This is a genomic window from Bacillus sp. RE35 (assembly GCF_052146655.1).
Classification (GTDB): domain Bacteria; phylum Bacillota; class Bacilli; order Bacillales; family Bacillaceae_G; genus Bacillus_A; species Bacillus_A cereus.
This window is the reverse complement of the sequence record NZ_CP197377.1, coordinates 2,874,207-3,335,579: the sequence shown is the minus strand read 5'-3', so window position 1 is coordinate 3,335,579 and position 461,373 is coordinate 2,874,207. Positions and strand designations below refer to the sequence as shown.

Here is a 461,373-nt window from a genome sequence, read left to right as displayed (position 1 = left end):
ACGATTGCTGGAGCAGTTATGGCAGCGCTTTTACATTCATTAAGTTCAGGTGTTGCGATTTATTATGATTTAAGCCAAGATTTAGCATTTTGGTATGCTGGTGGTGTTGCAGGGGTTAAGTGGGAACACTTGAAATTTTTAGTTCCTATTATTCTTATAACGATTATTTTCGCGACAATGCTAGGGAGATCTATTTCACTCATATCAATGGGGGATGATGTTGCTACAAATTTAGGAGTGAAAACGAACCGAACGAGAATACTAGGGATGATTATAGTAGTTATTCTGGCAGGTGTTTCTGTTTCAGCTGTTGGTTCTATTGGATTTGTAGGACTAGTTATCCCGCACATTGCTAGAAAATTAGTTGGTGTGAATTATAGACTCATTATTCCTATGTCAGCATTATTAGGAGCTATGTTATTAGTTGTAGCTGATTTAGGGGCAAGAACAGTAAATCCTCCTAAGGAACTTGCGATAGGGATTATGGTAGCTCTTGTTGGAGTTCCGTTCTTCCTCTATATAGCACGTAAAGTTGGGAGGGAGTTATAAGTGAAAGATCTTTTTAACACGGATAAAAAGAGAGCTATTACTGTAACTACAATCTTCGGATGTATAAGTATCGCTGTAATTTTAATTAGTTTAAATACAGGGACGCTGAGTATAGCACCACTTAGAGTAATTGAAACACTTTTGGGTTATGGTGATTTTGAGAGTGCAACCGTGCTATATGATTATCGTATGCCAAGAATAATAATCACGATGTTAGCCGGCATTGGTCTTGGTATTTCCGGTGCGATTTTGCAAGGGTTATCACGTAATGCACTTGCAGATCCTGGTATTTTAGGGTTGCATTCAGGTGCATCTTTCGGTCTTATCGTATTTGTTACTCTCTTTCATTCTATTAATGAGAGTGCATCCATTTTAATACCGTTATTTACATTTGGCGGAGGAGTATTAGCTGCATTTCTTATTATTTTACTTGCGAGTGATCGGTCAAAAGGTTTACTTCCCATTAGACTTATTCTCGTTGGTATTGCAGTTTCAGCTGGCTTTAGTGCAATTTCGCTATTTTTCTCTCTCAAGTTAAATGATGAGACGTATACATTCGCTTCTAGATGGCTAGTTGGTAACGTGTGGGGAAGGGATTGGATTCATGTCCTTGCATTATTACCATGGATTTTCATACTAACCCCTTATGCGTGGCTAAAATCTAAAACGTTAAATGCATTGTCACTAGGTGATAGTGTAGCAGCAGGACTTGGTGTTTCTGTTCAAAAAGAACGGTTATTACTTTTAGCTACAGCGGTTGGATTATCTTGCGCAAGTGTATCGATGGCAGGAGGAATTGGTTTTATCGGTTTAGTTGCTCCGCATATCGCAAGGAAGTTAGTAGGTACTACATATCAACACTTTCTTCCTTTAGCTGGCATTATCGGAATGATTATTTTAGTGCTAGCAGATACGATAGGTCGTTCTATATTTGAGCCAAACTCTATTCCAGCTGGTATAGTAGTGGCAACTTTAGGAGCACCGTATTTTCTTTATTTACTTACAAAAACAAAATAAATACTTCAAAGAGGAGAACATATGAAAAAGAAACTTACTATTTTATTTAGCATGATGTGTATTTTAGTATTAGCAGCATGTGGTCAAACGAAAGCTAATGAAGAGGCAACGAAAAAAACGGAAAAAAGTAATGACCCAAAAATTGCTTCAATGTCTATTCATTTAACGAATGATTTACTTGCATTAGGAATTACACCAGTAGGTTCTGTTATTGGTGGAGATTTAAAAGATTTCTTACCGCACGCTAAAGAGAAGTTGAAAGATACGAAGAAGCTTGGTGTTGTAACAGATCCGAATATGGAAGCGTTACTTCAATTAAAGCCAACTGACATTTATGTTGATGAAAAATATGCTGGTAAAGATGTAGCGAAATACGAAAAAATTGCAAAAACACATTCTTTCAATTTAGATGAAGGTACGTGGAGAGAGCATTTAAAACAAGTTGGTAAACTTGTAAACCGTGAGAAAGAAGCAGATAAATATATTCAAGATTACGAAGAGCAATCAAAACGAGTAAAAGGTTTAATAGATAAAGAGCTAGGTAATAACGAAAAAGTAATGGCAATTCGCGTTACTGCAAAAGAATTGCGTGTATTTAGTACGAAAAGACCGATGGGACCAATTTTATTCCAAGACCTAGGGTTACAACCTGCAAATGGTGTAGAGAAAATTGATGGAAACCGTCCTTTCGAAGTCATTTCACAAGAAGTATTACCTGACTTTGATGCAGATGCGATTTTCGTTGTTGTAAATAGAGATGACAAAGCAAAAGCAGCATTTAAACAACTTCAAGAAACACCAATTTGGAAAGACTTAAAAGCAGTTAAAGGCAAGCATGTATACATTATCAATGATCAACCATGGCTTGACTATTCTGCTTTAGGAAACAAAATGGCAATGGATGAAGCGGAGAAAATGTTTACGAAATAATATAGTTTTGTTATTAGGAAAGGCCCTCTAAATTTGGAGGGCCTTTCTATTATTGTTAGAATAAATGAAAAATTATACAATGAAGTTAATTCGATATGGAGGAGATGTGCCAATGTCAGCGCTTATTGTAAGTATCCCGTTTATGAAACAGTTTATGAAACGAGGGGGTAAATAGGCTGGAATAATTATCCCCGTTATTTAATAAAGGGGGAGTTTGAAATGACAATGAATCTTTTTCGAAATAAAACGATTAAATTATCAGCTATGAGAGAAACAGATGCTGAAGTAATGGCTATGTGGCAAGAAGATAGTGAGTATTTAAGAAATGTTGATACAGATGTAGCATTCCCGCAATCTTTAAATGAAATAGCAAGTGATGGGTTATTAAAAGGACGAAGATCGAATAGTGTTTCTTTCATGGTAAGGACAGTTCAAGAAGATCGCTTAATTGGTTTTGTGGCGATTCATGGTATAGAGTGGAATAACAGAACAGGTTTATTAGCCATTGGTATAGGAGATGCGAATGATAGAGGAAAAGGATATGGGAAAGAAGCAATACATCTTATTTTAAAGTATGCTTTCTATGAATTGAATTTACACCGCGTCGGTCTGGATGTAATTTCTTATAATAAAGCAGCCATTGCGTTGTATAAAAAGATAGGTTTTCAGATGGAAGGGTGTATGAGAGAAGCGGTTCAAAGAGATGGGAAGTGTTTTGATCGTATCATTATGGGGATATTGCGGGATGAATGGATAGGGTTGCAAGATTAGCGAATACATTCAATATTATATATGTAGTATGCAGGAGATATAATGATAATTGGCGAAAATTTACAGTGAACTGATTGAATTTATAAGGAGTTATGTAAAATGAATTTAGAAAAAGCAAAACCAGTAAATGAAGAGGTCGCTGAATTAAAGGAACTAATTAAAGAGTTACACGGAAGTGTACATCAACTGCAAAGCGAAGTGCAGCAACTAAGGCACGAAAGACCAGTTGTTGAAGTGAGAAAAGGTGTTCAATTATCACCAACAATTGTCGGACAAATTGGTGGTATGATTTTAGGTGGGTTAGCAATTATCGGTATATTTTGGTGATGAAAAAAGGTTTGCAGCACGATGCTGCAAACCTTTTGGATTTGACGATATAATTTCATGCAATACAACTTTTACATTAAATAACGTAAATATATATAAGCATGTGATAACAAGAGTGCAACAATAGTTAATGGTAAACCAATTTTTAAGAAGTCCATATAAGAGAAAGCATGTCCTTCACGTTTTGCAATACCAGCAACGACTACGTTTGCAGATGCTCCGATTAGCGTTCCATTTCCTCCTAAGCAAGCTCCAAGAGATAACGCCCACCATAGTACTTCGATTTGCGGAGAATCGACAGATAGTCCGAGTCCTGTAGCTAAGTCTTGAATAAGAGGAATCATCGTAGCGACAAAAGGGATGTTGTCGATTGTCGCAGATGCGATGCCAGATACCCATAAAATAAGTATAGCTGCGAATCCGATGTCACCGTTTGTTACGCCGATTACTTCTTTTGCAAGTGAAGAGATAAGTCCGATATCAATTAACCCGCCAACGAGAACGAATAGTCCGGCGAAGAAGAAAATGGTTACCCATTCAACGTGGGCAAATACATCTTCAATATCATGTTCTTTCACGCCGATTAACATAAGAAGTGTAGCGCCTGTCATCGCTATAACGGCAGCGTCTACATGAATAATCGAATGAAGTACGAAGCCTAAAATAGTTAGTCCTAAAATCGAAATAGATTTTAAAAGGAGGCTTTGATCCTTAATATAATCTTTTTCATTTAATGCCATTAGTTTTTCGATTTGTTCAGGTGTTGTTTTTAGTTTGTTACGGTACATGAAGTAAATAATGCCAAGTGTCACAATAGAAATAATAATTACGATTGGAGCTAAGTTAAGTAAAAAGGCGTTAAAGTCTAAATGCTTGTTTGCTGATCCAATCATAATATTAGGTGGATCACCGATTAATGTTGCTGTTCCGCCTATATTTGAAAACAGCACTTCTGAAATCAAATAAGGCACAGGATTTACTTTTAAAATACGTGTAATGGATAATGTAACAGGAACGATTAATAAAACAGTCGTTACATTGTCCAAAAATGCTGATCCGACAGCAGTTAATAGGGATAGTAATAATAAAATGCGAATCGGTTTTCCGCCAGCTGCTTTTGCCGCTTTAATGGCCACAAATTCAAAGACGCCTGATTGACTCGTAATATGTACGAGAATCATCATCCCAATTAAAAGGGTAATCGTTTCCCATTGAATATGTGATGTGAAAGCAGTATGTAAATCTACAACTCCAAAAATAATCATAATAGCAGCACCGAATAGTGCGATTACAGCACGATTCAATTTCTCAGAAATAATAAATCCGTACGTGATTAAAAATACGGCAATTGCAAAATAATATTGCCAATTTGCTACTTCATGTGCTGACTGTTCCAATCATGTCACCTTCTTTAAATTATGTGTTCAATTTTCGAAATGTATCTCGCTGCAATAATACGGGATAAAATATATTGTAGCAAATTCAAAAAAGAAAGAAAACTATTTAACAAAGTGAAGGAAAAAATGTATTTTTTACATATCATATAAAAAATATAAAAAACACAGTGCAAATTATTAGGAAAAGTGAGCGTTGTCCTCTAATATAGAGATAGCAATTTACATTATTTTTGCGTAAAATGGTTTAAAGAGGTGAATTCCGATGGAAATAGTAAAAGATAGTTCTCTTATTCAAAATGAAATTGAACGTTTTGTAAATAAAGATGTATATATTCATTTAGAAACGACAAACGGAGCGTATGCATCACATATAAATGAAAAGATGATGACAGTTGGTGCTTTCATTCGAAATGCGATTATCCGTTTTGAACGCGGGAAGATAACTGGAACAAATCCATACCGAGTTGGTCTGAAAATGGATCACGGTTGGGTATATGCTGAAGGTATTACGCACTGGGAAGTAGACGATCAAGAGCGTTTATTATTAGCTGGACATGATAATTTAGGTCGTCTAGCAGTTGCACTTGAGTTAAGCTTAACACCATTTAAGTAAGAAGGAGGGAAACTTATGGAGAGACATGTACTTGTTGTATTTCCGCATCCAGATGATGAAGCATATGCTGCGGGAGGAACAATTCGCTTATTAACAGATCAAGGAGTACCTGTAACATATGCATGTGGTACTCTAGGACAAATGGGACGTAACATGGGTAAGAACGTATTCGCTAACCGTGAAACGATTCCACATATCCGTAAGAAAGAATTGAAAGATGCTTGTGAAGCGATGGGTATTAAAGATTTAAGAATGCTTGGCTTCCATGATAAAACGTTAGAATTTGAAGATGTTGATTTCGTTGCTGACAAAATTGAAGCAATCATTCAAGAAGTAAATCCATCTCGAATTATTACATTTTATCCAGAGCACGGTGTACATCCAGATCATAATGCATTTGGCCGCGCTGTCGTTCGCGCTGTATCACGTATGCCAAAAGAAGAGCGCCCAGTTATTCATGCTGTTGCGATTACGAAAAATCGTGAAGCAGTATTAGGAGAACCGGATGTTGTAAATAACATTAGTGAAGTATTTGATCATAAATTAACTGCATTAGGTGCGCACCGTTCACAAACAGAAGCAATGCTTGAAGACACGCATGCAAAAATAAAAAACAAAGATGCAGCAACATTAAAATGGCTGCAACTTGAACAGTTTTGGACTTATAAATGGGAGTAGGCTAGAAGGATATCTTCTAGTTGCTCTTACATAGAAAAAGCGCCGTCACTTGTGATGGCGCTTTTTCTTGTTGAAGACTATATATTTTTTAGGGTGCTTCAAAATTTTTAAATTAACGTGCAGTATAGCCTCCATCAACAAGAAGTGTTGTGCCGTTAACAAAACTAGCATCATCACTTGCTAAAAATAAGACAGCTTTAGCGACTTCTTCTGGTGTTCCAAGTCTGCCTTGTGGATGAAGTGAAGCTAAATATTCTTTCTGTTGAGGATTAACACTACCTAGTAAAGGGGTGTCAATATAACCAGGGCACACCGCGTTAATACGTATTCCATATTTAGCGTAGGCAGTACATAAATTTTGAGTTAATAGTTTCACACCACCTTTTGCAGAGGAGTATGCTGTTGGTGTAGGTAATGAAACAAAACTATGAATCGAACCAGCGTTAACGATGACACCACCTGTACCTTGTTTAAGAAATTGTTCAATTGAATATTTATCAGAAAGGAATACCCCAGACAAATTAATATCAATAGTTCTTTTCCACTTTTCATAGGATAATTCGTTTGCCGGTGCATCATCAGCAACGCCGGCATTGGCATACATAATATCTAATTTACCGTATGTACTTACTGTCTCATGAATTAGCTGTTTAATATCTGCCTCTTTTGTTACATCGGTTTTAATAAATAACGTATTATATCCATGTGCATTCAATTCATCTGATAGTTCTTTTCCACGTTCAGAAAAGTCAGCAATAACTACTTTTGCACCTTCTTCGATAAAAAGACGAACAGTAGATTCGCCAATTCCACTTGCACCACCAGTTATGATTGCTACTTTGTCTTTTAATTTCATATAAACCTCTCCATTCATTAATGAATTTAAGTCGAATTTTTAAATCTTGTTACTAAACTATTAACCTTAAATAGTAAGTAGATAGAAGAAAAAAGCTCGCGTTTACTTAATCGTGAGAGTGCTATTTTTTCTTTAGTGTACTTTTTGATACAGTTATGGACGAAAATATTAATTTGGTCAATTTTATCATTAGATTGAATATTTGGTAAAGAGCTCTCGAACAGAGCGAGTAAGGATGTTGAAAAAGTAAAATAAACATTCAGTATTATTTGTAGGGTAAGGAACAAAGGGGAGAGATGCATAACGAAAACTACTACTCTAGTTAAATAGGAAAAAGCCTTGCAGGGGGGCAAGGCTTTAAACAGGGTATTAAAAATGATTGATTTATTAAGAATAACTTCTTCTTGTGAATAAACTAATTTTAGCATAATAACTCATATATATGTGTTGCGAATTTGTGAATAAAAACTCAATGATAAAAGTATGAGTGAAAGGAAATAATGTATATGAGAAGCGTATATTTTGAATTATTTAATAGAATAATATATATTTATATTGATTTAATGATTTTAGTTTGTTAAAAATGGGGAAATCGATATGAAGGTTAAATTTGCCGTAATAAAAGATGAGAATTTTGATTGTAGTTTATTGGAAACAAAATTATTGAAAATTTTTAAAGAAGTAGATTGTGAAGCAGATATTGTAAAGGTTGAGGATGAAATTTTTGAAAACAATGATATACAAACGTATTTATCAGAAATAACCATTCATGTTACTGGAAAAAATATTGGATATAGATCGGTTTCAGCCAGTATATTTATTGTTCTAGAGAGTTTATCAATACAGCTATTTCGTATTCATATTAGTATACTTTAAGCAGTTCAAAAAGTGGCTTCTTCAGAAAATCATACTGATTATATGGAGTTGTAAATATGAAAACAATAGAAATTATCGTAGGTGCTCCCGAATGTTGGATTGCACCTTGTTTGTTGTTAAATAAACAAGGGATTCCTTTTTTAATTTATCTTAACGCTGATTTATATAGAAGATAGGAAACATATGAATAATTCAATTAGATTGTACAAATAATTTGGTACGCGGATGTACGCAATGTATTCACAGGTAAGAGGGTTGTCTCATAATATATATAGATTTTTCTATTAAGATGAACAGAGGGTGTGAATATATGGAAGATGTTTACGCTAAAATTGACAGTCTCAAGGCGGAGCAAAAAGAAATTATGAGAGACATTCGTGCTTTAGAAACGCGTACTACTATTAATGAGAAAGATATAGCAACAATCAATAAGCAATTAGAAAAAATAAGTACAAACACAACTTGGATTTTGCGAATTATTATTAGTGCGATAATAATGTCAGTTTTAGGATTAATATTAAAAGGAATGATTTAGTCTTGTGAAATAGAAAGATATAAAAGAAAGAGGGGAGCTCCCTCTTTCTTTTATGTAAATGAGAAGCTATAAATTTTCCGTTTCCTTTTCATCTGCATACTTATCCTCTAAGGAAATTAATAGAGGAATGGATACAGTTACTAGAATGATTAAAGTAGTTATAAAAGATTTAGAAAGAGAAAAAGAACCTTCAATTAAAGGTGATAAAAACTTGAATGAAAGTATACTTGTTATTAAGGAAATTACTAAAAAGCTCAAAAGAGATATATTTTTATTCTTTATAGATGTCTCTATAAAGTCTTTAACACAGGTTATTACGACAAATATAGTTAATATGATAAGAGAAACAAAATAATGTGTTAAATTCGTCATACTAATAGTAGGATCGTCTATTATGTAAGCAAGTAACTTAGATACTAATATTCCTCCAAACAATAAAATAATAAAAGCAAGTAATCCTTCCGATATATAAGTGCTGAAATTGCCTTTCTTGTTAAAGAGTTTATAGTTTAGAGTAGATTGGGTTATTTGAATTAGGAATAGGGTAATAATCCATACATAATATACAAATGGTAATTCTCCTGAGAATAGAGAAATTAGAAAGTTTACTACTGTCCTTAAAATTTCAATCATTACGAAAGGCCTCCAGTTTGTAAGCTTGTGACATTAAAATATGCTAGTCTATCGTTTAATAATTAAACTTACGAATTCAAACTATTTCTAATTATTCCATAAAAAGGTGACTGCATCAAGTTATCTTTTTAACAATCCTCCAAGGCCGAGCACTAGTAAAAGAAACGTAGTATGTAATATAATTGAAAAAGTATATTTAAAAATCGATGTTAATATTACCCTCCTATAAGTATTAACATACGTAATTGAGGTGTTTTCTTTGTTGTTTTATGAACGGATTTCTATAATGGCCCCTCCTGTTCCGTAGCTAAGGAAAGTCTTTTTATTTCTGAGATTTTCAAAGTTATAGGAGGGTATGAAAAATGAAAAAAGTCTCAGTACCATCACTTTTGTTAATGATTGTTCTTGTCGCATTTCCGCAAATTAGTGAAACGATTTACACACCGTCGTTACCTGATATTTCAAAGGCGTTACATGTAAGTAATAATGAGGTGCAGTTAACACTTAGTGTGTATTTTGCTGGTTTTGCGTTAGGTGTATTTTTTATTGGGTGGTTATCAGATATAATTGGTCGTCGCCGGGCGATGTTACTTGGAATTGTCGTATATGGCGCTGGGAGTTTCTTATGCTATATTGCAAATTCCATTGAAGTTTTATTGGTAAGTCGTTTTATTCAAGCGTTTGGAGCAAGTGCAGGATCAGTTGTGACGCAAACGATTCTTCGTGAAAGTGTAGAAGGGCATAAGAGGCATGTTATGTTTGCTCAAATCTCGGCAGTCATTGCTTTTACACCAGCGATAGGACCGTTAATTGGTGGCTTTCTTGATCAAATGTTTGGATTTAAAATAGTATTTTTAAGTTTAGTAGTTATGAGTATCGGTATTTTTCTGTATACGTTTTTTTCTCTTCCTGAAACAAAAACGGGCTCAGTAACGAATAAAATAAATGTATTTTCAGTCTTGAAGAGGTTAATTACAAATCCGAAAGTGGTAACATATGGGCTGTTAATTGGAGGAGCAAATGGTGTTTTATTTAGCTATTATGCAGAAGCGCCGTTTATCTTTATTGAATATTTTCAATTATCGCCTAGTATGTATGGATTTCTAGGAATTGTTGTTGCATCTGCTTCTATTGTTGGAGCGAAAATTTCAAAACGTTTACTTGCTACTTATAAACCAGAGAAAATTATATATATCGGTTGTCTCGTAATGACAGGAGGAGCTATCCTTTTATCTGTTATTACGTTTGTGGGATCAAATCCGAATGTAATATATATGGTTGTATTTTTAATAGCGATGTTTATATTGCTATTAGGAATTGGAGTAGCATTGCCTAATTGTTTAAGTTTAGCGTTAGTAGATTTTCAAGATGTCATTGGTACAGCTGGAGCGTTGTTTAGCTTAGGATACTATGTAATTGTAACGATGACAATTTGGGGAATGAGTCAATTGCATACGGGCTCGTTACTAGTGATGCCACTTTATTTTCTAGTTATTGTAGTTATAATGGCAGTGTTTACTAGGATATTTATCTTTGGTAAGCAAACTTCGAAATCGATTTAAATATGAAATTGTAAAAGAGTCTCATTTTTTAATGAGACTCTTTTATATTTTATGAAAGTAATTATAGGTATGAATATGTAATTAATGTTAAAAAATAACAAAATTGTATAGTTATAGTTTTTGGGAGGGGGAAATATGTTAATGAATCTAGTATGCACGCTACTAATCATTTCCGGACTTACTATCGTTGCAAGAAAAACTTTCATTGTAAACTACTATCTTTGTAATTTAATGGCATTCTTTTGTGCTTATATGATAATATCCTCTTATATGTTAAATCAACTTTCATTAGTGAAAACAATAGTTGTACTTGTTTTGTTGTTTATAGCTTTAGTTCTCGTATACTCACATTTCGATATTAGAGGACTAGCTTTTAACGATTATACAGTATTTAATCTATCTTCTAGCCGGGTGAATATGTTAGTGAAAGAAGGGTTAATTGAAGCAAATATAGAATTTACTGTGGAGAAAAATAATATATATTTATCAGGTTCTCCTGTTAAAATTCGAATATTGAATAGACCACTACATACAACTAATATTTTATTTAAAAAATGTCCAGATGATATGAAGGGGAAAATTAAAGATATTATTGAGGAAAAGATAAAAATTGAAGAGAAGAGTTTTCCACTTTCGGGTGTATTGTTGATTGTTTTAGGTGGATTAATATTTTTCATAAAATAGTAGTATTATGAAATGTTTTTGCGATAAGATTTGAATTTTTAATTAAAATGAGGTGAATTGTATGCAGAACTTAGTAAACGGTCTAAACGTTAAAGCAACTTCACAAGAAGATTTACTACAAATTTTCAATTTATGTAAGATTTATGATCAAGCTATTTATGGGGAAATTGATACAACGGTAGAGGATATAACTAATTCATGGAAAGGTATTGATGTTAGTAAAAGCTCTTATGTTGTTATGAATGGAGAAGAAATAATCGCTTATGGAATTTTGACAGGGAATGAAGGGCAGTTTCCATCTGCTGTACTTATTCATCCTAATTATATGAATCAAGGCATTGAACAAGTAATATGGTCAAAGCTTGAAGGGCGTGCTACGGATCTTGTTAGTAACTCATCTTGCTTGAATGGCACGATTGTGACACAAGCAAATAATTCCTATGAGGAAAAAATATTAGGGGAATCCGGGTTTATTCCAACTCGTATTTGGTGGGGAATGGGGATTGAATTAAAGAAAAATATTCCATCAGCAATCTGGCCAAATGGTGTTACAGTGCGACATTACATACCTGGTGTAGATGATGAGAGATTACATCAAGCTTTTAATGAAGCCTTCGCAGACCACTGGAATTCGAAATCTTCTACGTTAGAAGAGTTTTTACAGCGTACAGAAAGAGAGGGATTTCATCCTACATTATGGTCATTAGCGATGGTTGAGGGTGAAGTAGTTGGTTTTGTCTTTAGTAAAAAGGGTGCTGACAATAAAGCAGAAATTACTCACTTAGGTGTAAGGCGTTCTAAGCGGAAACAAGGATTGGGATTAGCACTGTTACATCATGCATTCGGTCAATTATACGAAGAAGGGATTTCAAAAGTGCATTTAAATGTAGATTCTGAAAATATTACAGGTGCACCTCGCGTATATGAAGCAGCTGGAATGGAAGTACAGAGTAAATTTGTTCGTTTTGATAAGGAAGTCTGTGCGAAGGATGTATATGGTATGTAATTTTACTGATATATTATATTTTGGGGTGAGATGTTAATGGAGCGTTCAGAAACCACGAAAATAAAGTTTGAAAATGTTAGTAGAAATGGAAATGACGTTATCAGATATAGATATTAAAGTACATGCAGTATGAAACCGAGGAAGATATACTTTCCTCGGTTATTTATATTGTAATAATATACATGCCGGAATCATATTGAATAGATGTATTTTATTGTTAATTTAGTTAAAAATTAATCAGAATTATGTATAATAATTTATTGAAAAAATAATTGAATTTTTCAGATTAATGAATTAATATAAGGTAAGTAATTTTAAGATTTATAGAATATTGGAAGATGAAAGGTTTTGAGAATTTTATTAGGAGCACAAAACGATTTTAGGATAGCTTTAAAGCTAGTGTAAAATGACGTTTGCTTCATCATTTTCAGGGCCGAAAGGAATTAGGGGAAAGCATCTTGTGTTAAAATGCGGCTATGAATCATCTAAGAGGGGGAAGTGAAGTGGCAAACAAAGAATTGAAAAGAGGTTTAGAAGCACGTCATATTCAAATGATTGCTTTAGGCGGAACGATTGGTGTTGGTTTGTTTATGGGGTCAGCCAGCACAATTAAATGGACAGGTCCGTCAGTAATGCTTGCTTATGCCATTGCAGGTATTTTTATCTTCTTCATCATGCGTGCCATGGGAGAAATGTTGTATATGGAGCCAAGTACAGGCTCATTTGCGACGTTCGGTCATAAGTATATTCACCCGTTAGCTGGTTATATGACAGCGTGGAGTAACTGGTTCCAGTGGGTTATCGTTGGGATGTCAGAAATTATCGCGGTTGGAGCATATATGCAATATTGGTTCCCGGATTTACCAGCTTGGATACCAGGTATAATCGCAATGGTTATTCTTGGTGCAGCTAACTTAATTTCAGTTAAGTCATTTGGTGAATTTGAATTTTGGTTCGCGATGATTAAAATCGTTACGATTCTATTAATGATTATTGCGGGATTTGGCCTTATTTTCTTTGGAATTGGTAACGGCGGAGAAGCGATTGGCATATCTAATCTTTGGTCAAATGGCGGTTTCTTTACAGGTGGTTTTTCAGGATTCTTCTTTGCATTATCACTTGTAGTTGGGGCGTATCAAGGTGTGGAATTAATCGGAATTACTGCTGGTGAAGCGAAGGATCCAAAGAAGACACTTACAAGAGCGATTCAAAGTACAATTTGGCGTATTTTAATTTTCTACATCGGTGCTATTTTCGTTATTGTAACTGTGTATCCGTGGGATCAATTAAGTACAATTGGTAGCCCGTTCGTAGCGACTTTTGCGAAAGTTGGTATTACGGCAGCAGCTGGACTTATTAACTTTGTTGTTATTACAGCAGCAATGTCTGGTTGTAATAGTGGTATTTATAGTGCTGGTCGTATGCTTTATACGTTAGGTGTAAATGGACAAGCACCGAAATATTTTACGAAACTTTCTGGAAATGGTGTACCTTTATTTGGTACAGTTGGCGTAATTATCGGTCTGGCGGTTGGTGTTGTTTTAAGTTACATCGCACCGAAAAACTTATTCGTATATGTATATAGTGCGAGTGTACTTCCTGGTATGGTACCATGGTTTGTCATTTTAATTAGTCAAATTAATTTTAGAAAAGAAAAGGGAGCAGAGATGAAAGATCATCCATTCAAAATGCCATTTGCTCCTGTAACAAACTATTTAACGATTGCCTTTTTAATTATGGTATTAATCGGAATGTGGTTTAACGATGATACTCGTATTTCATTAGTTGTAGGCATTATTTTCTTAGCTATCGTTACAATTAGTTTCTATGCTTTCGGAATAGGAAAGCGAGCTCCGTTAGACGTTCAAAATAATAAAGAGATTTCAAGTAAATAAAGAAAAGGCTGTTCATCTGGAACAGCCTTTTCTTATTGTTGCTATTTGTCGATAAATCGATATAGCTTGACGAATCGTTGATATAATTTGATTTATGATAGATATATTTGAAAAATCGTTGATATAATTTGATTTATGATAGATATATTTGAAAAATCGTTGATATATTGTACGTTATGATAGATATATTCGAAAAATCGTTAATATAGTTTCACATACTATCTGTCACTATCATGATTAAAATCTCTCTAATACGATTTTCCCAATGGTGTGCCCGCTTTCAAGTAGTGCATGTGCTTTCTTTAAGTTTTCAGCGTTAATCGGTGTTAATGTTTCATTTTTATGTAAGCTGTACTGATAGTCTAGAAGGAATTTATTTCTAAAAAGAAGAATTTTTTACTGTATTACTTTATCCAAAACTAAATGTAAAGGTGGATACATAATGACAGTAAAGAAACTTTATTTCATCCCAGCAGGTCGTTGTATGTTGGATCATTCTTCTGTTAATGGTACACTCGCGCCGGGGAATTTATTGAACTTACCTGTATGGTGTTATCTTTTGGAGACAGAAGAGGGGCCTATTTTAGTAGATACAGGTATGCCAGAAAGTGCAGTTAATAATGAAGGGCTTTTTAACGGTACATTTGTTGAAGGACAGATTTTACCGAAAATGACTGAAGAAGATAGAATCGTGAATATATTAAAGCGTGTAGGGTATGAGCCGGACGACCTTTTATATATTATTAGTTCTCACTTACATTTTGATCATGCAGGAGGAAACGGTGCTTTTACAAATACACCGATTATTGTGCAGCGAGCGGAATATGAGGCAGCACTTCATAGAGAAGAATATATGAAAGAATGTATATTACCGCATTTGAACTACAAAATTATTGAAGGGGATTATGAAGTGGTACCAGGTGTTCAATTATTGTATACGCCAGGTCATTCTCCAGGCCATCAGTCGTTATTCATTGAGACGGAGCAATCCGGTTCAGTTTTATTAACAATTGATGCATCGTACACGAAAGAGAATTTTGAAGATGAAGTGCCGTTCGCAGGATTTGATCCAGAATTAGCTTTATCTTCAATCAAACGCTTAAAAGAAGTTGTGACAAAAGAGAAATCGATTGTTTTCTTTGGTCATGATATAGAGCAGGAAAAGGGTTGTAGAGTGTTCCCGGAGTATATATAGTGCAAAAAGTCATGAGTTCGCGTGCTCATGACTTTTTCTTTTAAATAATTTTTTTAAATAAATTATAAACTTTTTTTGAACTATCTTCGTTTAACTGATAGTACGTAAGTTTTACATCATCAGGAGTATCTTGCTGAGCAATCATCACTTCGCTACTGTGATGATCAACTACCCATATGAAATATTTTTTATAAGTTCCATCCTCGAAAGTAATCCACATATCACAATCTATTAAGTCTGATCCTTCTTCATCTAATGTTAATTTACCTTTTTTTGCGGTATTCATACTGTTAATAAACGTTTTTAATTCATCTGTTTTTGTGAGAAAGATATCCTGTTTTGTTTTAATTGATTCGACATGTATATCTTTTATTTCCTGTTTTCCTAAAAAAACAGGGGGCTCATTTGGATCTCGCGAGCTTGAAATAATAGTAGCTTTCTTTTTCGGTTTATTTGCAGTATAGAGATCTTGAATAGATTTTCCCGAGTTTATAAACCATGCAATTCCAGAAATAATTAATACGCTACCTAGCAATAAAATAATTTTTTTAATAGGATTTTCTCCTCTCTATTACTTCGTGTGAAGAGCTTTTCTATTAATATATGATAGGTAAGCGTAAAGTATTATAGTTGAACTTGGTTATGCTTCACAGTTTTTATCGGGCGATCTATGAGTAAATTGTAAGTGAGCCCAATTAATACGAAAATGCCACCGATAACTTTCCCGATTGAGAGTTCATTTGTCAGGAAGAAATCAATAATAGTCCCCGCAAATAATTGTCCGATAAAGATGAGTAATGTTAAATAAAAGGCTGATATTTTAGGAGTAATATAGTTGGATAATGAAATAACGATAACGCCTACTAATCCGCCTAAATATACAGCGATAGGAATGGACTGTAACGTATGCATTGGAATATACAATGAATCTGAACTGAACATTAAAAATAACATAGAGAAAAATAAGCCAGTAATATAATTAAAAAACGTGCCTTCCCAATTGCCAATTTTCTTTGCTAAATTCGCGTTAATAATTCTAGCAACGACGATAGAAACACCAGCTAAAATAGCGATCGTAATATATAACATTTTCTTGCCCCCATTAATAAATTGTCATGATTATAATTCCAGAAGAGATGAAACATAATCCAACTAGTTTTTTCCTTTCAAACTTTGCAACTTTCATTCCTAATAAACCGAAATGATCAATAACGATGGAAGCAATGGATTGACCGAGTAAACTTAATGCGATCGTAATAGAGGCACCAAGGACGGAGAAACTTATATTGTTAAAAAGAACAGTGAATACTCCAATCGCTCCAGCACTATATAAAAAAAGTGGAATACTTTTATCAAAATGGATTTTATGTTTGTTTATGATTAAAACGAAAATAACTGCAATTAAACCGACAAGGTGAATGACAACACTTGCTGTATACTTCCCAATTAACTCGGATAAAATTCCATTCAATGGAAGCATAACGGCGATGAGCACACCAATAAAGACAGAAAGAAAGTTATACAATGTAATATCCCCTTTGTATTTCATATTTGTAATGAATGTATCATGCTGAAATTGTGTATTGTTATGACATATGTCATAGTGGAAGAAGAAAATTTTGATTACAATGGGGATGAGTTGTAAAGGTGGGGAACTATGAAGAAAGTATGTAATTCTATTAAATTAGCAGAGTATATGAAGAAAAATAATATTGATTCATTTTTTAGTCATGATATGAAGCCATATATGGAACTTATATTTTTTAAAAAGAATGAGTTTATTTGTAGAGAAAATGAAGAGATAGATTATTTATTTTTCTTCGTTGAAGGAAAAGCGAAAGCGTTTAATACATTAAGTAACGGGAAATCTGTATTATTATGCTTTTATGATAGCTTGCAGCTGTTAGGAGATGTGGAGTTAATTCATTCTCAAAAGACAACTTCAAACGTACAAGTGATGGCAGATTCATATTGTGTTGGTTTGCCTTTAGGGAAAGTGAGAAATCAACTATTTAATGATGCGAAATTTTTACGATGTATTTGCGGATCGTTAGCGCATAAGTTAAATCGGCTTTCAAAAAATAGTACAATTAATTTACTATATCCTCTTGAAAATAGACTTGCGAGTTACATGTTAGCAGCAGGAGAACGGGCAGTACAGCACGGAAATAGAATTGTATTTAGTGGGAATTTAACGGAAACAGCGGAATTGTTAGGAACGAGCTATCGGCATTTGTTGCGCACATTAAATGTTTTTTGTGATAAAGAGATAATAAAGAAGAATGATGGTTGTTTTGAAGTAGTAAACGTGGAAGTTTTGAGAGAATTGGCAGCAGATGTTTATAAATAGGAGGAGAGTATAAATGATAACACCTATATTTAGAATTTTTGATATTGAAAAAGCAAAACTATTTTACTTAGGTTTTTTAGGATTTAAACTGGATTGGGAACATCGGTATGAGGAAAATATGCCATTATATTTGCAAATTTCGTTACAGGATGCTGTGATACATTTATCAGAACATCATGGTGATGCCTCACCAGGTGGTGCGATTCGGATCAAAATAGATGATGTAAAGGATTATCATTCTGTAGTATTAAGTAAAGAATATGCTTATTCGAAGCCGAATATAGAAAAAACACCTTGGGGTACAATTGAATTAACTGTAATTGATCCGTTTTCAAATAGAATTACACTATACGAGGAAAAATTGTAGAAATGGAATGAAGAGTAGTTCATAGAGCAGTGAACTGCTCTTTTTTATTTTGAGTAGATATTGAATTATATAAAAATAAAATGTTATGATTATGGAAACGTATGAATATATGAACAAGTATTCATACGTTTAAGAGAAGGAGGGATTAGAGTGAAAGACCTAATTATTATTGGAGCGGGTCAAGCTGGATTAACAATGGGATATTACTTGAAGCAAGAAGGGTATAATTTTTTATTACTTGAGGCAGGAAAACGAGTTGGTGATTCATGGAGAAATCGATATGATTCTTTGCAGCTTTTTACCCCAAGGTCTTACAGTAGCTTGCCGGGTATGGCGTTAATAGGTGAAAAAAATGAATTTCCATATAAAGATGAAATTGCAACTTATTTAGAAGAATATGCAAGACATTTTCAATTACCGGTACAATTACAAACGGAAGTTCTAAAAATAAAGAAAGAAAAAGAAATATTTGAATTACATACTCCTACAGAAATTTTACAAACGAAAAAAGTTATTATCGCATCAGGTGCTTTTCAGCAGCCGTTTATTCCCTCAGTTTCAGCAAATCTATCATCACATATTTTTCAAATACATTCATCACAATATAAATCACCATCACAAATTCCTAAGGGAAAAGTAGTAGTAGTAGGTGGTGGGAATTCAGGAATGCAAATTGCAGTAGAACTGGCAAAGACTCATGAAGTTATGGTGTCTATTAGTCATCCTTTAACGTTTTTACCGTTACAAATTTTTGGAAAAAGTATTTTTAATCTGCTAGAAAAAGTGGGTTTATTGTACGCTGAAATAAATACAAAGAGGGGAAGATGGTTTCAGAAGAGAAAGGACCCTATTTTCGGTTTTGAAGGTAAGAAACTTATTCGTAATGGAGCAATCAAACTGCAAGAAAAAGTAGTAAGTGCATCAGGAAATAACATTATGTTTCAGAATGGTGATACTTATAGTGCAGAAAGCATTATATGGTCAACTGGTTTTGTTCAAAATTATAATTGGATTGAAATTGAACAGGCAGTGAATGAGAAAGGATTTCCTAATCATATAAAGGGAATCAGTCCAGTAAAAGGATTGTATTATATCGGTTTACCATGGCAATCTCAAAGGGGTTCCGCACTTATTTGTGGTGTAGGAAAGGATGCAGAGTATGTACTTTCTGAAATCAAAAAAATAGATCAGTAGCAATAACTACTGATCATCCATATGTACATGAATTAGGAGAGGTCAAACATTTATTAACTTTATTATAATAGATTTTCATAGAATTAAAAACTGAAAATTCAAATTTAATGTTGAGAAAGTTTTTTGTATCGAAATATATGAAAAAATAGGGATTTTTATTAAAACAGAAAAAGATATTTCTATTTTAGTAAATTATGATATAGTCTAAATAAGCGTGTTTTTCCATAAATGTAATTATTTTCATTGTAATTTTGTTTATATGAGGGAAGGAGAAGTAATTATGAAGTTTGATGATCAACGCTTACTAGGAGTCCGATTAGGTTCTGTACTTGTGACAGAGGAAAATCAATATTTAGTAATTAAGAAAAAAGATCATTATGCACTGTTAAATATACATAATTTAGAATGCACTCATGTTGAAGTGCAGTTAGAACATTTGGAAGAAATGTTGCGGGAAGATTTCCAAGAAAGTATAACGGAGATTATCGCACCAGAACATATAAAAATTGTTGCGAAAAATGTTATATAGATAAAGAAGCTGGAAGGAACAGCTTCTTTATTTTCATTATAAGGATAACGTTTTTACAACCTCACCAATGAAGTGTTTTCTTTTTTAGTTAGTTTGAAGTGAACTTTTGAAAAAATTTGTCTCGGTACATGTACATAACCCATGAGATTGTTATTAAAGAAAGGATGATTTGTTTGTTTTTAATTGGTGCATTGAAAACAAGCCAACCAACTATATCGAATAACAAATGTAGCACGATTGAAAGAACTACAAATTGAAGTAACGTATTTAAAAATCTTTTCATAAAGTGTCCCCCTAAAATAATAGGTTTTATTAACAGTTTGATATAGTGATATTATACATTAAATGTTTATTATGGTAAAATTTACATAAGTTAGTGGAATAAAGAAAATGAAAGTTAGTAAGGGGGAACATTCATGGAATTCTGGATGGTTATACTGATAGTAGCTGTTGGTTTCATTTATATCGCTGAAAAATTAACTACAATTGAAAAGAAAAATGATGCGCGTTTAAAGAGAATTGAAGATAGATTACAATTAATTACGAAAGAAATGGGAATTATAGAAAGAGAACCTGAAATTAATAAAGAACTACGCCAGCTTGTAGAAGAAGGCAAAAAAATTACAGCAGTTAAGAGAGTAAGAGAAGCTTTTGGTTTTTCCTTACTAGAAGCGAAGCAATATGTTGATAAATTATAAAAAAGATCATCCATTTGGGTGATCTTTTTTACTGCACCATGCGTGTATTTACATAAGCCGCGATTATAAAGTGTCCAATTAGAGTGATAGGAATAACGATTGTGACATTAGGCGTAGTGAAGACACTACCGATTGTCGCAATGACACCAGCAATTAAATTATAAAGACCTACTATTTTTGATAGTTTCACTTTATCAGGCACGCGGCGTTCGTTGAATCCTGATAAGAGCCAAGTGTACTGCTTTACTCCGATGAAATAAGCTAGTGCAAATGAAATGATTGCTACTATAAATAATGTTGGTGAAGCGAAGAGAGTCATTGCAAACACCTCCGTTAATGGGCTATAAATAAATTATAGTCCGAATGTTATAATTTAACAAAATATAATTTTGGTTTTAAGTGTAATAGAAAAATGGAGTATTGATAATGAGGGGAGATTAAGTATGAATATTGTGGAGTTTCAGAGGTATGTATCAAATTTCAGTAAAGAAAAAGGATTTCAAGATACAACAATTGAAGAGCGTACGATATATACGATGGCGGAATTAGGTGAATTAGCGGAAGTCATATTAAAGCGTGATACAATACAAGATGCGAAAAGAGAAATCGGTTTAGAAATGTTTGATGTAATTTGGAATGTATGTGATTTAGCAAATAAATTAAATATTGATTTAGAGAAGGCGTTTAAAGAAAAAATGAAAATTAATAAAAAGCGTGAATGGTAAGTAGAATTTTAATTTGTAAAGATGGGTGATATGAATGAAAAAGAAGCTTTTTATAGGAGGAACCTTTACTTTAATTAGTGTAATAAGTGTTGTCGTTTACTTAGTTTTTCAAGGCATATTCATTCCGAATCAAATAAGTGCTGATAAGTATGAAATAAAAGGTGTAGATGTCGCATCGTATCAAGGGGATATAGATTGGAGAGAGTTAAAAAAGCAAAATATGAAGTTTGCGTTTATAAAGGCGACTGAAGGAAGTTCGTTTGTGGATGAGTACTTTTCGAAAAATTGGAGGAATGCGAATAAGACAGATATACGCATCGGAGCGTATCATTTTTTTAGTTTCGATAGTAAGGGCGAAACACAAGCAGAGCAATTTATACGAACTGTTCCAAAATATAAACAAGCACTGCCACCCGTGATTGATGTTGAGTTTTACGCTAACAAAAAAGATAATCCGCCTAAGCGTGAAGATGTTACGAAAGAGTTGGCGGTCATGATTGAAATGCTAGAAAAACATTACGATAAGAAAGTAATATTGTATGCAACGCAAGAGGCATATGATTTATATATAAAGGATGCGTATCCAAAATGTGATATATGGATTCGTAGTGTTTTTACAAAACCGAGTTTATCTGATGAGAGAAAATGGACGTTTTGGCAATACACGAACCGCGGGAGATTAAGCGGTTATAATGGAAAAGAAAAGCATATTGATTTGAATGTATTTTATGGGAATGAGGAAGAGTTTGAGAGTTATGGAATGAAAGATTAAGTTTTAAAGCGTACAAAATTTTGTACGCTTTTTTGTTAATTACATAAAAGTATGCAAATGAAGATGGAACAAACATTTGAGATGAATTGTCTAATATAGGTAATAACTATTTAGCTTGAAAGAAAGGGTTGATAACATGAAAAAGAATACGTTGTTAAAAGTAGGATTATGTGTAAGTTTACTAGGAACAACTCAATTTGTTAGCACGATTTCTTCTGTACAAGCATCACAAAAGGTAGAGAAAACAGTAATAAAAAATGAGACGGGAACCATTTCAATATCTCAGTTAAACAAGAATGTATGGGTTCATACGGAGTTAGGTTATTTTAATGGAGAAGCAGTTCCTTCGAACGGTCTAGTTCTTAATACTGCTAAAGGACTAGTGCTTGTTGATTCTTCTTGGGATAACAAATTAACGAAGGAACTAATAGAAATGGTAGAAAAGAAATTTCAGAAGCGCATAACGGATGTCATTATTACACATGCGCACGCTGATCGAATTGGCGGAATAAAAACGTTGAAAGAAAGAGGAATTAAAGCGCATAGTACAGCATTAACCGCAGAACTAGCAAAGAACAGTGGATATGAAGAGCCGCTTGGAGATTTACAAATAATTACGAGTTTGAAGTTTGGCAATACAAAAGTAGAAACGTTCTATCCAGGGAAAGGACATACAGAAGATAATATTGTTGTTTGGTTGCCACAATATCAAATTTTAGCTGGAGGCTGTTTAGTAAAATCTGCGGAAGCTAAAGATTTAGGAAATGTTGCGCATGCGTATGTAAATGAATGGTCTACATCGATTGAGAATGTGCTGAAGCGATATGGAAATATAAATTCGGTAGTACCTGGTCATGGAGAAGTAGGAGACAAGGGATTACTTTTACATACATTGGATTTATTAAAATAAGAAATTGTAGAAATACAAAAGAAAGGAGAAATAATTTTCTCCTTTCTTTCTTCTAACTATATTTAAATGCTGAATCTGTCGATTACGTCAGCATATATTACTGAGATTTTAATTCCAAGTATACAAATACTAGTACTGTCATAATTGCAATAACAACGTAAGTAGCATCAAGCATTATAAGTGTTTTTAAAGTTTCAGTCATCGTAATTCACCCCTGTTATAAAAATATAACATGATCTTTTTATTGATTAGATTAGAGATCATAAAGATAAAATGTATATGAAATTTCTTAAGTAGCTTCTATATAAATATATCATATAAATAATGTAAGTAATGTTAAGATAGTGTAAATGTATTGTAAATAAAGAGGTTTACAATGAAGGCTTTAATAAAAAAATGATAGTTCCTTAAAATAAAAAATACGCTATTTTCATATGAGATGAATTGCAATTATTTGTATAAGGGATTCAAAAAAATTTTTTGTTGTATATATTTCTCCAAATTAATTATTTAGCTATTTAAAAGTATCGAAAGATGTGTGCACACTAATGTATATTTTTTGGATGTCAATAAAAGTATTATGTCAACAATATGAACTGTCACAAATCTTTATATATTATTGTGATTGATATCACATCACTTTTTTTCAATGGGTATTATGCTTAAGGTGTAATGAATGATTGGGAGAGGGTGGGATGATATGTTTTGTTATCAATGTGAACAAACGCCAACAGGCGGATGTAAAGTAATGGGTGTTTGTGGCAAGAATGAAACGATTGCGAGTCTACAAGATACGATTGTGTTTGGGCTAAAAGGAATTGCAGCTTATCGCACACATGCTGCTCAGCTAGGGTATACGGATGGATTTGTAGATGCTACAACACAAGAAGCTTTATATATGACATTAACAAATTCTAATTTTAACGAACAAGAGCATATTGATATGGCTATGAAAGTGGGGAAATCAGCTTTACGGGTGATGGAATTATTAGATGAGGCACATACGAATCATTTTGGTGTGCCAGAACCTGTACAAATTACACAAAATCGTGTAGAAGGTAAAGCAATTGTAGTTACGGGCCATAATTTATTTGCATTAGAAGAACTATTAAAGCAAACAGAAGGAAAAGACATTAATATTTATACGCATTCTGAAATGCTACCAGCACACGGATACCCGCAACTGAAAAAATATAAACATTTAAAAGGAAACATCGGTAAGGCATGGTATGATCAAAGACGCCTTTTTGAAAAATTTACTGGTGCCATATTAGCTACAACGAACTGTGTTATGCCAATTAAAGGATTATACTCTGATCGATTCTTTTCATATGACATTGCAGGTTTAGAGGGTGTACAAAAAATTGAAAATGATGATTTTACACCATTGATTCAAAAAGCACTAGAACTTTCAGAAGTACATATGGAGTCGGATGAACAGTTAGTAACAGGGTTTCATCATAATACAGTATTATCATTAGCTCCGGAAATTATTAATGCAGTAAAAGAGGGGAAGATAAAGCGTTTCTTTGTTATTGCCGGTTGTGATGCACCGGGAAAAGGTGGAGAATATTATCGTGAATTAGCAACGTCACTTCCGCCAGAAACAGTTATTTTAACAACTTCTTGCGGGAAATTCCGCTTTAATGATGTGGATTACGGTGTTGTACCTGGTACCGAGATTCCGCGCTACATCGACTTAGGACAATGTAATAATTCCATTTCTACAGTGAAAATAGCAGCTGCATTAGCTGATGCTTTCCAATGTGAAGTGAATGAATTGCCAGTAAGTATTGTGCTATCATGGTTTGAACAAAAAGCGGTTGCCATTTTACTCGGGCTATTTAGTCTTGGAATTCAAGATATTCGCATCGGTCCAAAGGCTCCTGAATTTATTTCACCTGGCGTGCTTGATGTATTACAAGAAACATTTGGTTTAAAACTAATTACAAATGCAGCAGAAGATATGGCTATGATGTTATCGTAATAAAAAATGATCTGTCTTATTAATAAGAAGAGCTAGCCATATTCATTAACTTTGGTATAGTATAGCGCCCCAAAATAAAAATGTAGAATTTTTGTTTTGGGGTATTTTCTTTTCTTAGTGGGATAGGTATGGGGCAAAATAAAAAAAGAAAATAGGCTGTATCGAATAGGTAATAGTTGATTTTAGAAAAAATATAAAAATCGAGTTGACATCCATCACTACTTAGTCATACAATGTACTTGTAATAAGCAATACTGAGTAGTGTTGCTTCTCAAAATATTTTCAGTAGACAATAGGTAATAGCGGATTTTAGAAAAAATTTGAAAATCAGTTGACATCTATCACTACTTAGTCATACAATGTAGGTGTAATAAGTGATACTGAATAGTGTGAATTCAAAAAAACTACTCAGTAAAAAATTCGCCTTAGTACTCTGTGATACTGAATATAAGTCAGACAGAATAGGGGGTAAAGGAGGATCAGGACATGGAAAATTTAACTGAAATGCTGAAAGGTTCACTGGAAGGGTGTGTACTGGAAATCATTAGTCGCCGTGAAACGTATGGCTATGAGATTACCCGCCACCTGAATGATCTTGGGTTTACCGAAGTTGTGGAAGGTACGGTGTATACCATCCTCGTACGATTAGAGAAGAAAAAGCTTGTGAATATTGAAAAGAAACCATCAGATATGGGACCGCCTCGTAAGTTTTATTCATTAAATGAAGAAGGCCGCCAGGAGCTTGAATTGTTTTGGAAAAAATGGGATTTTGTATCGTCAAAAATTAACGTCTTGAAGTCAAAATAGGTTCATAAGATAAAATGTTCCGGCCGATATTTTGAGAATTTCTTGTTCGGTTTTATAAAAAAGGAGGAAAATAAGATGTTAGAAATGTTCAAAAAGTTAATTGGTGATAAAAAAGAGTACAAAATGATGATGGCACGAGTTGAGGCTCTGCCAGAGGACTACCAATTTGTATTTAAGAAAATTCAAAACTACATGTGGAATTTTTCAGCGGGTAACGGGATGGATATGTTACACATACAGTATGAATTAATCGATTTGTTCGAAGCGGGTGCAGCGGAAGGAAGACAAGTGCTTGACATTACTGGGGATGACGTGGCTTCCTTTGCTGACGAACTAGTGGCAAATGCTAAAACTTACGTCTCCAAGTATCGTGAAGATTTGAATGAAAGTATTATGAAGAAATTGAGAAAAAAATAAATGGAATAATTAGTACCGACTGATTAGCTGGTTACACATATGAATTGCCATCATAGCTATTCAGTTATATTTTTAACTCGGTACTAAGTAATACAGAATATCGGTGATACTAAATAGATAGAGGTAAATAAATAGTCTTCGCAAAACATTTTTATAGGGAGGAAAAAAGTATGAGTCATGCAGCGATTTCTGTAAAAGGCTTGAAAAAATCCTTTAAAGACAAGGAAGTTTTAAAAGGGGTAGATTTTGAGGTGCAGCGTGGAGAAATTTTCGCGCTGCTAGGCTCAAATGGAGCGGGAAAGACGACAACGGTCAACATCCTTTCGACACTAATGAAGCAAGATAGCGGTGAAGTAAGTATTTGTGGATTTGATGTACAGAGTCAATCAGATCATGTTCGTCAAAGTATCAGTTTGACAGGGCAGTTCGCAGCTTTAGACGGTATGCTGACTGGGAGGGAAAACTTGATAATGATCGCCAAATTACGTGGTGTTTCCAATCCCGCTCAAGTTGCTGACAATCTACTTGCAAGATTTAGTCTGACTGATGCGGCAAACCAAAGGGCAGATCAGTATTCAGGCGGGATGAAGCGCCGGCTTGATATCGCGATGAGTTTGATTGGGGCGCCAGCAGTTATTTTTCTTGACGAACCAACGACTGGACTTGATCCTGAAGCGCGAATCGAAGTGTGGGATACAGTCAAGGAACTTGCTGGTAGCGGTACAACTATTTTGCTTACGACTCAGTACTTGGAGGAAGCAGAACAACTGGCAGACCGTATCGCTATTTTGCATGGCGGAAAAATTATTACGACAGGTACTCTTGCTGAACTAAAAGAGATGTTCCCGCCAGCAAAAGTGGAGTATATCGAGAAGCAACCGACATTGGAAGAAATATTCCTTGCGATCATTGGCAAAAAGGAGGAGATGTAAATGAAAAGTAAAACAGGTGTATTACTAGGTCGTTTAATGCGTAACATTATGCGCAGTCCGGATACAATTATTACAGTAGCGATTACACCGATTATGATGATGCTATTATTTGTCTACGTGTTTGGCGGCGCAATAAAAACTGGAACGGAAAACTACGTTAATTATTTATTGCCGGGAATTTTGCTAATGGCTATCGCATCCGGTGTAGCTTACACTTCCGTGCGACTCTTTATGGATGTAAAGAGTGGGCTGATGGCACGTTTCATTACGATGCCTATTAAGCGCTCATCGATATTGTGGGCTCACGTTCTAACCTCTCTGGTTGCTAATGTACTTACTATCGTGGTGGTTATTCTTGTTGCACTCTTAATGGGTTTCCGTTCCAGTGCTAATATTCTAGATTGGCTCGCGGTAGCTGAGATACTTGGGATGTTTACGCTGGCGCTAACATGGCTAGCTATCATTCCAGGATTGAAAGCGAGGTCTATGGAAGGGGCGACTGCTTACTCGTACCCGCTAGTTTTTCTTCCATTTATTAGTTCGGCCTTTGTGCCTACCGAAACGATGCCAAAAATTGTTCGTGCGTTTGCAGAGAATCAGCCTGTAACTTCAATCGTGAATGCGATTCGTGCTCTTTTATATGAAGGAACTGTTGGAAACGATATTTGGATTGCGCTCGCTTGGTGCGTAGGTATAATGATTATTTCTTACTTTTTCGCCAGTAAAGCATTTAAACGTCAGTTAGGGTAAGAAACGAGATAAACGAAACCTTCAGGAATAATATATATTTAGAAAAGCACGGGAGATTTTCCGTGCTTTTATTATTTATCATGCTCTCATTGTAGTAAATGAAATGGTATTTAAAAATAGAATAATTGTCCATAAAGCTTAATATTTGAGGCTCACTGCTTATGGAATGTATAAGCACACTCGTTTTTGTAAATCTGCTAATACTTCATCGGGAATTTCTTTGATTTTAATATCCTTCCCTAGAAAAAGCAGCCAATTTATTATTTCCGTCATTTCATCGGGATTGTTAACATTGATAAAAGTTTGTAAAATGGCTGTGGATTGGTAAGGATTAGTATAAGATATTGAAATTTTTAAAGGATGGTATTTTTTGAACTGGGCAATTGCTGTCGGACCAAGTTCAAATACAAGGTTAATTGCTTCGTCCTTCTTACTTAGTTTTTCTAAAATCTTTTTCTTATTTAGCCTTTTGTTCGTCGTGTATGGTTCGATATTAATGAGATCATCGACAGGAAACATCATCTTCTTTTCTTTTTTTAAGTCAAACCCTTCAATGATCCAATGGCTTTTTTCTTGATAAAGGTGCAATAGATAAATTGGATAAGACTTGATTTCTTCATCTTCTTTCATAGTAATCAATAAATGGTTATCCAAAAGAAGGATTTGAATGAGTTTTTCTAACATAGGATGGGGGAGATCAGAAAGCTCAAGTAGATCGGGATTATGAGGGTTAGTCCCTTGGAAAAGCAAGAGTTGATTTAAAAGAACGAGATCATCTTGCTGGGTTTCTGAGATGAGTCCTAGTAGTTTTTCGGCTAAAGATTGACGACTCTTTAGGTAGGGAAGTTGTTGATTCCTTGTAGCCATAAAGGCAATAAAAAGAGCTTTCACTTCATTATCAGTAAAGCGAACAACGGGCAGGATAGAGTTGTGCATAACAAAATATCCCCCGGTCCTCCCAACTTCAGCGACAAGTGGCATTCCCATAGCTTCAATTTCTCTAATGTCTCTAATAGCTGTCGACCGTGATATGTTAAATTCTTGTATAATTTCAGAAATTGTAAAGTGAGAGCGGTTGTTGATATACCGCATAATTGTATTAATCCGTTCAACTTTTTTCATTTTAGTCTCCTAAACAGTATCATTTTTTGACATGGTTTAAAGGTATTATAAACGTATCAGATGAAAAGATAAATCGTTTGATTAATAAAAAAAGAGGCAGGTTTTGAATATGAAAAATTATTCTATAGAAGAAAAAGATAGCTTTATTGTGTTAGGTATTGGAACTGAAATTAAGAGTGAATACACAGACTTTGCTGGAATAAATAAAGAAAAGGAAGACTTTTGGTCGGCTGTTAAAGAAGATGGAAGGCTGGACACTTTAAAAGCTTTAGCTACAAATGAATACATTTTTTCCGTGAGCGAAGCGGTGAATAACAAAATGATGTATTATGCGGGTGTCATGACAGAAGCACAAATAGAAGAAGAATCTAGAGTGATTCAGTTTCCGAGGGGAGAATACTTAGTAGTGAAAGGGGAAGACAAAACGGCTAAAGAGCTAAGTAATAAGCTTACTGGCATCGCCTTCGGTCAAGCTTTACCAGAAGCAAAGGATTTTGCCTACGTTGGTGGACCGAATACAACGGTTGAGATGGGACAGAGAAATGGCTTAGTATTTGGTGAAATGTGGATTCCGGTTGTTAGGAAGTAAAGTGATAAAAGGTGCGAATATAGAAAGTAGAGGCTAACGATCTTGTATTGTTGGCCTTTTTGAAATGAATATAATATTCATATACTGCTACACAGTATGTTCTGATGAAATGGAATAAAAGGGAATTGCTGTAAGGTGGTGGCAGATTGAATAAAAAAAGATTATTTGAGCTATTCATAGTAACGTTTGTTTTTCTATTCCTTCATGTAAGTACATTTACTAATGAAAAATTTAACGATAAATTGGGATCTTTTACTTACATTGTTTTATTTCTTATGCTTACTATCAACGCTATATTTATAGAAAGGTATTTTGGTGATATACAAAAGTGGATTCGAAATATTACATGTTGCTTTGCTTTATTTGTAGTGGTTTTAGTAGCTCTATGGATAGGTTATTTTTAGTCCTTACTTAAGAGAATGAGAAATATGTGATTACACTACATTTGATCCGATACTATTACTTAGCTGCATCGGTTTATATTAATCTTTTCTCTCCTCAATCATGATAAAATGTACAATAGGAAATTTTATGTAAGATAAAGAAGGAAGGTTTATGGTGAGCCTGAGTACTTTGCTAGCTTTTGCGCTTGTTTTACTTAGTATGGTTTGTTCACCTAGGCCTATTTTGATTTATCTTATTTCTCGTTCCATTACACAGGGGCGTATGACAGGATTTATTTTTTTATTAAGCATCATGCTTGAATTTGTAATTCATATAAATGAAGCAACTTTAGTATTCACTCAAAAATCCATTGTCTATGAAACAACTAGATTTGTAAACGGCTTTAATAGAAAGATGTCTATTGTATTTTTTGCGGCAAGATTAAATAGCTTTTTTGTTACTTTACAATAAAGTATACTTAATATCAGTAATTCATGTAATTAGGGGTGGTTTCTATATTTAGAGAAAATACAAAAAGGATACTTCTGTCATTAGTAACAAATCCAATACTAATAATTGTATACGGAATTTTTTGTTATGAGTTGGCTTTATACTGTAAGTACGGAAGAATGAATTATAATATTTACATTTTGTTATTATGTATAGTACTTTTTATATCCATAACTACATTTACTACAATGCGGGTGATAAAAAATAGAGAATATGAATCTAAAAAATTAACAAATTCAATAGCATGGAGATCCATTTCTATTATCATTATTGTTGCAATTACATCATTTTATGGGATGCAGATTTATAAAAGTGCAATAAATTACAATGGTAAATTGGCATGGTTTATAGAAAAGTTAAAACATGAAAGGTCAGTTAAACTTAAACATAATAATATATATAAGTCTGGAGTAGAAGGTATTTTTGAAGATATAAATAAAAAATATCCTTTGCCAAAGAAATTGTATATGGCAACTGATTTTGATCTTACATTTCATTCAGATGGAACAATCACAGCGTTTGATACATTTGTTTATGGGAAAAATGATGATGGGAAAGAAGAAACTTATTTAATCTCTTATAATAAGAAGAAGTCAGAAGATATTACTATAATACGAGACGGATACGCAAAGCCTGATTATAATGATGATAAATTAGTAGAACCTTTAATTGAAACGGTTAAGGCGATTCCAGTTAAGCAAACGGTTAGAAAATGGAATGAAAGTAAGTATGGGTTGATTTATTATGGAAAAAGAAATTGGGGATCCAATACAGAGGGAATTATTAATATTACTGAGGATGGTAAGGGACAGAGTCTTAAAAAAGCAGCTTCTGATATCATTGGATATACTGTATCTATATTTGTCCCTGGAAAAGAGCAAGAGCTAGTCCCTGCTAGATATAATTTAATAAGTGACGCAAGTTGGAGTAAATCAAAGACGCCTCCAAAAGAAGATATGCTTAAAGAGAAGAAACAACAAGATTTAAAGAATGAAAAAGAACAGTTTTTCCTATCGAAAGAAGTTGGTTATAAACTAAATATGACAGATAAAGCATTAGGGAGCGCCTTTTATTCATTAAGCAAGACTAGTGATGAAGGGAAAACATGGGAGGTTATCAATCCAGACCCATTTAATGGGGGGATTGGTAGTGTATCAGGAATCACTTTTATAAATGATAAACTTGGGTTTTTAGGAGCAATTAGGCCTTCTGGTAATGAAGGAGAGTTATATCGCACAGATGATGGGGGAGTATCTTTTAAAAAGGTAGAATATCCGCCGCATGAAGTGAAATTAGATCATACACAGTCCACAATAAGTCCTTTTGATTCACCTAGTATGCCATATGAGAAAGATGGGGTTTTTAATATGTTAGTTGGACAAGGGGCAGATGGAGACTACAATGGCGATAGTAGTGCACTTTATCAATCAAAAGATAACGGAGAGACATGGGAATTTGTAGAAGAAGTGAAAAAGAAATAATCAGAATTTTTTTTGAAAAATAAGGTAACTACTTAGCTATACATTTCATTTAGAAGTTTGGTAAGGAGTATAATTCCAGCCATGAAGATAAAAATGGACCTATACCTCGCTGCCTTTCTTTCTTTGTTTTATTTCTTATGCTTACTATCAACGCTATATATAGAAAGGTATTTTGGTGATATACAAAAGTGGATTCGAAATATTACATGTTGCTTTGCTTTATTCGTAGTAGTTTTAGTAGCTCTACGGATAGGTTACTTTTGAATCCAAAGATTGCTATTTTGTATGTATCACTTCTACCTCAATTTGAAGATCCAGAGAAGGGATCGTTGCTTTTTCAAGGTGCAGTTTTGGGGCTTACGCAAATCACTGTTAGCTTTATAGTTAACCTTGTAATTGTATGTACAGCAAGTAGAATTGCAAAATGGTTTGGCACACGCCCGACGTGGCTACGAGTACAGCGTTGGCTTATGGCAAGTGTTTTAACGGGGCTTGCTGTACGTCTTGCTTTTGAACGTCGACAGTAAGAGCCTCTTTACCGTCAGTTTCTATAATATAACCTAATAAATATTAATATAATTTATGTATAGTAGATATTTACCTTATAAAATAAGGGGGGAATATTATGACTGAGACAAACGAATCTTCAGGAGTTAATTTGAAAAAAGATGTGAAGTTTTCTATTATAATTCCTGCGCATAATGAAGAAAAGTACATTAGAAAATGTTTAGATTCAATTGCAAAGGCATCAGAGGCATATAAAGAGCAAACGGAAGTTATAGTTGTTTTAAATCGTTGTACAGATAAAACAGAGGAAATAGCAAAATCTTATAATTGTGTTACATTGAAAAATAACGATAAAAACTTATCTAAAATTCGAAATGCAGGGGCTAAAATAGCTAGTGGAGAAATAATCGTTACTATAGACGCTGATACCATAATGACAGAGTCTATGTTGTTTAATGTAGATAAATATTTAGCTTCAGGTACATACATTGGTGGTGGGGTGAATGGTAAGTTTGAAAGAATATCTTTAGGAATATTTCTCTCCGCAATGTTAATCATAATCCCCTTACTTTTTAAGTACGGAGCTATATCTGTAGGGATTTTTTGGTGCTATAGAAAAGATTTTATGGCAATCAACGGATTTAATGAAAACATGCTTATGGCAGAAGATGCAGATTTCGCTAAACGTTTAAAAGAGTGGGGAAAGAAAAATAATAAGAAATTCGGTACTATTAAAAATGGAATGATAACTTCATGCAGAAGATTTGATACATATGGAGACTGGACTTTACTTAAAAATCCAAAAGTAATTTTAGCTTATCTAAAAGGAAATGATAGAAAATACGCAGATAAGACATATTATGATAACCAAGAAAGATAAAAATGGAGAAAATCAGAAGAGGATAGCTAGTACTTTTTTAGATATAATGAGAATCCAACTTAATTTAATAGATATTATAAGAAAACCATCAATTTGATTATCTTTTTTCAAATTGATGGTTTTTATTTTTGAAATAAATATGTATTTTTTTATGAAAATATTTTTTGACCCCCATAAAACTATGTATTCCTTCGAATATGTATAGTGAAGAAAATAAATAGAAGAAAAATGACTATGAAAGAATATAGAAGCATTAATAAAATTACTAGATTAAGTGGGCATCCAAAGTAAAAGGATGAAATTACCAATGGTATAGAGGAGAGTTATTCAAGGATTGCAGATAAAATAGAAAAAGAATAAGCAAAACGAACGGTAGAAAATAAGAAAGTAGATAAAAATACAAACTTAACTGTAGTGCCGAGAGAAAAGGAAAAATCATTAAGAAAACGTTAGACTCTAAAAATATAACTAACAGCAAGAAAACGAGACCGAAGAAAAGTACCAAGAAAATCTGGTTAAATGGTCACTTTTGTAGTGGCCATTTTGCTATTTGAAGGAGGCTGGGAGATTACAAGTGTTGAGTTTAGTAATGAAGATCTTAAGAAAACCGAAAATAGAAGATATCGTATGTAACATACAAAACAACGAAGAAGATAAAGAAGCATTTATCGTACAGTATCAGCCTTTTATTAGAAAATCAATCTCATCTGTCTGCCGCCGGTATATTACAGAACAGGATGATGAATATAGCATTGGATTGTTTGCATTTAACGAAGCAATTGAACAGTATTCATATACAAAAGGAAAATCCTTTTTAGCGTTTGCTGATCTTCTTATAAAAAGAGATGTAATTGACTATATACGTAAGGAGTCTAAACATAACTTTGTCTTTTTAAAAGAAGATGAGCAAGAGGAAATGTTAGAAATGCAAGTGTCGCTTACGGAGTATATGAAAGAGATGGAAAATAGTAACCGTAAGGAGGAAATTCTTCATTTTCAAAGTGTGCTAGCTGAGTTTAAAATCACATTCTCAGAGCTTGCTAAAGAATCTCCTAAGCATCGTGATACGCGTGAGCACTTAATAGAAATTGTAAAAATTATTATAAAAGAAGAGGAAATGATGGAAGAGCTGTTCCGAAAGAAAAAGTTACCGCTTAAACATATTGAACCGCGTGTTAGGGTAAGTCGTAAAACGTTGGAACGACATAGAAAATACATTATTGCAATGTGTATTATTTTTGCAAACAACTATACATATATTCTGGATTACATAAGAGGGGAAAAGCATGATGAATAAAGGAATTGTGATGGATATAAAAAAGCATAGCGTAGTTGTTTTAACACCAAATGGAGAGTTTATTACGTGTAAAAGAAAAGGGGATTCTTGCATGATCGGGGAGGAAATCTCATTTGATGAGCAAGAACAAAAAGCATCGCATTTTTCGATCCCTTCCTTTTTAAAACCTGCATCAATACTTGTTGCTTGTTTTCTATTTGCAGTGCTGTTTTTCTACAACCAACCAGAAGAAAAAGTATTTGCTTACGTCTCAGTTGATATAAATCCAAGTTTAGAGGTGAGCGTAACGAAGGATTTTCGTGTTATAGATTTACAGGCTTGTAATGATGATGGAAGGCGTATTTTAAAAGAATTGAAGCAATGGGAAAATAAACAATTACAAGAAGTAATACGTACTATTATAAAGCAAAGTCAAGAGGATAAGTATTTAACGAATGATAAGCAAGTTATGCTAACAGCAGTTGCAAAGGACAAGGCGCTAGAACCACAGTTAGAAAAGGCAATGAAAGAATTGAAGAAAGAATATGAGTTAAAACATATTACAGTTGAATATCAAAGTAGCACGATGCAAGTACGAGAGAATGCTAGAAAAGCTGGAATTGGCACAGGTGTCTATATAAAGCAAGAGAATGAGAAAAACAAATCGCTTACTCCTCCTGCCACGCCGCCTAATCCGGTGGAAAATGAAGAAGAGGTGCAATCACAGCCGGAGTCATCTCCTGATGCATCAATGGATTTATCTCCTGTAGACGAAAAAAAATATGAAAAGCAAGAGCAGAAAGAACAAAAGAAAACAGAGGAACAGCCATCGAAGCAAATAAAAGAAAACAATGGAAGAGGATCTCAGCAAGAAAATAGAGGGAATCAACAGGAGAATAAAAGTAGAGAAGCTCAACAAGGAAATAATGGAAATGGGCAAGGGAACAACGGAAGAGAATCACAACAAGGAAATAATGGAAATGGGCAAGGGAACAACGGAAGAGGATCACAACAAGGGAATAATGGAAATGGGCAAGGGAACAACGGAAGAGGATCACAACAAGGGAATAATGGAAATGGACAAGGGAACAACGGAAGAGGGTCTCAACAAGGAAATAATGGGAACGAGCAAGGGAACAACGGAAGAGGGTCTCAACAAGGGAATAATGGAAATGGGCAAGGGAACAATGGAAGAGATCCTCAACAAGGAAATAACGGGAATCAGCAAGGGAACAATGGAAGAGGATCCCAGAAAGAAAATGACGGAAACGAGCAAGGGAACAACGGTAGGGGGTCTCAACAAGAAAATAGAGGCCACCAGCAAGGGAATGAAAAGAAGAATCAATAGAATATGGAAGTGAGAGATTCATTTCAAAGCTAAAAGGATTTCTCTCGCTATTGTGGGCAGTAAAACTCCCATCTCAAAATTTGGCTGGAGCAAAGAAGTTAGGTGGGAGTTGGGCTGCTTGTAAATGCCCAATTGGTGAGGGCTGATTAAAGTTGCACTTTATTATTTTATAGTTCTATTAAGAAGGAGTATGTGAAAAATATAATGGAGAAAAACATTCAACAAGAGAAAGATAAAGAAAAACCTGTTTTTTATGATCCGAAAGGAAGGAGAAACATAGCCTTTATTTCGTTTCTATGTATCTCAATAGTTAGTGTAGGTGTTGTATTTTATTTTTTCTTTCAAAGTATTTTTTCAACACCAGAAATTCCAAATATGAATACCGCTGTACAACAAGATACTAAACTTGTACCAATTAATCAAAAACTTAGTGATCAGCATTTAAAGAAGGAAGAATTTAACCCAAATACCGGAACGAAGGATAATGAAAATTTGGTGAATCCGCCGAAGGATAGTAAACAACCTAAAGAAGTGTATGGTTTTTATGTAAACTGGGATGAAAATAGTACCGCTTCTTTAAAAGAAAATATCGATTCCTTAACTACGTTAGTACCAGAGTGGTATCATTTAAAAGCAGATTTAACGATTAGAAGTGAGATCAAACCTGAGATAGTAAAGTTGGCAGAAAAAAATCAAGTGAAGATTATGCCTTTGCTTACTAACTATACTGAGGAAGCTTCTGGTCCTGATAGTGGGCTAATTCATAAGTTACTGAATTCCTCAAATGATGTAAAGACAAAGTTTATTAATGATTTAGTAAGCCAAGTTAAAAAGAATCATTTTTCAGGAATTAATATTGACTTTGAGGCCGTACCTGAAAGTGATAGAGAAAACTTAACAAATTTTATGAAAGAACTTACTACGGAATTTCATCAACATGATTTGCTCGTTACACAAGATGTTCCAGCTAATGATAAGGCTTTTGATTATAGTGCGTTAGCAAAAATAATAGATCGAATGATTGTAATGATGTACGATGAGCACTATGGAGCCGGGGAACCAGGACCAATTGCTTCAAATAAATGGTTCCAACATACATTGAAAGAACTGAATATTCCGTCTAATAAGCTTATAGTTGCTTTCGGTAACTATGGATATGATTGGCAAGTAAATAGTAAAGAAGCTGCGAAGTCTTTAACTTTCTCAGAAGTTATGGCAATGGCTCATGATTCAAATATGAAAATTCAATGGGATAAAATGAGTGGAAACCCTTATTTTAGGTATAAAACAGAAGGGAAAGAACATACTGCTTGGTTCTTAGACGGTGTAACTCTTTATAATCAAGTGAAAATCGCAATGGACAATAATGCAAAGGGATTTGCGTTATGGAGACTAGGAGCAGAAGACCCTACAATATGGAAAGTTTTAAAAAATCCGATTGAGGCACAAAAAAATCCTAATGTATTACATAAAATCAATAGTTTAGATGAAGTAAATTATTCTGGACAAGGTGAAATTTTACAGATTGAGAATGAAAGAAAAAATGGATTGAGAGATTTTAAAGTAGGCAAAGATGGTTACCTTACAGATGAAGTATATCAATCCTTACCATCTGCATATGAAGTGCAACGATATGGAAAACCAAATGGGAAACAAGTAGTATTAACATTTGATGATGGACCAGACCCGAAATATACGCCAGAAATTTTAGATATATTAAAAGAGAATCAAATAAAAGCTGCTTTTTTTGTACTTGGTGAAAACGCACAACTAAATACTAGTATTGTAAAAAGAATATACGATGAAGGGCATGAAATTGGCAATCATACTTTCAAGCATCCTAACATAGCTGATACGTCTTTACTACGAACGAAAGTAGAACTTAATACGACGCAACGTTTAATTCAGGAAGTAACTGGACATTCTACGGTTTTATTTAGACCGCCATATGAAGCGGATGCTAACCCGGATTCATCAAATGAAATATTGCCTATTTTACGTGCACAAAATATGAACTATACAATGGTAGCGGAAAAAGTTGATCCCGAAGACTGGGCAACACCATCAACAAATGAATTAGTAAAGCGTGCTCTTAATCCCATTTATAAGGGAGAGGGAAATATTATTCTTCTCCATGATGCGGGAGGGAATCGTACACATACAGTAGAGGCGCTCCCAATCATTATTAAAGACCTAAAAAAGCATGGATATAGTTTTGTAACAATTTCAGATTTAATGAATAAAGAACGAGATGAAATTATGCCTCCTGTTTCTTCTGAGGGGAAGCAATATTTACTTTACAATAAAGCTGTCTTTTCAGGAGCGGGATACTTTAAACATATATTAACTACTATTTTTTATATTGCTATTGGATTAGGGATTTTTCGATTTTTATTCTTAATTTATTTTGCATGGAAGCAGAAAAGAAAAACGTTATCTCGCTATATTAATTCGTCTTATCAACCTTTTGTTAGTGTTGTCATAGCGGCATATAATGAAGAAAAGGTGATAGCCAAGACGATTCACTCAATTTTGAATAGTAATTATAGAGAATTTGAAGTTATTGTTGTGGATGACGGATCGACAGATGGTACGTCAAAAGTAATGAAAGAAACATTTTATAAACACCCTAAAGTTCGTTTCATTCAGAAAGAAAATGGCGGGAAATCATCGGCAATGAACCTAGGGTTTCAACAATCGCGAGGAGAAATCATTGTCACTTTAGATGCGGATACTATTATTGCGCAAGACGCTATTTCTTTAATGGTTAGACACTTTGAAGATCAGAATGTAGCTGCAGTTTCAGGTAATGTCAAAGTGGGGAATAGACGGAATTTGTTAACTACTTGGCAACATGTTGAGTATATTACAGGGTTTAATTTAGAACGTAGAGCTTTTGATGAGTTAAATTGTATTACAGTCGTTCCAGGAGCTATTGGGGCGTGGCGCAAGAAGAATGTAGTTGAATCTGGATATTTAAGCGAAGATACATTAGCAGAAGATACGGATCTTACTATTACATTTTTACGTCAAGGGCATAGAATTGTATATGAAGAAAAAGCGCATGCTTTTACGGAATCACCTGAGGATGTGAAAAGTCTCATTAAACAGCGATATCGTTGGTCATATGGTACACTTCAATGTCTTTGGAAACATCGAAAAGCGTTGTGTAATTCTAAACATAAAACATTAGGGTTTATTGCACTGCCTAACATGTGGTTATTCCAATATGTTCTGCAATTCATTGCTCCTTTTGCAGATATATTAATGATTATAGGACTATTTAGTAGTAATCCGCTAAAAGTTTTAGGATTTTATTTTGTATTCTTTTTAATGGATCTTCTCGCTTCTCTGTTCGCATTTAAATTAGAGGAAGAGAACCCAAAACCATTGGCATGGTTAATTTTACAACGTTTTATTTATCGTCAATTTATGACTTATGTTGTCATTAAATCTATATTCTCATCGCTTCGAGGAGTAGCGGTAGGGTGGAATAAACTAAAGAGACTGGGGAGTGTTAAACATTCCACGGAACATAAGGAGGCATCATAAAAGAGCGGACTATCTGCTCTTTTTTTCATTAGTTTTAGTTAGTTGAATGTAGAGTTGTAGCATAAAAACTGCTGCTTCTATAACGAGATTCCTATTCATTATGAATAGTGAGACAGTATGTTAAGCTAATCCTTTAGTTTCGGACAAAAGTTTTTTTATATTTTTTTAAAATGACGGACACAAAAACGCATATACCTTCGAATTATATATATGGATAACATAAATATGTATATAAAAGGGGAGAAATAAGATGAAAGAAAAAAAAGAAATGTTTCAAGAAATCGCTGAGGTGTTAAAGGTATTGGCGCATCCAGTTCGTCTATCTTTAGTAAAAATAATGCTTGCAAAAGGTCCTACTAATGTAACAACAATGTATGGGGATTTACAAATGCCTCAAAGTACAATTAGTCAACATTTATCTAAACTAAAAGCTGCTAAAATGGTTACAGGTACTCGGAAAGGATTAGAAATTTATTATGAGGTAACTGACAATCGCACAAAATCAATATTAGCATGTTTAGTTTAAATAATGACTTCTATTTCAAAATAAAAAACGCTATTCTTTTCTATGATTTTATAGAGAGAATAGCGTTTTTTATTTTTAAGGAGTATCTTTTTATATGCCTATAGAATGGAGTGAAAGGTTTATGGGTTTAAATGTACCTACTATTACCTTAGGTTCTAATGCGTCTAATAATGAAAAAATTCTCGGTTTAGGGGTGCTTCTTTATAGCTTACGTACAATTGAGATTAGAAAAAGTAGAGCGAGCGCTTAATGAGGCGGAAGTAGTGTTTATATGCGAAACTTTATAGAAATCTCATTTTTCTAATTGTATCTTTTTAGATTGATGGATGTGGGGTCACGTCCATCAATCTAAGAAAACAAGTTAGCTAAAAAACAATGAAAATAAACTTTATAAAAACAAAAAATATGAACGTAGAGGATGAAACAAAGTATATATTGCTTTTTTAGTCATGTAATCTTTTAATTTGATGATCTTTTCCCCATTCAAACAGATTATCCATTATTTGCATTAAAGATTTTCCGTATTCACTTAGTGTGTACTCAACCTTTGGTGGTACTTCTTGATATACGGTACGATAGATAATCCCATCAGCTTCAAGTTGCCGAAGTTGTTGTGTAAGAACCTTTTGTGTAATGTTTGGGATTTCTCGTTTAATTTCATTTGTTCGCATTTTTCCATCCGACAAAATACATAAAATATGAACTTTCCATTTTCCACCGATTACATCGAGTGTTGTTGCAATTGGGCAATTATCATTTTGATTCATATAACACCTCCAAAGGTACTTCAAGGTTCCTATAGTACCTGAAAGTACGTACTTTTCAATTATATGTAACTCATTCATACTAATACGTAAAGGATTGATTAATTTATAAAGGGGCTGGAAAATGATGAGAACACTTGTAATTGTAGCACACCCTCATATTGAAAAATCAAAAATTAATAAAAGATGGATAGAAGAACTTGAGAAACATTCAGATGAAATTACGGTGCATGAATTATATAAGGTGGCACCAAATTGGGAGTTTAATATTGAAGAAGAGCAAAAGTTATTAGTAGAACATGACAGATATATATTTCAATTTCCGCTTTACTGGTACAGCACACCACCATTATTAAAAAAATGGTTCGATGATGTATTAACATATGGATTTGCGTACGGATCACAAGGAGATAAAGTGAAGGGGAAAGAATTTGGTGTAGCTATTTCTATAGGTGGATTAGAAAAAGACTATGAAAATAGTGGGATTACAATGGATGAGTTGACGAAACCATTCCAAGCTACATGCCTATATACAGGTATGGAATTTATACCTTCCTTTTATTTATATGGTGCAGAATATAAACTAAGTGATGAAGAGATTGATAAAAGTGCACCTGAGTATGTGCAATATGTAATGAACAAGAAGTATTCTAATATATAATGAAAAATAGCCATTTACTTGTGAAGTAAATGGCTATTTTATATTTTTCTTATATTCACTAAGTGTAATCTTTAGTAAATTAATAGTTAATCTGGTAAAATAAAAAACCTAACATATATAAAGGGGAGTTTTACTTGAGAACGATGCGACAATTATTACAAAAGAGAGCAATGCAGTCACCAAATTTGGAAGCGCTTGTAGGAGGGAAGAAAAGATATTCGTTTCAGCAATATAATGAACGAGTAAATCAGCTTGCACATTATTTGTTACATAATGGTGTGCAAAGAGGAGATCGTATAGGAATACTATGCAAAAATAATCACCCATTTCCAAGCGTTATGATGGCAAGTTTAAAAATTGGAGCGGTATTTATTCCGCTAAATCATCAGCTTACTGTATACGAATTAGAAACAATTGTAAAAGAAGCGAAATTAAAAGTGTTAGTTATTGATGAAGAATTTAGTGAAGTGTTATTAAATGTTGATGCTGTTAAAGAAATTCCTTATGTAATTCAAACGACAAAAGAAGGTTTTGGTTCATTTGAATTAGAGCTGCAAAAACAGCCAACGACAGAACCGAACGTAGAAGTTCATGAAGAAGACGACGCCATTTACTTATTTACTTCAGGAACGACTGGACAGGCGAAAGCATGTGTAATTGGACATAAAAACTTACATCACTATTTTGCTGAAATTGCGGGACAAAGAGAAATCCCAGCAGGTGAACGCTTTTTATCTGTGCATCCATTGTTCCATATGAGTGGCGTGCTTTCTATTTTAAATTGTATTTATCATGGCGTTACGATGATTTTCTTAGCTGATTCGAATCCTGCTATTATTTGGGATAAGATTGAAGAAGAGAAAATTACTACGATGCTTGCGTTCCCTGCTGTTTATAGTTACATGCTTGATGAATTAAATAAAAAAGAACGTAATATTTCAACCTTTAAAGTAGCACAAAGCGGTGGTACAAAAGTGCCAGAAACACTCATTCAAAAATATATGGAAAAAGGAATATATATGGTGCAAGGTTATGGTAGTACAGAAGGTTGGGTTGTAACCTCATGGCATCCAATGATGGGAAAAGAAAAGATGTCTTCTGTAGGAAAGACCTTGAAAAATGTAGAGGTGAAAATTGTTCATCCGGAAACAGGACATGAACTAACAACAAATGAAGTTGGAGAGATTCATGTGAAAAGTCCATACATGTTTAAAGGGTATTGGAATAATGAAAAGGCGACAAAGAAGGTAGTAAAAGATAACTGGTTTAACATGGGCGATGCTGGCATGATAGATGATGATGGATTCCTGCATATTATGGGAAGATATAAAGACGTTATTATACGCGGTGGTGACAACGTATATCCAGATCAAGTAGAAGATGTTATTCATGAAATACAAGGTGTTTTAGAAGTTGCAGTAGTTGGAGTTCCAGATGACTTTTGGGGAGAGGTTCCAAGAGCTTACATTGTGAAGGATGGCGAAACAACATTAACAGAAGAAAGTATTATTCAGTATTGTAAGGAGAAGTTAGCAAGTTATAAAATACCAGAAGTAGTATTCATAGACGAGTTACCGAAAAACGCTTTAGGAAAAGTGTTGAAGAGGGAATTACGAGATGTAGTTCTTGTGAAATAGAAAATTATAAAACGATGGAGAACCCAGTTATGTATAAGGCATGACTGGGTTTTTATGTATCAAAAACATAATGATTTACTAGATTTTGTATTTTGTGTAAGATAATAAAGAATATTCGAAAAACAATTGAGGGAAGAGATATAAATGAAGCTGCCGCTATTACAGGTAGAGACAGAGAGACTGATGATCCGTCCGTTCCAAAATGATGATTATGAAAGTTGGTTAGATCAATTTTCTTATTGATTATAAAAATAAAGAAATGGACAAATAAGGGGAAAAGAAAATGAAGACTATAAACGTATTTCATTATGACGCATTTACGAATAAACCAAATAAGGGAAATCCAGCAGGTATTGTATTAGAAGCAGATGGATTAACGGAAGAGGAAATGCAAATTATTGCTGAAAAAGTTGGATATAACGAAACAACTTTTGTTCTTTCCTCAGAAGTAGGAGATATAAGAATGCGCTATTTTACACCTGGTTTTGAAATGGATTTATGTGGTCATGGGACAGTAGGGACGATATATGCCTTGCGCGAAAAAGGTTTATTAGAAGAGAAAAGTAACCTTACGATTGAAACGAAGGCAGGGATTTTACCGATACAAATAGGTGTAAATGAAAATGGAGAAACCTTTATTAAAATGAGGCAGACAGCACCTCAGTTTAAAGAATTTACAGGTTCAAAAGAAGAATTAGCTCATAGTATTGGTTTAGAAGTAAATGATTTAGATGTAAGTTTACCGATAGTATATGGAAGTACAGGAAACTGGACTGTAATTGTGCCGATTAAAAATCTAGATGCGTGTGAGAGAATGAAACCTAATAATGCTGCATTTCCATCGGTATTAAAAGAAATACCTAATGCTTCTATTCACCCAATTTGTCTAGAAACTTATGATGAACTAGCACAAATGCATGGCCGTCATTTCTCGTCAGCTTATGCTGGGACGATTGAAGATCCAGTGACAGGAACAGCTTCAGGTGTAATGGGAGCGTATTATGCGGAGTATTTAGAGAAAGATTTTGAACATGAATTGGGTTTAATCGTTGAGCAAGGACAGGAAATAAATAAAGATGGCCGTGTAACTGTTTATGTAACGAAAGGGATAGAAAACGAAAAGTTACAAATAGATATTGCTGGAACAGCGGTGTATGTGAAAGAGTTTGAAGTTTCAATATAAAAAAAGAAAGCCCGGCATACATCCGGACTTTCACTATCTGTTCAATACTTCAATATACGAAGCATCTCCAGTTGTTCTTAAAGCAGAGCGAAAATTGTTATTTTCTAGCGTTTTAGCGACTTGTTGTAATTGCTGTGCATCATCATGATGGATAAGTAAGCTGTCAGCACCGCTTTCTTCTATATGAATATGTTCGACGTTTCCAATGGCATCATGTACAGCTTTTAAAAATTCAGGTTTCATGGTGTCCTCCTATATGTATGTAACGTTTTTATTTAGTATTTCCTTATTTTTGAAATATAAAAGTAAATGAAAGGAGAAATAAAATGAATATAAAGCAGTTTAACGAACATATAACATCACTATTTGGAGAGCATCTTCATAAATACGGCGATGATGAATATGGTTTTACTCATATAAGTAAAGATGAATTTCACAAAATCGGTTACACAACAAATTTAACGTTAGAAACTATTGAAGAAGCGTATAGAAATGGAGTCGATATGATAGTTACACATCATGCGCCGTGGAGTTTTTTATTTGGTATGGAAGAGGCTTGTATTGAGAAATTGAAGCAATATGAAATGAATCATTTTTGGGTTCATTTGCCGTTAGATTTTGTAAAGTTTGGCACATGTACATCGTTATTTAACGGAATTGGGATAGATACAATACTGGAATATTCCACGTATGAGGAAGAAGAACTACCGGGAATAGGAGAATATAAAGAAGCGATTCCTTTTTCAAACTTAGTTGGAAAACTTGAAGAAAGAATGGAAGAGAAAGTGAAGAGCTGGAGAAATCACGATAAACCAGTAAAACGGATTGCGATTTTAACCGGTGCAGGAAACAATACAAATTTGATTGAACGTGCATTAGAAAAAGGGTGTGACACGTACATAACAGGTGAAAAAACATTATATACAGTGCAACATGCGAAATTTAAAGGGATTAATTTAATTGTAGGCAGTCATACGTTTACAGAAGTGTTTGGTGTAGAAAGTTTGGCTCATAAGTTAAAAGAAAGAGATAATTCAATAGAAATTACTAGATTAAATGAAGAACATTTGGAGTGAAGAAATTACATCGCATTACCATCAATGGAATGAACTATATGATGGAATATTGAAAGACGCAGTTGCAATGAAATAAAATTATCTTTTGTTATATTAAGATTTTTAGGAGGGATTCCCTTATGTTTGTCAAATAATGGTAAAGTTGTCTTTTGAATTAAGGGAATATTCGGAGTTAAAGGGTGAGAGAATGGATATTTCAATAATCACTGCACAACTAGTTAAGGAGAAAGTGATTTCACATTATCCAAATAGTGTAAAAGTGTTAAACGGGGGAACAAAAAGTACTATATATTTGTTAGATGAACAATACGTTGTAAAGTTGAATGAATCGGATGTCATACGTGAAGAAGCTTATTTTCTTCAGTTTTATAAAAAGGATGAATTATTTCCAAAGCTTTTTTATAAGGAACCTTTAAATCGCTATATTGTTTACTCATTCCTTGAGGGCACAACTTTTTGCAAACTAGGCCATAAACGGAGCGTTCTTTGTAAACTTGTAAAGGAAGTTATCAATAAGTATGAAGTAGCTACAGAGATTGATGGCTGGGGATGGAAAGAAAACCTAGTTCAATCTTGGAATGAATTTTTAACGACAAATGTGATGGAAGCTCATGAAAATGTAAGACGTTACATAAGTGAGGAAGCGTATAGAACGGTTTTTAAGTTAGCAAATAGTCCAAGTAGGGGGACTGGAATAAATCAGCCATTTTTATTGCATGGTGATCTTGGATTTCATAATTTTATATTTCAAGAGAATAAACTGCACGGTGTAATTGATCCTTTACCAGTGTTAGGAGATCCTATATATGATTTAATTTATGCGTTCTGTTCAACTCCGGAAGATTTAACAAAAGAAACGATTGGTTATGCGATGAAACAATGTGTATTTCATAAAAATGACCGTGATTTATATGAAGAGATAGTCATAGGATTATATTTGCGTATAGATACATGTTTACGGCACCACCCGAAAGATTTAGAAGATTATTTAGCAGCTTGGCGTTATTGGATGGGTGAGGTTGAGGTGACTTTATAGTACAAATATTTTTAGGGGAGATGGTGAGATGAATGTTGCAGAAGCGAAAAAGGATTTACTGTAATTCCATTATCGGTTACAGTTGTCTATTTACTTACTTTTATAAGTTTGTTAATTGAACATAAAAAAGCAGCTTAATAAAAATTTAGGGATAGGGGGAATTATGATGAAAAATTACGTTTGTACAACGTGTGGCGTGCAGTATGCAGCGAGTGTAGAAGAACCGGTGAGTTGTCATATTTGTGATGAAGAGAGGCAATATGTGAATCCAAAAGGACAATCTTGGACGACACTAGAAAGCTTACAAATTGGTGATACATATAAAAATGAAATAATCGAAGAGGAAGATGGACTTTATAGTATTACAACAAAACCAGGATTTGCGATCGGTCAAACGGCATTTGTAGTGAAAACAGAGTCATATCGTTTACTGTGGGACTGTATTACGTATTTAGATGAAACGACAATTACGAAAATAAAAGAGCTTGGCGGATTAGATGCGATTGCATTGTCTCATCCTCATTATTATTCAACGCAAGTAGAATGGGCAGAGACATTTGATGTACCAATTTATATACATGAAGATGATAAAGAGTGGGTGATGCGTCCGAGTAGTCGTATTATTTATTGGTCTGGTGAGTCTTTACAATTAGCTGATGGGATTACTGTACATCGTCTTGGAGGACATTTTAGTGGTGGTTCTGTATTGCATTGGGAAGAAGGTAATGATGGAAAAGGGATTTTGTTAACAGGTGATATTATTCAAGTTGTAGCAGATGAGCGGTGGGTAAGCTTCATGTACAGCTATCCAAACTTAATTCCACTACCAGCGAGGAAAGTGGAAGAAATGGTGAATCGAGTGAAGCCGTTACAGTTTAATCGTTTATACAACGCTTTTCATCGAGTAGTAAAAGAAAATGCAAATGAGGCAGTTGAACGTTCTGCTGACAGATATATAAAAGCAATAGAAGGAAAGTTGTTTCATACGTAAAAGGAGAGTAGCTTAATGAAAAAGTTAGTATGTTTTGGAGATAGTATTACAGCTGATGAAACGTTTTATGATGGAATGCCGAGATTAACACCACGTTTGCAAGAGATGTTTCCGAATTGGATAGTAGTGAATGCAGGTGTTCCAGGTGATAATACATTCGATGCGTTAAATAGGATTGAAGAAGATGTAATATCATATAAACCAGATTTCGTAACAGTTTTTCTTGGTACGAATGATGCAGTTTCTTTTTCTCAAGTGCCATTACAAGCATATAAAGAAAACTTAGAGAAGATTGTGAACCAAGTTTCGTCAGGTAAAGTGCTGCTTATTAGCCCTGCGCCAGTTGATGAAGAGAGGCAGCATAATAGAACAAATGAAGTGCTCTGTCAGTATGCAGACGTGGTAGAGGAAGTGGCAAAAGAAACAGGAAGCTATTTTCTAAATTTGTATGCTGAAATGATTCAAGAACTGAATTATAAAAGGTTTGTAGAAAATGATGAAAAAGATGGATTACACTTTGGTCCAGAAGGTTATGAGTATCTAGCGAAGTTAATTGGTGAAAAGTTAAAAGGGATTTTATAAAAAAAGCAAAGCGATATCGCTTTGCTTTTCATTGTTTTTAGTAAATTAATCTAGAAATGCTTGCTGTAATGCTTTCAGTCCATCGCTGTAAATACCATGAAACAGATTTATTGCTTCTTCATCACTAACCTCAACAGGAGTGAATGTACCAGACCACTCTACTAACGATGTGTTACTTTCAGTACCTTCTTTCACCTGGATTGTAGATAAATAATTAGTGACTGGGAACGGTGCATTCATGATTGAATACGTGTAGTAGCGTTCTTTATCATTGAATACTTCTAAGCGTTCTATAATTGTATCGCCATCTGGATTAGCTAGATGACGTACACGACCGCCTTCCGTTAATTTACTGCTAGGTATATAAGGTAACCAGTCTGGAAGGGAGTTGAAACCTCCGATTAATTTCCATACTTGTTCAGGTGAACCGAAAATTTCCATAGATGTAGTAGTATGTGCCATGTTCATTACGCTCCTTTTTATCTCGATATTTGCGAGCAAATAATCAGTGGGGATGACCCCACTGATTAAGGTTTCAAATTATTTTACGTTGATTGGTAGTGGTGCATTAGGTGCTACTAATTTTTGTTCGCGCATTTCTTCCCAGAATGCTGCTGGAATTACTGTATTTAAGGCGTTTTGGTCTTCTACAATTCGTTCCGGTTTACTTGCACCAGGAACAACAGCAGCAACTGCTGGATTGGCTAGTGAAAATTGTAGTGCAGCAGCTTTGATGCTGATTTCGTGACGATCTGCAAGAGCTTTGATTTTCTCAACCTTTGCAATAATTTCTGGCGATGCTTTTTGATATTCGAAGTGAGCGCCTCCAGCAAGAATACCTGAGCTATATGGGCCACCAACAACAATATCCATATTATGCTTTACAGCTGCAGGCATTACTCGTTGCAATGCACGTTCGTGGTCTAATAATGAATAGCGACCAGCTAATAAGGATATATTTGGTTTCGCTTCTTCTAAATCAAGCATAAGTTCAATTGATTCTACTTTGTTTACTCCAAGCCCCCAGCCTTTAATGACTCCTTCTTCACGTAAACGTGTTAGCGCACGGAATGCTCCTGTTCGAGCAATTTCAAATTGTGAAATCCACGCATCACCATAAAAGTCTTGTGCTAAATCATGAATGAAAACAAAGTCTAGACGATCTGTTTTTAAACGTTTCAAACTTTGCTCGATAGAACGAAGTGTTGCATCTGCGCTATAGTCATTGATCATTTTATTTTTGCGACCAAATTCGAAAAGCCCGCCTTTTTCACCTAAATCACGTGCAGATGGATCTTCTAATTCATCCGAAATAGTTCGACCTACTTTCGTACTTAAAAAGTAATCATCACGATTTCTTTTTGATAGTGCTTCACCAAGACGAATCTCCGCTAAGCCAGATCCATAAAGTGGAGCTGTATCAAAGTAACGAACGCCATTCTCCCAAGCAGCATCCACTGTAGCGATTGCTTCTTCCTCTGGGATATTACGGTACATATTTCCTAGTGGTGCTGTACCAAACCCGATTTTTTCTTTTAGTAATTTACTCATTATAGATATCCTCCTAAAATGTATTTGAAAAATATTTATTCATTGTGAATGGATGTGAAAATGAAAACATGTCATTTTATCGTCTGACAAAATGTATGAGAAAAATACTCACTTTAAAGTAAAGGTACTAACAGGTAATTTCTAACACTGCATGACTCACTCAACTCTTACAAATGCTATTATGAAATGTATTTTACATAATGAAAAGTACGTACTTTAAAGTGATATAGATACTAAAAAGTAATACAGGTACTTTTTGGTGCCGTACTACTCATCTGCTGTTTACGTATGCTATTATGAAACATGTTTAACAGGGTAAAAAGTACGTACTTTAAGGTGCTATAGATACTTAAAAGTAATATTTAAATATTTTAGCTGATTTGTCTTATAAAATTATTAAAGGAGATTTTTATATGAAAACATACAATATTCCTGTAGAGGCAACTTTAGAGGTTATCGGTGGAAAGTGGAAAGTAGTTATCCTTTGTCATTTAAAGAAAGACAAAAAGAGAACGTGCGAATTAAAACAATTAATGTCTGGTATTACACAAAAGATGTTAACGCAACAATTACGTGAATTAGAAGAAGATGGTGTAATCGAGAGAAAAGTGTATAACCAAGTGCCACCAAAAGTAGAGTACTCTTTAACTGATTACGGTCATTCTTTAGATTCTATACTCGATACTCTTTGTAACTGGGGAGAAAATCATCTTGAAAAGAATGGGAACACATCTATGCTTATAACAGCAGCTGAATAAAGAAAGAAAAAACGAACGAGAATACGTTCGTTTTTTCTTTTTGTATAGAGGGAGATTTTTACGCAGCATAATTACTTTTTTGTAATATAGGTACTTTTTTGTGCTGTAGGAACTAAAATGTGCCGTATAGAAAATTATTTGTTTTTACGCAACAATAGAGAAGAAATTTAGAAAAAAGGAGGGAGATCGTGTGAAACAATACAATATACCGATAGAAGCAACTTTAGAAATTATCGGGGGAAAGTGGAAAGTCGTCATTTTATGTCACTTAACGAAAGGAACAAAGCGAACGAGCGAGTTGCAGCGTCTAATTCCTGAAATTTCTGTTAGAATGTTGACGCAACAATTACGTGAGCTAGAAGATGATGGTGTGATTACACGTGAAATCTATAAAGAAATTCCACCCCGAGTAGAATACTCCTTAACTGATTATGGGTGGTCTTTGCAAAATGTATTAAATCAATTGACCGTATGGGGAGAACGATGCATAGATAGAAAAAACACAGAAGTTAAGTGAAATCTCTATATGTAATATTGAAAACACCACCTAATGACGAGGTGGTGTTTTTCGTTTTAAAACTTTAGAAAGTTGTTATGATGAAAAGTAAAATTTTTGAGGACCTGTTTCAGTCATGGGTACTTAAAAGTGCCTACATCACTTTAAAGTACGTACTATGCTTCATAATATAACCGTTTTATAATGACACTCGTAGCAAGAAGTCAGTACAATAACGATTTTAAGCTATGTTCAAAAAGACTTATTAACTAGTATAGTTTTTTGTTCAATTTTTTAGTAGGAGATGTTTTTATGGTTGAAGAACTTTTTTATAAAAAAATACTCAAAAATCTGTTTTCAGATCCAGTTCAAATTACACTTTGGAATGGAGAAACAATCCAATATGGCGAAGGGGAACCTCAATTTCACATAACATTCCATAAGCCACTTTCAAAAAAAGAAATCGCTAAGGATCCTTCTATTGCATTCGGTGAAGCATATATGAATGGGGATCTTGAAATAGAGGGTAACCTTGAAAAAGCAATTCAATCTATTTATAAAAGGCAGGATAGCTTTTTAGGTGATAGTAAGTTGCAATATTTCAAAAGTAAATGGAATTTCTCAAAACAAAAAAATAAAGATGATATTGCTCATCATTATGATATTGGGAACGATTTCTATAAATTATGGCTTGATGAAACAATGACATATTCTTGTGCATATTTCCAAAATGAGCAAGATTCTTTAACGACAGCGCAGCATAATAAAGTGAATCATATTTTGAAAAAGTTGAACCTTCAAAAAGGTGATACGCTATTAGACATCGGTTGTGGGTGGGGTGAACTCATTACAGCTGCCGCTAAACAGTACGGTGTGAAAGCGATGGGAGTAACGTTAAGTGAGGAACAATATGCTAAGACTTCTGAGCGAATTAAACAAGAGGGACTTACGGATTTAGTTGAAGTATCTTTACTTGATTACCGCGATATTAAGAATCATAAATTTGATAAAATTGTTAGTGTAGGTATGATCGAACATGTAGGAAAAGACAACATTACGCAATACTTTGAAACAGTTAACAAACTATTAAATGATGGCGGGATTTCTCTGCTGCATTGCATTACTTCTCCGGCTAATGGTGGTGCTACGAATGGTTGGATTGAAAAATATATATTCCCTGGTGGGTATGTTCCTGCTGTGAACGAATTAATCACGAACATGACAAACGAACAATTTTTTATTGTGGATGTAGAAAGCTTACGTAGACATTACGGAAAAACATTACAACATTGGGCTCGAAATTTTGAAAACGTACTAGAGGAAGTTCGTAAAACGAAAGATGAGCGATTTATCCGCATGTGGCGTTTATATTTAAATGCATGTGCAGCTTCGTTCTTTACAGGTAATATTGATTTACATCAATTTGTATTTACAAAAGGGATTAATGATACAATTCCGATGACACGTTCGTATATGTATGAATAAGAGCATGTAACCAAGTAGCTCTCAAGTCATTGAGTATAAATAAAATGATGATAGGATATAAGTCTATAACGTAAAGTCGAGATGGGAATCAGAAAATGATTTCTATCTCGACTTTTTAGTATATAATTTTAAAATTAAAACTATATACTTTTAAAGAAAAAATATATAATAAATGTAGAAACGAAAATTTATGAGCAAGGAAGTTGAAGAACATGACATTAACAATGGGCTTTATTGGATTTGGAAAATCAGCTAACCGTTATCACCTACCTTATCTAAAGACACGTAATAATATAAAAGTAAAAACGATTTTTGTACGTCAAATAAATGAAGAATTAGCGGCTCCATATGAGGAAAGAGGTGTTTACTTCACTACTGATTTGGACGAATTGTTGAATGACAAAGAAATTCAAGTCGTGACGATCTGTACGCCAGCACATACGCATTATGAATTAGCAAAAAAAGTTATACTAGCCGGAAAATCAGTTATCGTTGAAAAACCATTTTGCGATACAGTAGTACATGCGAAAGAATTATTAGCTTTAGGACGAGAGAAAGGTGTAGTCGTTATGCCTTATCAAAACCGTCGTTTTGATGGTGATTTTTTAGCTGTAAAGCAAGTAGTTGAACAAGGATTCCTTGGTGATATTATTGAGATTGAATCACATATTGATTATTTCCGTCCTGGTTCAATCACTCATGAAGCTCCAAAAGAAGAAGGTTCATTTTACAGTTTAGGTATTCATACGATGGACCGCATGATTTCACTATTCGGCCGTCCAAATACAGTGACATACGATATTCGTAATAATGAAGTGGAAGGTGCGGTTGATAACTATTTCGATGTTGGTCTACATTATGGAAATCAGTTGAAGATTAAGCTGAAAACGAACCATATCGTAGCAACAGATTATCCACGCTTTATCGTTCATGGAACAAATGGCTCATTTATTAAATACGGTGAAGATCAGCAGGAAAATGATTTGAAAGCGGGTATTATGCCTGAGAGTGCAGGATTTGGTGAAGATTCGCCGATGTATTATGGAATTGCTAAGTATCGTAATGCAAATGGTGACTGGATTGAAAAACAAATTAAAACGCCGCTTGGTGATTACGGTCGTTTCTATGATGCAGCGTATGACACAATTGTAAATGGTGCACCAAAACTTGTGAAAGATGAAGAAGCAGTAACGAATATTGAAATCTTGGAAAACGGATTTGCTGCCCCATCACCTTCAGTTTACAAACTTGAGGCTTTACATTTGAATGAATAGAAGAGAGTTTGCAGTATAAAGGAGGTATGGAAATGGCAAGCGGATCAACACAAGTAAAATACCTCGGCATTTATCAAAAGATTAAACAGCAAATTTTAGACGGTGAATATAAAATCAACGAAAAAATTCCGAGTAGCTCCGTCCTTGCTGAAGAATTCGATGTTTCAGCACTTACGATTAAAAAAGCGCTGGATCTATTAGTAAGAGACGGCTACATTATCCGTCGGCGCGGAAGTGGAACAGTGGTACAAGATTGGCATCAGCAGGAAAAGGCACGAATGATTCAAACTTTAACAGGTACGAAAGCTGTTTACGGTAGTGAGGTAGAAAGTAAAATTATCGAGTTTGCGATTGTAGGTGCTGATGAAGTAGTTGCTGAGAAATTGGGAGTTTCAATTGGTGATTTCGTCTATAAAATCATTCGCCTCCGCATCATTCACAGCATTCCGACGATTATGGAGCATACATGGATGCCAATTTCGGTTATCCCAGGTGTTAAGGCTTCTGTTTTAGAGGAGTCGATATACTCACATATTCAAAATAAACTTGGTCTTGAAGTAGGGACATCTGTTGTCAGGGTTAAAGGGATTCGCCCAGATGATAGGGAAAAGCAGTTTATGAACTTAACAAATCAGGATTTCCTAATGCGAGTTGAGCAAGTAGCTTACTTAACGGATGGACGAACTTTTGAATATTCTTATGCAGATCATCTACCGGAAACCTTTGAGTTTGAAACAGTCATTACGGCAAAAAAATTATAAAGAGACATAAAAACCGGTTGAGGCAAGCATTGTCTCAACCTATTTTATGTCTTCTACAGTTATGATTCATCTGCTGTAATCAGCATGGATGTGTTCCCGGTTTTTTCAAGATGAACTTCTCCCCAGGAACAGAGGGAATCGAGTATAGCTCCTAAAGACGAACCGTAATCCGTTAAAGAATACTCTACTTTTGGTGGTACTTGGTCATATACTTTCCTTTGGATTACACCATCTTCTTCTAGTTCCCGTAATTGTTGCGTTAACATTTTTTGCGTAATACCAGGCATTAAACGTTTTAATTCACTCGTTCTTTTTGTTCCTTTTTTTAAATGACAAAGGATAACAACTTTCCACTTTCCGCCAATAACTTCTAAAGTCGCTTCTACAGGAATATTGTATGTCTTCATAAAAAAACTCCTTTGATGAATTTAGATTACAGTTGTGAGCCTACATCCGTTGCAATACTAAAATTATTTCTTTTTAGTACCTATAACACTTTAAAGTGCGTACTATTTATTGTGCTAAATATCGGTCATAATAACCGATGTAAGAGAGAAATAAGCAGAACGGCACTTAAAAATGCATATGTTACTTTTTAGTACCTATAACACTTTAAAGTACGTACTTTTTATTAGGATGAATATAATCCATAATAGCACTTGTAAGCAAGAAATGCGTGAAATGTGCTTTGAAGGAGCCATCATGCTATGGGGAATTTTACAGGAGAATAATTTGTTGTGTTATTAAAATTAATCCAAGACTTAACAGTTGATTAATTGAACTGTAAAGTTTAAAATTACAGTAAGATTTTTAAAAGTGAGTTGTTAACGTCTGTAAAATGTAGCATGAATAATAGAGATAAATGAAACATTGCTGAATAATTAACATTATGTGAATTTGATTCTAAACTGTAATTTTTTTAATACATTTCAATAAGCGATATTTAAAATGTACGTTTAATAACATTAAAGGAGTGAGTTAAATATGGTAATTCTATATACAACAGCAAGCTGTGCTTCATGCCGAAAAGCGAAAGCATGGCTTGAAGAGCATCAAATTGATTATATTGAAAAAAACATCGTATCAAATTCTATGACAGTTGATGAGCTTAAATCGATTCTTCGTTTAACTGAAGAGGGGGCTACTGAAATTATTTCAACTAGATCCAAAACTTTTCAGGACTTAAATATAAATATTGATGAGCTCTCGCTAAATGAATTTTATACATTAATAATTGAGCATCCACTAATGTTGCGTCGCCCGATTATGCTGGATGAAAAAAGATTGCAAATTGGTTTTAACGAAGAAGAAATTCGCAAATTTTTACCACGTAGTGTCCGAACATTTTTAAACATTGAACTGCAAAAGTTGGCTAATTAATAAGTAATAGTATGAAAGAGAAATTTTTTGAAAGGAGGAAACTGAAGGTGATAGAAGTATGCGTTACAGTTAATTATAAAGATAGAAACTATCAAACAAATGTCATTGTGAACAAAGATACGATTTGGACAAAAATTGAACAGTTGGCAGAAGAACAAGTGAAGAAACAGTGGGGTTTTTAAACTTAATTATTTAAAAAAATGAATTTATATGCTAGAGATTATAACTAAATTCAAAATTTTTCAGGTATTAAATATAAATAAGAAATTTTCTTGAAAGGAGGAAGCAGAAGATGATTGAAGTATGTGTTACAGTTAATTATAAAGATAGAAATTATCAAACAAATGTTATTGTAAGTAAAGATACGATTTGGACAAAAATTGAACAGTTGGCAGAAGAACAAGTGAAGAAACAGTGGAGTGTTTAATTTTCTTTTTAACTTAAAAAGCTAAATGAAGTTATCAGATATAGGTGGGACGGGATAGAATATAAGGGAATTAATTTTTTATGGCAAGAAGCATTCCACATGTTTTAACGTTCTAACCAATCTGTAATATTTATGGCTACAGTATGTTAATATATGAGAAACAATATTTTTAATCGTAGGAGGAAAATCATGAACAGCGACTTTACCTTGGCCATACACAGTTTAACTTATTTAGCTTTACAGCCAGACCGGATGTCAACAAGTAATGCTATTTCAGAAAGTGCAGGTGTTCATCCAGTACGCATTCGCAAAGTACTAAGTTTGTTAAAAAAACATAAGTTTATACAATCGAAAGAGGGGACTGGTGGCGGTTTTATTTTCGCTCGCGATTTAGATGAAATTAATCTTTGGCATATTTATCAGATAACCTCTGAAGGTGCTTTGCAGCCGAAGTGTCCAGAATCAAACAATCAGTGTGTTGTAGGTTCGAATATGCGAAAAGTTCTTTTCGCTATTTTCTTAGGTGCTGAAGAGCATCTAGGTGAATACTTAAAGAATTATACAATGAAAGAAGTTGTTGACCTTATCAATCAAGAGCGTTAAGCGGCTTAATTATTATATAGCCGTGAGTTCTTAACACTTAAATGTAATGAAAAATATTACAGTATAATTTGTTTTTATATCTTTTTTATCGTCACAAAAAATATTTATAGGAAGGTGAAACGGTATGATGTCAAATAATAATCATGTTTTAAAAGTAGGAGATTGGGTTCGTGGAATATCAAATGAAGGTGAATTAATAGTTGGTTATATTGTATCACTTGATGATGTAGAGGATATAGTTACAGTTAGTATTGTGAAACGTGACGGCCAGTACACAATAAACGAAGCGATTTTACTCTTTAGTAAACACGTTAACAAACTCCCTGAATCAAAGGTAATAAATAAGGAACAAATCCTTTATCTTATAGATCTTGCATTATTAACAGGGGATGAAGAATGGTTTATCGAGCTTTCTTCAAAATTAAACTCGATAAAAGAGCTAGTTAATGAGGGATTTTAAAATTTAAACTTTTGAGGGTGCACACAATCCGCCTTATGGGACACAATTACTTTTCGCATAAAAGGAAATGATGTAAAAACGATTCATTACAAACATAGAGATATCCCTGAAGAAGAGCCGAACAAACTACAATTAAGATGATATTGAAGTGATTTGTTTGTGTATTCCTGATAACGATAATTATGTAAATGAGCTGTCCATATGGGGCAGCTTTTTTGTTTTTTGCTCAGTGTAGCTTTTTAAATTGTATATGAATTCAATATTAATAATATATATCCTAAAATCTGGTTTTTTTTATTTTGGGATTTTTTTCTTTTTACCTACATTAATTATTTATTAGAATATCTTTTATGTTTAAAATAAAATTTTTTGATAAAAGGGGATATAAGTATTTTTATAATAAGTCACCTAGAAAAACAATGTATTATTGTATTTTTTTACTAACTAATTCAGCTTTAAGCGATAAAAACAATGGCTACATGCTAACTGTAAAATATTATCCATATAAAATTATTCCTCTTTAATATTTCTGAAAATATAAAAATATTAATTTTATAAATATACACGTTATAATGAGGGCGTCGAGAGAAATTTTATTATCTCTGGAGAAAATATAAAAAATGCGATTATTAGTAAGAAAGGTGTGTGATTAGAGGCGAAATGTATGTAATGTGCTTCAGTGGCTTGTGTGAGCAATATCATCAGTGCTACCGAAGTTATGAAAGTAATGTATAGAATTGAGAAAGAAATGCCTCGCAAATGAAGAGAGGCCGGTTTAGCTAAAATTACTGTTAAAAGTAAAAAAGAGAAACCATTAAAGTAATACACTGTTATTAGAAATGTTGCAACGTATTTATGAAGTCTATTCTATATTGTTCTCTTAAGGGTTCTTTATATAAAGAGCGGATATTACGAGTAAACTTTTTTGTGAACGCTAACAATTATATTAGGACGCTAATTAGCGAATGTTTCAATTTGGATTCATTATGATGAAGGACATACAATGTGGGGCAACTTGTAAGGAATTCATTTTCCAAAAAAAGGGAATATTTGTTAGTTGCAAAGAGAAATGCAGGAATAGATACAAGGGGGAGTTATTATATGAACGGGAATACTGCAAAGAAAATAGAAGTTCAAGCTGAAAATACCGCACTAAAAAATGAGCAATATGCAGATCCGAAAAAGTGGCATAAGCAGGATACTACATGGGCACTCAGTCTATTTGGAACTGCAATTGGAGCAGGGGTGCTCTTTTTACCGATTAATGCAGGTTCAGGTGGTTTATTATCTTTACTACTAATTACATTGCTTGCATATCCAGTTATGTACTACTCACATAGGGCACTTGCTAAAATGATATACGCTTCTAATTCTGCTGATGAGGGGATCACAGGTACAATTAGAGAGTATTTCGGAAATAAAGCGAGTATCATTTTTAACATCGTATATTTCGGTTCAATTTATACAATCGTACTAATGTATTCGGTTGCGCTTACAAACACTGCAAGTAGTTTTATTGTGCATCAATTGCACATGCCAGAACCTCCAAGAGCTATTTTATCACTTGTATTAGTTCTTGGTCTTATCGCTATACTGAATTTTGGTCAAGATATTACTGTAAAGGTAATGAGTATGTTAGTGTATCCTTTCATAGTTTCTCTACTGTTTATCGCAATATCTTTAATTCCACAGTGGAATACGTCAATGCTTAGTTTTTCAGCTGTTTCAACTGCTTCAACAGGAACAGGCTATTTTGGGACGATATTGATGATTCTACCAATCATCGTATTCTCATTTAATCATTCACCTATGATTTCATCATTTGTTGTGAAACAGAGAGCTACGTATGGAATCGAAGCCACTGATGCTAAATGTGCGCAAATACAAAAGGTTTGTTATATCATGACATTCGCTGTTGTTATGTTCTTCGTTTGGAGTAGCGCATTGAGCTTGACTCCAGATGATATAAAAATGGCAAAAGAACAAAACTTATCAATTCTTTCATATCTTGCTAATGAGCTTAATTCGCCTGTAATCACTATTGCAGCTCCAATTATTGCTTTTGTGGCTATTACAAAGTCTTTCCTTGGCCATTATATAGGAGCATTTGAAGTAATGCGTGACATGATTATTAAGTTTGGTAAATCACGTGGAAAAGATATTGAAGAAAAAACAATTAAGACAATAATTCTTACTTTTGTTGTATTATCATGCTGGTTTGTTGCTTATACAAATCCAAGTATTCTTGGACTTATTGATTCTCTAAGCGGTCCTTTAGTTGCTGCTATCTTATGTCTATTACCGATGTATGCGATTCAAAAAGTGCCAGTACTAGCTAAATACAAAGGGAAAATGAGCAACGTATTTGTTATTATTGTAGGTGTACTTACTGTCTTAGCAAGTATTAAGTCATTATTCTAATTCACTACTGTTGGTTTTAGTATCAAAATAGTTGGATCTGAGAAAATAAGGAGCAAGTTTTGAATAGTTTTTTTCAAAACTTGCTCTTAAAATATTCTAAGGAATTAATTTTACAAATAAGTTTATTCATATTAGTCATCTAGCGTTTTGGTCATATACTCATCCAATATTATCAAGACCTAAATCGAAAAATTTTAAATATCAAGCGCCTAACGTATTATATATCCCTAATATGTTAGGCGCTTTTATTTTGGATAATAAATTTTGAACCTGAATTTGAATAGTATATTTCTCTATTTGATGCTTATTTAATATTGTAAAATTTGTATTGAAAATTCGAGGTTTTAAAAGTATCATATACATATTCAAACATTTGAAGATGTATATGATACTTTTTGAAATTGAGGAAAAGTAACGGAGGGATTTCAATGGGAAACGAAATGCAACAATTTAAAGCAGATTTCTTTAAAGCCTTAGCACACCCTTTGCGAATAGGTATTTTAGAATTATTGTCAGAAGGTGAAAAAAGCGTAAACGAAATTCAAGATATTTTAAATAAGGAAGGCTCAGCTGTTTCTCAGCAATTAAGTGTACTACGTTCAAAAAATATTGTTGTTGGTAGGAAAGATGGAAAAAGAGTTTTATATTCTTTACGAGACCCTATTATTGTGGATTTATTGGTGGTTGCACGGAAGATTTTCAACAACCATTTAATCGATACGATTTCAATGTTAGAAGAGCTAGATGAAGCAGAAAGTGAAATGATGGCCAAGGAGGGATAGGTTGAGTATTGAGGTTAAGAAAGAAGATATCATCCAACATGGGATTGAAACATTTCGCTCATTAGGAGCTCATTACGTTTGTGAAGTTTGTATAAAAAGTGGAAATTCTTGTTGTTTTTCATGCCAACATTTACAAGATGGAGTTGGATGTCGAAAAAGAAATACTGCTTGTACAGCTTGGTTATGTGGAATTCAAGGTTTTTTATTTGATCAAATAGGATTACTGGATGAATGGAATCGTTTTTGGAGTGAAATTCCAGGACAAATGTTTCGTAGAGATATTACTCCAGATAAGGTAAGGATTAGATCGTTTATTGATACGAAGAAGCTAGATAGTCGAGCCGGAGAACGTTTAGCAGAAAGATTGAAATCCTATGTACAACAAGGTGGAGATATAGGTGAATTGGAGTGTCATTTAAGTAAAACATATAGTAAATATTAGGATGTTTTTTATTTTTGTGAAAAGGACAATTTTCTGTATAAGGGACCGAGAAATACATTTGTAATCCAGATCTATTAAAAATAGAAAAGAAGGGTTTGTAATGAGAAAGTTATTTACAGGAAGGTTTGAAGGATATTCATTAGCACATTTTCAAAAGGATCTTCTTTCAGGAATGATTGTTGGAGTTGTTGCGATTCCACTTGCTATGTCTTTTGCTATAGCCTCTGGTATTAAGCCAGAGTATGGGATTTATACAACCTGTATTGCTGGAATACTCATTTCACTGTTTGGTGGTTCGAAGTATCAAATTGGAGGACCTACAGGTGCTTTTGTTCCGATTCTTTTAGGAGTTGTAATTACCTATGGATACGAAAATTTACTACTCGCGGGTTTGTTAGCTGGAATTATTTTATGTCTTATGGGAATCTTCAAACTAGGCTCTTTAATTAAGTTTATTCCACGTCCTGTAACAATTGGTTTTACTTCAGGTATTGCTGTTATTATCTTTACGGGACAAATTGCTAGTTTTTTAGGTTTAACAGGTATAAAAAAGCATGAGGAATTTCTAGCGAATTTGAAGGAACTCTTCACTCATATCAGTACTACTAATTTTTATAGTGTTATAACTGCTTTGATTTGCTTTTTTGTTATACTCATAACACCAAAGATTTTACCAAAAGTGCCTGGTTCATTAGTAGGTGTTGTTATTTCAACTGTAATTGCAACTGTATTTTTCTCAGGTCATGTACCTACTATTGGTACAGCATATGGCACGATTCCAAATACACTTCCTCAGTTTGATATACCAGAAATCACATTAGAACGTATAAAACAGTTAATTGGTCCTGCATTTGTTATTGCGATGCTCGGTGGAATTGAGTCGCTTTTATCCGCTGTCGTGGCAGATGGTATGACAAATAGTAAACACAACAGTAACAAAGAGCTTGTCGGTCAGGGGATTGCAAATATTGTTACCCCGTTATTTGGCGGGATTCCAGCAACTGGAGCAATTGCTCGTACAGCGACTAATATTAAGAGTGGGGCTGTATCTCCGATGTCGGGTATTATTCATGGGGGATTTGTGTTATTGACACTTTTACTGTTAGCTCCATATGCTTCACATATTCCTCTTGCTAGTATGGCTCCCATTTTAATGGTGGTAGCTTGGAATATGAGCGAACAAAAACATTTTTATCACATACTCAAAATGAAGACAGGAGATTCCCTTGTATTACTAGTAACATTTTTACTTACTGTATTTACTAGTTTAACAACAGCTGTGGAGATCGGTCTTATTTTAGCTGTTATTTTGTTTACAAAACGTATGAGTAATATGCTTGTTATATCTAAAGTGCTTCCTGATCATACAAAAAAGAATGAAAAATTGTTATCGCATGTGGTAAATAAAGCTCATGATTGTCCACAAATTAGTATTTATACAATAGAAGGCCCATTATTCTTTGGGGCTGCTCAAACATTTGAACAAAATATTTTAGCGACTATTCATTATAAACCTAAAGTTTTAATTTTACGTATGGGAAAAGTTCCTTTTATTGATACCACAGGAGAGTCTTACTTTAGGAATATTGTTCAGCACTTCAAAAAACAAGGTGGCGTACTTCTTATTTCTGGAATTCAATCAGAGCTAAAAGCCAATCTAGATAAGAATGGATTGTACGCTGAGATTGGGAAAGAAAACTTTTTTGATCATACCGGGGAAGCAATTAATTGTGCTTTAGGACATCTGAATACAAGAAAATGTATAGGGTGTAAGCATTTTGCTTTTCATGAGTGTACAGGGCTTTCTCAGCAATCTCAGGAAATCAATACAATAAAGAATAAAGTAAATGCATTAGATTTTTAAAAATTTCACTTCACATACAAAGTTTGTTTGATTTCATCTACTTTTTCATCATTTTATTAAAAAATAGAGAAGAAGAAAGTTTGTTTTGGAGAATGTGGAGAAGATTTTTTACAAGGTGTGAACAAGTAGTTTTTTTATACATTCAACAAATAAGTATCAAACAGTAAGAAGAGAATATTTTCCGTATATTTAAACGGAAAAGGGAAATTAAAAATAATATTTATTTAATAGAATACACGAAAACGAGTGGAGGAAATAAAAATATGTCTAATTTACCAAATTGTCCAAAATGTAATTCAGAATACACTTACGAAGATGGGAATCTTTTTGTTTGTCCAGAATGTGCTCATGAGTGGACTTTAGAATTAGAAGCTGAAAATAGTGAAGATACAAAGGTAATTAAAGATGCAAATGGAAATATTTTAAACGATGGTGATTCTGTAACAGTAATTAAAGATCTTAAAGTAAAAGGAACTTCATCAGTTGTAAAAATTGGTACAAAAGTAAAGAGTATCCGATTAGTTGATGGAGATCATAATATTGATTGTAAAATTGATGGTTTTGGAGCTATGAAATTAAAATCTGAATTTGTTAAAAAGGTATAAATACAATTTTGTTACATCAAAATTAGTTTGAAGTTAATGAATATACACTGTTTTTCAGCTGTACCCCGTGCCCAACAACTTAAGAATTTCGAATTACCTTGAAATGATAAAATGAACTTTGGGTTATGATTCAGCAGAGTTTTTGGGGAGTACCATGAAATTTTAGCTTGCTAGCAATATAGTACTGCCGAAATATTTGAAATAGCTATAAGACTATTCTTTCGATGGTATGATGAAAGATGTGGAAAAGGAATAGGTATCAATCAGACCTCAATATTAACCTTCACTATTAGCAACAAAAAACCACCTCTCATAAAGGTGGTTTTTCAGTATTAATATATTTTAATTAGTCACGTCTAAATGGCCCTTTTGGAGCAATTAGCTCTAAATTAGTACCATCTGAATCGGGGAAGTAGGCAACTCCTGTACCAATTCCAGATTTCTAGCCATCTTCTTGAAAGATAATTGGTTCTCCATATGGGTGCTATCTTATGCCCATCAGGCTAACAAAATGGATTGCCTCTGAAACAAAAAAATGATTTTTATTACTATAAAAAACGTAAAGTATCTGTTTTTAGAAAAAATTAATTTTTATAAATTGATGGAGATATAACTCAATTCTTTTATATATTTAGTTAAATATGATTGTCAGAATGAACTTAAAGTAATTATGATTTCTAGAAATGCGAACTGATGTTTTGAATTGGTTTAAAGTTGCTGGAACAAAATAAAACCAATTGAGCAAAAAAACTTGCAAAAATAAAAAGAGAGATGTATATTAATTGATGTATCAATAATTGATATATCAATTAATATTTTGACAAGAAAGAAAAGGAACATTTTATGAAGGAAATGTTCGTAAATATCAGTGGAGAAGAACGCAAAATACTTATTCATGTTCTATTACAGGTGCAAAAAAATGTAGAGAATATTAAAGAATAGAGAGTGTAGGGGGCAGAATAGTGTGGAAATAATCGCAGCTATTTTAGTCGGGATCGTAGCATTAGAACATTTGTTTATCATGATCCTTGAAATGTTTTTTATTGATTCAAAAGTAGCGAAACGTGCTTTCAAATTACCGAAGCATTTAGAAGGAGATCGAAACGTAGCCATTATGTTTGCAAACCAAGGTTTATATAATGGATTTTTAGCGGCTGGTCTCATTTGGGGACTTGTACTTGGACTCAATCCAATTGGTTATATGGTCCAATTATTTTTCGTGATTTGTGTGGTGATAGCAGCTATTTTCGGAGGTTTCACATCTAATAAATCAATTATTGTGAAACAAGGACTTCCAGCTGTTTTAGCACTGGTTGCCCTTTTATGTATGATATAGAATCAAAGTTTCTCAATAAAAGAACTCATTTTTGAAAAATACGCTATTCTTTCTGTAGAATTATAGGAAAGGATGGCGTTTTTGTATGCCTATTTCTATAAGTAGTGAATTATAACTATTTCCTCAAGGGACTCAACTGCTTTTCAGCTTTTGGATATATTTTCATCCATCTTTGTTTCCTCCTATTGTTGGATAGTGTAATAATTGATAAAAATTTTGATGAAATTGGATTATAACGATTGATCAAAAAAGTTAGTGATTAAAAATATTATTCTTTAGTACATACATTTTTAAGATGTTAAATATATTTCATAATAGTCTCTGTAAGATAGGGATAAGTAGAATAGTACTTTAAAGTACCTATAGCACTTTAAAGTGCGTACTTTTTATAACTTTGAATATCATTCATAATAGCACCAGTAAGAAGAAAACAAGCTTTACGGTACTACTAGTTACCAACGATGTTACAGCAGTTTATTTAGAATCAGATTGATTGAAGGGTTGTACTATATGGCCTAATAATTTCGAAAAAATGTCGGTGTGGCATAAAACAATTATGGAGGTTAAAGATATGAGCACTTCAAATTTGAATGAAATAAGTAAACAAATTTTAAAAGAGGAGGAAACGCTTCAATTTTCCTCTTTTACAAATGAAGATGCCTTGCAACTAGGTTTATTTATCGTTGAAACAGCAAAGCGAGAGGGGAAATTGATTGCTGTTGATATAACGAAAAATGGTGTGCAATTATTTCATTTCAAGATGACAGGGACAAATGCGGAAAATACGAAATGGATTGAGCGTAAAAAACGAGTCGTTTCCCTGCATGATCGTAGCTCGTATTATATGCAGATACAAAGTGAAATAACTGGAATTTCATATAATGAAAAATATCTTTTAGATACTTCGGAATATGCTGCGTTTGGTGGATGCTTTCCTATCAGGATAAAAAACGTAGGGGTTATTGGAATGATAACAGTTTCAGGATTACCACCAGAAGAAGATCACGAATTGGTAGTAAGAGCAGTTAAAAATCATTTGAACCAATAGTTGTAACGAGTCAATAGATAATTAAATTTAGGGGGCAATACTATGCCATTAATCGAGCTAAATACTTGGCCAACCATGTCAACAGAAGAAAAGAAGGAATTTATTTATAGTGTAACGGAACTTACAATAAAACTATTAAAAATTGTCCCTGACAAAATTCAAGTGTTGATAACGGAACTTGAGAAAGAAAACTGGGGGAAAGCTGGGGCTGTAGCAAGTGATGCTACCTTTGCTGTGAAAAGTAGGGTGTCCGATTGGGAGACAAAAGAGTCTTACGATACACTAGGTCGTAACGTTAATGGAATGGCTATTATTAAGATTGATATATGGAATACATTTGATCAAGAGACAAAGGATAAGTGGGTAAACGAACTTACACAAGTAACATCTAAATATACTCATGCACCTTTGGATAAAGTGCTAATTCTTATTCGTGAAATGATTCCAGGGAACTGGGGACAAAGTGGTGTAACAGGAGCTAATGCAGATTTCCTTTCCCAAAGTCGTACATTTTAATCATTAAATAAAAAAGGCAAAAATGAACACATTTCTGTTCGTTTTTGCCTTTTTATTATTTGTCTGTGGTAATGAACATGATCCTTTATATGTTTAAGTAATATTCTCTAAAGTTGCCTCTACGGGAAAGTGTATTTCTTCATTTGAAAGTCTTTTTCATGGAATGTAGATTTCAATTTTTGAGCAAAATAAGCTAGGTTATATAAATGTTACTTTTTAGTACCTATAGTACTTTAAAGTACGTACTTTTTATTAGGGTGATTATCATTCATAATAGCACATGTAAGAGAGAAACAAGCTTTACGGTACTAAAAAGTACCTATAGTACTTTAAAGTGCGTTCTTTAAAAAAAGAATGAAACCATTCATAATAGCGTTTGTAGAGATTAAATATGTTTTTTAGAAGATAAAAGGGCCTTTTTATCGCACTATTATGATAGGAATTATAGGGAAGAGGGGAAACTCAATTGAATTCATATACAGCATCGTCTTCAGAAGTTCAGACGAATCGAAGAAGTATATTTGCGTTGTTAGCGTTAGCAATTAGTGCGTTCGGGATTGGGACAACTGAATTTGTTAGTGTCGGTTTATTACCATCTATTTCGGAAGATTTACATGTGTCGGTTACAACAGCTGGTTTAACAGTTTCTTTATATGCGTTAGGTGTAGCGTTTGGTGCTCCAGTATTAACGTCATTAACAGCTAATATGTCACGAAAAACGTTATTAATGTGGATTATGATTATTTTCATTATTGGTAACGGAATCGCAGCGGTAGCAACAAGCTTCACTGTATTACTTATTGCGCGAATTATTTCTGCACTTTCGCATGGTGTGTTTATGTCAATTGGTTCAACAATTGCTGCGGCACTTGTCCCAGAAAATAAGCGTGCTAGCGCGATTGCCATCATGTTTACTGGTGTAACAGTTGCAACTATTACAGGGGCACCAATTGGAACATTTATTGGTCAACAATTTGGCTGGAGAACATCATTTTTAGCAATTGTAGTAATTGGAATTATCGCCTTAATTGCAAATAGTATTCTCATTCCATCTAATATGAAAAAAGGTGCGTCTGTATCATTCCGCGATCAATTTAAACTGATTACGAACGGAAGACTGTTACTAGTTTTCATTATTACTGCATTAGGATATGGGGGAACATTCGTAACTTTTACGTATTTATCTCCGTTATTACAAGAGGTAACAGGATTTAAAGCAAATACGGTTACTATCATTTTATTAGTGTATGGAATCGCCATTGCGATAGGGAATGTGATTGGCGGAAAATTATCGAATCATAATCCAATTCGAGCGCTATTCTACATGTTCTTTATTCAAGCGATTATACTATTTGTTTTAACATTTACGGCACCATTTAAGGTAGCTGGGTTAATCACAATTATTTTAATGGGGCTATTCGCATTTATGAATGTTCCAGGGTTACAAGTATATGTCGTAATGTTAGCTGAACGATTTGTACCGAGTGCTGTCGATGTTGCATCGGCAATTAATATTGCGGCGTTTAATGCTGGGATTGCTCTTGGTGCTTATTTAGGCGGTATTGTAACGAACTCGTTAGGGTTAATTCATACAGCTTGGGTAGGCGGCATTATGGTAGTAGGTGCTGTTATTTTAACAGCATGGAGCATGACATTAGAAAAAAGAGATCAAGTAAAATAAAAGGAGAGAAAATAAAATGAAAAACTTACAAAGTAAAACAGTATTAAGTAATGGTGTGGAAATGCCTTGGTTTGGTTTAGGTGTATTTAAAGTAGAAGAAGGACCAGAACTTGTAGAAGCGATTAAATCAGCAATTAAAGCAGGATACCGCAGCATTGATACAGCTGCAATTTACGGAAATGAAGCAGCTGTAGGTGAGGGGATTCGTGCCGGTATTGAAACAACTGGTATTTCAAGAGAAGAATTATTTATTACTTCAAAAGTATGGAACGCAGATCAAGGATATGAAGAAACGATTGCTGCATACGAAGAGAGCTTAAAAAAATTAAAGCTAGATTATTTAGATTTATATCTTGTTCACTGGCCTGTAGAAGGGAAATATAAAGATACATGGAGAGCGTTAGAAACACTTTATAAAGAAAAGCGTGTACGTGCAATTGGCGTAAGTAATTTCCAAATTCACCATCTGCAAGATGTAATAAAAGATGCAGAAATTAAGCCGATGATCAACCAAGTAGAATACCATCCTCGTTTAACACAAAAAGAATTACAAGCTTTCTGTAAAGAACAAGGTATTCAAATGGAAGCATGGTCACCACTTATGCAAGGTCAATTATTAGATAATGAAACATTACAGGCAATTGCTGAGAAACATGGTAAAACAACAGCACAAGTGATTTTACGTTGGGACCTTCAAAATGAAGTGATCACAATTCCAAAATCAACGAAAGAGCACCGCATTATTGCAAATGCAGATGTATTTAACTTTGAATTAACGAAAGAAGATATGGAAAAAATCGATGCATTAAATCAAAATCACCGCGTTGGTCCAGATCCTGATAACTTTGATTTCTAATAGAAATGAGTAAAAAGAGTGCAAAAATTGCACTCTTTTTTTATTGAATAGACAATAAAATGTTTCTGTTTATATTATGACTTTTAAATTACTTTAGACGAGCTAAAGAACTGATTAACAGTATTAAAGTTTGACATAAAATAATGGATTCTATATTATATATGCTATAGCATATAAATTGCGATTTATTTAGAGGTGGCATATGGACTTATATGAGTTAACAGGACATCTTGTTCATCATACGGATGTGAAGTTAACAAATTATATAATGTAAGTTTTTAATCACATATTGCTTATAAAATTTATCCTTTGTATGCTATAGCATGCAAAATACACCTCTTAACTTGTAATGTTCAAAATTTAAATAACATAGTAGAAAATTCATGAAGCGAGGAGATTTTAGTAATGGAAAAATTCATATTAGCGTTTGATAGAGAACTTGTAATTGCAGAAAAAAAAGACTCAACATGGAGCGTCCAATCGCAGTTTGTAGGTGCGAATCCGGTTGCGTTAGCTTCAGATCCATACGATCCAGAAAGAATGTATTGTGGTACCTTTGACAGGGGATTATGGAGAAGTAAAGATGGAGGAAGTTCATGGGAAGCGATTGGTGCGTTACCTTCCTTTGGTGAAGTGTTCCCAGCAAATGCTATTCATATGAGAGCTATTACAGCAGTTTCTGTATCTCCAGCGAAGGGGGATGACGGTAACGGGATTGTATATGTAGGAACTGAACCGAGCGCAATGTTCGTATCCAAAAATGGAGGAGACAGTTTTGAGCTGCTAACTGATTATCGACAAATGCCATCATATTCATCATGGTTCTTTCCTCAAAGAACATATACACACCATGTAAAACATATTGAAATTGATGCTAATAATCCAGAAACTATTTATACGACTATTGAGGTTGGGGGATTAATTAAAAGTGTAGATGGAGGTAAGACATGGACTGAGGAAAAAGAGGGGAACTATCCTCAAGATATTCACATTCTTACATCACATCGCAATGCCCCAAATCGTTTATACGGGGTGTTAGGTGATTCATTCTTGAAAGAACCAGGTCAAGAGTATGCGGAGAGTAATGATGGAGGTAAGACTTGGAACTATATGTGTAGTGGGCTAAAACATCATTACGCATATCAAATGGCAGTTAACCCAAATGATCCAGAAAATATTATTATCGCGACATCTTCAAATCCACACGTAGCGCATGATTACAATAATGGGAATTGTGAATCATATATTTATAAGAAAGAAAAAGATCAGCCTTGGGCGGAAATGAATGCAGGTTTACCAACTCCTAAAGGGACAATCATACCAGTATTAAAGGCAACAAGTGATGGAACGTTTTATCTGTTTAGCAATAAAGGAGTGTATCAGTCAGTAGACGGTGGTTCAAATTGGACATCATTAGAGATTCCTTGGGAGAATAGATTTATGGAACAACATCCATATGAGATGTTAATTATTAAATAAGTGACAGGTATAGTTTTTACTACTATTCATTGGTAATGTTTAGTTGAATTTAAATTAAAAATGTAAAAAGCCAGGTAATGTGTTATTCATGCTACCTGGCTTTTTTGACCAGCAATTTAAGGTTATTTTCATATTTGTGTAAATATGAAACAAGCAGGATACATGAATAGAGAATGGGTAAAATAATACCGAATGATCACTAGATTGTATCAATGATGCTATAAGTGTTTTTTTAGGGAAACTGAAGCAAGAAGCAGTGGTTTAGATTCAGAATGACTAGCAATTGGTGTTATGGTGTTCAATGGTTCAAAAATGAACTCATTTCAACTCATATTATCTTCGCAATGTATCATTTTGAAGAATATTAAAACTTAGGAGGAAATGAATTATGACAAAAGATTTCTATACTGCACTGAAAGAAAGACGTACTTATTATGGAATTAACAAAGAGGTACAAGTATCGGATGAAAAAATTAAAGAAATTGTGGAGTTTGCTGTGAAATATACTCCATCAGCTTTCAATTCTCAAACTGCGCGATTAGTTGTATTATTTGGTGAAGCTCATGATAAATTATGGGATATTACAACTGAAACATTAAGAAAAGTAGTTGGAGATGGAGATTTCTCAGGAACGCAACAAAAAATGGATTCTTTTAAAGCTGGTTATGGAACAGTACTATTCTTTGAAGATGAGGCTATCGTTAAATCGCTTCAAGAAAAATTTGCTGCATATGCTGAAAACTTCCCAATTTGGTCACACCAAGCATCAGGTATGCACCAATTAGTCGTGTGGACAGGTTTAGAAGCAGAGGGATTAGGGGCATCTTTACAACATTATAATCCATTAATTGATGATGAGGTAAAACAAGAATGGAATGTTCCTGCTAATTGGAAACTAATTGCACAAATGCCATTTGGTAATCCAACAGCTGCACCAGGTGAAAAAGAATTCCAACCACTTGAAGAGCGTGTGAAATTTCATAAGTAATATTCAAATGCAATAAAATGGAAATTTAATTAGTGGTGGTCTTACTGTCCGCAAATAGCGGGATAAGCTAACTGTATTGCGAAAATAAAACTGTTTAGTTACAAAAATTCTATTTATTATTTCTGTTAATCGAGTATGTATTAATAAAAGTTGTTAAAATCACTATTTTAATCTTTAAAGGAACAAGGTGATCGGTTTGATCATCTTGTTTCATTTCTTAAATTTTATTTTATTCATTAAAAAACGCTAGCTTTTCATAAATGCTTGAAAAACTAGCGTTTTAATAATAGGTATCTGTAATTTGATTACTTAAAACTATATACGAAAAAGCTTTTATGTTATTCCTCAAGTTCTATCCATTCCTGTGACCATTCTTCTATTCCGCGAATAATAGCTTCTAAAGCAAATCCTTTTTGAGTTAAAGAATATTCTATACGAACTGGTGTCTCAGGAAAGACTTTACGTTCGACAATTCCTTCTAGTTCTAATTCTTTCAATCTTTCTGAAAGTAATCTTCCGCTAACAGGAAGAGAAGATTCAAGCGTACAAAAGCGCTGAGATCCAGAAAGAAGTTGGTAAATAATTAGTGCTGTCCATCGTTGGCTAAAAAATTTCATTCCTTTTTCAAAGCGAGGGCATAATGTAGAATCATTCATTTTCCTTCACCTCCTAAAACAAATTATATAACATCTTACTATTAGTAACAAATGTTTTTATAATTAATTACTTGACGTAAATTAATTACGAATGTATACTCACTTACATAAAGTAACTAAGTTGTTTTATGTAACTAAAACTCTTTTCTTTAAATGGCCAAAGTTGTAATGATACATATTGCATATAAGCTGAGAGAAAAAAGAATAGCATCTGTAAAAACACTTACGTTGTGTAAGTTAAACAATAAAAAATATAACAATGGAAGAGAATTTTTAGAGATTCTCAATACTAGGAGGTACCTAATGGTTACAACAGATACAATTCATATGTTAGAAGATAAAATTCAATTTATACATCAAGATGGAAAGGATATTTATTTAGTAGGACCTATCAAATTGCCAATTAATTTATATGGGGAGACTAAAATTTTCCAATGGTATTCTTGGTTACAATGTAGTGAGGTTACAAATAGTGTAGAAGGAATTATCAAAAAACTCTCATCTATTAATTTAGCTGATATGCAGCAATCTAGTGTGCTTGTATATGGTGATTTTGAGAATTCTGAAGATGCCCTAATTCGTATGCATAGTATTTGTCACACCGGTGATATCTTTGGTAGTAAACGTTGTGACTGTGGATTCCAATTAAAGCAGTCTTTACAAATGATTACAGAACATGGTTCAGGTGCTTTATTTTACTTAGCGAATCATGAAGGAAGAGGAATTGGTTTGTTTAGTAAAGCAATGACGTACCTCTTGCAAGAAAATGGGTTAGATACAGTAGAAGCTAATCTGAACCTAGGTTTTGAAGATGATGTTCGAAACTATGATGATACAATTGAAGTATTAAAAGCGCTACGCTCAAAACCTGTAAAACTTATTACAAATAATCCAAAAAAATTAGAAGCGTTACAAAAAGCTGGATTAAATGTTACGAGTCGTGAACCGTTATGGGGTGATGTCTCAGAGTTTAATGAGAAATATTTGCAAACGAAGATTCAGCGTTCTGGACATTTTGAAGGGGGACACTTACATGCTTGAGCATGAATTGTATATGAAGCTAGCACTAGAAAATGCCAAGGCTATGAAGGGACAAACGACTCCAAATCCATTGGTTGGATCTGTAATTGTAAATGATAATCGAATTGTAGGGGTCGGAGCACATATGAAGGCCGGAGAACCACATGCCGAAATACATGCGATACGTATGGCTGGAGAACAGGCACGTGGTGGTACAATCTATGTAACTCTTGAACCTTGTTCTCATCATGGTAGAACAGGGCCTTGTGCTGAAGCCATTGTACAAGCAGGAATTAAGAAGGTAGTAGTTGCTACACTTGATCCAAACCCGCTTGTTTCTGGACGTGGAATTAAAATTCTACAAGATGCAGGTATTGAAGTACTTGTAGGAGTGTGTGAAGAAGAATCTAAAAAAATGAATGAAGTCTTTAATAAATATATTTTGATAAAGCGTCCATTTGTAACGATTAAATCAGGAGTTACATTAGATGGGAAAATCGCTACGTCTTCATCGGATAGTAAGTGGATTACATCTACAGAAGCAAGACAAGAAGTACACCAAATACGAAACGAAAATGCGGCTATTTTAGTAGGAGCGAATACTGTTCAAAAGGATAATCCATCATTGACAACGCGTATTCCAAATGGACGAAATCCAATTCGAATAATATTGGACTCGACATTACGCATACCGATGGAAGCTAACGTTGTTACAGATGGAGAAGCTCCTACCTGGATATTTACAACAAGTAATCATGCAGCGAAAAAAAAGAAAGCATTAGAAAATGCAGGAGTTAAAGTATTTGTTACTAGCGGAGAAAAGCATATAAACTTACATGAAATGCTTGATGTTTTAGGACAAAAAGGAGTTTCCTCCCTGCTTATTGAAGGTGGTGGAGAGGTAAATGCTTCGTTTATTGAAAATGGATTGATGGATAAACTTATTTTATATTTTGCACCTAAAATCATTGGTGGCAGATTGGCGCCTAGCTTTGTAGAGGGGACTGGTATTACTAAAATGCAAGATGCGATTGAGTTTAAGGATATATCATTTACCCAGGTTGGAAAAGATTATAGATTTATTGGCTATCCAGAATATCGGAAAATATAAGGAGAATAAAAACTACTTATATTTTTCGATAGATGGATGGCAGAATGGAGCGATGAAGAGTGAAGTTTGGATTTGATATCGATGATACGTTAATTGATTTAAGGCAGCATGCTTTTCATTTATATAATAAAAAATTAAACAAAAAAGTAGGATTGGATATATTTCATTCTTTAAAAACAATTGAAATTCATGAAGCATTTGGCATGAATTCGGAGGAAGGCAGTCATATGTGGAATAGTTTGCTGGATGAGATTTATTATACTTCTTGTTCACCGTTTCCATATGCAGTAGAGACATTACAAGAATTAGAAAGACAGGGACATGAAATATACTATATAACAGCTCGGCCTAAAGAGCATGGAGAGCAAACAAAAAAATGGTTAATAGAAAAAGGTTTTCCGGTACATGAAGATCGCTTTTTCTATGGAATGAGGGATGAAGAAAAAATACACTTCATACAAGAAATGAAATTAAACTATTTCTTTGATGATAAGCCAGCTGTCTTAGAAACGTTAATAGGAAAGCCAATAAAAGTGTATGCAAAAACTACTTCTTACAATCAACATCTCAATATCCCGCGTATTACAAGTTGGACAGAGTTAGAAAATATTATAAAGAAAGATATGTAAAGGTTTAATTAGAAAATTAAATAGAGCCAAGAGCATATTGAGTGTTACAATTTTAGAGGAAAGACATAGGTGTTATGTCTTTCCTTATTTTTTGGATTACAGGGAATACTATCGTTTCTTTAAAGTGTGATGTGTTAGGAGTACTTTTGATAAAGAGGAAATAGAAAAATGAGCAATAAGAAAAATATTTTTAAGCTAGTCTAGTATGGAAGCGTAATTTATATTTCAAGGATAGGTTCCTCTGTTGCTGCAATATTTGCGGATATTTTGGATGAGAAGTTCAAGAATTAATGGGGTGTGTTCATAATCATGGATTTTCAGAAAACTAAAATTACAATGTTAGGTTATTTTGATTTAGTAGTGGATGATATGCAAAATTGCATATCGCAAAATAAACATCGTAATTTTGGGATTCTTATTATAAAATACATTACTTAAACTATATATTAGAATGGAGAATGTTAAATTGGAATTATTAAGAAACAGTAAGGTTGGTGCAAAACTAAACATACTAATAGCTATATCAAGTATTGCATGTATAGTATTATCCCTAATAGGATTTTTGGGGCTAGAAAGAGGGAAAAGCACTTCTTCTAATATGTATGAGGATAATTTACTACCAATTGAGCGGATTGGGATTGTAGAATCTAATTTTTATCATGTTAATATGAACTTTATGGAAATAATGTTATCAAAAGATGAAAAAAGAATGAATGAATTAATAAGAGAAATGGATGGAATTCGTAAGGAAAATGATCATCTTTTAAAGCTGTTTGAGGCTAAAGTTATTTCTACTAAAGAAAAAGAATTATATAACACGTTTCATGAAACATTTAATGAATTAAGGACTCAAATGAAGAAAGCGCAAGAATTAGGGAAATCTAATAATGAGGAAGCATATGCATATTACCTAAAAGAGATTGAACCTAATATGCAAAAATCAATAAAATCAATTCGTGAATTGATTTTATATAATAGTAATAATGCAGAGCTTTTACAGAAGGAAAATAATAATAGTGCTCAAAATACAATGATAATGTTTGTTAGTATTTCGATTTTAGCAATTTTAATAATTATATTAATCGGATATATTATTAAAATGACTATCCGAAAACCACTTGCGTTACTACAAAGTGATATGGAAAAAGTAGCAGCTGGAGATTTAACAACACGTACTCCTTATAAAGCAAATAATGAATTAGGGCATATTGTCCAGTCTTTTAATAGTATGTTAGATAACCTTCAACAATTAATTGCGAATGTTAAGATGACAACACAAGAGGTTATTTCTACTACGGAGGGCGTATTACAAGATACAAATCGAGCGTCTAGTATTTCAAATGAGGTTGTACAGACTGTTTTAGAAGTAAAAACAAAAATAGAAGGACAGGTAACTAGTATTCAAGAGAGCTCATCCTCAATGGAAGAAATTACAACCGGGGTGCAAACTGTAGCTGAATCTTCAGCTGTAGTCGCTGAGGTAGCAGTAACGACTACAGAACGAATAAATATCGGTAGTGAAGTGATAAATCACTCTATTCTTCAAATGAATAGTGTACATGATGTTGTCGAGGAAACATCAAAAGTAATAAATAAACTTGTTACACGTACACAACAGATTGATACAGCTCTCGCTGCAATTACAAATATTGCCGAACAAACGAATCTTCTTGCCTTAAATGCCGCTATTGAAGCGGCACGTGCTGGAGAGAATGGGAAAGGATTTGCAGTGGTTGCCGCAGAAGTTCGAGACTTGGCTGAGCAATCTAAAGAATCTGCAAAAGAAGTTAATCATTTAATAAAATCCATTCAAAAAGATACCCAAGATACAGTTAATGTCATGCAAAAAGGACAACAAAAGGCAGTAGAAGGAAAAGAAGCTGCTCACAAAGCGAATCAAACTTTCTTGTCTATTATGAGAGATATTGATAAAATTACGGGTCAAATTCAAGAAGTATCCGCAGCGACAGAAGAGATGTCTGCTGGTACAGAAGAAGTAAATGCTTCTCTTTCGCTAGTTTCTGAAACTGCAACGGATGTGAAAAAGGAGACTCTTCAAACAGTAAATTCAATTCAATCACAGGCCGTATCAATTGAACAAATATCAATCCAATCCAACAAAATGAAAGAAAAGGTGGAAGAATTAAAGGAATTGGTTTCAAAATTTAATATTACAGAATAAGATAATTTATTCAATTACAAATGTAATAACATGTATGAAAACACATGAAGACTTAAGGGGCTTCGTGTGTTTTTTTATTAAATAATGTATGAAATAATATTGGATCATTTCACGGTATTTCAAAATTTCGGTTTTATATTCATATATGCAAAATTACATATATTTAATGATTGATAATCACGAGTTAATGTAACTATAATAATTACACTGATAAATAACTTACTGACGACAGTTATAAGTGAAGAAGGAGGGTTTTATTGTATTTTGTATATGAAAAATAGAAAAGGAGATATGCAAATGAAAAGGTTACTTGTTATAGGCCTAATGTATACAATGTTTTTCCTCATAGGAAATATACACCTGCATGCTGATGAACGAACAAATGTAAAAGAAATTACTAGTTTAGAAGAGCCTACTTGGATATTTCAGGCGGGCATAAGTAAGGGGAAATATCACGATCGACAAGATTTAGGATTTATTTTGAAGAGAAATACACCATTAAAGGTAAGACAAACGAATCCTAATTTTAAAGACAAATTAACATTACGTTTATTGTCTAATGACTCTAAAAATGAAAAATCCATACAAGTAGGAAATGAATGGATTACCATTCAAGGTGATACGCCTTTAGTTCCTTTCATAGATACTCCGTATGGTGAAGAGCACGCTGTACTTGAGTACCAAGTAGGGAATGAAAGTGCTACTAAACCTCTTCCCATTTATAAACAACAAGGAAGTGTATCTCAATTTTTTAGCACATGGGATCAATTTGATGGAGAGTATGCATTAATTCAAGGGAAGAGTTTTCAATTATTTATACCTAAAAAAGATAAAGAGTTAGTAAGATCTTTAAAAGATTTTCAATCGTTAGATGAGTTAATTGCGTATTATGAAGATATTTTTGCGATGTATGATTCAATTATTGGTTTAGATGGCTCAACTGTTGAAAATAGAAAAAGTCAAAATCGTTATTTCTTAAAAGCAGATATATCCGGTGCTGGCGGTGCCTATTATGGCACAAATTGGACAGCGAATAGTTCAGATAGTACAAAAATGTGGTTAGATAAACTGAGTTGGGGAACTTTACATGAAATCGCTCACGGATACCAAGCTGGTTTTGATAATCAAGGAATATTTACAGGAGAAGTTTCTAATAATCTATTCGGTGTTCAATATCAATATAGCAAATATGGAAAAAAAGCAGATCAAGTTGGTTGGTTGTTTAATTTCGGGAAAAAGGAACAGGTAGAACGGAATTTATATAATGCTTTAATGAAAGAAAATAAAACTTATGATGATTTAGATTTACGACAAAAACTTATTCTTTTAACGATGGCGAAACAAAAAGCTGGCGATGAAGCTTTTGCAAAAATGTATCAAGGTTATCGAAAACTAGCTAGCAATGCTGCTTTCAAAAAAGGTGACCATTCTTTACCAGATTTAATGAATCAGTATTATAGTGAGAATGGACAAGTTGATTTTACACCTGTTTTTGAAAGATGGGGCTTTAAGCTTAATCATAAACAAATAGAGATGAATAGGGCGAAAGGTTTTCCGGCTGTTACTTCTTTAGCTTTTATAGTGCCTGAATCACAATTAGCGAAAGCAAGAGCTATAGTTGATCCGGATATTCCGATAAACTCCAATTTCGAAATAGTTACGAATCAGCAAATTGCTCCACTTGGACTAAAAGGGAATTTGCATATCCATTTAAAAACAAATGAAATAGATACATTGAAAGGAGGAAAAATTAAATTAAAAGAAGGGAATACAGTTGTTCAAGAGAAAACAATTGAAACAACAGATATCAATTTACAAGACGTACCAAATGGAGTTTATACAGTTGAGATTTCAGGTGGGAAAACGGATAGTATGTACCATTTTAGTTCGTATTATGCCTATGTAAAAGAAAAAGATAATAGTCTAACGATTGATGTTAACGAGATGAAAGTGAGTAAGTTGGTAAATCAAACGATTCAATTCCTAGGATTAGGAGATGACCAGTTTGCCGAATTAAATACAGACTTAGAGCAAAAGCAAGCTGTTTTTACAGTTACTACTAAAACTCCTCATAGCTATTATACAGATGAAAAATACGCATCAATAGAGGTGTTTAATGATAAGGGAGAAAAAATTTATACGAAGGAAATGGAAGGAACAAATGTAACGATAGTAAACGATAGCATTTCACTAAAAGAAGGATATAGAATTAAAATCTATCATGATGAAATAAAAAAACGATTAACTAGTAAAGCTACTATTATTAATCCCATGAATAAAACGAATGAATTTATAATGACAAAATGGGGATTGAAAAATACTTATTTGAAAAATAATTCAGAAGAAAATCTTATGCAAAGAATTGATGAAGAAATGGAAGAAATTATAGGTAATCCAGTTTTAAAAGAGATACCAATGCAAAAATTAGAAATGAAAAAGAATGTGTGGATGGCTATAAATATGTTATCAGAACCACAAAAAATAACGTATATAAATAAATATAAAGATAGCTTATATAATGAGTAATTTTTGAGAAATGAATTGAATCTAAAAAGTAGCAAACCAATCTATTAGCCTATGTATATAGAGGTATGTAAAATCGATTGGCTATAGTTACAATTTTTATCTAAGCTTAAAATTGTAAAATACATTTATTTAATTTGATAATACGATTATAAAGGAGTAAAAATATGAAGAATTTCGTAAAGGTAGGTTTAACTACAGGAGTGGTGTTATCGGCGATTATGCCTTATGGAGGAGTACATGCGGCAAAAGAAGATTTAAAAGTGGAAACAAAGGAAGATACGTTCCGAACAGGTAATTTAACAGCACCTTCTCAAAAATCGGCAGAAAATGTAGCAAAGGATGCACTAAAAGGAAAAACAGAACAAGCATTATCATCAAAGCAAGTTAATACGGAATCCAAAGTTAATTATAATGTTACGCAAAGTCGTAAATCTTATGATGGTACTACATTGGTACGTCTTCAACAAACGTATGAAGGACGTGATGTATACGGATATCAACTAACAGCACATATTAATGATGATGGTGTACTTACGAGCGTTTCGGGGGATAGTGCCCAAGATCTACAACAACAGGAAGATTTGAAACAACCTATTACTTTATCAGAAGAGGATGCAAAGAAACAGCTTTTCAACATCTATGGAAATGATCTTACATTTATTGAAGAACCAGAAATTAAACAAGTGGTATATGTAGATGAAAATACAAATAAAGCTACAAACGCATATCAAATTACTTTTAGTGCATCTACACCTGAATATGTATCTGGTACAGTATTAATTGATGCTTTTGGTGGTAATCTATTAAAAGAACTCGTTCAAAAATTGGGTATACAAGTAGATAGTAGTATTGTCCAATCTGCGACAGCAAATAAATCACAAGATCCTTCAAAATTAACAGGTACAGGAAAAGATGACTTAGGTATTAATCGTACGTTTGGAATTACGCAGCGAAGTGATGGAACGTACATGCTTGCAGATTATTCTCGTGGTAAGGGAATTGAAACATATACTGCTAATTATAAAGATTATAATAATTATAGAAGAAATGTATGGGGTTATCTCGATGATTTAGTAACAAGTAATTCTACAAATTTTACTGATCCTAAAGCAGTTAGTGCCCATTATTTAGCAACGAAAGTATATGATTTTTATCAAGAAAAATATGGCCGTAACAGCTTTGATAATAATGGGCAAAAAGTAATTTCTGTCGTTCATGGTTGGAACACAAATGGTACGAATAAAGGAAATCCTAAGCAGTGGTTTAATGCATTTAGTAATGGAGCTATGTTAGTATACGGAGATCCAATTGTTAGAGCATTTGATGTGGCAGGACATGAATTTACACACGCGGTTACAAGAAATGAGTCTGGACTTGAGTACGCAGGAGAAGCGGGTGCAATTAATGAAGCGTTATCTGATATTTTAGGAGTAGCAGTTGAAAAGTATGCCAATAACGGAAAGTTCAATTGGACAATGGGAGAACAATCAGGTCGTATTTTTAGAGATATGAAAAACCCATCATCCATCTCTTCTAGATATCCAGAGGATTATAGGTATTATAATAACTTACCTATTGATGCTGACCACGATCATGGTGGTGTACACACGAACTCTAGCATTATTAATAAAGTAGCTTACTTGATTGCTAGTGGTGGAAGCCATAATGGAGTAAATGTACATGGCATTGGAGAAGATAAAATGTTTGATATTTTCTATTATGCAAATACGGATGAATTAAATATGACTTCTGATTTTAAAGAATTAAAAGAAGCTTGTATTCGTGTAGCAACGAACTTATATGGTAAAGACTCATTAGAAGTACAAGCTGTCCAACAAGCCTTTAAAGCAGCTTATATTTAATATTATTGTGATGAATTATAAACTCTTTTATTTTAATATAGTGATTAATTTGTATGTATAGACAAAAACCTTGTAGAATTTTTCTGCAAGGTTTTTTTGAATGTTATCCCGCTATTTGCCGGGCAGTAAGACCCTGCCTCAAAATTCAGCGGAAGCAAAGAAGTTAGGTGGGGGTCGGGCTGATTAAAGTTTCACTTTATGTTATATGGTTTTTAGTTAATTAGGATAAAAAATAATCCTATAACTGTATGTAAGAATGTGTAATTTTACACTCTTTTTATGATAGAAAAGGATACTACGTTAGTAAATATAAAAAGTTAGAAATTATAGTATATAGGGCACTTTTTTGTTCCTATGGAACTTTAAAGTGCGTAATTTTCTTTCTAGTTAATATAGATCATAATGGTATTTACTGGTTGGTTTTAGCTTTACTCTGCTGTTGATGTGATTTTTTAACATTACAATGATTAGAATCAGAATTATCGAGTAGATCTAAATGATGATAATTTCGATTTTTAATTCAGTACAGAGTGAAATAGCTACATAACTTTCGTTTATACGCTTTTGAAAAAAGGGTGAATCTGCTTATTTTCTGTTAAAGATAAGAGAAGTGAACCACAATATAAACGTAATTATTTATTCCAACGTAAGTCAATCATTTAGCACATGAATTTGGAGGGATTTATATGTATATGCAATTAAAAGGAAAAACAGCACTGGTTACTGGATCTACGGCAGGGATTGGAAAAGCAATTGCCACTTCATTAGTAGCGGAAGGAGCTACTGTACTTATTAATGGACGCCGTGAAGAAAATGTTAATCAAACGATAAAAGAAATTCAAGCGCAGTATCCTGATGCTATCCTTCAACCCGTAGTAGCTGATTTAGGAACAGAACAAGGGTGCCAAAATGTGATTGAAAAGTACCCTGAAGTAGACATTCTTATTAACAACTTAGGAATTTTTGAACCTGTAGAATATTTTGATATCCCTGATGAAGATTGGTTTAAATTGTTTGAAGTCAATATTATGAGTGGTGTTCGACTTACTCGCTCATATTTGAAAAAAATGATTGAAAGAAAAGAAGGAAGAGTCATCTTTATTGCTAGCGAAGCAGCTATTATGCCATCTCAAGAAATGGCTCATTATAGTGCGACTAAAACGATGCAACTCTCACTTTCTCGTAGTTTAGCTGAGCTGACGACAGGAACGAATGTGACTGTTAATACTATCATGCCTGGTTCGACTTTAACGGAAGGAGTGGAGACTATGTTAAATAGTCTTTATCCTAATGAGCAATTGACAATAGAAGAAGCTGAGAAGCGATTTATGAAAGAGAATCGACCAACCTCTATTATTCAAAGACTTATTCGACCAGAAGAAATTGCCAATCTTGTCACTTTCTTAAGCAGCCCACTTTCTTCAGCAATTAATGGTTCCGCGTTGCGAATAGACGGGGGATTAGTACGTAGTGTGTTTTAAAAAATTAAAAACAACATAATATTCTGTTGAAGGTAAAGATGGTAAGGCAAATGAGTTGTATTTTATCTATTAATGGAAATATATAAAAAGCAAATTGCGACATGCAAACAGCCGAATTTTCTACTATAAGAAAAATTCGGCTGTTCTTTTTTTACTTGTTGTAAAGGATGGAAAGTTTTTAAGGTTGTGGCACGCCTCTTAAGACAAAGATAAGGCGAAGCAATCCCGCTGTTATTTGTATTATTTAGTGAAAGTTACCAAACGTTTTTCAACACTATTTTCCCAATTGCTTCTTTCGAATCCAAATAATCATGTGCTTGTGCAACTTCATCAAACGTAAATGATTTAGAATCTAGCAATGGACGAAGTTTTCCTTCTTCTACAATTTGCGTTATTTTCGTTAAGATTTCTCCGCAATCATTACGCTTATCTGTATGTAATATTTTTAACGCCATAAAAGTAACGTGCAGAGAGAGTCCTTTTGCGTGTAAAGGAGAGAGGTCATGGGTTGAACGAGCTGCAATTGTTACGACGGTTCCATTGACTGCAGCAGCTTCAAAAGAATTATCGAGATTCTTGCCACCTACTGTATCAAATATAACTTCAAATCCGTTGCCATTCGTATGTTTTTGCACATATTCTTGAACAGATTCTTCTTTATAATTAATGGCTACGTCAGCTCCCAGACGATGAGCTATTTCAATTTTTTTCTGCTGAGAAGCGGTTGTAAAAACTTTAGCGCCTGCCCATTTAGCTAGTTGAATGGCTACGTGTCCTACGCCACCAGTAGCTCCATGAATGAGTACATTTTGACCAGATTTAATATTTGCACGATCAAATAAAGATTCCCAAGCTGTAATTGCAACTAATGGTAGAGCAGCTGCTTCTTCCATTGTTACATTTTTAGGTTTGTGAGCAATCAATCGCGTATCAGCAAGCATAAATTCTGCAAGTGCACCACCAGTTTCTTTAAAACCTCCGGCACATCCATATACTTCATCACCAGTTTTGAATTTCGAAACACCTTCTCCTACTTCTATAACAATACCAGCGACATCGCCGTGTAATACAGCTGGAAATTCAGGCGCAACTGATGAAACAGCGCCACTGCGCATTTTCGTATCGATTGGATTTACACTTGTTGCTTTTACATGAATTAGAACATGACCTGGTAAAAGTTTCGGTTTTGAAACTTCTTCTAATTGAAATACAGATGAATCCCCAAAAGAATGGATAATTTGTGCTTTCATTGTTTATACCTCCTGTTCGTGGTTATAGCATAGCAAAGTACAAAAAATAAGTATAATATTTTGAATTTGGTTAGTAACAATTTTATATAAAAAAAGGGAACGTACATGAAATAATGTAACGTATTTGCAAAAGCAACAGTACAGCTTTTTGAAGAAAGGATAGATGTGATTTTTGCAGCATGATTTATTCATTATGTTTATTACTACTCACTTAGTATAGGTACTTTAAAGTGCCTACATCACTTTAAAGTACGTACTGTTATTCATGTTATGGCCGATTTATAATAACACTCGTAGCACAAAGAAAGTTATAACGATGACAATCGGCAACAATGTGGTGTTGCAGTGTTGCTTATAAATTTTGAGAAGAAATATGAAAAGTATAGGTTTATATGAATGAGGGAAAGTGAGTGAAACACATGGAAAAGTTTGCGAACCATTTTGGATATAATCGTATGTTTGCGAAAGATCAACTTACGTTAGGAGTTCACATTCCGATTGAAAATTATCAGTTTCATGCTCCAACGATGGAAAAACAAGTAGAGTTAGTACAAAAAGCGGAACAATACGGTTTTACAGGTGTATGGCTTCGCGATGTATTGCTGCAAGACCCTGATTTTGGTGATCCTGCAACAGGTCAAATTTACGATATGATGATTTATTTGACGTATTTAGCAAGCAAGACAGAGAAAATCGCATTTGGAACGTCGGCAACAGTGTTGTCACTTCGTCATCCATTGCGTGTAGCAAAAGAAATTGCTACATTAGATCAACTATTTCCAGAAAGAATTATGCTTGGCGTTTCATCCGGTGACAGACGTGCCGATTTCAAAGCGTTAGGTGTTAGTCATGAAACACGAGGTGAAAAGTTTAGAGAAGCATTTGCTTACTTGGAAGAAATTTTGTATAAAAACTTCCCGTCTATCCAGTCGACACTAGGAGAAGTTCATGGTGCGAATTTAGTTCCAAAACCGTCTAAACGTGTTCCAACCTTTATTACAGGTTTTAGTCAGCAAAATATGGAATGGTTTGCTGAACATGGAGATGGATGGATGTATTATCCACGTAGTCCGGTGCATCAGGCGGGAGCAATTGGACAATGGAGAGAACTAGTAGAGGATTATCATCCAGATGTATTCAAACCATTTATACAACCGATGCATTTAGATTTATCTGAAGATCCAAATGAACGTCCTACACCGATACGTTTAGGTTACCGTACAGGGCGTAAGGCACTAACTGAATTACTTGATATATATAAAAGTATTGGTGTGAATCATTTATTCCTTGCTCTATTTGATGGTCAACGTCCAGCTGACGAAGTATTGGATGAGCTAGGAGAAGAAGTGCTACCGCATTTCCCAGCCTTGTAAAGGAGTGAAAAGAATGAAAGCAATAGGACTTATGCAATATGGAGATAAAAGTGTACTACAAGAGATTGAAATGCAGACACCGCTATTGGGAGACAACGATGTACTGATTGAAGTATATGCAGCTGGTGTAAATCCTGTGGATTGGAAAATACGTGAGGGTTTACTTCAAGACGTAATTTCTTATGACTTCCCGCTCGTTTTAGGATGGGATGTTGCAGGTGTAGTTGCTGCTATAGGAAAAAACGTTACCGCATTTAAAGTGGGGGATGAAGTATATAGTCGTCCAGATATTGAACGAAATGGTACTTATGCAGAGTACGTGGCTGTAGATGAGAAGTATGTAGCGAAAAAACCGAGAAATCTATCTTTTGAGGAAGCAGCATCAATCCCTCTAGTAGGTTTGACAAGTTGGCAAAGTTTAGTAAAATTCGCTAATGTTCAAAAGGGTAATAAGGTTTTAATTCATGCTGGATCTGGCGGGATTGGTACGTTTGCTATTCAACTAGCAAAAAGCTTCGGTGCATATGTTGCAACTACGACTAGTACGAAAAACATGCAATTTGTAAAGGATCTAGGCGCTGATACTGTCGTCGATTACAAAACGGAAGACTTTTCTTTGCTTTTGCATAATTACAATATTGTATTTGATGTGTTAGGTGGGGATGTACTAAAGAATAGTTATAAAGTACTTGCACCAAATGGAAAGTTAGCGTCTATTTATGGTCCGAAAGGTATGAAAATTCCGCAAACCGAGATATCAAGAGAGAAAAATATTGAGAGTGACCATATATTTACTGAACCTAACGGATATGAACTTTCTCTTATTACAGAATTAATTGAGAGCGGGAAGATTAAACCTGTTGTCACGCATGTGTTGCCTTTACATGTAGAAGGTGTAAAAAAAGCACACCACATAAGTGAGTCAGAACGTGCTCTTGGGAAAATTGTATTGAAGAAACATTGGTAAAGTATGAGGTTTTAGAGACAGTATTGTGCTAAGTAGCGAATGAACTTATATATTCTATTCTAGCAATTGTTTTAAAAGGGAGAGAACAAATGGATTCAATGACATTTCTTTTACCCCGCATTAACAGGCAGTAAGACCCCCACCTCAAAATTCAGCGATATCATAGAAGTTAGGTGGGGGCAACTGCCTGTAAAAGCCCGATTGGTTCAACTAATAATCAGTGGGGATGAACAAAACCCCCACTGATTAAAGTTTCACTTTATCCGGAGCGACAGGGGATTTAGCGAAACGCAAAATTTATCCTGCTTTATATGAGCTATTTAGTAATCAAAATATACCACAATCTATTTCGATTATCGGTATCGGCAGAAGGGTAATGTCAGATGTGGAATTTCAAACAAAGGTAGAACAATCCCTTGCTACATTTTCTAGAAGATCTACTGATGATGAATTAGGAGTAGAAGAATTTATTAGCACATTTCGTTATTGTCAATTAAATACAGCGAATATAGAGGACTATCAAGATTTGTTGCGTCTTGTAAAGAGGCGTGAAACAGAATTAAACATTCCTGAAAACCACATGTTTTACCTATCTGTTATACCAGAAGTATTTGATGTCATTGCTTTAAATATTAAGGAAAGTGGATTGTGGGCTACAAAAGGATTGAACCGTCTTATTATAGAGAAGCCTTTTGGTTATCATGTAACGTCTGCTCGTGAGTTTAATGGAAAAATGATTGAAGATTTTGATGAAACTGACATTTGTTATATCAATCATTATCTTTGAAAATGAATGGTAATTAGGAATACACTTAGAAAAGCATTACGAAATAAATAGTATGTAATGCAAGACATTTTTATTGACGATAATAATTTATATGGTTAATATACTAGACATAAGATTATTTAATTACTAAAAGTAATCGAATATACATTTGTTTGTTGAGTTCGATAAATAAGTAATCTGTGGTAGAAGTGCTTTGAATTGCCACTATTAATATTGGGGACAATTAGAAAGCGAAAGGTATAAAAGGAATTGGCATTTGATAACTCTTTGTTTTTTTATAAAAACAGGGGCTTCTGTACAATTCATTTTTAAAATATTGACAAGGATTATACAACAAGAGGGGGACTGAAATTGGAATCAATGACCTTTGTTTTATTTGGAGCGACAGGGGACTTAGCGAAACGCAAAATTTACCCCGCACTATATAACTTATATAGAGATCAAAAGCTTCCAAAGCAAATATCCGTTATCGGGCTTGGAAGACGTCAAGTATCTCACGAAGATTTTCAAGAAAGAATAAAAGAATCAATAGAGACGTTTTCCCGTCATAGAGAAGAAGGTACTCCGGAACTGGAAGGTTTTTTAGATAATTTTCGCTATTGTCCATTAGATGTCAGTAAGCCGGAAGACTATGAGAGATTATTACAAGTCGTTCGTGAAAGGGAAGAAGAACTACATATAAAAGGTAATAGAATGTTCTATCTTTCAGTTGCTCCTGAATTTTTCGAGACGATTGCTTTAAATATTAAGGAAAGCGGACTTGATAAAACAGATGGATGGAAACGCCTGATGATTGAGAAACCGTTTGGGCACGACCTTGCATCTGCTCGTGAGCTGAATGATAAGCTTAGTCGCACGTTTGAAGAAGACGAGATATACCGTATTGATCATTATTTAGGTAAACCGATGATTCAAAACCTTGAAGCGCTAGAATTTGCAAATCCTGTTCTCCAGTCGATTTGGAATAAAGAACATATAGCGAATGTACAAATCACAGCTAGTGAAACAGTTGGGGTTGAAGAAAGGGCAGGATATTATGACCAGGCAGGAGCCATTCGAGATATGGTTCAAAATCATATGTTACAAATATTAATGATGACTGCTATGAATCTGCCGGAAAAGGTTAATGCATGTGAAATTCGAGAGGAAAAGCGAAAGGTAATGGAGACGCTTCGTAAAGTGAAAAAAGAAGACGTTCAAAACCATATCGTTCGCGGTCAATACGTTTCAGGAGAAATAAAAGGCGGACAAGTTGTAGCGTATAAAGAGGAGCCAGGAGTAAATCGTTCTTCTAACATAGACACATTTGTTGCTGCTCGCCTGTGGATCGATAATCCATTTTGGACTGGCGTTCCATTTTATATACGAACAGGTAAACGAATGAAAGAAAAGTCTACTCGTATTGTAATCGAATTTAAAAATACGTTAAAACAGCAATATCAAGATAGTAATCCAAATGCAGCACCTAACTTATTAATAATTGAAATTAGTCCAGGTGAGAACGTTTCATTACAGTTAAATAGTAAAAATCCATTGAAAAATGGAGAAATTGAACCGATGCGTATTAACTTTACTTGTGAGCAAGCGGATGTGGGAGTACCTGAAGCGTATGAAAGACTCATTCATGATGCGGTGAGTGGAGACGCTACATTCTTTGCACATTGGAGAGAAGTTGAATTGTCATGGGAATGGGTACAACCAATTCTTGAAGCATTCGAGGAGAACTTATTACCACTTCATGAATATGAGTCTGGTTCATATGGTCCAGATGCGTCTAATGAATTATTGCAAGAAAGTGGATTTAAATGGTGGTTAGATCAAGAGACGGAAAAATAAGTACTTTCTTTCATGAAAGCATGTAGGGGGACGATTACTATGACACAAAACATAAATCAATTAGCAGTGAATACAATTCGTACATTATCAATTGATGCTATTAATGCGGCAAATTCAGGTCATCCAGGTCTTCCGATGGGAGCAGCACCGATGGCTTATGCATTATGGGCGAATCATTTAAATCACAATCCTAATCATCCGAAATGGTTTAACCGTGATCGATTCGTTTTATCAGCGGGACACGGATCGAGCCTACTGTATAGCTTACTTCATTTAGCTGGATATGACGTTTCAATTGATGACTTGAAAAACTTCAGAAAGTTAAATAGTAAAACACCAGGACATCCTGAGTTTGGTCATACTCCTGGAGTTGAAGCGACGACAGGCCCGTTAGGACAAGGGATTGCTAATGCTGTCGGAATGGCAATGGCAGAAGCGCATTTAGCAGCGAAGTTCAATAAGGATGGTCACTCTATTATAGATCACAATACGTACGCTTTAGTCGGAGATGGTGACTTAATGGAGGGTGTCGCTTATGAAGCGATGTCAATGGCAGGACATATGAAACTTGGCAAGTTAATTGTACTGTATGATTCAAATGAAATTTCACTTGATGGTGAATTAGGCATTGCTTTCTCTGAAGATATTGAGAAAAGGGCAGAATCTGTACATTGGCAATATGTAAGAGTTGAAGATGGAAACGATGTCGATGCTATTACAAAAGCTATTCAATCAGCGAAAGAAAATACGGATCAACCTACTCTTATAGAAATTAGAACCATTATAGGTTATGGAAGTCCAAAAGTTGCTGGAACGAACAAAGCACATGGTAATCCGCTTGGAGTAGAAGAGGCAACAGCGACAAAACAAGTGTATGGTTGGGGTTATGAGGAAGATTTCTTTGTACCTGAAGAAGTAAAAGCTCATTTTAATGAACTGAAACAAAAAGGTATTGAAAAAGAAAATGACTGGAATGAGCAGTTCAATTCATACAGAGAGTCGAACCCTGCACTAGCAGATGAATTAGAAAAAGCGATTACAGGTGATGTTTTAATTGAAGCGAAAGACATTCTATCCTTTGATATTGAAAAAACGATTTCCACTCGTGTTGCAAGTGGGGAAGCTATTAATCACTATGTGAAATCGATTCCTTCTATTTTCGGTGGAAGTGCAGATCTTTCTCATTCCACTATGACAGATATAAAAGGTGAAGCTGTGTACGCGGTAGAATCGTATGCTGGACGAAATATATACTTCGGTGTACGTGAACATGCAATGGGCGCGGCAGCAAATGGACTGGCTCTCCACGGAGGAGTAAAACCTTTCGTAAGTACATTCTTTGTATTTAATGATTACCTTCGTCCATCGATTCGACTGGCTGCACTGCAAAATTTACCTGTTACTTACGTATTTACACATGATTCGATTGCTGTAGGAGAAGATGGTCCAACGCATGAACCAATTGAACAATTGGTAGCGCTTCGAGCAATTCCTGGTCTAACAGTTATCCGTCCGTCAGATGCAAATGAAACAGCAAGTGCTTGGGCGTATGCTTTACAGCAAACGGATGGTCCAGTCGTTTTAGTACTGAGCCGTCAAAATTTACCGGTGTTTAATGAAACGAAAGCGAACATAGAGAATCTCTCTAAAGGAGCTTACGTATTAACACAAACGAATGAAAATCCGGATGTAATTTTAATTGCGACAGGTTCTGAAGTATCCTTAGCTACTAGTGCGAAAGCAAAATTAGAAGAAGATCAAGTTTCTGTTCGCATCGTTGCAATGCCGAGCTGGGAGTTATTCGATCGCCAATCGAACGAATATAAAGAATACGTTCTTCCGTCTTCTATAACGAAACGAGTATCTCTTGAAATGGGTGTATCTCTAGGTTGGGAACGTTATGTAGGACAAGAAGGAAAAGTACTATCAATTGAAACATTTGGAGCTTCAGGAACTGGAGCTGAAGTCATGAATCTATTTGGATTTACGACAGAAAATGTTGTTCAAATTACAAAAAATGTGTTGAATTCTTAAGCTATGACTGTGAATACCTTTCTGTACATACTAACATTTCAGTGCTGAAAGGTATTCCAAATTGTAGTGATATGAATTTTTAATAAAAGATGATTTGAGGAGGAATTATATTATGCAAGTAGGATTAATTGGGTTAGGTAAAATGGGATTAAATTTAGGGAAAAATTTAATGGATCATAAACATGAAGTAGTAGCATTTGATTTAAATACGAGCGCAGTAGAAGAAATGAAAGAGTATGGGGCAACGGGTACATCTAGTTTAAGTGAACTTGTTCAGTCATTACAATCACCAAGAATTCTTTGGGTCATGGTACCACACGCTGTTGTTGATTCTGTTATTGATGAGGTTACACCACTTTTATCAAAAGGAGATATTTTAATTGAAGCAGGTAATTCACATTATAAAGAGTCTATCCGCCGATATGAGCAATTAAAGAAAGATGGCATTCACTTTATGGATGCAGGAACTTCTGGCGGAATGGAAGGCGCTCGTAATGGTGCTTGTTACATGATCGGAGGAGATCAAGAAGCTTGGGACATCGTTGAACCTATCTTCCGCGATACTGCTGTAGAAAATGGATTCTTATATGCTGGAAAAGCTGGTAGTGGTCACTTCTTAAAAATGGTTCATAACGGAATTGAATACGGTATGATGGCTGCTATTGGTGAAGGATTTGAGATTCTAGAGAAAAGTGAATTTGACTACGATTATGAAAAAGTATCAAGAGTATGGAACAACGGTTCAGTCATTCGTTCTTGGTTAATGGAATTAACAGAAAATGCATTTTCTAAAGATGCAAAACTCGATGAAATTAAGGGTGTTATGCATTCTTCTGGTGAAGGAAAATGGACAGTAGAAACAGCATTAGACCTTCAAACAGCAACGCCTGTTATCGCAATGTCTCTATTAATGCGCTACCGCTCATTAGACAATGATACATTTACAGGAAAAGTTGTAGCAGCTCTGCGCAATGAATTTGGCGGACATGCAGTAGAAAAGAAATAAAGTGAAACTTTAATAAGTAGGGGCTTTATTCCACATCAATCGGGCTTTTACGGGATAAGCATATTAAACATGTAACTCATCAACGTTTAAAAACTGGAGGGAATTGATCATGAAATTTTTTATTGATACTGCAAATCTTGAGGACATAAAAAAAGCATATAAACTTGGAGTTTTAGCTGGTGTTACAACGAATCCTTCTTTAGTAGCAAAAGAGGGCGTTAAGTTTGAAGACCGTATCGCAGAAATTTGTCAGGCAGTACCTAAAGTTGAGTCTGTTTCGGCAGAAGTAACGCCAGATGCTGTTACAGCTGAAGAAATGATTGCTCAAGCAGAAGAATTAATTAAAATTAACGGTGGCGATAAAAACGTCACGATAAAACTTCCAATGACGCTAGCAGGATTAGAAGCTTGTCGCTATCTTACTGAAAAAGGTGTGAAAACGAACGTTACACTTATTTTCACTGTGAACCAAGCACTTTTAGCTGCTCGAGCAGGTGCAACGTACGTTTCTCCATTTTTAGGACGTTTAGATGATATTTCTGAAGATGGTGTACTATTAGTTGCTAAAATTGCTGAATTATTCGATGTTCATCAATTAGATACACAAATTATTGCGGCTTCTGTCAGACATCCAGATCATGTAACTCGTGTAGCGATGGCAGGTGCTCACATTGCAACAATCCCTTATAAAGTAATCGAGCAACTTGCTATGCACCCATTAACAGACCAAGGTATTGAGAAATTTGCTGCGGATTGGGCGAAAGCTCCTAAATTATAATGCATGAAAGTGAAGGTGCTTTCCGAAAATTGCTTTTCATGAGAGGACAAATCCTAAGTAACTTCATCGTTTAAACTGGATCCTGATTTTGTAGTCTTACTACGTGAAAAAAGCAGAGATGAAAGTGTCATTCACTTTTAAAAAAGGAAAAATTGATCGCGCGAAGCGTTTATCACAATAACATTATAATTATGAAAGAGAAATCCCCTTATTAGAGAGATGAGTTATAGTGTATCTCTAATAAGGGAGATTCTTTTTATATAAATCATTATAATGTGAAGATGCTTTTAAACGTATAGCAATATGTAAAGGTATCTTTTACTCAAGTAAGAACTATATAGGTTCTTTTCATTATATAGTAATTATGAAAGGGTTTACATAAAGGGGGATTGAGTATGAATATGTACCTTTTAATTATTACATTATTATCAATTGTAATTGTTATTTTAGGGGTATCGTGGTGGAGATGGCATGCGTTTATTAGTTTAACGATTGCAAGTTTGTTTTTAGCAATTATGTCTGGAATGCCAATGGATAAAATAGTGAGTGCTTATGAAACGGGAGTTGGAAGTGTTCTCGGGCATTTAGTAGGTATTTTAGTATTAGGTACAATTTTAGGGAAAATGATGGCAGAGTCAGGTGCTGGAATGCAGGTGGCAGAGTTCTTTATAAAATCCTTTGGGATAAAAAACTTACCATGGGCTATGTTAATTGCAGGTTTTATTATTGGAATCCCGGTGTTTTTTGAAGTAGGTATTTTAATATTACTACCGTTAGTAATTTCAATTCATAAAACAACGAAACAAAATATTTTATTGATAGCATTACCAGCAATTGCTGGGCTATCTGTCGTACACGGCCTTGTTCCTCCGCATCCAGGGGCAATTGTAGCAATTGGTATTTATAAAGCGAATCTTGGGAAGGTACTAATGTATTCACTCATTATTACATTTTTTGCAGCGATTATTGCAGGTCCTATATTTGCGAAATGGATTCACAAACGTGTAATTCCTGAAAATGAGCCAGAATTGATTCGTGTAAATACAAAATCAACGAAATTACCAGGAATAGGAGTTTCATTTTTAGTTATTTTGTTACCTGTTATGTTAATGGTTTTAGCTGCAGCAGCTCCTTATGTGCCTCTTTCTACTACTTTGATGAAGACTGTCACATTAATCGGTAGTCCTATCATTGCACTATTGATTGCATGTTTTGCAGCGTTTTATTTTCTTGGATTTCGTCAAGGTATCGATAAAAAGGCTATTAAGAAGGTAACAGAAGATAGCTTATTACCAATCGGTTCAATTGTTGCGATTATTGGTGCCGGCGGGGGATTTAAGCAAATTCTTATCGATAGTGGTGTAGGCAATGCTATTGCTCAAATGTCTGAGCATTTAGCACTATCTCCAATTGTATTAGCATTTATAGTAGCAGGATTAATTCGAATTGCAACAGGGTCAGCGACAGTCGCTTTAACAACAGCAGCGGGTATCGTTTCGCCAATCGTTGAAAATACAACAGGTGTGAACTTAGAGTTACTCGTTATTGCAACAGGTGCAGGAGCATTAATGTTTTCACACGTAAACGATGCTGGTTTTTGGATGGTAAAAGAATACCTAGGTTTAACAGTGAAAGAAACATTTAAAACATGGACAGTATTAGAAACGTTACTTTCATTTATCGCTTTTGGAGGAGTTTTACTACTCGATATGTTTGTTTAAGATAAAGATGTTTCTATTTAGATAATTGTGGCATACAACGTTATCAATAGATAAAAGGAATGTATTTTTATGGTGGGATACTGTAACAATTTTTTGTTAGGAGGAAGAAATGGTGAGCTCAAAATATATGATTGGTGTAGACATTGGGACAACTAGTACAAAATCAGTTCTATTTTCTACTGATGGATCTGTTATTGCTAGTCATGGAATTGAATATCCTTTATATTCTCCTACGCCTGAAACAGCGGAACAAGACCCAGAAGAAATTTTTCGTGCAGTAATAAATACGATTAAAGAAACTGTACGATTAAGTAGTGTACAGCCAAGTGATATTCTTTGTGTCTCTTTTAGTTCGGCAATGCATAGTATCATTGCCGTAGATGAAAAGGGAGAGCCGTTAACGAGATGTATCACTTGGGCAGATAATAGAAGTGCAAGCTGGGCGGAGAAAATAAAGAATGATATGAATGGTCATGAAATTTACCTTCGTACTGGGACACCAATTCATCCGATGTCACCACTTTCGAAATTAGTTTGGTTACAGAATGAGCAGACAGAGTTATTCGCAAAAAGTTATAAATTCATTTCTATTAAAGAATATGTTTTTTACAAGTTATATAAAGAGTATGTAATTGATTATTCTATAGCGTCAGCAACAGGGATGTTTAATTTGAAATCTTTAAAATGGGATGAAGAGGCTTTACATGTTGCGGGAATTACAGATGAAAAGCTTTCTAAACTTGTTCCAACAACGCACAGTTTAACAGGATTAGATGAAGAGCTTGCCAAAGAGATGAATGTACTTGTTTCTACGCCTTTTGTAGTAGGAGCGAGTGATGGAGTACTATCTAATTTAGGTGTAAATGCAATAGATCCTGGCGTTGTGGCTGTTACAATTGGTACAAGCGGTGCGATACGTGCTGTAACAAATCGTCCTGTAACAGATCCAAAAGGTAGAATTTTTTGTTATGCGTTAACTGAAGACCATTGGGTAATCGGTGGACCAGTTAATAATGGCGGTATGATTTTCAGATGGGCTCGTGACCAATTGGGTACTTCAGAGATTGAGCTTGCAAAGCGTTTAGGGAAAGATCCATATGAAGTACTTACTGAAATAGCAGCAAAAGTGAATCCTGGATCTGACGGTTTATTGTTTCACCCGTATTTAGCAGGGGAAAGAGCTCCTTTATGGAATGCAAATGCACGAGGATCTTTCTTTGGACTCGGATTGCATCATAAGAAAGAACATCTTATCCGTGCTGTTTTAGAAGGAGTAATTTATAATTTATATACGGTTCTTCTCGCTTTAAAAGAGTTAATTGGCGAACCGAAAAAAATTCAAGCGACAGGCGGCTTTGCAAGGTCGGAACTTTGGAGACAGATGATGGCGGACATCTTCCATCAAGACGTATATGTTCCGGAAAGTTTCGAAAGCTCTTGCTTAGGAGCTGCAATCCTCGGTTTATATAGTTTAGGTGAAGTAGATACGTTGCATGTAGTTTCTGAAATGGTAGGTGCAGATTTCCATCATGAGCCAAACATGGAAAGTGTGGAAAAATATAAAGATTTAACGCCAATCTATATCCGTCTGTCCCGTCAATTGGAAGAAGAATATGAAAGTATAGCAGCGTATCAAAAAAAGTGGGTTTAAAAGCTATTTACCAAGAAAATATGGTAACGTATAAAGAGGTACTCCGATTTTTTAGGATACTCTTTCAACATAAAATATTTTAAGAAGCATGATGAACGAAAAATATAGGGAGAGAGGGTTATGAAAATGAAGGATAACAAAGAGTTTATTGGATATGTTGGAACTTACACGAAAGAAAATAGCGAAGGAATATATAAATTTACGCTAGATGTAGAAGCAAAAAAAATTAGTAATGTAACACTTGCCGCTAAGCTGGATAACCCTACATATGTAACGATTAACCGAAATAATGAATATCTCTATTCCGTTGTTAAGGAAGGCGAATCTGGCGGTGTAGCTGCGTATTCCATTGATAGTCATACTGGAGAACTAAAAGCGAAAAATAGACAAGTAGTAGAAGGTGCTTCTCCTTGTCATATTAGTGTTGATAGTGGAAATCATACAGTAGTTACAGCGAATTACCATAAAGGAACGATTGAGTCTTTTGAAATAAATGAAGAAAATGGAACTGTAAATCCTGCTTCATCTATTATGGCACATGAAGGTTCAGGTCCGAATAAAGAAAGACAAGAAAAACCACATGCACATTACGCGGGGTACACTCCTGATGAAAAATATGTAGTGGGCGTTGATTTAGGGATAGATAAAATAATTACGTATGAAGTAAAAGATAGTACATTAACAGAAGTGAATCGTTTATCTGTAAATCCAGGAAGTGGTCCAAGACATATTACTTTTCATCCGAATGGAAAGTATGCATATGTGATGACGGAGCTTAGTTCAGAGGTTATTGTGTTAACCTATAATCCTGCAGAAGGATCCTTTACAGAATTACAGTATATTTCTACTGTTCCAGAAGAGTTTGATGAAAATAATCAAGGAAGTGCGATTCATATTTCTTCTGACGGCCGTTTTGTATATGCAGGTAATCGTGGTCATAATAGTATCGCTGTTTATAGAGTAGATCAAAATTCAGGTCAGCTTACATTTGTTGAACACACATCTACAGAAGGAAATTGGCCAAGAGACTTTGTATTAGATCCTACTGAAAAGTTCCTTGTTGCTACAAATGAAAAGTCACATAATCTTGTGTTATTTTCAAGAGATGAATCTACAGGTAAGTTAACACTTTTACAATCTGATGTTGCTGTGCCAGAGCCTGTTTGTGTGAAGTTTTAAATATATAATTTCAGATGCCTAAACAAAAGCAAAGCGATATCGCTTTGCTTTTTATTGTTTCTTTTTCGGCCTACGTACTAATTCGCCGCCGCAGTTTGGACAAACGTTATGTCTTTCTTCTGTACATGGTGCGCAAAATGTACATTCATATACACAAATGTATGCTTCAGAATTTTGTTCGAGCGATTGATCGCAAATTTGACAGTTTGTTTTCATTTCTAGTGCCATAATAAGTCTCCTTTTTAGTTAGAAAATTTATAATTTAATTATAATTCATTAAATAGAAATAGTCCTTTTCAATTGAAAGGAAATCGAATGATAAAGTTATGAATTGAAACGAAAGATGCTGGTTTATTTTAAAATTGATTATTTATTACAGTTGGAATATTATGAAATAGTCAAAAGACAACAGGGGGTATAGATTTTGACTAATCATAACGATCATTTAAAAGCAAACTGCGAAAAATGCTTCGGTCTATGTTGCGTTGCATTACCGTTTGCAGCATCGGTAGATTTTGCAGTGAATAAAGATGGTGGTAAACCATGTTCCAACTTACAATCAGATTTTAAATGTAGTATACATAAAAATCTTAGAGGAAAAGGTTATAAAGGTTGTACAGTATTTGAATGTTTCGGTGCTGGGCAGAAGATTTCTCAGGGTACGTTTAAAGGGATTGATTGGAGGGAAGATGCAAAGCATGCAAGAAAAATGTACGATGCTTTTCCGGTTATGCATCAACTTCATGAAATGCTTTGGTATTTGAATGAAGCGATTCTTTTAAAGGCAACACAGCCAATTCATAAAGAGCTGGAGACCGCAATTGAGGAGACAGAGCGACTTTCGAATTTAAATCCAGATGAGTTAATGAAAATAAATGTTCCAATGCATAGGGCAGAGGTGAACATTCTTCTTTTAGAAACGAGCGAATTAGTATGGAAGGAAATGAATACTTCGCGTAAGAAACGAATCATTCACCGCGGAGCAGACCTTATGGGAGCGAATCTGAAAAAGAAAAATTTACAAGGTGCAAATTTAAGAGGAGCTTACTTAATTGCGGCTAACTTAAATGGTGCAGATTTAAGAGGAGCAGATCTCATCGGAGCAGATTTGCGAGATGCAGATATTCGCGGGGCTGATTTTACTAATAGTATTTTTCTGACGCAAGTTCAAGTTAATGCTGCTAGAGGGGACAAACATACGAAATTACCGAAATTATTGTCTCGTCCATCGCATTGGAGTGCGTAAAGAGTGAGGAGTGTTTAGTGTGGATATATTTCAGTATTTAGAAGAGATGCAAGAGGATGTCTTTTCGTTAGCAGTAGAGCAAATAGAAGCGAAGTATTATGATATTTGTTGCATGTTGGCGTCTACAGAATATGCAGAACGAATTAAAGTAATTGATGTAGAGTCATATAAGGTAAGTATTCGAGTAGGTTTGGATGCAGCTGTAGAAATGGCTACTAATGAAGAAGCAAAAGCGATTTATTTTGAGTATGACCTTGATAACGAGTGGACTAGTCAGTTTTATATTTGTGAGGAGTATGCTCCACTTGAAGAAGAGGATGATGATTGGGCTTCTGAATGGACATATGATGTTGAGGGACCGGAGTCTGTAGAATTAGCGGATATGTATAATGAAAATGGCTTTGACGCAAGTGAAAAAGCAATTGGTATCACTTTATATTTAATTGCTAAAACGCTGTGTAGTTTTATAAGTGTACGTAGTGAAGTGCAAAATAATATACCGATTTGTATTGGTTTTCACGACCAAGATCCAATAATGCGAACAGGCAGAGACTAAGAATCTCTGCCTGCTTTTTATTTCTTTTCAAAAGTAGTAATTAAAACGCTACATATAATAAGAATACCACCAATAAAAAAGTTACTATTTAATGTTTCATTTAATAAGAGCCAACCAAGTAACGATCCAACGATAGGTTGGAAGAAGAAAAATAAGGAACCTATGCTTGCATCCAGTAATTCTAATCCTTTATTCCAAAGGAAAAAGGCACCTGCTGTTGAGACGATTCCTAAGTATAATACGCCTAATATTACGTACGTATTTACTGTTCCGATAGAGGCCGCTTGTAGCTCCCATATCATAAAAGGTGTAATAAAAAAGAGTGAAAAGAAAATTGCGTACGTTGTAATAACTAAGGATGAAAATTGGATTGAAGCGATTTTTACATAAATAGATAGTAAAGCCCACGTAATAGCGGCTCCAACTAAAATGATTGTTCCAATAAAATAGGAGCCAATTTCAATATCCCATCCGATTACGATAATGACACCGATTGTCGCTATTATAGTAGATAAAAGTCTACGAGCAGTTAGTTTTTCTTTCAAAATGAGCGCTGCAAATATAACCATAAATGCAGGTGTAGCTGATGTAACTAACGAGCCTGTATGAGCGTCGGATAATTTTGTTCCGATAAATTGGCATGTGATCGAAATGAAATAGCCGATAAATCCAATCCAAGCGAATAGGAGCCAATCTTTTTTGCGAATGGTTACTTTTTTCTTTTGCTTTTTCTCAGCTAGTTTCAAAATGCCATATAAAACAACAAAAGCGATAATAAAGCGTAGCCAAACGAGTGTTAGTGGTGGAATGAAATCGAGTACGTATTTGCTAACAACATACATACCGCCCCATATACTTGCTGCTAGTGATAAGCATATAGCTCCTAAAATTGTTTGTTTCATTTGAAGTACCTCCGTCTATTTTTAGGGTAATATGAGTTCCCTAAGACGAGGCATAGTGTATGTGTTATAAGCCCGTCTTAGTTTATAGACGGCCTACAGGTTGATCGTTTTCGAATGAAGTGTTGTAGTACATGAGTGCATTCCTCCTCTTTAAGTTATAATGATATTATAACTTAATTTTCTGATTATTGGAGGTTGTTATGAAATATATCGTTATAAAATCACATGTTAGCAATTATCCTAATCCAATTCGCTTAGAAGAGGGGGATGTAGTGAAAATGATAGAGAGTTACGCTGGTCCGGAAAACTGGGAAAACTGGATGTTTTGTCACGAAGAGAAGTATAACCGGAAAGGATGGGTTCCGGAGCAAATTATAAGAAAAGATATGAATGGAACAGGAATTATTATAAAACAATATACTGCGAAAGAATTAAATGTGAATATTGGAGAAAGATTGATCGGATTAGAAGAATTGAATGAATGGGTTTGGTGCGAAGGAAGAGATGGTGAGAAGGGCTGGGTACCAAAGGAAAACTTACAAAAATATTAATAATAATATTTGATCAATAATTAGGAAACATATTTTTGCTTATGAGTATATTGGTTGTAGGATAAAAAGTAGATTAATAGAGAAAGAGGAGGAGATTATTATAACTACAACCGTTATTTCACATTTTTACAATGAAGAGTATTTATTGCCATGGTGGCTTATGCATCATACGAAACTTTTTGATCATGGTATTTTAATTAATAAAGGTTCAACAGATCGTTCCGTTGAGATTTGTAAAAAATTCGCACCGCATTGGGAGGTGCGAGATTCTGTAAATCCAGAGTTTGATGCATATGCGACAGATCATGAAGTGATGAGGATAGAACAAGAAGTACAAGGATGGAAAATGATTTTAAATACGACTGAGTTTCTTTGCGTGCAAGATAAAAATCAGTTTTGGAAATCGCTAAATGAATTGGGGGGGAGGATGTATTGGCTGGACGGGCTTATTATGGTTGATGATCCTAACTACAACTATCCTGACCTTAACTTTGGAATACCTTTAATGAAACAGCGATTTCATGGTTATTTACCAGAAGATTGGCCGTTATGGAGAAGAGGTAGATTTATTCATAATCATGAGCATGGAAGTTATACGGTTGGAAGACATTTATCTGCGCATGAATCGATGATTTATCCACCTCTTGCTTGTATATTATGGTTTGGATTTAGTCCGTGGAACGATGTGATGAGAAAGAGAAAGTTACAAATTGGTCCGACTCTTTCTGAAGCTAGTAAGCATGGGGGAATGGGGACGCACCATATTATTACGCCGGAAAGATTAGAAGAATGGTATAAGGAATTAGCGAGAGGAACGAAGGATTTACGTTTTAGTGACGTATATCGTTATGTTTTTGTATAAATGATTCCCACCATAAAATTGTTTCTTCTATTCCTGTATTTAAATCGTATGTTGGTTTCCAGTTTACTTCAGTTTTTAAACGTTCTACACTAACGCCGACGAATAAAGGTTCATCCTTAGAGAAAGGAATCGCGTCTAGTTTAATTAAATGTTCTTTTCCTATCTTTTTAGCGATGATAGAAGCTAGTTCTTTAATTTGTACAGATTGACCTGAAGCGATATTGATGGTGCCTGTAACGCCATGTTCTAATACTGTTACGAGAGCGTCAGCGACGTCACTCACATGGAGGAAATCTCTCGATTGTTTTCCATGTGTACATAGTGCTTCCTCATTTTTTAATAAGGAAGTGATAATGTTAGAAACGAGCCGATTACCTTGTTCGTGAGGTCCATACATATGAAAAATGCGGCCCCAACACATGCTGAGGCCTGTTTGTTGTGCATACGTTTCTAGCCAGGAGTGCAGTGCATTTTTACATAAAGAATACGGGGTTTTATAGGAAAGGAGCGATGAATCTTCAAATAATACGCCGTTAAACCATTCGTACTCTGCGCCAGTACCTGCAACGACAACACGCTTTCCGCCGCATGTTGTGAAGTGTTGAATCAATGAAATACTAGACTTTAGCCAATAGTAATTATTAATAGATACATAGCATGCTGGTGGCACTGCTTCCCAAGCAAGGTGAATGAGATGGCTAGGCTGAACATCCGAAATGAATTGTTTTACTTCGTCATCGCGAAGCAAGTTTACTTTATGCCAATGGCAAGAGAGGTGAGAGGGGTTATTTTTATTATACGTGGCGTGCACTTCATATCCCTTTTGTATAAGTGAATGTACAACATATTTACCTATCCAGCCACTACCACCTGTTACAACAACTTTCTTCATGGCTCGATCACCTCAACTTCTGGAACCGTCACTAAAAATTTACCGCCCCATTCACGAATGAAAGAGCATTCTTTCATAATTTCGTCTTTCAAATTCCAAGGAAGTATGAAAATGTAATCCGGTTTTGTACGTTTAATTTCTGCTGGAGATTTTACTGGAATACGAGTTCCTGGTAAAAGGAGATTTTGTTTGTGAGGATTTTTATCTACTGTATAAGCTAGAAATTCTTTACCTATCCCGCAATAATTCAAAAGGGTGTTTCCTTTAGCTGGAGCACCGTAACCGATAATTTGTTTGTTTAAAACTTTCGCTTCAATAAAAAACTTTAAAATATTTATTTTCAATTGTTCGATGCGTTTAGAAAAAAGGAGATAGTAATCTAAAGTATCTAACCCATGATCGACTTCTTTTTGAATTAATTTTGTAACATTGGAATGGATAGTTGATTGGGCACTTAGATGGTTTACAAAAATCCGTAAGGAACCACCATGCGTTGAAAGTTCTTCTACATCAATAATTTTTAAATGATGATAACTTAAAACTTTTTGAAGGCTTATAAGTGAGAAGTAGGAGAAGTGTTCATGGTAGATGGTATCAAATTGGTTAAAGGATATAAGGTTTAATAAGTGTGGGAATTCAATTGTTATCGTGCCATCACGTTTTAATAGTGTTTTTAAACCAGCGACAAAATCATGCAAGTTCGGAACGTGTGCTAATACGTTATTTGCGACGATTAAATCAGCTTGTGGCAATTTTTTTGCTAAGTCATTACTGAAAAAATTTACATGAGTAGGAATTCCTTTTTTGATAGCAATTTCTGCTACGTTTTTCGCGGGTTCAATTCCCAATGTCTCGATATTTTCTTTTTTAAAGTATTGTAATAAGTACCCATCGTTACTTGCGATTTCAATCACTTTTGAATGTTTCGTTAAGTTGAAACGCTTAATCGCCATTTCTACGTATTGTTTAGCGTGTAGTAGCCAACTTGAGGAGTAAGAGCTGAAGTATAAATAGTTATGAAAAATATTTTGTGGGGATTCAAATTCATCTAGCTGTACGAGTAAACAAGAGTTACAAACAAATGTGTGCAGCGGATAAAAAGGTTCCATTTTATATGAGCTTTCAGGAGCTACAAATGAATTAGCAAGAGGGGAAACGCCCAAATCTAAAAAAGTGTTGGTTAGTAATGAGTGGCAAAAACGGCATTTTTTCTGTTCCATTTTATAGCCTCCTTATAAATTTTTGAATGCATCGATTTGTTGTCGTGTGAAAGATTCTATATTTTCACCAGATGCATATTTTTTGTACCAATCAACAGTCCAAGCGATAGCATCATCTGTTGATAACTTAGGAGTCCAGCCGAGTTTGTTTACTGCTTTTGTACTATCGAGTGTTAAAACAGGTGATTCATAAGGAGTATTTGTAGAGGAGGAAATGATTGTTAGTGGGTTATTCCATAATTTTATTACAGATTCAATGACATCATGAACGGTTCTGTTAGGTTCATTCATTGGGCCGAAATTCCACGCTTCTGCATATTTAGCATCATTCCAAAGTTTCTCAGCTAAAAGGATATAGCCATGTAGAGGATCTAAAACATGTTGCCACGGACGGACGGCATATTTGTTTCGAATACACAAAGTATGATTGTGCAAATATGCCCGAATGATATCAGGGAATAATCGGTCTTCTGCCCAATCACCACCGCCGATGACGTTACCAGCTCTGACTGAGGCGAGTTTCTGGGTATTAGTGCGGAAGAATGATTTTTGATAGGATGTTGCCGCTATTTCAGCGCAAGCTTTACTAGCGCTATAAGGATCGAAACCTCCTAGTCGGTCATTTTCCACGAACGCTCGGTCGCCACTACCGTCATTCTCATAACATTTATCGCTTGTCACATTAATAATGGCACGTACGCTTTCGACGGACTTTGCTGCTTCTAGCACGTGGACAGTACCTAGAACATTCGTTTTGAATGTATCGATAGGATTTTTGTATGAAGCGGTTACGATTGGTTGAGCTGCTAAATGAAATATTATGTCAGGTTTATGCTGCTTCATGGCATGAAATAAAGAATGGTAATCTGTAATATCGCCTTTCATTGTCGTGCACTCTTTTGCTACGTTACTTTGTTCAAAAATGTTAGGAATGGATGGGGGATGAGAAGAAAAGCCTACTACTTCTGCACCTAAAGAAGTTAAGAAAAGGGTGAGCCATGAGCCTTTAAATCCAGTATGTCCCGTAATAAATACTTTTTTCTTATTCCAAAAAGATGATGAAGCCATATTACCAAACCTTCCATGGAGCGTTATTACTTTCCCATAGCTCGACTAATTTATTTTTATCGCGCAATGTATCCATCGGATGCCAAAAACCAGAATGTTGATATGCGGCCAATTCATTTTTGTTTACTAACTGAACTAAAGTGTCTGTTTCAAAAACAGACTTATCTCCACTAATGTAATTGAAAACTTCAGGATTTAAAACGAAAAATCCACCGTTAACCCATCCGCCATCACCTAATGGTTTTTCTTGAAAAGATGTTACAGACTGTTTATCTAATATGAGAGAACCAAATCTACCAGGAGGTTGTACGGCAGTAACAGTAGCCATTTTTCCATGTTTTTTATGGAATGTAATAAGTTCTTTTATATTTACATTACTTAATCCATCACCATAAGTGAGGCAGAAAGGTTCGTCTCCGACATAATTTTGAATCTTTTTCACTCGGCCACCCGTTTCGGTATTTACACCAGTATCGATTAGTGTAACTTTCCATGGTTCTACACGATGAGAATGGCTAGTAATTGTATTATCGTTTAACTGTATTGTGAAATCAGACATGTGTAAGTTGTAATTTAGAAAGAACTCTTTAATTGCATATCCTTTATAGCCTAAGCAAATAATAAACTCAGTAATCCCGTAATGACTATACAAACTCATAATGTGCCATAGAATGGGTTTTGTTCCAATTTCAATCATAGGTTTCGGTTTTAAATGTGTTTCTTCCCCAATTCTTGTACCGTACCCACCAGCAAGAATAACAGCTTTCATTTTTTCCTCCTAAAATAAAAATTTATTATTTATACAGTATTCATGTTTTATGCAAATGAGATTGTTTTTGATTAAGTGAATGAAAATGTTTGAGGTGATGACGATGCAGAAAATATTACGGTTTGAATTTTGGAAATAATTCTTGATATTCAGGGTTATGACGGAGGTCTTGTGTTAGGTTACTAAGCTCTAAAAAACGTATGTCCAGTATTTCAGGAGATTGACCGTAATGTGTTTGAAGTCCCATTTGAACACCCCTTTTTGAAAGGGTAGGTGTAATTTGTAATTTTCTTGCCTTTGATTGTTCATTCCAAGGGCTAAAATAAAATTTTAAAATAAATGAAGGATAGTCATAAATTATATATCCGTGCCGCGAATGATGTCTACCAGGTAAATATGCACCGTCTAGATGATTGTGAATAAATCTCCAAGCACATCCGAGATTTGGGTTATAAGGGAAGACACCGTGGTATCGCTGTTCTACTAAGGGGATAGAATATCTAGGCTTTGAATAATTATAATTATGATTATCTATCATTAAAATCATTCTAATCGCATACATGTTTTGGCCTAGTGTATGAAGAGATGAAAAAAATTCTTCAGTATTATTACAACAAAAGAATTCAGTAGTATTTAAAACGATTTTCCAACCTGAAACTTCTCTTTCAATTTCCATCACTTCAATATCAGTATTAGTTGGATCAAACTCAAGAAATCTTGAATTTCGTACTTCCCAGTGGGGTGCTAATAGTTTACAAATCTCTACGGAACGATCTGTAGACCCTCTATTAATTAAAATGCCGTGATCGAATATTTTCGTGTGATGCATAAGCCACCATGGAAGTAGGTATTCTTCATTATAAAAATGAGAAATGATTGTCTTTTTCATATTAATTCCCTCCTATACAAGCAATCATTATTAGTAGGATATGCTTTTAAATAAGAAAGGTTAAAAGTGGCAGATAATGTAGTGATTAGGTAGTAGTTTAGTAATTTTATTGTATAAGTGTAGATTACTCGTATTGAATCATCATAGGAGGAGATTGGAATTTTGTATAAATTGTGAATAATAAACCGTCACGTTTGACTGTACAGTTTATGTATTGTATGATGTAAGTAATATAAACAAGGGGGGAAGATCGTTGGGAAGGTGTATCGAATCGGACAGTTGGCTCTCATGGCTCACGTGTCGAAACGAACGATTGATTATTATACGAATCTAGGTATCTTAAAAGCGGAGCGATCTCAATCTAATTATCGCTATTACGACGAAACAGCATTTGAGACATTACAATTTATTGAGAAGTGCAAAGAAATGCATATGCCGCTTTGTGAGATTAAAGAGAAAATCGAGGAGAAGAAGAAGCTGCTCGGTATCAATGAACACGTTTCGAAACAAGTGAATGAAGTGACAGACCATATTCATCGATTAGAAGTGGAGCTTACTGAGTTAAAACCGCTTTTAGATGAATTGACTGATTCACAACGTGAAAAAATATCGAAATCTTTATCAGGTCAAACGACAGCTTTAATACAGACACTTGCTCTATTATTATAGAATAAGTGAAATCCGACCTCTTTAATTTTTGTATCGGGCTATGTTTTCTAACAAACAAATAAGAAAACATTATAGTATACAGGAGGTGGACACCTTAGTTTTTTAACTAAGGGGATTCATTGGAAATATTTAATTTAGTCATGGTTGCGATTTTAATCGCATTTACTGGATTTTTCGTAGCAGCAGAGTTTGCGATTGTAAAGATACGTTCAAGCCGTATCGATCAGCTTGTTGCGGAAGGAAAACGCGGTGCTTTAGCAGCGAAAAAGGTAACAACAAATTTAGATGAATATTTATCTGCTTGTCAATTAGGTATTACAGTTACAGCTATGGGATTAGGTTGGTTAGGTGAACCGACAATTGAAAAGTTATTACACCCGTTATTTGAGAAATGGAACTTAAATCCTTCTATTTCATCAGTATTAACATTTGGTCTTGCTTTTATGATTATGACGTATTTACACGTTGTAGTAGGAGAATTAGCTCCAAAAACGATGGCAATTCAAAAGGCTGAAAGGGTAACGTTATTATTGGCAGGTCCATTAATGATGTTCTATAAAGTAATGTATCCATTTATTTGGGTATTGAACGGTTCAGCTCGTGTGATAACTGGTTTATTTGGTTTAAAGCCAGCTTCAGAACATGAAGTAGCTCATACAGAAGAAGAATTACGTCTTATCCTTTCAGATAGCTATGAAAGTGGCGAAATTAATCAAGCTGAATACAAGTATGTAAATAACATTTTTGAATTTGATAATCGTATTGCAAAAGAGATTATGGTACCGCGAACAGAAATCGTTGGTTTCTACCTGGAAGATTCAGTAGAAGAACACATGAAAGTAATCCAAAATGAGCGATACACACGTTATCCGATTTTTGGAGAAGATAAAGATGATATTATCGGTATGGTCAACGTAAAAGATTTCTTTATTCGATATATGACCGAGGATCAAAAAGATTTATCATCTATTCGCTCGTATATGCGTCCGATTATTGAAGTGATGGAAACGACTCCAATTCACGATTTATTACTTCAAATGCAGAAGAAGCGAATTCCGATGGCTGTTTTATATGATGAGTACGGAGGAACAGCTGGAATTGTAACGCTTGAAGATATCTTGGAGGAAATCGTCGGCGAAATTCGTGACGAATATGATGAAGATGAAGCACCACCAATTCAACATGTGAACGAGCAACATATTATTGTTGATGGAAAAGTGCTTATCTCAGAAGTGAAAGATTTATTTGGATTACACATCGAAGAAGATGATGTGGATACAATCGGTGGATGGATTATGATGCAAAATCATGAAATCGAAGAAGGACAACACGTTGAGGCGGAAGGTTATGAATTTAAAGTGTTAGAAAAAGACGCTTACCAAATTAAACGTGTTGAAATTCGTAAGATGGAACAAGAACAAGAAGAAGAGAAAGCAGCAACTGTGTAAGTTGCTGCTTTTCTTCTAAAGTACAAAAAATGAGAACTTAGGAGCGGATATTTTGATTCAAGAAGCCTTACGTGTATATCGATTACAATTGTATGTGATCTTTAGTGGTTTACTACTTATGTGGACGATTACTCCGTTTGGAAAACAAGTGACAGGGTTCGGTATTGGATTAGCAGTAAGTGCTTATTGTCTTTGGTTATTAGCTCGCAGAGTGGAGAAACTCGGGAAAAGTATCGTAATGAAGGAAAAGGCTCCTGGATTAGGAGTTTTAAACCGATTTGCAGCTGCTATTTTAGGAGCTATCATCATGTATGAAATTGAGCATGAAATGGAAATGTGGGCATTCGGTACAGGTATTTTAGGTGGTCACTTTTTAATGATTGCAAATTTAGCGTACGCAAATATGCAGTTAGTGAAAGAAGAAGAGAAGCAAAGAGAACATGCTTCGAAAAATATAGAGCTATGATGAAAAGGACCTAATCAGGTTCCTTTTTTAGTTTAGCGATATGATACAAGTAATCAAATTAATGACAAATATAATACGCTTCTTTTTTGTGTTTTTCAATAGTATGAAAAATAATAAAAAAATTTTAAAAAACCCATCGATTTCTAAAGGTTATGTATGTTATTATGACAAAAGACTTTTTGAAAGAGGTGGATACCAATGTTACAAGCGCTACTTATTTTTGTGCTTCAAATTATTTACGTTCCAATATTAACAATCCGTACGATTTTGCTTGTAAAGAATCAAACAAGATCCGCTGCTGGTGTTGGATTGTTAGAAGGAGCTATTTACATTGTCAGTTTAGGTATTGTGTTTCAAGATTTATCAAATTGGATGAACATCGTTGCCTATGTCATTGGCTTTAGTGCGGGACTGTTATTAGGCGGTTATATAGAGAATAAATTAGCAATTGGTTATATTACGTATCAAGTTAGTTTACTAGACCGTTGTAATGAATTAGTAGATGAGTTACGTCACTCTGGATTTGGCGTTACAGTATTTGAAGGCGAAGGTATTAATTCTATACGTTATCGCTTAGATATCGTCGCAAAGCGTTCTAGAGAGAAAGAGCTTTTAGAAATCATTAATGAAATTGCACCGAAAGCGTTTATGTCTTCGTATGAAATTCGCTCGTTTAAGGGTGGATATTTAACGAAGGCGATGAAGAAAAGAGCGTTAATGAAGAAGAAAGATGAACATGCATCGTAAAAAAGAGGAATAGTGATGCATTAAAAGCGCAGTATAAGTCTAAATGTAAAAGGGAGGAATCTATTTTGATGTAGATTCCTCTCTTTTTTTATGAAAAATATTCATCTGTTAATTCAAAAAAACTAAATCGTATAATTATGTTTTTTACTCATTCTCAAATTAATGATTAGCCATATAATTTGAAAAAATACCGGTATGATAAACGTGATTAATAAAACGATAAGTGATATTGATTTAATTTCAGGTGTTTGAATAACACCAGCACCATCAACATCTCGTAGCCAAATAATAGCGGCCCATATTCCAAAAACGATAATCCAAAATATGTTACCAATCCACCAAGAAATCCATCGTTTTTTCATGTTAGCACCCCCTACATTTATCTACTGTTAAAAGTATATTTTCTTTTGTTACATTTATAATGAAACAACTTTAAAATCAGTTTTTAACTGTATATCTAACTTGTTTGAAGGTTACTATTTCTCCATCATCATCATCGTCTTTCGTTTGTAAAAGTTGAACTTTTGGTTTGTAGTCCGTCCTATGAGCGTGTTCGATATCTTTAATGTTAAGTTTGTAGGATTCACCATTTTTTAGTTTTTGTTCCAACACTTTTTTATTAGCAACATAAATAAAAGTTACTTTATTTTCATCAATGCCTTTAGTTTTAATTTCTAATTCATTGTCTTTTGCTGTAATCGTTGGTGTTAATAATTCCATACTGCCTTTCCCGCTTTCTAAAGAATTCTCTGCTATAGTTGAACATCCTGATAATATGATTCCAGTGAATAGAAGAACAGCTAATTTCTGTTTCATAACATCCCTCAATTCCATGTGATTTTTGATTTTTGTATTGCTAGATTACTAGTGCGGAGCGTAAATGTTTAGTTAGTACCCTCTTAATTGTACCATAATATGTAAAATGAAACAGGAGGTATATCCAATTTAAGGGAGAATGAAAAATTTACTGATTTTTGTAAATTCGTATGTTTTAGCTTCTATTTCAATCGAAATGTAGGCGAGAGAAAGAAATTTTTTTATAGAAATTATAATTTTTACATTTTACAATAATGATAGGGAATAGATGAATTCATTTACTTCGGAGGTAGTTATTTGAACATTAATGAGAAGGCAATTGAAATGTTTGAACAAAATAAATATGAGGAAGCAATGGAACTGTTTCAACAAGCAGTACATGAATCTAGAGACGTACAATCTCTCAATAATCTGGCTTGGATGTACTTTTATGAGGAAGAGAATGATGATAAAGCTCTTGAATTAATAAGAGAAGTTGTTAAGTTTAATCCTTCTTCATACTTTCCTTATAACATCTTAGGGGACATTTACATGAAACAAGAAAAATGGACAGAAGCGAAAGAAGCATTACAAAAGTCTATTTCGATTCAACCATCAGATGAAGCATATCATAATGTAGCTGTAGCGCATTATAACCTTGGAGAGCTGGAAAAAGCTTCAGACTTTTTCTTGCGAGTTGCAGGGGATTCGGACTATATCATGTATAGCTATGTAAAATGTTTAATTGATTTAGAACGAACGACAGAAGCAAAAGAGAAGTTAGATACTTTTAACAGGGAATCTGATAATTTTTTAGGGGAAATTAATGTAGCAGATTTATATGTTGAGTTGAATTGCTATAAAGAAGCAATTGAATGGTTCGAAAAGGGATATAAAGAATGCTGGAAAAGTCCTAATTGGATTGGTAGATTTGTGTATGCTCTATATAAAACGAATAATTTCTCCCGTATAAATGAAGTTATACGGGAATGTATCGAAGCGAAAACAGCAGAAATAGAAGATGTTCAGAATGAAGAAGTAGAAGAAAACTGGACAGAAAATGATAAGAAAGAGTTAATTGAGGAATATACAGAAGAGAATAATTGTTATAAAACAATGGTAGAACGTATCAAATCTGGATACGTTCCAGGATTAGAGTTTGAAACTGATTATATAGGGGCTTGCTATTTATTTGGTTGTAAAAGACATAATCACCTTGAATATGAAAAATAAAAAGATTCGACTGTCAAAGATGATGGTCGAATCTTTTTCGTTATAGGTCGCTTGTATTACATAGGTGTATATCCTCTTTAGAGGCCACTTTTTTTATATTCAAAATATGTAGTGAAATAAAACCAATAAGTCCTATTCCGCCAAAAATAAGCCATGGTGTATACATTCCGCTTAAGTTGGATGTAAAAGATGTACCGGTATAATTACCAATGATAAAACCAAATGCGAGTGATAGTTGATAAAATCCGAAGAAAGTGGCTGTATATGATTCATTACTGTAATTTGCAATAGTGATATCAGCGTTAGGTAATACGAGTGTTTCACCGATTGTAAATAAAATTACACAAATAAAGAGCCAATATGGGTGTTGAAATAAAGGAATGAGTAAAAAGGAAATACTCATTAATAAAACACCGTATTTAATAATTGAAAGTGTGTTGTATTTGTGGAATAATTTTCGGAATAATACCATAAATATGACGCCTGTTATCGCATTTATCGTAATAACGAGTGTAGCAAGTTGATTGCTACTACTAATGTTTTTCATATGAAGTGGAAGTGCGACAGTAAGTTGAGTAAACATAATATAGAAGAAAATCATGATAAAGGAAAACAGAAGGAAAGACTTGTTTTGTAAGATGGCCTGTATTCCTAATGTAATAGACGTGTTTTCAGTAGTGACTTGGAAGTGATTTTTAAGTAAGTAAAAGATAAAAGCGAATAACAGCATAAGTGATCCTGTTAGAGAGAAGGCATAGATTGGATCAAGTAAGAGTAAGAACCCTCCTGCAATTGGTCCGATTATTGCACCGCAATTAAAGCTAAGGTTTAAATATGTAAATAAATTTTTTCTCAAATGAGCTGGTTGTGAACCGAATATGGCGCGCGCAGCAGGTTCGTAAAATGCAGTTCCGAAGCCAATAAGTGCAGAAGAAATAGAAATTGTATAGAAATCAGAGCATATTCCTAAAGCGATAAATCCGATTCCTCTCAAAAATAAACCGGCTATCATCATAATGATATAGCCTATTTTGTCAGCAATTAACCCTGAGAATAATGGGATAACTCGTGATGTAATTGTCATAACCGTCAACACTGTTCCTACTTGGACAGCAGAAAAATGAAGAAAGGTTAATAGATAAATAGCTAAAAATGCGTATACTGCAAAATACCCAAAAGACATAAAAAATGAAGAAATAAGCATGAAACGTATCGGTGTTGAGAAACTTTTCATAGAAATCCTCCTAATTATGTAACCAGTAAAATCATTTGATGGTTAACTATTTTATACTATAATTATACATAAAGTCAGAAAAAAGTAAATTTTAAGAAGAAGGTGGATCGAATTGAATCAAAACGCTCCAAATGAACTAGAATATATTCGGGAATTTTTAAATACATGGAGAATACCAAACGATACGAGAGAGCCAATTGATTTGCTGCAAACAGAAGAAGACATAAAGCTTTTTATGAAAGAATATTTTGATGAAGAGTTTCCATTTCATACGATAGAGGAATTAAGAGGTTTTCGAGAAGATATTCGGATGACAATTGAAGGCGAAGGATCATTGCAAAAATGGTTAGAGAAATACCCATTTCATGTACATATAAAGGATGATATGAAAGGTATTACATATGAACCGGTATATGAAGAGAATGTGTATACAAAAGTGTTAAGCATTGTGTTAATGTCAATTCAAGAAAATGTATGGGGAAGGTTAAAAGCATGTCCAGATTGTCGCTGGGTATTTTATGATCATTCGCGAAATGGAAGTAAAAGATGGTGCGGTATGTATGCTGGAGAAGAAGGAGGAAGAGCATGCGGTACGATTGCGAAAGTGAAAAACTACCGGGCGAAGAGAAAAGGGCGATCTGGTTATGATATGTAATTAATATTAGAGAAAGAAAAATGGATGGGGGAATGTAGAATATGAAAGGTACGCAAATGTTAGCTTTAAATAAAAAGTGTTGGGATACAGTTGCACCTTATTTCTTTCAAGTGGATTGTTTACCTAAATATGGTCCGTATACGGCGTCTGAAGATGAGATTCGTTTGTTCGATTCAATCAGAAAGAAAAAGGTTCTTGATATTGGCTGTGGAAGTGGGCATTCGTTGCAATATATGGCGGAACAAGGGGCAGAGGAATTATGGGGGCTTGATCTTTCGAGTACACAAATTGAAATAGCGAATAAGACGTTAAAGGATTGGAATCCAAAGTTAGTATGCGGAGCAATGGAAGAAGAAGGCGATATTCCGAAAGGATATTTTGATATTGTATATTCCATTTATGCATTAGGTTGGACTTCGGATTTAAGAAAAACGTTGGAACTGATTTATTCATATGTAAAGCCAGGGGGAAGTTTTATTTTTAGTTGGGAGCACCCGGTATATTCAAACTTACAGTATGGTACGGAAGAAGTTGCTATAAAGTCTTCTTATCATGAGGAAACGCCCATTACGTTTGAAACATTTAAAGGAGAAAATGTACAAGCGACATTATATAAGAGAAAAATAAGTACATACATAAATGAGTTAAATAGAGCGGGATTTAAAATTGAGAGAATAGAAGAGCCTGAACCATCAAGCTCGTTTGATGGAGAACTAGCTGAGCCGTCTACGAAGTATTATTCTTTATATAAAGCTAGAATGGTGCCGACTACTTTTATTATTAAAGCTAGAAAGTAAAGTGTTTTTATAAAAGAAGCCTATGATTTCAAATAGATGAAATGATAGGCTTCTTTATTTTAAAAAAATGAGGTCAAAGGTGTACTTTTCTTATAAAAATGCATTTCATATAAAAGGTGTAATTATTTTGGGGAAGGGGGATTGTTGTGCGTCATCATAGAAAGTGCAAAAAATTTGGAGTGGCACTGCCTCTTCCGCTTATAGGAGCAACGGGTCCGACAGGTAATAGTGGTCCAATCGGTCCAACTGGAGGGCATGAAGGTCCTGTTGGTCCTACAGGGGTGACTGGACCGACGGGAGCAACTGGGCCCCAAGGTCCTCAAGGTATCAGGGGGATACAAGGTCCCCGAGGGACAACAGGAGCACAAGGAATACAAGGAGTTATTGGTGATACAGGAGAGCAAGGTATAACTGGCCCAACTGGTCTCCAAGGTGCTCAAGGATTAATCGGAAACCAAGGTCTAATTGGTGATATGGGAGTACAAGGATTAGAAGGAATACAAGGAGCTACGGGTCCTGCTGGTAGTCAAGGAATACAAGGTATACAAGGAATACAAGGGGAAATAGGTGAGCGAGGACAAACAGGGGCACAAGGAATGCAGGGAGAAAGAGGCGTAACTGGAGTCTCGGGTGTAACTGGTCCACAAGGCCCTCAAGGTGTTCAAGGAATACAAGGAGAGCAAGGGGCTATTGGTATACAAGGAGAAGACGGCTTCCAAGGTATACAAGGAATTACTGGAGAGGAAGGCCCACAAGGAGCTCAAGGAATACAAGGTGAAGTGGGTCCAACTGGTTCTACTGGAATGCAAGGTGCCCAAGGTATAAGTGGAATAAAGGGGATAACAGGTGTAATAGGTTTACAAGGACCACAAGGTGTGCAAGGAATACAAGGTATAACGGGAGCAACAGGTTTTCAAGGGATAAAGGGGATAAGAGGTATAACAGGAGCGACGGGTAGTATTGGTACTCAAGGCTCAGAAGGACCACCGGGCGGTCCGACGGGAGTGACCGGTCCAATTGGCCCTTCTAGTGGGGTGACTGGACCAGCTGGCCCACCCGGTCCACCAGGAGGTCCAACAGGTCCAACGGGTGCGACCGGTTCAACAGGTGCAAGCGGAGGGATAGGTCCAATTGGAGGGCAAGGTGTGCAAGGTATAACAGGTCCAACAGGTCATCAAGGTGTAAGGGGAGCGCAAGGTGCCCAAGGTGTAGTTGGAGCAGTTGGAGTACAAGGAGCACAAGGTCCTCAAGGTAACCAAGGTATAACAGGTCCAACGGGTGCAGAAGGTTCTCAAGGAATACAAGGTCCGCTGGGAGTAACTGGTCCAACTGGTGCAGAAGGTCCTAAAGGTATTCAAGGTATTCAAGGTGTGATAGGTCCAACAGGTGCACAAGGAATGGTGGGAATACAAGGGATAGCTGGTCCAGTTGGTGTTACAGGAGCGGAAGGAGCTCAAGGAGCACAAGGAATCCGAGGAGCAACCGGCCCAGCTGGAGCACAAGGAATCCAAGGCGTACAAGGAATTCAAGGGGAAACAGGAGCAGCTGGAACACAAGGTCCTCAAGGTGTTCAAGGGATACAAGGGACTACCGGATTGACAGGTACACAAGGTGCCCAAGGTCCTCAAGGAGTGCAAGGAATAATAGGACCGACTGGAGCTATCGGTTTGCAAGGTCCTCAAGGATTACAAGGAATAACGGGTCCAACAGGAGCGCAAGGAGTGCAAGGAATCCAAGGTGTGCAAGGAATTATCGGTCCAACAGGTGCACAAGGAATTAGAGGTCCCCAAGGAAATACAGGGGAAGTCGGTATAACAGGCCCACAAGGAGTCCAAGGGGCGCAAGGTAGTCAAGGCCCACAAGGCCCACAAGGAAATGTTGGAATTACAGGTGCAACGGGTGAAACTGGAGCCACAGGAGCAACTGGGGCAACTGGACTACAAGGAGTGCAAGGTGTTCAAGGGATTACGGGAATACAAGGAATAACGGGAACGACAGGCAATACAGGTGCAACGGGTCCGCAAGGAATACAAGGGATACAAGGTATTCAAGGGTTGCAAGGCCCAATTGGAGCAAGTGGGGTGACAGGTGCTAGTGGTAGTATAGGCCCACTTGGAGCACAAGGTAGTCAGGGCCCAAGTGGCGTGGTGGGACCGACAGGAGCAACTGGTAGTGCAGGTTCAATAGGTTTCTTTGGAATAGCGGGAGCGACAGGAGCGACTGGTTTACCTAGTGGGGGCGGTTATTTCTTTTCTACTTCAACGAGTACAATTGCAGCGAATGCGTTAATACCAATTAATTCTGGATCTACAGTTTTTGGTTCTGATGTCAGTTTAACAAATGCAACAACTGTAACGTTAAGTACGCCGGGAATTTATTTAGTAAGCTATTATTTTCAAGGTGATCCAACTGCCGGAAATGAAACAATTTCAGTGAGGCTTACTTTAAATGGAACACAAGTCGCAGGGAGTTTTATTTTTTATGTTACAGGAGGTACTTTTATATTAGAACCAGCAGTTTCGAATACGATGGTCATTGAAGTTACTTCTTCAAATGCAACTTTGTCTTTACAAAATGGTCCGTTAGCTATCGGGCATGTAACGACATTATCTGGTGTGATAACAGCTAGTTTAAATGTATTAAAAATAGTTTGATACGTTAGTTATAACGGGGGAGATGCTTGTGAAGAATCAAGATAAGTGTAGTAAGTTTCAAGCACCTATTCCTTTTCCACCGCCAGGTATTACGGGGCCCACTGGTCCAACCGGTCCAACTGGTGCTTTAGGTGGACCAACTGGACCGCAAGGAATACAAGGCGTACAAGGTCCAATCGGTCCAACCGGCCCACAAGGAATACAAGGAGTGCAAGGGGTGCAAGGAGAAAATGGTCCAACCGGCGAGGCGGGAGCAACGGGTCCTCAAGGTCCACAAGGAATTCAAGGACCACAAGGAGCAACCGGTCCAACTGGAGCAACCGGCGAGACAGGAGCAACGGGCTCACAAGGTCCTCAAGGAATCCAAGGTCCACAGGGGATAACGGGTCCGACTGGAGCAACCGGCCCGACTGGAGCAACTGGTCCACAAGGTCCACAGGGAATCCAAGGTCCACAAGGTGTAACGGGTCAGGCGGGAGCAACAGGCCAGACGGGATTGACTGGTGCAACTGGACCGACCGGAATACAAGGCATACAAGGAATAACAGGAGCGACAGGGGGAACAGGAGTAACAGGCCCAACAGGAGCAACGGGTCCAACAGGCTTAACTGGAGCAACAGGATCATCTGCTATATCGACAGGTGGCGGATATTTCTTTTCTACATCAACAAGCACAATTGCAGCAAATGCCAACATCCCAATTAATTCTGGATCCACTGTATATGGAACTGGTGTATCTTTAACTAGTGCTACGACAGTCACAGTAACGACGCCAGGAATATATTTAGTAAGCTACTATTTTCAAGGGGATGCAAATGGTGGGAATGAGACAGTATCTGTTAGATTGCTATTAAATGGAACGCAACTAACAGGGAGTTTTATACAAAACGTAACGACATCAACTGTAGTAATCGAACCAGCCATTTCAAATACACTTCTTGTGAATGTGACGAGTGCCAATTCAACATTAATATTACAAAATGGCCCGTTAGGTGTAGGGCATGTGACTACTATAGCAGGTGCGATTACAGCAAGCTTAAATGTAGTGAGAATTTTATAAAGAATATAAAAAACACAAGGAATGTCTTTGTAAGACACACCTTGTGTTTTTTAATATTAAATAAACATTTTCTTTATCTTTTCGGTTGAAAAATATGCTGAAAGAAGTATTTGTGATGTAAGTTATCTACAACCTTATTTGCTTGATATGTGCGTTGTTTTTCAATTCGAAGTCTTTGCTCCATCATTTTTATTGCGTGATCAGATAAACGTAACATAATACATTCTCCTTTTCTATAAATATAGGTGACTATTTGATATCGATCCCATATTTATAATTAAGGAGGCAAAATGTGTAACATAGGCAAAAAGCACCTTCCTCTCCCATTACGCTTACGAGGTTAGCTGTCGGACTCGGGAAGTGAGAGTTTCCCTACTTAAAAAAGATTCGCCCCAAGTAGCATAGCTACAAAAATGGTTCCCCCGCTCCAAAATTTGGACTCAGCAAAAGGTTTTATAAAGTAAAAAATAACATAAAGGAGCGAACAAGTCAAATTATTTTGTGTATTCTGTCTTTTTTAATTGCGTAAGAATCATACCGTCAGGAAGTATTGTATCTGATACTGTAATGAATCCGTGTTTTTTATATAAAGTAATAGCAGGGGTATTCGCTTTACCTGTTTGTACAATGTATGCCATTGAAGAGGGAAACATGTTAAATATATAAATTAGGAGTTTCGTTGCGATTCCTTTTTGAAAAAAATTGGGCGATACAACTAACCTGTGGATATCGATTAGTTTTTCTTCTTGTACAAAAGAAATAAAACCGACAAGTTTATTTTCAGAAAAATATCCATAGAATGTTTCAACGCAATTTTGAATATCGTTTACAGTATCATATAAACGAGGTATGGCAGTACTATTTAAGTAGTCTGCTTCAACTTTATAAGCTGGAATTTGAACCTGTAAAATGGATGTTGCTACTTCAAAAGAAGTGGAATTTAACTTAAGAATCATAGATAATGAAGCCTCCTTTAAATATGGTATATGAATATAATTGCTTTATGGGTGAGTTTGACAATATTTTTCTTTTTTGCATATAATATATGTATCTCCATATGTAAAATAGTAGTAAATATATTTCTATAGTGAAATATGATTAGCAATGATAAATACATATGTTTGTATTGAATCATACAAACTATAATAGAAATGGAGGACTAAAAATGGGATGGATTATCACATTAATAGTTGGTGCTATTATAGGTGCAATTGCTAGTTCTATAACAGGTAAAAATTTCCCAGGTGGTATGTTCGGAAATATTATCGCAGGTTTATTAGGTGCTTCGTTAGGTGGTAGATTATTTGGATCCTTTGGGCCATCATTTGGTGGGATTCATGTCGTGCCGGCATTATTAGGTGCAATCGTGTTAATTCTTATTGTATCATTTGTAGTGAAAGCTGCAAGGAAATAGAGATATAGATTATGATGAAGAGCCCTGAATAAGGGCTTTTCATCATTCGAAGAGGTGGTTTCATTGGAGAAAATAAATATAAGAAAAAGAGATAAGTTAAGAAAGTTTTTTAGAGAACAAAATTATTTGGCGGTATTACTTGGATTTGCGTTATTGTTCATTAATATTTTATTGCTAACAAAAATATCATTTGTTTTTACACCGTTTATCGTATTTTTAAAAACAATTTTCTTCCCAGTACTATTAGCAGGCGTGCTATTTTATATTTTGCATCCATTCGTTTCGCTTTTAGAAAAGAAAGGTGTTTCAAGAATCGTATCGATAGCTTCCATATATTTAATCGTACTAGGATTATTTGTATTTTTAGTTGTAACGGTTATCCCTATTATTAAAGATCAAATTGATGCATTAATTGATAACTTACCGTATTTTGGCCATGAGATTGAACAAGCAGCACGTAGATTCGGGGAAAGTAATTTACTCGGTAAAATTCAGGAGAATTTAAATATTAATGTTGCGAATATGGTAAAAGAATACACAGTTGATTTTACAAAGTCATTATCATCAGTAACTGGGAATGTAACTGGATTTTTGAGTACTGTTACAGAGGTTGTTTTGACATTTGTAATGGTTCCATTTATATTGTTCTATCTTTTAAAAGATGGTGAGCAATTGCCGAATCACTTTTTAAAGTTTATTTCAGAGCAAAGACAACCAGCAGCAATGAGAATACTAGATGATATGCATTATGCGATTAGCTCGTATATTAGAGGTCAAATTATCGTCAGCTTATTTATCGGTATTATGCTATTAATTGGTTATCTTATTATTGGTATTAAATATGCGGTATTACTTGCGATTTTAGCGATGATTGTAAATATCGTTCCGTACGTAGGACCAATTATCGCGATTACACCAGCGTTAATTATCGCATTTATCGACTCGCCAGCAATGGTGTTAAAAGTAATTATCGTTATGATGGTTGTACAATTAGCAGAAGGTAAATTTATTTCTCCGCAAGTTATGGGTAAAAAGTTAGATATTCATCCGATTACTATCATTTTTATCATTTTAACTGCCGGAAACTTATTCGGGATTATGGGCATTATTTTAGCCATTCCAGGATATGCGATATTAAAAGTGTTAGTTACACACGGTTATAGATTTGTTAAGTTGAATACGTAAAAAAAAGCGCTAAAACAGTGGGAACTGTTTTAGCGCTTTTTTATTAACAATTCATTTGCATATTGGCGCGCCCATTGATCCGCTTCTAATATAGCATCTAGTGAAGGATCTTTTACGTTATGATGAGCTTCAACTGTTTTGTAAATTGTTTTTTCAATATCGAAAAAGGCAATTTCATTTTTTAAGAATAGCGCATTCGCAATTTCATTTGCTGCATTTAATACAGCGGGAGTAGTACCACCGATTTTGCCACATTCATATGCGTATTGTAGACAAGGGAACTTCTCTAAATCTGGTTTTTCAAAATGTAAACTACCGATTTCTAATAAATTTAATTTTTCATAGGAAGAAGGTAGCCGAGTAGGATAGTGAAACGCATATTGAATCGGCATTCTCATATCAGGAGCACCGAGCTGTGCCATAACTGATCCATCAATAAATTCTACTAAAGAATGAATGATACTTTCTTTATGAATCATTACATTAATTTTTTCATATGGAATATCAAATAGCCATCTCGCTTCCATTACTTCGAACCCTTTATTCATTAATGTGGCAGAATCAATCGTTAGTTTTGCGCCCATTAACCAGTTGGGGTGCTTTAAAGCATCTTTTGCTTGTAATGTTTGCATTTCATCACGTGTTTTATCACGGAAAGCACCACCGGAAGCTGTTACAATTAACTTCTCAATCTCTTTATTATTTTCTCCGTTTAAACATTGGAAAATAGCTGAATGCTCACTATCTACTGGAATTAAGCGACATCCGTTTTGTTTCGCTAGTTCAGTTACGATATGTCCAGCTGCAACCAAAGTTTCTTTATTAGCAATAGCGATATCTTTCTTCGCTTTTAATGCTTCAATTGTTGGAAGTAATCCTGAAACACCTACAACAGAGCTTAATACAAGATTTGAATCAGGGTGAGTAGCTACTGCAATTAAGCCATCAGTCCCGTGTGTGATTTTTGTATTTGCTGAAATACGCGTACGAAGTTTGTCTGCTAAGTCTTTTGTCGCAACGCTTACAATACGAGGTTGAAACGTTTTGATTTGTTGCTCAAGAAGATCGATATTATAATTTGCGGTTAAACCGACGATTTTAAAATGTTCAGGATGAGCTGAAACGACATCTAATGCAGATGTGCCGATGGATCCTGTTGAACCTAAAATTGATATATATTTTACCATGAAAAAACCTCCAAAGTTGTTTCGAATATTTCAACAAACCTATATAACATTAGACAATTGAAGTGGAAATTCCTGCTATATAAAATAGAAAATTAGGGTTTGTTTGGAAGTGAAATGTGATAAACTGTAAAAAATAACGAAAAAGCAATGAAAGAGAAGAGTACATATTCGAAACTTTTTAGAGAGCTGATGTGTGGTGGAAATCAGTAAGGGATGAATATGGAATGGGCTCTGGAGCTTCTAACTGAAATGAGTAGGTAAAGACGGTTACTTCACGTTATTGAAGTATGAAGTGAGCTAATGATAGCTAATTAAGGTGGTACCGCGGGAGTCTCTCGTCCTTTTTTAAGGATGAGGGGCTCTTTTTATTTTGAGAAAGGAGGAGTTAGTGTGAGTGAAAAAATAATGTTAACAGGAATTAAGCCGACAGGTTATCCGCATTTAGGGAATTATATTGGTGCGATTAAACCTGCATTACAAATGTCAAAGAATAATGAAGGAAAAGCATTGTACTTTATAGCTGATTATCATGCATTAAATGCTGTGCATGATTCAGAAAAGTTCAGCAGTTATACGAAAGAGGTAGCAGCTACTTGGTTATCACTTGGACTTGGTGAAGATGTTGTTTTTTATCGGCAAACAGAAGTACCGGAAATTCTAGAATTAGCTTGGATTTTAGCTTGCCTAACTCCGAAAGGTCTTATGAACCGTGCTCATGCGTATAAAGCGAAGGTGGAGCAAAATAAAGAAGCGGGGTTAGAGGTCGATGTAGGAGTGAATATGGGGTTATATACGTATCCGATTTTAATGGCAGCTGACATATTATTATTTCAAGCTACCCATGTACCAGTTGGAAAAGACCAAATTCAGCATATTGAAATCGCGCGTGATATTGCGACGTATTTTAATCATACATTTTGCACGACATTTACACTACCGGAGTATGTCATACAAGAAGAAGGAGCTATTTTACCTGGTCTTGATGGAAGGAAAATGAGTAAAAGTTACGGAAATGTAATCCCATTATTTTCAGAGCAAGAAAAACTTCGAAAGTTAATATTTAAAATCAAAACAGACTCTTCACTTCCAAATGAACCGAAAGAATTAGAAACATTATTTATGATATATAAAGAGTTTGCGACCGAAGATGAAATACAGTCGATGCGTGAAAAGTATGAGACTGGAATCAGATGGGGCGATGTAAAAAAAGAGCTATTCCGTGTTGTAGATCGTGAGTTAGCTGGGCCTCGTGAGAAATACACTATGTATATGAATGAGCCGAATTTATTATATGAGGCGTTAGAAAACGGTGCTGAGAAGGCACGCGCTATTGCGAAGATAAATTTAGCAGAAATTAAAAAACGGATTGGATTTGAGAGGGAACGTTAAGCGTTCCCTTATTTTTTTAGATAATCTGTAATAATCTTCTCGATAACAGGAGGAAGATTATTAGGTAATTCATTAAGTGAAAGAAGCGTAGTTCTTTTGATTCACTTTGATTGCATACAAGTTCACCATAAAATTCTCGGCAAATATAAACAACGAGTACACCGTGTACTTGATCGCCACTTGGATAGATTTGAAAGAAATCTGGCCCTGAGTATGTACGGAATAGTTCTGGATTTTTAATAATAAGTCCAGTTTCTTCAAACACTTCTCGTTTTAAAGCATCTTCTAACGTTTCGTTATATTCTAAGGCACCGCCAATAATGCCCCAGCGGTTAAAATCTGTACGGAGTTGCAGCAATACTTCATCTTTTTCATTTAATATAATGGCGTGTGATCCTATTAGAATAAGTGGATGATTTCCTACTAGATTTCTCATATCTTCAATATAACCCATGTCATTGCTCCTTGTATTTAATAATAGTTAGGAAGTTCTTTTAACATTCTTTCTGTTTTACGTGCTGTAAAGGCTAAGTTATGGTCATCTTTCGTTCTGAAAAATAATGTGCGTAAAAAGGTTTTAATATTAGCACATAAAATACAATACTCATTAAGCGAAAGGCGTTTTCTAATTTGAGGAAGCCTTTTTATTTTTTTATGAATAATAGAAATTAAATCGTTCTGAGGAAAATCATGATACAGCATTGCTAGTAATGGAGTAACGATGCGCTCATCTTCGTTATTATGAAAAAGATCAGATGGAATAAAGATTTTATTTAATAAACAATGAATTAACTCCTCGTACCATTCAAAAGTTGTATACGTATTATGAACAATTTCAGTAAAGGCATCAGATACGTGAGCAAGACAATGAGCCCATCCTTTATTTTCAATATAGCCCCGAAAATCCGTTTCTAAGTTTGTGTATGTAATGAGTTTATTTTTTATTTCTTCGATATCCTCCTCTGTACAAAAGTAGTGCGAATTAGCGAATTGGAGTATTAACGCAATTAACGAAACAGTGTAAGAACGTGTGAAAACCCCATCTGTATGTGGGGAGTAAATGTCACAATATAAATACTCATCACTTAAACAAGTTTGCAGAAGTAATTTCAGCTGATCGTCCATAAGGAATTCATGATGAATGAAATGCGCAAAACATTTATATATAAGTTGGTAACGAACGTAGCTATCAGTCGTTCCGATATACTGAAGCATGTTCAAAGTTAACTCATTTACGTCTATATGTTGCAGTTGCGTATAGTCATTTTGTTGTATAAGCTCTAACTGTTGTTGCAATGCTGTAATATCCAATGGAGAACCTCCTCCGCACTTTAAAGATGCGATCTTTTCTAGTATTCTATATATTCAAGGACAATCCTGCTCATGCAAGGAGAACGATTAGAAATTCGAGTATGATATAGATGAGGGAAGAATATGACGACGATAGAACAGTTAGAAAAACATTTTAAAATAAGAAGAAGTGCTTCTTCTATTATGATAAAAGAAAATAATGCAGAGATTTTTACAGAAGAGCAATTAGAGGAAATGATGCAATATTGCGTTGCTGAAGCTAAAAAAGATGGATTAGAAAAACTACATTTTGAAATCTCTTCAAAAAGTCCAAATTATGATGTGTATAAAAAATGTTTTGAAACGTATTCATTTGAATATGTTACGGAAAACATGATTGTATTTAAAGATATATACGAAGTAGAAGATGTAGAAAGTGAAATTGATTTTAAGCTTATTGAAGAAGTTGGAGAAGAGGCTTTTTATTCACTGTGGAATGAAGCGACGGGAGAACCAGTCGCTCATGATCAATTTGTGCATATGATGCTACAAGAAATTGGTGAGCAATGGAAAGAACATTGCTTAACAGCGAGTGTCGATGAAAAGCCGATAGGAATTGTAATCCCGCATATTGAAAGAGGTACGTTAGAAGAAGGGAAACTTATGTACTTCGCAGTTACTCCAAATATGCGTAATAAGGGATATGAAGCTGCGTTATTTGCAGGTGCGATGTTTGTCTTAAAGGAAATAGGTGCATCTTATTATATTGGTGAGACAAATATACAAAATGAGTGGATGAAGGATGTTTTTGAAAAGAACGGATGTCAGTTGCTTAGTTCAACTGAGAGATATGTGAGAAAGTTTTAGGAGGATGAATGATGTATACTCTCGAACTCGTATAGCGGGAGGGGACTATATATGTTAAAGCAATCCATGCATTCATTCGTGTTACTGTATCCAAATGTATTGTTAGAAGGCTGGAATGTTGAAAAAGTTTCAGAACGTTATGAAGGTGAAAAGTGGGGAACTTTTTGGTTTCAGGTTGTTACTCCAACTGGGATGTTTCGAGTAAAGGAATTTTTTCTCGATATAATGGAACCAGTATTTCCGGATAGCTGTATTTCTCAAGCAAAAGGAGATTGTTTTCAATATAAAGGGCTTGTGTATTGGAAAGGTATAAATTATAAAGGAAAAGAAAGTTACGTTACATCTATATGGAAAACACAAGTTGAAATTTCTGTTGATCATGGATATGTAAACCAAGACGAAATGGAACGATTTCTATTTGAATTACAACCAGTAAATATGGAGCTTGGGAAAACGATATTACATACATCATTTCACTTATTAAGCTTTCAAGCGAAGAGAAGTGAAATGGGTGAGATAGGAAGATGTAGAGAGTGGAATGCTCCAGATGACGTATCCTATGTAAATTTGTTAATTCATGAAAAACTAAATTGGAAACTTGAATCGGTCGGTTTCGGAAATGACGAAACGCAGTATGTATACTGGGACGAAGTTAATAAACTATATGCACTTTGGGTTTGTAGACATAAAAACAAAGCGTATTATCCTATTTCTTCATGGACAATGAACTATGGCCCAAAACAAATTATAAACGGGTTAGAGTTTTATTCGCACCCTAATCGCGGAACAGTTGTATACGAAGATTTAGGTAATGAACAAATCGCATACGTATTTCGCGGTAATCCATGTACAAATTTTGAACAAGTAAAAGAACTTTTCGCCTGTTTGTAAGATAAAAAGAAAAATGAGAACGACAAAGTAGTTATTCCTATAATAAAATAGAGTAAGATTTGACTATAAGAGAAAGCGTTGGTGAAAGAATGGAGCAGCAAAGAAATTGGCTACAAGCAACTGTAGAGAGAAATGAAGATAATACGTTACAAATAAAATGGGAAAATAATATAGAAGAAGTTCGTATTTATTGGAGTACTTCACCAGAACATATTGAAGAAACTGGAGAATTACTTGCAACTGTAAATGGGGAATTATCATATACAATTGAAAACCCGAGTGAAAATGAACGTCCATATTTTAGATTAGTAGGAAGTAATGGACAAGCAGTAACAGTAGCTGAGCGTAGATTGCCATTACAAGGTGCGTTTAACTTCCGTGATATGGGTGGATATGAAACGACAGATGGACGTAAAGTGAAATGGGGCAAATTATACCGTTCTGAAGAATTAGCAGGACTAACAGAGTGGGATATCGACTATTTACAAAAGTGTGGTTTAAAGTTAATTTGTGACTATCGTACAGACTTTGAGGTAAAGCATAAGCCAAATCCTGAGATTACAGGTGCTCGTCAAGTGTGCTTACCAGTTATGCAAGACTTAGCGAAAGACTTAAATATAAATGAGTTTTTCCAAGTTGGTGACCTTTCTATGTTAGGAAAACCAGGTGAGTATCTTGTGAAAATGAATCAAGATTTCGTAAGTGGCAACGAGGCATTCGTGAGCTTCTTAAACTTAGCGCAAAACCCGGAAAACTTACCGTTAGTAAACCACTGTACAGCTGGAAAAGATCGTACTGGATTTGGTTCAGCATTATTATTACTTTTACTAGGTATACCGGAAAAAACAGTAATGGAAGATTACTTATTAAGTAACGGATTCCGTGAAAAGTTAAATGAAAAAATGATGGCCTTTTTAGGTGCGAAATTACAAAACGATGAGAGCAGAGCAATATTAGGTGCAATGTTTGAAGCACGTGCTGAATACTTGCAAGCTGCGATTGGTGAAATTCAAAAGCAATACGGATCAGTTGAAGCATACGCTGAAAAAACTCTTGGCTTTACGAAAGATTCGTTAGAAGAAATGAAAGTGTTACTGCTGGAAGAAAAGTAAAAAGAAGGGAGGCTGGTTTTAATTAGCCTCCCTTTCTTATTGTTGTTATAATTATGCTATGAGAATATAGGAGTTGAGAAAAACATCATGAAATACAAAGTTATATTATTCGACGTAGATGATACATTATTAGATTTCCCTGAAACGGAAAGACACGCATTACATAATGCGTTTGTACAGTTTGATATGCCTACAGGGTATAATGATTATCTTGCAAGCTATAAAGAGATTAGTAATGGATTATGGAGAGATTTAGAAAATAAAATGATTACGCTAAGTGAATTAGCAGTAGATCGATTTAGACAATTATTTGCACTTCATAATATAGACGTAGATGCACAGCAATTTAGTGATGTATATCTTGAAAACTTAGGGAAAGAAGTACATCTTATAGAAGGCGCAGTACAATTATGTGAAAATCTACAAGATTGCAAGTTAGGTATTATTACGAATGGATATACGAAGGTGCAACAATCAAGAATCGGAAATTCGCCTTTATGTAATTTCTTTGATCACATTATTATTTCTGAAGAAGTTGGTCATCAAAAACCAGCACGTGAGATTTTTGATTATGCGTTTGAAAAGTTTGGGATTACAGATAAATCAAGCGTACTCATGGTTGGAGATTCGTTAACTTCTGATATGAAAGGCGGAGAAGATTACGGCATTGATACGTGTTGGTATAATCCGAGTTTGAAAGAGAATAAGACGAGTGTTAATCCGACTTATGAAATGGAGAGTCTTCTACAAATTTTAGAAATTGTAGAAGTGGCTGAAGAAAAGGTAGCTTCATTTTAATTGTGCTGATATTTGTCGAAAAATCGATATATTGAAAAAATCGTTGATATATTGTAAGTTGTGATAGATATATTGAAAAAATCGTTGATATATTGTAAGTTGCGATAGATATATTTGAAAAATCGCTCATATAAATTCATATACTAAGATATAGAACAAAAAATAGAGCTACTATACAAGGTCATTCACGTGTTATAATGCGTGAATTAAATATGCGTATATAAATAGTTTCCTAGCGTGATGCGATGTCATGTATGATTAGTGTAACAACTAGAGGTGAATAAAGGATGTTAACGTTTTTATTTGAGTTAGACAAGAATCTCCCGCAGAAGGATGAGCCACGGTATGATGCTTATTCAAAGGGCTTTATCGAAGGAGATGTAACGATTTGCGCGAGTGACAGCGTATTTTTTCAAAAATCATGTATGAAGGTTGCAGAGCTGGGGATTTATTTAGGTCAGTGGATGGAACAAGTTCAACATGGGCAGAACGTGCCTATGAAATATGAAACGGCTGACCGTGAAGAGGTAATTCTTAGTTTCTTCTACGAAGAGGATCATAATCAATGGAATGTTTTTTCCAGCTGGCAAGAATTTGAACTTCAAGAGCGTATAGCTACTATAACATTAATAGAGAGTGTTCAACGCTATTTGTATGAGTTAAATAAAGAACTGCGCATGATAGAATATCCTGTGACGTTTGATCAGTACTTAAGAGGAGAGCGAATGATGCAGCTCTCTTACAAACGACCGTGTGATAGCAAAGCAGATACGACACCGATAGAGGTTTATAATGGAAGTGAGCAAGTAGGTGTAGTAAGGGGCTATTATAAAAATACGCTGATGAGAGTGCTTGATTTTATTCCGAAAATTGGTAGTAATATTATTTATGAAATAAAGGATAGTAAGGACAATATTCGCGTCATTGCAAAGGATGTAAGTAGGCAGCGCCAAAGAAAGATTTTAGTAATGTACAAAGATAATCATGATGCAGAGCATGAAATACTTGTATGTGACGGAAAGTTATTGGATGCAAATTTCTTATTTACCTTTACATATAAGGCAGAAGAATATGTTGTTCATAAAACTTCATTTGGAATGGGAAAGTTATTACGAAAGGGCTATGTAATTGCAGATTGGAATATTCGTCTTGAGGAAGATATGTATTACATTGAGATGAATGTATATGATGAAGATTACATGCAGGATCAATACTTACTATTAGGCGTATTTCATGCGGTTTTATATGGATAATCAATGAGAAATACCGTCATTCTTCTTGGAAAGAATGACGGTATTTTTTATTTATCCTCAAAAATAAAAATCTCATCAATCGTACTATGTAGTGCCTTCGCTATATCGTGAGCAAGTTGTAAGGAAGGATTGTATTTACCTTTTTCGAGATGACTAATTGTTTCACGTCGCACACTAACGCTCTTCGCTAAATCTTCTTGTGTCATGTTCAATTTTGCGCGGTATTCTTTTATCTTCGTTACGAACGCCATGGTGCATCTTCCATTTCATCAACAGGTTTATCATAAAAGAACATAGAAAAACCGAATGTAAGAATTAGTGTGCCGAAAATAAGAGCGATATCAATCTCTTGTAGCGTAGAGTTTGGAAATAACATTTCAATAAATATAATGATAGCAGTAGTTAGTAATGTAACGATAAATGCATTGCGGCACGATTTATTGACAATTTGTTCAAACAGTTCATCGTGTTGAACTGTTCTATACGATGTGAAAAAGGAGAAGAAACAGAACATAGTAAACAATCCTTTTTCATAAAAAAATCCGAGGAAACCGAAGAAACCGAGAAATCCTAAAAGTTTTATCCAAGTTGTTTTCATGATAGGTCCTCCTTAAGTTGTTAGAAATAAGTCACGTTATGTTACAAATATATCACAATTGGATAGGAATGGTAATAATAGTTTTCCAGTTTGCTTCATAATAATAGTAAAAAGAGGAAATATGCTGCGAAATAAAGAGGATAATATTGTAAAATGGTTGTAAGGAGGGGGAGGAAGAAATGCTAACTTGGATCATGATCGTTGTATTACTTGTAGTGATTACTGTCATTGCGACGGTGTTAATTGGGCGGAATGGTGATGCAAATTATAGCAAAGCGACAAAGGGGAATATTAAACGCTTAACAATGATTTATATTATACTAGCTGTCGTTTTAGTTGTTGGATTAGGGGTGTATATTTATTTTAAAGGTTAAATATACTGAAAAATGTAAAAATCTTAAAATAGAACTATGCTATAATATCAATATAGTTATTTGGTAATTAAGGAAAGGATTGGATGGAATGATTGAAATTACGAATGTGTCAAAAAGTTATAATGGGTCTACCTATGCAGTAAAAGACTTAAGTTTATCTGTACCTAGCGGCGAAATCTTTGGATTTTTAGGACCGAATGGTGCGGGTAAATCAACGACAATTAAGATGATTACTGGTATTCACGGGGTGGACAAAGGGACTATTACGATTAACGGAAAAAATATTATGGAAGAGCCGATGGAAGCAAAGAAGACGTTTGGTTATGTACCAGATAGTCCAGATATGTTTTTACGTTTAAAAGGAATTGAATATTTAAACTTTATGGCCGATATGTATGAAGTGCCGAAAGAAGTACGACAAGAACGAATAGAGTCTTTAGCGAAGAAGTTTGATCTTTATAATGCTTTATCTGATCAAATTCAAAGTTATTCGCACGGTATGAGACAAAAAATCGTTATTATTGGTGTGCTCGTACATGAGCCAGATGTATGGATTTTAGATGAACCATTAACTGGGCTTGATCCGAAATCTGCATATATTTTAAAAGAAATGATGAGAGAGCATGCGGATAAAGGAAAGATTGTATTTTTCTCTACACACGTATTAGAAGTAGCGGAAAAAATATGTGACCGGGTTGCTATTATTAATAAGGGGAATTTGCAGTTTAAAGGAAATTTAGATGAAATGAGAGATCATTTTAAATCCAATGAATCACTTGAAAAAATGTTCTTGGAGATGACGGGCAATGAGTAAAATTTGGACGTTAACGAAGGTACTATTAAAGTTAAATTACGCAGATTTTATAGCGGATAAGAAGAAGCGATGGGCGTATGTATTTTCATTTGCAGCTATTTTATTTGTTGGATTTTTAATATTTGGTTCGATGACGCACGGAATGTATGAAGGTCTGAAACAATTAGGGCAAGGGCCGGGAATGATTATTGCAATGGGACTTGCGATTGCGAGTATATGGGTATTTTTAATGAGTATAACGAACATTTTAACTGTATTTTACTACAGCAATGATATTGAAATGTTACTGCCGTTACCATTAAAACCAGCGCAAATTATTTCGGCAAAATTTTTAACGGTATTAATTACACAATACGTAATGAGTTCATTCATTTTATTACCAATCTTCATTACGTACGGTTTAAAAAGTGGCGCATTTATTACATATTACATATATATGATTTTTATTTACTTACTCTTCCCAATCGTGCCGTTAGTATTAGCTTCGTTACTGATGACAATTATTATGAGGTATACAAATATAGCGAAAAATAAAGATCGAGGAAATATATTTATTGGAATCGTAAGTATATTATTTATTGTAGGAATTAACGTATTTATGCAGTGGAGAAATAAAAGTGCGTTTTCTGGAGATGGGGCTGCGGAATACCTTGTAAATAATCAATCTTCTCTTTTAGTACAAATGACAAATTATTTTCCAACTACATATTTTGGAGCAGTGGCATTAGTAGAAAATGCAAATTGGAAGGGACCTTTATATGTAATAATCTTTGCAGTTATTTCATTTGTCTTCTTTGTGTTGTTTTATTACATAGCAGAGCGTACATATTTAAAAGGGGTTATTGGACTTTCAACGAGTACAGCAAAGAAACAAGTTATTTCGGCGGAAGGTTTACAGAAATCAACAGTACAAAGTTCGCATTTAAAAGCGTATGTGAAAAAAGAATTTAAAACGTTATTCCGTACACCACAATTTTTCTTAAATTGCATTGTACAAACTTTCGTTATGCCAATTATGTTGTTCTTTATTTTATTTGTGCAAGATGGAAACTTAAAGTTTATTACAGAGTATATTAACAATCCAAAGACAACAGGATTTGCAATTGGTGTTGGTCTTTGTGCATCGTTATTTTTAATGGGTAGTAACGTCATTGCAACAACGTCATTTTCGCGAGATGGAAGCTCTTGGTTTGTGAATCGTTATTTACCAGTAAAGGCTTCGGATATCTTTTTTGCGAAAGCAATCACTGCTTGGTTAATTAATGTAATCATTTTAGCAGTATTCGGTATTACGATGGCAGTTGTAGCTGGGATTTCTCCAGTCTTCATGATACTGTGGTTTTTACTAAGTGCGAACGGGTTACTGTTAATTAATTTAATTGGAACACGCTGGGACGCACAAACTGCAGATATTCATTGGGATACAGAGCAGAAATTATTTAAAAGTCGATATACAACTTTATGGAATTTTTTAGCTAATATTTTAATAGCTTTAATTATTGTGGGGGGAGTAAGTGTATTATACTTCTTCCTTCATGTCGGACTGTGGGTTATGTTTATCGTTTTATTTGTAATGTTTACGATTGTAAATTATATCTTTATTAAAATGTTAAAATTAGGTGCTGAACGTATACTGTCAAATATTCAATAAGAAGATAGATCCTCTGTATTCATGCAGGGGATCTGTGTATAGATGGAGGAGAAAAAGGTGAAGAAAATAGCAATTGTAACAGGGGCAACTCGTCTGAATGGAATTGGTGCAGCTGTATGCAAGGTGCTTGCTCAAAAGGGGATAGACATTTTTTTCACGTACTGGCCAAAGTATGATAAAGCGATGCCATGGGGAATGAGTGATCAAGAACCCTTTTTGCTGAAAAAGGAAATTGAAAGTTACGATGTTCGATGTGAAATGGCAGAAATCAATTTATCGCAGTCTTATTCGCCAACTCGTTTGTTTTATATGGTATCAGAACGGTTAGGTGATCCATCTATTCTAGTTAATAATGCAGTATATTCTACTCATACGAGAATTGAGGAATTAGATGTAGAGCAGTTGGATAAACATTATACAGTTAATGTTCGGGCTACTATGCTATTAAGTTCATTGTTTATAAAACATTATTCACTTAAAACGGGCGGGAGTATTATTAATCTTACGTCAGGACAGTCAGTAGGTCCAATGCCAGATGAACTAGCATATGCAGCAACGAAAGGGGCAATTGAAGCATTTACAAAGTCAGTAGCACCAGTTGCGATGGAGAAGGGGATTACAGTGAATGCTGTAGATCCAGGACCGACGAATACAGGATGGATTACAGAGGAGCTGAAGCATCATTTAGTATGGAAGTTCCCGCAAGGTAAAGTAGGAGAACCGGTGGATGCTGCGCGCTTAATTTCTTTTTTAGTAAGTGAAGAAGCGAAATGGGTTACTGGGCAAGTCATTCACTCGAATGGTGGTTATTCATAAAAATATTATGTTAACAAATGTTGAGAAACAAAAAACGAAAGAAAATTTTATTTTTTTGTATAAATAAAATGTCAAGAAAGATAAAAATTTGATAGAAGAGTATATCGTCATATGAAGATCGTAATTCTTAATGTGACAATATACTCTTTTTCTTTTACTTGCGAGTAGAAAAATGAAGTAGAAGAAACTCGAATATTAAAATGAGTTTATCAGTTTTTGTACGTATTATTATGAAGATTACTGTCGGAAAGATGATAATTCGTATGAAAAGGGATTTTTTAAGGGGGAATCGAATCGTAAAGGGGAGGATAAATTATGTAAAACATAGGGGGATTTATATGAAAATGAAAAAGGTCGCTATCGCATCGATAACAATTGGTACAATGCTTACTATGGCAGCTTGTAGTCCTTCAGCAGATAAAGAAACGGAAAAGAAAGAGCAAGTAACTGCGCAAAATGATGGAGAAGCAAAAACGACAAGTGCAGATGAAGCGTCAAAAACAACGAAAGATACTGAAAAAGAAACAAATACTTCTTCAAATGAAAAAACAGATAAGGATGCAAAAAATACGAAAGAATCATCAGGGACAGAAAGTAACGGCAAAACGTCAACTCAAAACGAAAATGTAAAAACAAAAGAAAAAGAGACGACAGGAAAAACGAATGATCAAACGACTAGCGGGAAAACAACAGATCAAAGCACAAGTACAAATTCAGATGGAAAGACAACGAAAGATCCGAAGAAAAGTGTTGCTGTGAAAACGAACGTTAAAGAAGTTGTGGCATTAATTGATAGCTTGGACAAGCAGTTAGCTGCTAATCCAAAATTAGAAACAGTGAATAAGCTTGGTAAACAAATTAATGAAAAGTGGGATGTAATTGAGAAAGAGCTAGAAGCATCACATCCGACGGATTCTAAAACAATCGGTCAAAGTATGTATCCGTTAATTGTAGGAGCGGAGAAAGAAAAAATTGATATTAATAAAATGAAATCTTTAACGACGAAAACGAAAAAAGATTTAAATCAGTTATTGACGAAACTTTCATAGTTTCAAAAGCCTACTCGTGTGAGTAGGCCTTTTTTAGTTTGTTGTAATGTGCACAGTATAACTTATTTATTTTCATTTTCAATTACGATGCGAAAGGAACTGAATGCTTGTTGACTGATATAATCTTCTTCGCTAACTTTATAAGGAAATGGAAAAGCGACGAGTTGCAAATTACTTTCCTGATCCACTGAAGGCAATGTGAAATTAAAGATTTGTCTTGTTTCAGGTGCAACCTTAGTATAAACGACTTTTCTATTGTTAAATATTTCAACTTGTTTCCAATCTTTAAAAGCCACGATTGCGTAAGTCATTTCATCATTTGTTTCATTACCGTTTGATAAAATTAATTGCTTGCCTTCCTTTTCAAAGAAGACAGTTTGTAAGTTCTCTTCACGGTTCGTAACAAATACTGGTTCGTAAAGACCATCTTTTAAAATAGCATCTGGATTTATAAGGGAGAGTTTTATTTTTTCGTTTTCTTTCTGAAGAGGATGCATTGAATATCGCATACTTAGAATATCTTCTAAAATAGCTGCTTTATTTAAGTTATTATCTTTTAATTTGTATTCAGGTTTTTTAATTATTAAAAAGGTTAATTCACTTGCATTAGGAGAAGTGTGTAAAGAGATTTTCGTAGTAATTGAACTGTTTGGTTTCATATCAAAAAAATAGTGTGATATTTCAGTAGTAGTATCTTCTATTTTAAAAGGTTTTTGTTCGTAATCTTCTAGAACAATTAATCCATATTTTCGGTTTTCATTAATAGTATGTACGAATGATAATGTTACATTAATTTTATTATCCTCACTAGTAATTGTACTACCATTGTTAATATGTTGGCCTTGATTATCCTTCAATCCGTAAGAAATAGTATTGGTTTGTTGCTCTCGTTTATTTTCTATGGAAGGTGGATGAGGTTGTATGAATGAAGTATTGAACAAAATATAAATTGTAAGTAATGAAATAAGTAAAACACCGCTAATAATATATATTTGTTTCATAAATAGCACCTCAATATATGTAAAATATTAGAGAAAAAAGATATGCAAGATGCATATCTTTTTTCTCTTTCTTACCAGAAAGCTTTTGTTTCGTGATTCACATCATTATAACCACTTAATTTATAGGTATGATTACCGATAGCGTAATCATCTCCATAATAAATGCTTGTGTTGGTCGCTGTAGCACTTACAAAGGATGATTTTTTTGCACTATTACTTTTCGTATTCACTAATGAGCCATCGCCATTGAAAGTTCTTGCTTTTGCATAAACATAGTCTTCGGTCGTAGTTGAATTCGATTTAGCAACTGCATATGGGTTACCAAAAAAGGGAGTATATACGCTAATGTTAGAGTCATTCTTAGGTGCAGCTGCAATAGTCAAACTAGGAACACTAGATGTTTTTGTTGATTGAATTGTATCAAAGTCAACTAAAACGGGCTGCTTGTCTACAGTATCGACCTCTGAAGCACTTGCGTTATTAGTAAAACCAAAACCTAAAACCGCTAACCCTAAAGTTGTCACCGATAAAGATTTTTTTATATTCACTAATTTTCCCACCTTTTTAAATTTTTGAGTTCGAACTCAATTCATACAATATATGAAAATTTCGAAACTCTCAATGGTTTATCCCATACTTAACGTTTCTTTTACTTTCGATTCAACATGTCTTCATTTGCAAAAAAAGCGAATATATCTTCTAATGCTTAGCCAGCAAGGGATACAGGTTTAATTTTATGAAATTCATGTAAATTTAAATCTATTCATGTCAGAATCTCTGTTATTTTTAAGTTCATATGGGAAACTTATTAAAAAAAGGATGGTGACAAAAATGACAATCGATCGAATTTGTACAATTGGACCCGCAAGTAATAATAAAGAAACGTTAGCACAGTTAATAAAGAATGGTATGAAAATTGTTCGACTGAATTTATCGCATGGCACGCATGAAAGTCATAAAGACATCATTCGTTTAGTGAAATCATTAGATGACTCTATTAAATTTTTGGGTGATGTACAAGGTCCTAAAATAAGATTAGGTGAAGTGAAGGGAGAGCAAATTACACTTCAGGCAGGAGATTCTTTTATTTTACATACACAACCAGTTACAGGGAGTAATACAGAAGCAAGCGTTGATTATGAAGGAATTGCGAATGATGTGAAAGTAGGCAGTAGAATTTTAATTAATGATGGAGAAGTTGAATTAATTGTTGAAAAGATAAGTACGGATAAAATAGAAACGAAGGTAAAAACAGGTGGCAATATCTCATCTCATAAAGGAGTTAATTTACCAGATGCGGCTGTTCGTTTACCAGCTATTACAGAGAAAGATAAAAAAGATATTCAGTTTCTTTTAGAAGAGAATGTTGATTTTATCGCGTGTTCTTTCGTAAGAAAACCTAGTCATATAAAAGAAATACGAGATTTTATACAACAGTATAAAGAAACGTCACCTAATGTAATTGCAAAAATAGAAACGATGGAAGCAATCGAGAATTTTCAAGATATATGTAAAGAAGCAGATGGAATTATGATTGCAAGGGGCGATTTAGGAGTAGAGTTACCGTATCAATGCATTCCGCTTTTACAGAAAATGATGATTCAGGAATGTAATCGAACGAATACATATGTCATTACAGCAACACAAATGCTTCAATCTATGGTAGATCATTCTATTCCAACAAGGGCAGAGGTGACTGATGTGTTTCAAGCTGTACTGGACGGGACGAATGCAGTTATGCTTTCAGCTGAAAGTGCATCAGGAGAACATCCAATCGAAAGTGTGAGAACATTACGTCTCGTTTCAGAATTTGCGGAACATGTTAAAAAAGATGGACCTTTTGCGATGAAAGATGTACTGGAGTTACTGCATAAATCACTGAATGAGTGATGAATAAAAACACGAGGGCGGATATGCATCCGCCCTCGTGTTTTTCATTCATACTATTCTTGCTCTTGCTCATCCAAAATCTTTTCAAACGCAGCAGATACTTTATCAAACTCTTCATCATTTTCAATGTATGAAAACTCATTATCTTCTTCTACTTTTAAAAAGAAAATATCAATGTCTTCCTCAGTTTCTGTTTGGATATCTTCAACAAAGGCAACTGCAATATATTCTGCACCTTCGACATCCATCGCTCCAAGTACTTCTACTTCTTGCTCTTTGTTATTCTCATCACTAAGAGTAAACACTTCGCCAACTTCAATATCAGACATATTCATTCTCCTCCTGTTCGACTCTAAAAAATAGAGCACTCAAACTGTATACATACTAACATATCTTTCCATGAAAAACCAAATTCATACGTAAGAAAACAATTCATTCTTCTTTAGTATGAGTATACAGCTATTAGGAGCATTATTTGTCTGTGCTATATTACTTAATCCATTCAACAATTGTATCCATAGTCTGTCTTGTTTTATCACGCTTTGGCTCTTCTTTACGGTAACCAAAGGCAACCATAACTGATACTTCAAAGTTATCGTCTTGTATAATGCCTTCTTGACGAAGTAAAGAATCTACTTCCTCTTTATCAAATCCTTCTATTGGACAAGAATCAATACCGATTTGAGCTGCGCTCGTCATCATATTACCTAAAGCAATATAAGTTTGTTTAGATGCCCAATCAAATACAGCACGATCGGATTGTAATAAGTTAAAATCTGTTTCCTGGAACTTTTTGAAGAATTCATATCTAATTTTTTGAGTGTCTTCAGGCAATCCAATAATATCGTTCATCATATATTTAATATACTCTGCATCATAATGCATATCTTTAATGTTTCTTGAAAGAACAATAACAAAATGACTAGCTGTTGCAAGTTGCCCACCAGCGCCCCATGAATACGGTTGTAGTTTTTCTCTTAATTCTTTATTTTGTACGACAATAAATTTCCAAGGCTCATATCCAAAAGAAGAAGGAGATAATCTGCCTGTTTCTAAAATGAATTTGAAATCCTCTTCTGAAATTTTGTGCATAGGATCGAATTCTTTACATGCATGTCTGAAATGAAAAGCCTCCATAATCTTTTCTTTTGTAATTTCGTTTGTATTTGTCATAAAAGTTCCTCTTTTCATGAATTTATTTTTGTAAGTAAATTATATTTTTAAAGTAACATAGATACAAGTACGCACATTTATGTGGTATAGTATCAAAAAAGATACTAATGTTAAGGGAAGGGATTTATTATGGATTGTCCAAACGAAAATAATATAAATTACCCATTTTTAAATAAATATTCTTGTCCAGTTGAAGCTATGGTTGAGGTGATTGGAGGGAAATGGAAAGGGGTAATTTTGTATCATTTATTAGATGGTACAAAGCGGTTTAATGAATTAAAAAGATTAAAACCAAATATCACACAAAGAATGTTAACACTGCAGCTGAGAGAACTTGAAGCAGATGGCATCATACATCGCGAAGTATACCGTGAAGTGCCGCCAAAAGTAGAATATTCATTAACTGAGCTTGGTGAATCACTACGTCCAGTGATTCTATTAATGATGGAATGGGCAACTCATAATATGGAGAAGGTTTTGGAGAGTAGGAATACGAAAAATAATAATTAAGAGTTGAAATTGGTATAGATGAGATATGTGAAATAGTTGTAGAAATAAAAGGTGTTTCCATACGTGAAAACACCTTTTATTTCTATATTTTTACTTTTTAACTTCAACTGCTGAAGTTGGAAAGTTATTTAAGTTTGCAGTTTGACCATACCAATCAGCATGTTTAAAAACAACACCTTTTCCATATCCGTCAGTTGAAGTACGTTCCCATAGTGTTGTTGAATAGCTAGCAGTAGGAGCTGCTGCACGTACAGAAACAATTTGATTTTGCCAACTAGCAGACAAGTTTTTATAACCGCTACTTAGAGAAAAATACTCGCTACCTTGATTTGTGAGTTTATAGAAGTCTGTACTACCAGGTCCGCTTCCTCCAACACCAAGGGGAGTGATTGAATTATTCAACCTTTGTTTATCTTTTTCAATAAAAGACTCTAAACTTTCTTTGCTCGAAAATCCATAAGATAACCAGTCTCCATTTTGATTTTGTTTCGGTAGAACTAACGTTATTTTTACGTCTTCCTTTGATGGAGCACTCAATTTGTTAAACGAATCAACAGTCTTTTCATCTACAGTTACATATTCGAAAGAGGAAATCGTATAATCTTTTTCGGTACTAGCTGATACTAATCCCATTCCTCCAGTTAACGACGAAACAGTTAATAATGCACCTGCTACCAACTTTTTAAGCATGGATTCATCTCCTTAAAACTTAGATTTTTTACATAACTAAAATGTATGTTAATTCGAATGTATTATAAATATTTAGAAATTTATAAAAATTAAACAGAATATTCTTTTATTATTCTGGAGTAAGGACAGTAATTAAAAATGAAAAAAGGTTTACTTAAAAAGTAAACCCTTTTTGCTGACCTATTTCAAAACTCAATGGATGAAAGTTTCATTTTATCCATCTATGAATCATACACTTCTTTTGCATTCGTAGAAGCAGCATCTAATAAAAGGAAAATGGCTGCTATCATATGTAGAAAGATGTCTATATAAGGAAAGAAGGCAACTAGAGTAACGATAATACCGATATAATGAGGGTACGTATTCATGCCTTCTTTTTTAGCTAATAAAATAGTATTGATATGTAAAACAATCAATAGTAGTAAAGGTAACCCATATAGGTTAACAAGACTTGGAAATACATAATAACAAGGAAGTAATAAAAGATGATAGATCCCTGTAGTCCACTTTAGTGCTTGAATGTAGGTTTTCAAAGTTAATCCTCCTAAAACAATTCGTATCTATATATTACCAAAAATAATAGATAATTGGATATTGTTTATTTGTATTTTTAATAGATTATAATAATTTTATGTAAACTAATTGTTAGGTATCTATAAAATAGAAAAACCACCCAAACGAGGGTGGTTCGTATTATAAATAATTACTTAAAGAAGAAATCGGAACCTTCACCTCACTACCTTCCTTCATATTCCGCAACACAACAGTGTTTGTACTAAGTTCGTTTTCCCCAATAATAAGCACATAAGGGATATTCTCTTTATTGGCATAATTAAGGGCACGTTTTAATTTGCGTCCTGCTAGTTCTAGTTCGACTTTTAAGGAAGTGGTAGAACGTAATTGCTGGGCAATTGGTAAGCATTGTAACTCTGTCCCGAGTGGGATGATAAATAGATCCGCTGTAGATGAGATTGTTTCTTTCTGCGATAGTGCTGTATAAATAACGTCTAAACCGAATGAAATACCGACTGTTGGATAGTTCATATTATCACCACGGAATGCTCCGATAATGTTATCGTAACGGCCGCCGCTACCGATGCTAGATGTAATCGATCTATCTTTTAAAAAGATTTCATATACAGTACCTGTATACATTGTGAGTCCTCGCGCTAAAAACGGGTTGAATATCGTATTTTCATTTATTCCAAGGGCGATTAAATATTGCTGTAATTGTTGTAGTTCGTTTACTCCATCGGCAACGAGTGGATTATTGAAAGCTTCTTTAAAGTCAGCGATAGTAAGCTTTAGACAAGATAATACGGTATTACATATCGTATCAGCCATTTCTTCAGAAATTCCGCGCTCTAATACATCTTTTCGTACACCATCAATCCCAATCTTTTCGATTTTATCTAATGATAAAATGACGTCACTTGTTAACTCAGTAGGGATGTTAATGGCCTGAAGAATACCATTTAACAATTTTCGGTTATTATATTGGATCGTTATCTCTAAGTTTAACGTTCGGAACAGCTCAAACGCCATAGCCATAAGTTCAGCTTCTGCCATGACAGACTCAACACCGACGATATCAACGTCGCATTGTATAAATTCACGAAATCTTCCTTGTTTAATTGGCCCATCTCGAAATACTTTCCCAATCTCATAACGTTTAAAAGGGAGGCGGAGGTTCGGATTCATTGCCACAACCTTTGCGAATGGAATAGTTAAATCGTATCGTAAGGCGAGCTCACGTTTTCCTTGATCCTGAAGTGTATATATTTCTTTTAATATTTCATCGCCACCGCCGTACTTGTATGACATAAGCTCATACATATTTAACGTTGGTGTCTCTAACGGTTTACAGCCATAACGTTCAAACGTATCCTCACATGCTCTTTTAATTTTATTCCGCAGCACTTGCTCCTCTGGTAAATAGTCTTTCGTTCCTTTTACATTTCTCATTTCCATCATAATCACTCCTTTTTCAAATTAAAAAAAGCTATGCAGGTATAAAAATACCCACATAGCTTTATGAACGCTTCGTGGGTCAACAGGAAAAGCCCTGTACCCACGAAGAAAAATTTTTCTTCGGATACACGGCGTTACGTTTGATGATGAAGTTGGAAAGAAGTATTAAAATTTAGCATTGCAAATCTCTCCTTAACGTAAGTTTTTCCAAATTATATCAGATGATTTTTGAATTATCAATATTTTTAGTTTTGAAATATACGTGAAGTTATGTAGGAGAAATGGAAAAGGGTGTATAATAAAACTTAATAATATGAAATAACCTTTTAAGGAGATCACTATGAAAAAAGATAAAACAAATGCGATGCGAATATTAGATAAAGAAAAAATTGAATATTCGATGATGTCATATGATCCAGACGATGGGAAAATTGATGGCGTATCAGTAGCCGAGAAAATTGGACGAGAAGTGAGAGAAGTATATAAAACGTTAATCGCTCAAGGGAATAGTAAAAATTATCATGTGTTTATTATTCCGGTAGATGAGGAACTAAATTTAAAAGCTGCCGCAAAAGCAGTAAGTGAAAAGAAAATTGAAATGATTCCTGTTAAAGATATTACGAAAGTGTCAGGATATATTCGCGGTGGTTGTTCACCAGTCGGAATGAAGAAGTTATTTTCTACATGTATTGATGAAAGTGCCCAATCACTTGAAACGATGATAGTAAGTGGCGGGAAAATTGGTATACAAATTGAGCTTAAAGTAGATGACTTGGCGAAAGTGACGAGAGCGCAGTTTGGAGAGGTAACGAAGTAAATATACATAGGAAAAGAAGTTCTAGTTTTATCCCGCTATTTGCCGGGCAGTAAGACCCTCATCTCAAATTTCGGCGGAAGCAAAGAAATTAGGTGGGGATCAACTGCCCGTAAAAGCCCGATTGGTGAGGGCTGATTGTCCTTTTTTATTTACAAACTGGATAAAGATTGAATGTTTAGTTTGATATAGGCATGTAATCTGAATTGTTTGTTTGGCTTTGGGAGAAGGTAAAACCTCGATGCAAGAACTTGAAATAAACAAGCAGGGTTTATTCCTAAAGATAGACAAAGAACCGGAGAGTGTTTAATGAGGAGTCAAGCAATATCCATAAGAAAGCACCAATTGGGGGATGCCAGTATTTTTGAAAAAACACGCTAATAGTATGCAAGATTTTATACAGTTTTTTGGCTAATCCAGTAACAAACAAGAGCACTAAAACCACGTTAGGATAGGAATGTATATAATATGTATAGATTCATAGAACTAAAAAAGGGTTCACTTGTGAGAGCAGGGTTGTCCTTTTTCCTCGCTAACGCTAATGATGGGTTATGTTAACCTCATATGTATAGAATATACAGTTAACTAAAAATGAAAAGTTTACAATTAAAAATGAACAATAAAAAACAGTAATGTAAAATCACTACTGTTTTTTATTGTTTCTTATAAGTGAATCATTTGTACTCCTGTCTATATAATTTAAACGAATAAATAGCTCCAATAAAGAATACAAAAGCTTCAAATAATATAAAGATTTGACGAAAATTCTCAATATCTTTACCAACTAAAGAAATAAATATAGCATTCATTAGAATTTGAGTAGTAAACATACGAGAAGTAATTTTTAAATAAATAGCATTTGTTCTTTCAACCGGTTTACCAATTTTTTTGTAAATAATAATAAGTGCAATTACTGAACCAAAAAATAGAAGTGCTGTAAGTCCTACAACGATATTAAAATTGGCTGTACTTTCTAACATCCATTTATTTAATAGATCGATCATTATTATCTTCCTTTCCTACATAAGAGAATATTTTGTTCTTCTTTTTCACTATAATAAAAAAAGGAAAAAGAAAACATCGAACTTTCTTACAAACATTCGTGTATTCTTACAGTTTTGTCATTTTGTAAATGTATTCACCGCCCTGTTTTTCACTATTTTCTTTGGAAAACATAGTGAATTACGAGAAAGAGCGCTACAAGATCAACTTCTGAGAACAAAAATTATGTAAATAAGCTGTTCACTGGATTCTCATAGAAAACTTTGGTGAGATAAAATTTTTGATTTTGTAGCACTTTAAAATCTTAGCTAGAGGGCTATTTATCGGTATCTCACAATAAAAAGGCAGGAACATATCAAATATGTTCCTGCCTTTGATTTTATTAAGTTTAATATCTATGACCTAAATATAATAGAATTTGGAGCTTCTTTTTATTTTAAGTAAATTGGGTAATTAGACTATAACATTAATGTTTATCGTTGAATATCATAATAATATAATGGAGGTGATGTTATATGGCTCTTACTACAGGACCAATTGAAAACGTAGGAAATCAACCTGCTAATGCAAATAAAGTTAGGGTGAAGATCCTTAACCGTACTGCGGGCCCACTTACTGGAGTAGCTAGAGTTTTTAGACTTGACGGTTCATTAGTATTAATTGAACAGGTAAACTTCAATGTGAATTCTAATGCTTCTACTTTTGCAACTCTAAGTTTAGTTCATCCTGCTCTTGGACAAGCATTTGAATATGAAGTTCAAATTGTTCCTAATCAACCTGGTGGACTATATAGTGTTTATGGACTAACAGCTGAAAATGTTATTATTACTGCACAACGTGTTGTGAACTCAGAATTGACACAGTTTCTTTAATTAAAATAGATTGGTGCCTACATGGTATCCAATCTATTTTTGTACGTATTATTCAGAGAAAGAAAGGTTTTACACAAAAATAAAGATAGTTATGGAAAAGGGAAAAGTCGAGCTATCATCTTAATTTTTATTATTTCTGTCTTAGACCGTATCTGTTTTGTGGCACGGTTTTCTTTGAATGCATTTTATTCAAACTGTTTTTTAAAGTATTTATCAAATATGCATTATTGCATAAATAAATTTAAATTTATAAGTTAATATTAAACTACTTTTTAGTTGTAAAGAATATGTTAATAATCTTTATAAGAAAAGGATATTCCTTGTAAAAAGTGAAATTGTTTGGAATGTGAATAAACAAAAAGTTTAGAAGTGATACAGACTGGATAGAGTCTTGTATTAAATAAACAGAAAAGGGGTATGGGTTTCTAAAAGGTTTCGGGGGTTAGAAAGCACTTTTTAGTTAATAGCTTTAAATTATATTTTAAAGGGGAATGGGTATATGAAGTTTCGAAATACAAAGATCGCTATGGTTACACTATCTTCATTTTTTATTTTAGGTTCTGCATCTCTATCATTCACAGATACTATACACGGTGAAGTGGTTCCTGCATCAGCACAGGAGATTATTGTAAAAAATTATGACGATACATATTATAATAACGCAATAGGAAAAACGGGGTTAGAATTAAAGAAGGAACTGCATAATATTATTGATAATCATACAAAGTTATCATACAGTGCGGTTTGGGAAGCGTTAAGAGATACTGATGAAGATCCAAATAATAAAAATAATGTGATACTCTTATATACTGGTCGTTCGCAAGGGAAACTTACGAATGGATCAGGAGTAAATAACTGGAACCGAGAGCATGTTTGGGCAAAATCTCACGGTGACTTTGGAACGACTGCAGGACCTGGAACAGATCTACATCATTTAAGAGCGACGGATGTATCTGTAAATAGTTCACGTGGAAATCTAGATTTTGATAACGGTGGTGTAAATCATTCTGAAGCGACAGAATGTAAATATGATAGTGATTCTTGGGAACCTCGTGATAGTGTAAAAGGAGATATTGCTAGAATGCTGTTTTATATGGCTGTTCGTTACGAGGGGGACAACGGCGAAATAGATTTAGAACTAAATGAAAAAGTGAATAACAATAAAGATCCATACATGGGGAAACTATCTGTTTTATTAAAATGGAATGAACAAGACCCGGTCGATGATTTAGAGCGAAAGCGTAATGAAGTGATTTTTACAAAATATCAACATAACCGCAATCCTTTTATTGATCATCCAGAATGGGTAAATAAAATCTGGAACTAAGATTTTTAAAGGTATTATATTTTGATAAAAGGGATTGATCATTATGATCAATCCCTTCTTATATTTTTACTAGAATAAATGATTTTTATAGGACTAGTGAGGGAAATAGAATAGATATTTATATGGAACGATAGTACTTATTTATCTAGTTAAGTATTTAGTAAGGTCCCCACTCAATATTCACCCCAACAATAAGAAAAACAAGTCCAATGATAAACCAAATGAGTGCAAGTGGAGCCATGAAACGAATCCATTTTCCATAAGAAATCCCGCTTGCTGCGAGAACGCCCATTAAAACACCGGAAGTTGGATTTAAGCAGTTTACTACACCTTCTCCGAGCATAACAGCCTGTACTGTAACTTGGCGTGTAATGTGCATGAAATCAGCTAATGGAGCTAATATCGGAATAAAAATAACCGATTCTCCTGTCCCGGATGAAATAAGGAAATGTAATGCAGCACTACTTACGTACATACCGATAACGCCAAATACAGGGCTTTGTCCTTCAAGAGACTGTGCGAACTGGTTAACGATAGTATCAAGTAATTTGCCTTGTTCTAAAATGACTGAAATACAGCGAGCCATTCCGACAATTAAAGCACCATAGATAAGGTTTTGGCAGCCAGTTAGAAAAGTAGAAGCGATATCGTTTGCTTTCATGCCACCTATTATTCCGGCTGTAATTGCTATGAAAATAAAAGTAGCGGTCATTTCTGCGTCCGTCCAATGCAGACGAAAAGCGCCTATTAAAAATGCAATTAATGATAAAGCTGAAACGAGTAAAATTAATTTATGACGTATCGTCCAAGGAACTTCCTTTTTCTCTGCTTCTTTTTCGCTTGAAAGAGCGTTACTTGGAAACCAGTTGTCGCCAAGGATGCTTCCTTTATTCGATTTTTTCAAGCGCTTTACATACCAATTTATATATAGAATGGTAGCAAGTAAAAAAGATATATAAATTGCTGTGCGTAAACCAATTCCCGAAAACATCGGAAGTTCTGCGATCTTTTGTGAAATGCCTAAAGGTGAGGGGGATAAAATAGTAGCATTAAAACCAGCATAAGTGCCTAAATAAATAATTGCTACGCCAACGATAGCGTCCCATTTTAATGTGCGGGCAACGATGATGCCGATAGGGATAAAGCCGATAACTGAGTTAACGATAATGCCAGTCGTTCCGAGAATGGAAAAGAGTGCGGCGACAATACATATGAAAAGTAATTGCTGATTACGAAATTTGTTAATAACATGATAGATTAAACCGTCAAGGGCACCTGTCTTTTCAAGAATTGCAATGGCTCCACCTGTAAATAAAATTAGAAAGATAATAGGAGCAGCAAGTGTCATTCCTTTTTCAATAGCGGTAAAAAAAGAAACAAATCCTACAGGTGATTGCGGAACAGAATGGTAGCTACCTGGTATTGTCGTTGTAACGGTCCCGTTTGTAACCCTTTTAAATTCTCCAGCAGGAACGAAATAAGTAGCAATGGCGCAAAGTAAGGCAATAAAAAATAGCAGTACGTACGCATCAGGCATTTTAAACTTTGGTTTACTAGGTTGTTTTTTTGCCTCAGTTTGTATTTGCATAAAATCCCTCCTTCTTCACTTGGTTAATTTTTAATATTCTGAATTTAATCTGTGAAATAGATTATAATAAAGGTAGCTTCTTAAGGCAATAGTTTTTGTATCCTTTTCCCGCACGTACAAATTATTGCAATATTAGACAGGGAAACGATAATAAGCCAAGAATATGTTATGTAGAAAGAAAAAGGAAAAGAGGGAACAAGATGTGGAAAACTACTGATCTATGTGATGAATTTGAAAAGGAATTACAAATATGTCGCCAGTCTTTTCGGTCTTTTGGGAAGAAAGAACAATTCCACGGGAAAATTGCAACTGTAAAAGTGAAAGATGATAATGTACTAGTGAAGGAAGGATTGCAAACATTACCAGAAGGAACAGTATTAGTTGTTGATGGCGGAGCGTCTACGAATTGTGCGTTACTTGGTGATAATTTGGCAGCTATTGCGGAAGAAAGAAAGCTAGCAGGAATTATTGTGAATGGGTATGTTCGTGATTCTAGTGAACTAAAGAATATTAATATTGGTATTTTAGCGTTAGGAACGATGCCAAATAGAAGTGTGAAAGAAGGAAAAGGAGAACGAAATATTTCATTGCACTTTGGACAAGTGGATTGGAATCCAAATGAATATGTCTATGCGGATGAAGATGGCGTCATTATTAGTGAAAAGAGTTTACATCGTTAAGAGTTAATAAGTTATTATTCTTAGAAAATAAATCCGATAAAGCATGGACAAAATTCTTTGTCAATAGTAAAATAATACAGAAATTTAAAATTTACAGAATGTATAGGTTTATCGTTTTACGATAACTTAAATGGAAGTAAGTTGTGCCAAGAAAAGTGAATGTTATCACAATGATACGTTCATAAACAAAATTATTTTTCCTATACAAATATAGCCGCGAATAATGCGGGTAGGAGGTGTTGTACATTTTTGTTCGACACTTACAAAAAGAGAGTGTCAATCGCACGCCCTTGAAGGGCCTTTTTTTGTGTAAATGGTAGTAAGGGAGGAAATTTTGGGATGGCAATGTTGAAAAAGTGGCTGCTTACGTCGTTAATGGCAGTGACACTTGTATTTGTTTCTTTTGCGAATACAGTACATATTACGTTTGCTGAAGGAAATACAGCAAAACTTGCAATTATTGGGGAATCACAAAAGGGCATTATGTTATGTCCGAAAGAAGAGCAAATTAAAGATGGGGAAACAGCTTTAAGTTTGCTGCAAAAGGTCATGGGGGACAAAGTAGAATCTGAAACGATGTCGTTTGGAACATATGTAAAAGGAATCGATGGTTTAATGGCCGGGGCTACAAGTGCTTGGCTATATGATGTAAATGATAAGTCTGCAGAAGTCGGAGCAGATAGTTATAAATTAAAATCTGGAGATGTTGTTGTCTTTCGCTTTGTTTCAGACTGGAGCAATATAAGCCAGGAAACATTGAAAGAAACGTTAGATAAGTTCGGGACGTGTAAAACAGAAGAACCTAACGGTGGCAAACCAGAAGAACCAAAGACGGATGATCCAAAACAAGAAAAACCAGAAGAACCGAAGACGGATGATCCAAAACAAGAAAAACCAGAAGAACCAAAGACGGATGGTTCAAAACAAGAAAAACCAGATGGTACAAAAACAAATGATGAAAAACCAGAACAACCAAAGCAAGAGAACATTCAAGATCCAAGCGCACAATTAAACGAAGCCATTTCTAAAACATCAGATAAGATGTTACAAGATGGAATTGAAAGTGACTGGGTAGCTGTAGCGCTTTCTCGTTCTGGAAAGAATGTGCCAATTGAGGCAAAATTAAATTATGTTAAGTCAGTAACTGAAAAAGTAGAAAAGCGCATTAATCGTTTTTCAGCGACAGATTTAGCTAGAACAATTATTATGATGAATGCAATGAGTGCAGACCCTAAAAATGTAGGTGGACATAATTTAGTTCAAAAATTGTATGAGTCAGATAAAGTGAATTCTGTTACAGGTTATGCATTTGCTTTACTTGCATTTGATACGAAGAAGTATGAGATTCCAGTTGAATCAAAATGGAACAGAGTTGCTCTAGTGGAAGCACTGTTAAATAATCAGCATACAGACGGTGGATGGACTTATAATAGTTCAGGTAGTAAAGATAGTGCTAGTAGTGTTGATGTAACAGGTATGGTTTTATCAGCATTAGCTCCTTATCAAGAGCGATCAGATGTGAAACCAGCTATACAAAAAGCTGTTGCGTATTTATATAACGAACAGCTGCAAAATGGCGGTTTTTCAGCTGATGGACAAGAAAATTCAAATAGTACTGCGCAAGCAATTATTGGATTATCGCTTGTTAAAGATGTAGATCAAAATCGTCTTCATAAGGCAATGCAAAACCTATTATCATATCAACTTTCAAATGGTGAATTTAAATGGTTACCAAGTGATCAAAATGGTAACGGAATGGCTACAGAACAGGCTCTTTTAGCATTACTTCAATTTAAGGAAATGGGAAAATCTATTTATGATTGGTCTAATGTAGACGCTGGTGATGTAATTAAGCCAAAACCGATTGAAGAGCCAGAAAAGGTCGTTGAACCAGAAAATAATGTAGTAGAAAAAGAAGTTATTGAAGAACCGAAAGAACAAAAACAAGTACAACAAGAAACAAAAGATGAAAATCTAAAAGTAGTTGTAGATAACGAACCGGTTAAGAATAAAAAAATCGGAAACGGTAACAGTCTACCAAAAACAGGAGCATCTTCTCATAGTGCAGCAACAGAAGTAGGTATGGGCGTATTATGTATTGCTTCTGCATATGTATTATGGAGACGTAAAGCAGCTTAACAAAAAATTAGGAGCAATTATTTGCTCCTAATTTTCGTATGAAAGGTGAGAGATAGGATGAGTAAGGTGAAATGGTTCATTTCTTTACTGCTTTCGCTCGGGCTACTTGCCGGATGTGAAGAGGCAGCTGTAAAGCCTGAGAAGAAGGTAGAACCGAAGCAAGAAGAGGTAGCGAAACAAGAAGTACAAAAAGATGAAGCGAAGCCGGAAGAAAAAACAGAAGAAAAGCAAGCTGAATCAGAGCAAAAGCAGCAAGAAGAGCAGAAAGAGAAACAAGAACAAAAAGTAGAAGAGAAGGCGAAAGAGGAAAAGCCGCAGGCACAACCAGAGGTAAAGAAAGAAGAGAAACAACAGGAACAACCGAAAGAGCAACCTGCTGTAAATAAGCAACCAGAGCAGCAACAAGTACAAGAAGAGAAACAACAACCGAAAGCACCAGAAGTAAAAGAAGAAGCAAAGGTTGTGAATCAGCCGAAAGAAACACCGAAGCAGGAGCAAAAAGTTGATCCGAATAAAGCGGAGAAAACGATACCGACTCCGACCGTTCCAAATTCTGAACAACGAAAATCAGATCCGGTTCCACCGCCTAAACCGCAAGCAAAACAAGTAACAATCTCGGTAAAAGGAAATAACGGATATATAATGGGTGCGAAAAAGATGGATGTACAAGATGGCGATACTGTGTATAAAGTATTACAACGTACAGGATTAGATGTTGATGCAAGCGGATCTAGAGATAGTATTTATGTAAAAGGTATTAATGATTTATATGAAAAAGATATTGCGGATACTAGTGGATGGAAATATCGTGTGAACGGTGCTTTTCCAAACCATAGTGCTGGTGTAGTTACGGTAAAACCAGGAGATACAATTGAGTGGGTATACGTATTACAATAAGAAAGGCATTCGGTAAAGGGCTATGAAAATAAGTTTTTCTTCTTTACATCCTTTTGTGAATTTTTTCTATTATATCGGGGTGATGATACTATGTACGATGTGTCTTCATCCTCTTTTTTTAATTGGAGCAATAGTATTAATTATTATGTTAAATGTGATGCAAGGAAATAGCGAAAAGATAAGAAAGATGCTACCGAGCACAATGGTTTTCTTTTTTATGGTAATTTTATTTAATTCGTTATTAACGCATAGAGGTCGAACTACGTTATTTTGGTTAGGTGATAGCCGCATTAAGCTTGAGGCGATTATGTTTGGAATAGTAATGGGGTTATTACTAGTTGCAGTTATGTTTACGTTTGCCTCATACAATGATATTATTTCCAGTCATAAATTTTTATATTTGTTTTCAAGAATTTCACCGAAAGTTGCATTGTTAACGATGATTACAGTGAGATTTGTTCCTTTGTTTATTAGAAGATTACAGAAAATCACACTCGTCCAAAAAACGAAAGGTGTGCAGGTAGATTCAGGTTCGATAATAGAACGCGTCAAAAATGGTATGCAATTGCTGCAAGTATTATTAATTTGTTCATTAGAAGATGCACTGCAAACGGCAGATTCTATGCAAGCTCGTGGATTTGGTGTAACGAAGCGTACGACGTATATTCGCTATAGAATGGAAAGGCGTGACTGGTATACGCTCAATTATTTAATCATTCTATTTATAGCTGCTATTGTATGTAGTAATTATGGCGGAGGGAAATTGATTATTTATCCGAAAGTCGAATCTATTTTATTCCAGCAATACGATGGAATGATGTTTGTATTATTTACACTGTTTATTAGTTTACCAATTATGATGGAAGGAAGGGAATGGATATGGTGGCGCATGCAGAAATAAATAATTTATCATTTGTATATGCTGATGAAAACGAATACGCGTTACAGCATATTTCTCTTTCTGTTCAAAAAGGTGAGTTTATTGCACTTGCTGGAGGATCGGGATCTGGGAAGACGACGTTATTAAAACATTTTAAAAAGGAGTTACTTCCAATTGGTACGCGTTCTGGAGAAATATTTTATGAGGGTGTTTTAATAGAGGAAGTAGCTGATTTGTTATCTGCCCAAGAAATTGGGATGGTATTTCAAAACCCAGAAAACCAGATTGTTATGGATACAGTGATTCAAGAATTAGCATTTTCTTTAGAAAATATCGGATTACCATCACATATTATTCAAAAAAGAATAGCAGAGCTTATTAGCTTTTTAGGATTTCAAGATTTATTGCATCAATCTGTTCATACGTTATCTGGTGGGCAGAAGCAGCTTGTCAATTTAGCTGCGGTATTAGTTATGCAGCCGAAATTGCTATTATTAGATGAACCGACAGCGCAGTTAGATCCAATCGCTGCAAAAGAGTTTTTAGGATTATTAAAACGGATTAATGAAGAACTTGGAATTACGATTATTTTAAGTGAACATCGTTTAGATGAAGTTATCCCGCTTGCAACACGCGTTGTTTGTATGGATAATGGCCGTATTATGTATGATGGTAGTCCTAAAATTGTTATTACGGATATGTGGGGAGTAGAAACATTCCGTCCATTTATTCCGCAAATTCCAAGGCTATTTTTAGAGTGGAATGTGAGAGATATTCCGTTTACAGTGCGAGAGGCGCAAATGAAAATGAATGATTTTGCAGCGATATCATATGTAAATGACCCAATAGCACAAAGTGAAAAGCAAGAGGTAATTTTAAGCGCAGAGCATATTTCGTTCCAATATGAAAAAAATAGTCCGCTTATTTTACGTGATTTATCAGTTTCGATTGAAAAAGGAAAATGGGTAGCGCTCGTTGGGAAGAACGGTACAGGTAAGTCTACACTGTTAACGATTTTAGCAGGATTACAAAAAGCGAGAAGAGGAAAAGTAAAGTGGAACGGAAAAGTGATACATAAAATTGATTCGAAAGAACGGTTTAAAAGTATTGGGTATGTATCGCAGCATCCGTATTACCATTTTACATTTGATACAGTATGGGACGAGGTTTATGAACGTGCGCGTGAATTATATGGAGAACAAGGAAAAGAAATAGCAGAAGATACGCTAAAACAGTTTTGGTTGTACTCGCTTAAAGAACGCCATCCGCATGATTGTAGCGGAGGAGAGCAACAATTACTTGCGTTATGTACGACGTTATTATCAAAGCCAACGATATTATTACTTGATGAACCGACAAAGGGATTGGATCCATGGAAGAAAGAAAGAGTAGGAGAACTATTTAGGAAGCTGCAAAAAGAAGGTACAACAATTGTAATGGCAACGCATGATATTGAGTTTGCAGCGAAATACGTGGATCAATGTATGATGTTATTTGATGGAACAGTCATTATGAATGATGCACCGAAAGAATTTTTTAGCGGCAACTTCTTTTATACAACATCTATTAATCGATTCATTCGAAAAGAATTGCCATATGCATTAACGTGGGAGGATGTGTACGAAGCTTGTCCAAACGATATGTTGCATTCATATTATGTATCTTTGCAGTAATAATCGGCACATTACTCTTTACGACACTTGTCATGGACGGTTATTACATGTTAAGTAGTTTGTTTCTATTAGCGGTTATTATGTTACCTTTCTATATCCGTTTTGAAAGAAAGGCGTTTGTTTCACGTGAAATTGTTCTCGTTGCTGTATTAGCGGCAATTGCAGCAGTAAGCCGGGTGCCATTTTCTATTTTACCAAGTGTACAACCAACTTCTTTTGTCATTATCGTTTCTGCAATTGTATTTGGAAGTGAAACTGGTTTTATGATTGGTGCTACAGCAGCAATCGTATCTAATATTTTTTTAGGACAAGGTCCATGGACACCGTGGCAAATGTTTTCGTGGGGCATGATTGGTTTTATAGCAGGTTTACTTCGTAATACAGTTTTTATGAAAAAGCTATGGGGAAGACTTCTTTACGGAGTAATTGTTGGCTTTTTATTTGGCTGGATTATGAATTTCTGGGGCCTTCTCGGTTTTATACGAGAAGCAACATGGGAAACTGTCATTTCGTATTATATCGCAAGTTTTTACTTTGATTTGAGCCATGCGATTTCGAATGTTATTTTCTTATTACTATTTAGTACTTCATGGATTACGATTCTTACAAGATTTAAAAAGAAATACGGTATATTAGATGAGCATAACGTGACATAGAAAAGCATACTCATATAAGGTAGGGTCGCGACTTACATATTCGTTTGCCTCTTTCATGCTTCTTACATAATGTAAGGAGCATTTTTTTGTCAAAAAATCGATTCAATATGCATCCGCTATTATATAAAATTATTTGTATAATTGTAGGTGAGAACTTTTTTCAAAAGGGAGGTGTATAGTTAATGAAGTTAGTTATTCCGAAGCAACATGGTGCATGGGCCATGCTTGTTATTCCTTTTTTATTAAGTGTCATACTTGGGAAACCTACTATTTATCATATTCCATTGTTTTTAGCGTGGTTCTTTATCTATTTAGCTACGTACCCATTTCTTACGTACATAAAGCAAAGACGAAAAAAAGAGTTTTTACAAGTTGCCATTATTTATTTTCTTATTGCGTTCCTATTTGGGATGATTTCTTTATTATATGAGTGGCGAATTCTTTTATTCGTAATAGTAATGATTCCATTATTTATAGTGAATATGTATTACGCTCGTCAAAAAAATGAAAGAGCACTATTAAATGATATTTGTGCGATTATTGTGTTTTGTATCGGTGGGTTAATTAGTTATTCCTTTTCAATGAAGCAAATCGATCATACAGCATTATTCATTGCGCTTATTTCATTTTTATACTTTTTAGGTAGTACGTTCTATGTGAAAACGATGATTCGTGAAAAAAATAATCCGAAGTATCGTCTTATATCTTGGGGATATCATATTGTATTAACGATAATCATATTTGTGATTAATCCGTGGTGTTCTCTTATTTTTATACCAAGTGTCTTTCGAGCAATTGTGTTGTATGGCAAAAAAATTTCTATTATAAAAGTAGGAATTTTAGAAATTGCTAATTCTGTATATTTTTTAATCATAACGGCAATAATTATGAAGTATGCCATTTGAAAAAACTTCCCATCAATTGATGGGAAGTTTTTAATCTTTTTCTAAAATGTGAACGGTGTACTCGCAACGTTGAATAGCTTGTTCAACAGCATAAAGTGATTGTTCAATACGAGCGCGATTAAAATCTTTTTCAACTGTTTCGAGCGCTTCTTCTAAACAATTTTTAGCTTCTTGTAATGATTGAAAAGAATCTTGTACATATCCGCGAGCATTTTGATGCATTTCATAATCCTCCTTGCATGTTCGTATATGGGTAGTATGAACAGTAAGGAAGAAAATATAATTTGTTATATTTATTATATTTGTTTGACAATTAAAGTGGAATTACGTATAGTAAGAATTAAGTGAATATTTTCTTATCCAGAGAGGTGGAGGGACTGGCCCGATGAAACCCAGCAACCGCGATGCAGGTGCTAATTCCAGCAGAACATATTTGTTCTGGGAGATAAGACGAAGATATATACGTAACTTCTTCTTATCGGAGAGGTTTTTTTATTGCAAAAAAACCGATTACGAAAATTTATATTAAGAAGAAAGGGGTTGCGCATTACTGTGACACTCGAAAAATACGTAAAACTGCGTAGTACAGTTTATGAATATATGATAGAGCAAGATAAGCCGATATCATTGTTAGATATTCAAGAACATATCGTTTCGCATCATGAAGGAAAATTCACGAAAAAGATGTTGCATCAATTTTATTTATCAAGATTATTAGACGAACTAAAACTGGATGGGAAAATTACATTAGCTGATGAATATCTCTATGCTGAAAAAGGGGTATTGTATAAGGCGAGAAAAGGGAGCTAAGCTCTCTTTTTTTCTTAAAATAACGGAGTATGTAGAGTAAAAGACTGCTAAAGCAGCCTGATACAGGGAATGGTGTTGAGTGTGTAGTGTCAAAAATTGAATGTGCCTGAAAGAGGCAATTCATATCGGCTGCAAATGAAAAGAGACACCTTCGCCGAATAGGTGTCAGTCGTTTTGTCACGTAGACTTGCTACTTAACAGTAATTAGAATAACATGCAGGATTTTTGAAGTCAAAAGGGAATTAAAGGAAGGGGTACAATTATGTACGCTTACTTATTAAAAGATATAACGAAATGGATCCCAAAGTACATTGTAGATAAGGGATATGAATATTATGAAGATGGGCATGTAGAAGATGTTGAAATACAAGATAAAAAAGTGTTTGCTTTCGTTACTGGAAATGCAGGAAATTATGAAGTAGTTATCGATCTCGAAGATTTTTCAGAAAGTAACTGTGAGTGTCCGTAAACATATGGTGGCAGTTGTTTATGATATTCAAGGTGCTGGTGAGAGTGCAGTTAAAGAGAAACTGAAAGATTTAGAAAAAGAAGAGTTACTTATATTATTAAATCGATTGTTGCAAAGTTCGAAAAACGTACAAATTGTAGAGAAGTTATTAAAGAAGGGGAAACTTTAACGTATAGAGGGAGTTGTTTTGTAGTGAACGTACTAATTATATATGCTCATCCTAACCCTTCAAGTTTTAACGCGGCGATTTTCAATCATGTGCAAAAAGGACTACAGGAAACAAATCATTCAGTGACCGTACTTGATTTATACAAAGAACAATTTGATCCAGTCCTCGTATTTAATGAAGAGAAGAAAAGACGCGATTTAGTAAATGAAGAGGAAACAGCTCGGTATAGAACGTTAGTAGAAGAAGCAGATACACTTCTATTCATCTATCCAATATGGTGGTGGGGGATGCCAGCAATTTTAAAAGGATTTATCGATCGTATTTTCGTAGCTGGATTTGCTTATAAATATGAAGGGGCTCTGCCGAAAGGATTATTGCAAGGGAAAAAAGCATGGGTTATTAATACGTTAGACTCGCCTCTATGGTACGTCGCATTGTTATATCGATCAGCAGATTGGATTATGATGAAGAGAGGTATTTTACGTTTTTGTGGCATTCGCGATATAAAACGGTCAGTGTTTCAATCTGTGAAAACGAGTAAAGTATCAAAGCGTGAGAAATGGTTATTACAAATAGAAGAAAAGGCTCGTGCATTATGAATGAAGTCGATCGTATTATAAACTGTGTTCAGTATGATGGCGAACTTTTTCGGAAGTATGTTACGTGTTTACTTCAATTGAAAAAATGCAGCGAAACATTTCAGCAAATTCAAATAGAGTTAAGAAATGATTATTTAATAAGAGGAATTTGTGAAAGAGAAGTTGATCAGGTAGTACGGGGAAGTAAAGAATATGAAATGCATTTTCTTCCTAAAGTATTACAGTGGAATTTTTTGAGGGAAAATCCACATCTAATTGAAAAAGTGTGCGAAGATTTTTTTGCATTTGAGTCATTACATCTTACGGAGTTAGAGTGGGAGAAGATTATAAATTTCATGGGAAATAAGTGATTTATTGTGTAAAAAAGCTAGTATAAAACTAGCTTTTCGTTTAAAAAAATAAGAAGCATAGACTAATGATAAAACCCGCATATAGTAAGTTCACAACACAAAATCCCATAATGTCACGAGCTCCTAAACCAGCTATCGCTAATGCTGGTAATGCCCAGAAAGGTTGAATTAAATTCGTCCAAGCATCGCCCCATGCAATTGCCATTGCTGTTTTTGCAGCAGGTACACCAAGTTCAGCGCCAGCTGGAATCATAATTGGTGCTTGCACAGCCCATTGACCGCCGCCAGATGGAACGAAAATGTTAACAATGCCAGCACTTAAAAATGTAAAGAGCGGAAAAGTCGTTTCATTTGAAATGCTAATAAAGAAATTAGAAATAGCTCCTCCAAGTGAAAGTCCTTCACTATTTGCTCCAATCATCATGCCCATAATTCCTGCGTAAAACGGAAATTGAAGTAAAATGCCAGAAGCACTTTTCGTAGAGTCTGAAAAAGCACGAATATACTGAATCGGAGTACGGTGGAAAATAAGACCTGCAATTAATAACATAAAAATCACGATATCGAGAGTAAGGTTAAAACCTTTCGTATAAAAGTAATTGAAAATATAAATGAGACCTAACAATCCAACGCAAAGTGTAATAATAATGCTATTTTCCATCTTTTCAGCGAACGTATTTTTTTCTACTTCTTGAGCAGCAGCTTCTTCATGGAACACGCTAGGATCTACTGTAATCGTATGTTTTTCATCTGGATGCATCGCTTTATTAATGAGAGGCATCGTAATGAGAAAAATAATAACTGGAACGAGAGCGTATGGTGAGAATAACGTTTCTGTTATTGGAATCGCCTCTTTAATACTTCCAGCAGTCGTTTTAATTAACGTTTCACCGCCTGTTGCTAACGTAAGAGGAATAGAGGCAGAAAGACCGGCATGCCAAATGAGAAATCCAGAGTAAGAAGAGGCGATTGCTAGTCTATAATCTAATCCGTCCAGCTGCCTTGCCACTTCTTTTGCGTATAAAACAGATACAACAATTCCAAAGCCCCAGTTTATGTATGCACCGAGTAAACTTACAATTGAAATGGCAATAATGCCTTGTCCAGTTGTTTTTGGTAGTCTGGCAGCTTTCGTTAATCCTTTTTTAATAAGAGGAGCATTTGCTAAAGCAGATCCAGTCACGAGTACAAGTGCCATTTGCATAGAAAAGGCGAGGAGTCCCCAAATTCCATTACCCCAGTGATTAATCATTTCTACAGGTGTTTGGTGAGTCGCAAACATACCAAAGAAGATAACGAAAACAGTTAGTAAACATGATAAAATAAACGGTTCTGGCAAGAAGCGTTGCACTAAGGCGACGCAACCATTTGTAAAGGAACGAAACAAAATAGATCAACCTCCTTATGTATATGTATTACAATTATTCGAGGTTGTTTAGGAGATAACCTTCAATATAAAGAAAATTCAGATATTTACAGAGTGGTAATTTATTGATAGATTGATATAGAGCCTCGTATCAAATTCTGCTTTTAATATACTAGAAGAAAAACGGTTGGAAATGGGATAGCACTTATAGGGATAGTATAGAGAAAGGTTACTAGCTGGCTTCAAAGCAACTGTTGCAAAGGGAGAGGAGATTCAATACAATAGTGTTGCATTACATGAGAAATATGTTTTAGCACAAATCTAGCTAAAAATGTTTATACAAATACATTTAAAATTGATGGGGTAATTATGATCAAAAGTTTTTATCTTTTAAAGCCTAAAATGTTTACGGCAGATATATATTATAAAGTTTTTATTACAGGTGACTGTATATATTTTATAAAGATTGGCGGACAGTTTCATAGCCGACATGCTTATAAAAAACAATTACCTGGTATTTCAGAGCTATTGTTTTTGTTTTGGTTCAAAAAAATTGAGAAAAAACAATTAAACTTAGAAACTGAAATAGATGCAAAAATACATACTGGCGATGTACATGAACTCTTGCAATTAAAGAATAACTTTTCAATTGAAATAAATATAATTGAAGAGGTACTATTAAATAAACGAGGAACGTTTCATACAGGTTTTAATGATAATGGAACAATTTCCTTTATGTTAAAAAATGATCAAAAAATAAAGTTCATCATACCGGAAGAAACTTTATTTTCATCTATAGAAGAAATTTTCGACCAATATGAACAGACAATCTTTGTAAGGGAAGTGTTTTAAAGGAAACGATTAATTTATTATCTTTTTAATAAAGTGATAGAAAGCTTCATTAAAAAGATGAAGCTTTTTACTTATAAAAGATAACAAAAGTAATACATTCATTACTACATTTGTGTGTGAATTCAAGAAAAATTAAACCACCTAGCCCCTAAAGAGAATATAGGAAGCAGATGGTTTAGGTGTTTTGAGAGGTATCCTGTTTTCAGGATTTAGTTCAAATTATTGATTTGCATTTTTATATCGAGTAAATTTAAGTTTCTGGAATAATTGTAATAGCGACAGTCCGAACCGGAGTCTCTATTTCGTCGCCTTTACTTTGGCTATTGTAGTATTTAATCATTAATTCGTTAAGTTCGTTTTGAAATTTTCCAAAGTGTTCTTCATCTAGCTTTAATTCTACTACAGAAAAAGTAGCAGTATCTTCTTGACTGTTTTGTTCCTCTAATTTCTTAAGGTAACTTTGATATTGTGTCATAAGTGATAACTGATAATAGGAAATGTAGTTTAACTTTTCATCATCAGATAATCCTTTCCATTCACTTCCTTCAATTTTTGCATCTTCTTCATTGATTGCGTAATATTTTTCAGAAACAGATTTCACCTTTTTTTCTTTAATTACATGGACGATACCAGAATCAACCATAGTTTGTAGCTGTCTATATAGTGTGGCTTGTGGTACATTTTTAATGATTTTTACCATTTCTAATGGTGTTAGCCCATCTTCCTTATTTCTCATTAACACTTGGCAAATTTTCATTCTTACCGGATGCATTAAAATTTCAACTTTATTATTCATTCGCTCACCTTATTTATTATGTATTTTTATTCTCATTATAAATAATGAGAATAAAGTTTGCAATTCATTCGTTTATGTTTTATCATTATCAATAATGAGAATGAATTTAGGGAGGAATGACAATAATGCAACTACATTATGGATTGAATGATCTTAAAGACATTGATATTATGACTTTTCTACCCATTATATTGCCAGTTATTGCAGTGGGGGTACTTTTAGTTTTCATTGCATTCATTGATTTATACCGACATAGAAAAACAAGAAAAAATGTACTTGTATGGACGTTCATTATTCTTTTCATTAATGTATTGGGACCTATTTTCTACTTCGTTATAGGGAGAAAGGATAGTGAGAAATTATGAAATTAGAGATTAAAAATGTAACAAAAGTATTTAAAAGAAAAAGTGCGGTTAATAATTTCTCGATGGAACTGCAAGCGGGGGAATGCGTCGGATTAATTGGACCGAACGGAGCAGGGAAATCCACATTAATAAAAGTAATTTCGGATATTATTCATCCAACTGCTGGTGAAGTTTTATTGAATGGGATAAAAATATCAAAAATGAAAAGTGAAATTGGTTATTTACCGCAATATCCTAATTTTTTCCATTGGATGACAGCGAGAGAAACGCTTACCTTTATGGGCCAACTTTCGGGATTGAAAAAAGAAGAATTGTCAAAGTCGATTCCAAAGATTTTGGAGAAAGTTGGACTAAAGGACGAAGAAAACGCAAAGGTTAGTACATTTTCTGGTGGAATGAAACAACGACTTGGTATTGCACAAGCATTATTGCATAAACCGTCACTTATTGTCATGGATGAACCGGTATCCGCATTAGATCCAATCGGCCGACGGGAAGTATTGAATTTAATTGAAGAAATAAAAAAAGATACAACCATTTTATTATCAACCCATATATTAGGCGATGCGGAAGAAATCTGTGAACGATTTGTCATTATAAAAGATGGAACAAAAATAGAAGATACAACGATTACGGAACTTTTACATCGTAATAGTGAAAATAAATTAATGATTGAAATAACAGCTAAAGATCAAAAGTGGATTGAAATTGTAAAAAAATTACCGTATGTGAAGGACGTTGAAGTGGTTGGGCTTAAAATCAAAGTGAAGGTTGAAAGCATTGAAATAAATAAAAATATGTTATTGCAAAATGCACTCGAACATAAAGTGAACATCGTTAAATTTGAAATGAGCAACGATACTTTAGAAGAAATCTTCTTGAAATTGGTGGTGCAAAAATGAATAACTCAATTGTATTGATAAAAAAAGAATGTGTTCAAATGTTACGTGATTTCAAGATTATTTGGCTACCAATTGTTTTTATATTTTTAGGCGCAACACAACCGATAGTAACTCATTATTTGCCATCAATTTTAGAAGCGTTAGGTGGAGGACAGGGAATTACCATTGATTCGAGTATGGCAACGCAAAAAGGGGGCGGAGTATTAGCGAGTACTTTGGGATCCCAGTTTGATCAGCTTGGACTTATGATTCTAGTGATTTCTATGATGGGTGCTATTCAAACAGATAAAGCTAATGGTATGTTGGCCTTTATTTTAACAAGGCCTGTTACTGTTCCTTCATATGTAGGTGGGAAAATAGTGTCGAACTATTTAATGGTAGCGTTTAGTGTAACAATTGGATTCGTTACTTCTTATATATATGTAAATTATCTTTTTACTGTTGTTCCATTCGCACACCTAATTACTGGATTACTATTTTATTTAATTTGGGTTCTTTTTATCGTATCTTTCACAACAATGATAAGTGCTATTTTTCAAAGTCAAGGTATGATTGCATTAATTTCAATTGTTTTCCTTTTAGCTTGTAGAGTAATCGTCGGTTTGAATCCAATAATGGATCAGCTTAATCCAGCCAGTATGAGTAAGTATGCAATGGAAATGTTAGTCACGGGGGGAGTAAATTCAAACGCAATAATCAATGGATTACTAACTATAGTATGGATTTTATTGACACTCTTCGTAACGTTTTATTGGATTGCTAATAAAAAGTTTAATAATGAATAACCATGATGAGTATAGTAGATTTACGAATGCTTTTAAACCTGGAATAATATAATGGATTCAAATAAAACACCGAAATAAGAAAAAGCTTCCACTACTGTGGAAGCTTTTCTAAATGATGTGCAATATCAATATACATATTTGAGTAAGTCGAATGTATTTCATTACTTGGCGTTGCGTTAGAAGAGAAATGAACGATTACCATATTTGCTTTCGGATCGATGTAAAGTGTTTGTCCGTAACTACCTAACACTTCAAAAGCACCTTGTTCATTGTGGGGAATCCACCATTGATTATGATAAGAAATAGAAGCGCCACTACTAATTTCAAGTTCACCTTCTTGTACATTTTTTACACTTTCTGTAATAGAAGAAGGGAGAATTTGTTTTCCGTTATATTCCCCGTTGTTTAATAGTAATTGCCCGAATCTCGCCATATCTCTAGCAGTTGCATTTAATCCAGCACTAGCTTGTTCTACTTTTGTTTCATCTGTAACGTAATACGCGTTTTCTTCCATACCAATTTGAGACCAAATTCGTTCGCTTACATTTTCAGCTAGTGATTTACCAGTAATAGTTCTAATAATCCAAGCGAGCGTTTCTGTTGATCCGTTATTGTAAGAAAAGGAAGAACCAGGCGGTGCAGTTTCTTCGGCTTCCCGTAACATATCATAAATTTTCATCGGACCGTCGTAATTTTTGCCGCGGGGTAAAATATTGCTAGCTAAATATAATTGTGCATCTTGATTTTCTAGCCCAGGTTGCTCATATCCATGAGTAGGATATTCAGCTGAAACTTGCATGTCCATTAATTGCTGAAGTGTGGCATTACCGAACGGTGTGTTTTTTAATTCTTTTATGTAAGTGTCAGCTGTTTTCTCTAAATCGATACGATTCTCTTCAGCGAGAGATTGTATAATTGCCCCGGTAAAGACTTTTGCTAATGATGCCATACCATGAGGTTCATTCTGTTTATACCCATTGAAATATCGTTCGTAAACAAGTTGTCCATTATGTACAACGACAAAAGCATCTGTTTTGTTATCATCTAAAAGTTTTTTTAGAGGAGTTGTATTTCCGAATCTACGCTCCACAGCAAAATCGTCTAAGTTTTGCAATGCGGAAGGGAAGTGAGCAATTTGGTCAGGATTGTTTTTTACGTCATTAACTAAAGTGAATTCTTTCATGTGTGTGTACGACCAACGTAAGTAAGGGTCATTTAACCAGTTTTCTTTTGTCACATTATGTTTTGATGGGGTCGTTTTATTTTGTTTGAAGTAAGTAAACCCAAGCCCTGTAATTACAAATATGAATGTTAGTATAAGTAAGAGTAGGGGAGATTTTTTTAGTTTCATATATGGCCCTCCTTTTTATTTCTACTATAAGTATACGCTCGTCTTGAAAGAAATACAAAATAAGGAAAGTAAACGGGGAAGTTTACTTTCCTTATTAACGTTAAGCGGAAATTTTTCCGTCTGTAGGTTGTTTCTTGAATTTTTGTTTTCGTCCGTGTAATCCATAATATAAAAGTAAAGTGAACGCAACGATAATAGCTGCGATAAAATACATATTATGATAACTGGATTTCGCTGCGACAATACCTAAAATGAAAGAACCAAAACCAATACCACTATCAAAGAATGAGAAATACGTAGCTGTCGCAGAACCACGTCTATGGTTTGGAGCGGCAGAAATCGCAATCGTTTGGAAACTCGGAATTAATGTCCCGTAACCTAAACCGATTAGCATACCTGCGCCAAGGAACCAAAATGAAGTTTGTGCTTGGCTTAATATGAACATTCCGATTGTGAAAATAATGATAGCAGGGTAAACGAGTACATTTTCACCGAAGCGATCAAAAATCTTTCCTGTAAATGGACGAGAAATGACAACAACAAGTGCGTATAAAATAAAGAAGTAACTTGCAATTTCACTTAAACCGAGTTCTTTCGCATAAATAGGAATAAAGGATAAAATACCACTATAAGAAAAGGCTAAAACAAATCCTGTAAGTGCAATCGGAATAGAAGATGGTTCGATTAAGTCTTTCCATTTCATTTTTTCACGTTTTTGTTTGCTAACAGGTGCTTCGTGCGGAATATCTACAAGTAGTCCTAATAAAAATGCAAGTAATGAAAATACGGAACAAACGATAAATAATACAGTAAACGAAAAATGAGAAATAATTGTTAAACCTAAAAAAGGACCAATTACCATCGGCAGACTCATAAATACGCCGAAATATGCAAGCGCTTCGCCTCGTCGATGAGCTGGCGCAACATCAGTTACAATCGTACCAGTAGCTGTCGTTGCCATCCCGAACCCAATACCGTGCAAGAAGCGAAGGGCAAGTAATAAGAATAAACTTTGCGCACCGAAATACATAACAGTAGCGGCTAAAAATAATGAAAGTGAAATAAATAATATTTTCTTTCTTCCTAAATCATCGAGCCATTTTCCTGTGAATGGTCTACATAAAACAGAAGAAATAAGAAACACAGTTGCAACTAAACCAATTTCCTCAGGTTTTCCTTTTAGGCCGTCTATGACATAGACAGGCAGAGTAGTCATAAGCATGTAAAATGTTAAGAAAAGAAATAGACTACTAAAACAAGTTCCGAGGAAATCCTTCGTCCAAAGTTTCTCACTTTGCATCGTCATCCCTCCAATTTAATCTAAATTTTTAATAATTTGTTGTAACACCTGAAATGCTTGATGTAAATCATCTTCATTAATACCTTCTAGCGTTTTTTCTTCGAAAGTATCAACTTCTTCTTGCCATACTGGAATCATCTTTATCGCTGTTTCGGATAAAGAAATGAGCTTCTCGCGGCGATCTTTACCTTCTGTACGAATAATCCATCCCATCGTTTCCATACGTGTTAACGTACGAGTCATCGTTGGTGATTCAACATTTAAATACTGGCACAATTCTGTTTGCGTACAAGAACCAGTTTGATTAATGCGGAAAATAACAGCCCATTGCGCACTAAATAACCCTGTTGGAGATACACGTTCATTAAATTTCTTCGTAAACTTTCGAGAAGTCTGGCTGACGATGTGAAAAAAATGTTGTTTTTCGTCCATGTATTTTAATCCTTTCAAATTAGTTACCTAGCTAACTATATACTTTTTTATAATAATTGTCTAGTAATAGACATGTTGATTTGTGTAAAAAATTCTTATAGGTTTTATGTTGCGAACGTATATTCTACGTGCTATTCTTTAATTAAGTAAAGAATTTTCTTTCTATTAAATAGAATGGGGGAACTTGTGATGATTAAGCCTGCAACAATGGAGTTTGTTTCACTATCGAACGGAGAAACGATTGCATATCAGGAAGTTGGAAGGCGAAATACAGATATTCTTGTACTCATTCACGGGAACATGACATCGTCACAACATTGGGATTTAGTTATTGAAAAGTTGCAAGATCAATACCATATTTACGCTCTTGATTTAAGAGGGTTTGGACAATCAACGTATAATCAGTCGATAGATTCATTACAAGACTTTGCAGACGATGTAAAATTATTTATTGACGAGTTAAAGCTAGAGAAATTTTCATTAATGGGCTGGTCAATGGGTGGTGGCGTTGCGATGCAATTTACAGCGAATCACCCAACTTTTGTAGAAAAGTTAATTTTAGTAGAATCAGTAGGAATGAAAGGATACCCAATCTTTAAAAAAGATACGAATGGGCAGCCGATTGTATCAAGTTTAGTAAAGACGAAAGAAGAAATTGCGCAAGATCCAGTACAAATCGCTCCAGTATTAGATGCGATAAAAAATATGAACAAACTATATTACCGTACAGTATGGAATCTATTAATATATACACATAATCAACCTGAACCGGATCGTTATGAAAAGTATTTAGATGATATGTTAACGCAACGTAATTTCGTAGATGTGAATTATGCGCTCATTACATTTAATATTTCAGATGAACATAATGGGGTTGTAGAGGGAAGTAAACAAATTCATCGTATTAAAGCGCCAACACTCGTCATACAAGGTGATAGAGATTATGTCGTACCGCAAGTAGTCGGTGAGGAATTAGCGAAACATTTGCCAAATGCAGAGTTGAAGGTATTAGAAGATTGCGGACACTCGCCGTTTATTGATTGTTTAGATGTATTTATAAAACATGTAGAGGATTGGTTAGAACAGAAATAATCCCCGAAATGAGAAGTGTTGCATATACTATAACATTTGTATGTATAAGGGGAGATTATCAATGCATAAACCATCCTTAATCGCTTATTCGCCATATAATCATCATATCTATACAAAAATAATGATAGATCCGATGTATATGCAAGTTTCACCAGCTGTAGTTCCTTTACAAATGCAGCAGCCACTAACAGCTCATATGCAACATTACTTATATGGACCTTCATTTTATGAAAATCCATATTTTAAACACTTTCATTACAATGTGAAAGCGCAAGTTTGGGAAGGATAAGATAACAAGCTAAAAGGTTCATTCTTTTAGCTTGTTTTTTATTGCGAATATTCGTACACGCATTTGAAGAAACAGTTTATAATGAAAAGTGGAAGCATGAGAAGGAGAGGGACAGAGGATGTCAATGCGTTTTACTTTTTGGATTATGGTTGGGATTGTAGCAATCTCGGGTTTGTCACAAGGAATGCTCTTACCGGCCATTGCAATGATTTTTGAACAAGAAGGGGTTAGTTCAAGTATTAATGGTATTCATGCGACGGCATTGTACATTGGGATAGTAGTTATTTCGCCGTTTCTTGAAAAACCGATGCAAAGGTTTGGAATGAAGCCGATTATTGTTATAGGTGGGTTTCTCGTTATTATTTCATTATTCTTTTTTACACAAACATTTTCATTTTGGGTATGGTTTATCCTTAGATTTCTAGTTGGAGTTGGAGATCATATGCTTCATGTCGGAACACAAACATGGATCACGACAACATCAGACCCAAGTAAAATAGGGAGACAAGTATCGATATACGGTGTATTCTTCGGAATTGGTTTTGCCGTTGGTCCGTATTTAGCAAGCACTGTGCAGTACGGTCTTGCAACACCATTTATTATATCTACTATACTTTGTCTAATAGGTTGGCTTTTACTACTTCCAACAAAAAATGCATTCCCAGCGCAAGATGAAAGAGAAGCGAAGAGTGAATCATCATTTTCTCGTTATAAACAAGTTGTTGGATTAGGATGGATTGCACTGCTGGGACCACTTGCATATGGCGTACTTGAAGCAATGTTAAACAGTAACTTACCAGTATACGCACTTCGTAAAGGGTGGTCTGTTTCAGATGTATCCTTCTTGTTACCAGCATTTGCAGTTGGGGGTATTATTACACAAATTCCGCTCGGTATATTAAGTGATAAATACGGAAGGGACCGTATATTAACTTGGACGTTTAGCATAAGTACGGGCATTTTTCTACTTGCCGCCGTATTTGATCAATATTACTGGATTGTCTTTGCCTGCATGCTTTTAGCGGGTATGGTTATTGGATCGTGCTTCTCTTTAGGGCTTGGATTTATGACTGACTTATTACCGAGACACTTACTACCGGCAGGTAATATATTATCCGGAATCGCTTTTAGTTTAGGAAGTATTATGGGACCTGTATTAGGCGGCGTATTTATAGAAAAAATACAGTATACAAGCTTTTTTATTGCGGTTATGATTATAATGGGAATTCTCGCAATGTTATATATGGTCTACATGAAAAATCAATTCGCATCAAGAAAAATAGAAAGTAGGTTAGGGCATGACAAAACAACCTAATAAAAAGAAATTTGAAGTACTTGAAAATGAAACAATTACAGACTGCTTAGCACGTATGGAACAAGAAGGCTACGCTCCGTCTCGTCGTATGGAAGAGCCAATCTTTCATGAAGTAAAGAAAGACGGCAAAACAGTAGTTGAGCCGTGCGGTAGGAAGATTGTTTTTGAAGGGAAATTGAAGTAATCCAATAACAAATTCTCTTTATAGTATAGAGCCATCCAATAGTTGGGTGGCTTGTTTTTTTATTAATCAATGAAGGAATTGAATAGAATGAATCTCTCGTTCATTTCTCCTAATTGGCTTCTTTATATGGGGCAAAAGATTGCTACTTTTTTCGTATATTGGTAAAATAAGTTCTTGGGTCTTACTTATTGTTATCGGTATAATGTTTGTCGCTTGAATGAAAGAAATTAGTTGCAAAAATTTCGCACTATGTAAAGGGGTACAGCAACGATCCCTTTTTTGGGAGGCACCTTAAACATAAAGCGAGAGAAGAGGCTATATGAACGATTCTCCTATCTTGTTTAAATATTAAACGAGTTACTGCAATTGGAACAGGTATATAAAACTAGTCGACATCCTGATGGATCATCTTTTTCTAGTAATCTATTACTTCTGATGGAATCGATAGATTGCTAGAAAGCGGAAAACAATTATTAATATATTCCGAAGCAGGTGTAACAGAGTGTCCTTCCATAATTAAGGGTAAAACCAAAATACGTTTTTTTAAAGAATGATTTGTTAGAACAGGTTATAAGGAATAAAACAGAAAAGAGGATCACATGTTAGATACTTTACAGAAAAGTAAAAAGTTTTTTTTAGTATGTCTTATTTTTTTAGTGCTTTTAACCGCTTGTGGTAATACAGATGTTAAGACATCTAAAGCTTCATTACCACCGGCTGAATCCAATATAGATACATCATTAAAAGCACCGAATTGGGTAGAGAAAAGTCCTATCCAACAGTCTCCTAATTTTACGGAAGATAAAAAAGTACAATCGGTTGTGAATTTAATAGCAACGGGTGATAATTTATATCATGACGCAGTAATTAAAGATGGCAAACAAAAAGATGGTTCATATGATTATAATTATATTTATGAAAATATCAAAAAAGCTGTTAAATCAAGCGATCTTGCTATAGTGAACCAGGAGACTCCGATTGCCGGAAATAATTTAAAAGTACAAGGATATCCGACTTTCAATACACCTGAAGAAGTAGGCCAATCTTTAGTGGACACTGGATTCAATATAGTGACGCAAGCGACAAATCACGCTATGGATATGGGTATTAAAGGTGTTGCGAATACAAGAGAATACTGGAAGAAATATCCGGATGTTATCCCGGTAGGTATTAATGAGAGTCAAAACGAGCGTAATGAAATAAAAACGATTACAAAAAATGGTATTCGTTTTGCGTTACTCAATTATACATATGGTACGAATGGAATTAAAATTCCAGCTGATAAGTCTTGGGCTTTAAATTTAATTGATAAAAAAGCGATACAAAATGATGTGGAAAAGGCGAAGAGTAGCTCTGATATGGTGATTGTTATGGTGCATTGGGGAGTAGAATATACCTCAACACCTTCAAAGCAACAAAAAGAAGTTGCTCAATATTTAACAGATTTAGGTGTAGATGTAGTAATTGGAAATCATCCACATGTAATTCAACCAATTGAGTGGAAACAAAATAAAGATGGACATGAAACGCTAATCTATTATTCTCTTGGAAATCTTATTTCTGCGCAAGAAAAATTAGAAACATTGGTTGGAGGATTATCTTATGTACAATTTGTTAAGTATGAAGATAAAACTTTTGGTATACGACAAGCGGCAATCGTACCGACAGTAACCGACTATGCTGATGGTAAGAAACAATTTAAAATTCAATTTTTAAAAGATTATTCGGATGAAAATTCTAAAAAACATGGAATTAAAAAATTTGTCGGCCCCGTTTCTTTGAAGGATTTCAAGGAGATTCCTAGAGACGTGTTGGGAAATTGGTATAAAGACTAATAAACAAAAAGGGAATGAGATACAATTAAAAAATTTATAATTTTAGCATTGGTATTAGCAATGGGATGGAGTCTTGCTGCTTGTAGTGGAAAGCAAACATCTCAGGCAACTACTAATAATAACGATAAAAATAAAAATGAAATACATGCGAAGAAAAAAGATGTTTTACCTATCTCTGATGTTAATGATTGGAGAATTATCCTTGTAAATAGAGAGCATATGTTATCAAAGGAACTAGGAATTGAATTAACAAGTATCACCCAAAATGCGAAGCCAAATATGAAAATAGATAGTAGAATTGCAACTTCTTATCAGGATATGGTAGCAGCTGCAAAAAAAGAGGGAATCAATCTTTATTTAAGATCAGGTTATCGAGCTATAAAATTACAACAAACTTATTATGATGCTTCAGTTAAAAGCTATAAATCTCAAGGCTTGTCGGATAAAGAGGCTAGTGCTAAGGCATTGGAATATCTTCAGTATCCTGGTGCAAGTGAACATCATACTGGATTAGCGTTAGACATTATTTCAGTTGAATGGCAGAATACTGTAGAAGATTTAAATGCAAAATTTGAAACTACCGATGCATTCAAATGGTTAGATAAGAATGCTGCAGAATATGGGTTTACTCTCCGCTATCCAAAAGATAAAGAGAATATTACTGGCATTAAGTATGAGCCATGGCACTATCGTTATGTAGGAAAAGAAGTTGCTGTTTATCTAAAAGAAAAAGGGTTAACTTTAGAAGAATATAACGAAAAAATTAAGTCTGGTAAGTAAAAATATGCTGTAATTTTATTAAACATTATGCACTGCTACAGGAAAAGGTGAATCTGAGGATGTGTTAACCTTCCGCCTAGTATTGTAAAAACTGAGTATGATAATTTGAGCACGTATGAACCAGTTATCGTGTAAAAAGATGTATGTATTAAGAAATTAAAGTTAAGGATCTGATATTCATATCAGATCCTTTTTCTATTGTTCTTTTAAGCGCGACTGAGCCAAAATATTGGAATGAATATAGAAACAAAACAGCCCAAGGAATAGTAAAACGAGTCCGGGAGCCTACTCGTACGCTTCATTGGGATTATCCAGAAATAGTTGTTGATGAAATAAGAAAGAACTGGTCTTACTCTCAAGCAAGGATTTAATACGAATGAATTGGATAAAAGGTAATAATAAAAAACACTGCGCCTGGCAGTGTTTTTTATTATTTCTGCACATAAATACATAGTCATATTGATTAAAGTTTCACTTTATTGAAGAAAAATGCGAAAGCCATTCATAAAATATGGAAATGTTAAAATCCCTTTGATAAAATAGCAATATGTAAAAATAATTATTTGTTAATTCTTAATGTAATGAATATTCATGTTTAAATATACGAATTTAACTACATAGTTATTGCGCTAAAGGGGGAGAAAGATGTTAGATGAATTATACAATGCTTTTTTAAATGCGTCTGGTTTTACAGAAAGTGCGAGGAAACGAGATCGGTATGATGATTTACATGATTATTTAAAAGATAAAGAAAGAGAGTTAAAGCAATTCATTCAAGAGGCTGAATCAGCGAAGAGAGAGTATGAGAGTAAAAGTAATGGCTTAGAAGCTAATAAAATTCCGGCAGTTGAATTTGAACAAAAACGTCATGAAAAGGATGAAGACTTAAATACAGTATTATCCTATTTTAAAAGTGCATTAAGCGATGTTGGATCTGCAAAAAGTACAGCTTATGCAAAGTATTTGGAATATAAAGCGAAAGCAGAATCAGAGAAAGCGTCAGCATACGCTGCAGCGACCAAGGCTTTTGAAGAAAAGAAAAAGGAATTTGAAAAACTTATCCATTAAGCATACAAAGAATGGAGGGAACCAACATGAGTGGTAAAGAGGTTGAAATTATAGGAAGTAACACTGCAAGTGCCATTTCTTACGCACAAAACATTGAAAATGGTATGAAGGATTCTTTAAACCAAGCGAAAGACTTAAAAGCATATGTCACAGGTGCGAAATGGAATGGAAAAACGAGAGATGCATTTTTAAGTTATCTTGATTTGATCATTCAATATAATTCAGAAATGGTAGAGGCATTTGAAGGACATACGAAAGCTTTGAAAGAGTTAGATAAAAGCATTCAAACGTACGGAGATAAATCGGAAGTAAGGGCGATAAAACAACTGTGATGGAGAAACGAGGGATAAAAGAATGGGGAAAGAAATGAGTTTTGCACCTGCTGAATTATATGTTCTCGCAGGTGCAGCTGGGGTTACCGATATATTTGGATTGCCAAACCGTGACGCAATTATTTTACTTGATGCAGAATGTGTCACGAAAGCAACTACGAGTTTAAAAGAAAAAGGCCTACTTACAAGTGAAAATGGAATTACCCCTGCAGCTTTTCAAATAATTGAACTATTAAAGGAATATGAAAGTTGTCATGAATACACGAGAATGAATAATGTATTAATTGGCTTTTTGAAAGAGGATAAAGACCGAGTGGCTGTATTAACGGAAATAGAACCAAATAAAAAATACGAGATCGACTACATACCAAAGCCAGACGTATATTTTTCCTTATTAACACGCATCCCTTTCTTATTGAGAGAACCGAGGGAAATAGAAGATACATTTTTCTCAAAGAGAATGACAGAAGAAGAACAACAAACATTTGAGGAAAAAGATTTATCAAATAAAAACGTTATAGCGATAGAAACGTATACGAGGCCTCGAAGTAATAGAGGAGGAAAATGGGAATGTTTCTTATATTTCACTGAAGGAGAAGATTTCGTTCAAATAGATGTAGATCGTAATCGATATGACTGGGTGAGCCTCTATGCGGTTAATAAGAAATTGTATGACGTGTTAAAAATGCCATATAAAAAGTTAATTGACCCGAGACAATTCTCGTTAGGAGGTATTCAATAATGCAAGTATCAATGGGAGATAGTGGTTCTGGTGGTGGAGAAGAAGTATTAGTTAATTTTCAAGAACTACTAGATATAGTAATGAAGTTAGAAAATATATATAAAATCCATGTAGACGTCATTGGAACGAATATTGAGAGTTTATTAAGCTGTGATTTTTATCAAAAAGGTGAAGCGATGAGAGTAATTGAAAAATATCCTGATATATTACACAAAACACTAGAATTGGCTGAACACTATTCTAGGTCAGCGACAGTTGTAGGGAATGTATGTGTAGAAATGCTTGAAAAGGACGAACAATTACGTGAAATATTAAGTAAGTTGTAGAAATCACCATACGGCTGGGGGGATGAAAACGAGATGGATGTGAAATATAGACCTGAACCATGGCAAAACATGGGGGATGGTATGAATCGAATTACAAAAGATGCACTCATGAAATTACGGGAAGCAAATGAATCATTAAAAAGAATTGATGGAAGAATACGAGATTTAGACTCGGATGGTAGTATACATTTTAATCCTAAAGATCAATCGCAAAAAATCGGGGAATTACTTGATAGTTATACGACATTACAAAAATATTGCGGAGAAGCAGGGCGATTGGTGTCTGAACATATAGATAAACCTTTTTTAGTAGAAATGGATAAATTCGCTCAAAAAATGAGAGATACATCTATTCTCAGTTTTGAAACAAATAACCGAATTGGCTCTACAACAACGACAGTATTACCAGGTGCGCATGCGGGCTACGGAAGTGTACCACAAACAATACAGAAGAAGAAAGATAAAATAACAGTAGAAGATATTTTTAAAGATTCACCTGCATTTGATAACGTACTGAGAGCGGAGTACGAAGAACTAAAAAAACAAAATCCAGATGCAAAATTAAATTATGAAGAATACAAGAAAGTAGTCCCATCCACACGAGGATTTGAATACAAATCGATAGAAGATGAACAGAAAAAACTAGAAATGGTGCGAGACATAGGAATAGGCGTAGGAATCATCATCACAACAATCCTTTGTCCACCACTCGGGGCCGCTGCCGCAGTAGTATACGGCGCTGTACAAATAAAAAGTGGTATCGACGGAGAAGACTGGGGAACACACCGGAAATTGAGCCAAGAAGAGCGGGTAGGAAACATCATTTTTGGCGGATTAGATGCAATCCCAGTTGTGGGAGCGGTAGGAAAAGGAGTAAAAGCATTCAAAGGCACGAGTGAATTAGCTGATTTAGCGAAATTATTAAAATTCAAAGAAGGAATGCCTGGTTTTAATCCAAATTTGGGTAAAAATGTGGTACAATCGCTTAAGGAAAATAATCTATTAAAAAATTTAAAAATACAAGGCTGGAAAACCGTAGGTAAGATTAATGATGCGGACTACTTCATAAAAGGTCTAGTAGCAAAAGGTGTGGACTCCGTAACCCCATTCGCTAAAGGTGTAGAAATACTGCCAGATGGAAGTGTCGCTAGAACTGGAACGAACTATAGCGGGAAATTCCAAGAAGCCCATGATGCCTCAAAGGCGAGTATTCAGAGTAGGATCTCGAATTTGGAGAGTGGTGGGGTTAAGGGTACGGGTAAAGTTGGTTATGGCAGTAACATTTCAGACAATATCTCAAAAGAAATTAAAGAGTTAGATAAAGAAATAAATAGATTGAAAATAGAGGGAAATGACAAAGAAGTCAAAAGATTAACGCGAGAAAAAAATAAATTGGCCAACAAGTTGGATACGAAAGATGTTATTAGTGATCATTATGACTTGAAGGTTGCAAAGGAGTATGAAAGAAAAATCGATAATTCTAAATATTTTTCTCATGATAAAGGTGATTTTGGGGAAGAAGTGACAAAAATAGTAGCTAGAGACAGTGATTTAGGTAAAGATGTTTCCGATCTGTTCCAAGTGGGGAGAAATGGTATAGATGCAGCATTCCTATCGAAAGGGCCGCCGCCAAAGTTAACTATTATTGAATCAAAGGCATCAGATTCCGCTAGTTTTAGTTACTCGGATAAACAGAAAAAGGGTGGAGATACTTATTTTCAAGACATGGTTAACAGCGATGATCCTAGGTATGCTAATTTTAGAGATAACTTAGAGAATCTGATGGAGGAGAGTCCGGATCTACAATTCGATTTTATTAGAGTTGAAACAGATATAAAGATTACTGATACTGGATTCGGTGTTGATGAGTTAAAGGTAAAGGACTGGAATAAGAAAATAGATTAATTCATAGGGAGGATGCAATGATGAACCCCAAAAAGTTAGAAATGGCTTTTAAAAGATATAGCAAAAATTTTGTGGATGGAATCAAATTTGAAGATGTTAAAGATAAATATAATGTCAGTAGAAGTAAGGTTGAGAAAATTGTTGAGCAAAATGAAACAGAGAAAGATCATATCCTACTAATAAATTTAAGCAAAATTTTCTCATATCACTTGTCACTATGGAAAAACGATGTATTGATAAGCGGTGGAAACAATGTAGAAGGATTAAAGAACATGCAGAAAGTCTTATTTTACCAGTGCATGGGACAAGATCTTTATAAAATCAGATATCCAAAGATGATTTTGGGGTATACGTTTAAAGAAGTCGTCCTCACATTAGTTCATTTTGCAATGTATGGATGGGAGAAAGAAGAAAATATATTATATGATTTTATGGTTCATCACTTCGGTGGACATTTAATAGATGCTAATGAAGAGAATAGACATATTTGGTTTTTGCTAGAGCTATACTTGCAGTATAGAAATAAAACCATCATGGGGACAAATGAAAAATTGCATCTAGTCGTGAAAAATAAGTTTAAAGAAGCTGAACTGCGATGCGATTTAATCCCTGAAGACCTAAATATATATGATGAAGTGTTAGGACGTTGGTCGACTCGTGACTTAGAAGAAATAGAATATCTAATTTCGATAATGTCTCAGTATCATTCTGCGTTAGCTTCTGAAATCGGACAGCTAGGTGAATTTGGTGATTTCAGATACGGATTTTATCCTTTTGAAATATTATTTTTAATCCATGTAAGGAAACAACTAGGGTTGCCAGTACCTACTCAAATCGATAATTTTCTGATGAATACTCCAGAAGCTAGAATGGTATTTGGGGAACATGAGTCATATCCTGAATGGGATCCCGTACTTCAGATGATCGATCAATTTTATCGTGAAAACTATCCGGAATATATTCCTAACAAGCATGGAGAATTATTTCAATAAAAGGGAGGAAGCTAAGATGCCTGATCAAGGGATAGCGCAGATTATATTTCCTGATAGCAAGGATTTGGAAACATTTTTGAAGGAACAAGGAAGTTATGACTTACATGAAGACCTATTAAAATATGGATTGACAACGAAACAGTTTTTATACGTTGACTATAAAGGTGAGCAATACCAAGAAATTGTCAATTTTATTCTTGATTACGAATTTGCCCACCAAATTGAATTAGCAACACAAGAAGAACTTGAGAGATTAGAAGCATTTAATTATGAATTTTTACCCGATAAGATCAAGATGGCCAACAAAATACTGTCACCAAAGGGATTTGGTCTGTTTTTATATCCAAATTCGGGCGACTTTTATGCATTATTCATTGGGAAAATAGAGAATATAACAAAAATCCTGCAAGAAGAGGTGTTGCTTGATGATAGAATTCCTTTTCAAGAAAGGTGTATCAAATATTATAGATAGACCTAAGGATTGTATGCCTTCACTCTTGAATCCGATCAAGATTTTCTTATAAGTTAATATCAAGATTGCATAACCATCTAGAATGTGCTATTTTTGACCACGTACAATTTTAATAACACCATGTGTTACTACAAATGCATTTAAACTTGTCACCTCCTGAATTCGAAATAATAAAAATGTTTTGGATTTGGGAGGGTTGATAATAGAAAAATAAATTGAGAAATGTGCCTATTTTATTGGTTACTTGGACGCTGACAAAGGTACATGCTTTGTAAAGGAATTCAATGGCAACGTTAGGAGAACGTAGTGGCTATTGAATTTTTTATTTTTACAACTGTATTAGAAAGAAAAGCGTGAGAATTAGGCGAGATGATATTTTATTGAAAAGACATGGAAAGGACACAATAATAATGAACTCGTAAGTATTAATGTATTACTTGTTACCATATAAAAGGTGTCATACTACTGTTACTACAAAATTTACAAATTTAATGCTACTTAAAACAGATGAATTTAAAGCACTTGATTGTCTCCGAAAGGCAACGAGTGCTTTTTTATTAGATAGACATGCTATAAATTTTTAGAAAATATTTTTTATGAATTCAGGCTAACATAAATTATTAGTATTATATAATTGAAAATACATTAGCAAAAGGTGCGGACTCCGTATCCCAAATCTTTAAAGGTGTAGAAATACTGCGAGATGGAAGTGTCGTTAGATCTGGAACGAACTATAGCGGGAAATTCCAAGAAGCCCATGATGCCTCAAAGGCGAGTATTCAGAGTAGGATCTCGAATTTGGAGAGTGGTGGGGTTAAGGGTACGGGTGAAAGTGGAATTCCTCCTAGGTACGGTGAGAGAAAGATTACAGATGAAGAATATGAAGCATTAAGAAAAAAAACGACGGCAAAAATAAGAAAACAAGTAAATAAAGGCCACAATAAAAAGATAGAAACGGAAGATCAAGCTCTTCCTGGAAAAACTTTTATAGGTTCACTAGAAGCAGATCATATTGTGTCTATGGACAGAATCGCAAATATGGATGGTTTTGGTAATTTAACAGAAAAACAACAGTTAGAAGTATTAAATAACCCAGAAAACTTTACAGGATTAAGTAAATCTGCAAACACTTCAAAGCAATCTAAATCGTATGAAGAATGGACACATTATAAAAAGAGAACACCAGATGAGATAGAAGTTAGTCCTGACTTTAGGAGCAAGATGATTACAAGAGAAAAACAGCTTGAAAGAATATTGCAAAAACAAATTGATGATTTTAACAAAGAATAATATAAAATAATATTAAAAAGGATGGGAAAAAAATGAGTTCTAAGTTAGATATATTAAGAGAGTATAATGAAGATATTCAATTGATTAATGCAAATGAATTTAAGAATATAAACGCATCTTTAATTCCTGATTTATGGGTGGAAGTATTTAGTAAACATGATAGAGAAAAGAGAATCAAGAAAATTTTAAGTATATGGAAAAAATATGTGAATAATAATTTATCTAATACTATTGCTTACTTATCAGAATACCTTGAGGATATTGAACTGATGGTAAGTGAGGACACCTATTCAATCTTGTATACAATAAAAAATCAAGGTGGAGAAGATTTATATTATGAAGGAAGAAATCCTAAAGATAGTTTTAATAATGAGGAATTAGAATCTTCATGGAGAGAAATTCCTGAATCTATTAGGGACTTTTACGAAAATGTTCATAATGGATTTTATGATTACACAAGTGAATCGATGGGATTGATGCCATTAGAAGCTATAACTTACTTTGGGGATGATGACTTAGAGTGGGGGATTATAGATGAATTGGAAGAACCGATAAGGATTAATTTAAAAACATCTTTTGGATTCTTTAGTAATGGTATGGGGAGTTACATAGCTATAGATTATGAAAATTGTAAGAATAACAATGCTACTTTTTGGTCAGCTAAGAGTCAGCCTAAATATAATGTTCACTTTTGGAATTTTGTAGATGAATGGATTGTTATCGGTTTTGAATAAAAGGTTTTTAAAATTTTGATACAAAGTCTATAAACTTAAAGAGATTTTTAGGTTTAGAAAACAAAAAGGCCAGGAATTATTCGTGGCCTTCCTTTTTGGTTACTTGCATTTTTACATTTTCAATTTCACTTTCAAGATACTTGAAGTTTTGCATTATTTTATTCTCTAAGCTAGCATAACTAAATTGAACTTTTTTAAGGATAGTAGTAATACCTTCTAATTGTTCCGTGTTCTTTTCTAAGTTTATGAACAATTCTCTTTCTCGTCTATCTGAACGTTTGCGTTCTTCTACTAGTAGTTTGTAATGAATACCTCTTTCTTCTTTTATGTTTTTGGTTAAGGAACTAACCTGCTCTTTGTGACTATCACTAACGCTTCGAACATACCCATAACTTTAACAGACATGAAAATAACAAACACCATAATAACGCAAAGTAGAGCCATGAAAGGTTTATCGCCATGAGTAAATTGATCGATTCATCTTGATAAGGTTTTACTTCTTCTGGTGTCGTGCAGCGACTCTGAAATGAACCCAAAAAGTTAGACACTTTTTGGGTTCATTTCAGAGTTCTTTTTTGTGTTTTAACGTGAAAATTTTAAAGAGAATTATAATTTTATAATTGTATTAACTTTTAAATTTTATAGAATGAAGTAAAACGTTTAATAGGGGATAATCCAGAATTTCACATTCGATGACGCTATTTGGTACATGGCTACATGTTGCAGCAAAGAAAGGATATTTTGGAATAGTGGAATATTTAGTCCATAAAGGAATCGATGTTAATACAAAAGGTGATATATTTGATGATTCCCCTTTAAGAGTGGCAGCAGGAGAGGGGGATTTGGAGATAGTAAAGTATTTAATAGAGACCGGCGCAGAATTAGATGTGAGCTTAGCGAACAGAAATCCATTATTTGGAGCAATTTATGGTGGGCATAAAGAAGTAGTTGAGTTTCTAGTTGAAAAAGGAATAGATATTTCAATTAGATATACTGGAGAGAGTATTAAGAATTTGGATGCATATGAATATGCTAGAGAATTTGGGCAAACTGAAATTGCTGAATATTTAAAGCAGAAGATGGATAAAAAAAATAAACTGTTAAAAAAGTAAATACTCTATGATGGTTGTACCATCATAGAGTGTTATGTGCAATGATAGAATAGAAAATAAAGTACGAGCTTAGGCGAGATGACATTTTACCGGGCGATAAATATAAACACATGGAATGTATATGAAACTAATGAACTCGTACAAACTCGTAAGTTTTAACATAGTATTTGTTAGGAAGTATAAAAAGTGTCATATTGTTACTACAAAACTTATAAATTTATGCTGCTTAAAAACAAATGAACTTAAAGCGCTTGATTGTCTACGAAAGACAACAAGCGCTTTTTTATTAGATAGGCATGTTATAAATGTTTAAAAATTATTTTTATGAATTAAGGTTAACAGAAATTACTAGTATTATATAATTGAAAATACATTAGCAAAAGGTGTGTACTCCGTAACCCCATTCGTTAAAGGTGTAGAAATACTGCCAGATGGAAGTGTCGCTAGAACTGGAACGAACTATAGCGGGAAATTCCAAGAAGCCCATAATGCCTCAAAGGCGAGTATTCAGAATAGGATCTCGAATTTGGAGAGTGGTGGGGTTAAGGATGCGGGTGAAGGTAGTAGGATTATTCCTGGTACTCCGGGTATTGTAACAGGAGGGAATTCTACTAAATTAGGAAAAAATATGATGACAGAAATGGGGCTTAAACGTTCAACTAAATGGAGTGGATATCAAGCACAGCATATTATTCCTTCTGAAATGGCAGATAATCTTGTAATTAAAAAGATAGGTATGAACTTTGATGACTCATCAAACGGTATTTTTCTAAGAGTACCAGATGATAATATAAGTACAATGGCTAGACATAGAGGATATCATTCTGTTTACAATGAAGTAGTTGCAAGAGCATTAAATAAAATGGATATTAAACAAAGTATTGATAGTTTACAAAAACAGGTATATGATTTGCAAAAAAATTTAAGGAAATTACAGGGGAATGGTTTACCATTGTACCCAAGCCAAGGTGCAACAGTGGAACTTTGGGAAAGAAAGCTAAAACAATTGGAAATACAAAATAAGTAAATATCAGTAAGGTGGTAAGGTGTAATGGAAAATAAAGATATTAGTTTGCTTGAAGAATTACTTTATAATACAAATAACGAGGATACAATTAGCCGAATAAAGAATATAGATAATCCAATAATCCTTCATTGTTTTACAGCAAATTATAATTGAAATAGTGGATTTGATATACCAAATGCAATTCTTGAAAATAAAGATTGTGACTTAGGAACGGGATTACTAATGTTTCATTATGCAGACGGATATCGACTATTAGAAAGTCCGGAGGAAGTTTCGAATTCTCCATTACAAGAATGGAAGGTTTTTATATTAAAACTTCAAAATAAAATTATGAATTTGAAGTTTAAAACACAAAATATATCATTTAGCCCTGAATTAACAAAAATTCAAATATTCAAGTTAAAAAAAAGGAACCCAAGTATTTCAGATATTCTTATTAATGAGTCACCAGGAAATATAATTGATATTCCTAAAATATAAATAAACATTAAAAACTCATTACAGTAAATAAATGAGCTTAGTTATAGTGATTTTATAAACCTTACTATACTAAATTATATTTTATGGACGGATATAATAAAGTTCGTGGTGCTAAATTTAAATACGCATAAGTATATATGAATAAAAAATAAAGTATATGTGAAGTAGATAGAAAAAATAAAAGGTTTTTGAAAGTATGTACTCCATCATGGTTGTACCATCATGGAGTACTGTGTGCAATGATAGAATGGAAAATAAAGTAAAATAGCATTTTATTTGGCGATGAATATAAACATATGGAATGTATATTAAACTAACGAACTCATACAAACTCGTAAGTGTTAACATAGTCGTTGTCACGACATATAAATGGTGTCATACTGTTACTACAAAATTTATAAATTTATGTACTTAAAAATAGATGAACTTAAAGCACTCGATTGTCGATTAAAGGAAACGAGTGTTTTTTTTGCGTATTAGCGTAGAAATTTAACAAATAACTATAATTTTATTATGTAAACTTTTTTACATAGTTTTCTATACAACTAAAGAGAAGAAAAATGTTCACTATTACTTTCATTTCTGTTATAAAAATTCTACAATAGAAGACAGAACGTATATTTGGTATAATCAAAACATACTATATGAAACGATGTACATGAGTTTGAGATTTATGAAAAAAGGTAAGTAATACATAATAATAAATACGCTATAGGATTCAGTTCATGTTATACAAATCAATCGTTAGAAAGGAAAAGATGTAATGAATCAAATTTCATTTGAAGATTTATTTGAAGAAGAAAAAGAAAAGGTGGAGGTAGCTGAGGTATGTAAGGTACCAGCCCCTTTATCACCATTACAAAAAGATATTTTAGAATTAATTGATTCTGAAGAAATAAGTGCGCTTGAGCTATGTGAACGATTAATACGATCTGGTAAAATACCCGATGAAAGATTCACTACGAATAAGCCTAAAGCATATGGACAAGTATGTTTACTATTAGAAGGTTTTGTTACAGAAGGAAAACTTATTTTTATCAAAGATGATGAGAAAAGAGATAGGGTATATAAATTGAAAGAAGAAGTTTGAGATGTATAGTGGGAGATGAATGATTGGTTTCCTTTAACTTGTAGCTCCGTTAGTCTAGTAATGTCCACTAAAAAGGTGTCAATCTCTCCTAGATTGACACCTTCATACTTTTAACATCTTACATACTTACGCTTAAAACCTAGTCTTCCTCTATCAAGTTCTTTCTGAATACTCTCTGTAGCATTTAACAAACTGCTTTTTTTCTTATCACGTTTGATTTCAACTATACCAACTTCTTTTGCAGTCTCAACTGCCTTTTCGTGTAGTGGTACATATGAAATTGCCACGGTGTTTAGGAAATTATTCATAGCGGATTTTGTTCGTTCTGGAGAATGATGAATTGTATCTTTCACCATTTCAAGCATATCGGAAATTTTACTTTCGGAAAATTCATTGTCTTTGCGATTTCCTAATAGCCAACAGTAGCAACTCCAGCCGGCAGACATTTTAAGCTCGTCCCCACTTGCAATCCATTTATCAGCAACATCTTGTGCGATATTTGACTCCGATAAAGTTACTGCCACCACATAATCAGATAGCATATAAAAATATGCCCCGTCTATCCAGCGATCAAAATCAGACTCACTCATAGCTTTTGGATCGGCAATAATACCTGCAAAGTACATAGCATCGTAGTTGCCTGTGGCATAAAGTTCTTCAGCTAATTCTTGATTTAATTTTATTTTTTTAGCGATTGGTTTCATGGCACCTGTAGCTACTCCGAATACTGGCTCATGCGCACCGTTAGATATGTATATTTTTTTCGTTCGTTCCTTACCTAGAGCTTCAAGTTCTTGCATAACTGTTTTAAGATCCATAGTTTTGCAACTTCCTTTCTTCATGTGAAAGCCTTTTTAAGCTTTTCGTATTTCATATGTTAATACTAATTGTATTCAAAAGGTATGTCTACTTTCTAAAAGTATCGAAACTTGGTTTGAATTGTAGATGAAATAAAGAGCTAATTAAAAGAATGGTATAATATAGAAAAAATAAGTGATGAAAATTAAATAGGGGGAATTTAATTGGAAATAAAATTGAATCGATTATATAGAGAGATAGCGGAAACGGTTCATGCCATGATTCCAGAAGAATGGGAGAAATTTTATTTTTATGCACAAATATCAGAAGATGGAGGGGGAACTTACTTTTTCTATAACAACTTCAGAAATAAAGAAAATTATAAGTATAGTGTAGAAATTCCTTTTAAATACGAAGTTGATGAAGAGGAGTTTGAAAGGAAAGAAGATTTTTTATATAAATTGAGTAAGGAATTAAGAAATGTTTTCAAAGATAATCAGCAAGAGCTTTGGTACTCTTTTACAATGTCTCTGGAACATAGTGGGGAATTTAACATGCATTTCGATTATACAAATTGGTTCGATACAGAATATAGTTTTAGTGATCAGATGATTATTTGGAAACATAAATACTTAGGTGAAGTACCAATTGATGAAAATGATAAAGCGCTAATTCATAAGTATGACAATGAATTTCCGAATAATCCTATTTGACTGAAAGGAAAGAAGAAATGGTTTTTATAAAAATCATGAATTTTAAAGCGTAAGTTGAATGAGAATATATATTCATAATGGAGGACGCTATTAATGGAAGTACACGGAATGGTTTCAATATGGTTCGGTAATATGCAAACGCAAGATCAGTTGGATACATATATAGATGTTACGTATGATGAAGAAGGAGACTCTATACCAGCAAGATTTTTTGTTGATTTTAATATTGATATGATTGATGTAGATGAAGATTTTATTGAAAAGGAAGTGTTAGAAGAAGCGAGTGATGACATTTCTATGTTATTAACGGGATGTTCATATGATGATAAAATACTTTCTCGAATTAAGGAAGTAGTTAAATTAAATAAATCCTATAATTCTATCGTTTTAATTTATAATTTTCAATATGACAATTCAGTAAGTAATTGTGAAGGTTTTAATTTTGTAACTGCTACAAGTTATCTATAGTTAGAAGTAAAGTACAGTAGAATAAAAATGATTTGTATAGTTTTTCCAATAAATATTTGGTATGATGGTGAATGGGAAAAATATACAAGTTGTTAGTTTTTCAAAAAAGGGGGATTGAATTGAAAAGAACGCCTGAATTTGTATTAGGTTTAATTGGTGGCATTTTGGGAATTATTATTTCTATAATATTAATAGTTGTAGCGTTTAATATTATGGAAGGTGTTGATTACGAACTTTTAGCTTATTACTCTATTATTTTAACGGTTCAAATAGGGTTGTTCATTTTATCGTGTTTAGTAAACAAGGTTAATAATAAAGTTTATGGAGTTTGTATGATTGTGATTCCTATAGTTATGTTATTTATGTCATTATTCTTTTTACTTATTCCGACAATTTTACAAATTATATCTGGTTCATTTGCATTTAGAACATTAAAGTTAGAATCGAATGTAAGCTAAATATAATTATTAACGTCTGAATATTCGGTTTTTTAAACGTTTTCGTTTGCAGTTCAAATTAACATAAAGCACAAAGTTGTATGCTTTAGGAGGAGAAATAAATGATTATTTGGTCTGGTTGGGGTTTTTTAGTCGCAATTATTGTAATTATTAATACTCTTTTGGGTAAGGCTATCTTTGGATCTATAACGGGGGACGCTACATATTTTCAAGACCATAGTTGGCCAATGGCGGTAATGTTTATTATATCAGGGGTTATGTCTTGGTATTTAGGTAAATATATTAATAAGCCAGATGGTAAAGTTTATATAGATGCCGAAACTGGTGAAAAAGTTATGTTTAACAAAAAACACTCGCTATTTTTTATAAAAATGGAATATTGGGGACCAATTTTAGGAGTTATTGCAGTTGTAACTTTAATTACAAGATAAAAAAAGAGGATGGGTATAGTAAGAGTAATCTATTCAAGTAGAAGGAGAAATCAGTCATGAATGCAAAGAAACTACTAGGGGTAGCAGTTCCGGTCATGTTGTTATTTGGTTGTGGAGTTTCTGAGAAAACGAACACTTCTAAACAGGAGAAAACGGAAGAGTCTAAAGTAAAAGAATCGAAGTCTAATAGTAAGAAAGAAAAAGTTTCAAAGGAAGACTATCCTAATAAAGTGTATAAATTAGGGGTAGAGTTTGATAAGTTGTTTGCGGAGCATAACAATATTACAAGAGAGGTTTTTGACGGTAAGAAAAAGAAATCAGATATAGTAGATAGTGTGAAAGAATTAAATAAAGTGTTAGATAAATTTGAGTCGATAGATCCCCCTGCAGAGTATGTAAATCAACAAAAGGATTTTGAAAAAGCAATTGGTTATTTTAGAGAGTCTTTTTCTTTAATAAATGAAGTATTCACCCGAAAAGAAAAAAGAGAAAAAGGCGATAAGACTGATAAAGAGTTAATGGAGAAATCCGAAAAGTTAGTGAAAGAAGGAGATATTTACTGGCTTAAGGCATTCAAAGATCTTGAAGGGGATATTAAAATCGGTGACGGTACAGTATCTGTGAAAGATTTGAAAGAGTTAGATAAGAAAGCTGGAATTAATACGGATAACGTTATGAAGAATGTGAAAGATGGTACGGAATTAATCGGTAATTGGGGATTCAAAGGAACAGACGGTTTCATTATGTCACTTATTCTAAAAGGTGATAAGACATTTGAAACGTATGGTAAAGGTGAGTATCCAAATAAAAAGAATTATATTGAAGGCACTTGGGAATATGATAAGGAAGCTTTTACAATCTATTTACATCTCAATAAACGTTTAGTAGACGGTGTAGAAGATACAATTCAAAAAAAGAAAATAGCATATAAAGTTCAAGATTATGATGGGGAAAACTTGCAATTATTTAATGAGACGTCATTTCATACAATTAAGTATGTGAAGCAAAGTTAAAGTTATGTAGGACTAGGTTTAAATGGCCTAGTCCTTCATTAAAGAGTGGGTATGTAAAGAATATGTTATCTTTCGTTCTGTTTACTTAATATCATGTTATTCTTTAATAGAGTAATAAATGGAGTTTTGCATTAAATATATGAGGTTGGTTACAAATGATAAAGAAATTTACTAGATTAGTATTAATAGTGGTTATCCCAATCAGTCTTATTACAGGTTGTGGGACTGCTGAAAAAACTGAAGCACAAAAGCCGAAAGCGGTACAAACGGAGAAAAAGGACTATATGGATTACTCATATGGTAGCAAAGGTATATTAGTAAGTGGCAAAGCGAAAGAACGGCAACAATACGAGATTGGATATATGGATGATAATAAATTAATTGGGATTGATGAAAATATTGAAGACTGCATTATTTTAGATAATAAAGATGAAGCAGGTCTCATTTGGAAACAAATAGAGCGAGGATCTATTATTGAAGTGCAATACGGTAAGGATCGCAATGATATCGTAGGCGTGCAATTCGTAGGAGATCGTGAGTCATATGAAATTAGTGATAAGTTTGATCGGAATACGATAAATGAGATTGTTGAAAACGTTAAAGGGAATTTGTAATAGATGTATTTCGATAGTATAGGATCTCTTATTATGAAATTGTATGCCAGTTATTTGTCTAAGTTTAAATTGATTATTTTGACGGTATTTGTAATTAGTTGTAAAATAATGTTTGTTGATGAATTTTATAAAAAGTATGTTAGATGAAATTCATCTGTAGGGATGACATATAAATATTTTCTTAATGGGTATAAAATATGATAATTTAAATATATGAATAAAAAGAAAATGCATTAAAAGTACATAGTAGATTCATATTTTAAAAAATTAATGTGACAATAAAGGGAGGTTGAGATACATACACGGCGGGAATGTGTATGTATCTATTATAATAATGAATAAGACAATCAAACAACAAGTAATCGCACTATCAACAAGTCTAGTGATTTTAGGGAGCGTACCTTTATCAGCATCAGCAGAAGAGATCAACAAATCTCAAACTGATCAACTTAATATTGCCCAAGGAGAACACGGAACGAGCGGATTAAATTATTCTAATTTCAAGTTGGAAGTTCCTGATCATGTACAAATTAACGAAGCAGAAGTATCTGAAAATGAAAAAATGCTTTTAGAAGAATATAAGCATAAACATGATGAAACAGAAGAATTAAACAAAATGCAGGATGCTAAGAAGGGACAAGTAGCAGAAAAGGAAGCTATTTCAAACATTGAAAAGGCATTTGAATCTGTAGATGGTCGAAATGATGGATCTGATCGTCAAATGAAACCTGTTGCAAAGCCAAGAGGTATTCAATATAGTGCACAGAGTACGAAGAAATATGGAACACTTGCAGGAGTTCCATTTGTGGAGTGGATTGTTCCAGCAGGAAATCCTGATATTCGTCCTGCGAATCCGATGAAAGCACGTTACATTACAATCCATGAGACCGCAAATACAGCCGCTGGTGCTAATGCTGAAAATCATGCGAAATATTTATACAAGCAAGCAACTGAAGGCACTTTCCGAACAGCTTCATGGCATTTTACTGTAGATGATAAACAAATTTATCAACACTTACCAACAAACGAAAATGGTTGGCATGCAGGAGATGGAGATGGTTCAGGAAACAGGGAGTCTATCGGTATCGAGATTGCGGTTAACCAAGACGGTGATTACAATAAAGCGTTAGAAAATGCAAAACGACTTGCAGGTTATTTAATGAACAAAGAAGGAATTGGTGCAGATCATATATACAAGCATCAACAATGGAGTGGGAAAAAATGTCCTGACATTTTAATTTCACGAGGTAATTGGGCTGGTTTCGTACAAGGAATTCAGTGGTATGCAAATATAAATGCGCAGATTGATACGCCTTTACAAGATAAAAATGACTCATTTAATCCAAATGAAAATAATCCAGCTGAACCTAGCATGGAACTAGTGGTAAATGGTAGTGGCATCAATGTACGTAGTGATGCGGGCATTGAACATCGTGTTGTACGTAAAGCTTCAAACGGAGATCGTTACAAAGTATTAGCGGTTAAAAATGGTTGGTATAAAGTAGGTAATGGAGAATGGATTTTCTATGACCCAAGTTGGATTAAAATTAACTACAATGTACCAAAGGAAGAAGTACAAAAGCCTAAGGAAGAAGTACAAAAAACAAAAGATGATATTACAGGTGGATGGTTTGAAGGGCATATTCGTAAATTAAACAGTCTAGGTATTATGCAAGGCGAAGGCAATGGTGTATTTGCTCCATATCGAAATGTAACGAGAGCGGAGTTTGCGAAATTAATCTCGAATGCTCTTAAACTACCAGAGGGAAATAAGTCATTTGTAGATATTAATGAGGCACATCCATCACTTCATGACGGTATTAAACGTTGTGCAAGTGCAGGAATTATTAATGGTCGTGGTGAAGGGATTTTTGATCCTAACGCACCAATTACTCGTGAAGAAGTATCTATTATGATTGACAAAGCATTACGATATAAAGGAATTACAGGTGAGTTAGTAGCATTACCATTTACAGATAAGCATTTAATAACATACAAAGAATCGGTTCAACGATTATACAGTTTAAAGGTAGTTAATGGTATTGGAAATAATGAGTTTGATCCTCGAGGCACAGCAACTCGTGGTCAGGCGGCTGCCTTTATTGTGAAGATGTTAGATTCAATGCAAAAATAAAATGAAACTTTAATCAGTGAGGGCCACTCGCATTGCAATCAAGCAGTTTATTCACCAAATTTTGAAATGAGAGTTTTACTGCCCGCAAATAGCAGAAGAAATTGTATGTAGAAGCTGACATTGGTAGAAGTAAAAAATAAGAAGAATTTGAAAGGAGCTATCCAAAATAATAATTTGGAATAGCTCCTATTTAGTAGGAAGAACAATTGTATTTGATAGATTGTAATGTAGAATGCCCTTCCAAGCCCCTCATAAGCCCCTACCAAGTAATAAATCACTAAGAAAAAACAAAAGCAAAAACAAAAACAACTACAAGAACAAAACAAGCGCGAAAAAATGAAACCGGCGTTGTAGTAGTAAAAAAATTGTAATTCGAATGCCAAAACCATTCCCGCATTCCTATCTTTATAATGAAGGATTAAAATTTTCCTATTTACTAGCAAAGAGTGGAGGGAAACATATGGCGGTATACCGTAATGTGCAGGTGAACTTTTGGCAAGATGAATTCATATTAGATTTAACGCCAGAGGAGCGTTATTTTTACATATATTTGTTAACTGGTACGAAAACGAAGCAATGTGGTATCTACATATTACCGAAGCGTGTGGCAGAGCTTGAAACAGGTTATAGTATGGAGACTGTTGAGAAGTTGCTAAACAGGTTTGTTGAGTATGGAAAGATTCTATATGATACGGAAACGAAAGAGGTATTCATAATAAATTGGTTACACTATAACCCTATTTCAAATACGAATGTGGAGAAGTGCGTATTACGTGAGTTAAAGACTATAAAAAGTAATGAGTTCATACATATATTTTTACGTAAATGCCTTGAAAAAGAATACAAGATTCCATTAGTACTGCAGCATTTTGGTATGCCAAAAGAAGAGGATAATAGTAGTTCACAAGTAGTTATTGAAGAGAAAGAAGAAGCGGAAGAGATAGAGGTGGAAACCATAGAAGAGGACGTTCCAAATAGTGAAGTTTATAAGTTTTATGAACAAAATATTAGTAGTTTATCCCCATATATTGTGAAGGAATTGAAGAATTGGATACAAAGACTTTCTGGAGAGAAAGTGTTAGAGGCACTTAAAATTGCGTTTGAAAATAATAAGAAAACGTTAGCTTATGTGAAGGGGATTTTGAGGAATTGGTGTAAGAAAGGACGAGTAGATTTTAGTGAAGGAATGCATAGGAGAGAAGTATTTGGTTCGTATGATCCATAGTTTGGATAAGGATTTTTTCTAGTCTAAAAGGTTCTTTTACTATAGAAGCGAATAGTGTGAGAAAGGGGTGGTTATATGGAAGTCGTTATAAAGAAGAAACGAAAAAGGGGAAAAAGAATTTTTATTTGGGCTAGTAGTATCGTTCTTTTGTTAGTTATTTCCGCTGCGATTTTTTTGAACATATATACGCTGAAATCTATGCCAAAGATAGATGGAACGATAAAGCTAGAGGATTTACAACAGGCTGTTACGGTGAAGCGTGATAGTAAAGGTGTACCGCATATTAGATCGGAAACTGCACATGATTTATATTTTTCACAAGGATATGTGCAAGCGCAAGATCGTTTGTTTCAAATGGACTTAAGTAGAAGACAAGCTTCTGGTATGTTAAGTGAAGTTGTTGGGGAAGCAGCTGTTGACCGAGATAAATTGTTTCGAACACTCGGTTTACGGCGAGCGGCCGAAGCTTCAGTTAGTCAATATAATGGAGAAGCGAAAGATGCCCTGCAGTCATTTGCTGATGGGGTGAACGCTTTTATACGTGAGGCGAAAAAGGAAAAGAAATTACCAGTTGAGTTTACTATATTAGGTTATGAACCTGCTGAGTGGTCAATTGTTGATACTTTAACGATTGGGAAGTATATGGCGTTTGACTTAGGAGGACATTGGCACGGACAGGCATTTCGATATTGGGCGCTGAAAAATCTTCCGAAAGAGCAAGCGAATGAGCTATTTCCTGCATATCCGAAAGATGCTCCTAGATTGCTAGCTGAACTGAAAAATACAAATGTGGACGTAGCACAAAGTTTTTCAAAAACGATAATTCCGCCGGAGTTTAACGGTAGTAATAACTGGGTTGTGAGCGGTGAGAAGAGTGCGTCAGGTAAGCCAATTTTAGCAGATGATCCTCATTTATCTCTTGCGACGCCTTCTATTTGGTATCAAACGAGACTTGAAATGAAAGGTTTAAATGTGAGTGGCGTTATTTTCGCTGGAGTACCAGGTGTTATATTAGGACACAATGACAAAATAGCGTGGGGTGTTACGAATACAGGGCCTGATGTGCAAGATTTATATATTGAGAAGAGAAATCCTAATAATGAAAATGAATTTCTGTATAACGATAAATGGGAGAAAGCTACCGTTGTAGACGAGTCTATTAAAGTAAAAGGCGGGAAGACAATTCCTTATAACGTTACGATTACGAGGCATGGACCAGTAATTTCAGAGTTTGCGGATAAGGGGAAGGAGAAAACGAAAACAGTATTCTCTTTAAAGTGGACAGCTTTAGAACCGTCAGCTGAGTTAAAAGCTGTATTAAATATGAACAAAGCAAAAGACTGGAATGAGTTTGAAACCGCTCTTCAAGATTTTCATACACCAACCCAAAACTTTGTGTTTGCATCAAACGACGGCACAATTGCTTATAAAGCGAATGGAAATATACCAGTGCGTAAAAAAGGTGATGGTAGCTTACCTGTTCCAGGATGGACAGATGAATATGAATGGGAAGGGTATATCCCGTTTGATCAACTTCCAAAAGTAATTAATCCAAAACAAGGGTTTATTTCAACTGCGAATAATAAAATTGTTGATGATGATTATCCGTATCATATTAGCAATACGTGGGCGCAGCCATATAGGCAAATGCGTATTCAAGAATTTTTGCAAGAGAAGGAAAAGTATACGGTGAAAGATTTAGAAGAGTTACAGATGGATCAAAAGAATTTATATGGGAAAGAGTTTACTCCTATATTTTTAAAAGAGTTAAATAAAGCATCTTTAAATGAGGTAGAGAAAGAAGGCGTAGACCAATTAACAAAGTGGAATTTTTACGATAGTAAAGATGAAGCAGCACCATTAATATTCCATTTGTTAATGAAAGAGATTTCAAATACGTTATTTTCAAAAGAAATACCGAAAGATGTAATGGAGTTATTTGAAGGGAAGTCACAAGTTGTTGATGAATTGATTCGAAAAGAAGTAGCGGGAGAAAATAGCGTTTGGTTTACGAAGTACGGAGGTTTCACAAAAGTTGTGCATACATCGTACGAGAATGTAATGAAGAAATTGCAGAAGGAATATGGACCCGATATTGGAGAGTGGAGGTGGGGCGATTACCATCAACTCGCTTTTACACATCCAATTTCGAAATCATCGAGTATGTTAGCATTACTCGCTTTTAATCGTAAGAAACCAGTTCCGATTGGTGGGAGCCAAGTTACCGTGCAAGCAGCGAGTTACGGCGAAAACGGCATTGTAAATCACGGGGCGTCTTGGAGATTCATTATTGATACGAAAGATATGTCAAACGGTTATCATATCGTAGGGCCAGGACAGTCGGGCCATTTTAGAAGCGATTGGTATCATGATCAAATAGATGATTGGGTAAATGGCACGTATCATACGACTACATTGAATACGGAGGGGATAGAGGGGAAGGTGCTAAATTTAGAACCGAAGTGATAGGGTGTTTTTGTTTGTGGAGGGAACTAGTAATACTCTTTTTGATAATGAAAGCTTATCATTTAGAACATAACCCAGTTCTTAAATAATTTTAACAGCCAGCCTACTATCATTTAATTTGATAGTAGGCTGTTTCCATCTTCGAAATACGCTGTAGCAACTTCTTCAGGATTACGATTATTTCCACATGCTGTAAGTGCTGTAACTAATAAAGTCATTACAACTATTAACATGATCATTCCAGTTTTGAGGGGAATTAGTTAACAAAGACTAGGTATTATTTGCAACAGAACTGTTCCTCTATCCCCCTTGTTTCATCATTTTTCTAGGCCAGCCAACTTGACAAATGTTTTTTTATCAAACTACAATGAAAATCATTATCAATAATATAGGGAGGATACTTTGGTCAATAAATGAAAAACAATATATTTATAGGTTAATAATCAGATTTTGTTAAGTTGTATGTACTATTTTTAGTTTAGCGTTTCCCAGAATGTACACCAATTAATCTCGCGAATTACAAGAAAACTATTATTGAAATGAGGCGTGTATTGTGAAGTTAGACGTGAATGAGTTAGCAGAGTATCTTGCCAATACTCCTTTCCGAGTAGAAGGAGTATATCGTTATGCTAAAAATCCAGGTGTGCCTTTTGCTGAGTCTACAGATTCTTTCCCAGGATTTGTATTTCCAATTACAGGGAAGACGCAATTTCAATTTAATGGTACGCCGTATACTCTTTCCCCAGGAAAAGTTATACATGGGGGTGCAAAAATGACATTAGCCCATAAAATGCTTGGTGAAATAAACTGGGAATATATTCTTGTTTTATATCGGATAAGCAATTCAGAACGAGAAGACTCTGGCTTTACTCATCAGCATTTTGAATTATTAACAGGACAATCTCCTCGTCTTGTCGAATTACTTATGCGTCTTTGGGATGTATATAATCAGCGTGGAGGCATTTCGATGTTTCAGACCGAAATGCTGTTTCGCGAAGCGTTGAATGAAGCTTTATTAAGTGTTTTCAATAGAGAAAGCAATTATGAGTCGCATACTTTATTCGAACGAATATCTAGTTACGTTCGTAAATACTATTATAAAGATATTACAATTCATACACTTACAGAACAAAATAATGTTAATCGAAATCGTCTTTCTTACGTGTTTAGAAAGCATGCAGGTATGGGGGCAGCAGAATATTTATTGAACTATCGTATAAAGATGGCTCAAAAAATGTTATGTACAAGTGATGTGCCTGTACAACAAATTGCGCAGGCTGTTGGAATCGCAGACCCTTTTTATTTTAGTAGAGTTTTCAAGAAGCGAGTTGGCATTTCGCCTACTAAATATCGCGAGAAGTTCATCAATAATCCATACTAATGTCAACAGGGGTCCATTCTTATTTGAAAATCACTGTTCTATACTTATGGAGAGTTAAAGGAAACATTGGATTGAAAGTACTTTCATTGAAATCACTCCTTTGTACTATCTGAATGAAAAGTTCTGGCCGGAGCATTTTCTTTTTAAGCGTAATAACGACTTTTTTACTTATATTACTGTAATATAGTGGAATTTGAAAGTGAGGAGGGATTATTATCCATTACCAACCTATTAAACTAAATGACGAGTTATCTAAAATTAACGATTATTGGTATCCACAAGTGATTGGTGAAATGAATGACGATCAAATTCAGCTTTTTAAAGCTAATGGAGATTTTATATGGCATGAGCATCCTAATACAGATAAGCTATTTATTGTGCTTGAAGGGGAGATGTTCATCGATTTTCGTGATGGACAGGTGAAAATTTCTAAAGGCGAGATGTTTATTGTCCCGAGAGGCGTTGAGCATAAACCTTTCACTGAAAAGGAATCCCATATCATGTTGGTAGAGCCTAAAAGGGAAATGGATTGATAATTGTAAAAAGATAAAAAAGGAGCGGAAATCCGTTCCTTTTTTATTTATCTTACTATTTTTAGGAGCTTAGTATGAGTAAGATGTGAATAAAGGATGAATAGCATTTTTATCAATAAAAATTTATTGGATTTTTTGTGGAATATATATGAAACGTTGTATAAAATAATCAAGAAAGCCAAAAATTATAGGGGGAAAGTTGTGAAGAAAAATAAGAGTTTAATAAGCTTTTTAGGAGTGTTTCTTATGTTGTTTTCTTTTTGTTTTCAAGGAAATGTACAGGCAGATGTAAATACTGTTCAATCTGGAAAAATCAAATCAGGAAACGTAACAGTATGGGAAGTTGGAAATGTAGCGAAAGTATTAGCGGATGTGGAGCGCTTAAATTTAAATACAGTAAATGTACCGATTCAAGTAGATATCCCAAATGTGACTTCTACTAACATGGTAATTAATCAAGCGCAAAAGCAACAAGCTATTATTTTAATTCGAGAATTATTAAAGCGTAATATTCAAGTTATAGTGGAACCGTTCCCGTATATTCAGCAGGGGAATGTTGGAGAGACAGAATGGAACCCAAGTAACATTAATGATTTCTTCTGGAATTGGAAGACGGTTATTCTGCAAGATATTTTTAATTCCATTACAAGTAAATACAATGTGTATGGACTAAAGATTGCTTCTAATTTCGTGAATATGGAGTATGCAGAAGGATACTGGAGCGATACAATTGATTTTGTTCGTAATCAGTATAAAGGAAATGTTTTGTATCAAATGAACTGGTGGTTAACAGCAAGCTGGGACCCTTCTTATGAAGCGAAGTTTAAAGAGAAAATCAATCGCCCGTATTTAAAAAAGGTGGATATTGTTAGCATAGACAGTTGGTTTGAAGTTTCAGGAAAAAGAAATCCAACATATGAAGAAGTGAAGCAAAGTTTATTTGCGACAACAGTATATAATCGTGGGCAAAATGTTGTTCAGCAATTGGAACAATTACATAATGCAACAGGAAAGCCAGTTTACTTCGGTGGATTTAACGTTCCAGCACGTGAACTTGGATTACAAAATCCATGGAATCCAGATGTTTCAAATGTGTTTTCGAAGGATGTGCAATTAAATGGATGGCGTGCTTACCGCGATGTATTAGAACCGAAACCATATTTTAAAGGTTTTTCAATTTGGTTTATTGGCTCTAATGATAGTACACATGCGTATCAAATACATAGTAAAGAAGCAGAGGCAGTTATTAACGGGTGGTACAGAAAATAAATTTTATAAAATAGGTAAGTTTTAAAGTTTACTACATATATTTTTAGTGAAAGGCCTTTCACCATCTTATCACCTAGGGGGCAATCATAATGAAATTTTTGTCTTACCTTACAGTAATTTTGGTGATTCTTGGCGGTTTGAATTGGTTATTTGTAGCGTTAGATTACAATGTAGTTGAGAAATGGTTTGGTTCTATGCCGGCGCTTGTGGACACTATTTATTGGCTCATTGGTCTCTCTGCTATTTATCAAATTTTTGATCGGTTCTTTACGAACGATTAGCTATTATTCTTTCATTATTAGAGTGTTAAGTACGATTATGTACTTAACACTTTTTTATATGTCCATAAAAAAGTCTGCACTTGCAAGCGATTCCATCGCGTCTTGCGCCCTAATAATAGAAAACAAATTGACCACATATTATATTTTAGGTTATAATTCAGAAAGTTTAAAAAATAATCCGATGAGAAATAGGGAGGTTATGAGGGTAATGGAGAGAGTCTATAATTTTTCAGCAGGACCATCAATACTCCCTTTGCCAGTTTTAGAGAAAGTGCAAAAGGAGCTATTAAATTATAACGGGACAGGCATGTCTATTATGGAAATGAGTCATCGATCTTCTTATTTTCAAAGTATTATAGAGGAAGCGAGTAACTTACTTCGTGAATTAATGAGCATCCCTGATGAGTATGAAGTTTTATTTTTACAAGGCGGTGCGTCATTACAATTCTCTATGATACCGTTGAACTTAATGAATACGTATAAAAAAGCTGGATACGTACTAACTGGCTCATGGTCTAAAAAGGCATTGCAAGAAGCCGAAAAAGTTGGGGAAGTACAAGTGATTGCTTCTTCCGAGCAAGAGAAGTTTACTACGATTCCTAAACTGGACGGTTTATTAAGTGATGAAAAACTAGATTATGTACATATTACAACGAATAATACAATTGAGGGGACAAAATATGTGGACATTCCACATGTAGAAAAAGTGCCGCTCGTTGCGGATATGTCCTCAAATATTTTATCAGAGCGATATGATGTTTCGAAGTTTGGTCTTATATATGCGGGGGCGCAAAAGAATTTAGGACCTGCGGGCTTAACGATTGCTATTATAAAAAGAGATTTAATTGGGGAAGCAGATCGCTCTTGTCCGACAATGTTAAATTATGAAACTTACAGTAAAAATAACTCCTTATATAATACACCGCCGTCCTTTAGTATTTACGTAACGAAACTTGTACTAGAGTGGTTGAAAGAGCAAGGCGGAGTATCTGCGATTGAAGAACAAAATAGAATGAAATCTTCACTTCTTTATAATTTCTTAGATGAATCAAAATTGTTTACTTCACCAGTTGATCCTACGTATCGATCACTTATGAACATTCCGTTTACAACACCGTCAGAAGAGCTGAACAGTGAGTTTTTACAAAAAGCGAAAGAACGAGGACTTGTTACGTTAAAAGGGCATCGATCAGTCGGTGGTATGCGCGCTAGTATTTACAATGCGATGCCAGTACAAGGCGTACAGCAATTAGTAAATTATATGAAGGAATTTGAGCTTGAGAATAGATAGGGAGATGGGGATATGTTTCGTGTTCAAACGTTAAATCAAATTGCAGAAAAAGGTTTGCAAGTTTTTACTGAAGAACGTTATGAAGTAGGAGATAGAATCAATCATCCAGATGGAATTTTGCTTCGTAGCTACTCTTTACATCAAGAAGAGTTTTCAAAAGACTTAAAGGCGATTGCAAGAGCTGGCGCTGGTGTAAATAATATTCCTGTCGAGCGATGTACAGAAAAAGGAATTGTAGTATTTAACACGCCGGGGGCAAATGCAAACGCTGTAAAGGAACTCATTATTGCCAGTCTTATTATGTCTTCACGTAACATTATTAATGGTGTAAGTTGGACGAAAAACTTAGAGGGTGAAGAAGTACCACAGCTTGTTGAATCAGGAAAAAAACAATTTGTTGGATCAGAAATTGCAGGGAAACGTCTAGGTGTTATCGGACTTGGCGCAATCGGTGCTTTAGTTGCGAACGATGCGTTAGCGTTAGGGATGGATGTTATCGGATATGACCCTTACATTTCAGTTGAAACAGCTTGGCGTCTTTCTACACATGTGCAAAGAGCATTTAGCCTTGATGAAATTTTTGCAACATGTGATTATATTACATTGCATATTCCTCTTACGAATCAAACGAAGGGGATTATTGGGGAACACGCTGTAGAGAAGATGAAAAGAGGGATGCGTCTATTTAATTTCTCTAGAGGAGAACTTGTAGATGAAAAGGTTCTTCAAAAAGCATTAGAAGAAGATATTATTACACATTACGTAACGGACTTCCCGAATGAAAATGTAATAAAGATGAAAAATGTAACAGCGACGCCTCACCTTGGTGCATCTACGTCTGAATCAGAAGAAAATTGTGCAGTAATGGCAGCACGTCAATTACGTGAATATTTAGAGACAGGAAATATTCGTAATTCAGTAAATTATCCAAACGTAGAATTGCCGTATATCGGAAAGAAACGAATTACAATTATGCATCAAAACGTCCCGAATATGGTAGGGCAAATTACAGGATGCTTAGCGGAACATCATATTAATATTGCCGATATGATTAATCGTAGTAAACATTCTTGGGCATACACAATGATTGATATCGATAACGGAATTGATGATATAATAAAAGAGAATATTGTAGAAAATATAAGCAAAATTACAGGTGTTGTAGCCGTTCGAATGATTGTGTAAAGGAGAGAGGAATGTGGCAAAAATACGACCGTTTCGGGCCATTCGTCCAGTAGAGGAAAAAGCGGCACAAGTGGCAGCTTTACCGTATGACGTATTAAATAGTGAAGAGGCAAGGGAAGTTGTAAAAGGGAATCCATATTCTTTCTTGCATGTTGATAAAGCAGAAATTGATTTAGATCCTGAACTGTCACCGTACGATGATCGCGTGTATGAAAAAGCGGGAGACAATTTAAAGCAATTTATACGAGAAGAAGTGTTCATACAAGATGAAGAGCCAGCGCTATATATTTATGAACTGACGATGCAAGGAAGAACGCAGTCAGGCCTTGTCGTTTGTACATCTATTGATGAGTATGAAGATGATACAATTAAAAAACATGAAAGAACACGTCATGAAAAAGAGCTAGATCGTATTCGCCACGTAGATGTGTGTGACGCCAATACAGGCCCAATCTTTTTAACGTACCGTACAAAAGATGAAGTAAAGCATTTAATTAGAAGCTGGAAAGAAGAGCATGCGCCAATTTATACATTTACAGCAGAAGACGGTGTTAAGCATGTTGCGTGGAAGATTGCAGATGAAGATGTAATTACGACTTTAGTAAACGCATTTGAAGATATTCCTAATCTTTATATTGCAGATGGGCATCACCGTTCTGCATCAGCTGCAAAAGTAGGACTTATGCGAAGAGAACAATATCCAAATTACACAGGAGAAGAGGAATTTAATTTCTTCTTATCGGTTCTATTCCCTCATGATGAATTATCGATTTGGGACTATAACCGAGTTGTGAAAGATTTAAATGGCTTATCAGAGGAACAGTTTTTAAATCAAATTACGCAGTACTTTTATGTAGAAGAAGCAACTGTTTCTCCGTATAAACCAAATGAGCCCAAATCATTTGGTATGTATGTAAATAAGAAGTGGTATAAGCTTACTGTGAAAGAAGAAACGTTTGATGCGAATGATCTTGTTAGAGGTTTAGATGTATCTATCCTGCAAGACCATTTATTAAGCCAAGTACTTGAAATACATGATCCGCGTTCTGATTCACGTATCGATTTTGTCGGAGGAATCCGCGGATTAGAAGAACTAGAACGCCTTGTGAACAGCGGCGAATACAAAGCAGCATTCGCATTATATCCGACATCTATGGAAGATTTATTAGCAATCGCAGATGCCGGAGAAGTCATGCCGCCGAAATCAACGTGGTTTGAACCGAAACTGCGTAGTGGGTTGTTTGTTCATTCTTTAAAATAAATAGACTTCTTTAGTTAGAAAAACCGAAATGATTTTTAGTTTCGGTTTTTCTTATTTTGGCTCAGTAAACGTTTAATGTTGATTTTAATGTTAAGATTGAAATATGTAACAACAGGTCGCTACAAAAAAAATGGAGGAAATACGATGAAAATGCAGCTGCAAAAAAGTTTTTATGTTGAATTGAAAAATGCAATTCGTTGTCATTATAACGAACTTTTAACAAGATGCGGTGTTGACACAATATACGGGTACTCCATATTAACAGACGATTGTGTCAATAGCATTGGACCAGTGGCAAATAAAGAAAGACTAATCAAAGTTAATAAATCGGACCCTTTATACAATTATTATAGATACGGAGCTGTTGAGTGGAGCGAATGGAACGATTTTGGAACGTTTGATGAAGTGAACAAAATTATTAAGAAATATCATAATATCGTCGAAGATGACTTTAACATACGAGTACATACACTGTTGAAAGAAACGTTAAATGTGTTAATGGAACTTGAATCAGAAGGGTTGTTTGGAGATAGAGATGATAATCGATTTATTGTCATTTGTGTAACTGATTCATCGAACGAAATCATGATTGAATCAGCTCGATTGCTTAATACATTAAAGACATACGAAGAATATGCTTCAGAATTTGCATAAGAATGAACATAAGTAAAACTGCGCTCTATAAGAGGCGATTTTCATTTAATAGAAAGTCACCAATTAATAGTAACCATTCGTTGTGACGTGACCATCGAACAATTTGAGCCTGATGAAAAAAATCGCACAAAGATTATTGCGATGTTTACATGTAGGAATCAACTTGAAAAAGAAGTTATGAAGGGGAGATAAGGCTAGGTAGCATAAAATATATCACTATAGGTGGAGTGGTTAATGCAAACATGTGGGTTCATTGGTTTTAAATGATGAATTTGCAGTGGTAGCGGTAGTGGAGGGGAAAGAATATGTTGAGTATAAAGATAAAAAGGTATTTTTGCTTTGTTGTTTTTCAAAAGTAACGGATAAAATTTTCATATTTACGAACTTAGTGCATAATGATTGTTGGATAAATTGGAATACCACGTTCCTTTAGAATTTCAGACATATTATCTTTTTCAAACTACTTTTCTTTAACATATCTTATCTATTATGCTCCTTAGTTGGTTTTTCGGAGTTTATTATAGTTTAAAAAAGCTGCACGAGAACCTATATTTATACTGTTAAAATACACAACAATAAGGATAAAACCTACTTTGTAATTGCAAATGAAGCTTATGTATATGTGAAGTAAGGTGAAAGAGGGTCTGCACATAATCAATCACCCTTTTTTATAACATTTCTTTGCAGAGATACGTTATAAAAAAGGGTTGTTATTTGAAAGTTGAAAAATAAATTCTATTAATCATTCATATTTTATTAAATTACTTTGACCTAGTTATAAGTCAGCTGAAACTGTACTTCTTCCAACTTGGATAGTGTTAATAACAGTATATAAGTTGTGGTATTAGTTTATAGGAGTAGAACCTAATTTTCATTTGATGTATTTATTGAATGATTGGTTATAGTACTATACTTCTTATTCATAACTATATAAATCCAACCAATAACTGATAAGATAACTGGATAGAAAATAGCCCAACCACTAAATGAGTATACAATAATACATATAATTAGAGATAGGAAGGCCATCCACCAACCTATATCACGCACTTTTAATAATTTAAGAGCAGCTAGCATTGTAAAAATATATGAAGTAATAAATATTACACTAGGACCTTTAAGAAGCATTTCTAAATTTGGTCGTGTCATACCGTAAAAAATTAAAATACAACTAAAAATGCCTCCTAGAACTAGTAATACCCTAGTTGGAGTTTGAAATTGAGAGTGTAACTTAGCAAAGAAGGAAGGGAAATGTCCTTCTCTAGCTTGAGCGTAAATCATTCTTGAAAAACCTGCAATGTTAGCATGTACAGCACTAAACGAAATGAAAATTGCTAAAATAGTTGTTATATATGTACCTATCGGTCCTAATCCTTTTGATATTAGAATACTAAGGGAAGCTATCTGATCCTTATCACCATATGAGTGGGTCCCTATTGTTACAAAAGATATTGCAATGTACATAATGGAGATACAAATTGCTCCTAAAAATAAACTAATCGAAATATCCTTAGCGGGCCTTTTAAATTCTTCAGCTAATGGGGTTATCATTTCCCACCCTACAAATGAGAAAAAGATAATTACAGAAGAAGCGCCAACAGAAGACCACCCGTTTGGTACAAATGGTGTAAAAGAACTTAATTTTACATATGGTATAGAAACGATAACAGCGACAACTATTAAAAGTGAAATAATACAAATTACAAACACACTAACTTTTGATGATAGCTCGATCCCTTTTATATGTAAGAGTAAAGAGGTAATTAAAATTAATGCTGCAATTCCTATAACACTAAGATTGCTTATTGGAAAAACATATCCAATATAATGGGCACCTGTTAAAGCAATAATAGGTACTCCAATAGGAATAGAACCTAACATAATCCAGCCTAGGATGGCACTTGTATTTGCATTAAATGCCATTTGAACATAAGCTGTAATTCCTCCAGCACTGGGAATCATTTTAGCAAGACGCGCTAGAGTCGCTACAATAGGAAAAGCTAATATAGACATGATAACCCAAGATAAAATTGAAGCTGGTCCAGCGCTATTTGCAGTAATTGAAGGTAAAATAAGGATTCCACAACCTAACACAGCTCCGATGGTTAATGCGGTCCCCTGTACCCAAGTAATTGAACGTTTCAATGATTGTTGTGTCAAGATTCTCAGCCTCTCTTTCGTTAATTGATATTAATTATATAAAGTTTAAAAAAAAGATAACATGCTATAATTTATGTATTAATTATAATTTTCTTAAAGAATTTAAGAATTATTAAATGTTTTCTTAATTAATCAAGGGGAGGCCAAGCAATGGATGATACAGATTTAAAGATTCTTTCTCATCTTCAGGAAAATGCACGTTTAAGTATGGTTGAAATAGGAAAACTGGTAGGTTTGAGTTCTCCTTCTGTTACAGAGCGAGTTAGAAGACTAGAAGAACAAGAGGTAATTATAAGTTATCGCACGATTGTTAATCCGAAAGAATTAAAAAAACATATTACTGCGTTTGTTTTGATGGAACCAAGGGATTGCAATAAATATAAAAAGTTTGCAATGGAACATTCAGATGTGGTTGAATGTCACCGGATTGCCGGTATGTATAGTTATCTAACAAAGGTAGTCACGGAATCTGTACATACACTCGAAGACTATATTAATTTGTGCTTAGAGTATGGAAAGCCTACAACCTTAATAGTGCTTTCTTCTCCAGTAGAACATAAATCATTTTTTACAGAGAGTGAAAAACTTTAATTACATATGAGTGATTATTCAAAATAAAAAGCGTTAAATTAATACCTAATAGGAAATAGAGTCCTATTAGGTATTAATTTTCAGAAAATTATTTAGAAAATTTAGATAAAAAATAATATTTGACATATTCTTACTACTGGTGGAATAATGAACATTGTATTTTAGAAAAATTAAATTCTTAGTTAATTGGAGGTAGGATTATTATGAAATATGCAGTGCTCACAAATGATTTACAGTACGATTTGGTTAATAAAAATGAGGATAGAATTGCAGCTGTGGAGGCGTTTACGCCTAAAATGGTGTCTTTCTTAGATACTATGAGAGAAAATGATGTTTCTATTATTCACCTGCAGTTAATTAACTTAGAAGATGATCCGAAAGCTGAACGATATGGTGATTTTTTACCAGTCACAAAGGGATCTAAAGGTGCAGAAATCTTACCTGAGTTTCTTCATGAAAAAGATATTATTATGGAGAAAAATAAGGATAGTGGCTTTTTTGAGACAAATCTTGATGAAACCTTAAAAAAATTAGGAGTAGATACAATTATTATTACGGGTATGCAAACTCAAATTTGTGTCCAAACAACTGCAGCGGATGGATTTTTCCGTGGTTATAATGTAATCGTACCAGAAGATGCAGTTGTTTCAGCGAAGGCTGAAGATAAGGAACGAGCTTTAAAATGGTTAGGTTCATATTGTGCAAAGATTATGAGTATCGAGGAAATCTGCAATTCAATTTCTAAAAATGAAGATATTTCTTTTGATGGAGTTGCAATTCCGTAAGTAAATACGTTGTAATATCACTTGTTCTATGTAGCAAGTGATATTATTTTTCAAAAATAAAAATGAAAAGGAGTTTTAATAAATGAAATTAACTAAAGATTTAGAAAATATAATTTTAGACCATGGAACAGGAGGACTATTGAGTCAGGATTTAATTAGTTCAATTATTACTGCAAAACTAGAAGATGTTCACCTTGGAAAAATGGAGGATAGTGCTATTCTTGAGGTAAGTAGTAGAAGATTGGCGATGACAACAGACTCTTTTGTTATTGATCCTATCTTTTTTGGTGAAGGGAATATAGGTAAAGTAGCAGTTTGTGGAACGGTTAATGATTTAGCGGTTAGTGGTGCAAAACCACTTTATCTATCATTGGCATTAGTACTAGAAGAGGGTTTTCCAATTAAAGATTTGGAAGAAATATTAGATTCTATAAGAGAGACCGCGAAAGAAGCTGGAGTGTATATTGTTGCTGGTGATACAAAAGTTGTTAAAAAAGGTGAAGTAGACAAAATCTTTATTAATACAACTGGAATAGGAGTTTTTGAAGGAGATGTATCACCGTTTTCGGTAAACTCTATTCAAGAAGGTGACGATATCATTATAACAGGACAACTAGGAAACCATAGTATACATATCCTTTCTATCAGAGAAGGATTAGGGTTTGAACAGAGAATAAATAGTGATTGTGCACCATTAAATCATATGATATCAGAGTTGAAAAATCTTTTTGGTGATTCTATACATTGTATGCGAGATATTACAAGAGGCGGGCTAGGTACAGTTTTAAATGAAGTCTCAGAAACAATTAATACTGGAATAAAAATACAAGAAAGAGATATTCCTATGTTAGCAGAAACTATTATGGCTGCCGACATGTTAGGTGTTAATCCAATGTATCTAGCTAATGAGGGCAATGTTTGTATGTTTGTCTCTCCAGAGGTAAGTGAGGAAGTCGTGAGGGTATTAAAAAATACTAAATATGGTAAAGAAGCTGCGGTAATTGGTAAAGTTAATCAAACAAAAGAAAGACAAGTGCTCATGGAAGCAAAATCAGGTGAATTGAAACTCATTGAGTTATTATATGGGGCAGAATTACCTCGATTATGTTAGGAGACAATTTATGAAAAAAGTAATAAATATGTTTATAAAAAAGTATCAAGTTAAAGGCATTGTGCAAGGTGTTGGTTTTAGACCTTTCGTATATAGGATAGCAAAAAAGTATCATCTAAACGGATGGGTGTTAAATGATTCAAATGGAGTGCTTATAGAAGTAGAAGGGGAACAAAATAATATTACGCATTTTATTCATGATATTGAATTTAATTCCCCAGAATTGGCTTATGTGCAAGAGGTTAAATTAATAGAGGAACAAGAATCCAACAATCGTTATAGCTCTTTTGATATTTTGAGTAGCCAAAAACATAGTAGTAGGCAAACTTTAATATCTCCTGATACTTATGTATGTAATGAATGTTTAGACGAATTATTTGATCCAACGAATAGAAGGTTTCGTTATCCATTTATTAATTGTACAAATTGTGGACCTAGATATTCAATAATAAAAGATATTCCTTATGATAGACCATATACTACAATGGCCAAATTTCCTATGTGCAAAGAGTGTGATAAAGAATACAAAGACATATTGGATCGGAGATTCCATGCCCAACCAAATGCTTGCTGGAAATGTGGACCACAAGTTCAATTGAAAACAACAGATGGTACAAATGTCTCCACTGATAATCCAATAGAAAAAACAATTGATTTGTTGAAAAAGGGGAAAATCCTAGCTATTAAAGGGTTAGGTGGATATCACTTAGTTGTAGATCCAATGAATCATGAAGCTGTAAAAGAATTAAGAAAAAGAAAAAAACGGGATGAAAAACCTTTTGCTTTAATGTCATCTCAATTAGATGATGTGAAAAATTTTGCTGAAATAACAAAAAATGAAGAAACTTTATTAGTTTCTAAAGAACGACCAATTGTGTTATTGAACAAAAAGGATAATGAGTTTATTTCTTTAGATGTTGCACCAAATAATAATAATTATGGGGTAATGTTAGCCTATACACCACTTCATCATCTTATTTTAAGAGGGAATTTTATTGCATTAATAGCTACGAGCGCCAATGTTTCTGATGAACCTATTGTATATAAAGATGGAGATGCAATTGAGCAGCTAAAGGGAATTGCAGATTATTATTTAGTACACAATAGGGAGATATTCACTAGAGTAGATGACTCTATTGTTAGGGGTATTGATTTAGATGATGAAGTAATAAAACTACAAATAATTCGTCGCGCTAGAGGTTATGTACCAAACCCAATTGATTTTAAAGAAGGATCAACTAATGTACTTGCTTTAGGAGCAGAATTAAAGAATACGATTTGCCTAACTAAAGACGAAAAAGCTTTTATTAGTCATCATATTGGTGATTTAAAAAACTATAAAATTTATGAATCGTTTAAAAATACTATAGCTCACTTACAAAAAATCTTTGAAATTAGTCCTTCTGTAATTGCAAGTGATCTTCATCCTGATTTTTATAGTACAAAATATGCATTTGATCAAAAAGTTTTACCAGTTGTACAGGTTCAGCATCATCATGCCCACATGGCTTCTTGTATGGTTGATAATCAATTAGATGGTCCTGTTTTAGGAGTTATTTTAGATGGTACGGGTTATGGTGATGATGGGAATATTTGGGGTGGAGAGTTTTTAATCGGTGATTTTCTTAATTATCAAAGAGCGGCATATATCGATTACTTTCAGCTGCCAGGCGGTGATAAAGCTGTTAAAGAACCGTATAGAATTGCTTTAGGAATATTGACGCAAATATATGGTGAACAAGTCAAAGAATTACCAATAAAGATAATTTCAGAGCGAAATAGTTTTGAACTAGATGTACTTATAAAAATGATTCAAAAAGGAATTAATTCTCCTCTTACTTCAAGTATGGGAAGGCTTTTTGATGCTGTTTCAGCACTATTGGGTGTCCGTGAAACAGTCCAATATGAAGGACAGGCTGCTATTGAGTTGGAGCAAGCGATTGATATCAATAATTCTTCCAATCCTTTATTATCATATGAAATAGTTGCTTCGAATGGAATTAGAAAAATCGATATAAAACCTATGTTTAAAGAGTTGGTATCTTTGATACTTAAAGATAAGTATACCAAGGGTGAATTGAGCTATCGTTTTCATTATACAATGGTTCAAATGATTACAGAAACCTGTAAACAAATTCGTCAAGAAACAGGGATTAATAAACTAGTTCTTAGTGGGGGAGTATTTTTAAATAAGTTTTTACTTGTAGAAACCTATAAGTCACTTAAGGCTTGTAAATTCGAGGTTTACATGCACAAACAAGTACCTACCAATGATGGGGGAATCTCTCTTGGTCAAGCAGCAATAGCAGCTCATCGCTATAAAGATATGCATTCGGTATAAATTTACAATAGCAATTATATAACTTTTCATTATTCTTTGTGAGTATAGTAAAAACGAAAAATTAGGAGGTGCTCTTTTATGGTAGTTAGTTCAAAAATGGATATATTTAATGAACTAGAATCCCAAGTTCGAAGTTATAGCAGAAGCTTTCCAACGATCTTCACTAAGTCTAAAGGATATAAATTATGGGATGTAGATGGAAAAGAGTATATTGACTTTTTCTCAGGTGCTGGTGCTCTTAATTATGGACATAATGATGATAAAATGAAACAGGTATTAATAGATTATCTTTTAGAAGATGGTATTATTCATAGTCTTGATATGGGAACAAGTGCTAAAGTGAATTTTTTAAAGCACTTTAACAAAATTATTTTGGAACCACGTGATTTAAACTATAAAATTATGTTTCCTGGTCCAACAGGTACAAATTCTGTTGAAAGTGCACTGAAAATTGCTCGAAAAGTGACTGGACGAACAAATATCATAAGTTTTTCAAATGCTTTTCATGGAATGAGTTTAGGATCACTTTCGATAACGAGTAATCATTTTAAGAGAAAGGGTGCTGGAGTACCACTAAATAATAGTATTATCATGCCGTATGAAAATTATTTAGATTCCCTTAATTCTTTATCCTATTTAGAAAAAGTATTAGGCGATAGTGGAAGTGGAGTGGATTTACCTGCTGCAATTATTCTAGAAACAGTTCAAGGTGAGGGTGGTTTAAATACGGCTAGTTCCCAATGGTTAAAGGGAATTGACAGACTGTGTAAAAAATATAATATATTATTGATTGTCGATGATATTCAAGCAGGGTGCGGACGTACGGGGACATTTTTTAGCTTTGAACCTGCGAGCATTAAACCAGACATAATTTGTTTGTCAAAATCTATAAGTGGCATTGGCCTTCCGATGGCTATTACACTAATTAAACCGGAATATGATAAGTGGGAACCAGGAGAACATAATGGAACGTTTCGAGGGAATAATCTAGCATTTTTAGCAGCTACAGAAGCATTGAGTTATTGGAAAGATATAGAGTTTATTAATGCTTTAAAATGGAAAAGTGAAAAAATCACTAGCTTTCTTAATGAGATTTGTTTGAAATACCCCCAACTTCAAGGAGAAGTACGAGGGAGAGGCTTTATGCAGGGCATAGCGTGTAATACTTTTGGAATAGCTAAAAAGATTTGCTCAGTTGCATTTGAAAATGGTCTAATTATTGAAACATCTGGACCTAATGATGAAGTTATTAAGTTGTTACCTTCTTTAACAATAGACTTAGAAGGATTAAGTAAAGGATTGGAAATGTTAGAGGATAGTATTTCTACTATTTTAAAAGAGGTAACTCACTAAGTTTGAACGACTCGCACTTAATAACCTTGCGAACCGTTTGCAGTAGTTGCGGTAGAAGAAGGAAAAGAAGCGGCCCACAAAGTGGATCTAACATTCTCATCTATTATGAGAGATTTAGATAAAATAATAAGTCAAATTCAAGAAGTTTCTGCATTAACAGAAGAGATATCTGCCGGCACAGAAGAAGTAAGTGCATCTCTTTCGCTAGTATATCATTCTAAATAATATATGATATTTTAAAATTCAAAACACCTTTCATTCACCATTAAAGAAAGGTGTTTTGAATTTGTTTTTTTAATTGCTTTTATAAATTGCACGTTGATGATGATATTATTTATATATAATCCCCTTATTTTACCTCAAATCGATAGGTGGGGAGAGAATTAATAAATGAGGGAATAATATATAAGGTAGTTGAATTGTAATGATCTATTCAACTATTAAAACAGCAAGTGAAATTTCTATTTATGAAGATAACACTTCTAAATATCCAATTTCATTAGGGTTTTGGGATAAATAATATATAACCTATATAGAAGAGTTAACATCCTGTTTTATAGTAGTAGATAGTTATAAATTAGTACTTTAGGATTCATCAAGAAAAGTTCTTTTTTTCTGAATAATGTATATAAATTCGTGATATTTTATTATTAAACAAAATGTTTTTATATTTTATTAACTTATTACTTTCCATCTTCAATAATCATTTATTACAACAGCTTTAACGTCCAAAATAAGATGTTCCAACATAGGACAATATAAGTATCTTTATAATGATTTTTCAATATAATCAATGTGTTAATGAAAGTAATTCTGTGTTATTTTTACTTTTCTATTAACTAATACAGCTTCAAACAAAGGACATAATTGCTACATACTAAGTGAAATTTATTACCCATTCAAAATTCTGCCTATTCAATCTTTCTAAAAATAAAAAAAGATTGAACTCATAAATATACAAGTTATAATGAGGGCGTCGAGAGATAATATATGACCTCTAGCGAAAATATCAAACCTCGTTTTGGTTCGAAAATTCTAAAGAACTTGCCAGTGAGTTTCTAAAATTTGACATACTGATATGATTACTATATGGAGGGTTGTGGAACAAAAGGAAAGTCTATTCAACTCAAGAAAGAAAGCGCTATCAAAAGGGGTCTTATTTTGAATTGATTATGCTAATAACTTAGATTCAACAGCAATTAAAAATAATAAACCATGGGGGTGCTTATATGAACATAAATGTAGCATCTATTAAAGAAAAAAAGGTTGTTAAATACAAAAGTTGTTTTGATGTGATTGGGCCCATAATGATAGGTCCTTCAAGTTCACATACTGCAGGTGCTTTGTCTATTGGAACAGTTGCTAATAAATTATTTCAAGGTCTTCCAAAAAAAGTTGTGGTAACGTATTATGAATCATTTGCTGAAACCCATAAAGGTCACGGAACTGATTTTGCAATAATTGCTGGTATATTAGGCTTTGCTGCCGATGACAGCAAAGTGCCAGATGCTATTAAAATAGCAGAATCTAAAGGGATTGACATTACTTTTATTGAAAAATCAGGTGATAGTCCTGCGGGTCATCCAAATACGGCAGATGTATATGTAGAGGATGACAGTCGAAGTATTAGAACGATGGGTATTTCAGTCGGTGATGGATTGATCGAAGTCAAACATGTTGAAATTGACGGATTTAGCTTAGAACTGCAGGGACCATTGCCAGTTGTTATTGCAATTTCAGAAAGAGCTGACTTTGAATTTGTCTTACGCAGGATCTTTAAACAATATGATGTTGAAATTAACAACTTTCATAGTTTGAAAGATAAAACAAAATATTTATATGCATTCGCTTTGGATTCGCTATTGCCTGGTAATGCTCAGAAGGAATTAGGGAATTTAAGCAATATAGCTAATCTTATTATTCTTTAGTTACATTAAGGAGAGAAAAAATATGTATATGGCCATAAAAGAAATTGTGGATGCAGCTAATAAAAGTCAAAAGACAATTTATGAATTAGCAATTGAACAGGAAATCGAACAAACTAAAACTTCTTATGAAGAAGTTTGGAGTAAAATGGAACAAAATTTAGCGACTATGCAAAATGCTATAAATAAAAGTATCGAGGGCGACGGTGTATTTTCTCCAACCGGTTTAACCGGAGGTGATGCAGTTAAAATTAAAAACTATCGAGAAAATAGGAAAACTCTTTCTGGAGATTTGATGGTGTTAGGGATTCAAAGTGCTATCGGCGTTAATGAAGTAAATGCTGCATTAGGAGCTATTTGTGCAACTCCAACAGCGGGTGCGAGTGGGACGATTCCGGGAGTCCTATTTAGTATTAAGGATACGTTGCAGTTAAGTCATGAAGATATGATACATTTTCTATTCACATCAGCGTTATTTGGAACGATAGTAGCAAACAACGCTTGTATTTCAGGAGCGTATGGAGGATGTCAAGCTGAAGTAGGCAGTGCCTCAGCAATGGCGGCTGCAGCTGCGGTAGAAGCTGCAGGTGGAACGCCACAGCAATCTTCTGAAGCTTTTTCGATTGCATTACAAAATTTACTCGGTTTAGTTTGTGATCCGGTCGCTGGTTTGGTAGAAATTCCTTGTGTAAAGAGAAACGCCATTGGAGCGACAAATGCTTTAGCAGCAGCGGACATCGCATTAGCTGGCGTAAACAATATCATCAATGCTGACGAAGTTATTGAAGCGATGTATAGAGTTGGAAGACAGATTCCTCGCGAATTAAGAGAGACAGGTTTAGGTGGAATTGCGGCTACACCTACAGGGATTGCCATTAAAAATAAAATATTTGGGGAGAAACAATCAAATCAATGAACAGTTAACGTCTATATTGTGAAAAAGTTAACAATCTATTCTCTATTGTTCGCTTAAGGATTTCTGGATATTGGGGGAATTATCAATAAAATATCCTACTATATAATTGAAATATTTTGTAAGTGGTAACAAACTCGTCAGGTTGATGCTTCGTTAATTTTTTGAGTCTGATCAACTTAGAAGAAGGATATACGATGTGGCGCACTTTATAAACAAAAAGAACGGTCTATATTCCTATACCTTAAATAAAGACGTAAGAATAGGAAACAAGGAGGAATTAATATATGAATGGGAATACTGCAAAAAACATAGAATTTCAAGCTGATAATACGGCAGTAAAAAATGAAAAATACCTAGACCCTAAAAAATGGCATAAACAGGATACTACCTGGGCATTGAGCCTTTTTGGAACAGCAATTGGAGCAGGGGTACTCTTTTTACCGATTAATGCAGGTTCAGGTGGTTTATTATCATTGCTGTTAATTACCATACTTGCATATCCAGTTATGTACTACTCACATAGGGCGCTTGCTAAAATGATTTACGCTTCGAATTCTGCCGATGAGGGGATTACAGGTACAATAAGAGAATATTTCGGAAATAAAGCAAGTATCATTTTTAACATCGTATATTTCGTCTCCATTTATACGATCGTGCTGATGTACTCGGTCGCACTTACAAATACTGCAAGTAGTTTTATTGTACACCAATTGCACATGCCGGAGCCTCCAAGGGCTATTTTATCACTTGTATTAGTACTCGGTCTTATCACTATACTAAATTTTGGTCAGGATATTACTGTAAAGATAATGAGCATGCTAGTATATCCTTTCATTGCTTCTCTACTTTTTATTGCAATATCTTTAATTCCACAATGGAATACTTCAATGCTAAGTTTTTCAAGTGTTTCTACTGTTTCAACTGGAACAGGGTATTTCGGAACGATTTGGATGATACTACCAATTATCGTATTCTCGTTTAATCATTCTCCTATGATTTCGTCATTTGTTATGAAACAGAGAGCTACGTATGGAATAGACGCTACTGATGCCAAGTGTGCTCAAATACAAAAAGTTTGTTATATTATGACATTCGCTGTTGTTATGTTTTTTGTTTGGAGCAGTACTTTAAGTTTGACTCCAGATGATCTTAAGGTAGCAAAAGAACAGAACTTGTCAATCCTATCATATCTTGCTAATGAGCTTAATTCGCCAGTAATCACGATTGCAGCTCCTATCATTGCGTTTGTGGCTATTACAAAGTCTTTCCTTGGCCATTATATAGGAGCGTATGAGGTAATGCGTGACATGATTATCAAGTCTGGTAAAAAACGTGGGAAAGATATAGGAGAAAAAACAGTTAAGACAATGATTCTTACTTTTGTTGTACTAACATGCTGGTATGTCGCTTATACAAATCCAAGTATTCTTGGAATCATTGATGCTCTTAGCGGTCCGTTAGTCGCTGCTATCTTATGTCTATTACCGATGTATGCGATTCGTAAAGTACCAGTACTAGCAAAATACAGAGGGAAAATGAGTAATGTATTTGTAATTGTTATAGGGATACTTACTGTTCTAGCAAGTATTAAGTCATTATTCTAATTTACTGTAGTTAGTTCTGATGCAAAAATAATAGGATATGAAATGAGAATGAAAGATTCCTAGCGGAACTAAATTATATAGTGTTAAACCAAAGAGATTCTGGTTTTGGACAAACTATTCATCTGGGATAGTTTGTCCTTTTTTGATTATATGCATAACTTCTATTACAGCAATCTTTTTTTAGCTGGTTGTTATGATTTTAATCCAAGCCTATTAGGGTGCTGATCCATGTGCATCAAGCTAATATTTTGAAGTATCCCACATTTGTTTTCTTAGGTTGATGGGAATGGGCCGGTACCCCATGTATGGCGGACAACTAAAATGGCTTTATTTCATCACATGTCCGAAGTCATTGTATCTCCCACTTACTCATTTCGCGTTCCTTGAGGAAGGAGAATTTTTTCGGGGAATAGGTTAAATTAAACTCGGTTTTTAGCACATCATAAATGGTCGGAAAATAAAGGTTGCATAATATATAGTTGCAAATTTCTCATTAATTCTGATGTTAAAGACTATATGAAAATAGTACATTTACAAATAATTAAAAACTGTATATTTAAATTAAACAATATTAAACGAGGTGTAATATTCCGATTATTCATATTGATTATACAAAAAAAAGAAAGAGAATAATAGGCTTGTTATTAATTTCTATTGACCTTAGTATTTAAAGGGTCATAAGAACTTTAACTTTACTACAAAATGTATGCCCTTTCATTTTAGGAGAAAAAATATTTTGGGACATACAAGATAAAGGAGTGATGTTTATAAAAAAAGTTTGTTCCATCAGTATAATTTGTCTCTTTTTTTTATGTTCTTGTTTTAGCTCAAACAGCAAACCCGCATCTAAAAAAGAGAAGAGCGACGAAGCAAAGATTACTAAACAAAAGAATTGGGGATTTAAAGCAATATATTCTGATGAGACTAAGATTAATGACTATAAGTCATTACCTAAAGTCAAAGTAGCAATATTGGATAGTGGGATTAATAAAAATCATCAAGATTTAAAAGGAAAAATTGTAAAAGATTATAATGCTATTAATCCAGGAAACGAAAATGTTGATAATTATGGACATGGGACTGCAGTTGCTGGAATCATAGCCGCCCATGATGATGATTTAGGTCTCACTGGAATATCCCCTAATGCAGAGATTTATGACGTTAAAGTTCTCGATGACAAAGGTTTAGCAGATATTGATACATTAATTAAAGGTATACAATGGTGCATTCAAGAAAATGTGAAAATAATGAATATTAGTTTCGGTGTACAATCAGATAATCCGAAATTAAAAGAAGCTATAGATGAAGCATTAGACAAGGAAATCATAATTGTTGCAGCTTCAGGAAATACATTAGGATTATCAGTTGATTATCCAGCTAAATATGAAAATGTAATATCTGTTTCAGCAATAAAAGAAAATTTAAAACGATCTGGTGTATCTGCAAAAGGGAAAATAGATTATGCAGCTCCCGGAATAAATATCTTAACTACTGATAATAAAGGTGACTATTCATATTATAGTGGTACCTCTTTTGCTACTGCGTATGTTACGGGTACTGTAGCAGTCCTATTAGCACAAAAAGATATAATTTTCAATGGTCAGAATATTAAAACTTATTTAAATGATAAAACTAAAGATCTAGGTGAAAAAGGATATGATTCTGAATATGGTTCTGGATTAATAATGATAGATTGAAAGAGGAGATCGATTAATGAAAAACGTAATTGTTAAAATATTAGTGTTTTCTATGTTACTTACTTTACTTCCTAATATACAATATGTAAAAGCAGATACAGGAATACAAGATAAAGTAACTTCCGTTGATGTAAGTAAAGTGGAATCTGAAGTAAATAAAGAATTAGGAATTGAAGTTTCAAATGAATTAAAGATTAATATAGAAAAAGAAACAGACGAAAAGGTCGTAGTTAATACAACTTTAGACACAACAGATTTATCAGTTTCAACAGATATCGACATGAACCTTGAAACAGGGGGAATTACTGTATTCGGTAAGACGGTTGATGAAAATGGTGAAGAAACCCAACAAAACTTTGATGTTTATGTACAAGAAGTTGAAGGAAATGACTTTATAGCTACATTCGTTGATCAAGAAACAGGAAAAGAATATGAAGTTAATACCCTAAAAGCAAGTGCTTCTATTTGGCCTGTAGTAGTAGCGGCTGTGGCTAGATATGGTATACAATATGCAATAAAAAAGTATGGAAAACAAGCAGTAACTTCAGCAATGAAACAGGTTCCCAAGAGTATAAATAAGGTTGATGATAAATTCCTTAAAAGAAAAGGTATTGATGCTCACGAATTAAAAAGAGACTACTTGGGTAGAAGTGTTAGTATTTCAAAATATGATATCTATGTGGATAAGAAAACAGGAAGACTTTGGATTTACCTAAAAGGTGGAAAAGGAACTCCGATACCAACTGATTCATTTATAAAATAAAAAAATCTAAAGTCATTTGTGAAAAAATGACTTTAGATTTTTAGTTATAATGAATTATAAGTATGAAGTAAAGGATAAAATTTATTATCCTTTACTTCAAATATTAATAGGGATGTGTTAAATAATTTGAGTACATTAATAAATGTAGAACTAGCCATTTTCGGAGAAATATTTAATCCAGAAGAGCTAACTAAACAATTTAATTTAGAACCAACGATGACTTATAAAAAAGGTGAGTTTATTAGAGGTAATTCGTTATTTATTCGGGAAGAAACAAACTGGAGTATTGAAACAGGGTATGAAGAATCTCTTAATGCAGAAGAGGTTGTAAAAAAGTTAATTTCCATATTGGAACATAAAAAAAATGAAATAATTAATATGCAAAGTAAACATAATCTAAAATGCAAATTATCTGTTGTTGTAAAAATAGAAAATAATGAAGTCCCTTCTTTATGTTTTGATCAACATACTATTGGTTTTATCAATAGTATTGGTGCGGAAATTGATATTTGTCTATACTTATTGTAAGTCTAGCGGTAGGATTAAAATATTTGTTAAATGATGCAATGTACCTTTGATAGTGTCTGCGATAAAATGTTTGCCCTAAGCATTAAATTGAATTCTACTTCTGATAAAAGATAGGGCCTTCCTTAAGAGGAGGGTTCTTACAAACTAATTGTATAGGTGAAGATGGACAACAGCAACCAGAAAGTAGCTTTTAATATTAATTGAAGATAGTCTCTATGAACGAAATGATTCTACTAGTATTAAAATAAAGAGTCTAACTTTATGGATAAGGAATTGAAGGCTAATACATCGTATAAATATGTAGTAACAGCGGTTGATTTAGCTGGAAATGAATCTAGTAGAAGTGATGTATTGGATGTAACAACAAAGGCAGAGAATTCCACATATGAAAAATGGGATGCGAGAAAAGCATATACTAAAGGTGATAGAGTAGTATATGAGGGGAAAGTGTATAAAGCAGTTCAAGGTTATCAAGGCAATGGTGACACAAATTGGATTTTTGCCCTATCGCTTTGGAAGCCAGTTTTGAGTAAATGATAAGCAGGAAAATGTAGTTAATATTTTTGGATTTTTCTTTGGAAATAAACGGCCGTTCAAAATATAAATTCTCAAATGGTTTAAATGATTTGCAAATAAATTTAATCTCCATCTATTGTTTACGAAATGAAATCGAAAAAGAATCCTAATGGTACTCCATTGGGATTCTTTATTTTCTAATTTGTAATAGCATAAATTTGCACAGTGAATTTGTTAGTGGCACCAATTGGACTTGCGATATAATATTTGGTATTTGTGTAAGCTTCAGTCCTAGATTCATGTGAAATATTTTTCCAACGAATAGAATCAGTACCTAGGGGAACATCAATCATTACATTGAAAGAGATAGTAGAAGGATGATCTTTTTCTGAAGGCACAATAACCCATTTCAATTCTTTGGTACCTACAGGTAAACTATCAATTTTAAAGTTTTGACTGGATCGATTTTTTTGTCCGGATAAAGGACTAGATATGGTTGCTTGTTTTATTTTATTGTAGGAATAATACATGTTTGCATAGGTAGTTTAATTCCTTCATTCATACAATATTATGGAAGAACCCCTGATCAATTAGGCGTTTTAATATTTTTTCAATTTACGGTTTTTTTATTTGGTGTTCTAAGTTCACCCATACTAGTAAGAAAGTATCATTATTTTAAAACAATAACATTAGGTGTTTTAGTAATGTCCATCGTTCTAGGAGGTTTTATATATATTAAAGAATGGGCATATTTAACTGTTATTTGCTTTGTATTAGGGGTTTGTTAGAAACTACGGTGGGTTCCTTTATTATTTCAGCAGAAAGGAATAGTGCTGCTAAATTTAGCATTCTCGAAGTATGGTTTGGGGTTGGGACGCTAGGGTTTCCGTTATTAGTTAATTATATTATAAAATTTTATGAATGGTATTTTATTCTTTATGGGATATTACTATTCTTTATTTTTACACTATTTGTTTGGTACATGTTTGGACGTACAAAATTTCTAAATTTTTCTCCTCAAAATAATGGAAAGGGAGGAGCATCCCTTTCCTCATTTACTCTAAAATTTAAAAGATTACAGTTATATTATTCATTTCACTTTTTGCATTTTTATATGCAGGCATAGAAACTAATCTTGCAAATTTTTTATCTACAATAATGATTCTTACCGAGAATGAATTAATCAGTTCAGTAAGTATATCTTGTTTTTGGCTAGCAATAGTTATAGGAAGAATACTTGTAGGTAAGCTAGCCCATAAATTTAATTATTGGACATATATTACATCTAGTTGCTTTACATTAGTGATTCTTTTATCTCTATTTCCCTTTGTTCGAGGTACAGGTATGTATTTGTTTGTCATCTTCATTATTGGTTTAGTCATAGCGGGTGTTTTTCCAATAACATTAATCATAGATTCCCGTATTATGGAAAATAATATTGATCAAGTGACTAGTCTATTTATCGCATCGGCCAGTTTAGGGGGGGCACTAGTATCTTTCTTAATTAGCTGGAGTCTATCATTAAATACTATAACTGTTACTTTTGGGATATTTGCACTTTTTGCATTGAGTCTAGGTTGTATTATTTTAAAAATGAGGAAAATTGCAACTTACGGTAACGAAAGTGCCAAAAAGGTAGAAGGTATGAAAAATTTATAGAAAAAATTTAATAATATGAAAAAGTTAATTTTATTTGGAATTCCTAAAAAAGTTGATAAAGTTAAAAATTCTGTATTTGGGCTTTGTTTTATATATTGTGCTGTGTAATATATAAAACAGAGATACTTCAAAAAAAGATATGCAACAGTGACCAGTTCTCAGGTAATAAAAAGTTATTTTAATTAGCTTTTCAGATTAATCTAAGAGGGGTTTGTTATCGAATGGAGATAAAAATTAGTAAAAAGGATAAGATTGATATCTCTAAAAAATTAAAGTCTTTTTTAGCTGAACAATATTCACTGGAATTGGGTGAATACATAAGCTATGAGTTACTTGAATTCATAATAAAGGAATTAAATCCACATTTTAATCAAGTTACTAGGGATAGGTTGGAAATGTTGTTAAAGAATATAGAGAAAGATATATACAGTCAATAGACTTTATATGAGAATTGAAAAACTATAATATCATTTTTTTTAATTATAAAAGGAAATATGTTACTGAAAAGTAAGGAGACAATCCATTACTTTTCTAAAAAGCAATTAGATCCGTACAATGATGTATTAAAGTGATTCCGAAGGGATTTTGGATGCTGAAGAGAGTACAAGTGAGTTAAAAAAGAAAGGTGCGTAGGCGCCTTTCTTTTTTGAAGGAGATTTTTATATTTTGGGATAGCGCCACATCGCTATCAACTTAAGAAATTAATTGTTCCCTAAAACGAAAAAATAAACTAAATGTCCTTGGTTACCTATGAAAAGAATAAATTTTTGTTTTGGGAGTACTTCAAAATGTTAGCTTGATAGCGATGTGAATGGACCCCCCACTGATTAAAGTTACACTTCATTCCACGCCACTCTCTAAAATAGAAAAAGATACATTTTCACAATCAATTTCTGCCAACGCGCCGTAAGGTAAAATAAACTTCGGTTCAGTATGGCCGAAATTTAAATTATAAAGAATCGGTAAATCTTCTAAATGATGTTCCTTCATAACTTGCAGTATTTCATGTTTATATTCTTCATAATATTGTTCATCTTTCGGTTTACCGAAGATAATACCTTTTGCTTTTTGCAGAATGCCTTGCGCTGCATAATTTCGTAACCAATACTTTATATAACTTGGTTCTGGATGATCTTCAGAAGTTTCAAAGAAGAGAATACTATCCTCCCAATGTTTTCTCTCAGGCCAAAGCTCCGTTCCTTTTGCAAATTCCAGTACTTCAATGCAACCACCAATTAAGTGCCCTTGTACAGTGGTAGAGCCTTGAAGTAACTCATATCCATTGTTTTGCCGCATTGTACGCTTTGTATCCTTATTTATCTCTATCCATTCTAAACGCTCACTCGTCCATTCATGAGCTGGTTGAATTTCGCCAATCATTTCATTGGAAAAGAGAGTTCGATTTACCATTTCAATTGTATATGGATCCATCTCTACATTTTCAGCAAAATCCGTTAAAATGGCTGGACCGTAAAAAGAGGAAAGACCTGCTTTATGGCAAAATAAATGTGAAATAGTAACGTCAGAGTACCCCATAAAAATTTTCGGGTTTTCACGTATCACATTAAAATCTATATAGGGAAGTAAGCGAATGCTATCTTCACCGCCAATATTCGCAATAATTGCTTTCACGCGGGAATCTTTAAATGCTGTCATTAAGTCTTCTGCACGGGCCTCTGGGTTGTTATAAAGATATCCGCTACCTTTTAAGCTATTTGGCATTGGAATAACAGTAAGACCGAAAACTTCTTCTAATCTTTTTACGCCTTGTTCATAACGCCATCGTATGTCAGAATCACCTGCGCCGCCCCACGAAGGACTTACTGTCGCCACGATATCTCCTGCTTGTAACCTCTTTGGTTTTATTAACATGTTAACTCCGCTCCTACATAATGTAATGGACTACGATTCTACAAACTGTAGCATTGAAAAAATATGATGCATGACATTAGTTTCTTCATCATCAATTCGTTTCCCTGCTGTTATGCAAGAATTTGGCAGTATTGTTGAATATAGAAACAATCGATTTATATGTAAAAATCACATTATGCATCATTGCATGAGAAAGAGGGTTGCTATTTTTTATAACCTGTAACTATAATAGTTACAGGTTGGTCGTATCCAATCAAAAATAAAATCATCATGAATGGAGATGTTTCATAATGGGTATGAAAAAATTAATTTTAGCAGGTGCTTTAGGAATCACAGCATTATCAGGAACGAATGTACCAGGACTAGAAGTAACAAAAGCGAGTGCAGCTTCTATTGAATCGAATTTCTCGACGTTAGAAGGACGAGTAGTAGAAGTAGATAACGGTGTAATTGTTGTAAAATCTAAGCAATACGAAGAACCTGTTAGCGTATATATAGATTCACTTTCAAACGTGAAAGTAGGAGATGAAGTAAAAGCTACTGGATCTATGATGCGTAATTTTACAGAATATATGGTTGCAACTGCAGTTGAAAATACAACAAACAAGTTAGGTATGCACATGAAAGAAGATGGCTCACCTAATTATGTAATTGGAGAAGTATCAAAAGTAGGAACGATGGAAGATGAGGGAGACGGTGCTACTAAATATGTTGTAGTTGAGTATCCATCGTTAAATGGGAAGAAAGATATTATTGATGTTTTCTTAACAAAGGGACAAGTATTTAATGTGGGTGAGAAAGTGGAAATTGATATGAAGTATGTAGGCTGGGGCGGAAGTTCTATTAACTGGAACACAGTTGACCATATTGAAAAAGTTCATGAAGCAAAGACGAACGTTGAAAATAATGATGATGTATGGATTTGGTCTTAATAAGGCGAGTATAAGTCGTTATTTGCAATTTTCTCCAAACAATACATGTAAAAACTAAATGTATCATGCAGTACCCATCTAATTATCATTGTGTATGACAATTAGATGGGTACTTTTTTATTTGAAATTTGTGCAAGTTAATGTTCAGCATTTCTTTTTAAGAGTAAATTACGGGTGAAATCAAAACTTTATTTGCAGTACATAATAAATAATGTTGATTTTTTATCTTATATTAAAATAAAAACAAACCACTGTTCGATTTGAATATTCCACGATATAATAGTGAGAGTTTATGGCAGAATAAATATTTACATAAGAAGTGAGGTACTGTATGAAAAAAAGAACGACAGACATTATTTTTATTATTATCGGTGCATTTCTTTTTGCGTTAGGTGTCAATTTATTTGTTATTCCGAACGAGTTTGGTGAGGGCGGGGTAACAGGTATCACGATTATTACGTACTATTTATTTGAGTGGTCACCAGGTTTAGTTAACTTAATTTTAAATGCGATTTTGTTAATAGTCGGTTATAAATTTTTAAATAAGATTACAACGATTTATACGATTATCGCTGTAGTGACTAACTCGCTATTTCTTCATTTAACAGAAGGCTGGACGATTGCTTCTGATGAAATGCTCGTAAATGCCATTTTCGGTGGAATATTTATCGGGTGTGGTATTGGTCTTATCATTCGCGTTGGTGGAACAACTGCAGGTACTACGATTTTAGCAAGAATGACGCATAAGTATTTAGGCTGGAGTATTAGCTATGGTCTACTGTTCTTCGATTTAATCGTTGCGTTTTCATCTTATTTCATCATTGGTGCAGAAAAACTGATGCTGACAATTATTATGTTATATGTAGGAACGAAAGTAATGGAATTTGTAATTGAAGGCTTAAATCCGAAAAAGGCCATTACAATTATTTCTGATAAACCAGATGAAATTGCCGGGAAGGTAACTTCTTTAATGGGTAGAGGGGTTACTGTGTATTCAGGTCATGGTTATTACACGAAAACTCCGAAGGACATTCTTTATGTTGTTATTAATAAGCAAGAAGTAGTGAAGCTAAAGCGGATTGTTCAAACTACAGATCCGGCTGCGTTCATCGCTATACACGATGTTCGTGACGTATTCGGAGAAGGATTCGTTGATATTTCGAAGGCTTAAAAATTGTTTTTGATTAAAATAATCTTAATACTAAAACGTGAGAATCTATTTTGAATAATCTTTTTTCAAAATAGATTCTTTTTCTTTTTCTTGCAAAAAATCCAATTGTTTCTTAATGTAGTGATGTAGAAGGATGAACGAGAGAGGGTTTAATGAAGATGATACATATTTTATTAGCTGATGACGATAAACATATAAGAGAGTTATTGCATTATCATTTACAAAAAGAGGGGTTTAAAGTTTTTGAGGCGGAAGATGGAAAGGTAGCGCAAGACGTATTAGAGAAGGAAAACATTCATCTTGCGATTGTAGACATTATGATGCCGTTTGTTGATGGTTATACGTTATGTGAAGAAATTCGGAAGTATCATGATATTCCTGTTATTTTATTAACTGCGAAAGACCAGTTAGTGGATAAAGAAAAAGGATTCATTTCTGGTACAGATGATTATATCGTAAAACCATTTGAACCAGCTGAAGTGATTTTCCGTATGAAAGCTTTATTACGCCGTTATCAAATGCTGAGCGCTGACATAATTACACTCCATGGAACGACAATTGATCGTAAAGGTGTTGAAGTAAAGTGTAACGGCCAGACGATTTTACTTCCTTTAAAGGAATTTGAATTATTATCACAACTAGCTAGTTATCCTGGGAGAACATTTTCAAGAGAAGAATTAATTGAATTAGTATGGGGAATGGATTTTGAAGGAGATGAACGAACAGTTGATGTTCATGTGAAAAGGCTCCGAGATCGTTTCTCAAAACGAACGGATGATTTTCAAATTACAACGGTGCGCGGCCTCGGGTATAAGTTGGAGCTGAAATAAAATGAAATCACTATATTCTAGATTTGTATTTATGACGGTCGGCATTATGCTACTTAGTAGTATTATCGGCTTTTTATTAACGAACGTATATTATCAAGTGAAGTTAAAACCGTATAATAGTGAAAAGATTTTAAAGTATGCGGAAGAAGTTAAATCGTTATATGAAAAGCAAAGTGAAGAAAATCAAGAGACGTATTTGCATTCTATTGCAAAGTTAGGGTATGAAATTTATATTGTCGATGATCAAAAGAATGGAAAGCGTATCGGTAATGCGTTTCGTAAGACGTCTATTAGCGATGCTACTGTTCATAAAGTATTGCAAGGAGAAACGTTTAATGGTGTTTCTACGTATCCAACGCGTCTTTTTATTACAGGATTTTTCGATAATGAATTAATAAATAGTGTTGGTGTACCGGTAAAGCACGGTGATAAACAGTACGCGTTATTTATTCGCCCCGACATTCAGAACCAATTTGGCGAAATGCGAATTTTCTTAGCGGTATTACTTGGGTTTATCGTACTATTAAGCATTATCTTTATAGCGATTGCAGCAGGTTATATCGTTCGCCCAATCCGTAAATTTACGAAGGCTACGCAAAAAATTGCGAGTGGGGAATATAAAATTGAATTAGACGTAAAACGAAAAGATGAAATAGGAACGTTATCTACAAGCTTCCAAAAGATGACGAAAAGTATTAAAGAACTAGATGAAATGAGACAAGAATTCGTTTCGAACGTTTCACATGAATTTCAATCACCACTTTCTTCCATACAAGGTTTTTCAAAAACGTTGCAAACAGAAAAGATGAGTGAGGAAGAAAGAAATCATTACTTACAAATTATTGAAGGTGAAAGTAAGCGAATGTCTAGTTTATGTAAACAGTTGCTTACGCTCGCTTCATTAGATAAGGAGGAAAAGGTTTTACAAATAAAAGACTTTTCCTTACAAAAACAAATTAAAGACGTCATTTTTATGCTTGAATGGAAATGGCGGGAAAAAGATATCGCCGTTGAATTTGATGTGCCGGACATTACAATTCAAGGTGATGAAAACTTACTTCATCAAGTATGGAGTAACATTTTCACGAATAGCATTAAGTTTTCAAACGATGGTGGAACGATTGAGTTTTTCGTAGAAGAGTTAGAGTCTAGCGTTATAATTTCTATATCAGACAACGGAATCGGTATGGAAAAAGAAGAAATGGATCGTATTTTTGATCGTTTTTATAAGGTGGATACAGCGAGAGCAAGAAACGTAGAAGGTAGCGGTTTAGGGTTATCAATCGTGCAGAAGATTGTTGAACTGCATAAAGGGACCGTTTCGGTATATAGCACGAAAGGGGAAGGGACGACTGTTCGGGTTGAACTTCCTAAATAGATGAAAGAGGCTGTTTGGGAACAGCCTCTTCTTTTTTTGTCGCTAGTATACGTGTAAAATGAAAAAATATGAGTCATTTTAATTGCATAATCGGATGAGTTTATGGAGTGGGATTAGGAGGAAGTTTATTTAAAAATGTAGAATCTCTACAGAGTTAGAGGAAGTGTATTAAAACTTGAACTGTGTAGGGAGGAAATTACTTTGAAACGAATTGACTTGTTATTAAATAAACTAGATTCAACATTCGATAAAGAGAGTTGGTATGCACCGTTTAAACATGCTATAGAAGGACTTACAGCTGAACAGGCTATGTGGAAACCAGCTGGAGAGACAACGAATACCATTTGGGAGAATGTTAATCATCTCACTTATTACAAAGAAAGACTTGCTGCAAACTTGGAAGGACGTGAATGGACACATAATCTTGACGGTAATGACACCTTTTATCTTACTAAGCAATCTAATAATGATACGGAATGGAAGGAAGTCGTTGAACGCTCTGAAAATGCTCAGCGTAATTTAAGACAGGTATTAAGTGCAATTTCTGAAAGAGAGCTTGAACAAAATTCACTTGAAGGTAAATTACTGGACATCATGCTTCATGATGCTTATCATACAGGCCAAATTATTCAATTAAGGAAAATGCAGGGGGCATGGCCATCAAAGCGTTAACGGAACCTTTTAGTTGGTGCTATTGTTGAATAAATTTTAGATATTCAAACGACTTTATTGTTATATTGTTAGTGAAGTATTTTACATCCAAAATGAAATAACTATATTTTTAACCCCGTCCCCAATTTAGAACGGGGTTATGTTTGGTTGCTATAAAGCCGCACCTTTCCCGCGTTCTTCCTTAAACCGAAGCTCAAAAGTATCCGCTGTAATTTCATCAGCTTTTGGAAAAGCCCGTAATTTCGGATGAAGTAGCCATACGAGGGAAATGAATAAAATCCCAATGCTAGCAAGCGCGAAAATGAGTTGGCTACTATATACATTCGCAGTGTATCCGCCAATTAAAGAGCCGAGTGGCATAGCAATTGTGCCCATGCTTCGTGTGACTGAATTGATACGCCCAAGATATTGATTTGGAATTACAATTTGACCAATTGTCGCAAATAATATGTTGGTCGCACCAATTGGTATCCAAGCTAAGCCGAATAAAAAAATGGATAACCATTGAAACGGTACAACTGTAGAGAGAAACCAAAAGAAAGCGCCAGTTGCAAAGCTAATAATGGAGACACGGCCAACATTATGTTTACCAACCCATGAACTGAATAGTGCTCCAATTAAACAACCGGCGGATATAGCGGCTAAAAAGAAACCATATAATTTTACACCGCCTAAAGAATCAGCGAAAGAAGGGAGTATGGCCATCGTCATACCGATTGAAAAATTAGCGACAACGGAACCAATTAAGAAGACGCCCATTAAGGAACGAAATACGATTGAAAACCCTTCTTTTAAATCAGTAAAATATTGTTTAGTTGAAAGTGTTGTGTCTGCTTCAGTTTGTTTTGGCATTTTTAATGAAAAGAACAAAAGGGCAGTAATCGCGAATGTAAAGGAGTCGATTACATATAAAGTAATGGCGCCAAATAGTGCTACTAATATTCCAGAAAGAGTTGTACAAATTAAATCAATGCCTTGATATGCAAATGAGAAGAGTGAATTTCCTTTTAATAATTGTGTTTTATGCAGTAGAAGTGGTAAAGCTTTTGATTGTGCGGGATAGGCGAATTGTTCAATAAAGGCTACGATTGGCATGATGATGAGTAGTAGGTGGACTGTTAATAGGTCGAAGTAGTGTGTAATAGGAATGATTAAAATAAGAATGCATTGCAAAACTTGTGTGATGACGAGGGTGTGTTTAATGGACCATCTATCAACGAATGGACCAGTAAGAAATTGAAGTGCAGAAGGTAATAATGTAAGAAAACCAGCTAATCCAGAATAAAAAGGATTACCACTTAATTTGTATACGAGCCACATCGCGGCTACATAATACAAACTATCTCCTATGTTTGTAAAAATTCTCCCTAAAAATAATAAGAGGAAATTCCGTTTTTTTAATATGTCCACTTTATCTACTCCTTTATAATAAATTTATTCGGTAAAATAAATTTGACCGTCTCAGTAAAAAAAATCGTATTACGATTTTTCTTCTTCTTTAATAAATTGCTGCATTGTTCTCTCAGCGATTTGAAGTGCAGTAGTAGAAATATAATAAGGTTTACTATTCGGATCTTTATCTGCACCTTTTGAAATTTCGTTTAATTCAGCCATCAATTGATGAAACTTTTTCACCCACACTTGAAATTGTTCTGGCGTAGCATCAAACTCCCAGCAAGATGAAACGTAATTCCAATCAGCAGGATCTTCGCTTTCTTTTCGTAATGTAAAAGCTTCTTCTGGTGCAGCGAGAATTTGGCTTTTCGTTCTTTCTATCATTTGTAAAAAGATTTGGCGACCTGATTTACTTAATATTTCTAAATGAGGTAATAGATCTGCAGCAGGGGTGAAGCCTTTCGCGACAGATTGATAAAACTTTTGAATAATCCCATTCTTTTCTTCTGTATAAACGATCTCTATAAGACCATTCTTTTCTAATTCTTTTAAATGATAATGAATTTTCGCCCTTGAAATGCCGAATTTCTCAGATAGTAATTGTCCAGTATAAGGACGTTCGCATAGACGTATCATCATTTCGGCACGTAGTGGATCGCTTAATGCTTTTAGTTGGCTATAAGTAGTTAGTGTTAATACGGGCTTCAAAATGATCAACTCCTTAAATTAGATTAAATTACTCGGTCAAGATTATTTGACTGAATTGTATCAAGGATTTCGAATGTTTTCAATACTTTCTGAAAATTAAATCTTAATCTCTGTAATCTTCTGTTCATATTCCGTTCATATTTCTTTTTTATGATAAGTGCATAGAAAGAAAGAGGAAGGAGCGAGCGAAATGTTTTTAGCTCTGCGTGAATTAAAACAATCAAAATTAAGATACGGATTAATCGGATTGATTATGGTGTTATTATCATTTTTAGTCCTTGTTATTTCAGGATTAGCAAATGGATTATCATATGATAATGCTTCATCGATTCAAAATATGGAGGCAAATAAGTTCGTTTTAGCAGATGATGCGGAAAATAAATTACTTCGTTCACAAATTAAGAAAGACGATGTAGATAACGTAGTAAGTCAAGTAGGCGAGAAAGAGGCAGTTCCGTTTCGTGTGAAAGTTTCAACATATGAAAAGAAAGATAGCTCGAAAAAGGTTGATATCGCTATGTTCTCAAGCGAACGAGATTCATTTTTAGAACCGAACATTGTAAAAGGGGAGAAATTAGGTACAGCAAACAACGAGATGGTTGCTGATGAATCGATTAAAGAGAAGGGAATCGATATTGGAGATACAATTATCGATCCTGTTTCAAAGAAAGAATTTACAATCGTCGGATTTACGAAAGATCAAATGTTTAGCCATACACCAGTCGTTTATGTAAATGAAGACGTATGGGGATCTATTTCACAACCAAACCAAAAAGATTATAGTGCAATTGCACTTAACACAGATAAAGAAATTAAAAATGCTCACGTTATCGATAAAAAAGAAGTACTGCAAAGTATTCCAGGATTTAAAGAAGAGCAAGGAACATTAACGATGATCATTGCGTTCTTACTTGTGATCGCTGCGTTATTAATCGGTGTATTCTTCTATGTTATTACACTACAAAAAACACAGCAATTAGGTGTGTTAAAAGCAATTGGTACGAAGAACTCGTATTTAGCAAATAGTTTAGTCGTACAGGCGTTATTCTTATCAGTCGTTGCGATGGTAATTAGTATCGTTCTTGTACAAGGATTAGAACAAATTTTACCAGCGGGTATGCCGTTCTTATTAACAACACCGATGATTGCACAATACGCAGCAATCTTTATCGTAATTAGTATTTTAGGAACACTTATTTCGTTATACCAAGTATTAAAAGTTGATGCATTAGAAGCAATTGGAGGCGGGATGTAATGACTTCATTATTGAAATTAGACAAAGTAAGTAAAGTGTACGGAGAAGGGAATACGGAAGTAACAGCCCTTCATCCGATGTCGCTTGATGTGAAAGCTGGAGAGTTTATCGGAATCGTCGGTCCTTCTGGATCAGGGAAAAGTACGTTATTATCAATCGCGGGTGCATTATTATCACCGTCAAAAGGGGATATTTACATTCGTGAGCAAAATATTACACAGTTATCAGAAAAGGAAATGACAGATATTCGTTTGAAAAAAATCGGCTTCATTTTCCAGTTTGCAAACCTTGTTCCATATTTAAATGTGAAAGAACAATTGCTTTATATTGCAAAGCTAAAAAAAGAAAATAAACAAGAATCCGAAAAGCGTGCAGATCATTTATTAGCGGCATTTGGATTAGGAGAAAGAAAGAATCATTATCCAAATCAACTATCTGGCGGGGAAAAACAAAGGGTAGCAATCGCTCGTGCGTTCATGAACAACCCAGATTTAATATTAGCGGATGAGCCAACGGCAAGCTTAGACTCAAAACGCGCACGTGAAGTTGTAGAAATGATGAAACGTGAAGTGAAAGAGAGCCAAAAAGCAGCAATTATGATTACACATGATGAAAGAATGCTTGATGTATGTGATCGTATATTGACGCTTCGAGATGGACAGTTAATATAAAGAAAAAAGGCCAACCGTACATGCGGTTGGCCTTTGTATCATTGTTTTTAATAAGTATAATGGCTTTATTTTGAGAATAACGTTTTAATTTTATTGCGTGTTATTAATAAAATCCCGCCTAATACAGATAGCATTCCTAGAGCCATATTGTTTGATTGCTCGCTACCAGCGTTAGGAAGTTCTTTAGTGTTATTGTTTTTAGTACCATTATCTGCTTGCGTTTGTTTAGACTGTGACACTTCATTAATCTTGTTATCAACATTTTGCTTCGTTGTATGTAACTCAGCTAATTTGTCGTCAATTTTTTTCTCAGTATGCTTAAAGTCGTTGATTTTAATATCTAAGTCTTGTTTTTTCTTTGTTAAATCGTCTGAAACAGTTTGTTTCGATTGTTTAATTTCGTTAATTTTATTTAGTAAATCTTCTCTAGCCTTTTGTAATTCAGCTAGTTTGTTTTTTACATCTTGTTTAGCTAGTTCTAAGTTAGCGGAAAGACTGTCTAAATTGCCTTTAATTTTCTTAAGTTCCTCTAACGTGTTACCAGTATTCGGCTTGTTTTCTTTTAGTTCAGCGAGTTTGTCTTCAGCAGTTTGTTTCGCTTTCTTTAACTCAGCTAATTTTTCATCTACTTGTTTTTTAACTTCCTTAAGTTCATTAACCTTTTGATCAATGTTCTCTTTATGTTGCTTCATTTCATTCACTTTTTCATCGACAGTTTGTTTATGTTCTTTAATCTCATTCACTTTGTTATCGATATTTTGCTTATGCTCTTTTACTTCAGCGACTTTATCTTCTACTTGTTTTTTATGCTCTTTAATTTCAGCGATTTTATCTTCGGCGATTTGTTTGTCTTGCTGAAGTTTTGCATCTAACTCTTGTTTATGTTGTTTAATCTCGTTAATTTTTTCATCAGCAACTTGTTTACGTTCATGTAGTTCATTCACCTTCGTATCAACATTTTCCTTAACCTTGTTAAGTTCATTCAATGTTTGATCCACGTTTTCTTTGTGTTGCTGCAATTTAGCATCTAACTCTTGTTTATGTTGCTTAATTTCAGCTAATCGATCTCCCGTACTTTGCTGAGGAGGAGCATCATTTACTTCCGCATGAGCAGAGTTCGCGCCAGCAATCATTGCTAAAGCTAGTGTAGACGCAGCAATTGTTTGTTTTGTTTTCATATTTTTGTACCTCTTTTCTTTCATATGCATGAGCTGTTTTGTGTAAAATTGAGCATATAGAAGTAGATTATCTTATTATTATATACTATGTTAGGCGCTTAGAGGAAGGATTTGCATAATAATCTATGATTATGTAATTTTTATAATCTCTTATTTGGGGTAGGGGATAAACCTTTAGCTAGATGAACAATTTCTTCTATAGTAAAGCTTACATCTTTATTATTGCGAATAACAAACAAATAATCAGCCTCGTTTTCTAAAGGATCTACCACATCATCGTGAAGTGATTCAGTTTGTTGTCGATCAAGTACTTCTTTGAAACTAGAATATCCACCTCTAAAAATATTCGTACTTCGCGTGCTTCGAGCCACTCTTTCGTAAAGTACATCATCTGGAATGTCAAAATGAACTAATATGCGTACATATTCATTCTGTGGAAATAATTCGTTTAGTAAATAGAATCTTCCGTTTTTACTGCTATTGGAATTACAAATAATAAGGTGTAAATTTGTATGTTCTTTCGCATAATCAACAATGAATTTTGAAAGACCGTGCTTAAATGTATTAGCACCTTCAGCCGGCTGTAATTTTTCGTAATGCGTGTTAATAAATTCAGCTTGGTTATCTTGATCCATAACGAAAGAGTGGGATAACTCTTTTTCTAAAGCTTTTGCAAATGTAGTTTTACCGCTGTGTGTTTTTCCTACAGTAATAATGACGAATCGTTTCATATTGGCCTCCATTTGTATTGTTATGAACTGGAATATTCGGTGTAGATCGAAATCTTCCTGCTAGAGATTACACAAATTGTTGGAGCGTTAGTAGGTTGGAAACTTGACAAAAAAACTTATTTGTGCTATAATTTACCAATATAAAAATAAGGTGTATAATAGGGTTCTCCTGGCCAGGGGAACCCTATTTTTGTTGTGAAAATGAAGGAGAGTGTATGTGCGTGAAACAAGGTGAAGCAAGTGTAACGTCGTTAGTATCAGCTTTCGGAAGGGCGTATCATAGTGAATTTGATAATCCTAAAATCTTTGATGATTATGTAGCTAAAGATTTCATTTCACAAAAAGAACGTAACAATATTGAAACGAACATGGTTCAAGGGATACATTTCTTCAATACAGACATTGCACAGCAGTTTCAAGATAATCCACAAGAAATATTAAAATGGATTACACAAGTGCAATTATCACCAACACCTTTAGCACGTGCGGCATATTGTGAAAGAGTATTACTACACGAGATTACGCTGGGAGCGAAACAATACGTTATACTCGGTGCGGGATTAGATACATTCAGTTTTAGACACCGAGAATTAGAAAATAAAATAGAAGTATTTGAAGTGGATCATCCTTCTACGCAGCAGTTTAAGAAGGAAAGAATAAAAGAAGCAGAACTTGAAATTCCAAACAATCTTCATTTTGTTTCAATGGATTTCACGAAAGGATTTTCCTATGAACAGTTACGGAATGAAGGATTTGAAAATAAAAAGACTTTCTTTAGCCTTTTAGGTGTTACGTACTATTTAACGAAAGAGGAACTTGCTAGTTTAATAGAGTGCTTGTTTGAGATAGTTCCAGTAGGGAGTTCTATCGTTTTCGATTATCCCGATGAAAACTTATTTACGAAAAAAGGACTGTCCAATCGAGTTGAAAATATGGTGAAAATGGCTGCGGTAGGCGGAGAACCGATGAAATCATGTTATTCTTATGCTGAAATGGAAGCACTGTTAGAGAAGGCGGGCTTACTCATTTATGAGCATTTATCACCAGAGGACATAAATACATTATATTTTGAAGGACGAAATGATTATTTGAAAGCTTTTGAGACGGTGCATTATGTACATGCGGTGAAGAAATAGGAATTAGTAGGCATGGGGAGGGATCTCTGTGTCTTTTTTTGTGGAGAAAGGAAAAAGAATTGAATGATGGGAACGATATTTTATAAGGAGGAAAGGTTTTATAACAAATATATTGGATTAAATATAAAAAATGATAAAAGAGGAATAACGTGAAAATATAACATGTGTTAATCATTGAATATTTGAAAAACTGAATTAGTTTTATAATAAAAGTAAGAATCCACTTTTATTCCTATTAATTAGAAAAACTGGTAAAATGAAAATGATTATTTTCCAGTTTTTCACCAAAACTATTAAAGAAACAAAAATAACATATAAAAAGAGGTGTTTTTATGGTATCAGTTACTCAAAGGATTTCTAAAATTAAACAACCCAGAGGTGGATACATTAAACCTAAAGATTTCAATGTTATAAAATTAAATGATGATATTATGTTGTATGAAGAAGAGAATATACATAGTACTTTAATTGGGCTAGTCGTTGATTATCTTACTCGTTTTATTATGGGAACTTCCTTAAAAAAAGCTTTTAGAATTTCTTTTCTAGGTGCATCGAGGGTTAATGAGGACGATTATGCAGAAGAATTATTAAGTGGAATTAATGGTCTTGATGATAGTTCGATAGAAAATGCGTGTAAATTAGTAGGATTTGATACAGCTTTTAGAGCTGGTATTGCAACTTATAAGCCAGTCCATAATATTCAGCCAGATGTTTCTACTATTTCTAATATTAGAAACATGGTAGAGCGTAGTAGAAGTTTTAATGATAATTTTGGACCGATTGTAAAAGATGGTTTCACTTTTGAAGGGGGATATACCCAACTTATATCAAGTGGAGATGGTGATTTTTTAACTGAAACGACTTTATGGGATTTTAAAGTTTCAAAGAAAGGTCCGACTAATAAACACACTTTACAGTTGCTTATATATTATTTAATGGGTGTACATTCTATTCATTCGGAATTCAAACAAATTGAAAAACTAGGGATATTTAATCCTCGATTAAATAAAGTTTATTTATTAGAGATAAATGCGATATCTAATGAAATTATCAATGAGGTTAATACTACTGTTATAGGATATTGATGAATTATTCTTCAGAGATTGTAGATTCATAGTGTAGCTGTGTTTATTCGATTTGAGATGTACTACGTCTTCAATTAGAATAAACAATAAGTTCTAATGGATATTTCATTAAGATATGTCACAAATATTTTATTATAAATGTATTAGGTAATAAGAAATTAGGGTTACGTGACTTCTTTAACGACTTATAAGTGGACACTTTATAAGCTCTTTTTTAATTGTTATATACAAGATTCATTAATGTAAAAGACGTATATTCGCATAATCAAAAAAAGATACGAGGTATTATTATGTTAATTTCTAAACTCCATATAAGTAATTTTAGATCGTTTGGATATGAATCACAAATGCTAGAAACTGAAAATTTAACAGCACTTATTGGTGCCAATAGTTCTGGTAAAACAAGTCTAATCATGGCCTTATTAAGATTATTTGGACAAAAAAACACAGATAGAACTTTAATAAAAACAGATTTTCATATTCCGGAGGGCGCTGACGTATCTAAAATTAAGGAAATTGATCTTATGATAGAAGCGAAGATAATATTTCCAGAATTAAATTTACAGTCACCTGTTGATGTAAAAACTATTCCAGAATACATTAAGCATTTAATTATTGAAAAGACAGGTGAGGAGCCTTATTTGCGAATTAGGTTAAAAGGTAAGTGGGTACAAGGTTCAACCCCTGAGGGTAATATCGAACAAGAGCTTGTTTATGTAAAAATTCCTTATGGTCATGAAGAAAAAGAAGAAGATTTAACTAAAGTGCCAATACATCATCAAAAATTAATTCAAATGATGTATATACCTGCAATGAGAGATCCAGCCAAGCAATTAAAAAATGCTTCTGGAACTTTATTATGGCGCATATTTGATGGTATTGACTGGCCAGAGAATTTAAATGAAGATATAAAATCGTTAACGTCTCCTATTGAAACATTATTTAAAGAAATTCCAAGTATAAAAGGTATTCAGGGGATTTTAAATACTCAATGGAGTAAATATCATAATGATGGAAGATACTCTAACAGCCAATTCAAATTTAATGGAAATAGTTTAGATGAATTTTTGAAAAATGTGGAAATACTGTTTAACCCTACTATCGACGGGAATTCTGTTAAGGTTGATAGTTTAGGTGATGGTTTAAAATCATTATTTTATATAACTCTAGTATCTACTTTACTTGAAATAGAAAATAAACAAGAAAAAGATGATAAACCTTTACTAAATATCTTTGCGATTGAAGAACCCGAAAACCATATTTCACAGCATTTACTAGGAAGAATTGTTAGGAATCTAAAAGAAATATCTGATAAAGATAATGCACAAGTTATTTTATCATCACATAATTCATCTATAGTTGGAAAAATAGAACCAGAATGTATTAGGCATTTACAAATAAAGAACTCAGAATCAATTGTAAATAATATTAGCCTTCCCGAAAAGAGTGATGATGCACATACTTATATTAAAGAAGCTGTAAAAGCATATCCGGATTTGTATTTTTCGAAGTTAGTGATTTTAGGTGAAGGTGATAGTGAGGAAATAGTATTACCCAAATTATTACTTGCAGACAATATATATTTAGATGATTTCAATATTTCAATAGTCCCTTTAGGTGGCAGATATGTAAATCATATGTGGAAGCTTTTAAATGATTTATCAATACCACACATTACACTATTAGATTTAGATAGAGAAAGAGGCGGAGGTGATTGGGGAAGAATTAAATACGTATTAAAACAGCTTGATGAAAATAATAGATGTTCAGAAGAACTTCGTACAGTTAAATTAATTAAAAAAGGAACAGAAGGAACAGAAGGAACAAGACAAATTTATAGTATGAAAGAGATAGAGGATTTTCATAAAAGGGAGAGTGAGAATATAGGATCACATAATACTTGGATAAACAAACTAGAGAAAGAAGATGTTTTCTTTTCATACCCTCTTGATCTTGATTTTTCTATGTTAATGAGTTTTGAAAAAGAATATAAAAATACTATGATAAATGGACCACAAATTCCGAAAGATATAAAATCACCGGAATATGAAGAGAAATTAAAAAATTCTATACAAGCAACTTTAAAAAATAAAAAAGCTACTGCAGCAACATATTCTGATGAACAACAAAAATTAATGATTTGGTATAATTCTTTATTTTTGGTAGGTAGAGGAAAACCAAGTACACATATAGCGGCTTTAAAAGATATTGAGGATATTGAAATAATAAAAGGCGCTCCTAAAGAACTCCTAAGGCTTGTTCAACGTGTGAAAGAAAAAGTTGGATTGGTAGGAGATGGTATAAATGAATGATAAGGTGTTGGAGCAAGATTGGAAAACTTCAAATAATGTGAAACTGGAAGATTCAGCCTTACTTGCTATAAGAGCTTCAAATCATGTAGCGATTGCTGCTGGACCAGGTGCTGGAAAAACAGAATTGTTAGCACATAAAACAGGTTACCTTATTCAAACTGGGATTTGTCCAAATCCCAAAAAAATATTAGCTATTAGCTTTAAAACAGATGCTGCAAGAAATCTGCAAGAACGTGTCAAATTAAGATACGGTAAAAATGTAGAAAATAGATTTGAATCAAAAACTTTTGATGCCTTTGCTAAGGGAATATTAGATCAATTTATATATGCATTACCTAAAGGCTATCAACCCAAAAGAGATTACGAGATTATTTTAAACGAAAAATCACTAAACGATATAATAAAAGGATATATTACAAAATCTAATCCTTATCATCCTAATTGGCAACATGAATATCATCTTAATAAAGTTTTGGGAACCATGAAAGAAACGGAATTACCAATAGTGGTTTTTGAAAGTGATTTATATTCTTGGATAAACGAAAGACTGTGGATGGTTTTATTAAATGGTAAGGGGGATTTAACAAGTTCACTTACTTTTTCAATGATATCAATTTTAGTTGAGTATTTATTAAAAGAAAACCCATTAATAGTTAAGGCATTACAAGCGACATATAGCCATGTTTTTTTGGATGAATTTCAAGATACAACATATAATCAATATAGTCTTCTGAAAACAATTTTTTTGAACTCAGATACTGTTATTACTGCCGTCGGAGATAATAAGCAACGTATTATGGGCTGGGCTGGAGCTTTACACAATGCATTTGGAATATTTGAATCTGATTTTAATGCAACGCAGCACACACTTTTTAATAATTTTAGATCTGCGCCTAATTTAGTTTCTATACAAAATATCTTTGCTAAATCTCTTAATGACACCCCTATAGAAGTTCTCCCAGTTGGAGAGTGGAACGAAAATGATGGTGTTTGTGAAGTGTGGAATTTTAAAAATCATAATACTGAAGCAATCCTATTAGCATCTTATATAAGTGAATGGATGAAAACAGAAAATTTAAAGCCTAGAGATTTTTGTATCCTCGTTAAACAACAAGAACATATCTATGCAGCTGAAATAATGAAGGAACTTTCCAAAATTAATATAAAAAGTAGAATAGAAAAAGATTATCAAGACCTTTTATCTGAAGAAATAGTTCTGTTTATTATTAGGATTTTACAGTTAAGTTATGAAGAAAAATCTCCTGAATTATGGATGAGTGTCATTGATGAAATCATAGATATAAAATACAGGGATGTTGATCCAGAAAAGATAAAATACCTGAGTATAGAAAACGAATTGGTAAAAATGCTAGATGAGGTTAGAAAACGTTATTCAGATATTGATGTTACAAACTTTAATTCACAATTCACAGAAATATTACAAGAAATTGTAGTTTTTTTAGGCGAAGATAGTATCAAGACAACTTATCCGAAATACAATCAAGCAGGTTATTTTAATGAAGTAATACAAAAAATGTTAGATAAACTAAAATATCAAAATCGTATTTCAATGAAGGAATTATTACAAGAGTTTTGTGGTGAATTTAGTATACCAATTATGACAATCCATAAAAGTAAAGGACTAGAATATCACACTGTGATTTTTATTGGAGTTGAAGATGCTGCATTTTGGAGTTTTTCTACTCAAAAAGAAGCAGATAAAAATGCATTTTTCGTAGCATTATCTAGGGCGAAACAAAAAATGATATTTACTGTAAGTAAAAAAAGAAACATTTTGAAGTTTGGTAAGGAGAAAAATATAGCACAAGCAACTAATAATGTCTCTGAGCTTATACAAACATTAATAGATGCAGGTGTCCCTTCAATTGAAAAATGATTGAGAGGTATTTTTAGAAGAAATTGAATGAACCTTAGACTGTATTAAATAAAGAGGATAGTCTTAGAAAGGGCTTTTCCTTTATTTATAAGTGATGTTATCTAGTATTTAAATTACCTTTTTTTAATAATTTATTTTGTGTATAAACTGACTCTTTTTGAATTTTAGCTGAATATTGATTATTTAGATTGGATCTAATACAACCACTGGAATTGAAAATAAGATATAATAAGTTCTATTTTATCCAAAATATGTAGGTTGTGTAAATATAAAACATGGACTGTTTAACTCTAATAAACGAATTAAATAGTCCACGTTTTATATATTTGTTTTAAATTTAATTATTTGATGGAGGATTTACTTATGGTAATCTCGATTTCGGCATTAAAAGGATTTTTATTAGAAGAAGCATTGGCAAAGTTATTGGAGAATTCCGGATATGCTTTGATTACAAAAGATGTTTTAGATAATCCAGAATTATACCCAGAATTTGTTTCACAGGGAAATGGATTGAATATTAAAGGGCGTGGTGGAACACATCAAGCAGATGTGCTAGGGCAATTTCCTATTGCTGTTCCATTTAATTATCCAATAAGACTATTCTTGGAGGCGAAATTTAGAAATAGTAGAACAGGTATTGATGTTGTCAGGTCAGGAGTAGGCATATTAACAGATTTAAATGCAAATTATCAAACTATTGATTTAAGTGGAGATGAATTGCTAGTTCAACGATATAATTACCAATATGCCATTTTTTCTACGAGTGGATTCTCAGAAAATGCTATTAAATTAGCGGTTGCTTATAAGATTACGCTAATTGATTTAAGCGGAAATGAATATCGAGATTTATTGGAGGGGATAGATTTAGCTGCTCATGAATTAAGAGAATTACTGGAACATGGATCATATTCATTAGCTGATGTTAGGGAGTTTATTCGCTCTGAATTGTTTGCTGTCTATCCAGAAGATTTGATATATAATATTAGCCCCCTAAGAAATGCTTTAAATCCATTTTGGTCTGGATTAATGGATTACGGGGATTTATATTTGGCTTCTATTAATTCACCGTTTTCAATCTTATTGAAGCCTGATTTTCCGCAGGATTTTAGATATTTTATAAAAGAATCTCGAAAGTCGACGTTTCATGTCAATATATATTGGCAGAATCAAAATCAAAATTTATGGCGTATTAGATTAATAGAAGGAAATGATCAAGAGTTTACATTTTATTTACCAAAACTATTAAACGATTATATATTTAATAATAGCAATAGGTCAGATGTGGCATTAAATGCATTAAATGCTAAAGAGCAGTTCTTAGGCAATGTTATTTTTTATATGAAAAACGAGGAAAAGTTTATTATATTTAAATATAGAAGAATTCAATCGTACTAATTAATGAAAAATTGGTATTTTACTCTTTAAAAGGAGAAATGTAATGTAATCTAGGATTCGAAAACCTTATAATCTCTTTATTTGAATATTATTAATAAGATGATTAAATTGAAGGAGTAAGAATTGTGGAAAAGTATCTAATCACTGTACATACAAATTCTGGTGAAACTAAGTTTCTTGATACCGTAATTTCTATATCTAAGTGGCGAATGTATATGAAATATATTTTATCATCTTCAAAAACGAATAAAGAACGATTGTTGGAAACACTGCCTATTTTTGAATTTAAAAAGGTAAAGTGCTTTTTGGAAGTTGTGTAAAGGAGATTAAAACTCTAGGACAGGAGTAATATAGGAGGAATTTAAAATGGGAAAGAGTGAGATGTTTCAGGATTTTAATTTTAAATTAGTAGTAATTGAAGCTTTATTAGATAAAGAGCCATTATTTTTAAAAGAATTAAAAGACTTAATAGATAAGTATACGAATAATTTTGAATGGTATGCAGAAGCTGGCCCGATTGTTGAAATTAGAGCTTTTTTAGAAGAGTTAATTTTGGAAACAAGTGATTTGGAAAAGATTGAATCCCTTTGCTTTGATGGTGGGAATGAAATTTATCATATTTTAAAGCCTGATTGGGACGGTGAAGACAGTTTATTTGATGTAATATCTGTTGAAGGATTTCAAAATCTAAAAAATTTAAAAACAGTGGAATATATTTCAATGTGTTACCCGAAAGTATTAGAACCATTAAAACAAGCTGGAATAGAAATTGAGGATTAATGAAGAGAAATTAAAATGGTAAAGTACTTTATTGAAATTGTGTAAAGGAAATTAAAACACAACATATTAAACGAAGTGATTTATCGTATAAATTTACATTCAGTTAATATTAGTAGGTTAATAGAAAAATTAGTGTTAATTGTTAAATGGGGCGTGTAAAAAAGACAAAATCTCTTAAAAAACACTTAATTTTTTATTCCATCTATCTTTACAATCCCTCCTTATAATGTGAATTGGACAAGCACCTAAGAGAAAGCAGAACATGTCAGTTTGTACATTCTATTATTAGGGGGAGAATTTGTATGAAAAAGACAGTTGCTTCGTTAGCAGTTATGGTGGCATTATTACCGACGTTTTCAGTGCATGCGGAAGGGAAAGAGCAAGCCCGAAAATCAGCTACAACTTTTAATGTTATTAGTGATATTCAAGGGGATTTAGGGGATTTTGATCATGTGCTAAAAGATATGAACAAAGTGACGCCACTTTCTAGAGCGCTTATTATGAATGGGGATATAACGCCGACTGGACAACAGTCACAATATGATGATGTAAAGCGTGTGTTAAATAAAAATAAGTATCCGGAAAATGTATGGTCTACTGTTGGGAATCATGAGTTTTATGCTGGTAAATGGACAGCTGATGGAAAACTCTCTCAAAGTACATGGCCAAATGGTGTAAATGAGGAAACTTTATTTAACCGATATCTGAAATTTAGTGGACAAGAAAAGGTATATCATAAAAAAGAATTAGACGGTTATCCGTTTCTATTTTTAGGAACGGAAAAATATATGAAATACCACGATTCAAAAATGTGGGACGAAGTATATATGAGTGATGAGCAATTAGGTTGGTTAAAACAAAATTTAGAAGAGTACAGTCAAAAAGATAAAAATAAGCCAATCTTTATTTTCTCTCATCACGTTTTACCTGATACAGTATCTGGATCAAGACAATCACCATATTTACAAGATTATTTAAACGTGGATAAATTGTACGATATATTAAAAGACTATCCGCAAGTTGTTTTCTTTACGAGTCATACGCATTGGGATTTAAACTTACCTGACTGGGCTGGTAAAAAGAAAATTAAAGGCGGAGATGAAAAAGGTTTCACTGTTGTAAATACGGGCGGGATTGAAACAGGCTGGATGTCAGCAGGACCAAATGGAGGAGAGAAAACTGCTCCAGATGGCTATTCATTTAAACAAGGGTTACAAGTGAAAGCATATGGTAACGATGTAATTGTGACAGCTTACGATTACAAACGTGATAAGGATATAAAGAAGTTATTAATTAGTGATTCAAAAATTGCGCAGATGGCACCAAATGTAACGGCAGATGATAGTAAAAATATAATTGTCGGTGCAACTGAATATATGGAGTACACTATAGAAGGAACGAATGAGTGGCATACGTATAGTAAAGCAAATCCTCCGAAATTTGATGGAGATAAAGTCGTATACGTACGCCACAAAGGTGAAATGAATTTAGAGCCGGGATTAACGCAGTTACTTCGTTTTTCGGTAAATAAGTGATTGGAGGGAGTCTGCATTTGAATGTGTGGGCTCTTTTTTGTTGATGAGAAAGGGGTTGCCTGTCTGTCGTTTTTTGTCGATAGATTGATATATTAAGAAAATCGTTGATATACTGCAAGTTACGATCGATATATTTGAAAAATCGTTGATATATTGTAAGTAATGAACGATATATTTAAAAAATCGTTGATATAAATTTCATGTACCATAATTAAGTTAAAAGCATTAATACGGTTTTACTTATCAAAATGAAATTCTAATACATTTTTAACCGAGAAAGATGACTTCACCATTTTTACGTGTAATAATAGTAACGTTACATATATTGTGAAAGAAGTACAAAAGGAGCGTTACAATGAATTTAGCTAAATTCCCGAGGAAAAAATATACAGAATCATATACACCAATTGAAAAGTTAAACAACTTTTCTGAAGCACTTGGTGGTCCGACTATTTATTTTAAACGAGATGATTTACTTGGTTTAACAGCCGGTGGCAATAAGACGAGAAAGTTAGAATTTCTAGTTGCAGATGCACAGGAAAATGGTGCAGATACGTTAATTACAGCTGGTGGTATTCAGTCAAATCATTGCCGCCTGACACTTGCTGCTGCGGTAAAAGAAAACATGAAATGTATTCTTGTATTAGAGGAAGGGCTTGAGCCAGAAGAGAAGAGAGACTTTAACGGAAACTATTTCTTATATCACTTATTAGGTGCTGAAAACGTCATTGTTGTACCGAACGGAGCAGACCTGATGGAAGAAATGCATAAAGTAGCAAAAGAAGTAAGTGAAAAAGGAAATACACCATATGTAATTCCAGTTGGTGGATCAAACCCTACAGGCGCTATGGGATACGTTGCTTGTGCGCAAGAAATTATGGCGCAATCATTTGAGCAAGGAATTGATTTCAGTTCAGTTGTTTGTGTAAGTGGTAGCGGCGGTATGCATGCTGGTTTAATTACTGGTTTTTCTGGAACACAAAGCCATATTCCTGTAATCGGGATTAATGTAAGTAGAGGAAAAGCTGAGCAAGAAGAGAAAGTAGCAAAACTTGTAGATGAAACTTCAGCACATGTTGGTATTCCAAACTTTATCTCGCGCGACGCTGTTACGTGCTTTGATGAATATGTAGGACCAGGCTATGCGTTACCAACGCCGGAAATGGTAGAGGCAGTTCAGTTACTTGCGAAAACAGAAGGTATTTTACTTGATCCAGTGTATACAGGTAAGGCAGTAGCGGGATTAATCGACTTAATTAGAAAAGGTAATTTTAATAAGGAAGACAATATTTTATTCGTACATTCAGGTGGTTCACCAGCTTTATATGCGAATACTTCTTTATTTGCGTAAGTGTAAAAAGCATTGGGTATCCAATGCTTTTTTGTTATATACTGGAATTATTGAGAGGTAGGAGGATGATATGAATTCAAATTTAAAATGGATTATATATACGGTACTCGGCATTTCTATTCTATTAATCTTATTTGTGGCTTATGGGGTGTATTCTTATTTTACATTTTAAAAGCGTAATGGAAGTGAACCATAATGTAATGTATGTTATAGTTTGATATGTTAATTAATTACAATACTTTCCACAAGGAGAATACATAATGAGAGCAAAGAAACTAGTAACGTTAGCAGTTCCATTTATGCTGTTAGTCGGATGCGAGGTAGGAGATAAAGATTCTACTCATAAGACTGAGCAAACTAGTAAAGCAATAACAATACTTTCCGAACAACAGTATCCGTACTACATATGTGAGCAAGTGGTAGAGTTCCAATTTAAGAAGGATGAACTATTACTAAACTTAGGAGAATCCTTAAAGGATAAAGAAAAAGCAAAAGCTGTTTTAAAAACATCAAACGAGATAGATAAAATTTTAGATAATATGGAACACATAAAAGTACCTGATACATACAAAGACATTCACAAATCCATACAAGAAGGGGTAACAGAGGCAAGAAAAGCAACGAAGTTAATTAAGGATGCTGGTAAAGAAGATAAACAGAAGATTCAAGAAGCTGCAATGAAAGGTACTGAATTTTTATCAGGTGTAGACGGAGAGCATTGGAAAAAAGCAGTTTATGAGTTATCACAGGAAAACAAAGATGCTTATAGTAAGGCACTTGATAAGAAAGTAAAGGAGTACTCAAAGTAAAACAGTAACTTGTAACAATACATATCCACCTAAAATTTCCGCGAATGCTATGCTAGGAAGTTAGGCGGGAGATTACTGTCCTTAAATGTGGCTGATTAAAGCTACAGCCACATTCTCCTGTTCTAATTAACTAAAAGAAGAACTTCCCCATCCCGATTAAACTACTGATCATTCCTATTCCACTCATGGTGCCTTTTCCTGCTGTAAGTAAGTTTCCAAGCAGTCCTAGCTGACCGTTACCTCCGTTATTTCCCCATCCTATTGGGGCCCACGGACCATCCCATCCTGGAGGGTTTCCAAAAACACCCGAGTTATTGGTATTGAAATGAAAAGGCTTGGCTGGCGGCGATAGTAAAGCGGCAAGCTGACCTTGTGCGAACATCCCTGTATGATTGAATGGTTGGGCCCAGGGGAAGGGAGGTTTTTGAAAATTAAAACCTGCATGACTTGGTAATGGAGTCCAATTAGTAGGGTGACCTTGTGGTATTATCCCTGCATAATTGATTGGCTGCTGCCCCCAAGAGAAGGGAGGGGGTTGGGGATTGAATCCCGTATAATTGGCTGATGAATCCCAACTAACTGGATAGACTCGATAACTCCAATTCTCAGGAATCTTCAAATCATTCATTACCTCAGATTTAGTTATTTCGGGCTGTGAATATAATGAAATTTGGTTAGTATATTGTTCCCCGTTTCCCTTAGAATTCAAATACCAATATTGGTCCATACGCTTATTCTCCTCACTTTAAAAATGTAATGTTAGACTTAGCCTATGTAATATTCCTTTTTATGGATGGTTACATAACTAGATCTACAAGCCTGTATTTAAAGGAATGGGTGCGTGGTCTTTTTGATTTTTCTCGCTGCCTGTAAAATTCCCATTGATTTAAAGTTTCACTTTATTTTAGAAGGGGATTTTCAGTTGCTTATTTTGTGTATTTCAGCCTAATTTAAATTCCGTTAACAAACGTTTTTATAAAGGTTTCATCAAGAAAAAGATTTTAAAATGTTATGTTGGGCAAGTGGAATTGCTAAAAAGAGAATATCCATTCGAAGAGTTTGGCAAAATACTGCAAGGGTAATGTTTTCTTGTGCAAATATGTAAACGATTTAAATGAATCAATGAAATTTATAATGAAGGGGCAATTAAATATATGAGTGAAACATTACATAAAAGAAAACCACCATATTTAATGCTTGTAATCCTTTTTATTGGGGCATTTGTTTCATTTCTAAATAACTCCCTTTTAAATGTAGCCTTGCCATCAATAATGAAAGATTTAAACATTCAAGATTATTCAACGATCCAGTGGCTTTCTACAGGGTATATGCTTGTAAGTGGTATATTAATTCCGGCATCAGCATTTTTAATAACGCGTTTTTCAAATAGGAGCCTATTTATTACATCTATGGTGATTTTTATTCTTGGTACTGCCTTAGCGGCTGTAGCACCGAACTTTGGTTTATTACTTACTGGTCGGATGGTTCAAGCGGCAGGCTCTTCAGTTATGGGGCCTTTGTTAATGAATATTATGCTAGTAAGCTTTCCGAGAGAAAAAAGGGGAACAGCAATGGGGATTTTTGGACTAGTTATGATTACAGCTCCAGCAATTGGACCGACACTATCAGGTTATATTGTAGAGTATTATGACTGGCGTTTGCTGTTTGAAATGATTTTACCGTTAGCAATCATTAGCTTACTGTTAGGGATTTGGAAATCTGAGAATGTCATGAAACAAAACAAAAATGCAAAACTTGATTATCTCTCATTACTATTATCTTCTGTCGGTTTTGGCGGTTTGTTATATGGATTCAGTTCTGCAAGCTCCGATGGTTGGACAAATAAATTTGTCTTAACAACCTTAATCATAGGCGCTATTGCCCTAATTGCTTTCATTATTCGTCAATTAAAAATGGATGAGCCGTTATTGGATTTACGTGTTTACAAGTACCCAATGTTTGCACTTGCGTCTGTAATTGCAATTGTTAACGCGGTGGCCATGTTTTCGGGTATGATTTTAACACCAGCTTATGTACAAAACGTCCGTGGTATTTCGCCGCTGAGCTCTGGGCTGATGATGCTTCCAGGTGCGGTTATAATGGGGATTATGTCACCAATTACAGGTAAACTATTTGATAAATATGGTCCTCGGATTCTTGGCATAGTGGGGCTTTCCATTACAGCTGTTTCAACTTATATGTTGGCAAGTCTGCAAATTGACTCTAGTCACACACATATTATTCTTATCTACACACTGCGGATGTTTGGGATGGCGATGGTTATGATGCCACTTATGACAAATGGTCTTAATCAATTGCCAACTCGCTTAAATCCGCACGGTACAGCTGTTAATAATACGGCTCAACAAGTGTCCGGTTCGATTGGTACTGCTATTCTTGTTACGATTATGAACTCTGTAACAAAAACAAAAGCTGAAAGTTTAATGTCTCATATAGATCCAACAACCTTTACAGAAACTACGAAGGCAATAGTAACTCAGAAGGCTTTATTATCTGGAATTCAATATTCATTTTATGTAGCGCTTGGCATGAATGTTGTTGCACTACTATTAGTTTTTTTCGTTAAACGTGTAGATACAAGTGCGGAAGCTGTCGAGAAGTTAAATCGGTAGAGAAGAATAAAACGTTAGATAATGATTCCTACAAGTTGTTTGCTGATTAGATAAACTATAAAGAAATACAAATTTTTGCTACTAAGGCGCCGGTATTTAAAATGGGAAAAGAACTGAAAGAAGCAGTGACATAATTATATAGTGAAAGAGGACCTGATGTTCATATCAGGTCCTCTTTCATTAGTAACACGGTATATTGCTTATTGTATTGGTTTAACTAAACCACTGATTTTTCAAATACTACAATCTTAAGCTCGTCAACTTCTCTATTTTGGGGTGTTTTAGAAGAAAATAAATCAAAATAATCGTTTTTATAAACAAATACAAGAGATGAGATCCGTTTGCAATTTCTCATAAACATTACAAGTTTAGATTATCTTTTAATACCAACATTAAAAGGCTCCAACTATATTTATTCGCTTCATTTTAATTTAGTATTTTTCTACAAGTTATAAATTTAATTGCCAAGCTTATACGCAATATCATAATCATGAATAGTTAGGGAAAAGATAAAATAAGGTAATCAATTACATATCTTTATTTCATGCTTTTTTGAAAGGGTGTTTTTAATGGAAAAAAAAGTATCTGCCATTCCTCAGCCGAAAACATATGGACCGCTGGGTAATCTCCCATTAATCGATAAAGATAAACCGACCCTATCCTTTATCAAGATAGCGGAAGAGTATGGTCCCATTTTTCAAATTCAAACTTTAAGTGATACCATCATTGTCGTTTCTGGACATGAATTGGTAGCAGAAGTTTGTGACGAAACACGGTTCGATAAAAGTATAGAGGGTGCTTTAGCAAAAGTTCGTGCCTTTGCTGGAGACGGATTATTTACTAGCGAGACTCACGAGCCTAACTGGAAAAAAGCTCATAATATTTTGATGCCTACATTCAGCCAACGGGCAATGAAAGATTACCATGCCATGATGGTCGATATTGCTGTACAACTCGTTCAAAAATGGGCACGGCTTAATCCGAATGAAAACGTAGATGTTCCGGAGGATATGACTCGTCTTACGTTAGATACAATTGGTCTATGTGGTTTTAATTACCGATTCAATAGCTTTTATCGTGAGACCCCTCATCCTTTTATTACTAGCATGATCCGTGCTCTAGATGAGGCGATGCACCAATTACAGAGGCTGGATATAGAAGACAAACTCATGTGGAGAACGAAACGTCAATTTCAGCATGATATTCAATCTATGTTTTCTTTAGTAGATAATATTATTGCTGAACGTAAAAGTAGTGGAGATCAGGAAGAAAATGATTTACTTTCCCGTATGTTAAATGTGAAGGATCCGGAAACTGGTGAAAAATTAGATGATGAAAATATTCGTTTTCAAATTATTACCTTTTTAATAGCTGGACATGAGACAACAAGTGGATTGTTATCTTTTGCGATTTACTTTTTATTAAAGAATCCGGATAAGTTGAAAAAAGCCTATGAAGAAGTAGACCGTGTTTTGACAGATCCTACTCCAACATACGAACAAGTTATGAAACTGAAGTATATACGGATGATTTTAAATGAATCGCTACGTCTATGGCCTACCGCTCCAGCATTCAGTCTCTATGCAAAAGAAGATACAGTGATTGGCGGGAAATACCCAATTAAGAAAGGAAAAGATCGTATTTCTGTTCTTATTCCACAGCTACATAGGGATAAAGATGCATGGGGAGACAAAGTGGAAGAATTCCAACCTGAACGATTTGAAGAGCATGATAAGGTTCCTCATCATGCTTATAAGCCATTTGGAAATGGCCAGAGAGCATGTATCGGTATGCAATTTGCACTTCATGAAGCCACTCTTGTAATGGGAATGCTTCTTCAACATTTTGAATTAATCGATTATCAAAACTATCAGCTGGACGTAAAACAAACATTAACGCTAAAGCCCGGTGATTTTAAGATTAGGATTCTACCCCGAAAACAAACTATTAGTCATCCTACTGTTCTTGCACCTACAGAGGGCAAGCTGAAAAACGATGAAATTAAGCAACACGTCCAGAAGACACCTTCTATTATTGGGGCCGATAATCTTTCACTTCTTGTTCTGTATGGCTCGGATACAGGTGTAGCAGAAGGTATTGCAAGAGAATTAGCAGATACAGCTAGTTTAGAAGGGGTTCAAACGGAAGTGGTAGCTCTTAACGATCGAATTGGAAGTTTGCCAAAAGAAGGAGCGGTACTTATTGTGACTTCTTCTTATAATGGAAAACCGCCAAGTAATGCAGGGCAGTTTGTGCAATGGTTGGAGGAACTAAAACCAGATGAGCTAAAAGGTGTTCAATACGCAGTTTTTGGTTGTGGAGATCATAATTGGGCTAGTACCTATCAACGGATTCCAAGATACATTGATGAGCAGATGGCTCAAAAAGGAGCAACAAGATTTTCTAAACGCGGAGAAGCAGATGCAAGTGGTGATTTCGAGGAACAGCTTGAGCAATGGAAACAAAACATGTGGTCTGATGCGATGAAGGCATTTGGATTGGAGCTCAACAAAAATATGGAAAAAGAGCGCAGTACTTTGAGTCTGCAATTTGTCAGTCGTCTTGGAGGATCTCCTCTTGCACGAACATATGAAGCAGTTTATGCATCTATACTAGAAAATCGTGAACTTCAATCATCCAGCAGTGATAGAAGTACACGACATATCGAGGTATCTTTGCCAGAAGGCGCTACATATAAAGAAGGAGACCACCTTGGAGTGTTGCCAGTTAATAGCGAGAAAAATATCAACCGAATTTTAAAACGTTTTGGATTAAATGGGAAGGATCAAGTTATACTGAGTGCAAGTGGACGAAGTATAAATCACATACCTTTAGACAGTCCTGTTAGTTTATTGGACCTTCTTAGTTATAGTGTTGAAGTTCAAGAAGCTGCCACTCGAGCACAAATACGAGAAATGGTAACATTCACAGCATGTCCTCCTCATAAAAAAGAATTGGAAGCATTATTAGAAGAAGGAGTTTACCATGAACAAATATTAAAGAAACGGATTTCAATGTTGGACCTTCTTGAAAAGTATGAGGCTTGTGAAATCCGATTTGAACGCTTTTTAGAACTTCTTCCTGCGCTCAAACCGCGTTACTATTCTATTTCAAGCTCTCCACTCGTTGCACACAATCGTCTGAGCATTACGGTCGGTGTTGTTAATGCGCCTGCATGGAGTGGGGAAGGGACATATGAAGGAGTCGCTTCTAATTACTTAGCTCAGCGTCATAATAAAGATGAGATTATCTGTTTCATTCGAACGCCACAATCAAACTTTGAATTACCTAAAAATCCAGAAACACCAATTATTATGGTTGGGCCAGGTACTGGAATTGCACCATTCCGTGGATTCTTGCAAGCGCGTCGTGTTCAAAAGCAAAAAGGTATGAACTTAGGACAAGCGCATCTATATTTTGGTTGTCGTCATCCTGAAAAAGATTATCTCTATCGTACAGAACTAGAAAATGATGAAAGAGATGGATTAATCTCTTTACACACAGCTTTTTCTCGTCTAGAGGGACATCCAAAAACATATGTACAGCATTTGATAAAACAAGATAGAATCAATTTAATTTCGTTATTAGATAATGGAGCTCATCTTTATATATGTGGTGATGGAAGTAAAATGGCTCCGGATGTAGAAGATACCCTTTGTCAAGCATATCAAGAAATTCATGAAGTCAGTGAACAAGAAGCAAGAAATTGGTTGGATCGTGTGCAAGATGAAGGGCGATATGGAAAAGATGTTTGGGCTGGTATATGAATGTTTCTTAATTAGATACATATTAACTAATGAACTTCTTTCGAATAAATTTCACTTTATTAGTATAGTGTATTTAGATGAATAGTGATTAACCAGATTATTTAGTATCTACTAAATAAAAAACAGGACCTGATATACATCTATCAGGTCCTGTTTCACATAGACATTATACATCGATATTTTCCACACATTATCAATGTTTGTAATGTAGTTAGTCTTGTGGGTCAGCTATAAAATCAGATATTATTTTTTCGATATCGAAAGGAGTAATCCCTTTATTCAAAGAGAAAATAGTTTCTGCTTCTTCGATGTCTTGAACGAGTTCACCTCTAGCTTCAATATGTAATCGGAACAAGTCATATAAATTCGGTTTAACTAAATTAGTTAAAGCCTTTCCAACTAGTATCATACCTTTTTGATTAGCTTCGATGGTATTATCATAAGTTAGATCTCTTGTAAGAGACAAATCTGTCCAAATCAATTTTCGTTCCTTTAAGTCTAAAATAACTGGAATAGAGATTTGGGTGTCGGCAGTAATATCCACTTTATCTTGAACAGTAGAAGGTTCAAATATTTCACCTGAACCAGGATATTGACGAACCATCCAACCAGTAAAGCATTCTGGTAAATCTTTATATGGTTGGTCTGTGTAAGAAAGCAAAGTCATAACTACATAGCGTCCACCATATTTCAGCACAGACGGAATATCGAAATCAATGAATTCAGATGCCCCCTTTGGTGCAGAAGTAATATCTCCGCTATGGTAGGCTTTGAAATTTTTTGAACGTAAGTTCGTGAAGGATACATGTTCTTTGTATTGCCAATCTTCGTCGTACATTGCAGCAGACAAATCAATGTCAACACGTCCTGTATGTTGTCCATTCACATAGCCTTCTTTCCACCATAGGAAAAAACGAATCGTATCTCCTTCTGGCAAATCTACTTTACTTCCTCGAGATAATGTGCGAAGCGCTTTGCTGGCTGAACGTTGAGAGAAGGGAACTAAGTGATTTTTTAACTGTTCATCCAAAAATACTTTTCCGAGACTTGGAAGTTCTGCGAAGCGATTTTTTAAAGTATCTTCACACATTTTTACAATCATTAAACAAATATCCTCTGAGATAAATGGAAGTGTATTTTCAATACCTATAGCTTTTGCTACATTTCCCTTTGGAAAAAAGGTGCGAAATTCATTTTTATCATTTCGATGCTTAAAATGAGCCGTGAGTTGAAGTAATACAGGAGTAGAAACGTCTCCTATTATACTTAGAAACTCTTCGAGAATATTGAAAACATCTGTTGATGTATCACTACATAAACGGATTAAATGATCCAAGCGTCTGGCAAATTCCCCCGGGCGAGTTTTTAAAAGATTTTTCGCTGTCATGATATCACGATTCAACAAAGCTGCTTCTATTTTTCCATTAAATGTTTCAACTTTAATGTTGTTGCGAAGCATCTCAAATGCTCGGTGGGTTTTTGGGAAACGAGTATGATATTCTGCTGGATGAAGAATTTCACCTAAACGAATCCAACGTTTTTTGTATCGAAGCATATCTTCGGTAATGTTTCCGCATTGCTCTAACAATCCTAAAAGGAAGCGTCTTTCTGCTCGGTTAAACTTCTTGAATCGAACGGAGGATGCTAAACTCACATCGCCTTCAGATAAAGCAACTGCAAGGCGAAGAACATCAGTTGCTGTTTTAAAATACTTTGCAGCAGCATCGGCTGATATTTTTCTGTTTATTAATAAAACCCCAATTATAAAAGATATATTTTCCTTATGAGGAATTACATTAGGTAGAAAACATGAAACATCTTCAGTGTGTGTAATAGCCCATTCTACATCTGTCTTATCAGTTGAGGAAATAGAGCTGTTTGCACGAATCAATTGAGAAATCATTTGATTAAAATCTTCTTCACTTCCTAAGTCAATAACTTTCAAATCAACGCTATCTAAAAGAGGAAGTCGTTCTTCTACTTTTGATACAGGTAGGCACAACGTCACATAATGAATAACGGCATTGATGTATAAATCAGCGTCACTTAAATCCATCATTTGTTGCGGAAAGTTTGGATACATAGGAGTAAACTGAATATGTGCACCAACCATTTCTTTTAAATGTTTTACCAACTCTTTGTAAAACGATGTGAATGCATCAACCGAAAGTGTTTGCAACTCTTCTATTAAAGGCTCGGAAAAAGTAAATCCTAAACTTTCCAAGTTTTTTAAAACAGTGGCTAAATAAATGTTCGGTAGTTTATTTTCTTCTCTTTTTATAATTACTTTCAAACTTCTTCTTATGTAAATAGAATTTTTCATGAGAACGCCAGCTATTCACTCCTTATAAAAGAGGGGAATAGTCTGACTGTCCTCCTTTCAGTGGTAGATTTTTATTTTTACATGCATAAACACACTAATTGTAGAGAAATGCACTGAGGGTATAAAGCTATTTTTTAGTGAAAAATTAGGGGTATAACATTTAGGTGTTAAGTGGTAATTTGTTAATTAAGAAAAGAAAACCTCTACATCAATGGTTGATAAACTAAAGTTTATTCAGGACCAAAGAAGAAAGAGGTTTTATAGTCTAATTATTTTCATAGGAAATTGACAACTCTAAAACAATTTGAAATTTCTACAAAGAAGGAAGAATTGTCATAGCCTATGTGTTTAGCAGGAAAGTAACATCCCTATTTCGCCAAAGAAGTTAGAAGGAAGGAACGTCATAGCCTGCTTTATTAGTATATTCTCTTGCGGAGAGCAATTCAAGTATACAGTCTGATTTTTTAAAGTTTTCCTAAATGGGAATTTTCATGTTTATCCCGTATTAACGGAGGATTTTTATTTTTGATATATTATGGAATGGAGTTGAATGAGTATTATAAATACAAAAGGTGAAATTAAAAAAACAAAAAGAAAAGTATTACTAACTATACTTACTATGTTAGTAATTATAATTGGATTTGGATATTGGAAACTTTTTAGTTTGCAAGGTGTTCCAAAAGGGGAATTAATTCGAACAGTGAAATCTCCAGATGGAAAATATCTCATCAAGACTTATTTTCATAATGCAGGATCATTAAGTGCGGATGCTGTTAGGGGTGAATTAGTTAACCTTGATACAGATTCAGAGAAAAATATATATTGGAATTATCCAGATACCGATCCATATATTGAATGGGTAAATAAGAATATTGTTAGAATTGGAGATCAAACTTTAGATGTTTCGCAGAAAGAAACCTATGATTGGCGTGATGATGATAAGCACGTTAAAGAAATGCCTAAACAGTTTAGTAGATAAAACAAGAAAATTTAAATGTATTTAATCTTATTTGTTTAACAATAGATAGTATTATATGAGTGAAAGAGTCCATTTAAATCTTCTAAATGGACTCTTTTAGGTTTCTAGATACGACTACTGATAAAAATGGAACAAACTTGTTACTTAGGTTGTCTATTAAGTATACGTATAAAACAGGTGTTCATGATAGTTCAATCATTTTATGAAAAGTGAGATGCAAGAAGAGTGATATCCGATACACTCTTTAATTGTATCGATATGTATAACACCTAGAAAAACTATATATTCTTGAAAGAGGTTGAAAATATATGATAGTCTTAAACAAGTTTTTTAACATTTTACATTACAAAAAGATGGTACCTGTAGTATTTCTTTCGTGTGCAACGCTTATAGGCTGTTCCGATGGCAATACTCAGTCTGAATTACCTAAACAAACAAATCAAACCAAACAAGAAACTACTGGTAATGATTCTTTTGCTAAACTTGAAAAAGAATTTGATGCTAAACTCGGTATTTATGCATTGGACACTGATACGAATCAAACCGTTACGTATCAATCAGATAAACGGTTTGCATACGCATCTACCCACAAAGCTTTAGCTGTGGGAGTACTTTTACAAAAGAAATCAATAGAAGATCTAAATCAAAGAGTTTTGTATACTCGTGAAGATCTTGTTAATTACAATCCAATTACAGAAAAGTATGTTGATAGGGGTATGACTCTGAAAGAGCTTGCAGATGCTTCCCTTCGATATAGTGATAATACTGCCCAAAATCTTATTCTTAAACAATTAGGTGGACCTAGTGAATTCAAAAAATCACTGAGAGAAATAGGAGATACCGTTACAAATCCTGAACGTTTTGAACCAGAGTTAAACGAAGTGCATCCAGGAGACGTACATGATACTAGTACCCCAAAGGCATTAGCTACTAGTCTTCAGGCTTTTGCGCTAGGAGATGTACTTTCAACTGAGAAACGGGATTTATTAATAGATTGGATGAAAAGGAATACTACGGGAGACAACTTAATTCGTGCTGGAGTTCCAGGAGGATGGGAAGTAGCTGATAAGACTGGATCAGGATCTTATGGAACCAGAAATGATATCGCAATTATTTGGCCACCAAATAAAAAGCCAATTGTTCTTGCGATACTTTCTAATCATGATAAAGAGGATGCTAAATACGATGATAAGCTTATTGCAGAAGCAACCAAAATAGCGCTGGGTGTCTTAAAAGCTAAAAATAAATAATAATAGTATTAGTTATTGAAATTTTCTTGTTTTTTAGTCACAATACTGTGACGGTCTTTTTGTGTATTTTACAAAAGATCGTCTTAAGTAAAGAAAGAAGATAGAAACCATCTCTATTAAGTTTATTAACTAAGTAACAACAAATATATGCTTTATTGGATACTTATTGCATTTAATGTGGAGGAATAATATGGAGTCAAAAATTCTTATTGTTGATGATGATAAAGAGATTAGAAATCTTATCTCTGTATATCTGGAAAATGAAGGCCTAAAAACTCAAAAGGTAGAAGATGCTATACAAGCTTTACAACTGTTAGAAGAAAAGGAATTTGATTTGATTATTTTAGATATTATGATGCCGAATATGGATGGCATTGAAGCATGTATGAAAATTAGGGAAGATCGCAATATGCCTATCATTATGCTATCTGCAAAATCTGAGGATATAGACAAAATTCAGGGCCTAGCCTCTGGTGCAGACGATTATTTATCAAAACCGTTTAACCCACTAGAATTAATTGCTAGGGTAAAATCCCAATTAAGAAGGTTTAAAAAATACAATACGTCCATAGAACATAATAAAAGTATTCTAGAAATTGGTGACTTAACCGTGAATACAGATACTCGTCAAGTATGGGTAAGGGGAAAAGAAACAAGGTTAACTCCAAAAGAGTTTGCTATTCTCGAACTACTCGCCCGTAACAAAGGGATTGTCCTGAGTGTAGCAAAAATATATGAAGCAGTTTGGAAAGAGGTTTTTTATAAATCAGATAATACCGTCATGGTGCATATTACAAAAATAAGAGACAAAATTGAAGAAGATTCTAAACATCCCATTTATATTAAAACTGTTTGGGGAATTGGGTATAAAATATGAAGAATGTTAGTTTCAGAAATAAGATTATTATAAAACTTCTTGGTGCTGTTGCAATTAGTTTTTTTATTTCATTTGGTTTAACAATCCTCATTGTGCAATACGTCATAGATCCATTTTTTATAAAACACGAAGATTTTGGCATGTTTGAAGTGAGACTCGCAATGTTGTTCTTATTTACGTTCGCAATCTTAAACTTTATAGTAATCTTTTTGCTATTGGTTCGAAAGAAAATAGTATATTTGAAGCTCATTTCGGAAAATGTGAATGATATTGCAAATGGAAAACTGGGTTTAACAATTGGGATTAAGGGGAAGGACGAATTGACCCAACTTGCTCAAAATATCAACTATATGTCCAAGGAATTGGAGAATACATTTGAACAAGAAAGACAATTAGAACGTACAAAAAATGAACTTATCACCAATGTATCTCATGATTTACGCACACCTTTAACATCTATTATTGGCTATATAGATTTATTAAAAAGAGGGCAATACAACAGTAACATACAATTACAGGAATACCTTGAAACCACGTATTCAAAGTCACAGAGACTGAAATATTTAATTGATGAGCTGTTTGAGTATACTCGTTTATCGGGTATAGATGCTAAGTTAAACCTTAATGAAGTTGATTTATCAGGTTTGTTGGAACAAATAGTTGGAGAATACATACCTATATTTGAAAAGGAAAGTTTAATCGTTCAAAAATCAATTACGCAAGAAACAATACCTATCTTCATAGATGTAGAAAAAATGGTACGTGTTTATGAAAATCTTTTTATGAATGCGATAAAGTACAGCATGAAACCATCCGAATTATCTATATGTCTTGAACTAATAGGTAACAAGGCAATGTTGAAAGTATCAAATAAAGTCGAGAAACCGCCTGTTAGCGATCCAAATAAATTGTTTGAAAGGTTTTTCAGGGGGGACAAGGCAAGAAAAGATGACCAGGGAAATGGACTGGGACTTGCTATTTCAAAAAGAATTGTTGAACTTCATCATGGTAATATACATGCAGAATATAAAGATGGTTGGATGTCTTTTATTGTTGAACATTCAATTAGATAGAAAGCTTATGGAACTACAGGTTCCATAAGCTTTTTTTAAAACTTAAGAAATCTTAAGGATTTTACGGGGTGTTTCCTAATTTTCATAGTTTATCATGGGTGTATTCAAAGTGATGAGGTGAGCAAAGAAGATAAAAGGAAAGATTTCATTGTAGCTTAAGTGTGGAGGAAACATGTCTATTTTGTTAGTAGTAAACAAATTTAGTAGCTTATTGTAATGAAATAAAAAAATGTAGGAGGATATAAATGATAAAGCCAGTTGTAGATGTAAAAAACATTCAAAAATTGTACGGTAAAAAAGGTGAGAATCAATCACACGCATTAAAAGGTGTATCATTCTCAATTCAAGAGGGAGAGTTTGTTGGTATTATGGGGCCTTCTGGTTCTGGTAAAACAACATTATTAAATGTAATTTCAACGTTAGATAAAGCGACAGGCGGCGTTGTTGAAATTGCAGGAACGGATATTACGAGGATGAAGCAGGGGGAACTTTCTGATTTTCGTTCACAAAAGTTAGGATTCATTTTCCAAGACTTTAACTTATTGGAGAATTTATCTATCTATGAAAATATCGCACTCCCACTTTCACTTCAAGGTGTTTCATCTCGTAATATTGGAAAGAAAGTAGAAAAAGTAGCTGATATGTTAGGCATTACAGCGATACTTCAAAAATATCCTTCTGAAGTATCTGGTGGACAAAAGCAACGTTCCGCAGCAGCACGTGCGTTAGTTCATGAACCAGCAATTATTTTGGGAGATGAGCCGACTGGAGCTCTAGATTCTAAAAATGCAACGAGTTTACTTAATGCCATGACAAGCTTAAATAAAGAGCAAGGTGTATCCATTATGATGGTTACGCATGATCCTTACAGCGCAAGTTACTGTCAACGTATTTTATTCATTCAAGATGGTGAGTTATATAAAGAAATTCATCGCGGTAGTACCCGTGAAGAATTCTATAAAGAAATTTTAGATGTGCTTGCAAACTTAGGCACACAAAAAGCGTAAGGAAGGAAGTTCAATCATGTTATTTAAGCTTTCTATGTCAGGCCTAAAAAGTAAGTTGCAAGATTACATTGTTTTACTTGTTGGTCTTATTGTCTCTATTTCAACTTTTTATATGTTTCAAACGCTAGCATCCAATAAAACGTTCCTTGAATCTAACTCTTCTATTAGGGATATTGTGGCTGTCTTTAAAATTGGTTCCGTTTTGTTAGCGATTATCACATTTTTCTATATTTTATATGCAAACTCTTTCTTATCAGCTCTTCGTCAAAAAGAATTTGGTATGTATATGATGTTAGGAGCAAAAAAGCATAAAGTTACCTTACTTATGTTCATTGAAACAATCATATTAGGTGCCACCTCTCTTTTGATTGGAATTACAATTGGTGTAGGACTTGCAGAAGGTATCGGTCAGCTATTAATGAAACAACTCGAGTTTGCTGGCGAAGGTTATAAAGCATTTTATCTGCCATCTATAGCTATTACTTGCATCTTCTTCTTTGCACTCTTTGTATTATCTGCAATTATGAATAGTATTAAATTATCTCGTATTTCTGTACTGCAACTTGTACATGCTGATGAACAAACAGAACGTGTTGCCATAAAAGGAAAAATGACAGTTGTAGTTGCATTCCTTGGTATTCTTTTATTGGGTATTGGTTATGCATCACTTATTTATATATCATATGCAAATTCGCTAATTGTTTTGGGATTAATGGCTGTTGGATTAATCTCAGCAACTGTTGGTACTTACCTTATATTTGGATCACTTCTTCCAGTTATGATTAACAAGCTAAAGAGTAATAAAAAACGTAGTGAAAAAGGCCTCAATGCTTTTACTTTTGCACAATTAAATTTCCGCATTAATAGTCTAACAAATGTGCTTGCAACAGTAGCAATTTTAGTGGCTCTTGGTGCTGGTGGAATTGCTTGTGGTATGGCATTTAAAAACAACATCCTAAAAATTACAGATCAAATACAAATTTACGATTCAGTCATTCATAATCCAACAGTGGAAGAAAAGACAATTTTGGGTAGTATCTTATTTCAAGAAAAACTTGAATATCATTACAAAGTTGATGATAGATATGTTTATTATCTTAAAGAAGATGTAGAGAAAAATCGCCCTTTCTTGCAAGGTATGAAAATAGAGAAAGCTTCAGAGGAAATACCAATTGGTGCATTTTCAATAAAACGGGCTGAAGGAGAGACAGACACAAAACAATGGATTCAGGTTTTCAGAACGATCCAGCCCAATTATTTATATCCTGATTATGAAATAAAAATTGTAGATTATAACATATACAATGGATTGAAGGGGAAAGAAAGTATTGTGTTTATGGGGAAAACAGATGATTTTGGATCATACATAAAAGAATGGAAAAAACTTGATGAATTACAGATAGCAAAATATAAAAATGTGAAAGCGGAAGAATTGGATAGTAAGTATCAAACATATATTATGAGTCATGATTTTGCCAGCGGACTAATGTTTATGGGTTTCTTCGTTGGAATTGCATTTTTAGCAATGATGGCAAGCTGCTTAATGTTTAAAGTTCTGTCGGGAGCATCAAAAGATGTAACACGTTATCAAATGCTTCATAAAATTGGTGTTCGCCGAGAGTTATTAACAAAATCGATTTATAAAGAGTTATTCTTCATATTCTTATTCCCAGCAATTGTAGGGATTACTCATATATTAGTTGGTATGAACATGTTTAGCCCTCTTGTAATCGATCCGTACTCTCGCATTTGGTTACCACTTGTTATTTTTGTAGTAATTTACTCGATGTATTACTGGATTACTGTTCAATTATTTAAAGGAATTGTACTCCCTAAAAAAGATTAATGTAATGATGTTGTTTATCCCGCATTAACGGGCAGCACGATTGGTGAGGGCTCATAATCAGTGGGGGATGAACAAACCCCACTGATTAAAGTTTCACTTTATCTTCTACTGTACCTTGTAACTACATTTTACCTTGCTGTAGAGAAACAAAAAAACATTTTTCTTATTCAATAATTCCAATTTCTAGAGCCTTTTGAACAGCTTCTTCTTTGTTACGGACTCCCAGCTTTGTATAAGCTGTGGAAGCATAATTTCTGACCGTACCATTCGATAAATATAACCTTGATGCTATGGTAGTGTATCGAAGTCCCTTTGCTACTAGCTGCAATATTTCTATCTCCCTAGCTGTTAGCTCATAAGCGGTTGCTTTTGATTGTGGTGTCTCTTTTTGCTCATCAAATTTCTCAAATATTTTGTGAGACATTCCTTGATCAATCAGTGTCCCACCTTTGTGAATAAGTCGGATCGTATTAGCTAGCTCCAATGTTTCAATAGATTTGAGTAAAAAACCATCCGCACCGTTGCGAAGCGATTCCAACGCCTGTTCGGTATCCTGAAAAGTGGTAAAAATCAATATGCGGATATGTGGCCATTGTTGCTTAATCTTTTTGGTTGCTTCGACTCCATCCATGTGTTGCATATCTAAATCCATAAGTATAACATGAGGCTGAAGGCGCCCACACAAATCGATGGCTTCATTGCCATCCTCGGCCAAACCGACTACATTTAAATCTTCATATCTATCGAGTAGTGTCCTCAAACTTTCCCGAACAAACGGCTGGTCGTCTACAATTAACAAACGAATAAGTCCATCTTTTATTTCAGTTTGTCGCGGTATGGTACATGTAACAAGCATTCCTTCATCTGGCTTTGTATATACAGACAATTGACCTTGCAAATTCATTGCTCGTTCTTTCATTGCATTCAGACCGAAGCCTTCCTGCCATTCTACATTTCCTTTTCCATTATCTTGAACTTCTAATCTCGTATATTGTTGTTCAAACTGCAATGAAACTATAATTTCAGTTCCCTGACCATGACGTACTGCATTCGTAAGGGACTCTTGTAAGCAACGAATGAACGCTATCTTCGCTTGCCGAGACAATTCATATTCCTCTCCGTATGCCCGAAAACTTACATTAACCTGAGCGTGCTCCTGAAATTCGGCTCCAAGATTTTGGAGAGATTGAATTAAGGAAGGCGATTGACAAGGAGACTCCATTTGATGTAGGTAACCTCTCACGTCCTCGATGCTTTTACGTCCCATTTCAAGCAGAGAATCTAGCCTCTGTATACCCATTTCAGTAGCAAGTTCGGTGCGCAACGTTTCCATCCCCATAATAATAGAAGTATAAGCGTGACCAACTGTATCATGAAGCTCACTCGACAGTCTGTTTCGTTCTTCCGCCAGTGTAATGCGTTCAATCTGAGACATATATTGCTCAAGTACTGCGTTTTGTTTACGAATTGATTCATTTTGTTTATGATTGACGATTAATAAATGAAAAGCGAAGCCCATTACATATGCGAATCCATAATAGGTGACCATAATCCAATAGCTATTACTTGGCGAGACCGCATAGAAAATTCCAGTTGTTATAAAAACCGTTATTGGAGCTGTCCAATAATAGGACAAATGCTTACTATTCGCAGCAATTAGAAACACCGATATAAGAAATGTGTTGTAAGCTTCTGGAAATAATAAGGTTAAATATATACATAGTCCACCATATAGCAGTATTTCTGTGAACAAATAATATTTATAATTGAATAGTAAGGCTACCCATGGAACAGAGAAGGCAATAATTTCCCAAAGAATAATAATCCAAAGTGGTAATGTTAAACCATCCTGAAAATTTAATGTAGCTAGAATGATAGACACACTAGCAAGTAGGCGTACCCCTAACATAATCCAATCATACCAAAACCAATACTTAACCATATCTAACAAGTCCTTTACCCCCTAAATAGCCTACCATTTTACTTCCTATATAATAATTTAATCCTTCCTGCCTTATTATACTTTTTAATTTAAAACTACGATACTACTCACAGACTGCAAACTTCTATTGATTTAGTTGCCGAATCATACTACGTGTATAGCCCCCAATTTTCTTTGTCAAATCATCGACTATTCTAATACTTATGGCGGTAAATACTATACCCATAAACATTACAAAGAGTGACTTGGCAAAAGTATCTATTTGTATAAATATAATATTCATATCGATGTATCGATACAGTAGTGGTGCCAACAGGAACATAAGTGGCATTACGTAAAAAATGATTGCACTAATGAGACTGAAAATGCCAATCGTAAATTTCTGCATTAGCCAATAGACAGCACACCAAGTGCGACGATCTGTTAGCACTAATTTCACCTGAGACCAGTTCGATGTATCCATTGTTATACTTCTATCGTAAGAGTCTGTTGAAATATCTGTATAAATTTTCGTCTGTATGCGCTCGAATTGGATAAAGGGTGTGGTAGTCTGTAGTACGCGCATAATTAATGGAATCCCAACAACAGTAAATGAAAGGGTTAAACTAAATAGCAGAGCTATTAGGTAAAAACAAAAATAAAACAATCCTGTACCGAAAGTTAGCAATAAAAAATAACCATTATGGATGAATCTTGATTTCATAAAGTTCATCGCTCCTATCTGTGTAATAACCGAATCATACTGCTTTTTTTGTCATTCTCACTAGTGTAAAAGTGTCATATGACAGTTCTAAATGATGTTAAAAAGGGGAGAGCAGCTTACTTCTGGTTAAAAAAGATGCTTTTATCCCGCTATTTACTGGGCAGTAAGACTCCCACCTCAAAATTCAGCGTTAGGTGGGGGGCGGGCTGCCGGTAAACGCACGATTGGTGAAGGCTAATAATCAGTGGGGGATGAACAAAAACCTGCTGATTAAAGTTTCACTTTATTACTCCTCCACAAAGCAATCCCGTTCTTACATCTGCAAGAACGGGATTGCTTTGTACTTTTATTTAATATGAGATGGACTTGTTTTTCGAATATGAAAAATAATATCAAATTGCTCAAGCAATGAAGTATCAAAATACACCGAACTGTTCGGGAGGATTTGTCCCCCTATACTTAGTAATGGTCTTTTTGCTTTAACCCATTTTTCTGCTTGTCCTTTAAGGTGACGGTTATCCAATAAAAACATTTTATATGGCACTTTTCCGAGAGTATAATTGAAACTTTTTACATCTTGTGGAATAGTGTCGGTTGTAATCTTACCTCCAGTGGAAGGATCATATTCGCTGTATAAGGTAAAATTCCCCTCCGTAGTTGTACTACCAATTGTGACATAATTATTGTCTAAACGTTCCTTCAAAAACTGCCCCGCAACATAAGGGTATAATTTCTCATCGATAATTCCTTTAGCTATATGAATATTGTGTGCCCATACCATCGTTTTACCACCAAATGTCTCTTGTGCCCACATTGCATGATCGGCCAAGTATTGTTCATGTAGTTTTATTATACTTGGATAGTCGTTAGGGAGTAGCATTGTGGTAAATTTCTCTATTGCACTTGCCGTTGCTTTCGCCCAGATGTACTCGGATGGAATTATTTCTGTGTTGGCTTGTTCATTCTCATCTTTTAGTAATCGGGCTACTCTCTCAGCGTTTGCTTTAAACTTCTCTTTCCTTTCAGGAGCAAGTTTCATATATTCCTGTATACTTCCAGTAAAAGAAGACAATTCTTTATAATTTTCTTCTACTTCTGCCAGCAAATCTGGTCGATGCAGCCTTACATAATCAATTACTTTATTAAAGCTACCTTGGTCCAACGCCTTTAAGTCGAGCCCAATAAATTGGATCTTTTTTTTATTGGATGGATCAGCATTATAATCTTTCATCCACTCAATCATGGCTATAATTTCATCAGTAGGATATAACAATTTTAAAAATTCCCTAGGGTTTCCTTTTCCTGTTTGGATATATTCATTTAGTTTTAAGCCGTTTCCCCAATCTTCTTCCATTGCAAAATTCGTAAAACCCATTTCAGTAACCAAATATTTCACAAGGCGAAACTTCATAGTAAAAATTTCAGAGCTTCCATGAGTATTCTCTCCTAATCCTACATATTGCGCGTTCCCAATCATTTTCTTAAGTGGTTTTAAATCTTCAAATGGTTTTGACGGCTCTATCGTTTTTAATGGGTTAGCCTGTGATTGTATTGATTTAACTATATTTTTTTGGACTGATTGACCTGAATTTTCGACTGCTACAGTTTGAGCGTTTCCTACTTCCGCGCATCCTGTGACTAATAAAGCTGTACTAACCATTGCAATCATTCTTTTCTTATTCATTTTTGCCCACCTCAATTGAATTATTTTTATAAACAAGATTGATTCATGTACTTGCACGAATCAATTGCCTTAATTCAATTGTTATTTATTCCATATCATATTTTCTAGTTACATATTGTCATAAGATTAATTGACACAAGTCATAGGTTAATCATTACACTTTTGTACTATCGGCTATGACAGTTTATAAATAATAATTAAATTGTTGAATCGCAAGTAAGACTAGATTATGAATTTGGGAGGGATTTTAAAGATGAATGATCTGTATGTCAAAATATTTTTATTCTAAGTTGTAGCTGTTGAAATGACAGGAAGTAAATTTGATAAACAAATGAATAAAAGGGGGAGGGCGGATTACAATGTTATTACACGGAGAAGCATTCCACAATAAAGATAAAATCCAACGTGCTAAAATAGGACTTCAACTCTTTCTAAGTATCTTAACCATTACTTCTATTATTCTAAATGTAGTAGTAATGATTACTAAAAGTATGCCGCTTATTGTGGTATATATGTTTACCCCAGCATTTTCTTCTATTTTGACTCGCATAATATTGAAAGAAGGGTTTAAAGATGTATCTTTTAGTCTCGGTAACTTAAAGATATGGAAGGGGATTGGTTTTGCTCTGCTAATACCTATGATTATTTGTGGAATTACTTATTCTATCGCCTGGTTGAGCGGAATTGCGAGGTTTCAGCCCCCGCAAGGTGGTATGCTAGAACCTATTTACAATATACTTGGATTTCAGTATCTACCGATACCATTAAGTTTCATTTTTATAGTAGTATTGAGCGGAGTATTAGGTAGCTTGCTTAACTTAATTCCAGTTATGGGAGAAGAAATGGGTTGGCGAGGTTATATGCTTACAAGACTAATCGATGCAGAGTTTTCACGCCCAATCCTTATTAGCGGATTGATTTGGGCAACGTGGCATGTTCCAATTGTTATTGCTGGTCTATATGTAGAGGGAACATCTGCCCTACTTTCAGTACTTGGCATCTATTTTTGTATTGTGCCATTCAGTTATATTACAGCTTATTTACGACTTATCACAGGTAGCGTTTGGCCTTCGGTTATCATTCATACTACTTGGAATGCCATTATTCAAGGACCTTTCGCACGTGCAAGTACAGGAGATCAAACTGAGATTTGGATTGGAGAATCTGGTTTGATAACCGCTATTATTATCTTGGCTACTGCAATAATTATGTCTCGAATCGTAAATTTTACTAAATAGCATACGGATTTGTTTTAAATTCAATTAGTGTAATCTAACGAGGCTGAAATAAGATGCTCCTAAAAATATTAGAAAAAATCTAGTTGAACGGACTCTTACTTAATCTTAGGCTGCTGGATATATGGAAGGCATCAAGCTAAGGGTTTAATTTATAAAAATAAACTTGATTGTCATAAAAAAATAATGTTTTTCATTTAAAGGCTATGAGATGAAATTTCATCATCTTCATCACATTAGACCTTCAGGAAATAAAAAGTTAAACGATTATACAAATACTCTAACTGAAAAAACGATAGTCCTTTTATCAAAAATGTAGAAGGACTATCGTTTATTTTTTTGACAAAATTAGGGATTGATGTTCATGAAAATGGATAATATAATTCGTATTTTACGTAAAGAGAAAAATTTCCCCCTAGAATATTAAGCTAAATATCTTGGTGTGACGGTTAATTTAAGTTTCACTTTATGACTTGTAAAGGGCTGTTCAATGCATCGTACTATTAAAAAATCTAAATTAAATCATTAAATTGCGATAAAATGTGGTCGGAAATAATGAAATTTTAGGAAAAATAAGGTACACTAGTCTATGATTTTAGTTGAAAATCGTTTGATGTTAATGCATACGGGGGAAAGATTGATGAACAACAATACAACAAATGAATCAGTTGAAGAAATTGATCAAAAACGAGTAAGATCAAAAAAACGTTATACAAATTGGAAGTTTATCGCAGTGGGTATTGGTGTAATTGCACTTCTTATTGGGGGAATGAGTTATTATCAGGCAACTCACTTCAATTCGAATGTTACAATTAATGACACAAAAGTTGGTGGTCTGAGCGCTGATCAGGCAATACAGAAATTAAAGACATCTGGACTAGCAAACAAAGTCTATGTTGACCAACAACAAATTTTAGATGAAAAAGATACAAAAACGGAACTTACGGAAAAAGATTTGCCTCAAGTTAAGAAACTATTAAAAAGTCAGTGGACATTTTTCCCTTCCTCAAAGGGAGAAAATTATTCATTGCTACCAGAGAAGGCAGATCAGTATCGTAGTGAAACGATGAAAAAACTTGTAGAAGAAAAGCTCATCTCTATGAATGAGAAATTAAAAGCGCCTCAAGATGCTATGGCGAAGCTAGAACAAGGAAAAATTGTTATTTCGAAAAGTGTTGAAGGAAAACAGTATGACGTTACTAGTCTACTGAAAGATTACGATAAGCAAAAATATAAAAGCGAAATTCATCTGAAGTCTGCATACATAAAACCTATTAAAGAAGACGATCCGATTGTCAAAAAAGAGGAGAAAGCACTACAGAATCTTCTTGGGCAGTCTGTTGAGTATAAAGTGCAGGATGAAGTTTATCCTTTAAAAGCAAAAGATTTAATTCAAAATGCTTCTATGTCAAAGGATATGAAAGTTACAATTGACGCGAGCGACATTAAGAATAAAATTACTGAAATTAATAATGCCAAATCAACATTAAATAAAGATTTCTCATTTAAAACGCATTCTGGTTCAGTCATATCAGTAAAAGGGCAAGGCTACGGCTGGGCACTAGATGTTGAAAAAGAAACTAAACAAGTTCAACAAGCCTTTGAGAAAGGCGAAAAGTCGCTTTCTGCTTCTAACATTCACGGAAATGGTTGGGAGAAGGAAGGTATCGGTTATAAAACAACAGCGAATAATGGCATCGGAGACACGTATGCGGAAGTTTCAATTGCAGAGCAACAAATTTGGATTTACAAAGATGGAAAATTAGTTGTTACAACAAATGTAGTAACTGGTAAACATAGTACTGGTGAAGATACATCACCAGGTGTGTGGTACGTTCTATATAAACGAACACCATACACGCTAAGAGGTAGCGCAGTAGGGAAAGCTGATTATGCGGTTAAAGTAGATTACTGGGTTCCATTCACAAATAGTGGTCAAGGATTCCACGATGCCGGCTGGCGAAAAGACTGGGGAAATAATGCTTATTTAACAGGAGGATCAGGTGGGTGTGTGAACCTTCTTCCTAATGTTGCAAAAACTGTCTATGATAGTTTGAACACGTATGATCCAGTTATCGTGTACTAAAAAATAGCTACGTATCAAGAAATAAACAAAACAGGAAATCTTACCTGATGGTATATGAAAAAACACCTCTTGCATTCGCATACTAAGTGTGCAAATGTAATGGAGGTGTTTTTGTTTGAATACAAAAGTGTATTGTTAATAAGAAACAAAGTAGAAAGAGATTAAGAATAAGTATTCAAATAATCAATAAAATTGACAATGAATATCATTTTCACTTAATATAGAATCGTCGCATTTAATTAGACATGAATTTTTTGTTAATATAATAGATTTCTATTAAGTTGTCATATTTACGAACTATCATTAAATATTTTAAGAATTTAAACGTAGGAAAGGGTAATATAAAATGAACTGGAAAAAAGGCGGGTTATGGGTTATTATTTTTTTCGTTGTAAAAGGCACGATTTCTACACTTTTAATCGTTACAGGTGCTAAATATTTTGATTTATCATTTATGCAACTTATCTTATTAATTCTGACCTTATTAGTGATTTCTCTAATAAGTCGTAAATTGCTCTATAGACATAAACAAAACAAAAAGCAAAAAGAGCTAAATATATAATGAAGCCCCAGAGACCATTGGATTTCTGGGGTTTTATTTTGATAGTTTTTTCGCATGTATATTAATTTAACAGAATAGGTTGTCCAAAATGATAAAATCGATGATGTTTAAAATGCTTCAGTTATTTTTACATAAGGATTGTAGAGAGCCTTTGAATCAATCTTTATTCTGAAGCGACAGACACGTATAAATTATGCTCTTTTTTCAATTGGTAGTTTAAATGTAAAAGTACTGCCTTCTCCTAATTTACTTTCAACCGTAATTTCTCCTCCATGTAGTTCGACAATCCATTTTACCATCGACAATCCTAAACCTGTGTTTCCGATGTTTGAAGATGTTCGTGCTGCGTCAACTCGATAGAAGCGGTCCCATATTTTAGTAATATGTTGCTCGCTGATGCCGATGCCATTATCGGAGACTTTACCTATTATGTTGGTTTCATCACGGAATAGTTGCATATGCACAGTTCCGCTCGCTTTACTATAAGCAATCGCATTCGTTAGTAAATTCATTAATAAACGCATCATCAATGTTTGATCTGCTTTAATAAATAGGTCTTCCTCTATATTAGTTGTTATTTCAACCGAAGCTTCTTGAACCATTAATGAAAGCTCTTCTACAACGATTTCCGTTAATTCACTCATATTGATACATTCAAATTGGAAAGTATTATGGTTTCCTTGGTCAGCTCGTGCTAATAATAAGAGTTGTGAGATTAGAGCGGACATTTTACGTGATTGTTTTAAAATTACTTCTAACGATTCTTCCATTTCTTTCGGATTATTTCTCTGCGATAAAGCGTATTCGCATTGCGAAATAATAACAGATGTTGGTGTTCTTAATTCATGAGATGCGTCAGATGTAAATTGTTTTTCACTTTCGAATGATGTCTCCAATCGCTCAAACATTTTGTCAAAGGTTTGTGCTAAATGATACATTTCGTCTTTCGGTGAACCTTGTAAATTAATTCTCTTCGAAAGGTCTTTACCATCACCAATTTTACTGGCTGAATCACTCATTTGTTGCACAGGTCGAAACGCCCTTTGCGTGATAAAATATCCCCCGAATGCCGCAATAAGAATAAGTAATGGGAATGAGATGATTGTTACCACGATAAGCGTATTCATCGTTGAGGATAATTGGTTCATAGTCATTATTCCACGAACCCAGACTTGCTCATCGCCGCCTGCATTATGGAGAAAATCATATACTATCCATTCTTTATTGCCGTCTTTAATGGTTTGTATTTCATCGGATTTAAGCGATATCTTTTTATTAAAGCTTGTTGGACTATGTCCTACCAACAGCTCACCTTGTTTACTATAAATGCTTATATTTACTCCATCTTCTAAGGTTTCAAAATCATCGTCAATCTTTAACTGCCCATGCTTATATTCGATATCTTCCATGCTTTCTTTTACTGTGCTCTTTAATTGATCTTTCATATTAAAAAGCAAAACTTTATCTGAAGAAGTTAAAATAAAAGCTAACACGAGTGCCATAATAATTACAATTAGCCCCGTATACCACAGGGTCACTCTCATTTTTATTGATAGTCTTTTCATGATTCTACTCGCAATACGTAACCAGTTCCTCGTACTGTATGAATTAACTTCGTTTCAAACTGGCTATCAATTTTTTTACGAAGATAGCGGACGTAAACATCAATAATATTCGATCCGCCGTCATAGTCGTAATTCCACACATGTTGCTCAATTTTATCTCGTGTCAGCACAACTTCTTTATTACGAATCATATATTCTAAAATAGCAAATTCTTTACTGGAAAGAGTGATAACTTGGTCTCCTCGTGTTACTTTATGCATATTGCAATCTACCACTAGGTCAGCGATTTCAAATACATTAGATGTATTTCCTGTTTTTCTTCGCATTAACACTCGAATTCTTGCTAACAGTTCATCAAAAGCAAACGGCTTTACTAAATAATCATCTGCACCTAAGTCGAGTCCTGTTACACGATCATCAATTGTATCTTTAGCTGTAAGAAGCAAGACAGGAGTTGCATTATTGTCCGCGCGTAATCTTTGTAATACGTGTAAACCATCTATTCCGGGAATCATAATGTCAAGGACAATCAAATCGTAGGTAGCCATGTTTATATAATCCAGGGCATCTTCTCCATTCCCACATGCATCGACACTATAATGTTCTGCATTTAATCGTTTCACCAATATATTTTGTAAGTCTTGTTCATCTTCGACGATAAGAACTCGCATTAACATTCTCCTTTTCTTCTTATTAATATGTATCACTATAATTCCAAAACATTAAAGAAAGATTAGAAACTAGTTAATTATATCATTTTATCCCGCATTAACGGGCAGTAAGACTCCTCCCTCAAAATTCGGTGAATGCGAGGGAGGTAGGGATTAACTGCCTGTAAAAGCCTTCACTTTATTTTTTTGTACATTAATCTTCCTTTAATGTTTGTTGAGTAATATAAAGGCAAGGATAAGGTGCACATGTAAAGGGAGGAAAACAGAATGGGAAAATGGATGCTGATTGGAGCAATGTCCTGTTTATTCTTAACAGCTTGTTCTACTCAAGTTGATAACAATACAGAAGTACAACAACTGAAAGTGGAAAATGATAAATTACAAAAAGAAGTCGCTCAACTACAACAAGAACCAAGCAAAATAGGGCCTGCTACGAATGATACGAAGCAAACACAAGATTTCAAAAACGAAGTCACATCTATTGTAGAAAAGGCAAATAACACGAAACCAGTTGGAGCAAAAGAAGAAAACCTAAATACGTACTTAGCAGCAAAAAAAGAAATTGACCAATTGGATGACAAGATAGATCTATCTGATAATCAGCTAGAAGCAGATTATCACGCTGGAACGATAACTGTTGAGCAATATCAAACGCAAGAAAAAGAACACGATATACTGGAAGATCAATTAGAGCAAGCAGAAAATGCACTTGAAGCAAGATTTGGAATAGATGATTAATCATTAAGGAGTGGATGAAAATGTTAAAATATAAAAAGAAAATAATGATAAGTGTAATTGCTATTTTAGTAAGTGGTATTGCTATTATTAGTGGATATTATGGCATGGGTTACAATTATGCAAAAAAGAATGAAAACTACACAGAGAAACAAGTTCGTGAAATTTCTTTAGCTCATACAAATGGAGAAATTATTAATGTGAAAAAAGAATTCGAATTAGAAGATGACAACTTAGCACAATCAAAATTTGAATATGAAGTGGAAATCAAGACACCTGATAATCTGTTAAATATTTTAAAAGTTAGTGCTAGAACAGGTACAATAGAACTCAATAATGAAGATTAAATAAATATCGCGTATTTGAAAAAACTCCGAACAAAATTTGTTAGGAGTTTTTTCATGTTTATACTTTACTATTTTGAAATGTGGAAAATCTTCATACTTCTACAATCTATATAAATGACTCAAGCTTCGCATCTTTTGAATGCCCTGAAGTGCTAAACCTAAGCAAAATAATGAACTATCCTATAGAAGAAAGTTGAGGGAGCTAATCGCATATGTTTTATTGAAAGGATGTGATTGAATTATGGAACGGCCAAATTGGGGAATTGGAGGATTAGTATTCGTTGGCTGTATGTTTCTTGGTGGAGGAGTGGGATCTATGTTAGGTAATGCCCAAACTGGATGGCTAATAGGAATGGGCATTGGATTTCTTGGGATGGCTTTAACGAGACTGTTCAGAAAATAATGTAACTGAGATTCTTCTTCTGGTAAATAAGGAAATATGTAAGTAATTCATGGCATAAGAGTTCTATAAATTATAGTTCGAATTTTCTCTTTTGTATTTGTCTTTTCTAAATTTCTCCATACATAGATAAGATTCTCAAGTCGGAGGATAGCACCTTAGGGTGTCTTTTTTATGCTTTTTAAAAATGTCTTATCATATAATAGCTGAGTTTTGCTTTCAGTCTCCGATGCCCATTAAACATAAAATGAAAATTCTGCACCATTTAAACTCTGATAACAATTCATACGATCAAGAATAATTGAGCTAATAGCTCTCGATAGATTGTCATCATTTTTTTTATAATACATTAGATTCATTACCGTTTCAGACCTATGTATTCATTCATAACCTAACAGTAAAAGGGGGGATGATTAAAGGTATGGCGTTTAATGATGAATTAATTTGTCAACAGTTTGCAAGAATTATCGGCGGGCAAGAAGGATTCGCCGGTGGGAAATGCGTGGCAACAATAAACAGGGATGAAATACGAGCAACAATCTTGGGAAAACGTTTTAGAGTAACAACTTCCTTTTCATTCGAATCACGAGACAATAAAACTGGACGAGCATTATGCCTAGGCCGAGTGGCACTCTTACAAAAAGAAGTCACTGAATTTGTGGCGACAATTATTAAACAAGGAATAATTGTTTCGTCTATACACAATGAGTGGTTATGTGATGATCCAAATTTGATTTACGTTAATATCGAAGACGTTGATGATCCACTAAATTTTGCAAGAAAAGTGAGAAGAGCATTGTGCAATTAACTAAGTTTTTTAGTTAAATGAGTGATTACGTTAAATAGAAGATTTCAGCGTGTTGAATGTTATATTTGTAAAATAGATTTAAGTGGATGGTTTTATAAAACGAAAGAAGGTGTTTCATATTTGGAATGCCTTTTCTTTATGTTTTCGTTGCTAATGTGGGTGGTTAACTGATTATATGCTGTTTATCTTGTAACAGCAAGAACTGGACGAGGTATCTTTAAAGGTGTTTGACTATTTGTAGATACCATATTTTATCAAATGTTATTAGCATATCATAAAATGATAAGGGAGAAATCGCCAGAGAAATACGTCAAATTAGTCATTCCTTCTATAATCTAAGGGGGGCGATTTTGTTTTCGAAAAATAATAGGTAAATCATTTGACAATTAAAATAATCTACTTTATTATATGTGCCATAGCATATATATGGTGAAACAAATACATTCATTGTGAATGATTGACTGGTATGCTATATCCTTTTATATCTTAATTTATAGAGGTGATATATGAACTTACATGATTTAATAGGCTATCTTGTTCATCGTACTGATGTGAAAATGACCAATTATTTTACGAAGAAATTAAAGCCTTATGGAGTTACGCCAGAGCAGTGGGGGATTATTAGTGTTCTTTGTAGCCAAAGGAGCACTACTCAAAAAGAGTTGGCGGAAGCTATTGATAAAGATCAAACTACTGTTGTTAGAATGATACAGTCAATGGAGAGAAAAGGGATTGTAAAGAAGGCTTTGAATGACCAAGATAGGCGTTCACATAACCTTTTTTTAACTGAAAAAGGTGACGAGTTAAAGAAAACAATCTTGCCTGTAGTGAAAGACGCTCACCATTTCGTTACGAGTAATTTGAGCGAGGAAGAAATTAAAGTATTACAATCGTTATTAAACAAATTGTATGATACACACTATTAATATTTGTTCCTTATTGATGCTATGCTATTCATAAGGAACAAACTTTGTTTTAGGTATTATATATGCTATAGCATATAATTTTTTGTTTGTTTAGAGGAATGGGAAGATAGCTTTATTTTGTATGATATCTGATTCAGGTTCACTTTTTTGCCTAGTACCAGTCAAATTTTTGTATTATATATGCTATAGCATATAATTTTCAGCCCTTTAATATTGAAAAGGGTAATGTAAATTGAAGCGACTTCCATACGGGTAATCTCAGGAAATAGGATAAAGGTAGTGACTATTATCTGAACAATACTGAGTTTTTACCAAATAATAAGAGAGGTGTGATTACTATTTTAATTTTCATCAATATTGTAAAAGTAGTGTTGTCTCTGTTCTTTTTAATGACAGGAACGAAAATTATATCCGGGAAAATGGCAGATGAGTTCAAACGATTTGGTTTACCTTCGTTTTTTAATTTCTTAACTGGAGCTTTTGAGATTGTAGGAGCGATTGGAATGTTGATAGGAATCTGGATTCCAGTAATAGCTTTATGGGCAGGATTGTTATTAGCTGGTACGATGCTTGCAGCCGCATTAACTCTAATTGTATTAGCGAGAGATCCCTTTAAGAAAGCAATACCTGCACTTGTTTTGTTTGTCCTTAGTTTAGGGATAAGTTTGTATCACATTTTTTAAACATAACTGAAAACTATTAAACTTTCACTTTATGCGTTCAAGTTACTATCATTATGTGATTATGTTACAAATAGGGGGATTCTCAAATTAGTGCTTGAATAATAATAGCAATACGAATTTAGACATTACGATCATTCGGATCATAATCAGTAAAAGAATGGCAAGAATTTTATATTAAAAATAGGAGTGAGTGAAAATGGCATATTTATTACAAGTTGATTTTCCGTTTGAGGGTCCTTTTGGTGAAGAAATGGAAAAAGGATTTTGGGATTTAGCAAATAGTATTAACGAAGAAGAAGGATTCCACTGGAAAATATGGACTGAGAATGAAGAAACAAAAGAAGCTGGAGGCATTTATGTATTTGAAGAAAAACAAGATGCTGAAAAATACGCGGAAATGCACAAGAGCAGACTTGAAGCAGCTGGTGTAAAAGATATTAGAGTGAAAATTTTTAACATCAATGAAAAGTTAACGGAACTGAATCGTGGGTATATTAAATAATTTCGAAAGTCGGAGCAAGCGTAAAAAGGAGGGGGATAATCCCCTCTTTTTTAATTCTTAAATTGATGGTGAGGGGGCTCGCATAAAAAATAATCAATTATAAAAGTGATTTTGAACGTAAGGAATTTGTAAGGAAGAGGTAAGAAAAAAGAGATTTTCCTTGTGTAAGATGAAAATGTAAAGAAGAGTGAGAGGAGAAAAATACTATATATTTCTATAAAAAACAAATCAATTAATAAGATTTGTTTGGAGGAAAAGAGACATTACAGATTCAATGTCGTCCTTTTGCAGTGGGGTAAGAAGAAAGCTGTGTGATTAGTTCCAAACAGCAAATAACCATTTATACAATATGAATAGGGGAGAGGAATATTTTGATGAAAAAGCATCGCCAAATTACATGTACAGGTTTAGCCCTTTTAATAACTGGAGGTTCCCTGTTTTATACAACTCCAACCTTAAGTGTAAAAGCGGAGTCCATTCAAAATGTATCTAGTTCGTTACAAACAAGCACCCAAAGAGATCATAATTCCGTCAAAGAGGCAATGCGGGATACATTGAAACTAGGATATCCAGGGATACTTGCTAAAACTTCTGAGAGTGGAAAAACATGGAGTTATGCGGCTGGTGTAGCTGATCTGAGTACTAAGAAACCAATGAAAACAGATTTTCGTTTTCGAATTGGCAGCGTGACAAAGACGTTCACTGCAACAGTTATACTTCAATTAGCAGGAGAAAACCGCTTGAATTTAGACGATTCTATTGAAAAATGGTTGCCTGGTGTCATTCAAGGAAATGGATATGATGATAAACAGATTACTATCCGGCAATTATTGAATCACACAAGTGGTATCGCTAATTACACAAGGTCAAAGGATTTTAATATGATGGATACAAAAAAATCTTATACTGCTGAAGGATTAGTAAAGATGGGAATATCCATGCCTCCAGATTTTGCTCCAGGAAAGAGCTGGTCGTATTCAAATACAGGATATGTATTACTAGGAATTCTTATTGAAAAAGTAACTGGGAACAGCTATGCGGAAGAGATTGAAAATCGAATTATTGAACCACTTGAATTAGCGAATACATTCTTACCTGGAAATTCAAGCGTCATTCCAGGAACCAAGCATGCCCGTGGATATATCCAATTAGACGGAGCAAGTGAGCCAAAAGATGTTACTTATTATAACCCAAGTATGGGGAGCTCGGCCGGAGATATGATTTCTACAGCTGATGATTTAAACAAATTCTTTTCTTATTTACTTGGGGGCAAGTTATTGAAAGAACAGCAACTAAAGCAAATGCTTACAACAGTCCCTACAGGAACAGATGAACTTGGCGATTCCGGGCTTGGAATTTTCAAAATGAAGCTTTCAAACGGTGTATCGATATGGTGGCATGGAGGAACCATTCCTGGCTTTTTAACTTTTGCTGGAGGCACACTTGGAGGCAAGCATACATTGGCAGTCAATTTGAACAGCCTTAAAGCTGATACTCCTGATCCTTTTAAAAATATTTTACTTGCTGAATTTAGCAAGTAGTCTAAAAGTAAAAACGGGTAAAATTTATCATAGTTTCATAGTTACACAAATGAATGATGAAAACGATCAATTATTTAAGGAGGTAATTTCGTGATGAAAAATAAGCTAACTGGTGTGTTAGCCACTGCATTAGCGGTAACTATGATTCTACCAACAGGAGCGAAAGCATTTTCTGAAAGTAAGACTACTGTTGTAACTGGTGAAGAAGTAGTTAGTCAGGAACTGAAGAAGATTGCAGCAGAGAAGGCGGAGCTACTTACGAAGTCACATGGGGCAGCTAGCGTGCAGTATGCACTAATTGATAATGGAAAACTTATTTTGTCGGGTCAGGCTGGCAAGAACGATATGGAAGGGGAAAAGCCGCTAACCAAAGATACTTTATACGGGATTGGTTCAGTTAGTAAAATGTATGCAACAGCGGCTGTAATGAAATTGGTCGATGAAGGAAAAGTCGATTTGGATGCTCCTGTTGTCCGCTATGTTCCTGATTTTAAGATGAAAGACGGTCGATACAAACGTATTACACCGCGTATGTTATTGAATCACTCCTCTGGATTGCAAGGTTCTACGTTAGGTAATGCATTTTTATTTAACGATAATGATACCTATGCCCATGATACCTTGTTACAGCAATTGTCAAATCAAAACTTGAAGGCGGATCCTGGTGCTTTCTCGGTATACTGTAACGATGGTTTTACGCTGGCCGAAATTTTGGTGGAAAGAGTTAGTGGTATGAGCTTTACTGAATTTCTACATCAAAACTTTACAGGGCCTTTAAAAATGAATCATACGAAAACGCCGCAGGACAAATGGAGGGATGAAAATCGGGCTGGACTATATTACCCGGCGTACCAAGGGCAACTTCCAATTGAATCGGTGAATGTTATTGGTACGGGAGGTATATCTTCCACGGCAGAAGATATGGTGCGATTCTCACAACTATTTATGGGACAGGGAAAAGGAATCCTCTCTGATAAGGTAGTTAAGGCAATGGAGCAAGAGGAATATAAAAAAGGAATGTGGCCGGGGGCTGGCGAGAATATTTTTAACTATGGTCTTGGCTGGGATAGTGTGAAACTATACCCATTCAGTGAATATGGGATCAAAGCTTTGGCTAAGGGCGGCGATACGGCATTGCAACATGCTATATTAGTCGTGCTTCCGGAACAGAAAATAGCAGCGGCTGTATTGACATCTGGTGGACGGAGCTCTACAAATCAACTAATGGCAACTGAATTGCTGCTCGCTACGCTTAAAGAAAAAGGTACTATTAAAGAAATCAAGCCGAACAAATCCTTTGGTAAGCCGGTCAAAGTCAAAATGCCTCAAGGCGTAGCAAAGAAAGCAGGATTTTATGGCAATAGCGAAACTCATTTCAAAATTGAAATTACGAATAACGGAGAACTGTTCTTACCATCTAATCCAGAAGAAAAATATGTATATACTACTGATGGAAGCTTTATTAATGAGGGAGGTACTTCCAAGCTCAACTTCGTAACCGAGAAGAATGGAAGAACTTATTTGAAGGAGAGCGCATATAAATCGCATCCAGGTTTAGGGCAAAGTGTGATGACCCACTATTTAGCTGAGAAACTAGAAGACAACGTGCTATCGAAGAAAACCGCTGCTGCATGGGCAAAGAGGGAAGGTGTCAAGTTCTATCTTGTAAACGAGAAATTTAGTTCTATTCAATATCTCGTTCAACCGAAACTTCTTAGTACACAAATTACTCGCAAGGAAGGCCCAGCAGGTTATTGGGGGGGCAGAAAAATTACAGGTCCGAATACCGCAACGCATCAGCTCCAAATTCCCGTAATGAATGGCCGTGATACAACGGAAACACACTTCTATACAGAAGGTGGAAATGAATATATGAAGATGGCTGGGTTGTTATACGTAAGTGAATCAAATGTAAAACCAATTGATATAGGCCAATCATCCCAAGTTACGCTGGGAGCAAATGGACATGCGAAATGGTTTACAATTCCGCAAGCGGCAGCAGAGAAAAGAATGACCGTGACGTTGCCACCAAAGGGTTCGTTTGCGGTGTATGATGAGAAGGGAGTTTGTGTCAACTTTAGCATCTTGAGTGGCAATAACAAGGCGAAACTGCCGAAGAACGGAACAATCGTATTCGCTGGGGCACCGAAATCGGAATTTGCAATCTCGGTGAACTAGCTACAATTTAAGATGATCTAAACAAAACCAGTACGGCACAGAAAAGATGTATTACTGGTTTTGTTTGTATTTATGCATTATCAATGAAAAAACTTGAATAATATCACGCTCAAGCGCTATAAAAACATCAAAACTAGAAAATTAGTATCTCTAGAAGATGTACAGTTTTTTGGGAGTTGAATAATTTTAACAGCGTAGAGAGATTAAATTTCTACTCTTTTTCTTCTTAATTGGGGTACGACCTCATACCCATCAAGCTAACCAAGTAAATTACTAGATACGAAATGATCTTTGTTTCAAAACTAGCAAGTGATAAAAAATTAGGCATGCTAAAGAAGCCTATTAAAACGTAATTTTTTCGCTAGGCAGCTTGTCTTTGCTTCACCGTCGTTTTATACACAATCCCTAGAATATCAAAGACCGTCATCTTCTTATACCTATGACATTTACGACCGTTTTTTTGAGCAGCTGATAAAGGGGATGCAGAATTTTTAAAAGTTTTTCTGTGCCAACGGCTATCGCTTGAAACAGTAAAGGAAAGTAATCTTTAATCATATAAATCGCTTTGTATTCACTCAGCTCCTGTTTTTTCTTTTCAAGTAGAAACTGTCGCATTTGAAATATCGTAGAAGAACAGAGGAGAATGCCGATGAGCTGTCCATATAAATGGCACTCTAGGCGTTCTCTTTTTATATTTTTACATTCATCAATTCCAAAGAATGACTTCCACGTTTTAAACAAAATTTCAATCTGCCAACGAAGTGAATATAATGAATGCACGTAGTTCGTCGGTACTTCTTCTAGCGACGTGTTCGTGATATATACATTCATGCCCATTAAACGTTTACTTTTATCCTTCATGATAATGCCTTTCTTCTTTTCACGTATAGCCTGGTTTTTCAGACGTGTTTGCGTTTGATCATCGGTTAAACGATGGATAATAACAGGTGCTGGAAGTTTCTGATTTTGGCCAATGTATGCCTCGGGGATTTCTATCGTTTCACCAGGGATTAGACCAGACATCATTTGTGTCATATCAAGCTGGATGTATTCTGTTTGCTTTTTTAATGTACCATTGTTGAAGTATTCTGGTTCAGGGTTCTTGATATAAATGCGTGTATTCAACATATAGATACAAAGTTAGCGTGAATTTCTTTAGTTGGTCACTTAGCCATAAACTAGGTATAGAAATTCCAAAATACCTGTAATTGCTATTCGTCTAATGAATATTTTGCCTAACCATTTTTCAGATAAAATAGGTCCAAGTGGGTATGTGATAGGCCACATTGTGTTTATATTCGTCTAATTAAACAACCCTATTTCTTCTGTAAGCTACCTCTGCTAAAAAATGATACCTCCCTCATAAACAGAAAATACTTTTTATGAGGAGTATTTATTCAATTTAAGTTTATAAAAATTGAATGAAGGCGATGCAAGTACTCACTTATTTAGAATAAGAGTAAAGATGATGCTTTATTTGTTCAATAAAATATTGATGGTGTATATTATCGTTAGATACTCGACTTGCCATAATAGCTCCCTCCATTGAAGATGCAAGAAAAGAAGCGAGCGATATAATGTCTATATCTTCTTTAAGTTCTTGTTTCTCTATTCCTTCCTTTATGAGAGAGGCCATTAACATTACTGTATCATCATAGCCTTTTGCCGCTGCTTTTTGTAATTCTGGAAATACTCCAGTACTTTCAATTGCGCTATTAAGTAATGGACAGCCTCCAGCAATTGGAGGATTATTAGCTGCATCTTGATATATAAGGAAAATTGCAAGGATTTTATCGATTGCTGTCTTTTTATTTTCCATTTCTTTATGAAAATGCCCCCACATAATCTCACCACTTTTGTCGTAGGCAGCAAGCACAATTTCTTCTTTATTTTTGAATCTACGATAAATAGCTCCTTTAGATAGTTCAGTAGCTGTCATTATATCCTGAATGGATGTGTAAGTTATCCCATTAGTATTAAATAAATATAAAGATGTTTCAATGATCTTTTCTTTTACCTTATCGACTTTAGTCATGCTTTGTGGTCCTCCTAATAAAAAGAACTTAATATTTAGGGTGATTTTCACTATAATTTTTTTGAATTTTTATTGTAAGTATAAATAAGTTTGAAGCAAAATTGATCATATCAATCCCTATCTTATAGGAACCTAAAACAATACAGTTTGAGATTCATTAAATTATATATTCTTTATCATATGAAAGGATTTTCTGTCAATAATAATTGACCAGTTGGTTAATTCAGTCATGTTATACAACTAATTTCACCTAAAATCATAGAAAAAGTAAAAATATATAGTTAATTTTAATGTATAGACATTTAACTATTATATATAATTTTTATTAATATGTTTATCTAAAGTGAGCGAGCTACTCACACCTTCATTTCATTCTATAAAAGAGTAATCAGTAATCATTAATAATTACTGGAATTTGATTGTAAATAAGCAACTGAGATATAATTACATTTAGTTTTTACTATGTTAATAATTTGTAGAAAGGGTTTAAAAAACTAGAAACTTATAGTATCATTAGAATCCGAACCGAACCGTTCGGTTCGAGGAATTATTTATATATATATTAAAATGGAGGATATTTAATGAAAAAATTATTTGAAAAGTCACCAGCCGGTGTAATACTTAGCTTTTTTGCAGTAATTATGGTACTTACAATCGTAGTAGATTCAGTTTTCTCGATTATATTTACTGATGATAATGTAGCGCAATTAGTAGCGCGTTTTGTTCTAATTGTAATTATGTTGCTAGTTAATGTGACAGTATTCAAACTGAAATTTGGAAATATGATGAATCGAATTGGATTAGGCCTTCTGTTATTACTTCCAGGATTAAGTTATGTTGTACTAAATTTAATAGGTGTTGAATTTGATAATTTAATGAAAGCAAGTATGCAAGCTTATCTAATAGCGGTAGTATCTACAATTGCTGCTGTTTCATATGAAGAGATTCTATTACGTGGGTTTCTATTAAATGGATTGTTAAAAGCTTGGAGCCAGAAAAAGAACGGTATTTTGTTAGCTGTTATATGGTCAAGTGTGCTCTTCTCATTAGTGCATGCTATAAACTTACTTTCTGGCGCACCTTTAGATGCAACTTTATTACAGCTTATTTATACAACAGCAATGGGCTTCCTCTTCGCGGCTGTGTATTTAAGAACAAACAATCTATTAATACCAATTATCGGTCACTTCGTGATAAATTTCAGTGGTGTATTACAAGATATGGGCATCGATCCAGAGAAAGTTACGGGTCATGTTAGCGCAGGAGATGATGTTAGAAAGGCTCTTATTGCTATTGCGGTGGCATCAGGCATCGTTTTTGTATTTGCGATGATTTATTTACGCAAGAAGAAACTTGCTGAAGTTAATGATTTAAACTTAAATATAAAGTAAGATTAGAACCTTTAGTTAATCATAAAGATATTAAAAGTAATTTATACATATAAAACTGAATTTTATATTATAGAAAATAAATAAGACAAGAAAACTGAGAAAATAGTATATAAGCAAAAAAGAATCCATTTTGATTAAAATGGATTCTTTTTTAAATAGAGGTAAAACCCATCGCTATCAAGCTAAGAAAGGTAAATACCCTCAGAACGAAATTTTGTTTTAACTTGTAGCAAAAAAGCTCATTTTTTCGTTTTGGGGTAATTCTGAATTCTTAAGTTGATGGGCATGTGGTACGACCTCAATTAAGAAGGTTTCTTCAATTAATAGAAATGTATGTACATACACATTATATTTTTATTCCATAAATTTTAAAATTTTGTTCACGATAGTTTGAAATTGTAAAAAAAGAAAATATGTGGCACGACATCACTTTGTTTTTATACAGCTTTGTAATTAAACTATAATATTGTATTTTTTCTTCATTATTGAAATTAGTAATAATAAAATGTATTATTGAAAAGCACAATTTATAATTCAAGTAATCAAGCATATGTACCCATAATAATTTGAACATTCAGAAATTATAATATTGTCTAAAAACGAGGTGAGATTCATAGAAACAGTACATATTAAGTGGTATGGCATGTATAGTATAAATGACTTTTATAATAGGGAAGAGGCTTCTAAGAAGGGGATATTTGCAATCTCTAGAGTATATGCTAAGAATGTAACATTGCTCTATATAGGACAAACCAAAAGAAGCTTTATACAAAAGATAAGAGAACTTAATAAAGAGTGGGCTTTTGATGAGAGCGAATTAAAGATTACATTAGGAATAATAGAATTTCCTAGTGGTGAACTTTACTCTGAAAAGAAGGTAAAAGAGATAAAATCTCTTTTGATTTTACGACATACCCCATTAGAAAACGAAACATCTTTATTATACTATAGAGGGAAATTTAATTTTAAAATTATTAATAAGGGAAGAAGAGGTTTAATTGTTAAAAAGCTTTCTACAGGAGATCTAATGTGGACGTAATTGGAATCACCTTTGAATAAAATTGAAGGTTTCTTAAGTGCAGAAGCTTATCAATTTTTAATGTATTAAACTATTTTGAATAACATATGTCAGATACTTGAAAAAACACAAATTTTATTATGATATGAAATCCTGTATGGAAAGTGTAGTTTATTTCTATTGTTTAATAAAAATATTAAGAATTTTAGGGATAATACATAAAGAGTAGAGGAGAAAGTAAACACGGAGGTTTGAAGAATGGGACAAGTAAGCAGATTTCAAGAAAAACAACAGAATCGTCGTCAAAAGGCAATTTTTAATATTGCATTTACTTTGGTATTAGTGACAGTTGGTATAGTGACATACCAATTGTTTACCCCTTCTAATACATCAACGAAAGCAATTGCTCAAGAAAAGAAAGTAACAAAGATAGAAGAGAAGAAAACTGAAGATAAAGAAACAGCAAAGATAGAAGAGAAGAAAACTGAAGATAAAGAAACAGCAAAGATAGAAGAGAAGAAAACTGAAGATAAAGAAGCAACAAAGTTAGAAGAGAAGAAAACTAAAGATAAAGAAATAGCAAAGATAGAAGAAAAGAAAAGCGAAGATAAAGAAGCAGCACAGTTAGAAGGGAAACAAAAAGTAGAAAAATCGGTAAAAACGAACGGAACTGAAAATAAAGAGGAAGAAAAAACGGTATCTCAAGAAAAGGATCCTCAAACTAATCCTTCATGGAAGCCAATTGGTACAGAGCAAGGAGCAAAACCTGATATGAAATTTAAAGAAGGAACAGTAGATTGGAGTGAGATGAAAAAAGCAATCTCTTATGCTGTTGATGTTCCAGAGAGCCAATTGATTTTCGATTTTATTGGAAATAATGGTAATAATAAAGCCTACGGTAATGTACGAGATAAACAAAGTAATAAAAAATATAAGGTTAATATTGATTGGGTAGAGAATCAAGGGTGGAAACCAGCATCTGTACAAGTGGTAAAATAAATAATAGAAATGTAATTATATGTTTAAAAGGACAGTAGTATTAGGCACTCATGGAGCTGTAATGACTTTGATGTTGTATGAACTTAGCTTGATAGCGATGGGGTACCGCCAACAAGACGCGAATTTTGCACGCTAAGCAAAAAAATAATAAGCTGTCCACATGGACAGCTTATTTACATAATTCTTGTTATTGGAAGTCGTTTTGAAATTCTATATGTTTACTTTTTTCTTGTTCTTACGAATAAACCACAACACCACAGTTAAAAATAATAAAAAACTCAGTAAAAAGAGCGGTATTTTTTGAATAAAGAAAAATCCTTTCCAAAAATCTAACCTAGTACTATCAGGAGAATCTGTTGCCATCCCACCTATAAAAAAAGACAACGGAATAGTAAGTATATTTATCCCTAAACCGATCATTACGAATGATAGATTTTTACTCCAGATTTTTGGTAATGCAGCCATAATAAATAAAACTAATGCAGTACCAATTATAAGAAACAGTACTCCAAAATAAAATGCAAAATATAAAATAATTCCCATAATCCCCCTCCAAGACTTTAATTGTACCATCAATAAGGGCAATTTTGGATGAATATGATATTCGTATATAGTTAACACAACGCCCCATTATCGGTAGTAAATAATTTCATAGAATCCTTGTATGTACAGGGGGTCTTGTTTTTTGGTCTATGTATCTCTTATATAGGATTTTATACATCATTGATGTAGCGGGGATATGAGGGAGCCTCGCTTTTCTTTTTTTGCATAAAATTTTGTATGAAAACAGTTGAGTTATAATGCTTTATGCTGAAAAATAAAAACTTTTCTTTGAATTTGAAAAAGAAGGTGTTACCTTGTCAAGTGTTGAAGAAAATGAGATAGCAACTGTTGCTACAGATAGTGTAACGGATACAGAACACGAACTTCATCACATGAGGGTCATCCGAAATCGGTACTTGGGTTAATCGTCAGCTGAGATCTTTGGAATTGAACCGACGGGTAACTTTAACAAAATAAGGAGTACAATTAAACAGCCTAAAATATGCAAGTTTTTATGCGAAACTGCTTGCGTATTTTGGCTATTTTTGCATTCGTAAAAGTGCTATAAGTAAACAGCATTTTTAAATTGCCAAATACCCCCATGAGATCAATGGGACTTATATTCCACTTCTTTATCAGAATTATATTAAGAAGTGGAAATAGTATAAGTACCCAAAAAACGATAATAAAAACTGTATTCATCAGTTTCTACTCCTTATGTGAATCATAAAGTTATTATCCCGTTTATTGTGGGCTGACTAAAGTTTCACTTTATCTCTCCGTCTCAAAAAACTCAATCCACTCCCCATCAGGACCAGCGAAGAATATGTAACGTGTTCCATCTGGTAATGTTTCGATTTCTTCTCCTAGTAAAAAGGTTACGCCGTGTTTTTGTATTCTTTCAATTTCATCCTCTAATGAATCTACCTTAAAGCAAATGTGATGTACTTTTCCTTCTGCCGGAAGAGAAGAGTTATAACCTTCAATGAGTTCGAGTATCGTTTCCTTCGATTCTTCCACACCTAAAAAAGCGAGTTTTAAGTCTGGGTTCGGGTGCCCCATACGTTTAAGGAGCTGTAAGCCGACTACTTCTTCATAAAATGAGATAGATGCTTCTAAGTTTGCAACCATAAGTCCAACGTGTTCTATTCTTCTAACTGGCATGTAGATTCCTTCTTTCTGAAAATTATATACAATATATTATTGAAAATTAAGAAAATAAGCAAGATAAAAACCTTACAAATTTTAGCGTGTTATATGGTATAGTGAGAAAGTATGTTTGGGGAGAAGGAAGGAGATTATACGATGAATACAACTACTCAAACTCCTTCATTATCGGAAACGATGAAAGAGTGGCATTATGCATTAGCATATGAAATTAAACATTGGAAAACGATAGGTGGTAGTAAAATTTCTATCATGAATGGTCGTTTTTTATATACAGATTATGAAAGTACAGTATACGTATTTCAGCTTATTTCGGAAGTAAGCTTACCTGAAGGTTCACCGATTCGAATTGAGTTCGATGGTGAGGAAGCGACAGGAGAAGTATTATCTGTACATGGATTAGAAATAGAACTGAAATTAAATGATTATATACAAGGTGAAATAAGAGAGGCGGTTTTATACAGTGAACCGTGGCAACTTTTAGAGCAACTGCAAGAGCGATTGAAAGAAGCACGTAAAGATAAGCTGAAACGTAATCGTATAAAGCGTCTTGTTGATGGGACGAGCAGCCCGAAACATATTGAGAAGATGAAAAATCCAAAAAATGAACTGGCATATCGCGCGTTTTATAATCCGACAACGTACGTATGGGGACCGCCGGGAACAGGGAAGTCTTACAATTTATCACGTATTATTTCGGCCCATTATCAAAAAGGAAAATCGGTACTTGTGTTAGCTCATAGTAATGCGGCAGTAGACGTATTAATGAGTGAAGTAACGAAGCAAATTGAGAAGAAAAAGAAATGGACGCCTGGCGAAATTGTTCGTTACGGTTATAGTCAACATGAACATATACGAAATCATGAAACGTTACTTGCATCTAAGTTAGTTGAAACGACGAACGGATCATGGGGTGAGGAAAGACTCTACTTGGAAGAGACACGCCAAGAGCTTCGTGAAAAAATCTTATCGTATAAGGCAACGTCCTCTGATAAGAAGCGTATGCAGGAGATTGAAAGTGATCTTCGAAAGCAAAAGGCTAAAATTAAAGAAGTAGAAAAAGAATATATTGAAAATGCGAAAGTAATCGGCGCAACTTTATCGAAATGTGCCATTGATGCGCTAATTTATGAGCGTACATTTGATTTAGTTGTCGTAGATGAGGTGAGTATGGCGTTCGTTCCGCAAATTGCATTAGCTGCTTCACTTGGAAAACGTATCGTCGTTTGCGGTGACTTTTTACAGTTACCTCCAATTGCGATGGCAAATCATGAACTCGTTCGCAAATGGCTTGGGGAAGATATGTTTTACCATGCTGGGATTGTTGAGTCTGTTAATAAATCAGAAGCACACCCAAACCTATTTATGTTGCAGGAACAAAGACGTATGCATGCGGATATATCGAAGTTTACGAATTCGTTTATTTATAAAAATAGAGTATACGATCATCCGTCTGTTTCAGAGCGTAAAGAACTTGCGCAATTGCAGCCGTTTGCAAATGAAGCGAGTGTTTTATTTGATACGAGCCAAATGGGAGCTTTTTCGTTAAAAGATGCTGCTTCTGGTTCACGTTTTAACATTATGTCTGGTTTAGTAGCAATGCAAATGATGTTAATCGGATTGTTAGACGGTGTTCAATCAATTGGTATTGTGACACCTTACAGGGCGCAGTCACGCTTTTTATCGACGTGTATTAGAGAAATGTTGCAGAGAACGAAATATCAAAACATACCAGTTTTAGCGGCGACAGTTCATAAGTTTCAAGGTTCTGAAAGAGATATGATGATTTTTGATACAGTGGACAGTTATCCGCAAGAACGACCTGGCGTATTATTCTTTGATCACAAAAACCATCGCCTCGTCAATGTAGCAGTGACAAGGGCGAGAGGGAAGTTCATTCAATTATCAGATTGCCATTATATGCGTAAAAACCTTTCGAGAAAACAAGCGTTATCACAATTAACAGCTCATATAGAACGTCACGGAGATGTGTATGATCGCACGACATCAAGACAATTGTGGGAACGAAAAATATCGAAACGTTTACGCTGGTTTATGGAAATGAATCTTGAGGAAACGAAAGGGCTATTAAAAGATATTTTAGCAGCAAAACGAAAAATTATTATTTCACTTCCAAGTACAAAACAAGTGGATAAGCGAGTATGGCAAGCGTTAATGCGCACAAATGCACAGATAACAGTTTATAGTGACGGACCAGTTCCACTGAAAAATGTAAAGTTACAAAGACAAAATAAAGCTTTCCCGTTTATCGTAATTGATGATGAAATCTTCTGGGCAGGCGCACCGCTTACATCTCAAATGATGTTTGAAGGTAGTACGGAATTTCCGTACGTATGTGCAAGACTGCAAGCACCTGAGACAATTGGTGTATTAAAAGGATTTTTAGATATTCGGTAAATTCGGATAGGAATTCCTTGACTTTTACTTGGAATAAACTTAGAATAAAAAATAATTTAATATAATTTTATGAAAATTCTTATCACGAGAGGTGGAGGGACTGGCCCTATGATACCTCGGCAGCGGATTCGCTATGAATACTGTGCCAATTCCAGCAAGGTAACTTGAAAGATAAGAAAGAAGCTCATTTTGACTGTATATACAGAAGCCTCTTTCTATCTTTTAGAAAGAGGCTTTTTTACGTGAAAATAAAAGGAGGAAGAAAAATGGGAGCGACAGGAGTAGCGTCACAAAGAAAAACAATTGAAGAGAGTATCGAAAGAAATAAGGAAAAGTACATAGAAACAAGTCACGATATTCATGCGAATCCGGAGATTGGAAACCAAGAGTTTTACGCATCAAGAACGTTAAGTTTATTACTAGGTAGTGCAGGGTTTCAGTTGCAGCACAATATAGCTGGACATGAAACGGGATTTATCGCGCGAAAAAGCTCTGGAAAACAAGGACCGGCAATTGCATTTTTAGCGGAGTATGACGCTTTACCAGGATTAGGCCATGCGTGTGGTCACAATTTAATCGGCACAATTAGTGTTGCAGCAGCAATTGCATTATCAGAAACACTTGAAGAAATTGGCGGAGAAGTTGTCGTGTTTGGTACGCCAGCAGAAGAAGGCGGGCCAAATGGTAGCGCGAAATCAAGTTATGTAAAGGCAGGTTTATTTAAAGACATTGATGCGGCGCTTATGATTCATCCGAGCGGAAAAACAGCGACAACGAGTCCTTCACTAGCAGTCGATCCACTTGATTTTCATTTTTACGGAAAAACAGCTCACGCTGCAGCTTCGCCAGAAGAAGGGATTAACGCATTAGATGCGGTGATTCAGCTCTATAACGGTATTAATGCACTTCGCCAACAACTCCCGTCAGACGTGAGAATTCATGGCGTCATTACAGAAGGAGGAAAAGCACCTAACATTATTCCTGACTACGCTGCAGCAAGGTTCTTCATCCGTGCAGCAACGCGAAAAAGATGTGCAGAAGTAACAGAAAAAGTAAAAAATATTGCTGAGGGAGCAGCGTTAGCAACAGGTGCAAAAGTAAAAATCCATCAATTCCAAAATGAAATCGATGAATTACTCGTAACAAAAACATATAACGATATTGTAGCGGAAGAACTAGAACTATTAGGTGAAGATGTAAATCGTAAAGAAAGAGTAGGAATCGGTTCAACCGACGCAGGAAACGTAAGTCAAGTCGTACCGACAATTCATCCGTACATTAAAATCGGACCAGATGATTTAATTGCACATACGAATGAATTTAGAGAAGCAGCACGTTCAGAACTTGGAGATAAAGCATTAATTACATCGGCAAAAGCATTAGCAAATACGGCGTATCGATTAATTACGGAAGAAGGGTTGTTAGAGAAGGTGAAGGAGGAGTTTAGAGAGGCGCAGAGGAATCAAGGGTAAGGGGATTAAGGTACTTTTTTCGAATAGCAATCTAAATAATAAGTAGAGATATAAAAAAGAACATTGAAAATCAATGTTCTTTTTTTGTTACTAATCATTGATTCTGTTGGATTTTCTCATAAAGGAAAAGCTTTTACTGTTAGCGGAGGATAATACGTATCCTTTATTAGAATGACAATTTCTCCTCAAACTCACTCTTTAAAACAATTAAAGGAGATGACAAGCCAAATTGCATTAAGGAGTCTAAAAATGCAGCGAGAGAATCCATCGAATCGCTCATGACCTTCATCATATAATTAAATTCCCCACTAATTCGAAATAAATCTGTTACTTCAGGAGCTGCATTACAATACTGGATAAAATCAGAGCATTGGCTCGTTTTAAACATGATGAATGCTTGAATGTTTTTATTAATTTTTGCAGGCTCAAATTTCGTTCGATAAGCCGCTATAACTCCTTGATCTTCAAGCTTGTTAATACGTTCTTTTACAGCAGGTTGCGTCATGGATATAATTCGTCCTATTTCTGAAACAGAAATTCTCGCATTTTCATACAGCAAGTTCATAATTTTATGATCGATTTCATCCAGTTTTACGGCGTTTTGCATTGTGTAGCCTCCTTATTTTTGTTTTCTAAAGTAAATTACGAATTATAACTATAATATCATAAGCGAACGGACTAAATTCCCTATAAATCTATATTTAAAATGATGGGTGTTTACATGAAAATATAAGTATAGGTTTTTATCAAACGGAAATTTAGGAAGGATGGAAAAAATGAAGAATCTTGATGGGAAAGTAGCGTTAGTAACAGGAGCGAGTCGCGGAATTGGCCGTGCGATTGCGATGAGATTGGCGAAAGATGGAGCATTAGTTGCGATTCACTACGGTCGAAATAAGGCAGCTGCAGATGAAACGATTAGTGAGATTGAATCTAATGGAGGAAAAGCGTTCTTAATTGAAGCTGAACTCAATTCAATTGATGGTGTCAAAAAGCTAGTAGAACAGTTAAAGCATGAATTACAAATAAAAGTTGGTACATCAGAGATTGATATTTTAGTAAACAATGCAGGGATAGGTACACAAGGAACGATTGAAAATACGACAGAAGAAGTTTTTGATGAAATCATGTCTGTAAATATGAAAGCACCATTCTTTTTAATCCAGCAAACATTACCATTAATACGAGCAGAGGGCCGTGTGATTAACATTTCATCAGCTGAAGTAAGGCTTGGTTTTACAGGCTCAATTGCATACGGCTTAAGTAAAGGTGCGCTTAATACGATGACACTGCCTCTAGCTAAACATCTTGGAGAAAGAGGTATAACAGTGAATACAATTATGCCTGGATATACGAAGACAGATATCAATGCAAAATTGCTAGATGATCCGGAAATACGAAATTTTGCTACCAACTCATCTGTGTTCGGACGAATAGGGCAAGTTGAAGATATTGCAGATGCAGTAGCATTCCTTGCTTCTTCTGATAGCCGCTGGGTAACGGGGCAGATTTTAGATGTTTCTGGTGGGTTTTGTTTATAGGGTCACTACTCCATAGCCATCAAGCTAATCTAGTAATTTATAGAAAGATAGGCATACTAAAGAAGTCTATTAAAACGTGATTTTTTCGCTAGGCAACTTGAATCAGGGGACATTTCTTTTTCTTAAGTTGACGGGTATGTATGGTGCCCCCGATTAGACGATAGTGAATGAACAATTTCGGGGTTCAGTTCAACTTTATTCAAAATAAGATTTTTTTGCAGTAAAATCAATGTTAGTGGAACTTTTTTAATCAAACTTTTTTAAAAATTAACATAAATACTTGCAATATTTAAATTAGTACTATATAGTTCTAGTTATGACAAAGATAAAATTAATGAATCAAAAACGTGTGATTGAAGTAGCTGCAACATTATTTTTAGAAAAAGGGTTTGCTTATACAAGTATGGATGAATTAGTACGTGTAAGCAAAGTTTCAAAGTCTAATGTGTATTATCACTTTTCTAATAAGGAAGTATTATTAGAAGGGGTCGTTGATTATTGGATTGAAATGTATCAATCTGCAATTGATGACATACTTTCTCAGAACCAATTTTTAGTTGAAGATCGTATCCAACTGTTTTTAAAGCAATTATCACAAGGAGTTCAGTCGAGGGAGTATAAGGGGAGCTGTCCATTTATTACTCTTTATATTCAAAGTCCTAAACAGGCCACGCAAATAAAAGAAAAAATAGGTCTTTTTTTTACAGGATTACAAAAGAAAGTTTCTCTATTACTTAAACAAGGGGTAGAGAATGGAGAATTCAGAAATACGATTAATATTGATGAGGTTGCATCACTTTTTATTACAAATCTTGAAGGAGCGTTATTTATTTCAGAAACATTGAAGGATGCAACTGTAATCACGAAAACAGCAGATCATTTTTTAAAATTGCTTCGATAAAAGAAGCATTTTTTTTACATCAAATTAGTACTAAGTAGTACTAAAAGGGGGATTTTATATGAGAACAGTATTTTTAACTGGTGGAACAGGCTTTATTGGAAAACAATTAGTAAAAGAATTAGCCAAAGAGGATGTTAAAATTCTTCTTTTAGTGAGGTCGAAAAATAAAGCAACACGCCTTTTTCAAGAAAGAGGCATCTTAAAAAAGGAAGTTATGCACTTTATTGAAGGTGATTTGACGAAAATAGATTTAGGTCTAAGTGCTGAAGATAAGGAGAGGGTATTGAAAACGGATGTGATTATTCATGCAGGAGGCCCCATGGATATTCAAGCGACAAGTAAAGAGGCAGCTTCCGTATTTTTAAATGGCGCCAAACATATTAGTGAATTAGCTAAAAGTATTCATCAATTGAAGGGTTTGCAACAATTTATTCATGTTGTAGGTTATATGAGTCCCTTTGATGATAAAAATAGCAAGATTGCAATTGATGTGTTTAAAGAAGGAAACAATTATTTGAAAATAAAAAATCCATATGAGAGAACAAAATTTTTAGCAGATCTTTATATCCGTCAGCAGGCATCAGCAGTAGGTTATCCGCTTTCTGTAATTAATCCGCCAACTATAGTCGGTAGTAGTAAAACAGGGAGTACAGAGCAGATAGCAGGATTAGGTTTGCTTGTGATGAGTATGCGAAGAGGGCTCATGCCAGTGATTCCTGGAGGTAAGGGATATAGGTTACCACTTATTTCAAACGATGAGCTTGCGAAGTTTATTGTGCAGGTTTTCAGATTGGAGCAACCGACTATTCAAACATATACACTTGTTGAAGACAAACAGCACGATCAAAACATTGCTGAATTATTAAGTATTATGTCGGAAAGTATGAATATGAGGGCACCAAAAATCTCTGTTCCAATGCCATTTATGAAAGCAATTATGAATAGTGGAGGAAGTAAAATAACAAAAATTCCTTCTGATGGACTGAATTTTATTACAAAACAAAAATTTTCAAATGTTTCAGCAAAAAAAATTATGGGAGGAGATTGGTTTAAGAAGACGAGTGTAATGAAATTTTTCCCTGCTGTAGTAGCTGATCTGGATTATCGAATGATGTATCAAAATGGCCGGCATAATCATTTATTTAAACGAACATTATGCGATAACACTACCCTTTACCAATTACAAGGAAAGGGTAAACCGTTTATATTATTACATGGTTTATTGAGTGATGGAGAGGATTTATTTCCTTTAGCACAAGAGCTTCATGAAAAAACTGGTCAACCTGTATGGATTTTGGATCTTCCAGGTTTGGGACGTTCTCCTTTTAAACGAGAGAAAAATCTTCTAGATATCTATTTGAATGTAGTGAAAAAGTTATTGGAGAAAGCTACGAATGGTGCACATCTAATTGGCCATTCATTCGGTGCGTTTATTCTTCTGGAAGCGTTGGTACAAGAGTACATAGATAAGAAGTATTCAATCACTTTACTTCAGCCACCTGTTGCTAAAAAAAATGCTAAATCGCTAAATGTTCCTCAATTTATGAACAAATGGACATTAAAATTGGCAACTACTAATTTGATAGAGCGTTATTTATTAAGTAATGGTTTGTTTGAAAGTATGGAGAGCATTCCTGAACATTATATTGAAAAAATAAGAAACAGTTTTACTTCTCCCAGAATTTTAAATACTACGGTCCAGCTTAACAGTTTACTACTAAAAAATGATCAAGGTGATTTCAATGAAGTAACAAAGTATAACCTTCACATTATTTGGGGGGATTATGACAGAGGCTATTCTGCTCCATCGCATCTTGGTAAGGTTGATTTTGTTCCATATGGCCATCATTTTCCTCTTAGCCATCCGAGTGAAACGGCAACATTAGTAATAAAAAATAGTAATAGTAGCAGATGAGAGTGTGGGATAAATAAAAAGTGTGTAGTAAGATCGTTGTGTCTTTGAAATAAAATCGTACTGTTTGGAGTCCCGCGAACAAGACGCGAATTTTGCACGCTAAGCAAAAAAACAATAAGCTGTCTACATGGACAGCTTATTTACATTATTCTCGTTATTGGAAGTTATTTTTAACTTTTCCTGATCTGAAAGAGTCAATCTTTTTTTGATTATATAATTTATCAATAATTATTCTTTTTTCTCCGGCTGATAGGAAAGAATAACGACACCTGAACTGGTCGTTCTTGTTTCGATCAGTTTTAAAGCCTTTGTATCGTTTCCGGTTTTAAAGAGATGCTTTCCGCTTCCCACGATAATAGGATTGACCATAAAATGATATTCATCAATGAGGTCGTGTTGCATCAATGTTTGGATAAGCTCACCACTACCATAAATTAAAAGGTTCTGACCGGGCTGTTCCTTCAATTTCGATATTTCTTCTACAATATTACCCTTGATAAGATTTGCATTCCATTCGGTTTTTTCTAAAGTTGTTGAAGCAACAAATTTAGGCATGCTGTTCATCTTATCAGCAAAACCTTCTTCATCAGTCATAGAAGGCCAGGCAGCTGCAAAACCTTGATAGGTTACTCGCCCTAGTAGAAGAGCTTCACTTTCAAACAGTAAATCGGATTGAAACTTTGCTACTTCTTCATTGAAATATGGAGCAGTCCAAGCTGGTTCCTCCATGACACCATCTAGTGAGAGGTACATCGATACAATTATTTGTCCCATTTTATTCTCCTTTAATTTTAAATTGAGATTTTTACATATTGGTAACACAATTATTAATTCTCCAGCTAGAGAAATTCTCCCTTTTTAATAGTTTCGACAAAAGTTATTAATATATGTTTCGGAATAACTCAATATATATTAATAACTTTGAAATATTGTATAACTTCTAATTTTTATGCATTATTGATTAGAATTGCTTATTGTGCTAACGAATCAGGATAGTGCGGAGACCGACCAACTAAATAGTTGCTTATCCTCAATTATTAGAAGGAAAGTTCTATCATTTCGCGAATTTATTAGACATAGACGAGTGCTATAATTTTCTATATCTACATATAAGAGGTGACTACGCATGAATCAAAGACCGTCAGAAGAAGAATACGCCGGAAGCTCCGGCGAATATATCCGTTTGGTGCCGGACGGTAACATCATCGACATTCTGCTCGCCCAGGAAAAGCAAATGACAGAGCTCCTGGCATCGTTGACCGAAAGCCAGGCCACATATCGGTATGCGGAAGGAAAATGGACGCTGAAAGAAGTCGTGGGCCACATTACAGACGCGGAACGCGTCATGACCTACCGCCTGCTCCGGTTCGCAAGAGGGGACCAGACGCCTCTGACTGGTTTCGATCAGGAATTATTCATACCTCCTTTCGGAAGCTGGACAACCGCGCAATTGGCCGAAGACTACCGGGCCGTACGGCAATCAACGATCACATTGCTGCGCGGGCTACCGGCTGAGGCGTGGACCCGCAAGGGCACAGCCAACAACCTAAGCATTACGGCGCGCGCCCTCGCGTACGGCGTCGCAGGACACGAACTTCATCACATGGCGGTCATCCGAAATCGGTATTTGAGTTAATCGCCGGCTGAGGCCATTAGAATGGAACTAACACCTATCATACAATCTTTTAGATACCGTTCTTATGGGGGACCCGCCCCACAACCATCTTAGACAATTTTTGAAATTAAAAGCACGTTACTATTCTCTTATGTTAATGAGAATAGTAACGTGCTTTTTATGAATATGCACCAAAAACAAGAGCATATCGATTTTTCTCATTTTGGGGTATTTGTTTTTCTTAGATTGAGGGTGATGGGGCACTACTCTATAATGATCAAATTAAAATTTAAAATAGTTATAGAGACTCCATTTCTCGGAAATATTGTAACTATTAAGTTGTAAAAAGAACCATAGTTTTTCATTTTTGAAAAGGTTATGGTCTTTTTTAATTGTAACAAAGATATGATGCGAGGAAGTTTTTTAGATAAATCAAAAAAACTTGATTAATAAGTTGCATATAGAACTCATCTACGTATATACTATAAACATCAAAAAAAGTTGATGAAGGGAAGTGAACTACAGTGGCACAAAATTTTCAGCACTATGAGAAAAAATTTAAAGCGTTGGCGGATCAGAAACGTTTAGAAATCATGTATGAACTTTGCCAGCGAGGACAGACGTGTGTATGTGATTTAACAGAAGTTTTTGAAATGACGCAATCTAAATTATCATATCATTTAAAAATTTTATTAGATGCAGGTTTGATTGTAAAAGAAACAAAAGGTACGTGGAGTTATTATGATTTAAATGATGCGGAAGTGAATAATTTATTATCAGAAGAATTGTGCTGTATCTTTAGAAAAACAGGGAAAGGTAGTTGCTGTTAAAATTTTGAGTTATTAATCAAAAAAAATTGATTAATGATATATAAAAAGGAGGAATAAGGTATGAGATATGTTCACGTCGGTATAAACGTTACGAATTTAGAGAAGTCTATTGAATTTTATGAAAAGGTATTTGGTGTTTCACCAGTTAAAGTGAAAACAGATTATGCAAAATTTTTATTAGAGACGCCAGGACTTAATTTTACGCTGAACGTACGAGATGAGGTGAATGGAAATCAAGTAAATCATTTCGGTTTCCAAGTGGATACAGCTGAAGAAATTACATTACATAAAGAACGATTAGAAAAAGAAGGTTTCTTTGCGCGTGATGAGATGGATACGACTTGTTGCTATGCAGTGCAAGATAAGTTTTGGGTAACAGATCCAGATGGGAATGAGTGGGAATTCTTTTATACGAAAGCAGATAGTAATGTTCACAAAATTGAAGAGTCATCTTGTTGCGCGACTTCAAATGAGGTAGCTAAAAATTCTTGTTGTTAATAGGAGATGGAAAATAAAATGAAACGTTTATCTTTTCTAGACCGATATTTAACACTATGGATTTTTCTAGCGATGGCTGTTGGGATTGGTTTAGGGTTTGTGTTCCCTAGTGTAGTAGACGGACTGAATACATTACAGGTTGGAACGACGTCTATTCCGCTTGCTGTTGGTTTAATTGTAATGATGTATCCACCGTTAGCGAAAGTTCGCTATGAGGAAATGGGCCGAGTATTTAAAGATGTAAAAGTGTTAGTGCTATCTTTAGTACAAAATTGGATTATTGGTCCGGTACTTATGTTTGTGTTAGCAATTATTTTTCTTCCTGATAAACCAGAATACATGGTTGGTCTCATTATGATTGGGTTAGCACGTTGTATTGCAATGGTCATTGTTTGGAATGACCTTGCTGATGGGGATAAAGAGTATGCGGCAGGTTTAGTTGCTTTTAATTCGGTATTCCAAATGCTCTTTTTCTCAGTTTATGCATACGTATTTGTAACTGTAATTCCAGAATGGTTAGGGATTGAAGGTGCTATTGTCGATATTACAATGATAGAAGTAGCAAAATCAGTATGTATCTATTTAGGAATTCCTTTTATAGCAGGTATGTTGACACGCTTTGTACTAGTTAAGTTAAAAGGAAGACAGTGGTATGAAAAAGTGTTTATACCTAAAATTAGTCCACTTACATTACTTGCATTGCTATTTACAATCATCGTTATGTTCTCTTTAAAAGGAGAGATGATTGTTAGCGTGCCACTAGATGTGGTAAGAATAGCGATTCCGTTATTAATCTATTTTATTGTAATGTTTTTTGTTTCTTTCTTTATGGGAAGAAACATTGGTGCAAACTATCCGGTGACGACAACGTTAGCATTTACAGCAGGTAGTAATAACTTTGAGTTAGCAATTGCTGTAGCAGTTGGTGTGTTTGGTATTCATTCGGGCGCAGCATTCGCAGCTGTCATTGGACCGTTAGTCGAAGTACCTGTCATGATTGCACTTGTAAATGTCGCTTTTTGGTTTAAACGTAAATATTTTAATGATCAATCAACTTAAAAACAAAGGTGGAAAACAACATGGAAAACAAAAAAACAATCTATTTCTTATGTACAGGAAATTCATGCCGAAGCCAAATGGCAGAAGCGTGGGGTAAACAATATTTAGGAGGTAAGTGGAATGTATATTCTGCAGGAATCGAAGCACATGGAGTGAATCCCAATGCGATTAAAGCAATGAATGAAGTGAATATCGATATAACAAATCAAACATCAGATATGATTGATACAAACATTTTAAATAATGCTGATTTAGTCGTTACACTTTGTAGTCATGCGGATTCTGTTTGTCCTTCGACACCTTCGCACGTAAATCGTGTTCACTGGGGATTTGATGACCCGGCAGGAAAAGAATGGTCTGAATTTCAACGTGTTCGCGATGAAATTGGTGAACGTATAAAACGATTTTCTGAAACAGGTGAGTAAATAAAGGAAAGAGTCAATCTTCTATTGTGTTGGAGATTGGCTCTTTTTTATTATGTATTTCATTTACTTATCGCATCGCTTTAAAACTACTCTTAGTAAAGATACAGAATATTATGTAAAAATGGTAAAGTTAGAATAGAACAGTTTAAAAAAGGGGTGTAACGTATGATCTGTGAACTAAGCAAGGATGATTTTTATAGGTGTAATCGTTTAGTGAATGAACAAGGTCAATTAGAGGTACGTGCTGTAATTGCAGGAGTGAATCCTGGTCGTATATTTGTAGATAACGTGACTTCTCCTAATTCGGGACTCATTTGGTTAGGTAATAATGATGGCTTCTTCTTTATTGGAGATGCTGAAAATGAAGAGTTTAATAAAGAAGTGAATCGTTTTATTAATCATGTAATAGTACCTGAGGCGAGGAAAGTAGGATTAGATTGCTTTGAAGGAATCGGGAATCATTCGAAGTGGAATAAAACAATCGAAAGAATATTTCAGCATCGTAAATTAAAGAGTTGGAATCAAAGAGTGTATATGCTAGGAAAAGAGGATTATGAAAATCATCATGAGCCTAAATTTGAACAGAGATATACTGTACTGAAAATGAGTAAAGCTCTCTATGAAAATAATAATAATACATTTAAGAACATTGATTTTTTACAATCAAAAATTTTAGAGTTTTGGTCTTCACCGGATTCTTTTTTCAATGAGGGGATTGGCTATTGCATTGTTTATGATGATTTAATTGTGAGTGTTTGTTTTTCAGGATGCGTCTTTGAAAATATACACTGTATAGATATTGAAACGATAGAAGGTCACCAAGGGAGAAAATTAGCTCAAAAGATAGCGCATAGTTTTGTGAAAGATTGTTTGGAGAATGATATTATTCCATATTGGGACTGTATGGAATTGAACAAGCCTTCTGTTGCAGTTGTAGAAAATGTAGGGTTTACAAATGTATTTAACTATGTGGGATATTATTTTTTATTTGAATAATCTAGGTATACTTTACAATTTACACTTTGAGATTGTCCAATTATTATATATATCTACAATTTAAAAAAGAAAGCATATGAGGTGTGCGAAAATGAAAATACAAATAGTATGGTTTGATGGTTTCGGAGAACTTGTCTCTTTCGCACCGTTTGAGGTACTGAAAAGAGCGATAGAAGAAGGGGCTCAATTTATAGTTGAATTCGTTTCGAGTGAACAAAAGAAGGAAGTTACTACCTCGTTTGGAGTTACAGTTAAACTACATGATTTTTTACGAAGGAGAATCGTCCAGATTTGTTAATTGTACCTGGTGGTGGCTGGAATCATAAAGCAGAGCATGGGGCACGAAAACAAGCAGAGCTTGGAACTTTGACTAAAATGATTAGCGAGATGCACAATGCAGGAACAATCGTTGCTGGTGTGTGTACAGGGGGTATGCTATTAGCTGCCTCTGGTATATTGAACGGTCGAAAGGCAACGATGCACTGTTTTGCACAGGATGAAATGAGTGAATACGGGGCAGAGCTTCTTCATTACAGAATTGCGGATCAAGGGGATATTATCACTGCAAGAGGGGGCACTTCAGGAGTTGATTTGGGACTTTGGATCACGGAAAGATTCGCAAGTCCTAAAATTGCGGCTGCTGTTGAATACAGAATGGAATATGAGAGGCGAGGTGTTGTTTGGAAGTAATTTGACTTCTTTTTTATCCCGCATTAACGGGCAGTAAGACTCCCACCACAAAATTCAGCGAATGGGAGGGCTGCCCGTAAAAAAACAATGGATATGTACTAATAATCAGTGGGGATGACAAAACTCCTACTGATTAAAGTTTCATTTTATAAATTTTACTTTATTAAAAGTTGATTTGTTAGAAAGGATAATCATTTATTGCTATAATGAATGGATGCGTGGCAGGAAATAGATAGAAAGATACTGCTAGTAATTTATACTTCAAATGTAGGGAGATTGAACAGAGTTATGGGGAATGAAAAGGAAATTAGTTCCGCTAAATTAATATGGAAGATGACGCGCCCGCATACATTAACGGCGACGTTTTCTCCTGTAATTTTAGGGACAGTGGCATCACTTTATGTTGCCAAAATTGATTGGCTTTTATTTATTGCGATGATGCTTGCATGTTTAGCGCTGCAAATAGCAACGAACTTATTTAATGAGTACTATGATTTCAAACGCGGATTAGACACTGCTGAATCTGTTGGCATCGGTGGCGGAATTGTCCGTCATGGATTGAAGCCAAAAAATGTGTTAACAGTTGCGCTTTTATTATATGTCGTAGCAGCTTTTATTGGCATTTATATTTGTATGAATAGTAGTTGGTGGTTAGTGGTTATTGGTTTAATTGGGATGGCAGTTGGCTATTTATATACAGGCGGTCCATTACCAATTGCGTACACCCCGTTTGGAGAATTAGTTTCTGGGTTGTTAATGGGGACATGTTTTGTACTCATTGCTTTCTTTATTCAAACGAATACTGTAACGATTGAAAGTGTATTGATTTCCATTCCAATTGGAATTTTAGTAGGTGCAATCAATATGTCAAATAACATCCGGGATATCGAAGAAGATATTAAAGGTGGAAGAAAGACATTAGTAATCCTCCTTGGGAGAGAAAAAGCTGTGGTAACACTAGCGGTAGCCTTTTTCATTGCGTATTTATGGATTGCCGTAATTGTATTAATGGGTTATATAAGCCCTTGGGCATTAGTTATGTTTTTAGGTTTGAGAAAGCCAATTTCTGCGATTCAAAGTTTCCAAAAAGGGGCAAAGGATCCTGGATATATGCGCATCGCAATGAAATCAACAGCGATGACAAATACGATTTTCGGCTTCTTGTTGTCAGCAGGATTATTAATTAGTTATTTGTTTTAAATAACTTAACCCCAATTTCTCGATTTTAATATAGAGAAATTGGGGTTTTATTTTGAGTTTTTTACGTTATAAACTATTATCATTTGAAATGTATATACCAATAAATTGCAACTTCATCACTTGTCTTATCCAAACCTTTATAAACAAGAAAATCACACCCACCAATTACAAATCCGCATTTTTCATAGAACTTACATGCTGCGACATTATTATTTTGCGTTTCAAGCATGATACCTGGCATATTTCCTTTTTTTGCCCACTGCTTTGCTTGATCAACTAATTTTTTGCCAACTCCGATTGTACGATATTTTTTATCTACCGTTATATCTTCTATGTAAGCATAGTGGTTCCAATTCTTTTTCAATACCATTAATCCAATGATTTGGTTATGTAACAGAGCTATGTAAATGACTTGATTAGGTTTATTTATATATTCATTGTAAGCCAGTTCTTCATTATCATCTTGATTTTGTAAATAACTTTTTTCATAACTCGGAACGTCTTCTACTGTATATTCTATGCGTCTATTTCCTTTGGAAAGAGAAAGAATTAACCGAGCATTCACTATAAAACTGTCATCAATCTCCGGGAGATTATCTAAATCATTTGTTTCTAACTCTCTAATTACAAGGTTCATCGGAGTACCTCCACATAATAATATTTCTTCTAGTTCTTCATTTGGTTCAAATGAATTCCAATTACAAAATTATAATAGAATTTCAATAGTACGGCCATCTCTGTATTTTATCTTTATACCGACATGCTGTTATCTTGATGTGAAAATGTTATTTAGAAAGAGTAGTATTTTTTATTTTGGATGTATATCCAGTTTTCAAATTTAACTGTAGTAGAGAAACAAATATTTTTTTTAAGAGTGGATGTAATAGGCTATTCTTTAACTAATTTCGACATTATCTGCATTTTATCTTCACCTTCCTCTATTAATCTATTTATTGTAAATATCAGCTGAAGTTAATGTTTAGCTGCATAAATAATGAATATGAAAATGAGTAGGGAAAGGATCGAAACATAATGAAAGAATCACAAAATAAGAAAAAAACAAGTGGAGTAACTAAGGCAATACTATCTCTAGGAGTTGTTTTAGCAACGACCTTTTTCACGTTCTTTTTAATAGGGAAATGGAACTCTATCCCAGCGAAAGGGGTAGCTAATGAAAATATTAGGCTAGCTAATACGCAAGAACAAGGAAAGAAAGAGGACACATTGCTGGCAAAACAGAAAAGAGCTGATGGAAAACCAGTAGGAAAGGTTGTTTATTTAACATTTGATGACGGTCCTAGCGAATTAACTGGCAAATTTTTAGATGTACTAAAAGAGCAACATGTTGCTTCGACATTTTTTATGCAAGGTAGCAATTTACAGAATACTGGTTTTCAGGAAAATGTAAAACGAGCAGTAAAAGAAGGACATTATATTGGTGCACATAGTATGACACATAATAGTGATAAGCTATACAAAAAAGGACAATTTGTAACGGAGATGAAAGAAACGTTAGCTCTTATTCATAATATTACAGGTACAACTCCTAAACTAGTCCGTCCCCCATACGGATCTGCACCAGGATTAAAGGGGCAGGACATTCGTAACAAAATTGTAGAAGCAGGAATAAAAGTTTGGGATTGGACGATAGATTCAAATGATTGGAAATTAAAAGGTAACCCACAGCAAATTATAGAAAATGTAAAGCGTACAACAACAGAAGATGTGGAAGTAGTTCTAATGCATGAAAAACTACAGACATTACAAGCGCTTCCGGAAATTATTAAATTTTATAAGGAAAAAGGATATGAATTCGGGGTATACAATGAAGCGGATCATTTTCAACTAAACTTCCAGAAAGATCAACGTCTATAGTATCAAATAAATAAATTAAGAGCATGTTCTGATTTATCTTTCTTCAGAACATGCTTTTTTTTGCTCGCTTCTATAAGCTTATTACTACCAATTTAACAAAGCAGAATTTACAAGTTACTTTATGGATACCTCATTTTAGAATAACTAACTTATAGAAAAAATTGAATAATTTTCATGTGTAAGGAAATTTTAAGAAGGATATAGAGGGGATATTTTCCTTTTGTTTTCTAGATAAATGATTACTTACAAAAAAACATTTAGTGGAACGGTTTTTTAAAGCTATTCTGTCAAGAAATTACTAACAATTGGGTTCAAAACATAAACCACTCGATAAATGGGGTAGTATGATGAAAAAACTTAGTAGAAAGCGTTTGAGAAAAGATATTCAGGAACTTGAGAGTGCAAGTATGCTGCTCCAAAATGATCAAGAGTGCGAACTCAAGCAGAGTGTATCTGCGAATGAAGAAGTTTTGAGACAAGTTTTTGAAAATTGTTCCGATATTGTTTTTCGTCCAATAATCATAGATAGTCAAAATGAAATTCTTTTTATTTATATAGATGGATTAGTTGACACTAAAGTTGTGGAACAAGTTGTTTTGAAACCAATGATGTTCGAAGGTCTGCCTAGTGGAGTAAAGAGTGTGGATTCGGTAGGAGAAATTATACAAAATCAGCTAATTGCGGTTTCTCAAGTAAAGACAATCTCTAAAGTTCGTGAGGTTATAGAAGCAGTATTGAAAGCGAATATTGTCATTTTAACAGAAGGAGAAAGTCAAGCTCTAGTCGCTGATTTAAAAGGTTTTGAAAAACGAGGTGTTGAAGAGCCGGCTGCCGAGATCTCTGTTCGTGGCCCTCGGGACGGGTTTACGGAAACGATAAGGGTCAATACGAGCCTGATTCGCCGAAGAATTCGAAGCCAAAAACTAAAAATGGAACCTTATTCGATTGGGGAATTGTCACAGACAGATGTGGTAATTGCTTATATTGAGGGAATTGCACCTGATTCGGTTTTGGATGAAGTTCGCCAAAGGGTAAAGCGAATTCAAATTGATGGAGTATTGGAGTCAGCTTTCATTGAAGAGTTTATTGAGGACCAACCCTTTTCACCCTTTCCACAAATTCAAAATACTGAGCGGCCAGATGCGGTTTGTGCAAGTTTATTAGAGGGGAAAGTCGCCATTTTAGTAGATAACACACCTTTCGTTTTGATTGTTCCTATGACATTTTGGACTGGTCTACAAGCAGCGGAGGATTATTATGAACGCTCCATCTACACAACTTTTGTTCGATGGATACGTTTAATATTAATTAATATTTCATTATTTCTTCCTTCTCTCTATGTTGCTATTACAACCTTTCATCCTAAATTAATACCGACAAATTTGCTTATTAGTATTGCAGCTGCGCGAGAAGGCATTCCGTTCCCGGCTGTCATAGAAGCGCTAATGATGGAGTTTTTATTTGAAGGCTTGAGGGAAGCGGGGGTTCGGTTACCAAAACCTGTTGGATCAGCAGTTAGTATTGTCGGAGCACTTGTTATCGGGCAAGCTGCTGTGCAAGCAGGTATTATTTCCGCACCTTTGGTCATTGTTGTGGCGACGACCGGTATTGCGTCATTTGCGTTCCCGCGCTACAACTTAGGAACAGCTTACCGGATGTTACGCTTTCCGATGCTGTTATTGGCAGGGATGCTCGGGCTATACGGTGTTGCAATAAGTACCCTTGCGATTTTGATTCATTTAACTAACATTCGTTCTTTTGGCATTCCGTATTTAAGTCCAGTTGCACCACAGACTCCTCGTGATTTAAAGGATGTTTTTCTCCGAACACCTCGTTGGAATATGACCCACCGCCCAATAATGGTATCTGGTGAAGAGAAAGTCCGTTTTCCAGGTGGACAAAAGCCAGATGAGAAACGGGGAGGGGAAACAGAATGAGCCTGCACAAGGCACTCTGTATGATACTGGTCATTTCTTTATGCTTCTTGACGGGATGTTGGGATCGGACAGAATTAAATGATTTGGCAATAGAATTAGGATGGGGACTTGATCAAGCGAAGAATAATAAGATTGAAATTAGTGCTCAGTTTATTATTCCATCAAAAATGGGGATGGGACAGAGCGGAAGAAGTAATGCAGGAAAAGCGTTTTTTACAGAATCGGGAACGGGAAGGGATACACATGAAGCTATACAAATGATGCAAACAAAAATGTCGAGAGAAATTTTTCGAGGGCACCAGCGTGTAATATTGATTGGAGAAAAAATGGCTAAAAGTGGTCTTGCTCCAGTTTTAGATGCATATAGCCGCGATCCTGATATTCGATTACGAGCAGGTGTGTTTGTCATAAAAGGGAATACTGCAAAAGATTTTCTGAAAGCATCCATCCCTTTAGAGTCTATCCCGGCACTTGGGGCACTTAAAGAGCATATGCAAATAGAGGCAGCAGGAGATATGTCTTTATTAAATTTTCTTATTGCTGGTACGAGTGATGGAATCACCCCGATTTTGCCCGTTATTAAACTAAATGTGTCTCATAAAAAAGGGAAAACCGTGGTCAAAGGGTTTCAAATTGTAGGCGGTGCTATATTTAACAACGATTTCAAATTGGTAGGATACTTGAACATGCAGGAATGGTTAACTACTCTTTGGATAGTGAATCGTTTAAGTAAACAGACAGTTACAGCAACGGCCTCTAAAGGAAATGGTAGTGCAAGTTTATATATGACAAAGATCAATAGAAAAATCATACCTACTATACAAGGGGACACAATTAAGTGTGACATTGTTTTTTCTGGTGAAGGAACAATTCAGGAGAACAATACGAATTTAGATCTTTCGCAGCCAAAAAATCTTACTCTTTTAGAACATGTATTGGAAAAACAGTCCGAAAAGGAAGCTCTCCAAACTATTAAAAAGGTTCAAAAACAATACGGAACCGATATCTTTGGATTTGGAGAAGCCATTCATCAAAAATATCCATCCGAATGGAAAGGGTTAAAAAAGAATTGGAGTAAACAATTTCGAAAAGTGGAGGTTTCTGTTCATACACAGCTCACTATTCGGCGAGTAGGACTGACTGGACCACCGTTGCAGTTGAAGAAAAATGAAATGAAAAAATAAGGAGGAATATAGAGTGTGAGAAATTCGATGAAAATCTCTGGCAGGCAAATCTTTTGGATGATGTTCACATTTGAAGTGGGACAATCACTCCTTCTAGTTATTCCAGCGACGATTCGTACTGTCAAACAAGATGCGTGGATCTCGATTTTGATTGCAGGAGTGATAGGGGTTGCTCTTACTTTTTTGGCAACTACACTTGGTTCGCTTTATCCGAAACAAACTCTCATTGAATTTAGTCAAACTATTCTTGGTAAATGGCTAGGAAAGCTACTGATGATTCCTTACTTCTTTGGGTGGTACATGATAATTTGGATAACCGTCCGTGAATTTGGTGAATTCATTATTATCGCTTTGTTTCATAATACACCTTTGTGGGTCATTGTCTTTACTGCGATGTTATTGCTCATTTTTATCATTTACCAAGGAGGGGTGGAAGGAATTGGACGTTTAAGTGAAATCATAGGGCCAATTGTACTTTTAATGATAACGTTTGTAATCATTTTGAATGTTGGCAATATGAATTGGGATTATATGCGGCCTATTTATCACGATTCTGGCTGGCTTCCAATCCTTAAAGGTTCCTATACTCCTGTAGCCGCATTTTTTGGAGAGGCTGTTATGATGATGATGTTCGTTTTCTTTATGGATAAACCAGAGCAAGCGTCATCAAGGGCGATGTTGGGGGTAGGATTAGCCGTTTTCATGGTAACGATTGGAACATTAGCGGTCATTTTAACATTCGGTCCGAATTTATCTTCAAGTTTTTTGTATCCGGTTTACGATTTGAGCCGATACATATCTGTCATGGAGTTCATTCAAAATGTGGATATTTTGATAGTTATTATTTGGTTTTTTAGTATTTTTGTGAAATTGGCGTTATACATGTTTATCGCTTGTTATGGAACAGCACAAATATTTCATTTGAAGGATTGGCGAAAAGTAGCGTTAGTTCTTGCTCCTATTTCGTTCATCATAGCTGTGTCAGTTAAAAATATCCAAACATTTACCCATTATTACTACATATTTTTCGTAATTCCAATTGCATTTCCCGTTTATGAGCTAGGGATTCCTTTACTGTTATTGGTGGTTGGCAAAATTCGAAGGAAATATGCATAAACTCAATCGGTAATATGTTTGGAGGGCAGGTATACTTTTAGTTTTTTGACTAATATAAAAAGAGAAAAATCCTATTCATAAGTGTAGGATTTTTTGTTTGTATATTACGTTACAAGAGTTTTCTTATTTTCTCCGGAATGTCCTTTTTGAAATCTATGCAACAGAGTCTTTATAGTAAGAGTATTTTGTCGGGGGATAATCAAAAAATGCATATTACAATATAAAAATTCACCTTAATACTAAAGAATACATGACAACGATTCCTATAAATTCTTCTCAATAATTGAAAATAAAATCAATCCAGATTATTATATTGTTATTGTAATTATAAATGTAATTACATTTTATTGAAGGAGGATACAAAGATGAAAAACTCAAAAGGCTCTATTGAATCAGAGATAAGCAAAGCAATTACTCACTGGGAAAAGGACTACCTAGGACGCGGGTCTATATCCGTTAAGACAGATATATTACGGGATATGATTATCGTAAATTTACAAGGTATTTTAACGCCAGCTGAATATACGGTTTGCGAAACAAAAGACGGTATGCTAACGATAAAGAAAAATCGTTCGGAGCTAGTTGAATCTGGAATTGAAGATTTGAAAGAGATTATACTAGAATTAACTGGAGAAAAAGTGAAAAGTTTTCATACGGATATAAGCTCCCGTACTGGTGAACGAGTAATGATTTTTAAATTGTTTCATAATCTTGAGGAAAAATTTTAAAAATTAAAACCATCGTAGGGTTAGTGGGAGATAATTAAGAAACCTAAAAGTTTTGCGCTTTATTTAAATTTATTAACATGATAATAATTAATAACTTGAAATTATTTACGTATACTGAATTTTAATTGGAATAACGCTCAAAAAAACTGATAAATAAATTGACAAACTGCTTAATATAGTTTATCTTATAATTGTTTTAAAAAATTAATAGATGCTTATTTTAACTGTTTGCTATAATTAAGGCTTTAGCATTTTTTTAATATGTAATATTGACTAAATGAAAAAGTTTCTTAATTGAAAGATAGCGCATAACATAAATTGATATATTGATTGCATAATCTAGGAGATCAGAGATATACTGTTATTTTTAATAGGAGTAATACATACATTACTATCCTCTATAAAATGGGAGCTCTTCAAAAAACTTTATTGAAGTTAGTTGAAGTGAAACCGACAATCTCCATAATTCAATGATGATATAAAATCATTGAATTATGGAAGTTGTCGGTTTTTTTTATGGGAAAAAACGATGTACTAAAAAGAGTGAATGAAAATTGAAATTTAAAAAACTATCGTAATGAAAAGGAATTTTTATAGGCTATTTTCGCTTAGAAGGGAGTATTTAACATGTTAATTTCGCTGAGTTCATCAACACTGTTAACTTTATTTTTTATGGCGCTTAGTGCTTCTTGGCTAAGTGGATTATTATTTTTACATGCAAGGATACCTTTACGTTTTGTTCATATCCATATTGGTATCGCTGCTTTACCTTCATTGGTTTCTTTACTCGCACTTGTTAATAACAATGGAGATAGAGTTGTGGGGCCTTGGCATCTAGATACTTTAGCTTGGTTAATGGCTTTCTTTGTTCTTACAATTGGTTTAATCATTCAGCGTTTCTCTGTACGTTATTTAATGGGAGATCGTTCATATCGAAAATACTTTGCACTTTTTACATTTACTACAGGTATATCTTCGGTTGCATGGTTAAGTGATGATCTTCGCTTAATGCTCATTTGTTGGGGAGTAACGCTTATAGGATTGGTTCTACTTATAGGGCTAAATAAAGGGTGGAAAGTAGTTAGTGAAGCAACTAAAATCTCTAGCTACCTATTTACAATAAGTTGGATTGCCTTACTATCAGCTATCATTTGGCTTTTTCAAGTAACAGGACAGTGGCAGTTAACATCAGTTTTAACGAATGAAAATGTAGTGCTACATGGAACATTGGAGAGAACAGGAATTAACTTATTAATTATATTAGCGGTGATGATTCCAGCAGCACAATGGCCTTTTCAAAGATGGTTAATTGAGTCTGCTGTTGCTCCAACTCCTGTTTCTGCTATTATGCATGCGGGTTTAGTAAATGCTGGCGGTATCATGTTAACTAGATTTTCACCTCTTTTTCATGATGATATTGCACAAATAATTTTACTAATTTTCTCTAGTATTTCTATCTTAATAGGTACAGGAATTAGTTTAGTCCAAGTTGATTATAAACGTCAGCTAGTAGGTTCAACTATTGCACAAATGGGATTTATGCTTATTCAATGTGCATTAGGCGCCTATTTAGCGGCTATTATTCATTTAATTTTACATGGTTTGTTTAAAGCTACACTATTTTTACAAGCTGGTTCTTCCGTGCAACGTTTTGGGGTAGTGAATCAGTCTAATGAAAAGATGTCCAATTTATGGATTATAGTTGGGCGTGTTTTAGGATTATTTATAGCAATTACTTTCTGGTTTATGACTTCTGGAGAGGGGTATCAACTAGTTAGTGCGTTAATCTTAGGCTGGTCACTATACTTTTCATGGAAACAGCTTGTTGTTTTTGGAGAGGGAAGAATGGGACGAATTGCTGGCGTAATTGTTTTGATTGGATTTTCTCTCATTTACTTTACCGTTCATAATTCTCTTTATAAATGGTTGCATACTGATATTTATCAAAGTGTTCAACCTTCAGCTCCAGCCGTTATCTTTGTTATATGTATTTTACTATTTAGTAGTGTTATTAGTACTTTCGTTACTCGTCATCAATCTTCTACTTTATTCGCTGTACTTTATCTTTGGTTAGTTCGAGTAGGTGAGGCGAGACGAAAGTCAGTAGAAAGTCACCCAAGCTATCTGAAACATTATGTATCAAAGGGAGGTAATTCGTGATGAGCATACCGTCAATATTAAAGAAAGATACAAACATTGATATGCAAGAAAATAATATAAATGATTTAGTTGCATCTGCTAGCCGAGTTATTGCGCCACTTTGGCCTATCTCTACGTTTGCAGCTCACCACCCTTGGATGGGACTTGAAAAGCAATCATTTGAACAAGTCGCAAATTGGTTAAAAGAAGCTCGTAATGTGGATATTTATCCTAGTGCCTCCATGATTCATTCGGCAAAAGCGAAAGGTGAGATTGAGGAATCATTTTTACAAATGAGTTTGTCTCGTTGGCTGGATTCACAATCTTTTCATATTCCGCGAGAGAAAGCAGAGCGATTTTGCCAAGCAGCTTTAAAGTTAGAAAAATTACCTTCTAGTCTATTATCATCGCCAGAAGTAAATAAATTGGCAGAAGAAATGAATTATATAAATACAGCAAGTATGCAAGCCTCTGTTATGCAGCCAATAAGTTCGCTTATAGAGAGTCAAAATAGTGAAAACCTATCTGATGTTCTTAATTATCATATCATTAAATGGTGTAAATTATATCTTGATGAATCCGGATCAAATTGGACGATGCCAAATCGAGAGAAAGGTTTTTATCGTGCATGGCAACACCTTATTAAATTTGATCCAGCGCTCAGTAAAAATGAGCGTAAAGTTTTAAAAAATTGGCCACAAGATGCCGAAGTAGCTTTAGCGAGAGCATTATCTGAACTAGGAATTTCTGAATCTAACATACAATCTTACCTTGAAGGGCACTTACTTTCTTTGCCTGGGTGGGCAGGAATGATACGATGGCGCTCACAACAATCAATTCAGGAACAGGAACTTCTCATAGAATATTTAGCAGTTCGAATTTCTATGGAGCTGGCTATTGTAAAACCTTATTTACCTTTAAAAAATCAAAAGGTTGAGAAAAAAGTTTCGATCGTCCCACTTATAGCTTCTTGGATCTATTGGGGGAATATTTCAACACGGGAATGGTTACAAATGCCTGCTACTGAACAAAGTGAATTATTAGTATTCGCTTATCGTTTTGATGAAAATATTCGCAAGAAACTTTGGCTGGAAGCTTGGGAACAAACGCATGCAGAGCAATTAAGGGAGAAGATTGCTTCTACACAACGTGCAACCAATGATAAAAAGCGTGTATTAGCTCAATTAGCATTCTGTATTGATGTACGTTCAGAACCGTTTCGTCGCCACCTTGAAAAATTAGGTCCGTTTGAAACATTTGGAATAGCTGGTTTCTTTGGGTTACCAATTGCAACTAGTGAACTAGGTAGTAATAACAACCATCCTTCTTTGCCAGTTATACTCAAACCGAAACATCAAATAAAAGAGCTCACAAATGAAAATGAACTTAAATCTTATGAGCAACGTAAGAGGGTAGGCAGTTCGGTACGTTATACTTTTAAAACGATGAAACAGAACGTACTGACAAGTATGGCGCTACCTGAGTTAAGTGGTCCTTTACTTGGTCTACAGATGGTGACAAGAAGCTTTGTCCCAAGAGGAGTTGGTGGTTTCATTCGTAACCTTCGTAAAACTATGTTACAAAAACCTGATACAACATTCTCGCTTAATCATGTTCATGACACAAAGGGGGAGATACCTATCGGTTTTACGAAAGAAGAAAAAGTGAACTATGTGCGTCAAGCTTTAAAAATGGTGGGACTGACAGAAAAATTTGCTCCTTTAGTTGTAATGTGCGGACATAGTAGTCAAAGTACGAACAATCCTTATGCTGCAGCACTTGAGTGTGGTGCTTGTGGCGGAGCAGCAGGAGGATTCAATGCAAGAGTTTTTGCTACTTTATGTAATCTCCCAGAAGTGAGAGAGGCGTTGTTTGTGGAAGGTATTAAAATTCCTGAGGATACCATTTTTGCAGCAGCTGAACATAAAACAACAGTGGACGAATTGGAATGGATTTACGTCCCAGAACTTTCGGAAACTGCGCAAGAAGCATTTGATTGTATCGAATCGATTATGCCAAATGTGAGCCAACATGCAAATAGAGAGCGTTTAACGCAATTACCAAATTTTAAAACGAAAATAAAAAATGCGAGTAAAGAGGCACATCGATTTGCAGAAGATTGGAGTGAAATACGTCCAGAATGGGGATTAGCTCGTAATGCATCTTTTATTATCGGGCAACGAGAATTAACTCAGGATTGTGACTTAGACGGTAGGGCTTTCCTTCATAATTATGATTGGAAACAGGATGAAAGTGGCGATATATTAGCTAACATTATTGCAGGACCAGGAACAGTAGCTCAGTGGATAAATCTACAATATTACGCTTCAACTGTAGCTCCTCATTATTATGGTAGTGGAAACAAAACAACCCAAACCGTAACCGCGGGTCTAGGTGTTATGCAGGGAAATGCAAGTGATTTGTTGCCAGGCTTACCTTGGCAATCCGTTATGCAGTCAGATAGTGAGACGTATCATTCACCACTTCGTTTACTAATTGTAATTCAAGCGCCTAGTCAATATATAGAACGTTTGCTAAATAATGATTTCACATTTCGAGAAAAAGTTCAAAATGGATGGGTTAGACTTGCAAGTGTTGATCCAGAGGGACACTGGAAAAACTGGTAACAATTATGTAATGAATTATCAACTATTGTTACTAACTTAAAAGTTGCATAAATACAATAATGAAGAAGGAGTGCTCCATATGAATTCAAAGAATAAAAAAGTTTTATTGTTAACAGACATTAAACATGAAATAGAGCCTATTATCCAACAAGTAACTAACATTCAACAAGAAAACATGTTGACTATACACAGCTACGATTCTGTAATTGTACATCCTTATGGAGATATAATGAGATCTATTATTATTGCTATTTATCAAGAAAATGTTGAAGAAATTTTTGTTGTAGGAATAGAGGATAAAGAAACTGAGGTAGTTAATATACAAATTCAACGTGATTCCATAAAAAATAAAAGGGAACTAGACTATCTCTTTGAAAATTGCATGCCTGAATTTTCAAGTGGTAGCCTTGATGAATGGCTAAGTGGAAAAGAAAATGTTAGTGAAAATATTGAGAAGAGTATAGATATGATTTGTCATCATCCACTAGTACCGTCTGATGTTAAAGTTCATGGTTTCAAGATTGATAGAACAGGGGAAAAAGAAACGGTTGTTAAAGTTTCTGTTAATAAAGTAGTGAAACAAATGTATTCTTATGTGTAAGTTATCGATAGATAAGCAACTTTTATTTGGTAGATACTATAATATGTTAAATATTTGGAGTTATTTCCTTTAAAAAGAGTAAAAGAAATCTTCTATAAATGGAGATCTTTTGCTCTTTTTATAATAAAAATAAAAAATTATTTGACGTTTTTTCGAAAAAATTTTTAAGACAAGGCTTTTAGGTTTATGAAAACCTTTATTCATGATAGCAAGATAATTTTGATAAGAAGTATATAGTAAGAATGATTTGGAGATACCGATGGGGATATAACTATTTTATTTAGGACGGTGCAATTAAAATGGATTTACAGAAAGGGAAATTATATTGGAACACGACTTTTTCTAATACACCTTCTTATCCTCGTTTGGACGAAGATATAAAATGTGACGTACTAATAATAGGAGCAGGAAGTTCGGGTGCTCAATCAGCATACTATTTGAGTGAATCAGATTTAAATATTGTTATCGTTGATAAAAGAAAGGTAGGACATGGAAGTAACCTTACAAATACAGCACTTATTCAATATTTAGGTGATAAGATGTTTTATGAACTTGTAAATACATTTGGGGAAGAGTATGCAGTTAAGCATATGAAATTATGTGAACAAGCTATTAATGATATTGAATATGCTGATCAAAACTTGCCTTATTGCTCTGACTTTAAACGACGTGACAGCTTATATTATGCAAGTTATGAAGAGGATATAAAGAAATTAGAAAAGGAACTGTATTATTTACATAAGCATGATTTTAAAGCGGCTTGGTTATCAGAAAAACAAATTGGACAGAGATATCCATTTAAAAAACGTGCAGCTATTTATACGTATAATGATGGTGAAATAAATCCTTATAAATTTACACATAGTTTATTAGAACAAGCCTCTAATAAAGGAGTTCACATTTATGAAGATACAGAGATTGTTGGCAAAAAGTTAGAGAAAGAATGTGCTATCTTTTATACAAAGGAGGGCAATTCTATTACTGCCAATAAAGTAATTGTGGCTGCAGGATATGAAGGATTGGAATTTAAAAAGGAAAAGAACGCTACACTGATTAGCTCATATGCAATTGTTACTAATCCTGTGGAAGATTTATCTTCTTGGTATAAACGCACTCTCATTTGGGAAACTGCGAGACCATATATTTATATGAGAACTACTGTAGATAATAGGATTATTATAGGTGGATTAGATGAAGATACAAACATTGCTCAAGAAAGAGATTCAAAATTAATCCATAAAAAAGAGAAATTAGTGAATGAATTTAATAAGCTCTTTCCCAATATAACAGTTGAACCTGAATTTTATTTAAGTGCTTTTTATGGTGGTACTCATGATGGTTTACCTATAATTGGAATGTATGAAGAGTTTCCAAATTGTCACTTTATCTATGCGTATGGAGATAATGGATTAGTTTATAGTATGGTACTTTCTAAAATTGTTCGAGATATAATTATTAACGGTTCAAGTCCAGATTTGAGTTTATATTTACAAACTAGACCAAAACTAAATGAGTAAACTGCATGTATACAAAATCATAGTAGTAAGGAGCTTATTTAGGATTCCATTATAAAAAAAGCTATTTTAAATGTATTAGTTTCATGTGACTATTTGTTATGTTTATGAATGCTTAAATAAAGCATTCATAAACAATATTATTTGTTAAATCCATTCATTTTACTAAGTTCAGTTATTTGTATAATCCATTCTTTTTTTAGGTAGGGTAGAGTTGCTTGGATATGATGATATTCCCATTCTTCCTCAATGGTAGGGTAAAGATTAAATAAGTATTTTTCTTCATCATTTGTTACACTTGCTTTAGGATTGCCAGTAAGTTTAAAATAAATGTCGCACCATCCGCTATAGTTTGTTAACATGAATAAAAAATTAGGACATGTGAATTCGATGAGGTATATTTCTTTCTCTAATTGAATATCTGATAGTAATTCTCTTGCAGTCTCATAAGTAGGCTTCTTTTGGTAACCATTGCATGAATGCCATGCCCAAATGGGTAAATCTATAATAAAGTCAATACCTTTCTGTTTCATGTGTCTTACAATGTATTTATATGCTGTGCAATCTTCTTTACTAACAAAAATAGGATCGGCTATAAGCTTACCTTCATTCAAAAGTGTATTTATGGCATTTTGGTTTTGAAAAGTCCATAGGATTGTTGAATCTATAGATGTATTTAAGTTTGATTGTTTATAAAATTGTTTTTTCATCTTTCTCTCCATTTTCTTTTTTATTTTATAAGAGTTTAAGATAAGTACAAAGTGCATTATATTTTTATCTTTATTAAGAGTTGGAAAAATCCATTAAAGAATAGAAGAGTTTGTTTGCAATTACAAAAAATGATTCTTATAATCATTTAAAAATAACAGAAGTATTTGTTCTAATAAAGAATGAATTTTGCTTTAAGAATGGGAAAGGATAGCCATGCAAAATAAAATTATTGTTATGTTTCAAAAAGATTTTCGTTTATATGATAACCCAGCTCTATTTGAGGCTGTTCAGTCTGGTGAGGTTCTTCCTGTATATATACAAGAGGAAACTTTTTCAATAGGAAGTGCGTCAAAGTGGTGGTTGCACCATGCTGTAATAGATGTAAAGAAGCAACTTGAGGCATTGGGCTCTACTTTAATAATTCGTAAAGGACGTACGGAGGAAGAAATACTTTCTCTCATAGAGCAATTAGATATAACGGCTGTATATTGGAATATTTGTTATGATCCGGACAGATTACAATCTAATCAAAAAATGAAAATGATGTTAGAGGATAAAGGTATTATCTGTAAAGAATTTAATTCGCATTTATTATTAGAACCGTGGATTATTAAAAAGAAAGATAACACTGAATATAAGGTGTTTACGCCTTTTTACAATGCATTTCAAAAGCAGGTAATACCTAAACCTTTTAGCAGAGTGCAGAGTATAAAGTGGGGAAACTCTTTACCAGCAAGCTTATCTGTTTCAGAATTACAATTGTTGCCGACTATACCGTGGACATCTCATATGGAAGTAATATGGGATCCGACAGAAGAAGGGGCATATAAAACATTCAAGAAATTTTTCTCTAGTAAACTAGTCTCTTATAGTGAAGGAAGAGATTTTCCAGGTCAAAATGTCCATTCGATGTTGGCACCGTATCTTTCATTTGGTCAAATATCAGTAAAGCTAATGTTTCATTACTTAATAAATAAAAGTACCGAAAGACAATGTAGTCTTTTTGAAAAACAAGTTAATAGCTTTATACGTCAATTAATTTGGCGAGAGTTTTCTTATTATTTACTATATCATTATCCATTTACAGTATATAAACCTCTTAATAAGAGCTTTGAACATTTTCCGTGGAATAAGGAAGAGGAGTTATTAAGAGTATGGCAAAAGGGGAAAACGGGTTATCCGTTTATTGATGCGGGAATGCGAGAACTATGGCAAACAGGTTTTATGCATAACCGGGCAAGAATGGCTGTAGCCTCTTTTCTTGTAAAGCATTTGTTAATTCCGTGGCAAGAAGGAGCAAAATGGTTTATGGATACACTACTAGATGCTGATATTGCAAATAATACAATGGGATGGCAATGGGTTGCTGGAAGTGGAGCAGATGCATCACCGTACTTTCGTATTTTTAACCCCATCACACAAGGAGAAAAGTTTGATAAAAATGGAGAGTATATAAGAAGATGGGTACCAGAATTAAAAGATATCCCAAACAAATATATATATAAGCCTTGGGAAGCACCTGAGCATATTTTACAAAAATCCAATATAAAACTTGGGGATACATATCCTTTTCCGATTGTTGATCATAAGGCAGCACGGGAGAGAGCCCTTTGTGCATATAAAAGTATGAAAGAATTTGTATGAAATAGGTTAAACAATATGTATTTTGAATTTTAATATTAGAATTTTATCCATTACAAGGACATACTAATCATATAAAGTTTCTATAATCTTCTAGTAAAAAGGAGAATGTTTATGAAAAAATCTAGTATTATAGTATTTTTACTAACATATGGTTTGTTTTATGTTTCTAGTGTTTTATTCCCTATTGATCGTACTTGGTATGATGTGTTAGAAAAGCCGTCTTGGACACCATCTGGTATGACAATCGGAATGATATGGGCTGTATTATTTGGACTTATTGCATTATCAGTTGCAATTATTTACAACAACTATGGATTCAAGTCAAAAACATTTTGGTTTTTATTCCTTTTAAATTATATATGTAATCAAGCGTTCAGCTACTTTCAATTTAGTGAAAAAAATTTATTTTTAGCAACAGTAGATTGTTTACTAGTCGCTATTACTACGTTACTTCTCATTATGTTTTCTTCCAATTTATCTAAAGTATCGGCATGGTTGCTAATCCCATATTTTTTATGGTCTGCATTTGCTACATATTTATCTTGGACAATTTATAGTATAAATTAAAGACGTAAATGAAAACTTGAGCACAAAGAAAATGCTCGAGTTTTTATGTTTATTAATGATAATCTAAAGTATAGAATATACACATCTTAGGGAGGTCATATGTGTGAAGAAATGGATAAAAATTGTTCTGTACTCTGTAGTAGGTATTTTAATGATCGGAAGTATTACTTTTTTAACTTGGTCTCAGTTTACTTATAAACCAACGAAAGAGGCTTTGTCTTTAGTAGATGATAAAAAAGATGCAGATTATATAGTTTTTGGAGAGAAAGATGCAAAAATAGGAGTTATTTTTTATCAAGGAGCTAAAGTAGAAGCCGAGGCTTATAGTTACTTAGGAGAAGCTCTTGCAAAAGATGGGCATTTTGTAGTAATGCCTAAGTTACCATTAAATTTAGCGATATTTGGAATAAATGAGGTAGATAGTGTAATTGAACAGTATCCGGAAGTTCAAAAATGGTATGTTGCTGGGCATTCAATGGGTGGAGCTATGATTTCTAGGTATGCCTTTCAACATGAAGAAAAGGTAGACGGGATTATTTTCTTAGGTTCGTATCCTGCAGATGACTTCTCTACTAAGTCGATTCCAATGTTATCAATTTACGGGGAAGTAGATGCTTTAGCAACTGTAGAAAAAATAGAGAACAATAAAAAGTTAATGTCAAAGAATAATACTATGCACATGATAAAAGGGGGGAATCATGCTAATTTTGGCATGTACGGTGAGCAAAAAGGTGATAATGCGAGTTTAATTACGCCAAAAGGACAACGAGATGAAACAGTGAAAGTAATTGAAGAATGGTTATTGAAACAATGATAACGAATTTAATAAATCTACCGAAAGAATTCTCCCAGCGGTAGATGGAAGAGAGAATAAAGAGCCAACTCGTATGAATTGGCTCTTTTATTTATTTGCTATCTCCAATTGTCCCCTTATTTTCTCCGGAATATCCTCTTTAGAAATAATATCGTAAGAATACACATACTTTCCTTTTACATGAATTTTTAAGTAAGTTTTTCTTATAAAATCATTAGGCGTGTTCGTTCCAACATTATATTCTTTTTCATTGCTTAATTCATCAACAGCTTTTAGTGAGTACATAGCTTTTCCTTTTTGATGATAATCCGGAACACCATATCCTTTCGCAACGGCATATACATTTTTTTCTTCAGCAATCGGATTAAATCTGTCTAAATCCCCGCGTAATATGAAAGGTAGTAAGTATATAGGAAGGCCTATTCCTAATATGCAAATTACAAATTTTCTCATTATCGTTTCTCCTCTTGTTCATTTACATGCTTCAGTATAGAAAAAAATTCTTATAAATATAGAGGGAAATTTCTTAAGGTTTTCTTAATAAAGTTTAACCGTGTGAAAAAAACTAACTTGAGCATTAAGCTTGCGGAATGAATAACCAAATAACTTTTTTCTTTATTTTTTGATATTTCTTAAGAACCTATCAAGAAATAAGTGAGTTTTAGGATTTAGAATAAATGTATCTTACAGTAATAAGAGAATTATCTAAATAAATTAGAGTGAGAACAATTAAAGAAAGTATCTTGTGGGGTGCTGCTTTCTTTTAGAATAGAGAACCCCATGGGTCAGTTACATGTAATGCAGCGCTGCGCTTCTATGTCACTGAAAAATCCAATGATAAAAAAAAGAGGGGGAAGGCATTTTTTATTGAAGTTTGTTAATGATAGATTTTTAACTAGTTAGGGGGGAGCGTAAAATAGATTATTAATCTCTTTAATAATTTTTATTTTCCTTATAGTTGGCATGTTTTATTAGAAATTTTAAATTTTGGAAGGAGAATCAATAATTATGGGTAAGAAAAGAAGAATAAGTAATAAGTTATTACTTGTCAGTGCAATTTTTACAATAGCAATTCCTTCAGTCTCATATGCGGAGGAAGTAATTTCACCTGAAAATTTTACGAGTTCTTCAAGTTTGTATGAGGGACGGAATACGGAAGTATTGAAAACAAGCTTATATCCTGATACATATAACTATCCGTTTAACTACCAATTTAGTTCGAAATTAAAGGAAGCAAACACAACTATAAAAAAAGTAGACAATAGTGATGATGAAAATCCTATTATATCTACTACTCTTTCATTTATTCGCCATATGAATAGTGAAGATTATAAATCTGCATTTGATTTAACCTCAAGGTCATTACAGAAAATAATATCCGAAGAATGGTTGAAGAGCTATTGGGGGGGACTCCCAGTGCAATTACAAGCAGGTTCTTTTATAGAAATTGGAGAGGTTACACAAAAAGAGACAAATCCTGTTCATACAAATGTGGAGATTCAATTAGTTTTTGAAAAAATGACTGTACCTTTACTAATTAAACTAGATCCATCTGGAAAAATAGACGATTTTCAACTCAGCATGTCGTTTAGTCCTGTTGCAGAGCGTCCATCATATAGTAAGCCTGAGTCATTTGTTGATAAAGAAGTAGTAGTTGGAAGTGGTGCATTTCCATTACCAGGAACATTGTCGGTTCCAAAAGGAAAGGGGCCTTTTCCAGCGGTTATTCTTGTTCAAGGATCAGGAGCAACTGATCAGGATGAAACAGCGTTTGCTTTAAAACCATTTCGCGATTTAGCTGAAGGTCTTGCATCGAAGGGAATTGCTGTCCTTCGCTATAATAAAAGAACGTATGAACATGGGTTGAAAACACAATTCAGTCCCTTTTATACAGTTGATAAAGAGACAACAGATGATGCTCTTCTTGTAACTCAATTTCTTAAAAATGAGCCTCTAATAAATAAGAATCAAATATATATTCTTGGTCATAGTCAAGGTGGAATGATGCTTCCGAAAATGATTGAAAAAGACCAAAATAAAAATATTGCTGGAGCAATTGTAATGGGAGGGCCAGCTCGTACGATCCAAGACGTTGTTTTAGATCAATTTGAGTACCTTTTCTCTATTGGAGCAATGAACCTGGATCAATATAAATTCTACAAATCGCAATTTGAATTATTAAATGATCCCAACTTCTCTGGTCAGAATCCCCCAAAAGATTTTTACTTAGGGTCAGCAGTATTTTGGGATTCTATACGGAAAATTAAAGCGGCAGAAATGTCAAAAGAACAAAAGACACCGCTTCTTATTATTCAAGGAGAAAGAGACTATCAAGTTCAATCAAAAATTGAAATTCCTCTTTGGAAAGAACAATTAAAAGAACGAGATAACGTAGATTATCGACTGTATCCAAAGTTAAATCATTTCTTTACAGAGGGTGAAGGGGAAATAAGTAAGCCAAATGAATATTATAGTCCTGCTAATATCCCTGAGTATGTTATAAATGATATTGCTGCTTGGGTGCAAGGCAGATCGCAATTAAATTAGCAACCATATGTTTTAATAAAAACTTTCTTTCCGTAATCAAAATAGAAATATTTTGATTAGGTTATATGTTTTTTAAAAGCACTCTTTAAAAAGGAGTGCTTTTTTATTTTTCTATGATTTCTATAAAACAATGGGCTTACCTTCCAAACAAATCGTTATTTGGAGCGCTTTTATCAAAGCAAAGTTCTTGTGACATTTCTTTGATATTAAAAACATGAATAACCTATTGTATGAAATTTTTTGAAAATTTAGGTTTAACATCTTTAAAATAGGTGTATTACATATTACATAACAACTAAATAAAAAATAAAAAATCTAAAGGAGGAAAGATACCATGCATACGAATGAAAGAAAAACGGTAGTTTATGAATATCAAAATGAACAGGAAGTAGTTATGAAAGTAAAAGAGCTAGAATTGCAAGGGGTTCGCCACGATGACATTTATGTTTTAGCACATGAAAAACATATAACAAAAAGGATTGCGGATGATACAAACACAAATACGATTGGAGTAAAAGAACAAGGATTGGGAACAAGTATTATCAACTTTTTCTCCAAAAAAGGGGACGAACTTCGAAAACAAATGGAAGAAATGGGGTTGTCGAAGGAGGAAGCTAACTTATATGAAGAAAAACTAGATCAAGGGAAGATTTTACTCCTAGTAACAGCTGAAGTACCAATGGCGAATGCTAGGCAGCCGCAAAACTATCATTCTCTGTAATAGATTGCAACATCTGATAAATAGGTAAGGGAATTATTTTAGTTTGTAGCATGGAAGAAAATAAAAATAGAAAAGGATGAGAAAAATGAAACATACAATATTTAAATATGCTGTGATTGGAATTACGACCGGAGTCATAGTCTCCCTATTAAAAAAAGAAAATCGGAAAGCTATACAAACAAAAGGAAAAAGCGTAAAAGAAAAACTACAAGAAGGAAACATAAAGGAAACATTGGAGAAGGTAACTGAGACAAGTAAACAATTTTCTGTAACTGCAGCTAATGTTGCAAAACAAACATTACCACAACTGCTTACAGCCACACCAGTTGTCATTTCTACCATTAAAGACTTAACAGAAAACGAAAATAATAAAAAGAAAACAGGTGAAAAGGATTACGAAATAAATGAAAATAGTAAGAACTTAGACGGGGAAAAAACGAAAAATGAAAAGAAATATGTGAAAGAAGGGAAAGAAGAGAGTGCCTAGATTTAATTCTAAAAATAGAAAGTGAGGAAAAAAGTATGAAATCTCTGTATGCAATTGATGTAGGAATTGGCTTTACCAAAAGGGCATATCGACAGGATGTAGATTCTGAGATGACAATCAAGAGTGAAGCTTCCACACTAGCCCCTGTACCTAATCATGCTGAAAGTGAAGATTTAACAAAGGTAAGTTTTATAGACTTAGATTTTGCATACTACATGGGAAATGAAGCACATCAATCTGACGCTTCGTTTCTTCCTCCATTTGACGAAGAAATAGAAAATTATTATGAAAGCGAACGATTTAAACAACAAATATTTGGTTGCATTGCAAAGGATTATAAAGAAAATGTCGTGTTACCTCTAGTTGTTACCGGGCTCCCCGTTACTTGTTTTGGTAGTCAGCATGAGCAATTACAACGTGCACTAAAAAAAGAAACTTCCGTACAAATTGATGGGAAATTTATTCATATTACGGTGGAAAATGCTTTGATTCTTCAGCAACCGGTCGCTTTACATGCCTATTTCTTAAAAGAGGGAATCATTCAGGAACGAGATCGCATCTTAATTATTGATGGCGGATTTCGTACAGTAGAAATGACAGATATGAAACAGAATGTCATTTTAAATCATTATGAGGCGGAACTAGGATGTAGCAAGCCTTTGAAAAATATTAAGAATATGGTGCAGAATCATGAGGGTGAAAGTAATCAATTGCATATTAACGACATGCCAAACATATTAGAAAAAGGATATGAATGTCGAGAAGAAAATCATGAGGCAAGTCAGGTTCATACTTTGATTCAAAAAGAGTTGGATGCACACTTCCAAGACGTCATGCGTGTATTACAAGAACAATTTAAGTTAGAACAGTATAACACTATTATTTGGACAGGAGGAATAGTAGATCTCCACAAAAAACGAATTGAAAAAATGCAAAGTGAAATTTCTTCTTTCCGTATGGTAGACGCTTCGAAAGAGGCTGCACTCCATGGATACTACATTATTGGGAGTCAAGTATTTGAGGACATCACCAATCAATCTGCATATGAATCCAAATTATAATAACGAATGAAATGGAGTTCGTTGAATAGACGTGCCAAATTATGTAGCTTCTTTTCCACATATAATAAATTCTTTATAAGAAAAGATAAAAAGTGATTGTATAGAGGAAATGTTTAAAATTGAAAATAAAAATAACTAATATATAGGGGGTCTTCCTTTTAAAAGAATAAGACCTCCTATGTTATTTATTTTGTAATTTAGATGATCTAAAAACTCTTCCTCCAAGACATGAATACCTACATACAAATTTCGTATTACGGATATGATTCGATCAAACATAAAACTATTTAGAAAGGAAGAATAATATGGAATGCATAAAAATGACGAAATGGAGTTGGTATCATGTGAAAACTAGTGAGCTTGAAAAACTTTCTTCTATAATCCCTCGTGATGTAACATCTTATTTCGCTCAATTTGTAAAGAAAATAAGTTCTCCTTGTGAAAATGGATTATATGTTTATACGTTATCACCAAGTCAAACTTGTGTATATGGTTCGTTTTTATATGATCAAGATAAAAAGGACGCCAAAATTCAAAAATTTCTTCATTATTTCGTAGCTGATGGAATACTGATAACAGTTCAGGAAAAAGAGGAAGAGGATTTCCAAAAATTAATACATAATTTCCCTATTGGTACAAAAAATTGTAATAGTTCCGCTGAAGGATTATGTGCTATCTTATCAATGTTTATATCTCATTATTTGCGAAAGGTTGACTACTTTGAAAACAATTTCAGAAATGTATTATGGGATTTTTATCATCATAATAACATAGCAGTTTTAGAAAGGATTTATCATATTCGTCATGAATTATTTATGAACACACATGTGTTTCGCTTAATACAAGAAGTGTTACAAGGCCTAAAAGAAGCTTGGTTAGAAAAACTAACAAACACCCTTTGTTATAAACAAACACACGTAAAATTAGAGCGTGGATTACAACTTGTTAAAGAGTACCAAGAAGAATTAGACACGATGATTCATTTACAAGAAGTTGTTTCTTCTCATCGTGGGAATGAAATTATGAAAGCTCTTACTGTATTAACTGCTGTGAGTACGCCTTTGACAGCCTTAGGAGCATTATGGGGTATGAATTTTAAATACATGCCTGAACTAGAATGGAAATATAGCTATTTAATCGCTCTCTTATTTATTATTTTCACAACAGCGGGTATGTATATGTATATGCGATTCAAAGGATGGACAGGTGACTTATTACGAGTAAAGAAAAAGAAATCTTTTTTTAAATCTAATTAATCCTGTTTATAAAAAATATGATAGATATATGGTTTGTAATATTTATTAATTGAGATAGCACCATATCCCCATCAAGTTAAAGTTTTGATGTCCTCGCAATGATAAAAATGGTGAATATTTATATGAAAGATTAGAGCTCTCCTTCCTGTAGGAGAGCTCTAATCTTTGTTTAAAAACTATATCATATACTCTGAAATTTGTCCGGATTCAATTTAGAATATGGCAAAAGAGAACTTGCGATTAAAAACAAGCTCTCTTTAAAAGAAATAACGTAATTGAGATACTTATATAGTAACAATTGTTTTCTTCTAATTCCATATGTCATATGTTGAGAAATAAATTATAAATGGATTGATAAAGCTAAAATGAATGATTGACATAATATTTTGACGATAATATAATGAATCTCGAATTCAAGATAACTTGTAAAGGATTGGTAATTATGAGCGTGATTAACGATGAGAGCTTATCTTTAAAGTTATTTGTTATATTATCAAGGGCAATACAGTCAATTACTAAGCGTATTGAAGAGGATATAAAAAGTTATGGACTTAATCCAACTGAATTTGCAGTGCTTGAGCTACTGTATAGTAAAGGCGATCAGCCTATACAAAAAATTGGAGACAAAATATTACTTGCAAGTAGTAGTATCACGTATGTAGTGGATAAGTTGGAAAAGAAGAGGTTCTTAATACGAAAACCATGTCCTAAAGACCGCCGTGTCACGTATGCGTCAATTACTTCAGAAGGTATTGAACTAATGGATATTATTTTTCCTCAGCATAAAGAGGCGATTCAGCAAATATTTGGTGGTTTGGACTATACTGAGAAAAAAATGATAATCGAAAAGTTGAAAAAATTAGGGTATTATGCACTCGAACTATAAATCTTTAGAAATATATCTCGAATTAGTAATGTCCTAATTAAATATAATTTAAATAAATAGGAGGAAAAATTAATAAATGGTAGTAAATTTATTATAATACAAAATGAATAAAGAGTGTAATTTCAATCGGTATAATATGAAATAAAGTTGTTATGTTAATGTATACATATCGTCCTTTAAATTATAAATCTTTCATAAAGCGGAGAGTGGGTATCAAGAATGGAATTACGTCATTTAGAGTATTTTATTCAAGTTTGTAATAATAATAGTTTTACTAAAGCTGCGGAAGTTCTAGGTATTTCACAGCCGACTTTAAGTCAACAAATACGAGTTTTAGAAGGTGAACTTGATACACCCTTGTTTCATCGAGTTGGAAGAGGTATCAAAATGACAGAAGCGGGTAAGCTGCTATTTGATAAAGGAAAATTTATCATGCAACAATTTGATGACGTTTATAATGAAATTTTTGAATTAAAGGGTGTAAAAAGAGGTGTGATTACTATAGGAGGTTTATTAGAGGATCTCACTTATTTAACACCTTATATTATGAAGTTTCAACAACATTATCCCAACATTGTAGTAAAGATTATAGAATCCGAAGTTGCTGTAAATCAAATCGTTGACAAAAATATTGATTTCGGGATTACACGTAGTGCTCAAATTCCAGACACATTAACAAACACCCTTTTGTATAGTGAAGAGCTCGTCCTTGTAATTCCCAAAAATCATCCTTTGAATGAAAAATCATTTGTTTCTTTTCGAGAATTAGTAGGGCTCAGTAGAGTAATGGTTTCATGTAGTTGTCGTGAATCTATTAAGATATATTGTGAGAGTTTAGGGTTATCTTTATCTGAAGCAAATATAGAAACAAAATCTTCTATTTCTCTATTGAGCCTTGTATACAATGGACATGGTGTTGCCATAATACCTCTTTCACTGGTTAACTTTGTTAATAATGATACTTTGAGCATAGTTCGTATTACTGATCCAACACCAAGTCAAGATATTAATCTTATACACTTTGATGATAAATTTTTAAGTTTTGCAGCACGCATCTTTATGCAGAAGTTAAATGATTCTCAAAAAGTATCAGTGTAATAGAAATAATAATGATCCTAGTGTAACAATTGAAAAAATTAAAATCTATATTAAAGTCGAAGGACAGTGGATTTATATGTGTGGTGTAGTCGATCAAAAAGGGGGATACCATTGACTTTTAATTAAAGAAAAAAGGACAGACTTTGCAAGGAGAGAAGGCTATCAAAAACAAGTTAAGTTAATCAATCAATTCTTCGGTCTTATCGCATAGTAACAGATTCCATGTAGGGATATACACTGCTATTTTGAATTTATATATCCGTATTGTAGAAAGAAAACCACCGGCATTATACCGGTGGTTTTGATTTAGAAAGCAAAGCAAGTACAACCAATACCCCATTTAGTTCCATCTTTTCCTATTACGGTATGAGTGTGTTGATGGAGAGGGTTACTACAACTATGTAACTTGTTATCATGGGAATCGTGAGAAAGTATAGTGTTGGCTAGGTTAGCACCACCATAACCATAAACGCCCGTCGGTGACCAATCAGGTGATGCTGGCGGCAATTCAGGTGATAAGTTTTTAAATTCATTATTTCCATAAACAACCTGCCCACCCATAATGGTGAGCAATGATTCAAGGTCTTTGATTTCTTCTTCCGGCACAGTAAAGTAGTCAGCAGACAATACAGCAATATCAGCAAACTGACCTACTGCCAGGGTTCCTTTTTTACCTTCATCACCAGAGAACCACGCACTTCCTTTTGAATATAATTCCAGGGCTACTTTTCTATCAAGTTTATTTTTTTCATCGTATATGGAAAGCCCACCAATGGTTTTTCCAGCAACCATCCAGTAAAGAGCAACCCAAGGGTTATAGCTGGAAACCCTGGTTGCATCACTACCGGCGCCAACAGGTATACCAAGGTCTAACATACGATAAATCGGAGGAGTATGCTTTGCAGCTTCCTTTCCGTATAAGTCAACAAAGTATTCACCTTGAAAAGCCATGCGGTCTTGGATGGCAATACCGCCATTTAAAGCCTTAACACGTTCCATACTACGATCTGAGATTGTTTCTGCATGATCAAACCACCAGCGTAGCCCATTAAAAGGAATTTCTCTGTTAACTTCCTCAAATACATTTAAGAAACGTGTGATTGACTCGTCATAAGTTGCATGTAAACGGAATGGCCAACGGTTTTCCACCAATAGAGAAATTACTTTCTTTAAGTCGGCTTCCATTACTGTAGCTAGTTCGGGCCGTGGCATTTGAAATTTTTCAAAATCGGCTGCCGAGAATACTAACATTTCTCCGGCACCATTCATTTTATACTTATCATTTCCTTGACCGGGAGAAACAATTTTTGCCCATGAAGCAAAGTCTTCATATTCATGATTAGGATTTTGCGTAAATAGATTATAAGCAATACGCAAAGTTAATTGTTCCTTCTCGGCTAAATGTTCAACAACTTTGTAGTCATCAGGGTAATTTTGGAAACCACCACCTGCGTCGATGGCACTTGTAATACCTAATCTATTTAATTCACGCATAAAATGGCGAGTTGAGTTAATCTGGTCGTCAAGATTAAGTACTGGAGCTTTACCCAAACTTGAATAAAGAATAGAAGCGTTAGGGTTAGCGATTAAAAGGCCCGTTGGATTACCTCTTTTATCCCGCTGAATTAAACAGCCTGGAGGGTCTGGAGTATCTTTCGTGTATCCCAGTGCACGTAGCCCTGCACGATTTACAAGTGCTCTATCGTAAAGATGTAGCACAAAGACAGGCGTGTCTTCAGAAACAGCATTAATCTCTTCTAATGTTGGCATCCGTCTCTCTTTAAATTGAAATTCAGACCAACCTCCAACTACTCTTACCCACTGAGGAGCAGGTGTACGCCTTGCCTGTTCTTTGAGCATTTCTAGAGCAATAAAAAGTGATGGCACGCCTTCCCAACGTAATTCCATATTATAATGCAGACCACCACGAATCACGTGTATATGGGAGTCATTCAGGCCTGGAATAGCTCTCTTTCTTTTAAGGTCTATTTTTTTTGTTTTTTCCGTGGCACTATTAAGAAGCTCATCTCCACCTACTGCAGTGACTAAACCATCAGTTATGGCGATAGCAGATACCTCAGGCTGAGAAGGGTCAAGGGTAGTAATTTTTCCGTTATATAAGATCATATCCGGTAAATTCATGTTCACACCTCGTCTACTTTCTATTATTTTGTAACCATGGATGAAATAATTTACCGAAAATCGGCATGACTACCCATGATAGCAAGGACACTATACATACAGAAACAAAAAAAGCTGACATAATAGGATTCATATGTTTTATAATAGGTCCTATCACTTTAGGAACTAACATGCTAAGAGGCCATACACCCAGAAGGGTAACGATAGACATTTTCCATTTTGGCGGTGGAACTGGCGTTTTCGGAGTAACAAACCAATAAGCCAAACTGCTTTCAGTTTTGTAAGTTGGATTAGTGGCTTGAAATTGCTCCGCCGTTTTTAACAAATCCCGGCGAACATCTGATTCTTGCCAAGTACGTAGATGCTCATACGTATCAAAGCGAAAAATAACAGTATACTCTCTGGATTCGTTACTTGGGACTATTAGATTTACACCTAAATGTCCTGGGAATTTAGTAGCCGCAGCCTCAATTTCATGTCTCCATGTTTCAAACTGTTTTTCTCTACCTTCTTGAATTTCCCATGTAACAATGGTTGTTACTGGATTGCCAGCATCCATCGTGTTCCCTGTATAAGTCTCTTCGACAGCTACTCCTTCTTGTTTCATATTTTCCTGCTTGGAAGCGCGCCATGCACCATAGTATATGCGTATTCTACACCTTGACCATAAGCACCAGTGTGTTCCTTTACAATCTCCATTACAGCATCATAAGTGTCTTTGTGTGCCCAGTCACGTTGGTATTCAAGTAAAACTTGAATTGCTGTCACTGGAATTGCACCAGCTTGTTCTACACGACGCATAGCAGCGTTATGTGCTGTCAAACTAGTACCACCTGAAGCATCATCAACTGCATATACCTCATAGCCAGCTTTAATTGCTTCAAGCACAGGGAATGCAAGGCAAACTTCAGTCCAAAGTGCTGCAAATATTAATTTCTTTCTACCGGTTGCTTTAACTGCCTCAACAAATTTCGGATCTTCCCAAGAGTTCATTGAACTACGTTCTATAATTTCATGGTTTGGGAATATATCAAGAATTTGTGGCCAAAAATAACCAGAAAAGCTGCGTGTTTCAACTGTAGTAAGAATAGTAGGTACGTTAAAAGTTTTTGCTGATTTAGCAAGTAGCATAACGTTATTAATCAATGTTTGTCTATCAATACTTGCAACTCCAAAAGTCATTTGAGGTTGAAAATCAATTAAAATTAAGGCACTGTTCTCCGGATTTAACAATTCTAAATTACTCATAATAAAACGCTCCTTTTTCAATTGTTTATTGAAAGTAATGTATCTTCTGTCAATTGAAGCTCTACTATACTTTTTAATTTAAATTTAGTGCTGATTTAATCAGCACTAAATTTATACTATCTACTTTAAAAAAGGTGATTTAAAGCTATTTCCTTGAGATACATTTATGCATTTTGTTTACTAAGATCTCGCTGAGCTCCTCTATAGCTTCCAATTATATTTTGATAGCCTGGAAGATTGCTAGCAAGCAAATTGCCAAAACCTTCGACATCGTTGCGCCAATCGCGTTGTAATTCGCAAGCTACGCTAAACCAGTTCATAAGTTGCACGCCACTATGTGCCATACGTGTATTGGCAGCATCTGCAACTTGTTTACTGAAAGTTCCTGAAGCATCAGTAACAGCAAATACTTCATATCCAGCTTTTATAGCGGAAAGTGCCGGGAAAGCAACACAAACGTCCGTAACTACGCCTGCGATGATAAGTTGTTTTTTTCCAGTTTCTTCGATTGCTTTTACAAAATCATCATTATCCCATGCGTTAATTTGTCCAGGTCGAGCTATTTTTGGTGCATGAGGAAAGAGATCAACCAATTCTTGCATTAAAGGTCCATTAGGCCCGTTTTCAAAACTTGTTGTTAAAATAACTGGTAAATTAAAAAACTTAGCAGTATGAGCAAGAGCTAAAACATTGTTCTTGAATTCATCAACACCATAGTCACGTACTAGTCCGGACATAAGACCAGTTTGATGATCTACTAAAAGCACAACAGCATCATCTTTGTTAATACGAGAATAGAGATCAGTCATTATGTATTCCTCCTAAAAATTAAGTAATCGAAGAAAGTTTAAATAGTCGGATACTATCATAAGTTTCTTCGTTTATAACTAAGCTGACCAATAATATTGGTTATAGCAGCATTCACAGAACATGAAGTGCTATACAAATTTATAGTATTTGAAAACTGATTCGTTAATCAATTCTAAATTATCTATAATTCGTATAGGTCGTAACTATAGTTGTTTTCACTATAAAATAGATTGGTTTTACCTATACATCCTATAGATAGAACGATATTGATAGTCACCTATTTTTGTTATTACAATTGAATAGGAGTAATGTTCAGTAATTATTTTATGATGCAAAAGGTATTAGAGGGGGGATTGTTCCAAAAGGAGAAAATGAATGCATTGGAACAATAGAGTTTCATACTTAGAATTCACAACATAAACGTGCATGAATAGGTTATGACGTTCATCCAGATTATTGAAGAAAAGGATACATATTGGAATATTTTTGGGAGGTAGAAGCATGGCTAAAATTACTGTAGGAACCGAAAAGCAAGAACCAATTGAGATATATTATGAGGATCATGGCACAGGAAAACCAGTTGTACTCATTCATGGTTGGCCGTTAAGTGGTCGATCTTGGGAATACCAAGTTCCCGCTCTTGTTGAGGCTGGATACAGAGTTATAACATATGATCGTCGAGGATTTGGACAATCATCTCAGCCGTGGGAAGGGTATGAATATGATACCTTTACTTCTGATTTACATCAACTATTAGAACATTTAGAGCTTCAAAATGTCACACTTGTTGGTTTTTCTATGGGTGGAGGCGAAGTAGCCCGGTATATTAGTACGTATGGAACAGATCGTATTGAAAAGGCTGTTTTTGCTGGGGCAGTTCCTCCGTATTTATACAAATCAGAGGATCATCCTGAAGGGGCCTTAGATGATGCAACAATTGAAGCATTCAAAAGTGGTGTGATAAATGACCGCCTTGCATTTCTTGATGAATTTACTAAGGGATTTTTCGCGGCTGGTAATCGAACAGATTTAGTTAGTGAGCCATTCCGTTTATATAATTGGGATATTGCAGCCAGTGCATCACCTAAAGGAACACTTGATTGTATTACCGCCTTTAGTAAGACAGATTTTAGAAAAGACTTGGAGAAGTTTAATATACCTACTCTTATTATTCACGGTGATTCTGATGCAACTGTACCATATGAATATAGTGGGAAATTAACACATGAAGCAATTCCTAATTCTAAAGTAGCCTTAATAAAGGGTGGTCCACATGGGCTAAATGCAACGCATGCTAAAGAATTTAATGAAGCACTCCTATTATTTTTAAAGGACTGATTACAACTATATAATTGTTAGTTGATAAATTATAAATAAGTAAAAAATAAAGCTTTATAAAAGATGCTCTTGGATAAATCCAGGAGCATCTTTTTAAATGGTGGTATTGATATGTTAGGTTGATAAATCTTCATTAGTTTCGAATTGAATATTCTTCTTAACAGCAAAAATTTATTGTTTAGAGTTTTTTTAGGTCTTTTAGATGTATTGCTATATTACTATCAAGATAATATTTCTTCCTCAAAACAAAGAAATGTACATTTTTTGAGGAAGAAATATCTTGTCAGAAAACAATAAAATCTTATTAATTTTTATAATTGGTAGAATTTTTATGGAAATAATTCTCTTAATATATTAAAATAACATCGTATTATGTCAGATTTTAATTAGGGGAGAGAAATTTTATGTTGAAAAAAATTATTCCAGTTGCTTTAGCATTAAGTACAGTTACTTTTACTAGTGTATTTGCTGCGCCTTCAATCCAAGCAAGTACAGAACAAAATCGCTACATAGATGTACAAATGCTCGGTATTAACGATTTTCATGGGCAACTAGACACTGTAAAAAAAATTAACAATAAAGATGCAGGGGGAATTGAGTACTTAGGGGCTTATTTACGTGATCGTGAAAAACAAAATCCAAATACATTAAAGGTACATGCTGGAGATGTTGTTGGAGCAAGTACTCCTGTTTCAGCATTATTACAAGACGAACCTACAATTGAATTTCTAAATGATTTGAAATTCGATGTTGGAACGATAGGAAATCATGAATTTGATGAAGGTGTTGAAGAAATGAACCGCCTTATTTATGGTGGATACCATGAGAAAACAGGAAATTTTAAAGGAGCAAAATTCCCATATGTTGCTGCAAATTTCTATAATAAATCCACCGGTCGTTTATTTTTACCACCATTCACTATAAAAAAGGTACAAGGAGTTCCTGTTGGCTTTATCGGAGTCGTAACAACGGATGTTCCTAACCTTGTTATGCCTACTATGCTAAAGAATGTAGAAATTACAGATGAAGTTGAAGCTATTAACAAATCCGTAAAGCAATTAAAAAAACTAGGCGTTAAATCTATCGTTGTTCTTGCACATAACGGAGGTATAACAGATGGGAACGGCGTAACAAATGGTGATATCGTCCGATTAGCAAATGAGACTGATCCAGAAGTCGATGTTATTTTTGGTGGCCATAGCCACACCTATGTAAATGGAACTGTTAATAATAAACTTGTCGTACAAGCAAATTCTTATGGTATGGCTTTTGCTGATGTTGATGTAAAGATTGATCGTAAGACACAAGATATTGTTGAGAAAAAAGCAGAAATTGTTACAACTTATCATGAAGGCATAGAGCCTGATAAAAAAATAAAGAAGAAGATGGAGAAATATCAAGCAAAAATCGCACCTCTTGTTAATGAAGTTGTAGGTAAGTCTATCGCTCCACTAGATCGCAAACAAAATATGGCTGGTGAATCTACTCTTGGAAATTTAGTTGCTGATGCTCAGCGTACAACAATGCAATCCCAAATTGCACTTATGAATCCTGGTGGTATTCGTAATGACTTAGATGCTGGTGATATTACATGGGGAGAGATATATGGTATTCAACCATTCGGAAATCAATTAATAAAAGTAAATTTAACAGGTCAAGACATTCGTGATATTTTAAATCAACAATGGCAAAAAGACATAACAAGAATGCTTCAAATTTCAGGTATCCAATACACTTGGGATGCGAACAAGCCTAATGGAGAAAAAGTAACAAGTATTCGCTTAACAAATGGAGAAGAAATTATTCCTTCTAAAACTTACAGCGTCGTTGCGAACGCATTTCTAGCTTCAGGTGGAGATGGATTTGTATCCTTTAAAAACGGTAAAGATGCTGAAACAGGACCAACTGATTTTGAAGCATTAGTAGATTATATAAAAAAATCAAAAGAACCAATTCAGTCTATTATTGATGGAAGAATTCAAAAGATAAATTAGTTTTTTATTAATCTCAAAAACAACTAGATTACCTGTGCGCTATACTCTTTAGTGTGCAGGTAATCTATTTTTTTGATTTGAAATAGTCTAACTGTGGCCAATGGGTATACCGTCTAGATGCAGAGTGCCGAAAAAAATGAAGTGAACAAAAAATAACCCCTAAATTAACTCTATGATAAAGAGACTACAAACAATCAAAATTTGGAACTTCATATTAACCATATATTAACTACGTTAATAATACATACTGAAATTGAATACTTTAGATAACATCATTTATAACGAATATCTGTACATTATAATGTTATGCAATGAGGAATTTACAATACAATGAATTGAAGCTTATTTAGTTTTATATTCGTATAAGTGAATTAAGAATTTCTTAAGAACCTATTAAGAAATAAGTGAGTTTTAGGAACTAGAATAAATGTATCTTAACAGTAATAAGAAAATGAATGTTTTAAATGGAAGTTGGCAGAGTATGTCAAAAAGCTATAAGTAAATATTTCAGGAGGTTTTTTATGAAAAAGAAAATAATTATTGCAATTGTTGTTTCTGCTATAACAATGACTCATTTTGTAGGAAATACTTATGCAGATTCGAAAACAGAGGTTTCTGTTACAGCTCCCTATAATACAAATCAAATAGCGAAATGGTTAGAAGCACATGCAAAGCCTTTAAAAACAACTAATCCAACTGCATCTCTTAATGATTTGAAACCACTTAAGGATATGGTAGGTTCAGCTTCAATTGTAGGTTTAGGTGAAGCTACGCATGGGGCTCATGAAGTTTTTACGATGAAACACCGCATTGTTAAGTATTTAGTATCTGAAAAGGGCTTTACCAATCTAGTTTTAGAAGAGGGATGGGACAGGGCCTTGGAACTTGATCGATATGTTCTTACTGGTAAGGGAAACCCAAGCCAACATCTAACACCTGTATTTAAGACGAAAGAAATGCTAGATTTACTTGATTGGATTCGGCAATATAATGCTAATCCAAAACATAAACCGAAAGTACGTGTCATCGGGATGGACATTCAATCAGTAAACGAAAATGTTTATAATAATATAATAGAATATATTAAAGCGAACAATTCAAAACTGTTGCCTAGAGTAGAAGAGAAGATAAAAGGGCTTATTCCTGTAACAAAGGATATGAATACTTTTGAAAGCCTTACGAAAGAAGAAAAAGAAAAGTATGTTTTAGATGCTAAACAAATTAGTGCTTTATTAGAGGAAAATAAAAGTCATTTAAATGGGAAATCTAAAGAGTTCGTATGGATAAAGCAAAATGCTCGTATTATTGAACAGTTTACTACAATGTTAGCGACACCTCCTGATAAACCAGCGGATTTTTATTTGAAACATGATATTGCAATGTATGAAAATGCGAAGTGGACTGAAGAACATTTAGGAAAAACCATTGTATGGGGACATAATGGACACGTTTCGAAAACAAATATGCTTTCTTTTATATACCCTAAAGTAGCAGGGCAGCATTTAGCAGAATATTACGGAAAACGGTACGTATCTATTGGAACGTCAGTTTATGAAGGACAATACAATGTGAAGAATAGCAATGGTGAATTTGGCCCCTATGGAACATTAAAATCGGATGATCCAAACAGTTATAACTACATCTTTGGAAAAGTTAAAAAAGATCAATTTTTTATTGATTTACGTAAGGCGAACGGCGTGACAAAAACTTGGTTAAACGAACAACATCCAATTTTCGCTGGAATAACTACCGAAGGGCCTGATATACCAAAAACTGTTGATATATCATTAGGTAAAGCATTTGATATACTTGTTCAAATTCAAAAAGTGAGTCCATCTCAAGTACATCAATAAATTTAGAATCATGTGCCTTAATGACAAATTTCATAGTGTTTCATATAACACAATGAAATTTGTTTTATATAGCAAGAAGAATAATCGCATTAGAAAAAATCAGCAGTTTAACCTGTTAAGAGTAAAACGAATCTTACAATATGTAAAGCGCAAAAACACTGAAGCGAAAAGCATCGGTGTTTTTTGCGCTTTCGGGCACAGATGCTACTTCAACCCTAGTGTACAAGTAATTTTGAATGTAAGGAATTTGTAAGGAATAGGTAAGAAAAAAGAGATTTTCATTGTGTAGGATAAAAATATAAGGAGGCGTGAAGGGGGGAACAATTACGGCCTACATATAAAACAAACAATCAGTAACAAGAGTGTTTTGTGAAAATAATGAGTACAATGATTGCAAATGCATTGTTGCCTTTTCATCATTTGGAGAATGGATAGCTGTGTGGTTCGTATATGACACTTCTATCAACTATCTATACAATTTTAATAGAAGAGAGGAATTCTTTATGAAAACACGCAGTAAAATTACATGTGCAAGTCTAGCACTTTTAATAGGTGGAAGTTCCCTGTTATACATAACACCAACATCAGTTGTAAAAGCAGAACCTACGCAAAATGTATCTAGTTCGTTACAAACAAGTACGCAAAGCGATCGTACTTCCGTTAAGAAAGCAATGCGAGATGAACTGCAACTTGGATACCCGGGAATACTCGCTAAAATTTCTAAGGGGGGTAAAACTTGGAGTTATACAGCTGGGGTAGCGGATCTGAAAACTAAGAAACCAATGAAAGCAGATTTTCGCTTTCGCATTGGCAGTGTGACGAAAACGTTCATTGCAACAGTTCTACTTCAATTATCTGGAGAGAACCGTTTGAATCTAGACGACTCCATTGAAAAATGGTTACCTGGTGTTATTCAAGGAAACGGATATGATGGTAACCAGATTACGATCCGGCAAATATTGAATCATACAAGTGGTATTGCTGACTATATAAATTCAAAAGACTTTGATATTACGGATATAAAAAAATCGTATACGGCTGAAGAATTTGTAAAGATGGGGATTTCACTTCCCCCAGACTTTGCCCCAGGAAAGGGTTGGTCTTATTCAAATACAGGATATGTAATACTAGGAATCCTTATTGAAAAAGTAACAGGAAACAGCTATGCGGAAGAGGTTGAAAATCGGATTATTGAACCGCTTGATTTGTCAAATACATTTCTACCTGGTAATTCAAGCGTGATTCCAGGCACCAAGCATGCCCGTGGCTATTTGCAACTAGACGGAGCGAGTGAGCTAAAAGACGTTACTTATATTAACCCAGGTAGCTCGGATGGAGATATGATTTCCACTGCTGACGACTTAAACAAATTCTTCTCTTACTTACTAGGTGGCAAATTACTGAAGGAACAGCAGTTAAAACAAATGCTTACTACAGTTCCTACAAATAGAGAGGGAACCGGATATGGTCTTGGAATACTTGAAATTAAGCTTCCGAACGGTGTCTCGGTATGGGGACACAGGGGGGGCGTTCCAGGGTTTTCCACTTTTGCTGGTGGAACACTTGGAGGTAAACATACACTCGCTATCAATTCGAACAGTTTAAACATTAATAACCCGGAAGTTTTTAAAAACATTTTACTTGCTGAATTTAGCAAGTAGGAAAAACGGATAAATTTTGTCATTTGTAATTTCCATCGGAATGGATTACCGCTTGAAATGAGTATAGAGGGATTAAGTATCTAGAAACAATCAAGCCAATCATGAAGGATGGCTAAGTAAAAGAATTTGTTTATACATTGGCCAATTAAAAGAGCAACAGATATAATGAGTGATTAGTATGTATCTAGTATTGCATTTGTATTGGTATCGTCACGGATTGTAAATTTGTATAAGGTGCGAAGTTTAATTTAAGACTTCGCACTTTTGATGTTTAACAGCTTTTATTACGAAGCTATTAACAATAGAAAAAAGGAGAATGTAACTAGTTATGTGGATACTACTGTATGATTGGTGCAACAAATTGTGACTCTAACGTATTTGAAAGGCCTGATAAATTCAACGTTTATCGTCCTGACATTGATATTAAAAAGGCATTTAGTGGTACTGCAAGACATCTTGCTTTTGGATTAAGTATCTATAATTGTGTAGGAGCAGCATTTGCAAAATTAGAAATTGAAATAGATTCAACCATTAAAGATAATATTAGCAGGAAAAAATTGAGGGACATTAAGGATTTTGTGAAGAAGATTTCAAAAATGAACTGAAATCTAATAAACAACGTAAAAGCTAAAAGATTTTCGCTGTGAGAACATCTCAAAATATTAAATTGATGGTAACTTTGTTGTAGCTCTTTAAACATACCTATATTAAAACCCAAATATCTCAGCATTAAATTGAGAAATTTGGGTTTTTCTAAAGGAATCAATTTTTTAAAAAATTTTTAGAAATTTAAACATAAAGTATTGTATACATGTAAGTATGATTAAAAATGAAAAGTTGTAAATGCTAAATTTAATTAAATATGCCTTGCTCTCTTTAACATTGGCCTGAATGAATAGTTTATAGGAGATTACACTGGCTAAAGATGCGATGATTGTTCCGAGCCCTCCAATATTTACTCCTAGTAATAAAGCTTTCCAATCAGAAGTAAAGTTTGATAGAAGAATTGAAGTAGGAAAATTGCTAATCAATTGACTCAAAAATATGGAACTAAAGAAGACTGAAGTATCTCCTCTTAAATTAGCGCGAGCAAATGTCTCCAGTGCATCCGAATGTGAAATGTTTCCGATGAAAATAAAAAAACAGACAAAGGTTATTAGAAGAAAGTAATCGATCTTAAATAGTAAGTTTCTATCTAACGTAAATGCTGCTATCAATGTGACTATTAGTGCAATGTAATAATTAATGACACCAAAAATAGATGCAATGATAGTGATAAGTATTAAAATCCAGACGTTAGCTTTTTTTCGATTTTTCACGGTAATAACAGGTAGTTCTATTTTCAAATCTGTTTTTTGAAGTTTTTGAGTACATATAAATAACAAACTAATTCCAAGTACAGCTAAAAGCAGGATTGAACCTAAAAATGGGATGAGCTTAATTCCATAGTAAGAATATAGGTATAAATTTTGTGGGTTTCCCATAGGCATCAAGCTACTACCGATGTTTGCCGCAATTGTCTGCAGGATGATTGTATCCATCATGTTCATTTGTGTTTTTTTACTAATGACAAGTGTTATTGGTACAAAAGTGAGGAGAGCGACATCATTTGTTACAAACATGGAGCAAATAAAGCATAACAAAATTAGAATAATAGATATTGACCTGCTGTTATTGCATTTATTTAAAATGGCAACGGCAAGTTTGTCTAATATCTTTAGCTGTTCCAAGGCCTTAATGGCCACCATTAGATTAAATAAGCTAATTAACACTTCAAAGTTAATATATTCGATCTTTGGCGAATGTATTAAGCAGCTTACAATTGCTAGTATCAGTGAAATGGTAAGCACTAAATCCTTTTTTAAAAATTCGAATTTCATAAGGAGTCTTTTTTTATTTTGAACGAATACTATTTCTTTCACAATACACCACCTGTAATCTATGTTAGTAAATATACGTTTTTTGGGATAACTCGATATTGCTAGAAAAGAGGATGTCATAAGGTCCTAAATAAGAGTTTTGTAATGTTTCATCCCTTCAACAAAATCCTTTTTTTTCTTAGTGTCTTTCATGTTGTAAATATGTGCAATATAGACGAATCCAACTAGGGGGATTAATTGAGAAAACAAATGTTTTTTGTATGATACCATAAATAAATTAAATGCTTTGTTTTTTTAATATTCTTATAATATCCTATTGATTCTTGATTTCAAATACTTTATATGAACTTCTAAAAGAGAAAAAGTATGCATGTTTTTATGAAGAAAATAGAGGCTTGTCAAGGGATAGGTAGAACAAAATCTGCGACGTTTGGATACTGTATAAAATTCACAAAATCTCAGTGTTTTTTAGATGAAAAAAACTTAAAATATTTTTTGTTTTTATAAAAATCTGTACTTTTTCGTAACATTCTGTACTTTTAATTATAAATTAAAGACAAGATTTTCTTAGTTGAATAGTGAAAGCGCTTTATAGAGTTTTCGCGAAGTTTTTACCTAGCCTATTTTTGAGATTAGTAGTGAGAAAGGAGATATTTCCATGTTCTTGAGAAGATTAACAAAAAACCACTTAATCACTATTGATTATTATGATTTAAATCACCGGTAAACGAAACAAACATAGTAGTACAACAATGTTAGTGGATAAAAATATTAGTTTTGCAGAAAGGGGTAGAGCATCCGTTTGTATAATCGTTAAGTACTTCAAAATTTCAGTTTTACGGTTACATGTTGTGATGTTTGCTTAAACAGGCCAATCCGATTCATATAGAAAATTTTTATCCTTGTTGTATTTGAATATGAAAGAGGTATTTATACCAGGAAATATAGGTGATTTTATATAGATTATGATAGATAAATTTTGGTATGGAGTGATGATATGGAAAGGTTTTTTGTAGATTTAGTCGGATCAACAAATGATTTTTTATGGTCTAAATTGTTAATTATTATGCTTGTTATTTGCGGAATTTATTTTACATTTAAATTGAATTTTGTACAGTTTCGAATGTTAAACGAGATGGTCCGTGTATTAATGGAGGGAAAAAGTGGTGCTAAAGATCAAGTCTCTCCTTTTCAAGCGTTTTGTATTGGTATGGCAGCCCGCGTTGGAACAGGGAATATTACAGGAATTGCGATTGCAATTGCATTAGGTGGTCCTGGAGCTGTATTTTGGATGTGGATTATTTCTATTATCAGCTCGGCATCTAGTTTTGTCGAAAGCACATTAGCACAGATATATAAAGTAAAAGATAAAACTGGTTTCCGCGGTGGTCCATCCTATTATATGGAAAAAGGATTGAATAAACGTTGGATGGGAGTATTATTCTCTATTTTAATCACAATTACTTTTGGACTTGTATTCAATTCAGTACAATCAAATACAGTTACAATTGCTTTTCAAAACTCATTTGGTACAGATCGTCTAACAGTTGGGATAATCATGGCCATTGCTTTCGCTGCGATTATTTTTGGTGGTGTACAACGTATTGCAAAAATGGCTGAATACAAGGTGGTATTTTTAGCGGTATTATACATTGGAGTTGCATTATTTGTTGTAGTTACCAACATATCAAAAATGCCGGAAGTTCTTTCTCTTATTGTTCAAAACGCATTTGGTTTTAAACAAATAGCAGGCGGTTCAATTGGTGCAGCACTTATGAATGGAGTTAAACGTGGTTTATTTTCAAATGAAGCTGGTATGGGAAGTGCACCAAACGTTGCCGCAACAGCAACAACAAGTCATCCGGTGAAACAAGGACTGATTCAAGCATTTGGTGTATTAACGGATACACTAATCATTTGTACTAGCACAGCTTTTATTATTTTGCTGTCTGATGCATATAAACAACCGGGATTAAATGGTATTGCACTTACACAAGCAGCATTAAGTGAACACATAGGTCCTTGGGCATCGGGTTGTCTTGCTATCTTTGTTTTTTTATTTGGATTCGGTGCGTTAATTGGCAACTATTATTATGGTGAAACAAATATTCGCTTCTTACATACAAGTAAAGTGTGGCTAATGATATATAGAATAAGTGTGTTGGCTATGATTATATTTGGTTCTGTTGCCAAGATTCAAATTGTATGGGATTTAGCGGACTTATTTATGGGCTTTATGGTTATTATTAATTTAATTGCTATTACCTTACTTTCAAAAGTAGCATTTGCGGCGTTACAAGATTATATAAACCAGAAAAAAGCTGGTAAAGATCCTATTTTTTATAAAGAAAACATTAAAGGACTTGAAAATATTGAATGTTGGGATAGTTATGAGAAAACTTCAAAAAAGAAAAGTGTGTAATAAGAAGGATATTCAGACTGCAATATGTCTGAATATTTTTCTTGGTTCTAGTGCAAATATTATTGATTATAGTAAAGAAAAAATCATTCTATATAAAGTTAATAGTACGGGGGAATATGATTAAATGATAAAGGATTCTAGCGTTCAAGTTGAGGGTCAAGAAAAAGTTTGCTTAGATCAATGGGTAGCTCATTATCGAGCGTATGCAGCTAAGGGACGAAGCGCCAGTTATATTCCCGCTCTGGGGGAAATAAATGTATCGCAGTTAGGTATTTGTATAGTAAAGCCAGATGGAACAATGATAAAATCAGGAGATTGGGAGATACCTTTCACATTACAAAGTATATCAAAAGTAATCGGTTTTATAGCCGCTTGTTTAAGTCGCGGTATTTCTTATGTATTAGAACGAGTTGACGTAGAGCCAACTGGAGATGCCTTTAATTCAATTATTCGTTTAGAGATACATAAACCAGGAAAACCTTTTAATCCTATGATCAATGCTGGAGCAATTACGATAGCTTCACTTTTGCCAGGGACATCGGTGCAAGAAAAATTAGAATTTCTATACGTATTAATTGAAAAAATGATAGAGAAGCGTCCCGCTATTAATGAAATAGTATTTCAATCAGAATGGGAAACGGCTCATCGTAATAGAGCATTAGCATACTATTTAAAGGAGAATGGTTTTCTAGAATCAGATGTGGAGGAGACACTAGAGGTTTACCTAAAACAATGTTCGATTGAAATAAATACAGAAGATATTGCCTTAATAGGGCTTATACTAGCACATGATGGATATCATCCTATTCGCAAAGAACAAGTGCTCCCTAAAGAAGTAGCTAGGTTAACAAAAGCTTTAATGCTTACTTGTGGAATGTACAATGCTTCCGGAAAATTTGCTGCTTTCATTGGATTACCAGCTAAGAGTGGGGTATCGGGCGGAATTATGACACTTGTTCCCTCAAAATCTAGGAAGGATTTATCGTTTCAAGATGGATGTGGTATTGGTATTTACGGACCAGCCATTGATGAGTATGGGAATAGTTTACCAGGAATTATGTTGTTAGAACATATTGCAAAAGAATGGGATTTAAGTATATTTTAAAAAGGAGCACAGATATTTTGGTGTTAGAGCGAGTCCAAAAGTGTTCAGACCTTATATTGTGTCTGAACATTTTTGAGTTATAAAGTATCTTTCTAAAGTAGAAGAGTGTAATGAATACTCACAATCTATAATGCTTTCGTTTATATCTTATTTATCAGTTTTTGAAAAAAATAGAGTAAGTATTGTATTAATGCAAATAGGTTTGTATACTGACTGTTAGGCGAAAGTGAGAAGTGATTATTTTGAATCTTAGTAATTTAGTAAAAAAAGACATCTATATTCTCGTTTTAATGATACTTACAGTACCCTTAGTAGGTGAAATAAAGTCATTTCCTTTAAATGAAACATTTAGAATGAGCTTTGGCGCACCAACATTTTTCTTTTTTTTGTTATTGTTTCGACGAATTCCAGCATTTTTACCGGGTTTTTTAACAGCGATAGTCGTGGTAGTATTTCGTATCTCAATGGATGTCATTATAAAGGGAAATATGGATTGGCTAGCCGCTTTTCATACTCACTATCCTAGTTTTTTCTTTTATTTTACTTATTCGTATCTCTTTCATTTAGCAAAAATCAAACGTTTTTATCATCAACCACTAATGATTGGTTTTATTGGTTGCATGATTGAAATACTGTCAGACTGTGTGGAATTAATGATTCAATATTTCGTATTAAAAACATCGATCACATCCGAGGCAATAAATGAGATCATTGTTATCGCATGTTCCCATAGTTTTATAGTTCTAAGCTTTTTCAATATGATGAAATTGTATGAAGCGCAATCAAGGGAGAGACATATAAAGAAGCAAAATGAACATATGCTCATGCTCATCTCTAATTTATATGAAGATGCTGTTCATTTAAAGAAAACATTACAAGATGCTGAGAATATAACAAAAAAATCCTATGATTTATATAAAACCTTAGACTCCTTTGAGCACAAACAGATGGATTTTCAGTTTGAGGATTTAAGGCAACAGGCATTACAAATTGCTGGTGAGGTCCATGACGTTAAAAAGGATAACCAACGTATTTTTGCGGGACTTTCAAAATTAATTTCTGATGAAAGTTTTACAGATTATATGTCTGTGCATGAACTAGTAAATATCATTATACGGGCAAATACGAAATATGCACGGTTGCTAGAGAAAGACATCCAATTTGTGTATAAAATTGATGGTGTGCATCCTCATTATCATATTTACACAATCTTATCTATTATAAATAATATCGTTACAAACGCTGTAGAAGCTATCCAAGGTATGGGAACCATCACAATTGACATTAATAAAGACCACCATTTTGTTGAATTTCAAATAGGCGATAATGGTCCTGGTATTTCTTCAAAATATAAAGATTCAATTTTTGAGCCTGGGTTTACTTCTAAATATGATGATTTAGGCAACCCATCGACAGGTATCGGATTATCGTATGTTAAAGAAATGGTCGAACAACTTGAAGGTGATGTTACGCTTGAGGACAGAACCGAAGGAAAAGGATCAATTTTTATAATTAGATTAGGGATTGATCATATAATTTCGAAAGGGTGATTCTATGTATTTTTATATAGTAGATGATGAAAAAGCGGTTCGCTCAATGTTGGCTCAAATTATCGAGGATGAAGATCTTGGGGAGGTTATAGGAGAAGCTGAGGATGGTTTATCTTTAGAGCAACAAATGGTAATCCTTAAAAATATAGACATTTTATTTATCGATTTGTTAATGCCGAATCAAGATGGAATAAAAACAATTCGTCAAATAAAGCCTTCGTTTAAAGGGAAAATCATCATGGTCTCTCAAGTAGAATCAAAAGAATTAATTGCTGAAGCTTATTCGCTTGGTGTTGAATACTATATTATTAAGCCAATTAACCGGATTGAAGTATTAACAGTTGTTCGGAAAGTCATTGAACGAATTCGTTTGGAAAAATCAATAAAAAACATTCAAGAATCGCTTAATATGGTACTAAAATTGGATAGTAATTTAAGTACGCAAGAAAAATACCGTAGTGAAAAACATTTAAATACTTTCAATCATTTTCAAAATTCCATTCATTTTCTTTTGTCTGAATTAGGAATAGCCAGTGAAAGTGGAAGTAAAGATTTAATGGATATGCTAGATTATTTATATAAATATGAACAAGATAACACGTTGGAACAAGGCTTTCCCTCACTAAAAGAGATTTTTATGAATTTGGCTCAAAAAAAACTTGGGGATTCAGCTGAAGATGCCGAATTAAAAAGGTTCATAGAAGCTTCCAAACAACGGATTCGGAGAGCAATTTATCAATCATTAAACCATTTAGCATCCCTTGGACTTACTGATTTTTTAAACCCGAAGTTCGAAAATTATGCTTCTAGATTTTTTGATTTTACTACCGTAAGGAGAAAGATGACAGAATTGAATAATGAACCAACATTACCTGCTCGTATTGATACGAAAAAATTTATTCAAGTTCTTTATTTTGAAGCAAAACGAATACACCTGGAGTTAAGATAATAAACTCTTGCTAAGTATTATTTTCAATTGATAGATTGATAATTGTTTTCATGTTATTGGTTTTATATAGTTTTTCTAAGAGAGGATTTTCCTTTATTTCATATTGGCTTTAAAATCAGAAAATTCCGTATCGATTCGGTAGAAGTGTATGAACTTAAAACAAAAGAATATGTATTTTTTACACATTAATATTCATTAAAAAAAACGAGTATTTTCACAATAAAATATAAATACATAGTAAGTTGAATTGAAAAAAAGATGCTATCTTCTGGCATCTTTTTTTCTTTAAGAGGAAATATCATTGATCCTTATATTATTTGAAATTCAAATGCGGGCATATAAATAAGGGAAAAGGAGATAATATTTAACAAATTATAATTGGAAATGGTATTTTAGGTCAGAAATGTTTTTATACTAATTAGGTTATTGGTACTAAATAAGCATAATGTCTCGCTTTTCTGCTCTTTAATCTTATCGTTATTTTTTATTAAGTACATATCGTTTTTTAGAAATCTCAATCCTAGCAGAGTATATAAATTGGGTGATAAAAATGTGGAACATAATTACTTCTTATCTTCCAGATTGGAAAGTCTTTGTACAAGCTTTTATCTTGTTTTTAATTCCGTATACTATCTCAAGATTTTTTCATTGGGTTCGTATGTCAGAGAAAGAGTGGGAAGAATGAGTTGGTGGAAGTCAAGAGACAAACAAGTGAAAAAAAATAATATTCAAAGTAAAACGAAACAAGAGCATAAACCATCTCAAAATACAAACGTTCATTTCACAAATGATTTTGCCTCTAACTTAGAACTTATAAAGCAACAAATCGGACATAATTCTGATGTTCGATTTCGGAAGTTTAATATTGGACGCACAGATATTCAGGCTGGGATCGTTTTTGTTGATGGTCTATCAGATAAAGAGATAATTGACAAACATATTATGAAATTACTAATGGATGATTTTTCTGATGAATATAAAAATGAATCTTCTTATGTGGAGGGGACTGTTTCAAAAGAATATATTAAAAATAAAGTTCTTACAATTAGTGAAGTAGCAGAAGTCCATTACATAAAAGATTTAATACCCAAAGTATTGATAGGTTCAACAGCTCTTTTAATTGATGGTTTAGCAGATGTGTTTATTCTTGGTACAACAAAAGCAAATAAACGAAACATTGAAGAACCAGTATCGGAGGCATTAGTCAGAGGGCCACGGGTCGGTTTTACTGAAGTATTAAGTGATAATACCTCACTTTTGCGACGACACTGTGCGGATGAGAGCTTATCATTAGTAAAGCTACCAGTAGGAGAACGTGCAAAGAAAGAGTTAGTCGTCGCATTTATTAAAGATCTTGCTAGTACAGAATTGGTGGATGAAATAAAAAACAGAATTCAGAAAATTGACATAGACAGTGTACTCGAATCTGGTTATATAGAGCAACTTATTGAAGATAATTATCTCAGTCCTTTTCCGCAGATTCAAAATACAGAACGACCTGATCGTGTTATTAGTGCTTTGATGGAAGGTCGAGTAGCTATTTTGTTAGATGGAACACCATTTGTTTTAATTGCTCCAGTTACATTTAGTATGCTGCTGCAATCACCAGAAGATTATTATGAAAGGTGGCTTCCTGGTACGCTTCTCCGCTTATTACGCTTCATGACAGCTTTTGTTTCATTATTTGCTCCAGCACTGTATATTTCTTTTATTTCATTTCATCCAGGATTAATTCCCACTAAGCTCGCTATTTCTATTATCGGATCGCGAGAAGGAGTTCCTTTTCCCGCTTTAATAGAAGCGTTAATTATGGAAGTAGCTATCGAAGTTTTGCGAGAAGCAGGTTTACGTCTGCCTAAACCGATTGGACCTGCAATGGGAATTGTGGGCGGTTTAATAATTGGTCAGGCTGCCGTAGAAGCAGGAATTGTTAGTCCAATAATGGTTATCGTTGTTGCGGTAACAGCTATTTCTTCTTTTACTATTCCGCAATATAGTGTGGGAATTACGTTACGCATTCTTCGTTTTATAGCTATGTTTTGTGCTGCGATATTTGGCTTGTATGGAGTTATTCTCTTCTTTCTTTTACTTTGCAGTCATTTAGTGAAACTGAAAAGTTTTGGCGTTCCTTATACCAGCCCTGCTGTTCCATATCGATTCAGTGATTGGAAAGATTTTATGGTTCGCATGCCATTAAAAATAATGAGACGTCGACCGAAAATAATGCATACCAAAAAAACTATCCGCAAAAGGTAGCTGATGACGAAAGGAAGTGGCCTTCAGTGATTACTATACCTAAAGACCGAATAACAACTTCACAAGCAGTTGTTATTATTGTAAATTACATACTTGGGACAGGAATTCTTACTTTGCCCAGAGCATCTGTGGAAAAAGTGAAAACACCAGATGTATGGTTAAGTGTGATATTAGGTGGGATACTGGCAATGGTTTCAGGAGTAATTATGGTCAAATTAAGTCAGCAGTTTCCAGAAAAAACATTTTACCAATACAGTCAAGATATTGTAGGGAAATGGATAGGGAGATTGCTTAGTTTTCTTATTATAGGGTATTTTCTTACAACTTCAGCATTTCAAATTCGTTCAATGGCAGAAGTAATAAGCTTTTTTTTACTAGAAGGAACCCCCACATGGGCTATTGTTATGCCTTTTATGTGGATAGGTCTCTATTTGATTATGGGTGGTATTAATTCAATTGCACGGATGTTTGAAATAATATTTCCTATTACTGTTTTTATTTTTTTAATCATTTCCTTTATGAGTATCGGAATATTCGAGATAGATAATCTCCGTCCCGTATTAGGTTTGGGAATTAAACCAGTGTTAGATGGGATAAAAACAACGTCTCTCGCATATACAGGTCCTGAAATTATGTTAATTCTTTTGGTATTTATGGAACAACGAAAGAAAGCAGTAAAAGCTATTTTAGTTGGAATTTCTATTCCGTTAATCTTTTATGTAATAACTGTTGTAATGGTCATTGGTGCATTATCAGTTGATGGGGTTGTAACAAGAACATGGCCGACAATTGACCTTATGCGCAGTTTTGAAATTTCTGGTTTGATATTTGAACGTTTTGAATCTTTACTGCTTGTAATATGGATTATGCAAATATTTGCTACCTATACGATTAGTTATTATGCAGCTGCATTAGGATTAGCGCAACTCTTTAAAAAGAGTATTCATCCGTTTATTTTTGCTTTGATTCCAATCATTTACATCATTGCTATGACTTCGAAAAATATAAATGACTTGCTTAAATTGGGGGATATGCTCGGTAATGTTGCATTATTTTTATTTGGTTTACTACCACTGCTTCTTCTTATTATTACGCGATTAAAAGGAGGAGTAGTGTGAAACATAAATTTAATTATATGCGGTTCTATTTGGCTTTGTTATGGACGCTTTTGCTTCTATTTTTAACAGGGTGTTGGAGCAGTAAAGAAGTAGAAGAGTTGAGTTTAACTGCAGGTATAGCACTAGATAAAGGGAAGGATTCAACAATTGAGAAAGAGGATGAGGAAGGAGGTTATCCTAAAAGAAATCTTATAACAGCTACTTATCAAATTGTTAGTTCGCAAGCACAAAGTAAAGGAAATGGACAACAAAAACGTTATATAAATGTTTCTGAGACCGGTGATTCCATTCATCAAATTGTTCGTGAGTTTTCATTGAAAAGAGAGAGCACAATGTTCAGCCCACATTTAAAAAACATTGTTATTAGTGATAGTCTTGTACGTACATACAGTTTAGAACAATTACTTGAACAGTATCTCCGTGACAATGAAGTTCGGCTTAGCTGTATGCTCTTAATTAGCAAGGGTCTAGCGAAGGAGGTACTGGAATCAAACAAAAAAGGAGAAATCCCAGCATTTCGTTTGTCTGGAATTGCAGATAATAGAAATAGAACAACAAGGATTTTACCTCCTGTATCGCTCGCTAAATTGGAAGGAAAGATGCGGTCAGGGTCCAGTTTTCTTTTGCAAAATGTAATCTCGATAAAAGGAGAAACAAAATTTGCAGGAGCTGCTGTAATTAAAGGAAAGACAAAAAAGTTGATGGGCTTTTTAAATGAACAGGAATTGGAAGGAGTAGTATGGATAAACGGAAAAAGGAATGGTGGTGTGGTAAAAACTTTTGATAAAGAATCAAAGAAACTCATTATATACGAAATAAAGTCAATAAAAAGCAAAATCATACCACATGTTAACGGAAATAATATTTCCTTTGATGTAAACATTGAATCAGAAGGGCGTTTGTCTGAAAATTGGATACAATCAGGAAAAGATTTTGAAAATGAATTTTTAAAAAGGGAAGAAAAAGCTATTGAAAAAGAAGTAAAGCACTTAGTACATCATGTTACAAAAAAAATACAAAAAGAATACCAAGTCGATATTGCGGGTTTTGGCAACCAATTAAGAATTAAACACCCGAGAACATGGGAGAAAGTCAAAAAAAATTGGGATCAAACATTTAGTAAGGTACCGATTAAATATCATATAAATGTAACTATACAAGATTATGGAGCGTCAAGTTTAAAACGGTGAGATACCTTAATTGAAATTATATTTGCATCAAAACAAAAAGTTACAAAAATTTTAATTTAAAAATTTTTGTAACTTTTTGTTTTTTTATGTCCTTCTTATTATAGATTAAAGAAATGATTTTATCCCGCTATTTGCCGGGCAGCAAGACCCCCACCTCAAAATTCAGCGAAAGCAAAGAAGTTATTAGAGGTATATGTAAGCTCTATATAGGAAGGAGAATTTTGAAATTCTATTGATAAACCAAGTAATTGTAATAGCCCTTATTTAGAATAATAATTTCAAAATCAATAAAATTTAGAGTAGAAGGAGCAAGAGCAAATTATTATGAATAAACAAATAGGATTCATCGGATGTGGAAACATGGGTATTGCTATGATAGGTGGGATGATAAAAAAAAATATAGTTTCTCCAGATCAAATAATTTGTTCAGATTTAAACGTCATTAATTTAAAAAATGCTAGTAATGAATATGGCATAACTATAACTACTAACAACAATGAAGTCGCTAACAGTGCTGACATTTTAATTTTATCAATCAAACCAGATTTATACTCATCGGTAATTAACCAAATAAAAGATCAAATAAAAAATGATGTAATCGTTGTAACTATTGCTGCAGGAAAAAGTATTAAGAGCACTGAGAATGAATTTGGTAGAAAGTTAAAGGTTGTTAGAGTAATGCCTAATACACCGGCACTTGTTGGAGAAGGAATGTCTGCGTTATGTTTTAATGAAATGGTTACAGAAAAAGATATAAAAGAGGTACTGAACATATTTAATATTTTCGGCCAGACGGAGGTCATAAATGAAAAACTAATGGATGTTGTTACATCTATTAGTGGTTCTTCTCCAGCATATGTGTATATGTTTATAGAAGCCATGGCAGATGCTGCTGTACTTGGCGGTATGCCGAGAAAACAAGCTTATAAATTTGCGGCTCAGGCTGTATTAGGTTCTGCAAAAATGGTATTGGAAACAGGAATACATCCAGGTGAATTGAAGGATATGGTTTGTTCTCCAAGTGGAACGACGATAGAAGCTGTAGTAACGCTAGAAGAAAAAGGTTTAAGAACAGCTATCATTTCAGCTATGAAACGTTGTACGCAAAAATCTATGGAAATGTCTAGTTTAACTAGTAAGTGAGAAGCGAATTTATATAATATTTCAAATCTATTTAATGTAAAAGAAATATTATGAGGCTAGTTAATAACTAAGTAAATTTATATACAACACTAACGAGAAGAACAAACCTTATTTTAAAGGGGATACAGAAAATATGAGTAATTTACTAAAAAAGAAATCCGTTACACAATTGTTAGAGCATAATCAAAGCAAGACTTTAACGAAAACATTAGGAGCATTTGATTTAATTATGTTAGGGGTAGGCTCGATAGTTGGAACGGGTGTTCTTGTGTTAACTGGATTAGTAGCAGCAACAAATGCTGGTCCAGCAGTTGTTTTTTCATTTATACTTGCAGCAATTATATGTGGATTTATAGCATTATGTTACGCGGAAATTGCTTCTACACTCCCGGCGTCTGGTAGTGTATATACGTACTCATATGCAACAATTGGTGAGTTTGTTGCTCATCTAGTAGGTTGGTCATTGCTGTTAATATATATCGTGGCAACAGCAGCTGTCGCTGCTGGATGGACAGGCTATTTCCACAATTTAATAAAGGGATTTGGATTAGAGATACCTAAAGCTCTAGTAACGATTCCTTCGCATGGTGGTATTGTGAATCTACCAGCAGTAATTATTACATTGATATTGGCATGGATGTTATCTCGTGGTACGAGGGAAAGTAAACGAATCAATAATATAATGGTATTGATTAAAATTGGAATGATTTTGTTGTTTATTACGGTTGGTATATTCTATGTAAAACCAATGAACTGGATACCAATTGCACCATACGGTTTAAGTGGAGTTTTTACGGGTGGAGCAGCTATTTTATTCGCTTTTACGGGTTTTGATATATTAGCAACTTCAGCAGAAGAAGTAAAAGATCCGAAACGTAATCTTCCGATCGGTATTATTGCATCATTAATCATATGTACAATTATTTATGTTATGGTATGCCTTGTTATGACAGGAATGGTTTCCTATAAAGAATTAAATGTTCCTGAGGCGATGGCTTATGTAATGGAAGTTGTAGGACAAGGAAAAGTCGCTGGTGCAATTGCTGCAGGTGCTGTAATTGGCCTTATGGCTGTTATTTTTTCCAATATGTATGCGGCAACACGAGTATTCTTTGCAATGAGTCGTGATGGATTGTTACCGAAATCATTTGCGAAAGTTAATAAGAAAACTGGAGCACCGACTTTTATAACTGGATTGGCAGGAATAGGGAGCTCTATAATAGCTGGGTTTATTGATTTGAAAGAATTAGTTAATTTAGTTAATATCGGTAGTTTGGTGACGTTTGCGTTAGTTTGTCTATCAGTTATTATCCTTCGTAAATCACACCCAAATTTAAAACGTGGATTTATGGTACCTTTTGTACCTGTATTACCATGCGTTGCAATTGTATGCTGTGTGTTTTTAATGCTAAATTTACCGTTAAGGACATGGGTGTACTTTAGTATTTGGATTACTATTGGGGTAGTAGTATATTTCCTTTATTCGATAAAACACAGTAATTTAAATGAGGAAACGATCTCGAAATTACATGATAAAATTGCGAGATAATAACGATCGAAAATTTTATTAATAATCATATTGATAGTTGAGTAACATAGAAACAGTTTTTTGACATTTAGCAAGAGATAAAATAAGAGATGCTAGGGCAGCTAAGTACTTTTTTTAGAAACCTTGCTTGTTTTTTACGATTTAACACTGCTAAGGAGAGAGAAGTATGAGTGAATTGCATTTTATGAGTATAGAAGAATTGGATAATAAATTAAAAAAATCTGACAGTGGTATTTATTTCATTAAAGATTATAATGACAATATTATTTATGTAGGCAAGGCTTTTAGTATAAAAAGTAGAGTATTAGCTCATTTTAATAGTTATTCCAATATTGAGGAATATGTACATTTATTTAATAAAGTAGCGTATCTCATTGAAGATAGTTTGTTAAAACGCTCATTGTTACAAGTTACTTACATGATTAAATATAAACCAGTATTAAACAAAGAAGTACAAAAAGAATTCCCAGAGTTGTATACTCAATACATTAAGCAGACAAATAAAAAATCTATGTTGTTAGAAATTGATGAAGCTAAAGAAAAAAGGGATGAGTTAAAGAATAAATTAGTAAAATTAGTGGGTGGAAAAACTATGTTTTATGACATAATTTCTCTGTTAAATAATGGATATAACTATCATGTCCTCGCAAAAGTATTGAGCATAGAACTTCAAACTTTAATTATAATAAAAGAACACCGAAATAAATTCCCGATACCACATAATTATAAGAGGACAATAAAACATCAAGATATAATGTATGCTTTATCTGGAAAAAAGAATTTAAGTACTTAAAGGTTAAACACTTAACTTTAAAATAGTAAATTCGTTGCTTTTGTAGCTTTTATTGTTATATTGAAATGCAATGTACATTTGTGTTTCAAATTTAATTGGTGAAATAAGGGGAGGGAAAGGGTTCCTATAAAAATACTGGAATAAATTAGGTTATTCATGCGTAAATAGCATAATTAGGTACATGTTATTTATAAATATTCAAAGATACGAAAGTAATACAAATGAAATTCTTATTTCTGCTACTACAAGTACTATTGAGCAAATGAAGTATGAAAGTGCTTTTGAACTAGGGGTCACACTGGGACCTGATACATCACATCATCTGCAAATGGTTCGGATCGGTGGAGAGATTACAAAACGCTTAGTTTGAATGGCTGAAAAACAGTTAACAGGTCAATACAGACTACACTAAGAAAATAATCCGTATATATATGGATTATTTTTCCTTTAATTTACAAAAAAATAAATTTCGAAATTGAAAAAACCTCTCAGATTCCTTTGTAATAAACTTTTTTATTTGTGTTAATGACATAGGTATCAAAAGATAATCAACCCGATACGAACGATGTATGAGCCTTTAAAAGAGTTTTGGTGTTATTTGCAATTTTAATTTCATAATACTTAAGCCGATATAATAAAATGTTTTATGTCTAAATTGATATAAAGTAATAATTATTAAATGATATTTCTTTTTTATAGAATAAGTAAAAACTGATATTGTAGTAATTACTGTTTTGAGGTCAATTTACTGTGCACCTTAATTAGTGAAGTTTTTTTGTTGATTAAAAACTATTGTATTTGGAAATTAATAATAAGTTTATCCCGCTATTTGCCGGGCAGTAAGACCTCCACCTCAAAATTCAGCGGAAGCAAAGAAGTTAGGTGGGGGGCGGGCTGCCCGTAAAAGCCCGATTGGTATGGGCTAATAATCAGTGGGGGATGAACAAAACCCCCACTGATTAAAGTTTCACTTTATGTGATGCGGTAATAAAACTAGCTAGTTTGCTATTTTTAGTATTTGTAAAGTCTATATATTTTTTCCTCTTTTGTGGAAAGTAAAACTAATGTTACGACCAGTAATATAGTGTCATTTTTTGAATATTCCATTCGTTTTTTATTTTTAGTTGATGAAAAGACCTTTCTCTCAATTAAATGTTTAATTGAATCCTTGAATTTCCTCTACCTTGTATTTTTCAAAGCATAGTGCTTCAAAAATAGCCGTATCGCTTTCATCTGTTTCCAATTTCACAACTTCTTTATTATCTTTTTCTAAAATTTGGAGCAAAATAGTTTTTCAGTTTCACATGTAAATTAGCAGTATTTATTTCTTGAATTCAATTTGTAGAAAGGATTGAATTGGAACTTTGACTGTTATTTCTTGCGGTGGTACAGTATCTCCTGTTACTTTCGCTTTATTTTAAATCTTTTTCCAGCGTGGTCCTCGCATTGACTACCACTGTATTTTGTAGTACTTCACTATTTTCTCAAGTTCAATAATTATATTTTGTAGAATTAAGAAAAGAACTTAGCTTATTTCCTTTACTTATCTTATCTACTCTGATATTTAGATGCTAACTACAATTAAATAATATATGATTTTTATAAAAAAGATATAGTAATATTTTGTTGTGAATTGTACTAATTTGATATTTTATAGTATTATTTGTCGTGAATTATATATAACAGAATATATTTTATGGATCTATAAAGGAGAATGTAATGAATACTTCTATCGATATACAACACTTGTGTGATCTTGCACATAAAGCATTTAATGCCCCTGTACATATTTTATCTGCAGACAGAAAAATTTTATATCATTCTACATCTGATAATGTTTGTAGTCCTTTTTATTCTTCAAAAGAAGAACATCTTACTGATATTTATCAAGAAAACGATCCCTTTAACTTGCCACTTTTCCGAAGTAACAACTATCTTGAAAATTTTGTTCTAATTCATATAGAAAATCATGATGATATTAAAGGGACTATTATAATCGGTCCTACTATACATTCAAAAGATTCAGATGATATGATCATAAAATTTCAGAAAGAATTTAAATCAAATGATAACATTCAAGAAAGACTTGCCTATTATCAGTGTTTATCTGAGATTAAAAAAACTACATTAATTGATATGGGAATTTTATTACATTACATGATTTTCAATGAAAAGTTAGATGTAGATATTGTCTTGGAAAAAAATAAAGTACTAGAGGAAGTTCCTAATAAAATTGTGAAACCGGATTTATATATTTTAAAACGCCGACAAAACAAACCTAAAACGCACAATATGGCATTAGTAAATGATTTCTTTTCGACTATTAAAGAAGGAAATAAAAAAAAGTTAATACAGTATATGTATGCGGTTTCGCAAGAAGATGTTGAACTTATGCTAATAGAGGATCCGCTCAGGAATCAAAAAAACCTTGGAATTATTGCGATTACCTTAGCCACTCGATATGCAATAGAAGGAAACCTGCCACCAGATATTGCTTTTGCCCATAGTATTTTATATATACAAACCCTAGAACAATTAGATAATGTAGAATCTGTAAAGCGATTATCAGGGGACGCTTTACGTACCTTTGCAGATCGTGTGAAAGAATACAATGCAAAAAAGTATTCTTACGCGGTTACTACATGTATAAAACATATTAATAAAAATGTTTACGATGGAATATCTCTGAATGAACTTGCTAATCATTTAGAAATTACGCCTACTTATCTGTCTAAACTATTTAAAAAAGAAATGGGAATTACTTTAAGCGAATATATTCAAAGGGAAAGAGTGGAAGAAGCAAAAAAATTATTAACACTCACTACTTATTCGTTATCAGATATCTGTGCGTGGCTTAACTTTAATGACCAAAGTTATTTTATAAGAGTTTTCAAAAAAATCACTAGTATGACTCCTAGGCAGTACCGTGAAAAATATACAGTAATATAAGCTTGTTATCCGCTGTCTTCAATGTAAAGACTTAAACATGGGTATAAGTATCCCAAAAAATGAAAATACACTAACCATTATTTTGTTAAAGAAAACAAAAAGACAGAAGGCTGCAAAGTGTTCCAAGGAAGCTTTGCAGCTTTTTTGTAATTTAAAACCTATGTTTATAACGATGATAAGTTTATAGACTAATATCTTCATACTGAATATTTGTTAATAATGATATTAGGATGTTTTGTGAAAAAATCAACAATATAACATATATTACTAAATATATCTACATTTTATGCAATTATACATAACTAAATAAAGGTAAAAAAGTATAAAAAGACCTATTATATTATTCTATAAGTATTTTTTCTAAAATAAAATTTCTCGGTTGAGCTAAAATAGTTATTTTTAACCGTATACACATTAATTTGTAATCATTACAATTACAGAAATGAAATTTACGGATAACTATATTTGTATAATTTTTTTCGGTTCATATTTTTATTTAACAGTAAATTATCGATCGTAATCGACAAAATTTTTCTATTTACGCATTAAAAATTTAATGTTTTAATGAACAACATAACTGGTATGACCAGACAGAAAGGATAAGGTTACGCTAATAGGAATTATAGTGAAGTTGTAAGTAACATTATGTTGAAAATATTTTTCGAATAGTCTATTTATTTACAAGAGGTCAAGAATCAAGTTTGTAATAAACGTGTTCTAAGTTTCTGCATAACAAAAGTGAAGTTATTCCGCAATAAAAGTATAAGCGATGTACAGTATAATTTTACCTTTTTTAGTCTAGTAAGGAGTTTGCTGATAAAACTAAGAGTAATATTATTAAATTTAAATTAAACAATGTTATGGCAAGATTAACTGTAAGCATTGGTTTATTGATTCTCGCGGTTCTGTAAGTTAAACCGCAATTCTAGGGAAGAATTACACATTTACTATTCATAGGGTGCTTGATTCAAATATAGTTAATAAATTTTTGTTATTTATATTTGAAAAAATAGAGTATCGAAGTGAGAGGTAAGTAAAATCCTTACATTCTATTAGAAGTAAAAAATAACGATATTATCCTATCTGAAAGATTTCTCCTTCTTAATCAGTTTACAAAGAGAGAGGTCATACAAGTTATATGAATTAAGTTATAAAAACAATGGTAAAGGAGTGTACGGAATGAAAACTAAAATAATTACAGGATTATTAGTCACATCCATTGTAACTGGAGGAAATATTCCTATCAATACTCTCGCAACACCAATCGTTCAAGCAGAAACTCAACAGGAAGGCATGGATATTTCCTCTTCATTACGAAAATTAGGTGCGCAATCTAAATTAATCCAAACGTATATTGATCAATCTTTAATGAGTCCTAATGTACAGTTAGAGGAAGTCACAGCTTTAAATACAAATCAATTCCTAATCAAACAAGATATGAAGGAATGGTCATCGGAACTCTATCCACAGTTAATTCTATTAAATTCAAAAAGCAAAGGATTTGTAACAAAATTTAATAGCTATTACCCGACATTAAAATCGTTTGTAGACAATAAAGAAGATAGAGAAGGGTTTTCGGATAGACTTGAAGTACTTCAAGAAATGGCTATGACGAATCAAGAAAATACGCAACGGCAAATCAATGAATTAACAGATCTTAAATTACAGCTTGATAAAAAATTAAAAGATTTTGATACCAATGTGGCAACTGCGCAAGGCATACTAAGTACAGATGGAACAGGAAAAATAGATCAGTTAAAAAATGAAATATTAAATACAAAAAAAGCAATTCAAAATGATTTACAGCAAATTGCATTAATACCAGGGGCTTTAAATGAACAGGGATTTGCTATATTCAAAGAAGTTTATAGTCTTTCAAAAGAAATTATTGAACCAGCTGCGCAAGCAGGGGTGGCAGCATATAACAAAGGAAAAGAAATTAACAACTCTATTCTAGAAGCTGAGAAAAAAGCAGTGCAAGAAGCAACAGAGCAAGGTAAAACGGCTCTAGAGATTGAATCAGCAAAAAAAGCAGCTCGTGAAGCAATTGAGAAAAGCAAACAAGGTGAAATAGCAGCCGCAGCCGCAGCAAAAACACAAGAGTATGACCTGATGAAGGTCATTGATACCGAAAAGATTAAGAAAACATTTGGCGTTTTTGCTGAAGTAAATAAATTAACAGCAGAACAGCGAGCATATTTAGATGATTTAGAGAAACAAAATCAAAAAATATATGATTTAACAACGAAATTATCAATAGCTGATTTACAAAAATCAATGCTTCTTCTTACACAAAATGATTTGCATACGTTTGCAAATCAAATAGATGTAGAACTTGATCTACTAAAGCGCTATAAAGAAGATTTAAATCTAATAAAAAATAGCATTACAAAATTATCTACTAATGTTGATACAACTAGCGAGCAGTCTCAAAAAGATACATTAAGACAATTAAAAAATGTAATAAGTTACCTTGAAGAACAAGTATATAAATTTTAATATTGCGTTTTTTAGGAATTCATAAAGATTATAAGCATTTAGCGAAAGAAGGAGAATAGTCATGAAAAAATTTCCATTCAAAGTACTAACTTTAGCTACATTAGCAACTGTTATAACTGCTACTACCGGTAACACTATTCATGCATTTGCACAAGAAACGACCGCTCAAGAACAAAAAGTAGGCAATTATGCATTAGGCCCCGAAGGACTGAAGAAAGCATTAGCTGAAACAGGGTCTCATATTCTAGTAATGGATTTATACGCAAAAACAATGATTAAGCAACCAAATGTAAATTTATCTAATATCGATTTAGGCTCAGAGGGGGGAGAGTTGCTCAAAAATATTCACCTTAATCAAGAGCTGTCACGAATCAATGCGAATTACTGGTTAGATACAGCGAAGCCACAGATTCAAAAAACTGCTCGTAATATTGTAAATTACGATGAACAATTTCAAAATTATTACGACACATTAGTAGAAACTGTACAAAAGAAAGATAAGGCAGGTCTAAAAGAGGGTATAAATGATTTAATTACTACAATCAATACAAATTCAAAAGAAGTTACAGATGTGATTAAGATGCTACAAGACTTCAAAGGGAAACTATATCAAAATTCTACAGATTTTAAAAATAATGTTGGTGGTCCAGATGGGAAAGGTGGATTAACTGCAATATTAGCAGGTCAACAGGCAACGATTCCACAACTTCAAGCTGAAATTGAGCAACTTCGTTCTACTCAGAAAAAACATTTTGATGATGTATTAGCATGGTCAATTGGTGGTGGATTGGGAGCAGCTATTTTAGTTATTGCAGCTATTGGAGGAGCGGTCGTTATTGTTGTAACTGGCGGTACAGCAACACCGGCTGTTGTTGGTGGACTCTCGGCTCTTGGTGCAGCTGGTATCGGTCTAGGAACTGCGGCTGGTGTCACAGCATCTAAGCATATGGACTCCTATAATGAAATTTCTAACAAAATCGGAGAATTAAGTATGAAAGCAGATCGTGCTAATCAAGCAGTTCTTTCGCTTACTAACGCGAAAGAAACATTGGCATATTTATATCAGACTGTAGATCAAGCGATATTGTCTCTAACAAATATTCAAAAGCAATGGAATACAATGGGCGCAAATTATACAGATTTACTGGATAATATCGATTCTATGCAAGACCACAAATTCTCTTTAATACCAGATGATTTAAAAGCCGCTAAAGAAAGTTGGAATGATATTCATAAAGATGCAGAATTCATTTCAAAAGATATTGCTTTTAAACAGGAGTAGAACTGAAATATAAAACCTAAATTGGAGGAAAATGAAATGATAAAAAAAATCCCTTATAAATTACTCGCTGTATCGACGCTATTAACTATTACAACTGCTAATGTAGTTTCACCAGTAACAACTTTTGCAAGTGAAATTGAACAAACGAATAATGGAGATACGGCTCTTTCTGCAAATGAAGCGAGAATGAAAGAGACCTTGCAAAAGGCTGGATTATTTGCAAAATCTATGAATGCCTATTCTTATATGTTAATTAAGAATCCTGATGTGAATTTTGAGGGAATTACCATTAATGGATATGTAGATTTACCTGGTAGAATCGTACAAGATCAAAAGAATGCAAGGTCACATGCTGTTACTTGGGATACGAAAGTAAAAAAACAGCTTTTAGATACATTGAATGGTATTGTTGAATACGATACAACATTTGACAATTATTATGAAACAATGGTAGAAGCGATTAATACAGGGGATGGAGAAACTTTAAAAGAAGGGATTACAGATTTGCGAGGTGAAATTCAACAAAATCAAAAGTATGCACAACAACTAATAGAAGAATTAACTAAATTAAGAGACTCTATTGGACATGATGTTAGAGCTTTTGGAAGTAATAAAGAGCTCTTGCAGTCAATTTTAAAAAATCAAGGTGCAGATGTTGATGCCGATCAAAAGCGTCTAGAAGAAGTATTAGGATCAGTAAACTATTATAAACAATTAGAATCTGATGGGTTTAATGTAATGAAGGGTGCTATTTTGGGTCTACCAATAATTGGCGGTATTATAGTCGGAGTAGCAAGGGATAATTTAGGTAAGTTAGAGCCTTTATTAGCAGAATTACGTCAGACCGTGGATTATAAAGTAACCTTAAATCGTGTAGTTGGAGTTGCTTACAGTAATATTAATGAAATGCACAAGGCGCTTGATGATGCTATTAACGCTCTTACTTATATGTCCACGCAGTGGCATGATTTAGATTCTCAATATTCGGGCGTTCTAGGGCATATTGAGAATGCAGCTCAAAAAGCCGATCAAAATAAATTTAAATTCTTAAAGCCTAATTTAAATGCAGCGAAAGACAGTTGGAAAACATTACGAACAGATGCTGTTACATTAAAAGAAGGAATAAAGGAATTAAAAGTGGAAACTGTTACTCCACAAAAATAGGGAAATATTAATTCTGTTGTAAAGTGAACTAAAACATAGAAAGTCTATGATTACACTGTTAAACAGAAAAGTAATAATTGATAAATCCTTATATAACAGAAAGGCGGAGTCTCATTAAAGACTTCGCCTTTCAATTATATATAAGTATGATTCGAATAAAAAATAACCTTGTAGTTTAATTGCTTTTTTAAAATTTGCAACAGAATCGGTTAATTTGAAGTAGATTATATACATTTTCTTTAATACTTAATGATTTGAAGGCTGCTAAAGAAAGTTCAAACGATACTGATAAAAGATGTAGAACTCATTTTGAAAGACATCGCTTTTTAATAAGATTAGAACTTGAAACCATACCTTATATAGGAGGAATACGAAATGATGAAAAAAATCCCTAATAAACTACTCGCTGTATCAGCGTTTATAACTATAACAACTACTTATGCAGTCATACCAATAGAAACTTTTGCAATTGAAATTGAACAAACGAACATTGAAAATATATCTCTTTCAGCAAATGAAGAACAGATGAAAAAAGCTTTGCAAGATGCTGGTTTATTTGCAAAAGCTATGAATGAATACTCTTATTTGCTAATTAATAATCCAGATGTGAGTTTTGAAGGAATAACTATTAATGGAAATGCAGATTTACCTAGTAAAATTGTACAAGATCAAAAGAATGCAAGAGCACATGCTGTTACATGGAATACACAAGTAAAAAAACAGCTTTTAGATACATTGACAGGCATTATAGAATACGATACAAAATTTGAAAATTATTATGAAACATTAGTAGAGGCGATCAATACTGGAAATGGAGATACTTTAAAAAAAGGGATTACAGATTTACAGGGAGGAATTCAACAAAATCAAAAGTCTGCAAAAGCATTAATAGAAGAATTAATGCAATTAAAAAATGCTATTGGAGAAGATGTTAGAACATTTGGAAGTCATAAAGAGACATTGCAATCGATTTTAAAAAACCAAGGTGCCGATGTGGAGGCTGACCAAAAGCGTCTAGAGGACCTTTTAGGACAAGTAAAATATCAGAAAGATATAGAATCTAAGGGGTTAGACATGGTGAAAATCCCCTTTATTCCAACCTTGATTGCTGGTGGCATAATGATAGGTGATGCAAGAGGTAAGTTAGGTTGGCTAGAACCTGAATTAGCAAAATTGCGTCAGACTGTAGATTATAAAATAACATTGAATCGTGTAGTTGGAGTTGCATTTCATAATATTAGTGATATGCATAGTATGCTTGATAGTGCTATCACTGCTCTTACCTATATGTCTACGCAATGGGAGGATTTAGATTCTCAATATTCGGGTGTACTGGGACATATTGATAAAGCTGATCAAAAAGCTGATCAAAATAAATATAAATTCTTAACCCCTAGCTTGAATGCAGCGAAAAACAGTTGGAAAACATTAAAAACAGATGTTGTCACTTTGCAAGAAGGGATAAAAATTGCAGAGAAAAAAGAACAGGATTTTTTGAATCAGCTTCGTCCATCAAACGTTTTCTACTTTTATAAAAAGATTCATAACGCATACACTTTTGAAATAAAGACTGGAACAAATGCGCCAAATGCGTCTTATAAAGTTATGAATTTAACTAAAAACACTGTTCATAATATGTGGAGTGGAGGGGCTAATACTAACATGTGGGCTGATTGGCTTTCATTCAATCCAAATGATGAATTTGCGGTAGTAGCAGTAGTGGATGGTAAAGAATATGTTGTGTATAAAGACAAAGTACAAAATATAATGAACTGAATCTGAAAGTAACGAAGTAATTGGAGCTGGACAATAAACTAGACAACAAGTTAATTGAAAAATTGTAATGGTATATTTCTCCTTATGTCCTAGAATACTTAGCTCAAGAAAAAGTAAATATTGAACCAAGGCGTTACTTGCATTATGTGTATGGTTTTACCGAAAGGTTTCAAGTACATTACCCATACAATTATGTAGTTATCCTGAAGCATCTACAGGTGTTCTTATCGACCTTGAAGAACTACTTAGCTTCCTAAGTGGAGTGATTTTATGCAAAATTAAGTGAACGTTTTTGTACATAGATTAGTTGACATTCATATAGATTTTTTCCATTTTCAAAGATAGTTTTGTTTTTTATGTTATTTTTCAAAAATTACTGCTGAAATTTCTATATTCATGACTCAGTATATAATCATTGTTTGATGAAATGACATACCACGTCCCTTAGAGTTTCATACGTATTACGATAACTTAAAGAAAAAAGATAATAGTAGTCAACGGTTACTATTATCTTTTTTGAACTATTTTTCATTAAAATATCCCATCTGCTGTGTTCCTTATTTACTTTTCCAGATTTTATCCTAGTTTAAAATTTATGCATTTGAACTGTTTGTACAATTTGTAGGATTTTTAGCTTTTTTGTCGAATACACTTAATGCAAGGAGGGACATTACATGATTATTAAAGATTATTTCATCAACCTTTCTATTTTTTCTTTATTAGTTAGCGCAGCAATATTTATTCAAGTGTTTACAATTAATTCTAGTCGATATTTCGAAAAGCTCTATGGAGGGATTATTGCAGTTACGTTAATGTTCTTTTCTTTTCCATACATGGGATTTTCCTACGATCTTCGAGTTGTTCCTCTTATTCTATCTTTTATTTACTTTGGTCGTATTGCTGGTTGGATTACGCTAATTAGCATAATATTAATGCGTATTTTTTACATTGGAGAGTATTGGGAACCTCCTGTGATTGCTTATTTATGTATGGGGATTCTATTTTCTACTTTTAAAACTTATTTTAAAAAACTACATCCTTTTAAAAGTGCATCGTTATATTTTTCTGTTTTTATTGGAATAAAGTGGTTAGTTGGCGTATTATTTAATACTACATTACTTTACACAGGAGGCCTATTATATATAGCGTTAGGACTTTTAATTGGGCTATTTCTTATGGAAGCCTACCAGAGATTGTATTATTTAACACAGGACTTATCTAAAATGAATCGAGAATTAAAAAAATCGAAGCAAGAACTTACAGATACCGTACATGAGCTTCAAGGAGGAATTTTTAAATTTAAAAAAGTGGATAAGCACTTTATACACACTTTATGTGATGGACAGTTTTATTATCAAAACGGATTTTATTCTGAACAGGTGGTAGGAAAAAGCTTACGTACTATTGATGCTTCTATTATTCCTCCACATTTAGTTCCACAATTGATGAAGTACTATCTCCAGGCATGGGAAGGAAAAGAAATTATATTTGAATTACCTTGGCCAAATGATAAAACTATTATTCTTATTGCGCTTAGGCCAATTAAACGAAATGGACAAGTTATTGAAGTTGTTGGTTCTACAGTTGATATAACCGAAAGGAAAAAGGTAGAATCAGAATTAAGCGCTACCAAAGAATTATTAGAATCATTTATAAAGCATAATCTAGATGCTATTACCATTTCTGATAGAGAAGGGCATATTTTACAAGCCAATAAAGCTTATGAAAAGATATTTGGGTGGTCATCACAAGAAATCATAGGTAAGAGATTACCTTGTGTACCGGATTTTTTAATGGAAGAATCGCTCGAAAATATTCAGAAAATTCTAACAGGAGAATCGGTGGTTACTAGATTAGAAACTGTTAGACAACGGAGTGATGGGAGTCTTCTTGATATCAGTCTGACAGTTTCTCCTATACTAGATGTAAGAGGAAATGTGATAGCTTTATCAGCAATATGTAGAGACATCTCTGAAAGAAAACAAGCAGAAAGAGAACGGCATCGATTACACCAGCAATTAAGAGATAGTGAAATGAAGTACCGTGCACTAATCGAACAAGCAACTGATGCGGTATATGTAGTAGAGCTGAATGAAGATAATGCTCCAAGTCGATTTATTGAGGTAAACCCTGTTGGGTGTAGAAGATTTGGATATAGTAGAGAAGAGTTGCTCTCATTATCATTTTCAAATATAGTACCACAAGATTCTCAAATAATCGTAAGGTTATTAGAAAAAATTAAAAAAGGACAAACTTCCTTCACTTTGCAAGATGAATATGTTTTCCCAACAGGAAAAGTAATAACAACTGAGTTTAGTGTTCGTGTTTTTAACTTAAATGGTAAAAAAGTTTTTCTAAGTATTTCTCGTGATATCACTGAACGGCTAAAAACAGAAGAATTATTACGAAAATCTGAAAAACTTGCTGTTGTAGGACAATTAGCGACTGTAATGGCTCATGAGATTAATAATCCATTAACTGCAATGAAAGGGTTCATGCAATTACTAAAATCAACGGAAAATGAGAATAATCAGGGTTATATTAATATAGTATCATCAGAGATTGAGCGTATAGAGAGCATAACAACTGAATTTATGGCGGTAGCCAAACCACAGGTAGTAAAAATGCAACCTAATAACATTAGTGTGCTAATGGATCAAGTTTTAATGCTACTACAACCTCAAGCAATGATGCATAATATAAAATTTAGAATCGATCTTAACCCTGGTATTCCATTGATTTCATGTGAAGGAAATCAATTAAAACAAGTATTTGTTAATATATTAAAAAATGCAATTGAATCTATGCCGATGGGAGGGGAAATTCTGATTCAAATAAATATACTTGATAATAATCAAGTAAGCATTCGTTTTATCGATCAAGGGTGTGGGATTCCAAAAGAACGTATACCATACCTCGGAGAACCTTTTTATAGTATTAAAGAAGAGGGGATTGGCTTAGGATTAATGATCTGTTATAAAATCATTGAAACACATCAGGGAAAGATATTTATTAAGAGTGAAATGAATAAGGGGACTACAGTTGAAGTCACTCTCCCTATTTGTACACTTCAAAATTAAGATATTCTCTTACTGAAATTTTTTAAGAAACCATACAGAATGTAATGCCAATGTTACTTAATGAAATAATAAAGAGAAGAACACTGGTAAATGTACCCTATAGAATAGATACTTGAAAAAGCCTGTTATAAAAACATCCTTTCTTTAGAACCAAAAGAAAGGATGTTTTTAATATTGTAATTTTTCCTGGAGACATTTCAAATTTTTACTTGTAATACATTTTTTAACTAATTTTGGTTAAGTTAGTTAAAAAGGCATTATTTTTAAGGAGCATATTCACATATAAATATCCCTCATTTTTAAAATAGAAATTTCTAAAAACTATATATAGGTTCTTTTTGAAAGGAAGGGTATTATCAATTGAAACCACATGAAAAAGTACCTGTTCACTCTATAAAATCTTTGCAGGAATTAATGCAATTACTAAAAAAATCTAAAGATTTTATAACGTTGGAGATCGCTTCAAACAAATCCTCTATAGTCATTTCATATTTTAGAACCTTAATCGATGTAAATATATTTCATGAAGAGGTTTTAACTTATATAAAAGAGAAGAGCTTCGATTCATTACAAGATATTCGGTCTGTCTTACCCTTTGAAAATTCAAAAATAACAAATCAAATGGAAGATATTCAGGATAGTATTTTAAACGGCTATATACTTATTCAGTTCGATACAGATAAATTAAATGGCTTGTTAATCAATGTGGCAAAGAAAGAAAAAAGAGATATTACAAAAGCTGAAATTGAATACAATATCGTGGGTCCACAAATCGCGTTTGTTGAAGATTTAGATGTAAACTTAAATTTAGTACGTAGAAAGCTTCCAACACCTTATTTACAAATGAAGGAATTGAAAGTAGGCTCTCTATCTAACACAACCGTTGCGATTGTATATATTGAGGGAATTGTAAATAATCAAAATCTACAAGAAATTATAAAAAGGGTGAGTCTAATAAAAACAGACCACGTTTTGGATAGCACGTATTTGATGCAGTTAATTGCAGACAACCCGAATTCTATATTTCCTCAATTTTTGAATACAGAACGACCAGACCGTGTAGCAGCTGTATTGGCAGAAGGGAAAATTGCACTTTTTGTAGATGGCTCACCTTATGCGATCACTCTTCCAACAACATTAATTGACTTTTTTTCTACCACAGAAGATTACACCATGCCTTGGATTATTGCCTCTTTTTTTCGTCTATTAAGGCTTTTTGCTTTTATGTTTTCTGTCTTAACGACTCCATTATATGTTGCAATCTTAACATATCATTACGAGCTTATTCCAAAAGAACTTCTTGAAACGTTAATCATATCGAGAAGTAAAGTACCTTTTCCTCCATTAATTGAAGCGCTTTTTTTAGAAATAACGATTGAATTACTGAGAGAAGCGGGGGCACGTTTACCAACTAAAGTGGGTCTAACTGTCGGTATAGTAGGTGGTATTGTAATTGGACAGGCATCTGTAGAGGCAAGTCTTACAAGTAATGTACTTATTATTATTGTTGCACTTTCAGCGCTTAGCTCATTTACAGCACCAATATATCGAATTGGTAATACAATTCGAGTAATTCGTTTTCCTTTTATAATATCTGCACACCTGTTGGGTTTATTAGGAATTGTTTTAACAAGCTCTTTGCTTTTAGCACGTTTATTACGTACAGAATCATTAAGACGTCCTTATTTGTTTCCTTTTTATCCTACACGCCCTACAGATTGGAAAGACAGCATTATCCGTTTGCCGATCTCAGCGATGTTTCGACGTCCTATTTTTTCAAGATCTAAACAGCGTTTTCGTTTTAATCCAGAAGAGGTAGAGAAAAATAAAATCAAATCACGAAATGATTTTGATGATTGAAATTAACAGGGAGGAGCATTATGAAACAGATCCCAATTGAGTATCAAGTCTCTCCATATATGGTGTTTTTTTTAATTATTACTATACAGATGGGGGTTGGTATGCTTGGTTTTGAAAGGATTAGTGCAAAATTAGTTGGAAATGATGCGTGGATTAGCACGCTGCTTTTTGGAATATCTGTTAATCTTATGATTTGGATTATATATCAGATTTTAAATCAGGGTAATGGAGATATCATTGCAATCAATCAAGACGTACTTGGAAAATGGATTGGTGGATTGTTCAACTTCATTTTTTTATCTTATATTGTATTGTTAGGTGCAACAACACTACATACCTATATCGAAGTAGTACATGTTTGGATGTTTCCTTCCATTTCATCTTGGATTATAGCAGGGGCTTTTTTGGGTCTATGTTATTACATTGTGACTGGAGGATTTCGTGTAGTTGCTGGAATCGGCTTCTTTGGAATCGTTATCCCAAGCATTCTAATCTTCACATTTTTTTATCCTTTGCAGTATGCAGATTTCCAAAATTTATTTCCAATTGCACAGCATTCATTCCTAGAAATTATGAAAGGAATGAAAGGAAATATGTTTAGTTTTTTTGGATTTGAAATGTTATTGTTATACTACCCATTTATTAAAAAGGCAAGAACGTCTCAAAAATATGCGCACTATGCAAATTTAGTAACGACTATTGTCTACACATACCTTATGATTTTAACTCTTGCGTTTTTTAGTGAAAAACAACTAGCGAGCGCGATATGGGCATATTTAAGCATGATTAAAATTATACAATTTCCCTTTATAGAGCGGTTTGAATACATTATTGTTTCTGTTTGGGCTTTTTTTATATTACCCAATGTTTCCTTTACATTATGGGGAGTAAGTCGTGGTATAAAAGAGGCACTGGGAATAAAGCAAAAATATGTTTTGCCAGTTATCATCCTGTTCATCTTTGTTTTATCATTTTTCTTGAATAACCGTAATAAAATTAACTTATTAAATACTTGGACAGGTCAAATTGGCTTTGTATATATATATGTATACCTACCTATATTATGGCTAATTCAAACCGCCAAAATAAAGTTAAGGAGATAAACATGAAGCGATGGATACTTTTCCTTATAGTAAGTGTCTTCTTAATAGGTTGTGCTAAAACGAAAATTGTGGATGACATTGACTTAGTTCAAGTTGCGGCATATGATACCGAAGCAAAAGGTAAGCTAAAAGGAACCTTTGCGATTTCAGCTTATAAAGGAGGCGGGGAAGGTGAAACGAAAATCTATTCAGCATCAGGCCAGACTGGTAGAGAAGTTCTTGCAAGAGCATCCGAAAAATCTTCTGGACCTCTAGAGTTGGGGCAATTGCGTGTTATTATATTTAATGAAAAAATAATTGATAAGGGAATGCAGGAAATTTTAGAGACTTTGAACCGAAATCCTAGTGTAGGAAATGCAATTTATTTAGCAATTACAAATGTAAAAGGGGAATCACTATTAAAGGGGAATTATTCTGAAGAAAAAGAAATTGCTTCCTATCTATCCTCTTTACTGGAGCAAAATATGGATAATGGAACGCAGCCAAAAACAAATTTTTTTATGTTTTTAAACCAACTTAATGATGATGCGAGAGATTCATATTTACCGATAATATCTAAAAAAGGTAATGTGTTGGAGTTAGATGGAATAGCACTTTTTAAAAGATGTAAAATGGTTGATAAAGTAAACCCTAAAGATTTATTTGTATTTAAATTGTTGACAGATAATTTTAAACAAGGTACATACCAATTCAAACTACCTGGTTCCTCAAATACTTACGCCACGATAGAGAATATAAAAGCTAGAACAAAATATAAGATGGAGGGGAATAGTAAGCATCCATTCGTAAATGCTCATATTCAAGTTAAAGCTGAAATTCAAGAATTTACAAAAACAAAAAATCTAGATAATCCTAAAGAAATAAAAAAATTAGAAAAAATTATGGAAAAAGAAATAGAAAAAAAAGCAACTACATTGATAAAAAGATTTATTAAAAAAGACACAGATCCTATAGGACTTAGAAAGCTTGGTAGAACTCACGTAAGAAAATGGAACAGTCAAGAATGGGAAGAATCCTATAAACATTTACGTTTTCGTGTAACAGCTGATGTAAAAGTAACCCAATCTGGTGTTACAGAATAAATCAAATAAGATATGGAAAATTTTAACAAAAAAATATAGTCTCGCAGGAGATTAGGGAGAAGAGAAACGATTAACAAAGAATTTCATAAACATTAAGATGCTTTGTTAATCGTTTTTATACCTGTAGCTTTATCACTTATAGTAATCATAATTATAATAAAAGAACACCGAAATAAATTCCCGATACCACATAATTATAAGAGGACAATAAAACATCAAGATATAATGTATGCTTTATCTGGAAAAAAGAATTTAAGTACTTAAAGGTTAAACACTTAACTTTAAAATAGTACATTCGTTGCTTGTAGCACTTCAATTAGACTGTGTCCCCGAAAGTTAGAAAGATCAGTTTATTAAATAGCCTCTAGGGAATGAGCCTAGTACAATACTGGATTCATTTCCTTTTATTTTTCCTTGATTCTTTCATGATTATAGTACTTTATATACTTTGCTAATTCTTGTTTAAATTCTGTTATACTTTCAAATTCTTTCGATACAGAAATAGACATACAAAAACGCCATTCTTTCTTATAAATCTACAGAAAGAATGGCGTATTCTTCAAAAGTGAGTTCCTTTATTGAAAAGTTTTAGTTCTATATGACAGATAAAAGGGCAAGCAACGCTAAAATAGCGAGAAATCCTTGTTTCATGATAATTGATTTATTGGATGTGAAACCTCCGAAAATAGCTGCTACCACTATACAAATGATGAAAAATAATTGAATCATATAACCAATGGGATTGTTTCCAAGTATAAGTCCCCGAATGAGGCCAGCTGCTAAGAATTCATTATATAAACCGTTTGCAAATTAATTGTCTAAGTATTTCTAAGTTTAAAGAGTACAGTGTCTTCGTTTTTTATTGAATCAACTTTTACATGTTGGTTCAATATTTTCTATTCTCTTGGAACTTAGTTCTCGTTTACTTCTCACAAAAGCAATAAAATCTATTATCTCTTCTGTTGACAGTGCTTCTCCATCTATTAAAAGTGTTGGATCTGGATCGTTTAGGAGTCTTGTAATATCAATTACATCTTTGTTTTGATGTGAATGTTCAATTCGGCCTAATATATAATCTACAGATGTATCAAATAAATCGGCTATTTTTGATAAAGATTGTAATGAAGGTAATCTATAACCATTTTCATACCCGGCATAGGTGCTTTTCGCAATCCCAAGTCGATCTGCTGTCTCTTGTAAGGACCATTTTTGATTTTTTCTTAATTTAGATAAACGTTCCAGCATTCGTCTCATACCCCATCTAATTTTATTAAATTAATTATAACATAGAAAAAGAATCAAGAATAGAAAAAAAGTACGCGTATTGAATACAAAATCTTGATTAATTCAAATTAAGTTCTATAATGATAAATATAAATACGCATTACGCGAACGCTATATCGTTGTTTATTTTATGGAGGGGTTGTGTATGAAGAAAATTTTATTACTTGCAACTGGTGGGACAATTGCATCTGTGGAGGGGAATGAGGGGCTTGTTCCAGGATTGTCCGCTGAGGAATTATTGAATTATTTTTCGAAGTCTTCTCGAAACTTAGAAATAGATTGCAAAATCTTAATGAATATTGATAGTACCAATATGCAACCTGAGCACTGGAAAGAAATAGCTAATGCTGTTTTTAATCACTATGATGACTATGACGGGTTTGTGATTACACATGGAACGGATACGTTAGCTTATACATCTTCTGCGTTATCTTATATGCTGCAAGGTTTAAGAAAACCAGTTGTTTTAACAGGTTCACAAGTACCTATTAGTTTTAAAAAGACAGACGCAAAGAAAAATGTAGCTGATGCTCTTAGGTTTGCCTGTGAGGATGTTGGCGGTGTGTTTATTGTTTTTGATAGTAGGGTGATTATTGGGACGAGAGCAGTTAAAATGCGAACAAAAAGTTATGATGCATTTGAAAGTGTGAATTATCCATATGTTGCTGAGGTAAATGAAGATGAAGTGAAATATCATTGGAAGCCGACTTCCTCACATAGTGAACTTTCAATAAATACTAATTTATGTACGGATGTTTTTCTTATGAAATTGTATCCAGGTACAAAGCCTGAGGTATTTGATTGTTTAAAAGATTTGTATAAAGGGATTATTATTGAAAGTTTTGGAAACGGTGGATTACCTTTTGAAGGAAGGAACTTGCTTTCGAAAATTCAAGAGTTGACTGAAATGGGGATTGCTGTAGTGATTACTACTCAATGCCTGGAAGAAGGAGAAGACATACTTCTCTATGAAGTAGGACGGAAAGTGGCGCAACATCAAGTAATATTGTCTGGAGATATGAATACGGAAGCCATCATAGCAAAATTGATGTGGGCGCTTGGGAAAACTAATAAATTAGAAGAGATTAAAAAAATTATTGAAGAGCCTTTAGCCTACGATTTAACAATAAAATCTGATAAGGATTGGTAATGACTTCATATGATTTATTTAGGTTTTACATTTAATATGGGGGAGAAATTAAAATGGCAATGACAAACAAGAACGTGCGAGTGGAGAATGATTTTTTGGGAGGAAAGGAATTACCTATTGAGGCATATTACGGAATTCAGACTTTACGCGCTGTTGAAAATTTCCCGATTACAGGGTATAAAATTCATGAAAGTTTAATTAGAGCGTTCGCAATTGTAAAAAAAGCAGCAGCGCTTGCGAATACAGATGTAGGAAGATTGGAATTGAACAAGGGCGGCGCGATCGCAGAAGCTGCTCAAGAAATTCTTGATGGAAAATGGCATGATCATTTCATCGTAGATCCAATCCAAGGCGGAGCGGGTACTTCAATGAACATGAATGCAAATGAAGTCATTGCCAATCGTGCGCTTGAATTATTAGGGATGGAAAAGGGAGACTATCATTATATTAGTCCAAATAGTCATGTAAACATGGCGCAATCAACAAACGATGCATTCCCAACGGCGATTCATATCGCAACGTTAAATGCATTAGAAGGCTTATTACAAACGATGGGTTATATGCATGATGTATTTGAATTAAAAGCAGAACAGTTTGACCATGTTATTAAAATGGGTCGTACACATTTACAAGATGCTGTGCCAATCCGTCTTGGACAAGAATTTAAAGCATACTCTCGCGTACTTGAACGTGATATGAAACGAATTCAACAATCGCGTCAACATTTATATGAAGTGAACATGGGGGCAACTGCAGTTGGTACAGGCTTAAATGCAGATCCAGAATACATTGAAGCAGTTGTAAAACATTTAGCTGCAATTAGTGAACTACCACTAGTTGGTGCAGAAGATTTAGTAGATGCGACGCAAAATACGGATGCGTATACTGAAGTATCTGCAGCACTGAAAGTATGTATGATGAATATGTCTAAAATTGCAAATGACCTTCGCTTAATGGCATCAGGTCCACGTGTTGGTTTAGCAGAAATTATGTTACCAGCTCGTCAACCAGGTTCATCTATTATGCCAGGGAAAGTAAATCCTGTTATGCCAGAAGTTATTAATCAAATTGCGTTCCAAGTAATAGGTAATGATCATACAATTTGCCTTGCTTCAGAAGCAGGACAATTAGAATTAAACGTGATGGAACCAGTACTTGTTTTCAATTTACTGCAATCGATTAGCATTATGAATAACGGTTTCCGTGCCTTTACAGATAATTGCTTAAAAGGAATTGAAGCGAATGAAGATCGCTTAAAAGAGTATGTTGAGAAAAGTGTAGGAATTATTACAGCCGTGAACCCTCATATCGGTTATGAAGCAGCAGCTCGCGTTGCGAAAGAAGCAATCGCGACAGGGCAATCTGTTCGAGAACTTTGTGTGAAAAATGGTGTATTGTCACAAGAGGACTTAGAGTTAATTCTAGATCCATTCGAAATGACACACCCAGGGATTGCAGGAGCAACTCTTTTAAAGAAAAATTAAAAGAAGAGGGGGGACAAGTCCCTCCTCTTTGTTTACAATATAGGGATTTTATATGTGAATAGAGGTAGGGAGATTATAAGTAAGTAACAGTGGCATTTAATAGTTCATAGAAACAAAATTAAGAGGAGCAGCAATATAATCAACATCACTTTTAAGTTAGTTAACATTGTTATCGTGTCCGCTATTTGGTTACTTAATACTTTAATTCATGTTTTTACCAATTATTTATTACCTCAAAATGCAAAGTTTTTGAAAATAACTATTTTAGATGTGAGATGAAAATAGGGGATAGATACTTAGCATTTAATAAAAAAAGATAAGATTACGAAATGTAATCTTATCTTTTCATTAAGAATAATGAATTGTAGCTTTAAGGCTTCAGAATGACTTTTATACAGTCGTCTTCACGATTATTAAAAATCTGATAACCATAACTCGCTTCTTCAAGGGGAATTTTGTGTGTAATAATCTCTTTTGGATCAAATTCTTTATTTGTTATTTTTTCAAATAGTTCTGGCATAAAATGAATGACAGGTGCTTGTCCCATTTTAAGATTAATATTTCTAACCCAAAATGCACCGAGTGGAAAGGCGTTATAATTGCCACCATAAACGCCGGTCATTTGAACCGTTCCATATTTTCTTACGGCTTTCGTAGCGATTTGAATAGGACCGAGAGTTCCACCTTGTAATTTTAATTTTTGTTCCAGAAATTCTAGAGGCGATTTTTTTCCATCCATCCCCACACAATCAATAACTACATCAGCACCGCCACGTGTAATTTCCTTTAAATGTTCTCCCATATCGGGGAATTTTGTAAACTCAAATACCTCAACATTGTTAATCTTTTTTGCATAATTCATCCGATAATCTAAGTAATCCACTGCAATTACACGTTTAGCACCTTGCATCCAAGCGAATTTTTGTGTCATTAATCCAACAGGTCCACAACCAAGGACGATAACAGTATCACCTGGCTTAACGCCTGCGTTTATTACACTCCAATAGGCTGTTGGTAAAACATCTGATAGAAATAGTAGGGATTCATCTTCAAGTTCGCATGATTCCGGTATAACAAATGGAGTGAAATTTCCAAAAGGAACTTTTAAATATTCTGCTTGTCCGCCCGGATGATTACCAAATTTCTCTGTATAACCAAAGTATCCACCAGAATCGTAATGAGGGTTTGAGTTATCACATTGACTTTCCATTTCATGTTGGCAATAGAAACAATGTCCACAAGAAACGTTGAATGGGATGACAACACGATCGCCTTTTTTCACTTTAGTGACATCTGGCCCGACTTCTTCAACGATTCCCATTGGTTCATGGCCGATAATGTATCCTTGAGGTAAGGGCATGTTGCCTTGATATAAATGTAAATCAGAACCGCAAATAGCGGTTGAAGTAATTTTTACAATAATATCATCTTTTTTCTCTAATTTTGCATCATCCACTTGTTTAACCTGTACTTGGTTTGGTCCTTGATAGGTTACAGCCTTCATCTCATATCTCCTTTTGGATTATGTCTCAAAACATAATTTTATTTAATCTCTTGGTGAAATAGAAATCTTTCTTTTGTTTACTGAAGGGAATTAGAAAGTATACATAGTGTTGTTATGAAAGTATGTTATATCAGTTATTCTTTCTTATATGTTTTGCCCTACTTTAAGAAAAAAATCAATTTTTATTCATAATCTAATTTCCATAAAAAGGATAATTATTTTTTCATAATTTGTAGCATATTAAAAACATCGGAGGTGAAACAATATGGGAAAAAATAATAGTGGAAGTCGTAATGAAGTATTAGTTCGAGGCGCTGAACAAGCTCTTGATCAAATGAAATATGAAATTGCACAAGAGTTTGGTGTACAACTTGGTGCAGATACAACAGCTCGTTCAAACGGATCTGTTGGTGGTGAAATTACAAAACGTTTAGTAGCAATGGCAGAACAACAACTTGGTGGTAGAGCTAACCGCTAAGTAAATTGGCTTAAAATATAGCAAATATGTAAATCAATTTCTTTTGTGTATTCATAAAAATAAAAAACCTTATATTAAACAGATTCTCACTCAAAGATTATTGATAATCTTCTTTCATAATCTTTGAGTATTTAATTTGTAAACTACTTTCCTAAACAATAAACACGCAGTGTTGGAAAGGTGTTTTCCATGCATAGTAGAAAATCTTTTGCAGGAAAAAGCATACTTAAAAATTTGATTTCAATATTGAAATCAATATTTATTATGATATTTTCGAAAGGTAGGAATTTAAAAATGGGTATATTAAGTGGAAATCCTCAAAATGAACCTTTACATTACGGAGAAGTATTTGACATTTGGAGTTATCTTCTTGCTGCACAGGGTGCAATTGCAAGCCATCAAGTGTTTATGAATCACACAGGTGATGAAGATTTGAAGAAGTTTTTAGAAGGCTTAATTGAAAATGATATGAATTCGGAAATAGAAGAATTAAAAGCTCTTTTAAAGATTAATGGGGTCGCTTTACCGCCTGCTCCTCCAGAACGACCAGTTGCATCTATCGAAGACATTCCTCCTGGAGCACGTATTAATGATGTTGAAATTGCTGCAGCTGTTTCTACAGGATTAGCAGCTGGACTTGTGACATGTAGTCAAGTAATGGGAAAATGCCTTCGAGAAGATGTAGGTATGCTATTCGGACAATTTCATATGAAAAAAGCGCAGGCAGGTGTAACTCTGCTACGTTTAAGTAAGAAAAAGGGATGGGTAGTTCCACCTCCATTACATGTAAGAAATTCTGACCAAGCGTAATAAACAAAAATAAAAAAGTGGCGTTGGCCACTTTTTTATTTTTTAGGTGTATCCTCAAGCTTGGACTTATTTATTGTGGAAGAATCCATATATTCATCTGATATCTCCATAGCGTATTTATCATGGGGAATATGATTATGTTCTCTTAATTCATTGTCATTACGCAGTACTAACTTCTGCATATAAATGTGGAAGAAAACTTCTATTCCGCCAATAATTAAAGCAGCTAAAAATGAAGAAAATCCAATATTACGAGTAGCATCTAAATTAGTAAACAAGGATGTTAATAACCAAATTCCAAAGAAGCTTAAACCGAAATCTGCCATTGTAGCAATCGCATTTCCGTATTTAGGTAAAATGAAGAGATCTCCGATTAAATAGGCAGTTCCCGTAAGAAAAAGAGAAATTAGTAATACTCTAGGAATTGAAATGCCTTGAAAGATACTGAGCATGATTAGCAATACTGCAGTTATCGCTGTGTACTTAATTAATAAAGCAACAATATGTTTCATCATTTTCCTCCATTGTTTAAACGTATATGGAATAAAATATTTCATTAAAAACGGATTATGCTTTTATATAGCGTAACCCGTTTTAATCACCCTTTAATGGTAAGAAGTACAACCTGGGTAAGAAGCAGGCTTATACTATGGATAGTATTTGCGGAATATCGAGCTTTATTCATAAAGGGTAGTTCCATTCTTATAATAGAGAGGTTGCCTAAGTACAGTTTTTTTCATATTAAACTTAATATTTTTGGTGTTTTGATTTTGTATCATATTCTGATTCGTTAATATAAAAATAAACAAAGTATTTTCGCGTTTAATGCATCTTTTTATCTATATATTTTCCGTAATCAGGCACAGCAATTTTATCAAATTCTTGAACGAGTGTTTTGAGGCTTGTTGATAGCAATTCACCCGACATAGGTATCCCGTGTCCAGTAACAGCGGTTAGAGGCTTTAACTTTTCTAGCTTAAGAACTGACTCTTTAGCGGCTTTCCAGTCTGTTGTTAAATAACGAGGCGGACCGCTTATTTCCTGTTCTTGAGTTATTACTTTATACAGATACTCCTGTTTCACTGTAACAAAAGCGTCCCCAGCAATTAAAGTTCGGTCTTTTTCTCGGAATAATGAAATCTGCCCTGGAGTATGTCCTGGTGTATGAATCCATCTAAACTCTGGCATATGGGGAACAGTTCCATCAATAGGTAGCGCTTTTATGTTATTTCCTAAGTCAATTGGTTCGTTTGGGAACAGAGGAGACATTTTCGCTACCATACCACCTTCAACTGTAGGGTCTGGTTCTGGATAGCTTTGTTGTCCAGTCAGGAACGGTAGCTCCATTTGATGTGCATAGACGGGAACATCCCAATACTTGATGAGTTCAATTATTCCCCCAACATGATCAAAATGGCCGTGAGTTAAAATAATTACTTTTGGGCGACTATTGGTACCAAATCGATCCTCAGCGATAGAGATAATTTCATTTGCACATTTAGGCATTCCAGCATCAACTAAAACAAAATCATTGGTCTTAGGATTTCCAACAAAGCATATATTGACGATTTGAATCGTGTAACAAAATAAATCAGGCAATACTTCGATGCCGTGACCACTTTCAATTGAAGTTGCTGGAATAAACTTGTAATCACTTCCATAATTCATTTCATTGTCCAATTTTTCTCCCCCTTAATATATTTTAATACGACATTATAGTTCCCTAATCTTGAAAATTCATTTTGGCGAATTTGAGAAAAGAATTAATGCGGGATTAAAAAACAATAATTTAGTCCTAGAATTAAGAGGGATTCATATCAATTTATATAAAGTGCAAACAAAAAATATTGTTTTTAAAGTCACAGATTCTACTATTCTTGAGGCGAATTTATGGCTTAATAAAAGATTTATAAAGATATTACAATATGGATTTATATAAAAAAGACATAACAAAGTTCGATAGAAATCCATTATGTCTAATGATTGCTTTTCATAATAAAAGAATGTTTAAGTTTGGTGATGTAATTGAAGTGAATTAGAGGGGAAATAGAAGTGATGATCTCTTCCTAACTTAATTATATCATGTAATTTACGTTCGAAATAGACTGTTTCTTCTCATTTACTACTGTTACAATCAAGAACACATGAATAGTAAGGAGAGGTGCCAAATGAGTTCTTTCGTTCTCGATTTTCAGGAAATAGAAAAAACGCAGCTTTTTCTCGTTGGTGGAAAAGGATTGAATTTAGGGGAGTTATCCAATATTCAAGGGATACAAGTGCCAGAAGGGTTTTGTGTTACAACGGTAGGGTATGAACAGGCCATCGGAAAAAATGGAGCGTTTCAAACTTTATTGAATCAATTAGCAATGCTAAAAATTGAGGAACGAGATCGAATTGGTGAAATTAGTAAGCAGATTAGAGAAGTCATTATGGCGGTGGAAATTCCAGTTGATGTAGTGGAATCAGTAGCTCATTATCTCTCGCACTTTGGCGATGAACATGCATATGCAGTGCGTTCGAGTGCTACTGCTGAAGATTTACCGTATGCCTCGTTTGCTGGTCAACAAGATACGTATTTAAATGTTATTGGAAAAGAAAACATTTTGCAGCATATTAAAAAATGCTGGGCTTCTTTGTTTACAGATCGGGCGGTTATATACCGAATGCAAAACGGTTTTGATCATAATCAAGTTTCTATATGTGTTGTCATTCAAAAAATGGTTTTCCCTGAGGCTTCAGGGATTTTATTTACTGCGGATCCGATTACTTCGAATAGGAAGGTGTTGTCAATCGATGCCAGCTTTGGACTTGGCGAGGCGCTAGTATCTGGATTGGTTTCTGCCGATAATTATAAGGTAAAAGAAGACGAAATCGTCGAAAAGGTCATCGCAACGAAAAAATTAGCCATCTATGGACGAAAAGAAGGCGGAACAGAGAGAAAGAAAATTGCTCCTAATCAGCAAAAATTTCAAACACTTACTGAACAACAGATTTTACAACTAGCACGCATCGGAAGACAAATCGAAGCTTATTTTGGTTGTCCGCAAGATATTGAATGGTGCTTAGTTGATGATACAATTTATATAGTCCAAAGCAGACCGATTACGACTTTATATCCAATTCCAGAAGTAAATGATGGGGAAAATCACGTATATGTATCGGTCGGTCACCAGCAAATGATGACTGATCCTTTGAAGCCATTAGGAATGTCTTTATTTCAGTTAACATCTTTCGGACCAAGGTTTCAAGCTGGGGGAAGGTTGTTTGTTGATGTTGCACAAAGATTGGCTTCACCTGCAAGTAGGGAGTTTTTATTAAATACAATAGGTGAGTCGGAGCCGCTTATTAAAGATGCATTAATGACTGTAATAGAGCGAGATAATTTTATCAAATTGTTACCGGATGATGAAAAAGAAAATAGTAAGAGAATGCCGCCTGCAGGCTCACAACCACAAATCGAAAATGATCCAGCAATCGTTACGGATTTAATAAAGAATAGTGAAGCATCGATCGAAGAGTTAAAACAAAACATTCAAATGAAATCAGGATCAGATGTACTTAGTTTTATTTTAGAAGATATCCAGCAATTAAAGAAAATATTATTTGATCCGCAAAGTATGGCTGTAATTATGGCAGGTATGAATGCTTTATCATGGATCAATGAAAAAATAGAACAATGGCTAGGGGAAAAGAATGCAGCAGATGTACTTTCACAATCTGTACAACATAATATTACGTCAGAAATGGGGCTAGCGTTATTGGATGTGGCAGATGTGATCCGGCCGTATCCGGAAGTCATTGCGTATTTACAGCATGTAGAAGATGACAGATTTTTAGATGAATTAATTCAGTTTAAAGGCGGGGAAAAAGTTCGGGATGCAATCGATGCCTTTCTAAATAAATATGGAATGAGATGCAGCGGAGAAATTGACATTACGAAAACGCGCTGGAGTGAACAGCCAGCTACAATTATACCGATGATTTTAAATCATATAAGAGACTTTGAATATGGTGCTAGTAAGCGGAAGTTTGAAGAAGGGCTGCAGGAAGCTTTGAAAAAAGAAGCAGAGCTGTTAGAGCGATTGCAGCACTTGCCGGATGGGGAACAAAAAGTAGAAGAGACGAAGAGAATGATTTGTAACCTCCGCAATTTCATCGGTTATCGTGAATATCCGAAATACGGCATGATTCATCGTTATTTCATATATAAGCAGGCATTACTGAAAGAAGCAGAGAAACTTGTGCAAAATAATGTTCTGGATGAAATAGAAGATATATACTATCTAACTTTTGAAGAACTTCACGAAGTCGTCCGCACAAATAAACTAGATTACAAGATTATTCATAAACAAAAAAATGCGTACAAATTATATGAAAAACTAACACCTCCGCGTGTTATCACGTCTGATGGAGAAATCATTACAGGTAAGTACAAACGCGAAAATCTCCCGGCTGAAGCAATTGTAGGTTTGCCTGTTTCTTCTGGAGTGGTTGAGGGGAGAGCACGCGTTATTTTAAACATGGAAGACGCGAATTTGGAAGATGGAGATATATTAGTTACGGCATTTACCGATCCTGGGTGGACACCTTTGTTTGTTTCTATAAAAGGGTTAGTCACTGAAGTCGGCGGGCTTATGACGCACGGAGCAGTGATTGCACGTGAGTATGGCCTGCCAGCAGTTGTTGGAGTAGAGAACGCTACGAAACTAATAAAAGGCGGGCAACGAATTCGGGTACATGGAACAGAAGGATATATTGAAGTGTTGTAGTTGTATTTTAGATAAATAAAGAAATCGTCCACTAAATATAGTGGACGATTTCTTTATGATTTTAATAGTTTTATCAACTTTCATCAATATTTTCTGAAATATTGATGAATCAGAATGTATGTTCATCTAAAACAAAGGATTTTTTCAAAAATATTACAAATTCAGACAATGCATTGATAATTTTCTGAATTTTCCGTAATATATAAACGTTGTATCTTATTTAATATTGGGGAGGAATAGGGATGAAGAAAAAACCTTTTAAAGTGCTGTCTACGCTTGCGGCGGCAGCTGTGCTTAGTTGCACATTTGGGTATGGGGGTCAATCTGTTTATGCGGCAACGCCGTCTAATGGAGGAACTTTAAGTCCCATTGATGAAAATTTAATTCAAGAGGAGCGTTTAGCAGATGCGCTCAAGAAACGCGGTGTAATTAATGAATCTACGTCGAAAGAAGACACATTAAAAGCTGTTGAAAAATACGTAGAGAAGAAAAAAGGAGAAAATGCGGGAAAAGAACCAGCAGCGGGGGATAGTGTTACGAGAGAAGCGGCTGACTTTTTGAAAAAAGTTAAAGATGCAAAAGCAGATGAGAAAGAAAAAGCAGATCAACCTGCTAGTGGTCCAGTAGCGGGACAAGAGCCGGTTAAAGGGGGATTAAACGGCCAAGTACCAACTACTTCAGCGAAGCAAAAACAATATAACGGTGATGTTCGTAAAGATAAAGTTCTCGTATTGCTAGTAGAGTTTGCGGACTTTAAGCATAACAATATTGATCAAGTACCAGGTTATATGTATTCAAATGATTTTAATCCAGAACATTATCAAAAAATGTTATTTGGTAATGAGCCATTTACACTCTTTGATGGTTCAAAAGTACCAACATTTAAACAATATTATGAAGAGCAATCTGGCGGTAGTTATACAGTAGATGGCACAGTAACAAAGTGGTTGACAGTTCCTGGTAATGCGGCAGATTATGGCGCAGATGCAGGAGATGGCGGTCATGATAATATGGGACCAAAAGGACCTCGTGATTTTGTAAAAGAGGCATTAAATGCGGCTGTAGAAAGTGGTATTGATTTATCTGAATTTGACGAATACGATCAATATGACAATAATGGTGATGGCAATAAAAATGAACCAGATGGTCTGATTGATCACTTAATGGTCATTCACGCTGGAGTTGGGCAAGATGGGGGCGGTGGTAGACTAGGTGATGATGCAATTTGGTCACATCGTTGGCACCTTGGAACACCATATCCAATTGAAGGAACAAAAGCAAAAGTTGATAACTGGGGCGGTAAGATGGCAGCATACGACTACACAATTGAGCCAGAAGACGGAGCGGTTGGTGTATTCGCACATGAATTTGGTCATGATTTAGGTCTTCCAGATGAGTATGATACGAAGTACACAGGAGCAGGTGAGCCAATTAACTCCTGGTCTGTTATGAGTGGCGGTAGCTGGGCTGGTAAAATTGCAGGAACAACGCCACCGAGTTTCTCTCCGCAAAACAAAGAGTTCTTTCAAAAGAACATAGGTGGAAACTGGGCCAATATTGTAGAGGTTGACTATAATAAATTAAATCGTGGTATTGGCTATGCGACGTATTTAGATCAAAGTGTAACGAAATCAAATCGTCCTGGTCTGATTCGTGTTAACTTACCAGATAAAGAGGTGAAAGGTATTCAGCCTGCATTCGGTAAGAAGTACTACTATAGTACAAAAGGTGATAACCTTCATACAACATTAGAAACGCCAGTGTTTGATTTAACAAATGCAACAAATGCGAGGTTTGATTATAAATCAATGTATGAAATTGAAACGGATTATGACTTCCTTGAAGTACATGCAGTGAAAGAAGATGGTACGAAAACGTTAGTGGATCGAATTGGTGAAAAAAATGTAAAAAATGGTCTAGACACAACAGATGGTAAATGGGTAGATAAGTCTTATGACTTAAGCAAATTCAAAGGTCAAAAAGTAAAATTAGTATTCGAATACATTACAGATGGTGGTTTAGCGCCGACCGGTTTTACTTTTGATAATGCTACATTAACTGTAGATGGAAATGTTGTGTTCTCTGATGATGCAGAAGGCGAAACGAAATTTAAATTAAATGGTTTTGTTGTAGCAGACGGTTTTGATAAGAAGAAGCATAACTACTATTTAGAGTGGAGAAACTATGCTGGTGCTGATCAAGCGTTAAAATATAGCAGTGGTGTACCATATAATACAGGTCTGCTAGTATGGTATGCAGACTCTAGCTTTACAGATAATTGGGTTGGTTTACATCCAGGTGAAGGTTTCTTAGGAGTTGTTGACTCTCACCCAGAGGCAATTGTTGGAACACTAAACGGCAAACCAACTGTTAAAAATAGTACACGATTCCAAATCGCAGATGCTGCGTTCTCCCTTAACCAAACGCCAGCATGGAAAGTGGTATCTCCAACACGCGGAACATATGATTACAAAGGATTACCAGGTGTAACGAAGTTTGATGACTCTAAATTGTATATAAATGATTTAATCCCAGATGCAGGACGTAAATTACCGAAATTTGGATTGAAATTTGAAGTAGTTGGACAAGCAGATGATAATTCTGCAGGTGCAGTTCGTTTATATCGTTAATAATGTAGAAGCTGTTGAAGGGGAGTCCTTTCAACAGCTTTTTTTACAGAAACATAAATTTCAAGTTATTAATAAAATAATAGAAATTACTAAGCAAGCGGGCTTATTTCTTTAAGCCAGCAGCATAAAAAGGTCCATGAACTGCGATTGTTGATAAAAAGCGAGCAATCTCCTCAGGTGTTTCTTTTTGTCCATTATTTAACCATTGTTGGATGACACCTATATGTGCAGATGCCATATAAGAAGTTAAATATTCGCTTGGAACAAGTAAATTCTCCTTATTAATGAGAGGACCATTCGTATCTTCAAATAATGTTTTCCACATAAAGTCTTTCAGTTTTGTTTGGAAAGATAAATCTCCTTTCGGACTTAGTACAGCTCTCATAAAATCACTATTTTCATTTAGAAATTCAAGAATAGAAGTGATAAGTATAAATGGCATTGTTGGAGAAGGATTTGATCCAAGGTCAGCAATAACTTCCGGGAATTTCTGTTTAGCAATGCTAGAAAACTCGTACATAATGTCTTCTTGGCATTTTGTCATTAAATCAAATTTATCTTGATAGTGCGCATAGAAAGTACCGCGATTAATGTTTGCTTTCGTTGTAATATCTTTCACTGTAATGGCGTCAAAACCTTTTTCTTCAATTAGCTCCACCAATGCATTTCGTATGGCAGTTTTCGTACGAACAACACGCAAATCTAAATTATTATCGCGCAAAGCATATCCCTCCTTAATTTTACTCAACACATTTGGAAAATGTGTCTTATAACCAACACATTCACGATTTTTGATTATTGTATAAGGTTCAACTCGAACATATAATTCAAAATATAAATAAACAACACGTTGTTGGTTATTATAGATCAAATTAAGGGAGGAGAAAAGAAAATGTTTAAAAATAAACTTTTATTTTTATCACCAGTTATTGCACTACTTGTTGTTTTTATTTTTTCATTAACGCTATTTCCAACTGTTCAACCGCAGCCGAAAAACTTGCCAATTGCAATTGTAAATGAGGATCAAGGTGTAGAAATTCCAAATCAACCGAAAATGAATATGGGGCAAACGATCGTTGATAACATGAAAAAAACAGCGAAATCAGAGGAAGAACCCGCAGTGAAGTGGGTAGAAGTAAAAAATAAAGAAGCCGTTCAAAAGGGATTAAACAATAAAGAGTATTACGCGGCATTAGTCATCCCGAAAGAATTTAGCGCAAAACAAGCGTCGTTACGAACACCACAGCCATCTTCACCTGAGATAGAAATATATATTAATCAAGGAATGAATACGGCTGCATCAACTATGGCAGGGCAAATATTACAGGCGATTGTTGATAATATGAACAATACTGTTCGTACACAAATATTAGAAGGATTGAAAGCAAAAGGAGCTACTGTAACAACAAATCAAGCTGAGAAATTAGTAACACCTATTGTAAAGAACGTGAAAAATGTGAATGGGGTCGGCAAAAATAGTGCGAACGGTAACTCACCAATATCATTATTCCAGCCGTTATGGATTGCAAGTTTAGCTAGTGCAGCGATTATTTTTATTGCGATTAGTAAAATGCCAGTAAGCTCAAGAAAAGAAAACTTTCTGTTAAAAGTAAAACAAATCGTAACAGGAGCTATTGCGACACTTGTAATTGGGTTTGGTCTTACATGGATTGCAGATGGGATGGTAGGGTTAAATATTTCGAACTTCACGGATACAGCTCTATTCTTATCCATTACTTCTTTTAGTTTCTTCTTAATGATATCTGCAGTACTATCATTAGTTGGGCTAAAAGGAATCGGTTTATTCGCTTTATTACTATTCTTCGGGGCACCGTTATTATCATTAGCACCTGAGATGTTGTCTCCGTTTTATCAAGACTGGGTTTACTCATGGTTACCAATGAAATTTATGATTGAAGGCCTAAGAGAAATCTTCTTCTTCGGAAAAGGGTTAAGCTGGAATACACCTGTTACTGTACTCGTTTGGATTGGTATAGTAAGTATGGTTACTATATTAGCAACTGCACTCAAACGTAGTGTAGTAAAAGGGCATAAAACAGAATTGAACGCTTAAAAACAAGCCGTTTCACTAATTAGTGAAACGGCTTGTTTGTGATTTTTTCTCAATGTAAATGCTTGATTGTTGAAAAGTGTAGTGTTTAGAATTAAGGCGAAATCTTTAAAGATCGCGTACGTTCCAAACAATCTCACCACGTTCATCATCCCACGTACTGTGATGCCGCTTAAATCCTATCTTTTCTAGTACCCGGAGGGAAGCGATATTCCAAGCACCTACAGTCGACCAAAGTCTTTGGCGCCCAGTAGCAATCGCCGCGTCCAGTACAACAGATGCGGCCTCAGTCGCATAACCTTTACCATGAGCGCTGCGGAACAACTCGTATGCAATCTCCGGCTCTTCAAGTGTGGAACGACCGATAATTAAGCCACAGTACCCAATGAAATCGCCTTCGTCTCTCCTTCGAATAGTGAGAAGGGAAATACCATTTTCGTCTGCCTTCTTGCGCATCTCAATAAGCCGGTTACGAACGGAATCAACGGCTGGAATGTCCACGCCACGTTCGCCAATTAATTTGCTCAGCCAAACGGAATCGGATTCCTCCCACATACTAAGCTCAAGTCTTTCGGTTTTCAGCTGGAAGGCCATAGTTTTAAATAAAGATGGCATAGTGGTACCTCCTAGTTATATGACTGGATTCATAATAGCTTCGCATCTCAACACCACATCTGGTTGGAAACCTGATTCATTCGCGAATTTATAGCAACAGCGTACAAAAAAATAGTGATATTTTATCCGCTATTTGCCGTGTAGTAAAATCCCCACTGATTATAGTTTCACTTTATGAATAAGCAATTCCTTTACAAAATAGACCCTTTTCTCAAACTTTTCTTTCAATCTAAAGCCGTCCCGTTATATACACAGGCTCCTACTATTTCTAAATGCATAAAATGTTAAGCGAAAGTATGGGGGGATATGATGTATAATTCGAATTATTATGATTGGTATAGGCAGAATGATAAGTTAATTAGTGATATTGAAAAAGCTATAAATGGAGAGTATAGCGCTATAAGCTGCTATGCAAAATTAGCGAATATGGCTCCAAATCAAGTAGAACAAAAACAAATTCTTGAAATTCGTAATGATGAAATAAAGCATTTCCACAACTTTGTACAAATTTATACGAACTTAACTGGTAGGCAGCCAAAACCACAAATTACTGAAGACTGCCCAAATACGTATTTACAAGGATTAGAGTTCGCTATACAAGATGAACAAAAAACAGTAGATTTTTATTTGGAAATTTCAGATGAGACATCGGATGTACATTTGAAAGAGTTGTTACGGAGAATAGCTGCGGATGAACAAAATCATGCAGTATGGTTTTTATATTACTTTGTAAAGTCGAAGTGAGCATTAAGAATGAACGAATGATGTGGTGCATATATTAAAAAATATTTTAAAACGTAGTCCAACAATTGAATGAAATATTTAAATGTAAGCAGAAGGAAACCGTTTCGCTAGTCGTGGAGCGGTTTTTTTTATGATGTACTTATGTATCGACAAAATATAGTAATTACATTTCATATATAATGTATGAAACGAAAATGAATAAGTTAGGAGCAAGTATATGAAAAGAGGGATTACAGTAGATATTCTAGATGGATATGATAATTTACTTTGGAAAGTATTAAAGCCAATTGATATTACTGTATTTGATTGGCAAGTCATGGGAAGGGAGGAAGCTTATATAATAATAGGGAATGAATTAGGTCCAGAATTATTTTCAGAAGATAACGAGATCATGGAGGGATCAGAATTAAAAAAGCTAATAAAAGATAACATATATTATCTTTTATTTTTAGATCTAAAAGCATGTCCAAAAGGAGAGGTAATAGGAGAAATTGCAACATTTGAAGAATTTAAGGAGAGTAAGTGTGAAGTAGTCGTATTAGTAGCGGATGGCGAGTATATACAAATTTATGCGAAAAACCAAGAAGAGATTGAAATGATGTATGAAAACGCAGTGAATCAAGGATTTTATGTAGAATATATTACAGATGAAAATGATGGAAGGACTCGTTTGTCAGTATGGTAGCAATTTGAAAGGGGAAAGGCAATATGGAGAGAAATATAAGTAAAGAATATGCAATTCGAATTGCTACTGAAAATGAAAGTGATAGTATTATCCTTTTATTAAAAGAGGTAGCACAATGGCTACAATATAAAGAAGTGGATCAGTGGCAGTATCTTTTAGGAGAGGAAGCTACGGCTGAAATACTAGAATGTATAAGAGAGAAATATACATATGTTGTTCTGAAAGAAGCTGAAATAGTTGGTACGGTTACAGTTTCTCCTAAACAAAATGAATGGGATGAACATATTTTTGGTAAAGAGGAAGTTTCTAATTCATTATATATTCATAGATTTGCGGTGAAACGGAAGTATAAGGAAAATGGAATAGGAGAATGGATTTTACGGTGGGTAGAAGAGAATGTGCAATGTGATAAAGAGTATTTGAAGTTAGATTGCGTGGGGCATAATCGTACGTTGAATGATTTTTATAAGAAAAATAGTTTTGAATATGTTGGAAGTACGGATGGGCTTAGTAAGTTTCAAAAGAAAAGGAGAATGTGAATGCATCCAATTAACGTAAGTTTAGTTGAAAAGTTAATACAGGAACAGTTTCCTGAATGGGCCCATTTAGAAGTGAAACCTGTAAAGTTTAGTGGGCATGATAATAGGACGTTTCACTTAGGGGATGAGATGAGTGTAAGATTGCCAAGTGATGTGGCATATGCACCGCAAGTAGAGAAAGAAAATAGTTGGCTTCCTATATTAAATAAGGGGCTTTCTTTACCGATTTCTACCCCACTTGCGAAAGGAAATCCGTCTGAAGCGTATCCATTGCCTTGGTCTATTAATAAGTGGATAGAGGGAGAAACAGTTACGAAACAAAACGTTCGGGATTTAAATGAATTTGCGGCGGACTTAGGATCTTTTTTAGTAGAATTGCAATCTATTAATGCGAGTAACGGACCTTTAGCTGGAACACATAATTTTTACCGAGGCGGACTTATATCTGTATATGATGAAGAGGCGAGAGTTGCTATTGAAAATAATAAGGATGTTTTTGACGAGGCATTATTAAAACACCTTTGGAATGTAGCACTTAGTTCAACATGGGATCGTAAGCCAGTTTGGGTTCATGGAGATGTAGCGCCAGGGAATTTACTCGTTAAAGATGGAAAGCTTTGTGCTGTAATTGATTTTGGTATTTTAGGTGTAGGAGATCCTGCTTGTGATGCAGCGATGGCGTGGACGTTTTTTGATGAAAATAGTAGAAATGTATTTAAAGAAGTATTACGCATGGATGAAGAAACGTGGAATAGAGCGAGAGGATGGGCACTTTGGAAGGCGTTAATTACATATGATGCGAATAGGGAGAGTAATGAAAAAGTAGCAGAAGAGTCGTATCGTTTCATTCAAGTGATTGTGGATGATTATGAGAGGTAATAGAAAAGCCTATTTTAAAATAGGCTTTTTCATATGATTAAATAGTAGAAATGGAAAGAAGGAATATAATATAATTGTACGGAATATTTAGATAACGGGAGGTGTCGAATTTTGAGTGAAATTGAATTAAAGAGTAATGTAATTAAGACAGGGCGAGAGAAGGGGATTATTCTTCGGTTTATACTTGCTAGTCTCGTTGGGGTGTTTATGTTTTTCGTTCCTGTTACGATAAACGGTGCATCGTCTATTATGATTGATCATATCGTATCGTGGATTAGGGCTTCGGTTCCTGGCGTAGTACCTTATTATGCATTATTTGTTATGGCGATTGGTGCGATTTATCCATTTTATACGAAGAAATGGAATGCATCTATTGTAGACATTTGTTTTTCTATTTTAAAAGTAGTTGGCGTTGTTTTTGGCATATTATATTGTTTAAAAGTAGGACCAGCTTGGTTCTTTGCGCCAGATATTGGGCCGTTTTTGTATGAGAAGCTAGTCATATCAGTAAGTTTGCTCGTTCCAATTGGCTCGGCGTTTTTAGCGTTATTAGTCGGATATGGATTGCTTGAATTTATCGGTACATTTTGTCGTCCGATTATGAGGCCATTATGGAATACGCCGGGGAGATCGGCGATTGATGCAGTTGCGTCCTTCGTTGGAAGTTATTCGCTTGCCCTTCTTATTACGAACCGCGTGTATAAAGAAGGAAAGTATACGACAAAAGAAGCGGCGATTATCGCTACAGGATTTTCTACAGTATCCGCTACATTTATGATCATCATCGCAAAAACATTAGATATTATGCATTTATGGAATGTTTATTTTTGGACTACACTTGTTGTAACATTCATCGTGACTGCTATCACCGTAAGAATCCCGCCCCTTAGTAGAAAACCAGATACATATGTAACAGAAGAAGGGTTCCCAGAGCCTGTTTATAAAGAGAAAATGTTGGAACGTGCTTGGGAAGATGCGTTAGAAGTATCAAAGTCTGCACCGAGCATTATGAAAAATATTGCAGTGAATTTAAAAGACGGATTTATTATGACAATGGGAATTTTACCATCCATTATGTCAGTAGGATTAATTGGTATCGTCTTAGCGAAGTTCACGCCAATATTTGATTGGATCAGTTATATTTTCTATCCGTTTACATGGCTATTACAATTACCGGAAGCAGACTTAGCTGCTAAAGCGGCATCCGTTGGTATTGCAGAAATGTTTTTACCGTCATTATTAGTTGTAAGTGCGCCACTTGTGACAAAGTTTGTCATTGCAGTTGTTTCCGTATCATCTATACTGTTTTTCTCCGCTTCAATTCCTTGTATATTATCAACAGATATTCCGTTAAAAGTATCTGAACTTATTATTCTGTATGTGCAGAGAACGATTTTAACGTTGCTTATTATTACGCCGATTGCTTATTTGTTGCTTTGAAGTTTTAATGAGATAAAGTTAAACAAAAGAAGCCGTCTGTAAAAAGAGGGCTTCTTTTGTTTAAAAGCGGGATATTCTTATTTATTTTTCGTATATGACGTAACGCTTCTTAAGAAGATTCCTAGTCCCGCAAAAAAGAATCCTAAGCATAATAAGCTGCCTGGAGTTCCCCAAGTAATTTGATCTAGCATTTTTTATCCCCTCCCGTTTATCATTGAAAAAAGAATTTATTGTAAATTATCAAAAAATTATTTTTTTAATGATTACTGATGAGTCTTCCTACCTTATACGAGAAGAATATATTTGAAAAGAATTCTTTTCTTTATATTTTTTTATTCTTATAATGCGTTTTTGATTCTTATGATATAGTAACAACAAAGGGGGCTTAAAAATGGAAATTATTCACGAAAGAGCAAAGTTGCGGTTAATGGATAATACTGATGTCGAAACTTTGTTTTCGATTGTAGAAGGAAATCGGGATATTTGGGCGTATTTAATCTCTAAAATGGATAGTGTGCAAGATATGCAACAATACGTTCAAAAAGCGATAAAGGGTTACGGAAGAGGTACTCAAATACCTTTCATAGTCGTAGATCAACAGTCGAATAAGATTGTAGGAAGTACACGTTTATATAATATTTCAGTAGAAGATAAGACAGTTGAGTTAGGGCAAACGTGGTATCATCCGAGTGTGCAACGTACGAGTATAAATACAGAGTGTAAGTATATGCTTCTTCAGTATGCTTTTGAAAAATTGCATATGCTGAGAGTGCAAATTAAGACGGATGCAAGAAATGAAAAAGCACAACGAGCAATTGAAAGGTTAGGCGCAGTAAAAGAGGGTGTGCTTCGAAATGAAAGAAAATTACCGAATGGTTATGTGAGAGATGCGGTGGTGTACAGTATTATCTCGAGTGAATGGCCAAGCGTAAAAGAAAAATTGTTAGAAAAATTAGAGTTGTATAAAGAAAAGTTATAATTCGTGTTTTGAAAGGTATATTGTTCGTGAGATATGAAAAATATACCTTTTTTCTTACAAAATGCTACTTTATTTTAATTCCTTTTGTTTCATCGTTCCCTTCTGAGAAAAAATTCGTTACAATGTAGTTGTATGGTAATAAACTTATGAATTTAAAAAATGTAATGAAAACCGCAAATGAAAATGAATTGATAATCCTCAATTTTAAATGAAAACCCTTTTATACATAAATAACAAGTAAAGTTCCTTCTTTTAAATAAACTCAAACAAAACGATTTGATATAAATGTTTTTTATAGAAGTATGGATGATGTACGGAGGCAATTACAAATGAAAGAAAATAAGAAGAGTAAGAAAAGACGAATCTTTCAAGTATTTTTACTAATGATTTGTTCTGCTATTTTATATGTAAGTTATGCAGCTTACGATATTTGGAGTTATCGTTTTAAAGCAAATGATGACGTGAAAACGGATGCTGGTATCGTACTAGGAGCAGCTTCATGGAACGGAAAACCATCTCCTGTATTTAAAGAAAGAATTAATCATGCGATTTCTTTATATAAGAACGGAAATATTAAAAAGATTATTTTTACAGGTGGTACAAAGTTCGAGGCAGAACTTGAGGAAGCACGTACTGCAAGAGTATATGCAATGAAACAAGGTGTAAAAGAGGAAGATATTTTAATTGAAACTAAATCCCTTTTCACTGAAGAAAATTTAAAAAATGCGAAGCAAGTTGGAATAGAGAACGGCATACAAACATACACGATTGTAAGTGATCCACTTCATATGAAACGCGCAATGAGAATCGCAAAACATATTAATATTGAAGCGTATGCTTCACCAACGCCGACATCAGCATATAAAACGTTAGATACAGAAATACCATTCTTCTTTAAAGAATTATTCTCGTATATTGGATATGTAACCTCTTTGCCGTTAAAAGCATTGAAGGGGGACTAATATAAGAAAAGGATCTATCCTTAAATAGGAACTTTTCTTATTAGTCAAAAACATTGTATTTTTATCGGAATAGTGAAACAATAGAGAGGTAGCTTCATATAATCATAATGACAAAATGAACGGTTTATGAATCGAGCATAAAGTGAAACTTTAATCAGTGGGTGGGTTTCTCACTGATTATTAGTTGAACCAATCGGGCGTTTACGGGCAGTTGATCTCCCACCTAACTTCCTTTGCTTCACCTGAATTTTTAGGTGGGAGTTTTACTGCCCGTAAATAGCGGGATAAAGGAGATTATAGTATGGCACTCTCATTTGTTGAAACAGAAGAACAGTCTTTAATTATTGAGAAAATAAATAAATTGATTCCGAAGTTCATGGAAAGGGAGCATCAGCTAAGTGAATTAGGATCATTTCCGTATGAAAATATAAATGATTTGAAAGATATCGGATATACGAAATTAACGTTACCGAAGGAATTTGGTGGTAGTGCCATTTCTTTATATGACTTCGTTTTATTTCAAGAGAAAATCGCGGAAGGCTGTGGAGCTACTGCATTATCGATTGGCTGGCATCTTGGCATTGTGAAGGAGCTAGCGGAAAATCGCTCTTGGAATGATGAGATGTTCAAATGGTTTTGCGAAGAAGTACGTAATGGTGCGCTCTTTAACAGGGCAGCAACAGAACCGAAAACAGGGAGTCCGACGCGTGGCGGCAAACCAGAAACAATAGCGGTTCAACAAGGCGAGAAGTGGGTTATAAATGGAAGAAAAACTTTTACAACGATGGCGCCAGCACTTGATTATTTTATTATTTCAGCAAGTATGGAAGGCCGTGAAGAAGTTGGTGAGTTTGTTATTCCAAGAAATACACTCGGTGTATCTATTGAAGAAACGTGGGATAGCGTTGCAATGCGAGGGACTGCTAGCCACGACCTTGTCTTACAAAATGTAGAGATAGACAACCGCTTTTTTACGGATGTAAAAGGCGGGAAAGTGAAACAAAAGGGTATTGGCTGGTTGCTACATATACCAGCATGTTATTTAGGAATTGCACAATCAGCAAGAAATTATGCAGTTCAATTTGCGGAATCATACAAGCCAAATAGTTTAAATCATTCTATTAGTTTATTGCCGAATGTTAGAAAATTAGTTGGAGAGTTAGAACTTGAGCTTATGCAAGCTCGTGTCTTTTTATATCAAATTGCGAAAAAGTACGATGAGGCAGAAGATAAACTATCACTGCAAGCAGAATTAGCAGCTGTGAAATATGCTGTAACAAATGCGGCGATATCTATAGTGGATAAATCGATGCGCATCGTAGGAGCAAAAAGTTTATCAGAAAAAAATCCGCTCCATCGTTACTATTTAAACGTCAGAGCAGGATTACACAATCCACCGATGGATGATGCAACATTGTCTATGCTGGCGGATGCGGCGTTTCGGTCGTGATTTTTGAAGTTTACATTTTATTGTTTATGGATATTATAGTTGTTTTGAAAGCACGGGTTTGATTAGTAATCAAACCCGTGCTTTTTATGTGTATGAAGTACTTAATGGAGATGTAGGTTTTTAATATAAATGATTATCATGGTGTTGTGATTGTTTCTTGTTGAAAAATTCTTATTGTAATGCCAGTTTGGAGGCTGTATAAACATTTTTCGTATTTAATCCCAAATTAAAGGTCTTTCCAAGTTAACCATTCGCAAATATTGTAAAAATTGACCCGCATGGACCGCATCATGATAGGCAATTCGTAATAGCATATCACCTAAATATCGTTGATAGCCAACATCGCTTCGATCAATAAGTCTTGAATCTAGCTCGGCTATGCTTATTGATTGAACATATTCTATGAAGTCAGTAAAGTGTGATTGTGCCAATTCAATTTCTTTTTTTACACAAGTAATTGGCTCGTCATCATACGGGGTACGTATGTCGTTTATTGAACCGTTGTTTTTTATAATCATATGATAGTAAAAAGTTGAGCTCCATACGTGACGAATCATTTCACCAAAGGACATAGCCTCAGGATCAGGCTTCCAATTAAGAAAATTATCGGGAAGAGAATTCCATAATTTTTCTGAGCGCCTTCTCGTTTCTTTTAAATTTAATATACTAAGATCAATTGCATTCATAATACATTCTCCTTTACTATTAAACTTAAAATAATTGTATCAATTTAATAGTTAGGGTATCATCGAAATATGAATGTATATCCGAATATCTCATATATAGCTAAACTAATTGCTGAACCTACAAGAGCAATCATCTTAGATTGTCTAATGAATAATCAGGCACTACCTGCTAGTGAATTGGCTTATATGGCAAAAGTGTCACATCCAACAATTAGTTCGCATCTTTCTAAATTAGTAGAAGGGAATTTACTTACAGTTGAACAACATGGTAGACATCGTTACTATCGACTTGCTAATCAAGAAGTTGCAGAAGTGCTTGAAAAGTTAGGGACAATTGCACCAACAGTTCAAGTTCGCTCTTTAAAACAATCAAGCCAACTAAAACAAATTCGTTATGCTCGAACTTGTTATGATCATCTTGCAGGCAAACTCGGTGTAGAGATAACTGAAAAATTACTAGATAGGCAATTTATAATTTTAGAGGATGGAGAATACATTGTAACGGAACAAGGTAAGAAATGGTTTCTGAATTTTGGAATAAATGTTGATGAGGCAGATACAAAAAGGAGGGTATTTGCAAAACCTTGCCTTGATTGGAGTGAACGGCGTTACCATATTTCTGGTTGGTTAGGGTCTGCAATTGCAAAACTGCTTTTTGAACAGGGATGGATTACGAAAACGGATAAGAACCGAGCTGTCCATCTTACAAAGAAAGGTGTAAAGTTATTGGAAGATCAATTAGGCATTGATCTGAAAACTGAGGAAAGAAAAGCTTGAAATTAGAAAAATCCGTCAAAATGAAGGGCTTTTTTCATTATGGTAGGAGTGTACATGAATAATAGGATGTTACCAATAATCGTTGCCAATAAAAAATCTTTCTTTTCATTCTTCTTTTTTAAGTTTTAAAGGAGAAAGCTAGGCTTCTTATTTTTACTAATGTTATAATAAGAAAAAAGCACGAAAAGAGGTCATCTCATGCTAGAGGTTATTGCAACATGTTTAGAAGATGTAAAACGAATTGAAAGTGCTGGCGGGAAGCGGATTGAATTAATTTCATCTTATACAGAAGGTGGTTTAACACCGAGTTATGCTTTTATAAAAAAAGCGGTAGAAGTGGTAAGTATACCAATTCATGTTATGATTCGTCCGCATGCGAAGTCTTTTACATATACGGAAGAAGAAATTGAAATGATGAAAGAAGATATTATAGTTGCACAGAAGTTAGGAGCAGCTGGTGTAGTATTAGGCGTATTAAACGAACGAAATGAAGTGGATGAAGAGAAATTAGCGGATTTACTATCTGTTGTAGATGGAATAAATGTAACGTACCACCGTGCGATAGATGATATAAAAAATCCAGTAGAAGCGATGAGCACTTTAAAGAAGTTTCATAAAGTGACTCACGTTTTAACTTCAGGTGGACAAGGAAATATAGTAGAGAATATTCCGGTGCTTACAGAAATGCAAAAGGTAAGTGATGGTCAAATTCAGCTTGTAGCTGGAGCTGGCGTGACGAAAGAAAATATAAAGCGATTGCTAGATGAAACTGGAATCACGCAGGCGCATGTCGGTACAGCGGTAAGAGAAGGAAAATCATGTTTTTCTGAAATAGATCCTAATTTAGTACAAGAATTAGTTGAAATAATAAAATAAGTGCTTAAGAAAGAGGAGAAACGATGAAGGAAAATACGAAGAAAGAATTATTCTCTTGGGCTAAAACGATAGGTTTTACCCTTGTATTAATTGCTATTATTCGCGGTGTTTTATTTACACCTTCTTTAGTACAAGGTGAATCAATGATGCCCACTTTAAAAAATAACGAAAGAGTTCTCGTGAATAAGATTGGTTATAGTATAAGTGGATTAGATCGCTTTGATATTATCGTCTTCCACGGGAAAGAAGGATACGATTTAGTAAAACGAGTAATTGGTTTGCCAGGCGATACAGTTGAGTATAAAAATGATGTTTTATATGTAAACGGAAAAGCGATGGAAGAACCATATTTAAAACAGTTTAAAGAAAAAGCAGTAGGCCGTGTATTAACTCCAGACTTTACGTTAGAACAAATCACTGGGAAAACGAAAGTGCCAGAAGGCCAAGTATTTGTTTTAGGGGATAATCGTGAAGTTTCTAAGGATGGTCGCATGTTTGGCTTTATTTCAGAAGATGAAATTGTCGGAAAAGGACAAGCTGTTTTCTGGCCGTTGGAACAAGTAAGAGCGTTATAAAGTGTGGTGAAGTATGGGAGAGATATTCTTCCATACTTTTTTATTTGCTTAAAATCTATTGATTGAATTGAAAGAATATTTTATAATTTTAAATTATATGTTTGTTTCGAAAAACGGAATTTAAGTTCCGTAATTCGGAACGAAAGGGAGATAGAATGAGTATAAATAAAACGGCAGTTAAGACAATGGATATTTTAGAGTTGTTTTATGAGCATGAAGAGCTAAGTTTAACTGAGATGGTTCAGCTTACAAATATGCCGAAAACATCTGTTTATCGTTTAATTGGTTCGTTGGAAGAGATGGAGTTTTTACAAAAAAACGAAAAGGGGAAATATCGTTTAGGGGTCGTATTTTTACGGTTCGGTCAACTTGTTTCACACCGATTATCAGTAAGAAATATAGCAATTCCTTATATGAAAGAACTTAGAGATAGTTTAGGACAGGCAGTTAATTTAATAATTCAGGATGGAAATGACGCAATTTATGTTGAAAAAATGGAAGGTGTTCAGCCGGTACGCGTGTATACGGCGGTTGGAAGAAGAGCACCGCTTTATGCTGGCGCATGTCCAAGAATTTTACTATCGTATTTCTCTGAGGAAGAGAAACGGAGATACATAGAGGAAGTGGATTTAAAACAGTTTGCAGATGGAACAATCGTGGATAAGAAACAATTGTTAGAAGTGTTGCAAATGGCAAAAAAGGAAGGCTACACCATTAGTTATTCTGAGTTAGAAAATCATACAGCCGCGATAGCAGCACCCATTTTCGCGAGCGATGGAACGGTTGTAGCAGGCATTAGTATTTCGGGATTAGCAATTGAGTACAACGAAAGTAACATTTCATATTTTATTGCGAAGGTGAAAGAAACAGCGCATCGCATTTCGAAAGAACTCGGCTTTTTGGCATAGAAAGAGGGAGTAGGATGAAATTTTCTGCGTTAGGGGATCAAGCAATTATTGTTACATTTGGTGAAGAAATTAAGAGGGATATATATGAGAAAGTACAGCGGTTATTTCAAGCACTGCAGCAACATCCGTTTGCAGGAATGATAGAGTGCGTTCCGTCGTTTACTTCATTAGCTGTTTACTACAATGTATACGAAGTATGGAAGGGAAATGAGAGAAGTGAAAGGTCACATGATTACGTTCGCCAGTATATAAAGGAGCTGTGTGATTCTTATAAAGAAGAAGTAAAACAGGATGTGAAACATATTTCTATACCAGTGTGCTACGGGGGAGAATATGGACCTGATTTAGAAGAAGTCGCGCATTATCACGGTTTACAAGTAGAAGATGTGATTCGAATACATAGTGAAACTACATATTTTGTATATATGCTAGGTTTTACACCAGGGTTCCCGTATTTAGGAGGACTTTCAAAAGAATTAGAAACACCTAGAAAAGAAACACCACGGTTACAAATCTCTCCTGGTTCAGTAGGTATTGGCGGAAATCAAACAGGTATATATCCGCTTGAAACACCAGGAGGATGGAATATTATCGGCCGAACTCCTATTTCATTATTTAATCCGGAAGAAGAAATACCAACATATATTCAAAGTGGTATGTATTTACGATTTATTCCAATAACGAAGGAAGAGTACGTATCGCTTGAGGGGGCTAAAAAATGGATGTAGAGGTTTTGCATGCGGGAATGTTTACAACAGTCCAAGATTTAGGGCGATCTCATTATCAACAATACGGTGTGCCAGTTGGCGGGGTGATGGATCAAAGTGCACTTCGGATGATCAATATGTTAGTTGGTAATGAAGAGAATGAAGCGGGACTCGAAATGACGATTATGGGACCTAAATTGTTAATAAAGAAAACGACTTTACTTGCGATTGGCGGAGCAGATATGGAACCGTTATTGAATGGAGAACGTATCCCGTTATGGCGTCCCATTTTAGCGGAAGAAGGTAGTATGCTTTGTTTTGGAAAAGTGAAAAGTGGTTGCAGAGCGTATGTAACTTTTGCGGGTGGTATACATATTGAGCGTACAATGGGAAGCAAAAGTACGTACATACGTGCTGCGATTGGTGGTATAGAAGGAAGAATGCTGAAAAAGGGTGACTACTTCCAAATTGGTGCACAACCAGAAATGGCGAGTCGTTTCATTCTAGACTTACAAAAAGATGCGAGAATAAAAACGAAATGGGCAATTAGCAACAGCGTACTACCAAAGTATAAGAAAAATCCAAAGCTTCGTGTCATAACTGACTTTGAATACGATCAATTTACAGAAGAAAGTAGAAAGGCATTTTTTACGAAAGAGTATAAGGTATCTAATTATGCTGACCGTATGGGCTATAGGGTTGAGGGAGAGGTTTTAAATAGGAATGAAGAAAAAGAGATTTTATCGAGTCCTGTTACATTTGGAACCATTCAAGTTCCTAATGGTGGACAGCCGATTATATTAATGGCAGATAGGCAAACGACAGGTGGCTATCCGAGAATGGGAAATATCATTTCAGTAGATTTACCTCTTCTTGCCCAGCTAAAGCCGGGGGACTATGTTTCTTTTGAGAAAATTACGCTTGAAGAAGCGGAACAATTGTACATAGAACAAGAAGTAAATATGAATTTATTAAAGAAATTCATCGCTTTACGAAGCTGAAATTAGGAGGAATACATTATGACTACAATCGATTTAAACTGTGATTTAGGAGAAAGTTTTGGCGCTTATAAAATGGGGAATGATGATGAGATTCTTCCGTTCGTTTCCTCTATAAACGTTGCTTGCGGTTTTCATGCGGGTGATCCGTCTATTATGCGTCAAACTGTTGAAAAAGCTTTGGAGCATAACGTAGCAATAGGGGCGCATCCTGGATTTCCTGATTTAATTGGATTTGGTAGAAGAAACATGAATGTTTCAGCAAGTGAAGTATACGATTATGTTCTATATCAAACAGGCGCATTAGACGCATTTGTGAAAGCGGCAGGCGGGAAAATGCAGCATGTAAAGCCGCACGGTGCCTTATATAATATGGCGGCGTCTAATCCGGAAATTGCAGATGCAATTGCAAAGGCAATTTATCATATAAATCCAAGTCTATTACTTTATGGATTAGCAAATAGCGAGGCGTTTATACAGGCTGCAGAAAAATACAAAGTAACTCTTGTACAAGAGGCTTTTGCGGATCGTACATATAAGCAAGATGGTACATTAACGAGCCGTACAGAAGAAAATGCGCTTATAAAAGATGAAGACGAAGCGATAAAGCAAGTACTTCAAATGGTGAAAGAAGGCCATGTAAATGCGGTCAATGGAGAGAAAGTAGCAGTTCAGGCGCAAACAATTTGTTTACACGGTGATGGGGAAAAAGCAGTGCAATTTGCAAAAAGAATATACAGAACATTCAAACTTAATGATATTTCTATTTGTGCACCGAAATAAAAAATAGGGGGAAGTGCTGGGATGATTAAATTAATCGGAATACTACTTGTTGCAGTGGGCTTTTTATTTAGATTAAATACACTTTTAGTAGTTATGGTTGCAGGTATTGTTACTGGTATGGTTTCAGGATTAAGTTTTTATGATGTGATCAGCATGTTCGGTAAATTTTTCATAGAAAATAGATATATGTCTATGCCAATTATATTAACTTTACCGGTAATCGGAATTTTAGAGCGTTACGGTTTAAAAGAAAGAGCAGAAGCACTTATAACGAAATCAAAAGGAGCAACAACTGGAAGAGTATTAATGTCATATTTTACGATAAGAGAATCATCAGCAGCACTAGGGCTTAATATTGGTGGGCATGCGCAAACAGTAAGGCCGCTCGTTGCACCGATGGCAGAAGGGGCCGCGCAAGGTAAATACGGTAAACTTCCTGAAAAATTAAGAGAAAAGATTAAAGCAAACGCAGCAGCTGCTGAAAATACAGCTTGGTTTTTCGGAGAAGATATTTTCATCGCAACTGGAGCTATTTTATTAATGAAAGGATTCTTCGATTCAGTAGGTATGCATGTCGGAGTATGGGATATGGCACTTTGGGGCATTCCGACAGCAATATCTGCACTTATTGTAAGCTGGATTAGATTTAGAAGGTTTGATAAATATATAGAGAAAACAATGAAGGCAGAAGGAAAAGAAGAGAAGGAGGCAATCTAATATGAACATCATCACAATGGATACAATCTATTATGTATTAGGGATAATCGTTGCTTTTATCGCTGTTCGTATCGCATTCGATTGTAAACATCCAAACAGATTCGGTTCTAGTTTATTTTGGGCATTGTTTGCAGTTACATTTTTATTTGGAAATGTAATTCCTTCGTTTTACGTTGGCTGTATCGTGCTCGCTATGGTCGTTTTAGCCTCGCTAAATAAAGTAACAAAATCAGAGGAAAAAGAAGTTCCAGTACAAGAACGTGTGAAACATGCTGAGAAATTAAAAAATAAAATTTTTATGCCTGCACTATTAATTCCTATTTTTACAATTATCGGTACGTTGACCTTAGGGAAAATTAAATGGGGAAATGTCTCTCTTGTTGATCCAGATAAAGTAACATTAGTTGCACTAGCGCTTGGTGCATTACTCGCATTTGTTGCGGCGATGCGTATTACAAAATCAAAAATAACAACACCTGTACAAGAAGGAAGCAGACTATTACAAGCTGTTGGCTGGGCTGTAATTTTACCACAAATGTTAGCAGCACTTGGCGGTATATTCGCGAAGTCTGGCGTTGGACAAGTTGTTTCAGACTTAGTCGGACAAGTGCTACCGACAGAGTATCCGTTCGTTGCCGTTATGGCGTACTGTTTAGGCATGATGCTATTTACAGTCGTAATGGGAAATGCATTCGCAGCGTTTGCTGTTATTACTGGCGGAATTGGCTTACCTTTAATAGTTCAAATGCACGGCGGAAACCCAGCAATTATGGCAGCACTCGGTATGTTTGCTGGATATTGCGGAACGCTGCTTACTCCAATGGCAGCAAACTTTAATATCGTACCTGCGATGCTTTTAGAGCTAAAGGATAAAAATGCGGTTATTAAAGCGCAAGTACCAATTGCTCTTTCAATTTTTATCATAAATATGTTTATTATGTACGGCCTAGTATATCGTTTCTAATTAGGAGGATAAAACTATGAAAACAGTATTATTAACAGGGTTTGATCCGTTCGGCGGAGAAAATATCAATCCAGCTTGGGAAGTAGCAAAAGGTTTGCATGAAAAAACAATTGGAGAATACAAGATAATAAGCAAACAAGTACCAACTGTATTTCATAAATCAATAAGCGTATTAAAAGAGTATATAGAAGAACTAGCGCCGGAAATTATTATATGCATTGGACAAGCTGGGGGCAGACCAGATATTACGATAGAACGTATCGCAATTAATATTGATGATGCAAGAATCGCTGACAATGAAGGGAATCAGCCGGTAGATGTACCGGTTGTAGAAGAAGGAGCGATTGCGTATTGTTCTACACTTCCGATGAAAGCAATCGTAAAAAAACTTCGCGAAGAGGGTATACCGTCATCTGTTTCACAGACGGCAGGCACATTCGTTTGTAATCACTTATTCTATGGACTTATGCATGAACTAGAGAAACATGATAAGAAAATAAAAGGCGGATTCATTCATATTCCGTTTTTACCAGAACAAGCGAGTAATTATCCAGGGCAACCGAGTATGTCACTTTCTACTATTCGTAAGGGGATAGAATTGGCAATCGAAGTAACGACGACAGTTAAGGTAGATATTGTAGAGGTTGGGGGCGCAACGCATTAAGTAAAATGAATTGTACAACACCTCCTGTAAACAACTGGTATAATAAGAATAGGAAAATACATAGAGGTGATTTTTGTGCAACAATTTGAAGAAGTACGTTCAATTTTAGAAAAAGCGAAGAAAATTACAGTATTAACAGGCGCTGGTGCAAGTACGGAAAGTGGTATTCCAGATTTTCGTTCAGCAAATGGATTGTATGCTGATGCGAATGTGGAGATGTACTTATCAAGAGGGTACTATAACCGAAGTCCGAAAGAATTTTGGAAGCATTATAAAGAAATCTTTCAAATTAATACGTTCCATCAATATAAACCAAATCGTGGCCATCGCTTTTTAGCTGAGCTAGAAGAACAAGGGAAAGATATTACGATTTTAACGCAAAATATTGACGGTTTACATCAATTAGGTGGCAGTAAGCATGTCATTGATTTACATGGAACACTTCAAACAGCACATTGTCCAAAATGTAAATCAGGCTATGATTTACAGTATATGATTGATCATGAAGTACCGCGTTGTGAGAAGTGTAATTTTATTTTAAATCCAGATGTTGTTTTATACGGAGATACACTGCCGCAATATCAAAATGCGATGAAACGTTTATATGAAACAGGTGTACTTCTCGTTATGGGAACGTCATTAAAAGTACAACCTGTCGCTTCATTCCCGGAAATCGCAAAGAGGGAAGTAGGAGCAACAACTATTTTAGTAAATGAAGAGTTAACAGGACAGGAATATAACTTTGATTTTGTTTTTCAAAATAAGATTGGTGAGTTTGTTGAAGGGTTATCTTCAATGAAATAAGTTATCGAAAAAACTGAGGTATCTGCCTCAGTTTTTTATTTGAGTAATCACTGTTTTAAGCCATATGAAAACATTTTGATAATGTAGTAACAACATCTCTATAATTTATAAAAAATTGTTTCGTAGGTAAAATAGCAGAGTAAGAAGTAATATTATCTTTAGCGAATACACAATCGTCATAAAGTAAGCTAATATGTAGCTGTTGTAAAGGATTTATTTCGTTTTGCTTTAAGTATAGAACTAAGTCATTATAAAGTTGTTCACTATAATTACTTACGGAATATTCTATTGAAAGCTGACCTGCTATGCTAGTCCACCATACTTTAAAACTACATATTAATTCTTTAAATGATTCCTCATCACATAAATTAGCGTCAAAAAGCTTCTTATAAAATATATGATTCTCCTCGTGAAAAATTTGTAAATCATATCTGTCGTTAGCAGTTTGTTTACGAAGAGTCAGCCATAATTCTTTGAAATTTGTTTTAAAGTCAGTGGAGAAATGTAATGTTTTTGTTATGTAAGGAAAACGAAAATTTTCTTTTTTTCCTTTTTGATTGAGATAAATATTTTGAATGTAGATCATAAAGTTTAAACAATGTGGTGTATGAGTATGTATGATAAACGAATCTGTCATTTCCGTTCTCTCCTTAAGAAATGTCTTTTATGAATTTATTTCTTTAGTATACAAAGAAATGTAAACTAATGGTATAAAAATCAATTTGCCCCATTTTTCTTTTAGAATAATATTCATGTTATTGTGCATTAAGGGAATGGTAATAAATAGGATGTAAAAACAAAAAACTGAAAATTAAATCTTTTATTTCTTTTATAATTAATATAAAATTCTATATATATCATATAAATAAATTTGATACATAATGATTTTGCGTAGAAATGTTAATAGAATGAAGCGAGGGAGCGAAATGAGACAGAAAAAGGAGCAGAAAAAACAATCGAAAAAGAAAAAGACTCATATTCCATTTCGGTTAAATGTACTATTTTTTATTGTCTTTCTTTTATTTTCAGCTATTATAATTCAATTAGGTAAAGTACAAATCATTGATGGAGAAACGTATAGAAATGAAGTAAACAAAAAGGAAGATGTAACGGTAAGTACTCCCGTTCCTAGAGGGAAAATGTTTGATCGACAAGGTCACGTTATTGTAAATAATAAACCATTGCGAACCGTTACATATACGAAAATGAGAGGAGTAGACTCGAAAGAAGTTTTACAAGTAGCAAGAGATTTAGCTAAGCTAATTGAAATGTCGCAAGAGGACATGGATAAGTTAACAGAGACAGATAAGAAAGATTTTTGGATGCAGTTAAATGAAAAGCGGGCAGCAGCGAAAGTAACGAAAGAAGATGAGAGTAAATTTAGAAAGCAAGAAATAGAAGGAAAAGAGTTAGATAAAAAAGTAGAAGAACTGCGCCGGGAAAGAATTACACAAGAAGAATTAAATGAGCTTTCAAAGGAAGATATAGAAGTATTAGTAATTAAAAGCAAAATGAATGCGGGATATAAAATGACGCCGCAAATCGTTAAAAAAGATGTAAGTCAAAATGAATATGCTGTCGTTAGTGAAAGGTTGGCAAGCTTACCAGGGGTAGATACGACAGTAGATTGGGAACGTGAATACCCAAATGATAAAATACTGCGCTCTATACTAGGTAGCGTTTCTAATGAAAATGAAGGATTGCCAAGAGAACAATTAGATTATTATTTAGTTCGTGATTATAATCGAAACGACCGTATTGGTAAAAGTTACATTGAAAAACAATATGAAGATGCACTACATGGAACGAAGGAACAGTCTAAAAATATTATGGATAAAGCAGGGAAGATTGTTCGAACAGAAAAAGTGACTGAAGGAAAAAGTGGAAATAACTTGATGTTAACAGTCGATATGGATTTACAGAAAAGAGTAGAGGGCAGCCTTGAAAAGAATTTACGAGCCTTTCATGCTGCAGAGCCGATGATGGATCGTGCGTTCGTAGTAATGATGAATCCGAAAAACGGTCAAATTTTATCAATGGCAGGAAAGAAAATTGTAAATAAAGATGGCGGTATGCAAATAGAAGATTATGCATTAGGAACGATGACAAGTTCTTATGAGTTAGGGTCAACTGTAAAAGGGGCTACTTTATTAACTGGATATCAAACAGAAGCGATTAAGCCGTATACACATTTCTTTGATGCGCCAATGTATTTTAAAGGAAGTTCTAAGCCGAAGAAATCGTGGAAAGAATTTGGGGATATTGATGATTTAAGAGCTTTGCAAGTGTCATCGAACGTTTATATGTTTAATACGGCTTTAAAAATGGCAGGCATTAATTATGTCCCAAACAATCCATTAGACATTAAACAAGAAACATTTAATAAAATGCGCTACTATTTTAGACAATTTGGCCTAGGTGTGTCGACTGGTATTGACCTGCCAAATGAATCAATTGGTCAAGTAGGTAGAACTGATAACATACCCGGATTTTTACTTGATTACGCGATTGGACAGTATGATACATATACGCCGCTTCAGCTTGCACAATATATTTCCACAATTGCAAATGGCGGTTACCGAATGAAACCACAAATTGTACAAGAAGTTAGAGAGCAACCGAATAGACCAGAGGATGTAGGAAAAGTCGTTCGGTCGATTGAACCAGTTGTATTAAATAGAGTGGATATGGACACTTCGTACATTAATCATGTAAAAGAAGGATTTAGAAGAGTTTTTCAAGAAGCTGACGGAACAGGTACCGGAACGTTTAAAGGTCTACCATATAAACCAGCGGGAAAAACAGGAACAGCTGAGACAGTATATGGTGGAGAAAGTGATATTGGAAGAGATGAGAACAACAACCGAAAAAAATGTTATAATTTAACTCTTGCCGGTTATGCACCATATGATGCTGATCCGGAAGTAGCTTTTTCAGTTGTTGTACCATGGGTGAATGATGATAAATCAGGAATTAATTCTGCGATTGGTAAAGAGATTTTGGATGCGTATTTTGAATTAAAAACAAATAGATCAAATGCAAATTCAATTCCAGTAGAACAACCGAACAAGGGACAGTAAAAATAGTATCACTGCATGGAAACATATTGTGCAGTGATATATTTTTTGAGTTAAAAAGCGCTTTATAAGGTGGGAATGGATATGAAAAAGGAGATTAAGAGAGGCTGGGGAAAGTACATACTATTTATATTGGTGATAGTCATAGGCTACCATTCTTTTACTTTATGTAAGGTGGAAGGGGAATCGATGCAGCCGACTTTATATGAAGAAGACTACGTATTTGTAAATAAAGCGGTAGTACGTCTTTCTAATTTACAACACGGAGAAATTGTCATTATAAAAGAAGAGGATGAATCGAAATATTATGTGAAACGTGTAATAGGGCTTCCTGGTGATGTAATTAACATAACGAACGGAAAGGTATATGTGAACGATAAAAAGCAAGAAGAACCATATACAAACAAAGATTTATTTAACAACACACAAGTGTTTTATAATTTTCAAAAGACAAAAATTCCGCCAAATAAGTTATTTGTAATGGGAGATAACCGCGAAGTAAGTAGAGATAGTCGAAATGGCTTAGGATATATTGAAGAAGATAACATAATAGGCAAGGTGGAATTTGTATATTATCCTTTTTCAAAAATGAAAATGATAGAATAAGTGGGGGATGAGCAAAACCCCACTTATTAAAGTTTCACTTTATTTTCTTTAAAAAACCTTTTGGATTAAATGATATGAAAAATTTATGTTTAGACTCGTCGATTATGAAGTTATTATTTTTAGTTAAAAACTCATCCACAGCTTCCATCGGGCCAGGACCCCAATCGGGAAGAAGCGGATTTCCATTAATGGAGGTATCTTCTACAATCATATAACTGCCAGTAGTGACGATAGATTTATATAGTAATAGTTCTTTGGAAACATGTTCTTTACTATGATCAGAATCTAAAATAACTAAAACCACATCATCAGGTTTGCGCATGCTTACAATTGTTTGGATGGCCTGCACAGAAACAGAAGATGCTGTTAAATACGTAATCCGATTATGTGATGGCCGATTTGGCTGCGGAGTTATATCGATAGTAAGTACGTGACCTTTTCCAATTAAATCTAACATAGAAGCTAAATACAGTGCACTACCACCGTGAAAAGTCCCGCATTCAATAATTAAATCGGGCTTTAATTCATAAATAATTTCTTGATACAAAAAGAGATCAGAGGGAAGTTTACAGATTGGAACCCCGAACCAGTGTGTATCGTTTAACCACACGAGGCTGTTGTAATATTGGTTTAGAAATTCATTGCTTATATTATCGATTTTAAATTCTCCTTTCTAAAAAGGATTCTCTCGTTTGACGTAAAGTGTTTACGCATGAAAGTTGTACTATATATTATGTAGTAAGGAATTGTAAGGCGAGTGTTTTTACTTGAAAATAAGCCAAATAACTCATGTGGAAAATGAAAGGAAATGATCGTATGTACAAATACACAATTTGTTTTATTAGAAAAAGCGATAAAATACTGCTATTAAATAGAAATAAAAAGCCGAATATGGGGATGTGGAATGGTGTTGGAGGAAAAATAGAAGAGAATGAAACGCCATACGAAGGAATAATTAGAGAAACGTTTGAGGAAACGGGTATAGAACTTTCAAGTGTAACGTATAAAGGGACTGTTGTTTTTAAAGGTAAAGATGAGCCTCAGGCTAGTGAAGGAATGTATGTGTTCGTTGCTGATTTTCCAGATGGAATGCAAATGAATACACCATTACGTACGGCTGAAGGATTATTAGAATGGAAAGAAATTGATTGGATATTAGATGGTGATAATAGAGGTGTAGTTAGCAACTTACCAAAATACTTACCGACAGTAATAACAGAAGAAAATAAGTTAAAACATATATTCACGTACGATAACCGGAATATTATTAATTACACAACTGCATGTTTGACAGAAGATGATGCGAACAAGCGATATGAAAAACAACTCATTTCTCAATAGAAGAGGATAGTGAAAAATCACGTTTTGTTCTCATTATATATACGAAGTGATTATATGTTTCAGAAATACAATTTATTGGTCAGAATTGTAATATGTATGATATAACTTTTCTTATGGTGAAAGCGTAGAGAACATACGTAAACGGAACAAAAAAGAGGTGGCTTTGCCGCCTCCTTTTTGTTAGCTGTGAATCGCCTTAATCATAAATCGATGTTGCTTCACATCAAAATATCCTTTTTGTAAGATAATTTCATGTATACGATATAACTCCTCATAATACCTTTCGACAGTAAAATCAGGAATTTGCCACGGAATCGCTTTTAAATAGTAGACGATAGCGCCAATATCATAAAAGCGTTGGAAAGGGAATTCTTCCTTTGCTTCTAAAATAGTAAATCCAGTTTCCTCTAACTCACTACATGCTGCTTCAAGTGAACAACTTGCAAATTCGTTATTTAGCGGTGCGTTAAATTGCTCATTAAGTTCCACACAATCGAGACCACCAACTTGTTGTGTAAGGAAAATCCCATTTTGAGAAAGGATTCTTTTTACTTCAGAAGCAGCATATGATTCATGTTGGTTTAGGATTAGATTAAACTGACCATCTTGAAATGGCAATGCAGTATCATCGTTCACCTCTACAACAGTAACCCCTAAAGGCTCTAATTTCTTTCGAGCAATTGGCACGTTTGGAGCGTAGCCCTCAGTAGCATAAATAGTTGACGGGAACGGTTGTAACATAGATAAAAACTCTCCGCCGCCAGTTCCCATATCTAGCATTGATTTAGCGCGTTGCATAAGTTGGAAAGCAGTACTGCCGTACGACCACGATAAAGGCTCGCTCTTCATTCGACCCGTTTCTGAAATGAAAGAAAAATCCCAACCGCTAAAATGTGTATTTGCACTTTCTAATAAAGTTAAAAATAATGGATCACGTTTCATAATTGTATCCTCCTATTTTGTAAGTAAATGATATGGTGAGAAAAGAAAAAAGGAGGACCTCTTATGAAAGGGGAACGGTTTTACATTTCGTGTTCGAATAGATTCATATAAATTCGCTCCTTGTGAGAATAGTAATTTATATATTCGGGATAATCGAGTGGGAATCCTTTGAAATTATGGGATAAGGTAGTTGTTTGATGAAAGATTGGATGGAGTGTACAGAAAAAGGTTGCACTCAAACTTTAGAAAAGGTATTTAGTAAACTTAAATTTCCGCCCAGCCCTTTTATGAGATATGTGATATTTCTCACTACTATTAAGTAACAATAAAGTCGTACTGTTTATAAAAGAAGTGACGTTTTTGTATCCCTTTGGATTTACTTATCTATGGGATAAGTAAAGAAGTAGACATATAAACTGAATATAAAAACGTTTTAATTCTTTGAAACATTCCATAATTTAGTATTGTTATATATGGAATAATTTATTTGTACGAAAAGAGGAATAAGATGTTTATACAAAAGTATAAGGGTTTGATGCTGGGGGTAGTTGGTGCTGTATTAGGAGTAATATCCTTTGTTTATTTTAAAGATTTAGATTATATATAAGACGGGCCTTAAGTTATTATCTGTAACATTAATCATTATAGGTCGGGTTATTGCCTGTGATTCGACCCGTTTCAATAAAAAAAGAGAATAATAACGTATAAGATTATTATTATATAAATTTAGCTTGTTGAGCATGAGGAATACTAATCTTACAAAATTGTAAGATTAGAAGTCACATAGTTAGATAGAAGTCATTAACTTATGAAAAAAACTCATCTATAATCCAGATATAAATCATTTACTAAAGGAGTATTCTAATGAAAAAAATTATAAGTTATACGGTTGTTATTGCTATTTTTATAGGAATAGGATTAGGAGTAAAACGTTATGTGCAAGGTCCAGGACAACCAGTCGATGGGATTCTAGTTAGTGGTACTGCAACTGACGTAGAAAAAGTTAAACAAGAGTTTAAAGATGACACTAAACAATCAATAGACTATAAGGTAAAGTACGTCACAACAACAAAAAGGAGTCCATTATCAGAAGAAGATAAGAAACAAAATGATACAAATGAAGAATTTGAAATCAACACTACAGAATATGCAGTTATTAATAGTTCTACCGCGGTAAAATTATTTAATAAGGGACTTCTAAGAGCTAGAAAAGATCCAAATTTAGCATCTATTATTTCTGAGAGGGTGAAAGATGAAAATAAAGTATCTAGTGATCAGAATCTATTATTTTCTTATGCGGCTAAGGATTCTATGGTTGATAATTTTGAAAATAACCATTTGAATTTGAACGGTAAGATGGTATCTGCCCAGTATGTTAAACAGCAAATTTGGATTGGGTATGCCCCAATGAACCTTGTTATTCTAAAAGACCAAGACTATAATGCAATTTCTGAATCAGAGTCAATAATGAAATTAATTCAATTTAAAAAACGTGATTTTGATTATAAAAACAAACAAGAAGTAGATAAAGTTTTACAACAGATTGATAAGGTCTCATCGAATAATCAGTATAAAATAAACTTTGTAGAGGTACAAGACTAACTTAAAATGATAAGAAGGTGATATAAATGGAAATCGTAAGAATAGAAAATGTAGTCAAAAGTTATGGTGAAGGAAATAGTAGGGTAGATGCTTTGAAGGGCATAAATCTTTCTATACAGCAAGGGGAATTTGTATCAATCGTAGGAGCTTCTGGCTCAGGTAAAAGTACATTGTTACATATTTTGGGAGGGTTGGACCGTCCGAGTTCAGGACAAGTATTTATTGGAGAGAACAATATTTATAATTATTCAGATAATGAACTTTCGATATTTAGAAGAAGAAAAGTTGGTTTTATATTTCAGTTCTTTAATTTAATTCCTGTATTGAATGTACAAGAGAATATAGCTTTACCCACTTTACTAGATAATGAACCTGTAGATAATCCTTATATGGACGAAATTATTGAAATTCTGGGACTTCATGAAAGACGAAATCATTTACCATCTGAATTATCAGGAGGTCAGCAACAACGGGTTTCGATTGGGAGGGCACTTATAAATCGCCCACATTTAATCTTAGCTGATGAACCTACAGGAAATCTGGATACTCAAAATACAAAAGAAGTCATGGATTTATTAAGATTGACAGCAAAAAAATATAATCAAACTATTGTATTGATTACTCACGATTTAAAAATTGCATCAACTTCTGACCGTATTATTACAATTGAAGATGGCCAAATCATTTCCGATCAGTGGCTATCCACGAATAAGCCTAAGACGGGAGGAAACTAATCTTGATTGGTAATTATAAACAATTAAGCAGGAGATACTTAAAGGGAAATAAGAAACGAACAATTTTAACTTTGATAGGAATCGTACTCTCTGTATCGTTAATTTCTACAATCGGCCTATTTATGAACGGTACTCAGATTTCTCAAATCGAGAATACGAAAAAGAGGCAAGGGTATTCTTTTCATGCCGTTGTATTAAATTACGATGAATCGATATTGAAAAAAATTAAATATAACCCGCAAATTGAATCATTTGGTTTAATGTCACAGGGAGAAACAGTCCAAGTTGGAGAGGCTGCTGTACAAATGAATTTTGCTGATGATAACGCCTTGGAATTTTTAAAATACAGTATTATTAAGGGCAGATTGCCATCTAATGATCAAGAAGTTGCTGTTGATCCCTGGGTATTACCTTATATAAAAGAAAATATTCAAATAGGTGATTTATTCGAATTAAATGAAAAAAAATACAAATTGGTTGGTTTTCTAAGTGATAGTACATATACACAGGAAAATAAGGTGGGACGGTTACTAACCTATAAGAGTAAGTTTAGCGCTGGTGAAGGAAAAATATTAGTTGGAATTAGCTCAAAAGCAAACTTTAATGAGGTTTTAGAGGGACTCAAGGCCATTTCCGGAGAAAATAATATTAATATAAGTAATGAATTAATTCAATTAGAGAAACCAGGTTACAATAATTCGATTATGGCTACGCTAATTATTACAATCAGCATTGTTGTGATAGCGACAATTGTTGTGATTTACAACGCTTTTCAAATCAGTGTCGTAGAACGAACGAGGCAGTTTGGCTTGTTGAGAAGCATTGGTGCAACACGAAAGCAAATTAGACAAATCGTTCTGAGAGAAGCTACTTTTCTGGCTGTTATCGCTATACCAATTGGAATTATATGTAGCCTAATAGCACTTGCCTCTCTGCAGTTCACTTTTTCACTTTTAATGGAAAATAGTAAAGCGGTCTCGATATTTTATGTTGATTGGAATATTTTAATAATCAGTTCGATTATTACCTTGCTTTCTGTAATAGCGTCAAGTTTGTACCCAGCTTATTTTGCAGGGAAAATCTCCCCTTTGTTGGCAATTAGTAGCAGGTTGTCAATTAAAAAGGAACAAATCAAAAAACAAAAGAATTCCATGGTGAAAAAACCTTTATCTATTCCTTTGAGCATGGCTATGAAAAATGTTAACCGAAATAAAAATCGCTATACCATTACAATCTTATCAATTATTATAAGTAGTGTGTTATTTATTACTTTCTCGTATTTAATGAGTGTTGCATTTGCATCTAAATCTTTTGATAAGTTATCTGTTAAATCGGATATTACAATTAAGATAGTGGATAATAATCCAGATCATTTAGCTGAAAGTGAACAAGTTTTGCATCAATTGAAATCACTTGAAAATATATCTAAAGTATACGAAAAACAGGAGAATAGCTTTGAAACTAAATTAAAGGATGTAACTCAATCTTCTGCGACAGTAAAGGAAATAGAAAACACGATTGGAAAAAGCTATACCATTACAATCGTAAATAATTATCAAGAAAATAAAACAAAAAAAGAAGAAAAACTTACTTTACAAGTGCTTGCATATGGTTTCATCACAGTCATTTCTTTAATTAGTAGCGTTAATATCCTCAATACTATAACTATAAGTATCATGACTAGACGAAAAGAATTGGCCGCTTTGAAATCCATTGGTATGTCACAAAAGGATTTGAAAAAAATGATTACCTATGAAGCTTTGATTTACGGTTTTTCTGGAAGTTTACAAGGAATCTTTTTTGGCTGTATATTGTCTTATATTATATATTTAGCTATATCTGATATGTTGAAAATGACATGGACGATTCCCTATGAGGCTTGTATCATTACGTTTGTTTCAGCTTTAATAATTAGTTATTTATCAGTCTTAAATCCATTGAAAAAAATTCAACAAGATAATATTATTGATAATATTAGAGAACAATAATATTATAAGCCTGGCTAGATTATAGCCAGGCTATTGTAATTGGAGTATAAGCTAGGGGAAAAAAGGAGAGGGCATACTTGAATAAAAAAATATTACTAGTTGAAGATGATGAAGCTCTTGGCATAGCCATCGAATTTTCATTGAGAAATGAAGGTTATGAGGTGATTAGAGCGTCCAGTGTAAAAGAAGCTAAACACCAGTTTGTTCACAATACATTTGATTTGTCCATCCTTGATATCGGCCTACCAGATGGTAATGGTTATGACTTATGTTTGTATTTTAAAAAGAAAAACGAGAATTCGATTATTATTTTCTTAACTGCACTAGATGAAGAAGCAAATGTGGTAATGGGGCTGGATATAGGCGGTGATGATTATATAACCAAACCTTTTCGGGTTAGGGAACTCATGGCCAGAGTGAAAGTACAATTGCGTAAACAAGCGTCGCTAGAAACGCCATCTCAAATTTTAAGATCTGAGAATATAAGAATCGATACGAACCTAGTCAAGGTTTATAAAAATTGTGAAAGTATTACATTGACGAATTTAGAATACAAGCTGCTATTGAATTTCATGAAGAATTCTCACAAAGCATTAAAAAGAGATGAACTCCTACAACAAATAACAGAAGGAGAAAATGCTTTTTTTGATGAAAACACGTTATCTGTATACATAAAGCGTTTAAGAGCTAAAGTTGAAGACAATCCTCAAAAACCACAGTTTATCGTTACCGAAAGAGGATATGGTTATCGTTGGAGCAAGGACGTGATTGGGTGAGCAAGATAATGAAAAATACCGAGTTAAAAAGCTATATGACGATACTAGCCGTCCTTTTATCTATATTTGTGATTTACCAATTTATTATTCAACAATTATTTTATGATCATTTGAAAAGAGACTCTATTGCAACATGGGGGGAAATTACAGCTAGGTTGGTAGAGCAGAATCCAGAAAATGAAGCGGAAATTATGAAAGTCTTATCAAGTCATTCGTCTCACTCAAGTAAATATCAGGAAAAAGGGACAGAGATCCTAAAGCAATATGGATTATATGAAGACTTGGATTCAAAATTTTTTCCTCACTTAAATAATCTAATTATTAATCACAATCAATTTATGATGTGGGGATTGATTGCTTTTGGATTTTTACTTTTTGTTGCAAACTACATGCAACAAAAAATTATTTTCAATAAGATTAGCCAGCTTACTAGAGCTGCAAAAAAGATAATCGAGGGAGATTACTCGGTTGTCATCAATGAAAATAAAGAGGGGGATTTCGCGAAACTGGCGATTTCATTTCGTTCAATGAGGGATATCATTAGAAAAAATATGCATGATTTGCTTGAAGAGAAACGGTTTTTAGGAGAAATGTTGCAGGATATATCTCATCAGTTAAAAACGCCGCTTTCAACTATTTCTATCTATAATGAAATGTTGTTAAATGAGAAACTATCCCGAGAGCAACAAGCTCAATTACTACAAAATAATGATATTCAGATTTCTAGAATGAATATCTTAATTCAGAATTTGTTAAAAGTAGCAAAAATTGATGCAAAAGCGATTTCGTTTGATAAAGAGCCAGGGAATTTAGTAGATACGACTGAGGAAGTACTAAATCGCTTGCAAAGCATGATAAGTGATAAAAATATTTTGATTGATTGGAATGCACCAAGAGAAATAGTCGTTATTCACGACAAATTATGGATGCAGGAAGCTTTGTTAAACCTGTTGAAGAATGCAATCGAACATTCTAAACCCGGTGGTAAAATAATGATTCAGGCCAAAAATTCTCCAATCTATACAGAACTAGTAATCCAAGACTTTGGAGAGGGAATTTCAGCTGAAGAATTACCCCATATTTTTGAACGATTCTATAAATCAAGTAGTTCTAAAAAGCACGGATCGACCGGAATTGGATTGGCACTTGTCAAAGCTATTATAGAGGCACATCACGCCTTAATTACAGTTGAAAGTGAAAAAAATGCTTATACAAGATTTACAATTATTTTTATGAAATTTTAATAACAGTTTGGTATATATTTTAATCTTTTTAATATAAAGGGGTTTTTTTATGTTTAATAGATTGAAGTGTTTTCTTTTATCTGAGAAAGATATAGTTGATACTGTGAAAAAATACAAGGAGGAAAAAATACACGTTTCCATAATAAAAGATTTTTTAGGGGATTTAATCTTAATAAGAACTTTTACATTTTTAATGTTTGTTCCAGTATCAACTTTTATTTTTTCAGTTATAATTTATGGAGCTGTTTTCTTTTTATCAGGCATTAAGATTACTGTTTGGGGCATCACTATAATGTTATTAGTTCCAATAACATTACTTTTCTATATGAATATAACTAATACATCAATTATTATTACTGATTTAGTGAGAAAATTTTTATTAACCATAAAATATCTAAATCCATTTTACTCAATCATAAATAAACCTTGGCTCTTTATTTTTGAATTATTAATTGGTTTTTTATATGTATTTCTGCTATCTTTATTTTCTATTTGGATAGTATTACATTCATTAGAAATAGATTTTTCTGAATTTAGTTCGGAGGACAATCGAAGTTTTCAATTTTCAATTATTATTTTACATACAGCAATTTATTTGTTTATAAGAGTTCATGGCCAGTATTGTAAGACAACTAAGCAAAAAATTAAAAAGCTGAAAATGAAGTTTTATTTATGGTTTTGTTCTATGATTGCAAGTATTGTATATATATTTGAATCACTCTTTAATTATATGAATGGAATCCAAGCAATTTATTTTATTTTTGTTTTAATGATTGCTTTAGAAAGAACAGTGACACATTATAAGAAATTTATAGATTTTTTAGAATGTGAAAATTTGTATGAAAAATATTTTTAGAGAGAAAAGTCTTTTGAAATATAAAAAGTTATACCTACTAAATACTGGACGAGTAAAAAAACGCTATTCTTTTTCTAGAATCATAGGAAAAGATAGCGTTTTTGTTTAATATACTCAAAAACAAAAATCTTTTGGTAAATTACCATTTTTAATAACTGTTCTTAACCCATGTTTTATAATCCAAGGATTAATAGGATGCTGTTTATCACGTAATTGCTGTAACCACTGAAAAACGAGTTCTTTATCTTCTTTCGTAATATCGTTAATATGATTGGCTACAGATTTTTGAACATATTTAGAAGGGTCATTCATTAATGGTTCAAGAAGTTGTAAATTGTACTGAAAATCACCTTTTAGAGCTCCTATTTTTTTAGCCCAAGGAAGCCTTGGTCTTGTACCTTCAGAAACTAATCTCCTAATGTGGCTGTTTTCGTCATGAATCCACTGTTGTAATATGTTTAGTGTATCTTCATGGTATGTTTCAAGAAAGGGCCGAATGGCATATTCAGCAGTATTCCTTTTCGTTATTTCATACATTGCATTAAACGAGATTTTAAAATCGTTAAGCCCATATTTTTCAACGTATTTTGCAACAGGCATGTACATATATCCATTTGTAAATGTGCCTACTTCGGTTGTATTTTCTGGTCCTAATGTTTTCAGTAATATATGTATTGCGGCATTAAAATCTTTTTGTAAAGCATTGTGTAATTCATCTGCAATTACTTCAATACGCTGTTTTAACTCTAAATTTTCAACTTTACAAGCTACAGAATCTACAAAGATGCTTTTAGAGAAACAAGGATCGTGTTTACAAATAGAATCAGCTATTTTTTCGGCTAATTCTTCATTAAATAAAAATTTTAACGGAACATATTTACCCATTTTTTCACCTCATTGGTCGGATAAACAATTTTTATTTTTTAATCGACAATCCATAAACCAAAGTCTCACTCGGAGTCGTAATACTAAAACCTGTCGTCTTATAATCAAGCTTCACTGTATCACCAGTGTAGTCTTTCGTAAATGAATCCATTTGTACGATAAGCTCCGCATCTTCATATACAACATCATCTGCGTTAAATGTATCCCAAATTAAATCGACATCAACGAAAATACTACAAGAGTTTGTCATTGTTCCTCTAATGCGAATGATCTTTTTGTCTTCACGTTCTAATCTATGTATAGCTGCTTTTGCTTCATCAGTAATGCGAATGTTCATTGTATCCCAACCTTTTATTTATATTTCTTCTATTATGGCAAAAACAGGAGCAATAGGGAAGGAAAGAGGTTTGCAACAAAAAACGAGCAAACAAATTTGTTTGCTCGTTTCACTTTATTTTAGTTCACATTTATCAAGTGGAATCACTTTTGTTTTTTTCGTAAATTTATATCCTAACCATAGTACTAAGAAGAGTGGTAAACCGATGTAAGAAACGAGTACGCCATTCCAATCGATTGATTCACCCATAAATGCGCCGTAGTTTTGTCCTAAAATTACGATGATACAAAGTGTAAATGCGAAGATTGGACCAAATGGGAACCATTTTGCTCTATATGGTAAGTCTTTCAAATCTTTTCCTTGTGCAATATATGCTTTACGGAAACGGTAATGACTAATTGCAATGCCGACCCATGCGATAAAGCCAGACATTCCTGATGCGTTTAATAACCAAATGTATACAACACCGTCACCGAATAAAGAAGCAATGAAAGCAATACTACCAACAATTGACGTTACGATTAACGCGTTAACAGGTACACCGCGGCTATCTAATTTACCAAGAAACTTTGGTGCTTTTCCTTGGCGAGCTAAATCCCAAAGCATACGAGTTGATGCATACATACCAGAGTTACCAGCAGATAGTACTGCCGTTAAAATAACAGCGTTCATAACAGAAGCAGCAAAGGCAACGCCCGCTTTTTCAAAAATAAGTGTAAACGGACTTACTGTAACATCACTTGCAGCAAGGCTTTCAGTTGTATAAGGAATTAATAAACCGATAACGAGAATTGCAAGGATATAGAATAAAAGAATACGCCAAAAGATTGAACGAATCGCTTTCGGAATATTACGCTCTGGATCAGAAGTTTCACCAGCAGCTACTCCTAATAGTTCAGTACCTTGGAATGAGAAACCAGCTGCCATAAACACACCGATAATTGCCATGATACCGCCGTTAAATGGTGCATCTGCAACAGTGAAGTTTTTAAATCCAACCGTTTCACCGCCCATAATTCCAAAAATCATCATGAAACCAACAATTAAAAAGATAATAATCGTAACTACTTTAATAAGTGCGAACCAATATTCAGATTCACCAAACCCTTTAACAGATAAATAGTTTAAAAGGAAAATAATAGCTAAACATAATCCGCTCCAAATAAGAGAAGGGGTATCTGGGAACCAAAATTTCATAATTAATGTTACGGCTGCAAGTTCAGCAGCAATCGTAATTGCCCAGTTATACCAATAGTTCCATCCAAGTGCAAAGCCAAGTGATGGATCAACAAATTTTGTTGCATACGTACTAAAAGATCCAGTAACAGGCATGTAAGCTGCAAGTTCAGCTAAGCTTGTCATTAAAAAATAAACCATAATTCCAATTGCGGCGTATGCAATTAATGCGCCACCAGGTCCAGCTGTATGGATGACACCACCGCTGGCAAGAAATAGTCCGGTACCAATTGTACCACCGAGAGAAATCATCGTAAGGTGACGAGATTTTAATCCGCGTTTTAATTCACCTTGTCCTTGTGTAGTTTGCGTTTTAGAGGTAGATTGATTTGTTGCGCTATTCATGTTCAACACTCCTTTTCTTGTAGGTTAGGAAGGAGCGGGGGAGAAAAATACAAAAAACCGCCAAAGGAATTTGGCGGAACGTTTCACAAATAACCACCCCATCATACCCTTCCGTTAAGATAGCACCCCACGTTTACACGGTAATTTTGTAAACGTGACAGTTCTGTTCCTTTCGGAGACAGCCCCAGCTCATATTTCCAGAGAAGAAATATAAACTTCGGCAACTTTTCCTTTCAAACGGAGTCAGCTGACATTCTCTGTGTCTCGTCCGTTTTACTATTAAAAGTCGCAACCTCTACCTCATCGGATTGATGAGGATTTATATATTGCTAAGATTTTTAATATATGGCAATTGTAATGACTTTCTGAATATATTGCAAGATATTTTGTTAGGAAAAGTCAAAAAATATCGGTTATTGTATAGGAAACGCTTGCAAAACTCCACCCGAACCTACTATTATGTAGCAATAAGCAAAGAAAAAATTGTTATACAAATGTTTCGCAAAAAATATTGAAAAACCCTCTAAATTAAAAGAAAATTCAGAAAAATATAATTCGACATAACTATCAAAAGAGGATTATTCCTTAAATTCGTTTCAAAGAATAAGCATAAATTTAACAAATAGAATGAATATTCTTTTTATTTTTAGTAAAATTGAGGTATTGTTTAATTGAAAAGGGGAAATCAAAATGAAATTAGAAACAGAAAGGCTCTATATAGTGCCGTGTACAGAAGAGAGGATTCAAGTCGCTAACGAGCAAGGATACAATAGCGGCCCGCATATTGTAGGGCATGTAAAGAATGTAAAAAAAGATGCAACTTTATTACCATGGGGGGCGTGGTATGTTCTTCGAAAAGAAGATGATAGCGTTTTAGGTGATATTGGGTTTAAAGGGAAACCAAACGAGAATCAAACAGTAGAAATTGGCTATGGATTCATTGAGAAATATTGGAATCAGGGCTATGCAACAGAAGCTGTAAAAGAACTAATCGATTGGGCTTTCAAAACAGGTGAGGTAGAAACAATAATTGCAGAGACACTTCTAGATAATTATAGTTCGATGCGTGTTTTAGAAAAGTTACATATGAAGAGAGTAAATGCTACAGAAATGATGATTAATTGGAAAATAGAAAAATAAAAAATACCGCTCTAAATTGAGCGGTATTTTTTATAGTTATGGTAGCATTTGCTTCTGATCATTCGGATACTCAGCCGTTGACGTATTAGGACGATTGGAATGATTACGAACAGCAATGAAAATAGAAATAATAACGACAAGACCAACTGCAACGTAAGAAAGTGAAATAATAGTTGGATCCACTTTAAATGTAGTAAGCAGTGTACGAATGTTTGTAAAGATAATAAGACCACCAACTAATACGCCAAGTAAATGAGAAGGAACGATGCGAACTAGCCATGCCGCGATTGGTGCCGCTACGATACCACCGAGCATGAGAGAAAATACCCAAACCCAGCTTACTTGTTCCCAGCCAAGTGAGATGAAGAAGCCGATTGTTGCAGCGAGTGAAACAGGAAATTCACTCGTATCTACAGATCCAATAACTTTTCTAGCTTCATTTCCTCTTGCTAGAAGAACAGGTGTCGTAATCGGCCCCCAACCACCGCCACCAGTTGAATCAACGAATCCAGCGAATAAACCAAGCGGCACAAGTTGTTTTGCAGACATACGCTTATTTGAAGTGACAATTTGTTTTTGAATGATGAATCGTAATAAAATATAAACCCCTAAAGTAAATAAAAATACGGAAATGTACGGTTTAATTACATCACCAGGTAAATTGCTTAAAAAACATGCCCCAACAAATGCGCCGATTGCCCCAGGTAATGTAAGCCTGGAAACTGTATATTTATCAACGTTTCCAAATTTGATATGAGATGCGCCAGAAGCTGCAGTTGTAACGACTTCAGCTAAATGAACCGATGCGGAAGCTACAGCCGGTGCAATACCAAACATTAATAATAGTGAAGTAGACGTTACCCCATACGCCATTCCGAGTGCTCCATCGATCAGTTGAGCGAAAAATCCAATAATAGCAAAGACAATTAATTTCTGCATAAATAATCCCCCTGTAATAATAAATGAAAAAGACACTTTTCCCGTATGAGAAAAGTGCCTTTGGTTTTTCCAATCAGCAATAATTAAATTTGTTTCATTATAATACATATTAATCGTATAAATCAACTAGGTTTTAAAGTTTTTGAATTGAATGAAAGAAAAATAAAATATACAATAAAAGGATGGAGAGAAAGGGGAGAAAGAATATGTTAGCATTTGATCATCTCGTTCACGCAGTGCAATGTACACCGGAGGAAGCGGCAAAACAAATGCAGGAGCTTGGATTTCATACTGTATTAGGCGGAGAGCATACTACTTGGGGTACTTGGAATAGTTTAAGTTATTTTGACTTATCATACATAGAATTTTTAGCAGTTCAGCATGAAGAAAAAGCGAAAGAAGCAGAAAATCCATTAGTACAAGAAACAGTGGTGAAACTACAAAATGGAGAAGGAATGCTACAAATCGCGATCCGAACAGATGCAATTGAGGAGCTAGCAGTTAACTTTAATAAGTACGGCTTACATACGATAGGGCCATTTGAAGGGAAACGCATGAGAAAAGATGGCCGGCTTTTAGAATGGAAAATGTTATTTGTTAAGCAAGAAGAGAACGGACCGAAATTACCTTTCTTTATACAGTGGAATGAAACGGACGAAGAAAGAAGAAACGATTTACGTAACAGTGGGATGATCACTGAACATAAAAACAAAGTGCAACAAATTGAAACGATTCATTACGCAGTAAAAAACGTTCGAGAAACAGTACGGAAATGGAAAAAAGTAATGGGACTATCTACAAGCTCAGTTGTGAAAAATGAAAAATGGAATGCTGAGAGTCAAAGTGTAGTGTTTGGAAATATTCATGTGCAGTTTTGTGAACCGATTGGAGAAGGGCTAGTACTAGAACATTTGAATAAGAATGGCGAATATCCATTTGCAGTAGAGTTTAAAGGTGGAAATAAACGAGAGCATGAAGTGCTAGGTAGTTTGTACATATATTAATAGAGGTGAACGTTGTGGAAGAAATGCTTAGGGAGATAGAGAGAATACTAGAATGGCCTCGTATTGTAAAGTGTACAGCTATTTCAAAAGGTTTCTCACATGAAGAGAAACATAAAATAGAATTAGAAAACAAAGTAACATATTTTGTAAAAGTATGTGATACAGTTCATTTTGAACGTAAACAAGAAGAATATACGTATATGAAACGATTAGAGTCATTACATATTCCAACACCCAAGTTAATTCATTTCATAATAATTGAGAAATTAAATAAATGTGTTCAAGTATTTGAATGGACCCGAGGTATAAATGGTGAAGAAGGTTTAACGAAGTTATCGGTGGAAGAACAGTATAAGGCAGGAAGAAAAGCAGGGGAAGTATTAAAGAGGATTCACTCAATTGAAAGAGAAAGTGCAAGTAATAAATGGGAAACATCTAGATGGAATAAATACGAAAGATACATAGAGGCACTAACAGATTACGAGGTGAATTTTCTGGATTTGAAGCCAGTATTAACCTTTGTAGAAAATCATAAAGATTTATTGGGAAATCGTCCAATAAGATTTTTACATGATGACTTCCATCCAGCAAATAGTATGATTCATAATAAGGAGTTTATCGTTATTGATTTTGGTGGATATGATTTTGGCGATCCAATACACGATTTTTATAATGTAGCGATTTTTACTACAAGAATAAGTAAACCATTTGCGGTTGGACAAGTTCACGGTTATTGCGGAGGCGAACCATCGCTTCATTTTTGGAAACTCTATACATTGTACGCCGCGATGACATTCCCAGCGGATATCGTTTGGACGAATCGAAGTACGCCGCATTTAGTAGATGATATGAAGGAAAGATTAAATGGAATAGTAGAAGATCATAATCATTTTTCATCTTATATTCCAAAATGGTACCAATCAAGTGAATGTAATAAATAGAGGAGGAATTTATATGGACAAAATAGCGGTAATTTCAGATATACATGGTAATATTCAAGCATTAGAATCCGTGTTGAATGATATTAAATTAAGAGGAATCGAGCGCATTATTTGTCTTGGAGATTTAGTAGGAAAAGGACCTCATTCCAGTGAAGCAATTGAAATCATTCGTAAAGAATGTGAAGTAGTCGTAATGGGAAACTGGGATGATTTTATTACAAAGCCGACTGAATTTGAAGCATTAAAATGGCATCAAAAACAATTATCGGAAGAACAAAATGATTATTTAAGAAGTTTACCATTTTCAATCGAATTTTTTATGAGTGGAAAACTCATTCGTATGTTTCACGCTTCACCGAGAAGTTTATATGAAAGAATTCAACCACACGCTTCAAGAGAAGAACGTATTAGTATGTTCGAAAATAGTGATCTGACAGAAAATATAGAAGGAGAAAGAAAACCAGATGTCGTTTGTTACGGTGATGTTCACCAAGCGTTCGTTCAAAATTTCAGAGGGAAAACGTTATGTAATGCCGGTAGCGTAGGAAACCCACTTGAAATAACGCAAGCTTCCTATTTAATATTTGAAGGAACATATAATGAAAAAGAAGCGGCGAGCTTTTCTATTCAACTTGTACGAGTACCGTATGATATTGAATTAGCTATCAGATTAGCAGAAGAACTCGAAATGCCAGAAATTGAAGAGTATAAGCAAGAGTTACGGACGGCCTTATATCGGGGGTTTAAGGGGAAGTAAGCTAATAATATATCAACGATTTTTCAAATATATCTATCATAACTTAAAATATATCAACGATTTTTTCGATATATCAACGATTCGACAAAGGATATCGATTTACCGACAAATAGTGACATTGATTGTTACTTATAATTATATTATGTAAACTAATTATAAAGGGAGATATCATGAACCGAAAACAACGAATCAAAGAAATTGCAGATCATATTGTAAAGCTAAACTTAACCTATCCAACAAGAGTTGGAGTAAGTGGTATTACAGCATCAGGAAAAACAACATTTGCAAACGAATTAGCGGAAGAAATAAAAAAACGAGGATTACCAGTAACACGCGCAAGCATTGATGATTTTCATAATCCAAGAGTGATTCGCTATGCAAAAGGAAAAGAATCTGCAAGAGGGTATTATGAAGATGCACACGATTATACAGCTTTCAAAGAAAGATTATTAATGCCTTTAGGACCTAACGGGACTTTACAGTATGAAACGATTTCTCATAACTTAATAACGGATATGTCTGTACATAATGAGCCGCTATTGGCCACGCAAAATATGATATTAATAGTAGATGGAACGTTTCTATTGAAAAAAGACGTTGCGTATTTATTTGATTACAAAATCTTTGTAGATACAAATTTTGAGATTGCGAGAAAACGTGGTGCGAAGCGGGAAACTGAAGCTTTTGGAAGTTATGAAGAAGCAGAGAAGATGTTTTTGAACAGATATCATGCGGCCTGTAAGTTGTATATAGATGAGCATAATCCAAAAGAGTGTGCGAATGTTATATTTAAGAATAGTGATTTAGGAAATCCAGAAGTTATATTTCATGAAAGAGCGTAATACATAATCAGAAATATATGTATAGCCTTTTGTTTATTGTTATAATTAAATTAATTTTATGAAGCAAATAAAAGGGGATAAGACAATAAAAAACGCAAAAAGGGGACAAGAAATATAATGAATGAAGTACTCGAACTAAAAGAAGAACTACTACAAATTAAAAATAACAATTATGCTGTACCAGAAGACGTAGATGCATATCCATATGCGCAATGGATGCTAGATTATATCGGATCACCTGATGCTGAATTACGTGATGATTTAATTTATAGTACGCTTCACACATGGATTACAAATGATGTATTTAGACAAAAAGAGTTAAGAGGATTAATGTTACAAGCAATTAGTCCTGATTATTTATTTTATAAAATTGGTGAAAAGGGAACAGACTCTGTATTTAAACGTGCATTCTCCGTATTAATTCCACCACTTATTTTATCTGTTCATGAAAGAGAACCGTTGTTATCGGAAGAACAATTGTACAGTGTGGCAGAACAAGTGTTGGAATATGTATATTTAGAAGAAGATGTAAGGGGCTACGTAGAAGGAAAAGGCTGGGCACACTCTACTGCACATGCAGCAGATGCGCTCGATGCGTTAGCACGTACAATCCAAAATCGTGAGTTCTCATATGCAATACTAGCTGCCGTTCGTCAGAAGGTCCGCTTACATGACTACGTATACCTTCACTTTGAGGATGAGAGATTAGTAGCACCAATTATGTCGTTACATAACCAAAAGCTTTTAACTGAAGAAGAGTGGAGCAATTGGCTACATAGTATAGCAACTGTTGAGGACATCCGACATCCGCAGCATGCTATTTTAGTACAAAATATTAGATCGTTCTTAAGAAGTTTATATTTCAGAGTTTTAGAGACAGAGGGTAGTACAGCCTTTACAGATGATATATTGGAGACTTTGAAGGGTTTGCGTAGATATTAAAATAATCCATAATTAGAAACAAAGAATACATGTTCATTTTGAAAAATTTATTAGAAATTTATTTTTACATTGTACCCTTTTAGTATAGGCTGAAAGGGGTGTCAAATGAAAAAATTATTAAAGTCAGTGAAAATAATATTTTTAATATGTATTAGTATGATTTTCTTTGGAACAGGAGCTGTATTTATATATCATAACTGTCAATTAAAAATGGAATCGAAATTAATGAACAATAAAGGTGAACTTGTTAATTTCGATAATAAAAAAGTGAATGTTTATAATGAGGGGAGCGGGGAAGATACGTTTGTATTTATGGCCGGATCTGGAATTGCCGCTCCTGTTTATGAGTTGAAAGGCTTATACAGTAAATTTTCGAAAGAAAACAAGATTTCTGTAATTGAGAGAGCTGGTTATGGATACAGTGATGTTTTTCAAGATGATAGAGATATTGATACGATACTAGAACAAACAAGAGAAGCGCTTATTCGAAGTGGGAATAAACCACCATACATCTTAGTACCACACTCTCTATCGGGTATTGAGGCCATTTATTGGGCACAAAAATATCCAAGTGAAGTAAAAGGGATTATTGCGTTAGATATTGGTTTACCTAAACAGTACGTGACTAATAAAATAGGTATGGTTGATTCATTAAAAATAAAAGGGATGAATATTTTAACGAAAATTGGTTTTCAGAGATTAGCTCCCTCTATTACTTATAATCCCGAAGTCATTCGTCAATCCTTTTTAAACGAACAGGAAAAAGATGTTTATAAAGCGCTTACGTATAAGCGGGCTTTTAATGATGATATGAAGCAAGAACTTTTACAAAGCTACAATAACGGTAAAAAATCAAATTCTTTATCGATCCCAAAAGAAACACCTATGTTATTTATAGATGCGATTGCTAGGCAATATAAAGATTCGAAGTATACAAAGCAAAAAAACAAAGATTATAAGGAGTTTGCTAGCAAGTTATTAATAGCTGATGTGAAAATAATTGAAGGTACACATAGTATTTATTTATATGCTCCTGATGAAATATACAAAATTGCTATGGATTTTATTAAGAATAAAGTAGTGAAGAACTAAGCAATTGTTATTTTAGTGATGAAAGGTCTACATAATGAAAGTATATAACATATTAATTGTTGAAGACGATTTAATTATAGGAGATTTATTACAAAAAATTTTACAGTGTGAGAAGTATAATGTGTATTGGGAGAAAGAGGGAAGGAAAGTTCTTGATATAATTCATGAAATAGATTTAGTCGTAATGGATGTTATGTTACCAGGCGAAGATGGTTATCAAATTACAAAGAAAATAAAAAATCTAGGATTAAATATTCCAATTATATTTCTATCAGCAAGGAATGATATGGATAGTAAACTAAAAGGTTTAACTATTGGAGAAGAATACATGATAAAACCTTTTGACCCTAGAGAGTTGTTGTTAAGGATTCAGAAAATGTTAGGTAATCAATATGGTACGTTCACGCAAATTAACCATGTATTTATAGATGCAGAATATAAAAGAGTTTTTATTAATGATTTGCGTAATGAAGTTGCTTTTACAGCAATTGAACGTAAAATATTCTTCTATTTATATGAAAATAGAGATAGAATTTTATCGAAAGAGCACTTCTATGATTACCTATGGCAACTCGAAGATAGAAATCAAAATATCATGAACGTACATATAAAGAAAATCAGAACCAAAATTGATGATAAAACAGGTGATATTATTCAGAACATATATGGAGAAGGGTATAGATTAAATACCTATATGAAGAAATGAACTTAAAGAAAAAATATCAGTTACTATTATTCTCCGCTATTATTAGCGTACCACTGTTATTGTTGTTGATTAGTATCTTTGTATCAGTTATTTATAATGCTGTCTTTAAAACTAAAAATAAGAACATCCCTTTTCACGAATCCTATGCATATCCTACTATGTTAATCATATTTTTGTTATCACTATTAGTATTAGCTTTTGTATTTTCAAGGTCGATTAACACCGTATTAAATAAAATTAATATATTAAATCAAACAATTCGAGATTTGGCGAGTGATAAAAAAATCCCTAATATAATAGATGTTAAAAGCGATGATGAAATGGGAGAACTGATTAAATCAGTAAACTTGCTTATAGAAAGAACAACTTATCGAGAATTGGAACTACAACAACAGGAACAAATAAAAAAGGAACTATTAAATAAATTACGGCATGATATTAATACACCCTTAACAGCGGTCAGATTACAATTATATTATTTAGAAGGTGAGTACAAGGAACAAGCACCAGTACTTGAATCACTGTATGAGCAGATACAATATATAAGTGATTTAACTAACGAATTTAATATGCAATCTACCGAAACCTTAGAGAATACTTATATTGTGCATGATGAAGTGAATATACATAATTTAATAGAAAATATGATTAAAAAATGGAGCTATTTGTATAACATTCATAAAATTGAATTAGTATATAATCCACAAGATAAAGAGTTGATATGGAATAGTAATGAGTTATGGATTCAAAGGCTATTTGATAATATTTTTCAAAATGTCCTTAAACATTCAAAAGCTAAAAAACTTAAAATCATTATAGATGAAGATATTGTTTATTTTAGAGATAATGGGATTGGGTTCGATATAAATAGTAAAGGAACAGGACTTGGTTTGAAAAATATTGAAGATATATCAAAGATGTTTGATATAAAATACACTTTACAATCAAATAGTGAGGGGACAATGTTTTCATTTGAAAATACTAAAGTTTAGAGAAAATTACATAAAACCAATACCTCCCAACCATACTAATAAAATGTGTTGGAGGTGAGTTTAATGGACAAAAAAGATTTTGAAAAAGTGTATAATGATTATTTACATCAAGGGGAAGAGCAAGCTCAATTTGAAATAGCTCAGGAAGTTACTTCAGGAGCAGAACAAATTGTTGCTGTTCGTAAAAATGATGAAGGTGATTTGATTGCTTTTAAAACAAGTAGCGGGAGAGAGTTAGATTATATGACTGCTCTTAATGAAGCGAAATCAGGGAAGTTAGCTCATGTGGACGTATTTCATAAGTATGGCAGAGATATTATACGTAGTGAACCGGATGGAATAAAAGAAAATAACTTAGATAATTTACCTTCATTTTAAACGGGTAAACCTCAAGAAGAGAATGTTCATTTGGATATTCTCTTCTTTGTTTTGCGAAGTTTTCCTAGCAAATAGACGATTCATTTTTAAAGAGCGATCATACTTTTAAAGAGCGCTCTAAATTTCTCTTTATCTTCTGCTGTAAATGGTTTCGGTCCTTTTGTACGCTTACCACTTTTTCGAACCATTGCACTTAAATATCGTGTTTGTAACAATTGTTCAATGTTATCATTCGTATACTTATAGCCTTTATGGTGTAGTACGATACAGCCTTTTGCTAAAGCGAGCGAAGCAAGACCGTAATCTTGTGTTACGATTAAATCTTCTTTTTTTGCTAACTGCATAATTCGGTAATCAGCAGCATCTGCTCCGGAATCAACATATATTGTTTCCACACCTTTCGGCTGCTCTGCATTAGAATAATGAGAAAAACTAGTAACGAGTGTAACAGGAATTTCCGCATTCGTAGCTTCAAAAATAATTACATCTTTTACAGGACAAGCATCTGCATCAACGTAAATTTTCATTTTTATCACTCCTATAAATAGGTTCGTGTTGATAATAATGGTAGATTTAGGTTTTGTCAAATGAGTAATATCTTCCTCAATTTAATACGTATGTATTTTTATAAAATAAACGGATATTTCGAACTAAATAACGAATGTACTATAGATTTTAATAAGTGGTTATATGTAGTGATGTGAAAATTTCTTAATACGAAAGTATTAGGAAGTTTTATTTGAATTTCATTCTGCGGATTGATTTTTAATAGTGTTTATTTGGATAAAATAGCAATAGAATATATATAAATAAAATGTATTTTAAATTAGAGGATCATTTCATGTTACTGCTCTATGCAATGGTTTCAAAAGATAAGTAAGTCTGAAATTAATCAGGAGGGCCGAATGAGGAGTTTCGATTTATCACAAACAACTATTAATATATCAAAAAATGATCTTATTTATAAAACGAATGATAATAAGTATTGGGTGTATGAAGTGATTTTTCAATCGCATGAAGGCATACCACCTCATAGCCATCCATTTGGAGAAGATTGTGCAGTTGTGTTGTCAGGTCATTTGGATTATTATATTTCAAATAAAATAATGATTCGTGCATCAAAAGGAGAGATTGTGTTTGGGTGGAAGAACCATATACATGGCTATAAAAATAATGAAACAGAACCCTTGCATCTATTAATTTTCGTTGCGCCGAATAAAATTGGGCTAGAATATTTACCTGATGATGATTCAAAAATTGTGCACGTACCGGAAGAAAAGCGAATAATGAAGCTTTCCGAATATCAAGTAGTACATTCCCCTTTTTCTTCTTTTGAAAGAATAAAAATAGATGGTGAATATTCAGAAGCATATAATGAGAATGGACTTATGGTGTTTATTGATATCGAAAATAAACAAATGTATATATTTGAGGGTGAGAATGTGGAGATAAAAACTTCAAATCCCATAGTATTTATTAAGTATACAGCTAGATTGTGAGAATGGAGAGTTGCTTTTCTGTATTTATAATAGATATGTAGTTAAGAATATTAAAGAGGAATATTTTACAGAAAATAGGGGATGAGTTTTATTATTTAACTTGTAGACAACGAAATAGAAATGACCATTTATTGAGGAGAGCGATATTTATATGCAGTTATATTTTTATAATGAAAACTTCAGAAATATAATAAATCAATATACATTGTCAGAAGAGCAGCTTTGTTATACAGGTTTACCCAAAAAGCTTGTAAAACTATCGAGTGAGGATTCAGATCGGCATTCAATTTTAGCTATGAAAGATAATGAGCTTGTAACGTTTTTTGTTTTACATAAAAATGACGGGGTTAAACCATATACAAATAATGAAAAATCTATTTTAATAAGAGCATTTTCAACAGATTTTCACCATCAAGGGAAAGGATATGCAAAACAAGCTTTAAAGATATTACCTGACTTTGTCCGAAATAACTTCTTAGGTATAAATGAAATTATTTTAGCAGTAAACGTTAAAAATGTAGCTGCACAATCTTTATATGAAAAATGTGGTTTTTGTGATAATGGGGTTAGAAGGATGGGGCGGAAAGGTGAATTAATCATAATGAGTTACAATTTATAAGAATCATTCTTAGAAGTAGGGAAGAAAGATAAAGAAAAACGAAAAATTTCGAAAAGAAAGCCCCTGTATCAATCATCAGGAGCTTTCTTATAATTTAATTTTGGAATGAAGCTTCTTTTCATTATTTTTTGCTTACTTATTATCTGGAGTTAATGAATAAAGAAGTTTTAAATGTATTAAAAAGTTATTTTATTTCCCACAAACCAAAATAGCCTCCCGCAAACGAGAAATACCTTCCTCAATTTGACTAATATTCACTTTTCCATAAGATAAACGTATATAACCATCTTTTGCGCCGAAAATACTACCTGGCATAAAAGCAATTTCTTGTTTTAAACTTTGCATAATAAGTTGTTTTTCGTTTATCGGTTCTTTTAATTTTCCCCATATGTATATTCCACCGGTCGGATTTGAAAAAGAGATTTTATCATGAAGTTGCTCGTTTAGAGCGTGGACGATAACGTCTCTTTTTTCTGCTAGTTGTTTTCGTAACGGTACGATATGCGACTGAAATGGTACAGTTTCAAAAAATTGTTGCATAAGCCACTGTGGGAAAATGCTCATACCTAATTCCATTTGGTGCCTTGCGTCGGATAACCTTTCTACTACAGACTGCGGGGCAACGAGCCAACCAACTCGTAAGCCTGGTGCAATCATTTTTGATAAAGAATGTACATAAATGACAGTTCCATTTTCATCAATTGATTTCAAAGTAGGGCAAGGTTGTTTCTTTTCTAGCGTAAGTAAACTAGACGGATCATCTTCCACAATCGCAATTCGTAAGTCTGCACAAAGTGATAATAGTTTTTTTCTACGGTTTGGATGAAGCATCGTCCCCGTAGGGTTTTGGAAATTTGGATTTAAAAAAATCATTTTAATGCGGTGCTTTCTATATAACTCCTGTACATCATCTGGGTTAATGCCGTGTTCATCAACAGGTAATGGGAAAATACGAATACCTGCTGATTGGAATAGAGGCAGGGAATAACAGTGTGAAGGACTTTCGAAAGCAACAGCATCACCTGGATTTAATAAACATTGCACGATAAGGTGAAGTGCTTGCTGTGCGCCAGATGTAATCATAATGGATTGTTCAGTCGCCTCAACTTTTAAATATTCCTTCATATATTTTACGACCGCTTGTCTTAGCGGGAGATAGCCTTGCGGATGATCGTAACTTAATGAATGCGTTAACGGTTGTTCACGTAAAATCGCTTGTAGTTGATTGTGGGGATAAAGATTACAACCGAGCTCTCCGTTTGCAAAATCAATAATATTTTCATTTTGTTGTACTTCTGCCCGAATATGGCGAAGTAGTGGTAAGTTTGGTAAAAAAGTACCACCTTCTACGAAATTTCTCCAGTTCGGCGTTAATGTTGGAGAAACACCCCACATATGTGTACTCACGCGTGTTCCTTTACCAGTCGTACTCTCTACAATTCCCATAGCACGTAGTTCATTATAAGCAGTCGTTACTGTACTTCTGTTTACATTTAACTGCGTAGCTAATTTCCGTTCTGAAGGGAGGAAGCTTCCGGGAGGAAGTTCTCCATATGTAATACGTTTTTCAATAAAGTCAACAACTTGCTGATAAATAGGGATTTTACTGTCACTATCTAGTTTCCATTCCATAAAAAACGCCTCCGTATCTCTTATATACATCAAGTATAGCAAATTGGCTGGGTAAAAAAACAGCCAATTGGACGGTGTTATATCCAGCCAATTTTACTATGCTAAATAGGGAAGGGGAGATTCGGATGAAACGATGGCAAATGGAATGGCTCCTAGTATCAGTTGCATTAGTATGGGGAGCAAATTATACAATAGGAAAGTATGGAGTGGCATTTATGTCATCCATTCAATTTAATAGTTTACGATTTTTAGTAGCATCACCGGTATTATTACTTATCACTTTTATGATGGAACGCTCATTACGTATTGAAAGAAAAGATTGGTTACGATTAGTAGCAGTTGGTATCGTTGGTACAACAATGTATCAAACGATGTTTATGCTATCTGTGAAATATACTTCAGCAACAAACGCCTCATTATTAATTGCAATGTCACCTATTTTTACAGGGATATTAGCAGTATTGCACAAACAAGAACGTTTTTCGATGAAAGTACAAACTGGTTCAATAGTGGCCTTTGTTGGTGCAGCATTCGTTTTATTAACAGGGCATACAGGAGGAGCTACTTACGAATATGCGTGGCTCGGAAACATAATTGGATTAGTCGCAGCGATTGCGTGGGGATGGTACCCAATATTAGCGCAACCTCTTATAACAAAATATTCCGCAATGAGAGTCACATCTTGGTCAACTTTAATTGGAATTGTACCTCTCGTTGTATATTGTTTATTCAACGTAAATACATTAACGTGGCCAGTAGACATGCCAAGCTGGGGGTCTCTAGCATATTCAATCGTCTTCGCGACAATCTTCGGACTTGCAATGTGGTATGTCGGTATTAGTAAAATAGGCTCAACGAAAGTAATGGTTTATATGTATCTTGTACCATTGTTCGCAGTTATCTTCGCGGCAGTAACTATCGGAGAGCAAATCAACATGATGCAACTCGTTGGCGGACTTATAATCTTTATCGGCTTATATGTTGTAAAAAAGGGTGGAATTCAAAAGCCAGCTCTCAATTTGAAAAAAGTAAGTTAACAATAAAAAGGATCTCTTTCATATAGAAGGAGATCCTTTTGGTTTTTGTAATAAAAGCGCTTGTTCAACAGCCCATTTTTGATGATCATGAATGAGAAGCTCTACAGCAAGTAAAGGAGACATCCACCGCAAAACATGATCTTCCTCACAGTTTTCAGTTTGTGTCTGCACCATGTTCGCAATATAAAAAAATCCATCGTTTAAATAATATGTATCTTCTTTTTCCGCATAAAAATATCGCATTGCATTACCGATATATTGATTAGTTTCAATTGCCCATCCTAATTCCTCTAGTAGTTCACGATGTAAGCATTCATCTTTTGTTTCGGTACCTTCCATACCGCCACCAGGTAAAAAATAACGGTCTCCTTTTTGGATAATAGCAATGTTTGAAGAAGTTGAGTTAAAAATAATTGCATAACAACTAGGTCGTAATACATATTGCTCAGTAGGCTTTTTATAACCAAAAATAAGTTTAGATATCATAAAACACGTCACCTCTCTATAAAATACACAAAAGGAATAATAAGGTAAAAACAGAATTGTATAAGTATAATCTTACGAGATTGGAGTGATAACAAAATGATAAATCGAAAGTGTTCGCGCTGTAAAGAAATTACAGGTACATTGCACGGTGGTAAAAAAATTAAGGAAGAATTTCTATGTGAGGACTGTTTACAAAAAGGAATTGCGAGTGGAGAAATCGAATTATCACAAGTGGAAGAAAAACAAACTTCGTATCTTTCTATAAAAATATTCAAAATAATGAGTGTGATTTATTTAATAGGATCTATTTTAATGGCTTTTTCAACTGGTCCGTTTATACATAATATAGGATTTGATGAAATGCCCATTTCAGGGCCAGAATTAGGTTTAATAAGTATTGTTATGCTAGGTTCTATATTTCAGTCAGTTCTCGTATTTTGCGGGATATGGGTATTCATCCTATTAGTAGAAACAGTCATTAAAATTTATGAAAAAATGAAGTGAGTGAGAGGGAGAAACATATGCGAGTAAGAAACATCCAAGGGGAAGATTATGTAAAGATTCATTCTGTTTTAAATGATTGGTGGGGCGGGAGAGACATGGCTGTCATGTTGCCAAAATTGTTCTTCATTCACTTTCAAGAAACGAGTTTTATTATTGAAGAAGAGGGAGAAACGTTAGGTTTCTTATGCGGATTCTTCTCACAAACGCATAAAGAGGAAGCGTACGTTCATTTTATCGGTGTCAATCCGAAGTATAGAAGAAGAGGAATTGCATCGACATTGTATTCGTATTTCTTTGATGTCGCACGTGCAAATAACCGTAAAGTTGTAAAAGCAATCACGTCACCAGTTAATAAAAAATCGATACAGTTTCATAGGGAGATTGGCTTTCAAATTGAGGCTGGGGATGATGAGATAGAGGGTGTATCGGTACATACAAATTATGATGGGAATGGCGGTAGTAGAGTTTTATTTTTGAAAAATGTGTAGAAAAATAAGCTTTACCAAAACCCACTGAGTTAAATGTATATGAAAATGTTATCCGTTGCATAAAGAATAGCTGACTTTGTTAGCTTGATAGAAGCTAGTATGATAGTCGAAAGGAATTTCCATAACATAATTTCATCTAAAAAAGAGGGATCTATATGAATTTTGAGAGGGATAGATATTTTTTACAGATGGCATTGGAAGAAGCAGAAAAGGCATTAAAAGAAAACACATATCCAGTAGGAGCAGTTATTGTTGATGGAAATAATAATGTCATTGCAAGAGGAAGGAATAGAGTGCATCCAGAAAAAGACATAACAGCTCACGCAGAGTTAGACGCTATTCGCAATGCAGGGGAAGCAATGTTTGATGCAAAAATAAAAAATGAGAGGTTTACTATTTATAGCACGTTGGAACCGTGCCCAATGTGTACAGGTGGTATTTTATTTGCAAAAATACAGAGAGTAGTCTGGTTACTAAATGATGACTTAGGTTTTGGTGGATATAAAAAGATAAAAAATGCTTTAGTTTTCGAAGGGAAATTTAATAAAATCGACATGGTGGAAGAACCATTTGAAGACTTAAAAACAAGACAAAGAGAACTTATGAGACAATGGGAGCTAAATCCCAATAATATTATTAACTTGCGTAGGGCTATAAAAAAATAGTTATTTCTTTAAATTAAATTAGGATAACGCCACATTACCATCAGCTTAAAAAATATAGTGAAATTATATCGATTTAACAATAAAATATGGAAGAATCTATTACGAATAGAAAGCCGTCCTAAAAGTATTCTAGGATGGTTCTTTTTGTTGTGAGGAGCTAAAAGTATGGAGAGTAAACAAAGTAGAAATGAATACTTACGACGCATTTATAAAGTGCAAGATTATATAGAATCAAACATAAGTGATTCACTTTCAATTGAAGAGTTAGCGGATGTAGCAGGATTTTCAAAGTTTCATTTTCATCGGATTTTTAAGGGGATAGTAAACGAGTCATTATCACGGTATGTAAACCGATTGAAGTTAGAAAGGGCAACACATCTACTTACATATCGGACAGATATGACGATTACAGATATTGCGTATCACTTCGGATTCACAGATTCAGCAGTTTTCTCCCGAACATTTAAAAATTATTACGGCGTAAGTCCATCTCAATATCGAAACGACAATAGCAAGAATTGCAAAGACGTAAGGGGAATTCCTCAATACAATGAATGTAAGAAGGTTCGAGGAAATATTGAAATTGTAACAGCAGACAATATAAACGTCGCATACATAAGACATATCGGTACATATGAAGAGTTAACTATAGCTTTTCCGAAAATGATAGAGAAATTATTTCATTACGCAGCTAAGCAAAACTATCATGTATTTGAGGATACGAAAGTATTAACCATTTACCACGATCATCATGAATTTACTGAGGACTATCATTTAAGAACAAGTTTATGTGTAACAATTTCAGATGAATCCACAGTAGAAACGAACGACGTTGGAATAATGGTAATACCTTCTGGAAAGTATGCAGTAGGACATTTTGAAATATGCCAAGATGAATATAAAGGAGCATGGGACTTTATATACGGTGAGTGGCTTCCAAATAGCGGATATAAACCGAGAGATTCGTATCCTTTTGAAGTATATAGAAATGACCCAAAGCAGCATCCAAAGCATAAACATATAGTTGATATATATGTACCTATCGAACCTTTTTAATTATAGGTTAAAGGGGAAGGACTAATGAAAACTGCTGAAAAGTTAGATCAGATTATAAAAGAAGAATATGAAAATATGAATGGTATGTTAGTAGTGCAGAAAGGTAATGTTATTTTTGGAAAATATTATAACGGTTACGGTCCAGATGATGCATTTCACATAGCGTCAGTCACAAAAACGATAATCTCTGCGCTAATTGGGATATGTATAGATAAGGGCTATATAAAAAGCGTTGATCAAAGAGTAATAGAATTTTTCCCGGAATATAACGTTAATTCATCTGAAATAACAGTACGACATCTGTTGACAATGACAGCTCCACATCCTTTCGTAGACTGGCAGGAGCCGTTAGAAGAACTATGTATGCAACGAGATTGGGTACAGTATACGTTAAATAGGATAGGACAAGGCGGAGAAATTGGGGCTTTTAAATATTCATCTGCAGGAGCTCATATACTATCAGCGATCATAACGAACGCAACAGGAAAAAATGCGCGTGAATTTGCGAATGAATACTTATTTCAGCCACTCGGCATGAGAGAAATTCCAAACTACAATATGAAAGCATTTGGATTTGATGACTTATTCGGAAAAGATGTGAAAGGATGGGTTCACGATCCAAATGGTATTTCGACGGGTGGCTGGGGACTAACGTTAACGGTTAGAGATATGGCGAAGTTTGCACAGATGTATTTGAATGAAGGTATTCATAATGGAAAACAAATACTATCAAAATCATGGATAAAAGAATCGACAGAAATGAACCCAAATCAATATGGTTACTTATGGTGGTTACGAGAAGAAGATGGAATCTTTTCATACTGTGCAATGGGTGATGGGGGGAATATGATTTGTTGTATTCCGAAGCAGGATTTGGTTGTAGTAATTGCTTCTGAAGCTAAGCCGAATGCACGGGATAGATGGGAATTAATTAAAGGGTGCATACTTCCTTATTTAAAAGATTAATATGGTTATTTTTATAAAAATAAGAATGAAAGGTTTAGTTAAACTTGTTTTGTTCTCCATGATAGAAAAAAGTGTTGTGTTAACAAAGTTATGTAACTAAGATTATAAAACTTCAACACCTATACCATTATTAAATAATTGCAAGGTGTTGAAGTACTTTTTAATCTATTAAAGCTGCTTTCAACTAAAAGAAGAAACATCTTTTTTCTTAGCTGTTTAACTATTTTTTAACTTTGTGAAGTATGAGATACATCGTGCCCAGCACAATTGCTAGTAAGGTAAATTTAATTAATTCTATTAGGCTGGCATCCCACTTGTTTTGTACTATATCTGTTAAATAAAATACATTAAACATACCATGTGAAAATGCGGGTGATATTACAGAACCGCCATATTCTCTCGTGTACGTTAAAATTATAGATAATATAAATAATAAAGAGAGATAACTTAATATTCCTACAAACTGAAACTCATAATTTTTATAAAAGATTGCTATTGGTAAATGCCATGAAGACCAAATTGAAGCTATAATAATAGCTGTTTGTATGAATGTATATTTTTTTCGTAAATAGTAATGAAAATTCCCTCGCCATATAATCTCTTCTAATAATGCAGATAAAGATCCAACTGTAAGACCAACGAGCAAGAGAAATCCTACTTCATTCCAATGATGATATAAGAACTTTATATCATAAATATAAAAATAAAAATGGAGACATAGCCCTAGAAGTAGTGGAAATAATATGGAGAAAATTAGTGTTTTTATTTTTGAACGTGAAATTCCTAGTGTATGAACTATTTTTTGTTTCTTATATAATGTTTGATATGAAGTAACTGCTAAAAGCGGAACAACCATTGTAAACCCTAAATAATTACGACCATTTTCTATGTTCAGCAAGATGATATATACAAGTGATGTAAGAAAATAAATACATAATGTTGAATGATAAACTATGTGTTTATTAATATTTTTCACCTGCCTAAGTATGTATAAGTGGTTAATCGAATATCCGATATTTTAATTATATATGAAATGGAAATCGACAGAATGAATATTTCCATATTATTGTTTTTTAGATAGAAAAAGTGTCGAAATTGCATATATTGAACTTGTAGAAAAAATTTAATTATCCCCGTAACTTTTCACAACAAAAAATCGTTAAACAAAAGAATAGATTTTTTATCACGAATGGGGGAGAACCATGAAAATGTTAATACTAGGTGGTACACGATTTTTGGGAAGAGCTGTGGTAGAAGAGGCTTTGAAAAGAGGGCATGAAGTTACATTATTTAACCGCGGAACAAACAAAGAAGTTTTTCCTGAAGTGGAGCAGCTGATCGGTGACAGAAATGGCGATGTATCAAGTTTAGAAAATCGAAAATGGGATGTTGTTGTGGATACATGTGGGTTTTCTCCGCATCACATTAGAAATGTTGGAGAAGTACTTAAAGATAATATTGAACACTATATATTCATCTCAAGCCTTTCCGTATATAAAGATTGGATTCCGCATGACATAAAAGAAGACTATATATTACAACCTGAACCGACGGATGATCAAATAAAGGCTGTAGAGAATGGTGAAGTTTCACCTTATGAGTATTATGGTGCACTGAAAGTATTATGTGAAAAAGAAGCAGAGAAGTATTGGCCGGGGCGTGTATTACACGTAAGAGCAGGACTTCTTTCAGGAATGTTTGATTATACAGATCGACTTCCATACTGGATTCAGCGTGTAGCAAAGGGTGGGAAAGTATTAGTACCAGGAAGAAAAATTCGTCCCGTGCAATTAGTTGATATAAAAGATGTCGCGAGATGGGGGCTAAATATGGCAGAACATAATAAAGCAGGAACATTTAATATAACAGGTCCGAATGATGAATTGACGATGGAAGAGCTATTAAATACGTGTAAAAAGGTTATGAATAGTGATGCTGAATTCGTTTGGGTAGAGGAATCGTTTATGAATGAACATAATGTGCAGCCTTGGACAGAAATGCCTTTATGGCTTCCAGAAATTTTTTCATTAGAAGGGGAAACGAAGCCGTGGAAAGGCGGGTTTACTATAAGTATCGAGAATGCTGTGAAAGAAGGGCTTACTTTTAGAAGAATAGAAGAGACAGTTACAGACGTGTATGAGTGGATGAAGAGCACAGACGAATGGGAATTAAAAGCAGGTATTTCAGGCGAAAGGGAGAAGGAATTGTTAGAAAAGTGGTATCAATAAATTTAGCGGAGTTCTTTGAATATGCTTGATTGCACATAAGGGGGAAAAGGTGATGTGGAAAGACACCATTCACAGTATCTCATCAAATGGAGTTACCGAATGATTTATATCAATTATTACAGGAAACAAACGGTATAGAAGGTGAATACGGTGACTTTATATGGTCTGCTTCAAAAATTAAAACTGAAAATATGAGTATGAGAAATATAGTTGATTTTAAGGATTTATACATGCCTTTTGACTGTTTATTATTTTTTGCTGATGGGGGAAATGGTGATTTGTTTGGCTATTCTATTTTGAATGGAAAAGTACAAAGAGATGATATATATGTATGGAACCATGAAAATGATAGTAGAACGTGGGTTGCTCCTTCTTTAAAGACTTTTATGGAGTGGTGGGAGAGTGGAAAGATGATAATTTAAATATAGTATCAAAAAAAGTGCCTTGTTACTAAAGAAACAAGGCACTTTTTCACGAATAATTAATCTACCACTCAATCGGTTCTTCCCCATACATCTCCCATAGCCTAGGAAACATCTTTTTTAAACCTTCTTCATCGTCTTCATTCCAGTCAAATTCAAAATCTACATCGTCGAATTCTTCATTAGATAAGACATGGTAAAGTGTAAAGTAAGTATCATCTTCGTCACCAGTTTTTTCTGCATATACAGTGAAACCGAAATATAAAGAAAGTTCTTCTATTTCTGGGACGTCATACTCACTCAAATTTTCTAATACAGGAATTAATCGTTCTGGATCTTCAATACAAGCTTTGTATGTCTCTTTTCCTTGATATAATAACCATCCGCGGAAGTAATCGAAAGTATCATCTGAACAGCCACCCATAATAATATAGGCTGCTGCCCATAAACGGGAGGTATAGGAGTCTTTCAAAAGGCGATGCATATGCGTATCAAAAGCTACAATTTCATGTACTGTACGTTTAGCAAGGTGAGAAGTAAGCCATTCTATTTGTTCTTCTTGGTCCTCACCTTTCGTTTTTGCACGATGAAGTAGCTCCCAAAATTCTTCTTCGGTTATCGTTTTTTCTTTTATGTAATCTTCCCCAGGCAACGGGTCTGTATATCCTTTTTTACGTTTGGAAGCAACTAGTTTATTAGCTTCATTCATACATTCTTCTTCTGTTTCAAACTCTTTCGCTTTCACACTGCCAGCTGTGCCAATTTTTCCGTAAAACACAACATAGTCTTTTTCTTTCACAACGATTTTCCAAAACTTATTTGATTTCTCAGTTTGCTGGATTAATAACGTTTCCATCCGTACCCCCATAATGTTTTCTAGTGTGCAATATGATTGTAACATATGTATATACACTTGTAATGATGAAAAATAATAGTTTAGAAAATTCAAAAACCATTGAATGGAGTGGATAAATTTAGTAACCTTATTTGTACAGTAATTACATAATTGTTTTGTAATAATTCGATATTTATATAAGGGGGCGTTACGGATGGATCTTACGTTTAAAGTTGAGGAAACATGTTTTAATTACCGAGTCGGAGCAATTTGTAAACAGGATAATAAAATACTTATTCTGCAAGGTGACGGTGAAGATTTTTGGTACGTACCGGGCGGAAGAGTGAAAATGTTAGAAAACAGTGAGGATGCGTTACAACGGGAACTTGCAGAAGAACTAGCTGCTCCTATTAAAGGGAAGAGATTAATATGGTCAGTAGAAAATTTCTTTACACTTTCTGAGCAAAAGTTTCATGAGATTAGTTTTTATTATGAAGTAGAGCTACATGAATTACCTGTAAATGGAGCGGATCAATATATTTTGGAAGAAGAGGATAGAACATATTTGTTTAAGTGGGTGCCGGTAGAAGAGTTACATGCATATAATTTACAGCCTGCATTTATAAAAGAGAAAGTAAAGAATATAGCAGTTCATACAGAACATTTCATTTTACAAGATTAAATGTATTCGGAGGAGAAAAGGATGAAGGGGATTAAAAAAGAGATACATATAAATGACAAAGTAATTTATTACACACATATCGAAAAAGGTTCTAGTACCGTTTGCTTTATGTTTTCAGGTTCAGGATACAATTATGATAAGCCGTTATTTTATTACGCGACGATGCTTATGCTTGAACATAAAATTGATGTTGTACATATTCATTATTCTTACGACGAACAAGTAATGAATAAACCAATGGAAGAAGTAACAAAAATAATGATGGATGATATGAATCCTGTAATGAAGGAAGTATTAAAAGCTGAGCAATACAACGATACTATATTTTTAGGGAAGTCACTCGGAACAATTCCAATTGCGAATGATTTAATGAAGAGAGAAGAGTTTTTACAGTCGAAAATGATATTACTGACACCGTTACTGACGTTTGATACGATTTTTGATTCTATCTTGCATAGTAATCACGAAGGGTTTTTAGTTATGGGGGATAAAGATCATCAATACAATGCAGATCAAGTTGATCAGCTACATAAAACAAATTTACAGATTGAAGTTGTCAAAAATGCAAATCATTCTGTAAATGTTGGGAGATATGAAACGGAAAATTCAATTGAGGCTATAGCGAAAATAATAGGAAAACTTAAAGAAGTTGTTAGGACAAACTAACCTATTAATACATGCAAAAGAGGTGCGAATTGCACCTCTTTTACTTTAATAAGCCTTCAAAACATGAAGTAAATAATCCTTACGATTCAGCGGATTATAATCAACACGTTTTCGAGTAGGGAAGGGAGCCATAAGCTTTGTGAAACCAGCTGGCTTCGTTGTAAATATGCCTTCTCCTTCAGTAAATGAATGTAGCATTCGTTTGAAATTCTCTGTTTTCGCAACAGGTAATAATCCTGTTAACTGGTAAGAGTTATTACTTAATATAGGTTCTCTAAAAGTTGCTGGAATAGTAGCAAGTTTATACATTGCGGTACTAATTGCTTGCTTCGGTACAGTTAATTCAAACTCGTTTACTGGTTCATATACATATGTTTCAGCTTTCTTTAAGGCATCCATTAGTACGAGTGGTGTTAAGTTTCTAAAATCACTCGCTGTTGTAACAGGACTAGCATAACCAGTATGTGTTAACGTGACAGAAATGTCCGTAACTTCCCATCCGTATAAACCTTGTTTTAACGTTTGAAATACAGTATCTTCAATTGCTTTATGAAATGCTAAAGGTAGTGAGCCAAGTTCAACGCCTAATTTATATGTTATGCCAGAATTAAGTTCACCACGTTCGACTTTGAATCCAACTGTTGCGTAAAAAGGATTCGCTTTTTCACCCATGACTTCAACGGAATTCCCAATGCCAATTGGTTTCTCCATACATACAACTCGCGTACTTGAAAAAGTAACCTGCAAATTATATTTCTCATAAAGTGTTGTTTCGATAACCTCTTTTTGTACTTCACCGAAAAGGCGAATATAAAGTTCATTATGAATATCATCTTTCCACACTTTAATGAGCGGATTTTCTTCACATAGTTCCATAAGTGCAGCGTATAAATCATGAATTCGTTCTTTTGGTACTGCATTGATGGCTGCTTCCATTTGTGGTTCGGCAAAGTGAGTATCTTTTATATAATCCGTACGTTCACCGATAATATCACCAATTTTAATATCATTCAGTCCCCACACTTTACAAAATTCACTGCTAGGAACGGTAGTAGTTTGAACGGCATCTCCATTATGAAATATGCACATTTTTTTTATCTTTTCCTTATGTGGTAGAGACTCATCGCGCTGTATATCAACATATTTTCTAACATGTAAGCTACCTGAAAAAACTCTTATATACGCAACCTTTTCTCCAGAAGGTTCACGTTCAATTTTAAAAACAACACCAGATAATGGTTCCTCTTGTGCCGATGTAAGAGCTGGCATTAGGGCCGGAAGTTTTTCAAGTATTTCAGTTACTCCTATACCTGTCATTGCTGAACCGAAAAAGATTGGATACACATTTGCTTGCTGTATTTGCTGTTCTAGTTTTTCTCTTAATAGTGCGTCCGGTATTATTTCGTTATTTACATATGATTCAAGTAACGATTCATTAAATGGTGCTAACAGTTCCATACAATCGTCATATGATTTGTATTCAATGATCCGGGCTTCTTTCGTTCCTTCGTTTAGAACAGAGTAGAAGGGGAATGCTTCATTTGAAAGAACCTCTTTTATTTGTTTCATAACTTTTTCAGTGTTTGCGCCACTACGATCAATTTTATTAACGAATAAAATAGTCGGTATGTTTAGTTTCTGTAATGTTCGCATTAAAATTTTTGTTTGTGCTTGCACACCTTCAACGGCAGAGATAACTAAAATCGCACCGTCTAGAACGCGGAATGATCGCTCCACTTCAGCGATAAAATCAGCGTGTCCAGGTGTATCAATGACATTTACTTTTACAGCATCAATAAAGAAAGAAACGACAGATGCTTTAATCGTAATTCCGCGTTGTCTTTCTAATTCCATTGAGTCAGTTTGTGTATTACCACTATCTACTCGGCCAATTTCTTTAATCACATTCGTTTCATAAAGAATACGCTCAGTCAAACTCGTCTTGCCAGCGTCTACGTGCGCGACAATCCCTATATTTATTGTTGTCATTTATGAATATCCTCATTTCATTTTCCATTTTCATTTCCTCATTTCTATTTGTGTATTGCCGCATTATCAATCACTCTCCAGTCATTTAAATTATTACTATTATAGTGCAATTAACATTATTTGTAACGCTACAAAGCGCCTTAATTTGGAAAAAATAAAATGAAAACAAAATGCTTGCATTCTAAATCGATATAGATTATATTAATTGACATATCAACTATTGATACATCAAATGTTTTTATTTTGATTGTAAAGGAGGGTTAATTTGACAAGTTCATGCTCAAAAGAAGCGATTATTTTATATAAATTACACTTTCTAAATAAAGAAGTAAGTTCGAAATTTGAAGGGTGTACGGGTATGAGCCAGTCTCGATTAGAGCTTATACTTCAATTATTTGAAGTAGGTGAAATTAGTCAAAAAGCACTTCAGCAAGAAGTGAATATTGATAATGCTGCGATAACAAGGCATTTAAAGCAGCTTGAGGCCAATGAAATGATTGTAAGACGTAAAAATCCAGATGATAACAGAATTACGTTAGTTTCTCTTACTGAAGAGGGGCGAAATAAAATTCAGGCGTTTCAAGAAGAAAAAGAACGTTTTGCAGCATCTGCATTTAAAGGATTAAGTGAGGAAGAACGCGATAATCTTTTAAATATGTTAAATCACATTCAAGAAAATATAAAAGAATTATAAAAAAGGGAGAATACAACTATGACTAACTCAGTAAAAACAAATGATTTTAACGAAATTTTAACAGGACGTCGTTCAATTCGTAAGTACGACCCTTCAGTGAAAATTAGCAAAGAAGAAATGACAGAAATTCTTACAGAAGCAACACTTGCACCATCTTCAGTAAACATGCAACCATGGAGATTCGTAGTGATTGAAAGTGACGAAGCGAAAGCAACACTTGCGCCACTTGCGAAATTCAATCAATCTCAAGTAGAAACGTCTTCAGCAATGATTGCTTTATTTGGTGATTTAAACAACTTTGATAACGCAGAAGAAATTTACGGTACAGCAGTAGAGCGTGGACTTATGCCAGCAGAAGTAAAAGAAGATCAAATGAAAAAACTTTCAGCTTACTTCTCTATGGTTACACCAGAAGTAATGAAAGATACGGTATTAATTGACGGTGGTCTTGTAGCAATGCAATTTATGCTAGCAGCTCGTGCGCACGGTTATGACACTTGTCCAATTGGTGGATTTGAGAAAGATCAAATCGCAGAAGCATTTGGACTAGATAAAGAAAGCTACGTACCAGTTATGTTAATTTCAATCGGGAAAGCTGCAGACAGTGGTTACCAATCAGTACGTCTTCCAATTGAAAAAGTTGCAGAGTGGAAATAATTTTATAAAAGAACTTCAATAAGTGAAAGATGAGAGGGGAAGCACCATGATTATTATTCACGCAATATTTCAAGTAGACCCAGCAAAACAACAAGCATTTTTAGAAGAAATTCAGCCACTCATTCATGGTTCAAGAGAAGAAAGTGGCAATGTATCTTATGACTTATATAAAGATACAGAAAAAGAAAGTGTTTATACGATGGTAGAAGTATGGAAAGATGAAGCAGCAGTTGCGAGCCATAATACGAGTGAACACTTCACATCTTTCGTTAGTAAAGCAGCACAATTTTTAACTGCTCCTCTTGATATAAAAGCTTATAATGGAGAGTTAGTAAAATAATAAGGTAGAAAAAGATGACTTTAGCATATGGCTGAAGTCATCTTTTTTGTATAAGTAGAATCCATTTTGGACTCAGTTATGTTGATTGATAAGTGTTGCTCGTATCCTCAGTAACAGTGCTGAATTGTATGTTAAATTCGAACATTCGGTTTATTGGGATATTTTTCCGTGGTATAATTTTCTTGTAAATAAAAGGTAGAGAGGAGCAAGTAATGGGAGAATTTCAAAGTAATTTGCATACGGCAACGCAACTTGCAACGAAAATGAGAAATGCTTCAGATAGAATGAAAAGTGCTACTAGTCGCTCTATAAATAAGGCAACGCGTACGACACTATCTGTGAACTTCAAGGCACAAGAAGCAAATCAACAAAATTTACAGATCACGAAACAATTTTGTACTGCTTTTCAACAAACAATTGATAATATCCATTCCGTAGCAAATGAATTTGAGAAAATGGATACAGGACTTCAAAAGACTTTTCAATAATGTAACAACCTACGTAAAGGGGAAAAGGTAGTGAGAAAAGATGAGTCAAGAAATTGAAACGAGAATCAGTCAATGTAATCAAAAATTACGAATTATATTTGAAGAACAAAATGAAAACCGAATTGCGCTGCAAAATCAAGAACGAGCTGAGGTTAGTTTTCATGAATGGAAAAATAGAAGTAATCGTTTATTTAACCGAATACTAGAAACTTGGCACGGCGACAAAGAAGTGTTTCACCTTTTTACGAATATGCGGCAAGAAATCGGACAGTATGAAAGAAAACTTACATTCGAATTAGAAAATGAAAAAGAGACGTTGCTTAAAGAAAAACGGCATCTCAGCGAGAAAGAAAATGACCTTTCCTCTGAACAGCAGCAACTACAAAGGGAGGCCAATACATGAGTTTAAACATGTATTTGGGAGAAGTACAAAGTCAAACTCAAAGTATGAACGCTATATGTAATGCTACGATTCAAAGTATGGAACAAGCCATTCAATCTATTGATGCATTTGCGGTAGATACAGTATTACAAGGACAAACATACAGTAGTGCAAAAGCCTACCTTGTCCAAACATTTCGGCCATTAGCGCAAGGAATCATATGCTTATGTGAAGAATTAATTCGCCAAAACGAAGCATTTCCAAACGAGTTCCAAGCGAAAGTTGCTTCGACAGATGTGATTGAACAAGAAATAAGAGAACAAATACGGGGAATTAATCAATCGATTACAAGTATAGAAGCAATAGAAGTACTTACACCAATGCCCGGAGTAAGTGCGATTGTAACGGTATTAGGTGCAATGAGAAAAAAACTGGAAGAAAAACTAGAGCATTTATATGAATTCAATCATTCATCCAGCAACAACTACAGCACCGCTCTCCAATTAGCAGCTAGCATCACAGCCGGACTCGCTGAAGTGCAAAGCGGGAAAGGATTTAGTCCTGTGAGTGGGACGTTTAGTACACAAGGGTTGAATATGGATTGGGTGAGTTCGATTCAGGGGATTATAGAAGAAACAGCCCGAAAAAATGATCAGTCAATTAAAGATATAGAAACAAATAACATAATTGAGGAGAAATCTCCGGTTAGAAATGCTTGGGACGATGTGGCAGACGGTATAGTTGGCACGTTTGAAACAGCGAAAAAGATGTGGGAAGCTATTCAAAGAGGCTCGGGGAAAGCTATTGGTGATGAAATCGAGTCCGCAATAGCTTTAAGTAATATGGACATAGAAACTTTTATTAATGTAACCTATGCACTTTTCCATTTGGATGAAACTGCAAAAAATATGTGGCATGCATTTTCAAATAAAATAAAACGAGATATGATAGAGGGAGATGCAGAGAGTCGTACAGAATTGACTACCTATGGATTAACACAAATAGCTACCACAATATTAGGCGATAGGGCACTAAATAAAGTAGGCCATATCACAAAAGGAGCAAAAGCATCAAGTGGAGTAAGTACATTTGCTAATGCGGTAAAACTAGCAAAAGAATTGAAGCCTACGCTTGAAATGTTACAATCATTTAAGAGAGAGGCTTCCTATGCACTCTCTAGTGTTGGTGGAACTATCGTAACCAAAATACCTCAAGGCGAATTAATAGAAGCTTATTATAAGTTTGCGAAGTCTAAAGATGGTGGTAAGGGTACGGGTGAAACACTATCTAAAAAGAAATCAATACCGGACTTTGTGAAAAAGCAATGGGAAGCAGGGAATAGATTTAATAAGGAAAATCGTCCTCGATATCCTTATAATGAAGTAGAGTTAGAGGCAAAGGAAATCAATGGGAAGAAATATGTTGTAGATTCTTATATTCCGGGTGAAGAAATTGTCTCGAGGAAATTTACCCAATTGGCTGAAGTAAAAGAAAAGACGGCATTAAGTTATCTAAGTGAGTTTACTAAAAAGTATTCTTCCGGTTCAGAAATTTCTTCAGGTAAATTTAATCCTAATGCTTTAAAAGGTGGTCGACTAGATGGAGAGTTAATTTTGGAAATCCCTGTACAAACAAAGCCAGTTCCACAAAAAATTATTGAAGAGGCGAATGAGAAAGGGATTATTATTCGTGATATTAATGGGAAGGTGTATAATTAATGGAAATTTATTATTGTGATAAGTGGTCTAATATAAAAAAGAAGCCTTGGAATATTATTGATGAGAATGCAGCCAAGACACTTCATGAAAATCGTCATTCTTATACTGCTGTTCTTAGTGATGGAGAGCAGCCAAAGTATTTAGTAAATGTCACTGAGAAATGGGTATCGGTAAGTTTTTTGGATGATTTTCTTCGTAAATATTTACACTACGATTTTATTGTTAAAGAAGATAATAGACTATTCCTAAGGACAATAATGTATTGGGAATATGACGGGGATACACAGTTAAAAAGTATGATTTTGGGGTATCAAGAAAATGGTCATATTGCTATGGAGCAAAAAGATTCTAAAACTGGAGAAGTAGAAGAGCGAGAGACAAAAGATGATGTATCTAGAAATTGGGATACATTCCCTGAGTTTGGCCAATACTTATATTTGTGCAAAGAAGAGAGATAATTCTTTTGAATATAAGAACAATAACTAGGCGAGATAGCTATTAGTGAGCTAAGAATATAAATAAATGGAATAAACATGAAACTAATGAATTCCTAAGTTTTAAAGATATTGTAAAGTTAATTGAAAATCCCCTCAAATGATCCTACTTAATAAGCAGATGAACTTAAAGCACTTGATTGCCGACTAAAAGCAACAAGTGCTTTTTATTTCGGAATTACAATATTTGGTGAATTATATATCCAAAAATACCAAAACAAAAGTTTCAAATGATGAAGTGCTTCCACAATTCTCTTTCATGATATGAAGAAGTTTTCAACGACTGGATTATCGTAGCAGAAGTAGGAACTGGCGGGTTAGCGTCACAAATTGTTATTCCATTAGATATAGCAGCAACAGCTACTGTGGCAAGTCTTTTTGTACATGGTGGATTTGTTTGGAATAAATCGATTCAAAATACTAAGGATACTATTCAAAAAATCCAGTCTTCTGGTGGGGGTGCGGCTAACGGTAAACCTAGCAGTAACAAAAATACAAATGTAGATAATTTTGATGCAAAAACAGCTACAAATAAGCAAAAAGGGAACTATGGTGAAATAAAATCTAGTGACAATTTATTGAATAATCAAAGTTTAAAAGAAGCTGGATTTGATTTAAAGCCAGTCGGAAAAAGTGCATCATCAGGCATAAATGATAAAATAGTAAAAGGGATTGATGGATTATACGAAAATGCAAATGCAGAATCAAAGATCAAATACGTTATAGATGAAGCTAAGTTTGGTAGTTCACAATTGGGGAAAACTAAAGATGGACGACAAATGTCAAATGATTGGTTGAATGGTGCGAAGACCCGAAAAAGTAGAATATTGATGGCAGTTGATGGAGATGCAAAATTAGCATCAAAGATTACGAAAGCATTACAAGATCAGGAAGTTGAGAGAGTGTTATCAAAGGTTGATAGTAGTGGAAATGTGAAAACATTTAGAATAGATGCAAAGGGAGACATAATTGGAGAATGGCCATAATTTAAGGAACTAGGAGGAATTGAATAGTATGAGAGATCCTTTATGTATAGAAGAAAAATGTAGAGAAGGAATAGAATATAATAAAGAGTTTATTGAGGAAAATAGAGAGGAGATTAAAAGTTTTGAAGAAGATGAAAGGAATGGTATTCAAAGAAAGGCTAAAGATAATAAAAGTCTTATAGAAGGAAGGTATCTATTAAATTTTAATTATGAGTTAGAGGATATTAACGCAAAATATTCCCTAGGAGAAGCTATCCATACAATAGAAGGAGATTTTGACAAAGCTCTTATTAATTTGAGGCATATAGGGGAAAATGAAGTTGGATATTTAAATCTAATTTGGATGATATCTCTAGGGATTTTATTAGAAACAGATAAAAAGAATCTTGTAAGTTTAGCCAAGCTAGTTGAGAAGGAAAATATGAACGACGCAGTAATCGATTTCCTCTTATGCGCTAGTGATATCGGATACACAAAAATGACGAATAGATATTATAAAGAAAATCCATATGCAAAAACGAGAGAGATTATAGAACTTGCACAAACAGATAAAAAAGAAGCGTCTAAAAGATTGCAAACGTACATGGAGAAAGAATGGTTTAAAGGCCATTATGATTATGAATGGAAAAATGCACATAAAGAACCTGGATATGTGGGGTATTGGAGCTTTGAGACAGCTGCAATAGTAAAGATACTCGGACTTGATGATACAAGTTTAAAAGATAATAATCATTATCCATATGATTTGGCACATTATAAAAATGAAATGAAATTCAAGCATATAGACCTAAGTGAATATCACTATGAAGATGAGACAGAAGAAATCGAGGATATAGTAGAAGGAATTGAACATAATCCTGCATTGGAAAATATTATTCCGCCAAAATGGCATTCATTGGTCAATGAATTAATACATGATTATGAGAATATGGATGATAGTAGTTTTTATGAAAAATACAAAAAAACGATAGGAATAGGTCAAGTGTGGTTCTTACCACAAGAGTATGAAGAAGAAAATGAGCAAAAAAATCTATTAGGAAGTTTAATTGTGTTTGCCCTGACGGTAAGAGATTATATATTACAACTGGACTATAAAGACGATTTAGAAGACTACATTGATAATCTTAAAAATTTCTGGAATGTTTCAGAAACAAAGTTAGTTCAATTTATATTAGAAAATGATCAAAATTATTATGCATGGGTACCAAAAGAAGCAAGCATCCCAAATATGTATGAAGTGAAGATTGAGAGTGTCGATGTACAGGAAGTTCTATAACGAACAAATCGAAATGGTTTTTATTATATGTAATATTAGAATGCATTTTACTAGTTAATTGAAAACAATGTATGCGTGGGAGTAAAAAGGATGTATTGTTACTAAAAATTAGAGGGAAAGAAGGCTGTTGGATTGAGTTAAGCACCTCATTGTCAATATACGACAATAGGTGCTTTTTTGCGTGCAATGAAGAAAAAATAAAAGATTCATTTTCACTCTATTTCATCTTCGAATTACATGTTATAATTTGGAAAAAATATATTCTTAATTTTTAGATAATTAAAAGGTGGTAGATAATATATGAGTACATTAAAGAAAATTACTAATAATATTTCGAAGGTTATTATAGGAAAAGACGAATCGATTGAACTGGCAGCTATAGCTCTTATAGCAAGAGGACACATTTTATTAGAGGATGTACCTGGGACAGGAAAAACAACATTAGCGAAAAGTTTGGCTAAAAGTGTGGACGCCAAATTTCAAAGAATACAATTTACAGCGGATACTTTGCCTGGAGATGTTATTGGCCTTGAATACTTTGATGTGAAGGAATCGGATTTTAAAACAAGGTTAGGACCCATTTTTGCAAATATCGTATTAGTGGATGAAATTAATCGAGCTGTACCGAGAACACAATCTTCGTTACTTGAGGTTATGGAAGAGCGTACGGTTACAATTGCGAAACAGACACATTCATTACCAGAACCTTTTTTAGTTATAGCAACGCAAAATCCACTCGAATCAGCGGGCACATTTCCTTTACCAGATGCTCAATTAGACCGATTTTTACTTACGATTCGCCAAGGTTATCCTACGAGAGAAGCTGAAAAGGAAATGATGAATCGGTTTCAAATGAATGATCCGTTAGAAACATTACACTCTATTATTTCAAGTGAAGAAATTATTACGATGCAAAAGCGTGCAAGAGAAGTGTTAGTAGGGAATGATGTGCAAGATTATCTTCTTGAAATTATTGAAGCAACTCGTAACCATGAGTTAATTGAAATTGGTGTAAGCCCTCGGGGAACGTTGGCATTTATGAGAGCGATTCAAGCACGGGCAATATTAAATGAAAGAGATTACTGTACGCCAGATGATATTAAGACGCTCACTGCATCAGTTTGTGCTCATCGTTTAACGTTAACGATTGAGGGAGAGATGAAAACGACGAAAGAACAAATTATGAAAGAAATTCTTCATACGATTAGTGTGCCAGTGGAGAATGTACGATGAATCAACAGCTTGTGTATACACCTTTAGCGGAGCCTTTCGTAATGGGGGTTATGTCAGTTGTAGCCGTTATTTTAAGTGTATTTTCAAGTAATCTACTGTTTTTATCTCTCGTATTTTTATATGTAATTTTAATAGGTGCTATGCATGTATATATACGTAAAGTATCTCGTGTTGAATGGGAATACAGTCAAGGGAATTCGAATGTTTTTATAGGTGAAACGAATATGTGCAAAATGAAAATTTCAAACAAGTCGATATTTCCTATTCTTAATATCGTATTTCGATTTAAATGTGAAAATAAGCTAACTTGGAATCATGATGAAATAAACAAAAATCATAGTACAGGTTCAAATTATTATATGAATTTTAATTTAAAAGGAAGGGAGTCAGTTTCATTTGATTTGCAAGCTGTAGCGTTAAAAAGAGGCATCGCGAAATGGGAAGAAGTTGAAATTGTTATTACTGATCTCTTTGGATTTATAACGAACCATATAACATATAAACAAGTTGATACGCCCTCTTATTTAGTCTTACCAGCTGTTCCGAAAATACAAGTTCCTGAATTACAAGAATGGTCACGAGGATTTCGAAAAGCGATGTCTTCACCCTTATATGATGAAACGAAAGTAATGGGAGTAAAGTCTTATGAAAATGAAGATTTTCGTTCCATCCACTGGAGTGCAACAGCGAAAACAGGGACGATAATTGCGAAAAAGTATGAGCGAACACAATGTGATAAATACGCGATTTATCTCAACTTGCAAAATAAAAGTGGTGTTTCTTTGCGAAATGATATAGAGGAACTAATTGAATTAACAGCAGGTATATGCAAACAACTTCTTATGCAAAACTGTTCGTTTGAAGTATGGATCAATAGTGTAAAAGATAACGGTTTGCTACATATAAAAAATGGGGATAATCGGAAACATTTGCAAAATGTATTAAGGGTACTTGCCTCGATATCAGACCAAGATACGCCTATATCTTCTTCTTACTTTTACACAGCAGGCTTTCGTCGAAAGGAACTGGATGCGGTTCCTTTAATTATTGGTACTTCACCAAAGAAATACAGTAGAACGAATAAATGGATTGTAATGAAAGAATAAGAAGGGGCTTATGTCATGGTGAATAAAAAGCGACATATGAAAGTGAAGTTATGGAGTGTGAGAACTTTAATCATACTTTTCTTTGCGATTAGTGCGATAACGTTATCACAAGGTATTGTGTATGTACAAGACATAGTAAAAGAGCGTTTTTTCAGTAAGACTAAGACAATATCGGAAAGAAATTATGACTTTACTAGTATAGGTGAAAATTTTGATGATTCCAAAATAGATGAAGATGAATATGAAGAAGTAAAAGATACGGGTATAAGAACGAAAACGGGTAAAAAATTTCAACCTTTCGAAAGAGAAAGTCTATGGAGTGACGTGCTTTCTGTTCTTTCAAATGTATGGATTACTATAGTTTTTTATGTGATAATCGCAATATTAATTATATATGCCATCTACAAGTATATTAGGAACAAATTGATGAGAACAGAAATAGTACAGGAGAAAGAATCGATCACAAAGCAAACTGCGGTAAGAAGCATAAAGAATGAAAAAGTCATTCATCAGTTAGAACGGCCGTTACCGACAGATAAGATAAGAAAAACGTTAGTTGAATGGGAAAGAACATTACCATTTCATGAACAGAGAAGGTCCTATGAAACGATACAACAATGGTTAAAAAGAATTTGTAGAACAAGAGATATTATCTCGTTATATGAGTCTGTTCGTTATGGTGAAAAGACGTATACGGATTTAGATGTGGAAGAAATAATGAAGTGGGTAGAGGGAGACGGGAAGGTGGATACATAAATATCCACCTTTTCTATTTTTATACGGAAATTTGATTAACATGAATTATTTTCTTATATGAAATCGTCTTCAAATAGGTAAACAAAATTAACTTTATTTACTTATACTTCATTACATGTTAACCTATACTTAATTTTTATAAATTATAATTAATTTTTGATTTTTTAAGGGTGTGAAAATGTAATGAAATCGGTATTAAAAAGCATACTTATTTCCTTTGTTTTTTCAGCAGTAGGTATGTGTTGGTTACTGTACGTATTATTCAAAGGAGACGGAGACTGGTTATTGTCTTGGATAGGTGTATTAATGGCATATTTATCTTTATATACTTTAATAGATTTATATTGTAAAAATACATACGATAAAAAAATAAATAAATGGCTTATAAAAACATCGGTGACTAGTTTTAGTTTTGCTGTATTAGGAATCTCATTTTGTATCATACATGAGCTATTAACACCGTGGAGTCTTAGTTTAATGGTGTGGTATTGGTTGCTAATGTTAGTATTATTTTTAACAACTATAATATCATTAATCAGTTTAGTATTTGTTAATCGTAAAAATCACAATTTCACCGTTGGATATAGAATGCTCATACTTCTAAATATATTTCTTACACTAGGACCAGTATTATGGCCGCTATTACTTTCTATTATTGGAAATGGTATGAATGCTAGTGCGGGCTGGTAAAAAGGAATATAAATTAGTTGTGTAAAGAATAGGATGAAAAGTTGATATAGAATTTTAAATGTTTAAGAGAACATGTTTACATAAAAAATGAAAACATGTTCTCTTTTTATTTGCATGCATAACTCTTCCTCAGTTTACCGTATTTAAATTTAAACGTAAGTATTTCGTAAGGAATGGATAAGAAAAAAGAGAGATTTATCATATAGGATGAAAGTATAGCTTGAATCAATCCGATATTAATGGAGGAGAGAAAGCCTTATGAAAAAATGTAATTCAATTAAGTTAGCAAGTTTTGCAGTTTTATTAGCGGGTACTGTTCTATTCACACCTGGTTTTACTGTGACTGCAGAGTCAACTCAAAATATTTCTAGTTCGTCACAAGTACATGATCAAAAGAATCGTAATGGCTGGAAACAAGTAATGCAGGAAACAGTACAGCTTGGTGCTGTAGGAATATTAGCTAAGGCGTCTAACAACGGAAAAACTAGTAGTTTTACTGCTGGCGTGGCGGACTTAAGTACAAAGAAACCGGTGAATTCGGATTATCGCTTTCGGATTGGTAGTGTGACGAAGACGTTTACTGCGACGACTGTGCTTCAATTAGTAGGAGAAAATCGCTTACAACTTGACGATCCAATTGAAAAGTGGCTACCGGGTCTCGTGCAAGGAAATGGGTATGATGGTAATCAAATTACGATACGACAACTTTTGAATCATACGAGTGGTATCGCTGAATACTTAAAGTCAAAAGACGCGGACATAATGAATTCGAAAAAAACGTATACAGCAGAAGAAATAGTGAAAATAGGCCTTTCGCTGCCTCCAGATTTCTCGCCGGGTAAAGATTGGTTGTATTCAAACACAGGATACGTAATACTAGGAATGCTTATTGAAAAAATAACTGGAAATAGTTATGCGGAAGAAATCGAAAAGCGAATTATTGAACCTTTGGATCTATCAAATACGTTTTTACCAGGAAATTCACCCGTCATCCCAGGAAAGAATCATGCTCGTGGATATGTGAAAATGGAAGGAACAGGCGAGTTCAAAGATATTACGTATTATAATCCGAGTTTAGCTAATGCAGCTGGAGATATGATTTCTAATGCGGATGACTTAAATAAGTTCTTTTCATCTTTACTTGGTGGTAAGTTACTGAAGGAACGCGAGCTAAAAGAAATGCTTACTACAGTTCCTATAGAAGGCAAAGGGGTTGGTGACGCATACGGTCTTGGAATCTATGAGACTAAACTTCCAAACGGTGTTTCAGTTTGGGGGCATGGAGGAGGAATTCCTGGATTTGCAACTTTTGCTGGGGGAGTAATTGGAGGCAAACATACATTAGCTATCAGTCTTAACTCAATAGGTGGGGTCGATATTGTTCCGCAGTTAAATAAAATGATGCAAATTGAATTTAATAAATAGATGAAAAGAAAATGAATAGAATTTTGTTATAGTTGTATTTAAAAGAGGTGCTTTTTTAAGTTCGCAACTATGGACAGTAGTTGCATTTATGATATGACATCAAGTGTATTCCAAAGTGAAAATCAATCTTAATGCTTACGACAAAATAAAAAAGGATGTCAGTTACATGACATTCTTTTTATTTTGGATAAAAGAGGTATGTATATAGTTCTGAAAATTGTTATTTTTTAAATTTTTACATATAATGAAGGATATAGGGGCACCAATAGGGGAGTTATGAATGGAAAATACTTTAGTTAGTTAAATATTACTCGTTTTAATCAAAATAATTATGAGTTGATTTGGAGTTGAATACAATGGGGAAAAATCATTATAAATGGAGTAATAAACAATTACGAGAACATGTTGAAGTACTAGATGGTAAGAGAAGCACACACATATTATTAAAGAATGCAACATATTTAAATTCTTATATGCGCGAGTGGATGACAGCGAACATTTGGATATATAATGATCGAATTGTATACGTAGGGGAGCAGCTGCCAGAGCAATTAACGGAGTGTGAAGTTGTTGATTGCGAAGGAAAGTATGTCGTACCCGGTTACATAGAACCACATGCACATCCGTATCAGTTGTATAACCCAGAGACGCTAGCGAATCATGCGATGCAGTTTGGGACAACAACTTTTATTAATGATAATTTAACTTTATTTTTCACATTAAAGCGTGAAGAAGCATTTCGTTTATTAGATGAATTCAATAAGATTCCAGCAAGTATGTATTGGTGGTGCCGTTTTGATGGACAGACTGAATTGCAAAACGGAGAATCTTTGTTTAATCGTGAAGAAATAATAGAGTGGCTGCAGCATGAAGCGGTTCTTCAAGGCGGCGAGCTAACAGCATGGCCAAAACTATTACATGGCGATGATGAAATGTTAACTTGGGTGCAGGAAACGAAGCGATTGCAAAAGAAAGTAGAAGGACATTTTCCGGGTGCATCTGAAACGACTTTAGCGAAGTTAAAACTGTTAGGTACAGATTGTGATCATGAAGCGATGACAGGGCAGGAAGTTTTCACTCGTCTTATGCAAGGTTACACTGTTTCCCTAAGAAATTCTTCAATCCGCCCAGATTTAGAAGTTTTACTGAAAGAATTGTTGGAACTAGGCGTAAAGCAGTTTGATAGATTCTTTTTTACAACAGACGGCTCACATCCTTCGTTTTATGAGAATGGAATGACAAACGTTATGATTTCTACCGCGATAAAACAAGGCGTGCCAGTAATAGATGCATACGATATGGCAAGTTATAATATTGCTCGCTATTATAATATGGAACATGTACATGGTTCGATTGCGACAGGTAGAATTGCTAATATCAATATTTTAGAAAGTAAAGAAAACCCAGTACCAATCAGTGTCCTTGCAAAGGGGAAATGGGTGAAGCGTGACGGTGTAAATACACATGAAGCATTACATATAGACTGGAGTAAACATAAAGTAACTCCATTATTATTAGATTGGTCAATAGAAAAAGAGGATATGATTTTCTCTAATAAAACGGGGATACACTTATTAAACAACGTTATTACAAAACCATACACTAGTGAAATTAATATAGACTGTGATGAATTGTCCACAGATCATGATGAATGTTTCTTTATGATGATTGCTCGTGATGGCAGTTGGCAAGTGAATATAGCTGTGAAAGGTTTTGCGAAAGAACTAGGTGGGCTTGCTAGCTCTTATTCTGGTACAGGTGACATCATTCTTATCGGAAAAAGAAAAGAAGATATGCTCACAGCTTTTCGTAGAGTAAAAGAGCTCGGTGGTGGAATGGTCATAGCAGAAAACAATGAAGTGTTACACGAAATAGCATTACCATTGCTCGGGATTATGTCTAATTTAAAAATGAGAGAATTAATACAGGAAGAGAAACAGATGGTGAAATTACTACAAGAGCGTGGCTACGCGCATGATGATCCAGCATTTACAATTTTATTCTTTTCTGCGACGCACTTGCCTTTTATACGAGTAACACCTATAGGATTATATGATGTGAAAAGTAGTAAGGTAGTTGCCCCGCCCGTGAATTTGATAAAGCAATATTAAAAGGAAAGATCCTATAAAAATTTTATAGGATCTTTCTCATTATTAGCATAAGAATATTGTAAGCCTCAAATGATATAGTATCTAAATCATTTGAGGTGATATGTAAATATGAAAAAAATATTTTACATTTTAAGCGTATTTATTCTGTGTGTATCGATACAACACGTTGTACATTCCCAATCAGATGCACCAGAATTATCTTCGGATTGTCTCGAAGAAAGAAAAGTTAGAGATGAAAAGCATGTGAAGAATATAATACAGGACATTAAATCCACATTTAATTTAAATATTGATGAACATAGTTTTTGGGAAGTAAGTAAAAGAGATCTGGAGGCTGCTCATTTGATGTATGGTGGAAAGGAAAATGATTCTTATTATAATTCGCTAACTAAAATTTATGATAGTGGTGGATTTAGCGAACAGCCCAGCTTATTTGTGAGGGCACAAGAAGCATTTTTACTTTATAAAGAAAAAGATAATATCAATGTAATGAAACGCCTAAAACTAGACGTTGAAAAAGGGGAATGGCTCGTTATAAAAACGAAAAAGAAGAAAGGGAAAAAAGTGAAATTCAAGCTGTTGCAATGTGAAAAAGATTATATGAAAAAGAGAAATGAATAACAAAATACTTATTCATACTGTTTTTATTCAACGATATTTTGCTGTTGATGTGAAATAGAAAAAGGTAAACGAACATATTAGCTTTATGGAATATGTTTGTTTACCTTTTTTTGAGAGATTTAATAATTGGGGATTATTTACTGGCTAATGAACTTATAATATTCAATGAATTTGTTCTTCATAAACATTAGATTTTGTGTCAAATGATTTATACATTACCGAACCACCTATGTATATTTTATTCTACAGTATTTATAAAAGAATGTTGGCTATTCATAAGAAATATGATTGGCACGGTTTTTGCTTGTATTACATGTAAGGAAGGGAGATTGTATGTAAGGAATCTGTACTCGTAATAGTATAAAACAAGCTACTATTGCATTATTAATCATAGTTGTATTTATAGCGGAACTGTAA

435 protein-coding genes, 24 pseudogenes, 4 riboswitches and 1 other annotated feature (1 of these 464 cut by a window edge) are annotated in these 461,373 nt (G+C 34.2%); of the genes and pseudogenes, 358 read left to right on the top strand and 101 right to left on the bottom strand.

Translation table 11 applies throughout. The features are described from left to right. The 5 genes from ACTL4X_RS17185 to ACTL4X_RS17165 all read left to right on the top strand — a co-directional run. Positions 1–549 carry the 3' portion of a FecCD family ABC transporter permease gene (locus ACTL4X_RS17185; protein ID WP_000902730.1) on the top strand. It extends 486 nt beyond the left edge of the window, so 549 of the gene's 1,035 nt are visible here — the last part of the coding sequence; its start codon lies off the left edge, out of view; the stop codon is at positions 547–549. Continuing rightward, on the top strand, positions 550–1,566 hold the full coding sequence (locus ACTL4X_RS17180) for a FecCD family ABC transporter permease (protein ID WP_017656308.1): 1,017 nt from the start codon (positions 550–552) through the stop codon (positions 1,564–1,566). A gap of 21 nt (positions 1,567–1,587) precedes the next feature. Next, positions 1,588–2,496, top strand: a complete 909-nt coding sequence (locus tag ACTL4X_RS17175) for an iron-hydroxamate ABC transporter substrate-binding protein (RefSeq protein WP_000728218.1) — start codon at positions 1,588–1,590, stop codon at positions 2,494–2,496. A gap of 219 nt (positions 2,497–2,715) precedes the next feature. Next, on the top strand, positions 2,716–3,267 hold the full coding sequence (locus tag ACTL4X_RS17170) for a GNAT family N-acetyltransferase (RefSeq protein ID WP_000178509.1): 552 nt from the start codon (positions 2,716–2,718) through the stop codon (positions 3,265–3,267). Between the two features lie 99 nt (positions 3,268–3,366). Beyond that, positions 3,367–3,594 (top strand): hypothetical protein, encoded by a 228-nt coding sequence (locus ACTL4X_RS17165; protein ID WP_001047304.1) that lies wholly within the window; start codon positions 3,367–3,369, stop codon positions 3,592–3,594. A gap of 71 nt (positions 3,595–3,665) precedes the next feature. Here ACTL4X_RS17165 and ACTL4X_RS17160 read toward each other — a convergent pair whose 3' ends face one another. Beyond that, positions 3,666–4,991 (bottom strand): ArsB/NhaD family transporter, encoded by a 1,326-nt coding sequence (locus tag ACTL4X_RS17160; protein WP_000437988.1) that lies wholly within the window; start codon positions 4,989–4,991, stop codon positions 3,666–3,668. A 262-nt stretch (positions 4,992–5,253) separates the two neighbouring features. Between ACTL4X_RS17160 and ACTL4X_RS17155 the strand changes: the two genes are divergently transcribed. Both ACTL4X_RS17155 and bshB2 read left to right on the top strand, forming a co-directional pair. Further along, the gene (locus ACTL4X_RS17155; RefSeq protein WP_000407045.1) at positions 5,254–5,604 is read left to right on the top strand and encodes a YojF family protein; all 351 of its coding nucleotides are present in this window, start codon (positions 5,254–5,256) and stop codon (positions 5,602–5,604) included. A 15-nt stretch (positions 5,605–5,619) separates the two neighbouring features. Next, on the top strand, positions 5,620–6,282 hold the full coding sequence (gene bshB2, locus ACTL4X_RS17150; protein ID WP_000439483.1) for a bacillithiol biosynthesis deacetylase BshB2: 663 nt from the start codon (positions 5,620–5,622) through the stop codon (positions 6,280–6,282). Positions 6,283–6,394: 112 nt separating this feature from the next. Here the strand turns inward: bshB2 and ACTL4X_RS17145 are convergent, their stop codons facing one another. After that, a complete protein-coding gene (locus ACTL4X_RS17145; protein ID WP_000768018.1) occupies positions 6,395–7,138 on the bottom strand; it encodes an SDR family NAD(P)-dependent oxidoreductase in 744 nt (247 codons plus the stop codon). Positions 7,139–7,735: 597 nt separating this feature from the next. Here ACTL4X_RS17145 and ACTL4X_RS17140 point away from each other — a divergent pair. Next, positions 7,736–8,014 carry a hypothetical protein gene (locus ACTL4X_RS17140; protein ID WP_086401978.1) on the top strand — a complete coding sequence of 93 codons (279 nt, stop codon included), beginning with the start codon at positions 7,736–7,738 and terminating at the stop codon, positions 8,012–8,014. A 310-nt stretch (positions 8,015–8,324) separates the two neighbouring features. Next, positions 8,325–8,549, top strand: a complete 225-nt coding sequence (locus ACTL4X_RS17135) for a hemolysin XhlA family protein (protein ID WP_000390461.1) — start codon at positions 8,325–8,327, stop codon at positions 8,547–8,549. Positions 8,550–8,615: 66 nt separating this feature from the next. On the opposite strand, the gene ACTL4X_RS17130 is transcribed toward ACTL4X_RS17135, so the two are convergent. Beyond that, on the bottom strand, positions 8,616–9,182 hold the full coding sequence (locus tag ACTL4X_RS17130; RefSeq protein WP_000570046.1) for a DUF5823 family protein: 567 nt from the start codon (positions 9,180–9,182) through the stop codon (positions 8,616–8,618). Positions 9,183–9,544: 362 nt separating this feature from the next. Here ACTL4X_RS17130 and ACTL4X_RS17125 point away from each other — a divergent pair, with 362 nt between their 5' ends. The 5 genes from ACTL4X_RS17125 (at position 9,545) to aiiA (ending at position 15,524) form a co-directional block, all read left to right on the top strand. Next, a complete protein-coding gene (locus ACTL4X_RS17125) occupies positions 9,545–10,744 on the top strand; it encodes a multidrug effflux MFS transporter (RefSeq protein ID WP_086401979.1) in 1,200 nt (399 codons plus the stop codon). A gap of 135 nt (positions 10,745–10,879) precedes the next feature. Next, positions 10,880–11,428, top strand: a complete 549-nt coding sequence (locus ACTL4X_RS17120; protein WP_086395305.1) for a hypothetical protein — start codon at positions 10,880–10,882, stop codon at positions 11,426–11,428. Between the two features lie 61 nt (positions 11,429–11,489). Beyond that, positions 11,490–12,434, top strand: coding sequence for a GNAT family N-acetyltransferase (locus ACTL4X_RS17115; protein ID WP_071741097.1), 945 nt, complete (start codon positions 11,490–11,492; stop codon positions 12,432–12,434). 503 nt (positions 12,435–12,937) lie between these two features. Next, entirely contained in the window at positions 12,938–14,329 is a 1,392-nt protein-coding gene (locus tag ACTL4X_RS17110; RefSeq protein WP_001284404.1) for an amino acid permease, read from the top strand. A gap of 442 nt (positions 14,330–14,771) precedes the next feature. Beyond that, positions 14,772–15,524, top strand: a complete 753-nt coding sequence (aiiA, locus tag ACTL4X_RS17105) for a quorum-quenching N-acyl homoserine lactonase AiiA (RefSeq protein WP_086401981.1) — start codon at positions 14,772–14,774, stop codon at positions 15,522–15,524. A gap of 40 nt (positions 15,525–15,564) precedes the next feature. Here aiiA and ACTL4X_RS17100 read toward each other — a convergent pair whose 3' ends face one another. From ACTL4X_RS17100 to ACTL4X_RS17090, 3 genes are all read right to left on the bottom strand, one after another. Then, a complete protein-coding gene (locus ACTL4X_RS17100; protein WP_000901700.1) occupies positions 15,565–16,059 on the bottom strand; it encodes a hypothetical protein in 495 nt (164 codons plus the stop codon). An 89-nt stretch (positions 16,060–16,148) separates the two neighbouring features. After that, positions 16,149–16,613 (bottom strand): DMT family transporter, encoded by a 465-nt coding sequence (locus ACTL4X_RS17095; protein ID WP_086401982.1) that lies wholly within the window; start codon positions 16,611–16,613, stop codon positions 16,149–16,151. 13 nt (positions 16,614–16,626) lie between these two features. Beyond that, entirely contained in the window at positions 16,627–17,073 is a 447-nt protein-coding gene (locus ACTL4X_RS17090) for a DMT family transporter (RefSeq protein ID WP_140161671.1), read from the bottom strand. Between the two features lie 108 nt (positions 17,074–17,181). Here ACTL4X_RS17090 and yeiL point away from each other — a divergent pair, with 108 nt between their 5' ends. The 4 genes from yeiL (at position 17,182) to ACTL4X_RS17070 (ending at position 19,964) form a co-directional block, all read left to right on the top strand. Next, a complete protein-coding gene (gene yeiL / locus ACTL4X_RS17085) occupies positions 17,182–17,874 on the top strand; it encodes a transcriptional regulator YeiL (RefSeq protein WP_075678090.1) in 693 nt (230 codons plus the stop codon). A 13-nt stretch (positions 17,875–17,887) separates the two neighbouring features. Next, a complete protein-coding gene (locus ACTL4X_RS17080) occupies positions 17,888–18,241 on the top strand; it encodes a glyoxalase superfamily protein (protein WP_000632406.1) in 354 nt (117 codons plus the stop codon). Positions 18,242–18,391: 150 nt separating this feature from the next. Next, positions 18,392–19,435, top strand: coding sequence for a flavin-containing monooxygenase (locus ACTL4X_RS17075; RefSeq protein ID WP_086401984.1), 1,044 nt, complete (start codon positions 18,392–18,394; stop codon positions 19,433–19,435). Between the two features lie 280 nt (positions 19,436–19,715). Next, a complete protein-coding gene (locus ACTL4X_RS17070; protein ID WP_000666948.1) occupies positions 19,716–19,964 on the top strand; it encodes a hypothetical protein in 249 nt (82 codons plus the stop codon). Positions 19,965–20,052: 88 nt separating this feature from the next. Here the strand turns inward: ACTL4X_RS17070 and ACTL4X_RS17065 are convergent, their stop codons facing one another. Then, entirely contained in the window at positions 20,053–20,247 is a 195-nt protein-coding gene (locus ACTL4X_RS17065; protein ID WP_086401985.1) for a hypothetical protein, read from the bottom strand. A 133-nt stretch (positions 20,248–20,380) separates the two neighbouring features. Here ACTL4X_RS17065 and ACTL4X_RS17060 point away from each other — a divergent pair, with 133 nt between their 5' ends. Next, complete coding sequence (locus tag ACTL4X_RS17060) at positions 20,381–20,662, top strand: hypothetical protein (RefSeq protein ID WP_000397724.1); 282 nt, start codon at positions 20,381–20,383, stop codon at positions 20,660–20,662. A gap of 28 nt (positions 20,663–20,690) precedes the next feature. Here ACTL4X_RS17060 and ACTL4X_RS17055 read toward each other — a convergent pair whose 3' ends face one another. Further along, positions 20,691–20,981 (bottom strand): DUF3784 domain-containing protein, encoded by a 291-nt coding sequence (locus tag ACTL4X_RS17055; protein WP_000171773.1) that lies wholly within the window; start codon positions 20,979–20,981, stop codon positions 20,691–20,693. A 124-nt stretch (positions 20,982–21,105) separates the two neighbouring features. Between ACTL4X_RS17055 and ACTL4X_RS17050 the strand changes: the two genes are divergently transcribed. The 8 genes from ACTL4X_RS17050 to ACTL4X_RS17015 all read left to right on the top strand — a co-directional run bounded on the left by ACTL4X_RS17050 (position 21,106) and on the right by ACTL4X_RS17015 (position 27,962). After that, positions 21,106–21,387 carry a MazG nucleotide pyrophosphohydrolase domain-containing protein gene (locus ACTL4X_RS17050; RefSeq protein WP_001028132.1) on the top strand — a complete coding sequence of 94 codons (282 nt, stop codon included), beginning with the start codon at positions 21,106–21,108 and terminating at the stop codon, positions 21,385–21,387. A 34-nt stretch (positions 21,388–21,421) separates the two neighbouring features. Beyond that, the gene (locus ACTL4X_RS17045) at positions 21,422–22,159 is read left to right on the top strand and encodes a glycoside hydrolase family 25 protein (protein ID WP_078188015.1); all 738 of its coding nucleotides are present in this window, start codon (positions 21,422–21,424) and stop codon (positions 22,157–22,159) included. 136 nt (positions 22,160–22,295) lie between these two features. Further along, positions 22,296–23,069 carry a BcII family subclass B1 metallo-beta-lactamase gene (bla2, locus tag ACTL4X_RS17040; protein ID WP_086401986.1) on the top strand — a complete coding sequence of 258 codons (774 nt, stop codon included), beginning with the start codon at positions 22,296–22,298 and terminating at the stop codon, positions 23,067–23,069. A gap of 700 nt (positions 23,070–23,769) precedes the next feature. After that, positions 23,770–25,056, top strand: a complete 1,287-nt coding sequence (gene hcp / locus ACTL4X_RS17035; protein ID WP_033687511.1) for a hydroxylamine reductase — start codon at positions 23,770–23,772, stop codon at positions 25,054–25,056. A gap of 486 nt (positions 25,057–25,542) precedes the next feature. Continuing rightward, a complete protein-coding gene (locus ACTL4X_RS17030; protein ID WP_000429488.1) occupies positions 25,543–25,863 on the top strand; it encodes a PadR family transcriptional regulator in 321 nt (106 codons plus the stop codon). 75 nt (positions 25,864–25,938) lie between these two features. After that, positions 25,939–26,280, top strand: coding sequence for a DUF1048 domain-containing protein (locus ACTL4X_RS17025; protein ID WP_000891986.1), 342 nt, complete (start codon positions 25,939–25,941; stop codon positions 26,278–26,280). Positions 26,281–26,450: 170 nt separating this feature from the next. Then, entirely contained in the window at positions 26,451–27,212 is a 762-nt protein-coding gene (locus tag ACTL4X_RS17020) for an ABC transporter ATP-binding protein (protein WP_000017473.1), read from the top strand. Continuing rightward, positions 27,213–27,962 carry an ABC transporter permease gene (locus tag ACTL4X_RS17015; protein ID WP_151639580.1) on the top strand — a complete coding sequence of 250 codons (750 nt, stop codon included), beginning with the start codon at positions 27,213–27,215 and terminating at the stop codon, positions 27,960–27,962. Between the two features lie 159 nt (positions 27,963–28,121). Here the strand turns inward: ACTL4X_RS17015 and ACTL4X_RS17010 are convergent, their stop codons facing one another. After that, positions 28,122–29,084 carry a helix-turn-helix transcriptional regulator gene (locus ACTL4X_RS17010; RefSeq protein ID WP_063225552.1) on the bottom strand — a complete coding sequence of 321 codons (963 nt, stop codon included), beginning with the start codon at positions 29,082–29,084 and terminating at the stop codon, positions 28,122–28,124. Positions 29,085–29,193: 109 nt separating this feature from the next. Between ACTL4X_RS17010 and ACTL4X_RS17005 the strand changes: the two genes are divergently transcribed. The 12 genes and pseudogenes from ACTL4X_RS17005 (at position 29,194) to ACTL4X_RS16950 (ending at position 40,387) form a co-directional block, all read left to right on the top strand. Further along, positions 29,194–29,673, top strand: coding sequence for a GyrI-like domain-containing protein (locus ACTL4X_RS17005; protein WP_002041563.1), 480 nt, complete (start codon positions 29,194–29,196; stop codon positions 29,671–29,673). A gap of 146 nt (positions 29,674–29,819) precedes the next feature. Beyond that, entirely contained in the window at positions 29,820–30,077 is a 258-nt protein-coding gene (locus ACTL4X_RS17000) for a DUF3963 domain-containing protein (RefSeq protein WP_001036214.1), read from the top strand. A gap of 151 nt (positions 30,078–30,228) precedes the next feature. Next, positions 30,229–30,394: pseudogene (locus tag ACTL4X_RS16995) on the top strand (LysE family translocator); the annotation flags it as partial. 169 nt (positions 30,395–30,563) lie between these two features. Then, a complete protein-coding gene (locus ACTL4X_RS16990) occupies positions 30,564–32,048 on the top strand; it encodes a WD40/YVTN/BNR-like repeat-containing protein (RefSeq protein ID WP_074048016.1) in 1,485 nt (494 codons plus the stop codon). Between the two features lie 122 nt (positions 32,049–32,170). Next, positions 32,171–32,312 (top strand): annotated as a pseudogene (locus ACTL4X_RS16985) (DUF3963 domain-containing protein); the annotation flags it as partial. Continuing rightward, positions 32,306–32,575: pseudogene (locus ACTL4X_RS16980) on the top strand (LysE family translocator); the annotation flags it as partial. The pseudogenes ACTL4X_RS16985 and ACTL4X_RS16980, both read left to right, overlap by 7 nt. Positions 32,576–32,673: 98 nt before the next feature. After that, entirely contained in the window at positions 32,674–33,435 is a 762-nt protein-coding gene (locus ACTL4X_RS16975; RefSeq protein ID WP_000141007.1) for a glycosyltransferase, read from the top strand. A gap of 574 nt (positions 33,436–34,009) precedes the next feature. Beyond that, the gene (sigI, locus tag ACTL4X_RS16970; protein ID WP_002082432.1) at positions 34,010–34,732 is read left to right on the top strand and encodes an RNA polymerase sigma factor SigI; all 723 of its coding nucleotides are present in this window, start codon (positions 34,010–34,012) and stop codon (positions 34,730–34,732) included. Beyond that, positions 34,722–36,059, top strand: a complete 1,338-nt coding sequence (locus ACTL4X_RS16965) for an anti-sigma factor domain-containing protein (RefSeq protein WP_071741103.1) — start codon at positions 34,722–34,724, stop codon at positions 36,057–36,059. Before sigI ends, ACTL4X_RS16965 begins: the two co-directional genes overlap by 11 nt. A gap of 204 nt (positions 36,060–36,263) precedes the next feature. Beyond that, positions 36,264–39,611, top strand: coding sequence for a glycosyltransferase (locus tag ACTL4X_RS16960; protein ID WP_075678100.1), 3,348 nt, complete (start codon positions 36,264–36,266; stop codon positions 39,609–39,611). A 250-nt stretch (positions 39,612–39,861) separates the two neighbouring features. Further along, entirely contained in the window at positions 39,862–40,137 is a 276-nt protein-coding gene (locus tag ACTL4X_RS16955; RefSeq protein WP_000660066.1) for an ArsR/SmtB family transcription factor, read from the top strand. 94 nt (positions 40,138–40,231) lie between these two features. Beyond that, complete coding sequence (locus tag ACTL4X_RS16950; protein ID WP_001121201.1) at positions 40,232–40,387, top strand: hypothetical protein; 156 nt, start codon at positions 40,232–40,234, stop codon at positions 40,385–40,387. 193 nt (positions 40,388–40,580) lie between these two features. Here ACTL4X_RS16950 and ACTL4X_RS16945 read toward each other — a convergent pair whose 3' ends face one another. Further along, complete coding sequence (locus ACTL4X_RS16945; protein ID WP_001072981.1) at positions 40,581–40,904, bottom strand: winged helix-turn-helix transcriptional regulator; 324 nt, start codon at positions 40,902–40,904, stop codon at positions 40,581–40,583. Between the two features lie 124 nt (positions 40,905–41,028). Here ACTL4X_RS16945 and ACTL4X_RS16940 point away from each other — a divergent pair, with 124 nt between their 5' ends. From ACTL4X_RS16940 to ACTL4X_RS16925, 4 genes and pseudogenes are all read left to right on the top strand, one after another. Further along, positions 41,029–41,562, top strand: a complete 534-nt coding sequence (locus ACTL4X_RS16940; protein ID WP_025921899.1) for an NAD(P)H-dependent oxidoreductase — start codon at positions 41,029–41,031, stop codon at positions 41,560–41,562. Positions 41,563–41,705: 143 nt separating this feature from the next. After that, a complete protein-coding gene (locus ACTL4X_RS16935; protein ID WP_002195674.1) occupies positions 41,706–43,199 on the top strand; it encodes a class I adenylate-forming enzyme family protein in 1,494 nt (497 codons plus the stop codon). A 144-nt stretch (positions 43,200–43,343) separates the two neighbouring features. Beyond that, positions 43,344–43,436 (top strand): annotated as a pseudogene (locus ACTL4X_RS16930) (GNAT family N-acetyltransferase); the annotation flags it as partial. Between the two features lie 46 nt (positions 43,437–43,482). After that, the gene (locus tag ACTL4X_RS16925; protein WP_071741105.1) at positions 43,483–44,382 is read left to right on the top strand and encodes a PhzF family phenazine biosynthesis isomerase; all 900 of its coding nucleotides are present in this window, start codon (positions 43,483–43,485) and stop codon (positions 44,380–44,382) included. Positions 44,383–44,415: 33 nt separating this feature from the next. Here the strand turns inward: ACTL4X_RS16925 and ACTL4X_RS16920 are convergent, their stop codons facing one another. Next, entirely contained in the window at positions 44,416–44,625 is a 210-nt protein-coding gene (locus ACTL4X_RS16920) for a hypothetical protein (RefSeq protein ID WP_000801653.1), read from the bottom strand. Between the two features lie 83 nt (positions 44,626–44,708). Here ACTL4X_RS16920 and ACTL4X_RS16915 point away from each other — a divergent pair, with 83 nt between their 5' ends. The 5 genes and pseudogenes from ACTL4X_RS16915 (at position 44,709) to ACTL4X_RS16895 (ending at position 48,067) form a co-directional block, all read left to right on the top strand. Beyond that, on the top strand, positions 44,709–45,458 hold the full coding sequence (locus tag ACTL4X_RS16915) for a Nif3-like dinuclear metal center hexameric protein (RefSeq protein WP_001022442.1): 750 nt from the start codon (positions 44,709–44,711) through the stop codon (positions 45,456–45,458). A 187-nt stretch (positions 45,459–45,645) separates the two neighbouring features. After that, entirely contained in the window at positions 45,646–46,494 is an 849-nt protein-coding gene (locus tag ACTL4X_RS16910) for a phosphotransferase (RefSeq protein WP_071741122.1), read from the top strand. 42 nt (positions 46,495–46,536) lie between these two features. Next, positions 46,537–46,632, top strand: a pseudogene (locus ACTL4X_RS16905) (DUF7010 family protein); the annotation flags it as partial. Between the two features lie 25 nt (positions 46,633–46,657). After that, the gene (locus tag ACTL4X_RS16900) at positions 46,658–47,485 is read left to right on the top strand and encodes an MBL fold metallo-hydrolase (protein ID WP_033689015.1); all 828 of its coding nucleotides are present in this window, start codon (positions 46,658–46,660) and stop codon (positions 47,483–47,485) included. A 15-nt stretch (positions 47,486–47,500) separates the two neighbouring features. Next, positions 47,501–48,067 (top strand): SGNH/GDSL hydrolase family protein, encoded by a 567-nt coding sequence (locus ACTL4X_RS16895; RefSeq protein WP_071741106.1) that lies wholly within the window; start codon positions 47,501–47,503, stop codon positions 48,065–48,067. A 45-nt stretch (positions 48,068–48,112) separates the two neighbouring features. Here the strand turns inward: ACTL4X_RS16895 and ACTL4X_RS16890 are convergent, their stop codons facing one another. Continuing rightward, positions 48,113–48,529 carry an SRPBCC family protein gene (locus ACTL4X_RS16890; RefSeq protein ID WP_071741107.1) on the bottom strand — a complete coding sequence of 139 codons (417 nt, stop codon included), beginning with the start codon at positions 48,527–48,529 and terminating at the stop codon, positions 48,113–48,115. A gap of 78 nt (positions 48,530–48,607) precedes the next feature. After that, a complete protein-coding gene (locus ACTL4X_RS16885; protein ID WP_000040525.1) occupies positions 48,608–49,618 on the bottom strand; it encodes an aldo/keto reductase in 1,011 nt (336 codons plus the stop codon). Positions 49,619–50,031: 413 nt separating this feature from the next. Between ACTL4X_RS16885 and ACTL4X_RS16880 the strand changes: the two genes are divergently transcribed. The 5 genes and pseudogenes from ACTL4X_RS16880 to ACTL4X_RS16860 all read left to right on the top strand — a co-directional run bounded on the left by ACTL4X_RS16880 (position 50,032) and on the right by ACTL4X_RS16860 (position 54,402). After that, on the top strand, positions 50,032–50,376 hold the full coding sequence (locus tag ACTL4X_RS16880) for a winged helix-turn-helix transcriptional regulator (protein WP_000860820.1): 345 nt from the start codon (positions 50,032–50,034) through the stop codon (positions 50,374–50,376). A 190-nt stretch (positions 50,377–50,566) separates the two neighbouring features. Beyond that, positions 50,567–50,893, top strand: a complete 327-nt coding sequence (locus ACTL4X_RS16875) for a winged helix-turn-helix transcriptional regulator (RefSeq protein WP_000816335.1) — start codon at positions 50,567–50,569, stop codon at positions 50,891–50,893. Between the two features lie 291 nt (positions 50,894–51,184). Next, entirely contained in the window at positions 51,185–52,357 is a 1,173-nt protein-coding gene (locus ACTL4X_RS16870) for a cyclopropane-fatty-acyl-phospholipid synthase (RefSeq protein WP_000229037.1), read from the top strand. Between the two features lie 212 nt (positions 52,358–52,569). Next, entirely contained in the window at positions 52,570–53,631 is a 1,062-nt protein-coding gene (locus ACTL4X_RS16865) for an oxidoreductase (RefSeq protein WP_086400971.1), read from the top strand. A gap of 32 nt (positions 53,632–53,663) precedes the next feature. Next, a pseudogene (locus ACTL4X_RS16860) lies at positions 53,664–54,402 on the top strand (GntR family transcriptional regulator). A gap of 49 nt (positions 54,403–54,451) precedes the next feature. Here the strand turns inward: ACTL4X_RS16860 and ACTL4X_RS16855 are convergent. Further along, complete coding sequence (locus tag ACTL4X_RS16855) at positions 54,452–54,799, bottom strand: winged helix-turn-helix transcriptional regulator (protein WP_000860832.1); 348 nt, start codon at positions 54,797–54,799, stop codon at positions 54,452–54,454. 577 nt (positions 54,800–55,376) lie between these two features. Between ACTL4X_RS16855 and spxA the strand changes: the two genes are divergently transcribed. The 11 genes and pseudogenes from spxA (at position 55,377) to ACTL4X_RS16800 (ending at position 63,376) form a co-directional block, all read left to right on the top strand. Next, the gene (gene spxA / locus ACTL4X_RS16850; protein ID WP_000236189.1) at positions 55,377–55,772 is read left to right on the top strand and encodes a transcriptional regulator SpxA; all 396 of its coding nucleotides are present in this window, start codon (positions 55,377–55,379) and stop codon (positions 55,770–55,772) included. Between the two features lie 47 nt (positions 55,773–55,819). Beyond that, the gene (locus ACTL4X_RS16845) at positions 55,820–55,954 is read left to right on the top strand and encodes a BA3454 family stress response protein (protein ID WP_000573515.1); all 135 of its coding nucleotides are present in this window, start codon (positions 55,820–55,822) and stop codon (positions 55,952–55,954) included. Positions 55,955–56,064: 110 nt separating this feature from the next. Then, positions 56,065–56,199: a BA3454 family stress response protein gene (locus tag ACTL4X_RS16840; RefSeq protein WP_000573516.1), complete on the top strand. Its 135-nt coding sequence runs from the start codon at positions 56,065–56,067 to the stop codon at positions 56,197–56,199. Positions 56,200–56,388: 189 nt separating this feature from the next. Then, the gene (saiR, locus tag ACTL4X_RS16835) at positions 56,389–56,802 is read left to right on the top strand and encodes an Rrf2-family transcriptional regulator SaiR (RefSeq protein WP_001083465.1); all 414 of its coding nucleotides are present in this window, start codon (positions 56,389–56,391) and stop codon (positions 56,800–56,802) included. A 124-nt stretch (positions 56,803–56,926) separates the two neighbouring features. Beyond that, entirely contained in the window at positions 56,927–57,262 is a 336-nt protein-coding gene (locus ACTL4X_RS16830; protein WP_000987462.1) for an IDEAL domain-containing protein, read from the top strand. Between the two features lie 7 nt (positions 57,263–57,269). Next, positions 57,270–57,403: pseudogene (locus ACTL4X_RS16825) on the top strand (DUF3888 domain-containing protein); the annotation flags it as partial. A gap of 960 nt (positions 57,404–58,363) precedes the next feature. Then, positions 58,364–59,683, top strand: coding sequence for an aromatic amino acid transport family protein (locus ACTL4X_RS16820; RefSeq protein ID WP_001014168.1), 1,320 nt, complete (start codon positions 58,364–58,366; stop codon positions 59,681–59,683). 428 nt (positions 59,684–60,111) lie between these two features. Beyond that, on the top strand, positions 60,112–60,465 hold the full coding sequence (locus ACTL4X_RS16815; RefSeq protein WP_000526187.1) for an ArsR/SmtB family transcription factor: 354 nt from the start codon (positions 60,112–60,114) through the stop codon (positions 60,463–60,465). Between the two features lies 1 nt (position 60,466). Beyond that, on the top strand, positions 60,467–60,907 hold the full coding sequence (locus ACTL4X_RS16810; protein WP_000021461.1) for a hypothetical protein: 441 nt from the start codon (positions 60,467–60,469) through the stop codon (positions 60,905–60,907). Between the two features lie 100 nt (positions 60,908–61,007). Next, complete coding sequence (locus tag ACTL4X_RS16805) at positions 61,008–62,771, top strand: SulP family inorganic anion transporter (RefSeq protein ID WP_441394929.1); 1,764 nt, start codon at positions 61,008–61,010, stop codon at positions 62,769–62,771. A 263-nt stretch (positions 62,772–63,034) separates the two neighbouring features. After that, a complete protein-coding gene (locus ACTL4X_RS16800) occupies positions 63,035–63,376 on the top strand; it encodes a zinc ribbon domain-containing protein YjdM (RefSeq protein WP_000067659.1) in 342 nt (113 codons plus the stop codon). A gap of 346 nt (positions 63,377–63,722) precedes the next feature. Here the strand turns inward: ACTL4X_RS16800 and ACTL4X_RS16795 are convergent. Next, positions 63,723–63,857, bottom strand: a pseudogene (locus ACTL4X_RS16795) (VOC family protein); the annotation flags it as partial. Positions 63,858–64,340: 483 nt separating this feature from the next. On the opposite strand from ACTL4X_RS16795, the gene ACTL4X_RS16790 reads away from it, so the two are divergent. From ACTL4X_RS16790 to ACTL4X_RS16760, 7 genes are all read left to right on the top strand, one after another. Beyond that, positions 64,341–64,712 (top strand): DUF1304 domain-containing protein, encoded by a 372-nt coding sequence (locus tag ACTL4X_RS16790; protein ID WP_000402472.1) that lies wholly within the window; start codon positions 64,341–64,343, stop codon positions 64,710–64,712. 532 nt (positions 64,713–65,244) lie between these two features. After that, on the top strand, positions 65,245–65,760 hold the full coding sequence (locus ACTL4X_RS16785; protein WP_105559683.1) for a heme-degrading domain-containing protein: 516 nt from the start codon (positions 65,245–65,247) through the stop codon (positions 65,758–65,760). Positions 65,761–65,802: 42 nt separating this feature from the next. After that, entirely contained in the window at positions 65,803–66,276 is a 474-nt protein-coding gene (locus ACTL4X_RS16780; protein ID WP_017657589.1) for a tautomerase family protein, read from the top strand. Positions 66,277–66,742: 466 nt separating this feature from the next. Then, the gene (locus ACTL4X_RS16775) at positions 66,743–67,957 is read left to right on the top strand and encodes an MFS transporter (RefSeq protein ID WP_001089891.1); all 1,215 of its coding nucleotides are present in this window, start codon (positions 66,743–66,745) and stop codon (positions 67,955–67,957) included. A 16-nt stretch (positions 67,958–67,973) separates the two neighbouring features. Further along, positions 67,974–68,813, top strand: a complete 840-nt coding sequence (locus ACTL4X_RS16770) for an aldo/keto reductase (protein WP_000793565.1) — start codon at positions 67,974–67,976, stop codon at positions 68,811–68,813. A gap of 405 nt (positions 68,814–69,218) precedes the next feature. Further along, on the top strand, positions 69,219–70,292 hold the full coding sequence (locus ACTL4X_RS16765; protein ID WP_000410432.1) for a WD40/YVTN/BNR-like repeat-containing protein: 1,074 nt from the start codon (positions 69,219–69,221) through the stop codon (positions 70,290–70,292). 388 nt (positions 70,293–70,680) lie between these two features. Continuing rightward, positions 70,681–71,280 (top strand): nitroreductase family protein, encoded by a 600-nt coding sequence (locus tag ACTL4X_RS16760; RefSeq protein ID WP_000158938.1) that lies wholly within the window; start codon positions 70,681–70,683, stop codon positions 71,278–71,280. 338 nt (positions 71,281–71,618) lie between these two features. Here the strand turns inward: ACTL4X_RS16760 and ACTL4X_RS16755 are convergent, their stop codons facing one another. After that, complete coding sequence (locus tag ACTL4X_RS16755; RefSeq protein ID WP_078386525.1) at positions 71,619–71,936, bottom strand: winged helix-turn-helix transcriptional regulator; 318 nt, start codon at positions 71,934–71,936, stop codon at positions 71,619–71,621. A gap of 303 nt (positions 71,937–72,239) precedes the next feature. Between ACTL4X_RS16755 and ACTL4X_RS16750 the strand changes: the two genes are divergently transcribed. The 7 genes from ACTL4X_RS16750 (at position 72,240) to ACTL4X_RS16720 (ending at position 82,747) form a co-directional block, all read left to right on the top strand. After that, complete coding sequence (locus ACTL4X_RS16750) at positions 72,240–72,977, top strand: GTP cyclohydrolase II (RefSeq protein ID WP_078386524.1); 738 nt, start codon at positions 72,240–72,242, stop codon at positions 72,975–72,977. Continuing rightward, positions 72,970–74,067, top strand: coding sequence for a bifunctional diaminohydroxyphosphoribosylaminopyrimidine deaminase/5-amino-6-(5-phosphoribosylamino)uracil reductase RibD (ribD, locus tag ACTL4X_RS16745; RefSeq protein WP_142243980.1), 1,098 nt, complete (start codon positions 72,970–72,972; stop codon positions 74,065–74,067). Before ACTL4X_RS16750 ends, ribD begins: the two co-directional genes overlap by 8 nt. 59 nt (positions 74,068–74,126) lie before the next feature. Continuing rightward, positions 74,127–74,696 carry a 5' nucleotidase, NT5C type gene (locus ACTL4X_RS16740; protein ID WP_078386523.1) on the top strand — a complete coding sequence of 190 codons (570 nt, stop codon included), beginning with the start codon at positions 74,127–74,129 and terminating at the stop codon, positions 74,694–74,696. A 466-nt stretch (positions 74,697–75,162) separates the two neighbouring features. Then, positions 75,163–76,878 carry a methyl-accepting chemotaxis protein gene (locus ACTL4X_RS16735; RefSeq protein WP_078386522.1) on the top strand — a complete coding sequence of 572 codons (1,716 nt, stop codon included), beginning with the start codon at positions 75,163–75,165 and terminating at the stop codon, positions 76,876–76,878. A gap of 297 nt (positions 76,879–77,175) precedes the next feature. After that, entirely contained in the window at positions 77,176–79,404 is a 2,229-nt protein-coding gene (locus ACTL4X_RS16730; protein ID WP_078386526.1) for a putative mucin/carbohydrate-binding domain-containing protein, read from the top strand. Between the two features lie 164 nt (positions 79,405–79,568). Continuing rightward, a complete protein-coding gene (locus ACTL4X_RS16725) occupies positions 79,569–81,266 on the top strand; it encodes a M4 family metallopeptidase (protein ID WP_078386521.1) in 1,698 nt (565 codons plus the stop codon). Between the two features lie 686 nt (positions 81,267–81,952). After that, positions 81,953–82,747, top strand: a complete 795-nt coding sequence (locus ACTL4X_RS16720; protein WP_078385646.1) for an SDR family NAD(P)-dependent oxidoreductase — start codon at positions 81,953–81,955, stop codon at positions 82,745–82,747. Positions 82,748–83,001: 254 nt separating this feature from the next. Here ACTL4X_RS16720 and ACTL4X_RS16715 read toward each other — a convergent pair whose 3' ends face one another. After that, entirely contained in the window at positions 83,002–83,997 is a 996-nt protein-coding gene (locus tag ACTL4X_RS16715; RefSeq protein ID WP_078385647.1) for a zinc-dependent alcohol dehydrogenase family protein, read from the bottom strand. Positions 83,998–84,416: 419 nt separating this feature from the next. Between ACTL4X_RS16715 and ACTL4X_RS16710 the strand changes: the two genes are divergently transcribed. The 10 genes and pseudogenes from ACTL4X_RS16710 (at position 84,417) to ACTL4X_RS16665 (ending at position 97,329) form a co-directional block, all read left to right on the top strand. Next, complete coding sequence (locus tag ACTL4X_RS16710; RefSeq protein ID WP_078385662.1) at positions 84,417–85,370, top strand: LLM class oxidoreductase; 954 nt, start codon at positions 84,417–84,419, stop codon at positions 85,368–85,370. A gap of 13 nt (positions 85,371–85,383) precedes the next feature. Then, positions 85,384–86,337, top strand: coding sequence for an NADP-dependent oxidoreductase (locus ACTL4X_RS16705; protein ID WP_000643798.1), 954 nt, complete (start codon positions 85,384–85,386; stop codon positions 86,335–86,337). Positions 86,338–86,587: 250 nt separating this feature from the next. Further along, positions 86,588–87,124 (top strand): annotated as a pseudogene (locus ACTL4X_RS16700) (glucose-6-phosphate dehydrogenase); the annotation flags it as partial. 351 nt (positions 87,125–87,475) lie between these two features. After that, positions 87,476–88,960 (top strand): glucose-6-phosphate dehydrogenase, encoded by a 1,485-nt coding sequence (zwf, locus tag ACTL4X_RS16695; RefSeq protein ID WP_441394928.1) that lies wholly within the window; start codon positions 87,476–87,478, stop codon positions 88,958–88,960. Between the two features lie 39 nt (positions 88,961–88,999). Then, positions 89,000–90,994 carry a transketolase gene (gene tkt / locus ACTL4X_RS16690; RefSeq protein ID WP_078385650.1) on the top strand — a complete coding sequence of 665 codons (1,995 nt, stop codon included), beginning with the start codon at positions 89,000–89,002 and terminating at the stop codon, positions 90,992–90,994. A 112-nt stretch (positions 90,995–91,106) separates the two neighbouring features. Next, on the top strand, positions 91,107–92,000 hold the full coding sequence (gene gnd / locus ACTL4X_RS16685) for a phosphogluconate dehydrogenase (NAD(+)-dependent, decarboxylating) (RefSeq protein WP_001195925.1): 894 nt from the start codon (positions 91,107–91,109) through the stop codon (positions 91,998–92,000). 109 nt (positions 92,001–92,109) lie between these two features. Beyond that, a complete protein-coding gene (gene fsa / locus ACTL4X_RS16680) occupies positions 92,110–92,778 on the top strand; it encodes a fructose-6-phosphate aldolase (RefSeq protein WP_000667692.1) in 669 nt (222 codons plus the stop codon). A gap of 395 nt (positions 92,779–93,173) precedes the next feature. Then, on the top strand, positions 93,174–94,499 hold the full coding sequence (gntP, locus tag ACTL4X_RS16675; RefSeq protein ID WP_001057599.1) for a gluconate permease GntP: 1,326 nt from the start codon (positions 93,174–93,176) through the stop codon (positions 94,497–94,499). Between the two features lie 109 nt (positions 94,500–94,608). Beyond that, entirely contained in the window at positions 94,609–96,150 is a 1,542-nt protein-coding gene (gntK, locus tag ACTL4X_RS16670; protein ID WP_078385651.1) for a gluconokinase, read from the top strand. Positions 96,151–96,270: 120 nt separating this feature from the next. Continuing rightward, on the top strand, positions 96,271–97,329 hold the full coding sequence (locus tag ACTL4X_RS16665) for a lactonase family protein (RefSeq protein ID WP_078385652.1): 1,059 nt from the start codon (positions 96,271–96,273) through the stop codon (positions 97,327–97,329). A gap of 51 nt (positions 97,330–97,380) precedes the next feature. Here the strand turns inward: ACTL4X_RS16665 and ACTL4X_RS16660 are convergent, their stop codons facing one another. Further along, a complete protein-coding gene (locus ACTL4X_RS16660) occupies positions 97,381–97,557 on the bottom strand; it encodes a DUF1272 domain-containing protein (protein ID WP_001162793.1) in 177 nt (58 codons plus the stop codon). Positions 97,558–97,753: 196 nt separating this feature from the next. Between ACTL4X_RS16660 and ACTL4X_RS16655 the strand changes: the two genes are divergently transcribed. After that, positions 97,754–98,575 carry a pentapeptide repeat-containing protein gene (locus ACTL4X_RS16655; RefSeq protein WP_000181424.1) on the top strand — a complete coding sequence of 274 codons (822 nt, stop codon included), beginning with the start codon at positions 97,754–97,756 and terminating at the stop codon, positions 98,573–98,575. Between the two features lie 19 nt (positions 98,576–98,594). Beyond that, on the top strand, positions 98,595–99,131 hold the full coding sequence (locus ACTL4X_RS16650) for a hypothetical protein (protein ID WP_016124960.1): 537 nt from the start codon (positions 98,595–98,597) through the stop codon (positions 99,129–99,131). A gap of 17 nt (positions 99,132–99,148) precedes the next feature. Here the strand turns inward: ACTL4X_RS16650 and ACTL4X_RS16645 are convergent, their stop codons facing one another. Continuing rightward, on the bottom strand, positions 99,149–100,033 hold the full coding sequence (locus ACTL4X_RS16645; protein WP_000814733.1) for a DMT family transporter: 885 nt from the start codon (positions 100,031–100,033) through the stop codon (positions 99,149–99,151). 200 nt (positions 100,034–100,233) lie between these two features. Between ACTL4X_RS16645 and ACTL4X_RS16640 the strand changes: the two genes are divergently transcribed. Next, on the top strand, positions 100,234–100,584 hold the full coding sequence (locus tag ACTL4X_RS16640) for an SH3 domain-containing protein (protein WP_000875287.1): 351 nt from the start codon (positions 100,234–100,236) through the stop codon (positions 100,582–100,584). 61 nt (positions 100,585–100,645) lie between these two features. Then, positions 100,646–101,446: a glycosyltransferase family 2 protein gene (locus ACTL4X_RS16635; RefSeq protein ID WP_075678122.1), complete on the top strand. Its 801-nt coding sequence runs from the start codon at positions 100,646–100,648 to the stop codon at positions 101,444–101,446. Here the strand turns inward: ACTL4X_RS16635 and ACTL4X_RS16630 are convergent. The 5 genes from ACTL4X_RS16630 to ACTL4X_RS16610 form a co-directional block, all read right to left on the bottom strand. Continuing rightward, positions 101,415–102,338, bottom strand: coding sequence for an NAD-dependent epimerase/dehydratase family protein (locus ACTL4X_RS16630; RefSeq protein WP_142243890.1), 924 nt, complete (start codon positions 102,336–102,338; stop codon positions 101,415–101,417). The genes ACTL4X_RS16635 and ACTL4X_RS16630 overlap by 32 nt on opposite strands. After that, a complete protein-coding gene (locus ACTL4X_RS16625) occupies positions 102,335–103,558 on the bottom strand; it encodes a class I SAM-dependent methyltransferase (protein ID WP_000435778.1) in 1,224 nt (407 codons plus the stop codon). The genes ACTL4X_RS16630 and ACTL4X_RS16625 overlap by 4 nt, the downstream gene beginning before the upstream one ends. A 12-nt stretch (positions 103,559–103,570) precedes the next feature. Further along, positions 103,571–104,626 carry a CDP-glucose 4,6-dehydratase gene (gene rfbG / locus ACTL4X_RS16620; RefSeq protein ID WP_078385653.1) on the bottom strand — a complete coding sequence of 352 codons (1,056 nt, stop codon included), beginning with the start codon at positions 104,624–104,626 and terminating at the stop codon, positions 103,571–103,573. Between the two features lies 1 nt (position 104,627). Beyond that, on the bottom strand, positions 104,628–105,395 hold the full coding sequence (rfbF, locus tag ACTL4X_RS16615) for a glucose-1-phosphate cytidylyltransferase (RefSeq protein WP_000648807.1): 768 nt from the start codon (positions 105,393–105,395) through the stop codon (positions 104,628–104,630). Positions 105,396–105,510: 115 nt separating this feature from the next. Beyond that, the gene (locus ACTL4X_RS16610) at positions 105,511–106,284 is read right to left on the bottom strand and encodes a glycosyltransferase family 2 protein (protein WP_078385654.1); all 774 of its coding nucleotides are present in this window, start codon (positions 106,282–106,284) and stop codon (positions 105,511–105,513) included. A gap of 261 nt (positions 106,285–106,545) precedes the next feature. On the opposite strand from ACTL4X_RS16610, the gene ACTL4X_RS16605 reads away from it, so the two are divergent. From ACTL4X_RS16605 to ACTL4X_RS16590, 4 genes are all read left to right on the top strand, one after another. Then, positions 106,546–106,953, top strand: a complete 408-nt coding sequence (locus tag ACTL4X_RS16605) for a MerR family transcriptional regulator (RefSeq protein ID WP_000285639.1) — start codon at positions 106,546–106,548, stop codon at positions 106,951–106,953. Between the two features lie 119 nt (positions 106,954–107,072). Then, positions 107,073–108,401 carry a hemolysin family protein gene (locus tag ACTL4X_RS16600; RefSeq protein WP_000402258.1) on the top strand — a complete coding sequence of 443 codons (1,329 nt, stop codon included), beginning with the start codon at positions 107,073–107,075 and terminating at the stop codon, positions 108,399–108,401. A gap of 52 nt (positions 108,402–108,453) precedes the next feature. Then, positions 108,454–108,867, top strand: coding sequence for an ATP synthase subunit I (locus ACTL4X_RS16595; protein ID WP_000613876.1), 414 nt, complete (start codon positions 108,454–108,456; stop codon positions 108,865–108,867). A gap of 198 nt (positions 108,868–109,065) precedes the next feature. Then, entirely contained in the window at positions 109,066–109,614 is a 549-nt protein-coding gene (locus tag ACTL4X_RS16590; RefSeq protein ID WP_000938438.1) for a DUF2179 domain-containing protein, read from the top strand. 122 nt (positions 109,615–109,736) lie between these two features. Here ACTL4X_RS16590 and ACTL4X_RS16585 read toward each other — a convergent pair whose 3' ends face one another. Beyond that, the gene (locus tag ACTL4X_RS16585; protein ID WP_000747681.1) at positions 109,737–109,976 is read right to left on the bottom strand and encodes a DUF3923 family protein; all 240 of its coding nucleotides are present in this window, start codon (positions 109,974–109,976) and stop codon (positions 109,737–109,739) included. A 76-nt stretch (positions 109,977–110,052) separates the two neighbouring features. Then, positions 110,053–110,448 (bottom strand): hypothetical protein, encoded by a 396-nt coding sequence (locus tag ACTL4X_RS16580; RefSeq protein ID WP_002041528.1) that lies wholly within the window; start codon positions 110,446–110,448, stop codon positions 110,053–110,055. A 279-nt stretch (positions 110,449–110,727) separates the two neighbouring features. On the opposite strand from ACTL4X_RS16580, the gene ACTL4X_RS16575 reads away from it, so the two are divergent. Next, positions 110,728–111,642: a tetratricopeptide repeat protein gene (locus ACTL4X_RS16575; RefSeq protein WP_001024458.1), complete on the top strand. Its 915-nt coding sequence runs from the start codon at positions 110,728–110,730 to the stop codon at positions 111,640–111,642. 40 nt (positions 111,643–111,682) lie between these two features. Here ACTL4X_RS16575 and ACTL4X_RS16570 read toward each other — a convergent pair whose 3' ends face one another. Then, positions 111,683–112,876, bottom strand: a complete 1,194-nt coding sequence (locus ACTL4X_RS16570; protein ID WP_000834867.1) for an MDR family MFS transporter — start codon at positions 112,874–112,876, stop codon at positions 111,683–111,685. Positions 112,877–112,988: 112 nt separating this feature from the next. On the opposite strand from ACTL4X_RS16570, the gene ACTL4X_RS16565 reads away from it, so the two are divergent. From ACTL4X_RS16565 to ACTL4X_RS16550, 4 genes and pseudogenes are all read left to right on the top strand, one after another. After that, entirely contained in the window at positions 112,989–113,531 is a 543-nt protein-coding gene (locus tag ACTL4X_RS16565) for a CGNR zinc finger domain-containing protein (RefSeq protein ID WP_001072930.1), read from the top strand. 41 nt (positions 113,532–113,572) lie between these two features. Beyond that, a complete protein-coding gene (locus ACTL4X_RS16560) occupies positions 113,573–114,328 on the top strand; it encodes a class I SAM-dependent methyltransferase (RefSeq protein WP_063245668.1) in 756 nt (251 codons plus the stop codon). 146 nt (positions 114,329–114,474) lie between these two features. Further along, positions 114,475–116,982: a collagen-like protein gene (locus ACTL4X_RS16555; RefSeq protein WP_441394927.1), complete on the top strand. Its 2,508-nt coding sequence runs from the start codon at positions 114,475–114,477 to the stop codon at positions 116,980–116,982. Positions 116,983–117,052: 70 nt separating this feature from the next. Next, a pseudogene (locus ACTL4X_RS16550) lies at positions 117,053–118,042 on the top strand (collagen-like protein); the annotation flags it as partial. Positions 118,043–118,115: 73 nt separating this feature from the next. On the opposite strand, the gene ACTL4X_RS16545 reads toward ACTL4X_RS16550, so the two are convergent. Further along, positions 118,116–118,259, bottom strand: a complete 144-nt coding sequence (locus ACTL4X_RS16545; protein ID WP_000945243.1) for a hypothetical protein — start codon at positions 118,257–118,259, stop codon at positions 118,116–118,118. Between the two features lie 96 nt (positions 118,260–118,355). After that, positions 118,356–118,498, bottom strand: a riboswitch (cyclic di-AMP (ydaO/yuaA leader). A gap of 38 nt (positions 118,499–118,536) precedes the next feature. Further along, positions 118,537–118,998, bottom strand: coding sequence for a GNAT family N-acetyltransferase (locus tag ACTL4X_RS16540; RefSeq protein WP_000601230.1), 462 nt, complete (start codon positions 118,996–118,998; stop codon positions 118,537–118,539). A gap of 209 nt (positions 118,999–119,207) precedes the next feature. On the opposite strand from ACTL4X_RS16540, the gene ACTL4X_RS16535 reads away from it, so the two are divergent. Next, entirely contained in the window at positions 119,208–119,456 is a 249-nt protein-coding gene (locus tag ACTL4X_RS16535; RefSeq protein WP_000539733.1) for a GlsB/YeaQ/YmgE family stress response membrane protein, read from the top strand. A gap of 63 nt (positions 119,457–119,519) precedes the next feature. Next, the gene (locus tag ACTL4X_RS16530) at positions 119,520–120,641 is read left to right on the top strand and encodes an AI-2E family transporter (protein ID WP_000411484.1); all 1,122 of its coding nucleotides are present in this window, start codon (positions 119,520–119,522) and stop codon (positions 120,639–120,641) included. A gap of 29 nt (positions 120,642–120,670) precedes the next feature. On the opposite strand, the gene ACTL4X_RS16525 is transcribed toward ACTL4X_RS16530, so the two are convergent. Continuing rightward, the gene (locus ACTL4X_RS16525; protein WP_048538234.1) at positions 120,671–121,828 is read right to left on the bottom strand and encodes a 1-deoxy-D-xylulose-5-phosphate reductoisomerase; all 1,158 of its coding nucleotides are present in this window, start codon (positions 121,826–121,828) and stop codon (positions 120,671–120,673) included. Between the two features lie 138 nt (positions 121,829–121,966). Further along, positions 121,967–122,174, top strand: a binding site (T-box leader). Positions 122,175–122,218: 44 nt separating this feature from the next. On the opposite strand from ACTL4X_RS16525, the gene ACTL4X_RS16520 reads away from it, so the two are divergent. Further along, positions 122,219–123,217: a tryptophan--tRNA ligase gene (locus ACTL4X_RS16520; RefSeq protein WP_048538235.1), complete on the top strand. Its 999-nt coding sequence runs from the start codon at positions 122,219–122,221 to the stop codon at positions 123,215–123,217. Between the two features lie 8 nt (positions 123,218–123,225). Here the strand turns inward: ACTL4X_RS16520 and ACTL4X_RS16515 are convergent. Both ACTL4X_RS16515 and ACTL4X_RS16510 read right to left on the bottom strand, forming a co-directional pair. Then, a pseudogene (locus ACTL4X_RS16515) lies at positions 123,226–123,671 on the bottom strand (NUDIX hydrolase). Between the two features lie 17 nt (positions 123,672–123,688). Next, complete coding sequence (locus ACTL4X_RS16510) at positions 123,689–124,528, bottom strand: DUF2785 domain-containing protein (protein ID WP_000355451.1); 840 nt, start codon at positions 124,526–124,528, stop codon at positions 123,689–123,691. 123 nt (positions 124,529–124,651) lie between these two features. Here ACTL4X_RS16510 and ACTL4X_RS16505 point away from each other — a divergent pair, with 123 nt between their 5' ends. From ACTL4X_RS16505 to ACTL4X_RS16485, 5 genes are all read left to right on the top strand, one after another. Beyond that, positions 124,652–125,374, top strand: coding sequence for a GNAT family N-acetyltransferase (locus tag ACTL4X_RS16505; protein WP_078385657.1), 723 nt, complete (start codon positions 124,652–124,654; stop codon positions 125,372–125,374). 51 nt (positions 125,375–125,425) lie between these two features. After that, positions 125,426–126,265: a hypothetical protein gene (locus ACTL4X_RS16500; protein WP_011110255.1), complete on the top strand. Its 840-nt coding sequence runs from the start codon at positions 125,426–125,428 to the stop codon at positions 126,263–126,265. Between the two features lie 89 nt (positions 126,266–126,354). After that, on the top strand, positions 126,355–127,377 hold the full coding sequence (locus ACTL4X_RS16495) for a tyrosine-protein phosphatase (RefSeq protein ID WP_139847146.1): 1,023 nt from the start codon (positions 126,355–126,357) through the stop codon (positions 127,375–127,377). An 87-nt stretch (positions 127,378–127,464) separates the two neighbouring features. Then, positions 127,465–128,175 (top strand): YjjG family noncanonical pyrimidine nucleotidase, encoded by a 711-nt coding sequence (locus ACTL4X_RS16490; protein WP_017657573.1) that lies wholly within the window; start codon positions 127,465–127,467, stop codon positions 128,173–128,175. Between the two features lie 287 nt (positions 128,176–128,462). After that, positions 128,463–129,428 carry a tubby C-terminal domain-like protein gene (locus ACTL4X_RS16485; RefSeq protein ID WP_000955105.1) on the top strand — a complete coding sequence of 322 codons (966 nt, stop codon included), beginning with the start codon at positions 128,463–128,465 and terminating at the stop codon, positions 129,426–129,428. 47 nt (positions 129,429–129,475) lie between these two features. On the opposite strand, the gene ACTL4X_RS16480 is transcribed toward ACTL4X_RS16485, so the two are convergent. Together ACTL4X_RS16480 and ACTL4X_RS16475 are read right to left on the bottom strand one after the other, a co-directional pair. Then, entirely contained in the window at positions 129,476–129,679 is a 204-nt protein-coding gene (locus tag ACTL4X_RS16480) for a helix-turn-helix transcriptional regulator (protein WP_000896308.1), read from the bottom strand. Then, a complete protein-coding gene (locus ACTL4X_RS16475; RefSeq protein WP_146718575.1) occupies positions 129,667–130,026 on the bottom strand; it encodes a DUF3796 domain-containing protein in 360 nt (119 codons plus the stop codon). Before ACTL4X_RS16475 ends, ACTL4X_RS16480 begins: the two co-directional genes overlap by 13 nt. A 179-nt stretch (positions 130,027–130,205) precedes the next feature. Between ACTL4X_RS16475 and ACTL4X_RS16470 the strand changes: the two genes are divergently transcribed. The 5 genes from ACTL4X_RS16470 (at position 130,206) to ACTL4X_RS16450 (ending at position 134,730) form a co-directional block, all read left to right on the top strand. Next, a complete protein-coding gene (locus ACTL4X_RS16470) occupies positions 130,206–130,400 on the top strand; it encodes a hypothetical protein (protein ID WP_000958863.1) in 195 nt (64 codons plus the stop codon). Between the two features lie 88 nt (positions 130,401–130,488). Further along, positions 130,489–131,214 carry an ABC transporter ATP-binding protein gene (locus tag ACTL4X_RS16465; protein WP_000570204.1) on the top strand — a complete coding sequence of 242 codons (726 nt, stop codon included), beginning with the start codon at positions 130,489–130,491 and terminating at the stop codon, positions 131,212–131,214. Continuing rightward, complete coding sequence (locus tag ACTL4X_RS16460) at positions 131,207–132,865, top strand: putative ABC transporter permease subunit (RefSeq protein WP_078385659.1); 1,659 nt, start codon at positions 131,207–131,209, stop codon at positions 132,863–132,865. Before ACTL4X_RS16465 ends, ACTL4X_RS16460 begins: the two co-directional genes overlap by 8 nt. A gap of 57 nt (positions 132,866–132,922) precedes the next feature. After that, entirely contained in the window at positions 132,923–133,681 is a 759-nt protein-coding gene (locus ACTL4X_RS16455) for an SDR family oxidoreductase (RefSeq protein ID WP_002178542.1), read from the top strand. A gap of 338 nt (positions 133,682–134,019) precedes the next feature. After that, on the top strand, positions 134,020–134,730 hold the full coding sequence (locus ACTL4X_RS16450; RefSeq protein ID WP_000782543.1) for a hypothetical protein: 711 nt from the start codon (positions 134,020–134,022) through the stop codon (positions 134,728–134,730). 62 nt (positions 134,731–134,792) lie between these two features. On the opposite strand, the gene ACTL4X_RS16445 is transcribed toward ACTL4X_RS16450, so the two are convergent. Both ACTL4X_RS16445 and ACTL4X_RS16440 read right to left on the bottom strand, forming a co-directional pair. Continuing rightward, complete coding sequence (locus tag ACTL4X_RS16445) at positions 134,793–135,731, bottom strand: hypothetical protein (RefSeq protein WP_078385660.1); 939 nt, start codon at positions 135,729–135,731, stop codon at positions 134,793–134,795. Positions 135,732–135,802: 71 nt separating this feature from the next. Further along, a complete protein-coding gene (locus ACTL4X_RS16440) occupies positions 135,803–136,279 on the bottom strand; it encodes a hypothetical protein (protein ID WP_001022234.1) in 477 nt (158 codons plus the stop codon). A 283-nt stretch (positions 136,280–136,562) separates the two neighbouring features. Between ACTL4X_RS16440 and ACTL4X_RS16435 the strand changes: the two genes are divergently transcribed. Next, positions 136,563–137,621, top strand: coding sequence for a pyruvate kinase (locus ACTL4X_RS16435; RefSeq protein WP_000151078.1), 1,059 nt, complete (start codon positions 136,563–136,565; stop codon positions 137,619–137,621). Positions 137,622–137,674: 53 nt separating this feature from the next. On the opposite strand, the gene ACTL4X_RS16430 is transcribed toward ACTL4X_RS16435, so the two are convergent. Beyond that, a complete protein-coding gene (locus ACTL4X_RS16430) occupies positions 137,675–137,956 on the bottom strand; it encodes a DUF1292 domain-containing protein (protein WP_142243893.1) in 282 nt (93 codons plus the stop codon). Between the two features lie 154 nt (positions 137,957–138,110). Continuing rightward, entirely contained in the window at positions 138,111–138,794 is a 684-nt protein-coding gene (locus ACTL4X_RS16425) for an NAD(P)H-dependent oxidoreductase (RefSeq protein WP_000185713.1), read from the bottom strand. Positions 138,795–138,923: 129 nt separating this feature from the next. Here ACTL4X_RS16425 and ACTL4X_RS16420 point away from each other — a divergent pair, with 129 nt between their 5' ends. Next, positions 138,924–139,304, top strand: a complete 381-nt coding sequence (locus tag ACTL4X_RS16420) for a winged helix-turn-helix transcriptional regulator (RefSeq protein ID WP_000340580.1) — start codon at positions 138,924–138,926, stop codon at positions 139,302–139,304. Positions 139,305–139,394: 90 nt separating this feature from the next. Here ACTL4X_RS16420 and ACTL4X_RS16415 read toward each other — a convergent pair whose 3' ends face one another. The 3 genes from ACTL4X_RS16415 to ACTL4X_RS16405 all read right to left on the bottom strand — a co-directional run bounded on the left by ACTL4X_RS16415 (position 139,395) and on the right by ACTL4X_RS16405 (position 141,968). Next, the gene (locus tag ACTL4X_RS16415) at positions 139,395–139,994 is read right to left on the bottom strand and encodes a hypothetical protein (protein ID WP_000914426.1); all 600 of its coding nucleotides are present in this window, start codon (positions 139,992–139,994) and stop codon (positions 139,395–139,397) included. 221 nt (positions 139,995–140,215) lie between these two features. Then, positions 140,216–140,527, bottom strand: coding sequence for a hypothetical protein (locus tag ACTL4X_RS16410; protein WP_000860725.1), 312 nt, complete (start codon positions 140,525–140,527; stop codon positions 140,216–140,218). A 160-nt stretch (positions 140,528–140,687) separates the two neighbouring features. Next, positions 140,688–141,968 (bottom strand): histidine--tRNA ligase, encoded by a 1,281-nt coding sequence (locus ACTL4X_RS16405; protein ID WP_324256799.1) that lies wholly within the window; start codon positions 141,966–141,968, stop codon positions 140,688–140,690. Between the two features lie 337 nt (positions 141,969–142,305). Between ACTL4X_RS16405 and ybaK the strand changes: the two genes are divergently transcribed. Beyond that, positions 142,306–142,782, top strand: coding sequence for a Cys-tRNA(Pro) deacylase (gene ybaK / locus ACTL4X_RS16400; RefSeq protein ID WP_000710860.1), 477 nt, complete (start codon positions 142,306–142,308; stop codon positions 142,780–142,782). Positions 142,783–143,453: 671 nt separating this feature from the next. On the opposite strand, the gene ACTL4X_RS16395 is transcribed toward ybaK, so the two are convergent. Further along, entirely contained in the window at positions 143,454–143,783 is a 330-nt protein-coding gene (locus ACTL4X_RS16395) for a hypothetical protein (protein WP_000566268.1), read from the bottom strand. A 139-nt stretch (positions 143,784–143,922) separates the two neighbouring features. Between ACTL4X_RS16395 and ACTL4X_RS16390 the strand changes: the two are divergent. From ACTL4X_RS16390 to ACTL4X_RS16380, 3 genes and pseudogenes are all read left to right on the top strand, one after another. Next, positions 143,923–144,009: pseudogene (locus tag ACTL4X_RS16390) on the top strand (transposase); the annotation flags it as partial. A gap of 287 nt (positions 144,010–144,296) precedes the next feature. Further along, on the top strand, positions 144,297–144,653 hold the full coding sequence (locus tag ACTL4X_RS16385; protein WP_001229415.1) for a hypothetical protein: 357 nt from the start codon (positions 144,297–144,299) through the stop codon (positions 144,651–144,653). Positions 144,654–145,152: 499 nt separating this feature from the next. Beyond that, positions 145,153–145,980 carry an endonuclease I family protein gene (locus ACTL4X_RS16380; protein WP_000672193.1) on the top strand — a complete coding sequence of 276 codons (828 nt, stop codon included), beginning with the start codon at positions 145,153–145,155 and terminating at the stop codon, positions 145,978–145,980. Positions 145,981–146,137: 157 nt separating this feature from the next. Here the strand turns inward: ACTL4X_RS16380 and ACTL4X_RS16375 are convergent, their stop codons facing one another. Then, the gene (locus ACTL4X_RS16375) at positions 146,138–147,568 is read right to left on the bottom strand and encodes a YfcC family protein (protein ID WP_086401359.1); all 1,431 of its coding nucleotides are present in this window, start codon (positions 147,566–147,568) and stop codon (positions 146,138–146,140) included. Between the two features lie 200 nt (positions 147,569–147,768). Here ACTL4X_RS16375 and rraA point away from each other — a divergent pair, with 200 nt between their 5' ends. The 7 genes from rraA (at position 147,769) to ACTL4X_RS16340 (ending at position 155,398) form a co-directional block, all read left to right on the top strand. Next, a complete protein-coding gene (rraA, locus tag ACTL4X_RS16370) occupies positions 147,769–148,248 on the top strand; it encodes a ribonuclease E activity regulator RraA (RefSeq protein ID WP_000266037.1) in 480 nt (159 codons plus the stop codon). A gap of 339 nt (positions 148,249–148,587) precedes the next feature. Further along, the gene (locus tag ACTL4X_RS16365) at positions 148,588–150,387 is read left to right on the top strand and encodes a DUF4430 domain-containing protein (protein ID WP_086401357.1); all 1,800 of its coding nucleotides are present in this window, start codon (positions 148,588–148,590) and stop codon (positions 150,385–150,387) included. Between the two features lie 57 nt (positions 150,388–150,444). Continuing rightward, on the top strand, positions 150,445–151,284 hold the full coding sequence (locus ACTL4X_RS16360) for a DUF4430 domain-containing protein (protein ID WP_086401356.1): 840 nt from the start codon (positions 150,445–150,447) through the stop codon (positions 151,282–151,284). Positions 151,285–151,306: 22 nt separating this feature from the next. Continuing rightward, positions 151,307–152,185: an energy-coupling factor transporter transmembrane component T gene (locus ACTL4X_RS16355; protein ID WP_086401355.1), complete on the top strand. Its 879-nt coding sequence runs from the start codon at positions 151,307–151,309 to the stop codon at positions 152,183–152,185. Then, positions 152,158–153,837 carry an ABC transporter ATP-binding protein gene (locus tag ACTL4X_RS16350; protein ID WP_441394926.1) on the top strand — a complete coding sequence of 560 codons (1,680 nt, stop codon included), beginning with the start codon at positions 152,158–152,160 and terminating at the stop codon, positions 153,835–153,837. The genes ACTL4X_RS16355 and ACTL4X_RS16350 overlap by 28 nt, the downstream gene beginning before the upstream one ends. Beyond that, positions 153,792–154,493, top strand: coding sequence for an ECF transporter S component (locus ACTL4X_RS16345; protein WP_441394925.1), 702 nt, complete (start codon positions 153,792–153,794; stop codon positions 154,491–154,493). Before ACTL4X_RS16350 ends, ACTL4X_RS16345 begins: the two co-directional genes overlap by 46 nt. A 182-nt stretch (positions 154,494–154,675) precedes the next feature. After that, entirely contained in the window at positions 154,676–155,398 is a 723-nt protein-coding gene (locus tag ACTL4X_RS16340; protein ID WP_000779985.1) for a YwiC-like family protein, read from the top strand. A 30-nt stretch (positions 155,399–155,428) separates the two neighbouring features. On the opposite strand, the gene ACTL4X_RS16335 is transcribed toward ACTL4X_RS16340, so the two are convergent. Next, positions 155,429–155,620, bottom strand: a complete 192-nt coding sequence (locus ACTL4X_RS16335; RefSeq protein WP_000554032.1) for a hypothetical protein — start codon at positions 155,618–155,620, stop codon at positions 155,429–155,431. 131 nt (positions 155,621–155,751) lie between these two features. Continuing rightward, positions 155,752–155,850: riboswitch (SAM riboswitch) on the top strand. Between the two features lie 100 nt (positions 155,851–155,950). On the opposite strand from ACTL4X_RS16335, the gene ACTL4X_RS16330 reads away from it, so the two are divergent. The 4 genes and pseudogenes from ACTL4X_RS16330 to ACTL4X_RS16315 all read left to right on the top strand — a co-directional run bounded on the left by ACTL4X_RS16330 (position 155,951) and on the right by ACTL4X_RS16315 (position 157,795). Further along, positions 155,951–156,208: a hypothetical protein gene (locus tag ACTL4X_RS16330; RefSeq protein ID WP_000171476.1), complete on the top strand. Its 258-nt coding sequence runs from the start codon at positions 155,951–155,953 to the stop codon at positions 156,206–156,208. Positions 156,209–156,470: 262 nt separating this feature from the next. Further along, positions 156,471–156,846, top strand: a pseudogene (locus tag ACTL4X_RS16325) (SWIM zinc finger family protein). A 23-nt stretch (positions 156,847–156,869) separates the two neighbouring features. Beyond that, complete coding sequence (locus ACTL4X_RS16320; protein WP_001101572.1) at positions 156,870–157,445, top strand: NAD(P)H-dependent oxidoreductase; 576 nt, start codon at positions 156,870–156,872, stop codon at positions 157,443–157,445. After that, a complete protein-coding gene (locus ACTL4X_RS16315) occupies positions 157,442–157,795 on the top strand; it encodes a hypothetical protein (protein ID WP_001006475.1) in 354 nt (117 codons plus the stop codon). Before ACTL4X_RS16320 ends, ACTL4X_RS16315 begins: the two co-directional genes overlap by 4 nt. Positions 157,796–157,835: 40 nt before the next feature. Here the strand turns inward: ACTL4X_RS16315 and ACTL4X_RS16310 are convergent, their stop codons facing one another. Then, positions 157,836–159,182, bottom strand: a complete 1,347-nt coding sequence (locus ACTL4X_RS16310; RefSeq protein WP_086401353.1) for a short-chain fatty acid transporter — start codon at positions 159,180–159,182, stop codon at positions 157,836–157,838. 348 nt (positions 159,183–159,530) lie between these two features. Here ACTL4X_RS16310 and ACTL4X_RS16305 point away from each other — a divergent pair, with 348 nt between their 5' ends. Further along, a complete protein-coding gene (locus tag ACTL4X_RS16305; protein WP_000597306.1) occupies positions 159,531–160,013 on the top strand; it encodes a hypothetical protein in 483 nt (160 codons plus the stop codon). Positions 160,014–160,263: 250 nt separating this feature from the next. Here ACTL4X_RS16305 and ACTL4X_RS16300 read toward each other — a convergent pair whose 3' ends face one another. Continuing rightward, the gene (locus ACTL4X_RS16300) at positions 160,264–160,809 is read right to left on the bottom strand and encodes a transcriptional regulator (RefSeq protein WP_001060889.1); all 546 of its coding nucleotides are present in this window, start codon (positions 160,807–160,809) and stop codon (positions 160,264–160,266) included. A gap of 125 nt (positions 160,810–160,934) precedes the next feature. On the opposite strand from ACTL4X_RS16300, the gene ACTL4X_RS16295 reads away from it, so the two are divergent. Genes ACTL4X_RS16295 through ACTL4X_RS16285 form a run of 3 tightly spaced genes read left to right on the top strand, consistent with a single transcriptional unit; the run spans position 160,935 to position 162,861 of the window. Further along, on the top strand, positions 160,935–161,174 hold the full coding sequence (locus tag ACTL4X_RS16295; RefSeq protein WP_001175971.1) for a PLD nuclease N-terminal domain-containing protein: 240 nt from the start codon (positions 160,935–160,937) through the stop codon (positions 161,172–161,174). Further along, the gene (locus ACTL4X_RS16290) at positions 161,171–162,076 is read left to right on the top strand and encodes an ABC transporter ATP-binding protein (RefSeq protein WP_086401351.1); all 906 of its coding nucleotides are present in this window, start codon (positions 161,171–161,173) and stop codon (positions 162,074–162,076) included. Before ACTL4X_RS16295 ends, ACTL4X_RS16290 begins: the two co-directional genes overlap by 4 nt. Beyond that, positions 162,073–162,861, top strand: coding sequence for an ABC transporter permease subunit (locus ACTL4X_RS16285; protein WP_441394924.1), 789 nt, complete (start codon positions 162,073–162,075; stop codon positions 162,859–162,861). Before ACTL4X_RS16290 ends, ACTL4X_RS16285 begins: the two co-directional genes overlap by 4 nt. Positions 162,862–162,952: 91 nt before the next feature. Here ACTL4X_RS16285 and ACTL4X_RS16280 read toward each other — a convergent pair whose 3' ends face one another. The 3 genes from ACTL4X_RS16280 to ACTL4X_RS16270 form a co-directional block, all read right to left on the bottom strand. Then, complete coding sequence (locus tag ACTL4X_RS16280; protein ID WP_086401350.1) at positions 162,953–164,212, bottom strand: serine hydrolase domain-containing protein; 1,260 nt, start codon at positions 164,210–164,212, stop codon at positions 162,953–162,955. A gap of 100 nt (positions 164,213–164,312) precedes the next feature. Beyond that, a complete protein-coding gene (locus tag ACTL4X_RS16275) occupies positions 164,313–165,512 on the bottom strand; it encodes an MFS transporter (RefSeq protein WP_001190318.1) in 1,200 nt (399 codons plus the stop codon). Positions 165,513–165,527: 15 nt separating this feature from the next. Then, positions 165,528–165,944, bottom strand: a complete 417-nt coding sequence (locus tag ACTL4X_RS16270) for a MarR family winged helix-turn-helix transcriptional regulator (protein WP_000343680.1) — start codon at positions 165,942–165,944, stop codon at positions 165,528–165,530. Positions 165,945–166,133: 189 nt separating this feature from the next. Here ACTL4X_RS16270 and phaZ point away from each other — a divergent pair, with 189 nt between their 5' ends. The 20 genes and pseudogenes from phaZ to ACTL4X_RS16170 all read left to right on the top strand — a co-directional run bounded on the left by phaZ (position 166,134) and on the right by ACTL4X_RS16170 (position 183,009). Beyond that, a complete protein-coding gene (gene phaZ, locus ACTL4X_RS16265; protein WP_000594877.1) occupies positions 166,134–167,036 on the top strand; it encodes an intracellular short-chain-length polyhydroxyalkanoate depolymerase in 903 nt (300 codons plus the stop codon). 61 nt (positions 167,037–167,097) lie between these two features. Then, a complete protein-coding gene (locus ACTL4X_RS16260) occupies positions 167,098–167,325 on the top strand; it encodes a hypothetical protein (protein ID WP_000549500.1) in 228 nt (75 codons plus the stop codon). 118 nt (positions 167,326–167,443) lie between these two features. Beyond that, entirely contained in the window at positions 167,444–168,640 is a 1,197-nt protein-coding gene (locus ACTL4X_RS16255; RefSeq protein WP_000062807.1) for an MFS transporter, read from the top strand. Further along, a complete protein-coding gene (locus ACTL4X_RS16250) occupies positions 168,624–168,824 on the top strand; it encodes an NETI motif-containing protein (RefSeq protein ID WP_000166303.1) in 201 nt (66 codons plus the stop codon). The genes ACTL4X_RS16255 and ACTL4X_RS16250 overlap by 17 nt, the downstream gene beginning before the upstream one ends. 599 nt (positions 168,825–169,423) lie before the next feature. After that, complete coding sequence (locus ACTL4X_RS16245) at positions 169,424–170,659, top strand: CapA family protein (protein ID WP_000887591.1); 1,236 nt, start codon at positions 169,424–169,426, stop codon at positions 170,657–170,659. Positions 170,660–170,707: 48 nt separating this feature from the next. Beyond that, complete coding sequence (locus ACTL4X_RS16240) at positions 170,708–171,439, top strand: M15 family metallopeptidase (protein WP_000241986.1); 732 nt, start codon at positions 170,708–170,710, stop codon at positions 171,437–171,439. 645 nt (positions 171,440–172,084) lie between these two features. Then, entirely contained in the window at positions 172,085–172,507 is a 423-nt protein-coding gene (locus ACTL4X_RS16235; protein ID WP_000883465.1) for a hypothetical protein, read from the top strand. A 26-nt stretch (positions 172,508–172,533) separates the two neighbouring features. Beyond that, positions 172,534–172,839, top strand: coding sequence for a WXG100 family type VII secretion target (locus ACTL4X_RS16230; RefSeq protein WP_000014535.1), 306 nt, complete (start codon positions 172,534–172,536; stop codon positions 172,837–172,839). Between the two features lie 22 nt (positions 172,840–172,861). Beyond that, positions 172,862–173,581, top strand: a complete 720-nt coding sequence (locus ACTL4X_RS16225; protein WP_000514125.1) for a DUF5081 family protein — start codon at positions 172,862–172,864, stop codon at positions 173,579–173,581. Beyond that, positions 173,581–173,907, top strand: coding sequence for a hypothetical protein (locus ACTL4X_RS16220; protein WP_001198201.1), 327 nt, complete (start codon positions 173,581–173,583; stop codon positions 173,905–173,907). The genes ACTL4X_RS16225 and ACTL4X_RS16220 overlap by 1 nt, the downstream gene beginning before the upstream one ends. A gap of 33 nt (positions 173,908–173,940) precedes the next feature. Next, complete coding sequence (locus ACTL4X_RS16215; protein ID WP_086401489.1) at positions 173,941–175,812, top strand: ADP-ribosyltransferase; 1,872 nt, start codon at positions 173,941–173,943, stop codon at positions 175,810–175,812. Between the two features lie 17 nt (positions 175,813–175,829). Beyond that, positions 175,830–176,804: a hypothetical protein gene (locus tag ACTL4X_RS16210; RefSeq protein ID WP_025689851.1), complete on the top strand. Its 975-nt coding sequence runs from the start codon at positions 175,830–175,832 to the stop codon at positions 176,802–176,804. 16 nt (positions 176,805–176,820) lie between these two features. Further along, positions 176,821–177,276: a hypothetical protein gene (locus ACTL4X_RS16205; RefSeq protein WP_001113308.1), complete on the top strand. Its 456-nt coding sequence runs from the start codon at positions 176,821–176,823 to the stop codon at positions 177,274–177,276. 630 nt (positions 177,277–177,906) lie between these two features. Beyond that, the gene (locus tag ACTL4X_RS16200) at positions 177,907–178,566 is read left to right on the top strand and encodes a hypothetical protein (RefSeq protein ID WP_086401490.1); all 660 of its coding nucleotides are present in this window, start codon (positions 177,907–177,909) and stop codon (positions 178,564–178,566) included. Positions 178,567–178,598: 32 nt separating this feature from the next. Further along, complete coding sequence (locus ACTL4X_RS16195) at positions 178,599–179,300, top strand: SMI1/KNR4 family protein (RefSeq protein WP_086692895.1); 702 nt, start codon at positions 178,599–178,601, stop codon at positions 179,298–179,300. A 645-nt stretch (positions 179,301–179,945) separates the two neighbouring features. Next, a pseudogene (locus ACTL4X_RS16190) lies at positions 179,946–180,412 on the top strand (ankyrin repeat domain-containing protein); the annotation flags it as partial. Positions 180,413–180,533: 121 nt separating this feature from the next. Then, positions 180,534–180,725, top strand: a complete 192-nt coding sequence (locus ACTL4X_RS16185; RefSeq protein ID WP_033689828.1) for a hypothetical protein — start codon at positions 180,534–180,536, stop codon at positions 180,723–180,725. A 72-nt stretch (positions 180,726–180,797) separates the two neighbouring features. Further along, positions 180,798–181,439, top strand: a complete 642-nt coding sequence (locus ACTL4X_RS16180) for an AHH domain-containing protein (protein WP_086401430.1) — start codon at positions 180,798–180,800, stop codon at positions 181,437–181,439. A 24-nt stretch (positions 181,440–181,463) separates the two neighbouring features. Further along, a pseudogene (locus ACTL4X_RS16175) lies at positions 181,464–181,919 on the top strand (DUF4274 domain-containing protein). Between the two features lie 763 nt (positions 181,920–182,682). Beyond that, the gene (locus ACTL4X_RS16170; protein ID WP_001071909.1) at positions 182,683–183,009 is read left to right on the top strand and encodes a DUF3895 domain-containing protein; all 327 of its coding nucleotides are present in this window, start codon (positions 182,683–182,685) and stop codon (positions 183,007–183,009) included. A 110-nt stretch (positions 183,010–183,119) separates the two neighbouring features. Here the strand turns inward: ACTL4X_RS16170 and ACTL4X_RS16165 are convergent, their stop codons facing one another. Further along, complete coding sequence (locus ACTL4X_RS16165; RefSeq protein ID WP_000364669.1) at positions 183,120–183,827, bottom strand: DNA alkylation repair protein; 708 nt, start codon at positions 183,825–183,827, stop codon at positions 183,120–183,122. 204 nt (positions 183,828–184,031) lie between these two features. Between ACTL4X_RS16165 and ACTL4X_RS16160 the strand changes: the two genes are divergently transcribed. The 18 genes and pseudogenes from ACTL4X_RS16160 to ACTL4X_RS16075 form a co-directional block, all read left to right on the top strand. After that, positions 184,032–184,520 (top strand): antitoxin YezG family protein, encoded by a 489-nt coding sequence (locus ACTL4X_RS16160; protein ID WP_000403547.1) that lies wholly within the window; start codon positions 184,032–184,034, stop codon positions 184,518–184,520. A 93-nt stretch (positions 184,521–184,613) separates the two neighbouring features. Next, positions 184,614–184,988, top strand: coding sequence for an immunity 22 family protein (locus ACTL4X_RS16155; RefSeq protein ID WP_000451794.1), 375 nt, complete (start codon positions 184,614–184,616; stop codon positions 184,986–184,988). 119 nt (positions 184,989–185,107) lie between these two features. Further along, positions 185,108–185,446: a DUF4064 domain-containing protein gene (locus ACTL4X_RS16150; protein ID WP_000831724.1), complete on the top strand. Its 339-nt coding sequence runs from the start codon at positions 185,108–185,110 to the stop codon at positions 185,444–185,446. Positions 185,447–185,547: 101 nt separating this feature from the next. After that, positions 185,548–185,877, top strand: coding sequence for a hypothetical protein (locus tag ACTL4X_RS16145; protein WP_000587854.1), 330 nt, complete (start codon positions 185,548–185,550; stop codon positions 185,875–185,877). Positions 185,878–185,933: 56 nt separating this feature from the next. Next, positions 185,934–186,890 carry a DUF3994 domain-containing protein gene (locus ACTL4X_RS16140; RefSeq protein WP_000992202.1) on the top strand — a complete coding sequence of 319 codons (957 nt, stop codon included), beginning with the start codon at positions 185,934–185,936 and terminating at the stop codon, positions 186,888–186,890. A 155-nt stretch (positions 186,891–187,045) separates the two neighbouring features. Beyond that, complete coding sequence (locus ACTL4X_RS16135; RefSeq protein WP_000591637.1) at positions 187,046–187,504, top strand: hypothetical protein; 459 nt, start codon at positions 187,046–187,048, stop codon at positions 187,502–187,504. 334 nt (positions 187,505–187,838) lie between these two features. Continuing rightward, the gene (locus ACTL4X_RS16130; protein WP_031312946.1) at positions 187,839–189,638 is read left to right on the top strand and encodes an S-layer homology domain-containing protein; all 1,800 of its coding nucleotides are present in this window, start codon (positions 187,839–187,841) and stop codon (positions 189,636–189,638) included. Positions 189,639–190,014: 376 nt separating this feature from the next. Next, positions 190,015–190,863: a DnaD domain-containing protein gene (locus ACTL4X_RS16125; protein WP_100655059.1), complete on the top strand. Its 849-nt coding sequence runs from the start codon at positions 190,015–190,017 to the stop codon at positions 190,861–190,863. A 75-nt stretch (positions 190,864–190,938) separates the two neighbouring features. Further along, positions 190,939–193,329 carry a penicillin acylase family protein gene (locus ACTL4X_RS16120; protein WP_078186528.1) on the top strand — a complete coding sequence of 797 codons (2,391 nt, stop codon included), beginning with the start codon at positions 190,939–190,941 and terminating at the stop codon, positions 193,327–193,329. Between the two features lie 553 nt (positions 193,330–193,882). Further along, positions 193,883–194,710, top strand: coding sequence for a helix-turn-helix transcriptional regulator (locus tag ACTL4X_RS16115; RefSeq protein ID WP_000762815.1), 828 nt, complete (start codon positions 193,883–193,885; stop codon positions 194,708–194,710). 293 nt (positions 194,711–195,003) lie between these two features. Further along, positions 195,004–195,243: a cupin domain-containing protein gene (locus tag ACTL4X_RS16110; protein ID WP_000997182.1), complete on the top strand. Its 240-nt coding sequence runs from the start codon at positions 195,004–195,006 to the stop codon at positions 195,241–195,243. 201 nt (positions 195,244–195,444) lie between these two features. Continuing rightward, positions 195,445–196,512, top strand: a complete 1,068-nt coding sequence (locus ACTL4X_RS16105) for a glycoside hydrolase family 113 (protein ID WP_142243896.1) — start codon at positions 195,445–195,447, stop codon at positions 196,510–196,512. An 89-nt stretch (positions 196,513–196,601) separates the two neighbouring features. Next, the gene (locus ACTL4X_RS16100) at positions 196,602–196,793 is read left to right on the top strand and encodes a DUF378 domain-containing protein (RefSeq protein ID WP_000670804.1); all 192 of its coding nucleotides are present in this window, start codon (positions 196,602–196,604) and stop codon (positions 196,791–196,793) included. Positions 196,794–197,001: 208 nt separating this feature from the next. Beyond that, entirely contained in the window at positions 197,002–198,084 is a 1,083-nt protein-coding gene (gene serC / locus ACTL4X_RS16095) for a 3-phosphoserine/phosphohydroxythreonine transaminase (protein WP_000442921.1), read from the top strand. Positions 198,085–198,096: 12 nt separating this feature from the next. Beyond that, the gene (locus ACTL4X_RS16090; RefSeq protein WP_000490228.1) at positions 198,097–199,269 is read left to right on the top strand and encodes a 3-phosphoglycerate dehydrogenase family protein; all 1,173 of its coding nucleotides are present in this window, start codon (positions 198,097–198,099) and stop codon (positions 199,267–199,269) included. A gap of 13 nt (positions 199,270–199,282) precedes the next feature. Next, on the top strand, positions 199,283–200,530 hold the full coding sequence (locus ACTL4X_RS16085; protein WP_001063073.1) for a DUF1015 domain-containing protein: 1,248 nt from the start codon (positions 199,283–199,285) through the stop codon (positions 200,528–200,530). Between the two features lie 144 nt (positions 200,531–200,674). Continuing rightward, a complete protein-coding gene (locus tag ACTL4X_RS16080) occupies positions 200,675–201,184 on the top strand; it encodes a DUF4303 domain-containing protein (RefSeq protein ID WP_000783836.1) in 510 nt (169 codons plus the stop codon). Between the two features lie 72 nt (positions 201,185–201,256). Then, a pseudogene (locus ACTL4X_RS16075) lies at positions 201,257–201,376 on the top strand (enoyl-CoA hydratase); the annotation flags it as partial. A 672-nt stretch (positions 201,377–202,048) separates the two neighbouring features. On the opposite strand, the gene ACTL4X_RS16070 reads toward ACTL4X_RS16075, so the two are convergent. Then, positions 202,049–203,344, bottom strand: a complete 1,296-nt coding sequence (locus ACTL4X_RS16070) for an APC family permease (protein ID WP_086400863.1) — start codon at positions 203,342–203,344, stop codon at positions 202,049–202,051. A gap of 150 nt (positions 203,345–203,494) precedes the next feature. Between ACTL4X_RS16070 and ACTL4X_RS16065 the strand changes: the two genes are divergently transcribed. From ACTL4X_RS16065 to ACTL4X_RS16005, 13 genes and pseudogenes are all read left to right on the top strand, one after another. Beyond that, positions 203,495–203,935 (top strand): Lrp/AsnC family transcriptional regulator, encoded by a 441-nt coding sequence (locus ACTL4X_RS16065; RefSeq protein WP_000342842.1) that lies wholly within the window; start codon positions 203,495–203,497, stop codon positions 203,933–203,935. 203 nt (positions 203,936–204,138) lie between these two features. Then, entirely contained in the window at positions 204,139–204,720 is a 582-nt protein-coding gene (locus ACTL4X_RS16060; protein ID WP_000872526.1) for an isochorismatase family cysteine hydrolase, read from the top strand. Positions 204,721–204,802: 82 nt separating this feature from the next. Next, positions 204,803–205,831 (top strand): hydrogenase expression/formation protein HypE, encoded by a 1,029-nt coding sequence (hypE, locus tag ACTL4X_RS16055; protein ID WP_000778913.1) that lies wholly within the window; start codon positions 204,803–204,805, stop codon positions 205,829–205,831. Positions 205,832–205,841: 10 nt separating this feature from the next. Further along, positions 205,842–208,172 (top strand): carbamoyltransferase HypF, encoded by a 2,331-nt coding sequence (hypF, locus tag ACTL4X_RS16050; RefSeq protein WP_000755927.1) that lies wholly within the window; start codon positions 205,842–205,844, stop codon positions 208,170–208,172. A gap of 78 nt (positions 208,173–208,250) precedes the next feature. After that, positions 208,251–209,525, top strand: coding sequence for a diaminobutyrate--2-oxoglutarate transaminase (ectB, locus tag ACTL4X_RS16045; protein WP_000261661.1), 1,275 nt, complete (start codon positions 208,251–208,253; stop codon positions 209,523–209,525). Between the two features lie 81 nt (positions 209,526–209,606). Beyond that, positions 209,607–209,750, top strand: a complete 144-nt coding sequence (locus tag ACTL4X_RS16040; RefSeq protein ID WP_000366276.1) for a hypothetical protein — start codon at positions 209,607–209,609, stop codon at positions 209,748–209,750. 1,004 nt (positions 209,751–210,754) lie between these two features. Continuing rightward, positions 210,755–211,453, top strand: coding sequence for a serine dehydratase beta chain (locus tag ACTL4X_RS16035; protein WP_441394923.1), 699 nt, complete (start codon positions 210,755–210,757; stop codon positions 211,451–211,453). Between the two features lie 22 nt (positions 211,454–211,475). After that, positions 211,476–212,366, top strand: coding sequence for an L-serine ammonia-lyase, iron-sulfur-dependent, subunit alpha (gene sdaAA, locus ACTL4X_RS16030; RefSeq protein ID WP_000281785.1), 891 nt, complete (start codon positions 211,476–211,478; stop codon positions 212,364–212,366). Positions 212,367–212,650: 284 nt separating this feature from the next. Then, complete coding sequence (locus ACTL4X_RS16025) at positions 212,651–213,970, top strand: aromatic amino acid transport family protein (protein WP_001014209.1); 1,320 nt, start codon at positions 212,651–212,653, stop codon at positions 213,968–213,970. Between the two features lie 761 nt (positions 213,971–214,731). Beyond that, entirely contained in the window at positions 214,732–215,667 is a 936-nt protein-coding gene (locus tag ACTL4X_RS16020; RefSeq protein WP_000470028.1) for a S8 family peptidase, read from the top strand. A gap of 16 nt (positions 215,668–215,683) precedes the next feature. After that, positions 215,684–216,430, top strand: a complete 747-nt coding sequence (locus ACTL4X_RS16015) for an SAR2788 family putative toxin (RefSeq protein WP_000800054.1) — start codon at positions 215,684–215,686, stop codon at positions 216,428–216,430. Positions 216,431–216,556: 126 nt separating this feature from the next. Further along, the gene (locus tag ACTL4X_RS16010; protein ID WP_000105603.1) at positions 216,557–216,958 is read left to right on the top strand and encodes a DUF4279 domain-containing protein; all 402 of its coding nucleotides are present in this window, start codon (positions 216,557–216,559) and stop codon (positions 216,956–216,958) included. 252 nt (positions 216,959–217,210) lie between these two features. Continuing rightward, positions 217,211–217,495: pseudogene (locus tag ACTL4X_RS16005) on the top strand (carbohydrate-binding protein); the annotation flags it as partial. 176 nt (positions 217,496–217,671) lie between these two features. Here the strand turns inward: ACTL4X_RS16005 and ACTL4X_RS16000 are convergent. Continuing rightward, positions 217,672–217,974: pseudogene (locus ACTL4X_RS16000) on the bottom strand (hypothetical protein); the annotation flags it as partial. 36 nt (positions 217,975–218,010) lie between these two features. On the opposite strand from ACTL4X_RS16000, the pseudogene ACTL4X_RS15995 reads away from it, so the two are divergent. From ACTL4X_RS15995 to ACTL4X_RS15985, 3 genes and pseudogenes are all read left to right on the top strand, one after another. Next, a pseudogene (locus ACTL4X_RS15995) lies at positions 218,011–219,133 on the top strand (MFS transporter). A 221-nt stretch (positions 219,134–219,354) separates the two neighbouring features. After that, positions 219,355–219,570: a DUF2164 family protein gene (locus ACTL4X_RS15990; protein ID WP_000403244.1), complete on the top strand. Its 216-nt coding sequence runs from the start codon at positions 219,355–219,357 to the stop codon at positions 219,568–219,570. Positions 219,571–219,594: 24 nt separating this feature from the next. Beyond that, positions 219,595–219,705: pseudogene (locus tag ACTL4X_RS15985) on the top strand (HXXEE domain-containing protein); the annotation flags it as partial. A 268-nt stretch (positions 219,706–219,973) separates the two neighbouring features. On the opposite strand, the gene ACTL4X_RS15980 reads toward ACTL4X_RS15985, so the two are convergent. After that, on the bottom strand, positions 219,974–221,005 hold the full coding sequence (locus tag ACTL4X_RS15980) for a S66 family peptidase (RefSeq protein WP_000905858.1): 1,032 nt from the start codon (positions 221,003–221,005) through the stop codon (positions 219,974–219,976). Positions 221,006–221,295: 290 nt separating this feature from the next. Here ACTL4X_RS15980 and ACTL4X_RS15975 point away from each other — a divergent pair, with 290 nt between their 5' ends. The 5 genes from ACTL4X_RS15975 to ACTL4X_RS15955 all read left to right on the top strand — a co-directional run bounded on the left by ACTL4X_RS15975 (position 221,296) and on the right by ACTL4X_RS15955 (position 225,988). Further along, the gene (locus tag ACTL4X_RS15975) at positions 221,296–221,937 is read left to right on the top strand and encodes a hypothetical protein (RefSeq protein WP_151639871.1); all 642 of its coding nucleotides are present in this window, start codon (positions 221,296–221,298) and stop codon (positions 221,935–221,937) included. Positions 221,938–222,268: 331 nt separating this feature from the next. After that, the gene (locus ACTL4X_RS15970) at positions 222,269–223,108 is read left to right on the top strand and encodes a YitT family protein (RefSeq protein WP_000747495.1); all 840 of its coding nucleotides are present in this window, start codon (positions 222,269–222,271) and stop codon (positions 223,106–223,108) included. Positions 223,109–223,260: 152 nt separating this feature from the next. Beyond that, a complete protein-coding gene (locus tag ACTL4X_RS15965) occupies positions 223,261–223,938 on the top strand; it encodes a response regulator transcription factor (protein WP_000781961.1) in 678 nt (225 codons plus the stop codon). 1 nt (position 223,939) lies between these two features. After that, entirely contained in the window at positions 223,940–225,316 is a 1,377-nt protein-coding gene (locus tag ACTL4X_RS15960; protein WP_000839519.1) for a sensor histidine kinase, read from the top strand. 201 nt (positions 225,317–225,517) lie between these two features. Next, positions 225,518–225,988 (top strand): DinB family protein, encoded by a 471-nt coding sequence (locus ACTL4X_RS15955; protein WP_000820996.1) that lies wholly within the window; start codon positions 225,518–225,520, stop codon positions 225,986–225,988. Positions 225,989–226,138: 150 nt separating this feature from the next. On the opposite strand, the gene ACTL4X_RS15950 is transcribed toward ACTL4X_RS15955, so the two are convergent. Both ACTL4X_RS15950 and ACTL4X_RS15945 read right to left on the bottom strand, forming a co-directional pair. Beyond that, positions 226,139–227,398, bottom strand: coding sequence for an MFS transporter (locus ACTL4X_RS15950; protein ID WP_086395822.1), 1,260 nt, complete (start codon positions 227,396–227,398; stop codon positions 226,139–226,141). A gap of 69 nt (positions 227,399–227,467) precedes the next feature. Next, positions 227,468–228,091 carry an ArsR/SmtB family transcription factor gene (locus tag ACTL4X_RS15945; protein WP_086395823.1) on the bottom strand — a complete coding sequence of 208 codons (624 nt, stop codon included), beginning with the start codon at positions 228,089–228,091 and terminating at the stop codon, positions 227,468–227,470. Positions 228,092–228,281: 190 nt separating this feature from the next. Between ACTL4X_RS15945 and ACTL4X_RS15940 the strand changes: the two genes are divergently transcribed. After that, entirely contained in the window at positions 228,282–229,346 is a 1,065-nt protein-coding gene (locus ACTL4X_RS15940; protein ID WP_078404797.1) for an ABC transporter permease, read from the top strand. Then, a complete protein-coding gene (locus tag ACTL4X_RS15935; RefSeq protein ID WP_053564001.1) occupies positions 229,346–230,017 on the top strand; it encodes an ABC transporter ATP-binding protein in 672 nt (223 codons plus the stop codon). Before ACTL4X_RS15940 ends, ACTL4X_RS15935 begins: the two co-directional genes overlap by 1 nt. Positions 230,018–230,082: 65 nt before the next feature. On the opposite strand, the gene ACTL4X_RS15930 is transcribed toward ACTL4X_RS15935, so the two are convergent. Beyond that, complete coding sequence (locus ACTL4X_RS15930; RefSeq protein WP_086400861.1) at positions 230,083–231,195, bottom strand: LPXTG cell wall anchor domain-containing protein; 1,113 nt, start codon at positions 231,193–231,195, stop codon at positions 230,083–230,085. Positions 231,196–231,335: 140 nt separating this feature from the next. Beyond that, positions 231,336–231,938: an AAA family ATPase gene (locus tag ACTL4X_RS15925; RefSeq protein ID WP_134208293.1), complete on the bottom strand. Its 603-nt coding sequence runs from the start codon at positions 231,936–231,938 to the stop codon at positions 231,336–231,338. Positions 231,939–232,141: 203 nt separating this feature from the next. Here ACTL4X_RS15925 and ACTL4X_RS15920 point away from each other — a divergent pair, with 203 nt between their 5' ends. The 9 genes from ACTL4X_RS15920 (at position 232,142) to ACTL4X_RS15880 (ending at position 244,226) form a co-directional block, all read left to right on the top strand. Continuing rightward, positions 232,142–233,062, top strand: a complete 921-nt coding sequence (locus ACTL4X_RS15920) for a class I SAM-dependent methyltransferase (protein WP_134208291.1) — start codon at positions 232,142–232,144, stop codon at positions 233,060–233,062. Between the two features lie 332 nt (positions 233,063–233,394). Beyond that, on the top strand, positions 233,395–234,147 hold the full coding sequence (locus ACTL4X_RS15915) for a hypothetical protein (RefSeq protein ID WP_137396891.1): 753 nt from the start codon (positions 233,395–233,397) through the stop codon (positions 234,145–234,147). 290 nt (positions 234,148–234,437) lie between these two features. Then, positions 234,438–236,459, top strand: coding sequence for an ATP-dependent nuclease (locus ACTL4X_RS15910; RefSeq protein ID WP_441394922.1), 2,022 nt, complete (start codon positions 234,438–234,440; stop codon positions 236,457–236,459). Beyond that, positions 236,452–238,356 carry a UvrD-helicase domain-containing protein gene (locus tag ACTL4X_RS15905; protein WP_151639875.1) on the top strand — a complete coding sequence of 635 codons (1,905 nt, stop codon included), beginning with the start codon at positions 236,452–236,454 and terminating at the stop codon, positions 238,354–238,356. The genes ACTL4X_RS15910 and ACTL4X_RS15905 overlap by 8 nt, the downstream gene beginning before the upstream one ends. Before the next feature lie 363 nt (positions 238,357–238,719). Beyond that, positions 238,720–239,751, top strand: coding sequence for a hypothetical protein (locus tag ACTL4X_RS15900; protein WP_134995546.1), 1,032 nt, complete (start codon positions 238,720–238,722; stop codon positions 239,749–239,751). 366 nt (positions 239,752–240,117) lie between these two features. After that, the gene (locus ACTL4X_RS15895) at positions 240,118–240,531 is read left to right on the top strand and encodes a DUF6892 domain-containing protein (protein WP_151639876.1); all 414 of its coding nucleotides are present in this window, start codon (positions 240,118–240,120) and stop codon (positions 240,529–240,531) included. 302 nt (positions 240,532–240,833) lie between these two features. Then, positions 240,834–242,066: a DUF4073 domain-containing protein gene (locus ACTL4X_RS15890; RefSeq protein ID WP_000754318.1), complete on the top strand. Its 1,233-nt coding sequence runs from the start codon at positions 240,834–240,836 to the stop codon at positions 242,064–242,066. Positions 242,067–242,421: 355 nt separating this feature from the next. Further along, positions 242,422–243,417 (top strand): D-cysteine desulfhydrase, encoded by a 996-nt coding sequence (locus ACTL4X_RS15885; RefSeq protein ID WP_071740811.1) that lies wholly within the window; start codon positions 242,422–242,424, stop codon positions 243,415–243,417. 260 nt (positions 243,418–243,677) lie between these two features. Then, entirely contained in the window at positions 243,678–244,226 is a 549-nt protein-coding gene (locus ACTL4X_RS15880; protein WP_001201796.1) for a hypothetical protein, read from the top strand. Between the two features lie 130 nt (positions 244,227–244,356). Here ACTL4X_RS15880 and ACTL4X_RS15875 read toward each other — a convergent pair whose 3' ends face one another. Next, positions 244,357–244,953, bottom strand: a complete 597-nt coding sequence (locus tag ACTL4X_RS15875) for a hypothetical protein (protein WP_086400859.1) — start codon at positions 244,951–244,953, stop codon at positions 244,357–244,359. Positions 244,954–245,380: 427 nt separating this feature from the next. Here ACTL4X_RS15875 and ACTL4X_RS15870 point away from each other — a divergent pair, with 427 nt between their 5' ends. Both ACTL4X_RS15870 and cypD read left to right on the top strand, forming a co-directional pair. Next, entirely contained in the window at positions 245,381–246,859 is a 1,479-nt protein-coding gene (locus tag ACTL4X_RS15870; protein ID WP_000005108.1) for a DHA2 family efflux MFS transporter permease subunit, read from the top strand. 569 nt (positions 246,860–247,428) lie between these two features. Then, entirely contained in the window at positions 247,429–250,626 is a 3,198-nt protein-coding gene (gene cypD / locus ACTL4X_RS15865) for a bifunctional P-450/NADPH--P450 reductase (protein WP_441394921.1), read from the top strand. Positions 250,627–250,837: 211 nt separating this feature from the next. Here the strand turns inward: cypD and ACTL4X_RS15860 are convergent, their stop codons facing one another. Further along, entirely contained in the window at positions 250,838–252,949 is a 2,112-nt protein-coding gene (locus ACTL4X_RS15860; protein ID WP_137396889.1) for a TerD family protein, read from the bottom strand. A gap of 550 nt (positions 252,950–253,499) precedes the next feature. Here ACTL4X_RS15860 and ACTL4X_RS15855 point away from each other — a divergent pair. The 6 genes from ACTL4X_RS15855 to ACTL4X_RS15830 all read left to right on the top strand — a co-directional run bounded on the left by ACTL4X_RS15855 (position 253,500) and on the right by ACTL4X_RS15830 (position 259,981). Continuing rightward, on the top strand, positions 253,500–253,928 hold the full coding sequence (locus tag ACTL4X_RS15855) for a DUF5412 domain-containing protein (RefSeq protein WP_000022543.1): 429 nt from the start codon (positions 253,500–253,502) through the stop codon (positions 253,926–253,928). A gap of 308 nt (positions 253,929–254,236) precedes the next feature. Further along, on the top strand, positions 254,237–255,178 hold the full coding sequence (bla, locus tag ACTL4X_RS15850; RefSeq protein ID WP_000636463.1) for a class A beta-lactamase: 942 nt from the start codon (positions 254,237–254,239) through the stop codon (positions 255,176–255,178). A gap of 190 nt (positions 255,179–255,368) precedes the next feature. Beyond that, complete coding sequence (locus tag ACTL4X_RS15845) at positions 255,369–256,055, top strand: response regulator transcription factor (RefSeq protein ID WP_000444089.1); 687 nt, start codon at positions 255,369–255,371, stop codon at positions 256,053–256,055. Next, positions 256,052–257,128, top strand: coding sequence for a HAMP domain-containing sensor histidine kinase (locus tag ACTL4X_RS15840; RefSeq protein ID WP_000800285.1), 1,077 nt, complete (start codon positions 256,052–256,054; stop codon positions 257,126–257,128). Before ACTL4X_RS15845 ends, ACTL4X_RS15840 begins: the two co-directional genes overlap by 4 nt. A gap of 245 nt (positions 257,129–257,373) precedes the next feature. Continuing rightward, positions 257,374–258,135, top strand: coding sequence for an ABC transporter ATP-binding protein (locus ACTL4X_RS15835; protein WP_000595170.1), 762 nt, complete (start codon positions 257,374–257,376; stop codon positions 258,133–258,135). Between the two features lie 16 nt (positions 258,136–258,151). Further along, positions 258,152–259,981, top strand: a complete 1,830-nt coding sequence (locus ACTL4X_RS15830) for an FtsX-like permease family protein (protein ID WP_441394920.1) — start codon at positions 258,152–258,154, stop codon at positions 259,979–259,981. 163 nt (positions 259,982–260,144) lie between these two features. Here ACTL4X_RS15830 and ACTL4X_RS15825 read toward each other — a convergent pair whose 3' ends face one another. The 3 genes from ACTL4X_RS15825 to ACTL4X_RS15815 all read right to left on the bottom strand — a co-directional run bounded on the left by ACTL4X_RS15825 (position 260,145) and on the right by ACTL4X_RS15815 (position 264,310). Further along, positions 260,145–261,932, bottom strand: a complete 1,788-nt coding sequence (locus ACTL4X_RS15825; protein ID WP_071740810.1) for a helix-turn-helix transcriptional regulator — start codon at positions 261,930–261,932, stop codon at positions 260,145–260,147. 115 nt (positions 261,933–262,047) lie between these two features. After that, the gene (locus ACTL4X_RS15820) at positions 262,048–262,626 is read right to left on the bottom strand and encodes a sensor domain-containing protein (protein WP_000842189.1); all 579 of its coding nucleotides are present in this window, start codon (positions 262,624–262,626) and stop codon (positions 262,048–262,050) included. A 346-nt stretch (positions 262,627–262,972) separates the two neighbouring features. Then, complete coding sequence (locus ACTL4X_RS15815) at positions 262,973–264,310, bottom strand: erythromycin esterase family protein (protein WP_001036230.1); 1,338 nt, start codon at positions 264,308–264,310, stop codon at positions 262,973–262,975. A 359-nt stretch (positions 264,311–264,669) separates the two neighbouring features. Here ACTL4X_RS15815 and ACTL4X_RS15810 point away from each other — a divergent pair, with 359 nt between their 5' ends. The 3 genes from ACTL4X_RS15810 (at position 264,670) to ACTL4X_RS15800 (ending at position 268,193) form a co-directional block, all read left to right on the top strand. Next, complete coding sequence (locus ACTL4X_RS15810; protein ID WP_000924281.1) at positions 264,670–265,548, top strand: CPBP family intramembrane glutamic endopeptidase; 879 nt, start codon at positions 264,670–264,672, stop codon at positions 265,546–265,548. Positions 265,549–266,185: 637 nt separating this feature from the next. Further along, positions 266,186–267,631 (top strand): L,D-transpeptidase family protein, encoded by a 1,446-nt coding sequence (locus ACTL4X_RS15805; protein ID WP_001064070.1) that lies wholly within the window; start codon positions 266,186–266,188, stop codon positions 267,629–267,631. Between the two features lie 346 nt (positions 267,632–267,977). Further along, positions 267,978–268,193 (top strand): hypothetical protein, encoded by a 216-nt coding sequence (locus ACTL4X_RS15800; RefSeq protein WP_001104104.1) that lies wholly within the window; start codon positions 267,978–267,980, stop codon positions 268,191–268,193. Positions 268,194–268,384: 191 nt separating this feature from the next. On the opposite strand, the gene ACTL4X_RS15795 is transcribed toward ACTL4X_RS15800, so the two are convergent. After that, positions 268,385–269,758: a sensor histidine kinase gene (locus tag ACTL4X_RS15795; protein ID WP_002164500.1), complete on the bottom strand. Its 1,374-nt coding sequence runs from the start codon at positions 269,756–269,758 to the stop codon at positions 268,385–268,387. Next, entirely contained in the window at positions 269,755–270,429 is a 675-nt protein-coding gene (locus ACTL4X_RS15790) for a response regulator transcription factor (RefSeq protein WP_086395832.1), read from the bottom strand. Before ACTL4X_RS15790 ends, ACTL4X_RS15795 begins: the two co-directional genes overlap by 4 nt. 267 nt (positions 270,430–270,696) lie before the next feature. Here ACTL4X_RS15790 and ACTL4X_RS15785 point away from each other — a divergent pair, with 267 nt between their 5' ends. From ACTL4X_RS15785 to ACTL4X_RS15745, 9 genes are all read left to right on the top strand, one after another. Then, on the top strand, positions 270,697–271,167 hold the full coding sequence (locus tag ACTL4X_RS15785) for a hypothetical protein (protein ID WP_086400856.1): 471 nt from the start codon (positions 270,697–270,699) through the stop codon (positions 271,165–271,167). Between the two features lie 20 nt (positions 271,168–271,187). Beyond that, positions 271,188–271,511, top strand: coding sequence for a PepSY domain-containing protein (locus tag ACTL4X_RS15780; protein ID WP_086395834.1), 324 nt, complete (start codon positions 271,188–271,190; stop codon positions 271,509–271,511). Between the two features lie 241 nt (positions 271,512–271,752). Beyond that, positions 271,753–271,914 (top strand): hypothetical protein, encoded by a 162-nt coding sequence (locus ACTL4X_RS15775; RefSeq protein WP_000441009.1) that lies wholly within the window; start codon positions 271,753–271,755, stop codon positions 271,912–271,914. Positions 271,915–272,320: 406 nt separating this feature from the next. Further along, the gene (locus tag ACTL4X_RS15770; protein WP_000589729.1) at positions 272,321–272,719 is read left to right on the top strand and encodes a DUF1259 domain-containing protein; all 399 of its coding nucleotides are present in this window, start codon (positions 272,321–272,323) and stop codon (positions 272,717–272,719) included. Positions 272,720–273,225: 506 nt separating this feature from the next. Next, positions 273,226–273,645: a MarR family winged helix-turn-helix transcriptional regulator gene (locus ACTL4X_RS15765; RefSeq protein WP_001048563.1), complete on the top strand. Its 420-nt coding sequence runs from the start codon at positions 273,226–273,228 to the stop codon at positions 273,643–273,645. A gap of 332 nt (positions 273,646–273,977) precedes the next feature. Further along, positions 273,978–274,328: a DoxX family protein gene (locus ACTL4X_RS15760; protein ID WP_074555409.1), complete on the top strand. Its 351-nt coding sequence runs from the start codon at positions 273,978–273,980 to the stop codon at positions 274,326–274,328. Positions 274,329–274,524: 196 nt separating this feature from the next. Further along, positions 274,525–274,830: a monooxygenase gene (locus ACTL4X_RS15755; protein WP_000323767.1), complete on the top strand. Its 306-nt coding sequence runs from the start codon at positions 274,525–274,527 to the stop codon at positions 274,828–274,830. A 374-nt stretch (positions 274,831–275,204) separates the two neighbouring features. After that, complete coding sequence (locus ACTL4X_RS15750; RefSeq protein ID WP_441394919.1) at positions 275,205–276,371, top strand: serine hydrolase domain-containing protein; 1,167 nt, start codon at positions 275,205–275,207, stop codon at positions 276,369–276,371. 93 nt (positions 276,372–276,464) lie between these two features. Continuing rightward, positions 276,465–278,549 carry a serine hydrolase domain-containing protein gene (locus ACTL4X_RS15745; protein WP_086400854.1) on the top strand — a complete coding sequence of 695 codons (2,085 nt, stop codon included), beginning with the start codon at positions 276,465–276,467 and terminating at the stop codon, positions 278,547–278,549. Positions 278,550–278,910: 361 nt separating this feature from the next. Here ACTL4X_RS15745 and ACTL4X_RS15740 read toward each other — a convergent pair. Both ACTL4X_RS15740 and ACTL4X_RS15735 read right to left on the bottom strand, forming a co-directional pair. Continuing rightward, a pseudogene (locus ACTL4X_RS15740) lies at positions 278,911–279,674 on the bottom strand (transposase); the annotation flags it as partial. Positions 279,675–279,993: 319 nt separating this feature from the next. Then, the gene (locus ACTL4X_RS15735; RefSeq protein WP_000169655.1) at positions 279,994–280,584 is read right to left on the bottom strand and encodes a TetR/AcrR family transcriptional regulator; all 591 of its coding nucleotides are present in this window, start codon (positions 280,582–280,584) and stop codon (positions 279,994–279,996) included. 581 nt (positions 280,585–281,165) lie between these two features. Here ACTL4X_RS15735 and ACTL4X_RS15730 point away from each other — a divergent pair. The 3 genes from ACTL4X_RS15730 (at position 281,166) to ACTL4X_RS15720 (ending at position 283,992) form a co-directional block, all read left to right on the top strand. Next, complete coding sequence (locus tag ACTL4X_RS15730; RefSeq protein WP_069358102.1) at positions 281,166–281,975, top strand: CPBP family intramembrane glutamic endopeptidase; 810 nt, start codon at positions 281,166–281,168, stop codon at positions 281,973–281,975. Positions 281,976–282,579: 604 nt separating this feature from the next. Next, positions 282,580–283,014, top strand: a complete 435-nt coding sequence (locus ACTL4X_RS15725) for a hypothetical protein (protein WP_002164503.1) — start codon at positions 282,580–282,582, stop codon at positions 283,012–283,014. Positions 283,015–283,251: 237 nt separating this feature from the next. After that, positions 283,252–283,992: a YrrS family protein gene (locus tag ACTL4X_RS15720; protein WP_000532032.1), complete on the top strand. Its 741-nt coding sequence runs from the start codon at positions 283,252–283,254 to the stop codon at positions 283,990–283,992. A 210-nt stretch (positions 283,993–284,202) separates the two neighbouring features. Here the strand turns inward: ACTL4X_RS15720 and ACTL4X_RS15715 are convergent, their stop codons facing one another. Then, on the bottom strand, positions 284,203–284,535 hold the full coding sequence (locus ACTL4X_RS15715) for a hypothetical protein (RefSeq protein ID WP_000511402.1): 333 nt from the start codon (positions 284,533–284,535) through the stop codon (positions 284,203–284,205). A gap of 771 nt (positions 284,536–285,306) precedes the next feature. Next, a complete protein-coding gene (locus tag ACTL4X_RS15710) occupies positions 285,307–285,699 on the bottom strand; it encodes a VOC family protein (RefSeq protein ID WP_001145268.1) in 393 nt (130 codons plus the stop codon). A 111-nt stretch (positions 285,700–285,810) separates the two neighbouring features. On the opposite strand from ACTL4X_RS15710, the gene ACTL4X_RS15705 reads away from it, so the two are divergent. Both ACTL4X_RS15705 and ACTL4X_RS15700 read left to right on the top strand, forming a co-directional pair. After that, positions 285,811–288,120, top strand: a complete 2,310-nt coding sequence (locus tag ACTL4X_RS15705; protein ID WP_140161584.1) for an AAA domain-containing protein — start codon at positions 285,811–285,813, stop codon at positions 288,118–288,120. Positions 288,121–288,196: 76 nt separating this feature from the next. Beyond that, positions 288,197–288,298, top strand: a riboswitch (SAM riboswitch). 88 nt (positions 288,299–288,386) lie between these two features. Further along, positions 288,387–289,592 (top strand): M20 family metallopeptidase, encoded by a 1,206-nt coding sequence (locus ACTL4X_RS15700; protein ID WP_086400852.1) that lies wholly within the window; start codon positions 288,387–288,389, stop codon positions 289,590–289,592. 166 nt (positions 289,593–289,758) lie between these two features. Here the strand turns inward: ACTL4X_RS15700 and ACTL4X_RS15695 are convergent, their stop codons facing one another. Further along, on the bottom strand, positions 289,759–290,199 hold the full coding sequence (locus tag ACTL4X_RS15695) for an Lrp/AsnC family transcriptional regulator (protein ID WP_001178563.1): 441 nt from the start codon (positions 290,197–290,199) through the stop codon (positions 289,759–289,761). Between the two features lie 169 nt (positions 290,200–290,368). Between ACTL4X_RS15695 and ACTL4X_RS15690 the strand changes: the two genes are divergently transcribed. The 3 genes from ACTL4X_RS15690 to ACTL4X_RS15680 all read left to right on the top strand — a co-directional run bounded on the left by ACTL4X_RS15690 (position 290,369) and on the right by ACTL4X_RS15680 (position 293,949). Further along, the gene (locus ACTL4X_RS15690; RefSeq protein ID WP_140161583.1) at positions 290,369–291,133 is read left to right on the top strand and encodes an SDR family oxidoreductase; all 765 of its coding nucleotides are present in this window, start codon (positions 290,369–290,371) and stop codon (positions 291,131–291,133) included. A gap of 334 nt (positions 291,134–291,467) precedes the next feature. Beyond that, positions 291,468–292,034 carry a TetR/AcrR family transcriptional regulator gene (locus ACTL4X_RS15685; RefSeq protein ID WP_001072312.1) on the top strand — a complete coding sequence of 189 codons (567 nt, stop codon included), beginning with the start codon at positions 291,468–291,470 and terminating at the stop codon, positions 292,032–292,034. Positions 292,035–292,092: 58 nt separating this feature from the next. After that, the gene (locus tag ACTL4X_RS15680; RefSeq protein WP_146718364.1) at positions 292,093–293,949 is read left to right on the top strand and encodes an alpha/beta fold hydrolase; all 1,857 of its coding nucleotides are present in this window, start codon (positions 292,093–292,095) and stop codon (positions 293,947–293,949) included. A 228-nt stretch (positions 293,950–294,177) separates the two neighbouring features. Here the strand turns inward: ACTL4X_RS15680 and ACTL4X_RS15675 are convergent, their stop codons facing one another. Next, entirely contained in the window at positions 294,178–294,723 is a 546-nt protein-coding gene (locus tag ACTL4X_RS15675; RefSeq protein ID WP_071740578.1) for a dihydrofolate reductase family protein, read from the bottom strand. A gap of 352 nt (positions 294,724–295,075) precedes the next feature. Between ACTL4X_RS15675 and ACTL4X_RS15670 the strand changes: the two genes are divergently transcribed. From ACTL4X_RS15670 to menA, 8 genes and pseudogenes are all read left to right on the top strand, one after another. Next, positions 295,076–295,585 (top strand): DinB family protein, encoded by a 510-nt coding sequence (locus ACTL4X_RS15670; protein ID WP_001076319.1) that lies wholly within the window; start codon positions 295,076–295,078, stop codon positions 295,583–295,585. 503 nt (positions 295,586–296,088) lie between these two features. Continuing rightward, the gene (gene arsR / locus ACTL4X_RS15665) at positions 296,089–296,394 is read left to right on the top strand and encodes an arsenical resistance operon transcriptional regulator ArsR (protein ID WP_071740795.1); all 306 of its coding nucleotides are present in this window, start codon (positions 296,089–296,091) and stop codon (positions 296,392–296,394) included. A 60-nt stretch (positions 296,395–296,454) separates the two neighbouring features. Further along, the gene (locus ACTL4X_RS15660; protein WP_001271022.1) at positions 296,455–296,892 is read left to right on the top strand and encodes an ArsI/CadI family heavy metal resistance metalloenzyme; all 438 of its coding nucleotides are present in this window, start codon (positions 296,455–296,457) and stop codon (positions 296,890–296,892) included. Between the two features lie 18 nt (positions 296,893–296,910). Further along, the gene (gene arsB, locus ACTL4X_RS15655) at positions 296,911–297,951 is read left to right on the top strand and encodes an ACR3 family arsenite efflux transporter (protein WP_000826563.1); all 1,041 of its coding nucleotides are present in this window, start codon (positions 296,911–296,913) and stop codon (positions 297,949–297,951) included. A 20-nt stretch (positions 297,952–297,971) separates the two neighbouring features. Beyond that, on the top strand, positions 297,972–298,376 hold the full coding sequence (arsC, locus tag ACTL4X_RS15650) for an arsenate reductase (thioredoxin) (RefSeq protein ID WP_000428364.1): 405 nt from the start codon (positions 297,972–297,974) through the stop codon (positions 298,374–298,376). A 165-nt stretch (positions 298,377–298,541) separates the two neighbouring features. Beyond that, positions 298,542–299,372, top strand: a complete 831-nt coding sequence (locus ACTL4X_RS15645) for a GNAT family N-acetyltransferase (RefSeq protein ID WP_071740794.1) — start codon at positions 298,542–298,544, stop codon at positions 299,370–299,372. 91 nt (positions 299,373–299,463) lie between these two features. Beyond that, positions 299,464–300,062: pseudogene (locus tag ACTL4X_RS15640) on the top strand (DJ-1/PfpI family protein). A 288-nt stretch (positions 300,063–300,350) separates the two neighbouring features. Further along, positions 300,351–301,262 carry a 1,4-dihydroxy-2-naphthoate polyprenyltransferase gene (gene menA / locus ACTL4X_RS15635; protein WP_000526090.1) on the top strand — a complete coding sequence of 304 codons (912 nt, stop codon included), beginning with the start codon at positions 300,351–300,353 and terminating at the stop codon, positions 301,260–301,262. A 79-nt stretch (positions 301,263–301,341) separates the two neighbouring features. Here the strand turns inward: menA and satA are convergent, their stop codons facing one another. Continuing rightward, positions 301,342–301,899 (bottom strand): streptothricin N-acetyltransferase SatA, encoded by a 558-nt coding sequence (satA, locus tag ACTL4X_RS15630; protein ID WP_071740793.1) that lies wholly within the window; start codon positions 301,897–301,899, stop codon positions 301,342–301,344. A 395-nt stretch (positions 301,900–302,294) separates the two neighbouring features. Between satA and ACTL4X_RS15625 the strand changes: the two genes are divergently transcribed. From ACTL4X_RS15625 to ACTL4X_RS15585, 9 genes are all read left to right on the top strand, one after another. Continuing rightward, entirely contained in the window at positions 302,295–303,137 is an 843-nt protein-coding gene (locus ACTL4X_RS15625; RefSeq protein ID WP_071740792.1) for a polysaccharide deacetylase family protein, read from the top strand. A 344-nt stretch (positions 303,138–303,481) separates the two neighbouring features. After that, a complete protein-coding gene (locus ACTL4X_RS15620) occupies positions 303,482–305,074 on the top strand; it encodes a spore germination protein (RefSeq protein ID WP_063245400.1) in 1,593 nt (530 codons plus the stop codon). After that, the gene (locus ACTL4X_RS15615) at positions 305,071–306,258 is read left to right on the top strand and encodes a Ger(x)C family spore germination protein (protein WP_071740790.1); all 1,188 of its coding nucleotides are present in this window, start codon (positions 305,071–305,073) and stop codon (positions 306,256–306,258) included. Before ACTL4X_RS15620 ends, ACTL4X_RS15615 begins: the two co-directional genes overlap by 4 nt. Before the next feature lie 27 nt (positions 306,259–306,285). Continuing rightward, the gene (locus ACTL4X_RS15610; RefSeq protein ID WP_000703146.1) at positions 306,286–307,374 is read left to right on the top strand and encodes a GerAB/ArcD/ProY family transporter; all 1,089 of its coding nucleotides are present in this window, start codon (positions 306,286–306,288) and stop codon (positions 307,372–307,374) included. Positions 307,375–307,739: 365 nt separating this feature from the next. After that, positions 307,740–308,102 carry a DUF2294 domain-containing protein gene (locus tag ACTL4X_RS15605; RefSeq protein ID WP_000798162.1) on the top strand — a complete coding sequence of 121 codons (363 nt, stop codon included), beginning with the start codon at positions 307,740–307,742 and terminating at the stop codon, positions 308,100–308,102. Positions 308,103–308,729: 627 nt separating this feature from the next. Continuing rightward, positions 308,730–310,262 (top strand): NADH dehydrogenase subunit 5, encoded by a 1,533-nt coding sequence (locus ACTL4X_RS15600; RefSeq protein ID WP_000908919.1) that lies wholly within the window; start codon positions 308,730–308,732, stop codon positions 310,260–310,262. Beyond that, positions 310,262–312,868, top strand: coding sequence for a DUF2309 domain-containing protein (locus tag ACTL4X_RS15595; protein WP_000026969.1), 2,607 nt, complete (start codon positions 310,262–310,264; stop codon positions 312,866–312,868). Before ACTL4X_RS15600 ends, ACTL4X_RS15595 begins: the two co-directional genes overlap by 1 nt. A gap of 79 nt (positions 312,869–312,947) precedes the next feature. After that, a complete protein-coding gene (locus ACTL4X_RS15590; RefSeq protein ID WP_001086256.1) occupies positions 312,948–313,469 on the top strand; it encodes a carbonic anhydrase in 522 nt (173 codons plus the stop codon). A gap of 299 nt (positions 313,470–313,768) precedes the next feature. Further along, entirely contained in the window at positions 313,769–314,986 is a 1,218-nt protein-coding gene (locus tag ACTL4X_RS15585; RefSeq protein ID WP_000365635.1) for an NAD(P)/FAD-dependent oxidoreductase, read from the top strand. Between the two features lie 137 nt (positions 314,987–315,123). Here ACTL4X_RS15585 and ACTL4X_RS15580 read toward each other — a convergent pair whose 3' ends face one another. Next, positions 315,124–315,693 carry a DUF3841 domain-containing protein gene (locus ACTL4X_RS15580; RefSeq protein WP_000743889.1) on the bottom strand — a complete coding sequence of 190 codons (570 nt, stop codon included), beginning with the start codon at positions 315,691–315,693 and terminating at the stop codon, positions 315,124–315,126. A 214-nt stretch (positions 315,694–315,907) separates the two neighbouring features. Here ACTL4X_RS15580 and ACTL4X_RS15575 point away from each other — a divergent pair, with 214 nt between their 5' ends. The 3 genes from ACTL4X_RS15575 to ACTL4X_RS15565 all read left to right on the top strand — a co-directional run bounded on the left by ACTL4X_RS15575 (position 315,908) and on the right by ACTL4X_RS15565 (position 318,719). Beyond that, positions 315,908–317,338 (top strand): cryptochrome/photolyase family protein, encoded by a 1,431-nt coding sequence (locus ACTL4X_RS15575; protein ID WP_001179972.1) that lies wholly within the window; start codon positions 315,908–315,910, stop codon positions 317,336–317,338. A gap of 111 nt (positions 317,339–317,449) precedes the next feature. Beyond that, on the top strand, positions 317,450–317,905 hold the full coding sequence (locus ACTL4X_RS15570) for a TspO/MBR family protein (RefSeq protein ID WP_069358100.1): 456 nt from the start codon (positions 317,450–317,452) through the stop codon (positions 317,903–317,905). 103 nt (positions 317,906–318,008) lie between these two features. Further along, entirely contained in the window at positions 318,009–318,719 is a 711-nt protein-coding gene (locus tag ACTL4X_RS15565; RefSeq protein ID WP_318346390.1) for an alpha/beta hydrolase, read from the top strand. An 87-nt stretch (positions 318,720–318,806) separates the two neighbouring features. On the opposite strand, the gene ACTL4X_RS15560 is transcribed toward ACTL4X_RS15565, so the two are convergent. Beyond that, entirely contained in the window at positions 318,807–319,172 is a 366-nt protein-coding gene (locus tag ACTL4X_RS15560) for a YxeA family protein (protein ID WP_001225224.1), read from the bottom strand. Between the two features lie 555 nt (positions 319,173–319,727). Here ACTL4X_RS15560 and ACTL4X_RS15555 point away from each other — a divergent pair. From ACTL4X_RS15555 to ACTL4X_RS15525, 7 genes are all read left to right on the top strand, one after another. Then, positions 319,728–321,266: an alpha/beta hydrolase gene (locus ACTL4X_RS15555; protein WP_318346391.1), complete on the top strand. Its 1,539-nt coding sequence runs from the start codon at positions 319,728–319,730 to the stop codon at positions 321,264–321,266. Between the two features lie 334 nt (positions 321,267–321,600). Beyond that, the gene (locus ACTL4X_RS15550; RefSeq protein ID WP_000557319.1) at positions 321,601–321,987 is read left to right on the top strand and encodes a general stress protein; all 387 of its coding nucleotides are present in this window, start codon (positions 321,601–321,603) and stop codon (positions 321,985–321,987) included. 85 nt (positions 321,988–322,072) lie between these two features. Further along, on the top strand, positions 322,073–322,474 hold the full coding sequence (locus ACTL4X_RS15545) for a hypothetical protein (protein WP_000683216.1): 402 nt from the start codon (positions 322,073–322,075) through the stop codon (positions 322,472–322,474). Between the two features lie 35 nt (positions 322,475–322,509). Then, a complete protein-coding gene (locus tag ACTL4X_RS15540; RefSeq protein WP_000839443.1) occupies positions 322,510–323,535 on the top strand; it encodes a ParM/StbA family protein in 1,026 nt (341 codons plus the stop codon). A 305-nt stretch (positions 323,536–323,840) separates the two neighbouring features. Beyond that, entirely contained in the window at positions 323,841–324,791 is a 951-nt protein-coding gene (locus ACTL4X_RS15535; RefSeq protein ID WP_000388924.1) for a magnesium transporter CorA family protein, read from the top strand. 442 nt (positions 324,792–325,233) lie between these two features. After that, entirely contained in the window at positions 325,234–325,677 is a 444-nt protein-coding gene (locus ACTL4X_RS15530) for a MarR family winged helix-turn-helix transcriptional regulator (RefSeq protein WP_000111421.1), read from the top strand. 219 nt (positions 325,678–325,896) lie between these two features. Then, a complete protein-coding gene (locus tag ACTL4X_RS15525) occupies positions 325,897–326,775 on the top strand; it encodes a LysR family transcriptional regulator (RefSeq protein ID WP_000423188.1) in 879 nt (292 codons plus the stop codon). A 306-nt stretch (positions 326,776–327,081) separates the two neighbouring features. Here ACTL4X_RS15525 and ACTL4X_RS15520 read toward each other — a convergent pair whose 3' ends face one another. The 4 genes from ACTL4X_RS15520 to ycaC form a co-directional block, all read right to left on the bottom strand. Continuing rightward, a complete protein-coding gene (locus ACTL4X_RS15520; RefSeq protein WP_001052854.1) occupies positions 327,082–328,917 on the bottom strand; it encodes an amidohydrolase in 1,836 nt (611 codons plus the stop codon). Positions 328,918–328,930: 13 nt separating this feature from the next. Further along, positions 328,931–329,524 carry an antibiotic biosynthesis monooxygenase gene (locus ACTL4X_RS15515; RefSeq protein WP_000806860.1) on the bottom strand — a complete coding sequence of 198 codons (594 nt, stop codon included), beginning with the start codon at positions 329,522–329,524 and terminating at the stop codon, positions 328,931–328,933. Continuing rightward, a complete protein-coding gene (locus ACTL4X_RS15510) occupies positions 329,521–330,165 on the bottom strand; it encodes a hydrolase (protein ID WP_000067162.1) in 645 nt (214 codons plus the stop codon). The genes ACTL4X_RS15515 and ACTL4X_RS15510 overlap by 4 nt, the downstream gene beginning before the upstream one ends. A 164-nt stretch (positions 330,166–330,329) precedes the next feature. After that, positions 330,330–330,974 carry an isochorismate family cysteine hydrolase YcaC gene (gene ycaC / locus ACTL4X_RS15505; protein ID WP_000131227.1) on the bottom strand — a complete coding sequence of 215 codons (645 nt, stop codon included), beginning with the start codon at positions 330,972–330,974 and terminating at the stop codon, positions 330,330–330,332. Between the two features lie 502 nt (positions 330,975–331,476). Between ycaC and ACTL4X_RS15500 the strand changes: the two genes are divergently transcribed. The 5 genes from ACTL4X_RS15500 to ACTL4X_RS15480 all read left to right on the top strand — a co-directional run bounded on the left by ACTL4X_RS15500 (position 331,477) and on the right by ACTL4X_RS15480 (position 338,426). Continuing rightward, positions 331,477–332,313, top strand: coding sequence for a bromoperoxidase (locus ACTL4X_RS15500; RefSeq protein ID WP_001074300.1), 837 nt, complete (start codon positions 331,477–331,479; stop codon positions 332,311–332,313). Between the two features lie 404 nt (positions 332,314–332,717). Further along, positions 332,718–334,307 carry a bifunctional metallophosphatase/5'-nucleotidase gene (locus ACTL4X_RS15495; protein ID WP_000913780.1) on the top strand — a complete coding sequence of 530 codons (1,590 nt, stop codon included), beginning with the start codon at positions 332,718–332,720 and terminating at the stop codon, positions 334,305–334,307. Positions 334,308–334,828: 521 nt separating this feature from the next. Next, positions 334,829–336,160: an erythromycin esterase family protein gene (locus tag ACTL4X_RS15490; protein WP_441394918.1), complete on the top strand. Its 1,332-nt coding sequence runs from the start codon at positions 334,829–334,831 to the stop codon at positions 336,158–336,160. A 503-nt stretch (positions 336,161–336,663) separates the two neighbouring features. After that, positions 336,664–337,821: a serine hydrolase domain-containing protein gene (locus tag ACTL4X_RS15485; RefSeq protein WP_000857805.1), complete on the top strand. Its 1,158-nt coding sequence runs from the start codon at positions 336,664–336,666 to the stop codon at positions 337,819–337,821. 344 nt (positions 337,822–338,165) lie between these two features. Further along, positions 338,166–338,426, top strand: coding sequence for a cytochrome P450 (locus ACTL4X_RS15480; protein WP_002164511.1), 261 nt, complete (start codon positions 338,166–338,168; stop codon positions 338,424–338,426). A gap of 165 nt (positions 338,427–338,591) precedes the next feature. On the opposite strand, the gene ACTL4X_RS15475 is transcribed toward ACTL4X_RS15480, so the two are convergent. Then, a complete protein-coding gene (locus ACTL4X_RS15475; protein ID WP_000659279.1) occupies positions 338,592–339,743 on the bottom strand; it encodes an anion transporter in 1,152 nt (383 codons plus the stop codon). Between the two features lie 955 nt (positions 339,744–340,698). Between ACTL4X_RS15475 and ACTL4X_RS15470 the strand changes: the two genes are divergently transcribed. The 11 genes from ACTL4X_RS15470 to ACTL4X_RS15420 all read left to right on the top strand — a co-directional run bounded on the left by ACTL4X_RS15470 (position 340,699) and on the right by ACTL4X_RS15420 (position 354,146). Then, the gene (locus tag ACTL4X_RS15470; protein WP_071740785.1) at positions 340,699–342,123 is read left to right on the top strand and encodes an alanine/glycine:cation symporter family protein; all 1,425 of its coding nucleotides are present in this window, start codon (positions 340,699–340,701) and stop codon (positions 342,121–342,123) included. Between the two features lie 124 nt (positions 342,124–342,247). Then, positions 342,248–343,228, top strand: coding sequence for a glutaminase GlsA (gene glsA / locus ACTL4X_RS15465; protein ID WP_071740784.1), 981 nt, complete (start codon positions 342,248–342,250; stop codon positions 343,226–343,228). Between the two features lie 233 nt (positions 343,229–343,461). Next, on the top strand, positions 343,462–344,778 hold the full coding sequence (locus ACTL4X_RS15460; protein ID WP_000584790.1) for a sensor histidine kinase: 1,317 nt from the start codon (positions 343,462–343,464) through the stop codon (positions 344,776–344,778). A 4-nt stretch (positions 344,779–344,782) separates the two neighbouring features. Then, the gene (locus ACTL4X_RS15455; protein ID WP_000274085.1) at positions 344,783–345,727 is read left to right on the top strand and encodes a response regulator; all 945 of its coding nucleotides are present in this window, start codon (positions 344,783–344,785) and stop codon (positions 345,725–345,727) included. A 681-nt stretch (positions 345,728–346,408) separates the two neighbouring features. Further along, the gene (locus ACTL4X_RS15450; RefSeq protein ID WP_000119232.1) at positions 346,409–347,983 is read left to right on the top strand and encodes a spore germination protein; all 1,575 of its coding nucleotides are present in this window, start codon (positions 346,409–346,411) and stop codon (positions 347,981–347,983) included. 26 nt (positions 347,984–348,009) lie between these two features. Beyond that, positions 348,010–349,101 (top strand): spore germination protein, encoded by a 1,092-nt coding sequence (locus ACTL4X_RS15445; protein WP_000628609.1) that lies wholly within the window; start codon positions 348,010–348,012, stop codon positions 349,099–349,101. Beyond that, positions 349,098–350,291 (top strand): Ger(x)C family spore germination protein, encoded by a 1,194-nt coding sequence (locus ACTL4X_RS15440; protein ID WP_000680795.1) that lies wholly within the window; start codon positions 349,098–349,100, stop codon positions 350,289–350,291. The genes ACTL4X_RS15445 and ACTL4X_RS15440 overlap by 4 nt, the downstream gene beginning before the upstream one ends. A 324-nt stretch (positions 350,292–350,615) precedes the next feature. Further along, positions 350,616–351,434, top strand: coding sequence for a pyrroline-5-carboxylate reductase (proC, locus tag ACTL4X_RS15435; protein ID WP_001041291.1), 819 nt, complete (start codon positions 350,616–350,618; stop codon positions 351,432–351,434). Positions 351,435–351,567: 133 nt separating this feature from the next. Further along, on the top strand, positions 351,568–352,983 hold the full coding sequence (locus ACTL4X_RS15430; protein ID WP_000067462.1) for an amino acid permease: 1,416 nt from the start codon (positions 351,568–351,570) through the stop codon (positions 352,981–352,983). Positions 352,984–353,149: 166 nt separating this feature from the next. Continuing rightward, on the top strand, positions 353,150–353,776 hold the full coding sequence (locus ACTL4X_RS15425; protein WP_001292161.1) for an excinuclease ABC subunit C: 627 nt from the start codon (positions 353,150–353,152) through the stop codon (positions 353,774–353,776). A gap of 181 nt (positions 353,777–353,957) precedes the next feature. Continuing rightward, a complete protein-coding gene (locus ACTL4X_RS15420; RefSeq protein WP_000897406.1) occupies positions 353,958–354,146 on the top strand; it encodes a small, acid-soluble spore protein, alpha/beta type in 189 nt (62 codons plus the stop codon). Between the two features lie 786 nt (positions 354,147–354,932). On the opposite strand, the gene ACTL4X_RS15415 is transcribed toward ACTL4X_RS15420, so the two are convergent. Continuing rightward, a complete protein-coding gene (locus ACTL4X_RS15415; RefSeq protein WP_000939298.1) occupies positions 354,933–355,061 on the bottom strand; it encodes a hypothetical protein in 129 nt (42 codons plus the stop codon). A gap of 434 nt (positions 355,062–355,495) precedes the next feature. On the opposite strand from ACTL4X_RS15415, the gene ACTL4X_RS15410 reads away from it, so the two are divergent. From ACTL4X_RS15410 to ACTL4X_RS15370, 9 genes are all read left to right on the top strand, one after another. Then, positions 355,496–356,725, top strand: a complete 1,230-nt coding sequence (locus ACTL4X_RS15410) for a helix-turn-helix domain-containing protein (RefSeq protein ID WP_001097917.1) — start codon at positions 355,496–355,498, stop codon at positions 356,723–356,725. A 1,179-nt stretch (positions 356,726–357,904) separates the two neighbouring features. After that, positions 357,905–359,224, top strand: a complete 1,320-nt coding sequence (gene hblC / locus ACTL4X_RS15405; RefSeq protein WP_000850151.1) for a hemolytic enterotoxin HBL lytic component L2 — start codon at positions 357,905–357,907, stop codon at positions 359,222–359,224. 61 nt (positions 359,225–359,285) lie between these two features. Continuing rightward, positions 359,286–360,506, top strand: a complete 1,221-nt coding sequence (gene hblD / locus ACTL4X_RS15400) for a hemolytic enterotoxin HBL lytic component L1 (protein WP_000714435.1) — start codon at positions 359,286–359,288, stop codon at positions 360,504–360,506. A 36-nt stretch (positions 360,507–360,542) separates the two neighbouring features. Continuing rightward, on the top strand, positions 360,543–361,670 hold the full coding sequence (gene hblA / locus ACTL4X_RS15395; RefSeq protein WP_000591975.1) for a hemolysin BL binding component B: 1,128 nt from the start codon (positions 360,543–360,545) through the stop codon (positions 361,668–361,670). Between the two features lie 375 nt (positions 361,671–362,045). Beyond that, a complete protein-coding gene (gene hblB / locus ACTL4X_RS15390) occupies positions 362,046–363,446 on the top strand; it encodes a hemolysin BL regulatory component HblB (RefSeq protein WP_000976155.1) in 1,401 nt (466 codons plus the stop codon). A 674-nt stretch (positions 363,447–364,120) separates the two neighbouring features. After that, positions 364,121–366,526: a PAS domain S-box protein gene (locus ACTL4X_RS15385; RefSeq protein ID WP_000584286.1), complete on the top strand. Its 2,406-nt coding sequence runs from the start codon at positions 364,121–364,123 to the stop codon at positions 366,524–366,526. A 360-nt stretch (positions 366,527–366,886) separates the two neighbouring features. Next, positions 366,887–368,386, top strand: a complete 1,500-nt coding sequence (locus ACTL4X_RS15380) for a spore germination protein (RefSeq protein ID WP_000802296.1) — start codon at positions 366,887–366,889, stop codon at positions 368,384–368,386. A 20-nt stretch (positions 368,387–368,406) separates the two neighbouring features. Next, positions 368,407–369,489 (top strand): GerAB/ArcD/ProY family transporter, encoded by a 1,083-nt coding sequence (locus tag ACTL4X_RS15375; protein ID WP_000809697.1) that lies wholly within the window; start codon positions 368,407–368,409, stop codon positions 369,487–369,489. A gap of 2 nt (positions 369,490–369,491) precedes the next feature. Continuing rightward, positions 369,492–370,571: a Ger(x)C family spore germination protein gene (locus ACTL4X_RS15370; protein ID WP_000832874.1), complete on the top strand. Its 1,080-nt coding sequence runs from the start codon at positions 369,492–369,494 to the stop codon at positions 370,569–370,571. A gap of 404 nt (positions 370,572–370,975) precedes the next feature. Here the strand turns inward: ACTL4X_RS15370 and ACTL4X_RS15365 are convergent. The 3 genes and pseudogenes from ACTL4X_RS15365 to ansR all read right to left on the bottom strand — a co-directional run. Continuing rightward, positions 370,976–371,062 (bottom strand): annotated as a pseudogene (locus ACTL4X_RS15365) (IS3 family transposase); the annotation flags it as partial. 103 nt (positions 371,063–371,165) lie between these two features. Further along, positions 371,166–371,381 (bottom strand): annotated as a pseudogene (locus ACTL4X_RS15360) (DUF1304 domain-containing protein); the annotation flags it as partial. 57 nt (positions 371,382–371,438) lie between these two features. Then, a complete protein-coding gene (gene ansR / locus ACTL4X_RS15355) occupies positions 371,439–371,816 on the bottom strand; it encodes an HTH-type transcriptional regulator AnsR (RefSeq protein WP_000893569.1) in 378 nt (125 codons plus the stop codon). A gap of 184 nt (positions 371,817–372,000) precedes the next feature. Between ansR and ansA the strand changes: the two genes are divergently transcribed. Together ansA and aspA are read left to right on the top strand one after the other, a co-directional pair. After that, positions 372,001–373,005, top strand: coding sequence for an asparaginase (gene ansA / locus ACTL4X_RS15350; RefSeq protein ID WP_000722302.1), 1,005 nt, complete (start codon positions 372,001–372,003; stop codon positions 373,003–373,005). A gap of 53 nt (positions 373,006–373,058) precedes the next feature. Beyond that, positions 373,059–374,489 carry an aspartate ammonia-lyase gene (gene aspA / locus ACTL4X_RS15345; RefSeq protein ID WP_001251924.1) on the top strand — a complete coding sequence of 477 codons (1,431 nt, stop codon included), beginning with the start codon at positions 373,059–373,061 and terminating at the stop codon, positions 374,487–374,489. A gap of 370 nt (positions 374,490–374,859) precedes the next feature. Here aspA and ACTL4X_RS15340 read toward each other — a convergent pair whose 3' ends face one another. After that, complete coding sequence (locus tag ACTL4X_RS15340) at positions 374,860–375,993, bottom strand: zinc-dependent alcohol dehydrogenase (protein WP_000649086.1); 1,134 nt, start codon at positions 375,991–375,993, stop codon at positions 374,860–374,862. A gap of 265 nt (positions 375,994–376,258) precedes the next feature. On the opposite strand from ACTL4X_RS15340, the gene sasP reads away from it, so the two are divergent. Both sasP and ACTL4X_RS15330 read left to right on the top strand, forming a co-directional pair. Beyond that, a complete protein-coding gene (gene sasP, locus ACTL4X_RS15335; protein ID WP_000517671.1) occupies positions 376,259–376,471 on the top strand; it encodes a small acid-soluble spore protein, SasP family in 213 nt (70 codons plus the stop codon). Between the two features lie 294 nt (positions 376,472–376,765). Continuing rightward, complete coding sequence (locus ACTL4X_RS15330) at positions 376,766–377,281, top strand: DUF3231 family protein (RefSeq protein ID WP_001986359.1); 516 nt, start codon at positions 376,766–376,768, stop codon at positions 377,279–377,281. A gap of 35 nt (positions 377,282–377,316) precedes the next feature. Here the strand turns inward: ACTL4X_RS15330 and ACTL4X_RS15325 are convergent, their stop codons facing one another. Together ACTL4X_RS15325 and ACTL4X_RS15320 are read right to left on the bottom strand one after the other, a co-directional pair. After that, positions 377,317–377,793 carry a YndM family protein gene (locus tag ACTL4X_RS15325; RefSeq protein WP_033695836.1) on the bottom strand — a complete coding sequence of 159 codons (477 nt, stop codon included), beginning with the start codon at positions 377,791–377,793 and terminating at the stop codon, positions 377,317–377,319. Between the two features lie 310 nt (positions 377,794–378,103). Then, positions 378,104–378,961 carry an MBL fold metallo-hydrolase gene (locus tag ACTL4X_RS15320; RefSeq protein WP_000368283.1) on the bottom strand — a complete coding sequence of 286 codons (858 nt, stop codon included), beginning with the start codon at positions 378,959–378,961 and terminating at the stop codon, positions 378,104–378,106. Positions 378,962–379,449: 488 nt separating this feature from the next. Between ACTL4X_RS15320 and ppsA the strand changes: the two genes are divergently transcribed. Then, positions 379,450–382,050 carry a phosphoenolpyruvate synthase gene (ppsA, locus tag ACTL4X_RS15315; RefSeq protein ID WP_033695837.1) on the top strand — a complete coding sequence of 867 codons (2,601 nt, stop codon included), beginning with the start codon at positions 379,450–379,452 and terminating at the stop codon, positions 382,048–382,050. A 242-nt stretch (positions 382,051–382,292) separates the two neighbouring features. Next, positions 382,293–384,680 (top strand): immune inhibitor A domain-containing protein, encoded by a 2,388-nt coding sequence (locus ACTL4X_RS15310; RefSeq protein ID WP_000728991.1) that lies wholly within the window; start codon positions 382,293–382,295, stop codon positions 384,678–384,680. A 103-nt stretch (positions 384,681–384,783) separates the two neighbouring features. Here the strand turns inward: ACTL4X_RS15310 and ACTL4X_RS15305 are convergent, their stop codons facing one another. Continuing rightward, on the bottom strand, positions 384,784–385,401 hold the full coding sequence (locus tag ACTL4X_RS15305) for a TetR/AcrR family transcriptional regulator (protein WP_001205505.1): 618 nt from the start codon (positions 385,399–385,401) through the stop codon (positions 384,784–384,786). A 171-nt stretch (positions 385,402–385,572) separates the two neighbouring features. Here ACTL4X_RS15305 and ACTL4X_RS15300 point away from each other — a divergent pair, with 171 nt between their 5' ends. Next, complete coding sequence (locus tag ACTL4X_RS15300) at positions 385,573–386,754, top strand: YhgE/Pip domain-containing protein (protein WP_033695839.1); 1,182 nt, start codon at positions 385,573–385,575, stop codon at positions 386,752–386,754. A 105-nt stretch (positions 386,755–386,859) separates the two neighbouring features. On the opposite strand, the gene ACTL4X_RS15295 is transcribed toward ACTL4X_RS15300, so the two are convergent. Continuing rightward, positions 386,860–387,366 carry a GNAT family N-acetyltransferase gene (locus tag ACTL4X_RS15295; RefSeq protein WP_001139523.1) on the bottom strand — a complete coding sequence of 169 codons (507 nt, stop codon included), beginning with the start codon at positions 387,364–387,366 and terminating at the stop codon, positions 386,860–386,862. Positions 387,367–387,675: 309 nt separating this feature from the next. Here ACTL4X_RS15295 and ACTL4X_RS15290 point away from each other — a divergent pair, with 309 nt between their 5' ends. The 8 genes from ACTL4X_RS15290 to ACTL4X_RS15255 all read left to right on the top strand — a co-directional run bounded on the left by ACTL4X_RS15290 (position 387,676) and on the right by ACTL4X_RS15255 (position 395,044). Then, positions 387,676–388,110 (top strand): ferritin-like domain-containing protein, encoded by a 435-nt coding sequence (locus tag ACTL4X_RS15290; protein WP_000282831.1) that lies wholly within the window; start codon positions 387,676–387,678, stop codon positions 388,108–388,110. A 217-nt stretch (positions 388,111–388,327) separates the two neighbouring features. Next, entirely contained in the window at positions 388,328–388,795 is a 468-nt protein-coding gene (locus tag ACTL4X_RS15285) for a DUF2691 family protein (RefSeq protein WP_033695840.1), read from the top strand. 23 nt (positions 388,796–388,818) lie between these two features. Continuing rightward, complete coding sequence (locus ACTL4X_RS15280) at positions 388,819–389,334, top strand: GNAT family N-acetyltransferase (protein ID WP_033695841.1); 516 nt, start codon at positions 388,819–388,821, stop codon at positions 389,332–389,334. Then, positions 389,335–390,213 carry an aminoglycoside phosphotransferase family protein gene (locus ACTL4X_RS15275; RefSeq protein ID WP_033695842.1) on the top strand — a complete coding sequence of 293 codons (879 nt, stop codon included), beginning with the start codon at positions 389,335–389,337 and terminating at the stop codon, positions 390,211–390,213. Positions 390,214–390,324: 111 nt separating this feature from the next. Further along, positions 390,325–391,653 (top strand): YjiH family protein, encoded by a 1,329-nt coding sequence (locus ACTL4X_RS15270; protein ID WP_001289416.1) that lies wholly within the window; start codon positions 390,325–390,327, stop codon positions 391,651–391,653. 391 nt (positions 391,654–392,044) lie between these two features. Next, complete coding sequence (locus tag ACTL4X_RS15265) at positions 392,045–392,632, top strand: GNAT family N-acetyltransferase (RefSeq protein ID WP_000402586.1); 588 nt, start codon at positions 392,045–392,047, stop codon at positions 392,630–392,632. A gap of 329 nt (positions 392,633–392,961) precedes the next feature. Next, positions 392,962–393,594 (top strand): YdcF family protein, encoded by a 633-nt coding sequence (locus ACTL4X_RS15260; RefSeq protein WP_000662215.1) that lies wholly within the window; start codon positions 392,962–392,964, stop codon positions 393,592–393,594. 301 nt (positions 393,595–393,895) lie between these two features. After that, entirely contained in the window at positions 393,896–395,044 is a 1,149-nt protein-coding gene (locus ACTL4X_RS15255; protein ID WP_078188064.1) for an acyl-CoA dehydrogenase family protein, read from the top strand. 215 nt (positions 395,045–395,259) lie between these two features. Here the strand turns inward: ACTL4X_RS15255 and ACTL4X_RS15250 are convergent, their stop codons facing one another. Next, positions 395,260–395,730 (bottom strand): DinB family protein, encoded by a 471-nt coding sequence (locus ACTL4X_RS15250; protein ID WP_000991272.1) that lies wholly within the window; start codon positions 395,728–395,730, stop codon positions 395,260–395,262. Between the two features lie 69 nt (positions 395,731–395,799). Between ACTL4X_RS15250 and ACTL4X_RS15245 the strand changes: the two genes are divergently transcribed. The 11 genes from ACTL4X_RS15245 to ACTL4X_RS15195 all read left to right on the top strand — a co-directional run bounded on the left by ACTL4X_RS15245 (position 395,800) and on the right by ACTL4X_RS15195 (position 404,503). Then, complete coding sequence (locus tag ACTL4X_RS15245) at positions 395,800–396,507, top strand: ArsR/SmtB family transcription factor (RefSeq protein WP_001103806.1); 708 nt, start codon at positions 395,800–395,802, stop codon at positions 396,505–396,507. A 198-nt stretch (positions 396,508–396,705) separates the two neighbouring features. Beyond that, the gene (locus tag ACTL4X_RS15240; protein ID WP_000895119.1) at positions 396,706–397,383 is read left to right on the top strand and encodes a copper homeostasis protein CutC; all 678 of its coding nucleotides are present in this window, start codon (positions 396,706–396,708) and stop codon (positions 397,381–397,383) included. A 23-nt stretch (positions 397,384–397,406) separates the two neighbouring features. Beyond that, complete coding sequence (lepB, locus tag ACTL4X_RS15235; RefSeq protein WP_000662501.1) at positions 397,407–397,958, top strand: signal peptidase I; 552 nt, start codon at positions 397,407–397,409, stop codon at positions 397,956–397,958. Positions 397,959–398,113: 155 nt separating this feature from the next. After that, positions 398,114–398,866 carry an IclR family transcriptional regulator gene (locus tag ACTL4X_RS15230; RefSeq protein WP_000026361.1) on the top strand — a complete coding sequence of 251 codons (753 nt, stop codon included), beginning with the start codon at positions 398,114–398,116 and terminating at the stop codon, positions 398,864–398,866. Between the two features lie 14 nt (positions 398,867–398,880). Next, complete coding sequence (gene pxpB / locus ACTL4X_RS15225) at positions 398,881–399,594, top strand: 5-oxoprolinase subunit PxpB (RefSeq protein ID WP_000672280.1); 714 nt, start codon at positions 398,881–398,883, stop codon at positions 399,592–399,594. Continuing rightward, positions 399,585–400,574, top strand: coding sequence for a biotin-dependent carboxyltransferase family protein (locus tag ACTL4X_RS15220; protein ID WP_441394917.1), 990 nt, complete (start codon positions 399,585–399,587; stop codon positions 400,572–400,574). The genes pxpB and ACTL4X_RS15220 overlap by 10 nt, the downstream gene beginning before the upstream one ends. Positions 400,575–400,592: 18 nt before the next feature. Continuing rightward, positions 400,593–401,354 (top strand): 5-oxoprolinase subunit PxpA, encoded by a 762-nt coding sequence (gene pxpA / locus ACTL4X_RS15215; RefSeq protein ID WP_000207317.1) that lies wholly within the window; start codon positions 400,593–400,595, stop codon positions 401,352–401,354. A gap of 21 nt (positions 401,355–401,375) precedes the next feature. After that, positions 401,376–402,071, top strand: coding sequence for a DUF969 domain-containing protein (locus ACTL4X_RS15210; protein WP_000593392.1), 696 nt, complete (start codon positions 401,376–401,378; stop codon positions 402,069–402,071). A 1-nt stretch (position 402,072) separates the two neighbouring features. Beyond that, positions 402,073–403,035 (top strand): DUF979 domain-containing protein, encoded by a 963-nt coding sequence (locus ACTL4X_RS15205; RefSeq protein WP_001021642.1) that lies wholly within the window; start codon positions 402,073–402,075, stop codon positions 403,033–403,035. Positions 403,036–403,051: 16 nt separating this feature from the next. Beyond that, positions 403,052–403,699 carry a pyroglutamyl-peptidase I gene (gene pcp, locus ACTL4X_RS15200; RefSeq protein ID WP_441394916.1) on the top strand — a complete coding sequence of 216 codons (648 nt, stop codon included), beginning with the start codon at positions 403,052–403,054 and terminating at the stop codon, positions 403,697–403,699. 66 nt (positions 403,700–403,765) lie between these two features. Continuing rightward, positions 403,766–404,503 carry an NAD-dependent protein deacylase gene (locus tag ACTL4X_RS15195; RefSeq protein ID WP_074554685.1) on the top strand — a complete coding sequence of 246 codons (738 nt, stop codon included), beginning with the start codon at positions 403,766–403,768 and terminating at the stop codon, positions 404,501–404,503. A 55-nt stretch (positions 404,504–404,558) separates the two neighbouring features. On the opposite strand, the gene ACTL4X_RS15190 is transcribed toward ACTL4X_RS15195, so the two are convergent. Next, positions 404,559–405,140, bottom strand: a complete 582-nt coding sequence (locus ACTL4X_RS15190) for a hypothetical protein (RefSeq protein ID WP_033695849.1) — start codon at positions 405,138–405,140, stop codon at positions 404,559–404,561. A gap of 289 nt (positions 405,141–405,429) precedes the next feature. Here ACTL4X_RS15190 and ACTL4X_RS15185 point away from each other — a divergent pair, with 289 nt between their 5' ends. Continuing rightward, positions 405,430–407,583 (top strand): peptidoglycan D,D-transpeptidase FtsI family protein, encoded by a 2,154-nt coding sequence (locus tag ACTL4X_RS15185; protein WP_151639920.1) that lies wholly within the window; start codon positions 405,430–405,432, stop codon positions 407,581–407,583. 81 nt (positions 407,584–407,664) lie between these two features. Further along, positions 407,665–408,186 carry a signal peptidase I gene (lepB, locus tag ACTL4X_RS15180; protein ID WP_002094069.1) on the top strand — a complete coding sequence of 174 codons (522 nt, stop codon included), beginning with the start codon at positions 407,665–407,667 and terminating at the stop codon, positions 408,184–408,186. Between the two features lie 34 nt (positions 408,187–408,220). Here lepB (ACTL4X_RS15180) and ACTL4X_RS15175 read toward each other — a convergent pair whose 3' ends face one another. After that, a complete protein-coding gene (locus ACTL4X_RS15175) occupies positions 408,221–408,844 on the bottom strand; it encodes a cephalosporin hydroxylase family protein (protein ID WP_265736937.1) in 624 nt (207 codons plus the stop codon). 158 nt (positions 408,845–409,002) lie between these two features. On the opposite strand from ACTL4X_RS15175, the gene ACTL4X_RS15170 reads away from it, so the two are divergent. Then, positions 409,003–409,527 (top strand): NUDIX hydrolase, encoded by a 525-nt coding sequence (locus ACTL4X_RS15170; protein WP_002182860.1) that lies wholly within the window; start codon positions 409,003–409,005, stop codon positions 409,525–409,527. A 180-nt stretch (positions 409,528–409,707) separates the two neighbouring features. Here ACTL4X_RS15170 and ACTL4X_RS15165 read toward each other — a convergent pair whose 3' ends face one another. Further along, on the bottom strand, positions 409,708–410,469 hold the full coding sequence (locus tag ACTL4X_RS15165) for a class I SAM-dependent methyltransferase (protein WP_151639921.1): 762 nt from the start codon (positions 410,467–410,469) through the stop codon (positions 409,708–409,710). A gap of 864 nt (positions 410,470–411,333) precedes the next feature. Here ACTL4X_RS15165 and ACTL4X_RS15160 point away from each other — a divergent pair. From ACTL4X_RS15160 to ACTL4X_RS15135, 6 genes are all read left to right on the top strand, one after another. Beyond that, positions 411,334–412,071, top strand: coding sequence for a lipoprotein BA_5634 family protein (locus ACTL4X_RS15160; protein ID WP_086401659.1), 738 nt, complete (start codon positions 411,334–411,336; stop codon positions 412,069–412,071). A gap of 26 nt (positions 412,072–412,097) precedes the next feature. Beyond that, positions 412,098–412,805 carry an ABC transporter ATP-binding protein gene (locus tag ACTL4X_RS15155; protein ID WP_000407086.1) on the top strand — a complete coding sequence of 236 codons (708 nt, stop codon included), beginning with the start codon at positions 412,098–412,100 and terminating at the stop codon, positions 412,803–412,805. A gap of 2 nt (positions 412,806–412,807) precedes the next feature. Further along, positions 412,808–414,793: an ABC transporter permease gene (locus ACTL4X_RS15150; protein WP_048538269.1), complete on the top strand. Its 1,986-nt coding sequence runs from the start codon at positions 412,808–412,810 to the stop codon at positions 414,791–414,793. A 77-nt stretch (positions 414,794–414,870) separates the two neighbouring features. Next, positions 414,871–415,569: a response regulator transcription factor gene (locus ACTL4X_RS15145; RefSeq protein ID WP_001035093.1), complete on the top strand. Its 699-nt coding sequence runs from the start codon at positions 414,871–414,873 to the stop codon at positions 415,567–415,569. 8 nt (positions 415,570–415,577) lie between these two features. After that, positions 415,578–416,813, top strand: coding sequence for a HAMP domain-containing sensor histidine kinase (locus ACTL4X_RS15140; RefSeq protein ID WP_000798887.1), 1,236 nt, complete (start codon positions 415,578–415,580; stop codon positions 416,811–416,813). A 49-nt stretch (positions 416,814–416,862) separates the two neighbouring features. Continuing rightward, on the top strand, positions 416,863–417,669 hold the full coding sequence (locus ACTL4X_RS15135; RefSeq protein WP_033695853.1) for a hypothetical protein: 807 nt from the start codon (positions 416,863–416,865) through the stop codon (positions 417,667–417,669). Positions 417,670–417,783: 114 nt separating this feature from the next. Here the strand turns inward: ACTL4X_RS15135 and ACTL4X_RS15130 are convergent, their stop codons facing one another. The 3 genes from ACTL4X_RS15130 to ACTL4X_RS15120 form a co-directional block, all read right to left on the bottom strand. Then, entirely contained in the window at positions 417,784–418,554 is a 771-nt protein-coding gene (locus tag ACTL4X_RS15130; RefSeq protein ID WP_000521693.1) for a DNA alkylation repair protein, read from the bottom strand. A gap of 31 nt (positions 418,555–418,585) precedes the next feature. Continuing rightward, a complete protein-coding gene (locus tag ACTL4X_RS15125; RefSeq protein ID WP_002026004.1) occupies positions 418,586–418,891 on the bottom strand; it encodes an iron-sulfur cluster biosynthesis family protein in 306 nt (101 codons plus the stop codon). A 114-nt stretch (positions 418,892–419,005) separates the two neighbouring features. Further along, on the bottom strand, positions 419,006–420,472 hold the full coding sequence (locus ACTL4X_RS15120; RefSeq protein ID WP_001083395.1) for an amino acid permease: 1,467 nt from the start codon (positions 420,470–420,472) through the stop codon (positions 419,006–419,008). 112 nt (positions 420,473–420,584) lie between these two features. Continuing rightward, positions 420,585–420,778, bottom strand: a riboswitch (Lysine riboswitch). A 384-nt stretch (positions 420,779–421,162) separates the two neighbouring features. On the opposite strand from ACTL4X_RS15120, the gene ACTL4X_RS15115 reads away from it, so the two are divergent. Continuing rightward, complete coding sequence (locus ACTL4X_RS15115; RefSeq protein ID WP_000764606.1) at positions 421,163–421,612, top strand: GNAT family N-acetyltransferase; 450 nt, start codon at positions 421,163–421,165, stop codon at positions 421,610–421,612. Positions 421,613–421,648: 36 nt separating this feature from the next. On the opposite strand, the gene ACTL4X_RS15110 is transcribed toward ACTL4X_RS15115, so the two are convergent. Further along, complete coding sequence (locus ACTL4X_RS15110; protein ID WP_002024365.1) at positions 421,649–422,659, bottom strand: sulfite exporter TauE/SafE family protein; 1,011 nt, start codon at positions 422,657–422,659, stop codon at positions 421,649–421,651. Between the two features lie 98 nt (positions 422,660–422,757). Between ACTL4X_RS15110 and ACTL4X_RS15105 the strand changes: the two genes are divergently transcribed. The 9 genes from ACTL4X_RS15105 (at position 422,758) to ACTL4X_RS15065 (ending at position 430,205) form a co-directional block, all read left to right on the top strand. Beyond that, on the top strand, positions 422,758–423,555 hold the full coding sequence (locus ACTL4X_RS15105; RefSeq protein ID WP_000879126.1) for a VOC family protein: 798 nt from the start codon (positions 422,758–422,760) through the stop codon (positions 423,553–423,555). A gap of 14 nt (positions 423,556–423,569) precedes the next feature. Continuing rightward, entirely contained in the window at positions 423,570–424,496 is a 927-nt protein-coding gene (locus tag ACTL4X_RS15100; protein ID WP_086401660.1) for an aminoglycoside phosphotransferase family protein, read from the top strand. A gap of 13 nt (positions 424,497–424,509) precedes the next feature. Continuing rightward, entirely contained in the window at positions 424,510–425,253 is a 744-nt protein-coding gene (locus tag ACTL4X_RS15095; RefSeq protein WP_000357656.1) for a metallophosphoesterase family protein, read from the top strand. Positions 425,254–425,423: 170 nt separating this feature from the next. Then, positions 425,424–426,095 carry a uridine kinase gene (locus ACTL4X_RS15090; RefSeq protein ID WP_086401662.1) on the top strand — a complete coding sequence of 224 codons (672 nt, stop codon included), beginning with the start codon at positions 425,424–425,426 and terminating at the stop codon, positions 426,093–426,095. Positions 426,096–426,212: 117 nt separating this feature from the next. Next, a complete protein-coding gene (locus ACTL4X_RS15085; protein ID WP_071740773.1) occupies positions 426,213–427,037 on the top strand; it encodes a DUF2785 domain-containing protein in 825 nt (274 codons plus the stop codon). A gap of 105 nt (positions 427,038–427,142) precedes the next feature. Next, positions 427,143–428,129, top strand: coding sequence for an alpha/beta fold hydrolase (locus tag ACTL4X_RS15080; protein ID WP_000734905.1), 987 nt, complete (start codon positions 427,143–427,145; stop codon positions 428,127–428,129). A 34-nt stretch (positions 428,130–428,163) separates the two neighbouring features. Continuing rightward, positions 428,164–428,835, top strand: coding sequence for a response regulator transcription factor (locus ACTL4X_RS15075; RefSeq protein ID WP_000870354.1), 672 nt, complete (start codon positions 428,164–428,166; stop codon positions 428,833–428,835). Continuing rightward, entirely contained in the window at positions 428,832–429,827 is a 996-nt protein-coding gene (locus ACTL4X_RS15070) for a sensor histidine kinase (protein ID WP_016124792.1), read from the top strand. The genes ACTL4X_RS15075 and ACTL4X_RS15070 overlap by 4 nt, the downstream gene beginning before the upstream one ends. Positions 429,828–429,890: 63 nt before the next feature. Beyond that, positions 429,891–430,205, top strand: a complete 315-nt coding sequence (locus tag ACTL4X_RS15065; protein ID WP_000358161.1) for a DUF3892 domain-containing protein — start codon at positions 429,891–429,893, stop codon at positions 430,203–430,205. A gap of 86 nt (positions 430,206–430,291) precedes the next feature. On the opposite strand, the gene ACTL4X_RS15060 is transcribed toward ACTL4X_RS15065, so the two are convergent. Beyond that, positions 430,292–430,732, bottom strand: a complete 441-nt coding sequence (locus ACTL4X_RS15060; protein WP_000708761.1) for a YaiI/YqxD family protein — start codon at positions 430,730–430,732, stop codon at positions 430,292–430,294. A gap of 378 nt (positions 430,733–431,110) precedes the next feature. On the opposite strand from ACTL4X_RS15060, the gene ACTL4X_RS15055 reads away from it, so the two are divergent. Both ACTL4X_RS15055 and ACTL4X_RS15050 read left to right on the top strand, forming a co-directional pair. Then, positions 431,111–431,704, top strand: coding sequence for a cupin domain-containing protein (locus ACTL4X_RS15055; protein ID WP_001255985.1), 594 nt, complete (start codon positions 431,111–431,113; stop codon positions 431,702–431,704). Between the two features lie 151 nt (positions 431,705–431,855). Beyond that, entirely contained in the window at positions 431,856–432,323 is a 468-nt protein-coding gene (locus ACTL4X_RS15050) for a GNAT family N-acetyltransferase (protein WP_001177778.1), read from the top strand. 189 nt (positions 432,324–432,512) lie between these two features. On the opposite strand, the gene pdxR is transcribed toward ACTL4X_RS15050, so the two are convergent. Beyond that, complete coding sequence (pdxR, locus tag ACTL4X_RS15045) at positions 432,513–433,955, bottom strand: MocR-like pyridoxine biosynthesis transcription factor PdxR (protein ID WP_000454943.1); 1,443 nt, start codon at positions 433,953–433,955, stop codon at positions 432,513–432,515. Between the two features lie 125 nt (positions 433,956–434,080). On the opposite strand from pdxR, the gene ACTL4X_RS15040 reads away from it, so the two are divergent. Beyond that, entirely contained in the window at positions 434,081–434,992 is a 912-nt protein-coding gene (locus ACTL4X_RS15040; protein WP_086401663.1) for a DMT family transporter, read from the top strand. Positions 434,993–435,010: 18 nt separating this feature from the next. Here the strand turns inward: ACTL4X_RS15040 and ACTL4X_RS15035 are convergent, their stop codons facing one another. After that, positions 435,011–435,478 carry an NUDIX hydrolase gene (locus tag ACTL4X_RS15035; protein WP_071740771.1) on the bottom strand — a complete coding sequence of 156 codons (468 nt, stop codon included), beginning with the start codon at positions 435,476–435,478 and terminating at the stop codon, positions 435,011–435,013. Between the two features lie 96 nt (positions 435,479–435,574). Here ACTL4X_RS15035 and ACTL4X_RS15030 point away from each other — a divergent pair, with 96 nt between their 5' ends. The 5 genes from ACTL4X_RS15030 to ACTL4X_RS15010 all read left to right on the top strand — a co-directional run bounded on the left by ACTL4X_RS15030 (position 435,575) and on the right by ACTL4X_RS15010 (position 439,157). Beyond that, positions 435,575–435,982 carry a DUF3980 domain-containing protein gene (locus ACTL4X_RS15030; RefSeq protein WP_000610488.1) on the top strand — a complete coding sequence of 136 codons (408 nt, stop codon included), beginning with the start codon at positions 435,575–435,577 and terminating at the stop codon, positions 435,980–435,982. Positions 435,983–435,999: 17 nt separating this feature from the next. Then, a complete protein-coding gene (locus ACTL4X_RS15025; RefSeq protein WP_001266062.1) occupies positions 436,000–436,470 on the top strand; it encodes a GNAT family N-acetyltransferase in 471 nt (156 codons plus the stop codon). A 155-nt stretch (positions 436,471–436,625) separates the two neighbouring features. Continuing rightward, on the top strand, positions 436,626–437,135 hold the full coding sequence (locus ACTL4X_RS15020) for a nucleoside deaminase (RefSeq protein ID WP_001008618.1): 510 nt from the start codon (positions 436,626–436,628) through the stop codon (positions 437,133–437,135). 165 nt (positions 437,136–437,300) lie between these two features. Then, on the top strand, positions 437,301–438,191 hold the full coding sequence (locus ACTL4X_RS15015; RefSeq protein WP_000444288.1) for an AraC family transcriptional regulator: 891 nt from the start codon (positions 437,301–437,303) through the stop codon (positions 438,189–438,191). A 24-nt stretch (positions 438,192–438,215) separates the two neighbouring features. After that, a complete protein-coding gene (locus ACTL4X_RS15010; protein ID WP_048538275.1) occupies positions 438,216–439,157 on the top strand; it encodes a serine hydrolase domain-containing protein in 942 nt (313 codons plus the stop codon). Between the two features lie 220 nt (positions 439,158–439,377). Here ACTL4X_RS15010 and ACTL4X_RS15005 read toward each other — a convergent pair whose 3' ends face one another. After that, positions 439,378–440,133: a CPBP family intramembrane glutamic endopeptidase gene (locus tag ACTL4X_RS15005; RefSeq protein ID WP_071739202.1), complete on the bottom strand. Its 756-nt coding sequence runs from the start codon at positions 440,131–440,133 to the stop codon at positions 439,378–439,380. Between the two features lie 226 nt (positions 440,134–440,359). Here ACTL4X_RS15005 and ACTL4X_RS15000 point away from each other — a divergent pair, with 226 nt between their 5' ends. Beyond that, a complete protein-coding gene (locus ACTL4X_RS15000) occupies positions 440,360–441,385 on the top strand; it encodes an SDR family oxidoreductase (RefSeq protein WP_048538276.1) in 1,026 nt (341 codons plus the stop codon). Positions 441,386–441,471: 86 nt separating this feature from the next. Further along, complete coding sequence (locus tag ACTL4X_RS14995) at positions 441,472–441,807, top strand: SMI1/KNR4 family protein (RefSeq protein WP_225989773.1); 336 nt, start codon at positions 441,472–441,474, stop codon at positions 441,805–441,807. A 64-nt stretch (positions 441,808–441,871) separates the two neighbouring features. Here ACTL4X_RS14995 and ACTL4X_RS14990 read toward each other — a convergent pair whose 3' ends face one another. Then, positions 441,872–442,663 carry a DUF4240 domain-containing protein gene (locus ACTL4X_RS14990; RefSeq protein WP_000449128.1) on the bottom strand — a complete coding sequence of 264 codons (792 nt, stop codon included), beginning with the start codon at positions 442,661–442,663 and terminating at the stop codon, positions 441,872–441,874. A 193-nt stretch (positions 442,664–442,856) separates the two neighbouring features. Here ACTL4X_RS14990 and ACTL4X_RS14985 point away from each other — a divergent pair, with 193 nt between their 5' ends. Together ACTL4X_RS14985 and ACTL4X_RS14980 are read left to right on the top strand one after the other, a co-directional pair. Continuing rightward, positions 442,857–443,324 (top strand): NUDIX hydrolase, encoded by a 468-nt coding sequence (locus ACTL4X_RS14985; RefSeq protein ID WP_000366245.1) that lies wholly within the window; start codon positions 442,857–442,859, stop codon positions 443,322–443,324. Positions 443,325–443,345: 21 nt separating this feature from the next. Then, positions 443,346–443,990: an alpha/beta family hydrolase gene (locus tag ACTL4X_RS14980; RefSeq protein ID WP_086401664.1), complete on the top strand. Its 645-nt coding sequence runs from the start codon at positions 443,346–443,348 to the stop codon at positions 443,988–443,990. A gap of 45 nt (positions 443,991–444,035) precedes the next feature. Here ACTL4X_RS14980 and ACTL4X_RS14975 read toward each other — a convergent pair whose 3' ends face one another. Further along, the gene (locus tag ACTL4X_RS14975) at positions 444,036–445,979 is read right to left on the bottom strand and encodes a GTP-binding protein (protein ID WP_441394915.1); all 1,944 of its coding nucleotides are present in this window, start codon (positions 445,977–445,979) and stop codon (positions 444,036–444,038) included. A 265-nt stretch (positions 445,980–446,244) separates the two neighbouring features. Between ACTL4X_RS14975 and ACTL4X_RS14970 the strand changes: the two genes are divergently transcribed. The 16 genes from ACTL4X_RS14970 (at position 446,245) to ACTL4X_RS14895 (ending at position 460,956) form a co-directional block, all read left to right on the top strand. After that, on the top strand, positions 446,245–446,673 hold the full coding sequence (locus ACTL4X_RS14970) for a MarR family winged helix-turn-helix transcriptional regulator (RefSeq protein WP_000204162.1): 429 nt from the start codon (positions 446,245–446,247) through the stop codon (positions 446,671–446,673). Between the two features lie 18 nt (positions 446,674–446,691). Further along, complete coding sequence (locus ACTL4X_RS14965; protein WP_000185393.1) at positions 446,692–447,330, top strand: nitroreductase family protein; 639 nt, start codon at positions 446,692–446,694, stop codon at positions 447,328–447,330. A gap of 46 nt (positions 447,331–447,376) precedes the next feature. Then, positions 447,377–447,670 carry a putative quinol monooxygenase gene (locus ACTL4X_RS14960; RefSeq protein ID WP_000583804.1) on the top strand — a complete coding sequence of 98 codons (294 nt, stop codon included), beginning with the start codon at positions 447,377–447,379 and terminating at the stop codon, positions 447,668–447,670. Positions 447,671–447,882: 212 nt separating this feature from the next. Further along, complete coding sequence (locus tag ACTL4X_RS14955) at positions 447,883–448,158, top strand: TIGR04197 family type VII secretion effector (RefSeq protein ID WP_000503635.1); 276 nt, start codon at positions 447,883–447,885, stop codon at positions 448,156–448,158. Positions 448,159–448,198: 40 nt separating this feature from the next. Then, complete coding sequence (locus ACTL4X_RS14950; RefSeq protein WP_048538278.1) at positions 448,199–448,561, top strand: DUF3958 family protein; 363 nt, start codon at positions 448,199–448,201, stop codon at positions 448,559–448,561. After that, complete coding sequence (locus ACTL4X_RS14945) at positions 448,558–450,258, top strand: T7SS effector LXG polymorphic toxin (protein ID WP_086401665.1); 1,701 nt, start codon at positions 448,558–448,560, stop codon at positions 450,256–450,258. Before ACTL4X_RS14950 ends, ACTL4X_RS14945 begins: the two co-directional genes overlap by 4 nt. After that, entirely contained in the window at positions 450,258–450,716 is a 459-nt protein-coding gene (locus ACTL4X_RS14940) for a hypothetical protein (protein WP_000409336.1), read from the top strand. The genes ACTL4X_RS14945 and ACTL4X_RS14940 overlap by 1 nt, the downstream gene beginning before the upstream one ends. A gap of 401 nt (positions 450,717–451,117) precedes the next feature. Continuing rightward, complete coding sequence (locus ACTL4X_RS14935) at positions 451,118–451,738, top strand: hypothetical protein (protein WP_000157554.1); 621 nt, start codon at positions 451,118–451,120, stop codon at positions 451,736–451,738. 28 nt (positions 451,739–451,766) lie between these two features. Further along, on the top strand, positions 451,767–453,014 hold the full coding sequence (locus tag ACTL4X_RS14930; protein WP_001205552.1) for a PoNi-like cognate immunity protein: 1,248 nt from the start codon (positions 451,767–451,769) through the stop codon (positions 453,012–453,014). Positions 453,015–453,314: 300 nt separating this feature from the next. Continuing rightward, the gene (locus ACTL4X_RS14925) at positions 453,315–454,247 is read left to right on the top strand and encodes an AAA family ATPase (RefSeq protein WP_000105663.1); all 933 of its coding nucleotides are present in this window, start codon (positions 453,315–453,317) and stop codon (positions 454,245–454,247) included. Beyond that, positions 454,244–455,353: a DUF58 domain-containing protein gene (locus tag ACTL4X_RS14920; protein WP_001075941.1), complete on the top strand. Its 1,110-nt coding sequence runs from the start codon at positions 454,244–454,246 to the stop codon at positions 455,351–455,353. Before ACTL4X_RS14925 ends, ACTL4X_RS14920 begins: the two co-directional genes overlap by 4 nt. Before the next feature lie 15 nt (positions 455,354–455,368). Then, positions 455,369–456,109: a hypothetical protein gene (locus ACTL4X_RS14915; protein ID WP_000247497.1), complete on the top strand. Its 741-nt coding sequence runs from the start codon at positions 455,369–455,371 to the stop codon at positions 456,107–456,109. 183 nt (positions 456,110–456,292) lie between these two features. After that, entirely contained in the window at positions 456,293–456,799 is a 507-nt protein-coding gene (locus ACTL4X_RS14910; protein ID WP_000843838.1) for a DUF3902 family protein, read from the top strand. A 258-nt stretch (positions 456,800–457,057) separates the two neighbouring features. Next, positions 457,058–458,224: a serine hydrolase domain-containing protein gene (locus tag ACTL4X_RS14905; protein WP_000710640.1), complete on the top strand. Its 1,167-nt coding sequence runs from the start codon at positions 457,058–457,060 to the stop codon at positions 458,222–458,224. Between the two features lie 356 nt (positions 458,225–458,580). Further along, complete coding sequence (locus ACTL4X_RS14900; protein ID WP_000517625.1) at positions 458,581–460,335, top strand: adenine deaminase; 1,755 nt, start codon at positions 458,581–458,583, stop codon at positions 460,333–460,335. A gap of 108 nt (positions 460,336–460,443) precedes the next feature. Continuing rightward, positions 460,444–460,956 carry a hypothetical protein gene (locus ACTL4X_RS14895; protein ID WP_000719372.1) on the top strand — a complete coding sequence of 171 codons (513 nt, stop codon included), beginning with the start codon at positions 460,444–460,446 and terminating at the stop codon, positions 460,954–460,956. The last annotated feature ends 417 nt before the right edge of the window (positions 460,957–461,373 follow it).

What these genes read in the sequence shown, in the direction of transcription:
- cypD (WP_441394921.1), top strand. Translation starts at nt 247,429, where the DNA reads ATGGAAAAAAAAGTATCTGCCATTCCTCAGCCGAAAACATATGGACCG.
- ACTL4X_RS15570 (WP_069358100.1), top strand. Translation starts at nt 317,450, where the DNA reads ATGAAAAAATCTAGTATTATAGTATTTTTACTAACATATGGTTTGTTT.
- ACTL4X_RS16965 (WP_071741103.1), top strand. Translation starts at nt 34,722, where the DNA reads ATGATGAATAAAGGAATTGTGATGGATATAAAAAAGCATAGCGTAGTT.
- ACTL4X_RS15780 (WP_086395834.1), top strand. Translation starts at nt 271,188, where the DNA reads ATGTTAAAATATAAAAAGAAAATAATGATAAGTGTAATTGCTATTTTA.
- ACTL4X_RS16275 (WP_001190318.1), bottom strand. Translation starts at nt 165,512, where the DNA reads ATGCAAAGTGAGAAACTTTGGACGAAGGATTTCCTCGGAACTTGTTTT.
- ACTL4X_RS16545 (WP_000945243.1), bottom strand. Translation starts at nt 118,259, where the DNA reads ATGTTACGTTTATCTGATCACGCAATAAAAATGATGGAGCAAAGACTT.
- ACTL4X_RS16895 (WP_071741106.1), top strand. Translation starts at nt 47,501, where the DNA reads ATGAAAAAGTTAGTATGTTTTGGAGATAGTATTACAGCTGATGAAACG.
- ACTL4X_RS15310 (WP_000728991.1), top strand. Translation starts at nt 382,293, where the DNA reads ATGAAGAAAAAACCTTTTAAAGTGCTGTCTACGCTTGCGGCGGCAGCT.
- ACTL4X_RS15155 (WP_000407086.1), top strand. Translation starts at nt 412,098, where the DNA reads ATGGAAATCGTAAGAATAGAAAATGTAGTCAAAAGTTATGGTGAAGGA.
- ACTL4X_RS16580 (WP_002041528.1), bottom strand. Translation starts at nt 110,448, where the DNA reads ATGGAATTGAGGGATGTTATGAAACAGAAATTAGCTGTTCTTCTATTC.
- ACTL4X_RS16710 (WP_078385662.1), top strand. Translation starts at nt 84,417, where the DNA reads ATGGAAAAGTTTGCGAACCATTTTGGATATAATCGTATGTTTGCGAAA.
- ACTL4X_RS15545 (WP_000683216.1), top strand. Translation starts at nt 322,073, where the DNA reads ATGAAACATACAATATTTAAATATGCTGTGATTGGAATTACGACCGGA.
- ACTL4X_RS16765 (WP_000410432.1), top strand. Translation starts at nt 69,219, where the DNA reads ATGGAAAAATTCATATTAGCGTTTGATAGAGAACTTGTAATTGCAGAA.
- ACTL4X_RS15830 (WP_441394920.1), top strand. Translation starts at nt 258,152, where the DNA reads ATGTTATTTAAGCTTTCTATGTCAGGCCTAAAAAGTAAGTTGCAAGAT.
- ACTL4X_RS14910 (WP_000843838.1), top strand. Translation starts at nt 456,293, where the DNA reads ATGAAATCGGTATTAAAAAGCATACTTATTTCCTTTGTTTTTTCAGCA.
- ACTL4X_RS15285 (WP_033695840.1), top strand. Translation starts at nt 388,328, where the DNA reads ATGAAAAGAGGGATTACAGTAGATATTCTAGATGGATATGATAATTTA.
- sdaAA (WP_000281785.1), top strand. Translation starts at nt 211,476, where the DNA reads ATGTATATGGCCATAAAAGAAATTGTGGATGCAGCTAATAAAAGTCAA.
- ACTL4X_RS16785 (WP_105559683.1), top strand. Translation starts at nt 65,245, where the DNA reads ATGTCGGTGTGGCATAAAACAATTATGGAGGTTAAAGATATGAGCACT.
- ACTL4X_RS16415 (WP_000914426.1), bottom strand. Translation starts at nt 139,994, where the DNA reads ATGCTTAAAAAGTTGGTAGCAGGTGCATTATTAACTGTTTCGTCGTTA.
- ACTL4X_RS15020 (WP_001008618.1), top strand. Translation starts at nt 436,626, where the DNA reads ATGAATTTTGAGAGGGATAGATATTTTTTACAGATGGCATTGGAAGAA.
- ACTL4X_RS15730 (WP_069358102.1), top strand. Translation starts at nt 281,166, where the DNA reads ATGAAAAAATTATTTGAAAAGTCACCAGCCGGTGTAATACTTAGCTTT.
- ACTL4X_RS16365 (WP_086401357.1), top strand. Translation starts at nt 148,588, where the DNA reads ATGGCAATGTTGAAAAAGTGGCTGCTTACGTCGTTAATGGCAGTGACA.
- ACTL4X_RS15590 (WP_001086256.1), top strand. Translation starts at nt 312,948, where the DNA reads ATGAATTCAAAGAATAAAAAAGTTTTATTGTTAACAGACATTAAACAT.
- ACTL4X_RS15510 (WP_000067162.1), bottom strand. Translation starts at nt 330,165, where the DNA reads ATGAGTAATTTAGAATTGTTAAATCCGGAGAACAGTGCCTTAATTTTA.
- ACTL4X_RS16335 (WP_000554032.1), bottom strand. Translation starts at nt 155,620, where the DNA reads ATGCATCAAAATGCTCGCGGATATGTACAAGATTCTTTTCAATCATTA.
- ACTL4X_RS15500 (WP_001074300.1), top strand. Translation starts at nt 331,477, where the DNA reads ATGGCTAAAATTACTGTAGGAACCGAAAAGCAAGAACCAATTGAGATA.
- ACTL4X_RS14985 (WP_000366245.1), top strand. Translation starts at nt 442,857, where the DNA reads ATGGATCTTACGTTTAAAGTTGAGGAAACATGTTTTAATTACCGAGTC.
- ACTL4X_RS16485 (WP_000955105.1), top strand. Translation starts at nt 128,463, where the DNA reads ATGTTAACGTTTTTATTTGAGTTAGACAAGAATCTCCCGCAGAAGGAT.
- ACTL4X_RS17045 (WP_078188015.1), top strand. Translation starts at nt 21,422, where the DNA reads ATGAAAAAGAAGCTTTTTATAGGAGGAACCTTTACTTTAATTAGTGTA.
- ACTL4X_RS16585 (WP_000747681.1), bottom strand. Translation starts at nt 109,976, where the DNA reads ATGAAAAAACGATGGATTTCTTGGTGGATTGGTAACATATTTTGGATT.
- glsA (WP_071740784.1), top strand. Translation starts at nt 342,248, where the DNA reads ATGATAAAGGATTCTAGCGTTCAAGTTGAGGGTCAAGAAAAAGTTTGC.
- ACTL4X_RS16405 (WP_324256799.1), bottom strand. Translation starts at nt 141,968, where the DNA reads ATGATGGAAATGAGAAATGTAAAAGGAACGAAAGACTATTTACCAGAG.
- ACTL4X_RS16195 (WP_086692895.1), top strand. Translation starts at nt 178,599, where the DNA reads ATGAGTTCTAAGTTAGATATATTAAGAGAGTATAATGAAGATATTCAA.
- ACTL4X_RS17155 (WP_000407045.1), top strand. Translation starts at nt 5,254, where the DNA reads ATGGAAATAGTAAAAGATAGTTCTCTTATTCAAAATGAAATTGAACGT.
- ACTL4X_RS15625 (WP_071740792.1), top strand. Translation starts at nt 302,295, where the DNA reads ATGAAAGAATCACAAAATAAGAAAAAAACAAGTGGAGTAACTAAGGCA.
- ACTL4X_RS14940 (WP_000409336.1), top strand. Translation starts at nt 450,258, where the DNA reads ATGGAAATTTATTATTGTGATAAGTGGTCTAATATAAAAAAGAAGCCT.
- ACTL4X_RS16235 (WP_000883465.1), top strand. Translation starts at nt 172,085, where the DNA reads ATGTTAGATGAATTATACAATGCTTTTTTAAATGCGTCTGGTTTTACA.
- ACTL4X_RS15735 (WP_000169655.1), bottom strand. Translation starts at nt 280,584, where the DNA reads ATGACTAAAGTCGATAAGGTAAAAGAAAAGATCATTGAAACATCTTTA.
- ACTL4X_RS15600 (WP_000908919.1), top strand. Translation starts at nt 308,730, where the DNA reads ATGTTAATTTCGCTGAGTTCATCAACACTGTTAACTTTATTTTTTATG.
- ACTL4X_RS15135 (WP_033695853.1), top strand. Translation starts at nt 416,863, where the DNA reads ATGTTTAATAGATTGAAGTGTTTTCTTTTATCTGAGAAAGATATAGTT.
- ACTL4X_RS16665 (WP_078385652.1), top strand. Translation starts at nt 96,271, where the DNA reads ATGAAAATGAAGGATAACAAAGAGTTTATTGGATATGTTGGAACTTAC.
- ACTL4X_RS16295 (WP_001175971.1), top strand. Translation starts at nt 160,935, where the DNA reads ATGCAACTACATTATGGATTGAATGATCTTAAAGACATTGATATTATG.
- ACTL4X_RS16015 (WP_000800054.1), top strand. Translation starts at nt 215,684, where the DNA reads ATGAAAAACGTAATTGTTAAAATATTAGTGTTTTCTATGTTACTTACT.
- ACTL4X_RS16495 (WP_139847146.1), top strand. Translation starts at nt 126,355, where the DNA reads ATGGAGCAGCAAAGAAATTGGCTACAAGCAACTGTAGAGAGAAATGAA.
- ACTL4X_RS15185 (WP_151639920.1), top strand. Translation starts at nt 405,430, where the DNA reads ATGAGACAGAAAAAGGAGCAGAAAAAACAATCGAAAAAGAAAAAGACT.
- ACTL4X_RS16060 (WP_000872526.1), top strand. Translation starts at nt 204,139, where the DNA reads ATGAAATATGCAGTGCTCACAAATGATTTACAGTACGATTTGGTTAAT.
- ACTL4X_RS15805 (WP_001064070.1), top strand. Translation starts at nt 266,186, where the DNA reads ATGAACAACAATACAACAAATGAATCAGTTGAAGAAATTGATCAAAAA.
- ACTL4X_RS15040 (WP_086401663.1), top strand. Translation starts at nt 434,081, where the DNA reads ATGAAACGATGGCAAATGGAATGGCTCCTAGTATCAGTTGCATTAGTA.
- ACTL4X_RS14900 (WP_000517625.1), top strand. Translation starts at nt 458,581, where the DNA reads ATGGGGAAAAATCATTATAAATGGAGTAATAAACAATTACGAGAACAT.
- ACTL4X_RS16960 (WP_075678100.1), top strand. Translation starts at nt 36,264, where the DNA reads ATGGAGAAAAACATTCAACAAGAGAAAGATAAAGAAAAACCTGTTTTT.
- hblB (WP_000976155.1), top strand. Translation starts at nt 362,046, where the DNA reads ATGATGAAAAAAATCCCTAATAAACTACTCGCTGTATCAGCGTTTATA.
- hblC (WP_000850151.1), top strand. Translation starts at nt 357,905, where the DNA reads ATGAAAACTAAAATAATTACAGGATTATTAGTCACATCCATTGTAACT.
- ACTL4X_RS16260 (WP_000549500.1), top strand. Translation starts at nt 167,098, where the DNA reads ATGCATAAACCATCCTTAATCGCTTATTCGCCATATAATCATCATATC.
- ACTL4X_RS16425 (WP_000185713.1), bottom strand. Translation starts at nt 138,794, where the DNA reads ATGACAAATACAAACGAAATTACAAAAGAAAAGATTATGGAGGCTTTT.
- ACTL4X_RS16535 (WP_000539733.1), top strand. Translation starts at nt 119,208, where the DNA reads ATGGGATGGATTATCACATTAATAGTTGGTGCTATTATAGGTGCAATT.
- ACTL4X_RS15910 (WP_441394922.1), top strand. Translation starts at nt 234,438, where the DNA reads ATGTTAATTTCTAAACTCCATATAAGTAATTTTAGATCGTTTGGATAT.
- ACTL4X_RS15035 (WP_071740771.1), bottom strand. Translation starts at nt 435,478, where the DNA reads ATGATATCTAAACTTATTTTTGGTTATAAAAAGCCTACTGAGCAATAT.
- ACTL4X_RS15060 (WP_000708761.1), bottom strand. Translation starts at nt 430,732, where the DNA reads ATGAAAATTTACGTTGATGCAGATGCTTGTCCTGTAAAAGATGTAATT.
- ACTL4X_RS15290 (WP_000282831.1), top strand. Translation starts at nt 387,676, where the DNA reads ATGTATAATTCGAATTATTATGATTGGTATAGGCAGAATGATAAGTTA.
- ACTL4X_RS16110 (WP_000997182.1), top strand. Translation starts at nt 195,004, where the DNA reads ATGAATGACGATCAAATTCAGCTTTTTAAAGCTAATGGAGATTTTATA.
- ACTL4X_RS16340 (WP_000779985.1), top strand. Translation starts at nt 154,676, where the DNA reads ATGAAGTTAGTTATTCCGAAGCAACATGGTGCATGGGCCATGCTTGTT.
- ACTL4X_RS15105 (WP_000879126.1), top strand. Translation starts at nt 422,758, where the DNA reads ATGTTAGCATTTGATCATCTCGTTCACGCAGTGCAATGTACACCGGAG.
- ACTL4X_RS16420 (WP_000340580.1), top strand. Translation starts at nt 138,924, where the DNA reads ATGGATTGTCCAAACGAAAATAATATAAATTACCCATTTTTAAATAAA.
- ACTL4X_RS15815 (WP_001036230.1), bottom strand. Translation starts at nt 264,310, where the DNA reads ATGAATAAGAAAAGAATGATTGCAATGGTTAGTACAGCTTTATTAGTC.
- ACTL4X_RS16920 (WP_000801653.1), bottom strand. Translation starts at nt 44,625, where the DNA reads ATGAAACCTGAATTTTTAAAAGCTGTACATGATGCCATTGGAAACGTC.
- pxpB (WP_000672280.1), top strand. Translation starts at nt 398,881, where the DNA reads ATGAAATTTTCTGCGTTAGGGGATCAAGCAATTATTGTTACATTTGGT.
- ACTL4X_RS15070 (WP_016124792.1), top strand. Translation starts at nt 428,832, where the DNA reads ATGAACTTAAAGAAAAAATATCAGTTACTATTATTCTCCGCTATTATT.
- ACTL4X_RS15745 (WP_086400854.1), top strand. Translation starts at nt 276,465, where the DNA reads ATGAAAAATAAGCTAACTGGTGTGTTAGCCACTGCATTAGCGGTAACT.
- ACTL4X_RS17070 (WP_000666948.1), top strand. Translation starts at nt 19,716, where the DNA reads ATGAAGTTTGATGATCAACGCTTACTAGGAGTCCGATTAGGTTCTGTA.
- ACTL4X_RS15000 (WP_048538276.1), top strand. Translation starts at nt 440,360, where the DNA reads ATGAAAATGTTAATACTAGGTGGTACACGATTTTTGGGAAGAGCTGTG.
- ACTL4X_RS17165 (WP_001047304.1), top strand. Translation starts at nt 3,367, where the DNA reads ATGAATTTAGAAAAAGCAAAACCAGTAAATGAAGAGGTCGCTGAATTA.
- ACTL4X_RS16885 (WP_000040525.1), bottom strand. Translation starts at nt 49,618, where the DNA reads ATGAGTAAATTACTAAAAGAAAAAATCGGGTTTGGTACAGCACCACTA.
- ACTL4X_RS17090 (WP_140161671.1), bottom strand. Translation starts at nt 17,073, where the DNA reads ATGAAATACAAAGGGGATATTACATTGTATAACTTTCTTTCTGTCTTT.
- ACTL4X_RS15975 (WP_151639871.1), top strand. Translation starts at nt 221,296, where the DNA reads ATGGGTATGAAAAAATTAATTTTAGCAGGTGCTTTAGGAATCACAGCA.
- ACTL4X_RS15930 (WP_086400861.1), bottom strand. Translation starts at nt 231,195, where the DNA reads ATGAAAACAAAACAAACAATTGCTGCGTCTACACTAGCTTTAGCAATG.
- arsC (WP_000428364.1), top strand. Translation starts at nt 297,972, where the DNA reads ATGGAAAACAAAAAAACAATCTATTTCTTATGTACAGGAAATTCATGC.
- ACTL4X_RS15860 (WP_137396889.1), bottom strand. Translation starts at nt 252,949, where the DNA reads ATGAAAAATTCTATTTACATAAGAAGAAGTTTGAAAGTAATTATAAAA.
- ACTL4X_RS16625 (WP_000435778.1), bottom strand. Translation starts at nt 103,558, where the DNA reads ATGGAACAGAAAAAATGCCGTTTTTGCCACTCATTACTAACCAACACT.
- ACTL4X_RS15370 (WP_000832874.1), top strand. Translation starts at nt 369,492, where the DNA reads ATGAAGCGATGGATACTTTTCCTTATAGTAAGTGTCTTCTTAATAGGT.
- ACTL4X_RS16255 (WP_000062807.1), top strand. Translation starts at nt 167,444, where the DNA reads ATGTCAATGCGTTTTACTTTTTGGATTATGGTTGGGATTGTAGCAATC.
- ACTL4X_RS16880 (WP_000860820.1), top strand. Translation starts at nt 50,032, where the DNA reads ATGAAAACATACAATATTCCTGTAGAGGCAACTTTAGAGGTTATCGGT.
- ACTL4X_RS15535 (WP_000388924.1), top strand. Translation starts at nt 323,841, where the DNA reads ATGGAATGCATAAAAATGACGAAATGGAGTTGGTATCATGTGAAAACT.
- ACTL4X_RS15810 (WP_000924281.1), top strand. Translation starts at nt 264,670, where the DNA reads ATGTTATTACACGGAGAAGCATTCCACAATAAAGATAAAATCCAACGT.
- ACTL4X_RS16590 (WP_000938438.1), top strand. Translation starts at nt 109,066, where the DNA reads ATGTTACAAGCGCTACTTATTTTTGTGCTTCAAATTATTTACGTTCCA.
- ACTL4X_RS15790 (WP_086395832.1), bottom strand. Translation starts at nt 270,429, where the DNA reads ATGCGAGTTCTTATCGTCGAAGATGAACAAGACTTACAAAATATATTG.
- ACTL4X_RS16385 (WP_001229415.1), top strand. Translation starts at nt 144,297, where the DNA reads ATGGCTCTTACTACAGGACCAATTGAAAACGTAGGAAATCAACCTGCT.
- ACTL4X_RS15230 (WP_000026361.1), top strand. Translation starts at nt 398,114, where the DNA reads ATGAGTATAAATAAAACGGCAGTTAAGACAATGGATATTTTAGAGTTG.
- ACTL4X_RS17095 (WP_086401982.1), bottom strand. Translation starts at nt 16,613, where the DNA reads ATGTTATATATTACGATCGCTATTTTAGCTGGTGTTTCTATCGTCGTT.
- ACTL4X_RS16815 (WP_000526187.1), top strand. Translation starts at nt 60,112, where the DNA reads ATGGGAAACGAAATGCAACAATTTAAAGCAGATTTCTTTAAAGCCTTA.
- ACTL4X_RS16935 (WP_002195674.1), top strand. Translation starts at nt 41,706, where the DNA reads ATGCGACAATTATTACAAAAGAGAGCAATGCAGTCACCAAATTTGGAA.
- gnd (WP_001195925.1), top strand. Translation starts at nt 91,107, where the DNA reads ATGCAAGTAGGATTAATTGGGTTAGGTAAAATGGGATTAAATTTAGGG.
- ACTL4X_RS16915 (WP_001022442.1), top strand. Translation starts at nt 44,709, where the DNA reads ATGAATATAAAGCAGTTTAACGAACATATAACATCACTATTTGGAGAG.
- ACTL4X_RS15080 (WP_000734905.1), top strand. Translation starts at nt 427,143, where the DNA reads ATGAAAAAATTATTAAAGTCAGTGAAAATAATATTTTTAATATGTATT.
- ACTL4X_RS15675 (WP_071740578.1), bottom strand. Translation starts at nt 294,723, where the DNA reads ATGGGACAAATAATTGTATCGATGTACCTCTCACTAGATGGTGTCATG.
- ACTL4X_RS14915 (WP_000247497.1), top strand. Translation starts at nt 455,369, where the DNA reads ATGGTGAATAAAAAGCGACATATGAAAGTGAAGTTATGGAGTGTGAGA.
- ACTL4X_RS15870 (WP_000005108.1), top strand. Translation starts at nt 245,381, where the DNA reads ATGAGTGAAACATTACATAAAAGAAAACCACCATATTTAATGCTTGTA.
- ACTL4X_RS15220 (WP_441394917.1), top strand. Translation starts at nt 399,585, where the DNA reads ATGGATGTAGAGGTTTTGCATGCGGGAATGTTTACAACAGTCCAAGAT.
- ACTL4X_RS15935 (WP_053564001.1), top strand. Translation starts at nt 229,346, where the DNA reads ATGACTTCATTATTGAAATTAGACAAAGTAAGTAAAGTGTACGGAGAA.
- ACTL4X_RS16245 (WP_000887591.1), top strand. Translation starts at nt 169,424, where the DNA reads ATGTTAGATACTTTACAGAAAAGTAAAAAGTTTTTTTTAGTATGTCTT.
- hypE (WP_000778913.1), top strand. Translation starts at nt 204,803, where the DNA reads ATGAAATTAACTAAAGATTTAGAAAATATAATTTTAGACCATGGAACA.
- ACTL4X_RS15065 (WP_000358161.1), top strand. Translation starts at nt 429,891, where the DNA reads ATGGACAAAAAAGATTTTGAAAAAGTGTATAATGATTATTTACATCAA.
- ACTL4X_RS16090 (WP_000490228.1), top strand. Translation starts at nt 198,097, where the DNA reads ATGTTTCGTGTTCAAACGTTAAATCAAATTGCAGAAAAAGGTTTGCAA.
- ACTL4X_RS15705 (WP_140161584.1), top strand. Translation starts at nt 285,811, where the DNA reads ATGTTTGGGGAGAAGGAAGGAGATTATACGATGAATACAACTACTCAA.
- ACTL4X_RS15880 (WP_001201796.1), top strand. Translation starts at nt 243,678, where the DNA reads ATGAGAGCAAAGAAACTAGTAACGTTAGCAGTTCCATTTATGCTGTTA.
- ACTL4X_RS16640 (WP_000875287.1), top strand. Translation starts at nt 100,234, where the DNA reads ATGAAATATATCGTTATAAAATCACATGTTAGCAATTATCCTAATCCA.
- ACTL4X_RS17175 (WP_000728218.1), top strand. Translation starts at nt 1,588, where the DNA reads ATGAAAAAGAAACTTACTATTTTATTTAGCATGATGTGTATTTTAGTA.
- ACTL4X_RS15595 (WP_000026969.1), top strand. Translation starts at nt 310,262, where the DNA reads ATGAGCATACCGTCAATATTAAAGAAAGATACAAACATTGATATGCAA.
- ACTL4X_RS15520 (WP_001052854.1), bottom strand. Translation starts at nt 328,917, where the DNA reads ATGAATTTACCGGATATGATCTTATATAACGGAAAAATTACTACCCTT.
- ACTL4X_RS15430 (WP_000067462.1), top strand. Translation starts at nt 351,568, where the DNA reads ATGAGTAATTTACTAAAAAAGAAATCCGTTACACAATTGTTAGAGCAT.
- ACTL4X_RS15280 (WP_033695841.1), top strand. Translation starts at nt 388,819, where the DNA reads ATGGAGAGAAATATAAGTAAAGAATATGCAATTCGAATTGCTACTGAA.
- ACTL4X_RS15695 (WP_001178563.1), bottom strand. Translation starts at nt 290,199, where the DNA reads ATGCAAAACGCCGTAAAACTGGATGAAATCGATCATAAAATTATGAAC.
- ACTL4X_RS15980 (WP_000905858.1), bottom strand. Translation starts at nt 221,005, where the DNA reads ATGTTAATAAAACCAAAGAGGTTACAAGCAGGAGATATCGTGGCGACA.
- saiR (WP_001083465.1), top strand. Translation starts at nt 56,389, where the DNA reads ATGAACAGCGACTTTACCTTGGCCATACACAGTTTAACTTATTTAGCT.
- ACTL4X_RS17120 (WP_086395305.1), top strand. Translation starts at nt 10,880, where the DNA reads ATGTTAATGAATCTAGTATGCACGCTACTAATCATTTCCGGACTTACT.
- ACTL4X_RS15845 (WP_000444089.1), top strand. Translation starts at nt 255,369, where the DNA reads ATGGAGTCAAAAATTCTTATTGTTGATGATGATAAAGAGATTAGAAAT.
- ACTL4X_RS16315 (WP_001006475.1), top strand. Translation starts at nt 157,442, where the DNA reads ATGAATGAAGTCGATCGTATTATAAACTGTGTTCAGTATGATGGCGAA.
- ACTL4X_RS15800 (WP_001104104.1), top strand. Translation starts at nt 267,978, where the DNA reads ATGAACTGGAAAAAAGGCGGGTTATGGGTTATTATTTTTTTCGTTGTA.
- ACTL4X_RS17030 (WP_000429488.1), top strand. Translation starts at nt 25,543, where the DNA reads ATGGAAAATTTAACTGAAATGCTGAAAGGTTCACTGGAAGGGTGTGTA.
- ACTL4X_RS16715 (WP_078385647.1), bottom strand. Translation starts at nt 83,997, where the DNA reads ATGAAAGCACAAATTATCCATTCTTTTGGGGATTCATCTGTATTTCAA.
- ACTL4X_RS16125 (WP_100655059.1), top strand. Translation starts at nt 190,015, where the DNA reads ATGCCAAAACCATTCCCGCATTCCTATCTTTATAATGAAGGATTAAAA.
- ACTL4X_RS17020 (WP_000017473.1), top strand. Translation starts at nt 26,451, where the DNA reads ATGAGTCATGCAGCGATTTCTGTAAAAGGCTTGAAAAAATCCTTTAAA.
- ACTL4X_RS15875 (WP_086400859.1), bottom strand. Translation starts at nt 244,953, where the DNA reads ATGGACCAATATTGGTATTTGAATTCTAAGGGAAACGGGGAACAATAT.
- ACTL4X_RS17065 (WP_086401985.1), bottom strand. Translation starts at nt 20,247, where the DNA reads ATGAAAAGATTTTTAAATACGTTACTTCAATTTGTAGTTCTTTCAATC.
- ACTL4X_RS17080 (WP_000632406.1), top strand. Translation starts at nt 17,888, where the DNA reads ATGATAACACCTATATTTAGAATTTTTGATATTGAAAAAGCAAAACTA.
- ACTL4X_RS16770 (WP_000793565.1), top strand. Translation starts at nt 67,974, where the DNA reads ATGAAAAACTTACAAAGTAAAACAGTATTAAGTAATGGTGTGGAAATG.
- ACTL4X_RS16130 (WP_031312946.1), top strand. Translation starts at nt 187,839, where the DNA reads ATGAATAAGACAATCAAACAACAAGTAATCGCACTATCAACAAGTCTA.
- ACTL4X_RS16730 (WP_078386526.1), top strand. Translation starts at nt 77,176, where the DNA reads ATGAAAAGGTTACTTGTTATAGGCCTAATGTATACAATGTTTTTCCTC.
- ACTL4X_RS16910 (WP_071741122.1), top strand. Translation starts at nt 45,646, where the DNA reads ATGGATATTTCAATAATCACTGCACAACTAGTTAAGGAGAAAGTGATT.
- bshB2 (WP_000439483.1), top strand. Translation starts at nt 5,620, where the DNA reads ATGGAGAGACATGTACTTGTTGTATTTCCGCATCCAGATGATGAAGCA.
- ACTL4X_RS14965 (WP_000185393.1), top strand. Translation starts at nt 446,692, where the DNA reads ATGACTAACTCAGTAAAAACAAATGATTTTAACGAAATTTTAACAGGA.
- ACTL4X_RS16490 (WP_017657573.1), top strand. Translation starts at nt 127,465, where the DNA reads ATGAAATACAAAGTTATATTATTCGACGTAGATGATACATTATTAGAT.
- ACTL4X_RS15915 (WP_137396891.1), top strand. Translation starts at nt 233,395, where the DNA reads ATGGTATCAGTTACTCAAAGGATTTCTAAAATTAAACAACCCAGAGGT.
- ACTL4X_RS14980 (WP_086401664.1), top strand. Translation starts at nt 443,346, where the DNA reads ATGAAGGGGATTAAAAAAGAGATACATATAAATGACAAAGTAATTTAT.
- ACTL4X_RS16300 (WP_001060889.1), bottom strand. Translation starts at nt 160,809, where the DNA reads ATGAATAATAAAGTTGAAATTTTAATGCATCCGGTAAGAATGAAAATT.
- ACTL4X_RS16185 (WP_033689828.1), top strand. Translation starts at nt 180,534, where the DNA reads ATGAAACTAATGAACTCGTACAAACTCGTAAGTTTTAACATAGTATTT.
- ACTL4X_RS16760 (WP_000158938.1), top strand. Translation starts at nt 70,681, where the DNA reads ATGACAAAAGATTTCTATACTGCACTGAAAGAAAGACGTACTTATTAT.
- ACTL4X_RS15090 (WP_086401662.1), top strand. Translation starts at nt 425,424, where the DNA reads ATGAACCGAAAACAACGAATCAAAGAAATTGCAGATCATATTGTAAAG.
- ACTL4X_RS15425 (WP_001292161.1), top strand. Translation starts at nt 353,150, where the DNA reads ATGAGTGAATTGCATTTTATGAGTATAGAAGAATTGGATAATAAATTA.
- ACTL4X_RS16145 (WP_000587854.1), top strand. Translation starts at nt 185,548, where the DNA reads ATGATTATTTGGTCTGGTTGGGGTTTTTTAGTCGCAATTATTGTAATT.
- ACTL4X_RS15715 (WP_000511402.1), bottom strand. Translation starts at nt 284,535, where the DNA reads ATGGGAATTATTTTATATTTTGCATTTTATTTTGGAGTACTGTTTCTT.
- ACTL4X_RS16660 (WP_001162793.1), bottom strand. Translation starts at nt 97,557, where the DNA reads ATGGCACTAGAAATGAAAACAAACTGTCAAATTTGCGATCAATCGCTC.
- ACTL4X_RS16210 (WP_025689851.1), top strand. Translation starts at nt 175,830, where the DNA reads ATGATGAACCCCAAAAAGTTAGAAATGGCTTTTAAAAGATATAGCAAA.
- ACTL4X_RS16855 (WP_000860832.1), bottom strand. Translation starts at nt 54,799, where the DNA reads ATGAAGACATACAATATTCCTGTAGAAGCGACTTTAGAAGTTATTGGC.
- ACTL4X_RS14945 (WP_086401665.1), top strand. Translation starts at nt 448,558, where the DNA reads ATGAGTTTAAACATGTATTTGGGAGAAGTACAAAGTCAAACTCAAAGT.
- ACTL4X_RS16940 (WP_025921899.1), top strand. Translation starts at nt 41,029, where the DNA reads ATGAGAACACTTGTAATTGTAGCACACCCTCATATTGAAAAATCAAAA.
- aspA (WP_001251924.1), top strand. Translation starts at nt 373,059, where the DNA reads ATGGCAATGACAAACAAGAACGTGCGAGTGGAGAATGATTTTTTGGGA.
- ACTL4X_RS15480 (WP_002164511.1), top strand. Translation starts at nt 338,166, where the DNA reads ATGATTGGTGCAACAAATTGTGACTCTAACGTATTTGAAAGGCCTGAT.
- ACTL4X_RS15700 (WP_086400852.1), top strand. Translation starts at nt 288,387, where the DNA reads ATGGGAGCGACAGGAGTAGCGTCACAAAGAAAAACAATTGAAGAGAGT.
- ACTL4X_RS15300 (WP_033695839.1), top strand. Translation starts at nt 385,573, where the DNA reads ATGTTTAAAAATAAACTTTTATTTTTATCACCAGTTATTGCACTACTT.
- ACTL4X_RS15965 (WP_000781961.1), top strand. Translation starts at nt 223,261, where the DNA reads ATGAAGATGATACATATTTTATTAGCTGATGACGATAAACATATAAGA.
- ACTL4X_RS15075 (WP_000870354.1), top strand. Translation starts at nt 428,164, where the DNA reads ATGAAAGTATATAACATATTAATTGTTGAAGACGATTTAATTATAGGA.
- ACTL4X_RS16725 (WP_078386521.1), top strand. Translation starts at nt 79,569, where the DNA reads ATGAAGAATTTCGTAAAGGTAGGTTTAACTACAGGAGTGGTGTTATCG.
- ACTL4X_RS17015 (WP_151639580.1), top strand. Translation starts at nt 27,213, where the DNA reads ATGAAAAGTAAAACAGGTGTATTACTAGGTCGTTTAATGCGTAACATT.
- ACTL4X_RS15820 (WP_000842189.1), bottom strand. Translation starts at nt 262,626, where the DNA reads ATGAAATCAAGATTCATCCATAATGGTTATTTTTTATTGCTAACTTTC.
- ACTL4X_RS15890 (WP_000754318.1), top strand. Translation starts at nt 240,834, where the DNA reads ATGAAAAAGACAGTTGCTTCGTTAGCAGTTATGGTGGCATTATTACCG.
- ACTL4X_RS17025 (WP_000891986.1), top strand. Translation starts at nt 25,939, where the DNA reads ATGTTAGAAATGTTCAAAAAGTTAATTGGTGATAAAAAAGAGTACAAA.
- ACTL4X_RS16805 (WP_441394929.1), top strand. Translation starts at nt 61,008, where the DNA reads ATGAGAAAGTTATTTACAGGAAGGTTTGAAGGATATTCATTAGCACAT.
- bla2 (WP_086401986.1), top strand. Translation starts at nt 22,296, where the DNA reads ATGAAAAAGAATACGTTGTTAAAAGTAGGATTATGTGTAAGTTTACTA.
- ACTL4X_RS15765 (WP_001048563.1), top strand. Translation starts at nt 273,226, where the DNA reads ATGAACTTACATGATTTAATAGGCTATCTTGTTCATCGTACTGATGTG.
- ACTL4X_RS15165 (WP_151639921.1), bottom strand. Translation starts at nt 410,469, where the DNA reads ATGAAACGTGATCCATTATTTTTAACTTTATTAGAAAGTGCAAATACA.
- ACTL4X_RS15990 (WP_000403244.1), top strand. Translation starts at nt 219,355, where the DNA reads ATGGAGATAAAAATTAGTAAAAAGGATAAGATTGATATCTCTAAAAAA.
- ACTL4X_RS15795 (WP_002164500.1), bottom strand. Translation starts at nt 269,758, where the DNA reads ATGAAAAGACTATCAATAAAAATGAGAGTGACCCTGTGGTATACGGGG.
- ACTL4X_RS16215 (WP_086401489.1), top strand. Translation starts at nt 173,941, where the DNA reads ATGGATGTGAAATATAGACCTGAACCATGGCAAAACATGGGGGATGGT.
- ACTL4X_RS15025 (WP_001266062.1), top strand. Translation starts at nt 436,000, where the DNA reads ATGCGAGTAAGAAACATCCAAGGGGAAGATTATGTAAAGATTCATTCT.
- pcp (WP_441394916.1), top strand. Translation starts at nt 403,052, where the DNA reads ATGAAAACAGTATTATTAACAGGGTTTGATCCGTTCGGCGGAGAAAAT.
- ACTL4X_RS15110 (WP_002024365.1), bottom strand. Translation starts at nt 422,659, where the DNA reads ATGTATTATAATGAAACAAATTTAATTATTGCTGATTGGAAAAACCAA.
- ACTL4X_RS16305 (WP_000597306.1), top strand. Translation starts at nt 159,531, where the DNA reads ATGATCAAAAGTTTTTATCTTTTAAAGCCTAAAATGTTTACGGCAGAT.
- ACTL4X_RS15330 (WP_001986359.1), top strand. Translation starts at nt 376,766, where the DNA reads ATGGGTATATTAAGTGGAAATCCTCAAAATGAACCTTTACATTACGGA.
- ACTL4X_RS15050 (WP_001177778.1), top strand. Translation starts at nt 431,856, where the DNA reads ATGCAGTTATATTTTTATAATGAAAACTTCAGAAATATAATAAATCAA.
- ACTL4X_RS16720 (WP_078385646.1), top strand. Translation starts at nt 81,953, where the DNA reads ATGTATATGCAATTAAAAGGAAAAACAGCACTGGTTACTGGATCTACG.
- ACTL4X_RS17145 (WP_000768018.1), bottom strand. Translation starts at nt 7,138, where the DNA reads ATGAAATTAAAAGACAAAGTAGCAATCATAACTGGTGGTGCAAGTGGA.
- ACTL4X_RS15085 (WP_071740773.1), top strand. Translation starts at nt 426,213, where the DNA reads ATGAATGAAGTACTCGAACTAAAAGAAGAACTACTACAAATTAAAAAT.
- ACTL4X_RS15775 (WP_000441009.1), top strand. Translation starts at nt 271,753, where the DNA reads ATGGAACGGCCAAATTGGGGAATTGGAGGATTAGTATTCGTTGGCTGT.
- ycaC (WP_000131227.1), bottom strand. Translation starts at nt 330,974, where the DNA reads ATGACTGATCTCTATTCTCGTATTAACAAAGATGATGCTGTTGTGCTT.
- ACTL4X_RS15295 (WP_001139523.1), bottom strand. Translation starts at nt 387,366, where the DNA reads ATGCCATCTTTATTTAAAACTATGGCCTTCCAGCTGAAAACCGAAAGA.
- ACTL4X_RS16865 (WP_086400971.1), top strand. Translation starts at nt 52,570, where the DNA reads ATGACATTAACAATGGGCTTTATTGGATTTGGAAAATCAGCTAACCGT.
- ACTL4X_RS16840 (WP_000573516.1), top strand. Translation starts at nt 56,065, where the DNA reads ATGATTGAAGTATGTGTTACAGTTAATTATAAAGATAGAAATTATCAA.
- rfbG (WP_078385653.1), bottom strand. Translation starts at nt 104,626, where the DNA reads ATGGCTTCATCATCTTTTTGGAATAAGAAAAAAGTATTTATTACGGGA.
- ACTL4X_RS15720 (WP_000532032.1), top strand. Translation starts at nt 283,252, where the DNA reads ATGGGACAAGTAAGCAGATTTCAAGAAAAACAACAGAATCGTCGTCAA.
- ACTL4X_RS15615 (WP_071740790.1), top strand. Translation starts at nt 305,071, where the DNA reads ATGAGCCTGCACAAGGCACTCTGTATGATACTGGTCATTTCTTTATGC.
- ACTL4X_RS16430 (WP_142243893.1), bottom strand. Translation starts at nt 137,956, where the DNA reads ATGAATATGTCTGATATTGAAGTTGGCGAAGTGTTTACTCTTAGTGAT.
- ACTL4X_RS14905 (WP_000710640.1), top strand. Translation starts at nt 457,058, where the DNA reads ATGAAAAAATGTAATTCAATTAAGTTAGCAAGTTTTGCAGTTTTATTA.
- ACTL4X_RS15580 (WP_000743889.1), bottom strand. Translation starts at nt 315,693, where the DNA reads ATGAAAAAACAATTTTATAAACAATCAAACTTAAATACATCTATAGAT.
- ACTL4X_RS16460 (WP_078385659.1), top strand. Translation starts at nt 131,207, where the DNA reads ATGAGTAAAATTTGGACGTTAACGAAGGTACTATTAAAGTTAAATTAC.
- ACTL4X_RS17135 (WP_000390461.1), top strand. Translation starts at nt 8,325, where the DNA reads ATGGAAGATGTTTACGCTAAAATTGACAGTCTCAAGGCGGAGCAAAAA.
- ACTL4X_RS15970 (WP_000747495.1), top strand. Translation starts at nt 222,269, where the DNA reads ATGAAAAAAAGAACGACAGACATTATTTTTATTATTATCGGTGCATTT.
- ACTL4X_RS14995 (WP_225989773.1), top strand. Translation starts at nt 441,472, where the DNA reads ATGGAGTTACCGAATGATTTATATCAATTATTACAGGAAACAAACGGT.
- ACTL4X_RS17005 (WP_002041563.1), top strand. Translation starts at nt 29,194, where the DNA reads ATGAAAAATTATTCTATAGAAGAAAAAGATAGCTTTATTGTGTTAGGT.
- ACTL4X_RS15770 (WP_000589729.1), top strand. Translation starts at nt 272,321, where the DNA reads ATGATTAAAGGTATGGCGTTTAATGATGAATTAATTTGTCAACAGTTT.
- proC (WP_001041291.1), top strand. Translation starts at nt 350,616, where the DNA reads ATGAATAAACAAATAGGATTCATCGGATGTGGAAACATGGGTATTGCT.
- ACTL4X_RS16445 (WP_078385660.1), bottom strand. Translation starts at nt 135,731, where the DNA reads ATGAAACAAATATATATTATTAGCGGTGTTTTACTTATTTCATTACTT.
- ACTL4X_RS16955 (WP_000660066.1), top strand. Translation starts at nt 39,862, where the DNA reads ATGAAAGAAAAAAAAGAAATGTTTCAAGAAATCGCTGAGGTGTTAAAG.
- ACTL4X_RS15585 (WP_000365635.1), top strand. Translation starts at nt 313,769, where the DNA reads ATGGATTTACAGAAAGGGAAATTATATTGGAACACGACTTTTTCTAAT.
- ACTL4X_RS16505 (WP_078385657.1), top strand. Translation starts at nt 124,652, where the DNA reads ATGACGACGATAGAACAGTTAGAAAAACATTTTAAAATAAGAAGAAGT.
- ACTL4X_RS15375 (WP_000809697.1), top strand. Translation starts at nt 368,407, where the DNA reads ATGAAACAGATCCCAATTGAGTATCAAGTCTCTCCATATATGGTGTTT.
- ACTL4X_RS16900 (WP_033689015.1), top strand. Translation starts at nt 46,658, where the DNA reads ATGATGAAAAATTACGTTTGTACAACGTGTGGCGTGCAGTATGCAGCG.
- ACTL4X_RS16890 (WP_071741107.1), bottom strand. Translation starts at nt 48,529, where the DNA reads ATGGCACATACTACTACATCTATGGAAATTTTCGGTTCACCTGAACAA.
- ACTL4X_RS15540 (WP_000839443.1), top strand. Translation starts at nt 322,510, where the DNA reads ATGAAATCTCTGTATGCAATTGATGTAGGAATTGGCTTTACCAAAAGG.
- ACTL4X_RS16750 (WP_078386524.1), top strand. Translation starts at nt 72,240, where the DNA reads ATGGTTACAACAGATACAATTCATATGTTAGAAGATAAAATTCAATTT.
- ACTL4X_RS15095 (WP_000357656.1), top strand. Translation starts at nt 424,510, where the DNA reads ATGGACAAAATAGCGGTAATTTCAGATATACATGGTAATATTCAAGCA.
- ACTL4X_RS16870 (WP_000229037.1), top strand. Translation starts at nt 51,185, where the DNA reads ATGGTTGAAGAACTTTTTTATAAAAAAATACTCAAAAATCTGTTTTCA.
- ACTL4X_RS16525 (WP_048538234.1), bottom strand. Translation starts at nt 121,828, where the DNA reads ATGGTAAAATATATATCAATTTTAGGTTCAACAGGATCCATCGGCACA.
- ACTL4X_RS14960 (WP_000583804.1), top strand. Translation starts at nt 447,377, where the DNA reads ATGATTATTATTCACGCAATATTTCAAGTAGACCCAGCAAAACAACAA.
- ACTL4X_RS14895 (WP_000719372.1), top strand. Translation starts at nt 460,444, where the DNA reads ATGAAAAAAATATTTTACATTTTAAGCGTATTTATTCTGTGTGTATCG.
- ACTL4X_RS15550 (WP_000557319.1), top strand. Translation starts at nt 321,601, where the DNA reads ATGCATACGAATGAAAGAAAAACGGTAGTTTATGAATATCAAAATGAA.
- ACTL4X_RS16395 (WP_000566268.1), bottom strand. Translation starts at nt 143,783, where the DNA reads ATGATCGATCTATTAAATAAATGGATGTTAGAAAGTACAGCCAATTTT.
- ACTL4X_RS15470 (WP_071740785.1), top strand. Translation starts at nt 340,699, where the DNA reads ATGGAAAGGTTTTTTGTAGATTTAGTCGGATCAACAAATGATTTTTTA.
- ACTL4X_RS16100 (WP_000670804.1), top strand. Translation starts at nt 196,602, where the DNA reads ATGAAATTTTTGTCTTACCTTACAGTAATTTTGGTGATTCTTGGCGGT.
- ACTL4X_RS16020 (WP_000470028.1), top strand. Translation starts at nt 214,732, where the DNA reads ATGTTTATAAAAAAAGTTTGTTCCATCAGTATAATTTGTCTCTTTTTT.
- spxA (WP_000236189.1), top strand. Translation starts at nt 55,377, where the DNA reads ATGGTAATTCTATATACAACAGCAAGCTGTGCTTCATGCCGAAAAGCG.
- ACTL4X_RS15885 (WP_071740811.1), top strand. Translation starts at nt 242,422, where the DNA reads ATGAATTTAGCTAAATTCCCGAGGAAAAAATATACAGAATCATATACA.
- ACTL4X_RS15840 (WP_000800285.1), top strand. Translation starts at nt 256,052, where the DNA reads ATGAAGAATGTTAGTTTCAGAAATAAGATTATTATAAAACTTCTTGGT.
- ACTL4X_RS16350 (WP_441394926.1), top strand. Translation starts at nt 152,158, where the DNA reads ATGGATATGGTGGCGCATGCAGAAATAAATAATTTATCATTTGTATAT.
- ACTL4X_RS16975 (WP_000141007.1), top strand. Translation starts at nt 32,674, where the DNA reads ATGACTGAGACAAACGAATCTTCAGGAGTTAATTTGAAAAAAGATGTG.
- ACTL4X_RS15920 (WP_134208291.1), top strand. Translation starts at nt 232,142, where the DNA reads ATGTGCGTGAAACAAGGTGAAGCAAGTGTAACGTCGTTAGTATCAGCT.
- ACTL4X_RS16080 (WP_000783836.1), top strand. Translation starts at nt 200,675, where the DNA reads ATGAAAATGCAGCTGCAAAAAAGTTTTTATGTTGAATTGAAAAATGCA.
- ACTL4X_RS15240 (WP_000895119.1), top strand. Translation starts at nt 396,706, where the DNA reads ATGCTAGAGGTTATTGCAACATGTTTAGAAGATGTAAAACGAATTGAA.
- gntK (WP_078385651.1), top strand. Translation starts at nt 94,609, where the DNA reads ATGGTGAGCTCAAAATATATGATTGGTGTAGACATTGGGACAACTAGT.
- ACTL4X_RS15450 (WP_000119232.1), top strand. Translation starts at nt 346,409, where the DNA reads ATGAGTTGGTGGAAGTCAAGAGACAAACAAGTGAAAAAAAATAATATT.
- ansR (WP_000893569.1), bottom strand. Translation starts at nt 371,816, where the DNA reads ATGCTGGAACGTTTATCTAAATTAAGAAAAAATCAAAAATGGTCCTTA.
- ACTL4X_RS15660 (WP_001271022.1), top strand. Translation starts at nt 296,455, where the DNA reads ATGAGATATGTTCACGTCGGTATAAACGTTACGAATTTAGAGAAGTCT.
- arsB (WP_000826563.1), top strand. Translation starts at nt 296,911, where the DNA reads ATGAAACGTTTATCTTTTCTAGACCGATATTTAACACTATGGATTTTT.
- ACTL4X_RS17115 (WP_071741097.1), top strand. Translation starts at nt 11,490, where the DNA reads ATGCAGAACTTAGTAAACGGTCTAAACGTTAAAGCAACTTCACAAGAA.
- ACTL4X_RS16360 (WP_086401356.1), top strand. Translation starts at nt 150,445, where the DNA reads ATGAGTAAGGTGAAATGGTTCATTTCTTTACTGCTTTCGCTCGGGCTA.
- ACTL4X_RS16450 (WP_000782543.1), top strand. Translation starts at nt 134,020, where the DNA reads ATGAAAATGAAAAAGGTCGCTATCGCATCGATAACAATTGGTACAATG.
- ACTL4X_RS15680 (WP_146718364.1), top strand. Translation starts at nt 292,093, where the DNA reads ATGAGAACAGTATTTTTAACTGGTGGAACAGGCTTTATTGGAAAACAA.
- ribD (WP_142243980.1), top strand. Translation starts at nt 72,970, where the DNA reads ATGCTTGAGCATGAATTGTATATGAAGCTAGCACTAGAAAATGCCAAG.
- ACTL4X_RS16950 (WP_001121201.1), top strand. Translation starts at nt 40,232, where the DNA reads ATGCCTATAGAATGGAGTGAAAGGTTTATGGGTTTAAATGTACCTACT.
- ACTL4X_RS14990 (WP_000449128.1), bottom strand. Translation starts at nt 442,663, where the DNA reads ATGGAAACGTTATTAATCCAGCAAACTGAGAAATCAAATAAGTTTTGG.
- ACTL4X_RS15530 (WP_000111421.1), top strand. Translation starts at nt 325,234, where the DNA reads ATGAGCGTGATTAACGATGAGAGCTTATCTTTAAAGTTATTTGTTATA.
- ACTL4X_RS17140 (WP_086401978.1), top strand. Translation starts at nt 7,736, where the DNA reads ATGAAGGTTAAATTTGCCGTAATAAAAGATGAGAATTTTGATTGTAGT.
- rfbF (WP_000648807.1), bottom strand. Translation starts at nt 105,395, where the DNA reads ATGAAAGCTGTTATTCTTGCTGGTGGGTACGGTACAAGAATTGGGGAA.
- ACTL4X_RS14930 (WP_001205552.1), top strand. Translation starts at nt 451,767, where the DNA reads ATGAGAGATCCTTTATGTATAGAAGAAAAATGTAGAGAAGGAATAGAA.
- ACTL4X_RS15525 (WP_000423188.1), top strand. Translation starts at nt 325,897, where the DNA reads ATGGAATTACGTCATTTAGAGTATTTTATTCAAGTTTGTAATAATAAT.
- ACTL4X_RS15205 (WP_001021642.1), top strand. Translation starts at nt 402,073, where the DNA reads ATGAACATCATCACAATGGATACAATCTATTATGTATTAGGGATAATC.
- ACTL4X_RS16780 (WP_017657589.1), top strand. Translation starts at nt 65,803, where the DNA reads ATGCCATTAATCGAGCTAAATACTTGGCCAACCATGTCAACAGAAGAA.
- ACTL4X_RS15785 (WP_086400856.1), top strand. Translation starts at nt 270,697, where the DNA reads ATGGGAAAATGGATGCTGATTGGAGCAATGTCCTGTTTATTCTTAACA.
- ybaK (WP_000710860.1), top strand. Translation starts at nt 142,306, where the DNA reads ATGAAAAAAGATAAAACAAATGCGATGCGAATATTAGATAAAGAAAAA.
- ACTL4X_RS16025 (WP_001014209.1), top strand. Translation starts at nt 212,651, where the DNA reads ATGAATGGGAATACTGCAAAAAACATAGAATTTCAAGCTGATAATACG.
- yeiL (WP_075678090.1), top strand. Translation starts at nt 17,182, where the DNA reads ATGAAGAAAGTATGTAATTCTATTAAATTAGCAGAGTATATGAAGAAA.
- satA (WP_071740793.1), bottom strand. Translation starts at nt 301,899, where the DNA reads ATGAACCTTGTAATTAGAGAGTTAGAAACAAATGATTTAGATAATCTC.
- ACTL4X_RS16470 (WP_000958863.1), top strand. Translation starts at nt 130,206, where the DNA reads ATGCTAACTTGGATCATGATCGTTGTATTACTTGTAGTGATTACTGTC.
- ACTL4X_RS16035 (WP_441394923.1), top strand. Translation starts at nt 210,755, where the DNA reads ATGAACATAAATGTAGCATCTATTAAAGAAAAAAAGGTTGTTAAATAC.
- ACTL4X_RS16475 (WP_146718575.1), bottom strand. Translation starts at nt 130,026, where the DNA reads ATGAAAACAACTTGGATAAAACTTTTAGGATTTCTCGGTTTCTTCGGT.
- ACTL4X_RS17060 (WP_000397724.1), top strand. Translation starts at nt 20,381, where the DNA reads ATGGAATTCTGGATGGTTATACTGATAGTAGCTGTTGGTTTCATTTAT.
- aiiA (WP_086401981.1), top strand. Translation starts at nt 14,772, where the DNA reads ATGACAGTAAAGAAACTTTATTTCATCCCAGCAGGTCGTTGTATGTTG.
- pxpA (WP_000207317.1), top strand. Translation starts at nt 400,593, where the DNA reads ATGACTACAATCGATTTAAACTGTGATTTAGGAGAAAGTTTTGGCGCT.
- ACTL4X_RS15030 (WP_000610488.1), top strand. Translation starts at nt 435,575, where the DNA reads ATGATAAATCGAAAGTGTTCGCGCTGTAAAGAAATTACAGGTACATTG.
- ACTL4X_RS16540 (WP_000601230.1), bottom strand. Translation starts at nt 118,998, where the DNA reads ATGATTCTTAAGTTAAATTCCACTTCTTTTGAAGTAGCAACATCCATT.
- phaZ (WP_000594877.1), top strand. Translation starts at nt 166,134, where the DNA reads ATGATTAAGCCTGCAACAATGGAGTTTGTTTCACTATCGAACGGAGAA.
- ACTL4X_RS15255 (WP_078188064.1), top strand. Translation starts at nt 393,896, where the DNA reads ATGGCACTCTCATTTGTTGAAACAGAAGAACAGTCTTTAATTATTGAG.
- lepB (WP_002094069.1), top strand. Translation starts at nt 407,665, where the DNA reads ATGAAAAAGGAGATTAAGAGAGGCTGGGGAAAGTACATACTATTTATA.
- ACTL4X_RS15575 (WP_001179972.1), top strand. Translation starts at nt 315,908, where the DNA reads ATGCAAAATAAAATTATTGTTATGTTTCAAAAAGATTTTCGTTTATAT.
- ACTL4X_RS16280 (WP_086401350.1), bottom strand. Translation starts at nt 164,212, where the DNA reads ATGAAACTAAAAAAATCTCCCCTACTCTTACTTATACTAACATTCATA.
- ACTL4X_RS16705 (WP_000643798.1), top strand. Translation starts at nt 85,384, where the DNA reads ATGAAAGCAATAGGACTTATGCAATATGGAGATAAAAGTGTACTACAA.
- ACTL4X_RS15245 (WP_001103806.1), top strand. Translation starts at nt 395,800, where the DNA reads ATGAATGTATATCCGAATATCTCATATATAGCTAAACTAATTGCTGAA.
- ACTL4X_RS16480 (WP_000896308.1), bottom strand. Translation starts at nt 129,679, where the DNA reads ATGGCGTTCGTAACGAAGATAAAAGAATACCGCGCAAAATTGAACATG.
- ACTL4X_RS15710 (WP_001145268.1), bottom strand. Translation starts at nt 285,699, where the DNA reads ATGCCAGTTAGAAGAATAGAACACGTTGGACTTATGGTTGCAAACTTA.
- ACTL4X_RS15960 (WP_000839519.1), top strand. Translation starts at nt 223,940, where the DNA reads ATGAAATCACTATATTCTAGATTTGTATTTATGACGGTCGGCATTATG.
- ACTL4X_RS17130 (WP_000570046.1), bottom strand. Translation starts at nt 9,182, where the DNA reads ATGATTGAAATTTTAAGGACAGTAGTAAACTTTCTAATTTCTCTATTC.
- ACTL4X_RS16065 (WP_000342842.1), top strand. Translation starts at nt 203,495, where the DNA reads ATGGATGATACAGATTTAAAGATTCTTTCTCATCTTCAGGAAAATGCA.
- rraA (WP_000266037.1), top strand. Translation starts at nt 147,769, where the DNA reads ATGTGGAAAACTACTGATCTATGTGATGAATTTGAAAAGGAATTACAA.
- ACTL4X_RS16375 (WP_086401359.1), bottom strand. Translation starts at nt 147,568, where the DNA reads ATGCAAATACAAACTGAGGCAAAAAAACAACCTAGTAAACCAAAGTTT.
- ACTL4X_RS16755 (WP_078386525.1), bottom strand. Translation starts at nt 71,936, where the DNA reads ATGAATGATTCTACATTATGCCCTCGCTTTGAAAAAGGAATGAAATTT.
- ACTL4X_RS15925 (WP_134208293.1), bottom strand. Translation starts at nt 231,938, where the DNA reads ATGGAGGCCAATATGAAACGATTCGTCATTATTACTGTAGGAAAAACA.
- ACTL4X_RS17050 (WP_001028132.1), top strand. Translation starts at nt 21,106, where the DNA reads ATGAATATTGTGGAGTTTCAGAGGTATGTATCAAATTTCAGTAAAGAA.
- ACTL4X_RS15455 (WP_000274085.1), top strand. Translation starts at nt 344,783, where the DNA reads ATGTATTTTTATATAGTAGATGATGAAAAAGCGGTTCGCTCAATGTTG.
- ACTL4X_RS16830 (WP_000987462.1), top strand. Translation starts at nt 56,927, where the DNA reads ATGATGTCAAATAATAATCATGTTTTAAAAGTAGGAGATTGGGTTCGT.
- ACTL4X_RS15190 (WP_033695849.1), bottom strand. Translation starts at nt 405,140, where the DNA reads ATGACAGATTCGTTTATCATACATACTCATACACCACATTGTTTAAAC.
- ACTL4X_RS15670 (WP_001076319.1), top strand. Translation starts at nt 295,076, where the DNA reads ATGAATCAAAGACCGTCAGAAGAAGAATACGCCGGAAGCTCCGGCGAA.
- ACTL4X_RS14950 (WP_048538278.1), top strand. Translation starts at nt 448,199, where the DNA reads ATGAGTCAAGAAATTGAAACGAGAATCAGTCAATGTAATCAAAAATTA.
- ACTL4X_RS15275 (WP_033695842.1), top strand. Translation starts at nt 389,335, where the DNA reads ATGCATCCAATTAACGTAAGTTTAGTTGAAAAGTTAATACAGGAACAG.
- ACTL4X_RS16645 (WP_000814733.1), bottom strand. Translation starts at nt 100,033, where the DNA reads ATGAAACAAACAATTTTAGGAGCTATATGCTTATCACTAGCAGCAAGT.
- ACTL4X_RS15325 (WP_033695836.1), bottom strand. Translation starts at nt 377,793, where the DNA reads ATGAAACATATTGTTGCTTTATTAATTAAGTACACAGCGATAACTGCA.
- ACTL4X_RS15690 (WP_140161583.1), top strand. Translation starts at nt 290,369, where the DNA reads ATGAAGAATCTTGATGGGAAAGTAGCGTTAGTAACAGGAGCGAGTCGC.
- hblA (WP_000591975.1), top strand. Translation starts at nt 360,543, where the DNA reads ATGATAAAAAAAATCCCTTATAAATTACTCGCTGTATCGACGCTATTA.
- ACTL4X_RS17125 (WP_086401979.1), top strand. Translation starts at nt 9,545, where the DNA reads ATGAAAAAAGTCTCAGTACCATCACTTTTGTTAATGATTGTTCTTGTC.
- ACTL4X_RS15755 (WP_000323767.1), top strand. Translation starts at nt 274,525, where the DNA reads ATGGCATATTTATTACAAGTTGATTTTCCGTTTGAGGGTCCTTTTGGT.
- ACTL4X_RS15515 (WP_000806860.1), bottom strand. Translation starts at nt 329,524, where the DNA reads ATGAAACAAGAAGGAGTAGCTGTCGAAGAGACTTATACAGGGAACACG.
- ppsA (WP_033695837.1), top strand. Translation starts at nt 379,450, where the DNA reads ATGAGTTCTTTCGTTCTCGATTTTCAGGAAATAGAAAAAACGCAGCTT.
- ACTL4X_RS14920 (WP_001075941.1), top strand. Translation starts at nt 454,244, where the DNA reads ATGAATCAACAGCTTGTGTATACACCTTTAGCGGAGCCTTTCGTAATG.
- ACTL4X_RS14955 (WP_000503635.1), top strand. Translation starts at nt 447,883, where the DNA reads ATGGGAGAATTTCAAAGTAATTTGCATACGGCAACGCAACTTGCAACG.
- ACTL4X_RS16250 (WP_000166303.1), top strand. Translation starts at nt 168,624, where the DNA reads ATGACAAAACAACCTAATAAAAAGAAATTTGAAGTACTTGAAAATGAA.
- fsa (WP_000667692.1), top strand. Translation starts at nt 92,110, where the DNA reads ATGAAATTTTTTATTGATACTGCAAATCTTGAGGACATAAAAAAAGCA.
- hblD (WP_000714435.1), top strand. Translation starts at nt 359,286, where the DNA reads ATGAAAAAATTTCCATTCAAAGTACTAACTTTAGCTACATTAGCAACT.
- ACTL4X_RS15120 (WP_001083395.1), bottom strand. Translation starts at nt 420,472, where the DNA reads ATGAATAGCGCAACAAATCAATCTACCTCTAAAACGCAAACTACACAA.
- hypF (WP_000755927.1), top strand. Translation starts at nt 205,842, where the DNA reads ATGAAAAAAGTAATAAATATGTTTATAAAAAAGTATCAAGTTAAAGGC.
- ACTL4X_RS16220 (WP_001198201.1), top strand. Translation starts at nt 173,581, where the DNA reads ATGCAAGTATCAATGGGAGATAGTGGTTCTGGTGGTGGAGAAGAAGTA.
- ACTL4X_RS15420 (WP_000897406.1), top strand. Translation starts at nt 353,958, where the DNA reads ATGTTATTTATAAATATTCAAAGATACGAAAGTAATACAAATGAAATT.
- ACTL4X_RS15490 (WP_441394918.1), top strand. Translation starts at nt 334,829, where the DNA reads ATGAAAAAGAAAATAATTATTGCAATTGTTGTTTCTGCTATAACAATG.
- ACTL4X_RS15115 (WP_000764606.1), top strand. Translation starts at nt 421,163, where the DNA reads ATGAAATTAGAAACAGAAAGGCTCTATATAGTGCCGTGTACAGAAGAG.
- menA (WP_000526090.1), top strand. Translation starts at nt 300,351, where the DNA reads ATGGGGAATGAAAAGGAAATTAGTTCCGCTAAATTAATATGGAAGATG.
- ACTL4X_RS16140 (WP_000992202.1), top strand. Translation starts at nt 185,934, where the DNA reads ATGAATGCAAAGAAACTACTAGGGGTAGCAGTTCCGGTCATGTTGTTA.
- ACTL4X_RS16230 (WP_000014535.1), top strand. Translation starts at nt 172,534, where the DNA reads ATGAGTGGTAAAGAGGTTGAAATTATAGGAAGTAACACTGCAAGTGCC.
- ACTL4X_RS16435 (WP_000151078.1), top strand. Translation starts at nt 136,563, where the DNA reads ATGACAATCGATCGAATTTGTACAATTGGACCCGCAAGTAATAATAAA.
- ACTL4X_RS17010 (WP_063225552.1), bottom strand. Translation starts at nt 29,084, where the DNA reads ATGAAAAAAGTTGAACGGATTAATACAATTATGCGGTATATCAACAAC.
- ACTL4X_RS15495 (WP_000913780.1), top strand. Translation starts at nt 332,718, where the DNA reads ATGTTGAAAAAAATTATTCCAGTTGCTTTAGCATTAAGTACAGTTACT.
- ACTL4X_RS16820 (WP_001014168.1), top strand. Translation starts at nt 58,364, where the DNA reads ATGAACGGGAATACTGCAAAGAAAATAGAAGTTCAAGCTGAAAATACC.
- lepB (WP_000662501.1), top strand. Translation starts at nt 397,407, where the DNA reads ATGAAGGAAAATACGAAGAAAGAATTATTCTCTTGGGCTAAAACGATA.
- ACTL4X_RS15140 (WP_000798887.1), top strand. Translation starts at nt 415,578, where the DNA reads ATGAAAAATACCGAGTTAAAAAGCTATATGACGATACTAGCCGTCCTT.
- ACTL4X_RS15130 (WP_000521693.1), bottom strand. Translation starts at nt 418,554, where the DNA reads ATGGGTAAATATGTTCCGTTAAAATTTTTATTTAATGAAGAATTAGCC.
- ACTL4X_RS16945 (WP_001072981.1), bottom strand. Translation starts at nt 40,904, where the DNA reads ATGAATCAAAATGATAATTGCCCAATTGCAACAACACTCGATGTAATC.
- ACTL4X_RS16355 (WP_086401355.1), top strand. Translation starts at nt 151,307, where the DNA reads ATGAAAATAAGTTTTTCTTCTTTACATCCTTTTGTGAATTTTTTCTAT.
- ACTL4X_RS15015 (WP_000444288.1), top strand. Translation starts at nt 437,301, where the DNA reads ATGGAGAGTAAACAAAGTAGAAATGAATACTTACGACGCATTTATAAA.
- tkt (WP_078385650.1), top strand. Translation starts at nt 89,000, where the DNA reads ATGACACAAAACATAAATCAATTAGCAGTGAATACAATTCGTACATTA.
- ACTL4X_RS16135 (WP_000591637.1), top strand. Translation starts at nt 187,046, where the DNA reads ATGATAAAGAAATTTACTAGATTAGTATTAATAGTGGTTATCCCAATC.
- ACTL4X_RS15750 (WP_441394919.1), top strand. Translation starts at nt 275,205, where the DNA reads ATGAAAAAGCATCGCCAAATTACATGTACAGGTTTAGCCCTTTTAATA.
- ACTL4X_RS16800 (WP_000067659.1), top strand. Translation starts at nt 63,035, where the DNA reads ATGTCTAATTTACCAAATTGTCCAAAATGTAATTCAGAATACACTTAC.
- ACTL4X_RS15485 (WP_000857805.1), top strand. Translation starts at nt 336,664, where the DNA reads ATGAAAACACGCAGTAAAATTACATGTGCAAGTCTAGCACTTTTAATA.
- ACTL4X_RS14975 (WP_441394915.1), bottom strand. Translation starts at nt 445,979, where the DNA reads ATGACAACAATAAATATAGGGATTGTCGCGCACGTAGACGCTGGCAAG.
- ACTL4X_RS16925 (WP_071741105.1), top strand. Translation starts at nt 43,483, where the DNA reads ATGAAGACTATAAACGTATTTCATTATGACGCATTTACGAATAAACCA.
- ACTL4X_RS15900 (WP_134995546.1), top strand. Translation starts at nt 238,720, where the DNA reads ATGGTAATCTCGATTTCGGCATTAAAAGGATTTTTATTAGAAGAAGCA.
- ACTL4X_RS15055 (WP_001255985.1), top strand. Translation starts at nt 431,111, where the DNA reads ATGAGGAGTTTCGATTTATCACAAACAACTATTAATATATCAAAAAAT.
- ACTL4X_RS15835 (WP_000595170.1), top strand. Translation starts at nt 257,374, where the DNA reads ATGATAAAGCCAGTTGTAGATGTAAAAAACATTCAAAAATTGTACGGT.
- ACTL4X_RS15605 (WP_000798162.1), top strand. Translation starts at nt 307,740, where the DNA reads ATGAAAAACTCAAAAGGCTCTATTGAATCAGAGATAAGCAAAGCAATT.
- ACTL4X_RS15685 (WP_001072312.1), top strand. Translation starts at nt 291,468, where the DNA reads ATGAATCAAAAACGTGTGATTGAAGTAGCTGCAACATTATTTTTAGAA.
- ACTL4X_RS15940 (WP_078404797.1), top strand. Translation starts at nt 228,282, where the DNA reads ATGTTTTTAGCTCTGCGTGAATTAAAACAATCAAAATTAAGATACGGA.
- ACTL4X_RS15610 (WP_000703146.1), top strand. Translation starts at nt 306,286, where the DNA reads ATGAAAATCTCTGGCAGGCAAATCTTTTGGATGATGTTCACATTTGAA.
- ACTL4X_RS16500 (WP_011110255.1), top strand. Translation starts at nt 125,426, where the DNA reads ATGTTAAAGCAATCCATGCATTCATTCGTGTTACTGTATCCAAATGTA.
- ACTL4X_RS15855 (WP_000022543.1), top strand. Translation starts at nt 253,500, where the DNA reads ATGAGTATTATAAATACAAAAGGTGAAATTAAAAAAACAAAAAGAAAA.
- hcp (WP_033687511.1), top strand. Translation starts at nt 23,770, where the DNA reads ATGTTTTGTTATCAATGTGAACAAACGCCAACAGGCGGATGTAAAGTA.
- ansA (WP_000722302.1), top strand. Translation starts at nt 372,001, where the DNA reads ATGAAGAAAATTTTATTACTTGCAACTGGTGGGACAATTGCATCTGTG.
- pdxR (WP_000454943.1), bottom strand. Translation starts at nt 433,955, where the DNA reads ATGGAATGGAAACTAGATAGTGACAGTAAAATCCCTATTTATCAGCAA.
- ACTL4X_RS16270 (WP_000343680.1), bottom strand. Translation starts at nt 165,944, where the DNA reads ATGGACGAAAAACAACATTTTTTTCACATCGTCAGCCAGACTTCTCGA.
- ACTL4X_RS15260 (WP_000662215.1), top strand. Translation starts at nt 392,962, where the DNA reads ATGAAAGAAAATAAGAAGAGTAAGAAAAGACGAATCTTTCAAGTATTT.
- ACTL4X_RS17055 (WP_000171773.1), bottom strand. Translation starts at nt 20,981, where the DNA reads ATGACTCTCTTCGCTTCACCAACATTATTTATAGTAGCAATCATTTCA.
- ACTL4X_RS15620 (WP_063245400.1), top strand. Translation starts at nt 303,482, where the DNA reads ATGATGAAAAAACTTAGTAGAAAGCGTTTGAGAAAAGATATTCAGGAA.
- ACTL4X_RS15560 (WP_001225224.1), bottom strand. Translation starts at nt 319,172, where the DNA reads ATGAGAAAATTTGTAATTTGCATATTAGGAATAGGCCTTCCTATATAC.
- ACTL4X_RS16570 (WP_000834867.1), bottom strand. Translation starts at nt 112,876, where the DNA reads ATGAAAAGTTTCTCAACACCGATACGTTTCATGCTTATTTCTTCATTT.
- ACTL4X_RS16560 (WP_063245668.1), top strand. Translation starts at nt 113,573, where the DNA reads ATGAAAGGTACGCAAATGTTAGCTTTAAATAAAAAGTGTTGGGATACA.
- ACTL4X_RS15010 (WP_048538275.1), top strand. Translation starts at nt 438,216, where the DNA reads ATGAAAACTGCTGAAAAGTTAGATCAGATTATAAAAGAAGAATATGAA.
- ACTL4X_RS14925 (WP_000105663.1), top strand. Translation starts at nt 453,315, where the DNA reads ATGAGTACATTAAAGAAAATTACTAATAATATTTCGAAGGTTATTATA.
- ACTL4X_RS15645 (WP_071740794.1), top strand. Translation starts at nt 298,542, where the DNA reads ATGATCTGTGAACTAAGCAAGGATGATTTTTATAGGTGTAATCGTTTA.
- ACTL4X_RS15125 (WP_002026004.1), bottom strand. Translation starts at nt 418,891, where the DNA reads ATGAACATTCGCATTACTGATGAAGCAAAAGCAGCTATACATAGATTA.
- ACTL4X_RS16610 (WP_078385654.1), bottom strand. Translation starts at nt 106,284, where the DNA reads ATGAAAAAGACAATCATTTCTCATTTTTATAATGAAGAATACCTACTT.
- ACTL4X_RS16120 (WP_078186528.1), top strand. Translation starts at nt 190,939, where the DNA reads ATGGAAGTCGTTATAAAGAAGAAACGAAAAAGGGGAAAAAGAATTTTT.
- ACTL4X_RS15895 (WP_151639876.1), top strand. Translation starts at nt 240,118, where the DNA reads ATGGGAAAGAGTGAGATGTTTCAGGATTTTAATTTTAAATTAGTAGTA.
- ACTL4X_RS16285 (WP_441394924.1), top strand. Translation starts at nt 162,073, where the DNA reads ATGAATAACTCAATTGTATTGATAAAAAAAGAATGTGTTCAAATGTTA.
- ACTL4X_RS17170 (WP_000178509.1), top strand. Translation starts at nt 2,716, where the DNA reads ATGACAATGAATCTTTTTCGAAATAAAACGATTAAATTATCAGCTATG.
- ACTL4X_RS16465 (WP_000570204.1), top strand. Translation starts at nt 130,489, where the DNA reads ATGATTGAAATTACGAATGTGTCAAAAAGTTATAATGGGTCTACCTAT.
- ACTL4X_RS15385 (WP_000584286.1), top strand. Translation starts at nt 364,121, where the DNA reads ATGATTATTAAAGATTATTTCATCAACCTTTCTATTTTTTCTTTATTA.
- ACTL4X_RS15340 (WP_000649086.1), bottom strand. Translation starts at nt 375,993, where the DNA reads ATGAAGGCTGTAACCTATCAAGGACCAAACCAAGTACAGGTTAAACAA.
- ACTL4X_RS15905 (WP_151639875.1), top strand. Translation starts at nt 236,452, where the DNA reads ATGAATGATAAGGTGTTGGAGCAAGATTGGAAAACTTCAAATAATGTG.
- ACTL4X_RS15170 (WP_002182860.1), top strand. Translation starts at nt 409,003, where the DNA reads ATGTACAAATACACAATTTGTTTTATTAGAAAAAGCGATAAAATACTG.
- ACTL4X_RS15265 (WP_000402586.1), top strand. Translation starts at nt 392,045, where the DNA reads ATGGAAATTATTCACGAAAGAGCAAAGTTGCGGTTAATGGATAATACT.
- bla (WP_000636463.1), top strand. Translation starts at nt 254,237, where the DNA reads ATGATAGTCTTAAACAAGTTTTTTAACATTTTACATTACAAAAAGATG.
- serC (WP_000442921.1), top strand. Translation starts at nt 197,002, where the DNA reads ATGGAGAGAGTCTATAATTTTTCAGCAGGACCATCAATACTCCCTTTG.
- ACTL4X_RS16205 (WP_001113308.1), top strand. Translation starts at nt 176,821, where the DNA reads ATGCCTGATCAAGGGATAGCGCAGATTATATTTCCTGATAGCAAGGAT.
- ACTL4X_RS16155 (WP_000451794.1), top strand. Translation starts at nt 184,614, where the DNA reads ATGGAAGTACACGGAATGGTTTCAATATGGTTCGGTAATATGCAAACG.
- ACTL4X_RS16630 (WP_142243890.1), bottom strand. Translation starts at nt 102,338, where the DNA reads ATGAAGAAAGTTGTTGTAACAGGTGGTAGTGGCTGGATAGGTAAATAT.
- ACTL4X_RS15250 (WP_000991272.1), bottom strand. Translation starts at nt 395,730, where the DNA reads ATGAATGCAATTGATCTTAGTATATTAAATTTAAAAGAAACGAGAAGG.
- ACTL4X_RS16380 (WP_000672193.1), top strand. Translation starts at nt 145,153, where the DNA reads ATGAAGTTTCGAAATACAAAGATCGCTATGGTTACACTATCTTCATTT.
- sasP (WP_000517671.1), top strand. Translation starts at nt 376,259, where the DNA reads ATGGGAAAAAATAATAGTGGAAGTCGTAATGAAGTATTAGTTCGAGGC.
- ACTL4X_RS16170 (WP_001071909.1), top strand. Translation starts at nt 182,683, where the DNA reads ATGAATCAAATTTCATTTGAAGATTTATTTGAAGAAGAAAAAGAAAAG.
- ACTL4X_RS16225 (WP_000514125.1), top strand. Translation starts at nt 172,862, where the DNA reads ATGGGGAAAGAAATGAGTTTTGCACCTGCTGAATTATATGTTCTCGCA.
- ACTL4X_RS15160 (WP_086401659.1), top strand. Translation starts at nt 411,334, where the DNA reads ATGAAAAAAATTATAAGTTATACGGTTGTTATTGCTATTTTTATAGGA.
- ACTL4X_RS15555 (WP_318346391.1), top strand. Translation starts at nt 319,728, where the DNA reads ATGGGTAAGAAAAGAAGAATAAGTAATAAGTTATTACTTGTCAGTGCA.
- ACTL4X_RS15410 (WP_001097917.1), top strand. Translation starts at nt 355,496, where the DNA reads ATGAATACTTCTATCGATATACAACACTTGTGTGATCTTGCACATAAA.
- ACTL4X_RS16165 (WP_000364669.1), bottom strand. Translation starts at nt 183,827, where the DNA reads ATGGATCTTAAAACAGTTATGCAAGAACTTGAAGCTCTAGGTAAGGAA.
- ACTL4X_RS16290 (WP_086401351.1), top strand. Translation starts at nt 161,171, where the DNA reads ATGAAATTAGAGATTAAAAATGTAACAAAAGTATTTAAAAGAAAAAGT.
- ectB (WP_000261661.1), top strand. Translation starts at nt 208,251, where the DNA reads ATGGTAGTTAGTTCAAAAATGGATATATTTAATGAACTAGAATCCCAA.
- gntP (WP_001057599.1), top strand. Translation starts at nt 93,174, where the DNA reads ATGAATATGTACCTTTTAATTATTACATTATTATCAATTGTAATTGTT.
- ACTL4X_RS15210 (WP_000593392.1), top strand. Translation starts at nt 401,376, where the DNA reads ATGATTAAATTAATCGGAATACTACTTGTTGCAGTGGGCTTTTTATTT.